The sequence below is a fragment of the Nonomuraea sediminis genome (genome assembly GCF_018531495.1).
GTDB classification, from domain to species: domain Bacteria; phylum Actinomycetota; class Actinomycetes; order Streptosporangiales; family Streptosporangiaceae; genus Nonomuraea; species Nonomuraea sediminis.
Genome location: NZ_JAHDTI010000002.1, coordinates 333,834 through 789,292 on the forward strand (window position 1 = coordinate 333,834; position 455,459 = coordinate 789,292).

Here is a 455,459-nt window from a genome sequence, read left to right on the forward strand (position 1 = left end):
GAGCACGCAGGGGCGTCTCTCCCTCGTGGAGGCCCGCTCCGCGGCGCATGACGGCGCCCACGACGTGGGCGACGAGTTCGTCTACGTCATCGACGGCGAGTTGGAGGTCGGCTTCGACGGCCGGACGCACCGCCTCACCCCGGGCATGTGCGTGCTGCTGCCCCGCGGCGTCGCCCACGCCGTCGGCGAGGGCGGGCACACCCTGCGGCTGACGGCGCCCGGCGAGCCCGAGGACGGCGGGTCCGGCGGCTGGGGCGACAAGGACCGCTTCTACGTGCTCGACCAGGGCCAGGCGCGGCCAGGACGGATCCCCGTGCCGCCCGCGTTCAGCGTCAAGGCCCGCACCGAGGACACCGACGGGCTGTTCTCGCTGCTGGAGGTCACCGTGGCGCAGCCCGTGCCGCGCCACGTCCATCACGTGGCCGACGAGTGCATCTACGTGCTCGACGGTGTCCTGGACGTCGAGTTCGACGGACAGGTCCACCAGGTGGGCAAGGGGCAGTTCGTCCTGCTGCCGCACGGCGTCCCGCACGCCATCAGGCCAGGGTCGAACCCGCCGCCCCGGGTGATCCAGATCTCCTCACCCGGCGGGTGGGAGTGCGTGGTGGAGGCCCTGATCGAGCACAGGACCGAGGTGAGCAAGGGCAGGCGGTTCGATCCCGCCGCGCTGAACCGGTACACGCGCCGGTACCACGTCGCCTACGAGGAGGTCTAGGAGCGCAGCGCGTCGAGCGCGAGCCGGGTGAAGCGGCGCCAGTCGCCGCTGCCCGTCCTGATCACCGCCGCCAGTCCGCAGACGAGCATGTAGACGTCCTCGACCCCGGCGTCGGCCCTGATCACCCCCGCCTCCTGGCCGCGCTCGACCAGCGTCCCCGCGACCTCCTGCAGCGCGCTCCTGCTCTCGCCCGACGGCTCGCCGGAGCCCATGGCCGACTCGATCGCGCCGGACAGGCCGCGGTCCCTGTCGAGCACCTCGCCGATGTGGCGCAGCAGGAGTTCCAGTCCCGCGCCGGGGTCGGGGGCGGCCAGGCACTCCTGGCGGGCGAAGGCGAGGATCTCGGTGAAGCGCTGCCCCGCCGCGGCCTCGACGAGCGCCTGGCGGGTGGGGAAGTGCCGGTAGACGGTGCCGATGCCGACCTCGGCCGCCCGTGCCACGTCGGCCATCTGCACCTGGTCGCCGCGCTCGGCGAACAGCGCGCGTGCCACCTCGAGCACGCGCGCCCTGTTGCGCTCGGCGTCGGCCCGCGTCCTGCTGGATGGCACCATCGGAGGCTACCAGCGCCCGCCCGGGGCGACGCCGAGCCGGATCACGCGGGATTCTTGGCCGCTTCGGCCGCCAGCAGGGCCGCGCCGAGCTGGACGGCGGCCAGGGTGCGCAGCGGGATCGGCGTGGCGGTGAACCCGGTGTCGGCCTCGGTGAACCAGGCGTCGAAGAGCGCGCGCACGCGGGCGTGCTCCTCCCTGATGGCCGGGGTCAGGTTTCCCGCGGCGAGCTCGGCGTCCAGCAGGCGCAGGTACATCCCCAGGTACCTCAGCCGCAGGCTGTGCTTGAGCTGCTCGTTGCCGACGACCTCGGCCACGGTGGCGGGCCGGTCGGCGCCGGGGTGGTCCTCCCATTCGGAGACGAACTCGTCGTGGGTGGCGACGAAGTCCTCCACGGCGCTGCGGAACGGTGACCGTACCGTCAGCTCGGGCGCGACCTTGGCCAGCGACTCGCTCACCGTGGCGAGCAGGGCGCGCTGGTCGCCGAGGTAGGTCCTGATCACCTCGCCGTAGACCTGGTCGGTGGGAGTCTCGTCGGAGACGCGCGGGTCGGCCCAGTACGGGAGTTCGGTCACCAGGTGCAGGGCGCCGAAGCGGTCGGCGTAGTCGACGCTGCCGCCGCCGATGCCGTAGATCGCGCCGAGCTCGGCGCCGCGTGGTGTCACGTACGCGGCCGGGCCGATCTGGACCGCGCTCGGGACCTCCGGCGGGCCCATGTGCAGCGGCAGCCCCTGGCCGGCCGCCATGGCGGCCAGGTCGGCGGCCACGCCGGGCTCGTTCCTGCTGAGGTAGAAGAAGGCGCCCTGCAGTTCGCCGTTGTGCAGGGAGTAGACGAAGGCCGGGCGGACCTCGTCCATCAGCCGCATCAGCGCCTCGGTCTCCGGCAGCGTTCGGTCGAAGGTGTAGCCCTCGCCGGTCAGCGGGAACGTCCACTCGACCTGGTCGGCCTCGCACGGGCGGTAGAAGTGCTCGGCGTAGGCGCGGCGGTCGCCGGGCCGGACGTACCAGCCCTCGTTGAGCCGGGCGCCGTCGGGGTCGACACAGGGGATCAGGTGCCAGCGGTAGCCGAACTCCTCGCGCAGCCAGGCGTCGTCGATGAGCCGGCGCAGCAGGCTGCTCACGGTGAGCGCGCCGATCGGCTCGTTGGGGTGGGGGCCACCGATGATCACCGCGTCGCGGGGGCCGTTGCCGATCGTGGCAACGCGCAGCGGCTCACCCAGGCGCGAGGCGCCGATGTCGCGCAGCCGTACCAGGTCGGGGTGGGCGGCGGCGAGCTCGTCGAGCTCGGCGTGCATCTGGTCCACGGTCGGGAACGCGGCGTAGTCGGGCACCTGGCTCATGTACTTGTCGACGTCCATGCACGAAACAGTAATCTGGATTATTCTAATAATCTAGATTATGGTTCTGCCAACCTCGGAACGGAGACGTCGACGCCATGCGGTTGACCAGGGCGGAAAGCAAGGTTGCGAACAAGCGCGCGCTGATCGACGCGGCGCGCGAGATCGTCGGGAAGGAGGGAGCGCGGGCGCGGCTCGAGGACATCGCCGACCTGGCCGGGCTGACGACGGGGGCCGTCTACTCGTTGTTCGGCGGGAAGAACGGGCTGATGGTCGCGATGGTCGACGACTACGTCGGCCCGCTCGACCTGCAGCCTATCCAGGACTCCGAGCCCGGCCTCACGCTGGAGGAGGTCGTGGCCGTGATCGCCCGCCAGTACTGGCAGATGTCAGCCGATCCCGAGGCCGCCGGGCAGCTGCTGTTCGAGGTCCGCGTGATGGATCTCGTGCTGGCCGACGCCGAGCTGCTCGCCAAGCTCAACGCGGGGATCAACGCCGCGGAGGTCCAGCTCGCCGCGCACCTCACCGGCCGCGAGCACGACGGGACGCCCATCACGCGCGAGCAGGCCGTACGCCTGGCCCGTGCGCTCAAGGCGCTGCTGTCCGGCCTCGGGCAGGCCGTGGTGCTCGGCGTCCACGGCGGCTCGGAGCAGTACTTCGTCGACGTCACCCAGGCCCTGGTCACCTGGCAGGTGCTCGGCCCGGCATAGCCAGTACGCGGGTTCGGGGGAACGCGCGGACACCACCCCACCCGAAAGGCAGAACCATGCGTAGATCCGGATTCGGCGTCATCGCCGCGCCGGTGTTGTTCATCGGCGTCTTCCAGCTGATGGAGTCCATGCTGTCCCCCGCGCTCCCGCTCATCCAGCGAGATCTGGCCGCCTCCCCCGGCGAGCTCGCGTGGATCTTCACCAGTTCCCTGATCAGCTCGGCGATCGCCACCCCGGTCGTCGGCCGGCTGGCCGACGTGTACGACAAGCGCGTCCTGCTGCTGATCCTGATGGCGATCAGCAGTGCCGGAGTCCTGATCGCAGCCCTGGCCTCCAACGTGGTCGTGATGATCGCCGGCATGGCGGTCGAGGGCGTCTGGCTGGGCATGCTGCCGCTGACCGTCGGGCTGTTCCGCGACACCCTCGAACCCGAGCAGGGAGCGACCGGCAACGGCCTGGTCATCGGCGTCGCCGCCCTGGCCAGCGCGCTGGGCCTCATCCTGGCCGGACCGATCGCCTCGGCGCTCGGCTACCGGTCGCTGTTCTACCTGGCCCTGATCGGCGCGCTGGTGGCCGCGATCTGGGCCTGGATCGCGGTGCCCGCCACTCCCCGCGAGGCCTCCGGACGCGTCGACTGGGCGGGCGGGCTGCTGCTCGGCGGCGGGCTCGCCCTGCTCATGCTGGGCCTGACCGCCTCCTCGAGCTGGGGCTGGACGGCTCCCGCCACGCTCGCCCTGTTCGCGGCCGCGGCGGTGACGCTGGCCCTGTGGGCGTTCGTCGAGCTCCGCACCACCGACCCGCTCGTCGACCTGCGGCTGCTGTCCGGGCGCTCACCGGCGGGGGTGACCGCGATGGGGTTCGTGTTCGGCTTCGCCTCCTTCGGGCTGGTGGTCGCACTGCCGCTGATGCTGTCGCTGCCCGCCGCGACCGGGTACGGCCTGGGCGCCGACACCCTGTGGATCGGGATCTACATGTTCCCGCTCGGCATCGCGGGCACCCTGGTCGCGCCGCTGGTCGGGCCGATGACCAGGCTGCTCGGGCGGCGCACCGTGCTGCTGCTCGGCGGCGGGCTCGTCTCGGCCGGCACCGCCGCGCTGGCCTTCTGGCACTCCTCCCCCTGGGAGATCGTGGCCGGGGTGACGATCATGGGGCTCGGCGGCGCCATCGGCCTGACCGCCGGGCTCAATGTGGTGGCCGCCGACGTGCCCGCCGACCGGGCGGCCGGGGTCAGCGGCGTGGTCTTCGTCGCCAAGAGCGTCGGCGGCACCTTCGGGTCGCAGCTCGGCGCCATGGTGCTGGCGGCGGGCGCCGTGGCGGGGGTCCCCTCGGAGAGCAGCTTCGTCAACACCTACCTGCTCTCCGCGGTGCTCGGCCTGCTCGCCGTCGCGGTCGCCTTCGTGATCCCCGCCGCTGTACGGCAGGCCCAAAACGGCGACGCAGCTTCGGTCCCGGCGCCAAAGCCTTTGGGGACGGCGGGTGACACGCTGTGACGGACGTCCACGGAAAGGAGCAACCGGTGCGGGTCTACATCTCCATCGACATGGAGGGCGTGGGAGGCATCGCCACCATGGACCAGATCGTCCGCGGCGGCCATGGGTATCCGCGATCGCAGCGGCTGATGACCGCCGAGGCCAACGCCGCCATCGAGGGCGCGTTCGAGGCCGGCGCCGACAGCGTCCTGATCAACGACAGCCACGGCACCATGGACAACCTGCTGCACGAGGAGCTGGATCCGCGCGCCCGGCTGATCTTCGGCACGCCCAAGCTGGACTGCATGGCCGAGGGCATCTCGGCCGAACACGACGTGGCCATGTTCCTGGGCTACCACGCCGCGGCCGGCTCGCCCGGCGTGCTCTCCCACACCTACTCCTCGCACTTCTACGAGGTGCGGGTCAACGGCAGGCCGGTCTCGGAGGCCGAGGTCAACGCGCTGCAGGCCGCCGCGGTCGGGGTCCCTGTCGGGTTGCTCACCGGCGACGACGTCATCTGCGGCGTCGCGGAGAAGGCCTTCCCCGGCGTGCACACGGTCGCCGTCAAGGTCGCGCACGGCCACACCGCCGCGGACAGCCTGTCCCCCGCCGAGGCCAGGCGGTTGATCAAGGAAGCGGCGGCCGAGACCGTGCGGGGAGCCGGGGAACTGACCCCGCTCACCATGCCCGACGTGCTCGAACTCGAGATCGACATGCCCAGCACCCCCGCCGCCGAGCTGGGGGCGCAGATCCCGGGCGTGCGCAGGATCGCCGACAAGACCCTCGCCGGCACTTTCCGCACGCCCGCGGAGTTGCTGGGCTGCGTGACGGTCTGCTACCACCTCGCGGCGGAAGCCATGATCGCCCGCATGGCCCTGTTCGGCCGCCGCGCGCCCTAGGCGGGCAGGCTGCGGCGCAGGGCGCTGGCGTGTTTGAGGTAGTCACGGGCCAGGTTGGGGCGTCCCGCCGAGCGGTGCAGCTCGCCGAGCAACTGCGTGGAGGAGGCCTCGCCGCTGCGGTCGCCGAGCTCCTGGAAGATCTCCAGCGAGCGTTCGAGCCCGGCCGAGGCGGGCGCCCACTCGCCCCTGGCCGCCTGCAGCCCGGCCAGGCTCTGCATGGCGTAGGCGCCGCAGTGGCGGTCGCCGAGCGACTCGAAGATGTCCAGGGCGTGCCGGTGCAGCGCCATCGCGCCGTGCAGCCGGCCGAGCTGCACGCACACGCAGCCCTCCCGGTGCGCGTCGCCGAGTTCCTGGGCCAGGCGCATGGCCTGACCCAGCCACTGCGAGGCTTGCGCCTCGTCGCCGGACCTCAGCAGCACCCTGCCGATGGCCTGGCGGGTGAACGCCTCGCCGCTGCGGTCGTCGGCGGACATGAACATCTCCAGCGCCCGCCGGAAGTGGCCGAGCGCCTGCACCAGCCGGCCGCGGAACTGGTTGACCGCGCCGAGGCCGCAGATGGAGGTGGCCTCGGCCCGCCTGTCGCCCAGGTGGCGGAAGATCTGGCGGGAGCGGGTGAAGCCGTCGGCGGACTCGTCGTAGCGGTCCTGGTAGAGGCTGACCTGGGCGAGCCCGCGCAGCATGGCGGCCTCGCCGTACCTGTCGCCCTGGGCGCGGGCGGCCTGGAGGGCCACGCTGTGCGTCTGCCGCCAGGTGTCGAGATGGCAGTGCAGGTCCAGGTAAGGGACCATGGCCGCGGCCAGGCCCCAGGCCGACTCGGCCAGGCCCGACTCGGCGGCCACGCGCACGGCCTCGGCCAGGGCGTGATGCTCGGCCACGAACCAGGTGAGCGGGTCGGCGGTGAGGCGGTCCAGCGTCTGCTCGGGCAGCCGCCAGCGCGGCGCCCGCGCGGCGGTGAGGCTGAAGACCGTGGTGGGCAGCCTGGCCATGGCGTGCTCGGTGGTGGCGGTCCAGGCGGCCAGGACCCTGGCGAGGTCCGCGCGGGACGGGCCGCGTTCCAGCGCGTGCGTGCGGACCAGTTCGGGCACGCGGTAGCGGGGCTGGCCGACCGGGTCGGTGCCGACCAGTTCCAGTAGGTTGACGTCGACCAGGAGGTCGGTGACGTCGTCGGCGCGGTGCCTGCCGAGCGCGGCGTCCACCACCCAGCCGGGCTGGGCCTGCCCGCCGAGCAGGCCGAGCGTCCCCAGGGTGCGCACGGCCTCGTCGGGCAGGCGCAGATAGCTGCGGTCCAGGCTGGCCCGGACCTCGTCGAGTACGGCGAGCCGGTCGTCGTCCAGCCGGAGCCGCAGCACCTCAAGCGACCAGCCGGGCCTGCGGGCCAGCCGGGCGCCCACGCCGCGGATCGCCAGCGGCAGCCGCCCGCACGCCTCCACGATGGCCAGGGCGGCCTCCGGCTCGCCGGCTAATCGCTCGGCGCCGGCGATGCCGCCGAGCAGGGCCAGCGACTCGGCCTGGTCGAGCTCGCGCAGGTCGAGGTGGCAGGCCCCGGGCAGCTCGGTGATGCGCCGCCTGCTGGTCACGATCACCGCGCTGCCGTTGCCGGGCAGCAGCGGCCGCACCTGCCCGGCGTCCAGCGCGTCGTCGAGCAGGATCAGCATGGGCCGCTCGGCCAGCAGCGAGCGCAGCAGCGCGGACCGCTCGTGGCACGACTCGGGCGGTGCCGTCACGCCCAGCGCCCGCAGCGCCTCGCCCAGCAGGTCGCCCGGCTCCCGCTCGCCCAGCTCCAGGTGGAGCTGCCCGTCGGGGAACCGCTCGCGTATCGCGTGGGCGGCGTGCACGGCGAGCGCGGTCTTGCCGATCCCGGCAGGCCCGGAGATCACCGTCACCGAGAGAGCTCCCAGGAGTGCCACCAGCTCTCCGGCCCTGCCCACGAAGTCGGGCACGTCCGGCGGCAGCTGGCGGGGCACGCAGACGGGCGCGGCCACGGCCTCGTCGGTCAGGACGCTGGTGTGCGCCGCCCGCAGCTCGGCGCCCGGCTCGACGCCCAGCTCGTCCACCAGGCGGGCCCGGATGCCGGCGTAGGCCCGCAGCGCCTCGGCCTTCCTGCCGCCCGCGTGCAGGGCCAGCAGGAGGCGGGCCCACAGGTCCTCGCGGTAGGGGTGCTCGGCGAGCAGGGCACGCAGCTGGGTCACCGCGCCCGCGTGGTCGCCGGATCCCAGCAGCTGGCCGATCAGGGCCTCCGCCGCGGCCAGCCGTACCTCCTGCACGGGGCCCAGGCGGCGGTCCCAGAGCGGCTGGTCGGGCAGGTCGGACAGCGGCGCCCCGCGCCAGAGCGCCAGCGCCTCGGCGTAGGAGCCCGTGGCGACGAGCTCCTCGAAGGCGAGCAGGTCGAGCGCGCCCGCGGGCACGTCGATGGCGTAGCCGGAGCCGTCGCCGCGCAGGAACCCGCCGCCCAGGTCGGCGCGGAGCGAGCTGACATAGGTGCGCAGGTTGGCCTGGGCGGAGCGGGGCGGGTGCCCGGGCCAGAGCACCTCGACGAGGCTGTCGGCGTTGACCACGTGCCCTGCCTCGAGCAGCAACGTGGCCAGGAGTAACCGCGGCTTCCTTCCGGAGATCCGGACGGGTAGCCCCAGCTCAGACCGCACTTCCAACGGCCCGAGCACACCAAAAGTGACCGTCATGACCGCATCAGCTCCTCAATGGAGGCCTGACAGCTCTTTGTATCGGTTCTGGACGATTCTTGTGCGGCTAATGCCGACCCTGGTCTCAGGGATCCCAGCCGAAAGGATCATTCCCATGAGGCTCATCGGAGCAACGGTCCTCACCCTGTTACTCAGCCTCGGTTCCGCCACAGCCGCCTACGCCGACCCGCAGCCGGACCCCGCCACGGACTCGGCGACCTCGGACTCGGCACAGACATTGGCCGCCCCCGCCTTCCAGATGCCCTTCCCCTGTGGTCAGACGTGGACGGGTGACTCCGACGACAGCAGCGCGCACCAGTCCTGGGAGATCGACTGGAACCGCGGCAGCACCCCCGACGCCGACCTCGGCGACCCGGTCGTGGCAGCCGCGGGCGGCACGGTGGTCATCGCCACCAACCAGGGCTCGGTCAACGGCTACGGCAATCTGATCAAGATCGACCACGGCGGTGGGTGGACCAGCTACTACGCCCACCTGCAGACCATGCGGGTCAGCATCGGCCAGACCGTCTCGCAGGGCCAGCTCATCGGCAACGTCGGCAACACCAGCAAGCCGGGCAACAACATCTCGCCCCACCTGCACTACGAGGTACGGCTCGGCACCAACTACCCGGCCAACATCCAGAAGGCCGTCTTCAACGGCGTGACGTACGGGTACCCGGACCAGACGCTGACCTCACGCAACTGCGGCAACCCCTACAGCCCCGAGCAGGTCTGCGGCACCGGCTACAAAGTGATCGACTCCGCGGCGCTCGGCAGCGACGGCGCCGTCTACCTGCTGTACAACAGCGGCAACGGCAACAACTGCGTGACCACGCTGAAGTCCAAGTCCCTCGGCACGGCCACCGCCACCACCGCCTACCTGGAACCCCAGGGCGGGACGCGCGTGACCGACTCAGGCAACTTCAGCTATTACGCCGGCCCTGTCTACGTCAACGCCCCCGGCAAGTGTGTCAGGTGGGGCGGCAAGGCCGGTGCCTCCAGCTACGACTCACCTTTCGAACACTGCGGATGAAGCGAGCACTCCCGATGAAGCGCCTTGCCACCATCGCCGTCGCCGGCCTGCTCCTGCTGGCCGGACAGACCGCCCACGCCACCACTCTCGCCGAGGCCTTCGACAAGGCGGCGAGCACCTACGACGTGCCGCGTGACCTGCTGGTCGCGCTGGCCTACGCCGAGACCCACCTGGACGGCCACGCGGGCAAGCCCTCCGCCAGCGGCGGCTACGGCATCATGCACCTGGTCAGGCAGCGTTCCCTGGACCAGGCGGCCAAGCTGACCGGCCAGTCCGCGCAGGCGCTCAGGACCGACGACGCGGCCAACGTGCTGGGCGGCGCCGCCGTCCTGCGCGCCCAGGCCGACCGGCTCGGCCTTGCGGCCGACGCCCGCAAGGACCCGGCCCGCTGGTACGGCGCCGTCGCCGCGTACGGCGGGGCCGCGCAGAAGACCACCGCCAAGATCTACGCCGACGCGGTGTACGAGACCCTGGCCAAGGGCGTGCACGCGCGCGGCGTGGACGCGACGGCGCAGGCCGTCCAGCCCGACACCTCCGGCTACGACCAGGTCAGCCCGCTCGCGGCAGCCACCGACTACCCGGGCGCGCTGTGGGCGCCGGCCAGCACCGCCAACTACGCGGTGTCCAACCGGCCGACCAGCGACCCGATCAACCTGATCATCATCCACGTCACCCAGGGCTCCTACGCCGGGACGATCTCCTGGTTCCAGAACCCGGCGGCCCAGGTGTCGGCGCACTACGTGATCCGCTCCTCCGACGGCCAGATCACCCAGATGGTGCGGGAGAAGGACCGGGCCTGGCACGCGGGCAACAGCGACTACAACCACCGTTCCGTCGGGATCGAGCACGAGGGCTATGTCTCGGACGCCTCCTGGTTCACCGACCAGATGTACCGGGCCTCGGCGGCGCTGACCCGCAACATCGCCGACCGCTACGGCATCCCGAAGGACCGCGACCACATCATCGGCCACTACCAGGTGCCCGGTAGCGACCACACCGACCCGGGGCCGTACTGGGACTGGGCCAAGTACATGAGCTACGTGACCGGTAGCGGCAACCCCTACACCGCCCAGCAGGTCTGCGGCAGCGGCTTCAGCGTGATCGACTCCCAGGCGCTGGGCACGGCCGCCACGGTCTACCTGCTGTACAACTCAGGCACCGGGCAGAACTGCGTGGCCACGATCAAGCAGTCGTCGCTGGGGACGGCCACGGCGACGAGCGCCTTCCTGGAGCCCCAGGGCGGGACGCGGGTGACCGACTCGGGCAACTTCACCTACTACGCGGGCCCGGTCAAGGTTGCCGCGCCCGGCAAGTGCGTCAAGTGGGGCGGCTCGGCCGGTTCGGCCAGCTACGAGAGCCCCTTCGAGCACTGCGGTTAGAGCCTGTCGATCACGTCGATCACGTAACCGGCGCCAGGGGTGCGCACCGCCACCCGGCTGCCGACGCGCTGCCCGGCCAGGGCTTCGACCCAGCCGGGCGGCACGGCCCCTGGCGCCAGCACGACCGCGGTGGGCCCTTTGGGACGCTCCACCGCGCGACCGGAGACGACGGCGTACTGGACCACGATCCGGCTGCCGCGCGTCACCAGCGGCCCCGACCCGCCGATCAGCGTCGTGACCGGAGCCTTCAGATCGCCGGGCAGGTCGGTCAGATCCTGGCCGACCAGGCGGGCGTCCGGCGGGTAGCCGCCCAGCACGTCGAAGACGGCCACCACGATCTCCGCCCCCGCCGAGCCCGCCACCTGCGACGCGGGGCCGACCAGCAGCACCCTGCTGCCCGCAGGCCGCCCCGTCAGCGCCTCACGCCACCACCGCGACGCGCTGCCCAGATCGACCCCCGCGGGCCTGCCGGCTCCGTAGGTGCTCAGGTACGGCAGGCCGTCCGACCACCGCCTGATCTCCACATCGGCCAGCACCACGTCACCCGGCAACGTCGCGCGCCCGCGCCCCAGCGACACCACAGTCACCCGCGGCAGGGAATCCGGCGTGGCCCGGGGGATGCTGATCTCCGGCCGGGTGCCGAACGCCCCCGACACCGCGGGAACCGTGTCGCCCGTGACCAGGCCGCACGAGGTGAGCAGGGCGAGCACGGTCAGCGCGACGGCGATCCCGGATCTTTCCCGCATATGCCCAGACGCTAGTTCGATCATGAGCGCGGGGCACGGAGGCTGAGGCAAGCTAGAGGGCGTGAGCCGGTCAAACCTCGCACGCAGGGTCGCGGACGCAGCAGAGATCGCGCTCGCCGCGCGCAAGTACGTGACGTTCATCGACGTGGTCACCGGCCTGCGCTGGCTGCACACCCGGCACGTCGACACCTGGCGGCAGGGCCGCGCGGGCACGCTGGCGGAGCTGGCCGCCGTCGACGAGGACCGCCTGCTGACCACCGCGGCGCTGCTGCGCGAGTGGGCGGAGGCCAAGGGCCTGCGCCCGGCCGAGACGCCGTACGTCTCCGGCAGCCGCGACCGCCGCCCGCTGCGCTTCACCTCGGCCCCCGACCAGGCGCCCTTCCAGACGCACTGGCTCTCCCCTGACCTCACCGAGGCCCGGGTGCGGCAGCTCGCCGAGCGCCACAGCAAGGCCCCGGACCTGGTCGCGGTCTCCCCGCTGAAGGAATGGGCCTGCGCCGAGTGCGGCGGCACCGGCGACTTCCTGATCATGGAGGATGACCGGTCGCTCTGCCTGACCTGCGCCGACCTGGACCACCTGGCCTTCCTGCCCGCGGGCAACGCGGCGCTGAGCCGCCGGGCCAAGAAGGAGAGCGGCCTGTCGGCGGTGGTCGTCCAGTACAACCGGCGGCGCAAGGTCTACCAGCGCCTGGGGATCCTGGTGGAGGAGGGCGCGCTGGCCCGCGCCGAGGAGCAGTGCCTGGCCGACGAGGAGATCCGCCTGCGCAGGCGCGATCGCGACCGGGAGCGCAGGGCCGAGCAGGACGTGGAGTACCAGGCCAGGTTCGCCGCCGAGATCGCCCGGCTCTTCCCCGGTTGCCCGCCCCGCCGGGCAGAGGAGATCGCCGCGCACGCCGGCCAGCGCGGCAGCGGCAGGGTCGGCCGCACGGCCGCCGCCAAGGTCCTCGACGAGAACGCCATCACCCTGGCCGTCGTCGCCTCCATCCGCCACCTGGACACCGACTACGACGAACTACTCATGGCAGGGGTGCCCAGGATGGAGGCCCGCGACCGGATCAGGGACCGGATCGACGCACAGCTGCGGCGTTTCCGGCAACCGCCTCGATAACCGGCCGCCACCCGGTCAGGTCCGCGAGCGCCAGCCCGACCACCTTCCCGAGGTCGTCGGCCCGCCGCAGCCTCACCGCGTCCATCCCGTACGGCGAGGCCGCGAACGCCTCCGCCTCGGCGGGCGACATCGCCCCGCCCTGCAGCTCGAGTGTCCTGGCCGACTCCGGCGACAGCCCGCGCCCGGGCTCGGTGGCGGCCAGGTAGCGCTTGGCCTCCACGTGCAGCCCCACCAGCGCCGCCACCCGCTCGCCGAGCAGCGGCTCGACCGCCTCGGCCGCGGCGGCGGCGTGTCCCGCCTCGTCGCCCGGGCTGAGCAGGTGCCCGATGTCGTGCACCAGCCCGGCCACCTGCAGCTCCAGGTCGTCGGGGTGTCGGCGGCGCAGCACGGCGGCCACCTGGAGGCCGTGGTCCAGGATCGGCACCGGGTCGCCGGTCCTGTCGGGGGTGTCCCAGGCGTCCTCGCACCTGGCCAGGACGTCCATCAGATCTAGCGAGGGGACTGCCGGGTTTACCCGGCAGGGGAACCGCTTCCTTGATACGGTTTCGTTGTTCGAAACGGGCAGGGCTTGTCCGTCGCCTACCTCAGCCGAGGGAAGCGAGAAGCCGCTCCCTTCAGGGAGCGGAGGAGTCACGAGTTCGTCGACCGTCACTGCACCACTCTGGGGTAGTTGGCGGCATGCCGTACAGGGGTCTGTTTCGATAGCGGCTATCGCATGAGCGGCTGGACGGGCGTTAGGTGACCGCCAGCCGCTGGGCGTATTTCTCGTCGCGCCACAGCTCCTTCTCCAGCACCTCGTCCAGGATCGTGGCGGCGTCGAAGACGTCCACGTAGCGGGTGTAGAGCGGCGCGAAGCCGAAGCGCAGGATGTCGGGCGCGCGGAAGTCACCGTGCACGCCGCGGTCGATCAGCGCGCGCATCACCGGGTAGCCGTCGGGGTGGTAGAAGCTGACCTGGCTGCCGCGCCGCAGCGGGTCGCGCGGTGAGGCCAGCTCCAGCCTGTCGCCCACCAGGTCCACGAACAGCGAGGTCAGCGCGATGCTCTTGGCCCTGATCTGATCCATCGGCACCCGCTCCCACACGTCCAGTGCCGCCTCGAGCGCGGCGAAGGACAGCACGTGCGGCGTGCTGACAGTGAACCGCCTGATTCCCTCGGCCGGGCTGAACCCGGTCTGGAAGGCGAACGGCTCGGCGTGGGAGTACCAGCCGGGCAGCACGTTGCGCGCCTCGGCCTGGTGGCGCGGGTTGACGTACAGGAAGGCGGGCGCGCCGGGGCCGCCGTTGAGGTACTTGTAGGTGCAGCCGACGGCGAAGTCGGCGGCCGAGACGTCCACCTGCATGGCGCCGACGCTGTGGCAGACGTCCCACACCATGAGCGCGCCCGCGGCCTGCACGCGGGCGGTGATCTCCGGCACGTCGTAGCGGGCGCCGGTGCGGTAGTCGACCTCCGACAGCAGCACCACGGCCGCGTCGTCGAAGCGGCCCTCGCTGAAGTCCCTGACCTCGTATCCGGGCAGGCTCGCGACCATGTAGTTGTCGGTGGGGAAGTTGGACCTGTCGAGCACGATCACCCGCCGGTCGGGGCGCAGCCCGACGGCCGCCGACACCGCCTGGTAGACCGCGATCGAGGTGGTGTTGCCCACCACGACCTGGCCGGGTCCCGCGCCGATGAGCGGAGCAAGCCGATCGCCCACGGTCAGCGGCTGGGCGTACCAGCCGCTCTCGTTCCACCCGCCGACCAGGTGGGTGCCCCACTCGTCCTCGACGGCCTGCCGTACCCGCTCGGCGGCGCGGCGCGGCGGGGCGCCCAGGGAGTTGCCCACGAGGTAGACGACCCCCTCGGGCAGCACGAACTCGTCCCTGAAGGCGCGCAGGGGGTCCTCTGCGTCGAGGGCTAGGCAGCGGTCGCGGTCCAACGTTCACTCACTTCCTGGAGAAATCGTGCTAAGCACCCGGTTTTCGCCATTCTGGTACTGGCGGACGTACCAGTTCTGCACCGGGTTGTGGGTGGCGTCGAAGTGGAGGGGGCCGCGCGGGCTCGGGATGTCGTGGATCTGCGACAGCGCCCGGGCCAGGTCGCCGCCCTTGTCGGCGGCCAGGTCGATCATGCGCATGGCGTCCCAGCCCTGGACGGCGACCACGGAGGGGTTCCTGCCCGTCCTGGAGCGCCACAGGGCCACGAAGGCGGTGTTGTCCTGGTTGGTGAGCGTGGGGGCGTACATGCCGACGCTGGTCATGCCGTCGGCGTCGGGGCCGACGGCCTGGGTGACGTCCTCGTCGGCCAGGTGCTGGCAGGCCAGCAGCGGGACCTTGGCCGCGGAGAACGCCCTGGCGAACGTGATCGCCTCGCCGCCGGCGTAGAAGGCGTAGACGAACTTGGCGTCGGCGGGGATCTGGGCGAGGTACGGGGCGAAGTCCTTGGTCCGGTCGAACGGGGTGAGGATCCGCTTGAGCGCCTTGGCGCCGTATCCGGCCTCGAAGCCGTCCAGCGTCTCGGTGCCCGCCGTGTAGTCGGGGGCCATGAGCACGGCTCCCGAGGTGCCGTAGTGCTCGGCGGCGTACTTGCCCGCGGCGAAGCCCTGGTCGTGGTCGGTGAACGACACCCGGTAGACCCCCGGGCCGCCCAGGCCGTCGGCCCCGGCGTTGGCGATCACCACGGGCACGCCCCCGGCCTGCCTGACCACGGTCAGCGCCACCGGCGACGACAGCAGCCCGGTGATCACGCTCGCGCCGTCGTGGTCGATCAGCTGCCTGGCCCGCTGGCCGCCGGTCTCCGGGTTGCCGGCGTCGTCGGCGACGAGCAGGGCGGCGGGCCTGCCGCCCAGCCGCCCGCCGTGCTCGTCCAGGTAGAGCCGCATCGCGGTCTCCATGTCATCGCCCAGCGCGGCGTAGACGCCGGTCTGCGAGATGATCGCGCCCACCTTGAGCACCGGGTCGTGCCCGGCCTGCATGGTCGGCGACGCGCCGCAGGCCGCCAGCACCACGACCAGCACCACGGGGACGACCACCGGCACGCGCATCGGGCGCTCCCTTCACAGGCCGAGGAAGACCTCGGCGTTCGCGCCAAGCAGCTTGGCGCGAGCCGTACCGGAAAGGAAGCCCGATCGACGGATCAGGTCGCCCACGGGTGACTCGCCGAGCGGGTAGGGGAAGTCGGAGCCCAGCATGACGCGGTCCTCGCCGACCGTGTCGACCAGCAGCCGCAGCGCCCGCTCGTCGAAGACGACCGAGTCGACGTGGAAGCGGCCCAGGTAGTGCGAGGGCGGGTGCTCCGAGACGCCGATCAGGTCGTTCCTGCGGTGCCAGGCGTTCTCGAAGCGGCCCAGCCAGAAGGCGAACGAGCCGCCGCCGTGGGCGAAGCAGATCTTCAGCGTGTCGGGGACCCGGTCGAAGACGCCGCCGAGGATCATCGCGATGATCGACAGGTGGGTCTCGGCGGGCATGCCGACCAGCCACTGCGCCATCCACCGGTCCAGCCGCGGGCTCGAGGCCATGTCCCAGGGGTGGACGAAGACGGGGACGTCGCGCTCGGCGCAGTGCTGCAGGAACTGGACGATGCCCGGGTCGTCGAGGTCCTTGTCGCCGACGTGGTTGCCGATCTCGACGCCCTTGTGGCCGTTGGCCAGGCATCGGTCGAGCTCCTCGCAGGCGGCGTCCGGATCGTTGAGCGGTACCTGACAGAACGGGATGAGCCGCTCATTTCGGCAAATTTCAAGAGCTAGGTCGTTGAAGACTGCGGCGACCTTTTCCGGGCGGTCGTAGCAGAAGAACACCGGCGTGGGTGAGACGACCTGCTTGTCGACGCCGTCCCGATCCATGGTCTCCAGGCGGACCGCCGGATCCCAGCAGTCATTGTGAATTTTCCGGAAGTCGCGGTCGTTGACGAGGATCATCGCCTCGCGCTCGGAATCCACCCGGAGCCGCGGCGCCCCCGGCCAGCCCAGGTCGGGCCAGCCCTTGGGGACGTAGTGCGTGTGGACGTCGACGACCGTCATCTAGCCCTTGCCCGGGTGGAGCGCCCCGCAGTTGTCGCAGGTGCGGGCCTTCTCGTCCTCGTAGAAGGCCTGGAAGACCGGCGGCAGGTCCTTGACGATGTCGCGCACCTGCAGCTCGACCTCGTGCACCTTGTTGCTGCACTCGAGGCAGTACCACTGGAACTTCTCCAGCAGCCCCTCCTCGCGGATCTTCTCCACGACCAGCCCCACCGAGTTGGCCTCGCGCTGCGGCGAGTGCGGCAGGTTGCCGGGCAGCAGGAACATCTGGCCCTCACGGATGTGGATCGTGTCGGGCCCCTCCGGGGTCATCACGTTCAGGTGCATGTTCCCCCTGATCTGGAAGAACAGCTCCTCGTAGGGGTCGACGTGGAAGTCCGTGCGCTGGTTGGGCCCGCCGACGACCATGACGATGAAGTCCTTGCCGTCCTCGAAGACGACCTTGTTGCCCACCGGGGGCTTGAGCAGGTGGGCGTGCTCGTCGATCCACTTGGTGAAGTCGATGGGCGGGATCATGATCGCTCCTGTGGGTGGTAGGCGACTGCCTGCATTTCGATCAGCAGGTGGGGGTGCGGCAGCTGGTGCACCGCCACCGTGGTCCGCGTCGGGCCCTCCTCGTCGAAGAACTCGGCGTAGACCTCGTTGTATCCCTTGAAATCGTTCATGTTCACCAGGTACGTGGTGATCTGCACGAGATCGGCCAGCGACCCTCCGGCCGCCTCGAGGATGTCGCCGATGTTCTCGATCACCGCCCTGGTCTGCGCGCGGATGTCCAGCGAGGTGGCGCCGAACTCGTCCACCTCGACACCCTCGAAGGTGTTGTCGGGCCTGCGCGAGCTGGTGCCCGACACGTACAGGAAGTCACCGGCCCGCTTGACGTGCGGGAACCTGCCCCGCGGCGTGGCCTTGCCCTCGACCAGCATCACGCCTCCATCCTGAACGCGGCCTCGCCCAGGTCCTGGATCTCGACCCGCACGTGCGCTCCCGGCCGCAGCGGCTCGGCCGGGGTGGCCGCCCCCGCGAGCAGCACGGAGCCCTCCTCGATGACCAGCCCGATGGAGGCGGCCAACCGGGCCGCCTCCACGACCGCCCTGCGCGGGTCGCCGAGGATCGCCGCGGTCGAGCCGATCTGTACGGCACGGCCGTCGATCTCCATCACGACGCCCAGGTTCCACCGCGTGGGGTCGTAGGTCCGCCACGGCCCGATCGCGTAGCCCGCCGCCGAGGTATTGTCGGCGATCACGCTCTCCAGCGAGAAGCGGAAGTTCTCATACCGCGAGTCGATGATCTCCAGCCCCGGCGCCACGGCCACCACCGCGCCGGGCCGCTGGGCGTCGGTCACCGAGGCGATGCGCCTGCCGGTCAGGTAGACGATCTCGGGCTCGACGCGCGGGTGGATGTAGCGCCGCGACCCGCTGTGGACGGACATCGCGTCGGTCAGCCGCCCGAGGATGAGGTCGTCGACCCCCATCTGCCGGCGTTTGCCCTCGCTGGTGAACCCCAGCTTGACCCCGACCAGCCGCTCGCCGCGGTCCAGCCGCAGCCCGATCAGCTCCGACTGCACCTCGTACGGCTCGAAGTCGTCCACAGGCTGTGGAATGGCGACGCCGGTACGGCAGGCCTCGTCGAGCCGTGCGGCCAGGTCGGTCATTTCTCACCCGCCAGGTCGAGCGCGATGTCCACGATCATGTCCTCCTGGCCGCCCACCATGCGGCGGCGGCCGGCCTCGGTCAGGATGGCCCTGGTGTCGACGCCGTAGCGTTCCGAGGCGGCCTCGGCGTGGCGCAGGAAGCTGGAGTAGACGCCCGCGTAGCCCAGCGTCAGCGTCTCGCGGTCCACCCGGACGGGCCGGTCCTGGAGCGGCCTGATCAGGTCGTCGGCCGCGTCCATCAGTCCGTACAGGTCGCAGCCGTGCTCCCAGCCCATCAGGTCGGCCACGGCCACGAACACCTCGATCGGGCAGTTCCCGGCCCCCGCGCCCATCCCGGCCAGCGAGGCGTCCACGCGCAGGCAGCCGTTCTCCACCGCGACCACCGAGTTGGCCACGCCCAGGCCCAGGTTGTGGTGGGCGTGGATGCCGATCTCGGTCTCGGGCTCCAGCACGTCCCTGTAGCGGCGGATCCGGTCGCGCACGCCGTCCATGGTCAGCCCGCCGCCCGAGTCGGTGACGTACACGCAGTGCGCGCCGTAGGACTCCATCAGCTTGGCCTGCCCGGCCAGCACGTCCGGCGGGGCCATGTGCGACATCATCAGGAAGCCGGCCACGTCCATGCCCAGCTCGCGGGCGGTGGCGATGTGCTGGGCGGCGATGTCGGCCTCGGTGCAGTGGGTGGCGATCCGCACCGAGGTGACCCCGAGCGCGTGCGCCCTGCGCAGATCCCTGACGGTGCCGATGCCGGGCAGCAGCAGCGTGGTCAGCTTGGCCCGCTGGACGGCGGCTGCCACGGCCTCGATCCACTCCACGTCGGTGTGGGCGCCAGGGCCGTAGTTGAAGCTGCCACCGGCCAGGCCGTCGCCGTGCGCGACCTCGATGGCGGCCACGCCGGCCGCGTCGAGCGCCCTGGCGATCTCGGCGGCCTGGTCGACGGTGTAGCGGTGGCGGATGGCGTGCATGCCGTCCCGCAGGGTCACGTCCTGCACGTAGAGCTTCATACGCGGGCCACCTCGGCGATCCGTTCGGCCGTGCGCAGGGCGGCGGCGGTCATGATGTCCAGGTTTCCCGCGTAGGCGGGCAGGTAGTGGGCGGCGCCCTCCACCTCGAGGAAGACGCTCACCTTGGTCCCGCCCTTCTGCCCCGGCAGCAGCGTCCAGACCGGCTCGTCCCAGGGCACCTGCGAGAACTGCACGCGCTGCTTGAGCCGGTAGCCGGGCACGTACTCCTGCACCCTGGCCACCATCTCCTCCACCGAGTGGGCCACGGCCGCCTCGTCGCACTCGTCGACCAGGCAGTAGACCGTGTCGCGCATGATCAGCGGCGGCTCGGCGGGGTTGAGCACGATGATGGCCTTGCCGCGTTCCGCGCCGCCGACCTTCTCGATGGCCCTGGCGGTGGTCTCGGTGAACTCGTCGATGTTGGCTCTCGTGCCCGGTCCCGCGGACTTCGATGCGATGGAAGCCACGATTTCGGCGTATTTCACGGAAGCGACCGAGGAGACCGCGGCCACGATCGGGATCGTGGCCTGGCCGCCGCAGGTCACCATGTTGAGGTTCGGCTCGGACAGGTGGTCGTCCAGGTTGACGGTGGGCACCACGTAGGGGCCGATGGCGGCCGGCGTCAGGTCGATGATCCGCTTGCCGTACGCCTGGACGGTCTCGGCGTTGACCCGGTGCGCGCCCGCCGAGGTGGCGTCGAGCACCACGTCGACCTCGGCGAACTCGGGCAGCTCGACCAGCCCGCGGACCCCGTCGGAGGTGGTCGCGAGTCCACGGCGTCCGGCCCTGGCGAGCCCGTCGGAGGCCGGGTCGATCCCGGCCATGGCCACGACCTCGACCTTGCGCGACAGCAGCGCCTTGAACATGAGGTCGGTCCCGATGTTCCCTGATCCGATGATGGCGATCTTCATGAGGAGAACACCGCCCGCACCGACCCGAGGCCCTCTATCCGCGCTTCGAAGACGTCTCCCGGCTCGACCGGCGCCATCGGGCCGAGCGCGCCCGTCAGCACCACGTGGCCCGCGCGCAGCGGGAAGTCGGTGCCGCCCAGCGTGTTCGCCAGCCAGACGGCCGCGTTGAGCGGGTGGCCGAGGCAGGCCGCGCCCGCGCCGGTGGAGACCTCCTGCCCGCGCTTGACCATCGTCATCCCGGCCAGCCGCAGGTCGAGGCCGCGCAGGTCGACGGGCGTGTTGCCGAGCACGAACGCCCCGCTCGAGGCGTTGTCGGCGATCGTGTCGGCCAGCGTGATGTCCCAGTCGGCGATGCGCGAGTCGACGATCTCGATCGCGGGCAGCACGAAGTCGACCGCCCTGATCACGTCGACCACCGTGAACGGCCCGCCCTCCAGGTCGTGCGCCAGCACCAGCGCGACCTCGGCCTCGGCCTTCGGCTGCAGGAACCGCTCCACCGGCACGGGCAGCCCGTCCAGGTAGGCCATGTCCGCGAACAGCATCCCGAAGTCCGGCGACTCCAGCCCGAGCTGCTTCTGCACCGCCGGGTTGGTCGCGCCGATCTTCCTGCCGACCAGCCGCCGCCCCTCCTCCAGCGCGCGCCGCGTGTTGACCTCCTGTACGGCGTAGCCTTCCTCGGCCGTGGCCACCAGGTCGCGTACCGGCGCGCACGGCTTGCCCGAGCGCTCGGCCTCGCGCAGCCGATCGGCCGCCTGGGTTCGCACGTCGACCGCGTCTGACCATTCGTCATGCATCGGACTGCTCCAGCTTGATGGTGATCGTCGTGGGTTCGGAGTAGAAGTCCAGCGACTGGGTCCCGCCTTCCCTGCCGATACCCGACAGCTTGACACCGCCGAAGGGAGTGCGCAGGTCACGCAGGTACCAGGTGTTGACCCAGACCAGGCCGGCCTCCAGGCGCTGGGCGACCCGGTGCGCGCGGTCGAGCGAGCCCGTCCAGACCGTGGCGGCCAGGCCGTACTCGCTGGCGTTGGCCAGGTCGACGGCCTGGGATTCGGTGTCGAAGGGGGCCACGTGGCAGACGGGTCCGAAGATCTCCTCGGTGTTGAAGCGGGAGTCCTCGGAAAGGCCCGTCACGACGGTCGGCTCCACGAAGTAGCCGGCCTCGCGGTCGGCGGGCACGCCGCCGCCGGTGAGGATCTTGGCGCCCTCGGAGCGGGCCAGCTCGTAGTACGACAGCACCTTCTGCCGGTGCTCGGCGGAGATCATCGGCTGCGGCTCGACGGTCTGCGCCCGCGCGGCCAGCCTGGCGCAGAACTCCTCGAAGATCGGCCGCTCGACGTAGAGCCGCTCGGTGCACAGGCACACCTGGCCGCCGTTGGTGAACACCGACTTCACGGTGCCGTCCACGGCCCTGTCCAGGTCGCAGTCGGCGAAGATCACGCCCGCGTTCTTGCCGCCCAGCTCGAAGGAGACCGGCTTGACCCGGTCGGAGACCGACCGCATGATCGTCGATCCGGTCCTGGTGGATCCGGTGAAGGTCACGCCGTCCACGCCGGGGTGCTCCACGAGCAGTTGCCCGGCCGTGCCGTACCCGTAGATGACGTTGACGACCCCGGCGGGCAGGCCGACCTCGGCGCAGATCTCGGCGAACAGCGCGGCCGAGGACGGGGTGTTCTCCGACGGCTTGACCACAACCGCGTTGCCCGCGACCAGGGCGGGGGCCAGCTTCCACGTCATGAGCAGGAACGGCAGGTTCCACGGCACGATGACCGCGACCACGCCGAGCGGCCTGCGCACGGTGTAGCTGAGCACGCCGGGCAGGTGGAAGGCGTCGTCGGGGCGCTGGGCGGCGATCTCGGCGAAGGCCCGGAAGTTGGCGGCGCCGCGCGGGATGTCCAGCGTTCTGGTCTGCTCGAGCGGCTTGCCGGTGTCGGCGATCTCGGCCGCGACCAGGTCGTCGAAGCGGGCCTCGATCCCGTCGGCGAGGCGGCGCATCCAGGCTGCCCGCTCGGTCACGGGCAGCGCGGCCCAGCCTGGAGCCGCCGCGCGGGCCGCCTGGACGGCGCGGTCCACCACCGCCGAGTCCGCCTCGTGGACCTGCCGGAGCACCGAGCCGGTGACGGGATCGTACACAGGGAAAACAGGCCCCTGGGCCACCTGCTCGCCACCGATGAAGTGGGTCAACACCTGAATCTCCTCATATTTCCGTCCTACCGGTATAGATCGGTGAGGGGGTGGTGAACAACAATGAGTTCCGTGACACGGAACGCACTGTCGATGCTGGAGAAGTCATGGCTGGTCCTTGACGCGTTCCGCCCGACCGGCGGACCGCTCCGGCTCGTCGACGTCGCCGAGCGCTGCCACCTGCCCAAGACCACCGCCTTCCGGCTGCTCACGGAGCTGACCGAGATCGGCGCCGTCGCCCGCAGGGCGGACGGCTACTACCTCGGCCGCCGGCTGTTCGAGCTCGGTAGCATCGTCCCCCTCGAGCGCGACCTGCGCCATGCCGCCCTGCCGTTCATGCACGACCTGTACGAGGCCACGCGCGAGACCATCCACCTGGGCGTGCGCGACGGGCTCGACGTGGTCTACGTGGAGAAGATCAGCGGCCAGTCGGCGTTCTCGCTGCCCTCGCGGGTGGGCGGGCGGCTGCCGCTGACCTGCACCGGCGTGGGCAAGGCGCTGCTGGCCTTCTCCGGGCCCGACTTCATCGACGAGGTGCTCAGGCGGCCGCTGCGCAGGCTCACCCCGCACTCGATCGTGGATCCCCAGCGGCTGGAGGAGGCGATCGGGCAGATCCAGGCGGCCGGGCTGGCCTACGAGCGGGAGGAGGCGCAGCTCGGCGGCGCCTGCATCGCCGCGCCGATCTTCAGCAACGGCGAGGCGGTGGCCGCGCTGTCGGTCTCGGTGCCGCTGGCCCGCTTCCACCCCACCCGGCTGGCGCCCGCGGTCAAGACGGCCGCGCTGGGCGTCTCCCGCGCACTGGCTCGAACCCTTTGACGTCCTCCCCGGCCTGGAAGTCCGAGGATTCCAGCACCACCTGCAGGTGGTCTGTCGGTTCGCGGTGCACCGGCCCGGCAACCCAAGCCCTTCCCGCGCAGCAACCGCCCGTCCGGCGGCCGTACAACACGCCTCGCTTGGTTATCGCGAGACGTGCCGACTCTAGCGCAGAGGACCGACAGATTCTGATGTGCGCTTCGCGCCCGACCTGTTCTGGCGCCTTCAGCGGGGCTGGCTGGGCGAGCACACGCCGGAAGGCACGGCCGCCTCGATCGAGCTGGCCGGCGGGTTCGACTTCCAGCTCGGCGTGGCCGACTGCGCGCTGACCGTGGCGCACCTGCGCGCGATGCCCGAGGTCGTGGGCGGGGTGGGCGCGCTCGGGTTCTGCCTGGGCGGCTCGGTCGCCTTCGCGCTGGCCGCGCGGGTGCCGCTGGACGCGGTGCTGTCCTTCTACGGCTCCGCCGTACCGGACTCGACCGAGCTGATGGACCGGATCCGGGCGCCGCTGATGCTCGTCTTCGGCGGCAGCGACCCCTACATCCCCCGCGAGCGGGTCGCCGTCGTGGAGCGGGCCGCGGCGGGCAGGCCCGACGTGGTCATGCACGTGGAGGAGGAGGCGGGGCACGCCTTCCACAACAGCGAGGCGCCCATGTTCCACCAGCCGGAGCCGGCCGCCCGCGCCTGGGAGGCGGCCGTCGCCTTCCTACGCGAGCACCTGTGACTGGCGCCGGAAGGCGCCAGGCGCGAGGCCGAACTCGCGCTTGAAGGTCTTGGCGAAGGCGAACTCCGAGGCGTATCCGCACTGCCTGGCCACCGTGGCCAGCGGCGCGTCGGTCTCCCGCAGGGTCCTGGCCGCCACGGTCATCCGCCACCAGGTCAGGTAGGCCAGCGGTGGCCTGCCGACGAGCGCGCTGAAGCGCTGGGCGAAGACCGTGCGGGAGAGTCCCGCCCGCTCGCCGAGCTCGCGCACCGACCACGGCGCCGCCGGGTCGGTGTGCATCGCGTGCAGCGCCGCGCTGATCTCGGGGTCGGCCAGCGCGGCGGGCCAGCCGGTCGGCTCACCCACTGACCTGTCGTCGAACCAGGCCCGCAGCATGTAGAGCAGCAGCAGGTCGAGCAGCGCCGACACGCTGGCGCTCGTGCCCGCGCCCGGGTCCGCGAGCTCCGCGCCGAGCAGGTCCACCGCGGTGCGCAGGCGCCGGTGCCGCCCGACCTGGGCGGGCAGGTGGATGACGTCCGGCAGGTCCGCCAGCAGCGGGTGCGGGCGCGAGCGGTCGAGCACGTAGGCGCCGCAGAGCAGGTCGGTGGCCGCGCCCGTGCCGGTGGCGTCCTCGCGGTCCCTGCCGCCGATGCGGAACTCGGTCAGCGGGCTGGCAGGGTCGTCGGCGAGGGCGTGCCCGGGCTCGCGCGGCAGGAACACGATGTCGCCCGCGGCCAGCCGCAGCGGCTCCGCGCTCCCGGGCAGCAGCCAGCAGGAGCCGCTGAGCACGATGTGGAAGCCCGCGCCGTCGGTCGGCGGGAAGCGCAGCCCCCAGGGCGCGCGCAGCCGGTTGCGGTTGGAGTGCGGGCGGCCGGTGCGCATCGTCGTCACCGCGTCGCTCAGCACGTCCATGTCCACAGCGTACACACCGTCCGGTTGGCCGGACGATCGAGCATGACTCCAGGACTTCCCGACATGGATCGTCCGCATAACCGCTCGTAGCGTCGACGGCATGAAGATTGCACTCAACGGCGCGAGCGGCTTCACGGGCCGGCTCGCGGTCGCCGAACTCGCCCGCCGCGGCATCGACGCCGTCCTCGTCGGCCGCGATCCCGCACGGCTGCGGGCCGCCGCGTCCGGCACCGGCTTCGAGATCCGCGTCGCCGACATCCACGACCAGGACGCGCTGGAGGCCGCCTTCGCCGGGGCCGACGCCGTCGTCAACACCGCGGGGCCGTTCGCCCGGCTCGGCGCCCCGGTCATCCGCGCCGCCGTCGCCGCCGGGGCGCACTACGTCGACACCACCGGCGAGCAGCACTACATCAACGAGGTCTTCGACGCCTTCGCCGGCGCGGCGGTCTCGATCGTTCCCGCGATGGCCGACGACGGCGGGCCGAGCGACCTCATCGGCCACCTCGTGGCCGAGGCCGCGGGACCGGTCGAGACGATGACGGTCGCCCTCTGGTACCGCGACGGCGCCTTCAGCCGCGGGACGCTGCGCTCGCTCGACCCTGACCTGCTGTTCGACGGCGCGCTGCGCTACGAGCAGGACGGCTGGACGACGTACGGCGAGCCGAGCCACGACACGTGGCGCTTCCCCGGCGCGGCCGAACCCGTCCAGGTGAGCAAGGCCGCGCTCCCCCCGGTGGCGACCGTGCCCCGGCACGTCCCCGTCGGGCGCATGGAAGGGCTGCTCGGCGGGACGTTCGACGACCTGAAGGGCGGGATCCCCGCCGCGGTCATCGACTCGCTCCCCGAGGGGCCGGACGACGAGGTGCGGCGGCGGAGCAAGTGGACGATCTCCGTCGAGGCGGCCGGGCGGGGCGGGCGCACCGTGCGCGGCGAGGTCGAGGGCACCAACGGGTACGCCAAGACGGCGGTGATCGCGGTGGAGGCGGCGCGCAGGCTGGTGGCGGACGGGGCCAAGCCCGGCGTCCTGGCGCCGTCGCAGGCCTTCGACCCGGAGTCGTTCCTGGGCTTCCTGTCCGGCCACGGAGTGCGCTGGCACGTCACCGAGAGCTAGGCCCGGTCCGTGTGGTGACTCAGTGCGACGGGTAACGGTCGCGCTGAAAGGCTGTCCGAAGGGTCATCTTTCCGTACCCTTCGGGTACCGCCATGATTGTCCGGTGACGCGGACTTTGGACATGTGGGGAAATGTCATCATTGCCGGGTTTTTGGCACTTCCCCTGGCCGTCCTGGCGGTTCTCGTCCTGGCCCGCATCCGGCGCCGCGCGGGGCACCCGGCGCCCGTCCGCACCAGCCTGGCCGACGTCGGCATCGTGGTCGGCACGGCGCCGTGGATCTGGATGATCCTCACTCCGGTCACCGGTCAGACCGGAGTCAGTCTCGTGCCGTTCAAAGACCTCGCCGCGGTCGTGTCGGCGCCGTGGGACACGGTGTTGGTGCAGGTCGGAGGCAATCTCCTGGTCTTCGCCGCGCTCGGCGCGCTGCTGCCGGTACGCACCGCGCGGATGGCCTCCGCGGCCAGGATCGCGGCGGTCGCCGCGGCCTGCTCGACGCTTGTGGAGGTCCTTCAGTACGGCCTCCGGCTCGGCCGGTTCTCCTCGATCGACGACGTGATCGTCAACACGGCGGGAGCCGTACTTTCGGCCCTGATTACTCGCCGCTGGTGGGCGCGGTCAATACCGGCCGGGACCGTTCCACGGTAACGGCCCGCGAAAACCCCCGAGGATCACCACACGGGCACGATCCGCTCAAAAGAAGCTCGGGACCAACCTGCGTATCTGTGCGATCGTGGACAAGACGGGGCAAGTTCTCTGGAGACGCCAAACCCGGTTGGTGACAGAGGGTGGTCAAACGTGTCTGAATCCCCGGTACCCCACGAGCCCCCGATCTATCGACGCATCGCCGACGGACTTCGAGCCCGCATTCTCTCCGGCGATCTGCGCGACGGGGACCGGCTACCGGGCGAGAACGCACTCATGGCGGAGTTCGCGATCGCACGCGCCACCGCGAGGCAGGCGCTTGCCGTACTCATCAACGAAGGGCTGGCGGTGCCGAAAAGAGGTTCGGGGGTCTACGTGCGATTGTTCAAACCCATACGCAGGCACGGCTCGCGCCGCCTGTCCCGCGAGCAGTGGGGCCAGGGACGCGCCATCTGGGACGCCGACACCCGCGGCCGTCCCTTCACGGTCGACCAGGTCGAGGTGGTCCACGAGATCGCCGCCGACGAGGTGGCCGAGGTACTGGAGAGCACCGAGGTCTGGGTACGGCGACGCCGCTACTCCGTCGACACCCGCCCGGTCCAGCTGGCGACCTCCTCCTTCCCCGCCCACCTGGTCCAGGGCAGCGCCATCACGCTGCCCGACACCGGACCCGGCGGCGTCTACGCCAGGCTGGGCGACCTGGGGCTGCCGCCCGCCCACTTCACCGAGGAGATCAGGGCCAGGATGCCCAGCCCCCGCGAGTCCCGGATGCTCGACCTGCCCGGCGGGACGCCCGTCATCGTGATCGCCAGAACCGCCTACACCTCGGGCGGCCTCCCCGTCGAGCACAACGAGATGGTGCTGGACTCGGCGGCCTATGTACTTCAGTACGACTTTGACGCCTAGGTCAAGGGGAAATGTCAAGCGATAGGTTGACCTGTCCCTCGCGGATCTTGCGTTCTCTAGAGAACTGACGCACCTTCGAAGGAGATGGAAACGTCGCAAAGCGGGCCCCCGGGAAGGGTGACCATGTCCTTTGACCGGCACCTGGCGGAGATCGCCCGGGAGTTCCCGCACTGGACCATCTGGCGGAGCGACGCGGGCCGCTGGTGGGCCACCCGGCACCATCCGCTCAGCGCGGAGCAACGAGACGCCGGCTGCGCGATGACCATCGACGCGGACGACCCGGAGGGACTGCGCGAGCAGCTCCGGGACCAGGAGAGGCGGGCACGCACCGCCCCTCCGTAGCGCTCGGTGGACCGTTCCCCGGTCCGTCGGACGCACGCGAGCCGCCCGGTGCCGGGTCCAGCGACTCGGCGGCCCCGGCACCGGGCTACCAGCGAGAAAAGGGGCCATGAACGCGGAAGTCTCCGACCCTATCGGGGGCGGGGGCTTCCGCCCGCAAGACACACGAGGAGCCCCACCGGCGCGCGGCGGGGCTCCTCGTGGTCACGGTCTGCTACTTGCGCACTTCCGACAGGTTCGCGATGTTCACCACGTCGGTGTCGTCGGAGATCTCCCGCTGCTGCTCCACGACCTCCACGGCGGGGGCGGGCTCCGGATCCTCCACGATGACGCGCACGTCGTCCTGCGGCGCCGGCATGGGCACGTCGATCAGCGGGCCCGAGGCCGCCTCGTTGTGCATCAGGTCGCCGAGCACCGAGCTGATCTCGGTGAGCCGCCGCACCACCTCGGTGTGGGTGTCGGTGAGGTAGGACACGCGCCGCCCCGCGTGCTCGTCGAGCGCGGCCACCCGCTTCTTGGCGGCCGACAGCGTCGAGTCGGCCTCGGTGCGCGCGGCCGTGAGCGTCTGCTCGGCCTCGGACCTGGCGTGCTCGATCGTCTGGTCCGACTCGTGCTTGGCCGCCGTGACCAGCCTGTCGGCCTCGCCCCGCGCCTCACGCAGGGTGTCCTCCGCCTCGGTGCGCGCCGTGGTGAGCGTCTCCTCGGCGTCGGCGCCCGCCTGCGCCAGCATGCGCTCGGCCGCCCCCGTGGCCTCGTTCACGCGCCGCTCGGCCTCCGCCTGGGCGGAGGTGAGGATGTTGTCGGCCGTCTCGCGCGCGGAGGACACCGTACGGTCGGCCTCCGCCCTGGCCGCCTCCCTGAGGCCGTTGGCCTCGTTGACGGCCTCCTCCTTCTTGGCCGCAGCCTCCTCCTCGCCCAGTTTCAGAATCTGGGCCAGCCGGGGACTCAGGTCGTCGTAGCTCTGCGGCGCCTCGACCATGCGCTTCCTGGCCTCCGCCAGCTCCAGGCGACCCTGCTCCGCCTGATCGATCGCTCGCGCCAGCCGCTCTTCCAGATCTCGAACTTGGTTGCGGGTACGGATCATGTAGTCGTGCACCTGACGGCGGTTGTAGCCGCGCATCACGACTTCGAAGCTGTCCTCTTGCATCAGATCGGGAATGCTCTCGTGCTGGTTTGTCATGGGGGTTACCTATGGTTTGCGTGAGGCGGGGGAAAATTGCGGGTTGTAAGGATCTGACGACGTGACGTCAGGAAACGACTTTCCTGCCATCTGCCCACGTCCGCAACCGGAACGCCACACCTCGGCCAGGAATTACGATGAGGTGGGTGTACATCGCAGCGTTGGACAACGGGGCAGTCCCGGACATTCATCCCGAGGCGTACATAGCGCCGGGCGCCGTCGTGGTCGGGCAGGTCAAGATCGGGCGTAACTCCAGCATCTGGTACGGCTCCGTGCTTCGGGGAGACGATGAGCGGATCGAGATCGCCGAGGAGTGCAACGTACAGGATCTGTCCTGTTTGCACGCCGACGCCGGGGAGCCGGCGATCTTGGAGTCCCGGGTCAGCCTGGGGCACAAGGCGATGGTGCACGGCGCCCACATCGAGTCGGGCGCGCTGATCGGCATCGGCGCCATCGTGCTGGGCGGCGCCCGCGTCGGGGCGGGCACCCTGGTTGCCGCCGGGGCGCTGGTCGGGCCGGGCAAGAAGATCCCGGCGGGGGTGCTGGTCGCGGGCGTTCCCGGCCGGATCGTGCGCGAGCTGACCGACGACGACCGCGCCTCCTTCGCGCGGACGCCGGACAACTACATGGCCAAGGCGATCAGGCACCGGCAGGCGTCAACGCTTTGATCAGGGCCTGGTCGTCGACCGAGGCGGTGTTCAGCGGGTCGGCCCAGTCGGGCAGCTCCGGACGCAGGAACCGGACGAAGTCCACCGACATCTTCACGTCAGGCTGCCCCTTCTTGATCAGCTGGGCGTTGGCCTTGGCCTCGTCCTTCTTCAGCGTGTTGAAACTGTCCCAGTCGGTGTAGGCGGTCACGCCCCACTGCATGACGTTGTTGGCCGGCACGTCCACCGGCCAGCGCTTGGCCACCTTCCACGTGCCGCCCTGCTCCCGGTACAGCGCGGCGGCCGCCCGGCCCACCCTGGCCAGCACCATGTCGAGCCAGCCGCCCTTGACGGTCGCGTAGCTCGGCTTGGAGCTGCCGTCCTTGGTGATCTTCGCTTCGACCTGGCCGGGGACGTCGGAGGTGCCCGTGGTGATGGAGAACCAGCTGGCCTTGGCGTAGGTGTCGGGCACCCGGGCCATCAGCCCGCCGAGCGAGAACTTCCGCTTGGGCCTGGCCGACTGCTTGCCCGTCACCTTGACCCTGGCGTACATCACGATGTCGCCTGCCAGGTCCTGGTAGACGAACGGCCCGCGGAACCCGTCGAACCAGGACGAGGTCTTGGGCTGCAGGTAGAGCGACCCCTTGACGGTCTTGTCGATGTCGTAGCCGTCGAGGCGGTCCAGGTCCTTCTCGGTGTCGCTCAGCTTGCTCCACACCGACGCGTCGCCCGGCTTGTCGAACTCGTCGGAGGCCGAGCCCACCTCGCCGCCGGGTGTGGGCGGCTTGGCGTCCTTGACCGACAGCACGCCGGGGGCGTCCGCCGAGGGCTGGGCCGAGGTCGCCGATCCGCATCCCGCGAGGACGCTCACGACCGCCACGGTTCCCACAACCTTTGCCCTCATAGCCGACATTCTGCCAGTCGTAGATCCTCGACCGGCCAGTACGATGACCGCCGTGCGGTCCTGGGATGCGTTCAGCGCCAGTGAGGCCGAGATCCGCGGCATGGTCGTGGATCCCCGCTGGCGCGAACTCCCTGTGCCCGCTCAGGCCCAGGTGATAGCCGCCAGGGTGCTGGTCACGCCCGACGGCGACCGCTGGCTGTTCGGCGCGCACGCCCGCTGGTACCTGCACGATCCCGCCGACGGCCGCTGGCATCCCGCGCCGCCGCCCAGGAGCTCCAGTGTGCGCCAGGTCAGCCATCCGGCCGCGGTGCTGCCGGCCAGGCTCATCCCGCGCGGTCCCGACTTCGCCGCCGAACCCGGCTCGACGCAGGCCTTCATCGGCCCCGACGTGCCCGAGGCGCTCACCGAGCAGGTCCGGGTGCTGCTGCGGGCCAGCGGGCGCAAGTCGGAGCTCGAGTTCCCGCTGACCGCCTTCGACGAGATCTTCGCCTCCGACGTGCCGAGCACGGTCGCCGCGATCTGGGGCGCGGTGATGTGGTGCTCCTACGCGCCCGCCTTCGACGGCAACGAGCGTCTGATCACCATCTTCGGCGAGTACCTGCGCAGGCCGCTGCCCGGTGACGAGTGGGTGCGCTGGCTGCCGCAGCCGTCGCTGCTCGACCTGGTCGTGCCGGTGGCCGAGCGGGCGCGCAACGGCCGGGCGCGCGCGGCGCTGCGCCTGCTCGCGCTGCTGGCCGACACCGCGCGGATCCTGCTGGCCGACGCCCGCTTCAGGCCCCGCGCGCTGGCCCTGATCACGATGATCGAGCCCGCGCTGCGGGCGCAGGGCCTCGACGACGATGCCGCCCGCGTCGACGACGAGACGGTACGGCAGGCCTGGCTGTCGCGGTGCCCGCCGCGGTTCGGCCGGGCACTGCTGGCCGAGACCGATCCCGCCGACAACTTCCGCCACAGCGTGTACGACCTGCTCGAGGCGGTGGCCTTCACGCCCGATCCGTACGCTGCGGCGGCCGGGTTCCTGGCCGACCTGTCCGACTCCAAGGAGCGGCTGCCGCGCATGCTCTGCCACCGGCTGCGCGAGGCCTACCGGGAGCTGGACCAGGCAGGGCTGACCAGGACCTCGGCCGCCGAGCGCACCCAGCCTGACGGGTTCCAGATCCCCCAGACGGGCGAGTACGTGGTCCCCCAGGAGTGGACCGGGTCCGGTAGCTTCCCCGCGCTGCCGGCTCCCCTGCCCGCCACGGTCACGGGCGGGCAGGCCGTACCGGAGGGCGGGGACGAGGGCGGGCCTGACAGGGCGAGCGCGGCGGCGGTGCTGGGTGCGGCGTACGCGACGGGGCTGGCCTGGCAGCGGCTGACGGGGGCGCGGGTGCCGGCCAAGGGGTTCGCCGGGTCACAGGGGCTCGTGCAGCGGCTCATCCGCGAGCGCGACGACAGTCACCCGTAAACCACTAATAGCGATATTTCACCCTTACTCCGCCTATATCGTTCTAACACTTCTTTCGCGGGAAATTAGCTGAATTGTGATCTCGGAATCGGGAAATGATCCTCATGGGGCCGCAGAGGCACAGAAAGGAATGACTCCGATGGGCCATGTTGCCTGAAGGGCCTCCGCCGTAACCTCGTAGAGGGTGTGGGCTGCGGAAGGAAGGACGACGCGGTGGGGCACGACGACCTGGACTCTCGGGTCCACGACCGTGTCGCGTTGGACGAGATTGCGCTCTACGCCGAGGTGCTCACCGCCGTCGCTGTCAGCGAGCGGCGGCTGACCTTGGACGAGCTCGACGACGCGCTCGGATTGCGGACTTCGGTGAGTCACTGAAGGCCATCACAATGACCTAGTCCCGGGCTCCCACAGAGCCCGGGACCGGCGCACGAGATAACTAGTCCTTATGACCGCACGAGCCGTGCGATGGCAGCGGACGCCTCTTTCACCTTCGCGTCCGCTTCAGGACCCCCGCTGTTGATGGCGTCGGCCACGCAGTGCGAGATGTGCTCCTCCAGCAGCCCCAGAGCCACCGCCTGCAGGGCCCGCGTGGCCGCGGAGACCTGGGTGAGCACGTCGATGCAGTAGGCGTCGTCGTCCACCATCCGCTGCAACCCTCTGATCTGACCCTCGATCCGCCGCAGCCGGGTCAGGTAGGCCTGCTTGTCTGCGCTGTACCCATGCATGGCTCTACGGTACCCCGAACCCGTATGCCTCAGCGGAGACCGGTGATCAGCTTCTCCCACTGGTCGGCCACCTCGACGGCCGCGTGGCGGATGGCCGTCTCCAGCGCCCCCGCCGCCAGCGAGCGCCGCCTGCGCTCGTCGTCGATGAGGGCGAGCAGGGCGGCCGAGAACAGGTCCTCCTGGTCGTCGGGCACCAGCACCCCGTTGTAGCCCGTGGCGACGAACTCCGTGGGCCCCCGCGGCCCCTCGAAGGCCACCACCGGCACCCCGCAGCCCATCGCCTCCAGCACGCTCATCCCCAGGTCCTCGGTGCGGGAGGTGCTGGCCACGATCGAGGCCTTGGCGAACTCGCCCGCCAGGTCGGGCGTGGTGCCCATGAAGTAGACGTGGTTGTGCAGGTCGAGCTCCCTGACCAGGGCGCGCAGCCTGCGCTCCTCCGGCCCGCCGCCGTACAGCCGCAGCCGCCAGTCGGGCCGCTTGTCGGCGACCACGGCGAAGGCCCTGATCAGCCTGTCGTAGGCCTTGACGGGCACCCACCTGCCGCCGGCCGCCACGATCCTGTTGTCCATGCGCGAGCGCGGCCACGGCCCGTCCGGCAGCGCGTCGGGCACCGCGTGCACCTCGGGCCCAGGGCCCTCGCCCAGCAGCCGCGTCCACTCCTCCTGCGCCGCCTCGGTGGCCGTCACGACCGCGTTCAGCCGCGGGTAGGCGCGCTTGACCGGAGCGGGTACGGCCGGCCGGCTCCACTCCCTGGCTATCTTGAGCGTCTCCCTGGGCGCGTGCTTGGCCGCGTGGACACCGAGCCCGGGCCGGGTGGTGATGAGAACGTCACTGCGCAGCGAGCGCAGCATCCGCCACAGCGCCACCTCGGTGCGCACCTGGCCGCGCGGGAGCAGGTGCCTGACGCCCGGCCTGAGGTCGATCAGGGAGCGCAGCTTGACGTCGGGGCTGACGGGGAAGAATGGTTTCTCCTTCTGCCGCCTGATGCTGATCACTTCGACCTCGTGCCGTTCCGCCAGGGCGGAGGCGAGGTTGAGGGTGGACCGGACGTCGCCGCGCATGACGTACGCGGATGCGAGCATCAGGCTGATCTTCACCCGCCCACCTCGATGCGCAGCTCGTCGTCGGCGGTGTAGGAGGGCCTGATGGGCACCCCGTCCACCCTGACCGAGGGATAGTGCAGGCGGCGCCGTTTGCCGTCCACGTCGTCGAGCCTGGAGCCCAGCTTCAGCGGCCTGTCCAGCCCCTCCACCTCGAGGGTGGGCTCCCAGGTGCCCGTCTCGAGCACGTCCACGAGCGAGACCGCGGCGTGGAAGCGCACTCCTTTGACCGTAGCGGCCGTCTTCACCGTCGAGCCCGCGTCCTGCCTGCGGTGCAGGGCCAGCGTGGCCTCGTGGCGGGCGTCGTCGTCCTCCAGCCCGGTGAAGGCCAGCAGTCCCGTGACCTCGAAGCGGCCCTCGCGGAACCAGATCGCCCGCACCTCAGCCACCGGCTCGGCGTCCGCGATCTTCAACGCCAGGAATCCGTTACGCGTCCGATACGACCGGTAGGCCATGGTCCGCTGGCACAGCGCGTAGGCGTCCAGGTGGTCGAGGGAGAACCCGGGATCGATGCTGCGCAGCCGTACCTTCTTGCCGTCGTGGCGCAGGTAGGTGTCCCAGCGGCCGGCGGCGAGCTCCAGCGGCGTGAGCGAGATCGCCAGCGTGGCCTCGCGGGCCCGCGCGCCGGGCGTGCCGAGCACCACGTCGCGTTCGACGCCCGTCTGGCGGTGCCTGAGTACCAGCTCCGTGCCGTCTTCCAGCGGCTCGTCGATGGCCAGTCTCAGGGAGAGCACGTCGGCCAGCGTGACTTCCGCGTCTGTGACGACGACGCGCATCACGAGCCCCCTCCCCGTCGAATGAAGCCATGCGACGTTGAGGTTACCGTGATTTTCCCGTTATGTGGATGGCAGATTTCTTGCACTTGACCCCTCTGACGTGCGGAACTCCTCCACAACGACTGTGGAGGAGTCCGACTTTCAGCGGTCAGGAAGGGCTTTTGACCGATTTGATCAAGAGCTGGGCGACGTCCACGACCTCAAGCGACTCCTTGGCCTCGCCGTTGTTCTTCTTCTCGTTGATGGCGTCACCGAGCATCACCATGCAGAACGGGCAGGCGGTGGAAACCGTGTCAGGATTGGTCGTCAGCGCCTCGTCGACCCGCTCGGTGTTGATGCGCTTGCCGATGCGCTCCTCCATCCACATGCGCGCGCCGCCGGCGCCGCAGCAGAAGCCGCGATCCTTGTGCCGGTGCATTTCCTGGGTCTGGACCCCGGGCACCTTGGACATGATGTCGCGCGGCTGGGAGTAGACCTTGTTGTGGCGGCCGAGGAAGCACGGGTCGTGGTAGGTGATCTTCTCCTCGATCGGCGTGATCGGGGTGAGCTTGCCCTCGTCGACCAGCTTGGCCAGCAGCTGCGTGTGGTGCACGACCTCGTAGGTGCCGCCGAGCTGCGGATACTCGTTGGCCAGGGTGTTGAAGCAGTGCGGGCAGGTGGCCACGATCTTCTTGACGCCCGCCTCGTTGAGCGTCTCGATGTTCTGCTGGGCGAGCATGTTGAACAGGTACTCCATGCCCAGGCGGCGGGCCGGGTCACCGGTGCAGGCCTCCATCGGGCCGAGCACGGCGAACTTGACGCCCGCGATGTGCAGCAGCTCGGCGACGGCCTTGGTGGTCTTCTTGGCCCGGTCCTCCAGGGCGCCGGCGCAGCCGACCCAGAACAGGTACTCGGTGTCCTCGGGCATCTTCTCGTCGACCAGCTCGACCTCGAAGTCCAGCTCCTCGATCCAGTCGGCCCGCTTCATCTCGGACATGCCCCACGGGTTGCCCTTGTTCTCCAGGTTCTTCACCATCACTCCCGCCTCGGACGGGAACGACGACTCCACCATCACCTGGTAGCGGCGCATGTCGAGGATGTGGTCGATGTGCTCGATGTCCACCGGGCACTGCTCGACGCAGGCGCCGCAGTTGGTGCACGACCAGAGCACGTCGGGGTGGATGACGCCCTCCTCGCCGACCAGCGGCTTGTCCAGCAGCGCCAGCACGTCCTCGTGCAGGTCCTCACGGGCGGCCGACAGGTACGGCGCGATCTGGAAGGCGTGGTCGCGCTGGTCGATGATGAGCATCTTGGGCGAGAGCGGCTTGTCGGTGTTCCACGCCGGGCACTGCGACTGGCAGCGGCCGCACTCGGTGCAGGAGTAGAAGTCGAGGAAGCCCTTCCAGTTGGTGTCGGCCACCTTGCCCCGGCCCAGCCGCTCCGGGTCCAGGTCCTCGTCCTCGAAGTCGACGGGCTTGCCGTCCATCCGCATCTCGGGAGCGCCGCCCAGGCCGTCGGGGCGGCGGGAGAAGAGCACGTTCAGCGGCGCGGTGAAGATGTGCAGGTGCTTGGAGTTCACCACGATGACCAGGAACACCAGCATGAAGCCGATGTGCAGCAGCAGCGCGATGCCCTCGAGCACGTCGTTGGCCGGCAGGATCTTCCCCAGCGCGAGCGAGACGAACGCGCCGTTGGAGTAGGGGAAGTGGCCGGTGGCCGCCGCGACGCCGCGGGCCAGGAACAGCGTCCAGATGATGTTGAAGATCATGAACAGGACGAGCCAGGCGCCGCCCAGGTGGGAGCCCGAGAAGCGCGACTTGCGGCCGAGCGTCTTGGGGGAGTTCTTGATGCGGATCCCGGCGAACACCAGCAGGCCGACCAGACAGGCGACCGCGATGAAGTCCTGCAGGAACCCCAGCACGCCCCAGGTCCCGATGAGCGGGATGTGGAAGTCGGGGGTCCCGGTGATGGCGCCCTGGATGATCGCGCCGTAGGCCTCGATGTAGACGGTCAGCAGGATGAAGAACGCCCACATCACGAAGAAATGCGCGATGCCCGACGGCGTCCACTTCAGCAGCTTCTTCTGGCCGAACACCTCGACGAGCTGCGCCTTGATCTCGCCGCCGACGTTGGTCCTGGCGTATTCGACGCGCTCGGGTGCGGGTGGGCCGATGGTGGCGAGCTTGTACAGGAACAGGGCCCGTCGCCCGGCGACGGCCACCGCCAGGACGGTCATGACGAGCCCGATGATGGCTACCCAGAGCACGGGGTCCTCCCACAGACGACGTTGGCTGCCAGCGTACGGTCACCGGCTACGCACGCCTACGACCAGCATCCTACCGATGAGTAACTTATCGGCCGACATGTCCCAGAGTACAGAACAATGCTCTATTCCGGTACGGCAGGCCACCCGGGAGGCGGGCTAGACGGTGAAGTAGCGCTGGATCGTGGGAGCGAGCAACTCCACCAGGTCCTCGACGTCCGCACTGGCCAGCGGCTCGAGCTGGAGGATGTAGCGGCCTATGAGCACGCCGAACATCTGCCCGAAGGCCGCCTCGACGCGCAGGTGCGGCACCCCCAGGGTGTCGGCCACGCGGAACAGCAGCGCGCTGGTGATGAAGCTGCGGAACATGGCCGCGACCTCGTCGTTGGTCATCGCCGACCGCAGCAGCGCGAGCATCGGCTGCCGCGTCTCCGGATCGGCGGTCACGGTGAGGATCAGCCGGACGATCCGCTCGCCCACCTGCTCCCGCGGCCCCTCCAGGATCTTCGGGATCACCTCGTCGGGGTTCATCGGAAGCCGCATGGCCTCGGCGAACATGCCCTCCTTGGTGTCGAAGTAGTGGTGCACCAGGGCCGGGTCGACCTTCGCCTCCTTGGCGATGCCGCGCACCGTGGCCTTGTCGAACCCCTTCTCGGCGAACACCCGCTTGGCGGCCTCCAGGATCTCCCCGCGCGTGTCCGCGGTGCCGGGCCGGCGGCCCGGGCGTCGCTTCACCGTCACCTGCCCACCGCCAGATACGTGTGCATCGGCACGGCCAGCAGCCCCTCGGGGAAGGCCGCGGCCAGCTCCGCGCGCCGCCGCCCGACCAGCTCGTCGGCGGCCTCGCCTGGCAGCACCGCCATGTAGGAGTGCGAGCGCAGGTCGAGCAGGAAGTCCTCGATGCCGATCATCCGGGTCCACGGCACCCAGCGCTCCTCGGCCAGGTCGAACGCGGTCGCCATGGGCGGCACCGTCCACTCCTCCAGCGCCTGGCCCCAGTAGCCGGGGCACTCTCTGGCCAGGCGGTTCTCGTACTCGGCCAGCCAGCCCGACTGGCGCGCGTCGGTGAAGTTCCAGCAGCCGGCGATGGCCCCGCCGGGACGCAGCACCCTGCGCGCCTCGGCGATCGAGGCGACCGGGTCGAGCCAGTGCCAGGACTGCCCGTAGACCACCAGGTCGGCCACGTCGCCGTGCAGGGGCAGGGCGTTGCCGTCGGCTCGCAGGGCGGCAGCCGTACCTTCCGAGCGCGGCGAGCGGGACCGCAGGCGGGTCAGCATCTCCGCGCCCGGGTCGATGGCGAGCACGCGCGCGCCGCGGTCCTGCAGGCCGCGCGTGAGGATGCCGGTGCCGGCGCCGACGTCCACGACGCGGGCGCCGGACAGCGTGACGCCGGATATCTCCGACAGGGCGTCGTACATCCCGTCCGGATACCGCGGGCGGGCCGCGTCGTAGGCGTCGGCCACGTTGTCGAAGGCGCGGGAGAGCTCCGTCATGCCGAGGCCGCCAGGTAGAGGCGGGCGAAGGCGAGCGCCTCGGCCAGGTCGTCGATCCGCTCGCTGCGGCTGGCCGCCTTGCGCGTGTTGATCTCCAGCACGACCAGCCCGGAGTAGCCGTTGCCCGCCAGGCGCTCCAGCATCGGCGCGCACGGCTGGTTGCCCCTGCCGGGCACCAGGTGCTCGTCCTTGTTCGACACCCCCAGCCCGTCGGCCAGGTGCAGGTGGGCCAGGCGGTCGCCGAGCTTGGTGGCCATCTCCATCGCGTCCGAGCCCGACACCGCCGTGTGCGACAGGTCAAGCGTCACGTGCGGGAAGTCGTAGTCGGTGGGGTTCCAGTCGGGCGAGTAGGGGACGACGTCGTTGCCGCGCGCCTTGAGGGGGAACATGTTCTCCACCGCGAAGACGACGCCGGTCTCGTCCTGCATCCTGGCCAGCCCGGCCTCGAAGTCGCGCGCGTAGTCGCGCTGCCAGCGGAAGGGCGGGTGCACCACCACGGTCGAGGCGCCGAGCCGCTCGGCCGCCTTCTGCGCCTTGACCAGCTTGGCCCACGGGTCGCGACCCCAGACCCGCTGCGTGACGAGCAGGCACGGCGCGTGGATGGCCAGCACGGGCACCTGGTAGTGCTCGGAGAGGCGCTCGATCACGTCGATGTCCTGGCTCACGGGATCGGCACCGACCATGATCTCGACGCCGTCGTATCCGAGGCGCGCGGCGAGCTCGAACGCATCGGGAGTGCGTTCCGGATATACCGAAGCGGTGGACAATGCGATCTTCGCATTGGGCACACGGATGACGTCAGCCACGTTGCCAGCCTAAGCCGGTACGCCGTATCTGGGGCGCTACCCCTACGGTTGGGGACTGTGAGAGGCGTCATCCCGAGTCCGAACATCTGGAACTCGCCGCAGGTCTACGAACTGGAGAACCGCGCCGTCGACCCCGACGGGGTGGCCGACTCCGCGATGCGGGAGCTGCGGGACTGGCGGGGCGCGACCGTGCTCGACGTCGGCTGCGGCACCGGCTACCACCTTCCGGGGCTGTCCGCCGAGGCCGCGCAGGTGATCGGCGCCGAGCCGCACCGCGACCTGGTGGCGCTGGCGCGACGACGCTGCGGCGGCCTGGCGAACGTCCGGATACTTCAGAGCACCGCCCAGGACCTCCCCCTGCCGGATTCCTCGGTGGACGTCGCCATCGCCCGCTGGGCCTACTTCTTCGGCCCCGGCTGCGAGCCGGGCCTGCGCGAGCTGTCACGGGTGGTACGGCACGGCGGCGCGGCCTTCGTGATCGACCTGGACGCCACCAGGGGCGAGTTCGGCACCTGGTTCCAGCGGACCGTGCCCGCCTACTCCCCCGCCAAGGTCGAGGCGTTCTGGTCCCAGCAGGGCTGGCAGCGCCGCGAGCTGGACCTGCGCATGACCTTCGAGCGCCGCCAGGACCTGGAGGCCGTGCTGCGCATCGAGTTCACCCCCGAGGTGGCCGAGCAGGCGATCGCCCAGGTCAAGGGCCTGGAGCTGGCCTATCCCAACGTGCTGCGCTGGCGCCTGTTCTGACCGCTTGACCTTGACGCCGGTGTCAACGTTTACGGTAGATGCATGCGCATAGGTGAGCTGGCCGAGCGGACCGGGGTGAGCACCCGCTCGCTCCGCTACTACGAGCAGCACGGCCTGCTGTCGGCCGCGCGCGGCTCCAACGGCTACCGCGAGTACGCCGAGGACGACATCAAGCTCGTCTCGGAGATCCGCACGCTGCTCTCCTACGGCTTCACGCTCGAGGACACCCGCCCGTTCGTGGACTGCCTGCGCGCCGGCCACGCCTCCGGCGGATCGTGCCACGAGTCCGTCGAGGTCTACCGGCGCAAGCTGGCCGAGATCGACGCGGAGATCGGCGTGCTGCTCGCCCGCCGCGCCGAGGTGGCCGCCCAGTTGGCCGCACCCTGCATGAGGAGACGGAAATGATCAAGCTGACGACCGACAACTTCGAGGAGCAGGTGCTCAAGAGCGACAAGCCGGTGCTGGTCGACTTCTGGGCGGAATGGTGCGGCCCGTGCCGGATGGTGGCGCCGATCCTGGAGGAGATCGAGTCGGACCACGGCCTGACCGTCGGCAAGCTCAACACCGACGAGAACCCGGCGATCATGGCCCGTTACGGCGTGATGAGCCTCCCCACCCTGCTCCTCTTCGAGAACGGCGAGCCGGTCAGGCAGATCGTCGGCGCCAAGCCCAAGCGCATGCTCGTCAACGAGCTGGGCCTGGCGTAGTCACTTCGATGTAGGCAGAAGCTCGTTCCCTGGAGCCAGGAGAGGCCGATCCACGGCCTCTAACGTCGATGACATGACCAGGAACGCGCTGTTAGGCCTGCTCGCCCTCGCCGCCGTCGTGGCCTTCACGGTGTGGGCCCAGCTGCCCGGCACCAGGGCGGCCACGGCCTTCGACGGCGCGAGGGCCTTCGGCGACGTCCAGGCCATCGCCCGCGCCCCGCACCCCGTCGGCACGCCCGAACACGACCGGGTACGCGAACACCTGGTCACCGAGCTGCGCGGGCTCGGCCTCGACGTGCGCGTCCAGGAGAGCGTCGGGGTGCTGCCGCTGGACTACGACGGTGTCACCCCGATGGGCCGGGTCCGCAACATCGTCGCCGAACGCCGCGGCACCGCGCCCACGGGGCGGCTGGTCATCGCCGCGCACTACGACTCCGTGCCGGGCGCTCCCGGCGCCTCCGACGACGGTGCGGGGGTGGCCACGATCCTGGAGGTCGCCAGGAACCTGCCGAAGTCGGTCCGCAACGACGTGACGTTCCTGGTGACCGACGGCGAGGAGCCCGGCCTGCTGGGCGCCGGCGCGGTGCCCGTCGGCGGGCCGGCCGTGGTGCTCAACAACGAGGCCCGCGGCACGCGCGGCACCGTGATGATGTTCCGCACCTCCAAGGGTTCCGGGCCGCTGGTCGAGGTGTACGGCTCGGCCGCGCCGCATCCCATGGCCGACTCCGGGTTCGCCGCCCTGCTCGCCCTACTGCCGAACAACACCGACTTCTACGTCTTCGAGAAGAACGGGTGGCTGGGGTTCGACTCGGCCTACACCGGGGGCGGGGCGCACTACCACACGCCGCTGGACGATCCCGCGCACCTGTCGCGGGCGAGCCTGCAGCAGATGGGCGACAACACGCTGGCCGTCGCGCGGGTGCTGGCCGAGGCCGACCTGGGGCGGATGCGGGGCGGCGAGTCCGTCTACTTCACGATCCCGTGGCTGCTCGTGCGGTATCCGGCCGGGCTCGAGCTGCCGCTCGCGCTCGGCGGGCTGGTGGCGGCCGGGGCGCTGGTGTGGGTGCTGCGGCGGCGGCAGCTGATCCGGCTGCCCAGGACCGCGGCGGCCGTCGGGCTCGGGCTGGTTCCGGTGCTGGTGGGCGGGGTGGCCGGGTACTTCTTCTGGCCGTTGCTCGGGGTGCTGCGGCCCGAGTACGCCGGGATGTTCACCGGGGATCCCTACCGGCCGTGGCTGTACCAGGGGGCGCTGGCGGCGCTCGTGGTCGCGCTGACGGCCGGGTGGTGGGCGCTCGCGCGCCGGGTGACCGGCGAGCGGGAGCTGGCCGCGGGCGGGGTGGTGCTGGTGGCGCTGCTCGGGACGGCCTCCGCCGTGCTGCTGCCCGGCGGGTCGCACACGCTGGTGTGGGCGGCGCTGTTCGCCTCACTCGGCGGGATCGCGGCGGTCTTCGTGCGGTGGGAGGTCACGGCGCTCACGGTGGGGCTGGTGCCGGCGGCGGTCCTGCTCGGGGGCGGGCTGGTGCTGGGGTTCGACATCGGGCTGAAGCTCGGCGGGGTGCAGGCAGGGCTGTACCTGGCGCTGCTCGCGCTGCTCCTGCTGCCGTTGCTCCAGCGGGTGCGCCTGCTGGCCGTGGCGTCCGTCGCGACCGTGGCGCTCCTGGTGGCGGGGCTGGTCGTGGACCGCTTCGACGCCGCGCATCCCAGGCAGGCCCATCTGGCCTACGCCGTCGACAACGGGTCGGGCACCGCCGTCTGGGGTGAGCCGGGTTCCGGTTCCGCCGACAGCGTGCGGTACTTCGGGGACACCGGGTACGGCACGCGGCCCGCCCCCGTGGCACGGCTGGCGGATCCCCGGCTGACCGTGGTGAGGTCCGGGCCGGGGCGGCGGGTGGTGGTGCGGCTCACGCCCTCGGGGGACGTGCCCGTGGTCGGGCTCAGCCTGGGGCAGGCCGTACCGATCAGCGTGGACGGGAAGGCGCTGGGCAAGCGGAAGGGGTTCGCCTACCACGCTCCGCCTCGGGGTGGGGTGGAGGTGACGCTGGACCTGCCTGACGGGCCCACGCCGGTGCGGGCCTTCCAGGAGGCCTACGACCTGTCGGTGGTGCCCGGATTCCGGCCCGCGCCCGACACGGACTACCTGCGGCCTTCTGTCACCGCCTTCCGCGTGCACCGGCTGTGATCACCGAGATTGTCGGCGGCGACCGCTAGCCTGCTCGGCATGGCCAAGACGACGTCCCCCGGTTATCGCTGCACCGAGTGCGGGTGGCGCACGCTCAAGTGGGTGGGGCGGTGCGGCGAGTGCCAGGCGTGGGGCACCGTCGACGAGGAGGGCGCGCGGGCCGGCGTGCACGTCGTGCAGCCCGGCGCGACCAGCGCGCCGGCCTTGCCGATCGGCCAGGTCAAGGCCGAGGTGGCGATCGCGCGCACGACCGGGGTCGGCGAGCTCGACCGGGTGCTCGGCGGCGGCCTGGTGGCCGGCGCGGTGATCCTGCTGGCCGGCGAGCCCGGCATCGGCAAGTCCACGCTGCTGCTGGAGGCCGCGGCCCGCATCGCCGAGCGCGACACCGTCCTCTACGTCACCGGCGAGGAGTCGGCCGCCCAGGTGCGGCTGCGGGCCGACCGCATCGGCGCCATCCGCGACCAGCTGTTCCTGGCCGCCGAGACCGAGCTGTCGGCGCTGGTCGCCCATGTGGAGAAGGTCCAGCCCAGGCTGCTGGTGGTCGACTCGGTGCAGACCATCGGCTCGGCGCAGGCCACCGGCGTGCCCGGCGGGGTGACCCAGGTGCGCGAGGTGGCGGCCAACCTGGTGCGCATCGCCAAGGAGCGCGACATGGCCACCGTGCTGGTCGGCCACGTCACCAAGGAGGGCTCGATCGCCGGGCCTCGCACGCTCGAGCACCTGGTCGACGTCGTGCTCAACTTCGAGGGCGACCGCCACTCGCGGCTCCGCATGGTGCGCGCGATCAAGAACAGGTTCGGCCCCACCGACGAGGTCGGCTGCTTCGACCTGCACGAACGCGGCATCGAGGGCATCGCCGACCCCAGCGGCCTGTTCGTCTCCCGGCGCAGCAGCCCGGTCCCCGGCACCTGCGTGACCGTCACCATGGAGGGCACCCGCCCGCTGCCCGCCGAGGTCCAGGCGCTCGTCGCGCGCACCGAGGCGCAGCAGCCCCGGCGCACCTCCTCGGGCCTTGACACCTACCGGGTGCAGATGATCCTGGCCGTCCTCGAGCGGCGCCTGAACGCCAGGCTCGGCGGCTGCGACGTCTTCACCGCCACCGTAGGCGGACTCAAGCTCGCCGACCCCGCCATCGACCTGTCCGTCATGCTCGCCGTCGCCAGCGCCGCGGGCGACAAGCCGCTTCCCGCCGGGCTGGTGGCCCTCGGCGAGGTCGGCCTGGCAGGCGAGCTCCGCCCGGTCAAGGACGTCCGCCGCCGCCTCACCGAAGCCGCGAGAATGGGCTTCACCCGAGCCCTGGTCCCCACCGGATCCCTCGAGGAAGGCAGCCGCAAGCAGAACGGCCAGCGCTCCCTCGTCCCCGTCGGGCCGGTCACGTTCGCCCCCGGCTTCGAGGTCGTCCAAGCCGAAAACGTCTGGGACGCCCTCACCCACGTCACCTGACCGGCCCGCCGTACCCCTGAGCTGAGCGCGGAACTTCCGCGAGTGATCTTCGTCGGGATGTCCCAGGAGTATCAGGCGTCACCGGCAATCCGTCGGGACCTTGACCTGATTCCGCTATAGCACGGCTAAGCTGGCCTTGACTTATTCGACACGGGGGTCAGGTGCCAGACGACAGGAGTCTCGACGAACGCCGTCGCGAAGCCCTGGCCGCGGTGGCTCCGGGCACGCCGCTACGTGACGGCCTGGAGCGCATCCTGCGAGGGCAGACCGGCGGCCTGATCGTGCTCGGCTACAACGGCGTGGTCGAAGAGCTGTGCAGCGGCGGCTTCGAGCTGGACGTGGATTTCTCCGCGACCCGGCTGCGCGAGCTGGCCAAGATGGACGGCGCGATCGTGCTGACGACCGGCGAGTACAAGATCGTACGCGCCGCGGTGCACCTCGTCCCCGACCCCTCCATCGCGACCGACGAGTCCGGCACCCGCCACCGCACCGCCCAGCGCGTCGCCCGCCAGACCGGCATGCCGATCATCGCGATCTCCAAGTCGATGCGGATCATCGCCCTCTACCTCGACGGCATCCGCTACGTGCTGGAGGAGTCCGCGGCGATCCTGTCCAAGGCCAACCAGGCCCTGGCCACGCTCGAACGCTACAAGCACCGCCTCGACGAGGTCTCCGGCACGCTGTCGGCCCTCGAGATCGAGGACCTGGTGACCGTCCGCGACGTCGCCGCCGTGGCGCAGCGCCTGGAGATGGTCCGGCGCATCTCCGACGAGATCAAGGGCTACGTGGTCGAGCTCGGCACCGACGGGCGGCTGCTGTCGCTGCAGCTCGACGAGCTGGTCGCCGGGGTCGACTCCGAGCGCGAGCTGGTCGTGCGCGACTACCTGCCCGCACCCTCGGGCCGCCGCCAGCGCCGCCTCGCCGACGCGCTCCACGAGCTGGACAAGCTGTCTTCCACTGAGCTGCTCGACCTCACCACGGTCTCCCACGTCCTGGGCCACAGCGGCACGGAGACGCTCGACAGCCCCGTCAGCCCGCGCGGCTTCCGCCTGCTGGCCAAGGTCCCCCGCCTGCCGCAGTCGGTCGTCGACCGGCTCGTCGACCACTTCGGCGGCCTCCAGAAGCTCCTCGCCGCCAGCATCGACGACCTCCAGGCCGTGGGCGGCGTCGGCGAATCCCGCGCCCGCAGCGTCCGCGAAGGCCTCTCCCGCCTCGCCGAAAGCAGCATCCTCGAACGCTACGTGTAGCTGAGCCGGAACTGTTCGGGCCTCAGTCAGGAAGGGTGGGCCTGGTGTCGTTCCAGCCCGAGTCCAAGATCAACCAGTAGTCCAGCATCCTGCCGGGAACCTGCCACTTCTCGCTGTTGGGCCCCTGTTCAAGCTGGATGTCACGGCTCCCCAGAGCCTTGCCGGTCCGCTGGTCGAAGAACACCTGACCCTGGATCCTCCCGCGGCCGTCGGCGCTCTCGTACGGAGCCGCGAGGCCGACCGCGGTGCGGCCGAGCGGATCCTTGACGATCCCCAGCCGCTGCACGCCGGGATAGTCGGTGATCAGGCGCATGAGACCGGCTCGCACCTTGGGCGGCACCGGCGTATCCGCGAGGACGAAGAAGACCTGGTCGAGCACGTCCTTCGGGCCGTCGCAGTGCCTCGGCGCTCCGGTCCGGCCCTCGTCGAGCTTGACCGAGCCCTCGCACAGGAGCTTGCGCAGCTCTTCGGGGTCGGTGGGAAAGTCTTGGAGCTCCTGGTAGCTGAACAGGCCGACGCCACCGATGCTGAACGTGCCGCCGCCCTGGTCGTTCGGATTGTCCACCTTCCAAGCATCCGACTTCGTCCTGACGGTCCTGGTCACTCCCGACGAGCGCACCGTCCAGCTCGGTGGGGAACCCGCCGCGCGCCAGGCGTCGACGTCGGCGCGGGTCTGGAGCTTCCCCGCGAGGTCACGGCCGTAGAAGGACTCGCCGTCGCCGCGGGTTCGTCCCGTCCACCTGAAGAACTCGCTGCGCTCCTCCACGACGTACCCGCCGGTGCCGCCGAGCGCGAGCGCCGCGAAGCCAGTGCGCTGGTGCGTGTACCAGTAGCGGCCCTGCTGCTGCAGGCCCGCCTGGGATGCGGCGGCCAGCATCATGCCGCGAGGTGACAGGGCGTCAGGGGTGGCCTCCACCCCTGTCCGCGGTCGCGTGGGGTCGTCGGTGGCCAGCGTCATACCCGCCGCCACGGCCGCTGCCGTGGCGGCGGCCACCAGGCCACCGAGCGGCAAACGCCACGCACGGCGAGAGCGCGGCCGTGCGGTGTCGTCCTGGCTCAACATCCGGCCGCGGGCGGCCGCCGCGGCCTCCTCGGAGGGCGGGGGCGGGTCGTCGTACACCCCACGCAGGAGATGCAGCTCGTTCATCGATGTGTCTCTTCCTCATCCAGCAGCGGATTCGTTCCACCCAGCGCCTTGCGCAGCTTCCCGCGAGCCCGGTTGAGCCGCGAGGACACCGTGCCGAAGGGCACGTCCAGCGCCTGCGCCACCTCCTCGTAGCTCAGCCCCGAGAGCGCCACCAGCAGCAACACGTCACGCTGGCCCGCGGGCAGGGCGGCGACGGCCCTGGCCAGCGCGCCTTTGACCCCTTGCGCGCTCACCTTCGCCGTCACCTCGTCCTCGTGGTCCCGCTCCTCCTCCGGATGCAGCCGACCCACGGTCCGAAGGAGGCGTACCTCATCGCGGCGGTATCGGCTGATGAGGTTGGTGGCGATGCCGTAGAGCCAGGGACGGGCACTGCGGTGGCTCAGGTCGTAGCGGCGACGCTGACGAAAGGCGAGGGCGAACGTCTCAGCGGAGACGTCATCGGCGGCGTGCGGGCCGAGCCGGCGGGAGACGTACCGGTGAATCTCCGTGTAGTGCGCGTCGAAGACGGCGCCGAAACGTTCGGGTTCGTCCCAGGACTGCTCGATCACCACGGCGTCGTCCTGCGACGGTGGGGCGACGTCCGGGGGGTCGGCCAGGTGTGGCTCATTCATTCATGTGACTCATTCATTCAAAGGCCCAGTGGTCGGCGGGACATCGGTCACCTGTTGTTGTCCGCAGACCGCCGCCGCCTTCCCCTGAATTCCGGCCGCGACTTTCGCCCACTCTTCCCGTACGGCAAGCCACCCCACCGCCACCCGCCGCACGTGGCCGGTCTCCGTCCAGGGAGACGCCACTCCAGCAGGACGTGGTCGGCCGCCGCTACGACGCCCCGCAGACGTTGCCCCGTGGCCAAGCCGGAATCGTGGCCAGGCAGCCTTTGGACACCACGCCGCCCACCTGTCCCGGCAGTACGTGCGCACGGTGACCCAGCTCGCGAGGTGGGGATCGTTTAGGTTGGTGATCGCCATCCTGGCGAGTGTGCCGTGACGTGAGCGCGGTTTTTCAAGTCGAGCCATCTGATGGGGACCCGTGACCTACGACCGGCACCGTCCTGGCTATGTCCGCCGACGGCTCGTCCGCGCGCTCGTCGGCTACACCGCCGCCCTCGTCGTCGCCGCGGTGGTGGTCGGCGTGTGGTGGCTGATGCGTTGAGCGGGTCAGCGTAGGTGGAAGACGCCCATGGGGGTCTTGAGCTTGCCCATGCGGACGACCGCCACGTAGGTGCCAGGCAGGGCGGCGCGGCGGTCGTCTGAGCAGTCGGTGCTCGAGCGGCGGCGGTCCCAGTCGACGGATCGGACGTAGGGGATGCCGCGCTGGAGCTGCTTGATGTCCGTGACGTTGCCGCTGACGCAGTCGGAGGTGGACCAGATGCGGTCCTTGCCCGAGGTGATGCGCATCTCCAGTGCCTGAGGGCCGACGTCGGCGGTGCACATGACCGAGCCCGTGTTGACCAGGGTGATCATGAAGGTGGGCTTGGCGCCCGCGGCGTAGACGTCCTGGCCGCCGCTCATGTTGAGCACCAGGTCACCGGGTTCGCAGGGCTCGCCGGGGCGCTTGGGCTTGGCGGCGGGGGCGGGGCTGGGCCTTGGCTTGGTGGGAGTCGGCGTGGGGGTGGGCGTCGGGCTGGGCGTACCCATCGCCAGCGTGCTCAGGCCCGCGAGGAGCGGATCGGCGGCGGATGCGGTGGGTGACGACTGGGCGCTGGAGGCCCGCTGCGGACCGCTGGACCCGCTGGAGCACGCCCAGGCCACCACGGCCACCACGACAAGCACCCCGACCAGCACGCTCATGCGACGCCGCCAGTAAACGTCGCCACCGTCGCCACGCATAGTATCCGGACCCATACGCACAGCATGGTAATTCGTTGGCCACGGACGGTGACGACACGCCGTCCTTGGGCATCTCGCAATACGCTGGGGCGCGTGGTTGAGCTACATGCCCCCATTCTGGAGTGGTACGAGGCCAACGCCCGAGACCTCCCCTGGCGTCACGCCGACGCCTCCCCTTGGGGCGTGCTCGTGAGCGAGATCATGCTCCAGCAGACCCCGGTCGTCCGCGTCCTGCCCATCTGGCACGAATGGATGGAACGCTGGCCCACCCCCAAGGCGCTGGCCGCCGAGCAGCCAGGCGAGGCCGTGCGCCACTGGGGCCGCCTCGGCTACCCGCGCCGCGCGCTGCGCCTGCACGCCTGCGCCAAGGCCATCACCGAGGAGCACGGCGGCGAGGTGCCCGCCGACCACGCCACGCTGCTCACGCTGCCGGGCATCGGCGAGTACACCGCCGCCGCGGTCGCGAGCTTCGCGTACGGCGGGCGGCACGCGGTCCTGGACACCAACGTCCGCCGCGTGCTGGCCAGAGTCGTTCGGGCCGAGGAGTACCCGCCGACTGCCACCTCGGCGGCCGAGCGGAAGCTGGCCGAGTCGCTGCTGCCCGCCCTGGGCGCGGCTCGCTGGGGCGTGGCGGTCATGGAGCTGGGCGCCCTGGTGTGTACGGCTCGCGCGCCCCGGTGCGCCGACTGCCCGGTCTCCGCGCAGTGCGCCTGGCGCCTGTCGGGCAAGCCGCCGGGCACGCCGCCGAAGGGCCAGACGTACGCGGGCACCGACCGCCAGTGCCGCGGCCGCCTCCTGGCGGTCCTGCGGGACGCCCACGGCCCGGTCCCCAAGGCCGCCCTGGACGCGGTCTGGGACGACGCCGTCCAGCGCGAACGCGCCCTGGACGGCCTCGTGACCGACGGTCTGGCCGAAGCCCTCGACGACGGCACCTACCGCCTCCCCCACGCCTAGCGCGGTGATCGATCAGGCATCGCCCATGCCGGACGAGTCGCGGATCGCCCGCACTTCGACCGCTGCGACGTGGAAGTCGACGACGCGTTCCGCGATCTCGCGTGATGGCGCCGGTGCGAGGCCGCAGCCATTGATGGCTGCGGCCTCGTGGTGGTGAGTCTCAGCGCGGCCGGTGGGCCGTGCGGCGGCTCACGGGGTCTTGCTGTAGCCGAGCGCCTCGATGATGCGTCCGTCGCGGATGTGCATGAGGTTGACGCCGGCCACGGAGGTGGACTGCGCGTGCGCGTCGCCGAACACCTCGTTCACCTGACCGTTCTGGAAGGTGACGTGCCACTTGATGACCGCCCGGTCCCCGAAGACGAAGACCTCGTCGGGGGCGAAGCTGGTGTTCCGATCGGCGGCGAGTTCCTGCCAGAAGGTCAGGCAGGCCTCCTGACCTTCGTACCGTTCGCCCTCGGGCGCCGGCTGGACGCTGACCATGACACAGTCGTCGGCGACCAGCCCGGCGAGCAGCGCCGGGTCGTGCTGGGTGAACGCATCGTTGAACTGGGCGATGACCTCGGCGGTCGTTCTGGTATCCGACATGGATTCTCCTTCTGTGAGGTGACGAACTCAGCGCAGGACGGTTCTGGCACCCCGGACCACCGGCGAGGCGAGGAGTACCGCGCCGGCTGGCCATGTCCATCAGTCCTTCGCTAAGAATATTAACGTTAAGTAGATGAACATTGAGATTATTCCTGAGAGAGGCGGCGCGCGAGCGTGGAGCTTGCGTCACCACTATTCAGTGATACTATGTACCAGTAATAAGCAACACTGAGTAGCTGAAGGGCGTTCCATGGGCAAGCAGTTGACGGAGATGCTCAAGGGCACGCTGGAGGGCGTCGTCCTCGCGATCCTTTCCGGCCGATCCGCCTACGGCTACGAGATCACGGCGTGGCTGCGGGATCGGGGCTTCTCCGACATCGCCGAAGGCACCATCTACGCGCTGCTGGTCAGGATGGAGCAGCGCGGCTTCGTCGACGTGGAGAAAGTCCCGTCGGAGAAGGGGCCGCCGCGCAAGGTGTACTCACTGAACGCTCAGGGACGGGAGCATCTCGACGAGTTCTGGAGGACCTGGAGCTTCCTCACGGAACGGCTCGAACAGCTCCGCGAAGGAGTCGACTAGCCATGGCCACAGAGCCGCCAGGCAGGGGGCTTCACTTCTTCTTGGGGAAGGCGGCGCTCAGGGCGGAGCCGCGGGTGATGACGGCGACGCCGATCAGGGCCAGGGCGGACAGGCCCTGGAGCACGGCGTACCACGCCGGGCAGAGGCCGGGGATCAGGTCGACGCCGATGATCGCGATCGGCATGATGGTGGACAGGGTGCGTACGCGGTCGAAAGCCTTGTACGACCCCTCCGAAGCGCGGACGGTCATCCGGTAGATCAGCGGGGCGACCGCGAGCAGGACTGCTCCCCTGACCCACATGAACGAGCTCGCCTCGTGGCCGGTGAACGCCATCACGGCCACCACCCCGAGGACGATGGCGCTGACGGCACCGAAGAGCACGATGTACTTCTTCACCGTGGTGAAGGACTCCTGGGTGCGGGCGTCGCCGAGGTGCGCCGTCGCGGTCGTGATGTCGTCGGCGTTCGCCATGATCTTTCTCCTCCGTGTCGTTGTGTTAGCGATGCTATGGAGCGCCTGGCCGGCCCAATATGGGTCTGGCCGTCCGGGTGGGTGGGGCTAGACCCACTCCTGTCTCGGCGGCCGTCCTCGGCCAGTGCAGGGCGAACACCGCGTAGCCGCGACTGCTCCGGGATCAGCCGCGCTCCAGTGCGGTGTCCAGCAGGCCGAGCGGGGGCGCGCCGAGGTCGAACAGCGCGGTGTGGAACCTGCGCAGCGAGAACGCGGCGCCCCAGCGCTCGCGCGCCTGGTCCCGCAGGTCGCGGATGGCCAGCTTGCCCCACGCGTACCCGCCGCAGAGCGGGTCGAGCAGCAGCCGGTGCACCGCCCTGGTGGCGGTGCGGCCCTCCAGGAACGCGTCCTCGGTGAACCGGCGCGTCGCGTCCGCCACCGACAGGTCCCCGCTGTGCAGCCCGATCAAGCAGATCAACCGGGTGATCCTGAGCAGCCCGTCCCTGGCCACCGCCACAGGGAACCCCGGGTCGGCCGACCGGAAGCCCTGTTCCAGCGCCAGTTCCTCGGTGTAGTGCGCCCAGCCCTCGGTGAACGCGTCGGACAGCCAGGTACGGCGCACCGGCGAGGCCACCCGTCGCAACGCCCTGCCGTGCGAGAAGTGGCCGGGAGCCACCTCGTGCACGGCGATCACCGGCAGGAACGACCGCGCGTACAGCGACAGCCACTGCTCGCGGTCCCGCTCCGGCCAGTCAGGTCCGGGCGGGGTGACGTAGAACCGGCTCGGCGCGTCCGGCTCCCCCGGCGCGGCGGGCACCATCGCCGCCACCTGCCACGGCTGGGACGGCGGTGTCGGCTCGACCACGCACTCGCCGTCGTCGTAGGGCACCAGTCCCTGCTCGGCCGTCCACGCGATCACCTCGGCGACCAGTGCGGCAGCCTCGCCGAGCACCTGGTCCGGGGTGGGCCGGTCGGCCAGCAGCGCCCGCACGGTCCGCTCGCTCGGCGCCTCCGGGTCGATCCGGCGGCAGGACTCGTCGAGCAGCTGCCGCAACCGCTTCCGTTCCAGCTCCGCCTGGGTGACCAGGTCGGCGAGGTTCACGTCCAGGGCCTCGGTGGCCGACAGCAGCGCGGTCAACGCGGATGCGCCCAGCGCGGCGGCAGGCTCGCCGTGCTCCGCCGCGTGTTCCAGGTGTGCCACCAGCCGGTCCAGCGCGCCCAGCGCGGCCGGGTCCTGCACCCCGGTGGCCAGCCCGCGCGCCGCGGGCAGCGCGGCGGTGGCGACCGGGGCAGGCACCCGGTCCAGCGCGGTCACCGCCGCGTCCACCGCGTCCGGCCAGGCCGCCAGGTGCGCCCGCCGTGCCTCGGCCCGCGCGGCCTCGGCGGCGTACTCGCGGTCGTAACAGGTCAGCTCCAGGTTGGCGATGTGCCACAGCGGGTTGGACCGGTGCAGTTCCAGCTCGCCGAACGACACCCGCAGCGTGTGCTCGGCGGCCAGCGCCAGCGCCTCGTCGTGCCGATCCGGGTAGCCGGGCCCGCCCAGCGCGGCCAGCCCGGCGCGCACCCCGGACGGGGACAGGTCCTGCGGCGTCCCGTCGTACTCGTGCCTGCCCGCCCGTTCCCGGGCGCTCGGCACGGACAGGTCGCAGATCGCCTTCAGCCGGTAGTCCATGCGGCAAGCCTGGGCGATGGGGCTGCGGTCCCAACCGTCCACTTTCCGCCAATGTGGACCGTTTTCCGAGCGACGAGGGCCGGAGGCTTCTTGTCGTGCTCGGGCGTTCCCTCGCTGTCTGCCGCGGCGAGGACGGGCGGGTCACAGATCGCTGCCACGCGCAGGGGCACGGATTCGCGGTGGAGGTCATGCCGTTAGTCTCGGGCGGCAGCGGCTCGTACACCCGTGCCCATGGAGGGAAAGTGGACCGGCATCGCGGGATGTCCGAACCATCCGAACTGATCGACCTGCTGGGCGAGTGGAGTTCGGCCGAGGGGCCGCTGTACCGGCGGCTCACCGAAGCGTTCGTCCGAGCCGTGCGGTCCGGGGACCTGTGTACCGGTGACCGCCTGCCGTCCGAGCGGCGGCTCGCCGACGCCCTGTCGGTCAGCCGGGCGACGGTGGTCGCCGTCTACGACGCGCTGCGCGGATCGGGCCTGGTCGAGACCCGTCGGGGCAGTGGCACGCGGGTGTCGGGAGCAGCCGTCGTTCACCGGGTCCCGGGGGACGGACGGGTTCAGGGAGGCCAGGCCACCGCGGTGATCCAGCGGCTGGTGGCACAGCCGCCGAACCTCATCTCGCTGGGGCAGGCGGCCGAGGCGGGCGGTCCTGATCTGGCCCAGGCGCTGCTCGACCTGATCCGCGAGGACCTGCCCGGGCTGATCCGCGACGCGGGCTACCACCCGGCCGGACTCCCCGCGCTGCGGGCGGCGATCGCCGCCCACCACACGGCGCACGGACTGCCGACCACGTCCGACCAGGTGCTGGTGACCACCGGTGCGACGCAGGCCGTCTCCCTGAGCGCCCAGCTCTATCTCGGACGCGGGTCGACCACGATCGTGGAGTCCCCCGGGTGGCCGGGCTGCCTGGACGTCCTCAGAGCGGCAGGCTCACAGCTGGTCGGCGTCGAGCTCGACTCCGACGGCATCCGGATCGACCGGCTCGCCGCCGCGCTCGCCGAACACCGGCCCGCGCTGCTCTACGTCATGCCGACCTACCACAACCCCACCGGCATCCTGATGTCCGCCGGACGTCGTCGCCGAGTGGCCGAGCTCGCCGCGGAACACGGCGTCACCCTCCTGGAGGACAGCGCCCACGCGGCGGCTCTCGCCCCCGGGCAGGCTCCGCCGCCGATCGCCGCGCATCCTGCCGGAGGAACCGTGCTGACGGTGGGTTCGCTGACCAAGGCGGTGTGGGGCGGCCTGCGGATCGGCTGGATCCGCGCGCCGCAGGACGCCGTGGCACGCCTGGCCCGCATCAAGGCGCTCAACGACCTCGGCAGCCCGCTCCTCGACCAAGCCCTCGCCGCCCGGCTGCTCCCCGAGCTCCCGGCCCTCGCACCCGGACGGGACCGCATCCGCCGTGAGCGGCTCGCCGCCATCACCCGGCTGCTGGCCGAGCAGCTTCCGGACTGGCGCTGGCAGGAGCCACAGGGAGGCTCCGTTCTGTGGATCCGGCTTCCCCCGGGCACCGACGCCCGGATCTACGCGCAGGTGGCGCTACGCCACGGTGTGGAGGTCATCCCGGGCGCCACGATGGATCCGACCGGCGCCCACGACAACTACCTCCGCCTCCCCTGCTCCTTTGCCCCGGACACCTCGGCAGAACTGGTCAGCCGCCTCTCTACGGCCTGGGCCGCACTGCCCCGTGGCCGCTGAGACAGTCGCCGACCGGTCGCGTGGGGTCAAAGCCCCGCCTCACAGCCGACATCCTCGACGACGGCGCCTACCGTCTCCGCTCCCGGAGCACGCCTGGGACCGGGCAGATGGTCTGCGGCGGAGTCGTGGCGGCGCGGACGCCCCGGAGGGACGACCAAGACCGGGTAGGCGGTCTGCGGCGGAGTCGTGGCGGCGGGCAACCCCCGTCACCGGAGGAGCGTCTCCCTGGACAGAGGGCGGCCGAAGTGCGGCGACTGGCGGTCGCGCGGCCTGCCGTAATGTCCGGGAGACTTGCGGTCCCGCGGCCTGCCGTAACGTCCGGGAGAGGTCAGGCGGCGAGCTGCAGGCCCAGGCTGGTGAGGCTGGTGCGGGCCCAGTCGAGCTCCGCGGCGAGGAGGGAGACCAGCGCCCCGGGGCCCTTGGCGCGGCCGGGGACGGACAGGTTGTGGGTCTCGACCTCGACGTGGGCGGTGCCGTTGACCGCGCCCGAGAGCATGGCCGTGAGCGTGTCGTGCAGCACGGCGCCCGTGCTGGGCGTCTCGTGGTTGTGCAGGTGGCCGAGCTTGACCACGGGCGCGCCCGCCGCGGCCAGCCCGCGCAGCGCGGCGCCGGGCTCCTCGGAGGAGCCGCAGGCCAGGTGGCAGGCGTCCAGGCACACGCCGAGGTGCTCGGAGTCGATGCCGCACACCCGCTCAAGCGCCTGCTCGGTGGTCTCGAGCACGCAGCCGGGCCACGGCTCGAAGCCCACCCGGATGGTCTTGCCGGTGACGCTGTAGATGCCGCGCAGCTCCCTGGCCAGCCGCTCGAGCCGCTTGGTGGCGATGGCGTGCAGGTCGGAGGGCCAGTCACGGCGCCACCCGATCGGAATGGTGGAGATGCTCCCGAACCGGACGTCGTCCGGCAGCAGGAACGCCAGGATCTTGGCCAGCGCCATCGTGTACCGGTACCGCTCGGGCTTGGCCCAGTCGGGACCCGGCACGTCGAGGTTGCGCCCGCCGGTGCCGTTCAGGCTGACGACCTCGAGCCCGCGCTCCTCCAGCGAGCGGCGCAGCCGTACCAGCTCGATGCGGTCGGCGATCAGGTGGTCGGCCACGCTCGGGGCCAGCCACAGGCCGATGCCCATCCGCTCGACGCCCAGCCGCTTGCGCACCGGCACCGCGTACCGGGTCAGGTGGGCGATCAGGTTCTCCAGGTCCTCCGCGGGATGAACGCCGGCGTTGTAGGCGAGATGAACGAGCGTTCCGTCCTCGTGACGCAGGCGCATCGGTGTCCTCCACGGCTTGCACTGGTGTCGTCCGCCCGAGCATGCCTGCTCCTTGGGGGCGTACGCGTCCGCCCTGAGTTGATTCCTCAGTACTCCCCGAGGAGCAGCCTCAGCCTAGAGGCGCGATCTTGCGACTCACTTGGACGAGACTTGGCGAACTAAGCTCTACGCAGTGTAGTACTACTCGCGGTGGAGTACACCATCACCCAGAAAATTCCTCTGGGCAAGCAGAAACCCCCGGATGCCATGCATCCGGGGGTTCCTGGTGGACCGGTTAGTTCTGGACCGGCGCCGCGATCGCGGCGGCCGAGTCGGGAACCTTGGTCGCGGTCTCGCCGACGAAGATGAACTTCGCGGCGTCGCCTTCGCCCTCGATCGTCACCTTGACGACCTGGCCGGGGCGCAGCTCGCCGTACAGGATCTTCTCCGACAGCGAGTCCTCCAGCTCGCGCTGGATGGTACGGCGCAGCGGCCGCGCGCCCATGACCGGGTCGTAACCGCGGTCGGCCAGCAGCTGCTTGGCCTCGGGCGAGACGTCCAGACCCATGTCGCGGTCCTTCAGCCGAGCGCCCACCTGGGCGAGCATCAGATCGACGATCTGGATGATCTCCTTCGGCGTGAGCTGGTGGAAGACCACGACGTCGTCGACGCGGTTGAGGAACTCGGGACGGAAGTGCTGCTTGAGCTCCTCCGAGACCTTCGACTTCATCCGGTCGTAGTTGGATTCGGCGTCGTTGTTCTTCGCGAACCCGACCCCGATGCCCTTGGAGATGTCACGGGTGCCGAGGTTGGTGGTCATGATGATGACCGTGTTCTTGAAGTCGACCACGCGGCCCTGGGCGTCGGTCAGGCGACCGTCTTCCAGGATCTGCAGCAGCGAGTTGAAGATGTCCGGGTGGGCCTTCTCGATCTCGTCGAAGAGGACCACGGAGAACGGCTTGCGCCGCACCTTCTCCGTCAGCTGGCCGCCCTCCTCGTAGCCGACGTAGCCGGGAGGCGAGCCGAACAGCCGGGAGACGGTGTGCTTCTCCATGAACTCGGACATGTCCAGGCTGATGAGGGCGTCCTCGTCGCCGAACAGGAACTCCGCCAGCGCCTTGGACAGCTCGGTCTTACCGACGCCGGACGGGCCGGCGAAGATGAACGAGCCGCCGGGACGGCGCGGGTCCTTCAGGCCGGCGCGGGTACGCCGGATGGACCGCGACAGGCCCTTGATGGCGTCGTCCTGGCCGATGATCCGCTTGTGGAGCTCGTCCTCCATGCGGAGCAGGCGCTGCGACTCCTCCTCGGTCAGCTTGAAGACGGGGATGCCGGTGGCGGTGGCCAGGACCTCGGCGATGAGCTCCTCGGTGACCTCGGCCACGACGTCCATGTCGCCGGCCTTCCACTCCTTCTCCCTGCGCTCGCGCTTGAGCTGCAGCTGCTTCTCCTGGTCGCGGAGGGCGGCTGCCTTCTCGAAGTCCTGCGCGTCGATCGCGGACTCCTTGTCGCGGCGCACGTTGGCGATCTTCTCGTCGTACTCGCGCAGGTCCGGCGGAGCGGTCATCCTGCGGATGCGCATCCGGGAACCGGCCTCGTCGATGAGGTCGATCGCCTTGTCGGGCAGGTAGCGGTCGCTGATGTAGCGGTCGGCCAGCTGGGCCGCCGCGACCAGCGCGCCGTCGGTGATGGAGACGCGGTGGTGCGCCTCGTAGCGGTCGCGCAGACCCTTGAGGATCTCGATCGTGTGGCTGAGTGAGGGCTCGGCCACCTGGATCGGCTGGAAGCGGCGCTCCAGCGCGGCGTCCTTCTCCAGGTACTTGCGGTACTCGTCGAGCGTGGTCGCGCCGATCGTCTGCAGCTCGCCGCGCGCCAGCATGGGCTTGAGGATGCTGGCGGCGTCGATCGCGCCCTCGGCGGCACCCGCTCCGACCAGCGTGTGCAGCTCGTCGATGAACAGGATGATGTCGCCGCGGGTGCGGATCTCCTTGAGCACCTTCTTCAGGCGCTCTTCGAAGTCGCCGCGGTAGCGGGAGCCGGCGACCAGGGCGCCGAGGTCAAGCGTGTAGAGCTGCTTGTCCTTCAGCGTCTCGGGCACCTCGCCCCTGACGATCTTCTGCGACAGGCCCTCGACGACGGCGGTCTTGCCGACGCCGGGCTCGCCGATCAGCACCGGGTTGTTCTTGGTCCTCCGGGAGAGGACCTGCATGACCCGCTCGATCTCCTTCTCGCGGCCGATGACCGGATCCAGCTTGCCCTCGCGGGCTGCCTGGGTCAGGTTGCGGCCGAACTGGTCGAGCACCAGGGAGGTAGACGGGGCCGTCTCCTGGGGACCGCCGGCCGCGGCCGGCTCCTTGCCCTGGTAGCCGTGGAGCAACTGGATGACCTGCTGCCGGACACGGTTGAGATCAGCTCCAAGCTTGACCAGCACCTGGGCGGCCACACCCTCACCCTCGCGGATGAGACCGAGCAGGATGTGCTCGGTGCCGATGTAGTTGTGACCCAGCTGCAAAGCCTCACGGAGCGACAGCTCAAGAACCTTCTTGGCCCGCGGGGTGAACGGAATGTGCCCCGACGGAGCCGACTGTCCCTGGCCGATGATCTCCTCGACCTGCTGACGCACACCCTCAAGGCTGATGCCGAGGCTCTCCAGAGCCTTGGCCGCCACGCCTTCACCCTCATGGATCAAGCCAAGAAGAATGTGCTCAGTGCCGATGTAGTTGTGGTTGAGCATCCTGGCCTCTTCTTGGGCCAAGACGACAACCCGCCTCGCTCGGTCGGTGAACCTCTCGAACATCTCGTCGCTCCTCACAGAGCGGTCAGTCAGGCCGGTAAATCCGGTCCCGTCCTCCCGCATGCTAGCCCTGGCTCGGCGAACCGTGCCCACTGCCGCTGACACGCTCTATAGCAGAGACGTTCCCCGAGAGCAGGGCGTTCACCCTCCATCCAACTACCGTTCGGGGGTGACGTGTTCCCGATACGCCGCAAGCGAACGATGTTTAGAACGCTCTGCCGGAAGCGGCGGGAATTAGCCGACGCGGATCAACACGGATCGACCATCGGAGCGCGCAGAGGAGTCAACCTCTGCCACACCTCCCGGATGCCGCTTCCACTAAACATCCTATGGGCCGAGTCAAAGAGCGCCAACCGAGCGTGCGGCCGAGCGGTGGGAAGCCCGTGCCCGTAGGGGATCGCGCGATGTTGCCGACAGGCTGTCGCCAAAATTTCGGCATCCGGTCAGGCCGGTTACCAGTCTGGGAGCGGGCCCACGGGAAATCTTTCGCCGTGGGCCCTGTCACACAAAAACCGCGCGCCCCTGGACGAGTATGGGACGCGCGGGAAAAATGTCCGCGTTTGGGGAGATCGGTGCGTCCAGCATTTGAGAAGCGCACCAATGATCATGCGCTTATGGCGTCCGCCGGGGTTCTAGGCGGGCGGCATAAGCGCATGGTCGCCACATGATGACGGCGTCAGTGGGCCGCCTCGTACTTCTCCACCACGGTGGAGGCGATACGACCGCGCTCGCTGACCGGCAGGCCGTGCGCCTTGGCCCACTGCCTGATCTCCGAGCTCTTCTCCCGGCTCATCGACCGCTGACCACCGCGCCGGCTGCGACGGGCGGAGACGGCGCCCGACTTGCGGCCGTGCTGCACGAAAGGCGACAGCGCGTCCCTCAGCTTCTTGGCGTTAAGGTCGCTGAGGTCAATCTCATAGGAGGAGCCGTCAATAGCGAAGCTGACCGTCTCGTTGGCCTCGCCCCCATCGAGGTCATCGATGAGAATCTCCTGGATCTGCTTGGCCATCTACGCATTCCCTTCGGAGTATTGCTTCATTCGCCTGGACAAACATATACCCGGAAAGGCCTTGAGACAATTCAACGCAACGGAGATTCGCTGAGCGGCGGCTCAGTTGTGCTTGCCCGACAGCCCCCGACCGTTTGGCCCCCGCCCCAGGGACTCCTCGCCGACCGGCTTGTTTACGCCAATGGCAACGCCGCGGCGGCCATCATGGGCGCCGACAAAACGTCCGTAAGACCTTGCATTCGTTCCTCGACTCCACTGGCGCGGGGGTTTCGGGGAGCTTTATGCGCATGTAACGCGACGCTGCGCCAGCCGAGCCGGACGGGCTCGCTGTCCATGCGGTGTTACCACCCGCAACCGAACCATAGCGGTGCGGCGACGATGCCGACACGCCGGGGGCACCAACCTCCGGGGGCTCCGGATGTCCCACAGCCTAATGCCAGTCTCTCCAGCACCCTTACCGGATCATCAGAAAACTTTGCGAAAATCCGTCTTCGCAGGTACAGGCGCCTCAGCGGAGATCTTTGATCACCCGTGTTCCCGCCACACGGTCATCCAGCCCGCGCTGGAACGGCTTGTCGATCAAGATACGCAGGCCGTTGTAGAACACGAAGATTCCCACCAGCAGATTCACCACGGGAATGCCCATGGCCATGGCGGGACCCGGATAGACCAGCGCCCGTTTCAGCAGCGCACCCGAGCGAAGCTCATCATCGACGGGCACCACCCGAATCCGCATGATCGCCTGTCCGAAGGTCCGGCCGCGAGTGGAATGCGCGATCCAGTCATAGCCGGTATATGCCATCCCGGCGAGCAGCCATGCGAAGACACCGGACAGCCGGGCGCCGACGGTCTCCATCACCCCGACAGTTCGGAAGAGAGCCCACAGCGCGATGAACAGAATGTAATAGAGGACGCCGAACACGAGCGCTTCAATGAGGCGTGCCGCGAGGCGTTCCCACCATTCGGCGGGCACCGCGTCCGGCCACCGTGGCATCCCGGCCATGGCCCACCTCGCTCGATCGGGTGCCTCTTATCTTGCCGACCCGGCCGCACACAAAACAGAGGCCGGCGCGGCGCCGGCCTCTGATTTGCGCGGAAACCCTACTTGACCTTCACGACCACCGTGCTGACGAGCTTGTCGGCGAAGGTCTGCTGCATCGGCTTGTCCCACAGCTGGGAGGCGCCCTGCAGGCCCACCGCCGCCCAGGCGAGCAGCCACCCGAGGAACGGGACGACGCTGAGGAGGTAGCCACCCCACGTCACGGCCGCCCGCTTGAGGGCCACGTCGTTGGGAAGACCGCCGAGCGGCACGGGACCGCCCACCTGGGCGATCTTGATGCCCATGACCATCTTGCCCAGCGTCTGAGCCTTCATCTTGGTGAGGAAGAACTCGTAGCCGATGTAGAGAGCAGTCATGATGATCGTCGTGATGAGCCCCACCGCGAAGGCGCTCATGCCGCCGCTCATGGTGCCCGTGCGCCAGTCGTAGCTGGCCAGCAGCATGGCGGTGAAGATGGCGCCGATGATCAGGCCGACGACGAAGAAGATGACGATGTCGATGATCCTGGCCACCAGGCGCTGCCACCACTCGGCCAGCGGCGCGGGCGCGCCGGGCGGCTGGACGCCGACCGGCTGGCCGTAACCCGGCTGACCGTAGGCGGGCTGGCCGTAACCCTGCTGGGGCTGGCCGTAACCCGGGGCGCTGTACTGCTGCTGACCCGGCTGGGCATAGCCGGGCTGGCCGTACTGCTGCTGTCCATAGCCCGGCTGATCGCCGTAGCCCGGCTGGGACTGCGGCTGCTGACCGTACTGCGGCTGCTGACCGTAACCCGGCTGGTCACCGTAGCCGGGCTGCGACTGCGGCTGCTGACCGTAGCCGGGCTGGTCACCATAACCGGGCTGCGGCTGCTGGCCGTACTGCGGGCCCGAGGGCTGCTGGCCGTACTGCGGCTGCTGCCCGTAGCCCGGCTGCGACTGCGGCTCCTGCCCGTACTGCGGCTGGGAGGGCGGCTGCTGGCCGTACTGCTGGGGCTGGGACTGCGGCTGCTGACCGTACTGGGGCTGCTGCTGGCCGTACTGAGGCTGCTGCTGCCCGTAGGCGGGCTGCTGGCCGTACTGCGGTTGCTGGCCGTACTGCTGCTGCTGGCCGTACTGGGGCTGCTGCCCGTACTGCTGCTGCTGGCCATATCCGGGCTGCTGCCCGTAACCGGGCTGCTGGTTGTAGTCGTCGGCCCGGTAACCCACGACCGTCACGTCCGGGTCGGGCTCGCCTTGGGGCCGGCCCGCGTTCTGCTGGCCGTATTCGGGAGTCCCGGCAGCATTCTCGCCGGAATCGTCCTGTGGATACGGCGGCTGTCCGGTGCTCACCGTGTCACCTCGCTTCGAGTGCGCATGTGGCACATGCCTGTGTGGCCCAACGTATCGGCATAGGTATCAACAATCATCTTTCCCATTAGTCAAGGACCGAGTCACCAGGTGTCAAGTGGAGCAGCATCCGGGTGTTGCCCAGGGTGTTCGGCTTGACGTGTTCCAGATCAAGGAACTCGGCCACCCCCTCGTCATATGAGGCAAGCAGTTCTGCGTAGACCTCGGGCGAGACCGGAGTGCCCTGGATCGGACGGAAACCATGTCGGGCGAAGAAGTCGATCTCGAATGTCAGGCAGAAAACCCTGCGCAGACCGAGCTCCTTCGCGGTGTGGATCAAGGCCGAGACGATTTTGTGACCGATTCCCAGCCCGCGGAATTCCGGATCGACCGCCACCGTGCGGATCTCGGCGAGGTCCTCCCAGAGCACGTGCAGCGCACCGCAACCGACGATCTGCCCGCCACGCTCGGCCACCCAGAACTCCTGCACGTCCTCGTACAGGGTCACGGTGGCCTTCTCCAGCAGGCGGGGACCGGCGCCGGCGTAGGTGTCGACGAGTCGCCTGACCATCCTGACGTCAGGCGTGCGGGCGCGCCGCACGACCACCTCTGTGACATCGGCGTCAGTGACTGTCAGCTCCGCGGCCTGTTCCATGGGCCTTCAGCCTACCGATCCCATTACGGCTCATCCCTAACTCTTCCGGATACGACTAGTCGTCACGTGTTGTGGTCATACGACCACGATCAGCCTTTCAACCTGGAATCCCATCAGGCGCGGTCAAAGCTGGGGCAAACAGGACGTAAAGTCGATCTCGCACGGCTGTCCGCGTGATCCCCTCGTGACCCTCTGGTTGTGAAACCTCTACGGACTTGGCAGTTCTGGTTGAGCACGAACCGCAGGTGCACTAGTGTCCACCGTCGATGTCACCCTTCTGGGTGATGCGCCGAATCCCCGCAAGGGGAGCCGGGGACCCACCGGTGGCCGCGCGCCACCACCGGGGTGAATCCGAGCACCGCCGCTCGGTAGGGCTGCTCCGGCCCGAACCCGTCAGCTAACCCGGTAGGCGCCGCAGAAAGGAGCTGGTTGGTGAAGCGCACGCGCGACCGCGGGGGAAAGCAGGCGGGCAACGCCCGCCCTCCGGAACGTCTCGCCCGCAGGCTCGCCGTCGTCGGCACCACCCTCACGGCCTTAGTCCTGGCCCTGCCTCTGACCTCAGCCGCCGCCGAACCCAAGCCCTCGCTGAAGCAGCTGTCGGCCCAGGTCCAGGCGATGCACACGCAGATCGAGACGCTGACCGAGCAGTTCAACGGGCAGCGCGAGCGACTGAAGACCGCCAAGAAGTCGGTCGAGATCGCCAAGAAGACGCTCGCCGACAGCGAGACCCAGCTCGAGACCAAGCGCGCGGCCGCCTCCCAGCTCGCCACCAACGAGTACATCTCCGGCGGCCTCGGCCAGGCCCTGGCCTTCGCCCAGTCCACCGACCCCAACACCTTCCTCGACCGGGCGGCCACCACCTACGCCATCGAAGAGCAGCAGGGCGCCGCGGTCAGCCAGATCACCGACGCGATGGAGACCGCCAAGCGCGCCCGCGACAGCGCCAACACCCGCATCGCCGAGGTGCAGAAGCTCGTCAGCGACCTGTCCGACAAGCGCGACAGGATCAGCAAGCTGGTCACCAAGGTCGAGAGCAACCTCTACAAGCGCGCCATCGGCGAGGCCGGCCGCCCCGGCACCCGCGCGGTCAAGGTCAACCTGCCCGTCGTCGGCGTGGGCAAGGCCGCCGCGGCGGCCCGCTGGGCGCTCACCCAGCAGCTCAAGCCGTACGTCTGGGGCGCCGCGGGCCCGAGCTCCTACGACTGCTCCGGCCTGGTCATGGCCGCCTACCAGACGGTCGGCATCTCGCTGCCGCACTACACGGGCGACCAGTGGACGGCCGGGCGGCACATCTCCCGCGAGGAGCTCCAGCCGGGCGACCTGGTCTTCTTCTACAGCGACCTGCACCATGTCGGCATCTACATCGGCGGCGGCATGATGGTCCACGCACCCCAGACGGGCGACGTCGTCCGCATCGCCCCCCTCGGCAACCGCCCGTTCGCGGGCGCGGTCCGCATCGCCGACTGACTCTCTCCTTCAGCGTCCCGCCGCACGACTTTCTCGTACGGCGGGACTGCTTGCGTATGGCGGGGCTCCTTGTGGCTGCTCGTGTACGGCGGGACTGCATGTGTACGGCGAGCCTCCGAACCCGGGTGCGTGGGAACCCTGGGATCCGGGTGCGTGGGAACGGTGGGATCCGCATGGGGGCTTCGGAGGTCTGGGGTTTCCCTGGCGCCGGGTCGGCGGGGTGGAGGGCGGCGCTCTGTGCGGCGGGGAGTTGGGGGCCGGGGTGCCACGATCATGGGCGCCGTGGCGGCGGGAAAGTGGCCTCGACTCGCCGGAAGCGCCGGGCGCGGGTCGTCAGCGCACGACGGCGGGCGGCGGGTGGCGGCGGCTCGCCGTACAGGAAGGGCTCGCCGTACGCGGAGAGCTCGCCGTACGCGGAGAGCTCGCCGTGCGGGTTTGGAACGTGACAATGGGGGTCAGATCAATTGGCGGCGGCATGCCCAGGCGACGGCCTCGATGGCGGTGGCCACGCCGATGCGGTCGCAGATGCAGCGGAGGCGGCGGCGGACCGTGCGGCCGCTGATGTCGAGGCGACGGCCCACCCTGTCGACCGTGACTCCTGTGGCGAGCTCCGCGAGGAGCTCGAGATCCGCATGGGTCAGCTCAACGCCTTCGGCGAGCACATCCATCGGGAGTCCTCTCAACCCCAGAACTCGAGACCGAGCGAACCGCTCGTCTCGCAGAAGGTAAACGGATACGGGAAAGGCCGTCAAGCACGGAATTCGGCCCACTTGACGATCTCTATTGACATGATCATTTGTATATGAACTACTCCGCATATGCCGCGAGACTCAATGATCGAAAACAACGATCCATACAGCGCTCCGCGGCCGGAGATGACCCCCGCCGACGTGCTGGGATTCGATCCGTTCGCCCCGGACTTCCTCACCAATCCATATACGAAATATCGGGAAATGCGTGATCATGGGGCATTGTTCCGGACTCGGGCTGGGTTACTGGTGGCGACCTCCTACGAGCACTGCTCGGCGTTGCTGCGCGACCCGCGCTTCGGGCACGGATCCGACCCGCTCGGCAAGGGGGATCCGAGCCGCCCGGTCGAGTCGTTCCTGCTGATGGACCCGCCGGATCACACCCGGCTGCGGTCGCTGGTCAGCAGGGCGTTCACGCCGCGCATGGTGGAGCGGCTGCGGCCCAGGATCGAGGCGATCACCGCCGAGCTGATCGAGGGGCTGCCCCGCGAGGCCGAGCTGGTGTCGGGGTTCGCCTACCCGCTGCCCGTGCTGGTGATCACGGAGATGCTGGGCGTCCCCGCCGAGGACCACGACGTGTTCCGCGGGTGGAGCGAGACGCTCGCGCGCAGCCTGGACCCGATGCTGACAAGCGAGCTGACGGACGAGACCGAGCGGGCCAGGCTCGAGTTCCGCGACTACTTCCGCGCCCTGATCGCCGAGCGGCGCGAGCGGCCCGGCGAGGATCTGCTGAGCGCGCTGGCCCAGGTCGAGGAGCTGACCGAGGCCGAGCTGCTGGCCACCTGCGTGCTGCTGCTCGTGGCCGGCCACGAGACGACTGTCAACCTGATCGCCAACGGCGTACTCAACCTGGCCAGGCACGGCGCGCTCGAGCAGGCCGCGATCCGGCCCAAGCAGGTCGTCGAGGAGGTGCTGCGGTACGACCCGCCGGTCCAGCTGACGCTGCGCTTCGCGCTGGAGGACGCGGAGCTGGGCGACACCGCGACGCCAGCGGGCACGCCGGTGCTGGCGCTGATCGGCGCGGCCAACAGGGATCCGGCGGTCTTCCCCGATCCTGACCGTTTCGACCTCGACCGCGAGCCGAGCAGGCATCTGGCGTTCGGGCTCGGGATCCACTTCTGCCTGGGGGCGACGCTGGCGCGGCTCGAGGGTGAGATCGCGCTGCGGGCCCTGGCTCTGGCGGCTCCCGGGCTGGAGCTGGCCGAGGCGGCCCCGCCGTACAAGGAGAACCTGGTGTTGCGCGGGCTGGCCGCGCTTCACGCGCGGCTGTCGTAGCGCTCCCTGGCGGTCTCGACGTCGGAGATGTGCTCCTCGGCCCAGGACTTGATGGCCGCGACCAGCGGCAGCAGGCTCTTGCCCAGGGCGGTGAGCTCGTAGTCGACCCTGACGGGCACGCTCGCCGTGATCGTGCGCTCGACCAGGCCGTCGCGCTCCAGGCCGCGCAGGGTCTGGGTGAGCATCTTCTGGCTGACCCCGGCGATGGTCCTGGCCAGGTCGCTGTAGCGGAGCGCGCCGCCGGCCAGGGCGCTGAGGATGAGGGTGACCCACTTGTCGCTGAGCGTGGTGAGCAGTTTCCTGGAGGGGCACTGGGCGATGTAGGCGTCGTAGGCCTGCTTGGCCTCGACGCGGCGCTCGGCCGCGGTCATCGTGGGCACGGCTGCCTCCCTTACGCACTTCCAGGTGCCTACTTACCAGTGGAGAGTAGCCCATCTTACGGTTACCCGCATGACGAACATGCGTGCGCTCATCGGTGGTTCCGGATCTCCCCGCCTGGTCGAGGCGCCAGTGCCGGAGGCGGGACCGCGGCAGGTGCGGATCAAGGTAGGGGCGGCCGGGGTCAACCCGTTCGACCTGGCGGTGGCGGCGGGCAAGCTGGCCGAGTACGGCCTGGCCCGTCCGCTGGACTCCTACGGGCTCGGCTTCGACGCGGCGGGCGCCGTGGACCAGGTGGGCGAGGGGGCGCCCTTCCAGGTGGGCGAGGCGGTCATCGGTCTGGCGGCCCGGCTCGAGCTGGCGACCAAGGCGCAGGCCGAGTACGTGGTGCTGGACGCCGACGCCGTCGCGAGAGCACCCAGGAACGTGTCGGTGGAGGCTGCCTCCACGCTGCCGCTCAACTCGCTGACGGCCTGGCAGGCTCTGGACGCGACCGGGCTGCGTCCAGGACAGACCCTGCTGGTGACCGGCGCCGCGGGGGCGGTCGGCGGGTTCCTGGTGGAGCTGGGCGTGGCGCGCGGGCTGCGCGTCGTGGCCGCGGCGGGCGCCGCGGACGAGGAGCTGGTGCGCGGGCTCGGGGCGGAGTGGTTCGTGCCGCGCGAGGAGGACCTGGCGACCGGGGTCAGGCGGCTGGTCCCCGGCGGCGCGGACGCGGTCGTGGACGCCGCGATCACCCCGCAGGCCGCGCTCGAGGCGGTCAGGGACGGCGGGACGTTCATCGCCCTGTCGGTCGGCGTCGCTCCGGTGGCCCTGCGCGGCACCACGGTGAAGACCGTCTTCTTCAGGTCCGACCCGGCCCAGCTCGCCGAGATCGTCCGCTTCGTCGAGGCGGGCAGGGTCACGCCCCGCGTGGCCGCCACCTACCCGCTGGAGAAGGCCGCCGACGCCCACGCCCGCCAGGCGGCGGGAGGTCTGCGTGGCCGGCTGGTGCTCGTCCCCTGAGCACGGGTACGGCTCCCGCCCGGAAGAGGGCGGGAGCCGTACGGAAGCTCACTGAGTCGGCTTGACCAGCGGGAACAGGATCGTGTCGCGGATGTTCCTGCCGGTGAACGCCATGATCATTCGGTCGATGCCGACCCCGACCCCGCCCGTGGGCGGCATGGCGTACTCCAGTGCCTGCAGGAAGTCCTCGTCCAGCTGCATGGCCTCGACGTCGCCGCCGGCGGCCAGCAGCGACTGCTCGACCAGACGGCGGCGCTGCTCGATCGGGTCGATGAGCTCGGAGTAGGCGGTGCCGAGCTCGGTGCCGAAGCCGATCAGGTCCCACTTCTCGGTGAGCAGCGGGTTGTCGCGGTGCTGGCGCGTCAGCGGCGAGGTCTCCAGCGGGTAGTCCATGACGAACGTGGGCTGGATGAGGGTGTGCTCCACCAGCTCCTCGAACAGCTCCTGGACGAGCTTGCCCTGGCCCCACTTGGGGTCCCAGTGGATCGCCCGGTCCTCGGCGAACTTCCTGACCCGCTCGAGAGGCGTCTCCGTGGTCACCTCCTCGCCGAGGGCCTCGGAGACGGCGCCGTACAGCGTGATCCGCGGCCACTTCTCCAGCCCCAGGTCCACCTCGGTGTCCTCGTGCCGCACGATCGAGTTGCCCAGCGCGGCCACGACCGCCTTCTGGTACATCCGCTGGGTCAGGTCGGCCATGTCGTTGTAGTCGAGGTAGGTGCCGTACGCCTCGAGCATGGTGAACTCGGGGTTGTGCGTGGAGTCGGCGCCCTCGTTGCGGAAGTTGCGGTTGATCTCGAAGACCTTCTCGATCCCGCCCACCACGAGCCGCTTGAGGTACAGCTCGATGGCGATCCGCAGGTACAGCTCCATGTCGTAGGCGTTGATGTGCGTCTTGAACGGACGCGCCGCCGCGCCGCCGTGGATGGGCTGCAGCATCGGCGTCTCGACCTCGAGGTAGCCCTCCTCGTGCCAGAAGTCGCGCACCGCGCGCACCGTGGAGCTGCGCAGCCTGGCCATCGTGCGGGCCTCGTCGTTGACGATCAGGTCGACGTAGCGCTGGCGGACCCGGGCCTCCGGGTCGGTGAGCCCCACGTGCTTCTCCGGCAGCGGCCGCAGGCACTTGGAGGTGATCTGCCAGTCGTCGGCCAGGATGGACAGCTCGCCGCGGCGCGAGGTGATCACCTCGCCCTCGATGCCCACGTGGTCGCCCAGGTCGACGTCGCGCTTCCAGGCGGCCAGCGACTCCTCGCCCACCTTGTCCAGCGAGATCATGACCTGCAGGTCGCCGGTGCCGTCGCGGAGCGTGGCGAAGCAGAGTTTGCCGCCGACCCGGTTGAGCATGACGCGGCCGGCCACGCCGACCCTGTCGCCGGTGGCCGTGTCAGGCGCGAGCTCCTGGTATTTCTCCCTGATCTCGGCGTTGGTCGCCGTGCGGGGAAAATTCACCGGATAGGGGTCGACGCCCTCGCTGCGGAGGCGGTCGAGCTTCTCCCTCCGGACGCGCAGTTGCTCGGGAAGTTCTTCGCTCACGACAACAAAGGGTATTGGATTTGGCCAACTGCAAGGGCTCGTCGGTCCTCTGCAGGAACGTTGCAAGACCCCCGTTTTACAAATTTCTCACGAGCTCCGGGGGGGATCGGCAGGGAGCCGGCCCGTAGGGGGAGCTCAAGGAGAGATCATGTTCAAGAAGATCGCGACAGGTTTCCTCGCCGTCGCCGCCACCAGCGCACTGGCCCTGTCGCTTCCTTCCGCGGCCTTCGCCAGCCCCGCCTCGCACACCGACGACGACTACTCCGACTACTGGGGCCCCGACTACGCCAAGTACCACCTGGCCAAGGCTCAGGGCTACGTCAGCGTCAACTACGACGACGACGAGTCGAACTCCGCTTACGTGAGCGGCCGCCTGTGGGACCTGGACAACCGTACCTACGACGAGGGCGGCAAGTGCGCGTACGTGAAGTTCATGGCCGAGGACTTCGACTACGACTGGTCGACCGTCTACACCAAGAAGTACTGCGGCTACCCCGGCTACAAGAAGTTCTCCTTCTCGACCGACGACGTCTACACCCTGCGCGTCAAGGTCTGCCAGGTCACGCCCAACGGCGCCTACGTCAGCAAGTGCGGCCCGTGGGACGAGATCTACTCCGCCGAGTAGCAGCATCCCGACCGACGCGAGCGGCCCCCTTACCCGAGCGGGGGGCCGCTTGTTCTATGTCGCGTTCCTGTTGTAGATGAGCCGCAGGCCGATCAGCGTCAGCCACGGCTCGTGCACGTCGATCGAGCGCGACTCGCCCACCACCAGGCCCGCGTGCCCGCCGGTGGCCACCACGGTCACGTCGTCAGGGTCGTCGGCCAGCTCCGCCACCATCCGCTCGACGATGCCGTCCACCTGGCCGGCGAAGCCGTAGATGATGCCCGCCTGGAGCGCCTCCACGGTGTTCTTGGCGATGACCGAGCGCGGCCTGACCAGCTCCACCTTGTGCAGTTGGGCGCCGGCCGCGGCCAGGGCGTCGACGGAGATCTCGATGCCCGGCGCGGTGACCGCTCCGACGTACTCCCCCTTGGCCGACACGGCGTCGAAGGACGTGGCCGTGCCGAAGTCGACGATCACGCACGGCCCGCCGTACTGGTCGATGGCGGCCAGCGCGTTGACGATGCGGTCGGCGCCGACCTCCTTGGGGTTGTCCATCCTGACCGGGACGCCGGTCCTGATGCCCGGCTCGACGATCACCGCGGTCACGTCGCCGTAGTAGCGGCGGCACATCTCGCGCATCTCGTTCAGCACGGACGGGACGGTCGAGCAGATCGAGATCCCGGAGATGTCCGCGTTCTTCAGCAGGGGCGACTGCCCCAGCAGGCCCTGCAGCACGACCGCGATCTCGTCGGCGGTACGGCGGGCGTCGGTGGCCAGCCGCCAGTGCTCGATGACCTCATCACCCTCGAACAGGCCCAGCACCGTGTGCGTGTTGCCGACATCGATCGTGAGCAGCATTCCTGGTTACCCCCGAAGGTCCAACGCGATGTCCAGTGCCGGAGCGGAGTGCGTGAGCGCTCCAACGGCAAGGTAGTCCACGCCAGTTTCCGCCACATCGCGGGCCGATTCCAAGGTCAATCCGCCGCTAGCTTCCAGACGAGACCGATTTTTCGTGATCTGGACGGCCAGCCGGAGGTCCTCCACGGCGAAGTTGTCCAGCAGAACCTCCTCCGCGCCCTCGGCGAGCACCGCCTCGAGCTGGTCGATCCGGTCCACCTCCACCTCGATCGGCAGCTCCGGATACCGACTTCTCACCGCGCGGAAAGCCTCGGCCACGCCTCCGGCCGCCACCACGTGGTTGTCCTTGATCAGCGCGGCGTCCGACAGCGACATGCGGTGGTTGACCCCGCCGCCGCAGCGCACCGCGTACTTCTCCAGCTGCCGCAGCCCGGGCAGCGTCTTGCGGCTGTCGCGGATCCTGGCCCTGGTCCCGCTGACCGCCTCGACCCACCTGCTGGTCAGCGTCGCTATCCCGGACAGGTGCGTGAGCAGGTTCAGCGCCGTGCGCTCGGCGGTCAGCAGCGCGCGCGTCGGCCCCTCCACGCTCAGCAGCACGTCCCCCTTGCTCACCCGCTCGCCGTCCTTGACGCGCCTTTCCGTACGGCTCGCGCCGAGCCGGAGCAGCACGGCCTCGGCCACCGCGAGGCCCGCCACGACGCCGTCGGCCCTGGCGACCACGTCTCCCAGGGCCTGCTGGTCCTCCGGGATCGTGGCCAGGCTCGTCACGTCGCCCGCCTCCTGCAAGTCCTCTGCAAGCGCCCGGTCGATCAGGTCCTCGACCACCACGGGATCGAGTCCGGCGCCGGCCAGCTCCTGGGCCAGGCGGGGCGGCATCGCCTCGCCGTGCGGGGTGAACGTCATCCGGAGTCCCTCCTCGGTCAGGGTCACGTCCAGGTGCCCCAGCCACTCGTCGTCGTTCCTGTCGGGGAAGTCCTGGCGCCAGTGCGAGCCCCTGGTCTCCAGGCGGGCCCTGGCCGTGCCGACCAGGACGGTGGCGACCGTGAGCAGGTTGGCCGCCTCCCACGACTCGGTGCACGGGGCCACCTGGACCGGGGTCCAGCGGGCGTCGAGCAGGGCCTTGGCGGTGGCGGTCAGTGACTCGCGGCTGCGCAGGACGCCGGCTCCCCTGCTCATGTGGGCCTGGATACGAACCCTGATCCTGGGGTCGGCCAGGCCTTCCTCCAGGTTGACGGTAACCGGGTCCGCGGCGGCGCGCCGTACCACGTGGATGTCCTCGGCGATGCGCTCGGCGAAGACCAGGCCCTCGAGCAGCGAGTTGGAGGCCAGGCGGTTGGCGCCGTGCACGCCGGTGCAGGCGACCTCGCCGCAGGCGTACAGGCCCTCGATCGTGGTGCGGCCGCGCAGGTCGGTCTTGACGCCGCCGGAGGCGTAGTGCGCGGCCGGCGCGACGGGGATCGGCTGGGTGACCGGGTCGATGCCGTGTTCGCGGCAGAAGGCGTAGATCGTGGGGAAGCGGGTGCGCCACTTGTCCTCGCCGAAGTGGCGGCCGTCGAGGTAGACGGGGCCCTGCTCCAGGCGGCGCGTGATCTCCTTGGCGACCACGTCGCGCGGCGCCAGGTCGGCCAGCTCGTGCGCGTCCCGCATGAAGCGCTCGCCCTCGTGGTCGATCAGGAAGGCGCCCTCTCCCCTGACCGCCTCGGAGATCAGCGGCTGCTGCCCGGTGGAGTCCTGCCCGAGCCAGAGCACCGTCGGGTGGAACTGGACGAACTCCAGGTCCCTGACCACCGCGCCCGCCCTGAGCGCGAGCGCCACGCCGTCGCCGGTCGACACGACCGGGTTGGTGGTGGCGGAGTACACCTGGCCCATGCCGCCGGTGGCCAGCACGACCGCTCCGGCGTGCACCGCGCCGACGCCGTCGCTGGCGCCCTCGCCCATCACGTGCAGCGTGATGCCCGCCGTCCGACCCTGGGCGTCCTTGAGCAGGTCGAGCACCAGCGCGTGCTCGATCACCTCGATCCCCTTGGCCTTGATGCTCTGGACCAGTGCCCGCTGCACCTCGGCGCCGGTCGCGTCGCCACCGGCGTGCACGATGCGGTTGCGCCGGTGACCGCCCTCCCTGGTCAGCTGCAGCTCGCCGTCCGGCGTGCGGTCGAACCGCGCGCCGCGGGCCATCAGCCTCCGCAGCGCTCCCGGCCCCTCGGTCACCAACGTCCGTACGGCACGCGTGTCGCACAGCCCGACCCCGGCGATCAACGTGTCGTTGAGGTGCTCCTCGGGAGTGTCCTCCGGGTCGAGCACGGCGGCGATCCCGCCCTGCGCCCAGCGGGTGGAGCCGGACGACAGCACATCCTTGGTGACGACCAGCACTCTGGCCGCGGGGTCGAGCTCGGTGTAGCGCAGGGCCACGGTCAGGCCTGCCACGCCGGATCCCACGACGACCACGTCTGCCTGGCGGATCCAGCCGGGTTCCGGCGCCGTCAGCCGCAGGGGAATCGCCGGTGCGCTCATGGGGGTCTCCTCACTGAGGCGATTTCGTCACTATGACGATAACGCCTCCCGCACACCGGGATTCCCCGGGGGTCACCGTTCCCGGTCGATGGACCTGAGCATCTCCTCGTACTCGGCGAACGGACCCAGGCCCGCCTCGGCGCGGCGCTCGTCGAGCCTGCCTGGGTCCTCGATGGGCCACGGGCGGAAGTCGTCGCCCTGGCCCTCGAATTGCGTGCCGTACAGTTGCGGCCTGCCCGCGTTCACCCGGACCCGATCCTCGAGGTAGGCGAAGTTGCCCCGGGAGGCCTCGCCCCGCGCGACCGCGTGCTCGAGCGCGCGGTGGAAGTCGCGCTGGAGCCGCGGCGAGGCGTCGGCGTGCTGGGCCAGGAGCCAGGCGGCCTGCGCCCCGTCCTCACCCACCTGCGAGGTCAGCGGCCAGCCTCGGCGTTCGACGACCTCGGCCAGCCATTCGGTGTTGTCCCTGTCGATGTCCAGCCAGCGCTCGAACTCGGCGTCGGTCATCGGGCCCAGTTGCTTGCGGACCTCCTGATCGAGCTCCATCCGTCGCAGCAGCTCGTCCCGTAACTCCGCATCCGTCATGTCCCGACATTACCCATCGGGATGTTGTCAATAAGGCGAGTTGTCCCTACCTTCGCGGCCACCGCGAGGATGGCGGGACCGGCGTAGGAGTCGGGGACCTCCTCGAACGTGCCCGGTTCCACCAGCGCCAGGTAGTCCAGCTCGATCGGGGCCTGCTTGAGTACGGCGAGCGCGGCCGCCCGGATCGCGGCCGGGCCCTTCTCGGCCGCGCCCGCCCGCAGCGCGCTGGACAGCGCCAGGGCCGCCTGGCGTTCCTGCGGGGACAGGTAGCGGTTGCGGCTGGACAGGGCCAGCCCATCGGGCTCGCGCACCGTGGCGCCCGCGACGATCTCGACCGGCACGTCCAGGTCCGCCACCATCCGCCGGATCAGGGCGAGTTGCTGGGCGTCCTTCTGGCCGAAGTAGGCCACGTCCGGCTGGACCAGGTTGAACAGCTTGAGGACCACCGTGAGCATGCCGTCGAAGTGGCCCGGGCGGATCACGCCCTCGACGATCGCGCCCATCCGGCCGGCGGAGACGCCGACCTGGCGGGCCGGGTCGTACATCTCCTCGACGGAGGGGGCGAAGACCACGTCCACGCCCTCTTCGCGGCACACGTCCAGGTCCGCGTCGAACGTCCTTGGGTAGCGGGAGAAGTCCTCGTTCGGGCCGAACTGGAGCGGGTTGACGAAGATGCTGACGACCACCTGGGCCGCCGCGGCGCGGGCCGAGCGAATCAGGGAGCGGTGGCCCTCGTGCAGCGCGCCCATCGTCGGCACCAGGGCCAGGCGGCCTTCGCCGCGGGCTTTGACGAGATCGGCACGGTTGCGGGCGACGATCAGTTCCATGTGAGACCTCCAAGGGTCCGGACTTAGGGAGTTCCGGCCCGATCAGGTCCATATGTTTCCCGACACCACCCCCAGCAACCAATCACCCCCAACCCATGTGTTCCCCAAGCCCACCCCACACGCCCCACCCAGAGCCGCCACCAAGCCCGACCTACGCCCAGACGTCGCGCCCGAGGGCGTCGAGCGCGCCCCACGTCCGGGTGATCGCGTCGGGGCGGCCTACGTCCAGACGCCGCGCCCGGGGGTGTCGAGCGCGGAACGCGTCCGGGTGGTCGTGTCGGGGTGGTCTAGGTCCAGATGTTGCCGCCGAGGGCGTCGAGGAGGCGTTCGGCTTCCTCTGGCTTCAGGAGGCCGGCGGCCAGGGCGCGGTCGGCGGTCAGGCGGGCGAGGGCCACGTAGGCGTCGGCGGCCTCCGGGGCGGCCAGGATGAGGGCGTCGACGTGCTTGCGTACCGTGCCCGCGTCGCCGCGCACCACCGGGCCCGTCAGGCCGCCGATGCCCAGGCGGAGGACGTTGTCCAGCGCCGCGCCCAGCAGCGGGCCCAGCATCCTGCCCGGGTGCTCGACCCCGATGCGCTGCAGCAGGTCCTCCGACTCGGCGATCAGCGTGACCATGTGGTTGGCCGCGTTGGCCAGCGCCGCGTGGTAGAGCGCGCGGTCGTCGTCGGCGATCCAGACCGGCTCGCCGCCCATCTCCACCACCAGCGCCTCGGCGATCGGGCGCAGCGGCTCCGGCGAGGTCACGCCGAACGAGATCCCGGTGATCCTGTTCAGGTCGTCCTCGCGGCCCGTGAACGTCATCACCGGATGCAGGGCCAGCGGCAGCGCGCCCTCCCGGACAGCCGGGTCGAGCACGGCCAGGCCGTACGCGCCGCTGCAGTGCGCGAGCAGCTTGCCGCGCAGATCCGAGCCCGTCGCCACCAGACCGGCCACCAGGTCGGGCAGCGTGTCGTCGGGGACGGTCAGCAGGATCAGCTCCGCCGCTGCCACCACCTCGTCCGGCCTGGACGGCTGGACGCCCAGCCGTTCGACGGCCCACCTCTGCGACCTGTCGGACACGCCGCTCGCGGCGACCACGCGGTGTCCTGCCTGGGCGAGCGCCGCGCCCAGTACTGAGCCCACTTTCCCGGCTCCCAGCACGCCGACGGCCAGCCGTGCCGGGCGATCACCTGCGTCCATGACGTCCCACCCCTGTCGACCGTATGGCACTGCCGACCAGCGTAACGGCCCCCCACCCCCACACCCCGCCACCGCACCCCTCATTCCTCCCCGCGCCGCACACAACACAGCACGACCAGCACCGGAAAGCAGCGCGAGCAGCACGGACCAACCCGGGCAACACCGGGACCCGGCGCAGCACGGAGGCAGCGCGAGCAGCACGGGAACCCAGCGCGGGGAAGCGCGGGGATGCGGCGCGGGCGACGCGGGGGCAGCGCAGGAGCCGTGGCATGTCCTGGTCGACCCGGAAGGTAATGAGTTCTGCCTGCTCAGGGCCCGCCTCGCAGCACTCTGAAAGCCCTCGTCGGCAAGGGCGTGTGGGGCGTCAGGAGGGTGGGAGGGGGATCTCCCGAGGGCGGTTGAGGGTTTTGCCGGGGGTTGGGGTAGGAGCAAAACGGACGAGGGCATACAAATGGTGCACCCCCTGTCGGAAGAGATGAAGAGAGGGGATTCATCGAATAGAGGCGGGCGCCGAGCGACCATAGGTACCCGACGCCCGCACTGAACGATGTGCGACCCCTGACATGAGGTGCACTTGGCCGGCCATCCGCCGACTGACCGGCCATGATATGGAGCTCGGATCGGTCACGTCTGACCGATCCGAGCTTCGTCTTGCTAGCGGTGAACGATGGCGGTGGCGCCACCCTTGCAACCGGCGATGGCCATACCCAGGATCGCCACGGCGTTGCCGCAGACGTCGATCGGGATGGTGATGGGCGCGAACACCTGGTTGCCGGAGAGCACACCGCCCTGACCGCTGGTCGTGTCGGCGTAGGCAGGCGCCGCCAGGGAGAGCATGGCTAGGGATCCGGCCACGACGACAGCCTTCTTGAACACGTAGGGGCTCCTCTCGACTTGCGGACGACCGAACCGGGAGAGATCGTCCGGCGACTCTGCGTAACGTTAGCGCAAAGCGGCGACATTGCGTAGTCAAACCATCACCGAGCGTACCGCCTGTCGGTCATGAGATAGTCCAGGCATGTGGCTGAGCTGGCGTGTCGCCGTGGAGCGCGCCCTTTATGGCGAAGGCGGCTTCTACCTGCGCGAACGCCCCTCAGGCCACTTCCGCACCTCTGTCAGCGCCTCGGCCGCCTTCGCCGAGGCCGTGCTCGCCCTGCTGCTCGAGGTCGACGCCGAGCTGGGCTCGCCGGAGAAGCTGGACCTGGTCGACATCGGCGCGGGCGAGGGCGTCCTGGTCGGCCACGTGCTCGCCGCGGCGCCGCCGTACCTGCGCGAACGGCTGAGCATCACGGCGGTGGACCTGTCCCCCAGGCCCGACGGGCTGCCGGAGGCGATCGTGTGGAGCGCCACGATCCCGTCCGGCATCCAGGGGCTGGCCATCGCGAACGAGTGGCTCGACAACATCCCCGTCGACATCGCCGAGCTGACCCCCGACGGGCCCAGGCTCGTGCTGGTCGACACCGAGACCGGCGAGGAGCGGCTTGGCGACCTGGTGAGCGAGCCCGACCGGCGGTGGCTGGAGCAGTGGTGGCCGCTGCGCAGGATGGGCGCGCGGGCCGAGATCGGGTGCTCGCGCGACGCGGCCTGGGCGGCGGTCCTGGTACGGCTGGCGCGGGGCCGAGCCGTGGCCATCGACTATGCACACCCTGTGGATAACCGGCCGCCCTGCGGGACGCTCACGGGATACCGCGACGGCGCCGTCGTGGCGCCCATCCCCGACGGTACCTGCGACATCACCGCTCATGTGGCACTCGACGCGTGCGCCGAGGCGGGCGAGCGGGCGGGCGCGATATCCACAACCTTGTCCACACAGCGCGAGATGCTGAAGGCGCTGGGCATCGCCGGCAGGCGTCCCTCCATCGAGCTGGCGACCAGCGATCCGCGCGGCTACCTGAGGGCGCTGGCGCGCGCCACGGAGGAGGCCGAGCTCATCGATCCGTCAGGGCTCGGCGGCTTCGGCTGGCTGACCCAGCGACGCTAGGTGTGGGGCTTTACCGGATAGCGGAAAAGGACCGTTCCAGGCTGCAATGGGAGACATGAAGACCCGTCTCCTCCCGGGCCCATGCGATCAGCTCACGGAATGGTCCACCCAGACCGGCGTGCGGCTGGAGATCTGGGCGCTGCCCGAAGCCGACCTCCCCCTCTCCGTCGGCGACGCGCTGCGCGAGCTGCTCAGCGAGATCCTCGACCGCACCGCACGTGCCGCCCACGTGCGGACGCTCTCGGTCGCGATCACCGCGAGCGCCAGGTCGGTCCGGGTGACCGTGAGCCACGACGGATCCGGCGTCGCGCCGGGCCGGGAGGAGGCCAGCGGGCCGTGGGGCAGGATGCGTTCCAACACCGTGGTCGGCGCGGGAACCACCTACAGCGCCGAGATCACACGGTGACCTCGAGCGCCTCCAGGCCGCGGATGATGTATCCCGGCTTCCATTCGGGCTCGCGGACCAGCTCCAGCTTGGGCGCCTTGGCGAGCAGCGCGCCGTACGACTCCGTCAGCTCGATCCTGGCCAGCGGCGCGCCCAGGCAGAAGTGGATGCCCGCGCCGAAGGAGATGTGCGGGTTGTCCACCCGGCCGAGGTCGAGCCTGTCGGGGTCGGCAAAGGCGTCCGGGTCGTGGTTGGCCGAGCCGAACAGCAGCGCCACCTCGGATCCGCGCGGGATCCGGACGCCGTCGACCTCGATGTCCTCCAGCACCCAGCGCTCGAACAGCTGCAGCGGCGTGTCGAAGCGCATCAGCTCCTCGATGGCCGTGGGCAGCAGGGAGTGGTCGGCGCGCAGCCTGGCCAGCTCGGCGGGGTTCCTGAACAGCGCCCACCAGCCGTTGCCTGTGACGTTCACGGTGGCCTCGTGGCCGGCGTTGAGCAGCAGGATGCAGGTGCCGGCCAGCTCGTCCTCGGTGAGCTCGTCGATCTGGGCGAGCGCCGTGACCAGGTTGTCGCCGGTGGAGGTCCTGGCCAGGTCCTTGAGGTAGTCCATGAACTCGGTCGCCGCGCGGGCGGCCGTGTGCTGGGCCTCGAGCGAGGGGTTGAGCTCGTACATCCCGCAGATGTCGGCCGACCAGGGCCGCAGCAGGTGCCGGTCGGACTCGGGCACGCCCAGCATCTCGGCGATGACCGTGACCGGCAGCGGCTCGGCGACCTCGGCAATGAGGTCGCCGCCGCCCTTCTCGACGAAGGCGTCGACCAGCCCGGCCACGATCGTCTGGACCCGGGGGCGCATGGACTCGACCATGCGCGGGGTGAACGCCCTGGACACCAGGCGGCGCAGCCTGGTGTGCTCGGGCGGCTCGACCTCCAGCATGCCCGCCCTGCTCATCCGCCAGAACGGCTCGAGGAAGTCGGGCTCGGGCTGCCTGCCGAACTCCTCGTGGGTGGCCACGTGCAGGTAGTCGCGGCCCAGCCGCCTGTCCCTGAGCAGCGCGTTGACGTCGGCGTGGCGGGGGATCAGCCACTGGTTGCTGGGTTCGAAGTAGTGGACGGCCTTCTCACGCCTCAGCTCGGCGAGGGCGTCATAGGGCCATGCCACGAAATCCGGATTCCACGGATCAAAGCTCACGAATGCATCTTAGGTTCGGCTCTGTTGTGCCTGCTCCGCATCCGGATGTTCAGCAGCTCCACGACCAGTGAGAACGCCATCGCGAAGTAGATGTAGCCCTTGGACACGTGCTGCCCCAGCCCTTCGGCGATGAGCACGACCCCGATCAGCACCAGGAAGGCCAGTGCCAGCATCTTGATGCTCGGGTGCCGGTCCACGAAGCGGGCGATCGGCCCGGAGGCGAACAGCATCACCAGCACCGCCACGATCACCGCAGCGACCATCACGCCGAGCTGGTCGACCATGCCGACGGCGGTGATCACCGAGTCGAGCGAGAAGACGACGTCGAGCACCATGATCTGCAGGATCACCGAGGTGAACGAGGTGACCGCGCGGGTCTTGCCGTCCTGCTCCTTCAGCTCCATGCTGTGGCCGATCTCGGTGACGCTCTTGGCCAGCAGGAACAGGCCACCGAGCAGCAGGATCAGATCCCGCCCCGAGATCTCGTGCCCGAACACCTCGAACAGCGGCGCTGTGAGTTTCACCACCCACGCGAGCGCCAGCAGCAGGAGCAGCCGGCTGATGAGCGCCGCGCCGAGGCCCATGATGCGGGCCTTGTCGCGCTGCGATTCCGGGAGTTTCCCCGCCAGGATGGAGATGAAGATGATGTTGTCTATGCCCAGCACGATCTCCAGGGCGACCAGGGTGAAAAACCCGATCCAGATCTGAGGGTCGGCCACCCAGTCCAGCATCTGCACACCTCCACGCACGGTTTCCCGGTTCCAACGAGCCAACCGGCGCAGAAGTTCGCGGGCTTGCGATTGGTGGCCAAGTGTCGGTTATAGTTCCCCTCGTAGGTCATGAGTGCCAGCGACAAGCCCCGGCTAGCTGGCCGGCAACCCTCGCGTCCGCGGCGGGGTGCCCCGGGTGAAGACCTGGTCCGCCACAACGGGTGGCGGGCAAGCGCGGGCTCCGTGGGTGCTTCCTGGGGTCCGATGACCCGAGGGGAAGTGCTGTGTCCACGCTGACGATCTTCAACTCCGTGCCCGTCCAGGCCGCCGCCGAGGCGCCCGCCAGGCAGGCCCGCTCGATCCCCGCCGTGCTCGGCGCCGACCTGGAGGTCCCGGTCAAGGGCGGCAAGCTGGTCTCCTACGCCAACCTCGACTACGCCGCCAGCGCGCCCTGTCTGGTGCCGGTCAGCGAGGCCGTCACCGCCGCGCTCCCGGCCTACTCCAGCGTGCACCGCGGCGCGGGCTACGCCTCCCAGCTCACCACCGCCCGCTACGAGCAGGCCCGCCACACCGTGCGGGCCTTCGTCGGCGCCCGCCCCGACGACGCGGTCATCTTCACCCGCAACACCACCGACGCCACGAACCTGCTGGCCGGCTGCCTCCCCCAGGGCACCACCGTGGTCGTCTTCGACACCGAGCACCACGCCTCACTGCTGCCCTGGCCGCAGGCCGTACGGCTGGCGCCGCCCGCGTTCCCCGGCGAGGCGGTCCGCGCTGCCGACGAGGCCCTGGCCGCGATCGACGGCCCCAAGCTGCTCGTGGTGACCGCCGCCTCCAACGTCACCGGCGAGCTGTGGCCCATCGCGGCGCTCGCCCACATCGCCCACCGGCACGGCGCCCGCATCCTCGTCGACGCCGCCCAGCTCGTGCCGCACCGCAGGCTCAACCTGACCGCGCTCGACCTGGACTACGTCGCCTTCTCCGGCCACAAGCTCTACGCCCCCTTCGGCGCCGGGGTCCTGGTGGGCCGCCGCGACTGGCTCTCGGACGGCGAGCCGTACCTCAAGGGCGGCGGCGCGGTGAAGTCGGTCGACGAGACGACCGAGTGGCACGAGGACGCCGAGCCGCGGCACGAGGCAGGCACGCCGAACGTGCTGGGCGCGATCGCGCTGGCCGCCGCGTGCGACGCGCTGACCGCCACCGGCTGGACGGAGCTGGTGCGCGAGGAGGAGCGCCTGATCTCCCGGCTGCGCGCCGGGCTGGCCGCCATCCCCGGCGTGCGCGAGCTGTCGCTGTGGGGACCCGACCACCCCCGCGTGGGCATCGTGTCGTTCACGGTCGAGGGCTACTCGGCGCGCGAGGTGGCCGAGGCCCTGTCGGGCGAGTACGGCATCGGCGTGCGCGACGGCAAGTTCTGCGCGCACCCGTTCGTCCGCCACCTGCTCGGCACCGCCGACGGCGGCTGCGAGGACGGTACGGCTTCCGCCGTGCGCGCCTCCATCGGCATCGGCACCACGCAGGAGCACGTGGACCGCCTCGTCGAGGCAGTCCACGACCTCGCCTGCCGCTAGGTGTTCTCCGGCTTGTTCTTGTCGGAGACCAGGGCGTCGATGTTCCGCATCTCCTCGTCGCTCGAGCGCGGGCCGCTCGGCTGCTTGGGCACGTCGGCCTGCTGTGTGGTGTCCCCTGCCTGCTGGGGCACCTCGTGCTTCCCGGGCGCCTCGGCAGCGGGCTTCTCGGAAGTGGGCGCCTCCGCTGCGGGTGTCTCCGGCCGGGGCATCTCAGCCGTGGGCGCCTCGGCTGTGGGGGCCTCCGCTCTGGGGGCCTCCGCTGTGGGCGCTTCGGCTGTGGGCGTCCCCGTAGGCGTGGGAGCCTCGGTGGTGGGCGCCGCGGGTGCGGGTGCCTCGGACGTGGGCGGGGTCGCGGCTGGAGCGTGGGCGGCCATCTCGCGCTCGGCCTCCTTGGCGGCGCCACGCCGCTTGTAGGAGGTGTTGATGATGCCGTCGATGCCGAACCGACCGCCTCCCAGCGCCATGAACAGCAGCATGCTCGCCCCGAACGACGCGACCAGTTCCCAGCCGTTGTTGGTGACGAAGATGCCGTGCGGGGCGTGGACGAAGACGATCGCGCCGATCCACACGACCAGGAGGGCCAGCGCGGCCAGCCGTACCAGCAGACCGACGATCAGCAGGAAGCCCCCGACGATCTCCGCAAGCATGGTGTATGTGGCGGCGAGCTGGGGCAAGGGCATTCCGGTCGTGGCGAACAGCCGACCGAGGGGCGTGAACCCGATCTGCCAGTGCACCAGGCCGTGAGCCAGAAAGATCACGCCGAGCGTCACCCTCGCGATCAGTGCTGCGATGTCAAATGGAATCCGCTTCATGGTGTTTTCTCCCCCCGTTCCTCCTATTTCTCCCCTGTCCGATTCATGGGATGCGCCTGCATACCGTTCCTTGACCATCACCCGAGCTGGATCAACGCCTAGCGCGGTGGCAGCATGGGCCGTATGACGGAACGCGTGGTCGGGATAGGCGCCGGCGCCAAGGAGCTGGCCACCGAGGACATGATCCTCAACATCGGCCCGCAGCACCCGTCCACCCACGGCGTGCTGAGGCTCAGGCTCACCCTCGACGGCGAACGGATCGCCACGGCCGAGCCGATCATCGGCTACATGCACAGGGGCGCGGAGAAGCTGTTCGAGGTCCGCGACTACCGCCAGGTCATCATGCTGGCCAACCGGCACGACTGGCTGGCGGGCTTCGCCAACGAGCTCGGCGTGGTGCTGGCCGCCGAGCGCCTGCTGGGCATGGAGGTGCCCGTCAGGGCCGTATGGGCGCGCACGCTGCTTGCCGAGCTCAACCGGGTGCTCAGCCACCTGATGTTCCTCGGCAGCTACCCGCTCGAGCTGGGCGCGATCACCCCCGTCTTCTACGCCTTCGACGAGCGCGAACGCATCCAGGCCGTCATGGAGGAGATCTCCGGCGGCCGCATGCACTTCATGTTCAACCGCGTCGGCGGGCTGAAGGAGGACCTGCCCTACGGCTGGCTCGACCGCGTCACCGAGGCGGTCGCCGTGACCCGCCGCAAGGTCCCCGACATCGAGAACCTCATACTCAACAACGAGATCTTCCTGGCCCGCACCAGGGGCGTCGGCGTCCTCGACCAGGAGAAGATCCTGCAATACGGCGTGAGCGGCCCGGTCGCCCGCGCCTCCGGGATCGACTTCGACCTGCGCCGCGACCAGCCGTACCTGGCCTACCCCGAGCTGCCCGTGAAGGTCGTCACCCGCAGCGCCGGCGACTGCCACTCCCGCTTCGAGGTGCTGTTCGACCAGCTGAAGGTCTCCCTCGACCTGGCCGACGCCTGCGTGGACAAGCTCCGCTCGCTGCCGCCGGGGCCGATCAACCAGCGCCTGCCCAAGGTGCTCAAGGTGCCGGAGGGCCACACCTACGCCTGGACGGAGAACCCGCTCGGCATCAACGGCTACTACCTGGTCTCCAAGGGCGACAAGACGCCGTGGCGGCTCAAGCTGCGCTCGGCCTCCTACAGCAACATCCAGGTGCTGCGCGAGGTGCTGCCAGGACATCTGGTCGCCGACATGATCGCCATCCTCGGCTCGATGTTCTTCGTCGTGGGTGACATCGACAAGTGAGAGACAAGTACGTCGACTGGTTGCGCGCCATCAGCCTGATCGTGGTGGTGGTGTGGCACTGGGCGTTCACGATCCTGCAGTGGACCCCGTCGGGCCCCGAGCCGACCAGCCCGCTGGGCTTCACCTCGGGCCTGTGGATCCTGACCTGGCTGCTGCAGGTGCTGCCGCTGTTCTTCTACGTGGGCGGGCACGTCCACCTGCTGTCCTGGGAACGCGCGCAGGCCCGCGGCCAGGGGCTCGGGGCGTTCGTCTGGCGGCGGATCAGGGCGCTGTCCATCCCTGCCCTGGGCCTTTCCGCGGTGTGGGTGGCCATCGGCGCGATCGTGACCGCCGTGTTCCACGTGGACTGGATGTGGCGGGTGGTGCTGCTGGTGCTCAGCCCGCTGTGGTTCCTCGGCGTCTACCTGGTGCTGATCGCGCTGCTGCCGGTGTCGCTGTGGATGCACCGGCGCTTCGACGTGCTCGCCCTGATCTGGCTGGGCGGCGCCGCGCTGGTGGTCGACGTGCTCCGCTTCCGCTACGGCGTGGAGTGGGCGGGCTGGCTGAACATGATCATCGTGTGGGGGCTGGCGCACCAGGCCGGGTTCTTCTACGACCGGATCGTGATCCTGCCCCGCCGCTACGACGTGGGCATCCTGTGGACGGGCCTGTTCGCGCTGTTCGGGCTGGTCTACTCGGGCATCTATCCGGGCTCGATGGTCGGGGTGCCCGGCGACAAGTGGTCCAACATGGCGCCGCCCACGTTCGTCATCGTGGCCCTGCTCATCTTCCAGATCGGCCTGGTCGAGGTGCTGCGCCCGTCCATGGAACGGGTCCTGGAGCGCCCCGGCTGGAAACGCGTCAACGAGACCATCAACCGTTACGCCCTGCCGCTGTTCCTCTTCCACACCACCGGCATGGCCATCGCCCTGGGCCTGGGTTGGTGGCTCCTCGGCAGCCTCGGCGCGAAGGTCCCCCCGGACCTCAGCTGGTGGCTCGAACGCCCCATCGCCATCCTCGCCCCCCTGATCTGCACTCTCCCCGTCATCTACCTGTACGGCAGGCGCCGCAAGAACGTGGAGAACGTCCAGCCCAAGCGCTGAAACCGCTCAGTCGGTGCCTCGGGCTTTGAGGTCGTCGGGGGTTTTGGGGATTTTGCAGGCGTGTTCGAGGTAGAGGGCGGCGGCGATGAGGATGACGAAGGCGAGGAAGGAGCCCGCCGCGATGAAGAACTCGCCGCGGGGGACCTCATGGGTGAAGAGCTGGACGTCGAAGATGGCGAAACCGGCGAAGATCCCGGCGAAGACGGCGCCCGCGTACGCCGAGGCCTTGGCCAGGGCCGCCAGGCGGGCCACCGCGAGCGGCTCGACGGGCTTGGTGCCGGGCTTGCGGGCGATGCGCGCCTTGGTCATCCACGCGCTGTAGAACTCGCCCACGGCGAGCAGCAGCACGGTCGGGATCGCGGTCCACGGCAGCACCGGCAGCTCGGAGTAGAACTGCTTGACCACGATCCAGGTCAGCAGCGCGACGACGATGACGAGACCGACCAGGACCCCGGGTTTGGTAGGCCTCAATCCGGCACCTGCAGAGTCAGGTCGGGGCGCAGCCGTACGCCGCTCTGGTCGAGACCCGCCAGCAGGGCGGATGCCGAACCGTGGCCGGGCACCTCCGCGTCGGGATCCACCTGAGCCCACGGCACCAGCACGAAGGCGCGCTCGTGCACGCGCGGATGCGGCAGCGTCAGCACCGGGTCGTCGCACACGGTGTCGCCCATCACGATCAGGTCGACGTCGAGCGTGCGCGGACCCCAGCGCTCCTCGCGGACCCGCCCGAAGGCGTTCTCCACGCTCTGCGCGCGTTCGAGCAGCATGCTCGGCTGCAGCTTGGTCTCGGCGATCACGACGGCGTTCAGATACGGCTTCTGCCCCTCGGGACCGCCCACAGGGTCGGTCTCGTAGACGGGTGAGACCGCCACGAACTCCAGCCCGGGCGCGTCGAACAACGCGTCCACGGCCCCCTGCAGGGTGTCGAAACGGCGCCCCAGGTTGCTGCCCAGCGCGATGACGGCCTTCATGCGCGGCTCCGCTCGATTGTCACGATCACGTCGTCGAACGGCAGCGGGATGGGCGCCGCCGGTTTGTGCACGCTGATCTCCACTCTCGAGACGAGCTCGTGGGCCAGGCAGACGTCGGCCAGGCGCTGGGCGAGCGTCTCGATCAGGTCGACCGGCTCCCCCTCCACCACCTTGACCAGGTCCTGGGCCAGCTCGCCGTAATGCACGGTCTTGGCGAGGTCGTCGCCCGCGGCGGCGGGCGCGGTGTCGACGAACAGCGTCGCGTCCACCACGAACTCCTGGCCGAGCTCGCGCTCCGCGGCGAGGACGCCGTGGCGCCCACGGGCCCGCAGGCCCTTCAGGGTGATGCGATCAAGCCTCAAGCTCGCCTTCCTCCTCCTCGCCCTCCTCATCCTGCAAGACCGGTGAGCCGTGATGCATCCACAGCCGCCAGCCGTTGCCGGTGCGGACGTAGACGTTGCTGGCCACCACCTTGCCGGCGGCGAAGCTGGCATCGCCCTCCTCGCCGGCCGTCAGGATGTTCTCCACGCAGGTCAGCACCGCCACGTCACCCAGGACGGTGGTGTTGACGTCGGTGAGAACGAACTGGATGTAGGTCGTGTTCGCCATGATCAGCGCCCACGACCTGAGCACCTCCGAGCGGCCCGTCAGCAGGGCCCACCCGGGATGCACGCAACTGACCTGGCCGTCGACCCCGTCATCGGCCCAGACCTCGGTCATCCTGTCGAGATCGGCTTCCTCGATCGCCGTGTAGAAGGACTGGTTGACCGTCTCGATCGCGGCCGTGTCGACGCTCATGCGTTAGCCCTCTTCCATGCGGCGGCCACGCGAACCGCGTCGGCGTTCGGCTTGACCGCGTGCACCCGCACGCACCAGGCCCCCGCCTGCGCGGCCAGGGCGGTCACGGCCACGGTGGCGTCGTCACGCTCGACCGCGGGGCGCGGCGAGCCGTCTTCTTCGGGCAGCAGCGTGCCCAGGAACCGCTTGCGCGAGGCTCCGATCATCAGGGGATAGCCCAGCGCCAGCAGCTTGTCCATGCCCGCGAGCAGCGCCCAGTCGTGGCGGTGCGCGGGCTGCTTGGCGAAGCCGAGCCCGGGGTCGAGCACGATCTGCCCTTCGGTCACGCCCGCGGCCAGCAGCGACTCCACCCGCCTGGACAGCTCCTCGCGGACCTCGCTGACCACGTCGGTGTAGACCGCCAGGGAGTCCATCGAGTCACTGTGGCCCCGCCAGTGCATCACCACGTACGGCACGCCCGTCGCGGCCACCAGGTCGGCCATGCCGGGGTCGGCCAGGCCGCCGCTGACGTCGTTCACCAGCTGCGCGCCCGCCTCGACCGCGGCCCTGGCGACCTCGGCGCGCATCGTGTCGACGGAGACCGTCACACCCTCGGCGCTCAGCCCTCTGATCACCGGGACGACGCGGCGCAGCTCCTCCTCCAGCGAGACCCTGGTCGCGCCGGGACGGGTCGACTCGCCGCCTACGTCGACCAGGTCGGCGCCTTCCGCGACCAGATCGAGGCCATGCCGGATCGCCGTTGCCTCGTCGGTCCAGAGCCCTCCGTCGGAGAAGGAGTCCGGCGTCACATTGACCACACCCATGACGAGGCACCGGTCCACATTCGGTCCCGGCACACCCATGCGCTCAAGCCTAGGCGGTGTCATGTAGCCGCTCATCCGCTGGCCCCCCACTTGCGATAACAAACCCATACAGAACAGGAGCAAACCCGTACAGAACAGGTCGATCTTGTACGGCAAGGCCGCCGCCACCGGCCGCCCCGCCGTCGTGCGCTGAGGGCCCGCGCCCGGCGCTTCCGGCGAGTCGATGCCACTTCCCCGCCGCCACGGCGCCCGGAATGCACGTCCCACGGCCCTCGGCTCCCTCAGGGCTGTCCAGGCCCGGGTCCCGGGGGTTATCCAGGCGCCGGGGTGGCGGGATGTGGGTCGGCGGAAGTCGGCGCCCTGTACGGCGGAGAACCCCGGCCATGGGACCGGGGTTCCGCGCGTCGTAACGGCGCGAAACCCCGCGTCACCGGAGAAGCGTCTCCCTGGACAGAGGCCGGCCGAAGTGCGGCAATTGGCGCAGGGGCGGCTCGCCGTACCAGAACACCCCAAAAGAGCGCGGCGGCCCGCCGTAAAACAGAAGGCTGGAAAGATCTATCGGCCGAGGATCAGCGCCATCGCCTCGGCGCGGGTCTTGTCGCTGTGGCGGAAGTCGCCGCGGACCGCCGAGGTGACGGTCTTGGCGCCAGGCTTGCGGACCCCGCGCATCGTCATGCACAGGTGCTCACACTCGATCACCACGATCACCCCGCGCGGCTCGAGCACGCGCATCAGGGCGTCGGCGATCTGCGACGTCATGCGCTCCTGCACCTGCGGCCTGCGGGCGTAGACGTCCACCAGGCGGGCCAGCTTGGACAGGCCCGTGACCTGGCCCTTGTCGTTGGGGATGTAGCCGACGTGGGCCATGCCGTGGAACGGGACGAGGTGGTGCTCGCACGTCGAGTAGACCTCGATGTCGCGCACCAGCACCATCTCGTCGTGGTCGACGTCGAAGACCTTGGTCAGGACGTCTTCGGGGGTCTGACCGAGGCCGGAGAACTGCTCGGCGTAGGCGCGTGCCACGCGAGAAGGGGTGTCGAGCAGGCCGTCGCGGTCGGGATCCTCGCCGATGGCGTAGAGGATCTCGCGGACGGCCTTCTCGATCCGGCCAAGGTCAAAGTCGTGCTGTTTCACGCACCGTCTCCGGACGGGAGGGCGTCCTGGCGCCCCGCGGTCAGCGCGCCGTTGGCGGACTGCTCCTTGGGGGTCAGGATGGGCGGACGGTCGGAGGGGAGGCGCTTGCCGTAACCCGCGTAGGACGGGCGGTGCTCCTTGACGACCACCGGCGAGAAGATGTCGAGCACCTGCTCGCGGGAGAGCGTCTCCTTGTCCATGAGGTGGAGCACCAGGTTGTCGAGCACGTCGCGGTATTCGACCAGGATGTCCCACGCCTGGTCGTGCGCCGTCTCGATCATCCGGCGGACTTCCTCGTCGATCGTGGAGGCGATCTTCTCGGAGTAGTCACGCTCGTGACCCATCTCGCGGCCCAGGAACACTTCCGCCGTCCCGCTGCCGAACTTGCGGGCGCCGAGCTGCTCGCTCATGCCGTACTCGACGACCATGCGGCGGGCGACAGACGTGGCCTTCTCGATGTCGTTGGAGGCGCCGGTGGTGGGCTCGTGGAAGACGAGCTCCTCCGCCGCGCGGCCACCGAGCAGCATCGCGAGCTGGTCCATCATCTCCGACCTGGTGGCCAGGAACTTGTCCTCCATCGGCAGCGTCATGGTGTAACCCAGGGCGCGGCCGCGGGAGAGGATCGTGATCTTGTGCACGGGGTCGCTGTTGGGCAGCGCGTGCGCCACGAGCGCGTGACCGCCCTCGTGGTAGGCGATCATCTTCTTCTCCTTGTCGGACATGACCCGCGACTTGCGCTCGGGTCCTGCCATGACGCGGTCGATCGACTCCTCGAGGAGGTCCATCGAGATCAGCTTCTGGTCGTTGCGCGCGGTGAGCAGCGCCGCCTCGTTGATCACGTTGGCCAGGTCGGCACCCGTGAACCCGGGGGTACGGCGGGCGATGACGTCCAGGTCGACCTCGGGCGCGAACGGCTTGCCCCGACCGTGGACGCGCAGGATGCCCTTGCGGCCCTCGAGGTCGGGCCGGTCGACGGTGACCTGGCGGTCGAATCGGCCGGGACGCAGCAGCGCCGGGTCGAGGATGTCGGGCCGGTTCGTCGCGGCGATGAGGATCACGCCGCCCTTGACGTCGAAGCCGTCCATCTCGACGAGCAGCTGGTTCAGCGTCTGCTCGCGCTCGTCGTGACCGCCGCCCAGGCCGGCGCCGCGGTGGCGGCCGACGGCGTCGATCTCGTCGATGAAGATGATCGCGGGGGCGTTCGCCTTGGCCTGCTCGAACAGGTCGCGCACTCGTGAGGCGCCGACACCGACGAACATCTCGACGAAGTCGGAACCGGAGATCGAGTAGAAGGGCACGCCCGCCTCACCCGCGACCGCGCGGGCGAGCAGGGTCTTGCCGGTGCCGGGCGGGCCGTACAGCAGGACGCCCTTGGGGATCTTGGCGCCGATGGCCTGGAACTTGGCCGGGGCCTGCAGGAACTCCTTGATCTCCTGGAGCTCCTCGATGGCCTCGTCCGCGCCGGCGACGTCGGCGAACGTGGTCTTGGGGGTGTCCTTGGTGATCAGCTTCGCCTTGGACTTGCCGAAGTTCATCACCCGGCTGCCGCCGCCCTGCATCTGGTTCATGATGAACAGGAAGATCAGCACGATGATGACGATCGGCAGGAAGCTCACCAGGATGCTGACCAGGAAGTTCTCCTGCGGCACCTCGGTGGTGAAGCTCTTGGTCTTGTCCGCCTGGACCTGACTCTGCAGCTCGTCGGTGAGCTTGGCGCCGTAACCAGCGACCCAGTCGGACTGGATCAGCTTGGTCGGGGTGTCGCCTGGCTTGACCGAAATCGGGTTCTTCAGCGTCAGCTCGATGCGTTGATCCTTGTCAACGATCTTCGCGTTGGTGAAGTTACCCGTCTGAATCTGGGCGAGGACCGTGGACGTGTCGGCCTGCTTGAAGTTGCCCCCGCCGCTCCACAATTGGGTGACGAGCAGGAGCAGCACGACGATGCCCAGGATCCACAGCAGTGGCCCACGTGTAAATCGCTTGAGATCCATCCGATGCGGAACCCCTTGCGGGCCCGTCCCTTCCTGACCAAGGCCTGGAACCCCGGGAAGCCCCGGGGCCGCGGCATCCGGCGCCGCGAGTTACTGACTACCCGAAGGGGGACGCGCGGTCACCCTTCCAGTTGTCAGAAGGTACACCGGCATAGGGCTACACCGGCTCTTGCCCTACCAACGTACGTCAGGTTGCGCGATGTTCCCGTCCCCTTATTTGTAAACGTGTGGAGCCAGGGTGCCGATGAAGGGGAGATTGCGGTAACGCTCGGCGTAGTCGAGGCCGTAACCGATGACGAACTCGTTCGGGATGTCGAATCCCACGTACTTCACATCGATGGGCACCTTCACCGCGTCCGGCTTACGCAATGCGGCGCAGATCTCCAGCGAGGCGGGGTCGCGCGACTTGAGGTTCTCCAACAGCCAGTGCAGCGTCAGCCCCGAGTCGATGATGTCCTCGACGATCAGCACGTGGCGGCCCATGATGTCGGTGTCGAGGTCCTTCAGCACCCGCACCACGCCCGAGGACTTGGTGCCCGCGCCGTAGGACGACACGGCCATCCAGTCCATCTGGACGCCCAGGTGCAGGTACTTGGCCAGGTCGGCCATCACCATGACCGCGCCCTTCAACACACCCACCAGCAGCAGGTCCTTGCCCGCATAGTCCTGGTCGATCCGGGCGGCCAGTTCCTTGATCTTGGCCTGGAGCTCGTCCTCGGGAATGAGGACCTTCTCCAGGTCCTGGCCCATGTCGGCTGCGTCCACCTGTGGTTCCTTACGCGATGGGACGGATGGCGAGTATCAGGGTGCCATATCGCCGCTGGGCGGCCAGCCCCCCGGGCAGGTCAACGGCCTTCTGCCCGTGCCAGTGGGTGACCAGCCGCTCCAGGGCCTGCACGTGCGTGGCGGAAAGGGCTCCAGAGGGCGCTCCCGCGTCGATGGCCGCCCGCCGCAGCACCCTCTTCCTGACGGCCGCTGGAAGCTTCTCCAGCTCCGGTACGGCAAGCGTCACCGTTCCGGCGATATCGCTAAGAGCGCAATTCTGGTACGCCGAATCGGCCCATTCGGCCAGCGCGTCGGCGTCCTCCCTGGCGAGTTTCGCGGTCCTGGCCAGAGCCTCGGCGACTCCGGGTCCGAGTTCCGACTCCAGCACGGGCAGGATCGTGCGCCGCACCCGCACCCGGGTGAAGCGCGGATCCTCGTTGTGCGGGTCGTTCCAGGGTTTCAGGTCGAGCGCCTCGCAAGCGGCCTCGGTGGTTTTACGGGAAATTTCCAGAAATGGCCGCCGATAGAGCCCCTCGGCCGCCTCCGGACCCCCATGGCTCGCCATCCCGGACAGTGACCGGAGCCCGCTTCCCCGCGCCAGCCCCAGCAGGACGGTCTCGGCCTGATCGTTCATCGTGTGCGCGAGCAGGACCGCCTGGGCGCCGAGCCGGGCCGCCGCCTCGCCCAGGGCCGCATATCTGGCGTCCCTGGCCGCCGCCTCGGGGCCGCCCTGGCCGCCCACGTCCACGGTGAGCACCTCGACGGGGTCCAGTCCCAGCCGCTCCCCCAGGGCCGCGACCTCGGCGGCCCGCTCGGCGGATCCCGCCTGCAGCTGGTGGTCGACGGTCAGCAGCCCGCCGCGCAGCCCGGCCCTGGGCGCGACGAAGGCCAGCGCGGCCGCCAGGGCGAGCGAGTCGGCGCCGCCGCTGCACGCGGCCAGCACCAGCGAGCCTTCCGGCAGGTCGGCGAGCGCCTCCCGGACGGCTCTGCGGACGTCGGCGACGGCTGGACGTGGTCCCACGGGACCCATTGTCCCGGGGTTCAGCCCTCCAGGGCAGGCGTGCCGACCACGCGCCTGATCCAGGCGTCGGGGTCGGCGATCTCGGAGGTGGTGGGCAGCGTCTCGGGCGAGGTCCAGACCTTGTTGAAGCCGTCCATGCCGGACTTGCCGACCACGTGGCGGACGAACGCCGCCCCCTCGGCGTACTGCTTCATCTTGATCTCGATGCCGAGCAGGCGCCTGACGGTCTTGTCCAGGCGGGAGCCGCCCTCGCGGCGCTGGGCGAACTTGGCGCGGATGTCGGCGACCGTGGGCACCACGGACGGGCCGACGGCGTCCATCACGTAGTCGCCGTGGCCCTCGACCAGGGTCATCACGGCGGTGAGGCGGTCGAGGATCTCCTTCTGACCGGGCGACTGGATGGCGTCGATGAGGTTGCCCTCGCCGCCGCGGACCACGTCGGCCACGGTGTCGGCGGCGCTGCGCAGGCGCTCGAGCAGCGTGGGCAGGTCGAGGTCGGAGGCGAGCAGGAACTCGGTCATCTGCGAGCGGACGTACTCGCGCAGCCACGGGACGCCGGTGAACTGGACCCGGTGGGTCTCCTCGTGCAGGCACACCCACAGGCGGAAGTCGCGGGAGTCGACGTTGAGCTCGCGCTCGGCGTTGACGATGTTGGGCGCGACCAGCGTCAGGCGGCCGATCGGCTCGCGGCCTGACGGGTCGGGCGGCAGGAACAGCTCGTACTGCCCGAGCACGCGGGAGGCCAGGAACGCCAGCACCGCGCCGACCTCGACGCCGGTGATGCGGGAGCCGACGGCGGTGACGATGGCGGGCGGGGGGTTGTCCTGCGCGACGCGCTGGGTGAGCGGCTCGAGGACGACGCGGAACCCCTCCACGTTGGCCTTGATCCAGCCGGGGCGGTCCACGATCGTCGCCGGTTGCGGCGGCGTCTCAGTATGGATCTTGGTGAACTCCCGGACGTGGCCCTCGGCCTCGCGGGAGAGAGCGCGGAGCTCGGTGACGGCCTGCCTGGCCTCCTCCCGGCTCACCTGAGGGCCGGAGCGCACCAGGCGCGTACCGGTCGTGACGGCCAGATCCCAGTCGATCACCTGCATGCCATCCACCGTACGTGGTTCTGGTCAAGACCGCGCGACGATGGCGGCGAGCCTGTCCAGGACGGGTTCGGCGTTGAGCGGGACCTTGTCGGCCATGAAGGCGAAGGTGACCAGGCGGCCGTCCTTCGTGGTGGCCATCCCTGCCAGGGTGTTGACGTTGTTGAGGGTGCCCGTCTTGGCGCGCACGAGGCCGACCTCGGGCTTGGCGTCCTTCTCGATGAAGCGGCGGCCGTTGCCCAGGGTGCCGGAGAAGCCCGCGACCGGCATTCCCGAGGCGACGGCGTGGAGTTCAGGGTGGGCGGAGGAGCTGGCCAGGGCGATCACCCGGGCCAGGGTGTCGGCGCTGATGCGGTTGCGGGGTGACAGGCCGCTGCCGTCGTTGACCAGGACTCCCTTGGTGATGCCGAGCCGCTTCAGCACCCGGGTCACCGCCTGGGCGCCGCCCTCGAAGGAGGGGGGCAGGCCCTCCTTGATGGCCACCTGGCGGGCCAGGGCCTCGGACAGGTCGTTGTCGCTGAAGGTCAGCGCGTGTTCCACCAGGGCGTAGAGGGGCGCGGAGTCGACCTTGCCGAGTTCTTCGGCCCCGGCTCCCGCTTTACCCGCATTTATCGTCTTACTTGCGGCTATGCCGTACTTTGCGAGCATTTTCGCGAATGAGGCGGCGGCGTAGGCCGGGGGGTTGGACACGCGCGGGCGGGACTGCGCGGGATTGGCCCGTCCCTCGTCGATGGCCAGGGCGTAGACGGGGGCGACGTTGCCGTCGGGGACGTAGCCGGGTTTCCAGCCGGGGCCGAGCGGCGACCCGGCGTAGAGGGAGGCGTCGTAGGAGAGGGTGACCTTGGTGATGCCGCGGGCCTTCAGTGTGGCGGCCGTCCGCTGGGCCAGGGTGGCCAGCGAGGCGTTGCGCGGGTAGTAGGCCCCGTTCTTGGCCGACGGGCCTGCCAGCGTGGGGTCGCCGCCGCCGACCAGGACGATCGAGTTGCGGGTCCTGCCCTGCACCACCCGCGTGGCGAAGCGGGCGTCGGGGCCCAGGGAGGCCAGCGCCGCGGTGGTGGTCACCAGCTTGGTGGTCGAGGCGGGCGTGATGCCCGAGTCGGCGCCGGCGGCGAAGATCCGCTCGCCGGTGGCCGCGTCCAGCACGACGGCGCCGACGTGCGAGCCCAGCGCATCGTCACCCAGGGCGCCGGTGAGCTGTTGGGTCAAAGTACCCTTGGTCGGGAGAGGTCCGTCTTCTGACGACAGCAGGGCCAGCACAGGTCCCGCGGTGATCAGGGGGGCGGAGGGAGAAGCCGTCGGCTCGGCCGGGTGGGAGGGCTCTCTCGTCAGCGCAGCCAGGCTGAAGTCGTTGCTCACCGCGTAAACGCCGGTGGCGATCGTCACGGTCTGCAGCAGGGCGAGAGTGGCCAGCATCACCCAACGCTCGCGCCGCGCCACGTCCCGCCCTCTCTCCTGCAAGTCCGCCTACGAGACATTAACGCCCTGCCGGGGGTGCCCGGGGGCCTGAGTGGAGGAACCGCGGTGGAGTTCGACGTTGTCGTTGAGATTCCCAAGGGACAACGGAACAAGTACGAAGTGGACCATGAGACCGGGAAGATCCGTCTGGACCGGCTCCTGTTCACCTCCACGCAGTACCCCGCCGACTACGGCTTCATCGAGCACACCCTCGGTGAGGACGGCGACCCCTTGGACGCGCTGGTGCTGCTGCAGGAGCCGACGTTCCCCGGCTGCTACATCACCTGCCGGGCGGTCGGCATGTTCCGCATGACCGACGAGAAGGGCGGAGACGACAAGGTCCTGTGCGTCCCCGCCACCGACCCGCGCATGGAGCACATCCGCGACATCCACCACGTGGCGGAGTTCGACCGGCTGGAGATCCAGCACTTCTTCGAGGTCTACAAGGACCTGGAGCCGGGCAAGTCCGTCGAGGGCGCCGACTGGGTGGGCAGGGTCGAGGCCGAGGCCGAGATCGAGCGGTCCTTCCAGCGTGCCAAGGAGTCCGGACACTAGCTGGGCCTGGTGGCGCCGACCAGGTCGCGCCGCCACATGGAGGCGACTCTCACCACGTCGCCCGTCTGCGGCGCGTTGACCATCAGGCCGCGGCCGACGTAGATGCCGACGTGGTGGATCGTTCCAGGGTCGCTGCTGACCTGTCCGTAGAACAGCAGGTCACCGCGGCGCAGCTGATCGAGCGGGACGTGGGGTCCCGACGTCCACTGGGTGCCCGTCCAGTGGTCGAGCTGGACCCCCGCCTGCTCCCACGCGCGCATCGTCAGCCCCGAGCAGTCGTAGCTCGAGGGCCCCGCCGCGGCCCACACGTACGGCTTGCCGAGCTGGGTGAGCGCCCAGTTCGCGGCCACGTCGCCCATCGCGGAGCCCTCTGACAGCGGGAGTCCGGCGGGGACGGCCTGCAGGGCCGCCGCGCGCCGCATCGCCAGCCGGTCGGCCTCGCCCCTGGCGGCGTCGACCTTCTTCTGCAGCTTCTTCTTCGTGGCCAGCAGCTGCTTGGTCTCGCTGGTCTGGGTCTCGACGGCGTGCTGGGCGGCGAGCTTGGCCTTCTTCGCGCGCGCCGAGGCGTCCTGCTGCGCGGCGTAGGCAGTCTGCGCCTGCTCGCGCATGATCGTGGAGACCACCTGGGCGTCGCGCATGCGGTCGAGCACCCGTGCCCGCTCGTCGCCGAGTTCCTCGAGCACGCTGGCCCGGTGCAGGAACCCTTCGGTGTCGCCGACGTCGGACACCATGGTCACGATCGGCCGGGTCAGGTCCATGCCGCCGTAGGTCTGCGCGGCGATGGCGGCCACGGCCTCCCTGGCCTGGCCGAGCGCGGTGTCGGCGGCGACCAGCCTGGTCTTGGCCTGCTCGTACGCCTTTCCCGCCGCGGCGAGCTTGACCAGCTCGCCGTTGTAGGCCTCGACCTGCTGCTCGGCGGTGGCCGCGAGATCCTCGAGCCGCGCCTGCGCCACGGCCAGCCTGGCGCTGGCGTGGCTGAGCGCCTTGGTCCTGTCCCGTACGGTGGCCCGCGCCTTGGCCACGTCGCGTGATGACGGCGCCGGATCGGCGGCCGCCGGGGGGCACACGGCGACGACCAGGCACGCGACGAGAAGACCCGCCCTGATGTGCATGGAGATCCCCCTTGGTGTGGTCACTCTATGCACACAGTTCCCAGCAGTCACACCCCGCACACATGAACCATGCGCAACGTAATCATCGCAGGCGAAACAGGCGCTCTATCCAGGGACGAACGCCCATAGCGGGAGGTGTCGCACCCCGGGGATAGGTGAAGACGGGGGTCTGGCTTCCGTACGCAGCGTGAAGTTCGGCGGCTTTGCACCAGTCGGTGCTCACCCGGGCCACCGCCCAGGCGGCCGCGATGGCCGGGCGGGCCTCGAGGTGGCGCTCGTAGGTCTGGAAGAGCGTCATCGTGGCGTCGGCCGCCACGTGGCCGTCGGCCGGGTAGGCGGTTCCGGCCAGGTAGGGGGCCGTCACCCGGCCGCCGTGGCGGGTGTCCAGCACCCAGGTCCAGTTGGCCAGCACCAGGCCGAGCACCGTGTCGGGCAGCGCGGCGGCCGCGCCGTACATGCGTTCCTGCCTGGGGCCGGTCAGGCGCTGGGCCGCCCACAGCCAGCCGTACTCGCCCGGCAGGTCCTCACCGGCCAGCCAGGACAGCACGGCCAGGCCGCGCGCGGTGCGCAGGCGGCAGAGTTCGAGCACGTCGCGCAGCATGCGCGGCCCCTGGTCGAGCCAGGTCGGCCAGGACACGCGGTGGCTCCTGGACACCAGCTCGACCAGTTCCCTGCGCAGGGGCAGCGGGCAGACCCGGCAGCCGAGGTGCGGATCCTGGCGTACCTGGTAGGCCTGCACGGGCGATCAGCTCCCCGTGGCCTGGGGGACGTCGGACGGCTGCGCCTGGCCCGAGGCCGGCTCCGTGGCGGGGCCGCTCGTGGGGGGCGGAGTCGTGGGCGTGGGGGTGGGCGCCTGGGTGGTCGGCGTCGAGGTGGGAGTCGTCGGTGTGGGGGTCGGGGCGGCCGTCCGGGTGGGCCTGCTCGAGGGCGGGCAGGGGGACGCGGAACGCCAGCCGCGGTCGTGATGGTGTCCGGGCGGACCGCCCTGGGGATTCGTGCCGGGTTCGCGCGGGTCGAGGCTCGACGGGGGTGGCGGCTGGCTGGTCGGCGGCGGTGTGGTCCCGCGGATGGTGCGGCCGGTGGAGTGCGTGGGCTCCGGGGCGGGGCCGCGGGTGGGGCCGGTGTCGGGGGTGGTGAGCGTCATGGGTCCCACCGAGTGCCGGGCGCCGATCGGGTAGGTGGCGGTGCTGTCGAGGATGGGCTCGACCATGATCGGGGCGTCCTGCGGCTCGGGCTGCCACGGCAGGCGGATGCCCGGAGGTTCGCCGGTCGCGGGAAAGGCGCCGGAGGCGATGCCGGTCAGGCCGCCCTTCTCGCCCCCGAACTGGTTGAAGATCATCGCTATCGCCACCACGGCCGCGACCGCTGCAAGCGCGCCAGCCAGGGCCTGAGGCCATTTACGCGGCCTCCGCTCGCCCGTGACGGGAAATCCGGCCGAGTCGAGCGTCCCCGTCCGCCTGGCCACGTAGCGGCGGTAGGGCACGAGCTCCGGGTCGATGAAGCAGCTCATCACCCGGACCCTGAGCACGTCGGGCAGGTCGGCCCGGGGCAGCAGCTCGAACACCTTGGCCGCCGAGACCTGCCTGCTGCGGTGCGGCGAGCACGTCTCGCACCGCTGCACGTGCCTGACCAGGTGGTCGCGCATGTCCGGAGTCAGCTCGCCGGAGAATCCGGCCAGGATCCTGGCCCGCCGCGCACAGTCGTAGGGGCCCTTCCTGGCCAGGATCTCCGCCGTGATCGCGTCCCGCAGCCGCTCCCTGGCGTCTTCCTGTGCCGCCTCGACCTGGCGCGGCGGTACCCCGAGGACCGCCGCGATCTGCGAGGTGGACAGGTCGTGCCTGGCGCCGAGTTCTAACACCTCTCGGTCGGCCGACGTCAGGCTCTGCGTGGCGTTCCACGCCATGACCCGCAGGTCGGCGTCGCCGGGATCGTCCGGCTCCGGCATCTCGGCGAGCGCGTCACCCGCGTCCGGCGGCGAGGCCATCCTCCTGCGCAGGCATTCACCGCGTGCCAGCGCGTACAGCCATGGGCGCAGTTTGCCCGGATCCGACAGCGATGCCGCGTGCGCTTCCGCGGCTATCAGCGTGTCGCGGAGCGCCACTTGGGCGCTGTCGGTGTTCATGAGTAGCGACCAGCAGTATCTGTAGATGCGCTCGGCATGCGCGTCGTACAGCGCAGCGAGTGCACCCGGGTCGCGGGCGCGGAGTGCCTCGACCAGGACGCGGTCATTCATGTGACTGAAGGTAATGGATTAGTAACTAGTAGTTCTACCGATTCAGCGTGAATGACATCGGTTGTCTTCAGCGGGTCAGAAAAGAAAGCAGGAAGGTCGGAACTCCAGCCCGATTTATCGCCATTTTTGATAAAGAGTTGAGCGCTTAATCTGAATGCGAATCCGTTTCGCTTTATCGGGAAGGCGCCGCGCCCCCTTCCGGGGGCGGTGCCTCACTGCTTGTGGTCGCCGCTCCCGATCGCCGACCGGTCCTGCGCGAAGGGCGCCGTGCTCGGCTTGACCGTGTGCACCGGCACCGCGCCGCCCAGCGCCAGGTCCTCGTACGGCCGGCCGGTCGAACCCCAGGTGCGCGCCGTGACGTCGGTCCTGGCCACCTTGACGTCCTTGGACAGGCCGTCCACGGTCAGGATGAAGCGCGGCGGGCTGCCCGCCTTCACGTCGTCCACGAACGTGCTGCCGCCACCGAGCAGCTTGCCGGCCCTGTCGTGCAGCAGCGCGTTGACCACCAGGCTGCTGGCCGGCAGCTGGTACGGGTTCGACACGTACCCCATGATCAGGTAGGAGCCGTCCTTCTGCCGCAGCGTCTGCACCCGCGACACGGGGAACTGCTGGAAGGCCGACGGGATGCGGGCTGCCTGCCGCCACTGGGCCGCGCGGTACTCGATGGTCACCTTGGCCGGCTTCCCTGCGGCGGTGGCCTGCCCGGTGAAGGCCAGCGAGCCGCCCGGCGGCACCGCGTCGAGCGGCTGGTCCATCCTGACCACCTCCGCCCCCTTGGCGTCCTTGCCGACGATCGTGGCGACCACGTGCTCGCCGAAGTGCCACGGGTTGGCGTTGGTGAGCACGCCCGCCCAGTTCACGGCGTACCCGTCGGACGACTTGACGATGTTGGAGACCTGCTCCTTGACGGCGAGCGGCTTGAGCTGCGTCGACTGCTGCTGCTGGTCCTGGCTCGAGCACCCGGCGAGGCAGATCGCCCCGAGTGCGAGGAGGCTGACGGTTCGGCTACGCGGGATCACTTTGCCGTGATAGCCGCTTCATGGGTACGGCTGGCGCGGGACACGCGCCAGCCGTACCAACTCTTTAACGGGGGCGGACCACCCGAGCCTCGTCCCAGACCGGTTCTGGGGATTCGTAGACCGTGCCGTCGGAGCCGAACACCAGGAAGCGGTCGAAGTCGGCGGCGAACCAGCGGTCGTGCGTGACCGCCAGCACCGTGCCCTCGAAGGCGTCCAGTCCCGCCTGCAGCGCCTCGGCGCTGGCCAGGTCCAGGTTGTCGGTCGGCTCGTCGAGCAGCAGCAGCGTGGCGCCCGACAGCTCGAGCAGCAGGATCTGCAGCCTGGCCTGCTGGCCGCCCGACAGCGTCGCGAAGCGCTGCTCGGCCACCCGCCCCGCCAGCTCGTAGCGGGCCAGGATCTTCATGGCCTCGTTCTTGAGCCTGGCGTGCTCGGTCATCACGATCTCGACCGGCGTGCGGCCCGTGAGGTCCGGCCTGGCGTGGGTCTGCGCGAACAGCCCCGGCACCACGCGCGCGCCGAGCTTGGCGACGCCGGTGTGCGCCACCTGCTCGCCCGACAGCAGGCGCAGGAAGTGGGACTTGCCCGATCCGTTCGAACCCAGGACCGCGACCCGCTCGCCGTACCAGATCTCGTTGGAGAAGGGCCGCATCAGGCCGGTCAGCTCCAGCTCCTCGCAGACGATCGCGCGCTTGCCGGTGCGGCCGCCCTTGAGGCGCATGCGGATGTTCTGCTCGCTGGGCGTCTCCTCCGGCGGGCCCGCCTCCTCGAACTTGCGCAGCCTGGTCTGGGCCGCGCGATAGGCGGGGGCCATGCCGTCGTTGTACTTGGCCTTCTCGCGCAGCATGAGGACCAGGGCCTTGAGCTTGGCGTGCTCCTCGTCCCAGCGCCTGCGCAGCTCGTCGAGCCGCTCGTTGCGGGCCCTGCGGGCCTCGGCGTACGTGCCGAACCCGCCACCATGGATCCAGACATTTCCGGACTCCACGGTGATGATGCGATTGGCCGCGTTGGCGAGCAGCTGGCGGTCGTGGCTGACCAGCAGGACCGTCTTGGGCGTCTCGTTGAGCTGCTGCTCCAGCCACTCCTTACCGGGCACGTCCAGGTAGTTGTCCGGCTCGTCGAGCAGCAGCGTCTGGTCGGGCCCGCGCAGCAGCGCCTCGAGCACCAGCCGCTTCTGCTCGCCGCCCGACAGCGTCGACACCTCGCGGTACTTGCACCCGTCGTACGGCACGCCGAGCCCCGCCACGGTGCAGGTGTCCCACAGCACCTCGATCTCGTAGCCGCCGGCGTCGGTGTAGTCGGTGATGGCCTGCGCGTAGCGCATCTGCGTCTTCTCGTCGTCGCGCTCCATCATCGCCAGCTCGGCCTTGTCCAGCCGTTCGGCGGCCGTGCGCACCGCCGGAGGCGCCACGCTCAGCAGCAGATCGTGCACGGTGCTCCCGTCACGCAGGCTCCCGATGAACTGCCGCATCACCCCCAGCCCGCCGGAGCTGGCCACGCTGCCGTCAACGGGCTGCAGGTCCCCCGCGATCAGCCGCATCAGGGTGGTCTTCCCCGCCCCGTTGGGCCCGACCAGCGCGGCCTTCACCCCTTCGCCGATCCGGAAGGACACGTCGTTCAGCAGCGGCCGCCCATCGGGCAACACATACGTCAGATGTCCTACCTCGACGTGCCCCATCGCGATTCCCCTCCAAGGTCCTCGCGCAGGCTACATGGCGCTTTCACCTCCGGGCATCCGGATTTTCACCAGGGACTTGCGTATCTTGCATGATAGTATGCGCCTATGAGGGCGACCCCGCCTGTGCTGCTGCCGCTCCTGCGGTCCAGGACCGTCGCCGAGATCCTCGCCTGGTTGTACCTTCACCCGGAGAACGAGTACTCCACAACCGATCTCGCCGAACGCGTAAGCGTGTCCCAGTCGACAGTGAGCCGTGAGGCAGACCGGCTTCTCAGTGCCGGGCTGATCACCGAGAGACGGCACGGCAACCTGCGGCTCATCCGCGCCGACACCGACACCGTCGTGGCCAAGCCCCTCACCGACCTGCTGGCGGTGACCTACGGACCGGCGGCCGTCCTGCCGCCTCTGCTCGAACGGATCCCCGGGATCCGCGAAGCCTACGTCTACGGCTCATGGGCCGCCCGGTACGCCAATGTGGCCGGGCCGCCACCCCGGGACGTCGACGTCCTCGTCGTGGGATCCGCGGATGACGACGAGCTCTATGACGCGGCACGCACGGCCGAACGAACCCTCGGCCGCGAGGTGAACATCAACCGGATCTCCCCGGCCGCGTGGACCGATGACACGGACGACCCGTTCGTCGCCTCGCTGCGGAGCAAACCCCTCTACCCCCTGATCACCTCATGAGATGGACACAAGGACGCGACAGGATCGACGCGATGCTGTCCTCCGGCCAGCTGGAACGGGTCCCGCCCAGCCGTCAACACGCCGACACCCTGCTCGGCCAGGCCGAGCGGCACCTCGAGCTCGCCCGCCAGGGCGCGCGAACCGACCCCACGGGCGCCTACCAGCTTCTCTACGACGCCTCGAGGAAGGCCTTGGCCGCGATCCTGGAGAACCAGGGCCTGCGCGCCACCAGCCGGGGTGGCCACCTCGCCGTCCTGGACGCCGTCACGGCCCAACTGGACCCGCCCCTCGGCCGGACGCTCCGCTCCTTCGACCGCATGCGCCGCCGCCGCAACAGCGCGGAGTACCCCCGTCTCGACACCCCCGAGATCACCCCCGACGACGTGACCCAGGACCTGTCCAAGGCCCAGGACTTCCTCTCACTCGCCACCCAGGTCCTGGACCAGATGAGCCCGTACTGATCTCGCGGCGGCGCGTTCCGCAGCGCGCGCATGGCGTTCGAGGGTGCCCGCCAGGAACGCCCACTGCGTGTCCGAAGTGTGCTCGACCTCTTCACCCTCCCCGCCTGTTCCCAGAACGCGCGTGAAGCCGAGATCGGCGTAGTCGGAATCCTTCTTCCTGTGCACCCAGACGCGCGTCGGATGATCGGCCTCTCGGGCTTCGGGAACCACCTGGCGGAGGATCGGAGCGCGGCCATGGCGGTCGTCTTCGACGGCGACCACCTGGAGGCGTACCTCAGCCCCGGAGGAGGTCCGGTAGGTCAGCACGTCGCCGACCTCGAGGTCGGTGACGTGGCGCCAGGGCGGGCGCAGGCGTTTGCGGTCGGGCTGCGGCCCGGTGAGCTGGTCGCGGACCTTCTTCAGGGCGGCTCGCCTGCGGGTCAGGAGCTTGTCGCCCTGTTCGGCCCAGAGCTCGAGGCCCTCGCCTTCGTCGATGACCCTGAGCGCGCGGTCGCGGATCTGGGGATCCAGGCGGCCGAGCTTCGACTGGGTCCAGGCGAGCGCCAGCCGGACGACCGGCCCGTCCTCCGGGTCGTCGAGCATGTCGGCGAGGTCGGCCAGCACCCGGCGGGTGGCCTCGGCGTCATCGATGCCGTCCTCGATCAGTTCGCGGTAGGCGTCGCGGACGTCGCAGGCCGCGTCGTCGGAGAACAGGGCGGGGCCCCAGGCGCTCATGAGGGTCAGTCTGTCCTGCTGCTGGACAGGTCGGCGGCGCGGTGGGTGGTGGAGTGGGTGGCGAGGGCGGTGGCCTGGGTGTGGAGGGCTTGGGTGTGGGTGGTCAGGGTTTGGTGGAGTTCCGCGAGGACTGATTCGGCGAAGGTGCCGACTGTGGAGAGGTCGCCCCAGGCGTGGGTCGGCGAGGGGACGACGGCGGGTTCCAGGGTGGTGGCGGCGGCTGTCAGGGCGTCCCGGGCGGACGTCAGGTGGGTGTGGGAGACTGCGATCTCTTCCCGCATGGACCGACAGCTTAGTTGAGGCGATGGGCCTGGAGGTGCCTGCCGGCCTGCGGCCTGTGATGGAGCTGGCCGGGTGTCCGTGGCCCGACGTCGACGAGACCGTGCTGTGCGCCGCCGGGTGGCGGCTGGTGGCGCACGGGGAGCGGAGGGCCTCGGCGTACGCGGGGGCCGTTGAAGCCGTCGACAGGGCGCTGGCGGCCAATCGGGGGCGGGACGTGGAGGCGTTGCGGGGCGCCTGGGAGGAGTCCGCGGGGGCTCGGCGCGATGGGGTGTCGGCGTGCCGGGTGCTGGGGCTGGCGCTGATCGGGGCCGCCGCTCTGGTGCTGGCGTGGAAGGTGCTCACCATCGCGCAGCTGGTGGCCGCGGCCGGGGCTCTGGCGCTGGGGCTGATGGCGCGGCTGCCGGTGACGCGGCAGGCCGTACGGGCGGGGTTGAAGGCGCTCGCCGAGGCTCTCGACAGGGGCCCGGTCTCGTTCATACGGCAGGCCAGGGCGCTGCTCAGGCGGCTTGACGGCCCGGCAGGAAAGCACGGCGCCGCGCGGCCCGATTACCTGGCCGTGGCGGCCGATCGGGGGACGCCCGTCGACGACCTGGTGGCGTCCGAGCTGCGGCGGCCGGGGACGGTCTGGCGGACCGACCGAGCGCCGGTCTTCCACGGATCCCGCGCGGCGCCCGAGGCCATCCACGACCAGGGCTTGCTGCCGTACCTGCCGGGCGAGCACGTCTACACCCACCGCTTCATGGACGAGGCCGAGCCGTACTCCCGCGGCGCCTACGTCTACGAGATCCATGTACCAGGAGGCTTCGCCAGACCTGACGGCACGGTCGTCTTCCCTGGCGGGGTGGACCGCCGCTTCATCCGGGGAGCCCACCGCCTGAGCGACGGCGAATTCCTCCCCAACCCACACTTCGACCCCCGATGACCGCCAGGACCGCAGCGGCCAGGTACGGCCAGCCGACCAGGCCCGCGGCCCCGCAGGTGGCGGGGATGCCGGAGGTGGCCAGGAGGACGGAGGTGGCGAAGGCCCGGGCGACGAGGACGAGGGCGACCAGCCATCCGCCGGGCGCCACGGCCGCGACGGCCACCAGCGCGGGCCAGGTGGCGGTGGGGTCGACGTTCATCATCAGGTGGGCGTACCAGGCGGGGATCTGGCCCTCGCCGAGGCAGGTGATGAGGTGGTCCTCGCCGGGGTGCCAGGCGCACAGCGCGGCCGCGAGCGTCCAGGCCAGGGCGGCGATCCGCGGCACCGATGGGGGCGCCTGCCGCCGGGTCGCGACCAGGAGGGAAAGGGCCAGCGCGTGGGCGGCGACGTTGTCCCAGCGGATCTGCGCAGGCGTGCCGCACATCGTGGTCTGCGGGAAGAGCAGCGGGACGAGGACGTCGAGCACCAGCACCACGGCCGTCGCGCCGCAACCGAGCGCCACCAGCCGCCGCGGAACCCACAGCGCCAGCCCGGCGAGGACCAGCGGGAGCAGGGTGACCGCCCACGAAAGGACCGTCCAGGCCGCGAGCGAGACGGGGGGTGGTGCGTAGGCGAACCAGCCGCATTCCTGTACCAGGAGATTGCCGGTGACGACCACGGGGACGGCGGCCGACGCGACCGCGGCTGAGCGAAGCAGCACCCGGCGAATCCTAGGGGCGGGGGCCCTAGACAGTAAGTGATCTAATGACTAGAACTGTAGCGTTCACCCCCTCCCCCTAGGACGTGTGATGACGCGACTGCGGTCCGCCCTCGCTTCCCTGTCCATCGCGGTGCTCGGGCTGTCCGCCGTACCGCACCAAGCGCTGGCCGCGCCACCCAAGCCGGTCCCTTCCATAGCGGCGGCCACCACCCAGCAGGCGACGACGCCGTCGAGTTGCGCGCCCACCTTCAAGGGCGCCCAGATCGACAACCGGCTGACGCAGCTGTTCACGAACTACGGCAACGACAACTCCCGGCTGGACGACTGGACCGGCGCCGACGGCACGTACTCGGTACGGCTGGCCAACGGCAAGGAGGTGTGGATCTTCTCCGACACCTTCCTCGGCCAGGTGAACCCCGACGGCTCCCGCCCGCCGGTGGTCGAGGAGGGCGGCACGACCGTCTTCCTGAACAACACCTTCGCCGTCGAGCGCAACGGCAGGCTGTCCACCATCCACGGCGGCACGACCGACAAGCCGGTGGCCGTGATGCCGCCGCGCGACGACAAGCACTGGTACTGGGCCGGCGACGCCACGGTGGCGGGCGGCCTGGTCGAGGTGACCTACCAGGAGTACGAGCGCTACGGCACCGGCCCGTGGGACTGGCGCTGGCACCGCAACGTGGTGGCCCGCTTCTCCCCCGGGATGCTCAGCCAGCCCGTCGACGTGACCGAACTGCCGTCGGGCCACGGCGTGGCCTGGGCCAGCGCCATCATGAAGGACGGCGGCTACACCTACGTCTACGGCGTGGAGGACCTGGGCTCGCCCAAGTACATGCACCTGGCCAGGGTCTGGGGCCAGAGCCTGCGGGGCTCGTGGGAGTTCCTCAAGGCCGACGGCACCTGGTCGCGGAACGAGACCGACTCGGCCCGGCTGATGAGCGGCGTGGCCAACGAGTACAGCATCACCAAGGTCGGATCCGGATATGTCCTGATCACACAGGACACGAGCGAGATCCTGAGCCCGCACATCGTGGCCTACTCCTCGTGCTCCCCCACCGGGCCGTTCACCGGCAAGCAGCTGATCTACACGACCCCGGAGACGGGCGGCAACATCTTCACCTACAACGCCCACGCACACCCCGAGATTTCGGGTAATGGCCTGGTTGTGTCCTACAACGTCAACAGCTTCGTCAACACCGACCACTACCACGACGTCTCGATCTACCGCCCCCGCTTCATCGACGTGAGCTTCGGTTGAGACGCAACTGGGGAGCACGACTGCACCATGCCGTCATCGACGGCATGCGTGCGGTCGTGCTGGAGAACGACAAACTCCGCGTCACCGTCCTTCCCGAGAAGGGCGGTGACGTCGTCGAGTTCCTGCACAAGCCCACGGACACCGACTTCGTCTGGCTGACGCCGCAGGGCCTGCGCAACCCGCGCGACCACTTCCTGGGCGCCGCCGACGACGTCGCCCAGTTCATCGACCACTACGAGGGCGGCTGGCAGGAGATCTTCCCCAGCGGCGGCGCCCCGAGCGTCTACCGCGGCGCCCGCCTGGCGCAGCACGGCGAGGTCGCCGGGCTCCCCTGGGACTGCCAGGTGGTGGCCGACACCGAGCAGGAGGTCGCCATCCGGCTGAGCGTGCGCACGCGACGCCTTCCGTACCGGGTGGAAAGGACCCTCAGGCTGGTGTACGGCACGGCCGCGCTGGAGGTCGAGAGCCGCGCGACCAACGAGGCCGGCATCCCGCTGCACGCCATGTGGGGCCAGCACCTGGTGTACGGCAGGCCGTTCCTGCGCCCCGGCGCCACGATCAGGCTGCCCGACGGGATCCAGGTGATCCCCCACGAGATCGCGATCAATCCGCCCGAGCGCCGCGTCCAGCAAGGCGGCCCGTGGCAGTGGCCGAAGGTGCCCACGCCGAAGGGCGGGGAAACGGATCTCAGCGTGGTTCCCGAGCAAGGCTCCCCCAGCGACGTCCTGTATCTCACCGGCTTCACCGAGGGCTGGTATGAGATTTCCACCGATATCGGGATGCGTGTGGAATGGGACGCGCGGGTCCTGCCGTACCTGTGGATGTGGCAGGAGGTCGGCGCGTCACAGGACTATCCGTGGTGGGGCCAGGTCTACACGATCGGGCTCGAGCCGTTCTCCAGCATGCCGACCAACGGGCTGGCCGAGGCGGTGGAGAACGGCACGGCGCTGATCCTGCAGCCCCATGAGACCAAGACGATGACACTCAGGGCGGAGGTGCTGGCATGAGTGATTTCGCGGGCAAGGTAGCACTGGTCACCGGCGGGTCCACGGGCATCGGGCGGGCCGTGGTGGACCGGCTGGCCGACGGCGGCGCCAGGGTGGTCTTCTGCGGCGTCGACAAGGACGCGGCGCTCGACAGCGAATTCGTGACCGGCGTGGTGGCCGACGTGCGCAGGCCCGACGAGATGCGCGGCCTGGTGGACCTGGCGGTGACCAGGTACGGCGGGCTCGACATCGTGGTCACCGCGGCGGGCGTGCAGCGGTACGGCACGGTCGAGGACACGCCCGAGGACCTGTGGGACGAGGTCATGGACGTCAACCTCAAGGGCGTCTACCTGATCTGCAAGGCCGCCATCCCCGCGCTGCGCAGGCGGGGTGGCGGCTCCATCGTGATCGTCTCGTCGGTGCAGGCGTTCGCCTCGCAGACCAGCGTGGCCGCCTACAGCACGAGCAAGGCCGCGCTGAACGGCCTGACCAGGGCGATGGCGCTGGACCACGCCGCCGACGGCATCCGGGTCAACGCGGTCTGCCCCGGCTCGGTCGACACGCCGATGCTGCGCTGGGCGGCCGACCTGTGGAAGGGCGACCGTACCCAGCAGGAGATGATCGACGAGTGGGGCAAGTCCCACCCGCTGGGACGCGTGGCCAAGCCGAGCGAGGTGGCCGAGGTGGTGGCCTTCCTGGCGAGCACCCGCTCGTCGTTCGTCACCGGCGCCGAGCACAAGGTGGACGGCGGCCTCCTGGCCCAGGTCCCGGTGGTGCTGCCCGACTAGCTGAGCAGCTTGAGTGCCGCGTCGGCGTAGGCGGGGTCCATCGGGAAGGGAGGCTGCGGGTCGTACTCGATGGCCAGCTGTACGGCTCGCGCCTTCTCCTCGCCCGCGGCGGTGGCCAGCAGGGTGAGCGCCATGTCGATCCCGGCCGAGACCCCGGCGGCGGTGACGATCTTGCCCTGGGCGACGACCCGCTCCTTGGTGGGTTCGGCGCCGTAGGTGGCCAGATGGTCGAGGATGGCCCAGTGGCTGGTGGCCTTGACCCCGTCGAGGATGCCCGCGGCGCCCAGGATGAGCGAGCCGCTGCAGACGGACGTGGTCCACGTCGTGTGCTCGTGGGCGGTGCGGATCCAGTCGAGCAGGGCCTGGTCGTTGAGCGCCTCGAAGGTCCCGGGCCCGCCGGGCACCAGGAGGACGTCGGGCCTGGGCACGTCGGAAAGGCCCGCCGTGGCGGTGATGGTGAGCGTGCCCTGGTCGTCGGTGACGGGTCCAGGCGTGGCGGCCACGAACGTGACCGTGGTGTCCGGCGCGAAGGCCAGCACGGTGTAGGGCCCGACCGCGTCCAGCGCGGTGAACTTCGGGTACAGGGCGATGGCGACGTGCATGGTCAGCTCTCCTTGAATCGGCGCCGGTAGTCGCCCGGCGAGACATGCCAGTTCCGGCGGAAGACGCGGTAAAGGGTCTCGGGCCTGCCCAGCCCGCACTCCCTGGCCACCCGGTCCAGCGGATGGTCGGTGATCTCCAGCAGCCTGCGCGCGGCGTCGGCGCGGCTGCGCTCGACGTAGCGTCCGGGCGAGAGCCCGGTCTGCTCGGTGAAGACGCGCGAGAAGTGCCGCTCGCTCATCCCTGCCCGCCTGGCCAGCGCGGGCACGCTCAGGTCGCCTTCGGGGTTGGCGTCGATGTAGGCCTGCAGCTCGCGCAGCGGCTCGTCGCGCGGCACGGCGGTGCTCATCGGCATGCTGAACTGGCTCTGCCCGCCAGGCCTGTGCAGGTAGACGACCAGCCCGCAGGCGGTGTCCCTGGCGACCTCGTGGCCGTGGTCCTCGGCGACCAGCGCGAGCGCCAGGTCGATGCCGGAGGTGACGCCCGCCGAGGTCCACACGTCGCCGTCCCTGACGTAGATCGAGTCCTCGTCGACCTGGACGTCCGGGTAGCGCTCGCGCATGAGGCGCGAGGCCACCCAGTGCGTGGTGGCCCGCCGCCCGTCCAGCAGCCCGGCCTCGGCCAGGCACATCGCCCCGCTGCACACCGAGGTGGTGCGCCTGGCGATGCCCGCCAGCCGCCGGATCCCGCCGATCAGCGTGGGATCCTCCAGCCAGTCCATCGTGGTCACGCCGCCGGCGACGAGCAGCGTGTCGATCGGCCCGTCGATCTCAGCCAGCGGCGTGCCGACGGTGACGCTCACGCCGTTCTGCGCCCGTACGGCTCCCGCCGCCACGGCCGTCACCTCGACGTCGTACGGCTCCCGCGCCAGCATCCCGGCCAGCGCGAACACGTCGGCGGGTCCAGCCATGTCCAGCATCTGGAACCCGTCGTAGACGACGACAACGACCCGCCTCCCCATGCTTTCATGCTGGTCAGCCGGGGTGGTGGCGTCAATGACACATGTATTGCAGATTACGCCGAGGAGCGGACGAAGGCGGCCAGGTCGGCGGCCTGCGCCAGGCGGCTGGGCTCGTGGACGTACATCATGTGGCCGGCCTCGTAGTACTTGAACTCCACGTTGCCCGCCAGCGCCGCCGGGATCGGCAGGTGGGCGAAGGCGTGCTCGGCGGCGTAGTACGGGGTGGCGCCGTCGTGGTAGCCGCAGCCGACGTGGACCCGCAGGTGCGGGTTGTCGCGCATGGCCGCGGCCAGCTTGCCGGTGACGTTGACGTGGACGCCCTCGAACTCCTTGAACGACCAGGGGCTCACCCGCGAGGTGAGGATCTCGTAGGGCAGGTCGGAGTGATATTCCAGCTCGGTGTGCAGGTAGTGGTGCAGCACCGCGCTGTAGGGGCCCATGATGGCGCTGATGCTGGGGTCACGCTCGTAGCGCTCGCGGGCGGCGTCGACGTCCCAGCCGGTGAAACGGCCGTCCAGGCGACCGACGATCTGCCTGCGCGAGCGCAGCAGCTCGGTGAAGAAGCGGACGTGCTCGATGCGCAGGTCGGCGCTGTCGACGTAGTCCGGAGAAAGCCCGGTCAGCGCGGCCACCCGCTGGACGACCGCCGCCCGCTCGTCGGCGCTGAGCCTGCTGCCGCGGGCCAGCGCCCACGGGTAGTCGCGGGAGGCGTACTCCTCGGCCTCGCGCAGCACGTCGGCCAGCGGCCGGTCGCCGTGCAGCCCGTGGTGGTGCGCGATGGCGGCGTAGGTCGGCAGGTAGAGCGCGTAGGACAGGTCATTGCCGTCGTTGAACTCGCCGGTGACGAAGTCGATGATCGAGGAGATCAGCATGATCCCGTTGAGGTACATGCCGTAGCGCGTCTGCAGGTGATCGGCCAGCGCCGCCGCCCTGATCGTCCCGTACGACTCCCCGGCCAGGAACTTGGGCGACATCCACCGCCCGTTCCGCGTCGTCCACAGCCGGATGATCTCCCCGACCGACTCCACGTCGCCGGTGAACCCGTGGTAGGACTCCGGCTTCTCCCCCTCGGCGGCCCGCGAGTAGCCGGTCGAGACGGGATCGATGAACACCAGGTCGCTGTCGGCCAGCAGCGTCTCGGCATTGTCCTCGATGCCGTACGGCGGAGCCGCCAGCGAGCCCGCGTCCCCCATCACCACCCGGCGCGGCCCGAGCACCCCGAGGTGCAGCCAGACGCTCGACGAGCCCGGCCCGCCGTTGAAGGCGAAGGTGACAGGCCGGGTCAGCGGGTCGGCGCCGTCGAGCGTGTAGCTGGTCAGGAAGACCTGGGCCTTGGGCCGGTGCCCGTCGAACTTCCCGTCGGTGTGCACCTCCTCGCGCAGGACCAGCGTCCCGGTGGTGGCGGTGTAGGCCTGCCCGGAGGGCAGCACGTGCGCGGTGGTGACCAGGTCGTCCGCGAGCTCGGCGGACTTCTCAACAGGTGCATCCGACATGAAAGCCGATTATGTCGTGACTTCCTGAGAAATATTTGGATCTGCGAACCGTTCGTTGGGCACCTGCGCGAACCACCCCGGACGGCCCGGATCCCGGTCGTAGGGGTAGCCGCCCTGCTTCCGGTAGAGCTCGGCGTACTCGTCAAGCCGCGCACGGTCCAGCTTGACGCCGAGCCCCGGCCCGGTGGGCACCGCGATCCGCCCGTCGGCGTAGGGCAGCTTGCCACCCTCGATCACGTCGTCGCGCAGCTGGTGGTAGTGCGCGTCGGCCGCGTAGGTCAGGTTCGGCAGCACCGCGCCCAGGTGGAGCATGGTCGCCAGCTGGATCCCCAGCTCGCCCGAGGAGTGCACGGCCACCCCGAGCTGGAACGTCTCGCACACCCCCGCCGCCTTCACACACGGCCGGATCCCGCCCCAGAACGTGGTGTCGAGCAGCACCACGTCGGCGCTGCGCCGCAGCACGTTGGAGGCCAGCTGCTCGAAGTTGACCACCACGGTGTTGGTCGCCAGCGGCACCCTGACCTGCTCGCGCACCAGCCGCAGCCCCTCCAGGCCGAAGACCGGGTCCTCCAGGTAGTCGTTGTTCAGGTCCTCGATGGCCCGGCCGAAGCGCAGCCCCTCGCCCAGCGACAGCACCGCGTTCGGGTCGTAGCGCAGCCGGTCGTCGGGGAAGGCCGCGGCCAGCGCCCGATAGCACTCCAGCTCGTAGTCGGGCGGGAACACCCCGCCCTTGAGCTTGTGCACGGTGAACCCGTGCGCCCGCCTGAGCTCGCGCGCGTGCTCGACGAGCTGGTCGGGCGTCCTGATCTCCGGGTACCCCTCGGCGGCGTAGCGGAAGAACAGGTAGGAGGCGAAGTGCACCTCGTCGCGGATCCGCCCGCCCAGCAGGTCGTGCACGGGCACGCCGAGGTGCTGCCCGATCAGGTCGAGGCAGGCGAACTCGACGGCGGCCAGCAGCTGGGTCCTGTTGTTGTACAGCGAGGCCGTCGGATTGGCGATCTTGAACCTCAATGCCTCGAGCTGGAAGGGGTCGTGTCCCTTCAGGTACGGCACGAGCGCGCGGAAGGCCGCCTCGGCGCTCTCGCCGCCGCCGCCCATCTCGCCCAGGCCGATCAGCCCGTTGTCGGCCTCCACCTCGACGATCGTCCTGATGAAGCGGCCCCAGTGGGCGCCGTTGCTGTGCCGCAGCGGCGCCTCGAGCGGGACGGCGACCGTCGTGGCCCGGATGTCAACGATCTTCACAAGTCCCCCAAACGGCGACCACCCCGCACGCGGGCAGCGCCACCTTCACCGATTCGTCCCTGACCTCCGCGTCCGCGATCCCGTGGGCCAGCCCCGGGCTCACCCTGGCCGAGCGCAGCCCCGGCATCGTGAGCGTCACCTCGACGGGCTCGTCGGCCAGCGACTGGAGCCTGACCACGCGCTCGCCGTCGGCCTGCCCGATCGAGTTGACCACCACGTCCGGGTGGTCGACCGAGGCGTAGGTCTCCGTGGCGGGAGCCGTACCGGACAGCAGGGCGCCGACGAACGGGTCGCACAGGCCCGCGGCGGCCTGCGCGCCGAGGCGCCGGGCGGGCACGCCGGCGGCCGAGGTGACCGCGTAGCGGAACGTGGTCTCACCCTGCTGCTGCGCGGGGAAATTGGTGTCCCAGATGTTGTTGAGCGCCCAGGAGTAGACCGTGCCCGGCTCCTCCTCCAGCGTGGGCGGGAACGGCGCGTAGGGCATGTGGATGGTGCCCACCTGCACCAGCGGCGCCTCCAGCGTGGCCCAGGCCACGGTCAGCTCGGGGTCCTCGAAGGCCATCCAGTGCCGGATCGGCAGCATGTACTCGGCCGACCCCGGCACCCTGGCCACGTCGGGGCCGCCGACGCCGCCGGTCAGCTCCCAGGCCGCCGGCTCGCCCGCGGCGAACGGGAAGGCCAGGAACACCGCCTCCTTGGCGGGCGTGCCCTGCTTGGCCAGCTGGTAGGTCAGGTCGAGCCTGGGCACGCCGGCGTACAGCTCGATCGTGGCGCGGATCCAGTCGACACCCTTGCCCTGCAGCTCGACGACCAGCTTCTCGCCGACGGCGGTCCTGAAGGCCTTGGTGATCGTGGCGTTCCTGGCGATGGCCCGGTCGCCCAGCAAGGTCCTGTCGTGCGCCCCCACGTGGCCGGACAGGTGGTTGAAGTGCGGGGCGGTGGCGTAGCGGTCGTAGACGTACTGGCCGAAGCCGGCGGCGGCCTCGGTGTTGACCAGCTCGCGCCCGGCCGCCTTGTCGAAGATCGAGCCGATGTAGCCCTCGCGGACGTCGTAGGTGACCCGGTAGTGCTCGTTCTCGATCACGCCGTCCAGCGGCAGCTCGACCGGCTCCGGCGCCTGGGTCTCGGCCGCCACGACGTCGATCCGCGCGTACCCGAAGCCGGGGATGTCCGGCACGACGGCGTGCAGGTGGCGTCCGATCGGCCGCGTCGGCCAGTCGTCGGGATGCACCAGCTCCTCGTGATGCGGGACCGTCTCGCCGGACCGGGAGTCCACCAGCGCGATGGGCGCCTCGTAGGCCACCACGTCGCGCGGCAGGAACAGGCGCGCCACGTCGGTCCGCGCCCGCGTGGCGGGGTTGAAGACGGCGAAGGACGCCAGCGCCTCTCCCCCGTCCTCCGACAGCGCGGCGCCGAAGCGGCGCGTGGCGGCGTGGAGGAGGTCGGCGGCGTCGTCCTGGGCGTCGTAGGCGCCCGAGGACTTGCGGGTCCACTGCAGGCCGCCGGAGTCGCCCGCTTCCTCGGCGTCCTCCCACGGGTTGGCCGCGCCCCAGGTGTGCTCGTTGAACAGGGCGACCTTGTCGTAGGCGTGGTCGATCTCGCCGGTGGCGTCGGCGCCCGCCAGCGTGTGCAGCGTCTCGGCGGCCCGCAGCGCCGACTGGGCCCGCCGTACGTAGCCCAGCGGGCGCGCGCCCGAGCCGAGCCCGTCGGCCCACCAGTCGGTCCAGTCGCCCTCATGCACGGCCAGCCGGTCGTGGTACTTCGACTCCACGTGCTGGAAGAAGTCGGAGTTGACCGCCGAGCGCAGCCGCGGGTAGGCCCACTGCTCGTTCCACCGCTTGACGATCGAGGCCGGCACGATCGACGGCCCCGCGTTGTCGGCGTGCGCCCCCTGCACCCGCAGGTGCAGCGCGTCCAGCTCGTACGGCTCCCGCGGCGCGTCGGGCCCCTGCCAGCCGAACGTGCCGGGACCGTAGGGGTAGCCGCGCGAGGCCAGCGCGGACAGGTAGCGCGGCAGCAGGTCGTCGGCCAGCTCGTAGGAGTCGGTCAGCCCGACCGTGTTGCCCTCCATGTAGGCCATGCCGTGCGGGGTGTCGGTGAACCAGACCAGGATCTCCCGTCCGCTGGGCGCCCGCCAACGGAACGGCCTGGTCAGCTTGTCGCCGCCGTGCAGGTAGGGCACCGACCGGCCGGCCCAGTTGTGCGCGGCGGCCAGGTATCGCACCCCGGCGGCGTTCAGCGCGTCGATCAGCCCGACGACGGCGCCGGGCACGTCGGTGTGCATGGCCGAGCGGGTGGGGAAGCGCTCGGTGAAGCGGAGCTGGCGGTAGAGCTCCTCGGTCGAGCAGGCCTCGGTGTGCAGTTGGAACGGCAGCGCCGTGACCTCGATGACGCCCTCGTCGACGCGGCGCATGAACGCCTCGACCTGCTCGGCGGGCCGCGCCTCCAGCCACTTCAGCGCGGGCATGGACGACTCCACGCTCCAGCGGAACTTCGCGTCGTCCGGCCAGGAGGCGGTCTCGTCGGCCAGCCGTAGCGCGGCGTCGAGGTAGTCGAGGTGGTGGCGCAGGACGGTGCCCTGCGGGTCGGTGTAGCCGATGTCCAGGTGGGAGTGGTGGACGACGAACACGCTCCACTTGCGCTGCGGGGTGACCGTGACCTGGGCCGTGCCGACCAGCCCTGCGTCGTCGCGGGACTCCAGCGTGAACGTGCGCGGGGCGTCGACCTCGGGCACGAGCAGGGTGACGTCGGTGCCGGTGGCGCTGTCGACGCCGACCAGCACGTGGGTGAGCGGCTGGTCGCTCGACACCCGGACCGCCTGGCGGCCGTCGTGGGTGAACAGCGGCACCACCGCGACCCGCACCTCCAGGCCGCGCACGCTGATCACCGGGGTCGAGGTGTCGTTGCGCAGCGCCTGCCTGATCCCGTCGTAATCCGGGGAGCCCAGGCTCCGCTGCAGCAACCGGCTGGTCAATTCAGACACTCCCTAGGGACAGGCCTCGGGCGAAGAGGCGCTGGGTGGCGAGGAAAAGCGCGACCGTGGGCAGCGAGACGACCAGTCCCGCGGCCAGTCCCACGGGTACAGGCGTACCCGCGTAGACGTCGGTCATGAGCCCGGCCAGGGCAGGCATCACCGGCCTGACGTTCTCGGTCTGCGACAGCGTCAGGCCGAAGATCAGGTCGTTCCACACGAAGGTGAACTCGAGGATGTAGACGGCGGCCAGCGCGCTCAGCGACAGCGGCAGGTAGATCCGCCAGAAGATCCGCCACGTGGTCGCGCCGTCCATGCGGGCCGCCTCGAAGATGGAGAAGGCCACGCCGGTGTAGAAGTTGCGCAGCACGAAGGCGGCCAGCGGCACGTTGATCGCCGTGTAGATGAGGATCATGCCGAGGTGCGAGTCGTAGAGCCCGGCGTCGCTGTAGCCCACGAACAGCGGGATGAGCAGCATCTGCGACGGGAAGATCGTCCCCCCGAAGATCAGCATGAACCACCAGAAGCCGCCGCGCAGCCGTAGCACCACGATCGTGTACCCGGCCAGCGCCCCGATGATCACACCCAGTAAGGGCGAGATGACGGCGTAGAGCGCGGTGCTCGTCAGGCTCTCCCCCAGCGACGCCTTCTCGATGGCATCGGCGAAGTTGCTGAACAGCGAGAAGTCGCCTGACGGCACCCACGCGCTGGCCGGGTCGTAGGACGCGGCGGGCCGCGAGGCGTTCACCAGCAGCAGATAGGTCGGCCCAAGCCAGATCAGCCCGAGCACGACAAGGACGGCACGGCGGATCATTGGACCTGCCTACGGAGGTAGAGGTAGGAGGCCAGCCCGGTGACGACGGTCAGCATTACCGCCACGGCCGAGCCGTAGCCGTACTCGCTGGCCACGAACGTGTCGCGGTACATGGTCACGGCGAGGGTCTCGGAGTTGCGGCCCGGTCCGCCCTGGGTCAGCACCCACACGATGTCGAAGGTCTTGAGCGAGGCCACCAGCGCGAGCCCCACCACGACGGCGGTCAGCGGGCGCATCAGCGGCCAGATGACCAGCCGGAACAGCCGCCAGCCCGAGGCACCGTCCAGGCGGGCCGCCTCGATCGGTTCCTTGGGGATCGACTGCAGGCCGACCACGAACAGCAGCGTGTTGACCCCGACCTGCTGCCAGGTCCACACCAGCAGCATGGCCAGCGTGTTCGCGGGCGCCACCTGCAGGAAGGCGGTGTCGACGCCGAGCAGCAGGTTGGCGATCCCGCCGTGCGACAGGATGGGGCTCCACACCAGGGCCAGGCCCGCGCCGCTGAGGGCGTACGGCAGCATGAACGGCACCCGGAACCAGGCGCCGCCCTTGATGTCGTAGGACAGCACCGCCACCAGCAGGCCGACGCCGACCGGCAGCACCATGGTGCCGATCACCCACAGCAGGGTGTTCCTGATCGAGGTGAGCAGCGCCGGGTCGTCGAGCAGCTTGGCGAAGTTGTGCAGACCGATCCACTCCGGGTCGGCGAGCCCGTCGTACTGGGTGAAGCTGAGGTACGCGGTCCACAGGAACGGCGCGTACAGCAGCAGGGCCACCAGCAGTACGGCGGGCGCGACGTAGCCGGAGCGGAATCGGCCCAGCATCGGGGCGCGCATCACTGATGCGTGCTCCAGTACTCGTCCGCCGCCTTCTGGATCGTCTCGAGCACCTCCTGGTAGGAGCCCGGCTCGGTGACGAACTTGCCGAACCCGTCGAGCGCGGCCGTCAGGATCGGCGGGGGCGTGGCCTCGAAGTAGCGGTTGACCAGGCGGTACTTGCCGCTGCCCGCGTCCTTGGTGACGTCGGCCAGCGCGGCGTCCTTGATCGCGACCTTGGGGTTGGCGCTGACGTCGCCGCGGCTGGTGGCCCAGGTCTCCTGCGCCTTGTCGGTGGTCCACCACTTGAGGTACTTCATGCTGGCGTCGGGGTCGGGGGCCTTGGCCAGGGAGCAGAGGGGGCCGCTCTCGAAGATCATCGAGGTCTTGGGGAGGGAGGAATTGGCGTTGGGGATGACGAAGAAGCCGTAGTCCTCGCCGGGCTTCATGTCGCGCTGGGTCATGCTGGTGTTGAAGAACGTGCCGAAGGAGACCATCGCGGTCTTGCCGGTCTTGAGCAGGTCGGCCGGGTCGGTCTTGTCGCCGGGGTTGACGAAGTAGCCGGCGTCGATGAGCTGCTTCCACTTCTGCATGACCGCGACCACGCCGGGGTCGGTGTACTTGGCCTTGCCGGTGGAGAGCCTGTCGTACAGGTCGGGGTCGGTGCCGGCCATCAGTTGCTCGAACCAGACGAAGGAGAACAGCACGCTGGTGTGGTAGAAGGGCGTGACCTTGTTCTTCTTCAGGGTGTCGGCGATCTTGACCAGGTCGTCCCACGTCGTTGGGGGTTGCAGGCCGTACTTGTCGAAGACCTTCTTGTTGTAGAACATGCCCCAGTAGGCGACGTTCAGCGGCACGCAGTACTGCTTGCCGTCGATCGTGTAGTAGGGGGCCAGGTCCTTGGGCAGGTCGCCGGCGTTCATCGCCTCCTGCCAGACGGCCGAGGTGTCGGCCACCTGCTTCTGCTTGACGATCTCCTGCAGCATCCCCCCGGTCTGCCAGGTGAACAGGTCAGGCTTGACGTTGGTGCGGAACGAGGCCTTGATGAAGGCCTGGTACTGCGCCGAGTCGGTGTAGCCGACCGGCTTCATGTTCAGGCTGATCTGCTGCTTGGACAGGGTGCCCATGGCCTCGAAGTACTTGCTCCAGGCGCCCTTGTCGTTGTACAGGGACAGCTCGGTCTTCTTCTTCGGCGCCTCCGCGTTCGAGCCGCAGGCGGCCACCGTGAGGGCCACCACGGCGAGCGTGGCTACGCGTGACCGGATCATGCACCGGCCTCCTTGTTTCACTTGGGGGGATTACAACCTGTTCTCTATGACCGTCTTCACGTCCAGCAGGTGGGAGCGCATCCGCTCCTCCGCCTGGGCGGCGTCGCGTGCCTCGATGGCCTCGAGGATGGCCAGGTGCTCGTCGAAGTCGCGGCGCCGGTCGTCGAAGATCTGCAGGATCTGCTGCTGCTCGGGCCCGTGGATGGTGAGCAGCGAGTCGACGACCTCGTGCAGCACGCTGTTTCCCGCCAGCCGTGCCGTCGCCCGGTGAAAGGTCATGTTGGCCTCGTGCAGTTCCGCGTCGTGGCCGCGCAGATGCCTGCCCGCCTCCTCCAGCACGTTCCTGAGAGACTCCAGATCCTCTCGGGTCGCGTGCTCGGCGGCCATCGCCGACAGCGGCGGCTCGATCACGATGCGGGCGCCGAGCAGCTCGAGCAGCTGGGCGCCGGCCATCTCACGCATGTTCGGGTTGGGGAGCACGAGCCGCTCGATGTCGGCTCCGACATAGATGCCGGAGCCGTGCCGCATCTCGATGGCCCCGGTGGCCTCGAGCCTGCGCAGCGCCTCGCGCAGCGTCGGGGTGGTGACGGCGAAGCGCTGGGACAGCTCCCTGGTCGACGGCAGCCGGTCTCCCGGCCGGTGCCCACCCTCTCGGATGAGCTCCAGCATGCGCTCGGTCAGAGCATCGGACAGTGTGGGCCGCGTCACCTCGGACATATCAAGTCATCTAATCACTTAATCCAACGCGCGTCTATGATTCGCCCATGAAACGGTTTCTGGCCTGGGCCGCGGCCATCGTGCTGTTACTGGCGGTGGCGGGCGTCGCCGGAGCGGGCTGGTACTACTCCGGCATGGTCATCGACCCCTCGCACGGAGACTCCTATCCCCTGGAGGTCACCGCGGTCACCGACGACCAGGTGACGCTCAAGGGCGAGGCCACCGAGCCCGGCACCTACGGCCTGACCTGGCAGGGCGGCAACGCCACCGTCGGCCACGTCATCTCCGCCGGCCAGGGCTCGGTCACCCGCGAGCTGGTCAAGGTACGGCAGGGCGAACTGAAACCCGGGGTCCGCGCCTACCTGGACCGGTGGATGTACGGCGACCCCTCCGATCCCACGGCGGCGCTCGGCCTGCCGTACAAGAGGGTGTCGATCAAGGGGTATCCGGCCTGGCAGACCCCCGGCGACTCGAAGACGTGGGTGATCGCGGTGCACGGGCGCAACGCGAACGCCTCGGAGGCGCTGCGGTTCGTGCCGACCTTCCACAGCCTGGGGATGCCGGTGCTGGGGATCAGCTACCGCAACGACCCCGGCGCGCCGGCCGGCGACGGCAAGTACCACCTGGGCGAGACCGAATGGGAGGACGTGGGCTCGGCGATCGCCTACGCCAAGACGCAGGGCGCCACCGGCGTGATCCTCTACGGCATGTCGATGGGCGGCGGGATCGTCCCGATGACCGCCCGCAGGCTGCCCAGCGAGCCGATCAAGGGCCTGATCCTGGACAGCCCCGTCATGGACTGGAACGCCCCGATCGAGCTGGGCGCCAAGCAGCAGGGAGTCCCGCTGTGGCTGGCCTCGGTCGGCAAGTGGGTGATCTCGCTGCGCACCGGGGTGTCCTTCGACGACATCGACCAGGTACGGCACGCCAAGGAGTTCAAGGCGCCGATGCTGATCTTCCTCGACGATGACGACGACACGGTGCCGATCGGGCCCTCGCTGGCGTTCGCGAAGGCCCGGCCGGACCTGGTGACGCTGTTCCGCACCCGCGGCGGCGGCCACGTCGGCTCGTGGAACGTCGACCCGGCACGCTACGAGCAGGCGCTGCGCGACTTCGTCAAGCGCGTCGGCTAGAGGTGCTGTGCAGGCCGGTCCGCGTCGACCTTCGCCGCCCTGAAGGCGTCCGCGACCAGCTTGGCGAAGGCGGCCTTGTCGGTGACGTTCGGGTTCTTCTCGATCACGTCCGCGATGATGTCGCGGCGCGTCTTGGTGAAGCTGCCCTTGAGCGTGCTCACGTAGTACTTGGGCTCCTCGGACCAGGCGATGCCGGGTGCGACCCGCGAATAGAACGGGGCGAAGGCCGTCTCACGATCGCTCGGCTTGGCCGCCTTCTCGATGGTCGCGGCGATGGCGTCGCCGACCTTGTCCGAGCTGTCCGGTGTGTCGTCGGTCCTGTAGTAGACGACGAGCTTGTCGTACTTGACCTTGTCCGTGTTGCCCTGTTTGCCGGACAAGTACACCTTGAACTGGCGGACATAGGGTCCGACATCCTTGTCCCCGTAGAGCGTGGTGAGCGCTTCGGACACCCTGAGCGCGGCCTCCTGGGTCTTGACGTTGACGATGATGCGCCGTGCCTTGCCGGGCAGGTCCGCCTTGGTCCCGGGGTAGGTGTCGTTGTAGACGCGGAAGTAGTCGCCGTCGGCCAGCTTCGCCTCGACGGCCTTCGGATCCGTCGACCCCGAGGACCTCAGGGCCTGGCTGGTCACCCGGTAGAGCTGCTTTCCCTTGGCGACGAAGGTCTGGAAGTCCTTGAGCGCGATGGGCGCCTTGAGGTAGTCGGTGGTCCCCTTGCCCATGAAGGAGTACAGCCGCTTCCTCAACTTGGGTTCCAGCCTCTGCTGGCCGTTGGCCTCGTAGAACCGGTCGTAGATCTTGTCGAGCGCGCTCGCGTTGGCCTCGACGTCCGCGTCGTACCGGTCCTTCGGGGTGTCCAGGGACCTGCCGACGTCGACGGAGATGTCCGGCCCCTTCGACCGCTTGGTCTTCGTCTTGGCCACCGGTACCGGCGTGGGTCCCGTCGAACCCTGGGTGGGCGTCGTCGCCTGCTTCTTGACCTTGTTGCGGGTGGTCTTCTTCTTCCGCTTCCTCTGACTCTTCTGCGCCGTGCCTGTTGTTGACATCGGTTGCCTCCCGTCACACCGCTCGATAGGTCAGCACCAGGCCGACACCGGTCAGGGCGGCCGTGTCGCCGTCCGGGACGAGGATCCACGGCTGCCCGCCCACGCTCAGCCCCGGCGTGGCGAGCAGCTTGCCGTCGGTCAGGGTGAGCCTGCGGTCGCCGTTGAGCAGGAAGCGCGGCTGCGCCCCCTGGTAGGTGGCGAAGACGCCGGTGATCTGGCGGCCGCTGATGCCGGGCAGCTGCTGCGGGGTGATCGCCAGCTCCAGCGCCTCGGCCTCGCCGGAGGTGAAGGCGTCCCACGCGTCGGGGAAGTCGGTGGCCACGTCGAGGTAGCGGGCAGCCTGGTAGGGCCTGAGCATGCCCTTGACCGCCTGGGCGAAGAGCGCGCCGCCCTGTTCGGCCGTGTACTTCAGCACCAGCGTGACGTCGGTCAGCGCCGCCGTGGCGGGCATCTCCACGCGCCATCTGGAGACCGCGCCGGTGCCCTCGAAGGGCAGGTAGCGGTCGTCGTCGAAGCGGAGCTCGAACAGGCCGTTGTTGTCGCGTCCCTCCTCCAGGTCCGACAGCGCGATCTGCTCGCTGGTGCGCCAGTCGGCCCTGAGCGTGTCCGGCTGGGTGCCCTTGGGGTCCAGCAGGTACTTCACGGCCTTGGCGTCGGCGGCCAGGACGAGCTTGTTGTCGAGCTGGGTAAGGGTGGCGTTGATGCCGAGCGGACCGTCGGCTCCCTCGAAGGTGACGGTGACCGTACGGATGCGGCGCCGGTAGTGGCCGGGGAAGTCGCGGTCGAACAGCGCCTCGGTGAGGGCGAACTCGCACCGGCCCGTCGTGCGCAGCGCGATGACGGCCAGCGGGTCGAGGGCCAGCAGCGACACCCGTTTGGTGATCTCCAGGCCGCGGCCGTCGCCGTCGACGTAGGCCTTGCCGAGCCGTTCCAGGTCCAGGCTGAGGCTCTCGCCGGCCAGCAGGCCGCTGCGGCGGCTGTCCCAGTAGACCGGCTGGATGTAGGAGTCGCCGGCGCCGCGCTCGAACTGGTAGGCCCGCTCGGCCGACCGCGCCATCTCGTAGGCCAGGTGGTAGGCCTGGAAGTAGAGCGTGGACAGCCGGCCGGACATCCATCGGTACAGGTCGGCGGTGCCGAACTTGTCGCGCAGGAAGCCGGCGATCGCCTCCTGGTTGGCGATCTCCTGCCTGGTGACCTCCAGCTCGTGCTTCGCGGCGGCCAGCTGGTGCTCGGCGCCGGCCACCTGGTGGCCGAGCTGCTTGAAGTCGGCCTTGGCCATGCCGAGCTGCAGGTTCCAGTCCTGCTGCAGCCGGGTGAACTCGTTGGCCAGCCCCATCAGCTCGCCAGTCACGCTGTAGGCCTCGCTGAAGGCGGTCGTGACGTCGGCCACCTTGTCCAGGGCCTGGCCGACCTCCTCACCGCCGTAGGAGGTGCCCAGGATGAACGCGCCGAGCAGGACCTCCGGCACGCCGAACGCCACCGCCGAGCCGATCTTCAGCCCGGCCGCCACGAAGTGCGCGGTCGCGGCCTGGGTGAGATTCTCGATCTGCGCCTGCTGGTAGGGCGTCATGCCATCGGTGATCTGCTGCTCGAAGTGCGTGACCCGCCCGGCCGCGCCCTCCTTGGCCGCCTCAAGCTCCTGCAGCGTCTCGGCGGCGGCGCGGACCTGGGCCTCCTTGATCTGCCTGGTCAGGGCGAGGACGGCGGCCTCCTGCCGGTTCTGCAGCAGGGTCAGCTCCTCCTGGTCGCGCCGCTCGAGCACGCTGAGCAGGTCGTTGCCGAGCTGGGTGACCCGGTCGACGAGGTCCTGCGCCTTCCTGAACAGGAACGCGAACCGGTAGGACGGCACGGCCGCCCTGAGCGAGGTGGGCAGCTGGTCGACCGGGACGCCCGCGGCGGCTCCGCGGACCAGGCTCATCACGTCGGCGGGCGGCTCGAACAGCGGCACCGGCTGGCTGACGCCGGTGATGTCGAGCGACTGCCTGATCTTCCACAGCCGGTCCTCGACCCTCGTCCAGTACTCGGCGAACGTGGTGTTGTCCGGGATGAAGAAGTAGCGGTTGGCGATGCTGCCGTGGATGGCGCCCGCCCCCTCCAGGAGGGCGCCACCCCCGGTGAGCTGCCAGAGCTTGTCGTCCTCGCTCTCTTCCTGCCCGTCGAGGCTGCCGTAGCTGCTCGCGGGCGCCAGCGCCCGGGTGCCGAGGTTCTCCGGCCGGTCACCGAGCAGGTCGTAGGCGAAGATGTAGAGCATCCTGGCCTCGTCGATGCTCTCGCCGGTGTACTGGCGGAAGAGCATGTCGCCCCAGTCGAGCAGGTTGTCGACGTAGGACATGACCACCGCCCTGCGGTAGGCGCCCGGCCGCAGCTCGGCGATCGCGTGCGGGTCGAACGGGTCCTCCAGGTAGGCCTTGAGCATGCTGCCCCGGTCGCCCATGAGCGCGTACTGCCGCCGCAGCCGCTTGACCATGGCCAGCCGTTCGAGCAGCGCCGCCGCGGTGACGGGATCCAGCGTCCGCTCGATGGCGTCGAGCCCGGTGCCGGCCAGGCCTTGGAGGAAGTCGACCTCCTTGGCGGTGAGGTCGCGCACCTGCTGGAAGGCCGGGGCCAGCGTCTCCAGCTTGGCCAGGATCTGCTCGAGCCCCGGCGCCTCGATCGCGAGCCGCTGGACCTCGCTGCGGCAGCTGGACACCAGGGCCGCCACGTCGATCTCCAGGAACGGCAGGAAGCGCCAGTACCTGTTCGGCTCCGTCGGGTCGAAGACGTAGTCGTACCAGTGGCGCGCGTCCTCGAAGCGCTGGGCCTCGTTGAGCGCCCCGGCGATCAGCAGCGGCGCGTGGAAGAAGATCTCCCAGTAGTAGATGCCGTTGGCGCTCTGGAAGTCCAGGTGCGTGCTGGCCGGCGTGCCCGCCTTGTGCACCTGGGGCCGCACCTGGATCGTGGTCGGGTTGGACGTGGTCGGGCTGAAGGCGGGCAGCTCGTCGGTCTCCTGCGTGGCCGGGTCGAGCAGGGCGTCCACGCCGCCGGTCAAAAGCTCTCTGTTGAGCTTGTAGGCGGTGCTGGAGGTGAGCCGGATGATCTCGTGCGGCAGCGCCGCGAGCTCGTACGGCACCGGGACCTCGACCGTCTTGGAGTAGCGGGCGTAGCCTCCGCTGCCGGTGAACAGGAACAGTTTGTCGCTGTCCAGCGCCCCGGTGAAGCCGTCGGGCAGCCCGCCCCAGTTCCCGCTGACCGGGTTGAACGTCTTCACCACGTCAAGTTCGGCGCCCGCGGACAGGACGGCGTAGTCGCCGCCGGAGAAGGCGTAGTTACTGAAGACGGCCTTGATCGGGCGGTTCAGGGTCTTGGGGTAGCCGTCGTCGATCGCGTCGGGCACCGTGCCGTTCAGCGTGTAGCGGACGTAGTCGGTGCCGCTGGTCAGGTAGAGCTTGCCGCCGTCGACGTAGGCGGCGTCGACGGTGCCGGTGCGGGTGATGTTGGTGTCGACCTTGCCCAGGTCCCGGGTCGGCTGGGGTTTGTCGCCCGTGAAGGCGTAGGTGCCCGCCGCGTTGTCGAAGAAGTAGGCGCCGTTGCGGTAGCCGAACCCGACCACAGGCCCGGACTGCGGCAGGCCCTCCTCGTTCTTGGCTAGCGGCTTGGGGTAGCCCTTCTCGGGCATCCCCTCGGGCGTCAGCCGTACGTACTGGTCGCCCGCGATCAGGTAGAGGTGGTTGCGCAGCACGATCGCCGAGTCCGCCTTCACCGGCCATCGGTCCACCGGCGGGAAGACGCCCCGTTCGCGGGAGAAGAAGTACTCGATCCCGTTCCAGGTCACGGCCGCGTCGATCCTGCTCCACTGCGGCAGGTTGTCGGGGTTCGTCTCGATCCGCTGGGGATAGCCGGTGTCCAGCGGGCCGAACGGCTTGCCGTTGGTGTAGCGGTAGTACTCGTTGCCGGAGAACAGGAACGTCTGGTTCCCGCGCACCAGCACCGCGTCCACCACGCCGGTCCTGGTCAGGTTGTTGGCCTTGATCCCCCACCGCTCGGCGATCGGCTGCCTGGCCTGCCGCGTCGCGGTCTTGCCCTTCGGCACCAGGACGAAGACGTGGGCCTGGTTGTCGAAGAACGCCCTGGTCCCGTCCGGCAGTTCGACGGCCGCGTCCACCCGGTCCCAGGTTGTGGGCAGCCCGTCCTCGTTGCCCTTGAGGGGCAGTACGGTGACCTGCGCCGAGGGCGGCGTGATCGGCCGGCACAGGAAGCTGCCGCCTTTGTGGTCGACGCTCAGCCACGCCTCGTCCGGGCTGTTGAAGCGCGCCACGCCGGCCTGGTCGACGGGCTCGGCGAAGATGCTGTCCAGCCGCGCCGCCTGGACCGGCGGGTCGGCGTCGGCCACCTTGACCGCGTACAGCTCGGGCGTGAGCACGTAGGACGACTTGGCCCGCCCCTTCGGCCCGGTGTAGGTGCAGGTGACCATGATCGAGTCGTGGTCGCCGACCCGCGAGGCCTCGACGAACAGGGTGACGCCGGTGATCGCCCCGTCCTGGATCTCCTCGGCGGGCAGCACCTGGGGGGCCACCCACTCCTGGTTCAGGTTGTAGAAGGAGTAGCAGATCTTGACCCGGTGCTTGGGTGCCGGCGCCGAGACGGTCTGATTGTTGGCGTCCTTCTTGGCGACGGTGATCGTCGTGCTCTGCGTCTCGGGAGCCACGGCCTCGACGACCGTCCAGAACACGAAGACGCGGCCGAAGGCGTGCACGGGCTGCACCTTCTCGGCGTCGATCTGCAGGTCCACCTTGAGCCACGGTCCCCAGGTGGCCGACAGCTTCTCGCCGTCCCTGAACTCGGCGCCGCGGTAGTAGAAGCGCCTGGGCTCGGTCCTGGTCCTGCCGAACAGCACCAGCCGCCGGGTGCCTGGCTCCGCCTCCTGGTAGACGTAGCCGCCGGCGATGGCGAGCCTGGACACCTCGGTGTACTCGTCCAGGTAGCGCTTGTAGGCCTTCTGCACGGTCTCGGGGGTGATCTCGCCCTGCAGCAGGTCGCTCTCCAGCGCCTCGAACGCCGGGGTCTTGCTCGCCCGCAGCTCGGGCCGCAGGTAGTTCTCGGGGTAGAGGAAGACCTTCCTGTTGGCCTCCCAGACGCGGTAGTTCTTCATCCACCGCCACAGGGTCTTGAGCCGTTCGCGTCCCGGCTCGTCGGCCTGCTCCAGGTCGAGCAGGCAGCGGTGCAGGTAGAGCTGGGTGGCCGCGATGGCCTCCCTGACCCGGGAGGTCCTGCCGGCGGAGCCCATGTCGACGTCGATCAGGTAGCGCTCGAACAGCTCGCGCGAGGTGTGCAGGTCCAGCTGCGCGATCACGGTGGGGACGAGCACGTCCCGCTTGATCACGTTCAGCTCGTCGTGCACCACGGACGGGTCCACGCCTCCCGAGAAGCCGTCACCGTAGATCTTCGACGGCGGCTTGCCCAGCTTGCCGGCCATGGCGAACAGCTCGGCGAGCCGGAGCAGGAACTCGATCTCGCCCTCGTGCCGCGGCAGCAGCGTGCTGTTGCGCCTGGCCCACCTGATCTCGTCGACGTCCCAGCCGAACCGCTCGGCCAGGAACTGGTAGGGGTCCTCCAGCCGGACGAACCCGCCCACGTCCAGGCGGGCGAAGGCGCTGATCGTCCGCACGTCGTTCAGCCGGTGGTCGGCCGCGTCCGCCCAGCCGTTCCTGAACGTCCGCGCGTGCGCGCGATCCCTGACGTACCGCTCGCCCTTGACCAGGTAGGTGTGCCCGTCGAAGGCGAAGGCCCCGTCGATGCCCGCCTCGAAGTCCTGCGGCAGGTCACCCCAGTCGTCCTTGATTGTCCGCGGATACCCTGGGTCGGCGAAGTCCAGGTCGTGGGTGTAGCGGACGTACTGGTCGCCGCGGAAGGCGTACAGCGCCCCGTCGGCGCCGGTGCAGGCCCCGTCGAGCCCCGGCGAGTCCGCGAACGCGTTGCGGATCCTTCCCCAGGTCCCGCCCGGCTTCCCGGCGAAGAAGTACGGCCTGCCGTCCATGCCGAAGAAGGCGGCGTCGAAGCCGTCCCCGGTGGCGCCCAGCTCGGCGGACCCGTCGACGGCCCGCGGGTACCCCTCGTCGGCGAGCTGGTAGCCGGTGCCGGTGTAGCGCACGTACTGGTCGCCGGCCAGCACGAAGGTGTGCTCGTCGGTGACCAGTGCCGCGTCCGCCCTGCCCCGCTCGACCAGCACGTTGCGCACCCGCCCGAACCTGGTCAGGTCGTAGGTGGCCGAGGCCGCCCTGGACACCGCGTGGCAGGCGCCGTTGACGAAGACGTACACGGTGCGGTCGTTGGCGACCACGGCGTCGATCGTCCTGTCCGTCAGGTCGTCCTCGAACGACTCGGGCAGGTTGGCGAACGTCTCCTCCTTGCGCAGGTTCCCCGTGATCGGCTTCGGGTAGCCGGGGTCGACGTTCTGGTAGTCGGCGGTGGAGTAGCGGACGTAGCGGTCGCCGGAGAACAGGTAGGTGGTGCCGCGGTGGACGACCGCGGCGTCGACCGTGGTGATCGGGTTCGGCGGCAGGCCCCAGTGGTCCCTGATGGGCGCGCGGGCCGACAGGACGCCGTCGGCGTAGCGGGTGAACTCGTCCTCGTAGAAGAAGCAGACCGAGCCGTCGGTGGCGGTGAAGGCGGCCTTGATGCCGGGGCGCAGGCCGTGCCAGACCTGCTCGATGGGACGCGGGTAGGACCCGCGGGCCGCCCGCTCGTCGTAGGGCAGGCATCGCTTGCCGTACACCAGCAGCATGGTGTCGCCCTCGAACAGGACGGCGTCCGGGATACCGTCCTGGCCCCAGAACGTGGCGTCGGTGGTGCCCGGCCGGCCGTCGACGACGTAGCGGATGTTTCCTGACACGTCCGGGTACTCGAAGAGGTGGTTCTTGCCGTCGCGGACGTAGGCGAGGCGGACGCTGGTCAGGCCCCAGGTGGGCTCGATGGGCCGCGGGTCGCCGCCGTCGGCGAAGAACTGGTCGCCGGAGAACAGGTAGGTCTTCCCATCCTTGCCGACGAAGGCGGCGTCGACAGTGTTGTCCTGATAGATCGTGTTGCGCTGCCTGCCCCACTCCTCGGCGAGCGGGTACGCGCGGGCCTGGTCCACGTTGTAGCAGGCGGTGCCCTTGAACAGGTAGGTGTTGCCGTCGGCGCCCTTGAGCACGCCGCTGAGGGAGGCGCGGAAGTCCTCAGGGACCTTCCTGAGCGTCCTGGGCCGATACGGCTCGGCGGAGACGATGTCGCCCTCGATCGAGGAGCTGCGGACCCAGCCGTCAGAGCGCTCGATCATCAGCGTGCCGTCCTCGAGGAACGCGCAGCTCATGGGCTCGACGTCGTAGCGGGCGTGCAGGCTGTCGGAGACCACGTGGCAGCTCGTGCCGGAGAACAGGCAGACGTTGCGGCGGTCGGCCAGCGCGGCGTCCACGCCGGTGAGCGTCACCGGCAGGTTGGCCAGGCGCGGCTCCGTGCCGAGGTCCGACAGGGCGCGCGGGTAGCCGTCGGCCACGTAGCGGTAGTCGGTGCCGTGGTAGCGGACGTACTGGCCGCCGGAGAACAGGTACGTCTCCTCGCCGGCCACGAGGGCCGCGTCCACCCGCTTGGCCACGTTGTTGACGACCCTGCCCCACATGCCGGTGATCGGGGCCGGGTATCCGTCGTCGACCTCGGTGTAGTCGCTTCCCGAGTACCGGACGTAGTGGGACCCGGAGAAGACGTAGGTGCGGCCGTCCTGGCCCGCGAAGGCGGCGTCGACCTTGGTGAACGGGATGCTGTCCCAGTGCTCGGCCAGCCGCCTGGGCTCCGACCACCAGCGTTCCCTGCTGTCGTAGACGACGAAGCGGTCGCCGTCGAACAGGTACGTCAGGCCGTCCCTGCCGGTGAAGACGGCGTCCACGGTGGTGAAGCCGGGGATGTTCCACCAGTTGTCGGAAAGCGGGCGCGGATAGCCGGTGTCGGGCGTCCGGTAGTCCTTGGTGGAGTAGCGGACGTACTGGTCGCCGCTGAACAGGTAGGTCGTGCCGTCCAGGACGAAGGCGGCGTCCACGCGGGTGAGCCCGCCCCAGTCGCCGGCGATCGAGCGCGGGTAGCCCTGGTCGACCGTGGTGTACTCGTCGCCGGTGTAGCGCAGGTAACGGTCGCCGCTGAACAGGTAGGTCCGGCCGTCGAGCCCGACGAAGGCGGCGTCGACCGTGCCGCTCATGGGGGCGAGCGTGCCCCAGGTGTCGCCCTCCCTGATCAGGTGCAGGACGCCGTTGGCGTCCTTGAAGGCGGCCTGGACGCCGGTCTCCCGCCAGCGCTGCGGGTAGCCGTCGTCGACGCACACGCCGTCGTTCTCCAGGTCGTCGGAGTAGCGGACGACCTGGTCGCCGGAGACCAGGTAGTGGGCCGAGCCGTCGGTGTAGGCGGCGGCGATGGACGTGGCCTGCTCGAAGACGTTCCTGATGCGGCCCCACGGCTCCGTCGGGTAGTGGAAGCGACCTTCGCGGTCCTGGAAGAGCGGGACCTGGCCCTCCCAGGTGCGCGGGAAGCCCTCGTCCACGACCGTGTAGTCGCCGGTGGAGTAGCGGACGTACTGGTCGCCGCTGATCACGTAGGTGCGGCCGTCCTTGTCGACGAACGCTGCGTCGATCTTCCTCATGTCGTCGAAGGCGTTCCTGACCTTGCCCCACACCTGGTCGCGGGCCGCCCAGCGGGTGCCGCCCGGCGCTCTGACCAGGGCCTGCGCCCCGCCGACGAGCCATTCCTCGCCGTCCGGCCGTACGAACGCCGCCTCGACCCTGGCCAGCCCGCCGAGGTGCGGCTTGGGTCGGGGGTCGGTCAGCAGGCCGGTGGCCTTGACATAGGTCCAGTAGCCGTCGGGGCCGAACAGGTAGACGTTGCCGTCAGCGCTGTCCAGCAGCGCGTCGAAGCGGTCCACGCCCGGCGGTAGCGCCAGCGACTCGGGGTACTTCTCGACCAGGTCCTGTTCCTGGAAGATCGCCTCGACCTGCTCGGGGCTGAGCCCCAGCTTGGCCGCCAGCAGCGCGAAGCGCCGCATCCGCCGATATTTCGGCCTTTGTGGCTGGGTCAGCTCGTCGAGCGCCTCGTTCTGGCCGCCGGTCACGGCCACGCAGATCGCCTGGGCCGTGGCCGTGGGTACGCCGAAGGCGTCCGCGAGCACGCCGAACAGGACTCGGCGCTGCTTGTCCGCCTGCCGTTCCAGTGCCTCGACGATCTCTGCCGTGCCCGCCGTCAGCTCGGTGGCGACGGCGTGCAGGAGGAAGAAGACGTCCTTGCTGTAGTCCTCCATGCCGGACAGCGTGAAGTCCAGGGCGTTGCCCACGTTGTGGAAGTAGCCGAGCCGCTCCTCGGGCACGGCCAGGTCCTCGTCAAGGTTTCCCGCCGCCGTGAGCAGGGCCACCAGCGCGTCGCGCTCGGTGTCGGCGAAGCCGAGCTCGGTGATCGCCGCCAGGTCCAGGCTGTAGGGCTCGGGGTCCTTCATGATCTCGGCGATGCGCTGCTCGATCACGGCCCGCTCGGCGTCCAGGAACGGGCCGTCGCCCAGGTCGGTGCCGTCGAGCGCGTCGATGATCCGGCGGGAGAAGGCCTCGTCGGCCGCGTCCGTGAAATCCTCGGCGACGAACGTGTAGAGCTCTTTCCTGAAGTCGGCGACCTGCTCCTTGAGGGATTCCAGGATCTGCCGCCGGCGCGGGTAGAACTCGATGGCCAGGTTGAAGTCCTTGAGGCGGGTATTCAGCAACCCCGCCTTATCCACATATTTCCCCTCCTGGTTGATATAGCCGTTGAAATGCAGGCTCTCCAGGAGTCCCGGCTCTGTGACGTCGACCACCAGCGGGTCTGTCTTGAACCTGGTCCTCCGCTCCTCCAGCAGTTGGAGTACGGCCGGCGCCACGTCGGCCAGATCGGCGTTGACGGCGAAGGCGTCGGCGTTCTCCCCCTGGAAGAACTCGGGATCCAGGATCTCGCCCTCGCTGTCGAGGTAGCCGTTGAAGACGAGGTTGTCGTACAGCTCGGCCTGCCGTTCGAGCCCCATGAGCTCGCCCAGGTCCGACGGGTAGAGCATCGACGTCCCGTTGGTCAGCGTGCCGATCAGCTTGAACAGCGCCTCCCTGAAACCCTCGAAGTCGCCCGCGAGGGGCGCCTGGCTGTCGTTGAGGGTGCCGTCGGCGTCGAGGTACCCGGTGAAGACCAGGTTGGCGAAGATCTTGCCGGTGAGCCGCTCGTCCAGGCCCAGCCCCTGGAAGTCCTCCTGGGCGATGTGCCCCAGCTGGGTGATCGCGTCGTAGGCGGCCTCGGCGGCCTTGTCCCTGTCCAGCCGGATCAGCTCGGGGTCGCGCGGTGAGACGACCCCTTCGTCGTAGGCGGACACCACGTCGTGGATGGCCTCCGCCGCTCGCTCGCCGAACCTGGAGGAGACGAACAGCTCCGGCGCCAGCGCCACCTCCTCGAAGCTCGCGGCCAGGTTCTCCAGGACCGTGTCCTCGTCGGGGTCCGCCTGCGCCGCCCGGCCGCCCAGGATGTCGTTGAGCTCCTGCGCGCCGAACCCGCCGTCCTGCATCCAGCCCACGATCGACGACAGCTCCTCGGCCAGCGCGAGCATGCCGTCGCCGGTCCTGAGTACCTGGTAGGGGTCCTCGCCCTGCCCGGCCAGCGCGTCGAGCACGCCGAACAGCTCCGCCACCGGCACCCCGAACACCGCCACCAGCCGTGCCACCCGCTGCAGCGGCGGCACCCCCTGTGGGCTGACCTTCCCCCGGTCGAACAGCCCCGGCTCCAGCCGCTGCACCACGAACGCGATGTCGGCCTCCGACATCCCGATCTGCTCCCCCTGCGGTACGGCCAGGCCGCAGACGTCGGCCATGGTCAGGTCGTGCCCGCGCATCAGCCTGGTCGCGGTCGCGATCGTGCGCAGGGCGGGCTTGTCCAGGCGGCCCGCGCAGCACGTGGTCAGCACCAGGTAGAGGTCGGTCAGGCTCAGTCGGGTCCGTTCGGCCAGCCGTACGGTCCTGTTGGCGCGCTCGAACCAGTCGAACGGGACGGGACCGCCGTCGTGCAGCAGCCGCTGCTCGTCGGGCGAGATCGTGACGTCGGTGAGTTCCCGCACCTCGGCCGCGCTCAGCCCCGTCGAGCGCCGGAAGCGCTCGACCAGTTGCAGATCGTCGACCGACGCGCCGCCGTAGTACTCGCGCAGCTCCGTCTCGGTGGTGACCGGGGTCGTCACGACCGCCGCGTCCTCCTCCGACAGCCCCAGGCACAGCCGCGCGATCACGTCCTCGTCGGCGCCGAAGAGCCGGTAGAGGGTCTCCGGCTCGACCTGCAGGTGGTGCAGGTAGCTCTTGAGCTGCTCGTTCTCCAGCGAGAACGGCAGGCAGAACGGGTGCTTCAGCGTCCGCAGCGTGCCGTACGGGTCCTGGCCGATCAGGCGTTCCAGCACCTCGTTGACGATGTCGAGGTACGGCGACTCGGTGAAGGTGTGCTCGGCGTCCAGCACCACGTCCTTCAGGTCGGCCCTGCGTTCGAGCAGATGGCTGTGCTCGAAGGCGCTCTCCAGCAGGCGCAGCAGGTCGACCAGGTAGGCCGCGGGTGAGTAGACGGAGCGGGCCTCGTCGCCCTCGCGGAAGTCGAGGTCGCCGAAGAGCTGTTCATAGCTGGGCAGCACGATGGAATCCCCCCTCGGTTTTCCGCATGGTCTGCCTGAGGGGAGGGGGCGGATACTGACTTTCTGGGTAGGCCCTAGCAACTCGTCCACATGTGGACAGATCTGGTTATTGCTTGAGCATGGCCAGCAGTTGTTGTATTTCCGCCTTCCTGGATTCCTGGACGCGCCTGGCGTAGTCCTTGACGGTCGGGTTGGCGCCGCCGTACAGCTCGGCGGCGGCCATCTGGACGGCGTCGTCCTGGTGGGCGACGAGCAGGTTGATGAAGTCCCGCTCGAAGTGCCTGGAGGTCTTCAGCGCGGCGATCTGCCGCCGATCGGTCTCGGGCATGCCGCCGTGGTGCGCGTGCGCCCCCTGTGGGGCCTGCAGCGGCTGGCCCCATTCGTGCAGCCAGCGCAGCATCGCCTCGACCTCGTCCTGCTGGGTGGTCCCGACGGCCTTGGCCATGGTCTTGAGCTGCTGGTTCGTGGCGCGCTCCGAACCGATCCTGACCATCTCGATGCCCTGGTGGTTGTGCGGCACCATCATCTGGACGAACATCACGTCCTGCGCGTTGACCCGGTCCTCGGCCTTGGCCGTCCCGCAGGCGGCGACCATGGCCAAGGCGAGTGCGGCCGCTACGTGCTTCATGGCGAGCCAGGATGGCACGGGGTGGAGCTTGCGATTCGTCACCTTAAGCTCCCTTAAGGCGGATTTAATAAATAGGAAACCTTCCTAAGGATTGTCGATTTCCCGGCCCCAGGCAAGCACCTTCTCGGCGTTGTACCGCGCGATCTCCAGCATCAGCTCACGATCGGGGAAATCCCCGTCGAGCAGCCGCAGCGGCCCCGCCACCAGCGACAGGTGCATGGCCAGGCCGTAGAACCGCATCCGCCGCTCGTCGAGCCCGTCGACCGCCAGGTGGCGATAGTCGTCGTGGAACCTCAGCCGCAGGAAGACGTGCTCCCACTCGAGGTCGAAGAACATCAGTCCCTCGATGTCGATCATCACGGGATCCCCCCGCCGATCGACCATCACATGATCGGGCCCCAGCTCCCCATGGATCAGCCGGTAATCCTCCCTGGGCTCGACCTCACCCGCCAGCCGCTCGACCATCTCGACCAGCTCGGCTCGCGCATCCCCGATCCGCTCATCCCGCCCGGCTGCTTCGTCGAGATGCCGGAGTGCCCGCTCCTTCACCACCCCGACCGCGGACCGTCCCTGAACGGGTTCCCCGACCTTCCCGAACCAGTCCGCCTTCTCCCCCCACATCGCCCGCAAGCTCTCCCCGAGCTTCCCGAGCACGCCGGGATCCATCGAGTCCTCGAGCTTCCCTCCGGGAACGTCCTCGATCAGGGCGATCTCCCTGTCCGGATCGGCGAAGTACACCTCCGGAACCCGCACCCCCACCCGCGTCAGCCGCTCATGCGCAGCCAGGAACAACCCCAGCCCCGAGGCATCCCCGAACGGCTCTATGTCATCCTCGGCATCGGGCCAGTAGTTCTCCCCCTCGCCCCACGAGTACAACACCGCAGAAGCGCCGTCATCGAAGGTGACCCGATAGGCCCCCTTCTTGCTCCCGCCCCTCAGCCTCTCGAACGCCACGGCACTCTTGCCGTCCCACTCAAGCTTCATCGAGCCCTCCCTACGATGCCCCGAACGTCCCATTAACCCAGATGATCACCCAGCTAGTCGCGGACGTTCCACTAGCGCTTCAGGATGCGTGAGGGCCGCGATGCGAGCTGGATCATCCCGTCGAGGGGTGGCAAAGGTGGGGGCGATCGTCGGGGTGGGGTTCGGTAGATCTGTGTTTTTGCAGGTCGGGGGGAGGGCATTGTGCGTACTGCGCCTTTCGTCCGCTGGAGTATTTCGGGGTAATCACTCATGGCTGAATACAAGGTCGTTCTCGAGCCTGCCGCGCAGGCGTTCGCCGATGCCAACAGTAAGGAGCCGTTCCTCTACCAGCTTCCGCCGGAGAAGGGGCGGGAGATCCTGGAGGAGCTCCAGTCCGATCCGAGCGTCGAGAAGCCCCCCGTAACCGAGGAATGGATCACCGTCCAGGGCGGTCCCACCGGCAGCGTACCGGTCAAGATCATCAAGCCTGAGGGAATGACCGGCCTCCTGCCCGTGATCTTCTACATTCACGGGGCGGGCTGGGTGTTCGGCAGCGCCAACACCCACGACAGGCTCGTGCGCGAGCTGGCGACCAGGTCCAAGGCAGCCGTGGTCTTCTCCGAGTACAGCCGCTCGCCGGAGGCCAAGTATCCGACCGCGATCGAGCAGAACTACGCCGCCGCCCAGTGGGTGGTGAACCACGGCGCGGAGAAGGACCTGGACTCCTCCCGCGTGGTCGTCGCCGGCGACTCGGTGGGCGGCAACATGTCCGCCGTACTGGCGATCATGGCCAAGGAGCGCGGCGACGTCCGGCTCAGGGCCCAGGTGCTGTTCTACCCGGTCACCGACGCCAGCTTCGACACCGGCTCCTACCACCAGTTCGCGCTCAGGTACTACCTCAACCGCGACGGCATGAAGTGGTTCTGGGACCAGTACACGACGGACCCGGCCCAGCGGGCCGAGATCCACGCCTCGCCGCTGCGGGCCACCGTCGAGCAGCTCAAGGGCCTGCCCCCGGCGATGGTCCTGAACGGCGAGGCGGATGTGTTGCGCGACGAGGGCGAGGCCTACGCCAACAAGCTCCGCGAAGCCGGAGTGGAGGTCACCGCGGTCCGCTTCCAGGGCATGATCCACGATTTCGTCATGGTCGATCTGCTCCGCGACACCCACGCCAACAAGGCCGCCATCGAACTGTCCACCGCCTTCATCCGCGAACACCTAGGCACCTGAGGCACACGCGGCTCGCCTGTGCCTCAGGCGAGCCGTTATCGCCTGGTGTCCACCAGGACGCTCACCACGAAGCAGGTCAGGAGGAGGACACCGCCGAGCACGGCCGTGGCGGTCAGCGACAGCAGGCCGGACAGCGCGACGGCGAGGGTGGCCGCGAGGGCGAGCACCACGGCGACGGCGATCTTCCAGTCGTCGCCGATGATGAAGTCGTACCAGAACTTGGCGAAGCCCTTGAGCAGTCTCATCGCGCGGCGACCTCCCGCGTCCTCCTGACGGCGGCGAGCCGTCGCACCAGCACGTGCGCCACCACGATCCAGCTCGCGAGCAGCCCGAGGATGGCCCAGTCGGCGCCGGGCCACTCCAGGTGCCGTCCGCCGAGGAAGACCCCCAGCCCCTCCACCGACCAGTAGGCGCCGAAGGAGGCCAGCATCAGGCCCACGCCGTACTTGAGGGTGTTCTCCGGCACCATCGACAGCGGCCTGTGCAGGACCGCGCCGACGATCACCACGAGCAGCGCCGCGACGCCGGCCCCGGCGATGGCGGCGGGCATGTCGCCCGCGCTCAGGCCGAAGGTGATCACGATGAAGACGACCTCGACGCCTTCCAGGAACACGCCCTTGAACGACACGACGAACCCGAAGCTGTCGAGGCCGAACCGGCGGGTCGAGGCGGCCTCGCGGGCGGCGGCGCGCTGCGTGGCGTACTCCTCATCCTCGTCGTGCAGCGCCTTCAGTCCCGAGGAGCGCAGCACGGCCTTGCGCAGCCATTGCAGGCCGAAGATCAGCAACAGGGTGCCGATCACGAGTTGCAGCAGGGACTCGGGCATCCAGGTCCGCAGCGCGTATCCGGCGGCGAAGGTGAAGGCCGCCAGGGCGACCAGCGCCGCCACGACCCCGGCCATGGCCGAACGCCAGCCGCGGGTGACGCCCATCGCCAGGACGATGGTCAGCGCCTCGACGAACTCCACGGCCGAGGCCACGAACACCGAGGTCACCAGACCCCACGTCGCGCCGCTCATCACACCTCCATTGGATGTAACGATAGTTTCATGAAACAGATGCTTCATCAATAGCGGCGGGGTGTCAATGGATAGGATGTGGACCCATGACGTCCGGCGAGGTCCCCGACGAGCGGTTCCTCCTGCTCGTCTACCGTGTGCCCTCTTCCACCTCACGGGCCCGGGTTGCCGTCTGGCGAGAGCTCAAGCGCCTGGGCGCCCTCTACATCCAGCAGGCCGTGTGCGTGCTGCCCGACCGGCCAGGCGTGCGCGAGCGCCTGGACAAGATCCGGACGCGCATCGCCGAGCTCGAGGGCGAGAGCATGCACTTCGTCCTCGACGACGTCGCCGACCAGGAGCGGCAGATGCTGGTCCGCTCCTTCAAGGACAACTCCGCCAAGGAGTACGCCGAGATCGTCGAGGAGTGCGAGACCAAGTTCTTCAAGGAGATCGAGTTCGAGCGCTTCCGCGGCAACTACACCTTCGAAGAGGCCGAGGAGATCCGGCAGGACCTGGAGAAGCTCAAGCGCTGGCTGCGCAAGGTCGAGCAGCGCGACTGGATGGGCGCGCCGGGCAGAGACACGGCCACGGCCAAGGTCGCCGAGTGCGAGCAGCTCCTCGAGGCGTTCGAGGCCGACGTCTACGACCGCGTGGGCGGGCCCGAACAGGGCTGACGCGGCAGCAGGCGGAGTTCGAGCTCGGCCACCAGCCGCACATCCGGGCCGGAGAGATCGAGGCGGAACAGCTCGGCGATCCGTTTCAACCGATAGCGGAACGTGTTGGGGTGCACGTTGACGCCCGCGCCACGACGGCGGGCGACACCGGGTGCCGCAGGACGATCGCGCCGGGACGCGCGGGTGCGAGGTCGCGCAGCAGGCGGGTCTGCCGGGCGTCGCCCGCCACGCCGACGGCGAGCACGATCCGGCGGTCGTCCACAGCCTGTGGATCGTCGAGGATGACCGGCGGCCCGACGGGAAGGTCCAGGTCGGCGGCGGTCAGGACCTCGGTCCCGGTTCCCGGCGGGAGCCGCTCGACCAAACTACGAAGTGTCACGATGACTCCTTTGGTGCCCGAAAGAGAAACCCGGGCCCGGACTCTGGGCCGCGGCACAAGGCCATAACCGGTCGGGGAGATCTAGCGTCGATGGCATGTCACGACCACCCGCCCCGTACTCGCCCGCCCGGCGCGCAGGCGATCTGCTGTTCGTCTCCGGCCAGCTCGGCTACCTGCCCGACGGCAGCCTCCCCGAGGGCCTGGCCGCCCAGGCACGCCAGGCGCTCGCCAACCTCGACGCGGTGCTCGCCGAGCACGGCCTCGGCCGCGCCGACATCGTGAAGTGCCAGGTCTTCCTGTCCTCGATCGCGGACTGGACCGCCTTCAACGCGGTCTACGAGGAACACTTCAGCCGCCCCTATCCCGCCCGCTCGGCGCTCGGCGTCCACCTGCACCCCGGGGCCCTGGTCGAGATCGAGGCCGTGGCCGCCTGCGGGTCGCCATGAGCCCGACGGTCGAGGACGTGCGCCGTGCCCGCGACGCGCTGCGCGGCCAGGTGATCAGGACTCCCGTGCTGTTCTCCCAAGCGCTGGACGCCCTCGTCGGCTGCCCGGTGTTCGCCAAGGCCGAGTGCCTGCAGCACTCGGGGTCGTTCAAGGTCAGGGGCGCGCTGTACCGGCTGCTCACCCTGCCTCCCAAGGCGCTGGCCACCGGGCTGATCACCGTCAGCGCCGGGAACGCCGCGCTCGGGCTGGCCCACGCCGCCCGCGAGTTCGGTGCGGCGCTGACGGTGGTCATGCCGGAGAAGGCCGTGCCGGAAAAGCTCGCGGCGGTCGCTGCGTACGGCGCGACCGTGGTCACCGACGGGGTCGTGGACGCGGCGGCGGCCTTCGCCAGGGCCGAGTGCCTGCGTGCCGAACGTGGGCTCACCTTCGTGCACCCCTTCGACGACGCCATGGTGGTGGCCGGAGCGGCGACCGCCACGCTCGAACTCCTGGAGGACCGGCCCGAGCTGGACAGGGTGCTGGTGCCCGCCTCGGGCGGCGGCTTACTCGCCGGCGCGATCATGGCCAAGCGCGCGACGGGCTCCGGCGTCGAGATCGTCGCGGTGCAACCGTCGGGCGCGGCCGGGTTCGTCGCGTCGCTGGCCGCGGGCGAGCCCACCGCCCCGCCGTCCATCAACACCGTCGCCGACGGGCTCACCGCACCCATGCCGGGGCGGATCCCCTTCGCGCTGGCCGCCGAGGCGGGGATCGAGGTGGTCACCGTACCGGACAAGGAGATTCTGGAGGCGATGGTGACGCTGGTCAGGACGCTGCGCGTGGTGGTCGAGCCGTCCGCGGCGGTCGGTCTGGCCGCGCTGGCGCACATCGGCGACGGCCGGTCCACGGGGCTGATCCTGACCGGTGGCAACGTCAACTGGCGGCTGCTTGCCGACACGATCCGCGTCCTGCCGGGGGTCGTGTGATGCGCATATATCCACATGTCATGGTCGCCAGGGACGGTCGCAGGGTGCCGTGCGAGATCGGCACGCTGGAGGTGCCGGAGGTCAGGAGCAGGCAGGGCTCCGGGATGATCGAGCTGGCCTTCGCCCGCTTCGTCGGCGGTGGCGGCCCGGCATTGGTCTACCTGGAGGGCGGGCCCGGAGAGCCCGGGCTGTCCGTCTGGGAAGAGCTGCCCGACCGCTACCTGCCATTCCTGGAGTACGGCGACGTCGTCGTGTTCGACCAGCGCGGCACGGGGAGATCCCGGCCCTGCCTGGAGAGCCCCTTCAGCAGGGAGCTGCCGCTCGATCGGGCGGTCGGCAGGGCGGAGTTCCTGGCCGAATGCCAGGCCAAGGCGGCGGCCACGGCCGCCTTCTGGCGGGAGCGGGGCGTCGACACCGGCGGCTACACCACCGAGGAGAGCGCCGGCGACGTCGCCGACCTGATGTCGGCCCTCGGCTACGAGGTCTTCAGGACGATCGGCGGCTCCTACGGCTCGCACCTGTCGCTGTCGGTCATCCGCCGCCACGGCGACCGCCTGGACCGCAGCGTCCTGTACGCGGTCGAGGGCACCGACGACACCTACAAGCTGCCCTCGAACACCGACGCCCACCTGGCCAAGCTGGCCACCATGGCAGCCACGGCACCCGAGCTGGACGGGCGGGTGCCCGATCTGCTCGGCCTGATGGGGCGGGTCTTCGACCGCCTGGCCGAGACCCCGGCCGAGGCGGACGGCGTGGTGATCGGCGAGTTCGACGTCAAGTACCTCACCGTGTCCGGGCTGGGCATGGCGTCGTTCCTGAAGCGGCTGCCCGGTCTCTTCCTGGCCATGGAGCAGGGCGACTTCACGCCGTGGGCCGAGCACGTCCGGCAGCTGCGGACGGGACCGGCCGAGGCGCTCATGTCCCTGGTCATGGACTGCGCGTCGGGCGCGACGCGGGAACGGCTGCGCAGGATCGAGGAGGAGGCGGCCACCTCGCCGTTCGGCGACCTGATGAACCTGCCCTTCCCCGGCGTCTGCGCCGCCGTCCGCGGGCCCGACCTGGGCGACGGCTTCCGCGCGCCGGTCCGTTCCGACGTACCGGCGCTGCTGGTCAACGGCACGCTCGACGGGCGCACGCCCGAGACCAACGCGCTCGCCGTCGCACGGGGATTCGCCAACGCTCATGTCATCCTCGTGGAGAACGCGGCCCACCAGTTCGCCTACGAGCATCCCGACGTGTCGGGCGCCGTCCGCGACTTCCTGAGCGGCCGCACACCGTCGCTGTCGCGGACCCGGATCGGTTTCCGCTTCGACCCGGATCCGCGTTGAGCGCGACCACCCGCAGGACGCGCACTTCACGCCCGAGGAGATCAGGGCCATCGTCGACGAGGCGCACCGGGCAGGACGGCGCGTGGCCGCGCACGCGCAGGGCACGGCGGGCGTCAAGGCCGCCGTGCTCGGCGGCGTGGACTCCATCGAGCACGGCTACTACCTCGACGAGGAATGCGTCACCGAGATGCGCGCGGAGCACCTTCTACGTGCGCCGGCGTGACGATCGCCACGGCGTCCGACTACTACGGCCCGCCGCTGCGCCGCCACGGCGACAAGCCGATCTCCATGGTCCAGGACATGCCGCCCGCCGACGCCCTGCGCGCCCTCACCCTGCACGGCGCGACCGTCCTCGGAATCCAGGACCGCGTGGGCACCATCGCGCCCGGTATGGACTCCGACCTCGTGGCGGTCGCAGGCAATCCGCTGGAGGACATCGAGTCCCTGCGCCGGGTCGTCTCAGTCATGTTGTCCGGCAGGATGATCACATGAACGGCAGGCGATGGAACCACAACATCCATTACCACCCCCGGATCCTGCGCGCGGTCCCCGACGGCGCCAAGAGCGCCCTCGACGTCGGCTGCGGCGAGGGCATGCTCGCCCGCGAACTCCGGCGGACCGTGCCGCACGTCACCGGCATCGACCTCGACGCGCCCGGCCTCGACCAGGCCCGCGAGTATCAGGACGACGTCGACTACATCCTCGGCGACTTCCTCACCCACCCCTTCGAGCCCGCCTCGTTCGACGTCATCGCATCCGTGGCCACGCTCCATCACATGGACGCCGCCGCCGGGCTGGCCCGCATGCGCGACCTGCTGCGCCCCGGCGGTGTCCTGGCCGTCGTCGGCCTGGCCCGCAGCACGATGCCCAACGACCTGCCGCGCGACCTGGCAGGCGTCGCCGTCAGCACCGTCCACCGCGCCGTGAAGGGCCGCTGGGAGCACCCGTCACCCATCGTGTGGCCGCCGCCGGTGACATACCCGCAGATGCGAGCGCTGGCCGCCGACCTCCTGCCCGGCTCCGAATACCGCCGCCACCTCCTGCTCCGCTACAGCATCACCTGGCACAAACCGGAGGCCTGATGTTCGACATCGCCTACGGCCTTCTGGAAGAGGGCCGACTGTTCGACGCCCCGTGAACGCTTTGTCGTAGCCGATGGTTAATCTCCCGTCGCATGCCAGTCCCTGAGATCATCCCCATCGGATACGAGCCCGACTACCACACCGACACGATCGGGCGCTGGGACGGCGGCCAGTTTCTGGGCTCCGTCGTCCCTGCCTTCCCCGAGGGCTACACGCACACCTCCGACTGGCAGGCGCACAAACGCTGGTACGCCGTCCTGCACACCTTCGACGCCGATGGCCACCACCTCGGCTCGCGTATCGAACGCACCGGAACCGACGCCGACCACCGGGCCTCTGTCGACACCGCGCAAGCCCGCCTCATGGAGTGGCTCGACGCCCTCCCCGGCCACCGCTTCGGCGACATCGCCATCCGGCCCTTCCGGCACTCGGACGACGACGTCCTGTTCGGCCTCGTCATCGAAACCTTCGAAGGCGAGGAACACGCCGAGCTCTACCCGGACCAACTCGGCTTCTACGAGCCCTGGGACGGCTCCTACGACACCTGACCCCGCTAGTCGGTGACGGTGGGGAGGTGGAGGCCGGGGTAGGTCTGGTTGAGGATGGTGGGTAGGAGGGCGATGGCCGTGGCCTTGCCGTCGGGTGACACGGTCAGGTTCGTCCAGACCACGAGCGTGACGTCGTTGGCCGGGTCGTGGCCGATGAAGGAGTTGAAGCCGGGGAGTTCGCCGCCGTGGTAGTACATCGAGGCGTTCTGGCCGAAGCGCTGATAGGTGATGCCGTATCCGTACTTCCGCCCGTCGGGGGCGGCCGGGTCCTCGGCTTGCAGGCTGTGGAACCACTGCTGCTGGAACGCGGGGTTGAGGACCTTGCCCGTCACCAGGGCCCGGATCCAGGTGGACAGGTCGTCCGCGGTGGAGATGACGCCTCCGGACGCGGTGGCGTAGGAGGGGCTCTGATGGGTGTAGTCCACCGGCCTGAGCTTTCCTGACCGGGCCGCCGCCTGCATGTCGGCGGGGTAGGGCCGGTCGACCAGGGCGTAGGCCGTCCCGCCGTACATATAGCCGTGCGAGTAAGGGGCGGGGAGTGACAGGTCGTCGGGGCCGGGCAGCGAGGTCCCTGTCAGGCCGAGCGGCGCGAACAGCCGGTCGCGCAACTGCTGGGCCAGCGGGCGGCCGCCCACCTTCTCGGCGACGAGGCCAAGCAGCACGTAATTGGTGTTGTTGTACTCGAAGGACGCGTCGGGCGCGAAGTTCGGCGGGCGGCGGAACGCGATGGCCAGCATCGCCTGCGGCGTCACGGCCTTGCCCGGGTCGGCGTCCATGGCTGCCGAGAGCTCGGGGGCGTCGGTGTAGTTGTAGAGCCCGCTGCGCATCTTCAGCAGCTCGGCGATGGTGATGTGGTCGCCGTTGGGCACCCCGGGGACGTAGGCGGACACCGGGTCGCTGAGCCGGAGCTTGCCGTCCTGCGCGAGGAGGATGATCAACGCCGAGGTCATGGTCTTGGTGTTGGAGGCGATCCGGAAGTGGTCGCCCGTGGTGGGCTGCTTGGCCGTCCCCAGCTCGGTCGTGCCGACGGTCGCCCGGAAGGTTCCCTGCGGGGTGCGCAGCAGGACCACCGCGCCGGGAACCATGAGCTTCTTCGCCGCACGTGCAACTGCCGACTGGAGCGCGGCCGGGTCGATGGGCTTGAGCGCCGACGGAGTGGGGGTGCTCGCCGTAGCCGACACGTCGAAGAGGCGCGTGGAACTCGCCTCCGCGGGCAAGGTGCCCGCGATCAGCAGGGCCGCGCACGATGCGAGCAGAGCCGTACGGCGAGCAGCCCCGAACCCGGCTCCCATCCGGAGCGGGGCGGCATCGTCAGCTCGGGAATTCCTCATGCCGGCGTCACAGCCCTCATGCTCGCCGGTCCAGTACCGCGGCCGATACGAGACCGAAAAGCCCAAAACGGAATAAAACACCTAAATTATCATCTTTCAACAAATTTCAGGCGCTCTTCCTTTGGTTACCCGAACGCTGTCCGCGTCTCTCTCGGCTCCGCGAAATGGGTCAGGTCTGGTGCCGGCATAAGTCGAATCTCGTCGTCCAACCCGACCAGGACGACCCGCCCTGCTTCGCCACGGTCACCGTCCTCGACGAAGGCGGCCACGAGGTCGTCCTCCGCGACCCCCTCAGGCGCAGGTGGTGGCTGCGGGCGATCCGTGGAAGCGGTCGGCGGTCCAGGCGAGGATGTCGGGCATGGCGCCGTCGTCGATGCCGGTGGACTGGCCGGGGTAGGTGTCGTGAACCAGGCCGGGATAGGTGCGGTAGTCCACGTGTGAGCCCGTACGGCAGAGCGTGGCGGCCACCTGGTCGGTCATGGCCTTGGTGACCAAGGGATCGGCCTCTCCCTGCAGCAGGAGCAGCGGTCCGGCGACCTGCGCTTGCCCGGTGGTGTTGTCGGCGAGGTAGCGAGCGAAGCGCGGCTCGGTCAGGTAACCGGGCTGGACCAGGTCGGGCCCGGTCAGATCGGTGTAGACGGCGCCGATCACGCCCAGGCAGTCCGTACGGGTGACGTCCAGCCGGTCCAGGGCCTGCGGGGTCAGCAGCCGGTCCAGGGGCAGGCGGGGGTCGGCCGTCTTGGCGCCGGCGGCGATCAGCGGGACGAAGCCGCCGAGTCCGGGCTGGGTGGCGGCGTGCTCGACGATCTGGGTGAGGTCGGCGGCCGGTGAGGTGACCACGGCGCCGAGGTAGCCGGGTTCGGGCCGACGGAGCTGACGTTCGGCGACGCTGAGCGCGGCGGCGCCGCCCTGGGAATGTCCCCACAGCACCCACCGCTGCGACAGCCCAGGTACGGCCTGCCGCGCGGACCGCAGCGCGTAGATCACGTCGTTGGCGGCCGCGGTCCTGTCACCGAGTGCGTGACGCCCGTCGGTGCCCAGTCCCGCGTAGTCGGGGGCGACGACGGCGTATCCGCTGTCGAGGAAGCGGGCCAGCTGGTCGCCATGGTAGAGATCGCGCATCAGCGACGGGGCGCAGTTGCGGCCCAGGCCGCTGGCACCGTGCGCGTCGACGACCACGGGCCAGCCGCCCTTCGGAGTGGCACCCGCCGGGACCAGCACCACTCCGGAGGCGGCGACATCCCGGCCGTCGCCGGTGCGGGAGTGGTAGAGCACGCGGCTGGCCGGCAGCGCCCGGCCCGCCGTGACGTAATCCGTCGTGGCCTGCTTACGGATCAGGGTGCCCGGCGGCGCCCATCGCAGCGGGTCGGGGGCGTCATAGAACGCGGTGCGGGGCAGCGCGTTGGCCTGCTGCTGCTGGCGGGCCGCCTGGCACCACGCGTCGCACGGGTAGGCGTCGGCCTGGCCGGGCACGGCGGCGACCATGACCGCCGCGCCCGCGGCAAGCAGGGCGGCGACGGCTTTACGGACGAGCTTCATCAATACGTCCTTCGTCGAAAAGATCAGATATGGGGAGGACGGGACACCCATGCCCGGCGTGACACTTACGCGGCGGCGAATTCAGGCAGCACTGGGCGGCGGGTACACACTGTCGTCCTGGGCCGAGCGCACCGCGCTGGCCTGCGCCGATGGGATGCTCACCGTCCACCGCTCGCAGTCGAGCGCGGCCGAATTGTCGGCGAGGGTGCGACGTCCAGGCGATCGCCACCTGCGCGCTGGGGATCGCCATGGTCGCGTCCCGAATGACACGGGCGACAGCCAGGTCACGGGCGCTGACGGAGTCGGGTGCCCAGGCCCGCCGTACTCTGGGCGAACTTGACCGACAGCAGTCGGTATCGCGTGAACTACAGGTGGGTGTCGAAGAACGACACCGCGCGGTCGATGGCGGGCAGGACGTGGGTCTCGACGTCGTAGAGGTCGATGTGGTTGGTGGTGTCGAGCACCAGCAGTTCCTTGGTCCCGGGCAGCGCGGCGTAGGCGGCCTCGGCGTCGGCGACGGGGATGGCCTGGTCACCGCGGCCGTGCACGATCAGCGTGGGCGTGGTGACCAGCGGGATGTAGGAGTCGACGTCCAGCGTCAGCTCCTGCAGCACCGACAGCGCCGTGCACCGGTTCTGCCAACTGGGGCGGGCGCCGCGCTCGGTGCCGTAGTACTCGGCCGGCTCCGGGCCCGGGTTACCGGCGGGCATGCCCTCGGGGTTGATGGCGGGCCAGTACTCGATCTCCCCGGTCTCGGACTGCCTCTGGGCGATCTGCGCGAACGTGTCCATCAACGCGGCGAAATTCTCCGCCCCGAACCGGTCGTGGATCAGCTTGGGGTTGTTGTAGGCGGACGCGATGAGAGCCAGCGCCTTCACCCGAGGGTCGAAGGCGGCGAGCTGCACCGCATAGATCCCACCCAGGCACACCCCGGCCACCGCGACCTTGTCGGGGTCGACCTCGGGCCGGCCGATGAGAAAGCTGACGGCGTTACGCAGGTCCGACACCTTCGCGGTGGCGTCCTCGTGCTGGCGTGGAATGCCCTCGCTGTCGCCCCAGTTGCGGTGGTCAAAGGCGAGCGCCACATAGCCGCGCCGCGCGAACCGTTCCGCGTAGAACCCGGTGACCTGATCCTTCACCCCGGAGAACGGCCCGGTGAGGACCACCGCGCCCCGCTCGGTGCCCGGTTCGGGCAGATGAAGATCCCCAACCAGGCTGAATCCGTCACTGTCGAACCCGACCTTCTCGATGGTCATCGTTTATCCCTTCCTCGTGACCTGGAAAGGAACCTACGGATCAAGGCCACCGATCGTCTTGCATGTTCTTGCCCTCACCGCCCGCGCACGCTCGGGACCGACCAGACCACCCCGTTGTAGGTCGACCGGTAGACCGCTGGGGTCACGCCGTAGGCCTGGGCGAACATGCGAGTCAGATGCGGTTGATCGTGGAACCCGGTTTCGTACGCGGCCTCGGCGATTCCCACGCCGCGCCGGAGCAACTCCCGCGCATGGTCGAGCCGGAGCCGCATGTGCAGTTTGTGCGGAGGAAGGCCGTAGTGCATGGTGCACAGCCGCACCAGCCGGTACTTGCTGACCCCGGTCACGTCGGTGAGCTCGTCCAGCGTGACGTTCCGGGTCAGGTTCTCGCGGAGGTAGTCCCTGACGATCTCGGCTACGGCTCCCGCCGCGCCGACCGCCGCGCTCGAGGCGCCGGTCGAATGCCATGCCAGAGCGGAGACGAACTCCAGCATCCGGCTCTCCCGCCGCAGCGTGGCTCCGGGGTCCGACGCAGGCTCGTACAGGTCATGGTGCAGAGACTGAAAGCGAGTCGCCAGCCCACCGGCGGGGATCACCGGGTCTTCGAACCGGAGCCGCTCCGGCGGCACGATCTCGGCGATCAACCCCGGAGACACACACATGATCAGCCAGCCCGCCGAGCCGGGGTCTTCAGGGGTACCCGAGTGGGCATCGTCGGCGTGCAGGGCGATCAACTGCCCGGGCGCCGCCCGGTAGGCCGTGCCGCGCCGTCGCACGGTGAAGCCCGATTCGGGGACGAGCACCAGCTTGAGCTCTTCGTGGACGTTGCCGCTGTATTCCTGAACCTGGCCGGTTACCAGGACGACGTCCGCCATGTCGTCCGGCATCCGCGGCGTCCCGTCTCGCACCAATACAGACTAAACACCACAGACCAACCCCATCCGCCCTTCGCCCCAACTCCAAAAAATCCAGGTGTGGTGCAGCGCGTTGATCGCTACGGTTGAGGTGGTTCGTGAGGCCTGGAAGTCTCTCGGCTCCGCGAACCCGTCAGCCCTGCCGGTGGCACGGGTCGAATCTGGTCGGTTATCGCTCTCTCAAAGCGAGGACCCGGGTTCGAATCCCGGCGCCGCCCCCGGGCGGTGTGGTGCAGCGGCCAAGCACATCTAACGCCGGTCAGTACGCCACATCCGTGCCGCCGGCAGGGCTGACGAACGGGGAGCGGGTCGAAGTCGATCGGTTATCGGGATCAGGATGTCGCAGGTTCGAATCCTGCCCACCCCGAGGTGGTAGCTCAGCCTGGAAGAGCACCTGGCATATCACCGGTGGACACCACCACATCCGCTCCCCTTCGCATATCCGCCCCTAGGAGAGCACCATGGCACGTGACCCCCTCGCCGCGGTCTCGACGATCGCCACCCCGCAGACGCAGCCCATCCCCGGCCGCACCGACCAGGTGAAGAACGCCGCCGGCGGCTACGTCTTCGGCAAGGACCTGTGGACCAGGCTGGAGGACTTCCTCATCCTGGGCACGACGGGCGGCACCTATTACGTGTCCGAAGGCATGCTGACCGCGGAGAACGCGGGCGTGGTGTTCCAGGCGATCAACGAGGACGGCCCGCGCGTCGTCCGACTGCTGACCGACATCTCGACCGCACGCCCGCCGCGGGCTCCGAAGCAGCGCCCCGCCCTGTTCGCGCTGGCCGCCTGCTACGCCAAGGGCGACGCCGACACCCGCCAGGCCGCCAAGCCGGCGCTGGCGAAGGTGGCGCGCACCACCGACCACCTCGCCCAGTTCTTCGGCTACTACAAGAACCTGGGCGGCAAGCGAACCGCCCGCGGCGCCGCGCCGACGATCGGCCGTTCGCTGCGCACAGCGCTCAGTTCCTGGTTCCTGTACGGCGACGCCGACGCGGTCGCGTTCAAGGCGTGCAAGGCCGCCCAGCGCAAGACACCGCAGGGCGAGGCGTTCTCGCTCAGGGACGCGCTCCGCATCGCCCACCCGGTGGCCGACACTGAGGAGCGCAAGACGCTGTTCGGCTGGATCGCCGGAAACGTCGCCGACGAGCAGGCCCGGGAGGCCCTGCCCGCGGTGGACCGTTTCCTGACCGCGAAGGCCGTCACCTCGGCCGACGAGGCGGTACGCGTGGTCGCCGAGGCGCGGGTGCCGTGGGAGTTCCTGCCGGACGCCATGCTCAAGGAGCCGGACGTGTGGGACGCGCTGATCGACACGGTCGGCATGACCGCGCTGATCCGCAACCTGGCGCGGATGACCAGGATCGGCACCCTCGAGCCGATGAGCGAGGCCACCAGGCGCGCGGTCGCGCGGCTGACCGACAGGGACGCCCTGCTGAAGGCCCGCATCCACCCGCTGGACGCGTGGCTGGCGATGCGCGTCTACGCTTGCGGCCGGTCGCAGCCGAACCCGCGCGCCGACGTCCAGACGTGGCAGCCGGTCCCGGCGATCCTCGACGCGCTGGAGGAGGCCTACGAGCTGTCGTTCGGCACGGTCGAGCCGTCCGGCAAGCGGCTGCTCGTCGCCGTCGACTCTTCCGGATCCATGAACTGGGGCGGCGGCGTCGTAGTCGGTGGTTCGCCGATCGGCTCGCCGTACGAGGTCGCCAACGCCATGGCGGTCATGCTGGCGCGCATCGAGAAGGGCAACGTCCACGTCATCGACGTCGACACCGAGGTGCACGCCTCGAAGGTGACCCCGCGCACCAACCTGCGCGAGATCGCCTCCTGGGAGCCCTCGGGCGGCGGCACCGACCTGTCGCTGCCGTTCACCTGGGCGACGAGGAAGAAGTTCGCGGCGGACGCCCTCGTGATCTTCACCGACAACGAGACCTGGGCAGGGCGCTCCCACCCGACGCAGGCGCTCGACGCCTACCGCCGGGCGGTCAACCCGGACGCCCGCGTGATCGTCGCGGCCATGACCGCGGTCGGCCACTCGATCGCCGATCCGAAGGACAAGGGCGTCCTGAACGTCGTCGGCCTGGACGCGTCGCTGCCCCTCATCATCAACGGATTCGTACGCTGACCAGCCCCCGCGGCCTGATTCGGCCGCGGGGCCCACAGATCGACGCACACCCTTCATGGTCAGGGGCTTTCGACTCACCTGCCGTATGGCTACTATCGGGCCACCTATTTTGGCGATTTCGTCATGCGCGCACCGATCTGAGGAGAGTGTCCTGCACGTGGCTGGATTGGGCAGGGTCGGGCGACGACGAACAGGAGCCGTGGGCGGGCCGCGCCGACTGAAATTACGCACCGTGCTGATCATCGTGGTGCTCGTCCCGAGCGTGACCTTCACCCCGCTGCTGGCTTCCGGCATGTTCCAGCTGGCCGCTCAGTGGCGGGCGGAGAAGGCCCAGATGGATCTGGCCACCAACACTGTCGGCAGCCCCGCGGCCGACCTTTTCCTCAGCCTCGAGCAGGAGCGACGGCTCACCGCGGAGACCCAGGCCAGGAACACCTCCCGTGACAAGCTCGCTAAGCAGCGCGCGGTCACCGACAAGGCCGTGAGCGCCTTCCGCCCGCTGGCGACCCTGCAGACCGCCGGCGGGCAGGAGGGCCTCGCCGACGCCATCGCCAGGACCGACCGCAGCCTCGGCCTCCTCGACCAGCAGCGCCGGGCGGTGGATGCCGGTTGGTCCAGCCAGCAGAAGGCCTTCGACTACTACAGCGAGGTCATCGAGACAGACCTCGGCGTTCTGACCGCCCTCAGCCGCACCGAGCACACCAAGGTGAACAGTCAGGCGCAGACGCTGATCGACCTTTTCTGGGTCATCGACATGATCGGCCGCGAAGACGCCGTCCTGGCCCGTGGCTGGGAGACAGGGGACCTGTCGAAGGAGGAGTACGCTCTCGTCGCCGACGCCGTCGGCGCCAGGAAGCACCTGCTGCAGTCGCGGGTGGCCCCCAGCCTCACCGGCAACGAGAGCCAGTACAGAACGCTGACGACCAGCAAGGCCTGGCAGACCATGACCGCCATCGAGGGGCGACCTGTCAGCACCGACCAGGCCTCCGCGTGGCGATCCTCGGTGGACACGGTCCGCGAGCAACTGCTGCAACTCCTCACCCTCCGGCTCGAGAACGTCAGCAAGCTCGGCTACGGCCACGCCAACCAGCTCTTCGTGATCTTCCTCAGCATCACCGGCGTGAGCCTGCTCGCCCTGGCCCTGGTGATCTTCACCACCTGGCGCCTCACCGCCGTCCTGCGCCGGCGTATCCGCCACCTGCGCCAGGAAGCCCAGCAGCTCCAGATGCGGCTGCCCGACGTGGTCGCCCGGCTGGAGCGCGGCGAGGACGTCGACGTGAACGCCGAAGTGCACGTGGTCGAGCCCACCCCCGACGAGCTCGGCGAGCTCGGCCAGGCGCTCAATCTGGCCAGCCGCAGCGCTGTCCTCACTGCCGTACGGCAGGCCGAGCAGCACCGTGGCTTCCAGCGCATGCTCCAGCGCATCGCCCGCCGTACGCAGATCCTCATCGGCCTGCAGCTGAAGAAACTGGACGAGCTGGAACGCAGGTACGAGGACCCCGAGGTGCTCGAGGGCCTGTTCGACCTGGACCATCTGACCGCCCGGCTGCGCCGTTACGAGGAGAACCTGGTGATCCTCGGCGGCGGGCAGCCGCAGCGCCGCTGGCGCAAGCCCGTACGCCTGCTCGACGTCCTGCGCGCCGCGCAGGGCGAGGTCCAGGACTACCGGCGGATCTCGGTCGACGTCGAGGGCGACCCCTGGGTGACCGAGCGCGCGGTGGGACCGCTGGTCCACGTCCTGGCGGAGCTCATGGAGAACGCCACCTCCTTCTCCAAGCCGCAGACCCCCGTCGAGGTGCGGGCCGCGCTCGTCAGCCGGGGCGTCGCCGTGGAGATCGAGGACCGCGGCCTGGGCATGGAGCCCGAGCAGTACGCCGCCGCGAACGCGCTGATGAAGGAGCCGCCGCAGCTCGACGTGATGACCCACGCCGACGACGTGCGGCTCGGCCTGTACGTGGTCGCCCGGCTCGCCGCGAGCCTGGGCCTCCAGGTGGAGCTGCGGTCCTCGGCCTTCGGCGGATCCCGCGTCATCGTGCTGCTGCCGGAACCGCTGATCGTGGACCGCCCGCGTGAGGACGCGCCTCCCGCCCCTGCCGCCGCTCCCCCGCAGACAGAACCAGACGAGCAGTTGCCGACCCGCTCCCGGGGACGCGCGATGGCATACGTGACAGGACCCACCGGATCACCGGATCAGGACTCCGACCTTCAGCCGCTGCCCCAGCGGGTCCGCCAGGCCAACCTGGTCACCGAGCTCAAAGCCCCGGCAGCCGGGGACGAACAGACCTGGGCCGCACGCGACCAGCCCAGCCGATCAAGTGCGACGATCGGCGCGTTCCAGCGGCAGTCTCGCAGGCGCCGGACTGAACCCCCCGAGCCCGGTTCCCCAACCACGGAAGATCGATGATGACGCAGCGAACCACCGCCACCAACCGCGACCTGGACTGGCTCCTTGACGGCCTGGTCGATCAGGTCGCGGGCACCAGGCACGCCATCGTGCTGTCCGACGACGGCCTGGTGATCAGCCGGTCCAAGACCATCGAACGCTCGGACGCCGAACGCCTCGCGGCGATCGCCACCGGCCAGCAGAGCCTGGCCCGCGGTGTCGGGCAGCTCTTCAGCGGCGGCCCGGTCCAGCAGGTCATCATCGAGATGGCCGAGCTGTGGCTGTTCATCACGACCGCGGGCCGCGGCACCCATCTGGCCGTGGTCGCCTCCCAGGAGGTCGACGCCGAACTGATGAGCGTCGCGATGCACACCCTGGTCCAGCAGGTCGGCCAGAAGCTCGGAACCGACACCCGTACCCCGCAACTGGATGAGGGGGGGAGACACGGATGAAGCACTGGGCGGAGGGCTCGGACGACGATGACGCCGACGAGCCCCTTGTCCGTCCCTATACGATCACCGGCGGACGGACCAGCCCCGAGCGGGACGACCTCACGCTGATCACCCTGGTGACGTCCCAGGTCACTCCGCAGGCCAGACAGGGTCTGCGGAGAATGCAGCCGGAGCACCGCACCATCGTCGCGCTGTGCGAGCGGCCCCTGGCCGTGGCCGAGGTCGCCGCCGCGCTGAACCTTCCGGTGTCCGTGACCAAGATCCTCATCGGCGATCTGATCGAGGCCGAGCTGATGAGGTCCCGGCCACCGCTGGCCTTCGCCCAGGCGGGCGGCAGCCGGCCCGGTATGTCAATTCTTGAGGCGGTGAGGGATGGGCTTCGCAAGCTCTGATGCCCCCTTGGCAGTGAAGATCCTTATCGCCGGTGGCTTCGGCGTCGGGAAGACGACCTTGGTCGGCGCGGTGAGCGAGGTCGCCCCCCTCCGCACGGAGGAGTACCTGACCCATGCCAGCGTCGGCGTCGACGACCTGGAAGGGGTGAGCGGCAAGTCCACGACCACCGTCGCGCTGGACTTCGGACGCATCACCCTCAGCCGCGAACTCGTGCTCTACCTGTTCGGCACCCCTGGCCAGGAACGCTTCTGGTTCATGTGGAACGACCTGGTCAACGGAGCGATGGGCGCGGTCGTCCTGGTCGACACCCGCCGGCTGGATGTCAGCTTCGCCTCGATCGACTTCTTCGAGAGCCGCGGCATCCCTTTCGTCGTCGGCGTCAACTGCTTCCACGGCGTCAGGGACCGGGCCCCGGAGGAGATCCGCAAGGCCCTCGCTCTCGATCCCCAGGTGCCCCTGGTCCTCTGCGACGCCCGCGACCGTACGGCAAGCCGCGACGTCCTCCTGTCCCTCATCGACCACCTGATGACCACGCACCCGGTGGCTTGACGGAGCCTGGCCGTGCAATGACGGCGCGTCGCGGAATGCGGGTGCATTCGCCCGCATTCCGCAGTCTGTGGCTACGCGATCGACCCGGTCGGGAGCGTGTCGGCGACGCCATAGACCTCCGCCGCTTCGCTGTCGAAGTACGCGGAGAGGCTCGTGTCGTAACGTAGATCACCGTCGAGGTCGGTAACGCTGATGGTGATCCCGTTGAGGTAGCCCACGCGCTTGCCGTAGTCGTAGGACGTCAGCCAGGAGGAGCCGAGGGACCCTTCGCCTGTGAACCCGGAATCGACAGCGATGAGCTCCTCACCTTTCAGTATGGGGACGACCATCATGCCGGAAGTGTGACCGCTGGACGATTCGATCGTCTCCCCCGTGTACGGCCGCGTGCCGTCCGGATGAGGCCCGGCCGGGTAACCGAACACGTCAACCGGGATGCCCAGCTTTTCGTTGTACGCCAGCCCCTGCCCGCCGACCTTGTCACCCAACGTCCCGAGATCGGTGAGCCCGCCTTCGGGAGTGGGGACGACGCCGTTGTAGACGTTGACGAAGGCATAGTCGCGGTCGAAGTCGTTGTACAAGAAGAAGTCATAATGGACGTCGACCTGCTTGCCCACGTAGAGACCCGACGGAGTCGTGCCCGCGACATGGTCGGGAACGAAAACCCATTGGCGGAGCGGGTCCATGTTGGATTCGACGTCGTACACGCAGTGCGCCGCGGTCGCGACCACGTTGCGGTGGACAGACTGCACGCTGGTCCCCGTGCACCAGTGCGGCTGCCCATCCGCGCCCACGAAGAACACCTTGCCCGTGGAGGCAGGCGTCTTGGCTTTCGACGGATCAGAGGTGCTCGGGAGCAAGGGCGGCACGAGACCGGGTTTGGTACCGGGCGAAACGCCGCCCCGCTGAGAGACCCTCTTTCCCGGGACCGTGGCCTGAACGTTGTACGGCGTGGCGTTGGCCAGGTTGGCCCCGCCGTTCCCGAGCCAGAACGCCGCGACTTGCTGAGCGGTCGACACGTCCGGGGAGAGCGGGCTCGTGCTCACGGCTGCCCGGGCCGGTGCGGCCGTGAGCCCCGAGGTCAGCAGGCTGGCGGCTAAGACGGCGAGAAAGCGCTTCATGCATCATCTCCTGATCGACTCACGTAAACGATCAAGCCATACGAATACATGTTCGGTCAACCACGGCGCCGGGTGCCCGCAGACGCGATCAGGGCGGGCACTACCTGCCGCGACAGCCCCAGCCATCACTGCAGACTCGACGACAATTCACAGGAAACTGACAGAAGGCCTACCGTTGCCGCGCCACACGAGCTACGGCATAGCGTCATGTCACACCCACCCGGGCGATCTCGCGGCAGACCGCCCGGTTCATCCTGTCTGTCCTCAGCCTGTGGATCCGCAGAGCGCCTTGACGGCGATGCCCATGACCTCCGCGGTGGACGGGTTGCGCGTTGAGGGGTTGATCGACATGGTCATCGACTTGCCCGTGTCCGAGCGGAACGCGAACGTCAGGTACCCGATCAGCTCACCGCTGTGCCCCCACACCTTGCCGCACGGCAGCGTGTACTCCTGCAGCCCGAGCCCGTAGCCGAATCCCACCCCTGTCTCGACCGGCGTCCGCATGGCCCGCAGCGACGCGGCGCTGGTCAGCTTGCCGCCCAGCAGCGCGGACATGAACCGCTCCAGGTCCGCCGTCGTCGAGATCATCTCTCCCGCCGCCCAGTCCAGCGAGGGATTCATCCGCGTCGCGTCCACGAGTTCGGGGGTCGGCTCGTACCCCTTGGCGTGCGGCGACGGCACCCCCGCCCGATCACCCGGCACCAGCGTGTGACGCAGCCCCAACGGCCGCAGGATCCGGCGCGTGACCTCCTCGCCGTACGGCCTGCCGGTCAGCTTCTCCACCAGCAGCCCCAGCACCACGTAGTTGGTGTTGGAGTAATGCCACTTGCCGTCATCGGGCAGCTTCTTGGCGAAGGCCACCTTCAGCAGCTCCCGCGGCTGGTAGGACCGGAACCGCTGGTCGCCGCGCCACCGGTTGGTGGAGTACCCCGGCTCGCTCATGTAGTCGTACAGATGGCTGGTGTGGTTGAGCAGCTGCCGGACCGTGATGCGATCCCCGCCCGGCACCAGCCTCGGCAGGTACTGGTCGATGGGGTCGTCGAGCCCCAACTTCCCCTCGTCCACGAGCTGGAGCACCACGGTCGCGACGAACGTCTTGGTGACGCTCCCGATCCTGAAGTACCCGTTGGCCGAGGGCCGCCCTCCGCGCTCGATGTCCCGCACCCCCACAGCATCGGCCCGGGTCCGCCCCCCGTCAGAGACCCGCACCAGAGCCGCCGTCGCCCCCTTGCCGGCCACGATCTCCTCCAGGTCGTGGCGCACCCCGTCCCCCTGGCCACCAGCCGCAACAGCCGCCGCCACCAGCACGTTCATCATCGTCTGCATCATGCTGAAGACGCTACGGAAGCTCGTTCCCCGCCAGAATGCGGCGCCCCACCCGACCCACCTGCGGAAAACCACAGCACCGCCTAGCCGCCGGACTCCTCCAGCCAGGCGGCGATGTGCTCCACGTAGCTGTCGACATTAGCTAGCGGCTCACCCTCGAGCAGGAACACGGCGCAGAGGATGTTGATGCCGAACAGCCGATCCCAGACCCGCGCGCGGCGATACGTGCCCTCGTCCACAGCACGCCGTACATTTCCCCATCCGTGCCATCCCATGAAGGCGGCATCGACCGCGGGGTCGAACAGGTGCGCCCTGTCCCAGTCGAGCACCCCGATCAGCTTGCCGTCCTCACTCCAGTGCACATTGCCCCCGACGAGGTCGCCGTGCACGAGCGAATCCGGGACCGCCTCCAGGGCCATCGCCTCGGCCAGCCATCGCTCGGCCTCGACCCGCCACTTGCCCGGCAGCCGTGGAATGACCTCCTCAGCCAGCACCCGCACCCAATGGTCGCCGTGCACCCGAGGCGCGGGCAGCAGGGCACGCAGCTCCGGCGTGACAGGCAACTCCCGCAGCGCATCGAGCAGCCCGGCGATCTGCCCGGGATCGCCTTCGCCCTCCGGCAGTCCCGTCCCTTCGATCCAGGAAAGCGCCACGGCCGCGCGCTCCTCGAACCGCACCACCGGCGTCAACGGTTCGGGCACCTCGAACGGCAACCCGGCCGCGCCTACCGCGCGCAGGATCTCCACCCGACGTGGCATGGCCTGCGCCCCGGACAGGCGCTGACTCACCCGCACCGATGCCACGCCGGGGAGCAGCACGACGTCGTGCATTCCTCCACGCACGAAGCGCGCCCGATCAAGCCGCGCACCAGGCAACAGCGAATCGACGATCTCCAACAGCCCGTCGGGCATCACTATCGCCGCCCTCCGAACTGCCAGTGGTGAACCTCGATGTCGGCATACCGGCCAGGGGTCAGGACGGCGCGTGCCGTACCGGGGTCGGGCGCCCGCACCAGCACCGCGGTCCCCAGCCAACTGGCGCCGTCGTCGGACAGCAGCGGCCCATAAGCGATCAGCTCGTCACGAGCGATCAGCTCGTCACGGTCGAGCGGCACGGCGAGGTCAGCTTCCTCCCCCGACCCGAGACCGATCACCAGATACCGGTCGTCACCGTCCCGCCCGCCGGGAAAATCCCACATGGTCCGCCCCAGCATGTTCCGCCACCGACGCAGCAGCACATCCCGATACGCACCGGCCTGATATCCGGGCTCATCGAAGGCGAACGCACGCGCGGCAGCAGCATCCTGCAGGTCGACGATGTGCACGCTGCCAGTGGGCGTCTCCCCGACCATGGTCGGACCGCGGGCGATCATCTGCTCCGCATACCGGTCCATGTAGGACCAGTGCTCTTCCAACAGCTCGACGCGCAGCGCCAGGGACCCGACCCGATCACGGTGGTAGCAGAAGAACTCCATGCCCACAGGCTGCCCTGGAAGACCACCTCTTGAGTACGCCAGGGGTCAGGAAATCCGTTTGCCTAGAATCTTCGTTCACGGATCCGAAGGGGGCAGGAGGCCGAGGGTGGAGCTGACCGGCACCTGTGGGCCGCCGCGTTCCCTCTCGTGCGGTGAGACCGACACTAACGTTCGCGATCGATCTTCCACCCCGCTCGAGATCACAGCGCCTCATCGGTCGACACGATCATCGGCAGTGCCGGCAGTCCCCGGCAGCCATTCGCATTGCCGTACTTGGTTGGGGCCTCAGGCTGGTGACTGCAATCGCCGGATGCAGTCGAGGAGTGCGTCATGCACCTGTTGGCGATGGTAGCCGCGGATAACGACGCCGAACTTGGCGGCTCGGATGACATCTGGAGTGACCCGTTCGAGTTCGTCGGCGGTACCGTCGAAGGTCTTCTGGATCCGGCTGAACAGGTCGTTTACAGAGTGGCGATCGTAGCCGCGCATAACCACGTCGAATTCATACCTTTGCGACGGTTCCTCGAAGAACTCGCCTAGCCCATGCTCCACCGGTTCATCCATGAGGCTGAGGCTGCCACGTGTCGGTGCACTCCTCAATAGATCACATCGAAGGCGGAACGTTACTCCATGCGGAGAGGCCCAACGCCGCGAACGTCGTACCGCTTGGATGCCTGCCATAAGCCGCGTGATCAGACACGGCGAACGTTCGTGGGCACCCCACTAGTCAGGACGCCGCAACGTCACCGACTGGAACCGAAGCTCATCAGACCCCACGACGTGGAAGTCCACGATCTCGAAGGAGCTGCGCGCGTACTCCCGAAGCTCCTCATCGCTACGGAACGAAAAGAACCGGGGAGGATCGTGATCATCGTCTTCGAACTGACCCTCCCCCGTCAGGTTGCCTCCGCCGTAGACACCGAGAAAGAACAGGCCACCGGGGCGCATCAGGGTGCAGATCGCGTCCATAGCCGCGGGAAGGTCACTGTTCGGCACGTGCAGTAAGCAGTTCAGCGCATACACGGCGTCGAACGACCCGGGCGCGAAATCGAGGTTCAGGAAGTCCATGACGTGCGCTTCGAGACCCTTCTCCCGACAGAGCGCCACCATGGCAGGTGACAAATCGACAGCCACGACCTCCAGATCATTTTCCTGGAAGTACGCGCTGTCCTGACCCGTTCCAGCGCCTATCTCCAGCAAACGGCTACAACCCTGGTCCTTCAGGCGCCCCAGGAACGTCTCCCGCTCCGCCAGCTTCCAAGGAGGCTTACCGCTGGCGTCGCGTCGCCTGGCACCATCGTCGTACGCCCTTCGAAGGGCACCAATCACATCGTCATAGCGCACGCTCATCGCGCCATCCTGCCCCACACGGGATCTTCGACAACAGGTGAGCAAGAACGTCAGTCACACACGTGGTTCGGCGTGCGGGCTGTCCGGCCCTGGTTCGCGCATGACTTCAGGTGCCGTGCTCAGCCAGTTCTGATGCCACTCGCTGATCAACGAGAGACATGGTCGCGAGCGACTTCTGGTCCCACAAGGCTGCTTCAGCCTTCCATCCGCCGGGGACGTTCGCCTGCTCTGGAGCGTTATGCAGGAAAGGCCATTGAGATGGAGCACGGGTGTCCCTTTACGGAAGCCGTCACGTCACTGCGGTCAGTTTGACCGCTCTCTGTCTGGGGCTGCCGGTGGGTGCGGCGGTCCAGATCGCCGAGGGGGATTTCGCACCCCCTATGGTCATCGGTGCCGTCCTTGTCTGGTGCCTGTCGGCTTGGGTTGGACGGTGGATTCTCAACCGGAAGGCCGCGTCGGCCGCACCAACCGAGTGGCTGGTGCGTGCGCATGTCGCGAACCGTATGGGGCTGGCCAGGTGCCCCATGCTCAGGCTTACTCCGCTGGACGGCGGCAGAGGCTATTGGCAGCGGGTCATGTGGCATCCGTGGCTGGATGACATGGCTGAGGAGGAGATCCTCTCGGTACGGATCGGCGAGGGTCTCGCGCGGCGCGCGATTGTGGAATTTCCTGAAGGCACACGCATCATCCCTGCGGGACGCTTGCGTCGGTGGCCCTATCTCGGCTGGAACATCGGGAACCACGCACCGGAGCGGGTCGATGGTTTCCCGTTCCCTCCATGGTTCTGCATCGGCCTACCGGTTTACGGCGGGCTGCTCGGCGGATTCCAGATGTCGCCGGGAGAATGGAGCGGGGCCGCGACGATGATGCCGGTCATGGTGGGAATCATTCTGCACTTCTGGGGATGGATGGGAGGGCTGCCCCAGTCGCCAGGCAATCGCCTATGACGCGGTACCCACACTCCCTGAAGGTGAATCAACCTCAGCCAGGTGGTACCTCTGCTCGTACGTACGTGGTAGCGGAACACATTCGTACACCCACCGGCTCGGCGTCGCCGGCCGTAGTGAGATGGCAGGATGAACGACGTGGATCGCGATGCGCTTGTCGCACTGCGAGCCTGTTTCGAAGCTCTCGGAGCCGATGCCCCTGAAGGCTGGGGACTTCGGAGATCACCGAAACATCCCCCAACTCGCTCGCTTTCTGGCGTTGAGAAGCGTCTGGCCCGAACTGATCGACACCTGGGCCGCTCCCGGATCGTTGGAGACCGTCCCGGCAGCGAACCACCTGCTCTCCAACGCCTTTAACCCCGGCCGCCTCGTCGAGGTGGCCGGAAAAAGAATCACGCAACAGCGGGAATCCGTATGGTTACCACGAGCCCGCCGCCTTCACGCGGCACTGCCTCCGCGGTGCCGCCGTGGGCGTGGGCGACGGCCCGGACGATGGACAGGCCGAGCCCCGCTCCCAACGCCGACCCTGTGCGGTCGTCGTCAAGCCGTCTGAATGGCTCGAACAGCCGCGGCACCTCGAAAGACGCCACCTCGGGGCCGGTGTTCTCCACCACGACGAAGGCCCCGTCAGGCCGCGAGCCGGTGCGCACTCTCACAAACTCCTGTGAGGAGTTGTACTTGACCGCGTTGTCGGTCAGGTTCGCGATGACCCGCTCCAGCAGCACCGCGTCGCCTGAGGCCGGGGCAGGCGACAGTTCTGCCTCCACCCCCTCGTACTGTCCGAGGGCGGAGCGGGCCAGGTCCGCCAGGTCGACCGGCTCGCGTTCCGTCAGCTCGTGCTCGGTCTGGGCGAGCATGAGCAGTCCTTCGATGAGGCGTTCCTGGCGGCGGTTGGAGGCGAGCAGCGAGTCGCGCACCGGCCGCAGTTCTGCGGGGAGCGTCGAGTCGGCGAACGCCACCTGCAGCAGCGCCCGGTCGATCGCCAGCGGCGTCTTGAGTTCGTGCGAGGCGTTGGCGACGAAGCGGCGCTGGCCGTCGAAGGCGCGGTCGAGGCGTTCGAGCATGGAGTCGAACGTGTCGGCCAGTTCCTTGATCTCGTCGCGTGGGCCGTCCATGGAGATGCGGCTGTGCAGGGTGCTGTCGGACAGTCGCCGGGCCGTGCCGGTGACCTGCTGCAAGGGGCTCAGTGCGCGCCGGGCGACGGTCCAGCCGACGGCCAGCCCACCGAGGCCGACGAGTACGGTGGCCAGGATCGACCACACCACGATCGAGTCCATGACCCGTCTCTTGTAGCTGTCGACCTCGACCATGACCTGCTGCCGAAAGATCTCGTTCACGGGCGGGGGCTGGCCGTGCCCACCGACCTCGATCGGCTGGCTGATGACCCGCGTCACCACGATGTAGTTGACGATCACGAGGATGGCTGTGGCCAGAAAGAACAGGCTGCCGTACACGACGGTCAGCCGCCATCTGACGGGAAGGCGACGCGCGCTCACACGCGGTACCCGGCGCCGGTCACCGTCTCGATCACGGGAGGGTGGCCGAGCTTCTTGCGCAACGTCCCCACGGTCACCCGCACGGAGTTCGTGAAGCAATTGATGTTCTCGTCCCATGCCTTCTCCAGCAGGTCCTCGGCGCTGACCACGGCGCCCTCGGCCCGCAGGAGCACCTCGAGTACGGCGAACTCCTTCGGGCTGAGCGCCACGTACCGGCCGTCCCTGAAAACCTCGTGCCGGGCGGGGTCGAGCGTGATGCCGGAACGGGACAAGACCGGCGGGATATTGGTCGCGACCCGGCGGGCCAGCGCCCGCAGCCGGGCGACCAACTCGGGGAAGTCGAACGGCTTGGGTAGGTAGTCGTCCGCACCGATCGACAGGCCCTCGACCTTCGAGCGCAGGTCGCCCGCCGCAGTGAGCATGATGATCCGAGCGGGCACGCGTTCGGCCACAAGCCTGCGGCACACCTCGTCGCCGTGGAGCTTCGGCAGGTCGCGGTCGAGCACGATCACGTCGTAGTCGTTGGTCATCGCCCGCTCCAGCGCGGCGTCGCCATCGTGGACGACGTCCACGGCCATCTTCTCCTTGCGGAGCCCGACCGCCACAATGCTGGCCAAGACCTGCTCGTCCTCCGCAATCAGCACGCGCATGTCTCGATGGTCCCAATCATGCGATCGTCAGCGCCAGCGTGGGCGACATACGGGCGGCGCGCATCGCCGGGTAGATCCCGGCCACGGTGCCGACCAACAGGGTCGCCGCCAGCCCGCCGCCGAGCGCCCCTGCCGGTACGACCGTGAGCATGCCCTGCAGGAATGCGTACATGTATGTGACCGTAACGCCGAGCGCCGTACCGCTGACGCCGCCGAGTCCGGCCAGCAGCAGCGACTCGGCCAGGAACTGGACGCGTACCTGACCCCGGGTCGCGCCGAGCGAGCGACGCAGGCCGATCTCGCGCCGCCGTTCCAGCACGGAGATGACCATGGTGTTGGCCACGCCGACGCCACCGACGAGCAGCGCGACCCCGCCGATGCCCAGCAGCAGGTTGGTGAACGCCCCCACCACTGCGGCTCGCGCCGCGAGCGCGTCCGACGGCCGGCTGACGGACACCTCCTCCGGGTGCTCCGGATTGGCAGTACGGGGCAGTACGGCGCGCACGTCCGAGACGTATTCGTCGCTCGACCTGGTGTAGATGGTGGTCGGATACCCGTCGAAATGCAGGAACGTGCTGGCAGCTGGGAAGCCGATCAGCGCGGATGCGTCGATCTCCTCTGCCAGCGGCGACTCGTCAAGCACGCCGACGACCGTCCACCACTGCCCGTTGATCCACGCCTGGTCACCCGCCGTCGCGGCCAGCCTGTCGGCGGCCGACGCGCCGAGCACCACCGCGCGTTGCGCCGCGGTGGCCGCGTTCAGCCAGGCGCCGTGCCGTACCGGGGTCTGCAGGATCTTGAGCAGGTCCAGCGAGGTGGCGCGGACCTGCAGGCCGCCCGTGTGGGTAGACGGCACCCGGTCGTTGCGGAAGATCGGCAGGCCGGTGTCGCCGGTCTGGCCGACCTGCTGGACGGGGTCAATCGCCTGGATCATGGTCAGCGCCCGTTTGGGGAGCTTGGCCTGGCCGCCGAAGAGCTGCTGGCCCGGAGTCACCGTCAGCATGTTCGTGCCGAGGCTGTCGAGCTCACGCAGCAATCTGGCCTGGCTGGACGATGAGATGCCGAGCACCGCGATCATGGTCGCGATGCCGATCGCGATGCCCAGCGCCGACAGGGCCACGCGCGTCTGGCGGGTCCGCAGCCCGACCGCGGCCACGCACACCACGTCGCGGGCGCTGAGCCGGGCCGGCGACAGTCGTTCGGTCATGGTCACACCTGCTTCCACGCCGTCGCGCCTGACACTTCGTCGGCGATCACGTGGCCGTCGCGGAGCCGGATTCGGCGGGGCGTGGCCTCGGCGACGTCGTCGTCATGAGTGATGATCGCCAGAGTGGTGCCCGCCCGGTTCAGCTCGCGCAGGATCGTGATGATCTCGGCGCCCGACGCGGTGTCGAGGTTGCCCGTCGGCTCGTCGGCCAGCAGCAGGGCCGGTTCGCCGACTACCGCGCGGGCCACGGCAACCCGCTGGCGTTCGCCGCCGGAGAGCTGGTTCGGGCGGTGGCTCAGCCGGTGTCCCAGGCCGACCCGCTCGAGTGCCTCGGCAGCCCGCTCCCGGCGCTCGCGCCTCGACACCCCGGCGTACAGCAGACCGTCGGCCACGTTGTCCAGCGCCGACGTCCCATCGGCCAAGTGGAACTGCTGGAACACGAAACCGATGTGCCGAGCCCTGAGCGCCGACAGCTCGCGATCGCTTAGCTCGGCCACGTCGTAGCCGGCGATCCGTACGATGCCCGCCGAGGGCCGGTCCAGGGTGCCGATCGTGTGGAGCAACGTCGACTTGCCCGACCCGGACGGGCCGATGATCGCCAACAGCTCACTGGCCTCGACCCGCAGGTCGACGCCCTGGAGCGCGTGCACGTCGCCTGGGTACTCCTTGGTCACGCCGACCAGCTCGATCACCACGTCTCGGCTCATGGCTGCGGGACCTCGACCTTCATGCCCTCGGTTAGGCCCTGGCCGGAGATCTCGACGCGGCTCACCGCGTACAGGCCGGTCTTGACCGCGACGATCCGGCCCGTGGCGCCGTCCATGACGCGTACGCCGTAACCGCCCTCGCGCAGCGCGAGCAGCGCCTCGACGGGCACGGACAGGACTCCGCCGTGGCGTTCGGTCCGTAGGTCGACGGTCACCGGCGCCTGGTCCAGACGGCCGAGCTTGCCGGTCACGGTGGCCTCGACGTCGACCGTGGCCTGGCTGTTCTTGTCGGCTCCCGCCGTGGCGGTCGTGCCGACCGAGCGGATCTCCGCCTTGACCTTGCGTCCGTCGGGCAGTTCCACGACGGCCGTGGCACCGATGCGGGCGAACTGCTGATAGGACGCCGGCAGGTCGATGTGCACAGCACGCAAGGTGCTCGTGGTCGTCACCACGGACGCGCCCGCGCCGTCGCCCTTGACCGCGGTGTTCCTGGAGATCCTGAGCGCCCCGGAGGCCACGATGACCTGCGTGGAGTCTACCGTTCCGGTCTTGGCCAGGCGGTTGTCCTTCTGCCAGTCGCGTACGGCTTGGCCGGTCCGCCAGGTGTAGTCGTCGTCCACCGTGCCGGAGTCGTAGCCGAGCTTCTTGAGGTTGAGCTCGAGTTGCTCGACGTCCGCGCCGCTGGAGCCGATGACGAGCTTCCTGTACATCGGGATCGACCCGTACATGAGCACGACCGGGCGCCGGTCCACCTGGTAGAGCCATTGACCGCGGCGCACGACCGTGCCCTCGGCGCGGGTCCTGGTCACGGTGCCCATCGTTTTGTTCGGCTGGGCGCGGCGGCCCGAGTAGCCGAGCGTGCCGCCGACCTGCTTGGTGTCGACAAGGTCCGAGCGGGTGATCTCCGCCGTGACGACCGCGGCGGAGGCGGCCGCGGGCATGGCCGAGTCCTTACTGGGCGCGATCGCCGCCACGCCGCCAACGGCCACGGCGATGAGCACCGCGGACCCGACGACCACGACCTTGTGGCTCATCGCGAGCTCTGATCCATCAGCGGCCGGCACGCCTTCTGCGCCTCCTGGACCGCGGGCGCGTCCTGGTCGATGCCCTGCGGCGGGTCCAGCTTGATGCCGCCCTTCTCGTCCTGCTGCGGGTCGGGCATGTTCACGCCCTTCTGGCGCATGCAGGCGGTGAACTTGAGCGCCTGGTCCATGGCCTTCTTCTTCTCCTCGGCCGTCATTCCCGCGACCACCGGGGCGTACTGCTTGCACGCTTGCTCCGCCGCCGCGCCCGTCTGCGGGTCGGGGCCGCGTACGATCAGGCTGTCGTTGTCCTGCGTCACGGTGAGGCCGTGCTCGCGCAGGCACGCGGCGTATTTCGCCGGGTCGCCCGAAGAAGTTGGGGCCGCTGTGCCCTCTCCGGCGGAGGCGACTCCAGGGCTGGTGTTCTGTCCTGCGCACGCCGTCAGCACAAGTGGGATCGCGACCAGAGTGGCGATCCAGATTCCTTTCTGCGTCATACCGGCATATTGCTCGGCGACTATTAAAAGTGTGTTAAGCAAATTTGTTTAAGCGGTCTTTATGTCGGCATTTTAGAGGCGAGGTGTTGCCGTGGATGCCACGTGCGGGAGCGGCTTACGCGAAGATCCGGCGATAGCGTCGCGGGTCTTGGCGGCTCGATCACCTCGTCATCCAAGCCGAGGTCGAGTGCCCGCGCCAGGCCGCCCACCGTCCGCCCATGCGGCCCGCCAGTCCTCCAGTTCCGGGCGCGATGTTGGGGAGTACTTCAGGCGGTCGGCGCGGGCGTGATCATTATGAGGGATTTGGTCGGCGTTGGGATGGGTTTGGCCGGTACAAAAAGCCCTCATTTTGGGCACCCGTAAAACCATCACTGCCACAACATAAACCGCGAGGACCCCAAACACCGCGCGCTGGGTCTAATAGCCGTACTTGAGAGACTTATCAAGAAACAGTTGCCGAACTCCTGCCACAGAGTGAGGTCGCCGTACTCACGCAAGTCGGCGCGGCGGGCAATGGCCACCATCCGCGCTGTAGCTGACGATGACCAACAGCGGTGCGGAGAGCGTGCGCCTGACGCTCTTCCCCTACGGCGGGGAGTTCGAGTTCCCGCGGCATTTCGACGTGCTCGGCGGGACGTCGGTCACGGTGACCGCGCCCGAGTACGACCTGGTGCTCACGGGGCCGAACGGGTTCCGCCGGGGACTGCGCGGCTCGTCAGGAGACTTCGTCGCGGTCCGCGGCTGCATCATGGCGGAGCCGCGGGCGGTCGCGCTCGAGATCGAGAACCTCACCGGACACATCGTTCACGTGCGCATCGCCGGCGACCCACTCAACGTTCACCCGGACCGGCCCGAAACCGTCATGATCCGCTGCGAGGATGCGCACGGCTGGTATGACGTGTCGATCACCTGCCCTGAGGACCCCCACTTCCTCCGCCGGCTCATGGGCCACATCGAGAACGGCGCTCCCAGCATCTCCGGTTGAAGCACTCCAAGAAGGTATTCCCCATGTGCCGCAATGCCGCTCACTCCCATGAGCATGCCCATGACGTTCCCGAAGACACGGCCGCGTTCGCGGACCTGTCGGTGCCGGAGAAGGAGCTGTCGCCCGGCGACCTCAGCCGGCGCCGCTTCCTGTTGAACAGTGGCCTGCTCGGCGCCGCCGCTCTGGGGGTGACCGCCCTGGGCGGGCTCGCCGCCGCGCGCCCCGCTGCCGCCACCACCGGGGGCTCGCGCGGCTACCAGTGGCTCGCCGGCGACCACCACGTGCACACGCAGTACAGCTACGACGGCATGTACACCATCGAGCAGCAGGCCGCGGGCGCCATCAAGCACGGCCGCATCGACTGGCTGGTCATCACCGACCACGGGCACGCCGCGCACGAGAAGTTCGCGGTCGAGTCCACCTACGCCGACATCGTCGCCTCCCGCGCCAGGCATCCGGAGCTGCTGCTGTGGCAAGGGCTGGAGTGGAACGTTCCCGGAGGCGAGCACGCCACGGTGTTCTTCGACGGCGCCCGCGACGAGATCCAGCTGCTGCGCGCGTTCGAGCGGCTCTTCGACTCCAGGATCAACGGCACCGGCGCGAGCACCCCGGCCAACGAGGCCAAGGCCCTGGAGGCGCTCGGCTGGCTCGAGACCGCCCTGCAGACCGGCTCGGCCGACTCCGCCCTGTTCCTGATCAACCACGTGATGCGGCGCGGCCGGTTCTCTCCGCGCGACCTGCGCGCCTTCCGAGACGCGGCCCCGGACATCGCGGTCGGCATGGAGGGCGCGCCCGGCGCCCAGAACGAGCCCAGGGCCCGCGGTGACTTCAACAACACGGCGGACGCGAACTCGTGGCCCGGCTGGCGGCCCGAGCACTATCCCACCTACGGCGGCTTCGACTCGATGACCGGCATCCTGGGCGGCATGTGGGACGCCATGCTCGCCGAGGGCAAGGGCTGGTGGATCACCGCCAACTCCGACGGCCACTTCTACAACAACGACACGACCGTCGAGCCCCAGCGGCCCGGCGACTGGTACGACCAGCACGGGAAGTACCCGGACCCGATCGACGGAGGCGTCCCGCAAAGGCACGCCGACTTCTGGCCCGGCCAGTTCAGTCGGACCGTCGTCGGCGCGGCCTCGCGCAGCCACGGCGCGGTCATGGAGGCACTCAAGTCCGGCCGTGTCTGGGTGTCGATGGGCGGACTGATCGATGGTCTGCACGTCGACGCGCACGCCCCCGGCAACGCCCCGGTCACCCTCGGCGGCCGGTTGTCGGTGCGCCGCGGCGACGACGTCACCGTCAACATCTCCGTCGACCTGGCGGGTCGCCCCAACGCCAACGAGGACGTACCCAGTTTGGCCAGACTGGACCTGATCCGGGGAGCCGTCACGGGTTCCGCCGCGGACCCCGACACCTTCACTGCCCCGGACGTGCGGATCGTCGAGTCGTTCACGCCGCGCGGCAGAGGCCGGGTCGCCGAGTTCCACTACAGGTTCCGCGACGTCCGTGAGCCGTTCTACTTCCGGCTGCGCGGCACCGACGGCAAGCGCAGCGCGGCCGGGGGCCTTGAGCCGGCCGCCGACACGGGTCCCAACGAGAACCCCTGGAACGACCTGTGGTTCTACGCCAACCCGGTCTTCGTGGACGTGCTGTAACCGCCCGACCAGCCGCCCCCGGCAGGGACGATGTCGGCCGCCTTGTAACTGATGCCCCAGCGGGCCTGACCACCCTGCGAGATCTTCCAGACGTAGCCGAGCATCCCGCGCAGGATCACGTCCTGACCCCGGATGATGCTCGGCTCGCTGCGGCAGATGTTCGGCCGCGCAGGCCTTCCACTCCTGCGCAAACGCGTTCTACTCACCGCGTTGGGACAAGCTGTTCCCTGCTGACCTGGAACTCCGTCTGCCCCTCCTCGGAAGCGATGTCCCAAGGCGCGCGCGTCGAAATCAACACGATCTCCTCGCCGCCCGGTCCGGTCACCGCTGCCACAATCTCGCAGGCGACCTCGACCCCCTGCGGATAGGACGCATCCGAAGCCAGCCTGCCGGCGTCAGCGAAAACAGGAGGCTTGTCGAAGAAGGACCACCGATGACCGTGGATATCGGTCATCCGGACCTCCACCCATCCCGGCCACGGCTCGTCACTCACCCACCGGACGGCCTCGCACCTCAACATCGCCAACGCCACTCACCCAGAGTGCCCGTCCACTGGACGGCCGCCAATGCTCAGGATCACGGAATGTGGGCCGGATCCGAGTTCTGGACCCACCTACGGATGGCTTTAGCCCCACTTCTTGACCTTGGAGGGGCCTTTGATCACCAACGAGTTTCGGCCCCACCTCGTCGTCGAAAGATGGCCGGCCCCTCGTCGTCCGTCAACCTGAGAACTGGATACGGCAGAGAGAGCCGCAGGAGTGGTCGGCGCAGACGTCCAGTCGTTCGTCGAACGGGAATCTCGGCTGCCTCTCAGTATCGCGGACACCTCATTGATTAGCCTGTGCCCTGGCTACAGCGCCTATCAGTGAGTTCGGGCAGCGGTAGCGGGTCTGTAAGCCGAAGAATGTCGCTGAGTTTCAACAGCGCTCGATGGCGCAGATGACTGTCTCGACGTCGTGATGATGGTCGCCCTTCGTCACGGGTCAAGGTGATTCGGCTGGCAGCCTTCGCCTGCAGATGCTTCACCTTGACCCGTTTTGTGGTGACAGAGTCTGCGGCTCAGGCCTGGCCGAGCCGCCATAGGGAGGTGACCTCAGCGGCGCGGGCCGCGTGGAGAGGGTCAGTCTCATCGAAGGCACGCGGGTGTCTCGGTCGCACCTGCAACCGATCCACGACCCGCAGGCCTGCCGTTGCGAAGGCGGACAGAAGCTCGGCGCGAGTCCGCAACTCGAGATGTTCCGCCAGGTCCGACAGGATCAGCCAGCCCTCTCCGTCCGGTTCCAAGTGCTCGGCCAGACCGTTGAGGAAGCCGCTCAGCATGCGGCCGCCGGGGTCGTAGACCGCGTGGTCGAGGGGGGAGACGGGCTTGGCCGGGATCCACGGCGGGTTGCAGACGATGAGTGGCGCGCGGCCGGGTGGGAAGAGGTCTGCATGCATGACGTCGACCCTGCCGGCCAGTCCCAGCCGTTGGAGGTTGTCGCGGGCGCAGGCCAGGGCGCGCGGGTCCTGATCGGTGGCCACGAGGCGCTCGACGCCCCTGCGCGCGAGGACGGCGGCGAGCACGCCGGTTCCGGTGCCGATGTCGAACGCCCTGGAGCGCGAGACGAGCGGCGCCTGGGCCACCAGGTCGACGTATTCACCGCGGATCGGCGAGAAGACGCCGTAGTGCGGATGGATACGGCCGCCCAGTGCGGGCACGTCGATGCCCCTGTCATGCCATTCGTGTGCCCCGGCGATGCCCAGCAGCTCGCGTAGTGAGGTAACCGACGGTCCCGCTGCGGGACCGTAGACCTCCGCGCAGGCCCGCCGCATGTCCGGGGCACGCCGGAGGGGAACGGTGTAGTCGTGATCGAGCGGCACCAACAGCCTGCCCAGCGTGCGGGCGCGCTGGGAGCGTGCCTGACGGTGCAGATGGAAGGCCTGGGCCGGCGACGGGGCGGGGCCGCGCGGACAGCGTTCGGCGCGCCGTACCATGGCGCGCAGGAGTTGACGGGCATTGTGGAAGTCGCCGCGCCACAACAGGGCGGTGCCCTCACAGGCCAGGCGGTAGGCGGCGTCGGCGGTGAGGCGGTCATCAGCGATCACCACGCGGGCGGGTGGCGGCGAGCCGTTCTCAGAACGCCAGCGAGCGGACCGGGCTTCGCCGTCTTCGGTCCAGCAGATCTCGAGCACTCAGGCTCCTCATGATTGAACCAGTGATGGTCATGAAGAGCACTTCGTCGCGGCAGATCAGCCTGTGGCAGCCTCCCGCGAGGAAGTGCGCGCCGAGGCGTCGCCGAGAACCATGCCGGGCGGTGGGAACGACATGATCAACCTCCTCGTGGGATCTGGAACCGTCTCATACTAGGGCTTGTCAACGACTCGCATGATCGGCCGGACACGGCCTGGCAGGGGATAGTGACAAGCTCATCCGAGGCTTTGAGGAGAGGCGGGGCCAGATCTCGCACGAACATGAACTCGGCTCGCCAGAGTAGGTGGTTCAAATCACGAGGAGCCCCCGGCGTACGGTTGCCCCCGGAAACCGGCTCGATTTGGTCCGGCATACGCTGGCGCCACCTCTGGAGTGCGGGAGATTATCTGGTCGGTCACTCTGCGTGTGAGACCTTCAGCGCCTGTCGATTGTCGGCGTTGCTCTCTGCCTGGTGTCCGTCCTCAGCGAACGTTCTTGGCCTGCCGCCTGGGATCGGTGACTGTTGGGTGATGAGCCAACCCAGGCCCTGTACGCCCCCTTGGAGGTTCACTTGGGAGTGGCATCCTTCGCACGGTATGACGGGCTGGCTGACTGGTACGAGGAGTACAACGCGCCCGCGGCGGCAGCGAACCAGGACGCGATCCGCGAGCTCATGGGTCCTGGTGATGGTCTCTGCCTGGACCTGGGCTGTGGCGGTGGCCAGTATTTCGAGACGATCCGGTCGACGGGCCGTAAGGTCATCGGCTTGGACTACTCCGCTGATCAGCTACGGATCGCTCAAGGTAGAGATGCCGACCTGCTGATCAGGGCAGACGCCGCCGCACTGCCGTTCGGCGATGGGGTCTTTTCGGCCGTCACGGCACTGTGGGTCTCCAGCGACGTCGACGACTTCGCCGCTGTCGTGAAGGAAGCAGCTCGAGTGCTGACCCCCGGGGGGCTGCTGGTCTACTACGGCGTCCATCCGTGCTTCAACGGCCCCCACACCCAGACCCGCGATGACGGCGCCCGAATCGTCCATCCGGTCTATCGGACGACGGGCTGGCACCGAGACGCACCGTGGTGGGGCAACAACATCAGGCGCCGCGTCGGCATGCGCCACCAGACTCTGCCCGACCTGTTGAATGCTTTCCTCGACGCCGGCCTGGCCATCAGCCGCGTGACCGAGCCCAGAACCGAACCCGTCCCCTGGATCCTCGCCATTCGAGCTCATCGGCCGCACACGTCCTGAGTCCGAGACTGTTGCAGGCCGGCGTGATCGCGCGGTTGGGTGCCAGACCCTGACGAGGAGGGGAATCCGTGATCGGGACGGACCGAGCTCGGGTCAGCCTGTCTGTTCTACTCGGGCACGGGTCTGGGCCAGGCGGCCCAAGTCGGGCCCGAACATCGTTATAGGGCTACCTGATCCCGGCCAGACCGGTGAACTCGGCGAGACGTGGAAAGTGCAGGCGAACTGCGCCCACGTCCTTCAGGTCGACACGAACCCCGGTTGGCCCATAGCTCGGCACCTCACTGGGTGGGAGGTCTGTACAGCTGTCCTCGGCCAGCTGGCTCCACGCGGTCCAGACGAGCATGCTTAGCAACTCGGCATCGCCATTGTTGAGTGCCTCGGCATCGTCAGCCAGCTCCACAAGGGAGTCGGGATCTACGGCGACCCGATCAACCGTCGCACGCCCGTAGCTGACCAGCCAGGCACGCACATCGCTGAAGAAGTCGTCACTCACGAAGCCCAGCAACACGCACGCCGCATCCCACACTGGCCAGGTGAAGATACGCTGTTCGGCCTCATCCCACCGATCACGGAACGCTAGGAGGAGCTCTGTAGACGAGCGGCCCACAAGGTGTTCACGTAGGAGCTGGGCCTGACGCCGCAAGTCCCCTTCGCCTTCTCGGCGTGCGCCCTCAACGAGCGCCCAGAACTCGTCCTCAGTCACGCCAGCACCGTATCCGGCCGTCAGACGCCACCGGCACTCCCGTTAGCAAGGGTGTTAGCAAAAAGCCCCCTGTGATCATCACAGAGGGCTTCTGAGCTGGAGCCGCCTTGGGGATGCGAACCCCAGACCCCTTCATTACGAGCAAAATCAAGGACTTGCTCATCCTCCCCCGCCGAGGAGGTGACCTGCCTTTTGCCGTCCGTCAGAGTCCGTGGACGTCCATGATCGAACTTCCTCGTTGTCACCCACTTCGTCACCCAGTCGGGTTGGCAAGACCTTCGGGTGCCAGGGACAAAGACGCGGCTCAGCGCGGCTTTGCCGACCCGATCGCTCCCAGGCCGCATGCCTGGTGGGCGGCAGGCGCACGGCTGGGTGACGGCGCCCAGCGCCGCCGCCCCTTGATCCCCATGAGATCCATTCGGCAGGGCACTGGTCGCCGTTTGGACTCATTCCTTCAGTTCGGTCTTGGCGGCGAACAGAGTTCCCCGTTCCGTGCCCTGCCCTCGGCGAATGTTCAGCCCCTCCTTGCGGAAGCTGATCCATCCTTCACCGTCAGTCAGTCCCCGCACGATTCTGGTTTTCACGATGTCGTGGGTCGCATAACCGACGTCCAGATGAGTCAGGTGGCTGTTGTCCTTCCGGTGGACTTTGAGCCCCTCCACGGGGAAGGTGATCCATCCGTCGTCGGCGCTTCGTCCTTGCACCCATTCGGTGTTGATGCCGTTGAGGTCAGCCTTGTCGGCGTGCACGGTTCCCCAAGCTCCGCTTCCATTGCGGACGTCCAGCCCGTCCTTGGGGAAGGTGATCTTTCCGTCGTCGGCGCTTCTCCCCTGCACCCATTCGGTGTTCACGCCGTGTAGGACGGCCTTGTCGGCGTGCACAATTCCCTCAGCTCCGCTTCCATTGCGGACGTCCAGCCCGTCCTTAAGGAAGGTGATGCGCCCCTTGGCCGCGTTCGTCGCCCCCTGGACCCAGGGTGTGTCGATGCCGGTGGTGGCGGTGAGTGTTTCCAGGACGGGATGGCGCACCTGAACGGTCGTGGTGAGGAAGTGTTCCTGCTTGGGCGTGGTGCCGGAGGTGGCAACGAGGGTGTAGGTGGTGGCCCGCTTCGGCGGGTCGGCCAGGGTCCAGGTACGCGTGCCCACGGAGAAGGGCACCTCCCCGCCGGGGAACCGGATCTTGTAGGTGAAGTCGTCGGAGCCCTCCCATCTCAGCGTGAGGGACTCTCCGACATCCAGCATGGCCTTGTCCGGGCGGAAGTCGCGCGGCGCCGGAATCTCCTTCGGAGTGGCCTTCACCAGCGGTACTGCCGCGAAGCTGACTTCATACCCCCGCCGCGTTGGCCTGGTCTCCTTCACTATCAGCACGGCCAGCCCGGCGACCTTGGCGACAACGATGTCCTCCAGCGCCAGCACCATGTAGTCGCCGGGGGAGAAGCTGTCGGCACCCCCCGGAGGGGTGGCCTGGAAGACGTTGGTGTTCTGCAATCGTTGGAATGTCACCGACCGGGCGGTCGGCGAGGTGAGCAACTGGTCGTTCACATGGGTGTAGGTGTACGTGCCCCTGGGCGTGATCGCGTCGATATTCGGGGTGAGGTCTCCGGGCACCGTTACCTCGATCGTGGACCATTTCACATTCTTGTGGGTGTTGGTCACGACCAGATACACCTTTCCCTTGGATGGGGACCGGTCGGCCTGTGACGCCTCCAGATGCGCCGGGTCGGTGAGGAGGGTGTAGGTCAGCATGGTCACGGTCATGACTCCTTTTCTGGGAGGACGGCGCAGTCCGATGACCTGTCCACGACGAGAGGACGGTGCAAGGCGGGACCGGCGACACGGGTGACGCATCCGAAAGCGCCGCTTGCAGCGCACTGCGGAAGATCACCCCTAGATCCAAACGCCAGCATTGGAGCGCGACAAGAGCACTCAAGGACGCCATAAGGGGGCGCTTCGGCAACATCTTCAGCGTCTTGACACGAATCCGGACAATGTGTCCCTGTGCCGCTACGAACAGTAAGCGCGTCTCGTCACACTGTGGCCTGTCCGGGGGAAACCTGCTGCAACACCTGGAACTCTGCTCAGTCCCGCGCGGCCAGGATGGCCGTCCATCCAAGGCGCTCACGCTGGCTCAGGCAGAAGCCGTGCTCAAGGCCGCCGAAGGAACCCGCATGCATGGGTATCTGGTGTTGGCCCTGCTTACCGGCGTCACGCACCGAGGAGCTTCGGGCGCTGACATGGGACCACGTGGACCTGGAGGACGCTCCCGACGCTGAGCCGGCCGTGCCGCCGTACGTAGCCGTGTGGCGGTCCGTCCGGACTGGCAGGGACACCAAGACCCGAAAGTCCCGGCGCACTCTGGCGCTCCCGCAGCGCTGCGTGGAAGCGCTCAAAGCGCAGAGGAATCAGCAGGAGGTGGACAAGGAAGCGGCGGGCACGCGGTGGATGGAACACGGGCTCGTGTTCGCCTCGACCGTGGGCACACCTCTCGACTCCCACAACGTGCGGCGCGCCTTCCGCGCGGTCATCGCCAAGACCGACCTCGACCCCGACAAGTGGACGCCCCGAGAGCTACGGCACAGCTTCGTGTCCCTGCTCTCAGACCAAGGCATCCCCTTGGAGGAGATCTCCCGGCTGGTCGGCCACAGTAGTACGGCGGTGACCGAGCTGGTCTACAGGAAGCAGATCCGCCCCGTACTCCAGGAGGGCGCGGTGGCCATGGATCGGATCTTCAAGACATGAGATCGAGAGGCTTAGTCACTCACTTAGACACCCAAAAGCCCCCCGCGATCACGCGGGGGGGCTTTTGACCTGGAGCCGCCTTGGGGATTCGAACCCCAGACCCCTTCATTACGAGTGAAGTGCTCTGGCCGACTGAGCTAAGGCGGCGGGCCGTACAGCGTGAAAAGTCTACAGGAGCCGGAGCAGTTCTCGCTCCAGTCGATCAACCTGGCCCTGGGCAGATTGTGCCGTCGGGTGGGGTGGTTGTGGTGAGGAGGTAGGTGTCTACCTGGGTGTCCACGCATGGGGAGCCGTTGGCGTAGGCCGTGTGGCCGTCTCCGTTGTATGTGAGGAGATGGGCGGAATCGAGTTCGTTGGCGAGGGTTTGGGACCAGCGGTAGGGGGTGGCGGGGTCTCGGGTGGTGCCGATGATCAGGATGGGGGCGGCGCCATGGGCTTTGACGGGCTTGTTGGTGAGGGTTGGTGGGGTGGGCCAGTAGGCGCAGGGGAGGTAGCTCCAGGTGATGGATGGGCCGAAGCGGGGGGATTCGCGGGTGGCGTAGGCGTTTGGGTTGTGGGGGTAGGGGCCATCTGCGCAGTTGATGGCCAGGTTGGCTTCGGTTTGGTTGGTGTAGGTGCCGTCGTCCTGTCTGCCGGTGAGGTTGTCGGCATTGCGGAGGAGGAGGGTGCTGTCGCCGGCGAAGGCTTGGCGGAGGGTTTCGGTCAGCTCGGGCCAGGAGTTGCGGTCGTAGAGCGGGGTGAGCAGGCCGAGCGTGGCCAGCGCCTCACTGGCCTTCCGGACCTCCGAAGGCTCCACGTCGCTCTTCGCGCTGCCGGTGCCGCCATCCCGTTCGCGCGTTTCCGGATCCACGCTTGGATCGCTGCCCGCCGTACTGGGCAAAGGGTGTGAGTCTGTACGGCGGAGCAGCGACGAGACCTCGGCGAGGGCACCCGCCAGAGAGTGGGATCGGAACGGGCAGGCCTGTTCCGCCAGGCAAGCCTGGACATACGTCCGGAGAGCCAGCTCGAAACCCGCGGCCTGTTCGCGGGCGAGGCGAAGGCGAGGGAGCGCGGGATCGACGGCGCCGTCGAGGACCATCGCTCGGACCCGGTTGGGGTACATGTCGGCATAAATGGCGCCCAGGAAGGTCCCGTAGGACTTGCCCAGGTATGTGAGCCGGGCCTCCCCCAGCGCCCGCCGCAGCGATTCCAGGTCCCGAGCCGTGTCGGCTGTCCCCACGTGGGCCAGTAACCGGCCCGACCGAGCCTGGCACCCGTCGGCGAACTCCTTCGACACCCGCTCCAGATGGGCCTGCTCAGCAGCGGAATCCGGCGTCGGATCGGCGGCGAGGAAAGCGTCCAGCCGGGCATCACTCAGGCATTTGATCGGCGCGGACTCTCCCACCCCGCGAGGATCGAACCCGACGACGTCGAACCGCTCCCGCACGGCCGCACCCACCACCGACCGGGCGGCCCTGGCGTAGTCGATCCCCGAAACGCCCGGCCCGCCGGGATTCACCACCAGGGACCCGATCCGCCGGCCGGACGCGGGCAACCGCACCACCCCGAGCGACAGGTGCTCACCCCCGGGTACGGAGTAGTCCAAAGGCACCCGAAGCCGGGCACACTCAAACCCATCCCCGCAGTCCGCCCAGGCCAGCCCCCCGGCCGAAGGAGCCGAGCAGCCGCACGAGAGCAGCACGAGCGCGAAGACGGCTGCTCGAGCCCGCTCCCATGTCCGCATCCTGCGGACACCATGCCCATCGCCACACCAGGTCAAGCAGCCCTATGGACCGGTCGGTGACCGAGCCAGGCTCTCTTCCCAGTGGCGGAACAGCTCGGCGTTCTCACCCCGCCACCGGGCGACGCAATTGACCAACAGAACCACCCGCAAGACCACTGACCAGGCGAAACGTCAAAATGAGCAGCGTGCGGTATGCACGTCGCTCAACTCATGCACCACCTCCGTGGACGCAACCAGCCCGCTGATCTTGTACCATGCCGGCTCAGCGGGCCTTGGCATGTCAAAGGGATACCTTGCCTTCGATGCCTCGAACCGTGTCACCGGAGGAGCCGATGCTGGGATGACGGCAGAGCGACCGATGCCCACACAGGACGACGTGCTCGGGTACTTCAACACGCTGTCGAACTGGGGACGGTGGGGCGACGACGACGAACTCGGCACTCTGAACCACATCACCGACGACGTACGGCTGGCGGCGGCGCGGGCCGTGCGCCACGGCAGGTGCGTGTCGTGCGCATGGGAGGTTGCCGTACCGGAAGACATGGAGCGGTCGACGACGACGTGCCCGTGCGCCGCCGACATGCCGGGTGCCGAGGACATGCCGGTGCCCGGATTCCGCGCCGACCGACGCTGGGGCTTTTCGTCCGAGCGACTCGGCCTCACGTTCCACGGCAACACCCTGACCCACCTCGACTCGCCGTGCCACATCTTCTGGGACGGCACGATGTACAACGGAAGGTCGCACTCGTTGGTCGACGCCGCAACGGGATCGGCGTGGGCGGCCGTCACGGCGGCGGCGAACGGGATCATCACGCGTGGTGTCCTGCTGGACATTGCGAGGGTCCGCGATGTGCCATGGTTGGAACCGGGGCAGGGTGTGTTTCCCGACGATCTCGAAGAGGCCGAGCGGCGCCAGGGTGTGCGGGTGCGACCCGGCGACGCGGTACTCCTGCGGACCGGCTATGGCCGCGTCCGGCACGAGGCCAGTGAGGCCGGCGGTTTCACGCAAGCCGGATGGCACGCGTCCTGCCTGCCGTGGCTGCATGAACGGGAGGTCGCGCTGATCGGCGCTGATACCCCCCAGGACGTTCAGCCGTCGGGGTACGAAGACGTGTTGATGCCGGTTCACGCCGTGAGCCTCGTCGCGATGGGTCTGTGGATGCTCGACAACTGCGACCTGGAGGCGTGCGCGACGACGGCTGCCGAGCTCGGCCAATGGGACTTCCACCTCGCAGTCGCGCCGGTCCGCTTCGCCGGTACGTCCGGCAGCCCGGTCAACCCGATCGCCACATTCTGACCGCGGTTCACGAGGGGGTGCGACGCCATGAAGGACCCGGCCCGCACCTGGAGCGCGGTCGTGGTCGGTGAGGACACGCCGTGCTGGTCGAGAACCAGGCGGCGGCGGAGACCGCAGCCGCCCTGATCGGCACCGTGATGATCGTGGGAATCGCGGCGAATCGCCGCGTACAAGCCCTCGAAGAACCTGGTGAGCTTGGTCATGAGGCCGTTGGTGCGGTTGTACGTGTCGGCTTCCCCGCTTGGAATAGCTGGGATGACCCTGGGGCAGTTGGGGCTGGGGTCGCAGGCGCTGGTGGTCCCGTCGCTGGTGGCGGTGGTGGGGCCGACGTCCCTACGGGGGCCGACGTCCCTGCGGGGGCCGACGTCCCTGCGGGGGGCGACGTCCCTGCGGGGGGCGGATGGTGGGGGTAGACCACCCCGAGGAGAGGCGACAGGCTGTCCGTCGGCTCCCCTTCTCTGCCGGGGGCGGGGGGATATCGGTGCCGCCGGGCATGGAGTTCGCGTTTACGGCGGTGCACCGCAACGCTTAGTCGTCTCTTTTCCAGGCTCGGACGTAGTCCACGGACATGCTGCCGACGGAACCGCGGGCAGGCGGGATCTCGGAGTAGACGAAGTTGTCGACGATCAGGTTGGTCATGCCTGTTGATGTGCTTTGCACGTGGCACACCAGCGTGCCATCGATGTAGAAGTCGGTGCCGTATTCGTGGATGTCTGCCCCATAGACGTGCATGTCTGCCGTGGGGTCGAAGGGTGGCTGATACACACAGCCAGCATCAGGGCCTGAATGCTGGGACAGGTAGAGGCGCGTGTGGTTGTCGGAGTAGAACTCGAAGACGTCCGTCTCGGTGTACCGCTCGTTGCCGGCCGCCTGCCATGTCCAGAAGGCCGGCCAGAAGCCTCGATCCGAGGGAAGCTGGGCCTTGATCTCGACGTAGCCGTACCGGAAGGCGTAACCGTTCTGGCCGGTCGACGTGATCAGGCAGCTGGACCAGCGGTAATGCTGACCCGACTGGGACGTGATGGCGTCCGGCCTGGCCGTGATGGTGAGCGTGCCTCCCGCAACCGAGCAGTTGGTCGGCTGATCGAACTCCAGCTGCTGGTTGCCCTTGTTGCCGGTCCCGAACGGCCATCCAGACCAGTCAGCCTCGGCGGTGGATTGGAACTGCCATTTCGACTGATCGACCGACGAGCCGTCGAATTCATCATGGAACATGAGCCTCCACTTGCCGTCCGGCCCGTTCGGCACGATGTCGTCAGATGTCGCCACGTGCGACCGGGTGATCGGGCGAGCTTCCCGGGATTCGCTCGCCGCCGCAGGCTCACAACAGATCATCGTGACGGCCGCAACGCTGGCGACAAATTGCAGAAAACGCATGGTTTCCTCCTTTCCCCGCATGTCTATGCAGCCCAGGCCGGGACGCGAAACCCACTGGAACGCAAGCCGGGATACCTGCTGATCGCTATTTCATCCTGGGATGACGCCCGCGATCGCAACATGATCACAAAACGGGCGATTACCTGACTACGCAAGAGAAGCCCCTTACGGACGTACTTGTCCGGCATCACACGCCGACCTTTTGCGGCAGTACGAGGGCTTTCTCGGCGAATTGATCTCCGTGCCGCCGGAGCAGCTGGGTCCGGATGCAAGGTCCTGATCGCGGACAGACGCGAGGCCCTGGAAGGACAGGCCTCACAAAATCGTCTGCAAAGCAGGATGCTTCACATTGGTCACATACGTTGCGACGCTCGATGTCCGCCGTCACGTCGCCGGGCTCCTCGCCCGCTGGCAGCGGATCGGGACCCCGAAGCTCTCCCGGCGCCGCCAAACGTGCGTATGGCCCGAGCGACAACCTCAGCTGAGCCGGCACAGGACCAGATCACCCGAGACGAGTGATCATCGCCGAGAAAGCCTCAGCGACTCCGACCAGAAGGCCAACAGGCACGTGCGCGGCCACGCGTACGAAGCCGGTCTCCGTACCTCACCTCGTAGGCCTGGTGCGCCCGCACACGCCGGCCTTGCTGCACGCGCAGTGCCGCCCGCTGCTACACGCGCAGTGCCGCCCTCTGTCGTTGAGCCGCACAGCCACCGAGTCGGAGGGACGTTACACCCCACCGCAGCCCCTGCTGCGTACCGGCGCGCAGGGCGCAGTTCAATGCATTGGTCTGGGCGAATGCCGATAGATCGAACTCAACTCCAAGGCCTTACCAATACTCCACATATCTAATGGTCTGATGTGATTCAGGTGTTAATGTCGCGCTTGTCGGCATACAGGTGCTCCCGTGACGGGAGCCGCCCATGAGGAGGGGAATCATGGCGCGTGTCGGCTTCTTCGCCGGAGACGGCTGGGGCGGAGGACACCACCACAATCACCACCATCACCATCACCATCACCGCTGGTGGCGCCGACGGTGCTGGGGCGGCTGGTGGTGATAACCCACCCGATGGAGAGCCGACGGCCTGTCCGTCGGCTCTCCTTTTTGCCGGGACGGAAGGAGACCGCACCGCCGCGGCCAGAGCGGCCGCACGTCGTGGTCGATACTTCGATGCCCACACTCCCGGAATCGCCTGCCACGCCGGGCGTTGCGGCCGAGAACGCATTGGCCGCAGACGAGAATGGGCGGCTTTGCTCAATGCCAAAGCCTCACCAATACTCCGCATTTCGAGTGATGTGCTGTGACTTGAGTGTTAATGTCGCATTTGTCGGCATCGAGGTGCTCCCGCGACGGGAGCCGCTCATGAGGAGGGGAATCATGGCACGTGTCGGCTTCCCTGAATGGGGCAACTGGGGCTGGGGCTGGGGCCGCAGACGCTGGTGGCGACGCCGCTGGTGGTGGGGCCGAGGCCGCGGCTGCGGCTGCCACCGTGGAGGATGGTGGTGGTAATCCACCCCGAGGAGAGCCGACGGCCTGTCCGTCGGCTCTCCTTTCACGTGGGGTCGCAACTCCGGCGGCCTACGCCTCCTCGGCTCGGCACGCCGCCGAAGACCGATGACCTTCGGCTACTCCCCGTACGTCGACTCGTAGGCCTGGCGCGGCCCGCACACGCTGGCCTTGCTGCACGCGCAGCGCCGCCCGCCGTCGTTGAGCCGGACGATCACCGAGTCGGAGGGCACGTTGTGCCCCACCACGGTCCCCGCGCCCTGCGGCGTATCGACGCTCACGCCCACCCGCGGCGCCGAGGCCCGGAACTCCTGATACAGGGGATGCTCGTACTTCAGGCAGCACATCAGCCGGCCGCAGGCGCCCGCGATCCGCAGCGGATTGACCGGCAGGTCCTGGTCCTTGGCCATGCGTACGGAGACCGGCTCGAAGTCCTTCAGGAACGTGGCGCAGCACAGGTCACGCCCGCACGGCCCGATGCCGCCCTGCAGCCGCGCCTCGTCCCTGGGGCCGATCTGGCGCAGTTCCACCCGGGCCCGCAGGTTCCTGGCCAGGTCGCGGACCAGCGCACGGAAGTCAACCCGGTGCGGCGCCGAGAAGTACACGGTGTAGACGTTGTCCTTGTCGACGTAGTCGACCCCCACCACCTTCATCGGCAGCGAGTGCCGCTTGATCAGCCTCTTGGACACGCTGCGTGCCTCGGCCCTGCGCCGCTTGTTGGCCTCGTCGCGCGAGAGGTGCTCCTCCCCCGCGACGCCCGCGCACACGGGCAGGCCGTCGATGTCCTCGCTCGTGTATTGCGGGGCCCACACGCACTCGGCTACCTCGGGACCCGAGTCGGTCGGCACCAGCACCTTGTCTCCGACCTTGGGGCTGTGCTCGCCGGGGTCGAGGTAGTAGAGCCTTCCATAGCGGGTGAAGCTCACGGCCATGATCATTCCCATGGGCTCGAGCTCGCCTCCTGACGGCCTTCGGGGGTGTACGGCCTTCGCCTGCCACACTACGTGGGAGGCCCCGCCGAGCGTGAGGCCTCCCGACGCACTTCTCCTAGCAGGCCGCGTGCGGCTTGTTCGACGGCCCTCCGGAGCAGCGCATGTCGAAGGCCATTTGGACCCCATGCAGGCCCTTCGCGATCCTGATCACCTTGGTCCGGTCGGCACCGGGTTTCAGCCACAGCTCGATGGAGGCGGGCTGGAGCTTTCCATCCTCGACGCTGTGCTGCAGGTTGATCGTCTTGGTCTCAGGCAGGGCCGCCAGCTTCTCCTGGATGGCCTGGACGTCCGCCGTCGACACGCCGTCCTTCAGCGTGGCGCAGGACGCCCCAGGAGTATGAGGCTTACAGAGGACAATCCCGATATCGCTCTTGCCCGTGTTGTCGCCGACCCGCTGATCGACGACCACCTGCGCCACACCCGGCTGGCCGGTGACCGCTGCGACGACGGGCTGAGGATCGGCCCCCGTCTTCAGCTTCACCCGGAACGAGGTTGGCATATCCGTAACCCTGGTCGCCTTGATGAGGGGCTGGTTATCCGCATTCGCCTCCTGAAAATTCTTGTAGGCCGTCGCTTGATCCTCGTAGTACAGCTGGTCCACGTAAGGCACGCTCTTCAGCAAGGACTGCAGAGCCTTGGTCTGCTCCGCCGTGACGCCCTTCCCCTTGCACTGAGGCATGGCCGAACCCTTGACGCACAGGAATACCCTGACCCCGGTCACCTCAGGACCGACGGGCTTGGCAGCGACCACACCCTGGCCTCCCGGAGAAGTGACCGTCACGGCCGCGATCGCCCCCGCCAGAGCCACGCCCGCCGCAGCCGTGATCAGCCGGAAATCCACTCGAAACCTCCTACGCTCCGGAACTGTGAGCGGCCTGATCGAGGCCACGTCGACCGTGGCACCCGCCTCGTCCAGCACCTGCCGCAGACGCTCCTCCACAGGGCTGTTCACGCGTCCTCCCCCAGCGCCCGGCCGAGGGCCGCCAGCCCCCGCGTGATCGTGGAACGCGCGGTGCTCGCGCTGATCCCCATGGTCTCGGCGATCTCCTGGTCGGTGAGATCGAGGTAATACCGCAACGTCAACGCCTCCCGCTGTCTCGGCGGAAGCTCCCGCATGGCGAGCAGCACCGCGCGCCGCTCCTCCCCGATCAGCGCGGCGCTCTCGGCCGACCAGACGGGCGGCTCGTACGGCACGGCCCGACGGAACACCGTCGCCCGCCGGCGCAGCACCGACCGGCACCCGTTGAGCACCGCGGACCGCACGTAGGTCAGCGCCTTGCCGGGATCTCGCAGCCGGGCGCGCCCGGCATGCGTGCGCGCGAACGCGTCCTGCACGACGTCCTCCGCGGTCGCCTGATCGCCGACCATGAGCAATGCCAGCCGTACGAGCCCGACATGATGCTCGGCGAAAATCGTCGCGACGTCGACGCGCTGCGGCGCCCGCGCCTCGCTTTGAGGGAGCAGTTCGACTTCCACATTCCAGAGACGCCCCACCGCCCGAGTTGCTGCTCCCGCCCCGCGGATTTCTTCTCTCACAGCCTTCTTTCCTTGTACGGCGAGCCCCCTTCTTTCCTGTACGGCAAGCCCCTTCTTTCCTCGTACGGCAAGCCCCTTCTTTCCTCGTACGGCAAGCCCCTTCTTTCCTCGTACGGCGAGCCCCCGCCACCCGCCGCCCTCCGCACTTCGGCTGAGGACCCGCGCCCGGCGCTTCGGCGAGTCGGTGACAGTTGCCCACCGTCACGGCGCTCCGTGATCGTGGCACCCCGGCCCCCGGCTCGCCACGCCTTCGCCGTACCCCACCCCGGTGACCTGGCGCCCAGCCGCACCCACCCCAACGACCCGGCGCCAGCCGTACCCCATCCCCACGACCCTGCGGCCTGGGGGCGAGCCCCACGCGCCAGGAGCGCCTCGCTCTTGCCCCGCGACCAGGACGTCATCGGTTCGAGCGTGATTGGACATACAGGTTGTCGAGCGATCATTGGTGCCGAATCGTCATTAATTGGAAATGGAGCGCGGTTACGTTCCCCACGTGCGCGATGCCACAGAGTCATCGCCATGTGGGAAGGGAACGTCCGTGGCATTAGGACAAATCCGAAAAATCCTCGCCTCCGCCACCACCGTGGTAGCCCTGGGCGCGGGATTCCTGGCAGGAGCCCCCGGCGCCACCGCGCAGACCGGTTCCGCCTCCACCTATCTGGTCCTCTACAGCGCGGGTGCGAGCACCGACGGCGCGAAGAGCGCGGTTGAGGGCGCCGGCGGTTCACTGGTGGCCAGCTACAGCCAGATCGGCGTCGCGGTGGCCAGCTCCTCCGACGCCGGATTCGCGACCGCGATGGAGCAGGTCAAGGGGGTCGAGGCGGTCGCCGCCACGACCAAGTTCGGCACGAAGGTCGACACGCTGGACGCGGGCTCGGACAACGCCCCGGCCGCCATCCCCGCGGCGACCTGGGGTGACTCGCTGTCCGGCCTGCAGTGGGACATGAAGCAGATCAACGTCCCGCAGGCGCACGCGGTCACCGCGGGCAGCAAGGCGGTGACGGTCGCGGACCTCGACACCGGCCTGGACTTCACCCACCCGGACCTCGCGCCGGTCTACGACGCCGCCAAGAGCGCCGACTGCTCCAGCGGCAAGCCGACCACGCTGCAGCCCGGCAACGACGCCAACGGACACGGCACGCACACCGCCGGAACCATCGCGGCGGCGGCCAACGGACACGGCATCGTCGGCGTGGCCCCCGGCGTCAAGCTCGCCGGCGTGAAGACGGCCAACGACGACGGCTTCTTCTTCCCCGAGATGGTGATCTGCGCCTACATGTGGGTGGCCGACAAGGGCATCGACATCACCAACAACAGCTACTTCGCCGACCCGTGGCTGTTCAACTGCGCCAACGACGAAGGCCAGCGGGCCATCTGGAAGGCCGAGCGCCGCGCGATCGCCTACGCCCAGTCCAAGGGGACCCTGGTCATCGCCTCGGAGGGCAACGAGTCCACCGACCTGTCGCACCCCCGCATCGACGTGACCAGCCCGGACTTCCCCGACGGCGCGGCGGAGCGGCGTGAGATCACCAACGCCTGCCGGGTGGTCCCGGTCGAGGTTCCCGGCGTCGTCGGCGTCACCGCCACCGGCAACCTGCGCCAGAAGGCCTACTACTCCTCCTACGGCACCTCCACCGCGGACGTCGCGGCCCCCGGCGGCGACGCGATCCTGCAGCGCACCGCCGACGCCGTGAACGGGCGGGTCCTGTCCACCTACCCCAAGGGCCGCCCGTGCGCCCGTCCGGTCGTCGACCCCGCCACCGGCGGCACCTACTGCTACCTGCAGGGCACCTCGATGGCCGGTCCGCACGCGGTGGGCGTGGCAGCGCTGCTGCTCAGCGCCAACCCCTCGCTGTCGGGCGGCTCCCTGGCGGCCAAGCTGCAGCAGGCCACCAACTCGCTCACCTGCCCCACCGACGTGTCGGCCTACGAGCCCTTCCCGCAGAGTGACGACTCGCCGCAGAGCTGCCAGGGCGGCGCGGGTCACAACAGCTGGTACGGCTCAGGCGAAATCGACGCCCTCAAGGCCGTGAGCTAACCACCCCGGAGGCCGCTGCCGCCCCCGGCAGCGGCCTCCACTTCTTCCTGACCCACGCGGAACGTTCGGGGCCCGCACGTGCCTTGCCCGCCAGGGCCCGCGGCCACTTCTCCCAACCGCCACGCGGAGCGCCCAGGGCCGCCACCTGCCCCACCCGCAACCCTCTCCGGCAGATGGGCCATCCTCCGCGGCACCTAGCTTCGCTGGCGACCTCAACGCCTGCTGCACAGCCCCCGGACTCTTCATGAGGGATGTGTACCTGGTCAAGGGCTCGCGCGCCGTCCGCTACCCCCTCTGACGCAGGAGCTGTGGGGCCTCGTCGTGCGGATCAGGTGGAGGGCCGCGAAGGCCGCAGGGGTCCAAGCTCACCGGTTTTCAGGGAATGAGCACGCCCCAGTAGGCCGCCCAAGGCACGAACACCGCGGCTGCTGCCAGGACCATTCCCAGCCGTATCCGGTTTCCTGGGGATAGCTCGCGGCGGTGGCGCCAGGTGGCGGTGACCGTGGCGACCGCGGCGACGACCGTGGCCACGGCGAGAAGCTGAAGTGCCAGCCATGGCAGGGGGCGGCCGAGGACCATGGGCCCGATCAGGTAGGCGCCGGTGAGCACCAGGACGCAGAAGTAGCCGAGGAAGCCGAGTGTGGAGGCCATGAGGGCGATGACGAGCCAGCGAGCCGGTCGTGAGGCTGGGGGCGCGCCGCGGTGTCGCCGCAGCCGCCTCACTGTCGCCGCCAGCGCATAGCCGAGGGAGGCGGCGAGGAAGATCGCGAAAGCCGCGAGCTGCAGCCAGGGTGACTCGTACCAGGCGAACGGTCCGTCCACCGGACGGCTCAGCAGATCCTGGGACGGCGGCTGGTCCGCGCCGGCTTTCGGCGGGCCATCGCTCAGGCCGGTGATCCAGGCGGCCTCGAACTTGGCATAGTCGGCAGGGAGACTGTCGGGACGGTCGAAGCCGTCGTCGAACGTGCGGTTGAGATTGTGGCGGACTCCGGCGATGAAGTGGATGGAGTAGTGGGCGTTGCCGCCGCGCTCCAGGCCCTGCCGGATGATCTGGGAGCTCTCGGCGGGCATCGCCTCCCGGTCGAGGGCTCCCCACAGCGCGAGGACCGGCTGGTGGACGTGTTCCCAGCTCAGCATGGGATCGCGCTCCTCTTCGCCGAACAGGCCGCTCCCGATCCCGAACCTGATGGCGCGCCGCTGCAGCATGTGGGTCAGCGACCCGTGCACGCCCGCGTGACGGAGCCGCTCGCCGTACGCCCATGCCTGCTGCCTGGCGGGCGTCGTTCCGACCGCGCCGGCGACGACGAGGAAGGCCACGTCCGAGGATCGGGCGGCCGCGATCGGCGCCACCCACGCCCCCTCCGACAGTCCCCAGATGCCGACCATCGCCGGGTTCACCTCGGCGCGGGCCCGCAGTGTGCGCACCGCCGCCAGCGCGTCACCGGCGAGCGTCTCGTAGTTCCGCCGCAGGGTGGAGTAGCCGATGGTGCGCTTGTCGTATATCAGGGTCACGATGCCTCGCTTGGCGTAGGCCTCGGCCTCGTCCCGGAATTCCTCCCGGGTGACCGGCCCGGCGCCGTGCACCATGACGATGCCGGGACTGCGGCCTTTCGCCGCCTTCGGCGCCACGACCGTTCCGTGCAAGGTCACGCCGCCGTCCCCGGTGAAGGTGACATCGCTGGTGACCAGTGCGTCGGCCTGTGCGGGTACGGGTAGGGCGAACAAGGCGATCGCGAGCATGACGGGCAACAGCGACCACGTCCAGCGTTTGCGTGAGAGCAGCACGAGGTGCTCTCCTTTCTATGGGAATCCGTGCACGTGAAGACACGCCCTTGGCGGGGCGTGGTGATGCGGATTTCGTCTCTGGGCCGTCGGGCTGCAACCCGGCGGCCCAGATCATTCGCCGTCGTCGGCGGATGTGGGGGCGGGGAACGCGAGCATCCGGGCGAGCACGACGCGCGCCCCGGGCGGCGTCGCCTCGTCCGGCCTTTTGTAGCGGTAGAGCAGTTTCACGTACTCCTCGAGAAACTCTTTGAGCTCGTCGAGGGTGAGGCGCATCGCCGAGCGCGACCAGACCAGGGCGTCCGCCCATTCACCGAGGTCGTCGCGTTCGAGTTGGTAGCGGGTGAATTGCTCGAGCTCCTCGGCGAAGTCGAGCCGGTTCATCTCCTCGACCGCCGCCCGCATCTCCGGGGTCTGCCGGCTGTAGGGCGGAATCCTGCGATCAGCAGGCACCTGGCGCCACCAACGTTCCCGTCCCCTCGACAGCTCGGGCACCTCTTCGATGAACCCGTGCTTGGCCATCTGGCGCAGGTGATAACTGGTCAGGCCAGTGTTCTCGCCCAGCGCTCGGGCGAGAGTCGCGGAGTTGGCAGGACCGTTGCGCAACTGCCGCTCGATCCGCTGTCGCATGGGATGCGCCAGGAGCTTCAGCGCCTCGACATCGGTTATCTCCTGCGGGACGAGATCCACGAGAGCACCGTATCGTTCGCAAACGCTCTTTGCAAAGGCTCTTTGCGAAGCGCGTGCCCTTAAGACCATGAAGGAGAAGCGTGGCTCGGCGCGCCGTGACGGCCGGTGGACGCTGCCGCACCGGCTGGCGCTGCGCACCGCGTGGTGCACCGTGATGCTGGACCTGACCCTGGCGCTGCGCAGCGCACCCGAACTGGTCATCGAGCGCAGGTGAACGGCGCCAGCGTGGGGTTGGTCCTCGCGCCGGGCATGGTGGTGGACGCCAACGAGCTGTCGGTACGGCACAGCCTGGTGACGATCAGCGGGGACGACGGCGGCAACACGGCGGAGACGCTGCACGTCCGCTTGGCAGGCCGGATGAAGCACGGCCTGCTCACCATCCGGTGGGAGACACCGCGCCGGTGACGCCGCTGGGCCCGGATACCGCGATACCCGGGCCCTGACATCTCGCGCGTGGTACGGGCGCGCCGCCGTACCAAGGCCTGTCGTCAACGACAGGCGCACCCCGCCGCGGCTACATCCCCGCTAATCCCCGGTCATCAGGATGAAGGTGAACCCGGCGATCCTCGTACGGCGTAGCGGAATGTCGCACTTGATCCGGCGCAGCACCTCGTTCCTGCTGAGGCCGAGTCCCTGCGCGATGAGCCAGTCCGGGCGCACCGGCACCGGATCCTCGAAGACGACCTCCACCTGGACCGGCCACGCCTCGTCGAGCCGTGCCGACGGGGTGTCCAGCCGCCAGGCCCCGTTCCAGTCCAGGGTGAAGCGGTTGCGCCGGGCGAGCAGCGGATCCAGCAGCGTGGACGCCACCAGCTCCGGATCGTTGGCGTGGTAGCCGCCGAGCTCGGCGGGATCGAAGGAGCTGACCGGCGCTCGCCCGTGCACGGTGAGCTTGATCGTCCGATCGCAGGACACGCAGCGGACCAGCAGCCACACGTCCAGCAGCTTGCCGTTGGCGTTGACGCGGAACCTGCCATCGCCGGTGGTGGCCGACTCCGACCCACAGTCCACGCACCGCAACGACAGCAGAGGCAGCCTGGTCCGACGAACGACCCAGGGCAGCACAGTATGAGGTTGTGAAGACATGATCTCTCTAGACCTGACACGAGGCCGATTGCGCGCGGCCTCAAACGCTGTATGACCGGGCGCACATGGGCAGCCCGGCAGAGCCGACGGGAGGGTCGGCTTGAAGGTGAGCGGAGAAAGGTGTCAGGTCTAAAGAGCAGGCGGGGTCACGCGGTTTTGTCCTCTGTCCTCACTGCGACGTGTCGCAGGCAACCTACGGGAACGCGGAAGGAAGGCTCAATCGGTTTTCCGGCGGTGGCGGTCTCTGCCGCTTGGGAGCGGTCGGTGGCGGCGGCTCGTCGTACGAGAAGGCCCCCAGAAGGCCCTAGCCGTGCAAGAAGGCCCCCGTACGGCCGGGAGGCTCCTATGCGGACCGCAGGGCGAGGAGCATCGATTCCACGGCGATCTGGGGGTTGACGTTGGCGTCGAGGCGCTCGCGGCACTGCATGATCGCGTCGATCCGCCGCAGCGTCTCCTCAGGCGTGCTCACTCGCGCCAGCTGATCAAGATCAAAACGAAGATCGTCGTTGGCCAGCTCCACCCGCGCCCCGAACTGCATCGCGAGCACATCCCGGTAATACGCCACGAGCTCGAGCAGCGCCCCGTCCAGCGAGTCACGCTTGATGCGCGTGGCACGCGACTTCTGCCGGTCCTCAAGCTCCTTCAAAGCCCCGGCCCCACCCCGGACCAGCCCGCGGTTGAGCCCCTTGCCCGTGGACCCCTCACCGTACAGACGCCGCAGCTCGGTGGTCTCCGACTCGTTGAGCGCGGTGGTGGCCGAGGTGGCCTCCTCCTCGGCGGTCTTGACCAGGCGTTCGGCCGCCGAGATGCACTCGCCGACCCCGGTCAGCGAGCGGGGGATGGACAGGACAGCCTCGCGCCGCTGCCGCGCACCCTCGTCGAGCGCGAGCGCCCGGGCACGCGAGATGTGCCCCTGAGCCGCGCGGGCGGCGAAGCGGGCCGTCTCCCACGGGACGCTGTCGCGGGTGGCCAGCACGTGCGCGACGGCCTCGGTGGCCGGCGTGGTCAGCGTGATGACCCGGCAGCGCGACCGGATGGTGATCACCAGGTCGTCGGGCGCGGGCGAGCAGAGCAGCCACACCGTCCGCGGCGGCGGCTCCTCGATGGCCTTGAGCAGCGCGTTCGCGGCCGACTCCGTGGCACGGTCGGCGTCCTCGAACAGGATCACCCGCCAGCGCCCCTGGGTGGGAGCTCCGGCCGCGCGCAGGATGAGCTCGCGGGTCTGCTTGACGCTGTAGGACAGGCCTTGGGGCCGCACCGACTCCAGGTCGGGATGGGAGCCGATCATCACCTGGTGGCACTGGTCGCAATGGCCGCACCCGCCGTCAGGACACAGCAGCGCCGCGGCGAAGGCCCTGGCCGCCTCCTCCCGACCGGAGCCGGGCGGGCCGGTGAACAGCCAGGCGTGCGTCATGCCCGTGCCCCGGCCGCCCTCGACGACCTCGCGCGCCGCCGCGGCCGCCCGCGACAGTACGGCTACCGCCTGGTCCTGACCGATGAGGTCGTCGAATACAGCCACGAGGCAAGGCTAGTCGCGGATGGCGGGCATCGTGCCGGTGACGTCCTCCGACTCCTGCGGCACCGGGTCGGGCAGGATCTCGCGCACGCGGTCCTGGATCTGCCGGGTGATCTCCTCGGACGGCAGCGTGCCGTCGACCACCAGGTAGCGGCCGGGCTCGGCGGCGGCCAGCGCCCTGAACTCCTTGCGCACCGCCTCGTGGAACTCCAGCGGCTCGGACTCGATCCGGTCGGCCGCGCCGCCCAGCCGGGTCAGCCCCACCTCGGGCGGCGTGTCGATGAGCACGGTCAGGTGCGGCACCAGCCCGCCGGTGGCCCAGGCGTTGACCTGGGCCACGTCGGACGGGTCAAGCGCCCGCCCGGCGCCCTGGTAGGCCAGCGAGGAGTCGACGTAGCGGTCGGTGACCACGATCGAGCCGCGCAGGAGCGCGGGCCTGATGACCTTCTCCACGTGCTCGGCCCGGTCGGCCGCGTACAGCAGGGCCTCGGCGCGCGGCGACAGGCCGCGCTCGGCGGCGTCGAGCAGGATGGCCCGCAGCCGCATGCCCACCTTGGTGGATCCGGGCTCGCGGGTCTGCACGACGTCGTAGCCCTGGTCGCGCAGCCAGATGGCCAGCAGCCGCGACTGGGTGGTCTTGCCGGATCCCTCGCCGCCCTCGAAGGCCACGAACATCCCGGGCAGTTGCTCGTCCACCTCGGGCTTGTACTGCTCGCCGCGCAGCGCCGCGAGCAGGTCGTCGGACAGCGCGATGCCGGGCCGGTCGTCCATGTGGCGCAGCGACAGTACGCCCACGACCGCCGCAAGCACGCCGGCGATCAGCAGCACCAGGTTGGTGCCGTCGAAGGCGTAGGTGATCTGGCCGAGCTGCACCGTGCGCTTGTCGAACAGCGCTGCCAGCGGGTTGGCCACGGCCACCACGAGCAGCAGCACGACCCGGGCGGTGGACTGCAGGAAGGAGAAGGTGCGGCCGCGCAGCGCGTCCTCGACCTCCAGGCCGATCAGCGTGTAGCCGATGATCCAGGCGATGCCCGCGAACGCCCCGAGCAGGGCGGTCAGCATGACCACGATCACCAGGTTGTGGACGAGCGCGAGCGCGGCGAGCACCACGCCGGCCGAGACGATCGACACGCCGAACATCCGCCGCCGCGACAGGCCGCTCAGCAGCCGCGGCCCGAAGAACATGCCGGCGGCCATGCCGACGAAGACCGCGCCGAACATCGTGCCGTAGGCCGCGTCACCGCCGCCCTGCGCCAGCACGTACACCTTGGCGACGCCGACGACCGCGCCGCCCGCGGCGAAGGCGCCGAGCATGCCGATGACCAGGCCGCGCACGAGCCGGTTGGTGCCGATGTAGCGCCAGCCGTCGATGATCTGCCGCAGCACCGACGGGGTGGAGATCGCGCCGCCGCGCCGCGGGATGCCGCTCAGCGTGAAGATCAGCAGGGCCGACACCAGGTAGGCCAGGGCGTTGAGGCCCAGCGCCAGCGAGGTCGGCTGGAGCAGCGACGCGGTGGTGTGCAGCAGGTCGTCCGCCACCGACAGCAGGGCGAACAGCGCGGCCGCGACCGGTGCGGTGCCGTAGGTGACCAGCAGGCTGATCCGGTTGGCGGCCTCGAGCTGTTGCTTGGGCACCAGGTTGGGGATGGTGGCGTCCTTGGCCGGCACCCAGAACAGGTTCACGCACTCGATGAGGAGCGTCGCGATGATGATCCACTGGTATCTGCCGACGAACGGGATGGACACCACGATGGCGAAGCGCGCCAGGTCTGCCACGACCATGGTCAGCCGCCGGTCGAACCGGTCGGCGAAGGCCCCGGCCAGCGGCCCGAGCAGCACCGCGGGCAGCATCTTGGCGACGAAGACGCCGCCGACCGCCAGGGACTGGTTGCGGAAGCCGCCCTCGGTCAGGTTGGCGGCCAGCGCGGTGAGCGCGAGGATGTTCAGCCAGTCGCCCAGGCTGCAGACCGACGCGGCCGTCCACAGTCGGCGGAACGGCGCGTTAGCCAGCACGTTTGTGGGCCGGCGTCGGCCAGGGGCGCTCATAGTGTCAGCGTATCCAGGTGCTCGCGGGTGGGGGGAACACACGAGACTCGCCGGACATACCGGTTCGCTCGTCGCCGAGAGTAATACGTCCGCGGTGCCGCGCGCATGGTACACCCCCGGAATTGGTCATGAAAAACTCGTCTCTTCCGTACGGCGGACCGCCTCGATCACGGGTGTCCACGCCTGCCGAACGGGCCCCGGGAGGTCCAATTCGCCCCAGCAGTCCACCAGCAGCGCACCGTCGATCGATCCGAGCAGGTCATCCGGGGTGCCCGAGCGCAGCAGCCGCGTGTAGACCTCGCGCCGCCGCCCGCCAGGCACGGCGAGCGCCCTGCCCACCGGCAGCCGCCACAGCCGGTCGGGCACGTGGAAGCCTCCTGGGTGGCGGGTGAACTCCACCTTCTGCTCCAGCGCGAGCCGGAACCCGGCCGCGTCCAGGATCCGCCCCGCGGTCTCGAGCGTGGGCGACTTGCGCCCATGCTCGTAGGCGGACAGCGTGGTGCGCGACGTGCCGCTGGCCTCGGCCAGCGCGGTCTGGTTGAGGCTGGCCGCATGCCTGGCCCGCTTGATCAGCATGCCGCCCGACTCGGCCCAGAACCGTACGTCGGGTACGGGGAGTGATCCCATCGTCACCTCCGTTGGTAGCCGATGGGATACTACTCCGATTCTTAGGGCTTCGTGGCCGGTTTCTTGGCGGGAGCCTTCTTGGCCGGCGCCTTGCGCGTGGTCGTCTTCTTGGGCGCCGGAGCCCGCTCGCGCCGCTCGGCCAGCAGCTCGGCCGCCCGCTCGGTCGTGATGTCCTCGACCGTGTCGCCCTTGCGCAGCGAGGCGTTGGTCTCGCCGTCGGTCACGTACGGGCCGAAGCGCCCCTCCTTGACCACGATCGGCTTCTTGGAGTTGGGGTCCTCACCCAGCTCGCGCAGCGGCGCGGCGGCGGCCGCCCGCCCCCTGCCCCGCGGCTTGGGCTGCGCGAACAGCTCCTTGGCCTGCTCGATCGTGACCGAGAACAGGTCATCCTCCGAGGCCAGCGAGCGCGAGTCGGTGCCCTTCTTCAGGTACGGGCCGAACTTCCCGTTGTACGCCATGACCTGCTCGCCCTCGAGCTCGCCGACGACCCGCGGGATCGACAGCAGCTTGAGCGCGTCCTCCAGCGTGATCGTGTCCAGCGACATCGTCTTGAACAGCGAGCTCGTGCGCGGCTTGGGGGCATCGGCCTTCTTGGCCCGCGTCGTCTTCTTCGCCGTCTCCTCGGCCGCCGCGGGCAGGATCTCGGTGACGTACGGGCCGAACCGGCCGTCCTTGGCCACGATCATGTTGCCGGACACCGGGTCGTGGCCCAGCTCGCGGTCGCCGGTCGGGCGCGAGAACAGCTCCTCGGCCTTCTCGGCGGTCAGCTCGTCGGGCGTCATGTCCTCGGGCACGTTCACCCGGGCACCGTCACGGTCCAGATAGGGCCCGTACCGGCCGACCCGCAGCACGATGTCGCTGCCCCTGACGGGGAAGGAGCTGATCTCCTTGGCGTCGATCTCGCCGAGATCGGTCACCATCTCCTTGAGACCCTCGTCGCCTTCGCCGCCGTAGTAGAAGCGCTGCAGCTCGGGCACGCGCTCCGCCCGGTCGTTGGCGATGTCGTCGAGGACCTTCTCCATCTCGGCCGTGAAGTCGTAGTCGACCAGGTTGCCGAAGTGCTGCTCCAGCAGGTTGACCACGGCGAAGGCCAGGAACGACGGCACCAGCGCCGTCCCCTTCTTGAAGACGTATCCCCGGTCGAGGATCGTGCCGATGATCGAGGCGTACGTCGAAGGCCGCCCGATCTCGCGCTCCTCCAGCTCCTTGACCAGCGACGCCTCGGTGTAGCGGGCGGGCGGCTTGGTGGCGTGCGCCGCCACGTCCAGCCGCGCCAGCGAGAGCGCCTGGCCCTCCTCCAGGGTCGGCAGCCGCTTCTCGGAGTCGTCGCGGTCGGCGGTGGAGTCGTCCACGCTCTCGACGTAGGCCTTCAGGAAGCCGTAGAAGGTGATCGTCCGGCCCGAGGCGTTGAACTCCACGTCCTCGCCGGCGTTCGAGCGGCCGGCCACCTTCACGGTGATCGACTCGCCCTGAGCGTCCTTCATCTGCGAGGCCACCGTGCGCTGCCAGATCAGCTCGTACAGGCGGAACATGTCGCCCGACAGCCCGGTCTCGCCGGGCGTGCGGAACTCCTCGCCCGACGGGCGGATCGCCTCGTGCGCCTCCTGCGCGCTCTTGACCTTGCTGGCGTACACGCGCGGCTTGTCGGGCACGTAGGCCGCGCCGTACAGCTTGATCGCCTGGGAGCGGGCGGCCGCGACGGCCGTCTCCGACAGCGTGATGCTGTCGGTACGCATGTAGGTGATGAAGCCGTTCTCGTACAGCCGCTGCGCCACCTGCATCGTGTACTTCGCCGAGAAGCCCAGCTTGCGGCTGGCCTCCTGCTGCAGGGTGGTCGTCCTGAAGGGCGCGTACGGCTTGCGCGTGTACGGCTTGCGCTCGACCGACTTGACCGCGTACGACGAGTCCGCCAGACGGGCCGCCAGCTCACCGGCGGCGGCCTCCGACAGGTGCAGGACGTCGTTGTTCTTGAGCTGCCCGGTGCTGGCGAAGTCGCGGCCCTGCGCGACCCGCTTGCCGTCGACCGTGTTCAGCGTGGCGGTGAAGTCGCGCGGGCGCTCGTCGGGATTGCCGGTGTCGAACAGCGCCGACAGGTCCCAGTAGTTGGCGACCGTGAAGGCCATCCGCTCGCGCTCGCGCTCGACCACCAGCCTGGTCGCGACCGACTGCACGCGGCCGGCCGACAGGCGCGGCTTGACCTTCTTCCACAGGACCGGGCTGACCTCGTAGCCGTAGAGACGGTCGAGGATGCGCCGGGTCTCCTGGGCGTCGACGAGGCGCAGGTTCAGGTCGCGCGGGTTGGCCACGGCCTCCTGGATGGCGTGCGGGGTGATCTCGTGGAAGACCATGCGGTGGACCGGCACCTTGGGCTTGAGCACCTCGCGCAGGTGCCAGGCGATGGCCTCGCCCTCGCGGTCCTCGTCAGTGGCGAGGTAGAGCTCGTCGGCGTCCTTCAGGAGCTGCTTGAGCTTGTTGACCTGCGACTTCTTGTCGTTGTTGACGACGTACAGCGGCTCGAACGCGTGCTCCACGTTGACGCCGAGACGCGCCCACGCCTCCCCCTTGTACTTCTCGGGGATGTCGTCGGCCTTCTCCGGCAGGTCACGGATGTGGCCGATACTGGATTCGACGATGTAGCCGCGCCCGAGGTACCCGGCGATCGTCTTCGCCTTGGCCGGCGACTCGACGATCACCAGGCGTGTTCCGCCGGCGCTGCCGTTCTTGGCTGGCACGCTGCTACCTACCTCGCTGTTCGCTCGCAATTCCCCCTGCCATGAGCAGGCACAGATCTGAAAGGTAACCCGACTCGCGGATTTTTCCTTCCCCCGGGGCTACCCACTACCTTCCGAGTCCACCCACAAGGACGCAGAATAAAGCCCACTGAGCAGCATCGCGCCCTGACTCACCCTGGAGACTAATCGTTGTGCTCGACTACTCCTACATGGATATCTTCATTCCGCGCGACATCAGCCGTGAAGCCGCACGTCAACTGCTGACCGAACACGCAGAGTACGGCCAGTGGGAGCTCTCCCGAGTACGGAAGTACCCAGACGGGAGCCGCCAGGTACGACTGCGCCGGAAGATACTACGCGTTCGCAGCACCCTCTAACAGCATGGCTTTGCCCGCCTCAGGCCGCGCCCCCGAGACGGGCAAACCCTACTTGGCCTGCGCGCCTCAGGACCCCGGCCAGAGCTGCGACTGTCCCCTCAATGAGACGGGCAAACCCTACTTGGCCTGCCCGCCTCAGGACCCCGGCCAGAGCCGCGACTGTCCCCTCAATGAGACGGGCAAACCCTACTTGGCCTGCGCGCCTCAGGACCCCGGCCACAGCCGCGACTGTCCCCTCTATGAGATGGGCAAAGCCACGTGGCTCTGCCTGTCGGGCAAAGCATCGTGCTTTCCCCCGCCGATCCAGGGCAAAGCATCCGGTGCTTCGCCAACGTTTTGGCGAAGCAACTGAGCTTCGCCCGTCCCCTGGTGGGGAACGGGCGAAGCGGTCTTCTCGCTCAGCCGATCACCGGATGTGAGCGGCCGGCCGTACCTGAATTACTTCCTGCCGGTGCGCAGCCGGCGGGTGGCCGCGAACAGCGTCGTCGAGGCGGCGAACATGGCGCCCAGGACCAGCGCGAACAGCGACGTCGAGTTCATCCCCGTGACGCCGGACGGCTGGGCGGCGCTCATCAGGCCGAGGCCACCGACGGGCAAGGAGCCGGCGGCCGAGGTGACGGCACCGCCGACCGGGGTGGAGGCGACCAGCGAGGTCGCCGGGCCGAGCGCGTTCAGCGGGCTGGACTTGTCGGTGCCCTTGTCAGCGGCCTTGCCGGTCACCGCGGGAACCCTGCCGTGCTGGGCCGGGGTCGCGGGCTGGCCGGGCAGGCCCGGCAGCCCGGGCAGGGCGGGAAGCCCCAGCGAGCTGCCGAGGTCGCCCACCACGGGCAGCGAGGGCAGGCCGGAGCCGCGCATCTGCTGAGTGACGTTGCCCACGTCCTTGAGCGGGCTCAGCGCCGGGACCACCGGCAGCGCGGGCAGCAGGCCGCCGCCCGCGTTGTAGTGCGCGAGCTTGCCGCTGTCGCGGGTCCAGCGGTCGTAGCCGTCGCCCCACTCGTCGTCCGGCTTGCCGACGTGCGATCCGCCCAGGCACCCGGCGGCGGCGTCACCCAGGACGGCCACCGCGTTGCCGCAGACGTTCACCGGCGCGGTGATCGGAGCCACCACCTGGTTGCCGGCCAGAACCCCTGACCGGCCCGAGGTACGGTTGCCGCCGCCGCCCACGCCGTCCTTCGGCGAGACGCTGGCGCCACCCTTGCAGTGGGCCTCGGACAGGCCGAGCGCCGCCACCGCGTTGCCGCAGGCGTTGATCGGGGCCGTGATCGGCGCGATGACCTGGTTGCCCGAGCCGACGCCACTCTGGCCGGAGGTGTGGTTGCCGCCGGCGCCGTGGCCGCCGTTCTTGACCGAGACGCCGCCGCGGCATCCCGCGAAGGCCTTGCCGGCCACCGCGACCGCGTTGCCGCAGACGTTGATCGGCGCGGTGATCGGAGCGACGACCTGGTTGCCGCTCAGCACGCCCGACCTGCCGGAGGTGGTGTTGCCGCCGGCGCCGGAGCCGCCGCCGTGGTTCTCGACCGAGCTGCCGCCCTTGCACCCGGCGGGCGCGTTGCCGGCGGCGTTGCCGCAGGCGGTGATGGGCAGGCTGATCGGGGCGACGACCTGGTTGCCGCTGCCGGCACCGAAGCGCCCGTCGGTGTCGTTGCCGCGCGAGCCCATGCCGCCGCGGCCGTTCTGGTAGCCGTGGCCGGGGTGTCCCCCGCCGCCGCCGTTGGTGACCGAGGCGCCGCCCTTGCAGCCGGCGAAGGCCTCGCCGAAGACCGCGATCGCGTTGCCGCAGATGTTGATCGGACCGCTGATCGGCGCGATTACCTGGTTGCCGCCGAGGACGGAGCTCCTGCCGCTGGTGGTGTTGCCGCCGGCGCCGACGCCGGTGTTCTTGACCGAGGCGCCGCCCTTGCAGCCCGCGGTCGCGTTGCCGAAGATCGCCAGGGCGTTGCCGCAGGCGTTGATGGGAGCGCTGATCGGCGCGGTGACCTGGTTGCCGCCCAGCAGGCTGTAGTCGCCGTTGGTGCGGTTGCCGCCCGCGCCGCCCTTGCCGGAGTTCTTGACCGTCGCGCCGCCCTTGCAGCCGGCGTCGGAGCTGCCGAACAGCGACAGCGCGTTGCCACAGGCGTTGACCGGGGCGCTGATCGGGGCGTTGATCTGGTTGCCCCCGAGCACGCTGCTGTTGCCCGACGTCTTGCCGGGGATGCCGCCCTTCTGGGTGTTCTCGACCGACGCGCCGCCCTGCGAGGAGGCGTGCGACTGGCCGGCCGCGGCGACGGCATTGCCGCTGATGTCGATGGGAAGAGAGATCGGCAGGTTGACCTGGTTGCCGCCGCCCACGGAAGAGTTGCCCGAGGTGTCAGCGAAAGCGGTGCCGCTGCCGAAAGACATGACCGCTACGGCGAGCAGTGCCGCAGGGGCCGATGCCTTCGCCCACGTACGCATGATGAATGCTCCTAGTGGTTCTTGGGGGGATACCTGACAGTTCGCGGGCAGCCGAGGCCGAACGAGGTCGCATCAAGACCGCGCACAGCGGTGACCTCGGGGATTTCGCGAACCAGAGAGACTGACGTGCTCACCCGCCGGCGGAGGGGATCAAGCCGCGCTCCGCCGCCCTGAAGGCAGGGTCCGTACGGGGGTCAGTCAGGTGAGAAGGAAGGGTCGTCCGCCGCTGTGCGGACGACGGGGGGAAGCACGCACGCCAGCGGGGCGCACTGAGCCTCGAGCCGCGGGTCGAACAGAGACCTCGCGACATCCCCCATACCGGGCCCGAACGGGCCGCTGCCACCGCCGTTGGGCACCAGTCCATTGGTGCCCAAGGTCTTGCCCGCGGTGGTGGGAACGGGCAGGGTCGGCTTCGACTGGCTGGTCAGCCCGTCGACCGTCATCCCCGCCATCGCCTCGGCGTTGTCCGGTGCCGAGGCCTTGCCGCCTGCCGTGGGGAAATCATCCATGATGGATCCGGCGACGACGTGAGACGCGTCCGCAGTGGTTTCCGCGGACGCAGGAGACGCTGAGAGCATGCCGAAGAGAAACGCGAGCAGCCAACCGGCGGCCATCAGGACGCCTACCGCGACAGCCCGGACGATGATCCGACGAGCCCCGGCCGCGAACCGCGCCATCCGGGCGGCCCGATCGGTCATCGCCTCGTCTCCCAGGCCGGCCACGGGCACGCGCCGAGCGGCCGGGGACATCGTCCCCAGCTGCTGCCTCGGCGTGCGTGCCACGTGACCTCCTGAGCTCCAGAACCGACCTCATGTGCGAGGCCGGTCCGTGGACTACCCCTCAACGGTCCGTAACCGTAGCAGCACTCAACGTTGCCGCAAGGGCTTTTTCAGCAGAGATCCAGGAACTGGTCAAGGACCCGCACCCCAAACCGGAGCGAATCGACCGGCACCCGCTCGTCCACCCCATGGAACATCCCAGAGAAGTCCAGATCCGCCGGCAGCCGCAGCGGCGCGAACCCGAATCCCTTGATCCCGAGCCTGCTGAAGGTTTTCAGGTCGGTCCCGCCCGACATCGTGTACGGCACGGCCGTACCCTCAGGGTCCTCGTTCCTCAGCGCCTGGACCATGGCGTTGACCAGCGGCCCTTCGAACCCGAACTCCAGCGCCACCTGGTGCTGCACGAACTCCCTGGTCACGTTGGGCCCGAGCAGTTCGTCCAGCGTGGCGAAGAACTCCTCTTCGAACCCCGGCAGGAACCGCCCGTCGATCACCGCCTCGGCCGTCTGCGGGATGACGTTCGTCTTGTAGCCCGCCTGCAGCATCGTCGGGTTGACCGTGTTCCGCAGCGCCGCCCCGATCATGCGCTGCAGCGGCCCCAGGTCCACGCCCTCGGTCGCCTCCTGGAACTTGCGCATCGTCGGCGTCAGCCGTACAGGCCACTCATAGCGACCTACCCGGGCGACGGCCTCGGCGAGTTCGGTCACGGCGTTGTCGGTGTTCAGCATCGACCCGTGGCCGGCCCGCCCCTTCGCGGTCACCCGCATCCAGGCCATGCCCTTCTCCGCCGCCTCGATCAGATACAGCCGCCTGTTCCCGGTCGAGACCGAGAACCCGCCGACCTCCCCGATCGCCTCCGTCACGCCCTCGAAGTGCTCCGGATGCTTCTCGACCAGGAACTTGGCCCCGTAATCGCCCCCGGCCTCCTCGTCGGCCGTGAACATCAGCACGACATCCCTGCCCGGCAGCCTGCCTTCACGGAGCCTTTGACGGACGACCGCGAGGATCATCGCGTCCATGTCCTTCATGTCGACGGCCCCGCGCCCCCACACGCACCCGTCGGCGATCTCCCCGCTCAGCGGATGTTGCGTCCAGTCCCCCGCGTCGAACGGCACGACATCCAGATGCCCGTGCAGCAGCAGAGCCGGTTTGCCGGGATCTGTCCCCTGGACACGCGCGACCACGTTGGCCCGCCTGTCGTCACTCTCCAGAATCGTCGCCTCGAGCCCCACCTCGGCCAGCTTCTCTGCGACGTACTCGGCCGCGACCCGCTCACCGGGCCCGGCGTTGTCGCCCGCATTGGTCGAGTCGATCCTGATCAGGTCCCGGCAAAGCTCGACGACCTCGTCCATCTCGGCTCCTCACTCGCGCGTACGGCATGCTCCACCATCGTCTCCCCGGAAAGCTGGTATGACGCACCCCTCAGAGTTTGCTAACCTTGCTTCGCCGACGCGGGATGACGGTCCCGCGTGCAGGCACCAAGTCCGGGTGGCGGAATAGGCAGACGCGCTAGCTTGAGGTGCTAGTGCCCAGTGATGGGCATGGGGGTTCAAGTCCCCCCTCGGACACAGACTCGTACCCGATGGAGTCCTGGTTTCTCTTCGCAGAGACCAGGACTTCTTGCTTTGAGGGGTCGAAGAGCAGCTCTATCCCAATATCGGCGTAGATCTTCGCCTTGCGGGCCGGATCCGCGTTCCGGAGCACCTTCACCTTGTCGCCCAGCTCACGTAGCGCAGCGGCAAGGGCATCGCGATCAAAGGTGCGAGTTTGAGCGACCGGCAGACGATCGAGCCGACGTTGGAACCCGGCCTTCCGAGACTGTTCCTCCTTCATCCATCCCGCTACGACGACTGGATCAGCCCCGGCATCCAGCGCAGCTCGGTACTGGTCGAGCTTCCGGTCCGTCTCCGCCAGCTGGCGCTCAAGGGAGGCTCTCTCATGGTCTGTCGCCATTGGGACCTCGTAACGTTGAGCAAGGAGGTCCACAGTGCGATCGATGTTCCAGGGCGTGAACAGCCGGCCCAGCCATTTCTCAAGCTCCGGGGCGATGGCACCCTCACGTAGATACACGTTGCGTGGATGAGCAACGCGGTTCGCGAGCGCGTACTCCTGAGGAAAGCGGCACCGGTAGTACGGCATGCCGTTGTTCCACTCGCCCTGCATCCTGCGCAGGCAGATCCCGCAGCGCAGCAAACTGCGGAACTGGTACACGGCGCGGCGCGCCGCCGTACGCCCCGCGCCGGCGCCCTCGCGCCGCGCTGCGGCCTGGGGGCCGGTCACGGCGCGAGCGCCGCGCGGGGCATCGCCGCAACACGGCGTCGCCGTACCCAGAGAGCCCCGCCGACCCGAGCGCCACGCCACCGCGAGACCTTGCTCTCACGCGGTGCGATCATGGCCGGGTGATCGACGTAACGTTAGGCGAGTCCGACGATCCGAACGTCGTGCTCAAGCTCCAAGCCGAGGCATGGGAGCTGAACATCTGGGCCCCCATCACCGAATTGGCACGGCTACGTGACATCAGAAACGCTGACTGGAACAGCCGCCGCTCACTCCAGATCGGCGTCTGCGCCAACGCCTCCGTGCACTGGGCCGTCAATGGCGAACAGGCGCACATCCTCGTCGGTCAGGACGACGAGACATGGGATCTTGGAGTGACGATCCCATTGTCAACCGTCGATGAGATCGTTTCCGAAGTCGAACAGTTCCAGCCAGAGTCATAGGGTTCCCGCCGTAACCCCTGCACCCGCCGCCCGATTGTCCGGGGCAGACGGAACCTGTCAAGGATGGCTGTGCGGGCAGGACAACCGCTGAACACGGAATGTCACTGGCTGAGGGAACACGCGAAGCCATCCTTGACAGAACCCGTCTGACAGTCCCGGAGGGGGCAGCTAGCGGGAGCAGGGAGGAAGTGGCGCATTGAGCGAGCTCCCCGTGGACCAACGAAGCGTGCCCGCTACGTGCCCGTAAGGGGAGCGATCAAGGGGAACTCACGGGGAATCACGGGTTCTCGGACCGCTCCTCCCCAGGTCAGCGTATCGCCAGGTCAGCCACCAAGATCATGAGAGTTCCCAAGCTGACAGCGCGGGTTCGATTCCCGTCACCCGCTCCACACACAAAGGCCCAGGTCAGAGGACGATTCCCGATCCGGGCCTTGATTGTTTCCAGAGCTGTTTGATCTTCTTGGGACATTAGCGGGCCATTACTGTGGTCTAACGCGCCCTTCGCCTGTGGCGACCGTCCATCGCTGTCCGTCAGTGTCCGTGTTCGTCCGCGCACGTTGTCACCCAGTTGGACACAGTGATCGTCGCGTCTCTCGGTCTCGCAGACGTCGCCGTAGATCATCCGGCACGAGGTTCAGCGATCAAGAGTTGGAGAGATATGTTCCTTATGTGTCGGCGATCTCTAGCGTGCTCTCTACCACAGCGATCTCTTTCCTTGCGGCCTACACCCTGTGGCTAGTGCTCACCAATCTGCCTCGTCGAGGCTACGCCAGTTCGTTCAAGGATGCCGATCACGCGGGTGTGGTTCTCTATTGGCGGCCCGGCTGTCGCTTCTGTATGCGGCTCCGCCTCCGCCTGCGCTTCACTCGCTTGAGCTACCACGAGATCAACATATGGAAAGATCAGGAAGCGGCACGATTCGTCCGTTCTGTGGCAGGCGGGAACGAAACGGTTCCGACCGTAATCGTGGCCGGCCGAGCTATGGTGAACCCGTCGCTCCAGCAGTTGATCGACGCTGTCAAAGTATCCGCGCCGCAGCTCCTGCCTGCCGAGGATGGCAGAAAGAAGCCGCCGCAGCCCTGACTCTCCTAGCTACAGCACCTCTGTGGATCATCCTGCGGGCATCTCGTCGGCGACGTCCCGCGCCTGGAGCTGCTTGTTGATCGCATCCGTGATCGCCTTGTCCGCCCCGCGCGCGGCGTGCTGGTAGATCATGGCGGCCCTTACGTTGTCGTGTCCCATCCGAGCCATCAGATCCTTGAGGCCTGCGCCGGACTCGGCGGCGAGCATGTTGCCGGTGTGGCGAAGATCGTGAAGGTGCAGGCCGGGCATGCCCATGTCCTTGACCACATCCACCCAGCGACTACGGGTGTTGAAGCCACTGCGCCGAAGCGGGTGTGCGGTTACGTCGTCTCCTGCTTGAGATCGCCGATGATCCTTATGAGGGTTTCCGCTTACGGGCCCGGTACCTCCTGTGGTTGTTAGACCACCCTGAGGCGCCCAAGCCCAAAGTAAGCCAATGGAAGGCGTGGTTGAGAAGTCGGGAAGCCGATCCGGTGTCCGAAAGAGCCGAACCTGTCGCCTGAGCACGACGAGGAAGGAGAGGCTCCCTGTCCCCCACGTGCCCGTTGCGTGCCCGTCAGGAGGGTGACTAAGGGAGACTCGCGGGGAATCACGGTCACTCGACCAGCATCTGTCCAGGTCAGCGTTTCCCCTGCTCAGAGGACATAATCTTGAAAGAGTTCCCAAGCTGACAGTGCACGTAGGCCGCTGCTACCACCTCAGGTGGCGACCTTCACGCGCGTGGAGTCCTGGCAGCTCAAGTGATCGGGGAGCGGTTCAATTCGCCCCTCGGACAAATCCTCCCCGACGGGGGACGAGAGCAGGGGATGGTTCAGGCCGCCCTGGCCAATTTCCAGGGCAGCCCGAACACGCTTTCTCTATGCCTGCGGAAGGTCCCAGCGGGGCTGTGAGGCGTGTGTCTCCCAACAGATCCTGCAACCGATGGTTGCGTCTCAGGGGCACCGAGTCTAAAGTGCAACTAGTGGTTGCTGATCGGAGGAGAGGGTCATGGAGTACGGCACCATCGCGCGTGAGATCCACATCGACGCCGCGCCCGATGTGGTCTACGAGGTCATCACGAAGCCTGAGCACATCGCGCAATGGTGGGGCTTTGACGCGTCGTTCCCGGCAGTGCCGGGCGGTGCCGGGCGGATGACCAAGCAGCGGCGGGACGGGACCGGCACGCTCGTCGTGCCGATCCACGTCGTCGAGGCGGACGCGCCGCGACGGTTCGTCTTCCGCTGGGTTCATCCACAGGACCGGCCGGCGACCTCGCAGAACTCGTTGCTCGTGACGTTCGAACTGGTGCCTGCCGACGGTGGGACGCTGTTGCGCTTGACCGAGGCCGGCTTCCGGGAGATCGGCTGGGAGGCCGCACAGCTCGAGGCGCATTACCGCAGCCACTGTGCCGGCTGGGACCAGCACCTGCCGAACCTGGCGGCGTACGCGGCGGGCTTGGTGCGGTCGTGACCCCGACGATCGACGACAGGCTGTGGGCGGCTATCGGCGACCCGACCCGGCGTCGCCTGCTGGACCTGCTGCTCGTCGACGGCTCCGGCACGGCGACGAGTCTGAGTGTCCTCCTGCCGGTGACGCGCCAAGCGGTCGCAAAGCACCTTGGTGTCCTGGAGCGCGCCGAACTGGTCGTGCCCCGCAAGCACGGCCGCGAGGTGCATTACGTCGTCAACGAAGCGCAGTTCTCCCGCGCCGTCGAGCAACTGGCCTCGGTCGGCGCGGCATGGGACGCACGCCTGCGTCGCATCAAGACGATCGCCGAGTCGATCCAGGCGCTGCGGCCGAAAACCGAGTAGCCCGATCACCACGAGTGAAACGGGCCGGAATGAAAGGAGCCAATCCATTGACGAACACCAAGGCCAACGAGGACTACCAGAAGACGATTCATGTGCGCGCACACCCTGACAAGCTGTTCGACGCCCTCACGACCCCCTCCGGCCTGGCCGCTTGGTGGACAGATGTCATGGGATCTGGCGACACCGGCGGCGAACTCCGGTTCTCCTTCGATCCTCCCGAACCGTGCGTGATGCAGGTCGATCAGGCGACGCGACCGTTTTCGGTGCAATGGACCGTCACCTCCTGCGATTTTCTCCCCGACTGGGTCGGCACGCGTCCGACCTTCACCATCACCCCGGTCGGTGGCGGCGCTTCCGAACTGCGGTTCCGCCACCAGGGCCTGAGCCAGGAGCTGGAGTGCATCGAGCTGTGCACGCGCGGCTGGGATCACTTTCTCGAGAGTTTGCGTCAGTACGTCGAGGCCGGCCGCGGGATGCCGTTCGGCAGCAGCGCGGACAACGCCCGCCGCCTGCAGGAGCGTGCATGATCGTGCCAAAGGTCATCTTTGGGAACCATTCGGCGCTTCGAGTGCGCCGGACAGAACGGGACAGAATCCGGCAGTTTTACCGCGACGTCCTGGGCTGCGAACTCGCCAGGGAGTTGGACGACAAGGACGACTTTCGAATGGGAGGCGGCTTCTATATTTCGTTTCTCTACGGAAGCGGTGACGGGCAGGAGGCGGACAAAGGTGTGACCTACGCTGCGGAGCACGCCCTGAGCGATGACGACTTCTTGAAGGCGATCTTCCTGGAGCTGAAGGCGGAAAACGCCGAGGAGATGCGGCAGGAAATTGTCGACTTCGGCGTCAAGGTACTCGAGGTGCCTGATCCGCACCTGTACTTTCAAGCTCCAGGAGGACAAGTGTTCCGGTTGGTCGGCACCACCGAGGACCTCTCCATGTATGAGGGTCACCGGTAGGAGTCGGTGCCCTCGCACCCACCTGCGGCTTGCCATCGTCCATGGTGGTACGCGGGCCGTATCTACGCTTCGGGATGCTCTCGCTAGTGTGACTCACCACCTCAGTTGGCGGGGTCCTTGTGAGGAGGAGCAGCGTGGTCGCTGTCCGAATGGCCTCGATCCACGAGAAGGGCCGTGACCAGCTGGAAGCACTGCCGGAGATACGATCAGGTCATGCCTTTGACGGTGGATGACGTCGACCGGTTCGAGCTGTCGAGGCCCCGTCTGGAGGCCATCGCCTACCGTCTCCTCGGCTCCGCGGACGAGGCACAGGACGTCGTGCAGGAGACGTTCCTGCGCTGGCAGGCCGCCGATGTCGACCGCGTCGAGGTCCCTGAGGCTTGGCTGACGAAGGTACTCACCAACCTGTGCCTCAACCAGCTCACCTCCGCGCGGGCACGCCGCGAGACCTACATGGGCCGATGGCTCCCCGAGCCGCTGCTCGCGGGGGACCCGATGCTCGGCCCGGCCGACACCGCTGAGCAGCGCGAAGCGGTCTCGTACGCGGTCCTCACTCTCATGGAGCGCCTGTCCCCCAACGAACGGGCCGTGTACGTGCTGCGGGAGGCCTTCGACTACCCGCACCGGGAGATCGCCGAGATCCTCGACATCACCGAGGCCGCCAGCCAGCAGATCTTTCACCGCGCCAAGAAGCATGTCGCGTACGGCAAAGCCCGCACCGAAATCGACGAGGCCGCCGCCCAGCGGATCGTCGAGGAGTTCCTCGCGGCCGCCACCAGTGGCCAGACCGATGAGCTCGTACGCCTGCTCACCAAGGACGCCATCTCCATCGGCGACGGCGGAGGGAAGGTTCCGGCACGCACCAAGGCGTTCGAGGGAGCCGTCGCGGTCGCGAAGTTCGTGTGGAGCATGTTCAAGCCCGCCGAGGCCAAACGCGCCATCGTCGGCGGCTCGCCCGAGATATACGCCTGGACCGCCAATGGTGAACCCGCCGTTGTGGCCGTCGTGGAAGACCGGGTCGTCGCCATCATGTGCCTGGAGGTCACCGCCGAGGGCATCACTGCCTGCCGTACCCAGGCAAACCCCGACAAGCTCGAACGCGCGACCGAGCAGTGGGCGGCGGCCGACCACGGGGAGCCCCTGCTCGTGATGTGACGTGTATCACCTACGGCTCCTGTCAGGAAACGGCGGGCCATCCGGTTCAAGTGACAAATCCGAACCGGACAGGAGCTGACGATGAGAGTGCTGGTTGCAGGAGCGACTGGAGCGATGGGTACGCAACTGGTGCCGCGTCTGGTCGATGCGGGACACGAGGTGTTCGCCATGACCCGCAGCGAGCCGGACAAGGCCAGGGCACTGGGCGCGGTACCGGTCATCGCCGATGCGCTCGATCGCGCCCAGGTCGAGGCGGCCGTGCGCCAGGCGGCGCCGGAGGTGATCGTTCACCAGTTGACCGCCATCGGGCACATCGACACCCGCCATTTCGAACGCAGCTTCGCCGCCACCGACCGGCTGCGGATCGAGGGCACCGACAACCTGCTCGCGGCCGCACGCGCCGTGGGAGTGCGACGGTTCGTCGCCCAGAGCAACGGCGCGTTCACGTACACCCGGACCGGCGGGCCGGTCAAGAACGAACAAGACCCCCTGGATCGCTCACCGGTCAGCCAGATGGCCCCGATGATCGCCGCGATCGAGCACTTGGAGAAGGCCGTGCTGGGCGCCGCCTGGACCGAAGGGATCGTGCTGCGCTACGGCGCGTTCTACGGACCCGGCACCTCCATGGCGCCAGGCTCCGAGCAGCTCGAGATGATCCGCAAACGCAAGTTCCCGGTCGTCGGCGACGGCGGCGGGGTGTGGTCGTTCGTCCACATCGCCGACGCCGCCGAGGCCACGGTCGCAGCCTTGGAGAACGGCGGCCGCGGTGTCTACAACATCGTCGATGACGACCCCGCCCCGGTCGCCGAATGGCTGCCGGAACTGGCGGCGATGCTGGGCGCCAAGAAACCGATGCGCGTACCGCGGTTCATCGGACGGCTGGCCGCCGGACAGGCCGGCGTCGTGCTCATGACCGAACTGCGCGGTGCATCCAACGCCAAGGCCAAGCGCGAACTGGGCTGGCACCCGGCACACCCCACCTGGCGTCAAGGCCTCCAGGTTGGGATGTGACTTGCCTCGGTACGTGTTCGGGGAGCCGAACGCCTGTCGAAGGGCAACCATCCGGCAAGGATGGCTGCCCTTCGACCGTGCCCGTCAGCAGTTGGCGGCCGATCTGCTCGCTGTAGATGGGTCTACTGGGACGCGGCGGCACCACCCGGCTCCTACCCCGCCTGCTCCGGCTCCCCGACGGCCATCCGGACGGGCCCGTGCGCGCTCGAGGACCCCCTCTTTCTCGCCGACCGCAAACCCGTCTCCCCACGCCGCCCCGGGCCTGAGCACATCTGCCCGCACACCGGACGGCCCCGCCTCGGTTACGACCGGGTCCGGCCTGGTCTTAGCCACGTGCAAATTTTCAACGGATATGACACCGATCCAGTTAGCGCCAACAACGGGGGTGAGTAGGTCCCAAACCACCGCGATCCGGCTCCGACGCGACTCCCCTCACCACCAGACTCGCCACCTGAAGTGGTGAGCCGCCAATTGAAATGGTGAGTCACACCAACGGCTGATTTCGTCTGTGAGATCGGGTGCCAGCCGTAGGTCATTTTTGGCTCCACTTGGTGATCAACTCGCGATGATCTGAAGGCGAGTCTTGATACCGCTCTGAGCAGTTGTCGATCTTCCGGTGAGTCGGTGTCGTGGGTCGTGGTCGAAGAGGAGATCGGGCTTCGTGTCCAGGCGCGCGAGAACCGTCAACCGGCCATCGGTGACGGTGTAGACGCGGTCGCAGTGGTCTCTCGCCCTGGAGGGAATACCTTGTCAAGGACCTGTCTGTCGCCTCGGAGGTCCCCCAGGGAGAGGGCCTGGTCGATCGTGAGCGCACCGGCCGCGAGCCCGATGACGACCTCCGGCGCGGCGGTGAAGACCGTGTCCGGCTGCTGATCGGGCCGGATGATCGCACTGGGGCCGTGCTCATCGATGCGCAGGACCATGAGGAATCCGTCCGTCTCGACGCCGAGCTCCACCGCAGGAGTCGCGGTGATTCCCCGGAGCAGGCCGGGGAGAGCGAGCACCAGCCAGCGCGGCTGGAACGAATCACCGTCACGCCCGGTCATCACCAGCGGCGCGCCCCATCGGCCGAGCGCCTCCATCGGCTCGCGAAGCCCTGCACCCCAGGGCGTGAGCGCATAGACGACACCCGCCTCCTCCAGGCGGCGCTCGACGATGCCGTTCGACTCCAGAGCCCGCAGCCGCTCCGCCAGGAGGTTGGTCGCGATCCCCGCGAGCGAGGTTTTCAGCTCGGTGTAGCGCATCGGGCCGGGGAGCAGCTCGCGCACGATCAGAAGGGTCCAGCGCTCGCCCACGATGTCCAGGGCGCGCGCGAGGGCGCAGAACTGCCCGTAGGAGCGAGCCCTTTTCGAGGATTGCTTGATATTCTCCATCGTGGTTGACTATATCAACTGCCCGGATGGGCGTCGAGCAGAGGGGATCCTCATGGAGATGAGCATCAGCTGGCTGGCCGTCGTGGCCGCGATCGTGGCCGGGATGGCGATCGCCTGGGTGTGGTACAGCGACTGGGGGCTCTTCGGCGTCGTCTGGCGGAAGCTGACCGGGGTTTCCGAGGAGGACTCGAAGCGGGCCGGCAAGCGCCCGTTCGCAGTCCTCCTAGCGTCGATCCTCGTCACGGCGCTGGTGCTCACCGCCGCGTGCTCCATCGTGTCGGGCTTGTTCGGCAGCGACCCGCTCTGGCTCGATGTGGCCGTCGGATTCGCGACCTGGCTCGGGTTCTCGCTGACAACCCTGACGCAGCACAACGCCTTCGAGCAGAAGCCGGCACAGCTCACCGTGATCAACAGCGCGTATCAGCTGACGTTGTTCTTGGGCATGGCCCTCGCCGTCGGGTTGCTGCAGTAGCACTGGCAAGCGCCCATGAGTCAGCCGACGGCCGAGAACCTTCGCTGGATGAAGCCGGCCATCGAGCTGTCCGCGCTTCCCCGCGCCGTGATGATGATCGGTACTCGTCACAGGTCAAGGTCGTTCGTCCTCGGCTTCGCCTGCGGGCGCTCCACCTTGACCTGCTCCTGCGACCGACGAGTTTGGCGGCTATCGGGGAAGAGCACACCGGAGGTCAGCCTGGCTTCGGATGGTGGGCGGCCTTGGCCGCCTGGGTCTGGGAGTAGCGGTAGGACTCCGCCAAGCGACGAGCCCGCGAGGTCCGATGGGTGCCGACAAATCAGGTCCTGCTCTTGCCGATGGATCGGTCGATGCGGATTGAGCACTTCCTCACCGACGCGCCACCCCCTACCTCGGTTGACTCTAATCCAGATCGAGCCACCGTTCTCCCTACTCAAGAAGGTAGGCGAACGGTTCAATACGCCCCTCGGACACCGATGAAGTCCTGGTTTCTCTTTGCGGAGACCAGGACTTCTTGTTTTGAGGGATCGAAGAGCGGCTCGATCCCAATATCCGCGCAGATCTTCGCCTTGCGAGCAGAGTCGGCCTTCCCGAGCACCTTCACCAGGTCGCCCAGGTCACGCAACGCCGCGGCGAAGGCATCACGATCGAAGGAACGCTTCTCGGCTATCGGCAGCCGTTGCAGCTCGCCTCTCCGAGCCTGCTCATCCTTCATCCACCCGGCCACGATCACGGGATCGGCCCCGGCATCCAACGCCGCCCGATACTGACCAAACTTCCGATCGCTCCGCCACGGTTGAACGCTTTATCGATCTCGATCGCGTGCCACAGCCGCTGGATATGCTGCCGGCCCACTCATGCAGTTGATGATTCCTGGGGAACTCCGCGGTAGGGCCCTTGCGCGCCAAGGTCGAACCCGGCTCTGTGCGCGGTCTGACCGCCGCCCGCCGTTCTGATCCGGCGGCGGTACTCGCGCGGGGACGCGCCTGTGACCCGCTTGAATGCGTTGCTCAGTGCGCTCTCCGAACCGTAGCCGACCTTGCGGGCGATCATCGCCACCGTGTCGTCGCCGCGGCGCAGGCGGTCGGTGGCCAGTTCGATCCGCCATCCGGTCAGGTAGTCCAGCGGGCTCTGCCCGACGGTTTGCTTGAAGCGGGCCGCGAGAGTCGACCGGGACACCGCCGCGGCCTCGGCCAGTTCCGCCACCGTCCAGGCGTGAGACGGACGGGCGTGCATGGCCCGCAGCACCGGGGCCACGATCGGGTCGGTGAGCCCGGCCATCCAGCCGGACGCCGCGCCCGGCCCGGCGACGGCCAGGTGCAGGCGCAGCAGGTGGATCAGCATGACCAGGGCGAGATGCTCGGTGACCAGTGTCGAGGCAAGTGACCGGTCGCGCAGCTCGGCGTCGATCTGCTCGAGCGCCCAGCGTACGGTCGCGGCCTCGGCGGTGCGGCCGGGCACATGGATCACTGGCGGCAGCACGTCGAGCAGCAGTTCGCGGGCCCGCTCGCCGAAGTCGAACCGGCCGCCGATGAAGACCGCGTCCTCGCCGGTCCCCACCCGGGCTACGCCGTCGGTGGCCGACGCGAAAACCGGACCGGCCGGGACCGGCCGCAGCCCTGGACCGGTGGCCATGGTGAATGCGCGTGGCTGGGTGAGCAGGAAGCAGTCGCCCTCGGCCAGCTCGATCGGCTCCGGTACGCCGTCGACGCTGAGCAGGCAGTCGCCGCGGCGCACCGCGACGAACTTGACCGCCGGCGGCGGGTCGTACGACATCGCCCACTCACCGCCGGCCACCAGCCTGACGGACAGGCGGCTGGTCGTGCCGAGGAGGGCGAGGACGTCTTCGAGGGGATCGGCTTGCTGGACGCTCACTCAACTATGTTGGATCCTGAACCATTCCGAGTCCAACTCCCGATCTCTACCGTGACACGCATGGGCACCCCATTCAGCGCCAAGACCACGGCTGCGGAGATTCTCGCCGGTGTTGACCTCACCGGGCGGCGGATCATCGTCACCGGCGGAGCATCCGGGATCGGATTGGAGACCGTACGGGCGCTGCAGGGCGCGGGGGCCGAGGTGACCGTCGCGACCCGCAACCCCACCGGCGACCAGCGGGCCTTGGATCTGAGCGATCTCGGCTCGGTGCGCGCGTTCGTGGCCGGCTGGATCGGGCCGGTGCACGCGATCGTGGCGAACGCCGGGATCATGGCGTTGCCCACCCGCCAGGTCGCCGCCAACGGCTGGGAGCTGCAGTTGGCGACGAACTTTCTCGGGCATTTCGCACTGATCACCGGCCTACGGGAGAACCTGCGGCAGGCCGGCGACGCGCGGGTGGTCATGGTGAGTTCCGGCGCTCAACTGCTGGCGCCGTTCGACTTCGACGATCCGCACTTCGAGCGCCGCCCGTACGACCCGTGGGTCGCGTACGCGCAGTCGAAGACGGCCGACGTGCTGCTCGCGGTCGGCGCTGCCCGGCGCTGGACCGCCGACGGAATCACCGCGAACGCGCTCGAGCCCGGCTACATCCACACCAACCTGCAGCGGCACCTCGACGACGACACCATGCGAGCAGCGGGCGCGATGGATGACGAGGGGAACCTGGTGACCCCCGACTACTACAAGACCCCGGAGCAGGGCGCCGCCACCTCAGTGCTGCTCGCCGGGTCCCCGCTGCTGGACGGCGTGACCGGCCGGTTCTTCTCCTCGGACAACCAGGAGGCCGAGGTGGTGGCGGGCGGCCCGGACGCGACCGTAGGCGTCGCAAGCTGGTCGGTGGACCCGGCCGCCGCGGATCGCCTCTGGGACTACGCGCTCACAGCGACAGCGGACCGCCTCGTGGACTGCTGACGAGAGAACTGCTGAGGCGTAGTCCGCCCGCATCGAGCACGAGTACGGCCATCGGGCTTTCCCGGCGGCAAGAAGCGTCGCCATGTCCGATAAGAACCTTGGAGCACCATTCATGACTACCGTGATGCTTGTCCACGGCGCCTGGCACCAGCCGAGCAGTTGGGCGAAGCTTGAGGCCGAGTTGCACGCGCTCGGGTACGGCACGCACACGCCGGCGCTGCCGAGCGCCGGCGAACATCCCACCGCGGGCATGCATGACGATGCCGCCGTGCTGGCCGCGGAACTGGCGTCGATCGCAGGACCGGTCGTGCTGCTCGGCCACTCCTACGGGGGCATCCCGATCACCGAGGCCGCCGCCGGAGTGGGCAATGTCGATCGGCTGATCTACCTCGCCGCCTACATGCCGGACAAGGGACAGTCGATGTACACCATCCACGGCATCCCCGATCCCGAAAACACAGACGGGCTGTTCCCACTCATCAACGAACCGCGTACCTCGCTCTACGGCGATCTGCCCGATGCAGAGGCCGAGCAGGCGGTGAGCGAGTTGGTCAACCAGACCATCCGATCGTTCGCGGAGAAGGTCGACGCAGCCGCCTGGCGGAACATCCCGTCCACCTACATCATCACAGAGCAGGACAAAGCTATCCCTCCCGCACTGCAGGAGCAGATGGCAGCCCAAGCTGCCGAGATCCGCCGGTTCGCCGGCGGGCATTCTCCGTTCCTGTCCCAGCCACGCCGGCTGGCCGCCCTCATCGACGAGATCGTGCGGTCGGCCTGAGTGGCTTCGCAGGCGGGAGCGAACACCGATTTTGAGGATCGAAGAGCAGCTCGAGCACCTCGACCTTGTCTCCCAGCTCGCGTAGCGTCTCCCAGCTCGCGTAGCGCCGCAGCAAGGGCATCGCGGTCAATGGTACGAACTTGAGCGATCGGTAGGCGATCAACCGACGTCACCCGCTGACTCGCGGCTGAACAACCGCGCCGCCCGCCGGCACGTCTACTGGATATGCGAATATTTCCGGCCGCAGTGCTCCTCGTGCTCGCGGCGGCCTGCGGTTCCGTTCGAGCGCCGGTCGCTGCTGACGGGTTCGCGGACCGCGCCCGTGAGGTCGCCGAACGCTGGCAGAGCTCGGCGGAGCGCGAGCCCTGGATCGAGGGGTTCGTCCCGCTGCGGAACCTGACCGTGGAGCCCGATTGGGGACGCATGCCCCGGTGGGTCGGGCGGAGCACGATCAACAGCGCCTGGAAGCTGGAGACAGCGCTCCCGGCCGAGGCGCCTGCCCCGGCCGAGCTGCGCTGGGCCGATGGGAGCACGCTGAGCGTGCCGGTCTTGGCGGCTACAGCTGCCTACGCCGGGCTCAGCAAGCCCAAGTCCTTCGTCGACGAGGAGTGCCCGGCCAAGGGCTGCCGGCCGCTGCGTGTGATCGGGGTCGCCCGGGGCGAGGCCACGATGCCCAGCAGCCGGGGGGACGTGCGGGTGCCTACGTGGGACTTCACCGTGAAGGGCTTGCCAGAGCCGTTCCGGCGGGTCGCAGTGGCCCCGGCCGCAATGGGCGGGGTGCCCAGGCCGCTGGTCGACGGGATCCAGGAGGTGAGCACCTATGAGGTGCGCGCGCCGGCTGAGCTCCAGCTGAGCTACATGCATGGCACCTGTGACACGACGTACGGCTCGCGCGTCTACGAGACGCCCGAAGCGGTAGTCGTGGACGTTGACATCCGGCGGGACGACGTAAATTTCTGCAACGCGATGGGGAAGACCGACCAGATCGACGTCGCGCTGCGCGAGCCCCTGGGCCGCCGGGTGGTGCTGGACTCCAGCAGCGGGGTCCCTCTGTTGTCGCGGAGCGACATCCACCTGGTCGAGTTCCAGAACTACGACCCGCGTCGCTCCTGACCCGGCGATACTCACTTGAGGGGCCGCAGCGCGGTGGATCGAGATGGACGACGACGAGGCCTCCGCCTGGCGCCAGGCATTGGACGGCCTGGAGGCCACCGGCAGGACGTTCCTCGTCTCGCGTTCGTGCCAGGGTGCCTACGCGAGTTTCCCAGTCCCGCCATACGTCTCTGGCCCGTTGGTGAGGGTGGGCTCCGGGCCGTGGGGTGAGCGGTTCGGGAGTCTTGATCGTTGACGAGACCGCTGATTAGGTTGGACGGCATGGCTGAGCTCGGATCCGTTGCCTGGCCACCCGACCCGATCAGGACCGAGCGGCTTGTGCTCCGTGAGCCCGAGGCTCGGGACCGTGCGGCGGTCATCGAGTTGTTCACCTCGTCCGAGGTGGGCACCTACATCGGTGGCCCTCGACCACGGGATGAGTTCGAGCGCGCGTTGCCCGCCGTGCCCAGGCGGCGCCCCGGCCTTTTCGTGGTCGATCTCGATGGGGCGATGATCGGCATCATCGAGATCGATCGGCGCGACGCCGAGCGTCCGGGTCACGTCCGTCCGGATGGCGGTGAGGCCGAGCTCGGCTACATGTTCCTGCCGCAGTCGTGGGGATACGGCTACGCCGCCGAGGCGTGCGCGGCGGTACTCGGCTGGGTCGCCGCCGCGCTTCCCGGCGAGCCGGTAGTGCTCTCCACCCAGACCGCCAACGACCGCTCGATGCGCCTCGCGGCGAAGCTGGGGTTCACCGAGGTGGAGCGGTTCGAGGAGTACGACGCCGAGCAGTGGTTCGGCGTGTGGTCCTCGGGATGAGCACGTGCTCATCGAGGCGCTTCGGACCGCCGGCCTTGACCGGCCGTGCGTCCTGCCACGGATGTGCCGCGCCGCTCGCCGGCCGGTGAGTGGGCGCGCCAGAACACCGAACCCGACGTTGTGCCGGGCCCGCGAGTGGGCGCGCCAGAACGCCGAAGCCGACGTTGCTCGCACATCCGAGGCGCCGACAGCGCCGTGGGGGGCATCCGGATCGCGCCTTACGCGTCCGAGCCGCTGGCAGCGCCGTGGGGCATCCGGATCTCGTCCTGGCGGATGCGGTGGCTAAGGGTGTCGTCGGCGAGTTGGACGCGGAAGCCTGCCGCGCCCCCGTCGAGTCGGCCCGGCAGACTGGCAGAGAGGAATCACTATGAGTCAGGCGCTTGCCGGGTTAATGGGAGTCCTGGTCGGCTCGATCATCACGGCCATCGTGACGATCTATGCAGAGCGCCAGAAGACCAAGCGCGAGGCAGCCCAGAGCGACCGGCAACACGAGCGTGAACGCCGATCGGCGCGAGACACGTTCCAGCGGGAGAGCATCCTCACTCTCCAGACCGCGGTTTCCGACCTCATCAAGTCGGTATATGCCGAGCTTGACAGGCTCATCGCCGCAGCGAAGGACACGGGCGAGTGGCCGGCTCGGAAGTGGGAGACGCCTACAGCTGTGGGGTGGTCGGCCGCGTTGCTGCTGCTGAAGTCGTCCCGAGCCCGGGTCTTCAGCGCGGAGATCCGCTCACTGGCTGCGGCGGTTGAGAAGGCGGCGGGCGACTCCATCTGGGCCGAGGGTCTGGAAGAGGCGGAACAGCACAGCAGGCGTCTGGAGCCGCTGCTCGACCGGTTCAATGACGAGATAGCTCGTACGCTTCCGACGCTCTACTAGCGCTACGGCACACGCGCCAGTCCGGGGACGGAAGGATCCTTGGCATGCGCTTCTCCGGGGGCCGTGCTAGCGGTGCCGATTCTTGAGCATCTGAGTGGGCCAAAAAGCTCGACCCCTCGCGGGAGTGGCTGAGCGGGCCAAAGCTCGGCCCTTCGCCCGAGTGGCTGAGCGGGCCACAGCTCGCCCCTCGCGTGGGTGCGGGCCGGTGGCTGTCAACAACCCGCAGGGCTACAGCCAGCAAGATCACCAGTTATCTGACCGATATGCGGTATCAAACTCGACTCTATTGGTCAATATGGTCATAGGTGTTATCGGCGTGAAGACCGAAACCCTGGTTACGGGCATTCCGTTGGTGAGCAAGATCCTTACGCGGCGTGACGAACGCCCTGGACGCAGGGGTGGGGTAGAGATCATCTTCCCAGCCAGCGAGGTCAACCACGCACCGACGTGCCCGCGGGCAGTGAAATTTCTTGATGCCCGAAACCTCCATTCCGACATCGGTTGAAATTTCACCTCTTGACTGACTTTCGGACAAAATAATAGGAATGGCGTGGCTTTAGGCTTAACCGATCCTCGCCAGGACGAACCCTGGCGAGCGACTCATGCTTCCTGCTGTCCGCGCGACGACCTCGCACGGCGCAGTGAACCGTCTGGGGGGGTGACTTCGCGGAGCAATGCGAGAGGACCATCTGTTACCAGAGACACCGTTCGCCTCGCTGACGCGATACCCGCCCGGCGCTCCGCTCCTGTTCTGCCTCCCCTACGCCGGTGGTGACGTCTCCGCCTTCTGGGCGTGGAGGCAGGCGTTCGACGGAGTCTTCGATGTACGGGTGGTGATGCTCCCCGGCCGTGAAGGCCGGGTTGCTCAACCCGGGGCCCTCTCCCCGGAGCTGATCGCACGGTCCATCGCCGCCCACCACCGCACGCCGTACTCGATCTACGGGCACAGCATGGGCGGCCGGGTCGCCTTCGAGGTGGTACGCGAGCTGCGGCGGCTGGGCGTGCCGGCGCCCGAATGCCTCTACGTCGGCGCCGCGCACCCGCCGGAGCGCCAGGAGACGCTGGGACGGTGGACGGGCCTGGGCGACGAGGATCTGGTCGAGGAGCTGATCCACCGGCTGGGCGCGCCCGCGGAGTTACGGACGCAGCCCGAGGTCAAAGCGCTGCTCATCCCCGCGCTGCGGACGGACATGGAATGGCTGCGCCACTACCGCTTCACCAGGCAGGAGCCGCTCGACATCCCCATCGTCGCCTTCGCCGGCGCTCATGACCGCGAGGTCACCCACCCCGCGATGCTCGGCTGGGCCCGCCACACCTCCTCGACCTTCCGCCTGCACACGCTCGACGCCGCGCACCTCTTCCTCGCCACGCACGGCGACCAGGTGGCGCGGACGATCACGATGGGGCCCGAGCAGCGACCAGCCGCGGACGAGGTGCACGTGTGGCTGGCCGACCTCGCCGGACTGCCTGAGCTGTGCGCGGCCGTCGGCGAGCTGTCGCCCAGGGAGGCCGCGCGGGCGGCCAGGTTCCGGCAGGAGGAGCACCGGCGCTGGTTCGTCGGCAGGTCGGTGCTGCTGCGGCGGCTGCTCAGGGAGTACGGGGTCGAGCCGGGCGTCGGCGAGCTGCGCACCCGGCCGGGCGGCAAGCCGCACACCGGGACCGAGCTCACCTACAGCCTCAGCCAGTCGGGCGGGCAGGTGCTCGTCGCGCTCGCGACGGACCGGGAGGTGGGCGCCGACCTGGAGCGCTTCCGCCCGCTGGCCAACGAGCAGGCCTTCTTCGAGGGCGCGCTGGACGAGCGGGAGCGCGACGAGTTCGCCGCACTGCCGGAGGAGCTGCGGTTGCACAGCGCACTGCGCACATGGACGGCGAAGGAAGCGGTGCTGAAGGCGACCGGTGACGGGCTGCGGGTGGATCCGGCGCTGTTCGGGTTCGCCGGGCAGCGTCCGGGCGCGACGTGGGTGCCGGAGACGGCGCCCGAGGTGGCGCGGCTGGCGGAGTGGCGGGTGACGCACCTGCCGCTGGGCCGGGCGATCGCCGCGATCGCCGTCCGCGAGCCGCGGTTTTTGCTGCGTTTCGAGACGGTACGGCAAGGCCGGCTGGTACGGCAGGGCGTGGAGGCCGCAGGATGACGCTCCTCAGCAGTTTGATCACGGCCCAGGCCGCGAGGACTCCGGACGCCCCGGCGGTCCGGCAGTGGGACAGCGTGCTGACCTACGCCCAGCTGGTCGAGCGGGCGGGGGCGCTGGCGGCGCGGCTCCAGGAGCTCGGCGTCGGGCCGGAGAGCCGGGTGGGCGTGTGCAGCCGCCGTACCCCGCTGATGCCGGTGGCGGTGCTCGGCATCCAGCTCGCGGGCGGGGCGTGGCTGCCGCTGGATCTGGGGCATCCGCGCAAGCGGCTGGAGGAGGTGCTCGACGACGCCGGGGTCGAGGTGGTCGTCGTCGACGAGCGCGGCGCGGAGCTGCTGGAGGGCTGCGGGCGCGCGCTCGTGCACGCGGACCAGCCCCACCGAGCCGCGCCGCCGAACCGCGCCGTTCCAGGAAACGCCGCGCACGTGATCTACACCTCCGGTTCCACCGGGCGGCCCAAGGGTGTGGTCGTGAGCCACGCCAACGTGGTCGCCTTCGTCACCTCGACGGTCGCGCACTTCGCGCTGGACGCGAGCTGCCGCTCCTTCGCCTTCTCCGCGCTGGGCTTCGACGCCTCGGTGTTCGACATGCTGGTCCCGCTGGCCTCCGGCGGCTGCGTGCAACTGGTGCCGGACGAGGACCGCGTGGATCCGGCCCGGTTGCAGCGCTTCCTGGAGGAGCACGACGTCACCTACGGGTTCCTGCCGCCCGCGGTGCTCCCGCTGGTGGAGCCGGGCCGCCTGCCGTACCTGCAGGACGTGATGACGGCGGGCGAGCCGCCCGGGCCCGAGCAGGTGGCCCGGTGGTCGGCGCACGCGCGCTTCCACAACTGGTACGGCCCGACCGAGTCGACCGTCACCGTGGTGGGCGGCCAGTTCGAGGGTGTGTGGGAGCGGCCGCTGCCGATCGGGCGGCCGCTGCGCGGCTGCCGGGCGCACATCCTCGACGAGGACCTGAACGAGTGCCCGCCGGGCGTGCCCGGCGAGCTGTGCATCGGCGGGCCGCAGATCAGCCGCGGGTACGTGGGCAGGCCGGGGCTGACGGCCGAGCGGTTCGTGCCCGACCCGTTCTCGGCGGAGCCGGGCGCGCGGTTGTACCGGACCGGCGATCGCGTGGCGTGGCAGGAGGACGGCCAGATCGCGTTCATGGGCCGCCTCGACCGCCAGGTGAAGGTCCAGGGGCAGCGGGTGGAGATCGGCGAGGTGGAGTCGACACTGCGCGCCCATCCCCGGGTGCTGCAGGCGGTGGTGGACTTCGCGGGCGAGCTGGTGGCCTACGTGACACCCGAGGACGCGCCCGACCTGGCCGAGCTGCGCGAGGATCTCGCGGTACGGCTTCCGCCGTACATGCTGCCGACCCGGCTGGTACGGCTGGCCCTCCTGCCGCTGAACGCCTCGGGCAAGGTCGACCTCGCCACGCTCAGGACGCACTCCCGGCGGGAGCAGGGAACGGGGACCGGGCTGGCCGGGATCTGGACGCGGGTGCTTGAGGCGCCCACCCCGGACGACGGGGACGACTTCTTCGAGCGCGGCGGGCACTCGCTGCGGGCGATGCGGCTGGTGGCCGCGGTGCGCGCGGAGCTGGGCCGGGCGGTGTCGGTCGAGGACGTGTACGCGCGCAGGACCTACGGCGAGCTGCGCGAACTGGTGGAGCGCGCGCCGCGGGTGACCGCTGCCGTGCCGCCCACCCGGAGCCCTGCCGCGCTCTCCCCCGCCCAGCGCCGGATGTGGTTCGTCGAGCAGCTGGCGCCGGAGTCCGCCGCGCACAACATCGCGATGGCCGAGCGGATCCGCGGCCCGCTCGATGTCGCCGCGCTCCAGCGCGCGCTCACGGCCGTGGTGACGGTCCACGAGGCGTTGCGCTGGCGGGTGGGCGCGCGCGACGGGATCCCCGAGGTGACGGTCGCGCCGCCGGGCGAGGTGCCGCTGCCGATCGACGACCTGTCCCCAGCTGAACTGCCCGTGGCGCTGCAGGCGGAGGCGCGGGCACGCTTCGACCTGGCCGCCGGACCGCTGCTGCGGGCGCGGCTCATCCGGCTCGCCCCGGACGAGCACGTGCTCTGCCTGACCGCGCACCATCTGGTGTTCGACGGCTGGTCGCAGGACGTGCTCTACCGGACCCTGACCGCCGCCTACCGCGGCGAGCAGGTCGAGGCGCCCGAGCACGGCTTCGCCGACTACGTGGGCTGGCTGCGCGCGCACAGCGACAGCCAGCTGCTGAGCTGGTGGCGGGAGCACCTGCGCGATGCCCCGATGGTGCTGGATCTGCCGAGGGATGCGGCCAGGCCGCCCGCGCAGACCTTTCACGGCGCCTCCTGCCGGGGCGAGCTGGACGCGACACTGGGCAAGCGGGTGGCCGAGCTGGCCGCGCGGCTGGGGACCACGCCGTACGCGGTGCTGCTCGCGGCCTTCGGCCGGCAGCTGTCCGGGCTGTCGGGTCGTGACGACCTGGTGGTGGGGGCCGCGTACGCGGACAGGCCGCACGTGGCGTTCGAGTCGCTGGTGGGGATGTGCGTGCAGGTCCTGCCGCTGCGGCTGCGCCCGCGAGGAGACTTCGCGGAGCAGGTGACGGCGTGCGCGGCCGAGCTGGGCGCGGCGATCAGGCACCGGGACGTGCCGCTCGGGCAGCTGCTTGAGTCGCTGCGGCTGCCGCGCGACCTGAGCCGCAACCCGATCACGCAGGTCATGTTCAACATGTACAACTTCGCGGAGGCCCGGCTGGAGCTGGCCGGTTGCGTGAGCGAGACGTTGCGGCCCGGGCTGCCGGGGGCGCTGTTCGACCTGACCATGTACGTGAGCGAGCAGCGCGACGGTTACGCGCTCGACCTGGTCTACAACCCCGACCTCTATACGGCCGAGCGCATGGCGGCGCTGGTCGACGGCTACGTCGAGCTGCTCGACGAGCTGCTGACCGGGCAACCGGCCCCGGAGCTCCCCGAGGCGGAGCTGCCGGGGTGGGACGGGCCTGGACTGCTGGAGCTGGTCGGCGACGCGTACGCGCGGACGCGACGGCAGACGGAGGCGGCGCTGCGTGACAAGGGTGTCGAGGCGGGGGACGTGGTGGCCGTCGTCGCGTCCCGGGTGCCGGACCTGCCGGGGGCCCTGCTCGGCGTGCTGGCGGCGGGAGCGAGGTGGGTGGTGATCGACTCCGCCTATCCACCGGCCGTGCAGGACAGGCAGATCGCCGCCGCGGGAGCCCGGGCGGTCATCCGGGACGGCGAGATCGTGCTGCGCGACGGCACCGCGCGCCTGCCGGGTTCCGGATACCTCTCGATGACCTCGGGGACCACGGGCGATCCCAAACCGGTCGTCACCGAGGAAAGGCCGCTGGCCCATTTCATCTCCTGGTATATCCGGCATTTCGGCATCGTGGCGGAGGACCGGTTCGCGCTGCTGTCGGGGCTGGCCCACGATCCTGCGCTGCGCGACATATTCGTGCCCGCCGCGGCGGGCGCGGAGCTGTTCGTGCCCGATCAGGAGCTGACCCGCGATCCCGCCAAGCTCGCCGGCTGGCTGCGCGAGCACGCGATCACCGTCCTGCACCTGACGCCACAGCTCGCGGCGATGCTGGCAGGCACGGCTGTCACGCTGCCCGACGTACGGCTGGCCGGCGTGGGCGGCGACCGCTTGACCGGCGCGGAGGCCCGCAGGCTGCGCGCGCTCCTCCCTCATGCCCGGCTCGTCGCCTGCTACGGCACGACCGAGACGCCGCAGGTGCACGCGTGGCACGAGCTCGCCGAGCCGTACCCGGAGATCGTGCCGATCGGGCGGCCCGTCGAGGGCAGCGAGATCATCGTGGTGGCGCCGGACGGCAGGCGGGCCAGGGTGGGCGAGCTCGGCGAGGTGGTCGTCCGCAGCCGCCACCTCGCCACTGGCTACCTGGATCCGGCGCTGACCCGCGAGCGCTTCGACGGCGACCGGTTCCGCACCGGCGACCTCGGGCGCCTCAACCCCGACGGCACGATCACCCCCGCGGGGCGCGCCGACGACCAGGTGAAGGTGCGCGGCTTCCGGGTCGAACTGGGCGAGGTGGAAGCGGCGCTCGCCGCCTGCCAGGACGTGCGGGCCGCCGCAGCCAGGGTCGAGGGCGGCACGCTCACCGGCTACGTAGTGCCCGCCCGGCCCGGGCTGGCGGCGCACCGGGTGCTGGAGGAACTGCGCCGCGTGCTGCCCGAGCACGCCGTACCCACCGAGGTGGTGGCGCTGCCCGCGCTGCCGCTGACGCCCAACGGCAAGGTGGACCGCGCCGCGCTGCGCGGGCGGCCGGTCGAGCAACCGCAGGCGAACGGCCGGCTCGACGGTCCCACGCAGAAGACGGTCGCCCAGGTATGGCATGCCGTGCTGGGCGTGCCGCGGCTCGGCCCCGACGACAACTTCTTCGAGATCGGCGGCCACTCGCTGGCGATGGCCGCCGTACAGGCGCGGCTGAAGGCGGCGACTGGACGCGAGATCCCGATCGTGGAGCTGTTCAGGCATCCCACGATCAAGGCGCTCGCCGCGCACCTCGACGGCGGGGGCGGCAGCCCGGGGCTGGACCGGGCCGCGCGCCGTCTGGCCGTACGGCGAGACAGGTTGAGGAACCGCAACGGGAAAGGGACTACCCCATGACGGACGAGCCCACGGTTGAGCCGATCGCGATCATCGGCTTGTCGTGCCGGGTCCCGGGAGCGGGTGACGCGCAGCAGTTCTGGCGCAACCTCGCCGACGGCGTCGAGTCGCTGACCACCTACACACTGAAGGAGCAACGGGCGCGGGGCACGGCGGAGAGCCTGCTTGCCGACCCGAACTTCGTGCCGGCCGCCATGGTGCTGGACGACTACGAGGGCTTCGACGCGGCATTCTTCGGCATGTCGATCAGGGAGGCCGAGGTCCGCGACCCGCAGCACCGGATGTTCCTGGAGCTGTCGCACACGGCGCTGGAGGACGCGGGCTACGACCCGTTCCGCTATCCGGGCGAGATCGGGGTCTACGCCGGGACCGGGTCTGACAACTACCAGTGGCGCAACATCCGCAGCAACGCCAAGGCGCAGAAGAACGCCGGCTGGCTCGCGATCATGGTGGGCAACCACGTCGACTACTGCGCGACCCTCACCTCCTACAAACTCGACCTGCGCGGCCCCAGCTACACCGTGCACACCGCGTGCTCCACGGCGCTGGTGGCCCTGCACATCGCGTGCGAGGCGCTGCGCAACGGCGAGTGCGACATGGCGCTGGCCGGCACGGCCATGCTGGACCTGCCGCAGGGCGAGGGTTACATCTACGACCAGGACGGCATCGTCTCGCCCGACGGGCACACCCGATCCTTCGACGCCGGCGCCGGCGGCACGATCTGGGGCAGCGGCGGCGGCGTCCTGGTGCTGAAGCGGCTGTCGGAGGCGATCGAGGACCGCGACAACATCCGCGCGGTCGTCCTGGGCAACGCGATCAACAACGACGGCGCCGGCAAGGTGGGCTTCTCCGCGCCGAGCCTGGACGGGCAGGCCGCGGTCATCGCGCAGGCGCTGGGCGTGGGCGGCGTGGATCCCCGTACGGTCACCTACGTCGAGGCGCACGGCACCGGCACGGCGCTCGGCGACCCGATCGAGGTGGCCGCGCTGTCCAGCGTGTTCGCGCAGGACACGGCCGACACCCAGTGGTGCGGCATCGGCTCGGTCAAGAGCAACATCGGCCACCTCGGCCAGTCGGCCGGCGTCCCCAGCGTGATCAAGACGGTGCTGGCGCTGGAGAACCAGCTGATCCCGCCGACGCTGCACTACACGAGCCCCAACCCGAAGATCGACTTCCCGGCGAGCCCGTTCTACGTCGTCTCCTCGCCGACGAAGTGGGAGCGCAACGGCTTCCCGCGGCGGGCCGGGGTCAGCTCGTTCGGCATCGGCGGCACGAACGCGCATGCCGTACTGGAGGAGGCGCCGCCGCGCCCGCCGCTTCACCGCGAGCGGCCCGCGCACCTGCTGAAGCTGTCGGCCAGGACGGAGTCGGCACTGGCCGCCGCGCGGGAACGGCTGGCGGCGCACCTGGCCGCGCACCCCGAGACGGACCTGGCCGACGTGGCCTTCACGCTGCGCGTGGGCCGCCGCGAGCTCAAGCACCGGGCCACGGTCGTCGCCACCTCACCCACCGACGCGGTGGCGGCGCTGTCCGACCAGAAGCGGACCGTCGCCGGCGCCAAGCCGAAGCGCGCGCCGCAGGTGGCCTTCCTCTTCTCCGGCCAGGGCTCGCAGTACGGCGGCATGGCGGCGCAGCTGTACGAGAACGAGCCCGTCTTCCGCGAGGCCATCGACGAGTGCGCCGAGATCCTCGACGTGCGCGAGCAGATCTTCGCCACCGGCGAGGAGGCGGACGAGCGGCTGCGGCAGACCTCGCTCACCCAGCCCGCCCTGTTCACCGTCGAGTACGCGCTGGCCCGGCTCTGGCTCTCGCTGGGCGTCGAACCGGCCGCGATGATCGGCCACAGCATCGGCGAGTACGCGGCGGCCACCATCGCCGGCGTCTTCACGCTGCCGGACGCGTTGCGGCTGGTCGCCGCGCGCGGGCGGCTGATCCAGGACCTGCCGCCCGGCTCGATGCTGGCCGTGCAGCTCATGCCCGACGAGATCGCGCCGATGCTGCCCGACGGCGTCTCGGTGGCCACGATCAACGGCCCCGGCACCTGCGTGGTGTCAGGCCCGTCCGACTCGGTCAGGGAGCTGGCCGAGATGCTGGAGGAGGAGGGCATCGGCTGCACGCCGCTGCGCACCTCGCACGCCTTCCACTCGGCGATGATGGAGCCGATGCTCGGCGAGTTCCGCGAGCTGGTCGCGGCCACCGAGCTGTCGGCGCCGAGCCTGCCGTTCCTGTCCAACGTGACCGGCACCTGGATCACCGCCGCCGAGGCCACCGACCCCTCCTACTGGGCCAGGCACGTGCGCGAACCGGTCCGCTTCGGCGACTGCGTCTCGACGCTCCTGGCCGACGGCGAGTGGATCATGATCGAGTGCGGGCCGGGACGGCAATTGTCCGGTCTGGCCGCCACCCAGTTGCCCACCAGCGCGATCGCTCCGCTGCCGTCCCTGCCCGGCCCGCGCGACCGGGCCGGTGACGTCGCGGTCTTCTCGCAGGCCGTGGGCACGCTCTGGGTTCACGGCATCGAGCTGAACGACTTCGGCGCCCCCGGCTACCGGATCTCCCTGCCGAGCTACCCGTGGGAGCGGCAGCGCACCTGGATCGACCCCGACCCGCAGGGCGCCTTCACCAGCGGCACCGCCCGCCCGCAGCAGGCCGACGGACCGTTGCCGCCCGAGCGGTGGTACGGCGTGCCCGTCTGGCACCAGGCACCCGCCCGTCCTGCTGTAGCGGCGCCGATCACGCGCTGCCTGGCCTTCGTGGACGAGGACTCGGCGGGGCTGTGCGGTTCCGGGGCCATCGAGGTGCGGCCGGGCCACGCGTTCGGCGCTTTCGACGGATATTTCACGGTACGGCCGGCCGTACGGGAGGACTACGACGCGCTGCTCGAAGCGGTCGGCGAGATTCCCGAGCGGATCGTCCACGCCTGGGCCCTCACCGGCGGCGAGGACACCTGGGCGGCCCAGGACCGCGGGTTCTTCGGCGTCCTGGCCCTCGTGCAGGCCCTGTCCGCGGCCCAGCCTGCGGGAGGCGTGCAGCTCGACCTGATCACCGCCGGCACGATGGACGTGGTCGGCGGCGATCTGACCAGGCCGGAGCACGCCACGCTTGCCGCCTTCGCCCGGGTCGTCCCGCTGGAGACGCCGTGGCTGCGGATCCGCCACATCGACGCGCAGGACCGGGACGCGGTTCGCGCTGTCGCCGCCGAGCTGGGCCGCGAGGCGGAGCCCGGCGAGGCGGGGCTGCTGGCCCCGGTCGCGCTGCGCGGCGGGAAGCGGTGGCTGCTCGGATACGAGCAGGTGGAGGTGGCGAGCGAGCCGGGTGAGCCGCGCGACGGCCAGGTGTACGTGATCACCGGCGGTCTGGGCGGCATCGGCATCTCGCTGGCCGAGGACCTGGCCGAACGCGCCCGCGTCAACCTCGTGCTGCTGTCCAGGAGCGGGCTGCCCGACGGCCCGCCGCGCTCGGCCCGCGAGGCGCGTGCCGCCGAGGCGATCCGCCGGATGGAGGCCGCCGGGGCGCGGGTGCTGACCCTCGCGGCCGACGTGACGGATCCGGCCGACATGCGCCGGGTCAGGGACGAGACGCTCGCCGCCTTCGGCCGGGTCGACGTGCTCGTGCACGCGGCCGGCCTGCCCGGCGGCGGCATGGCCCAGATCAAGGAGCGGGAGGCGGCCGAGGCCGTGCTCCGCCCCAAGGTGCTCGGCACGCTGGCGCTCCAGGAGGCCTTCGGCGACCTCGAGCTGGAGGCCGTAGTGCTCTGCTCGTCGATCACCGCGGTGGCCGGCGGGTTCGGGCAGATCGACTACTGCGCGGCCAACAACTTCCTCGACGCGCACGCCCGCGCCGGACGGGGCTGGAACGCCGCCCAGCTCGTCAGCGTCAACTGGGGCAGGTGGCTGGAAGTCGGCATGGCGGCCGAGACCGCGGCCCCCGCCGGGTTCGTCGCGTTGCAGCGCGGCGACCGGATCAAGGCGATGGACCACCCGATCCTCAACGCGCGGCACGCCGGGGAGGGAGGCAACGGCCTCGACTGGTGCAGCGGCACGCTCTCGCCGGGCACGCACTGGGTGCTGGACGAGCACCGTATCGCCGACGTGCCGGTGCTGCCGGGCACCGGCCACCTCGAGCTGGCCAGGACGGCCGCCGAGGCGGTGCTGCCCGGCAGCGGGTTCGTCGAGATGCGTGACGTGGTGTTCGTCGAGCCGCTGTCGGTGGCCGACGGGGCGACCGCCGAGGTGCGGGTGGTCTTCACCCCGGAGGCCGACGGCGCGGAGTTCCAGGTGCAGAGCATCATCGCCGGGTCGCACCGTACGCACGCCAGAGGCACGGCGGCCAAGGTGAACCCGCCACCGGCCGACCGGGTGAACCTGCGCGCGATCATGGATCGCTGCGCGCCCACGGCGGACGGGCAGGGCAGCGTACCGCTGTCGGGCCTGCTCACGCTGGGCGAGCACTGGAGCAGGACCCTGACCACCACGTACACCGGACAGCAGGAGGCGCTCGGCCTGTTCGAGGCCAACGACGCGCTGCTGGCCGACCTCGACCGCTGGGGACTGCACCCGGCGCTGCTCGACGCCGCCACCACCTTCAGCTGGATCCAGGTCGAGGGCCACTACCTGCCGCTCGGCTACGGCCGCATCACCGTGCGCGGGAGCCTGCCCGAGGCGTTCTGGAGCCACCTGCGCGTCACCAGCACCGACACCGACGAGGTGCTGGTCGTCGACGTCACGTTGATCGCGCCCGACGGCACGGTGCTGGTGCAGGTCTTCGACTACGTCCTGCGGCGGATCGACACCGACGCCGTGATCACCGGGGTGGTCGCCAGCGCCGACTCCCAGCGCGCCGCCCCTTCCCCGGCTTCCCCGGCTTCCCCGGCCGACGACGCGGCCGGGATCAGGCCCGCCGACGGGGCCGTCTCCCTGCGCCGGCTGCTCGCCGCCCCGCTCGGCCCCCAGGTCGTGGTGGCGGCCAGTACGGTGGCCGAGCTCCTGGCCGGCGTCGGCTCGCTGACCCAGGAGACCGTGGAGACCGAACTCGATCCGGCAGCGGTCGCCGACCGGCAGGACAAGGCGCCCGCCGAGGGTTACGTCGCCCCGCGCAACGATGCCGAGGCCACGATCGCCCGCCTGTGGGGCGAGGTGCTCGGCGGCGACCACATCGGCGTCGACGACGACTTCTTCGAGCTGGGCGGCAACTCGCTCATCGCGGTCCAGCTCATCGCCCTCATCCGCAAGGAGCTGGGGGTGCGGCTGCCGATGCGCAGCCTCTTCGAGGAGCCGACCGTGGCCGGGGTCGCGGCCCTGATCTCCGCCGCCTCCGCCACAGAACCCGCCGCAGAACCCGCCGCTGGGCCCGCCACCCCGACGATCCCCCGCCTCCCCAGGAGTTCCGCATGAGCACCAAGGTCGTTCTCAACGACGAGGAGCAGTACTCCATCTGGCCCGCCGACCGGGACAACCCCTCCGGCTGGTACGACGAGGGCTTCTCCGGCACCAAGGACGAATGCCTGGAGCACATCGAGCGGGTGTGGACCGACATGCGGCCGAAGAGCCTGCGAGAGGCGATGGACAGTGAGTGATGCCTTCCCCGCCTCCTCCGGCCAGGAACGGATGTGGTTCCTTTCCCGCTTCGAGCCCGACCTGGCCGTCTACAACATCGCGATGTTCATGCCGATGGCGGCCAGGCAGCCGGTGGACCCGCGCCGGCTGGAGCGGGCAATCGATCTGGTGGTGCGGCGCCACGAGGCGCTGCGCACCACGTTCGAGTTCCGGGACGGGCAGGTCGTGCAGATCGTCAGCCCCGACGCGCCGCCCACGGCGCTGACGGAGACGGACCTGACCCACCTGCCGCGGGCCGACGCCGAGGCGGAGCTGGCCCGCCTGGCCAGGGAGGACGCCGTCGCGCCGTTCGACATGGAGCAGGCGCCGCTGTTCCGTGCCAGGCACGTCAAGCTGGCCGAGAACGATCTGCGGCTGGCCATCGTCTTCGATCACACGATCTCCGACGGCGTCTCCTGCATGATCTTCATGAACGAGGTGGAGGAGTGCTACGACGCGCTCGGCGAGGACCGGGAGCCGAAGCTGCCCGAACTGCCGATCCAGTTCGCCGACTTCGCCGTGTGGCAGCGCGGCAGGCTGTCCGGCGAGTTCCTGGAGACCGAGCTGGCGCACTGGCGCGAACGGCTGGCCGGGGTGCCCGCCGACCTCGCCCTGCCGGGCGATCGGCCGCGGCCGGCTCGCCGTACCTACCGGGGTGAGATGCGGCTGGGCGCCTACTCCCCCGAGCTGTCGGCGGGCGTGGAGCGGCTGGCCAAGGACCTCAACACGACGCTGTTCACGGTGATGCTCACCGCCTACGCGGCCGTGCTGTCGCGCTGGTCCGGGATCGACGACATCGTGGTGGGCACGCCGATCGCGGGACGGCTGCTGCCCGAGACCGAGCCGGTCATCGGCATGTTCGTCAACGCGGTGCCGCTGCGCGTGGATCTGTCGGGCGCGCCCAGCTTCCGCGAGGCCGCCGCCCGCGTGCGGGCGACGGTGGCCGAGGCGCTCGACCACCAGGAGCTACCGTTCGAGCGGCTCGTGGAGGACCTGCAGCCGGCCCGGGACCTGAGCGTGCCGCCCATTTACCAGGTGATGTTCAACCTGGCCCTCGGCACCAACGAGGGGCAGATCGCCAACGGCACCGCGAAGGTGGACATCCAGCTCGACCTCAACATGCGCGACGGGCGGCTGCACACCCGGCTGGAATACGCCACCGACCTGTTCGATCCGGAGACGATCGAACGCTTCGAGACGAACCTGCGGACGCTGGTCGAGTCGGCCGTCGCCGACCCCGACCGGACGGTTTCCACGCTCCCGCTGCTCGCGGCGGAAGAGCGTGAGCGGGTACTGGCCCTCGGGACGGGCGCGCCCCAGGCCGCGCCCGGGACCCTGCACGCGCTGATCGAGGCCCAGGCCGCCACGACTCCCGACGCTCCCGCGGTCGTCTTCGGCGACGTCACGCTCACCTACGCCGAGCTCAACGGCCGCGCCAACCGGCTCGCCCGGCGGCTGCGCGACATCGGCGTCGAACGCGGCCAGCCCGTCGCGGTCTGCGCGGAACGCTCACCCGAGCTGGTCGTCGCACTCCTCGCCGTCCTCAAGGCGGGCGGGGCGTACGTGCCGCTGGATCCCGAATACCCGCGGGACCGGCTGGAGTTCATGCTCTCCGACTGCGGCGCGCACGTGCTGCTCACCCAGCGCCACCTGGAGCCCGGCGGGCCCGCGCAGGCGGTGCTGCTGGAGGACGACTACGACCTCGACTCCGGCGATCTCGAGCCGGTGACCGGACCGGACGACGCCGCGTACCTGATCTACACCTCGGGCTCCACCGGCCGTCCCAAGGCCGTGGTCAACACCCACCGCGGCATCGTCAACCGCCTGGCCTGGATGCAGGAGACGTTCGGCCTGACGGCCGGCGACGTGGTGATGCAGAAGACCCCGACCAGCTTCGACGTGTCGGTGTGGGAGTTCTTCTGGCCGCTGCTGCAGGGGGCCAGCCTCGTCCCGGTACGGCCGGGCGGCCACCGCGATCCCAGCCACCAGCGCGACCTGATCAAACGGCACGCGGTCACCACGATGCACTTCGTGCCGTCGATGCTCGCCCTCTTCCTGGAGGAGGCGAACATCGAGTCGTGCACGTCCCTGCGGCGCGTGGTGTGCAGCGGCGAGGAGCTGACCCCGAGGATGGCGGCCCGCTTCTTCGAGCGGTTGCCGCACGTCGAGCTGCACAACCTCTACGGCCCCACCGAGGCGGCCGTCGACGTCTCCTGGCACGCCTGCCGGCCGGGCGAGACGGCGATCCCCATCGGCCGCCCGATGCCGGGCTGCCGCCTGCACGTCCTGGACGAGCACCTGGCGCCGATGCCCGTCGGCGTGCCCGGTCACCTGCACATCGGCGGCGTCCAGGTGGCCCGTGGCTACGCGGGACGGCCGGGGCTGACGGCCGAGCGCTTCGTCCCCGACCCGTACGGCCCGCCGGGGGCGCGCCTGTACGCCACCGGCGACCTGGCCAGGCTGCGCGCCGACGGGGAGCTGGAGTTCCTCGGCCGCATCGACGACCAGGTGAAGGTGCACGGCTGGCGAGTCGAGCTGGGCGAGATCGAGGCGGCACTCGCCGAGGACACCCGGGTGCGCAGGGCCGTCGTGGCCCTGCGCGACGACGCGCCGGGCGGCCGCGGGCTGGTGGCCTACGTGGATTGGACGGGCGAGGCTCAGGATCTGTCGCGGGAGCTGCGGACCGGGCTGGCGCGCAGGCTGCCGCCGGCGCTGGTGCCGCAGGCGTTCGTGCAGGTGACCGAGTTCCCCCTGGGCCCGAGCGGGAAGCTCGACCGCGGGGCACTGCCACCGCCCACGGGACCGGGCCGCACCGATCTGGGCACCACCTATGTCGCGCCGGAAACGCCGCTGGAGGAGGAGCTGTGCGCGCTCTGGGGCGAGCTGCTCGGCCGTGACCGGGTGGGCATCGAGGACGACTTCTTCGCGCTCGGCGGGCACTCGCTGCTGGCCGTCCAGCTGATCACCAGGTACCGGGAGGCGTACGGGATCGAGATGGACCTGCGGGTCTGCTTCGAGCTCACCACGGTGGCCGAGCACGCGCTGGCCGTACTGGAACTCCAGCTCGGCGATGTCGAGCTGGACGAGCTCCTGGCGGAGGACGCGGACGGATGAGTGACGTACGAGGGCGGCTGGCCCGGCTCAGCCCGGAACAGCGCGCGGCGCTGGAGCGCAAGCTCCAGCGGCAGCCGAAGGCGCGTCCCACCGGCATTCCCGCGCGCAGCGACCCGGACGCGCCGGCGCCGCTCTCCTACGGGCAGGAGCGGCTATGGTTCCTGCAGCGGCTCGACCCCGCCGACGCCTCCTACAACATGTACATGGTGCAGCGGCTGCGCGGTGAGCTGTCCATCGGGGACCTCGCCGGGGCGCTGACCACCGTGGCGGCGCGGCACCCGATGCTGCGGGCCCGCTTCCCCGCCGTGGAGGGCAGCCCGGTCCAGGTCGTCGAGCCGGCGCTGAAGCTCGATCCGGTGCTGGTGGACCTCGCGGACCTGCCCGCGTCAGAACGCGAGGCGCGCGCCACGACGCTCGTGGCCGAGCTGACCAACGCGCCGTTCGACCTGGCCACGGGCCCGCTGGTGCGGGTGCACCTGATCACGCTGTCGGCCACCGACCACGTGCTCTGCCTGGTCCTGCATCACCTCGTGGCGGACGGCTGGTCCCTCAAGATCATCTTTTCCGAGCTGGTCGCCTGCTACACCGGGAACGCGGCCGGGCTGGGCACTCCCTCGGTCGACTACCGCGACTACGCGGTCTGGCAGCGTGGTCGCGAGCCGTCGCAGGAGTCCCTGGACTACTGGCGGGCCCAGCTCGACGGGGTGGAGCCGCTCGACCTGCCTGTGGATCGGCCGCGGCCGGCCGTACGCAAGCCCAGTGGCGACTACTGCGCGCGCCGCATCGGCCCCGAACTGACGGCCCGCCTGGAGCAGCTGGCCAGGGACGAGCGCGGCACGCTCTTCATGGTCCTGCTGGCCGCCTACCAGCTCCTGCTGGCGGCGCACTGCGGCACGGACGACCTCACGGTCGGCTCGGTCATCGCCGGGCGCGATCGCCCGGAACTCCAGGACGTCGTCGGCTTCTTCCCCGAGACGCTGGTGCTGCGCGGCGATCTGTCCGGCGACCCGTCCTTCCGCACGCTGCTCGCGCGGACCAGGTCAACGGTCCTGGACGCCTTCGCGCACCAGGACATCCCCTTCGAACGCCTGCTCAACGACCTCGGCATCCGCCGCGACCTGAGCACGACGCCGCTGTTCCAGGCGATGTTCGTGATCCAGGACAAGGAGGCCTCCGCCCTTCCGCTGCCCGGCATCGAAGCGGAGATGTTCGACCCGGGGGCGACCCAGGCGAAGTTCGACCTGATGCTGGACATCACCCAGTTCGACGGCTCCCTGTGGGCGATGCTGTCCTACGCCAGCGACCTGTTCGAGGAGGAGACCGCGACGCGGTTGCTGCGGCGGTGGGAGCGGGTGCTGGAGGCGGTCGCGGGCGACCCGGGCGCGCCGCTGTCCGCGCTGCGCGAGGCGATGCTGCTGCCCGAGGACAGGCCGCCGGTCCTCGACGCCCCGCAGCCGCCCGCGCGCGACGTGCTCGACCTTTTCGACGAGCGCGTACGGCTGGCGCCCGACGCGATCGCGGTGAGCCACGGAACCCGCCGGGTGACCTATGCCGAGCTGGACGCCATGGCGTCGGCGCTGGCAGGGCGCCTGGCGGGACTGGGCCGCGACTCGGTGGTGGGTCTGCGCGCCGAACGGTCGGTGGAGCTGATCGCCGCGATGCTCGCCGTCGGCAAGGCGGGCTGCGCCTACCTGCCGCTCGACCCGGCCTATCCACCGGAGCGGCTGCGCTGGATGGCGGCGGACGCCGGCGCGGCTCTCGTGCTGGACGATCTACATGTCTCTGAAGAATCCCCCCATGTCGCGGTGCCGGGTTCGCTGGCCTACGTGATCTACACCTCGGGTTCGACCGGGCGCCCCAAGGGCGTGGAGGTGCCGCGCGAAGCACTCGCGTCGCGGGTGAGCTGGATGCGGGAGCACTACGAGCTCGGGCCGGGCGACCGCGTCCTGCAGTTCGCCTCGCCGAGCTTCGACACGCACGCCGAGGAGATCTACCCGGCGCTGGCCGCCGGAGCCGAGCTCGTCCTGTGCCCGGACGACCCGCTGCCCGACTTCCTGAAGACTCCGGAGGGTTCCGCGCTCACCGTGCTGGACCTGCCCACGTCGTACTGGCAGGAACTGGTGGCCATGGGCGTCGCCTGGCCGCCCGGTCTGCGGCTGCTCATCCTGGGCGCCGACCCGCTGCCCGGCCCTGCCCTGGCCGCCTGGTACGAGTCCGGGCCCCCGGGCGTCCGCCTGATCAACAGCTACGGCCCCACCGAGACCACGATCATCGCCACCACCGCCGAGCTGAACCCTGCCGAGGCGCAGCGCCGCCCGACCGTGGGGTTCCCCCTGCCCGGCACCACTGTCGAAGTGCTGGCCCCGGACGGGCTCCCGGTCCCGCCAGGTGTCGCCGGTGAGCTCTACATCGGCGGCGCCGGTGTGGCCCGCGGCTACCGCGGCGCGCCCGCCCTCACGGCTGAGCGGTTCGTCCCCGGTCCCGGCGGTTCGCGCCGTTACCGCTCCGGCGACCGGGCCCGCTTCCGCCTGGACGGGACGCTGGAGATCCTGGGCCGCCTCGACCGGCAGGTGAAGGTACGCGGTTACCGCGTCGAGCCGGGCGAGGTGGAGTCCGTGCTGCTCGCCCACCCGTCAGTACGGCAAGCCGCCGTCGTCGTCCGCGACAACCGCCTGATCGCCTACGTCGTCCACAACGCCTCGGCTTCCTTGCACGATCACCTCGCCGCCGAGCTCCCCCCGCACCTGATGCCGAGCGCAATCGTCTCGCTCGACCGCATCCCGCTGACCCCGAGCGGCAAGGTCGACCAGGATGCCCTGCCCGCGCCGGGCCAGCCGCGGAGCGCGGAGTACGAAGCCCCGGCGAGCGCGGCCGAAGAACTGGTCTGCCTGGTCTGGTCCGAGGTGCTGGGGCTGGAGCGGGTGGGCGTGCTGGACGACTTCTTCCAGCTCGGCGGCCACTCGCTGCTGGCCACCAGGACCACGGCCCGCATCGCCGCGGCCACCGAGCTGGACGTGCCGCTCAAGCTGGCCTTCACCCACCCGACGCCACGCCTGCTGGCCGCGGCGCTGGAGCACCTGGCCGAGGAGGCCGACGAGCGTGGATGAGCGGCGTGCGCGCGTGGAGGCCCGCTTCCGCAAGGCGGTGGCGGGCCTGGACACCAACACTGGCGCTGCGGAGGAGATCCCGCGACGTGCCGAGGGCAGCGATCCGCCGCTGTCGTTCGCCCAGGAGCGGCTGTGGTTCATGGAACAGTTCGCCCCCGGGACCAGCGCCTACGTGCTGCCCGCGTCGGCCAGGCTCCGCGGCCCGCTCTCCCCGTCACAGCTGCAGGAGGCGCTCGACGCCGTGGTCGCCCGGCACGAGAGCCTGCGCATGACCTTCCCCACCGGCCCCGATGGGCGGCCGGAGGTGCGGGTGGCGGATCGGTTACGTGTCCCGCTGCGCGTCGTGGACGTGCCGACAGAGGCGGCGGCCCGACAGGTGCTCAGCACCGACGCCGCGCTCCCCTTCGAGCTGGCGAACGGTCCGCTGCTGCGCGCCACCCTGGTACGGCTGGCGCCCGACGACCACGCACTGCTCATCGCCGTCCATCACATCGTCGCCGACGGCTGGTCGGCCGACCTCATCCTCCGCGAACTCCTGAAACCACCGCAGAGCGCGCCGCGGCTGGGTTTCGGCGACTACGCGTTGTGGCAGCGGGAACGGCTGAGCGGCGCGCGGCTGGCCGATGACCTGACGTTCTGGCGCGGCGAGCTGGACGGGTTGCAGGTGCTCGAACTGCCCCTGGATCGGCCGCGCCCGCCCCGGCAGGGCTTCCAGGGCGGCTGGCACGACCTCGAGCTGGACGTGGCGGCCTTCCGCGAGCTGTGCCGGGCCGAGGGGGCGACGCTCTACATGGGGCTGCTCGCCGCCTTCCAGGTGCTGCTGTCGCGCTGGTCCGGCATGACCGACTTCGCGGTGGGGTCGCCGGTGGCCGGGCGGACCAGGCCGGAGTTCGAGGACATGGTGGGGTTGTTCGTCAACCTGCTCCCGCTGCGGGCGCGGCTGGCGGGGGACCCCGGGTTCGCCGAGGTGCTCCGCCGTACGCGGGATGGGGCGCTCGAGGTCTACGACCACCAGGAGCTGCCCTTCGAGAAACTGGTCGCCGAGCTGGACCCCGAACGGGATGTCAGCCGCCCGCCGCTGGTGCAGGTGCTGTTCGCGCTGCAGAGCTATCGCGACGGCGGCGAGGGCTTCGAGCCGGACAGCACGACCACCCGGTTCGACCTGGAGCTCTACGCCGCCGAGCGGGGTGACCGGCTGGAGGGGCGCTTCGTCTACAACGCCGAGTTGTTCCAGCCGGAGACGATCGAGCGGCTGGCGCGGCGGTTCGCCGCACTCCTGCGCGCGGTAGTGGCGGCGCCCGAGGTGCCGGTGGGGCGCCTGGACATCCTGCCTGCCGAAGAGCGGGAGCAGATCTCGCGATGGAACGCCACTGCCCGGGAGCATCCGGGCGGGACCCTGCACGAGCTGGTCTTCGAGCAGGCGTCGCGGACACCGGACGCGACGGCGCTGGTCTTCGAGGGCGACCGGCTCACCTACCGCGAACTGGCCGAACAGGCCCGCGAGGTGGCGGCCGGGCTTGACGTGCGGGTGGACCAGCCGGTCGGCGTGAGCATGGAACGCGGGCTGGACCTTCCCGTCGTACTCCTCGGAGTGCTGGCGGCCGGTGGCGCCTACCTGCCGCTCGATCCTGGCCACCCGGCGGAGCGGACGCGCGGCATGCTGTCCGACGCGGGCGCCGACCTGGTGCTCACCGCCGCGAGCCCCGGTGGTCGTTTCACTGCACGGCCGGTGCACGAGGACAACCTGGCCTACGTCATCTTCACCTCGGGATCCACCGGGCGGCCCAAGGGTGTGGGTGTCTCCCACCGCGCCATCGTCAACCGGCTCCGCTGGATGCAGGACACCTTCCAGCTCACTCCGGACGACCGGGTTCTGCACAAGACGCCCACCACGTTCGACGTGTCGGTCTGGGAGCTGTTCTGGCCGCTCATCACGGGCGCCACGATGGTCATCGCCCGGCCCGGCGGCCACCGCGACACGGCTTACCTGCGCGATCTCATCAAGACCGAGAAAATCACTACAGCTCATTTCGTCCCCTCGATGCTCCAGGCCTTCCTGGAGGAAGAGGACATCCAACCCCCGCCGCGCATCATCTGCTCCGGCGAAGCGCTTCCACCCGGGATCGACCTCCCCGGGCTGCACAACCTCTACGGCCCCACCGAAGCCGCGGTCGACGTCTCCTGGCACCCCTGCCAGCCGGGTGAGCCGATCGTGCCCATCGGCAGGCCGGTGGACAACACCACCCTGCACGTCCTGGACGAGCATCTCGGCCCGGTGCCCATCGGTACGCCCGGCGAGCTCTACATCGGCGGCGTCCAGCTCGCCCGCGGCTACCTGGGCAAACCCGGGCTCACCGCGGAACGGTTCCTGCCCGCGCCCGGCGGCGAGCGGCTCTACCGGACCGGTGACCTGGCCCGCTGGCTCCCCACCGGCGAGCTCGAATACCTCGGCCGTACCGACCACCAGGTCAAGATCCGCGGCATGCGCGTGGAGCTCGGCGAGATCGAGGCCATCTCGGGTGCCGTGGTCAAGCTCGTGGACGGCCGCCTGGTCGGATACGTCGTCGGCGACACCCCCGACTTATCCGATTTGCTGCCGGATTTCATGATCCCGACGGCGTGGGTGCGGCTGGACCGCCTGCCCACCACCCCCAACGGCAAGCTCGACCGCGCCGCACTCCCCGCGCCCGAGCGCCCAGCCGACCTGCCGTGGGAGCCGCCGCGCGGCGAAGCGGAGCACGCCGTCGCGCAGGTCTGGCAGGCGGTTCTCGACCTCGACCGGGTCAGCAGGAACGACACCTTCTTCGCCGTGGGCGGCGACTCGATCAGCAGCCTCAGGGTCGTGGCCCGGCTGCGCGCCCTGGGCTACGGCGTGGAACTGCAGCACCTGTTCACCCACCAGGCGGTCGCCGAACTGGCCACCGTCCTGCGGCCGCGGCAGGCCGTACCGGAATCCACGGCGGGAGCCTTCGACCTGCTCAGCCCGGCGGACAGAGAGAGGCTCACCCGATGATCATCGACGCCTACCCGCTCAGCGCCCTCCAGGCCGGGATGCTGTACCACAGCGAGCTGGACGGCGTGACCTTCCAGGACCACACCACGCTCACGCTGCGCGGCACGTTCGACGAGGCGGCGCTGGTCAGGGCGCTGGAGGAGCTGTCGGCGCGGCACGAGGTGCTGCGGACCTCCTTCGACCTGACCGGGTTCAGCGAGCCCGTCCAACTCGTGCACGACCGCGTGGAAATCCCGCTGACGGTTTCCGACGGCGAACCGGAGTACGGGCCGTTCGACTGGACGGCGGCTCCTCTGCTCCGCGTCCACGTGCGGCCCGAAGCCGGCAGGTTCGCGCTGACCGTCTACTTCCACCACGCGATCCTCGACGGGTGGAGCGTCGCGACGCTGGTCAGCGAGCTGCTGGCACGCTACGCGACACCGGGGCTGCCGGTGGAAGCGCCGGGGGCGCGCTTCCGCGACCTGGTGGCGGCCGAGAAGGCCGTACTCGCCCAGCCGGAGGCGGCGGAGTTCTGGCGGGAGGCGATCGCCGAGGCACCCGAGGGCCGGCTGCCCCGCATGCCCGGCTACCCCACCGGCGGACCGCGCAAGGTCGAGGTGCTGGCCACGGCGCTCCCCGACGACCTGGCGAAAGCGCTGGCCGAGGAGGCAGCCGCCGCCCGGGTGCCGCTGCGCTCGGTGCTGCTCGCGGCACACGTGCGCGTCATGGCGCTGCTGACCGGCGACCCGGACGTCCTCACGGGGATGCTCACGCACAGCCGCCCGGAGAGCGAGGCGGGCGGCGAGGTGCTCGGCCTGTTCCTCAACACCGTCCCGCTGCGCGTGCGCGCCGACGCTCCCGATCTGGTCCAGCGGGTCTTCCAGGCGGAGGTGGCGGCGCTGCCGTACCGGCACTTCCCGCTCTTCGAGATCCAGCGGGCCAGCGGTCGCGCGCGCCTGCTGGACACGCACGTGGACTTCCGCGACCTCCACGTGTACGGCGGCGCCGCCACGCCCATCGAGGACCAGGACTTCTTCGAGCAGACCGACTTCGCCTTCAGCGCGGCCTTCGTCCGGACTCCGGGACAGGGACTGACGCTGACCATCTCCTACGACACGACGCAGTTCCCCAGCGACCAGATCGCGGCGATCCGGGATCACTACCTCCGCGCCTTGTCCGGAAATATCGGCATCTCGCCGGAGGACGCTGCCCTGCTCGCGCGCTGGAACTCCACCGCGCACGACCACCCGGGCGGGCTGCTGCACGAGCTGGTCTTCGAGCAGGCGTCGCGGACACCGGACGCGACGGCGCTGGTCTTCGAGGGCGACCGGCTCACCTACCGCGAGCTGGCCGAACGGGCCCGTGAGGTGGCGGCGGGGCTGGACGTGCGGGTGGACCAACCGGTCGGCGTCTGCATGGAGCGCGGGCTGGACCTCCCGGTCATGCTCCTCGGGGTGCTGGCGGCCGGTGGCGCCTACCTCCCCCTCGATCCGGACGATCCCGAGGAACGGCGCCGCGGCATGCTCGCCGACGCCAAGACGGCCCCCGGCGGCCGCTTCCACGAGGACAACCTGGCCTACGTCATCTTCACCTCGGGATCCACCGGACGACCCAAAGGCGTCGGTGTCTCCCACCGCGCCATCGTCAACCGGCTCCGCTGGATGCAGGAAACCTTCCAGCTCACACCGGACGACCGGGTCCTGCACAAGACCCCCACCACCTTCGATGTCTCGGTCTGGGAACTGTTCTGGCCGCTCATCACCGGCGCCACGATGGTCATCGCCCGGCCCGGCGGCCACCGCGACACGGCTTACCTGCGCGACCTCATCAAGACCGAGCAGATCACCACCGCCCACTTCGTCCCCTCGATGCTCCAGGCCTTCCTGGAGGAAGAGGACATCCAGCTTCCGCCGCGGATCATCTGCTCCGGCGAAGCACTCCCGCCTGGGCTCGACCTCCCTGGACTGCACAATCTCTACGGCCCCACCGAGGCAGCCGTCGACGTCTCCTGGCACCCCTGCCAATCCGGCGAAACCGTCGTCCCCATCGGCAGACCGGTGGACAACACCACCCTGCACGTCCTCGACCAGCACCTCCTGCCCGTGCCCATCGGCACACCGGGTGAGCTCTACATCGGCGGCGTCCAGCTCGCCCGCGGCTACCTGGGCAAACCGGCACTCACCGCCGAGCGGTTCCTCCCCGCGCCCGACGGTCAACGCCTCTACAAGACCGGCGACCTCGCCCGCTGGCTTCCCACAGGCGAGCTCGAATACCTCGGCCGCACCGATCAGCAGGTCAAGATCCGCGGCATGCGCGTCGAACCCGGAGAGATCGAGGCCGCCCTGCGCGCGCAGCCGGGAGTCCGCGACGCGGCCGTCACGGCGCACGAGCACAGCCTGGTCGGCTACGTCGTGGGCGACGTACCCGACCTCCGCGACGTCCTGCCCGACCACATGATCCCGCGCCGGTGGGTGCGACTGGACGCCCTCCCCCTGACTCGCAGCGGCAAGCTCGACCGCGCCGCGCTGCCCGCGCCGGAGGCCGCCGGCAGCAAGCCGTACGTGCCGCCGCGCGACGAGGTCGAGGCGCGCCTGGCCAGGCTCTACGAGGAGGTGCTGAAGGTGCCCGCGGCCGGGATCCTGGACGACTTCTTCGAGCTCGGCGGCCACTCGCTGAGCGCCCTGCGGCTGGCCGCCCGCATCCGCCAGGAGCTGGGGCGGAGCCTGCCGGTCGCCACCGTACTTGCCGCGCCGACGATCCTCGCGCTGGCCAAGGTGCTGCGCCAGCCCGAGGATCTCGCGCCACCGAGCCACGTCGTGCCGCTCAACCCGGATGGCGACCGTACGCCGATCTTCTTCATTCACGCGCTCGGCGGCCAGGTCTTCCGCTACCACCCGCTGGCCCGCAGGCTCGGCCCCGACCAGCCGGTGTACGCCATCGCCGCGCGCGGGCTGGTGCCCGGCGAGGAGCCGCACGCCACGCTCGCCGAGATGGCCGACGCCTACGTGAGCGACCTGCTGGAGGTACGGCCGGCCGGGCCGTACGTGCTGGGCGGGTTCTGCATCGGCGGGAACATCGCCCTGGAGGTGGCCAGGCGCCTGCGTGAGCGCGGCGAGCAGGTGCCGCTCGTCGTCCTCCTGTACGCCAATGCCGAGGAGCCCGTGGCCAGCGCGTCACTGGAGGACGACACTGTCCTGCTGTTCCACGCGCTGGCCGGCGGACCCGAGGAGACCCTCGGGCTGGACGCGGCCGAACTCGCCGCCAGGACGCCGGAGGAGCGGCTGCTGACGGTCATGGGCGCCGCCTCGGCCGCCGACCGGCTGGCCCCCGACACCGCGGAGGTCGAGCAGGCGCGCCGCTACCTGGCCGTGTTCCGGGCCAACGCGCACGCGGTCGGCGGCTACCGGCACGAGCCCTACGACGGCGACGTCGCGCTCTTCGCGCCCAGGCGCGAGGACGGCAGTTGGCCCTCGGTCGCCAAGGGCCGCCTCGCTCACTTCGCGATCCCCGAGGAACGCGTCCCGATCCTGTACGAACCCCTGGTCGCCGGAGCGGCCACCGAGATCAGAAGGTGGATGGATCATGGCATCCCCGACCAGTGAGCAGTCGAGCCTCTGGAAGTACCCCGACTTCCTGCGGCTGTGGGCGGGCCAGAGCCTGTCGCAGTTCGGCTCGGCGTTCACCTACTTCGCGATCCCCGTCATCGCGGTCACCGTCCTGCACGCCTCCGAGGCGGAGATGGGCGTCGTCGGCTTCCTGCTCCGGGTCCCGATGGTGCTCTTCCTGCTCTTCGGCGTGCTGGCCGACCGGGTGCGCAAGCGGCCCATCCTGATCTGGACGGACCTGGCGCGCTTCGTGCTGATGATGCTGATCCCCATCGCGTGGTTCGCCAACCTGCTCACACTGGCCTGGATCTACGCCGTCATCTTCGGCATCGGGCTGCTCAGCACGCTCTTCCAGACGGCCTACCGCAGCTACTTCCCGTTTCTGGTGCCGCCGGAGAATTTCCTTGAGGGCAACTCCAAGCTGCAGCTGACCGAGTCGGTCGCCCAGACGGTCGGACCCGGCCTGGCAGCGGCGCTGCTGAAGGTGCTCGCCGCGCCCGCGCTGCTGGTCATCGACGCGGTGTCGTACCTGGCCTCGGCGATCGCGGTGGCGCTGATCAAGCGGCCTGAAGCGCGGCCTGAGCCGGATGACACCACCGCCGGGCAGGTGCACAAGGCGATCTGGCAGGGCGTGGGCTGGGTGTTCCGGCACGAGCTGATCCGGCCGCTGGCCATCTCCTCGGCCGTGTACTCGCTGTTCATCCTGGGCTCGATGAACTCGATCTACGCCCTGTACGTGATCCGCGACCTGGGCGTGCCCGCGGCGTGGTTCGGCAGCATCCTGGCCGGTGGCGGCGCGGGCGCGATCGTCGGAGCGCTGTTCGCTGTCAAGGTGATGCGGCGCTACGCGATCGGCAAGGTGCTGCTGTGGTCGATCGTGTACGGCAACCTCGCGCTCTTCCTCATCCCGCTGGCCACCGGTCCCGTCTGGGTCTCGGTGGCCATGCTGGTCGCCGCGCAGCTGGTCAGCGGCGTCATGTCGCAGATCTTCTTCGTCACCAACACCACGCTGGTGCAGACGATCACCCCGCCGCGGCTGCAGGGCCGCGTGGTGGCGTCGATCTACTCGCTGGGCCTGATGCCCGCCCCGCTGGGCGCGCTGGGCGCGGGCCTGCTGGCCGGCGCCGTGGGGACGCGCACGGCGCTGTGGGTGGTCGTGGCCATCGGCGCGCTGGTGCCGATCGCGGCGATGGCCTGGTCGCCGCTGGCCAAGCTCAAGCAGATGCCGGAGCCAGCCCAGCAATGAGCCGTAGCTGGCGGCTGCGCAGCCGCCGGGTGGGCGTGACCAGGCCGACGATCAGCGTGGTCGCGCCCGCCTCCTGGTAGGCCGCCATCCGCTCGCGCACCTTGCCCGCCGGACCGCACATGGTCATCGCGTCGACGAGCGCGTCGGGCAGCATCGCCATGGCCTCGCCCTGCCGCCCGTCCAGGAAGGCCTCCTGCATGCGGGCGGCCTCCTGCTCGAAGCCGAGCGTGGTGGCCAGGCGGTTGTAGAAGTTGGTACGGCGCGAGCCCATGCCGCCCAGGTAGAGGGCGAGCATGGGCCGCATCATGTCGTAGGCCAGCTCCTGGTCCTCCTCGACGAGCGTGAGCACCATGGGCGCGATGTCGAGGTCGCTCCTGTTCAGGTGTGTGGCCATCTTGGCCAGGTGATCGGGCGGGAAGTGGATGGCCAGCCAGCCGTCGGCGAGCTCGCCCGCCAGCGCGACGGTCTTCGGCCCCATCGCGGCCAGGTAGACGGGCAGCCGTTCCTGCACCGGCGAGACGGCCAGCGTCAGCTCCTTGCCCTCGCTGCCGGGCAAGGGCAGCGTCATCGATGGGCCGTCATGCTGGACCGGCTCGCCCCGCAGCGCCTTCCGGGTGATGTGCAGGTAGTCGCGGGCCCGGGCCAGCGGCCGGTCGAAGCGCTCGCCGTGCCAGCCCTCGACCACCTGCGGGCCGGACAATCCCACGCCGAGCCTGGCCCGGCCGCCGGAGAGCTGGTCGAGGGTCGCCGCGGTCATGGCGGCGACGACGGGCTTGCGCCCGGTCATCTGGAGCACGCCGGTACCCAGCGCGATGCGTTCCGTCTGCCCGGCGATCCAGGCCAGCAGGCTCGCCGGATCGGTCCCGTAGGTCTCGGCCGCCCACACCGAGTCATAGCCCAGCGCCTCGGCCTCGCGTACCAGCGCCAGGTGGTCGGCAGGGCCGAGGCCGGCGCCGCCCCAGTAGCTCATGCTGTAACCGAGGCGCATCCCATCTCCTGTGCGATCGTGGCCGCCAGCATGGCCGGGTTCTCCTCGGCCAGCCAGTGTGTCGAGTCGAGCCCTTTCAGCACGGGCCTGTGCACGCTCTGCCGTCGCCAGCCCAGCAGCCCGCCCCTGGTCAGCGATCGGTCCCGGGTGCCGTACAGGACCGTGATGGGCACCGGCAGCGGCGGCCCTGACCGGTGGTGATAACCGGCCAGCAGCCCGAAGTCGGCGCGGAGCGCCGGTTCCAGCACGGGCCAGAGCGCCTCGCGCTCGGCCAGCTCGGGCGGGACGCCGCCGAGCGCGATCACCTGCTCCCAGAACAGCCACGAGGGCAGGGACGGCAGGCGGCGCATGAACAACGTCACGTCAGGAGCGCCGAACGAGCTCACGATCAGCCGTTCCGGCCGCCCGCCCAGCTCGACCACGCGGCGGCAGACGAGGAAGGCCAGCAACGCCCCGCTGCAGTAGCCGAACAGCGTGTACTTCTTTCCGACGAGATCCTGCGCGAGGTCGTCGACGAGCCCGTCGAGATCCGTACGCGGCTCTTCGGCGAGCCTGGCCTGCCTGCCCGGCAGGTTGACCGACCACAGACCCACCTCGGGCGGGAAATGTCCGGCGAGCTCGCCGAGCGAAGCCGGACCGCCACCCGCGTGCGGGAAGGTGACCAGCGCCCGCTCCCCCTCCTTGACCTGGACGAACCACGGCGTCATCGGGTCTCTCCCAGGTGGGCGGCCAGCTCGGCCGGGGTCGGATGGTCGAACACGGCCCGTACCGAGACCGGGCGGCCCGCCAGCTCCTCCAGCGGGCGGATCAGCCGTACGGCCAGCACGGAGTGGCCGCCGTTGAGGAAGAAGTTGTCGTGCGGCCCCAGCCCGGGGCGGTTCAGCGCGTCGCGCCACAGCGCCACCACCTGCTGGACCAGCCCGTCGCCTGATTCTTGCTCCTGGGCACGGTCTTCCGCCGGTACCACCAGGTCGCGGTAGGCGATCTTCCCGTTGGCGGTGGTGGGGAGCCTGTCGGTGACGACGTAGCGGGTGGGGACGGCGTAGTCGGGCAGCCGCGTCCTGGCGAAGTGCCACAGCTCCCCGTCGGCGGCCTGGCCGGTGACCTCGAGGAAGGCGACGAGCCGCCCGTCGGTCTGCGGGTCGCCGTCGAGGATCACCGCGGCCGTCCGTACCGCCTCGTGCTCGTGCAGCGCGGCCTCGACCTCGCCGAGCTCGATGCGGTGGCCGCGCAGCTTGATCTGCCTGTCATCGCGGCCGAGGAGCTCGAGAGTGCCGTCGTGGCGGATCCGGGCGCGGTCGCCGGTCCGGTAGAACCTGCCGTACCGGTCGTGGTGCCCGAAGCGCTCGGCCGTCAGCTCCGGCCGGTTGAGGTAGCCCGCGCTCACCCCCGCACCGGCGACGCACAGCTCGCCCGGCACGCCCGGCGGCAGCTCGCGGCCCGCGGCGTCGGTGACGAAGAGCTGGGTGTTGGCCAGAGGCGCACCCGCGGGCACCGGATCGGCCGGCGGCTCGCGCAGCTCGGCCGCGGTGGACCAGATCGTGGTCTCCGTCGGCCCGTAGACGTTGAAGAGGCGGCAGCCCAGTCCCAGCAGGTCCCTGGCCAGGGCGGCGGGCATCGGCTCGCCGCCGCACAGCACGGTGCGCCCGGCCAGTTCCTGCCGGGCTTCCGGCGCGATCAGCCGCCACGCGGTCGGCGTGGCCTGCACGACCTGGACGTCGGCCATCAGCTTGAGGAATCTGCTCGGCTGCAACTGGTCCTCGTCCGAGGCCACGACCACAGTGCCTGCGGAGGCCAGCGGCAGCAGCAGCTCCAGCCAGGAGATGTCGAAGGAGGTGGTGGTGGACCAGAGCACGCTCTTCGGTGCGCCGAGCCGGTCGGCGAAGTCCAGCACCAGGTTCCCCAGGTTCCCGTGCGTGACCTGCACGCCCTTGGGCCGCCCGGTGGAGCCGGAGGTGTAGATGACATACGCGATATTTCCGGATTCGTGGGTGAGCGTCGTCGGCACCCCCCTGGTGCCGGGCGTCGGCGCGACCGGCGTGTCACCGGCCCCTGGCACCCCCGTGGTACTGGGCATCGGCGCGACCGGAGTGTCACCGGCCCACTCGGGGGCGCCCTCCGCGACCACCAGCCGGGCGTTTGAATCGCTCACCTGGTAGGCGAGCCGGGACTCAGGTTGCCGCACGTCCAGCGGCAGGAACGCCGCTCCCGCCTGCCACACGCCCAGCACCGCCGCCACCAGGTCCGCCGAGCGATCAAGAGCCAGAGCGACGAGGTCGCCGTGCCGTACCCCTCGCTCGTGCAGCAGGTCGCGGACCGCGGCCGCGCGCCCCAGCAGCTCGTCGTAGCTGATCTCGCGCCCGCCCTCGCGCACCGCCACCTTGCTGCTTGGTGCGATGCGCTCGACCAGCGTGCCGTTCCAGGTGCGGCCGGTGTCGTTGACCCGGTCCAGCAAGGCCCGGTCCTCCGGCGAGAGCACGTCCGTCACGGCTCCGCGGGCCGCCTGCCGTACCACCGCGGACATCCTGGCCGCGAACGCCGCGATCTCGTCCTCGTCGTGCACCTCGGTGCTGTGCACCATGCGGATGGTGAGCCGATCCGGCTCCTGGATGACGTTGCACTGCAGGTCCAGGCGGCTGCGGTCGATGAGGTTGTCGACATACCCGGGCACCTCGCCCTGGATGTGGACCTTCTCGTCGCTCCAGGGCCGGTAGTTGAACATGTGCCGGAACAGCGGGACCCGCCAGTCGTCCGTGCCGTGCCCGCGGCGGGTCAGCACCGCCTCCACCGAGGCGTCGGCGTGCTCGATCCCCTCCGCGAAAGCCTCCTCCACGCGCCTGGCGACCTGCTCGAAGTCGTCGTCCAGCTCGACGTGGACACGCAGCGGCAGCGTGCTCACGGCGTAGCCGACCTGCCCCCACTCCTCGCCCGCCCTGGTGCTGACCGGCATGCCGATCAGCAGGTCCGGGCCGGCGCCGTGCCCGCGCAGCGTCAGCAGGAAGGCGGTAGCCAGCACGATGTTGCCGGTGGTGCGCAGCCTGGCCCGCAGCTCGTCCAGTGCCGCCACCGTCTCGGCTTCGACCTGCCACGAGCAGGTGTGACCGGCGAACGTCGGATGGGCCGGCGAGTGCCTGCTCCCCGGCAGCACCATGGCGGCGGGGTCGACGCCGTCGAGCCTCTCCAGCCAGTAACCGATCGACTCCTCCGACGGCTGCCCCGGCTCCAGCAACGGTGCAGGCCCCGCCAGCTCGGGCGGCAGCGTGCCGTGCCCGGTCTGGCTGTCGTAGAAGCGGCCCAGTTCCTCCACCAGGAGCTGCAGGGAGGTGCCGTCGATGATGATGTGGTGGCCGGCCAGGCACACCACGGTCCCTGCGCCGTCGGGCAGGGTGAAGTGCCCCACCCTGATGAGCAGGTCGCGGCCCAGGTCGAAGGGCTCGTCCAGGAAGGACTGCAGGTCCGCGACCAGCGTCTCCTCCGTCGTGGCCCGCGTCTCGACCTTCAGCTGGGCATCCTGGGGCGCGACCAGGTGCCTGACGGGCGTCCCCTTCATTTCGGGGAACCGGAGCCGTAGTGCCGGATGCCGCTTGACCAGCCGGTTCACCGCGATCTGCAGCGGCAGCCTGCGCAGCGGCGTCTCGAACCTGAGCGCTACCGCCAGGTTAGACACGCCGCTGTCCGGCGCGAGCTGCTCCAGAACCCAGAAGGAGTACGGCACCGCCGACAGCGGCCGCGGCTCCTCCACGGAGGCGGGCAACTCCGGCTCCGGCCGCGGGATCGGAATGCGTTGCAGCGGGTGATCGGGATCGAGCGCGGCCCAATCCACCCGTCCGCCGCCCGTCCAGAACCTGGCCACAGCGGCCAACAGCCCCGCGAGATCGCCACCCACCCGGACCTCGGCTCCGGCCGCCTCTTGCGCGAGGACCTCCTTTAGCGGAAGGTCACTCGCCGTCCCTTGCGCGAGCGCCTCCTTTAGCGGAAGGTCACTCGCCATCTCTCGCGCGAGCGCCTCCTTCAGTGGAAGGTCGCTCGCCGTCTCTTGCGCAAGGCCGGCCAGCGCCTCCCCCAGCGGAAGATCACCCGCCGTCTCTTGCCCGAGGCTGGCCAGCGCGTCATTTAGCGGAAGGTCACTCGCGAGGAGGGCCGAGTCCGGGGCTTCCGCGCGGATACCCCAGGCAGCGAGCGTGGCGGCCAGCCCGTAAGCGGTGGCGAAGGCTGCGTGCGGGCCGGTCCAGTCGCCCGGCAGTTCGACGCCGCGCGCCTCGAAGGCCTCCGCGCACACGTCCACGGCCTCGGTGAACAAACGCACCACGCCGTACAGGCCAGCCGCCTCGTCGGGGAGGGACAGGCGGACCGGCTCCTGCTCGTAGGTGTGCTCGCGGCCCAGCGCGAGAGCGGCCTCTGCGGCGCTCCGGCAGACCACCGCACCTCTCACGGGATGGTGGACGCGTCCCTGCTGCAGAGTGCCCACCGCATCGGCGTACCGGTCCTCCGGCAGCCCGGCGAAGAAGCTCGCCAGGCCCCGCCGTACAGCCTCGGCCTCTTCACGGGTACGGCCAGACCACACCACCACGCGCGCCCGGCCGTCACCCGGGGCATGCACGGGCGGATAGCCCTCCTCGACCTCGAGATCGTCGGGCCAGATCACCCGGTGCACCAGATCGCCATCGAGCAACGCGCGGTCGAGAAGCCGCAGAACCAGGGTGCCGCGCAGCGTGCCCAGCGGCAGCTCGCCGGCATCGGTCACGGCCAGCTCGCACTCCCTGGCCAGCAACGCCGCGCAGGCCTTACCCACTCCGCCGTACACCTGGACGACCTGCGCCCCCGGATCGTGCCCGGCCTCCTCGGCCGCCCCCACCTCCTGCGGGAAGCGCCCCATCGCGATCACGGCGATGGGCTGTTCGTGAGGGGTCACTGACCGTCCTTGCGAATCCTGGCACGCACGTCCCGGCGGCTACCGCCCACCGGACGGCGACGCACACCGTCCTGCCTGGCAGGCGCCTGGCCCTGCGTGATCAGGTCCTCGAGAGCACGCAGGTTCGGGTGAGTGAACATCGCGGTGACCGGCAGGCTCAGCCCCAGTGTGCTGGTGATCTCCTCATGCAGCTCGACCAGGGCAAGCGAATCGAGACCAGCTTCAAAGAAGTTGAGATCGGGATCGAGAGCGTGGCCTAACCGCCGCTCCACAAGAGATGCCACCGCGTCGGCCTGGGTCATCCGGCGTCCTTTGTCTCGCCTGCGATAGGACGGGATCACCGTCCACCTCCCAGCATCCTTCCCGAGCCCCACAATCCACCACAAGCCCGTATTTTTCAGGATTTCAGCCCCCCAAAGCCCACCAGGCCACCACCTGCTGATCTTGACGTCATGACTCACTCAGAAGGCGGTGGCCGTCACTATGCAGATCTGAACGGTCCGAAGATCAGCGCGTCGTCCCTCACCAGCGAGGCCGACATCTCGGCATGCTCATCCCGCCACCGCCGGATCACGCACTACCGACCAGCAATCCGGTGGTCAAGCTCTCCGTCGATGATCGCCGCGCAGTCCGTACCAGCCTGGAGGGCGGGATTGGGCTCGGTATCCCTCGCTCCGCCATCGGGTGCTCCAGATGAGCGGCGTGCTGTACTCCTGGGGAGGCGGAGGTCTGGGCGGACCAGGCCCCGGCATCGGCCGAGGAGCTCAGACCAAGGGCTTCGACTGCTCCGGGCTCGCCAAGTACGCCTAGGGCAAGGCAGGCGTGAAGATCGGCGGCACCACGGCGACCCAGTGGAATGCGGGCGTCCATGTGCCATGGTCACAGCTCAAGCCCGGCGACCTGATCTTCTTCGCGATCGATCCCAAAAGCCCGGCAACCATCCATCACGTCGTGCTCAACATCGACGGCAAGCGTTACGTACATGCACCCCATACCGGCAGCACAGTGCAAGTCGGCACCTGGACGGCGAAGCGAGAGGCCGAGTACGCCGGAGCTGTCCGACCGGGTTGAAGGCCGCATATGACCTGCTCACCAGGGCCGATGGGCGTACGCTTAATGCGACCGCTCTCACCCTTTTTTGACCGAAATTGGTTGAGCTGGTTCCAGGAAGGGGTCGACTTCTATGTGAGTCGGCCCTTCCCACGTTCTTCTATGGCCACCGGGTGCGGACTCATGCGCTCGCCCGGTCTTTCTCCCGGCTCAACGCGGGAGAAGTGGGAAGTTCAATCCGTAGGCCCTCGGCAGCGTCTTCCCCGGCAGCCGCCTCCGCCGGGGGAAGCAGAGCCTTCGCCAGGCCTGTCACCCTGTCGAATAGCTCAAGGACGAACTTCCGTCCATCCTCCCGCCAGATGAGGAGGGGCAAGGGGATGGCCATCGCCAGAAGGACCGGTGACAAGAGAAACACCAGGAGTGCGCCCAAGGCGACTCTCTGCCAGGTGGCATGAAGGACGATCATGGGGAGCCCTTGCTCGTGTGCCGCTGTGAGGTCTCGGGCCAGATGTGTCCGAGTAATGCTCGCCAGCCAGCGGCTGGTCGAGAGGGATGCCTCTCGCCTAGGGCCCCGGTCTACGTCGGGTTCTCCCCTGTCAGAGGCTGACCGTTGTGGTCAGCACTAAGTGCCACTCCGCAGGGCGAGTGACGTGTTCGTGCATGCTCATATGCCACACATGGATAAGATACTCCTAAAATCACCAAAGAGTGGCGCTCGCCCTCTTAGCGCGTTTTACCTGGGCAAATACGTTCCACTAGGACAACTCTCCACCGTACTCGTGGCGCTCGCCAAGTACGACGACCTCGACGTCGACCGGCTGGTGCTGGTATCCGCTCAGGAATTCAGCCGCCCGGCAGCCCTAAAGGCCAGCCACCCCCGGGCCAGCCGATCGCCTGGCCAGGCTCAAGCAGCTCAGCGTGGAGACGAGGGAGTCAAGCTGAACGACCTGGGCGCGCTCCGCGGCACCGTCGAGGTCAACGGCCAAGCTCCCGTCCGTCCACGCGTCTCTCGCGGAATGCACCCGCAGACGCGCGAACGGATGCGGACGACGAACGCGAACGATTACGGATCGTGCACCTCAGGCAGAGCCTGCCAACCCCCTCGCCCGGCCTGCTGGAGGCGCTGGTAAACCCAGGAGCGCCGCATACCGGTGGCGTGGATGAGGTCTGCGATGCTCACTCCCTCATCCGGGGCTTGCCTGAGGACCAGGCTCAGGGTCTCCTCGGCCTGCCGTACAGCGCTGTCGCGCGTGGGCTGAGGGGATGCGTGCATCTCCGACGCGCCCTCCAGGGCTTGGCGCGACACGTCATCCAGGTGCGGACGGATACCCGTCGAGGGCCGCCCCACTTCAATGGGGAGCTAGTGGGCGGCCAATCAAGACGCCCGTTCGACCGACTAGTTGAAGTGCCTCTTCGCGCGCATCCCAAGCACGGGTATGGCGGCAATCTTCTCCGCTGGCATGCTCGGCCAGATCAGACCGCTCGGCCGCCGGGAAGGAGGGCAGACAATGATGTCCCTCTCCGTGACAATCAGATCCACGCGAAAATCATGTTCCGCCTCAGGCAGTTCCTCGTCCACAACCTGGAGGGAATGGACAGTGGTGACGAAAATCGTGTCGTCATTCACCAAACCGTCCTCGGTCAACAGCGCCACTTCGATGTCCGAGTAGCCGGCGCCTTTGCCCAGCCGCACACCCTGGCGGTTGACTGCGACGGTGCCACACACCACCAGGTCGATCGGCCGCATCTCCTCCGTGCCCACACGGGGACTACTCGCCGCAGCCACACGGCTGGTCGCGGCCTGGGCAGGAGGAATCTCCGACTGCGCCGGATCGATCAAATAGAAGGGCTGAACCGTCGCGATCTTCGGGACAGCCATGTACAGCAGCTTTCCCGCGGCAAGCGCGCGGGCCCGAACCGGCAGCTGCGCGGTGTCAGGATTGGCCTTGACCGTCGCCGCCTGCTGCCATGGAGCGGTCGAGGCGAGTAGTTCAGCAGCGCGCTCAGAGCCGATGAAGTTGGGGATGTACCCGCGGGCATCAGGCGTCGAGACCCCGGCATCGATAAGGGCAGACCACACGCGCTGCCGAACAGCATGCTTCTGCTCATCAACGCCCATACACCTACCCCATCACGTGGTCATCAGCGCGAACAGTCGATCGCTGATCTCCTGCACCCAGGGCTCGTGCCGCCACGGCGCCAGCTCACGCCCCGCGGCGAAGGCGACGTTCATCCCGCCGCCTCCTCGTGTCTCCTCTATCAGGTCGATCGCTTCGTGGAGGGTGCCGCACGCCTCTTCGAGCTTGCCCTGACGGATATATGCCAAGGTGAGGTTGCCCAAAACGATGGCCTGCGATTTCTTCCACTCGACCAGACTCCGAGCGGTCCGCGTCAGGATCTCTTCGGCCTTGCCGTTGGCTCCAAGCGACAGATAGCAGGAGCCTGCCAGGCGGTCGAACTGCGAGGAGGAGAACATGGTGATGGCTTCGTCGTCGGGGCGGATGCGGCCGAAGCTGACCTCTGCGGCGCTCAAGGCCTTCTCGCACTCCCGACGCTGCCCGAGCATCGCGTGGGCCTCACCCACATGGAGGTATCCGAGGCCGGTCAAGACGTTGCTCACCGACCCGCTGACGAGCGCAGTCTCACGGCACAATCTCAGGCCTGCCCGTGGATCCTTGGTCCCATAGAGCGCCACGAAGCCCTTGCGGAGCTGCGCGTGACTCTCCAGCACCGGATCCGCGATCTCTCTGGCAGCTGCTATCGCCTGGTCGAAGTAGCGCACCGGCCCAACGTCGTCACGTCGTTGAGAGGCGTCCCAGACGAGCTGACCCATCAACGTGGCCGACTCTGCGACCGAGAAGCAGAGCTCGCGACGGATCCGTGCAGTCGGAGCGAAGTTGCGCAGAAGCGTGACCTGGCTGTGGCACTGGCCGGCGGTCGCCAGCAGCGACGCGGACGAGGCTGTGTCGTACTCCGCAGTGAGGCGCTCGATCTCCTGCGCCAGCTGAGCAACTGTAACCAGGTCAACCATCGCCGGATTCTGCAGCGTGAAGGCGAGCCGTTCCTCGTCCATGGCTGACGAAGTCAGCACGTCGTCCAGTTCTGCGAGCGTCAGCTGGAGCACCGCGGCAATCGTGGGACGGTGCCATGGCCGAGGCTCGGTCTCACCGCTCTCCCAGCGCACAACCGTCGAACGCTCGACACCGACGGCATGCGCCAGACTTTCTTGAGAAAATCCCAGCGTTTTGCGGCGTTGTGTCAGCTTTAGACGTCGTTTCGGCACGCTGCGCTCCTACCGTGAAATTGACAGGAGGTTCTTACGTAAGTATTCCTCCTTTTCTCGCAGGTCGCAGGGCTAATGCGGCAGCGATGCGCCATTCCTGCACAGATCTGCTGTGGAGGATGCGACGGCTTCAGCGTTTTCTTCAGGGCTATGACCAGCCGCCTGTCGAGCGACATCCTGTCCCGCTCCTACACCCTGTCCTCAGTCAGCGCCTCCGTGCCCGCTGCCCGCATCTGGGTACGGCAGATGCTCGCTCGATGGAAGCTCACGCAGCTCACCGAGCCCGCCGAACTGCTGGTCTCGGAGCTGATCACCAATGCGATCAAGCACGCCAAGACCGGCGGAGCACCCATCACGCTCGTACTGAGCCATGTGTCCGGCACCCTCCGGCTCGAGGTCCACGACCCTGACCAGAACGGCCGGCCCATCCCTCAGCAACCCGCAGCCGACGAAGAGGTAGGGCGTGGGCTATGGATCGTCGGAACCTTCGCCGACCGCTGGGACGTCGAGATCACCGAGGTCGGCAAGGCGGTCTGGTTCGAGCTGGACACTGCCGGAGCGATGGCATGAGCGAGCACAACGGGGCATGCCCGCTCATCGACATCACGAGGCCTAACGAGGCGCGAATCCACGACTATCTCCTGGGCGGCAATGTCAACTACGGAGCCGATCGAGCGGCAGCGGAGGAGTTGAAGGTCACCATTCCCCACCTCGCGGAGAGCGTGCGGGATGCCCGTGACTTTCATCGCCGAGTAGTGAGATACGTGGCTCGGAAGACTGGCATCAGACAGTTCATCGCCGTCAGCGGCGGTCTGCCAACGCAAGACAACGTCCACGCGGTGGCTCAAGCAATCACCCCTGATGCCCGAGCCGTCTACGTGGACCGCGACCCCATGACCGTCACGCTCGCGCGCGCTCTGCTCGCGAGGACGCCCGGTGTTACGGCCGTCCTCGGCGGGTCACAGGACCTTTGCGAAGTCCTCCACGGACAGCAACTCCAAGCGCTCGTGGACTTGGATCGTCCCGTAGCGATCCTGCTCATGCGCCTGTTCACAGGCGAGGCGACGCACGTCGGCATCGGCCACCTGGGCGACGTCATCGCTCCCGGCAGTTACCTGGCGGCCACGTACCCAACCGTCTCTTGCCCGAATGCGTGCTCCGATGGACTCCGCTTGGTAGAACCCGGCTTCGTCGATGTCCGGGATTGGCGTCCGGACTCAGACCGCAGACATCCCACGGCGCCCACCCTGTTCTACGGCGGGGTGGCTCACAAGCCTCTTCTCTGGGCCGTAGCCGCGTGATCCGCGATGTCGCACGACCAAACCTCTGGGTGCATCAGCCCGCACACCATGGCGCCGGACCCCGGTTCCAGGGAACTCGATTGGGACAGGCCGCGAGCAGGTGAACGTGTCCGAGTCATCAGGTGGACATGTGACTGCCTCCTGCCTGTCTACGAGCTCTGCGCCGCAGGCGGTCAGTACTTCATCCGCCGAAACGAGACCGACTCTGTCGCCGAGACCGCAAGGCTGCGATGCCAGGAAGCGGAGGACCTCTGGTTGACGCTCCTTGCGGGACGGGCGCATTGAGCCAACGAGTACCACCGGGTCGAGCCAGAAGATCGATGACTGCTACAGAAGCACGACCTGAGCGAACTCCGCGCGTGACGACTGCTTGACCACCAGGTCTGCCCGCGTTAGGCCGATGGGTGAGCAAGGTGCCAAGTAGGTTGTCCGCCAGCAAGAACGGCTCGGGAAGGAGGACGGCTCCCACTCACCCCTCTGGCCCCGGATCAGCCCATGAAGCTGTGATCGAGCCGACATACCCTCGGCTTTACCCGGCCTCTTGGGGGCTTCGGAAAATGACCTCTGACGTGCACTACTGCCGCCAAAATCAGCGCAGTACTTCGAAGTCGGACGGATGGAGTTCAAGCCGTCGCTGAGTAGGAACTAGCTGACCGATCACCGACACCTGGCGCTCCTCCTGGTGCGCGTCCAGCGCCTGAGCGTACTGCTGAGGATTGAGAACCACCCAGATCGAGCGCGAGGTGGCCTGCCTGGCGACGCGAAGCTCCCCGCGGATCTTCACTCTACCGGGCTCGTCCCGATCGCGACGGGTACTGACGACCAGTCCAGTGATCGCGGCCTGCCCTCCTTGCCCGAGCAGGCGTAGTTGCTGACCAGCCTGCTTGATGGCACCGAGCGCCCAGGGGTCGAACCTCGTCGGCCCCGCCGTCGCCCAGTCGGGAGGTGCGAGCCCCCTTGACCAACTGAAGCCCACCTCAACCGGCCAACCAGAATCTGGTCCAGCCAGATTGACTAGGGCTTCGCAGAAGTTGGCGGAGATGCCGCGGTCAATGTAGTCGTCGAAGATACCCAGACCATGCTCGGAGACCTTTGTAGCGGCCTCATGTGCCGCCAGTATCGCGTCGTTCATGCGCAGGAGAACCCGTCGGTTGAAGGGCAGTGGATCCCCGTCTCCGAAGAGAGCATCCTGGGCCGGCTGGCTCAACGGAACCTGAACGGTGAAGACGTAGCTGCCTACCTGGGTCGTGCCCAGCCGGACTTGTCGTAGAAAGGCATGCGCGGTTTCCGGTGCTTGCCCAACGTGGATCGGGGAGGTGCCATCGACCGAGACTCTGGCAGCGGCCTTCAGCAGATCCCGGACTCCCTCCAAGGCCTTGAGGCCTGCCATCAATGGGGTGGTCCCCTGGGGGGTGTCCGGTTGGGTGCGGAAGAACTGCCTGTCTGTCAGCGGTTCGGTGATGTCCCGGACGATGTCCCAGTCGGCACGGTGTTCCACCCGAGACAGGACGCGCACGACCTCGCGCAGCCGGTCCTGGTAGTCGCGATAAGCAGGCTCATGAGGTACCAGGACCTCGCCCGCACCGTCCAGATGCCAGATCACCGCACCACGCCAGGTATCGATCCGCTGCCACCCCTGGCTAGCCAGATAATCGGACAGCTGAGCGGGGCTCACCACTGCGCGAGCATTCACGACGCCTCCACGAGAGCCGGGCTCAGCAGCGTCAACAGCGATCGTACGGTGAGCAGGTTGTTCTTGGGAACGCGCACCTGGCGGCGCTTGGTCTTGCTGGGTGACGCGATAAGGGGTTCGTCGACGAAGGACACCCAGTAGGCGGCGTGTGCCAGGTGGAGAGCGAAGTGGTCCGCGTCAGTGAATTCCCAGGGATCGTCCGGCACGAGTACGAGAACGAGATATCGAGGCACCTGGAGCAGCCCAGCGAGCGCGTTGAACTGAGTCTCGCTCAGCCCGTCGTAGTCCCACCATTCGTGATCATCATCTCTCGGCCAGCGAGACCAGGACTTGACCTGGATCTCGATTTGCGGGTAGCGAACCGTCCCGTGCTCGCCGGGATATCCGACCGCGAAGTCAACACCTGAACGGTCAGGGCTCCTCTTGTCGCACTGCAGCCCAGCGGCCTTCGCCAGCACGTGAACGAAGGCTTCTCCATACTCACCCTGGTGGGTCTGGCGATCCAGAGACATGGCCGCCTCAAGATCCCACATCCGGAGGAGCGCGACAAGGCAGACTTATATGCCTCTGCCGGTGATTGCATCGATGCTCAGAGTAATTACGGTAAATGAATGGATCATGCCGGTTGGCTGAGCATGGTCGAGATCTCGGGGCCGTGGCTCAGCGTTCCCGTACTCCGGCAGGCGTGGCCGGCGCTGGACTCCATCACCAAACCCGATCGCGACCGGTTGCGCGCCGCGCACGCAAGCTGGCGAGGCGGCCAGTCCACCACTGTTGAGTGGATCAACTACGTCCTGCGTGACCTCCTGCGCTGGGACGACGGCCTCCACATGGGCGGTTTGGAGCACCTCGCAGTGCAGCTGCCGCTGCAGGGCACAATGATCAAACCAACATTTGCACTCACCATCCCGGGCGAGGAGCCCAAGCCCGACGCCATCCGCCTTCTCGGGATCATCACATCCGAGAACCTTTCGTCGCAGACGGGCATGCTGGCCAGCACCTGTCGCAAGCTCGGTGTCGAACTGGGCCTGGTAACCGACGGCCGCCGGTGGACATTGGTGTGGGTGCCCGCAGATCGTACGGCGACAGGTACGTTCGACGCAGCCAACTGGCCGGAGCGGGCCGAGCGAGACGTGGTACGCGCGTTCTTCTCGCTGCTCAACGCTGACCGGTTTTTCACCGTACCCGAGAGCGAGCGGCTGCCCGCACTGTTCCATGCCAGCGGACAGAGCTCGGAGGACATCACGGAGGCGCTAGGCGTCCAGGTACGACAAGCGGTGGAACTGCTAGTCACGAGCGTCGGCCGCATGACTCAGGAGGAAGATTCGCTCCACCACGTGCCCGCGCACGACATCTACCGAGGCGCGGTTACCGTCATGATGAGGGTCGTTTTCGTCCTTTATGCAGAAGAGCGGGGTGTGCTTCCGGCTGACAATGATCTTTATGCCGCGTCCTATTCGGTGGGGCAGTTGTGCGCCGATCTGGAGCGACGCGCGTTGGCAGGATCCGAGGAGGAGCTGACACACAGCACGGCCGCCTGGCACCGTTTGCTTGCCCTGTTCACTGTCGTCTACAACGGAACTGATCATCCTCGACTGAAGATCCACGCGTACGACGGTTCTCTCTTCAATGCGGAGCATCACTGGCTGCCGAAGACCGTAGATGACCGGACCGTGCTCCACATGCTGCGTGCCATTCAGTATGCGGAGTTCGGAAAAGGCAGGAATCGCGAGCGCCGCAAGCTCAGCTTCCGCTCCCTGGACGTGGAGCAAATCGGGTACGTCTACGAAGGGCTGCTGTCCTTTGACGCCCAGCGATCCACCGAGGTCGCCATCGGCCTGATCGGCAAGCCCGGCAGGGAGAAGGAAGTCGAACTCACCATCATCGAACGGATCGGGCCTGATCCAGCAGCGCTTGCGGAGCGCTTTAAGGATTCCGGCATAGGTACGGCCGGCGCCCTGGCTCGGCGGCTGACGCCTCTCGACGACGCGGGCAACTTGGAGGCCACTCGCAAGCTGCTGGCCGCCACGGAGGGCGACGCCGAGGTGGCCAAGCGGCTGTTGCCGTATTACGGAATCATCCGCCGAGATCTGCGTGGCCTGCCGCTGGTGATCCTGCCCGGCACGCCGTACGTCACGGAGTCACAGGTACGGCGCGCCACCGGCTCCCACTACACCCCACGAGATCTCGCGGAGAGAATCGTCAAGGGGGCGCTCGAGCCGCTCATCTATCGGGTCGGACCGTTGCAGACGGCTGAGTTGAAGGAGTGGATCCCCAAGTCGTCAGACGAGATTCTCTCCTTGAGGATTGCCGATATCGCGATGGGGTCGGGAGCCTTTCTCGTCAGCGCGGCACGCTACCTCGGGGAGGCGTTGATCGCTGCGTGGAAGCGGGAAGGGCGGATTGACGACGCGGCCTGTACCGATGCCGAGGATGATCCCTTGCAGGCTGCAGCTCGCAGGGAGATCATCGAGCGCTGCCTCTACGGCGCCGACATCAATCCCATGGCCGTCGAGCTGGCCAAGTTGTCACTGTGGCTCGTCTCTGTCCAATCCGACCGGTCGTTCACGTTCCTCGACGACCGACTGGTAGTGGGAGATTCATTGCTGGGCCTCACCTCCGTCGAGCAGCTCGAATGCCTGCAACTGAGCGAGGACGTGCCCGCATTGCTGAGTGAGGCGGCAGGCCGGCGACGGGGGATTGTCGAGATCGAGGTGACCGGTGATCCGCTGAAGGCGCTCGCGCGGAAACGGGCCGTTCTGAGGTCCGTGGGGGAGGACATGGAACACGTGCGGTCGGCCGCCGACCTTCTGGTCGGCGCCCTGCTGGCACACGCCACCGGGGAGGGCAGGGGGAAGGCCAGGGGTCTTACGGTCGCCATCCAGAAGGCGTCCGCGCTCACCGTCTCCGGCAACCCCGAGCGTCAGAACGAACAAGCCAGGCAGTGGCTGGCAGCCGACCTCCCGAAGGACGTGCTGGAACGGCTACCGCTGCATTGGATGCTCACCTTCCCGGAGGTTTTCGCCCGGGAAGATGCGGGCTTCGACGCCATCATCGGTAATCCACCTTTCCTGGGCGGCCAGAAGCTCACTGGCGAGTACGGCGTCGGGTATCGGGAGTACCTGCTTCACCGGGTTGGCCGGGGTGATCGCGGAAGCGCGGATCTGGCTGCCTATTTCGTCCTACGGGCGCATGAGCTGCTCAACTCGGCGGGTCAGACCGGCTTGATCGCCACCAACACGTTGGCGCAGGGAGACACGCGCCAGGTGGGACTGGATCGCCTCGTAGCGGAGGGGGTGACGATTCGGCTCGCGGAGAAATCAAAGCCATGGCCCACGAAGAGCGCCGTGCTGGAGTACTGCGCGGTGTGGACGACCCGAGTCGCCCCCGGAAGGAAGAGTCTGAGAATTGCCGACGGCCGGGTGGTCCGTGGCATCACGGCGTCCCTGGATCCCGAATCGGGAGTGTCGGGTACTCCGCGCCGGCTGCCCAGCAGTGGCGGTATCGCCTTCATCGGTTCGTATGTCCTGGGTCTCGGATTCACGATGGAGCCGGAAGCAGCGAAGGCGATGATCGAGCGGGATCCACGCAACAAGGACGTGCTGGCCCTCTACCTCAACGGCCAGGACCTCAACTCACGGCCGGACAGCTCTGGCAGCCGGTGGGTGATCAACTTTCACGACTGGGACCTCGACCGAGCCAAGACCTACGCTGAACCCTTCGAGCAAGTGGTCCGCCTCGTAAAGCCCGAGCGTGACAGGAACAACCGTGCCGTTCGCCGGGAGCGATGGTGGCAGTACGCGGAGCGCGCTCCGAAGCTGGTGGAGGCCATTGCGGGGCTGGAGCGGGTCATTGCGCTCACGAGGGTGAGCAAGGTCGTGATGCCGGTGATGGTGCCCACCGGCCAGGTGATCAGCGAGGCCGTCGTCGTATTCGCCACCGATGACACCGCGATGCTGACGCTCTTGTCGAGCGCACCCCACTACTGGTGGGTCCGAGCTCGAGCATCGTCGATGAAGGCCGACCTCCGCTACACCCCCTCCGACGTGTTCGAAACCCTCCCCCTCCCCCACCTCACCCCCGAGATGCGCACCCTCGGCCACCACCTCGACACCCACCGCCGAGAACTCATGCTCTCCCGCCAAGCCGGCCTGACCGCCACCTACAACCTCGTCAACAACCCCACCAACACCGACCCAGACATCGCACAACTCCGCCAGATCCACCGCGACATCGACATCGCCACCTGCCACGCCTACGGCTGGCACGACCTCATCGACAAACTCGACCACGGCCACCACCAAGTAGCCCGCGAAACCCGCTTCACCGTCGGCCCCGCCGTACAACGAGAACTCGTCGACAGGCTGCTGGGCCTGAACCTCGGACGGCGCGCCAAATCTGCCGTCGCATAGCCCTGTGAACTCAGCGCACAATGATGTTTTTGGGTCTGGGCAGCATCACCCAATCTGCGGTACTTTCGGGTGCACAAGTCCATGCACGGTGCGTTCTTATGTGTAACTGTGCGCTATCGAAGCTGTTCATGACCACAAAGGAGTGAGTGGTGACGGCGACTACGTCGGAGATCCCCGAGATCGGCGCGCTCGTTTCCGTCCGCGGACAAAGCTGGGTCGTGAGCGATGTCGATGAGGGCGATGATGCCACGGTCGTGTCCCTGCAGAGCGTCGCCGATGGGCGTTACGATCACTCGCTGGAAGTCGTATGGGACATCGAGCCGGGCCGCCAGATCCTGCCCAGCGGCTCGCTCCCCGAGGTTTCTGCGGACGGATTCGACTCGCCCGAACGCCTCGCCGCGTTCCTTGACGCGATCCGCTGGTCAGCCGTCACCAGCGCGGACGTCAAGACCCTGCAGGCGCCCTTCCGTTCGGGCGTGGCCATCGAGGACTACCAACTCGAGCCGGTGGGTCGCGCGCTGGATGCGCCTCGGGTCAATCTGCTGCTCGCCGACGACGTCGGCCTCGGCAAGACCATCGAGGCAGGGCTCGTCGCCCAGGAGCTCCTTCTTCGCCACAGAGCGCGACGGATCATGATCGTGTGCCCGGCAGGGCTCACGATCAAGTGGAAGGACGAGATGGCCGAGAAGTTCGGCCTCGACTTCACCATCGTCGACAGCGAGCGCTGCGCGCAGGTGCGGCGAACGTATGGCAGCGCCGCCAATCCCTTCCACGTCTACCCGCTGACCATCGTCAGCCTCCCCTGGCTGCGCGGGCAGAAGGCGCAGCGGCTCCTGGACGAGGTCCTGGATCCGGAGGGGATGGAGCGCCGCTTCGACTTGCTGATCCTGGATGAGGCCCATCACGTTGCGCCAGCCGCGCCGAAGCAGATTTATGCCGTTGACTCCCAGCAGACCAAGCTGATCAGGCACCTGGCGCCTCACTTCACGCATCGGCTGTTCCTGTCGGCAACTCCGCACAACGGTTACCAAGCCAGCTTCACCGCGCTGTTGGAGATCCTGGACAACCAGCGGTTCGCTCGAGGAGTCGACCCCAACAAGGCGGCGGTCAAGGACACCGTCGTACGCCGCCTTAAGCGGCAGATCGTGTCCGCCGATGGCATCAAGCGCTTCCTGGACCGCGAGGCGCATGCCATCCCCGTCTACTATCCCCAGGATGAGCGGGAGATCCACGACCTCCTCAAACAGTTCGCTCGCGTCCGCCGTGGCAGGCTCAACAGGACGGGCAAGGGCAGAAGGGCCGCAGACCTCGTTACGCTGCTGCTGAAGAAACGGCTCTTCTCCAGCCCGAAGGCGTTCGAGCGAACGATCGACGTCTATCTTGCCGGTGTCAAGGGGACGCAGTCCAGCACGGTCGAGGACGAGAACGTTCCAGAGTGGATGGAGGACTTCTGGGAGGACACCGCCACGCTCGACGACCAGCCGCTGGCCGATGCCGAGGACGACGCGCTTGTCCTGGCTGGACCGCTGCAGGGCACCGCGGGCGAGGAGGAGATCAACCTGCTGCGCCACATGCGCGCATGGGCCCAGACCTACGACGCCGCTCCTGACACCAAGGCCCGTGAGCTGATCAACTACCTCAAGGCCACGTGTCGGCCCGACAAGCACTGGACCAACGAGCGGGTCGTCGTCTTCACCGAGTACCGCGACACCCAGCGCTGGCTCGAGGACCTGCTCCGCCAGGAGGGCTTGGGCGGCGAGCACCTGGCCATCCTGCACGGGGGCATCGATACCGCTGAGCGTGAGCAGCTACGGCAGGCCTTCCAGAAAGACCCGAGCGAACACGCGGTACGGATCCTGCTGGCGACTGATGCGGCCAGCGAAGGCATCGACCTGCAGAACCACTGCCACCGCCTGGTCAACTACGACATCCCGTTCAACCCGAACAAGCTGGAACAGCGGATCGGCCGCATCGACCGGTACGGCCAGCAGCGCATCCCACAGATCTACCACTTCATCGGCACCGGCTGGGACCGCCAGGTCGACTCCTATGAGGCGGACCTGGAGTTCCTTTCCCGGGTCGCTAAGAAGGTGGGACAGATGGAGGAGGACCTCGGCGCGGTCAACGCGGTCCTCGCCACCGCTGTACAGAAGCGAATGCTGGGCGATATCCCCGACTATGACGTGGAGCGGGCGGGCGAAGCCGTACCCGATCACATCCCGGCCGACGCCGACGTCGGTGAGCAGGTCCGCAAGCTGCGTGCCAACCTCGACGACACGGTCAAGGAGCTGGGCATCACGCCCGACGCCGTGAAGCGGGTCGTCGACACCGCCCTGGACCTGGCGGGCCAGCAGCCGCTCACCAACCACCTGGACGACAAGCACCTCACTGACGGCCTGTATGACGTGCAGCCACTTACCGGCTCGTGGGAGCGCGCCTCGGCCGGACTCATCGAGAAGCTCACCGTGAAGGATCGTGCTCCGCAGCAGCGCCCCATCACCTTCGACCCCGCCGCAACGCTAGATCCGGAGGGGCGGGTCCGCGACGACGTAGTTCTGACCCATCTCGGGCACCCACTGGTGGCCATGTCCACCAGGTTGCTTCGTGCGGCTGTGTCTGACGCCGGCGTAGGGTTGCACCGGGTTACCGCGGTGGTCAGCGATGATCCGGCGTTGGAGACCGTCCTGGCCGGGGCCTATTCCAGCTTCGTCCTTGCAGGTAGCGACGGCCTCCGCTTGCACGAGGAGGTTCTCTACGCCGGGGGCTGGGTGCCGGAGAGCGGCCGCTTCCGCAGGCTGGAGAACCTGACCACGCTGGGCGGCATCCTGGAACGCTCCCTAACCTCGGGCACTCCGGCCAGCGCCCCTGTACGGCGGCGCCTGGCGGACCTGTGGCCCAGGGTCAGCGGCCCGCTACTGGCCTCGATCGATTGGCGCACAGAGCAGAAGCGCGAACAGCTCGACCGCAAGCTGGCCCAGCGGATGGAGGCCGAGCAGACCCGCGTCGTGGCCAATCTCCGGCAGTTCGAAGCCACGCTGCGTGTCAAGCTGGCCGAGGGCGACACCGAGGAGGACGCGCTGTTCAGTCGTGCCGAAGCCGCCCGGAGCACAGAAGAACTTGAGCAGTACCGCAAGGATCGCAGATCGTGGGAGGGCAGGTTGCGACAACTCGGCGAGGAACAGGACCGGGAGCTCGCGGCGATCGCCGAACGTTATCGCGATCCCAAGCCACACCGGTTCCCCGTCGCGGTCGTGTTCGTCGTGCCCCGGCGGGAGGCTGTCCGATGAGCGAGTTCAACCATGGCGATTGGCTCGGCCTGGTGGAGGTGTCGGGTCCTTTCCTCAGCCTGCCGGTGCTGCGGCGCACCTGGCCCGCACTGGACTCGGTTAGCAAAGCCGACAGGGACAGGCTCCGCGTGGAGCACGCACTCTGGCAGAGCGACGACGGCACCCGTGACGCCTGGGTCCGTTACGTCCTGCGTGATCTGCTCCGTTGGGGCGAGACGGCACACTTCGATGATCTGGATCACCTGGCAATCGATGTGCCCGAGCATGACACAGTCATCACGCCGACGTTCGCGCTCGCCGTACCCGGATCGGAACCAAAGCCTGACGCGATTCGCCTTTTGGGGCTGACAACCACCGGACGTCCCTCAGCTCGGGTGCCGGGCTCGGCATGGGCGGCCAGCTCCGCGGACCGACTCGCGCATGCCTGCCGGCACCATGGCGTCGAGCTGGGCCTGGTCACCGACGGCCGCTGGTGGACGCTGGTGTGGGCACCCCGCGGCGGCGTCACCACAATGGCCACGTTCGACGCCATCGGCTGGACCGACCGCTCCGACCGTGACGTTCTGCGCGCGTTCATCTCGCTGTTGAACGCCGACCGCTTCTTCGTCGTCCCCGAGGGTGAACGACTGCCGGCACTACTGCATGCCAGCGAGGACAGCCAAGAAGACATCACCGACGCGCTCGGTGTCCAGGTACGAGAGGCCGTAGAACTGCTCGTGGCTGCCATGGGCCGGGCCGGCTCGGAAGCCGGGGCCCATGAGATCTACCGCGGTGCCGTCGCGGTCATGATGCGGGTGGTCTTCCTGCTCTTCGCAGAGGAGCGTGGGCTGCTCCCCTCCGACAACGAGCTGTACGCCAGGGCCTACTCGGCCGGTCGACTCTGCGCCGAACTGGAGCAACGGGCCCTAGAGGGCAGCGAGAACGAGCTGGAATACAGCACCGACGCGTGGCACCGGCTCCTCGGTCTGTTCAATGCCGTCTACCAGGGCGTGCGCCACCCCCGCCTGACCATGCACCCGCACGACGGCTCGCTCTTCGACCCCGACGAGCACGCGTCCCTGCCGTTGACCATCGATGACCGCACAGTCCTGCACATGCTCCGCGCGGTGCAGTACGTGCATGTCGGCACGGGCAAGAACCGCGAGCGACGCAGGCTCAGCTTCCGCACCCTCGACGTGGAGCAGATCGGCTACGTCTACGAGGGTCTGCTGTCGTTCGATGGCTACCGGGCCGTGGACGTCGTCATCGGCCTGACTGGCAAGGTGGGCAAGGAGGAAGAGGTCGAGCTCTCCGAGTTGGAGCGCATCGGCCCTGACCCCGCCGCGCTGGCCGAACGATTCAAGGAATCGGGCATCGGTACAGCGAGCAGCCTTACACGACGGCTCGCCCCGCTGGACGAGACCGGCAAGCTGAAGGCTACCCGCAAGCTCCTTGGCGCGACTGGCGGCGATGCCGACCTGGCCAAGCGGCTTCTGCCGTACTACGGGATCGTCCGTGAGGACCTGCGCGGCATGCCGTTGGTGATCCTGCCCGGGGCGCTGTACGTCACCGAGTCACCACTGCGCAAGAACACCGGCACCCACTACACGCCGCGCTTCCTGGCTGAAGAGGTCGTGCATGGCGCGCTGGAGCCGCTGCTGTACCACGTAGGGCCGCTGCAGACGGCCGACAGAACCCAGTGGACGCCCAAGTCTTCGGCCGAGATCCTCTCGCTGAAGGTGGCCGACATTGCCATGGGTTCGGCCGCGTTCCTGGTAGCCGCCGCGCGGTATCTGGGTGACGCACTGGTGGAGGCATGGGCGCGCGAGGGACACACCGCCGCCGTCTCCTACAAGGAGACCTTCGAAGGCCGTACGGCTGACGCCGATGTGGATGCGGTGGTGGTCGAGGCGCGGCGGCAGGTCATTGAGCACTGTCTTTATGGCGCGGACATTAACCCCATGGCCGTGGAGATGGCCAAGCTGTCGCTGTGGCTGGTGTCCATGGATCCGGACAAGCCGTTCACGTTCGTCGACGACCGGGTCGTGGTGGGCGACTCGCTGCTCGGGGTCACATCGGTGGAGCAACTGGAGTACATGCACTTGGATCCGCGGCGCGGTCGGAAGCTGTATAAGGACACGGCGGTCGACTTCACCGAGGACATCCGCGGGCTGCTCGGCCGGGCCGCCGAAGAGCGGCGCGGGTTGACGGAGATCCCGCTGGGCGACAACCCCCAGGCCGCACTGGACGAGAAGCACAAGATTTTGGCGAAGGTGGAGACACAGACCGCCGAGGCCCGCTTCATTGCTGACCTCCTTGTGGGGGCGTCACTGACGCACGCTGCCGAACAGGGCCGCCTCCGCCCTGACCACCCGGTTCCCGATGGGCTCGACCAGGGGAAGGCTCGCGGGTTCGACGCCGCGTCGCTGCAAGCGTCGGCTCTGGCGAGTTCGGTGCAGCAGGCGGGGGATGTCCAGGAGCGAGCTGAGGAGCAACGGCGGGAGTGGCTGAACACCGACCTGGTGTCGGGCAGCTTCGATCGCAAGCCGATTCACTGGCCGTTGATCTTTCCCGAGGTCTTCGAGTCGGGTAGGGACGGCTTCGACGCCGTCATCGGCAACCCACCGTTCCTAGGTGGGCAAAAGCTCACCGGGGCTATGGGCGTCGCCTACCGAGAGACCCTGGTAGGCGCAGTGGGACGTGGTGCTCGTGGGAGCGCGGACCTGGTTGCCTACTTCGCCCTTCGGGCGCATGGCCTGCTGCAGTCGACGGGCCAGACCGGGCTGATCGCCACCAACACCCTGGCGCAGGGAGACACGCGGGAGGTGGGTCTGGATCAGCTCGTCGCGGAGGGGACGACGATCCGGCAAGCGGTGAAGTCCAGGCCGTGGCCGTCGAAGAGCGCGGTGCTGGAGTACTGCGCGGTGTGGACGAGCCAGGTCGCATTGGGAGATCGAGCCGAGAGGATTGCCGATGGTGCGGTGGTGCTGAAGATCGCGCCATCCTTGGATCCGGAGTCACGCGTGTCGGGCAATCCGCATCGACTGTCAGCAAGTCAAGGCATCGCCTTTAAAGGCACGGAAGTCACTGCCATCGATGGATTTACCATGGCTCCAGCTCAAGCGAAAGCCCTGATCTCGGCCGACCCACGCAACGCTGACGTGCTCTTTCCCTTCATTAACGGCGAAGACCTGAATGCACGGCCCGACTGCTCCGGGCGCCGGTGGATCATCAACTTCTTCGATTGGACGGAAGAGAAAGCGGCGACCTACTCCGAACCATTTGCTCATGTCGAACGCACCGTAAAGCCTGTGCTAGCGAAGAACAACAACCCGCAACTACGTCGCTACTGGTGGCGCTACAAACGCCCAGCACCAGCGATGCTGTCAGCCATTGCGGGGTTGGAGCGGGTCATCGCGATCACGAGGCACACCAAGACTGTGATGCCGGTGATGGTGCCCACCGGCCAGGTGATCAGCGAGGCCGTCGTCGTATTCGCCACCGATGACACCGCGATGCTGACGCTCTTGTCGAGCGCACCCCACTACTGGTGGGCCCGAGCTCGAGCATCGTCGATGAAGGCCGACCTCCGCTACACCCCCTCCGACGTGTTCGAAACCCTCCCCCTCCCCCACCTCACCCCCGAGATGCGCACCCTCGGCCACCACCTCGACACCCACCGCCGAGAACTCATGCTCTCCCGCCAAGCCGGCCTGACCGCCACCTACAACCTCGTCAACAACCCCACCAACACCGACCCAGACATCGCACAACTCCGCCAGATCCACCGCGACATCGACATCGCCACCTGCCACGCCTACGGCTGGCACGACCTCATCGACAAACTCGACCACGGCCACCACCAAGTAGCCCGCGAAACCCGCTACACCGTCGGCCCCGCCGCACAACAAGAACTCGTCGACAGGCTGCTGGAGCTCAACCACGCCCGCTATGCGGAGGAGGTCGGCAAGGGGCTGCACGCCAAAAGGACCGGGCGTCAGAAGGCACGCGCCATGCCCGACGAGCAAGGGACCCTGCTGTGACGGAACAGATCATCCACCCGCTCGACCTTCCGCAGCACTTCGAGGAAGCCTCCTCGTTCAAGGTGCGTGACGAGTTCGAGGAGCTGATCAGGCGGGATCTGGTGGGGCCGTGGGACGGCGACTTAGAGGTGTTCGCGCCACGGGCCCGCGGACCGCGTGACCGGTATGTGCTTGGCATGCTGGGTCCCAAGCCGTCGGCCCGCTCCACCGTGGAGGACGCCGAGGAGGTGCCGGAGACCGAGATCGGTGTGGGCGGGGATGGCGCGGAGAGCGAACTGCCCGATGTGATGAGCCCGCAGAGCTTGGGTCGGATCTGGGCCTCGTCCATGGGGATGTCGTTCGCGGTCGCCACCGAGACCGACGTGTTGGCCGTGACCGCCTCTTGGGGGCGCTATCACAAGACGCAGACCCAGGAGGAGGATGCTAAGGGCCGGGAGAGGATCGTATCCATCTGGTCGCGGGAGCAGGTGACTCGGCCGAGGGAGATCCGGCTTTCCGAGCCGCACTCGCCGCTGGAGCTCGACCCCGGTGTCCTCCTGGCAGTAGCCGTACGCGAGCGGAAGAATGGCAGGCGCGTCGTCGATCTCACACTGATCAACGCTCTGGACGAGCCGGAATCCACTCCGGACACGGCGTGGCTGTTCCAGACGCGGCTGGAGGTTACCGCGCTGGACGGCACGGCATGTGTTTTCCTGCCGATCGACGACCCGGTCGAGGATCGAGACGTCGTCGGCGACGACCTCGAAGACCAGCATTTGCGGCTGCTCTACCGAGACCAGCTGCGGTACGCCGCAGGCCGGAACGTCGCTGTGCACGCCGAAGTCCCGTCAAGGCAGCGCTACGCATACGCCCTGCGGACCGAGTGGGTGCCAAGCTATGACGTCCCTGCCACAGTCGCGCCGAACGACGGGCCTCTCGCGCGGGTCGAGTTGTCAATGGACCGGCTGGCCGAGGCCACGACCGAGCAGCTCACGACCGGCCTTCAGCCTCTGGCAGCCGGATACGCCGACTGGCTGGACAAGCAGGAGGTGCGTATCCCGTCTATGCCTGGGCCCCTCCAGAAGGCGGCGACCGTGGCGGTGGCCAGGGCCCGCCGCGCGGCCGTGCGTATCCGCGACGGCATCGCGCTACTGACCGACCCGAGCCGTGAGCACCATACCGACGCGCTGCGCGCGTTCCGCTTTGCCAACGAGGCGATGGCGTTGCAGCGCCGCCGTACTAACGTCGCGGGGAAGCGCGATGAACAGGAGCTGAGTTTCGAGGAGGCGATGGCCAAGGTCGATGCCGAAGGTGAAATGGCCGCCTCTTGGCGTCCGTTCCAGCTGGCCTTCGTGCTGCTTAACCTGCCATCGCTCACCGACCCGGCGCATCCCGAGCGCAGAGCTGACCCGAGCGCGACCGTGGACCTGCTGTTCTTTCCGACCGGTGGTGGCAAGACCGAGGCATACCTCGGCCTGACCGCGTACACCTTCGCCATCCGTCGTCTGCAGGGACTGGTCGGCGAAGGCCTGGACGCCCGCGATGGCAGGGCCGGCGTTGCCGTGCTGATGCGTTACACCCTGCGACTGCTGACCGCCCAGCAGTTCCAGCGGGCGGCGGCTCTGGTGTGCGCGGCCGAGGTGCTGCGGCGCCGCGACCCGGCGATCTGGGGCGAGGAGCCGTTCCGTATCGGACTCTGGGTGGGCGGCTCTGTCTCACCCAACTGGTTCACCGAAGCGGTCAAGCAGATCGAGGACGCCAAGGAGTCCGGCGGGCGCAAGACCAACGTCCTGCAGACCCTCTCGTGCCCGTGGTGTGGGGAGAAGCTCACCAGCAATCGCAACCTCGACATCGACGAGGATCGCCGCCGTGTGCTGCTCTACTGCGGGCGTGGTCGTGAGGGCGAATCGGATTCGTGTCCCTTCTCGCGCCTGGGCGAGCACGAGATGCTCACCAGCCGTTACGAGGACCGTAAGGAGATCGCCGCTCACCGTGAGGGGCTGCCCATCCTCACCGTGGACGAGGAGATCTACCGCCTCGTGCCCAGCCTCGTCGTCGCGACTGTGGACAAGCTCGCCCAGCTCCCCTGGCGCGGCTTCGCCGGTCACTTGTTCGGCCGGGTCAGCCGCCGGTGCCCGCGCCACGGATACCAGCACACCGATCTAGGCGAGAAGATCAGCTGCAAGGGCAGGCATCACGCCACCGCCGCGCTGCCCAAAACTGACAGCCAGCCGGTCCGGCACCTTCGTCCTCCAGACCTGATCATCCAGGACGAATTGCACCTCATCTCCGGCGCGCTCGGCACCACAGTCGGGCTGTTCGAGGCCGCGGTCGACGAGCTCTGTACATGGAATCCTGGTTGTCCGACGGGTCCGAAGATCGTTGCGTCCACTGCTACTACACGACGGGCCGCCCAGCAGGTGCTCGGCGTATTCGGCCGTGGGCTCGCGGTGTTTCCCCCACAGGTCCTGGATGTGGGCGACACCTTCTTCTCCCGGCAGGTGTCCGTCACCGAGAAGACGCCCGGACGCCGCTATCTGGGCGTCTGCGCGCACGGTATGCGGCTGAAGTCGGCGGAGATCCGGCTTGCGGAGATTCTGCTGCTCGCGGGACAGACCCTCTTCGACTCCTACGGCGAGGCGGCTGACCCCTACATGACGCTCGTCGGCTACTTTAACGCCACCCGGGAGCTGGCGGGCATGCGCCGGTATCTGGACGATGACGTCACCACCAGGGTGCGCAGGAACGGTCGGCGCAGGGGACTCTCCGACCGGTTAGCCAGCCGTACCGACCTGTTGAAGATCGTGGAGCTGACTTCACGTGTCTCCTCCGGCGACATCAGCGAGGTACTCAAACATCTGGAGGTCGGCTTCGGCGCTGAACTCGACACCACCCGCCGACGAACTGAGTGTCGGGCCGAACTGGCCGACGTTCTGAAGGAGCGCAACGCGGTGCGGCGCCGATCCGCGCACCCGCTGGCCGATCGGTATGGCGCCAGGCGGATCGACCCCTCGCGCCAGCCGGTGGACGTCGTGCTGGCCACCTCGATGCTGCAGGTCGGCGTCGATGTAACCCGGTTCGGCCTGATGGTGGTAACCGGTCAGCCAAAGAACACGGCGGAGTACATCCAGGCTTCCTCCCGCGTTGGCCGCTCCGCGGGCAAACCGGGACTGGTGATCACCCTCTACAACTGGTCGAGACCTCGCGACCTGGCGCACTACGAGGACTTCGAGCACTACCACGCCACCTTCTATCGGCAGGTCGAGGCGCTGTCCGTCACGCCGTACACTCGCCGCTCGCTGGACCGGGGCACGGCGGGAACGTTCGTGGCGGCCGTGCGTAACGCTGAGGAAAGTTACTCAGCCAACAGAGATGCCGAGGACGTCGACCTGACCGGGCCGCCCGTCACGCATATTGTGGACCGCTTCCTAGACAGGGCCGAGTCAATCGCGGGTGAGCGCGGCCGCGAGTACCTGCGGGAGCGCCTCCAGACCCTGATCGACCAGTGGGAGCTGCGCAAGCGCGACCCCGCGAGGCTCGGTTACGAGAAGCGTGGCACCCGACACGAGACAGTGGTCGCGCTGCTGGACAGAGCGGGCAACGGCCGTTGGGGAGCGATGACGGTCGGCAATTCGATGCGGGAGACGGAGAACGAGATCAACCTCTTGGTGCCCGGCGGCGGCGAGTTCTTCCAGACCGACTACACCGCTCCCGACTGGGCCTTCCTGCCCCCGGCCGGCGAGGAATCGCCCGACCCTGACGTACCGGAAGGCGACGAGCTCGGAGATGCGTCATGACCGAGCCCGCACGCTACCGGCGCAGGGTGGGCGCTGCCCGGCCCAGCCATCTGATGTTCACCTCCGGTGTCGGCTCCCTTATCGACCTGCCGAACTTCTCGGCACTCGTCAACGGCATCGACGACTGGCGCTATGACAAGGTCGGAGAGTACCCACAGGTCATCGCCGAGCCCAGGCTCCTTGCGGCGGTGCAGCACATGCTGGGCCACTCCGTGCACGAGCTAAAGCCCGCCCCCTGGGTCCCTGGCACAGACAACAACCCCGACAGCGAAGCCGCCAGAATCGGCGTGCCGGTCAGGCCGTTCCCCAGTTGGATGCGTTGCACGGCATGCAACCTGCTCGCCCCGATCGAGTCACGCGCATTCGACTTCGAGAACGACAGGCCGCGCAAGCCCCACGAAGCTCGGTTCTTCCACCAGTGCGGCCGCGGCAACAAGAGACGCCTGGTGGTAGGCGCACGCTTCGTGCTGGCCTGTACGGCAGGCCACATGGACGACTTCCCCTATCTCGAGTTCGTCCATCGGGGTGACTCCTGTCCCGCGGCGCCCAAACCGAATCTGGAGATGGAGGACCGTGGCGGCAACCTCGGCGCCAACGTAAAGATCACATGCAGGAGGTGCAACTCCACCCGTAACATCAGCGAAGCCATGGGCAGGAGAGGGCAGGAGCACCTTCCCCGCTGCCGAGGCCGCCACCCGCACCTGGGCACGTTCGCCGTGGGCGGCTGCGATCAGCAGCCCCACGTCTTGGTAGTCGGTGCATCCAACCAGTGGTTCGGGCTAACCCTCGCGGCCCTTGCCATACCGTCGGGGGATGACCAGCTAGCCAACACGGTCGAGCAGTATTGGGAGAACCTCAAGGCCGTTCCTGGTCTCAACATGATCCCGTTCATGCGCACACTTCCCCCGATGTCGTACGAGTTCGAAAGGTGGTCCGACGAGGAGCTGTGGGCCGCCATCGAACGCCACCGAGCCGCGCTGGACAGTCAACCCGCCAACAACCGGCCCGATTACCCCGACCTGCGGACCCCGGAATGGCAGGCGTTCTCTTCCCCTACGCTCCCGCCGCCTACCGACGACTTCGCCGCCTTTCGCCATCCCGACGGCGTACCGGCGCAGCTCAAGTCTGTCTACGCCGACGTCGTCCAGGCTGAGCGACTACGCGAAGTACGAGCGCTGGTCGGGTTCACCCGCCTCGACGCTCCGGACCCAGAAGATCCGGATCTGGTGATCAGAGCGCCGCTGGCCCGTTCCGCTCCCACCTGGGTACCGGCGAGCGACGTGCGCGGAGAAGGCATCTTCCTCCGCGCCCCGGAGGACACGCTCGCGGCCTGGGAAGAGCGAGTTGGAGACAGCCGGGCGGCCATCGCCCATAGGGAGGCCTACGGCAGGTTTCGCAAGAACCGCTACTCCGACAGGATCCAGGGCGACTTCGACGAGTACCGCGGCTGGCCGGGGATGCGCTATTACGCCCTGCACACCCTGTCCCACCTGCTGATCCGCACCATCGCCCTGGAATGTGGCTACAACTCCGCCAGCCTGTCCGAGCGAATCTATGCCGGCGACGAGCAGGATCCACGTAGCGGCATCCTTATCTACACCGCCGTACCCGACGCCGAGGGCACCCTGGGCGGGCTCGTGTCCTTGGCCGAACCCGAACAACTCGTCCGCCTCACCCAGCGCGCGCTGTCGGACGCACAGCGCTGCTCTTCCGACCCGCTGTGCGCCGAACGGCTGCCACGCCGTCCGGAGGACTTCCTGCACGGCGCCGCATGCCACGTCTGTCTGTTCGTGTCGGAGACCACGTGCGAGCGCGGGAACCGCTTCCTCGACCGCAGGCTGGTGGTGCCGATAGGCGACCCCAGTCTGGCACTGTTCCAGGAGATCCCGTGACCCCGGAACTGCACGCCGCGGTCGTGGCCGCGGCCGAAGAGATCGGGCCTGGCCATCTCCGCACACTCGCGAGCCTTCTGACGAACGGCGACTCCGCGGTTGAGCACGCGGTCGCCACCCTCGCCTACCGTCACGCAGCTCGCAGGGTGCTCGACGCGCTCGGCGATACTGAAAGGGCCGAAGCCGCCGCCTTCGCACGCGGAGTGGCTGCGGGATACGAGGCGCACCGGGCCCGGTCGTCGGTCGACCCGGTGTGGAGCGGGCCCGACTCACCCTCCGTGCCGGTCCGAGCCACCGCGCAGGCGCTGGTCGAGCTGGTGGCCGGCGCCGCGCACGAACTCATCCTCATGACCTATTCGGCAAAGCCGTACAAGCCCCTGATCAACGCGCTAAGCACGGCGACCAGGCGCGGGGTCAGCATGATGGCTGTCGTCGAGACGCTCCAAGGAGCGGGCTCCGCGCTCGCCGGCGCCGAGCCGTACGCGGCCTTCACCAACGTGCCCGGACTGGAGCTATGGCACTGGCCGACCTCGCGCAGGGCTGAACAGGGCGCCAAAATGCACGCCAAGCTGGCCGTGGCCGACCGTGCGGCCCTGCTAGTTTCCAGTGCCAACCTGACCCAGTCCGGGGTGACGAGCAATATCGAAGCCGGACTGCTGGTGCGCGGCGGCGCAGCGCCACAGCGTGCGGCCGAACACATCACCGCCCTGCGAGACCGAGGCGTCCTGGAGCGGTTGCGATGACCGATCACGTCATGGTCGCCGCGAGCGACATCGCCAGGCTCGTCGGTGTCGGCAGGGCCGCGGTCAGCAACTGGCGACGGCGCTTCCCCGACTTCCCTGAGCCCATCGGTGGCACAGCGGCCAGCCCACTGTTCTCCCTGGCGGAAGTCGAGGCTTGGCTGCGCGCGAAAGGCAAGCTCAAGGCGCTGCCAGAGGACGAGGCCGTGTGGCAGCGCGTCCGCAACGCGGCGGATGACTTGGTCCTTCCGGATGTCGTGGCCGCACTGCTAACCGACATATCGGGGTCCACAGCCCCATCGGATGACCTCGTCGAGGCGGCTGCAACGCTCGCCGAGCGGCGCGGCCGAGTCGAGACGGTGGAGTTCTTCTTCGCGCGCCTACTCGAGGCACATTCGCGTCGCATCCAGGTCCTGGCCCCGCACGTGGCCAACCTGATGGTTGACCTCATCGACGACCAGCCGACCATCTACGACCCCTGCTGCGGCTTCGGTTCGCTGCTCCTGGCGGCTGCCAATCGGGCGGAGAGGCTGGTGGGTCAGGAGCGGGAGGAATCGACCTCGCGCATTGCCGCTGCCAGGTTGCGCGTCCGCGGCGCGGACGCCGAGATCGTCGCCGGTGATGCGCTCACCCGTGACGCTCACCCTGCGCTCCAGGCCGACGCCGCGCTCTGTGTACCGCCCTTCAACGAGCGGAGCTGGGGATTCGAGGAGCTGGCCAACGACCCCCGATGGGTGTTCGGGCTACCGCCCCGAGGCGAGCCAGAGATGGCCTGGGTGCAGCACTGCCTGGCCAGAGTACGGCCCGGCGGTACGGTCGTCGTGATGATGCCTGCAGTGGCCGCAAGCCGCCGATCCGGCCGGCGTATCCGTGCGCAGCTGCTGCGTACAGGTGCGCTGCGTGCTGTGATGGCCCTTCCATCCGGTGCCGCCCCTCACTCCAATCTGGCTCCGCACCTGTGGATACTGCGGCGGCCAAACGGCAGCACCCCTTCCCACGTACTCGTGATGGACGCCAGTCAGGACTTGTCCGGCATCGGTCCCGCATGGCGTGGCTTCCAGAGCGGCGAAGCCCTCGATTCCGATGACCGCCGCAGGGTGTCGGTCATCGATCTACTCGACGACGAGGTCGACGTAACGCCTGCCCGGCACCTGGTGCAGGTGATCGCTCCGTTGGAGGAGATCGCCCCCACGATCGAGGCGCTGCGCGCCCGGGTGCGGGCCTTGCTCCGACGCGTGCCCCGCATGATCGCTGAGGAACGACCCCTCGCGATGTCCACGCTCGGGGAGCTGAGCCGAGCCGGCTCACTGGTGATCGAACACACACCCATGCGGGTGGCCCCGGCCGAGCGCGAGGCAGTCATCCTTACCGCGAAGGACGTAGTGCTGGGGCGGCCACCCTCGGGCCGTGGCGAGCCCCTGGCCACCGCCGACATCGGGGACATCGTTCTCCCGTTGGTCATTGAGCAGCCCGCTGCCCGCGTGATGACGGAGAAGGTGGCACTTGGACCCCACCTGATCGTCATCCGTCCCAACCGGGACCTCTTCGATCCTCACTTCATCGCTGGCTTCCTGCGCGTGACCTCCGAACGGACCGCCGGCTCACGGGTGGATGCCCGTCGCGCAGCGATTCCCCTGCTACCGGTGGAAGAGCAACGGCGATACGCCCGGGCTTTCCGCAAGATGGAGGAGTACGAGCTCCTGCTCCGCGACGTGCAGGAAACCGGTGAGCGGCTCAGCAGTCTGGTTTGGGCAGGCCTCGTCAACGGTCAGCTCAGACCGGGGTGATGTGATCCGAGTGAGCAGGCCGACGATCATTGATGGACGCTACGAGCTGGACCCTCTATCCAGCCGCCGTGGCGGTATGGGCGAGGTCCAGTTCGGCTACGACAAGCGGCTCGACAGGCCGGTGGCGGTGAAGTTCATCCGGGTCGACAGAAGCACTGATCCCGAACTGGTACAACGCTTCGTCCGCGAGTCGCGAGTCACCGCCCGACTCGAACACCCTGGAGTCCCGGCGGTCTACGACGCCGGAAAACAGGGCGACGACCTCTACCTGGTGATGCAGCGCGTTGCGGGAGTGCCGGTGTCCAGTCTGCTCGATGAGGTCGACCAGATCCCGATAGCCTGGGCCGTCGCGATCGCAGCGCAAGCAGCTTCGGTCCTGGCAGAAGCTCACCGCCACTCCCTGGTCCACCGAGACCTCAAGCCGGCCAACCTGATGCTCAGTCCGGACGGGTCTGTGAAGGTGCTGGACTTCGGTGTCGCCGCCGCGATGTCACCAGCCGCCACCCGGCTGACCGCCACGGGCACGGTCGTCGGAACGCCCGAGTACATGGCTCCCGAGCAGGCGATGTCCGGTGCTACCAGTCCACAGAGCGACCTCTACAGCCTGGGCGTCGTACTCGACGAGCTGCTTACCGGCGCCAATCAGTTTGGCGGGCCCACCCCGCTGGCCTGCATGCATCGGCACATGAGCGTCAATCCCAGGTCACCATGCGCGAGACGGGCGGGCGTACCGGATCGGTTAGCCAGGCTGGTCCTCTGGATGCTGGCCAAGGAACCGGAACACCGACCGTCGAACGCGGAGGAGATCCATGCACATCTGCTGGAGTTCTGCCGCGAGCTGCCGCCCCTTCCCGGCTACGTCACCGACACGATTCACCCCTCCGCCATGTACGCGGCCGTGCTGGCCCGCGTCCCGTCGGCCACAGCGCCAGCCACAGACGTTCCCCAGCCGATACGGCAGGCATTGCCAGCGGACTTTAGCCCCAGCGACATCGGACGAGCCCGCAAGCAGGCACGAGCCCTGCAGAACGAATCCCGCTTTAGCCAGGCAGGCACGGTCCTGGCCGCCGTCTACGACCGAGCGGCAATGACGCTCGGCCCTCAGCACGAGGAGGTCCTGCGGTTACGTCTCGACCTGGCCGACGTGCTCTTCCTCGCCGGCGACTATCGCCAGGCTGCGGCTCATTTCAAGGAGCTTGCCCGAGATCTCGGCGTCCATCACGGCCCCGCCGCCGACGTGGTGCTCCGGTGCCGCTTGCTGGAAGCCAACTGTCACGCCGCGATCGGGGCGAACATCCTGGCCCTGACGCAATTGCGGAAGCTGCTGGACGACGAGCGCAGTCTCGGGGTGGACACCGAGCAACTGCTTGAGCTACGTCGCCAGATCGGACTGCTGGAGCTGGCCGCCAACAGAACCGCCGAGGCTGGCCGCACGCTGGGTGCCCTGCTCCCCGATTTGGAGCGCCATTACGGCCCGGGTCACCCCCATGTACTTAAGACTCGCGAGATTCTCGACGGAATCAGGAGGCACTGACGTGGCGAAGCTGGCAATCCATCGGGACTTCCTGCGCGAGTTCGGCGATCTGGAACGCGAGGTACAAGACCGGGTCGAGGAGATCTTCACCAAGTTCGCGGCCGCCACCCACGCCGGTGTGCACCTGGAGAAGCCTCACAACGCGCGCGATCCACGCTTCCGCACAGTCCGGATCACCCAGTTCTGGCGCGGAGTAGTCCTCGCACCGGACACCGGCGACGTCTTCACGCTACTCAAGGTCCTGCCACACGACGCTGCCTACGACTGGGCAGAGCGGCACAAGGTCTCGGTCAATATGGCGACAGGTCGCATCGAAATCCACGACCCGGGCGTCGTCGCAGCCACCCTTCCAGAGCTGGCGAAGCTTGCCCAACACACTCCTGCCCGGATTTTCGAGCACGTCTCCGACGCTGACCTGCGACGACTCGGAATCGACGACCAGACGTTGGCCTTCGCGCGCGTGCTGACTGACATCAGTCAGCTCGAAGCTTCCCGGGCCTTCCTGCCACAGAACCAGTGGGACGCCCTCTATGGCCTAGCAGCCGGGCTCACTCCGGAAGAGGTCTGGGCCGAGCTGGGCGCCGCGACCCAGCCGTACGACACCCAGGACCTGACGGCCGCGATCGAGCGATCGCCCGACCGCGTTGTGCTGGTAGACGGCCCAGCAGAGCTCATGGAGGTCTTCCGGCACCCCTTCGCGCTCTGGCGCATCTACCTGCATCCGTCACAGCGGGAGATCGTGACTGCCCGATACAGCGGATCCGCCCGGGTTACTGGTGGCCCGGGCACCGGAAAGACCGTCGTGGCCCTGCACCGCGCCCATCATCTGGCGGGTCTGGGCGCTGGCCCCGTCCTCGTAACCACGTTCATCTCTACCCTGTCCGGCTCCCTGGAGGCCGGGCTCAAACTGCTGGCCGACTCTCCAAAGGCGCGTGATGGCATTGAGGTGCGGCACGTCGACCAACTCTCGCACCGGATCTTTTCCGAGGTGCACGACAGGCCGGCAATCCTGCGTGCCGCGGAAGAGAAGGCGATCTGGCGCAAGATCGCCAAACGGCTGACACTGCCGTTCACGGAAGCCTTCCTCGCCGAGGAGTGGCGGCAAGTGATCCTCGCCCAGGAGATCACCGACGCTGGGGAATACCTCGCGGCCAGGCGCGCCGGCCGAGGCCGACGGTTGGGCCCCCACCAGCGCGAACAGGTATGGGAGGCGATCGCGGAGTTCGGCAAGGAGCTCGAACAACGCAGCATGTGGACACATGAGACCGTCTGTGTTGAGGCAACCCGCTTGCTGCGGGACCGCGCGGCCAAGCCCTACCAGCACATCGTCGTCGACGAGGCACAGGACCTTCACCCAGTGCAATGGAGGCTGCTCCGCGCCGCCGTGCCCAAGGGGCCTGACGACATCTTCATCGCCGGCGACACCCACCAGCGCATCTACAGCAATCGAGTATCCCTACGCGAAGTCGACATCAACGTGGCCGGGCGATCGTCGCGGCTCCGGATCAACTACCGAACCACGGCGGAGATCCTGGCTTGGAGCCTGGGAATGCTCCGAGGAGAGCCAATCGACGACATGGACGGCGGGCTCGACACCGTCGCCGGCTACCGCTCAGAGACGCACGGCAGGCCGCCTGAGCTCAATGGATTCTCCACCCAAAATGCTGAACTGGCCGCCCTGGCCGCCAAGGTAAGCGAATGGCTGAACTCCGGGATCGCACCGGGAGAGATCGGGGTCGCCGCACGGTCGGGCATGCTCGCCGACGCAGCGGTAAGGGCGCTTGAGCTGGCGGGCATCCCTGCCGGATCGCTCGCAAAAACACCAGACGACGCCGAAGTGGTGCGCGCAGGCACCATGCACAGGATGAAAGGGCTGGAGTTCCGCTGTGTAGCCGTGGTCGGCGTCGGCGAACAACAGGTTCCTCCACTCTCCGCGATCACTCCGCTCGCAGACGACGAACAGGCCCATCGTAACGATCTTCAGCGCGAACGATGCTTGCTTTTCGTGGCCTGTACTCGGGCGCGTGAGCGCCTGTATGTATCCTGGCATGGCCACCGCAGCACATTCCTGTCCCAGCAATAGACTCCAGAAGGAAAGGGGCCGATCCCGCCACCTGTATGCGCCAGGCGACGATCATTCGGCCGATCACGCAGGGTTCGGCGACCGCGATGTTCGCAGCCACGACCAAGGCAAAAAGTTAATCGAGTCCGCCCTTTCGTCTGCGGCGGTGTCGCAGTCCAGTGGTTCTGCGGCCCCGCTCAGTCCGTAGCGCATTGATCAACCGCTCTACACGCTCAGCTGGTTCTTCAGAAGAATGGAAAACGACTCCTACAATAAGTCCGAGCAGGCCAATTAGAAGAATCCCTAGCAGTAGGCTCACAGCTGGCTGAAGTAAAGCTGCCGCAATCGTCCCCGTACCTCCAACGATGGCAGTAACGGCTTTCATCTAGAAATCATGCGTATCACCACGCCGCCCACCATCTAGACCCTTATGACGCAATATCCACGCCAACTCCGGCGCTGCTCTTAAGGCCAACGACAAGCTGAACTTGGCACGTTCCCATCGTGTGGGTAATTCGACCAGCTGTGACGTCCACTCCTCGTACCAACGGCTGCGTTCAGGCAAGGGCAGCAATCCGGCTGCCATCAGCACGATATGGCGCGCCCCTGCTCTCCTCAAACCTACAACTCCGCTTGCCGGCCACTGCCGAAAGAGTTGTTGCGACGCGGCGAGACGCTGACAGGCCAACGTCGTCGCTGTCAGCGATTCCTCCACCACAACTAGCAGGGTTAGCGATATATGATCGGCTTCGTCAGCCGCCAATCTGGCTTCCAACTCCGACTGATCTGCTTCGTACGCGGCCCTGAGCGAGCGGAGCTCAACCTCGGCAATAACGTCGACATCGGATGAGCGTGCTTGACGCGCCACAGTTGCGGCCGCTTCAGCTTCTGCCCGTACCAGCCCAGCAGCAGCATTCTTGATTCTGGCCGTGCTTGCCTTTTGACGCGCCAGTTCCACCAGCTCATCAACTACTACCGCCGTCCGAGCAGTGCGCTTGATCAACCTGCTTCTCGCCACCGCGTCGCTGACAACCTGTGCAGCTGTGACAGCGCGCACCGCTGCGTTCGCCGCCGCTTCAGCAGCCGTTGCCGCATCATGCGCCCTTGATACCTGCAGCGCGTGGACGGCCGCGCCAGTCATTACATCGTCGAGAGTTGCCGCTAGGGCGTCCGCTCCATGGACCTCCTTAATCGCCTTAGTGACATGGATCGCGCGCTCTACGACCAGTCGCACACCCCATGTCAACTGATCCAAAGATCGGGCATGTGACCGACGCTGTCGGTTGGACCGACGAGGCATGGTCTTCATGAGGACCCCCCTGGAGAGGCCCGACGGCCCCGACCAAGGGGCAGCCTGGCTGTAACGCGCTTCTCATAGGCCTTGGCCAACGAGATACGTGCTAGCTCCACCCCATCCGCAGTAAGGCGGTAGTAGCGTCGCCTGGGTCGGCCTTCTGCTACATGTTCGTCCGCATCCTCCCACCTGCTTTCGAGCCAACCCACCGCCTCAAGGCGCGCGATGATTGGGTAGATCGTCCCTGATGGCAGCCCAGTCGCCTCACACATCTGCAGCCCGTACCACTCACGCGTGGGTTCGCTGAGCGCAGCCCTTAGCAGGGCTTGGGTTTGCATGGTCATCCGCGGGCCGCTCATATGTAGAACTCTACATAGCCACCGTGTATCTGTCCGCATTTCGCGCATGCTGCGCTCTTGGAGCCAGATACGGCTTCAACAAATCGTCGATGCGGCGACTGGCCTCCTTTCGGGCTGGCGGGTGCTCGTGACGGTGGACGGGGTCAGATGGCCGCGCCTGGGCCTGGCAGCGGGTCGATATCGCCGGGGCATCGGCCGGCCGCAGTGGGCGCAGCGCAGGTCGACGTGGCTGAATTCGCCGCAGGCGTGGTGGCGGTAGAGCACTGGTGGGCCGGCCTCGCCCGCGAGCCACTGCCCGCCAGCTGGTCATGACCATGAGCAGGTCGACCAGCTCGGCACCCTTAGCTGTCAGGTGGTACTCATACGCGGCCGCTGGTCATAGGGCCGCCGGTTTCTCCGACACGTTCGGAGCCGCCAACGATGGCGGACTGCGGGCTGTGCTCTCGAGCATGCGCCCGGTCCGGCCCGGAGACCGGCTGCTCGTCCTGGCCGTGCACGATCCGATGCCGATTCACCGAACTGCCTAGGGTGCTGGCGTTGATCCCGAACTCCCGGGGCCACCGCCGCGACCGTTCGCTCGCCCTCCAGCACCATGCGGACGGCTTCTTCCTTGAACTCGGGCGAGAAGTGCCTACGACGCCTTGTCACGTACCTACCTCTTCCAGACTTCTGTCAGCCTATGTAGCCGACTGTCCGGAATCTGCTAGGCACCTCAGACGCGTGCAGCAAACAAGTCCAGGGCTGCGATGATGACATCGAAGACTGCCACGTTGATCAGTTGTGTGTTCTTGATTGAGGGGTACAGCTCCAGCTTGGCCACGGGGATGTCCACGCCCGGTGCGCTGTTGAGCAGCTCTCGCAACTCTTCCCGAAGCGCAAGATCGTCGAACGGCGGTCGGTTCTTGAGCAAGCCGAACGGGAACTCCACGGTCTTGGCGTAGAAGCGCACGGCGTATAGCGGCTTCCCCTGCAATTTGATGATCGGCGCGCATGAGGCTCCGGTGGACGTGCCGTACTGCACCTCACGCCCCTTCTTCCGCCAATCGTCGAGGACCCGTTGAACAGCGCCGGCGGCCTGCGGCCCGCTTTGCTGATTGAGCTGCTGTACGAACCGCTGCTCACGCTCATGGTTGGCTTCCTCATAGTCCTCGGTGCTCTCGGTCTCAGCCAGGTCCATGGCCCCGGGCAGCTCAAGCAGCTGGGCAAGTTCGCGCGCGCTGACGTGCTGATCAGGTGAGGCGCAGCCGTTGCCGTCGAAGGCGATGCCTTCCGCCAGCAGTACCTCATGGATATCGCGGTCATCGTCGGGATCAGGCCAGCGGAAGCTCTCGGAGGGTTTGCCCTGCTTTATCAGAACCCGATGGGCGTTGAGCGCAGGCACCGTGGCCAGATGTACACCCACCGGAACTGGGTGCGAGCCGATCAGTTCCGCCACATCCGAGTAGGACGTCCAAGTCGCCGGTGGGAGCGCGGCCAGCGCCTTGTACAGCAGCGTCCAGTCGCGTGAGGGAGCTGGTTCGCGTCCGGCCTCGTCGGGGCCGGGCCAGATGGTGATTGCTCGATCCGCCAGCCGGTCTGCACGCGCTAGGATCTCGGCCTTACCCCACTTCTCGTAGGCGGCGATCTCCTGGTTCATCCGCAGGCCGCTCTGTCCCAGCTGCCGGCGCTTGGCAGCGAAGGAGCTGTTGCCCAGCTCGGAGTTGTAGCCGCTGAGGGTGAGGTTACCGAGGGTGTGAACGAACTGCCGGTGCTCACCTTCATCGCCAGTCAGCTGCTCCAGCCAATCCGCCGTCAGAGACTGAGGCAACACATGTTCGATGGTGATCCGCTTGTCGGTCAGATCCACAGATTCCTTGCTGCCCAATGACTCTTCCAGGCGGCGCAGTACCAGTTTCTGCTGGGCTGCACGGCCTTGCCAGTAGAAGGCGCGGTTGCGGACGGCGTCATGTAGTTGCTCGTCGGTGGGCCAGTAGAGTCTGGCGGGCGAGAGCGCGGTCCTGACGGCCCGTGGCAGGTCGTCGTCAGGATCGAGTTGCACAGCAAGCCGCTGGAAGATGCGGTTGAGGTTGCCTGTGGTCACCCCGGCGATTAGGCGGCGGACGATGAAGCTCTCGACGTAGGTAAGTGTTTCGGCGACCTCGTCATCATGAATGTGATCGTCTTCGCGGAACTCAAGAAGCCGCATAATCAGCGGATATGCGGTGCTAGCTTGCCATTCCTTGAGGAACTGCAGGTGTTCAGCGAAGGGCAGGTCGCGGGGAGGATCGAGGATCAGCTTGAGGTGTCGGGCACGGTGGTAAAGGTCCCTGACGTACCCCTCGACCTTGGCTTCGTCACCGGCTAGGCCTAGCAGGAGTTCCTGGTGACCACGGTAGATTGCGTTGTACTGAGCTCCTTCACCCGACTTGAGGACCAGGATCAGGTACATGAGCTGTTCCATGGTTTTGGCATCGAGCAGCCGTTGCATTGGCATCCAGTAGTCGTCGTAGACATGCTGGCCACGGGTGGGTAGGCACATGAACACGTAGTTGCGGATCAGGTCGACCTGACTGAGCCGCATTCCGGTGTTGTTGATCGATTCGAAGATGCGGAAGGCGTTGTCGTCCTTCTCCACCGTGATCTGGACCAGGTTGAGACGGTCGAGCAGTACCGATTCCACGCGGGCGAGGTCGTGCGGATCAGCTGGGTCGTCGAACTCTCTGAGCATGCTGCGGAAGAACTGATAGGCGTTGCCGACCAGGCTGTCGGCCTTGCCGTCCGGTGAGCCGTCGACGCACGCCTTGAAGGCGGCGCGATCTGTCTGAGTGGGCAGTAGCCGATAACGCATCTCGCCTCGCTGCCATCTGTTGATCAGATGGAGCTCGTTGATCCGATCCTTCGCTTCCGGGTCTTCGGCAACCATGTGATCTCTGACGGCGCACAGGGCGAGCATGAGCGTGGTCAGCCGCTGCTGACCGTCCACCACGATCCACTGCGACCGACTCGGCGCCAGCTCCGGGCCGGGGGCCAGGACCACCGATCCGAGGAAATGGCTGGGGGCGCTCTCCCTGCCCTGAGCCAGCATGTCGATCTGGGCCACGATGTCGGCCCAGAGTTGGCGCAGCTGCGGGCGCTCCCAGGTGTAGTGGCGCTGGTACAACGGCACCAGCAGCTGCTGGTCGCCCTGGATGAGCCTACGAAGCGTCGTCTCGTTCGCCTTCATGCCAGCCCTTTCGACCTGTCTGGATGACCGAGAGCACGTGCACCATGCGCCACATTAAGCTGACACAGCGCTACCGTCTTCTAGATCGCAAAATCCTGTTGTATGCACGGCTTTCGCCGCATGGGCCCGTGTGCCTGCTTGGGGTAGCCCGTGCCGGCTGCCCCTCCGGAGAAACTCGATTCCAAGTGGCTGTCAGTGATCGCTGTCCGTGCTCCCGGCACCACACCATCTACGGCTGGCGCGCTAGCTGACCGAGTGGGCTGCCTGCCGTACCTCGGTGTCGGCGAAAGTGGCCAAGCGGGCGGCGAATTCTGCCAGGGCGGTGGCGGCGTAGTGGTCTGGGTCCCAGCAAGCGTGGATGGTCAGCAGGACCTTCTGCGCGCGGTGGTCGGTGACGAAGATCGGGTGGGCTCCGAACTGCTCGAGGTTTGTGACGACCGCGACGCCGCGTCCGGCTGCGGCGAGGGCTTGGCTCAGGGGTGGCCAGGCGATCTGCTCGTACCTGTCGTAGCGCAGTTGTTCGCGGGCGACCGCTTCGTCCAGGACGCGGCGGGTTGGGTCGGTGGCCGGCGGGATGAGGAGCGGCGCGTGCACCAGCTCCTCCAGCGGCACGGTCCGTCGCTGAGCCCATGGGTGGTCAGGGGCAACGTAGGCGCGGAGCGGGACGCTGGTCAGGCGGGTCCAGACCAGCCGACCGGTCGGGGGTGCTGTCGCGGCCACGCCCAGATCGTGCCCGGCGAGTACCGCTTCGTGAACGGCATCGGGGGCGACCGAGTCAACGGACACGAACGGGTCGCTCGGGGAAAGCGTGGCCACGAACGGCGCCAGGACGTACTCGATCGTGGTTGGTGCCGCGGCGACGACGACACGGGTCAACAGGCCGCCTGCCATCTGTTGCGCGACCATGGTTGCTCGGTCGGCCCGGGTCACGATGTCCGCGGCGACGTCGCGCATCTGACGCCCGGCGCGTGTCAGCACAAGACGCGGTCCGTTTCTCGTGAACAACTCCACGCCGAGGTCGCGCTCCAGTCGATGGAGCTGCCGTGAGATCGCCGGCTGCGCCACATGGAGGCGAGCGGCTGCCGCCGTGACCGTTCCGCACTCGGCCACAGTGAGGAAGTACCGCAGGTGACGCAGCTCCATGACGAGCCATTATGCCGGACAGGCATGGATACTGCCGAACACTAGGTCTTGGACATTGGAATAGGCCGGAGTCACCATCGTCGGCATGAATCGCGACTGGGTGACGCCGCCCTACCACCGCCACGGCCTGCACCAGGTGGAGCACCTGGTGCCCTGCGCTCTCCTGTCGCGCGGTGACGGCCCGACACGTGAGTTCGGCTCTGCCGACGAGCCGCTGGACTGGAGCGGCCTCGCGCTGCCGTGGGGCGAAGGCGCGGAGATCAGCGGGGAGGAGTTCCTGGCGCGTACCCGCACGGACGCTCTGTTGGTGATGCGCGGCGAGCAGATTGTGTTCGAGCGGTACGTCGATGAATTCACGCCCGCGACGCGGCACATCGTGATGTCGATCTCCAAGTCCTTCTGCGGGATGCTCGCCGGGTGCCTCGTCGAGGAGGGCCTCATCGACCTGGCCTCGCCAACGTCCCGGTACGTCCCCGAGCTGGCCGACGGCTCGTTCGGCGGCGCAGCCGTACAGGAGCTGCTGGACATGACGGCGGCGCCGCACTACGACATGACCTACCTGAACCCGGACGCGGAGGTTCACGCGGGCGATCGCGCCGCAGGGTGGCGGCCCCGCCGGCCGGGTGACGTCGCGGGAACCCGCCCGTTCCTGGCAGGACTCCGCGGTGCCGGTGAACACGGAGCGGGCTTTCAGTACTGCTCCGGCACCACCGACGTGCTCGCCTGGGTGCTCGAACGCGCCGCGGGGCTGGACTACCGAGAGCTGATGGCACGCTATATCTGGTCGCGCATCGGCGCCGAAGCCGACGCCTTCATCACCGTCGACGAGTTCGGCACCCCCTACGCATGCGCGGGGATGGGGATGCGGCTACGGGACCTGGCCCGGTTCGGGCGCCTTGTGCTCGACCGCGGATACCGCGACGGCCAGGCCGTTCTCCCGGCTTCCTGGATCGAACAGACCCGGAACGGCGGGCAGTTCAACACCAGTGAGGAGCCTGACTCCGCCCGCCACGGCACCTACAAGAACCAGTGGTGGGTGCCGGGGGACGATCACGGCAGCTTCTATGGCGTCGGCATCTTCGGCCAGTACCTGTGGCTTGACCCGGTCGCCGACGTGCTGGTCGCGAAGTTCTCCGCCGAGGACGCACCGGTTGCGGATGACTCGCGTGAAATCCAAGCCCTGTCCGCCATCGCCCGCACCATCGTCCCCCAGGAGACCTGACCATGGAGCGCACGCAAACAATCGAGCGACACTCAATCGACTACATCCCCGCCGAGGAACGCCACGGCAAGCCTTGGCACCTGTTCACGATCTGGTTCTCCAGCAACGTCCAGATCACCGGCTTCGTGACCGGCGTCCTCGCGGTGACCGTCGGACTGAACCTGACCTGGGCGATCGCCACCATCCTGATCGGCAACCTCGTCGGTGGCCTGTTCATGGCCTACCACTCCATCCAAGGCCCTCGCCTCGGCGTCCCGCAGATGATCCAGAGCCGAGCCCAGTTCGGGTTCCTCGGCGCCCTGCTGCCCGTCGCGATGGTGCTGGCCATGTACCTCGGCTTCGCCGTCGAAGGCGGTGTGATCACCGGCCAGGCCCTTGCCCACTGGGCGCACATCCCGCTGACCGCCTCGGTGGTCATCCAGGTCGCGATCCCCGCGGTCCTCGCGATCGTCGGGTACAAGGTCATCCATCTGTCCACCCGGGTCGTCAGCGTTCTGTCCGCGGTGGTGTTCGTGATCCTCACCTTCGCGCTCGGAGCCCAGCTACCCGCGTACGTGCCCAGCGGGCCCGCGCCGACATTCGGCACCATCCTTCTCGCGATCTCGATCTTCGTGTCCTGGCAACTCACCTGGGCGCCGTACGTGTCGGACTACTCCCGCTACATGCCCGAGGACACGCCGTCCCGCACCACGTTCCTGTGGACCTACGCCGGTTCCGCCCTGGGCGCGTCATGGGTGATGATCCTCGGCGCCCTGGCCGCCACCATCAGCGCCCAGCAGGTGGGCGACGACGCCATCGGCATGCTGAGCCACCTGGTCCCCGGCCTGGGTCCGGTCATCCTGCTCGCCATCCTCATCGGCGTCGTGCCCGCCGGCGCGTACGGCTACTACGGCATGTACCTCACCGCGATGAGCGCGATCTCCGCCAAAGGCCACGGCGCCGCGAACGCCCGCGTCCGCACCGTCTTCATCCTCATCACCTCGGTGCTGGTCACCGCCGGGATCCTGCTGGCCAACGGACACATCCTCACCACCGTCGAAGACATCACGCTGTTCCTGCTGTACCTGCTGGTGCCCTGGACCGCGATCAACCTCACCGACTACTACCTCGTACGCCGGGGCAACTACGACATCGGCGAACTGTTCAAGATTCGCGGCGCCTACGGTCTGGTCAACCGGCCAGCCATCGTCACTTACCTGATCGCCATCGCCCTGCAGATCCCGTTCATCGACACACCGCTGTACACCGGCCCGATGGCCGAGCGCCTCGGCGGCGCCGACATCTCCTGGATCATCGGGCTCGTCGTATCGACAGTCCTCTACTACGGCTACTCGCGGGCCAGCAGCCGACGACAGGTCCAGGGCGCGTCCGCGTCCTACCCCGCGGAAGCACCAAGTGGCACACGGGAAATCAGAGAAGGAAGGTGAACAGGGGCGAGCCGGGTGGGATGCGCTCCACCGTCAGCGGGCTGGCCTTCATGCGGGACAGGAGACTGTCGAGGTCGCCGGCCCGCTCGAGTTCGATGCCGACGAGCGCCGGGCCGGTTTCGCGGTTGTTCTTCTTAACGTACTCGAAGACGATGATGTCCTCGCCCTCGCCCAGGACCTCGTCCAGGAAGTGGCGCAGGGCGCCGGGGCGTTGCGGGAAGGTCACCAGGAAGTAGTGTCGCAGCCCGATGTGCACGAGGGAGCGCTCCAGCACCTCGTTGTACCGGCTGACGTCGTTGTTGCCGCCTGATACGACGCACACCACCGGCCCTCCGGAGGAGTACGGCAGGACCTCGCGGGCTGCAGCTCCCGCGAGAGCTCCGGCGGGCTCGGCGATGATGCCATCGGTCTGGTAGAGATCCAGCATCTCGGTGCAGACCGCACCCTCATCGACCGCGACGACCTCATCGACCAAGTCCTTGACCAGCGGGAACGTGGAGTCTCCCACCCTTCCGACGGCGGCGCCGTCCACGAAGGTGTCCAACTCGGGCAGAGCCAGGGGCTCGCCGTGGTCGAGGGCGGCGCGCATGCTTGCCGCTCCGGCGGGCTCGGCGCCCACGATGCGGGTGCCGGGTGCGTGCTCGCGTAGCCAGACGGCGATTCCGCTGATCAGGCCGCCGCCACCGACCGGGACGACCACGGTGTGCGGCGCCTGCGTGGACTGCGCCAGGATCTCCAGACCGACTGTGCCCTGCCCGGCCATCGTCCGGATGTCGTCGAACGGATGCACGTAGATCGCGCCGGTCTGCTCGCTGTCGGCGTGCGCGGCGGTGCTCGCCTCGTCATAGGTTCCGCCGCCGACCACGACCTCAACCCGGTCGCCACCGAGCGCGGCGATGCGCTCACGCTTCTGCCGCGGCGTGGTGGACGGGACGTACACGCGACCGCTGATCCCCAGACGCGCGCAGGCGAACGCCACGCCCTGCCCGTGATTGCCCGCGCTCGCGCAGACCACACCACGCCGCCGCTCCTCCTCCGTGAGCGACGCGATCAGGTTGAACGCGCCGCGCACCTTGTAGGAGCGGCAGACCTGCGAGTCCTCACGCTTGAGCAGCACCTGAGCGCCGAGCAGGTCGGACAGCCGCTGGTTCGGCTCCAGCGCGGTACGACGCACCACCGGCCGCAACCGTTCGGCCGCATGACTGATCATCGCGGCGGTGAGGCGGTCGGTCATACATACTCCTGGCACAGCGGTTGATCAGGGGATGTTAGCAAGGCGTCGCGGCGTAGTGGCGACGATCACTGAGACAGCGCCTGTCGTCAGGCGAGCACATCGATACAACGAGCTCGACAGGCCGTGCGATTCCCACCGCGCCTGTCAGACGTCGGTCGACCCTGTGGATGGATCAATGAGGTGCCCGCGCTCAGTGCCTGGTGCTGTGACCGGAAACGTTGACCGGGCTCTTTGGGACGGAGAGCCGCCTTCCGGCAGCAGCCCATTCAGACTGGGACTTCAAAGATGAGCTCAAGGCCGTCCACCTCGTCCCACTGCTCTCCGACCTCCACGAAGCCGAATCCGGAAATCGTGGCCAGGGAAGCGGTGTTCTCGGGGCTGATCGTCACCCGCGCGGTCTTGACTGCGGATTCGGCGGCGGCGCGACGCATCAACTCGGTCAACATCGTCCTGGCGTACCCCTGACGACGGTAGCCGGGGGCCACCGAATAGCCGATCTCCACCATGCCCGACTCATCGGGCGGCCCGTGGAACCCGGCATACCCCACGACGACGCCTTCGGGCTCGGCCACCACAGCTCGGGTGAGCCACCCCGCGCTACCCGGGTCCGAGGCCAGCTGATTGACCCGATACCGCCAAACCCACTTCGCCTGATCAGTGAGGAAGTAGTCCGTGAGCTCGACTCCTGCTTCGGCACTGGCCCGGGCAAGGTCGTCGTCCAGCAAGGCGGTCATGGCCGTGCTCGAGAGATCAACGAATCTCACCGACCGGCGGGCGGGTTCATCTGTCACAGCGCGGATGATTGCGGAGCGCCCTGGAGCGTGTCCAGCGGTTTTCGGAGTGGTCGATGCCCCACCGGCCACTCACTCGAGCTGAGCTCCGGTGAACGTAAGCGCAGCTGCCAGCCGTACATCACCGTGATACAGGCGCAGCTCGTGCACGTACCGAAACGAGCACATCACGCCGACATCAGTGCGGCTGCTGGATGCATAGCTTGGTCATCGCTGGGGGCAGGCCAGGTCGCGTTCCAGTGTGCGGGCGTAGGACTCGACGCCGGTGACGATGTCGACGGCGTCGGGGTCGAGCAACCACTGCGTCTGCAGTCCGTCGAGGGTCGCGATGATCTCGGCTGCCTTGGCCACCGGGTCGATGTCCTGGCGGGTGACACCGGCGGCCTGGGCGGAACGGATGTTCTCGGCGACGATCGCGCGCATCGCGCGGTAGCGCTCGACGAAGTGCTCGTGACCGGGTGAGTCCGGTTCCAGGCTCTCGGCCACCAGTACGGTGAACAGCTTGGCCAGCCCGGCCCGTTCCTTGTTGCGGCGTGCGAACTCCGGCATGGCTCTCAGCACCCCGGAGGGCTCCATGCCCAGCAGTTCCATCGCGAACGCCTCGCTGTCGCTGTCGCGCCGCTCGATCACCGCGAGCAGGAGGCCCGCCTTGCTGCCGAAGTGGTGCAGCAGGCCGGGCTGGGTGATGCCCGCCTCGGCCGCGACGTCGGCCAGCGACGTGCCACGGTAACCGCCGCGGGCGAACATCCCGGCGGCGACGGTGATGATCTCCTCGCGCCGCTGGCGGGCGCGTTCCCGCCTGCTTGGGTCTTGCCCGGTTCGGATCACGGTGCTAAACATAGCGCGTTCACTTACCGAGTACTAGGTAACTGAAATCCGAGAGGTGCGCCCATGCTCCCGAGACGACCGCTCCTGATCGCCGCGTTCACCTTGCTGACCGGAGCGTGCACCGCTCAGCCGGTCATGGCCTCGCAGCGCGAACCGGTGATCCTGGTCCACGGCTGGCACGGGGCGGCCACCGACTTCGACCAGATGAAGACGGCGCTGCAGCAGGCCGGATATCCGACGTACGCGATCGCCCTCCCCGGCGACGAGAACATCGCCAACGCCCAGGCCATCCGCAACCTCGTGGATCAGGTACGGCAGGAGCACGGCGGCGCCAAGGTCAGCCTCGTCGGGCACAGCATGGGAGGGCTGTCCGCGCGCTACTACCTGAAGTTCCTCGGCGGCGCGGACAAGACGCTCAGCTATGTCTCGATGGGCACCGGACAGCTGGGCTACTGGCCCGCCTGCCTGCTGCAACCCAACCAGGGCGGCCAGATGTGCCCGACCAGCACCTTCATCAAGCAGCTCAACAGCGGCGGCCCGACCCCGGACCCGGTCCGGTACACGCTGCTCACGAGCTCGCTCGACGAGACCCGCAACGACGTCATCGCCGGCACCTGGTGCAGGGCCGAGTTCCCGAACGTGCAGCATGCCGACGAGCCGAAGACGCCGGTGTTCATCAACGCCGTCCTCAGCGCCCTCGACGGACACTGCCCGTCCACCTGATCGACGAGCCGGGCTGACCCTCATGCCCTGATCGCTGAGCCGTACCGCTGTTCCAGCCAGGACCTGGCGTCGGAGGGTTGGGTGGGGCGGCCGGTGAGCGGCAGGCGCACTTCTATCCGCGTGCCGGTGTCCTGGTCGGCGACGGAGACGCCGCCGCCGTGCAGCCTCGCCTGCTGGAGTACGAGGGTGAGGCCGAGGCCTGAGCCGGGGCTGCCGGTGCGGCGGTGGAAGCGGGCGAAGACCGTTTCGCGGTCGGCGGGCGGGATGCCGGGACCGGCGTCCCGCACGGACAGGACGGCCGCATCGCCGTCCACGGAAAGCTCCACGGTGATCGCAGCTCGGCCGTGATCATCCATGCCGTGGATCGCGGCGTTGTCCAGCAGGTTGTCCGCGATCACCTGGAGCCCTTCCGCCCACCCGTGCACAGGCAGCCCGCCCGTAGCCCGGGAGGTGATGGTGATCGTGGCGTGCGGATGGCGGCGGCGCGCGTCCTCGATCGCAGTGCAGACGATCTCGGCCAGGTCGACCTGCACGAAGGCCGCGGGGTCGAGCAGCTCGCCGCGTGCCAGCCTGCTCAGCATGGTGATCAACCGCTGGATCCGGCCGTGCTCGGCGTTGAGGTCAGCGACGACCTCGGCCCGCTCCGCCGGGTCCAGCTCCGGGTGGTCGAGCAGGCTCAGGTTGGTGCCCATGCTGGTCAGCGGGGTGCGCAGCTCGTGCGCCGCGGTGGCGGCGAAGGCGCGCGCCGTTTCCAGCGCCTCGCCCGTGCGCGCCACCGCCGCGTCACGCCGGTCAAGCAGCTCGTTGACCAGCTCGGCCAGTGAGTCCACCTCGACGGCTCCCGAGCCGGTCGCCAGCCTGCTCCCCCCGCGAGGCAGGTCGATCGCGCGAGCCTGCCGGTGGAGCACCGTCACCGGTCGTACGGCGAGCCGCCCGAGCGCCAGGCCCGCCACCACGCCCACGCCGGTCGCGACCAGCGTGGACAGCAGCACGCGCCGGGCGAGCTGCCAGCGTTGCTCGTTCAGGTACGCCTCAGGCTCGAACAGCCACAGCCGGTCGCGCTGCCCCAGGTCCGCCTGTACGAACCGCCACCGCCGCCCGCCGCTGATGAGGTCAGCAGGTCCAGGGACACCCGTCGGGTACGGGCTGGCGGGTCCGGGGACATACGGCCCGGCGGGCAGGTGCCCGATGGCGAGCGGCTTGGCACTCGCGACCTCGAGATACGCCCCGCCCAGGTTGCCGCCGGTGGCCGCTTCAACCAGCCGCTGCTCGAGCAGGTCCGGCGCCTTCCCCTGATGAGCCTGCCACGCGTACAGGGAGGCCACGGGTATCAGCGCGTGCAAGCGCGCGACCAGTTGCCTGTCCCGCTCGGCGTACATGTCCTCGGACACCAGGCGCAGCACGAACAGCCCGGCCAGCAGGACCAGCAACGGGACCAGTACGGCGAAGCAGACGGCGAACCGGGTGGACAACCTCATGATCGGGGCACCCGCAGCACGAACCCGACCCCGCGGACCGTGTGCACCATCCGGGGTTCGCCGGCGGCCTCGAGCTTGCGACGCAGATAACCGATGAAGGTGTCCACGGCGTTGTCGGTCACCTCGAAGTCGTATCCCCAGACCCGCTCCAGCAGCACCTGCCGGGACAGCACGAGGCCGGCGTTGCGCGCCAGCGTCTCGAGGAGGTCGAACTCGCGCCGGGTCAGGTCGATGCCGCGGCCGTCGAGCGCGACCCGGCGGGCGGCCGGATCGATCGTCAGCGGGCCCGCTCGTACCGTCGTCCCGGGAGCGCTACCGGCCCTGCGCAGCAGGGCGCGCAGCCGTAGGACCAGCTCCTCCAGCGCGAACGGCTTCACGACGTAGTCGTCCGCGCCCGCGGCCAGCCCGGCCACCCGGTCGGCGACCTCGTCCATGGCCGAGAGCATCAGCACGGGCATCTCCGAGCCGAGGCCGCGTAGCCGCGAGCACACGTCTATCCCGGACATGCCAGGCATCGACACGTCGAGCACGACTGCGTCCGCGCTGTCGACCAGTTCCAGCGCCTGCCGCCCGGATTCGGCGGTCTCGACACCGAATCCCGCAAGCCGCAGGCCGCGGCGTAAGGAACGCAGGATCGCCGGGTCGTCATCGACGGCGAGTATCCGGTGCGCGGTCATCGGAGCGCTCCTCGGGTCTCACGAATTTGCCAAAGAGGTCGGGTTCACTGCCGGAGATCATTCATCGGCCGAAGGGAAGTTCACGCATGCGGAGGATTCGTACAAGTCTGGCGGTGTTATTCGCCGTCCTGGCCACAGCGTACGCAGCCGGAAGCGGCGCCGCGGCGAGCTCCCGCGGCACCACCGTCCACACGATCAACGTGGACGGGCGGGAGCGGAGCTACCGTCTTTATCGGCCCGCGTCGCTCCTGGCGAAGGCGCCGCTGGTGGTGATGGTGCACGGCGGCTTCGGCTCGGCGAAGCAGGCCGAGAAGTCGTACGGGTGGGACGCGGAGGCTGACAGGCGGCACTTCGCCGTCGCCTATCCCGACGGGCCGAGGGCCTGGAACGTCGGCGACGGCTGCTGCGGCAGGCCGGGCAGGCAGCAGGTGGACGACGTCGCCTTCATCACCCGGATGGTCGCCGACATCGGCCGTCAGCTGCGCGTCGACCCCAAGAGGGTGTACGCCACGGGGATCTCCAACGGTGGCATGATGGCCTACCGGCTGGCCTGCGACACGAAGATCTTCGCCGCCATCGGACCCGTGGCGACGACGCGGCTCGGCGACTGCCCCAGGCCCGCGCCGCTGTCGGTCATCCACATCCATGGCCTGGCCGACCAGAACGTACGCTTCGACGGCGCCCCCGGCACCGGATTCGCCAAGATCGACGGGCCGCCGGTGCCCGAGATCATCGCCGGCTGGCGGGCCATCGACCACTGCGGCAGCCCCACCGTCACCACGTCGGGACCGGTCACCACCGAACTGGCCCGCTGCCCGCACGGCCGCGCCGTCAGCCTGATCACCATCGAGGGAGCCGGGCACCAGTGGCCGGGCGGAGAGGTCGTCCGCGAGCGGGCCGACCCCCCGTCCAAGGCCCTCGACGCCACGTCGGTCATCTGGGACTTCTTCGCGGCCCACGCCAAGCGGTAATGCCCGGGCTCAACCGGCGGTGTACTCCACGGCGACGCTCACCACCGTGAGGCCACCGAAGACCAGGGCCAGGGTGGTGAGCCCGCTGTCGTAGAGGGCGAGCGCGGCCGTACCGAGCGTCGCCAGCTTGACGACGATCTCCGCGGCGAGCGGCAGCGGGACCACCGGTCCTCCGGCGGCGAGGAACAGCGCCCACACCACGCCTGCCAGGACCGGCGCGCCCACAGCCAGCAGCGTCCGCTGGACGGGACCGTTGCCGGTCTTGATCCCCCAGTAGCACAACGCGGCCAGCATGCCCATTTCCAGGGCGAAGGCCAGCCCCGCGTTGGCGACGGTGAGCGGGGTCCAGTCGCGGTCGGCGACCGGACCCGGCCTGGCGATCCTCATGCCTCGGCCGCCTTCTTGAGTCCGGTGAGCCACTTCTCCAGCGTCGCGTGGAGCTTGGCGTTGTTGAAGAACAGGATCAGGAACGGCCCGCCCATGGACTCCTCGGTCCGCACCAGGGTGGCGCCGTCGGCGGTCTCCTCCAGCACGTGCCGGTGCACGGCGTACGCCCCCGCCGACACGCCGGTCCAGGTGATCTCCCGCTCGGGTCGGACGACGGCGAAGCGTGACTTGATCCGCGCCATGCCGTTCTTCCAGGTGAAGCCGGCGTCCACGGCGACGGTGGAGTCCAGTCTGATGTCATGGATGGCCGGGTCCAGGAGTCCCCATCGGGAAGGGTCGCTCAGCAGCTTCCACACTCGCTGGAGGGGTGCCTCGATGCGGATTTCGAAGGAGGCGGTGAGCGGTGCCCGCTCGTCCAGTCGCCCCTTCTTGGCGTACTCCTCGTGCAGGACCTCGAGCGAGGGACCGCGATAGAGCAGACGGTCGAACATGTGCTTCCTCAGTGTTTCAGAAGGGTTGATCACGTCGGCAGGGTGCGCAGCCTGCTGACCGGGGAGACCACGAGTCCGATGACGACGGTGGCCGAGCCGATCGCGGCCACGGTGAGCGCGCCCCTGGCGCCGAGCTGACCGGCGAGGAGACCGGCGGACAGGCCGCCGAGGGCGCCGCCGCCGAACAGCAGCGTCCTGAACACCGCCGTCATCCGCCCCATCATCGACTGCGGCGTGCCGGCCTGGCGCAGGCTGACGATGATGACTCCGGCCACGCCCAGGCCCAGGTACGTGGTGAAGAAGGAAAGGACGAACATACCGATCATCACCGGCATGGGCCCGGCGGCCGTGACGATCAGCGTCGGCCCCAGCAGGAGCGCTGACTGCGCGACCAGGTAGACGCGCCCGAGCGGGAACCGCCTGATGACCCGTCCGGAGATCACCGCGCCGATCAGGCCGCCCACGGAGGCGGCAGCGAAGATGCCGCCGAGGGTCGTCGAGGGCAGATGGAGGTCGCGGGAGCCGTACAGCAGGAACATGGTCCACACGGTGATCATCGAGAAGTTGCAGCAGAACCCGATCAGTGCCAGAGCGCGCAGGATCCTGTCGCCCAGCACCCAGCGGAGCCCGTCGCGCAGTTCCGTCAACGCGTGCCGCTCGGCGGCGGGTTGCGGGCGTGGCTCGGGGGTGCGGATCAGCAGCAGCGAGACCACGGACACGACGTACGAGGCCGCGTCCACGACCAGGGCCATCGGTGCGCCCAACGCCGACACCAGCACACCGGCGATCCCGGGACCGGCCACGTCGGCCGCCGAGGAGCTGGCGCTCAGCCTGGCACTGGCCTCGACGTAGCGGGTCGGGCTCTTCACCAGGGTGGGCACGTAGGACATCCAGCTCACGTCGAAGAACACCGACGCGATGCCGACGGCGCATCCGATGGCCAGCAACACCGGCAGGTTCAGTGCGTGACACCAGTACAAGACCGGTACGAGTGCCAGCAGGGACATCCTGACGAGGTTGGCGGCCAGCATGACGCGCCTGCGCCGGACCCGGTCGGTCCATACTCCGATCAGCAGGGCGAGCGCGAGGAAGGGGACGAGCTGCAGGAACCGCAGGAGCCCGACCTGCTCGTCCGTGGCGCCGAACGCGCTGATGGCTGTCAGGGGTAACGCGAGGTTGGTGACCTGGGTGCCGAACAGGGAAACGGTCTCGCCGAGCCAGAACTTCATGAAGTCGCCGTTGCGCCGCAGGCTCTCCGCCTGCGGCGCGGGCGGCGCGAGGGTTTCGGTCATCAGTGACCCGCGAACTCGGCGACGGTGGCGGCGACCAGGTCGACTTCCTCTTCGGTGTTGTAGTAGTGCGGCGACAGGCGCAGGCACCAGTCGACGTCCTTGTCGCCGAAGTCGAACTGCGCGAACTCGCGGAAGCTGAGCGCCGAGTTGATGCCTCGGGCGTCCATCGCCGCCTTGAACGGCTGCGCCTCCCAGCCCGCGATCTCGAACGTGACAAGGGCTCCCAGCTCAGGTCCGCGGTCGAGCGTGCGCACTCCGGGGATAGCGTCGAGCAGGCCGCGCAACCGGGCCGCCAGTGCCGGCGTACGGCGGGCGATGGCGTCCACGCCGACCTCGCGGGCGTAGCGTGCGGCGGCGGCGCTACCGAGCACGGAGGCGTAGGGAAACTCCCACTCCTCGAACCTGGCCGCCGTCTCGGCGGGCTGGTACCGGCCGGGCTCGACCCAGCGGGAGCCGTGCATGTCGATGAACAGCGGCTCGTAACCGGCCCGCAGGACGCGGTCGGACACGTACAGGAATCCCGTGGCGCGCGGGCCGCGCAGGAACTTGCGGCAGGTCGCGGTGAGCAGGTCGCAGCCGATCTCGGCGACGTCGACGGGATACTGGCCGACCGACTGGCAGGCGTCGACCAGGTACAGCAGATCCAGTTCACGGCAGTGTCTGCCGATCTCGGCGACCGGCTGGACCAGGCCGGAGTTGGTGGGGATGTGGGTGGCGCTGACCAGCCTGGGGCGATGCGCTCGCATCAGCTCGGCCATCGCGGCCACGTTCACGCCGCCCTCGGGAGTGTCGGGGGCGTACACGATCCGCACGCCGTACCGCTTGCGCAGGGACAGGAACGCGATCTGGTTGGAGATGAAGTCGTTGCGGGTGGTCAGGATGACGTCCCCGGCCTCGAACGGGATGGAGGACAGCGCGGTGGAGTAGGCGTGGGTGGCGCTGCCGGAGAAGGCGATGTTGTCGGGCGTGCAGTTGATCAGGGCGGCGATCTCGGTGTAGAAGCCGCGCACCTGCTCGGCGCGGGCGGCGGCGGCCTCGTAGCCGCCCATGACCGCTTCCAGGTTCAGGTGGTCGAGCATCGCGGACAGCACCGGAGCCGCCAGCAGGCCGCAGCCCGCGTTGTTGAAGTGGACGACCCGCTCGGCGCCCGGGGTGTCGGCGCGCAGTGCCGCGACGTTCAGTAGTGGTTCCGGAGTGCGGACAGAAGTGCTACTGTGATCTCTCATGTCAGACAGTAGCACTTCTGGCGAGTTGGTAACCAGGCTGCGTGCGCTGCTGACCGGGCTCGCGCCCGGCGACCGCCTGCCGAGCAGCCGGGAGCTGATCGAGCGCTACCGGGTCGGCCCCGGCACCGTGTCGCGCGCCATCGCCACGCTGGCGGCCGAGGGCGCCGTGGTCACCCGTCCCGGCAGCGGCACGTTCGTCGCCCCGCGCGTCGCCAGGTCGCAGGCCGACGCCCCGGACACCTCCTGGCAGGCGGTGGCGCTGGCCGGGCGCGACTTCGACCCGGCCCATGCCGTCGAGGCGTCGCACCCCCTTCCTGAGGGTGCGATCTCGATGGCCGGGGGCTACCTGCACGAGACGTTGCAACCGACCCGGGCGCTGGGCGCGGCTCTGGCACGGGCAGCGCGCCGCCCTGACGCGTGGCACCGGGCACCGACGGCGGGCCTGGCGCCGCTTCGCGCGATCTTCGCCCGGCAGGTGGGAAGCACGGTGACCCCTGAGGACGTGCTGGTCACCGGGGGCGGCCAAGGGGCCCTGTCGATGCTGTTCAGGGCCATCGCCGCACCGGGCAGCCCGATCCTGATGGAGTCGCCCACCTACGCCGGCGCGCTGGCCGCCGCACGGGCGGCTGGTCTGCGGCCCGTGCCCGTCCCGATGGACGAGGACGGCATCCGTCCCGAACTGCTGGCGGACGCGTTCGCCATGACCGGTGCCCGCCTGCTGTACTGCCAGCCGACGTTCCACAACCCGACCGGCACGGTGCTCGCCCCCGCCCGGCGCGGCCAGATCATCGACGTGGCCAGGGCCGCGGGGGCCTTCCTCATCGAGGACGACTTCGCCCGGCACCTCGGGCACGGCCGGCCGGTGCCGCCCGCGCTGGTCACCGACGACCGCCACGGCACGGTGGTACACCTGACCTCGCTGACCAAGCCCGCGTCGCCGAGCCTGCGCATCGGCGCGGTGATCGCCCGTGGCCCGGTGATGCGGCGGCTGATAGGGATGCGCTACGTCGACGACTTCTTCATCGCCCGGCCCTTGCAGGAGGCGGCCGTCGAGCTGGTCAGCACACCGGCCTGGGAGCGGCACCTGCAGGCCCTGTCCACGGCGCTGCGGGAACGCTGCGCGGTGCTGGCCGAGGCCCTCGCCCGCGAGGTTCCCGGCTGGACGCTCACCCGGGTCCCGGCCGGAGGACTGCACCTGTGGGTACGGCTGCCGCCCGGGTGCCACGACTCCGCCATGGCCGACGCGGCACGGGCCCACGGCGTGGCCGTCAACTCCGGCAGCCGCTACTTTCCCGCGGAACCCACGGACGCCTATCTCCGGTTGGGCTTCGCCGCCGCCGCGAGCACGGCCGAGCTGACCGAGGGCGCCCGCTGCCTCGGCACCGCGGCCCGGACCATCGGCTGAGGCGTCAGGACCGCTTCATGTACGTCCGATGGAAGCGCTGATCAGGTCCCGCCCATTCGCCTCTTGATCTCCGCCTGGATGGCTTCCTCAAGGTCAGGGGGATACTTGTACCGCGTCTTTCCTGGCCCGAGGCAGCCCTCCATCGCTCCCTCGAAGGAGGGCTTTATTCTGCCCTCCTGCAGCCACTTCATAACGAGGTCGCCATGCACTTCCTGGGTTATTCTGCGCTTCTTGCGGAACTGGAAAAGACGCTTGAAGAGAAGTCCGATCTTCCGCAACATCGTACGAAGCAGGTTCCCCAGCCGTGCCTTCATAAGATTCACCCAGCTCCGGACACCGGGATTCACCATAGCCGCCACGGAGATGGCGGCAATCGCGGCGCCGATGCTCCCGACCGCCGTCAGAGCGAACTTGGCCATCTTGAGCCCTCCGGCCGCGGCCGAGAGGCGCCGGTGCAGGTCGGAAGCCTGAGACAGCGGGCTTTCTGCACCAGTTATGTACTCGTTCACCGCATCGGTAGCGGGCCCGCGGTTCGCCCCGGCCAAGCTGTGCGCTCGCTTGCCGTCAGAGACGACCGTACGAAGGCGGTCGGAGGCCGCTTCCAATGCTGCGATATGGCGGTCGAAAGCTTCGAAGTCCGGCTCCGGGATTCCGAGCATGGCGAAGCCTGCCGCGAGAACCGTCATGCGGAGATCTGCCGGACGGCCTGGCGGATGGCGTCCTCTGCTGCGACGTTGGTGGAGGCCATGAGGCGCTGGCCACTTCCCGTATCGCCGAGTTGGCCGACCAATTCGTCATACTCGTCCAGCAGATTCCCTATGTGGTCGTGATACCCGCCTACTTCTTCATAAGGGAGTGGGTTGCCGCTGCTCAACTCAACGCGCAGATTTCTGGTGAACCGAGCGGTCTCATCGGCCAGCATTTGGAAATCAGTACCCGCTGCGGCCCTCCCGACGGCGTCGGTCACCACTTCGTCGCCATAAAAGTCAGCCATTTTTAGCTTCCCTCACGCGTCGTCCAGTCTCCGAAGGGTCTCATCCAGCACTGCGTTCATGCGGGACAGGTCTCCATATGCACGGAACTCCAGCTCCTCCACTCGCAGAATGAGCTCTTGAACGTCGAAATCAGCAGAGTCGTTATCCGTGCCCTCGCCTGCGGCTTCGTCCCCGATGTCGTCGACCCGATTCAGTCTGTCCTGCTGTGCGGCTCGCACAACAGCCACGATCTGATCTGCCAACGTTGCCCCGTCCAACCGCGTCGTCCGAGGACTGAGCCGCAGCCGCTCGAGAAGGCCGTCAGCGCCCACAACGGCACTCATCGACCCATCCGCCGCCTCTGCCTGCCCGCGGATTTCATCATCATCCCTGCCCGACGCGATCACGGGCCCCGATGATCGCAGGTACCACAGGAAGTGGCAACGGGCGGTCGGCGAGATCACCCAACTGCAGGCCTTCGCTGATGGCCTGCTCGAGAGGATTTTGTGAAGGCCCCAACCGTTCACCCCCTCGGGGGCGTCTTGTCTACATGACGGATTCCGAGGCGTTCGAGGCCTTCGTCGCCGCCTGGCACCCGCGGCTGCTGCGTGCCGCCATCCTCATCAGCGGTGACAGGTATCTGGCCGAGGACGTGCTCCAGGATGCGTTGATCAAACTGGCGCGCCACTGGTCGAAGGTGCATACCGACCCAGTCAGCTACGTGCGTACCACCCTGTACAGGGACGTGGCTTCCAGGTGGCGCAGGCGACGGGAATTCGCCTACGAGGAGCCGCCCGAGCAGGCGGATCACGACACCTCGGGAGCGTCGGACCTGAAGATGGTGTTCGCCCGCGCGCTGGCCAGACTGCCGGTGAAGCAGCGGGCGGTGCTGGTGCTGCGCTTCTACGAGGACCTGCCCGTCGCGGAGGTCGCCGCGATCCTCCGGGTCTCGTCCGGGACGGTGAAGAGCCAGACGCACGCGGCGCTCAGGCGATTACGCGAGGTCGCTCCCGAACTGGAAGAGGTGTTGATATGACGGACCAGAAGCTGCGGGAGCTCTTCAATGATCTCGCCGAGACTCTGCCTGAGGGATCGTCCCATGCGGGCGAGCTGTGGCGGCAGGGCACGCGGAGCCGTACCCGCCGCCGGTGGGCGGTGGCCGCGGCGGCCGCGACGGTCACCGCGCTCGTCGTGGTAGGGATCGCCGTGTCCCCGGAGCCGGTCGAGCGCGACATCACCGTGTATCCCAGCGTCACGCCCACGCCCCGGATCCCGCCGACCCGCGCCATGGACATAGCGCCGCCGCCCAGCGGTGAGGCGAGGCTGCCCGCGCTGGTGACCGCGCTGCCGGAGAAGTGGGCCGACATCCCCGTCGTGACCACGGTTTCCGGACCAGTCCTGGCGCTGGCCCAGTTCGGCGACGGGCGGATCTACATGATGAAATCCGGCGGCCGCATCCCTCTCGATGTGAAGCTGGACGGCGGGACGCCGCTGAAGCCCAACTCGCTCTCCCCCGACGGGATGATGGCCGCCTTCCCGCAGAAGGACGAGGTGGTGGTCGTCGACCTCGTGGTCGGCCAGGCCAGGCACTACCCGGTGCCGGGGTTCAACGAGATGGTGCTCTGGCGCGGCGATCAACTCCTCGTCGAGCAGGAGAAGGCGGACTACCTGCTCGACCTGACCACGGGGAAGGCGCGGCGGCAGCCGTACAAGGGCTTCACGGGTGTCGCGGGCTACCGCGACCTCAGGATCGTCTCGCCCGACGAAGGCGGCGTGACGGTCATCCAGGAGGACGGGTGGGAGGTGCCGCTGAACGTCCAGGACATCACCGACAAGGGCAGCATGCCCGTGGGCGTCCTGGGCAACCACGGATGGCAGTACGGCGACCTCGTCGCCAGGTCCGCGTTCGCCCGGGGGGAGGCAGCCGACGTGGTCGTCGTAGCCGACATCACCACGGGACGGGTGGTCAGGACGCTGCTCCTCCCCTGGGGCGCTTCTCCTGACATGAGGTGCGGGAAGGGCGGCTGCCCCGTGCGCGGCTGGATCGGCCAGGACACGGTGATCATCGAGAGCAGGGACAGGCTGCTCGGCTGGAACATCAACACCGGCGCGCTGTCACGCGTCGCCGAGCTACCCCAGGGTGTGACGGCCTACTCCCTGCGCTCGGGGTGAGCGGCCGGGCTTGGCTCACCGTGAAGGGCCTGATCCGAGGTACGGCCGGCGGGAGGCCCAGCCCGCCGGCGTGAAGATCGCTAGTGGTCGTGGTCGCAGGAGACGCGGGCCCGCTCCAGCTCGGCGGGGTCGTTCCACCAGAATCCCGCGGTGTCCGGGTGGGCCGGGACACGGGCTTTGATCTTGCCGGGAGGCGCCAAGGCACCGGGCGTGGCTTGGTCGGTGGCCGTTGACGACGGGTACGGCGCGAGCAACTGCTCAACCGTGTGGTGCCTCCCACCGACGACGACGGCGGTGACGTTCGCGGCGTCCTCGATTCGGGACAGGGGGTCGCCGTCGACGATGGCCAGGTCGGCATACATGCCCTTGCCGATCCTGCCCAGCGGTTGGCCGAGGTATCTCCCGGAGGTGCTGGTCGCGCTGGTGAGCGCCTCCCGTGGGGTCAGGCCGTACTTGACCATCGCTCTCAGGTTCATGTGCAGGCTGACCGCGAGGTGATCGATCGGTGCGTCGGTGCCGGAGGTGACGACGCCGCCGCCGCGGATCATCGCCACCAACTGCGCGACCTGGTTGGCCAGGTTCGCCCTGATCGCCGTCTGGTCGGTGGTTTGCGCGGAGGTGACCGACGCCTGGAGCTTCGCCATTCGCCAGTTCGGATAGAGCCTGCGGACCCGTTCGTCGGTGACCAGCGAGGTGTCCTCCTTGTACAGGGTGCTTGAGCCGAACAAGGTGGGGGTGCGGGCCATCTTCGACGCGTTGAACATGGAGATCACGTCTGAGTAGGCGGAGCCGACATTGGTGACGGTGCGCGAGTAGCCGAACCGGTTGGTCGCGCCGACATGCTCGGTTTGATCGCCGCCCATCGCGATGGCCGGGTAGTGGTAGTGGGACGAGACCTGTTTGCCGTTGCGGTGGGCCCAGTCGATGACCTCCTTGTGCCAGACGACCGGCAGCCGCACGTAGCACTTCATGAGGTCGTAGTCGAGGCCGGCGGCCCGTTCGAGCTCGAGTCGCAGCTGGTCGTGGGAGAACGTGGGGCGCATGAAGTTGTAGTAGATGCGCGGTCCGTCGATGGCTTCGCCGGTGCCCAGGTAGCGCGGCGCGAGCCGGGCGCCGGACTGGACCGATTCGCGCTCCTCGACCATGTGGTAGGCCGGTGAGCCGGGTGAGCGGGTCGTGGTGATGCCGAGGGCGAGCCACAGCGGCCCCTGCCGGGATCCGTAGGCGTAACCCTGCATTTCGCGGTGGTGGTGGATGTCGATCAGGCCGGGCATGACGAACTTGTCGCCGGCGTCGATCAGGGTTCCGGGGCGTCCGTCTCGGTGTGGCTCGATCGCGGTGATGCGCTGGCCGCGTACGACGATGTCGACGTCTCGGGCGACGGTCGCGGAGACACCGTCCCACATCCGGCCGGCGTGGATGACGACCTGGTCGGGGCCGGGATCGTTGCGCCAGGACAGCTGGACAGGGATGGACCGGCCGGACGTGCCGTCGACGTTGACGGTCTTCAGCCGCCTGCCGTTCAGGTAGAGCAATGTCCTGGAGTCGCCGGCCCAAGTTGGGGAGTCGGACAGCTCTCGGGTGACCTGCCGGGCCGGGCCGGTGGGCCGTCCGGTCTTGTCGACCGGCAGGACCCACAGGAGGGATTCCATCGCGAAGGCGAGCATGCTGCCGTCCGGTGACCAGACGGGGCCGTCGTCGCCGCGGGTTTGCAGGGACCTGTGCGGGGCCGGGTCGACGTAGGTGCCCGCACCTGTGGCCCGGTCGACGACCAGGATCTTGGACAGGCCCTCGCGGAAACGTCGCGAGTACGGCACGACCGCGGCCAGGGCGATCGTCTTCCCGTCCGGAGACCAGGTCGGCCGACCTGGTTCGAAGGTGGCGTCGAAGACCTTCTGGATGGCGCCGGTGGCGATGTCGAGGACCCACAGCGCGCCGTCCTGGTCCAGGTAGGCCATCTCCTTCCCGTCCGGTGACCACCGGATCGACAGGGCGGCGGAGTCGGTGAGGTGGGTCAGCTGCCGGTCGGTTCCCGTGGCCAGGTCGCGAACCCAGATATTGAGTGTGCCGGTACGGTCGGTGACGAAGGCCAGTTGCCGCCCGTCCGGGGAGAAGTCCGGGTCGGCCTTCCACCATCGGTCGTGGAACAGCGGGCTGGGTTTGCCCCCGATCCGCATCAGGTAGATGTCGTTCAGGGCGCGGAAGGCGATGGTGGACCCGTCCGGGGACACGACCGGGCTGCCGATGCCGACGACCGGGAACGAGCCGGGCGCGTCGAACACCCGGACGCGCTTCTTGTACGCCGGGGTGGTCACGGTCAACGCTGCGGTGAAGCCGATCGTGCCGGCGGACGGGGAGTCGAGGCGGCGGGTCCTGATGGTGCCGGCGGAGGTGTAGAAATAGCGCCCGTCCTGGGCGAACCGGGCACGGAACGGGAAGACCTCCTCGCCGGTGACGAGCGCGCCCCCGGTACTGGCCAACTCGTTGGCCCCATCGCGGAAGAGGTGATACGCGATGTCGGTTCCGTTCGGCATCCACGACGGCTGGTGAATGACCTGACCGTCAGGGACGGTGACGGCGGTACGGCGGGCGCCGGTGGCCACGTCGACGACGTCGATTCTGGTGTTGGCGACCACGAACGCGATCTTGGTTCCGTCGGGTGACCAGCCCGGCTCGTACTCCTCTGCGGACGTGTCAGCCAGGACACGGGTCGCGCCGGTGGCGACGTCTAGCAGGTGGATGCCGTAGCTGCCGCCGGCATCGGAGGAGTAGGCGATGGTGCGCCCGTCCGGGCTGTACCGGGGCTCGCGCTGGTCGAACGGGCCAGTGGTCAGCCGGGTGATGGCGGATCCGTCGGGCCGGATCGTCCACAGGTTGAAGACGCCGTCGCGGTAGGACTGGAACACGATGGTGGACCCGTCCGGGGACCAGTCGGGTTGGGCGATGTCGTACAGGTCGCTGGTGAGCCGGCGGGCGGTGCCTCCGGAGGCTGAGCAGACCCACAGGACGCCGAGCATGTCGAGGGCGAGCGTGCGACCGTCGGGCGAGGGGGCGACGGCGAAATCGGTGCCGGATGCGACAGAGGTGTTGCCGCCGTCGACGTCTGCCCGGGCGCGCGTGGCGGCGGTGGGGATGAGTGCGGCGGTGAGGGCCGCGGCGCTGCCGGCGAGGACGGCCCGGCGAGACGGACGGATGCTGGATTCAGTGGGGACGGGCGCGTCGGGGGGCATCGGGGACTTATCCTCCTGTGCTGCACGTCGTCAGACAGTTCTTGCCGTCTTCGGATCATGACCTCCGCACGGGACGTCCCCTAAGAGTCGGCGGCATTCGGTTCGACGAGCGGACGCCGGTTGCCGCCCAACGGCACAGGGAGCACGCCGAGCGGTTGATATGGATCTGTGGACGGCCAGACCGCGCTGCCAGCCTTGTACGGCGCGCCCGCCCTGACCTGGGTCACGAAGAGGCGGTGAAGCGCCAGGCGGTTCACGCCCCTTACTTATTTGGGGGGCTTGGGCCACCAGTCGAACCTGCATTCTCAGACGCTCACCGGCCTATGGTCCGCGTCATACACCCCTGGTCACGGGGATTCGCAGAGAGCAGCTTGGATAGGTGGGGGATTGCCGCAGGCACACTCTCTAGCCATGGAGCGGACAGCGGATCTGCCCTAGCCAGGACGTCGGGGTGCGGCCGGTGATCGCCTGTGTCTCCCGAATGAAGCGTGCGTGGTCGCTGTTTTCGGCATCCTCTGCCGCCGCACTCCCCGGACGTCGCGATCCAGCATGTCTAACGCCTGCTTCCGGAAGATTCGGCCAGTCAGTTTGGGCGTCATCTCGATCTGTTCGGTGAACTAACGGACCAGGTGCGCGCGTGGCCACCCATATGCCCGCCCAGAGCGCCCGTTCAGGCGCACGAGGGCCGTTCGTGCCATTCTGGCTCCATGGAGAGATCGCTCCGTCCGGAGGATCCAGCCCGATTAGGGGCGTATGAGCTGGTTGGCGTTCTGGGCCAGGGCGGTCAGGGGCGCGTATATCTCGGCATCAGCCCCGACGGCCGCCAGGTCGCGATCAAAGTCCTCGGATTCGAGCTGGACGAACGCACGCGCAAGTGGTTCTTACGCGAGGCGCAGGCCGCCTACCGGGTTCCGGCCTTCTACACCGCGGCGCTGGTTGAGGTGGTCGACGGCGACCCGCCCTACATCGTCACCGAATACATCGAGGGCCCCAATCTCCAGCAGCGGGTCGAGGAGTCAGGTCCGCTGCGCGGCGCCGAACTGGAGGCCCTAGCGCTGGCCACGGCCACTGCTCTGGCCGCCATCCACAGCGCGGGCGTTGTGCACTACGACTTCAAACCCGCCAACGTGCTGCTCGCCCCCGACGGCCCAAGGGTGATCGACTTCGGCATCGCACGTCTGATCGAGCTGCAGACCCGAACTAGCAGCACGGTCGGCACACCGCCCTATATGGCGCCAGAGCGCTTTCACGGCACCAATTCCGGCGCTGCCGCCGACGTGTTCTCATGGGCATGCACCATGGTCTACGCCGCCACCGGTCACTCGGCCTTCGGCGGGGAGAGCGTACCCGTGGTCATGCACAAGATCTTGAACGGTGAGCCGGAACTCGATGGCGTGCCCATCGAGCTTCGCGATCTGATCAGTTCTTGCCTCCTGAAGGACCCGGTGCTCAGACCGACCGCCAACGAACTCGTGCAACACTTCGTTGGCGGCCCGCCCACGCCACCTGCGGGCCTGGTGGTCATGGCCGAGCCACCGGACGACATGGTGCGGCGCTATCACCTGCTGAGCGAGCGCGGCAGGGCGCTGCTCAGGCGTTCGTGCCTGCTGGCTCCGAGCAGGCCACTCGACTCCGCCAACGCCGCTCTGCTGCTGGACGTTCCGCTGGCGGTGGCGGCGGAAGCGCTGCGTGACCTGGTGACCCGCGGCTTCGCCGTACAGCAGACAGATGGAACGTGGCGGCTGGCCACTGACAGCGTGCGCGCCTTCGCGCTCAGCCGGATGACCGAAGAGGAGCCGCACCTCCAGCCGCTCATCCTGGCCCGACTGCGGCTCTCACTCGGTCGTGACACCGCGGTACGGCCCAATCCCAAGATCTCCAGTGACTTCTGGACGGTGGAGGACCGGCTCGGAGTCAAGCCGTATGCGGCGGCCGTGGCGGCATTCCTGCGGTACCGGGAGACCGAGCCGCCTCTGACCATTGGCGTCTCCGGCCCGTGGGGATCCGGGAAGACCTCGCTGATGCGCATGGTCCGGGAGCTCATCGACCCGGACACGGACGGCACGCGGCGCAGGATCCAGCTCACCACCGAGACCAGGAAGAGGCTTGGCACCCGGCGCACGAGCCACGTGCGCAACATCGAGGTGCTCAGGAGACTCAGGAGATCGCCGAAGGAGCGCGAGCGGCTGACCGCTGGGCCCGAGGGCATGGACGAGGCCGAGTGGCGGCCCACGGTCTGGTTCAACCCCTGGATGTACCAGACGGGTGAGCAGGTCTGGGCCGGACTCTCCCACGAGATCATCAACCAGCTCACGGCCCGGCTGACCCGCGGCGACCGCGAGCGCTTCTGGCTCCAACTGAACCTGCGCCGGGTGGATCGTGAGGAAGTGCGGCGCCGCGCGTACCGGATCGTTCAGCAGCGGTTGATCCCGTTCGTCATCATCTTCGTCGTCGCCTTCCTGGTCGCCTCGGGAGCACTCCTGACCAGCATGCTGCTGCCCGACATCGCCGCCCAGGTCAGGGCTGCCGCCGGCGTCGTGCTGTCCGGCGGCTCCCTCGTGCTCCTCGTCGGAAGTCTCACGAAATGGCTGGGCTTCCTGGGCGGCGTGGCCAGCGGGCCCTTCAGCCGGCTAGTCGGCAAGCCGGAAGGTCTGGTCAAGGAGGGCGTCGAGGCGGTGGGCGCGGCCATCCGCGACCCCGGCTACCAGGCCCGAGCCGGATTCCTGCACCTAGTGCAGTCTGACATCCGCCAGGTGCTCGACTTGGTCGCCAGCAGGCAGCGGCCGCTGATCGTCTTCGTCGACGACCTCGACAGGTGCACCCCGGGAACCGTCTCCCAGGTGATGGAAGCGATCAACCTCTTCCTCGCCGGGGAATTCCCCAACTGTGTGTTCATCATGGCGATGGAACCCGACGTCGTGGCCGCGCACGTGGAGAGCGCCTACAAGGAGCTAGCCGAACACGTCGACGACAACACGACCTTCGGCTGGCGGTTCCTGGAGAAGGTCGTGCAACTACCGCTGCGCTCACCCACGATCACGCGGCGGGACATCTCCACCTATCTCGGGAACCTGCTAGGCGTGGAGGCCCAGGAACCCGCGATGGCCGTCCGAGCACCCAGCACCTCACCGGTGACGGCCAACGAGATCTCCGACGCGCTCGCTCCCAAGGCGACGCCGGAACCCGAACCCACGAAGCCGCCGCAGGAGCCACCCCTCGACCCTCGCCTGGTCGGGCTCCTGGTCAAGCACATCAAGGCACTGAAACCGACCCTGTCCTCGCTGCCGGCCGCAGCCCGCCAGGCGCAAGACGAGGTGCTCGAACCAGGTCTGAAGGAACTCCACCCGGCCACAGTCCAGGCCTTCGACCGAGTACTGTCCGACCTGCACGGCAATGACGTTTCCTACGAGGCGCTGAAAGGTGCGCTCGCCTACCTGGAAGCCCCGAACGCCCGTACGATCAAGCGCTACGTCAACCTCTTCCGCTTCCTCACCTTCATCGCCTACCACCAGCAACTCGACCTCGGCCTGCTGGCGCCACCGTCCGCCAAGCTGGCCAAGCTCGCGGCACTGCTGATCAGATGGCCCCACCTGATCAGCCGGCTAGCCCGGGAGAACGAACACGGCACAAGCGCTCTGGCGAGACTGGAACTCGCCGCGAGGCGCAGGACAGCGGACACCATCGCCGACGTCACCATCGACCCCGCGGCACCGGAACCGGTGGGCACCTGGGAAGACGAACTCGAACATGGCCTGCTCCCGAAAGGCGACCATCCGGGACTGCGCGCCTTCCTCGCGTCGGGAGAAGAAATCGCCACCGCAGCGCGCCGCCTCCTCTGAGCGAGTTGCGAACGCAGGCAGCCCGATGCTGACTTCCTGACGATCGATGGTGGCGGCGAGGGTGGTCGCCGCCACGTCCGCGGATGGTTTGGGCTAGAGCCAGGTCGTGGCGGCTGGCGTTATGCGAGGTTCTGGGCGGCCGGGTGGTCGGATTCCACCGCCGTTCCTGCTACGTCGTGGAGAGGGGCGGGTAGCGGTCGAGCAGCGGTTGGCTGGGGTCCCAGGGCTTGAGCCGGCCGCGCTTTTCCGCCTGCTGCCGGGCCAGACCCGACAGCGCCTCCAGGACGACCCGGCTGCCGAGCATGGCCGTCACGTCGGCGTGGTCGTGGCTCGGCGCTACTTCCACGACCTCGACGCCGACGATCGGGAGCTCGTAGGCGAGGCGTCGCACGGCGTCCAGCAGTTCGCGTGAGGTCAGCCCGCCGGGTTCCGGGGTCCCTGTGCCCGGGGCCATGCCCGGGTCGACGACGTCGATGTCCACCGACAGGTACACGCCGTCGCAGTCGTCGAGCGCGATCTGCGACGCCTCGGTCAGGCAGGCGTCCAGGCCGCGCGCCACGACCTCGGTCATCTCGTACGAGCGCATCCGCTGCTCGGCCATCCACCGCAGCGTCTCCGGGCCCGGCCAGTAGCCGCGCAGGCCGATCTGCAGGAAGCGGTCACCCCGGGCGGCGCCGGACTCGATGAGGCGGCGCATCGGCTGGCCGTGTCCGATCAGCGAGCCGTACGAGCTGTCGCCGGTGTCGGCGTGCGCGTCGAAGTGCATGATCGAGACCCGCCCCCAGCCGACCGCGCGGGCGACACCGGTGACGTTGGGCAGCGCGATGGAGTGGTCACCGCCCAGCACGAGCGGGATCTTCCCGGCCGCAGAGACGGTGTGTACGGCGAGCTCCAGCGCCGCATGCGCCGCCTGCCCGTCACCGCTGAACATCATGACGTCACCGGCGTCCTTCACCCGGAGGTCGAGCAGGCCGTCCACGCCGAGCGCCAGGGACGGCCGGATGCCGTCGTGCCCGAGATAGCACGCCTGGCGGATGGCGCCGGGACCGAACCGGGCGCCCGCCCGGTAGGAAGTGCCTCCGTCGTACGGCGCGCCCAGGATGACGACCTCGGCGTCGCTCCAGGTGTCGGGCTCGTCGAGATCGCAGGCAGGCACGCCGAGGAAGGTGAGGTCGGGGCCGTACATGGCGCCATAGCGAGTCATGGCCGCATCCTCACAGCCCGGCAACGCGTCCGGAATGCCCCGGTTCTATGCACCACCTCCATAGAGGCTATGGAGCTCCGTGCGCAGACGTTCCACCAATGGCGGCCGATGCCCGGCGGGGGTGACGAACAGGATGCCGCGGGCGCCGACCTCCTGGACCGTCTCGCGCACGACCACGTCGTGGCCCTTCTCGAGGGCGAGTTCGGGGACCAGCGCCACGGCGCCACCGGCGGACACGAATCCGTGGATCACGCTGTAGTTGTCGGTCCGCAGCACGATCCGCGGACGGAAGCCGAGAGACTGGCACACGGCGAACAGCGTCTGATCGCTGGGGTCGTAGCCTCCGGCGGAGATGATCCAGCCTTCGTCGGCGAGCAGGCCGAGATCGACGGGCCCGGCCGGGCTGCGGTCCGCGGGCAACAGCAGGCGGAAGGGATCGTCGAAGAGCGTCTCCACGTGCAGATCCGATCCATAGCGCGGCCTCACGCCGGCGACGTCGTAGATCAGCGCGCAGTGCAGCGAACCGGCCCGAACCCGCGTGAGCAGGTCCAGCGGCTCGGCCTCCGTCAGCTCGATCCGCACCCCGCTGCCCGCGGTCGCCCGCCGCAGCGGGCGCGGAAGCAGTTTCGTCGCGGCCGTGGTGAAGGCACCGACCCGCAGCGTCGCCAGGCCGTGGGCCAGGCGGGCCTCGACATCCGACTCGACCGCCGCGATCCGGTCCAGCACCCCGGCCGCGTGCTCCAGCACCATCGCGCCGATGTCGGTCAGCACGGCGCCGGTCGGACCGCGCTCCACCAGCCGGGCGCCGAGGTGGGACTCCAGCGCGTCCAGGTGGTAGCTGATCGTGGGCTGGCCGTACCGGAGCTGCCGCGCCGCACCCGCCAGCGAGCCGTTCACCGCGATGGCCCGCAGCACTTGGAACTGGCGAAGGTCAATCATCCATACATGCTATGGAGGCAAGGCACCGCCAGTCGTGGCGCGGAACCGACCCCTCACCAGAGGACCTTCTGCGCTTCGGCGCGGTACTGGGCACCAAGCTCGGCAACCGCACCGCGGTCCTCGGCGTGCTCGTGATGGCCGCCGGCCTCGCCCTGCTCAGCCTCTCCTCCACCGGCAGCTTCCTGGTGCTTGCCATCGCCCAGGTCGTCCTGGGCGCCGGGGGCGGCCTGGCCGGAGTCCGACGATCGCCACCCTGATGAGCGCCATCCCCACCGACCAGGCCACCTGGTGCGCCTTGCCGTACAGCGTGAGAAGAGGACGCTTGGGCGCGCACCGGTCGGCGAAGGCGCATCCGGGGCCGACGTCAGCGGGAGCGGGCTGGCGGCCGGGGATGGTAGCGAGCGGTCGGTGTCCAGGTCGGGCGACGAACCGGCGAGTGCGCGCGTGTAGGGTCGCGTGCTGGCGTCAGCGGCCGTGTCAGGTCGGCGACGGCCCGGTATCAGGACAGTTGGCGATGCTCTGAAGCACCAGCACGACCGCATTACTTAACAGATTCGAAGGAGCACCACCATGACCACCACCGAGCAGGCTCGCCCGGAGCTGCAGAAGGCCATCCAGGAGTTCGTCGATTCCGGTCTGGCCGCCGGGATCCAGTTGCGCGTGAACGACGAGCAGGGTGAGTGGGTCGGCAGCGCCGGGGTGCGCGAGCTGGGCCAGACCGCCAAGCCGCCGACGAACGGGCTGTTCCGGATCGGCAGCGCCGCCAAGACCTTCACCGCGACCCTGGTGCTGCAACTGGTGGCTGAGGGCAAGATCGGACTGGACGCCCCGGTTGCCGACCACCTGCCCGAGCTCGGGCTGGACGGGCGGATCACCGTGCGGATGCTGCTGCAGCACACCAGTGGCGTGTTCAACTTCACCGGCGAGTACTACCCCGATGGGACGTTCGCGCCGGGGATCCCCGGGCTGGGCAAGGAGTGGGTGGTGGACAACCAGTTCCACACCTACCAGCCGGAGGAGCTGGTACGGCTGGCGCTGTCCAAGCCGGCGCGGTTCGAGCCGGGGACCGGTTGGAGCTACGCCAACACCAACTACGTGCTGGCCAGACTCCTGGTCGAGAAGGTCACCGGCCACGCGTACGCGGAGGAGATGCAGGACCGCATCCTGCGCCCGCTCAGCCTGTCGGACACGATGGTGCCGGACGCCTCACCGGAGATCCCTGAGCCGCACGCCCACGGCTACTACCGCTACCAGGACGCCGACCAGTGGAAGACGGTCGACACCACCAGCTTCAACCCCTCCTGGATCTCCGCCGCCGGAGACATGATCTCGACCACCGAGGATCTCCACACGTTCTTCTCCGCGCTGAACTCCGGCAGGCTCCTGCCGGCCCCGCTGCTGGCCGAGATGCGCAAGCCCGACCCCACGATCGGCTACGGCCTGGGAGTGTTCGTGGAGAACACCGAGAGTGGCGGCACCCTCCTCCATCACAACGGCAACTTCTGGGGCTGGGCGACGCTGATGTACAGCACGCCCGACGGCAGCAAGACCCTGATCGCCTCGGTGACCACCGGGGAAGCCGAGCTCGACCTGGTCGCCATGTCCGAGACGTTCGAGAAGGTGAAGCAGCAGCTCGTCAAGGCGGTGTTCCACGACGAGCAGACCGGCTGACCAGGCCGCCTCCCGGCTCCGTCCCGGTCATGCCGCCTCCTCGGTCACCGTGATGGCGTTCACCGCCGGAGCGGAGCTCGGGCTGGTGCGGCTGGCGGTGGTGTCCGCCCGAGTCCGCGCCTCGGTCAACGCATAAGCGGTGCCGTACCTCTGAAAGAAAGGCGGCCGGGCTCCCACGGGAGCCCGGCCGCCGATGTCCTATGGTCGCGATGTGGCCTATGAGATCCTCGAGCTGGCTCCGCAGCCCCCGCTGCAGCTGACGCCCACCACGACCGTCTACTCGGGCGTCGTCCGGATCGGGCAGAACTCGCGTATCCAGGTGTACCGCTCCAACGAGCCCGCCACCGAGTTCGGCTTCTACCCGCCCGACGTGCCCGCCTTGCCCGAGAGGGCGCCTCTGCCGCAGGTGTGGGCGGAGGCGCAGGTGATGTGGTTCGTGCCCGGCACGCAGTCGTCCGGGCATTTCCCGATCGGGGTGGAGCGGGTCCACGCCGGTTACGCGCCGGACCCGCGAGGCGGGCCGATGCGCTGGCTGCTGGTCAGCGGCGCGGCCCATGCCTCGGCGGGGCTCCGGCTGGCCTACCGGATCACGATCCAGGCAGTTTCCACAACGTTCGAGTGATCCGCCGCAGCGGTTCGACATCGACCGGGTACCGCGGCGAGCGTGCGCCGCGTGCCCAGCGTCCGTACGAGGTCGCGGGCGGGCAGCGCGTCACTCGCCGACGGGCCCCCCGGTCTCCAGTAGGCGTCCGTCGGACAGCTCCAGCCAGCGCTCCACCTTGATCTCCGCGAGGAACCGCTCGTCGTGGCTGACCACCACGAATGCCCCTTCATAGGCGCTGAGCGCGCTCTCCAGCTGACCCACGCTGACCAGGTCGAGGTTGTTGGTGGGCTCGTCGAGCAGCAGGAGCTGGGGCGCCGGCTCGGCGTACAACACGCATGCCAGGGTGGCGCGCAGCCGTTCGCCACCCGACAGCACACCTACGGGCAGGTGGGCACGGGCGCCCCGGAACAGGAAGCGCGCGAGCAGGTTCATCCGCTCCGATTCCGGCATGCTGGGGGCAAATGCCGCCAGGTTCTCGGCCACGGTGCGCTCGACGTCGAGCAGGTCCAGCCGCTGTGACAGATAAGCCACCCGGCCGTCGGGCTCCAGGTCGCCGTTGATGAGGCGCAGCAGGGTGGACTTGCCCGCGCCGTTGGGGCCGGTCAGCGCGATGCGCTCGGGTCCACGGATCACCAGGTCGATGCCGGGCTCGGCGAACAGGCCGCGAGCCTGAAGGTGCTCGCCGTGGAAGACCGTGCGACCCGCGGGTACGTTGGTCCCGGGCAGTTGCAGCGCGATCCGCTGATCGTCGCGCAGGGCACGCCCTGCCTCGTCGAGCCTGGCCTTGGCGTCGCTGACACGGGCGGCGTGCGTCTGGCCCGCCCGTCCGGCCGACTCCTGGGCGCCACGCTTCATGTTCCCGGCGAAGATGCGCGGCAGGCCGGCGTTCTTGAGATTGCGGGCGGCGTTGCTCGCCCGGCGCTCGGCGCGCTCGCGAGCCTGCTGCATCTCCCGCTTCTCTCGCTTGAGCTCCTGCTCGGCGCTGCGCACGCTGCGCTCGGCGGCCTCCTGCTCCGTGCGTACGGCCTCCTCATAAGCGGTGAAATCGCCGCCGTAGAACCGGACCTCACCCCCGTCCAGCTCAGCGATGCGGTCCATACGATCGAGCAGAGCCCTGTCGTGGCTGACCATGAGCAGGCAGCCGTTCCAGTCGCCGAGCACGTCGTAGAGCCTGCGTCGCGCGCCGAGGTCGAGATTGTTCGTCGGCTCGTCGAGCAGCAGGACGTCGGGCCGCTTGAGGAGCTGCGCGGCCAGGCCGAGCGAGACGACCTGTCCACCGCTCAGCGTGGCCAGCGTGCGGTCGAACGCGAGGTCGCCGAGCCCGAGCCGGTCAAGCTGGGCACGGGTGCGCTCCTCGATGTCCCAATCGTTGCCGATCGTGGTGAAGTGCTCCTCGCTCGCGTCCCCCGACTCGATGGCGTCCAGCGCGGCGATCACGGGGGCGATGCCGAGGACCTCGGCCACGGTCAGGTCGCCAGTAAGGGGCAGGCTCTGCGGCAGGTAGCCGAGCACGCCGTCGACGGACACGCTGCCGCCACGGGGCATGTGCTCGCCGGCGATCAGCTTGAGCAGCGTGCTCTTGCCCGCGCCGTTCGGGGCGACGAGGCCGGTACGGCCGGCGCCCACGGTGAAGGACAGGTCGCTGAAGACGGGAGTGTCGTCAGGCCAGGAGAAGGACAGGTTGGAGCAGACGATGAACGCATCGGACATGCGAGAGACCTCATACGAGCAAGCGGGCGCGCTGAAGCCGCCCGGCGATGGGAAGGAACGACGAAACGGCCACATCGGCGGCGGTCATGTGCGCCTGCCGGGGCCGATCAACCTCCGGTATCACCCGGAGATGTCGTCGTCACCTGCCACGTCTGGTCTCCTAGCTTCCGATCTCAAGCGTCTTACACCGTAGCAGTCGCCTGGGCTTCCTTCTTGCGCGCCCGGTAGGCCGCTGCCTTGATCTTGTTGCCGCACGACTCCATGCCGCACCACTCCCGGCGCCCGCCGCGCGACCGATCGATGAAGATCTTGGTGCACTCAGGGTTGGCGCATTCCTTCATCAGCGGCACCTCCGGCCCGCTGAGCAGCTCGACGGCGTGCCGGGCCACAGTGGACAGCGCCTGCGCGGGGGTCGCCTCGACCCACCGCCCCTTGGCCGTGAGCTGAGGCGCCACCGGGGGCTTGCGCGCGACCTCGTTCACCAGGGCGAGCGCCTCGTCGTCGTACCCGTCACCGGCGAGCCGGGCGGTGACCAGCGCGTAGATGGCCTCGCGCACCGCAACCGCCTGGGCCAGATCCGCTTCCCGAGAGGGGGACACGGCGTCGGCGATGCCGGACTCCAGGTACCAGGCGTCGAGCCGATCGGGGACGTCGAGCGTCTCCACGCGCTCCGTACGGCGAGCGCGGAGCGTGCAGGCGAGGTCGAGCGCGGGGTTGCCGCACAGGAACACATGCTTCACGTCACCAGTTTGACAGGTGACTCAAAGTCCGTCCATCTCTTCGACCCATTGGGGATGGTTCTTCGTGGCCCACTCCCGCGTCACCGACCCCGTACGCATCCCGCGCCGCGCCAAGGGGTCCCGGTACGCCAGCCGGATGTGCCCGAACACGACGACGGCGATGGCCAGGGCCGTCACGTCGTGCACGAAGATCGCACTCGTGCGTGAGATCGCCGGCAGGACTCCGGTGAACCACATCAGCAGGCCGGTGAACGTCATGACCGGCACGGCTCCGGCGATCCAGCCGCCGTAGATCTTCTGCCCGGCGTTGAACTTACCGGCCGGGCGCGTTCCTGGCGTGCGTCTGCGTACGGCACGCAGCCACTGCCGGTCGTAAGACGCCAGCCGGTTGAGTTTGCGCAGGTCGGCCCGGAAGCCTCGCGAGGCGAGACCGAGGAGAAGCGGCACCGGCAGAAGGAGCCCTGACCACTCGTGGACGACGACCACCAGGTGGCGGCGGCCGACCAACTGCGCCAGCGGCGGGAAGTACAGGCAGGCCGCCGCCCCCACGCACAGCAGCATGAGCCCTGCGGTCACCCGGTGGACCAGGCGCTCGACCAGGTTGAAGCGCGGCAGCAGGCCCTCAGGCCGCCTGGTCGAGCCAGCCGTCGACGTCATAGCCGTACTCCTCCCAGTAACCCGGGACGACCGTGTCGGTGACGGAGATGCCGGACAACCATTTGGCGGACTTGTAGAAGTACATCGGCGCGACGTAGAGCCGTACGGGGCCGCCGCGCTCGTGGGTGAGCGGCTCGTCCAGCATGTCCAGGGCCACCAGCACGTCGGCGCGGCGGGCCTGCTCCATCGTGAGACTCTCGCTGTAGACGCCGTCGAAGCAGGTGAAGCGGACCGCCTTGCCCTCGGGACGCACCCCTGCCAGGTCCAGAAGGTGCGAGAGCAGCACCCCCGCGAAGGGCGTGTTCGGCACCCGCCAGCCGTCGGTGCACTGCACGTTGCCGACGACCCGGGTCTGGGGCAGCGCGCGCAGTTCGTCCAGCGTGTACGTCCGTGGGCGCTCGACAAGGCCGCCGATCTCCAGCCGGTAGTCGGCCGCGGTCTTCCTCGGCACCGAGGCCGCCACGCTGAAGTAGCGGAAGCCGCCCGGGTTCGGCAGCAGCCCGGTGAGACCGGTGGGGTCGTTCTGGGAGGCGGCACCGAGGAATCGTTCCCAGCCGCTCTGCACGAACGGCGCGGCGGCCAGGGCGGCCGCGCCTGCGCCGAGCATCGAAAGCATCACCCGGCGCGCGATGGGTGGGCCGCTCTCCGCTGAATGTCGTCGATCAGTCATGTCGCTCCTCGTCAGTCGTCCTGGTGAAGGAACAGGTTCGGGTCCCGTTCCGCCCACAGTTCCTCGTCCAGGTGGCGGTCTCGCCATTGAGCCGGCGGGTCGGCCAGCCAGTCGTGGCCGAAGATCGTGTACGGCTGGTCCGCCACCTCGTACTGGCTCAGGTCCTCCATCAACGGCCGCCATGACTGCCCGTTCGCGACGACCAGGTACGAGGCCGCCAACCCTGGTTCGTGCAGCCAGCCGCGCATCATCCGCGCCTGGAACACGTCCGTGATGGGAGATGGCGTGGCCTCGGAGGCAGGGCAGATCAGATGCCGCGCGATCGCGATGTGCGCCCCGGGAGGCACGTCGTGCCAGATCTCCCCCACGACAGGATCTTCCGGCTCGGGCGTCCGCAGGGTCAGCCAGCTCATGAAGGCGAGCAGGCGGTTGGTCTTGCGAGACCGGAGCAGGGAGAAGGCCTCTGGCTGACGGTCCAGCCAGAACTGGACGGACGCGGCCGTGGCCTCGCCGTGGGTCTGGCGCGCCATGGTGACGAGTTCGTCGTGGTCAGCAGGGGTCGCCGCGGACGACCGCATGTCCTCCTCACCCATCCGCGAGAGGATCTGGCCGCGCCGGCGCAGATGGCGGATGGTCCGCATGACCGCCACGCACGCGTGGGGATCCCGGGCGTCGCGCAGGAGCCGACCCATGACGTAGTGGCGGATCCGCCGGTGCATCCGCTCGTAGCCGACGGGGTCCCGCCAGCGCAGGTCGTACTCAAGGGCCTCGCGCAGCACACCGTTGATCTCCAGACCGTGGGCGGCGGCTTCGACATACGGCTGTGCTCGGAGCCAGTCGAACAGCTCCGCCGCCTGGCCGTCCGGCACCACCGCCCTGAGCAGGTCCTCGGTGGTGTGGCGGGCGTGCGCGCACACGTACAGCGCCGACCGGTGCACCTCCGTCGGCGCGCTACCGGCCAACAGCGCGAGCACGTTGTCGACCACGTACCGCACGGCGTCACGGCGCGACGTGGCCGCCATACTCCTGCCAACCTCTGCGGCGAGCGACAGAGCGAAGGGGTTGCCGGCGGCGAAGTCCACGATGGACCTCCGGAGGCCGGGGTCGACGCCGCGGGCTGCTACCAGCGCGGCGGACTCTGTGGCGGTGAGGGCTTCGAGGTGCCGGATCACGATCTTCCCGGCCCAGGCCGGATCGGTGAGCCAGGCGGCACTCGGCCCGGTACGGCCCGCCACCACGATGACCACGTCACTGGGCAGCCGCTCTCGCAGCCACGGTTCGACGTCTGCCATCTCCTCGAAGGAGTCGATGAGGAGAACCGCGCCGGGGACGCCGGAGAGTTCCTCCGCGAATCGTTCGAGGTGTTCGCGCGCTCGCGCGGTCGCCGAGCCGTGGAGGTGCCACACCCGCCGGCCCGCGGCGGCGGCGTCCTCGGCGAACTTGCGCAGCAGCGTCGACTTGCCGATGCCGGCGGGTCCGCAGACGAAGAGCAGACCCGGGCTCTTCGTCAGCAGGTCCTGGAAGGCGGCACGCTCCGCGCCCCTCCCGACGAACTGCCGATCGGGAAGCCGCTCCGGCTTCGTCCCGGCCGGCTCCTCTGGAAGATGTACGGCGGGCGGCTCAGCCCACGGGGCGCGGGCGAACCCGTCATCGTGATCCGCGTCGGCCCGGAGGATCTTGTTGTGGATCTCCCGCAGCCGCGGTCCCGGGCTGACGCCCAGTTCCTTGCCCAGCAGGTCATAGACCATTCTGTAGACCTCGAGCGCCTCTGCCCGCCTGCCGCTGCGGTACAGGCCCAGGAGGTAGATCTCATACAGGGGTTCATCGAGCCGGTTCTGCTCGATGAGCAGCGGGACCTCGGCCGCCACCTCGGCGTGCTTCCCCAGCTCGAGGCGGAGCTGCAACAATTCCTGGGTGGCGATCAGCTTCAGCCGTTCCAACCGGAAGCGCTCACGTTCGGCGGCCTCGCCAGGGACCCCGGCCAGCGCCGTACCCGTCCAGAGGTCGAGCGCCTGCTCCAGGCGCTTGGCCGCCGCCGCGATGTACCCGCTCGCGCGCTCTTTCCTGGCGGTTTCCACCATCTTGGCGAACTCGGTGGCGTCCAGCGCGAACAGCGACGGGTCCAGCATGTAGCCCCCGGACTGGGAGCTGATCGCCGAGCCCAGTCCGTGCTCGGACAGCAGCCGCCGGATGCGGGAGATATAGGTACGGACCACGGCTCCGCCGGTGGCCGGCGCCTGCTCGCCCCACAGGCCGTCGACCAGCTCACCGGTCCGTACGAAGCTGCCGCTGTGGGCAAGCAACACCATCAGGACGGCCTGTTGCTGCGGTGCGCCGAGATCCAGCCGCGTGTTGCCGCAATCGAGGCCAGGCGGTCCGAGAACGGTGAACCTGCCCGCGTTCAACTCTCCAATCACGATCGGGACGCTTTCCTTTGGCGAGACTGCACGACCTACATGCAGAAGGTAGGTTCGCCCGAATCGCCTTCGCGCCCGTCATGTGACGCTGTGCGTGTACGTCATGTGTCTCGGGGGACGGGCTACAAGCTCGACAATGCGCCAATGCCGGTAGCAGTCCGGCCGCCGCGCGGTCTGCATCCAAGGCCGACGTTCCTATCGAGAAGACCTTTGCTCGAGAGCCTTGAGCATCCGTGCGAGATCGGCCCGGGAGCTCACCCCCAGCTTGGGGAAGATCCGGTGCAGGTGGGTGCCGACAGTGCGGTGCGAAAGGTACAGCCGTTGCCCGATCTCCCGGTTCGTCAACCCCTCGGACGCCAGCTGCGCGATGTTCAGCTCGTGCGGGGTGAGCTTTTCCCGCGCGTCCGGGTCCCGGTTCGGGCTCGACTCCCCCGCACTGCGTAGCTCCCCTCGTGCGCGCTCGCCCCAGGCGGCCATGCCGAGCGCGTCGAAGGTCTCCCTGGCCGTACGCAAGTGCGCCCGGGATTCCGCGGCCCGGCGCTGCCGCCGCAACCATTCGCCGAACGCCAGCTGGAGGCGTCCACGTTCGGCGGGCCACCCGGTCAGGTCCGCCCGCAGCGCGGCCGTGAACAGCTCCTCCGCCTCCTCGTTCGGGGCGAGCACAGCGCGCGCGTAGCGCAACCCGATGTGCAGCGCCGGCGACGGCGTCGATACGGCCAGAGGCTCCAGGCCGTGCAGGATGTCCCGCATGGTGTCGGTCCGCCCGGCTCGTACGGCGGCCTCGGTGAGCTCCGCGAGGAAGTATGCACGCAGGGCCAGCTGGTAGGCGGGGTCCGCAGGATCGAGAATCCTGCTCAGCGCGGCGAACGCGTCGTCGAAGCGCCCCTCGCTCAAGGCCGCGAGCCCACGCGCGAGCTGTACGGTGGCCAGCACGGGCCGGGCACCGGCGGGAAGGGCGACCCGTTCGGCCTCGTCGGCGAGCGTTCCGGCCTGCCCGTGGTAGCCCCGCAACGCGGCGATCTCGGCCTGGACGGCCGTGGCCAGGCCGTACATGAACGGCTGCCCGGTCTCCTGGGCGAGCTTCGCGGCCTCTGCCGCAACGGGGACGGCCGCGGTCAGGTCACCGAGCCGGGTACGGCTCCACGCCTGAACGGCCAGCGCCCGGGCAAGCAGCCCGAGCCGCCCCTCAGCACGCAGGCCGGGCGCGGCAGCCGCGGAGAAGCGAGCAGCCAGGTCGAACGCCCCGACCTGCAGGGCCGCACTACCCAGGTAGCGATCGGTCTCCGGCGCGACACCGGCCACACCCGCCAGTTCGCGCAGCCGTTCAAGCGTGAAGCCGCCCCGCTCGAACGGCGCGACATACGCGGCGACCGCGACCATGAGCGGATCGTCCGCAGGAACGGGCAGCCGATCGGCCACGCCCAGCAGCGAGCGGCGCGCGGCCGGACCCGGTTCGGACCAGAAGCACCGCATGGCGGCGCCCCACAGGATCCGTACGGCCGGCTCCACCTCCCCGTCGGCGGCCACCGACGCGGCGAGCTCAGCCAGCTCGGCCACGCGGGAGACGTCCTCGCGCACCCCGTCCTCGAACCCGCTGAGCAACCAGGCGGCAGTGGCCCGCCGGCGCGGCGCGAGTTCGAGGGCTTGCGCGTCGCGCACCAGACGCTCGGCCGTGGCGCGGCTGCCGGACTCGACCGCGAGCTCGGCCGCTCTCAGCAACCTGAGCGCCTTGCGGTCCTGCCCCTCGCTCAGCCGGGCCGCCTGCTCCAGCGCCGCGATCGCGGCGGCGACCCCGCCCCTGTGCCGGGCCCGGTCGGCCGCGCTGTCCAGCTCGGCCGCCACGCCCTCGTCGGCTCCGGCTGTCGCGGCGGCCCGGTGCCAGGCCCGCCGGTCAGGCTGTTCGTGCAGCGTCTCAGCGAGAGCCAGGTGGGCCTGCCGTCGTACGGCGAGCGTCGAAGCCGCCGCGATGGCCGACCGCATCAAGGGATGACGGAACGTCACCGTGCCGATGGCAAGCTCGATCAACCGGACCTCGGCGGCCGGTGCGAGGATCTCCGGCTCGACCACCGACCCCAGGATCAGGCTCGTGGCCGCGAGCGTCTCGGAGACCGAATCGCTCTGGTTGAGCGCCGCGACCAGCAGGGCAGTACGGGCCGGAGTCGGCAGGCCGCCTACCCGCGCGGTGAACGCCCGCTCAAGGCGCTCGCTCAACGGCAGCACCGAACCCAGACCACCCAGGCCATCGCTCAGCGACGGCACCGGATCCAGCCCGCCCTGGCTCAGCGACAGCACCGGGCCCAGCGCGTCCAGGCGATCGCTCGGCGACGGCACCGGGCTGAGGCCGCTGTGGTGTCCCAGGGCGGCAGGCAGCTCGGTCAGCGCCAGCGGGTTCCCGGCGGACTCCTCCAGCAGCCGGGCCCGCACCGCTGAGGCGAGGTCGGGGGCGATCGAGTCCAGGAGCTCGGCGGCAACCTCGTCGGAGAGCCGGTCAACGAGCATCGGGGACAGCCCGGCGTCCTGCACGGGCGAACGCTCGCCGTACCGGAGCGTCGCGACCATGACGATGGGCTCGGACTCGATCCGGCGCGCCACGAAGGCGAGGACGTCGGCGCTGGCGCGATCGAGCCAGTGCACATCCTCGGCGACAACCAGCAACGGCCGTACGGCTGCCGCCTCGGCCAACAGGGTCAGCGTGGCCAGACCGACGAGGTAGGCACTGGGTTCGGCCCCTTCGGCCAAGCCCAACGCACTGCGCAGGGCGTCACCCTGCGGTGCCGGCAGCGCGCCCACCCCTGCCCGGACCGGGTACAGCAGTTGATGCAACCCGGCGTAGGGAAGGTTCTGCTCGGCCTCCACACCGGTCGTCGTCAGCACACGCAGGCCCGCGACCGCTGCCGCAGACACGGCCTCCGCCACCAGCGCCGACTTCCCGATGCCGACCTCCCCCCGGATGAGAACGCCGCTGCCGTCTCCGGGGTCGTCGACGAGCTCGGCCAGAGCCTTCAGCTCGGCTTCCCGTCCGAAAAGCGGCATGGTGCGGCACTCCTACTTCGGTGTCCCCGGCTGTCTCCCCCAGCCCTGCCGCGACCCTACCTAAAGCACCGGATACGACATTTCACCAGCGTGTGCGGAATGCACATCGTCAATATTTCGTCCTGCTGGCGTGACCTTCTCGGGCAAACCAAATGCCCTCTCAAGGCCGCTGGATGCGAATGTCACTGCCTGCGTCTCTCACGGCTGGGCGTCGCTCTTGCCGCCAAATCCCGCAAAGCGGTGCCGGGGCCTCAACAGGGTTCCCGGGCGGCTCAGGGGGTCACGACCTTCAGGTCGCCCGAGTCACTGGTCAGGCTGATCGAACGCTGCGCCGAGGGATCATGGGTCGCGGTGACCTTCTTGCCGCCCGAGTCCGTCCTGGTGACGATGTTGTACGGGCCCTGGGGGACGTGCACGACGCTCGCGCCCGAATCCGTCGACGTTTCCACCTTGTCGGGCGCGCCGGTGAAGACGAGCGTGATGTCGCCCGAGTCGGTCGCCGCGACGGCCTGCTTGCCGGTCAACCCGCTCGCGTCGATCTCCCCGGAGTCGGTTTTCGCCTCGACGTCCCCCGACAGCGTCTTCAGCGTCACCTTCCCCGAGTCGGTGGTGGCCTTGACGCGCAGCCCCCTGGGCACCTCCACCTTGTAGCTCACCTCGCAGTTCAAGATGGCCAGGCCGTGCGGGCACGTGAACTTCAGGGTCAGCGTGTCGCCTTGCACGTCGTGGCTGGCGGCAGGCCGCTCCCCGCGCCAGCTGAGACTCTCGGTCACGTGGATGCCCTGCCGGTCGGACCCGACCACCTCGACGGTGCCCGAGTCGGCCTCGACCTGGAGCCCAGCCACCTTGTCGGCGACATCGTAGGACGCCTTGTCCTGGTTGTTGGTCCCGCCGAGTCCACACCCCGTCAACATGGCCCCGAGCCCCAGCAGACTCGCGATCACGATCGTTCTCTTCGCATCCATGGCAGCCAAGTCTTCCGTGGCCCGCGCGAATCAGCCTCAGGGAGGTCCCTGAACCACCCCTGAGGCCCGCCTTGGCGAGACTGTGCGGTGTCTCTCTTTCGGTGGTGACGGAGAGTCAAGCTAGGAGGATGCGGTAGCGGAGCAGCGAGAAGCCGGCTCGGCCGCGGTCAGTGGGGACGGGCTCCCCAGTGGGACAACGATCGAGACGGGCTCCCACTTGTCGATCTCTGTGCAAGACGTGGCACCAGCGCGATTTGGCCCCACCTCGTCGCACAGAAATGACCGGGCTTTCGCTGCTTCCTGCCGCGACGCCGGCGAGCAGCTCCAGGCCGCGCCGGACCAGGGCCGATCCGACGCCTTGCCGCTGGTATTCGGGTGCCACGGCCAGCGGGCTGAGAACCTGCACCTGGACCAGCCGCCGTGGCGCGTCGAGCAGGCCGGGGGTGAACATGATGTGGCCGATGACCCGTCCGGCGTTCTCGGCCACCAGCGAGATGCCCGTGTCAGGTGTGATCGTGCCCCGCAGGGTATCCACGAGTTCGCCCACGACGGCTCCGTGGTCACCGAACGCCTGCAGATGCACCATCCGCACGGATTCTCGGTCGCCCGGTTGCTCACCGCGAAGATTCATTTCCCGGACAGTAGAGCACCGGTCCGTAGCGAGCATCTGAATTTCGAGACGACCGCGTCGAGGACCGTGTGACGGGCAGTCCGCGGCCCATCGCGGACCAGTAGCGGCGGGGGCGTTGACGGAGGTTGCACGGTCTCGGTGTCCAGGACCACCGCGCTGGGATCCTCGGCCCGGCCCACCCGCACGCGCAGCCGGTCGGCTTCTGCCTGGGCGGCGCTTTCCCGCTCGGCCAGGCACTGGAGGAACTCGCGCATCCGCGCCCCCGGCTATGCCGCTGTCTGGCGGGGATGGCGCCAGGTCTGTTCGCCGCTCGTCGATGAACGCCCGCTCAAGACGCTCGCTCAACGGCAGCACCGGACCCAGACCGCCAAGACGATCGCTCAGCGACGGCACCGGGCCGGGGCCGCCATGGTGTCCCAGGGCCGCAGGCAGCTCGGTCAGCGCCAGCGGGTTCCCGGCGGACTCCTCCAGCAACCGCGCCCGCACCGCTGAGGCGAGGTCGGGCGCGATCGAGCCCAGGAGCTCGGCGGCAACCTCGTCGGAGAGCCGGTCAACAGGCATCAGGGACAGCCCGGCGTCCTGCACAGGCGAACGCTCGCCGTACCGGAGCGTCGCAACCCTACCGAAAGCGCCGGATACGACATTTCACCAGCGTGGCCGGAACGCATGTCGGGCCAGGTAGCCCCAGAGCCACGAGCCGACCTGGTGCAACGTAAGCGGAACCGCTAACGGAGTCAGCCGTGTGGGCAACATGCCCAGAACAGCGAAGGCTCGCCAGGTCAGTGGCTTATTTCGTCAAGGAAGCGAAGGTAGGGCAGGACAGCAACCGCGGCGATCAGAATTACCATGCTCATTCCGACCCCGATAAAGGTCCAGACGTTGAACCAACGAAAGCCGAGCGAAAGAAGTGCTAGCACTTCCCCGAAGCAGAACACCGTGCCGAACCGAAATGATCCACGGGCTAGCTCACCCCTGGTCGGACCGGGCAACTTCCGCTGCTCTCCTCCCTTAGCCCGCTGATTCTCCATGAGCTTCGCACGCAGTTGCAGGAGGAACCCAACCTCCACAGTCAATGCGATCATCAAGGTCGGCAGAACCTGTGCAGCCGTCGCATAGAACGTCTCCGTTCCCATACCAGGTATTTCGCGATCAGCCCGAACAACGTTCCACGGCCCTGTTGGACGCGAAACCTTGGACGTCACCTTGCAGGTAGCGAAACAATCGAACTCCCGCGCAAGGTCCCCCAGGACAGGAGATGCCGTGACAGGCACCGCCAGCGACGTCGATAACGCCCGCCCTGACCTCCTGCTCGGCGCGGAACTCCGAAGCATCTTCGAGAGCAGCCCAGTCCCTCTGAACAAGATCGCACGACTCGCAGGGGTATCCCAAGATCGGCTCGAAGGCTTCCTCGATGGGAGCATCATCCCGGTCAAGGGCGAGCTGCCCAACCTGCTGAACGCCCTCGGAATGTCCGTTTCGGACGACGACTTCTCCTATGAGGGATGGGAGGTGGCGCGGCAGATCTCCGCAAGGTACAGGAGTGAACGCAAACGCGGGGTCGACCTAGGTCTTAACACGACGAACATCCTGTTCCTGAATGCGTTCAACAGTGCCTTGAACGGCTACCTGACGTGGTCGCCCCCCGGCATACCCGGCACCGAGGAGTTTCGGGAGCTCCTGAACGATCTCGCCTTTTCGCCTCGCGCGAGGCGAGCCTGGATCATGGCGCACAGCATCGCCGAGTCCATCAATGAGCAGCAGGCGCATCGCAGAGCGCAATCTCAAGTGCGCTACGAGACCAGATCATCCACGAGGGACCTTCCTAGGTACGTCATATCTGAACGCGCCAGGCACGAGATCGACATTGAGGAGGTTGATCGCGCCCACCTTCTGAACACCAAGGCAGACAGCTCACCGGTCACCATCTACCTCAACGACCACGATGCTGACCGCCTGGCCGGGGCGAGCATCGAGGTGGAGCGCGCGGTACGGGCATGGCTTGAAGCCAAGGGCAAGGAGATCATCTACGAGGGGCGTCCGGTCACCGGCTCCTGGTGGAAGGCACTCGTGGCTAGGGCGAAGAACCCTACCGAGGAGGACATCCACAAAGGGGCGAAGCTCGTCGCTCGGACCGCGAGCCTCTACGGGTTGGACACCCGCCAGGCCGAGGTGGACAAGATGCAGGCGGAGGCGTTCGCCGCGGTCATGAAGGCACTGGAGGGGGTCGACCAAGCGGTCATCCACTCGGGAACGCTGCTCGTCGTCAAGAACGGCCCGCTGGTGATTCGGCGTGAGCTGAGTCAGCTTGACGTGGAGAACTTGCGCCTCCATCCCATCCTGACCACTCGGCCGGCCACCATCCTCCAGGAGCTGGAAGCCCTCGCCTACCAGCAGGCCGCACTGGAGCTCGCCGAGCGGCCTCCCCAGCCCGAACAGCACCTCCGCTAAGGCCCCCTACGCGCACCTGGGCCCCGCCTTTTCACGCGATAGATCCACAGCGGCAGCCAAACGAACAGCCCCTGCGCTGGCGGACATGCTGGCGTGACCTTGGGCGCCGATGAGCGCCCCAACTAGTATGGACTGGCAAGTCCAGTCTGGAGGGTGGTCATGCGGTCGCTGACCCGTAAGGGGGCCGCGACGCGGCAGCGCATTCTTGAGGGTGCGGCGGCGTACATCCGCGAGTACGGCGTGGCCAACATGACGCTCGACGATGTGCTGGCCAGGACGGCGACGAGTAAGAGCCAGCTCTTCCACTACTTCCCGGACGGCCGGGAGGAGTTGCTGCTGGCCGTGGCCCGCATGGAGGCCGATCGGGTGCTGGAGGATCAGCGGCCCCAGCTCGGCGAGCTCACCTCCTGGCCTGCCTGGCAAGCGTGGCGCGACACGGTCGTCGACCGGTACCGGCGGCAGGGGCGTCTGTGCCCGCTCAACTCCGTCACGTCACAGCTGGGCATCCAAACGCCCGGCGCCCAGGCCGTGGTCACCGAGCTGATGCATCGCTGGCAGGCTGAGATCGCCACCGGTGTGCGGCACATGCAGGATGCCGGCGAGATCGACCCGGGTCTGGACCCCGACCGCGCGGCGGCCGCCCTGCTCGCCGGCATCCAGGGCGGTGTACTGATCCAAATGTCCACCGGCGAGACCGAACATCTGGAAGCCGCCCTGGACTTGGGCATCGCCTACCTGCGCGCCGGCAGGCCTTAAGGTCCGGCTCGCCGTACGGCCTGTTTGTGCTCACCACACCTGGGCGAAGCAGGCGAGGGCGACGGCCATCAGAAGCACGGCCACCGACAGAACCCTCAGGTGATTCGATCTGGGCATCAGGATCCTCCCTTCCGTTGTGAAGCCCGCCGAGGAACGGCGGCGTGTCAGACGGCGGTCGCCCGGATGGTGACGGGGATGTTGCCGCGAGTGGCCTTGGAGTAGGGGCAAAGCTGGTGAGCGGCTGCGCCGAGTTCCTCGGCGGTCTGCTGGTCCACGCCGCCCAGCTCGAGGTTGAGCACGGCGGCGAGGCCGAACTGGCCGTCGTCGCCGTGGTTCAGGGTCACCTCGGCCGCGATGCTCGTGCTCGTGAGCCGCACCTTGCGCTGCGCCGCCGCCCTTCTCACCGCGCCGAGGAAGCAGGCGCCCCAGCCGGCGGCGAGCAACTGCTCGGGGTTCGTGGCGTCCCCGGCTCCGCCCAGCTCCTTGGGGATGGCGAGGGTGGTGTCGAGGAGACCGTCGTCGGCCATGACGCGGCCCCCGTTGCGACCCTCTCCTGTCACGGTGACGACCGCGGTGTAGCTGGCAGCCATGGCAGTTCCTTCCCAAGGATTCCGAACGGGCACATCCATCAAGCGTCACCCGTCTAACTGGTGACGATGCTTGCAGCAACATTCGTCACCTGTCAAGCAGGTGACGATCGGCTCAAGTTTGGACTTGACAGTCCATTTTTGGCTGCGCAAGCTGACGAGCGTTCGTCCCAATCCGATTGCGAACGGAGTGGCACCCTCATGCACTACTACCTGCTCGGACGTTCCGGACTGCGCGTCAGCCGGCTGGCACTGGGCACGATGAATTTCGGCACCGGCGGCTTCCACGCCGCGTACGGCAAGACCGAGGAGGAGGCCCGCCCGATCTTCCGCCGCTATCTCGAAGCGGGCGGGAACCTCATCGACACCGCGGATTTCTACACCGCCGGCGAGAGCGAGACCATCCTCGGCAACCTCATCGCGGAAGCCAAGGTGCGCGACAAGGTGGTGCTCACCACCAAGTTCACCAACAGCGTCGCCCCCGGGGATCCGAACGCTGGTGGCAACGGCCGCAAGCACATGATCAGAGCGGTCGAGGCGTCACTGCGCCGCCTGCGCACCGACCACATCGACCTGTTCCTGCTGCACACCTGGGACCGGATCACTCCTGTCGAGGAGGTCATGCGGACCTTCGACGACCTCACCAGGGCAGGAAAGATCCGCTACGCGGGCCTGTCCGACGTGCCCAGCTGGTACGGCGCGCGGGCCCAGACCCTTGCCGAGGCCCACTCGCTCGCCCCGGTGGTCAGCCTGCAACTGCCCTACTCCCTCATCGACCGGACGATCGAGCTGGAGCACGTCGCCATGGGGCAGAGCCTGGGACTCGGCATCACCGCCTGGAGCCCGCTCGGCGGCGGCTTCCTCACCGGCAAGTACCGGAGCGCCGACCAGGGCTTGGCCGGAGACGGCCGGCTCAGCGGCGCGGGCTCCCACGGGCGCTCGTGGACGGAGCGGGACTGGCGGCTGCTTGCGACCGTCGAGAGCGTGGCCGACAAGCTCGGCGTGACGATGGCCCAGGTCGCGCTCAACTGGGTCGCCACCCAGCCCGGGGTCGCCTCGGCGATCGTGGGGGCGAGCAGCGCGGACCAGCTCGACGCCAACCTGGCGGCTCTCGACTTCGAGCTGCCTGCCGAGCTGCGCGCCGAGCTCGACGAGGCGAGTTCCGTGCCGCCCCCGTCGGTGTACCAGATGTTCACGCCGGGCTATCAGAGCTGGCTGGTCAGTCCGGGCGTCAAGGTCGGGGACAAGCCGACCGGGTACGCCCCCGCCGTACAGAACTGGACACCCGAAAGCAACGATTGACGGACCAGGCGTATACGCCGAGGCCGGGCACACACAGGGCTGCCGGAGAAAGAGCCTCCTGAGCAGCCATGCCATGGCGCGTATACGCAGCGTCAACCGATTGCATGCAGGCGGTGCCTAGGGTCGGATCGGGGCCGACTTGCCTGAGGCCAAGTCTGCCCGGCCGCGCCGTACGCAAAGGAGACCCATGAACCCACCACCGCGCAGTCAGCGCGCCTGCAGGGTGCCGGCGCCGCGCAGCAGCGTGTCGACCACGACGTCGGCGGCCTGCGCGGCGCTCAGCTCGGACAGGTCCTCGGCGGCGTGTTCCATCAGCGGGGACAGGACCGTGGCCACCCAGCCGGGCGGCAGGTCGGAGCGCAGCAGGCCCTCGTCGGTGGCGCGCCGCAAGAAGGCGTCGACCTCGTCGATCAGGCGGCCGCGTCGCTCGCGGAGAGTCGCCTCGCGGAGCATGCGGCTCGTCTCCACGGGCCAGGTGCGGTTGACGGCGATGATGCCTTCGACGTAGCGATGCAGTGCGACCGCGACCGGGGCCTCGCGTAGCCTGGCGCCCTCGATGGCCTCCTCGACCGCGTCGTAGCGTGCTGTGTAGACGGCGGCCATGAGGTCTTCGCGGGAGGCGAAGCGGCGGTAGACCGTGCGGCGGTCCACTCCCGCCGCGGCGGCGATGGCGGCGATGGTCGCCGAGGGGTCGTCGGCGAGCATGCGGGCGCCCGTGCTCAGTACGCGTTCCAGGTTGCGTGTCGCGTCTGCTCTCACTCGCCCAAGATACCCCCGTCACGTGTCACATGAAGCAGCTTCATGCCACATCAATGGGAAAGTTATATTTCTAAGCGCTACTCTTGTGAGGCAGTTAGCGCGACCTGAAGGAGTGGGGGGAAGCGTGGCAATGGTGGGCCGGGATGGCGTCCAAAGGGAACTGTCCGCGTTCATGACGGCCGCCGGGGGGCAGGCCCTCATCCTCAGAGGCGAGACCGGGGTCGGCAAGAGCGCCCTGCTCGACCACGTGGCCGGCCTCGCGGCCCAGGAGAACCACCGGGTGATCCGCGCCGCCGGGGTCGAGGCGGAGGCGGAGCTGCCCTTCGCCGGCCTGCACCAGCTGCTGTACTCGCTGCTGCCCCACGCGGCCGGGCTCGACGAAGGCCACCGTGCCGTCTTCGACGTCGTCTTCGGGCTGCGCGAGGGCAAGGCGCCGTCGGTCATGTCCGTCGGTATCGCCGTCCTCGACCTGTTGTCCTTGGCGGCGTCGGAGAAACCGCTGCTGCTGTTGCTCGACGACGGTCAGTGGATGGACGCCTCCAGCGCCGAGGTGTGCGGGTTCGTGGGGCGCCGCCTCGTCGGCAGCTCCGTGAAGATGCTCATCGCCGTACGGTCCGACGTCGGCTCGCGGTTCGACACGGCCGCGCTTCCCGAGCTCCCGGTGGCGGCCCTGTCGGAGGAGGCCGCCGGGCAACTGCTGGACCTGCGCCATCCACAGCTCGACCTGCGGATCCGGCACATCGTCCTGGATCACGCCATGGGCAACCCCCTGGCGCTTTTGGAGCTGCCTGCCTACCTGAACGACGGCCCGGCCGAGGGATTCGGCAACATCCCGCTGTCGCGCCGTCTGCAGCACGTCTACGGCATCCGCATCGAACGCCTGCCCGGCCCCGTACGCGAGGAACTGCTGCGCGGCGCCCTCGACGGCGTTGGGGCGGGACTGGGCGGAAACCGCGCCCGTTATCGCATGCGCGAGGCCGACGAAGCGATCGCGGCGGGCCTCCTGGACACCGACCCCGCTACCGGCGACCTCGTCTTCCGGCACCCGCTGATCCGCACCACCGTCGTCCAGCTGGCGACCCCCAACCAGCGTCGCGCGGCACACGCCGAGCTCGCCGGGGTGCATCGCCACGACGTCGAGCGGCGCGCCCGCCACCTGGCGGCCTCGATCGTGGACCCCGACGAGGAGGTGGCGGCCGCGCTGGAGGCCGCGGCCGACTCGGCGACCCGGCGCGGCGGCGCGGTCGCGGCCGTGGCCTGGCTCACCCGCGCGGCGGAGCTGAGCGAGACCCCTGCCGACCGCTCCAGGCGGTTCGGCGACGCCGCCTTCATCGCCGGACATGCCGCGCTCCTGGACCAGGCGCAGAAACTCGTCCGCTCGGACCTGCCGGGCGCGAGCGAGTCCCCCGCCACGGTCGTCACCTCGGCGTACGTGGCCCTGTACGAGGACGGCGACGTACGCTCCGCGCATCGCCACGTCGCGGCGGCGATCGAGAACCTGCCGGAAGACGGCGAGACACTCTCCCGGCTGGTGAACGTGCTGCTGGCCATCAGCCAGTACGCCGGCGACGCCGCGCTGTGGGACCGCACCGAGCAGCTCATTGACTCTCTGGGAGACCGGGTCGACACCCGCTCGGCGATCTACCGCGACGCGTGGAGCGACGTCGTCCGTCACGGCGCGGGCGTGCACGAGCGCGTCGAGCGCGCCTTCGCCGACGTCTCGGAGCTGGAACCGTGGGACGTCTCGCGCCTGGCCGTCGCCGCCTACCACGTCGACACGCTCAGCCAGTACCGTCCCTACCTGCAGCGGGCCGTCGACCGTGAGGTGGAGACCGGCGCCGTGGCCAGCGGCATGACCATGCTGCACCTGATCATGCTCGACCAGCTGGCCGCCGGCGAGTGGGACGACGCAGAGAAGACGGGAGAACGCGCGCTGGAGCTGACCACGTCCCGCGGGAACGCGCTGTTCACCCACCACACCCACGCCTACCTCGGGCTCCTGGCCGCCATGCGCGGCCAGGTCGAACGAGCCCGGGAGTCGCAGGCCGTCCTGGACGCCTGGGCCCGCCCGCGCGGCGTGGGATTCCTGACCCAGATCGCCGACGCCATCGGCACGGCAGCGGCCCTGAGCGAGGGCGACTACGAAGCCGCCTACCTGTACGCCATCGGCATCACGCCGCCGGGATCGTTCGAGCGCTACGCCCACCAGGCCTCCCGCACGCTGCTCGACCTGGTCGAGGCCGCCGTGCACACCGGGCGCCTGGAGCAGGCCCGCCGCCATGCCCGGGCCGCCTACGACGCCGGCCTGCCCGGCGTCTCCCCTCGGCTGGCCCTCATCACGTACGGTGCCCTGGCGATGACGGCCGCCGAGGAGAAGGAGGCCGAGGACATGTACGCCCGGGCCGAGGCCCACCCGGGCTTCCCGTTCGAGCTGGCGCGCATCCGCCTGGCCCACGGCGTCCGGCTCAGGCACACCCAGGGGCCCAAGGCCGCACGGCCCGTCCTGCTCCGCGCCGCCGAGTCCTTCGAACGGCTCGGCGCCGAAGGCTGGGCCGAACGTGCCCAGGCCGAGCTGCGCGCCTCAGGGGCGCCCGCCCGCGCCTCGCTGTCGTACCTGACCGCGCTGACCTGGCAGGAACGCCGCATCGCCGAGCTGGCCGCGAGCGGGCTGACGAACAAGGAGATCGGCGAACGGATGCACCTGTCGCCGCGCACCGTCAGCTCCCATCTCTACCGCGTCTTCCCGAAACTGGGCATCACCACGCGCGCCGCGCTGCGCGACGCGCTGGGCAAGTCCGGCGACGTGTGACCCCCTACCGGATCCCTCTCTCGGCGAGCCAGACCAGCACGTAGTCGGCGACCGCCCGCCAGCCGCTGTCGACGACCAGCGAATGGGCCCGGTCAGGGAACTGCTTGAGGCTGCTGACGGCCGTCGAGTCGCCGTACAGCTTGTACACGGCCCGGGTGACGTGGTCGGGCACCAGCCGGTCCTCCTGTCCCGAGATCAGCAGCAGCGGGCCGCGGCCGGTGTTGCCGTGGTCCACGCCCTGTACGGCGCCGCCGCCTCCCAGCTCGGCCAGCAGCCGGGGCGACCCGGGGACGACGTGGCGCTCGAACAGCTCGGCCGACTCCTGCTCGGTGACCGCGTTGGCGAACAGCCGCCGGAACGTCCCGGCGTCCATCGACACCGGCCACCGCTCTCCGGGCGCCGGAGCGGGGGCGATGGCGACCGCGGCACTGCCCGCGTTCGTGCCGAGGAGGTGCTGCGCGATGAGCCCGCCCACCGAATGGCCGACGATCACGGGCGGGGTGTCGAAGGAACGGACGATGCGCGCGTAGTGATCCGTGAGCGCGTCGAGCCCCAGCTCGTGGAGCGTCTCGGGATGCCTGCGGGCCTCGCCTACCGTTGCGGGTTCTCCCGGCCAGCCCGGCGCGCGGGCGGCGAACCCGAAACTGGAGAAGCGCTCGTTCCATGACTCCCACGACGACGCGTGCAGCCACGCGCCATGGATGAAGACGACGGGAGTGGGGTTCACGGATCCTCCGGAAAGGCTCAGAGCCAGGTCTGATCAAGGATCGTCCGGATGCGCCTGGGCGGGAACAGTCGAATGACTCAATGTTCCTGTCCGCCTCGCGCCGCTGGTCCGGCGCGGTTTGCTGGGTCTGGCCGTCATCTGACTGATGTGTCGGATTCCTCTGCCCGAAACAGTAAGAAATGCCGCATTTCTTGTGACACGACACAGAGGACTCCACATGATCAACAGGCGCACCTTCGGCAAGGCCGTCGGTTTGACCGTCGCCTCGGTGGCGGGCTTGCGGGCGCTCCCTGCCGCCGCCACCACACGCGGGGCAACCCCGACGTTGCCTGCGGTCACGCCCGGCACGCACACGTCCTTCGCCTCGCTGAAGCAGGTCAAGGCCGGGCTGCTGGACATCGGTTACGCCGAGGCGGGACCGGCTCACGGGCCCGTGGTCATCTGCCTGCACGGCTGGCCGTACGACATCCACAGCTTTGTGGACGTCGTACCGCTGCTGGCGGCGCAGGGCTACCGGGTGATCGTTCCCTATCTGCGCGGTCACGGCACGACGCGGTTCCTGTCCTCGCAGACGTTCCGCAACGCCCAGCAGTCGGCGATCGCGCTCGACATCATCGCCCTGATGGACGCCCTCAAGATCGAAAAGGCGGTTCTCGCCGGCTTCGACTGGGGGTCGAGGACCGCCGACATCATCGCGGCCCTGTGGCCGCAGCGGTGCAAGGCGCTGGTGTCGGTGAGCGGCTACCTCATCACCAACCGCGAGGCCAACCTCGAGCCGCTGCCGCCGAAGGCCGAATACTCCTGGTGGTACCAGTACTACTTCGCCACCGATCGGGGCCGGAAGGCCATGGAGAACAAGGACAAGCGCCACGACCTGACCCGGCTGGTCTGGGACACCGTCTCCCCGACGTGGGACTTCGACGACGCCACCTTCGAGCGCACGGCCGCGGCCTTCGAGAACCCCGACTACTCCGCCATCGTGATCCACAACTACCGGTGGCGGCTGAGCCTGGCCGACGGGGAGCGCCGTTACGACGGTCTGGAGAAGCGGCTCGCCGTACGGCCGGCCATCACGGTACCGACCATCACCCTCGACGCCGAGCGCGACCCCTTCACGGCACCGCCGGGCGACGGCTCGTCGTACCGCAGCATGTTCACCGGCGCCTACGAGCACCGCACCCTGGAGGGCATCGGCCACAACCTGCCGCAGGAGGCGCCCACGGCCTTCGCCCAGGCCGTCGTCGACGTGGACCGCTTCTGACGAACCCGCGATACCAAGACAGCCTGCCGGATGTGATCCGGCAGGCTGTCTTGTGCGTTCGTGGCCGATTGCCGTCAGACGGTCTGCGTCCGCGGCCGGCGGGCACGCCAGGCCAGCAGCCCGGCCTGGATGATGAAGAACACGCCGCCGCCGGTGGCGTAGACCGACAGCACGTCGAGCGAGGCATCGTCCCCGAAGGCCTGGATGTTGTAGAAGATGCCCACGAGGAACGACAGGCCGCCCGCGATCAGGATCGGCCACTGCTTGCCCAGCTCCGGACCGCGCCGCCGGAGCCCGACCACTACCTGCGCCGCGCCGGAGACGACGGCCCAGGCGCCGAACACGTGCAGCACCGGCGCCACCCCGCCCATCCCCGCCAGGCCGACGCCGACGGCGGCCAGGGTGCTGAGCACCGCGTTGAACTGCGTCAGGCGACGCTCCGACCCGTCAGGGAGCGCACGCAGGTCGATCAGCGACGACACCGCGTCGATCAGCGGATAGACGACCAGCAGGGCGATCGCGAGGGCGTCGATGGGGTCATGTGCCACGGCGAACACGGCGGCCCAGGCCACGGCCAGGACTCCACGGCCCAGGTACAGCTTCAGCAGGGGTGACGCTTTCATGATGGTGGCCTTTCCAGAAGTCAGCGCCAGGTGGGGGCGCAGTAGTAGCTGCCGGCGTCGGCCGGGTCGCCGTGGCCGGTGTAGCGGGAGACGGACGGGTACAGGCACAGCTCGCGCGACACCGTCTTGCCGGAGGAGTCCGTGGTGGCGGCGCTCAGCGTCTGCGGGGCCTTGCCCTGCTCGACCCAGGCCGTCAGGGCGCCGAGGGCGTCGGTCGGCTTGGGGCCGGTGCTCGTGGGGCCGGCGCAGTGGGCGACGCCCGGCGCCAGGAACAGCCGGTAGAAGTCGTCGACCCGGCGCGCGCCGCCCATGGCCGACTCCACCCGGCGGCGGTAGTCCACGGTGCCCTGGGCGGGAATCAGCTCGTCGGCCTGTCCGTGCCAGGTGAGGAGCTTGCCGCCGGACCTGCGGAACGCCGACAGGTCGGGGTCGTCGGTCCCGATGATCGTGTCGTACTCGGCCTGGGACTGCGCGAACAGCTTGGCGAACTCGGCGTAGGTGATCGTCGACAGGTCGTAGGACGGCTGCCGCTTCAGGAACGTCGACACCCAGATGGCCGGTACGGGGAACGGCGCGCCCACGCGCTTCCCGTCCGCGCCGACGCGGGTGCCGGCGAGGTCGAAGCCGGCGCCGATCGGGATGCCTGACCACAGCTTCTTGCCGGACGGGGTGCGGGGGCCGTCCCAGATCTTGCGGACGACGGCGGCGTCGGCCGCGGTGATGGTCTCCTGCTCGCCGTCGCACTCGACGCTCTTGCCGATGAGCCGACGCGGGTCGAACGTGCATGTGGCGGGGTCGCCGATCAGCCCGTCGGGAGCGCCGTCGAGCGGGTCGCAGGCCTTGACGGCGGCCTCGTTGAAGGCGTTGAACTTACACGGGGAGGGGAAGGTGTTCTCCTCGTTCATCACCACCTGCGGCCACAGGGTCGCGACCTCGAACTCGTCCCAGTTGATCCCCGGAGCGGTGGCGAGGATGCCGTCGAAGTCGTCGGGGTGGCGCTGGGCCTCCATGTAGCCCTGGCGGCCGCCGGTCGAGCAGCCGTTCCAGTACGAGTAGGAGACGGGCTTGCCGTACACCTCGTTGACGACCTGCTTGGCGACGACCGCCATCTCGTGCTGGGACCGGTCGGCGAAGTTCTTCAGCAGCGCCGTGTTGACCTCGCCGGCACTGTTGAGGGCCCAGCGGGTGTCTATGTACGTGCTGACGCCGGCGTCCGTGGTCGCGGCGGCGTAGCCGCTCTTGATCGCGCCGGCCAGGCCCGCGCCGTAGTCGCCGGCGGCGTAGGCGCTACCACCCACCGCCTGGAAACGGCCGGTCCAGCCCGTCTCGGGCAGCCAGACCCGCACCTTGGCGTGGTCGCCGACGCCCGGGTGGGTGAGCGTGACCGTGACATCGCAGTAGGCGGGCACGTCCGGGATCTCGACCACGTCGGTCAGCGGCGGCACCGGAGGGATGGTCAGGGTGCCCGCCTCCCGGCTGACCGCCGTCACGGACTCCACCGCGGTGCCGGTGGGGGCGTTCACGGAGATGGACGAGCACGTGAACGGGACAGCGGCGGAGCTCGCGGTGCCGGCCGAAGCCACGGCCGGCAGGCACGCCAGCGGCGCTCCTGCAGCCAAGATGATCAGAAGGCGTTTCATGACGTTCACTGTCGTTCGCGGCCGACACCCGGCACATCAGTCAGTTGACGGTCAGCATCGGCGAGCCGCTCCAGCCGCAGGTCAGCGGCCTGATCTGCCCGGTTGAACGGCTCGACGCGCTGGGGCGCGCGCACCCGTGCCCGGCCGCCCCCGCGATGACTGACCGTCAAGTGACGGATGTGACCGCGGTCCTTCCCGGACGACAGTGCTTGCACCAGAAGCCTTCTGAAAGGGGAATGTCGTGGTCAGCAACAAGGGTGTACGCAGCCGGGGGCTCATGGTGGGGGCCCTCGCGATCGGTCTCCTGACCACCGCCGCCGCCGCACCCGCCTTCGCGGCGGACAAGCCCGCCAAGCCGACCATCGTGCTGGAGCACGGCGCCTTCGCCGACGCCTCCAGCTGGAACGCGGTGATCGAAGAGCTGCGCGCGGACGGTTACCCCGTCGTCGCCGCGGCCAACCCGCTGCGTGGACCGGCCAACGACGCGGCCGCGCTCCGCAGCGTCCTCGACCACGTCGCAGGACCCAAGATCCTCGTCGGGCACTCCTACGGCGGCTCGGTCATCAGCGTCGCCGGCGCGAACGACCCGCAGGTCAAGGCGCTCGTGTACGTCGCCGCCTTCCTGCCCGCCCCCGGCGAGACCGCCCTGGAGCTGACGAACAAGTACCCCGGCTCCACCCTCCCCGGCGCCCTCGACCCGACCCCCTTCACCCTCCCCGACGGCACCAGCGGAACCGACCTGTACATCAAGCCCGGCAAGTTCCACCACCAGTTCGCCGCCGACGTACCGGCCGGCACCGCGGCCCTCATGGCCGCCACCCAGCGGCCCATCGCCCAGTCCGCCCTGGAGGAGAAGACGGAGGCCGCCGCCTGGAAGGACAAGCCCACCTGGGACATCATCACGACCCAGGACCTCAACATCCCCGCCGCGGTCCAGCGCTTCATGGCCAAGCGCGCCCACGCGCACACCGTCGAGGTACGCGCCTCCCACTCCGTGGCCGTCTCCCAGCCCAAGACCGTGGCCGACGTCATCGAAAAGGCCGCACGCGCCACCCGATAGCCCCGCTTCGAAAGAGAGATCACGACCATGGACATGAAGCTCGAAGTCGTCGTCCTGCCCGTATCCGACGCCGACCGCGCCAAGGACTTCTACACCCGGCAGCTCGGCTTCCGCCTCGACGCGGACTTCCCCATCAACGACGGTTACCGGATCATTCAGGTCACTCCCCCCGGCTCCGCCTGCTCGATCATCTTCGGCGACGGCCTCACCGACGCCGTACCCGGTACGGTCCAGGGACTGCACCTGATCGTGTCCGACATCGAGCAGGCCTGTAAGGAGTTGGCCGGCCGCGGCGTCGACGTCACCGTCCCGTTCCACGACGCCACCGGCGCCTTCCACCAGGCCGGCGAGACCGGCCGCGTCATGGGCCCGCACCCGCAGCGTGCCAGCTACGGCTCCTTCGCCTCGTTCGCCGACCCCGACGGCAACCGCTGGTTCCTGCAGGAGATCACCGAACGGCTGCCCGGCCGCTGACCATGACCGAAGACACCCGTAGCTATGACGTGGTCGTGATCGGGGCAGGTCCGGTCGGCGAGAACGTCGCCGACCGGACCACCGCCGCCGGCCTGACCACCGTCATCGTGGAAAGCGAACTCGTCGGCGGCGAATGCTCCTACTGGGCGTGCGAACCGAGCAAAGCCCTGCTGCGACCCGCACTCCTGCGTGCCGACGCCCGCCGGGTGCCCGGCCTGGGCCCGGCCGCCGCCGGACCGCTGGACACCGCCGCCGTACTGGCGCATCGCGACCGCATGGCCGCCCACTGGAACGACGACGGCCAGGTCGAATGGCTCAAGACGGCCGGCATCGACCTCCAACGCGGCCACGGCCGGCTCGACGGGCCGCGACGCGTGGCCGTGACCACCCCCGACGACGGCACCGTCCACCTGCGGGCCAGGCACGCCGTGGCCGTGTGCACCGGCAGCGGCGCCGCCCTCCCCGACCTGCCCGGGCTCGCCGCCCTACGGCCCTGGACCAGCCGCGAAGCCACCAGCGCCCTGCGGCCGCCCGGACGACTCGTCATCGTCGGCGCGGGCGTCGTGGCCACCGAGATGGCCACCGCCTGGCAGTCCCTCGGCACCGAGGTCATCCTCCTCGCCCGCGGCGCCCGCCTGCTGCCGCAGCTGGAACCCTTCGCCAGCGAGCTCGTCGCCGAACGCCTGCGCGAAGCGGGCACCGACCTGCGGTTCGGCGTGACCGTCGGCACCGCTGCCCGTAGGGGCGGCGAGGTCCGCATCACCCTTTCCGATGGCAGCCGGCTCACCGCGGACGAGATCCTCTTCGCCATCGGCCGCGCACCCCGCACCGGCGACATCGGCCTCGAGACCGTCGGCCTGCCCCCCGGCGACTGGCTCACCACCGACGACACCCTCACCGTCACCGGCGACTGGCTGTACGCCGTGGGGGACGTCAACCGTCGGGCCCTGCTCACCCACCAGGGCAAGTACCAGGCCCGCATCGCCGGTGCCGTCATCGCCGCCCGAGCATGCGGTATCCCGCTCGACACCGGACGCTGGGGCCCACACGCCGACACCGCACCCGTACCTCAGGTCGTCTTCACCGACCCCGAGGTCGCCAGTGTCGGCCTCACCACCATCGAGGCCCGGCGCACCGGCCGCCGCGTCGACGTCGTCGACTACGACCTCGGCCACGTCGCCGGCGCCCTCCAGCACGACCCGGACTACCGCGGCAGAGCCCGCGCCCTCATCGACCCCGATCGCCGCACCGTCGTCGGCGTCACCTTCGCCGGACCGGGCGTCGCCGAGCTCCTCCATTCCGCCACTGTGGCGATCGTCGGTGAAACCCCCGTCGAACGCCTGTGGCATGCCGTACCGGCCTTCCCCACCATCAGCGAGGTGTGGCTGCGACTGCTCGAGACGTACCGGGACCAGCGATTCGTGTCACAGTAATGCGAATCTTTAGTCTGCAAGTGCTACATTGATGAGACAGTTAGAAGGGAAACCTCCATGGCCAAGACATGGCTCATCACCGGAGCATCACGCGGTATCGGACGCCACCTCACCGAAGCCGTCCTCGAAGCAGGCGACCAGGTCATCGCCACCGCACGCAGCCCCAAACAACTCGACGACCTGGTGGCCCGCCACGGCGACCGGATACGAGCGGTCGCACTCGACGTCACCGACGCAGCCGCGGCGTCCCGGGCGGTCAAGGAGGCCACCGACGCCTTCGGCAGCCTCGACGTGGTCGTCAACAACGCCGGCTACGGCAACAGCGCGCCGATCGAAGAGATGGCCGAGGACGACTTCCGCGCCCAGATCGAGACCAACCTCTTCGGCGTCGTGAACGTCACCCGGGCAGCCTTGCCCGTCCTGCGCACCCAGCGATCAGGAGTCTTCGTCCAGTTCTCCTCCATCGGGGGACGCGTCGGCGGCACGCCCGGAATGGGCGCCTACCAGACCGCGAAGTTCGCCGTCGAAGGCTTCTCCGAAGTCCTCGCCAACGAAGTCGCACCCTTCGGCATCAAGGTCATCATCATCGAGCCGGGCGCGTTCCGCACCGACTGGCAAGGCTCCTCCATGGAGATCCACCCCGTCGGCCCCGACTACGAGCAGACGGTGGGCGCCATCCACCGCTACCGACGCGACACCGACGGCACCCAGCCCGGCGACCCCGCCCGCGCCGCCAAAATCATCATCGACGTCGTCCGCGACGACGACCCACCCCGACGACTCCTCCTCGGCAGCGACGCCGTCACCTCCGCCCAAAAAGCTGCCGAAATCCGCGCCGCCGAAACCGAAAAATGGGCCGCCATAAGCCGCTCCGCCGACTACCGCTAGTGGGGGCTCAGCTCGAGTGAGTGCATTGAGCCGGTGGGCATCGACCACTCCGAAAACCGCTGGACACGCTCCAGGGCGCTCCGCAATCATCCGCGCTGTGACAGATGAACCCGCCCGCCGGTCGGTGAGATTCGTTGATCTCACGAGCACGGCCATGACCGCCTTGCTGGACGACGACCTTGCCCGGGCCAGTGCCGAAGCAGGAGTCGAGCTCACGGACTACTTCCTCACTGATCAGGCGAAGTGGGTTTGGCGGTATCGGGTCAATCAGCTGGCCTCGGACCCGGGTAGCGCGGGGTGGCTCACCCGAGCCGTCGTGGCCGAGCCCGAAGGCGTCGTCGTGGGGTATGCCGGGTTCCACGGGCCGCCCGATGAGACGGGCATGGTGGAGATCGGCTATTCGGTGGCCCCCGGCTACCGTCGTCAGGGGTACGCCAGGACGATGTTGACCGAGTTGATGCGTCGCGCCGCCGCCGAATCCGCAGTCAAGACCGCGCGGGTGACGATCAGCCCCGAGAACACCGCTTCCCTGGCCACGATTTCCGGATTCGGCTTCGTGGAGGTCGGAGAGCAGTGGGACGAGGTGGACGGCCTTGAGCTCATCTTCGAAGTCCCAGTCTGAATGGGCTCCGTGAACAGAGCCGCCGGTTTCCTCTTCGGGTGATCGGCCGCAGCGGTGACCGCGGGGTCGACATCACCGCACGCTCCGAACCTCACGCTGGCGACGTCGCTGCCACCATGCCCAATCGGAGTCGGGGGACGTAGACGGTGCCGACGAGGTTCGACGGAGGTAATACTGATCGACGGACAGGATCAGGGCATTCAGATGCAGCCTGGCCCACGGAGGTAGGCCAACAAGAGCCTGTTGAAGTCGCCGGCGGGGCTCATCCCTTGTGCACTCATCGCATGCGCATCTCTGGACGAAACGATCAGCGGTCCCGACCAGGACCGCCTCCTGCCAAGCCACCAGGGCAGCAGCCACCGCACCTGGCCACATACGGGTGTGCTCAAGCGCAATCACCGCGCTCATGGGACGACGGCCAAGCCCGGGAACATGATGGATCACAGCTCTGTGGGTCCCACACGACGACCCTCGCGTACGGACCTCGGAAGGGCGCCTACGCGGCATGGCTCTTTCTGATCGATGACATGACCAGGATGATCGCACGCCAAGAACATCACATCCAAGCCCCGAGGTGCCAAGGCACTCCGGCCCCGGGATGATCAGGCATTGCACGACGCGTGCTTTCTCCACGAAAGCCCAACGTGGGAAGCTGCCCGAGCACGGGGATCAATCGGAGGATGGATGTTAGGCAAGAACAGGCAGCAGGGCCCGGTGCCGACCGACGCTGAGACGGCCGAGTTCATGCGGCACCTCGCGGAGACCTTCGTTGAGGCGACCCGCGAGGATGGCTATGCCTTTGACTGGGATCCCGCGTACATCTATCACCTCGACAACTACCTCAGCGAGTTCGCGGCACAGAACCCGCCACCAGATATCACCCACAGCGTGATCATGAGCGCAGGGGCGTATCTCGGCGAGATGATCGTCCGTAACAGCTCCTTTGTCTGGGTCTACCACGAGGCCGAGAACGCCGCCGCGATCAGCAACCCTGAGGGGATCATCGGCTTTCCACACAACAAGGTCGCCAAGCGCGTACACCAGGGCAACGAGCACGAGCTCGAAGCGTTCTTCAAGTACGTCGTTACTGGCGAGGTGCCCCATGGGACCACAGTGCGCACGATGAAGCCCTCATGGTGGCAACGTCTGAGGTCACGCGCGTGATCATCGGCCCGAAGGTGTGGCGGCATGATGAGGCGGTGACGTCCTGGTTTCGCGCCTACTGGGGTGAAGAGGACATCTGGTTCTACTTCGAAATCGATGCTGACGGTTGGGTGATGCGGCAGATCGAGCTTCGCGGGCCAGATGACACTCCCATCGCGGCGGCCTCTATGGCCGAATGGCAGGAGGCACAACGCATAGGGCGCCTCCACCAGTACGAGGCGACCTACGGTCTGACTGCCGGGATTCCGATCCAGGAGTGGGAGGGATACGATCCTCAGCCCCTCACCTCCTCCGAATTCGAGAGCGTTTGGCGTCGCGCCCGTCACCATCTCACGACCTGACTCGCCGAGGCGTGCAGGTGGACGTCCGGCCACGCGGGGGTGTTACGAAGGTCGTGCGTGCGGATGTGGGGAAGCCGCCTCGCCTCTCCCTATATGAACGTTCACTGGCCGGATGGCGGGCGGTTTCGGATGCAAAGCACCAAGTTGGTGGGGCTTGGTGCGTTTGACCGGGTTGGTGTTGAGGTTGCATGCTGGCCCGCATGCTCTTCACCCAGGCTGAACTTGACTATCTGACCAGCCAGCGCCTCGGTCGTCTGGCCACCGTTTCTCCGGCTGGTCAGGTGCAGAACAATCCCGTGAATTTCTTTGTGGACGCCGACGGCACGATCACGATCGGCGGGGGCGCGCTGGGAGCCTCCAAGAAGTTCAGGAACGTCCAGGAGGGCAGCACCGTGTCGCTCGTCGTGGACGACCTTGCCTCGGTGGACCCGTGGGTGCCGCGTGGGATCGAGATCCGGGGTTCAGGGGTGGCTTTGACGGATCACGAGCCGCCGGTGCCGGGCTTGTCTCGGCAGATCATCACGATCACGCCCAGCCAGATCATTTCTTGGGGGTTGGGCGGGCCCAGGGCCAGCCGCAAAGTGTGAAAGCGCGTGACACCCGTCATGAAGCGAACGTAGTAAGTCGTTGCAGTGCCTCGGCTCTGGGGAGTTGGGCGCCGCGGTTGTAGGCCTGGTCGTAGGCAGCCGGGCCGAGTTTTGAGCGGACGGCGGTGACGAGGTGGCGTAGTTCCGGGTCGCCGTGGTCGAAGGTGCCGCGGATGGTCTGGGTCATGCCCAGGGCGGTGGCTGCGCCGTCCGGGTCGTCTTCCAGCCACAGCAGCCAGGCCAGGAGCTGGGCGGCGGTGGCGATGTCGCGGGTGGCATTCAGGCCGTGGATGGCGAAGGACGCGCGGACCGCGTCGGGCAGCAGGGCCCGGGCCGGGGAAGTCGCGCCGGATGCCAGGAGGTTGGCCATCCTGACCGGCGCGGCCCGGCCGGTCGGGGTCGACAGCTCGCTCTCGATCGCCTCGAGCCGGTCGAGTGCCTGCTCGGCCAGTTCCAGCTCGCCGGTACGGCGATGCAGGTTCGCCAGGCACAGCAGCAGCTCGACCTCCGAGTGCAGGCGGCCGCGGTCCCCGGTACGTGCTCTGGCCTCGTCGAGCTCCCGCATGGCCCCGTCCAGGTCACCCATGCGGGCACGTTCCGCGGCCAGTGCCGTACGGCAGAACAGTTCCTCCTCCCGCAGGTCGAGCGGCATCACCAGCCCGAGCGCGGTCTGAAGCGCGGTGATCGCCGCCTCGTGCGCGCCTTCGACGGAACGGCTGCGCGCCATCCCGGTCAGCGTCGCCATCCGGGCGTAGCGTTCACCGGTCTGCTCGAACAGGCGCAGCGCCTCGGCGCGCGGGCCGGCGCTGCCCGCCCAGTCGCCGCGGTCGGCAAGGATGAACGCCTCCACCCAGTACGCGCTGCCCCGCGCCCAGGCGTCCTGGCCTTCGCGGATCCGCCGCAGCTCGCGGTCGGCCAGGTCGTCGAGCCCGAGGAAGTACGCCATGGGCAGCACCATCAGGATCATCAGCGGGTAGCGCTCCATGGCCCCGGTACGGACGCAGTCCTCGATCGCCTCCGGAGTCACCGCCCCGTGCTGCACCAGCAGGTTCACCGCGGTGAACGCGGCAAGCACGTCGTCGGGCAGCGCGTCGCCGAACCGCAACACCTCGGCCACCAGCGTCGCGAACCTGGCGTCGAACCGGACGTTCCAGTGCGCGTACAGCGGGCCGAGCAGGCGCCAGGCCGACTCCGCGTCCCCGCCGTCGATGGCCGAGCGCAGCGCGAACACCATGTTGTCGTGTTCGTCGTCGAGCACGACGAAGGAGTCCACCTGCCGGTGCGTGCGCAGCAGCGGCTCGTGCTCCGCGCCGAGCCGGGCGTAGTACTGGCAGAACCGCGCGGAGATCCGCGCGCGCTCGTCGGCCCGCAGCAGGCTGGTGGCCGCATAAGCGCGTACGGTCTCCAGCATCCGGTACCGCTCGCCGTCCTGGACCACGATGGACTTGTCGACCAGCGCGCCGAGCACGTAGACGACGTCTTCCTCCGGCAGCAGGTCGTCGGAGCACACCGCCTCGACGGCGGACTCGCGAGCGCCGGACGGGAAGATCGAGATGCGGCGGGCGAGCACGCGCTCCTGCTCCGACAGCAGGTCCCAGCTCCACTCGATGACCGCGAGCAGGGTGCGCTGACGCGGCATGGCGGCCCTGTTGCCCGAGCTCAGCAGCCTGAACCGGTCATCGAGCCGCTTGGCGATCTGGTCGGCGCTCATCGAGCGCAGCCGGGCCGCCGCCAGTTCCAGGGCGAGGGGCAGCCCGTCGAGCCTGCGGCAGATGTCGACGATCGGGCCCGCCGTGGAATCGTCCAGCGTGAGGCCGGGCCGTACAGCCGTGGCCCTGTCGACGAACAGGCGGACGGCGGCGGAGTCGGCCAGCGGGCCCAGCGGGCACAGCGCCTCGCCGGGGATCCCGAGCGACTCCCTGGAGGTGGCCAGGATGCTCAGCCGCGGCAGCCGGTCGAGGAGCTGGTCGCTGAGCGTCGCGGCGGCCTCCACCAGGTGCTCGCAGTTGTCGAGCACCAGGACGGCCTGCTCGATGCCGAGCAGGTCGGCCACCTGGTCGACCGCGGATCCGTGGGCAGGCTCCGACGGACGGAACTCCCGGGGGCTGAGCACGCCGAGGACCTCGTCGACGAGCCGCTCGGGAGTGCTCACCCCCGCCAGCGCCACGAACCACGCCCGTCCCCGGCCGTGGGCCGCGTGCCGTTCCACGACCTCCACGGCCAGCCTGGTCTTGCCGGCCCCGCCGGGCCCGACGATGGTCACCAGCCGGGACCTGCCCATGAGCTCGGTGAGCAGGCCCAGTTCCTCCTCGCGGCCGACGAAGCTGGTCAGCCGCGAGGGCAGCCGCCCCGGCGGAGCCGCGGAGCGTTCAGGGGAGCGGTCCAGCTCGCCGCGCAGGACGGCCAGGTAGATCTGCTGGAGCTCGTCGGAGGGGTCGATGCCGAGTTCCTCCGCGAGCCTGCCGCGGATCTCCTCGTAGGCCTCCAGCGCGTCGGACTGCCTGCCCGCGGCGTACAGGGCCCGCATCCGCAGCCCGGCGAGCCGCTCGCGCAGCGGGTGCCGCGCCAGCGCGGCCTCCAGGCCGGGAAGCGCCGCGGCGTGCCTGCCCAGCCGCAGCTCGGCCTCGAAACGGTCCTCCTCCGCGGCCAGCCGCAGGTCGTTCAGCCGTACGGCGGGCGGCCCGGCGAAGTGGGCGAGGTTCGGCAGGTCGCCCAGCGCCTCGCCCTTCCACAGGGCCAGTGCCTCGGCGAGCACCGCGGCGGCCTCCTGCGGCCTGCCGGCCACCAGTTCCGCCCTGCCCCGCGCGCTCAGCTCCTCGAACCTGTGCAGGTCAACGTCCTGGGCGGTCACCGGCAGCCGGTAACCACCGGTTACCGACTCCACGGCCACCTGCCCGCGCAGAGCCCGGCGGAGCCGGGAGACCGTCGCCTGCAGGGCGTTGGCGGCGTCCGCCGGCGGTTCGTCGCCCCACAGGTCGTCGATCAGCGCGTCGGTCGTGACCACGCGCCCGGGGTCCAGGGCGAGCCTGGCCAGCAGCATCCGCAGCCGCGCTCCGCCGAGGTCGACGACCTCTCCGTCGTCGCCGTGAACCATGACCGGCCCGAGGAGTTGAATCAGCACGCCCGAACCCTCTCATATGCGGTTATACAGCTTCTTGGCCCAGAGGTAGCCGCCGATCCCGATGACGGCGCTCCAGGCCAGGGCCATCCACAGGTCGGCGCCGGTCGGCGTTCCCGTGATCAGCGCGCGCACCGTCTCGATGATGGGCGTGAACGGCTGGTAGTCGGCGAACCACCGCAGCCCGGCGGGCATCGAGCCGGTGGGCACGAACCCGCTGCCCAGCATCGGCAGCAGCATGAGCGGCAGCGGCAGGTTGCTGGCGATCTCGACGTTGCCCGCCATCAGGCCGAGCGCGACCGACAGCCAGGTGAAGGCGAGGGAGACCAGGAGCAGGAGGCCGCCGGCGGCCAGCCAGCCGGTGACGCCGGCCGGCGACCTGAACCCGATGAGCAGCGCGACCCCGACGACGACCGCCATGCTCATCGCCGTCTGCAGCACGCTGCCGACCACGTGCCCGGTCAGCACGGAGACCCGCGCGATCGCCATGGTGCGGAAACGGGCGACGATGCCCTCCGTCATGTCGGTGGCGACGGAGGTGGCGGTGCTCTGCGCGGCACCCGCCACCGCCATGATCAGGATTCCGGGGGTGATGTAGTTGATGTAGTCGGCGCGTCCGCCAAGCGCCCCGCCGAGCCCGTCGCCGAGCGTGCCGCCGAAGACGTAGACGAACAGCAGCAGGAAGATGACCGGGGTCCCCACGGTCATCATGGTGAGGGCCGGGTAGCGCCGCAGGTGCGTGAGCTGGCGCCGCAGCATCGTGGTCGAGTCGCGGACGGCGAGGGTCAGGGTGCTCATCGGGCGGACTGCCTTTCCGTGGTGAGGGCGAGGAAGACGTCGTCGAGGTCGGGGGTGTGGACTTCGAGGTCCTTGACGTCGATCGAGGCGGCGGCGAGCCTGTCGAGCAGCGAGCGCAGCCCCACCACGCCGCCGTCGCCGGGCACGTGCAGGGTGAGCGCCTCATGGTTGCGGGAGACCGGACCGAGGGTACGGCCGGCCAGCTCGAAGGCGGCCTCGTCGGCGAAGCGGAGCGTGATGTGCCCGCCGGGGACCAGCCGCTTGAGCTCCTCCGCCGTGCCCTGCGCGACCAGGTTCCCCTGGTTGAGCACGGCGATGCGGTCGGCGAGCTGGTCGGCCTCCTCGAGGTACTGGGTGGTGAGGAAGATCGTGACGCCCTGCTCGTCGACCAGGTCGCGGATGATCTGCCACAGGGCCCGGCGGCTGCGCGGGTCCAGCCCGGTCGTCGGCTCGTCGAGGAAGATGATCTTCGGCTGGCCGACCATCGTCATGGCCAGGTCGAGGCGGCGCCGCATGCCGCCGGAGTAGGTCGCCGCCTGTTTGCGGGCGGCGTCCGTCAGCTCGAACATCGTCAGCAGCTCGCGCGCCCGGCGGCGGCCGTCCGCGCGGCGCAGGTGCAGCAGGTCGGCCATGAGCAGGAGGTTCTCCTCGCCGGTGAGCAGGCCGTCCACCGCGGAGAACTGGCCCGTGACGCCGATGGCGGCGCGGACGGCGTCGGGCTCGCGCGCCACGTCGTGTCCCGCGACCCGCACCTGCCCGCTGTCGGCGGCGATGAGCGTGGACATGACGCGCACCATCGTGGTCTTGCCCGCGCCGTTCGGGCCGAGCAGCGAGAAGATCGTGCCCGCGGTCACGTTCAGGTGGACGCCGTCCAGGACGGTCTGCTTGCCGTAGGACTTGCGGAGTCCGGATGTCTCGATCGCGTACGTGGTCATGATCAGGTCCTTCGGGGTCAGGAGCGGCGGAGCACGATGCTGCCGTGCAGGGTGGTGGCGCGGATGCCGACCGTCTCGGCGGTCCGGCCTGCGGGGGTGCGGAGGTCCTGTACGGTGCCGTGCCTGGCGTCGACGTCGAGTTCGGCGGTCGTGTCCGGGCCGACGCCCAGGTCCAGCGAGCCCGATCCGGTCTCGACCGTGACCGAGCCGCGGACCACCTCGCCGAGGCGGATGCTGCCGTGCTTGCTGCGGGCGTTCACGTCGGCCAGCGCGTGCTCGACGGCAATGTCGCCGGAGTCGGACTCGGCGCGCAGCGCCCCGGCGACCGTGCCGAGGGTGATGGCGCCGCTGGCGCTGCTGAGTACGGCCTCGCCGTCCACGACGCCGATCCGGATGCCGCGGTAGGTGCTCTGCGCGTGGGCGTCGGCGTGGACGTGGTTGACCACGATGTCGCCGGACTCGGCGGCGATGTCGATGGCGTCCGCGCTGTCCAGATGGACCAGGCCGTGCGAACTGTGGATCTTCGCCCGGCCCAGGTGGCCGTCGCAGCGCAGGTCCGATGCGGCGATCCTGGCGTCCAGGTGGGATCCGGACGGCAGCTCAACGGTCACCTTGATCGAGCCGCTGCGGCGGAGCCAGGATCGGCTGTCGGTGGTGGGGTCGATGATCCGCAGGTGGCCGTAGCCGTACTCGATCAGTGTCCGTTCCGCGGCCTTGACGTCTTTGTGCGAGGTCGGGTCGTCGGGCAGGACCTGCACGTGGCTGTCGGCGCGCTCGCCGGCCGTGATCTGGACGGTGCCGAAGCCGACTTCCAGCGTGACGTCGATCGGCTCAGGAGTGTCGAAGGTGGGCATTTCGGCTGTCCGTTCTTTCAGATGCGGGTACGGCTAGCGCGGGCGCACACGGTGACGGCCGCCACAGCCGTGACCAGCACCACGGCCGCGAAGGCCAGAAGCGTCAGCGCGTCGGGGTGGATCAGGGACTGGCCACGGCCCGCCTGCCAGGTGACGACGGCGAACAGCCCGAAGTAGCCGAAGGCGGCGGCGCCGACCAACCGGGCGCGCACCTGCTCGTCCCGCAGCCAGGCCACCTGGGAGGAGAGCATCACCAGCAGCGCGGCGACCAGCAGCAGCACCTGAATGCCGTGGAGTCCGACGAAGTGCGCCACCCGCCAGTCGCCGCCGGTCACGCTCCAGTCGGTGATGGGCATGCCGTGACCGTCGGGGTCGCCGACGCCGTGGCCCTGGTACATCGTGATCTCGGTGCCGTTGGCGTCGGTGACCGTACGCGGGTAGATGCCCGTGATCAGGTAGTAGATCGGCACGATCATGCCCAGGACGGCCAGCCAGATCCCGGCGCGGATCGCCTTGGTCAGGGGGCGGTCGGCGGTGCGCTGGACCAGCACCATGATCGCCATGATGAGGTTGGCGATGAAGAGCACGCCGACGCCGATCGAGAAGATCGGCGTCAGTGCCTGAGTGACCGGGTCGGTGCTGGTGTTGAAGTGGCTGAACGTGCCGCGTGCCGCCTGAAGCGTGATCGCGGCGACTTCCACCACCCCGCCGACGGCGAAGACGGTGCCGAGCCACCAGCCGAGGCGCTTGGCCTTGCTGAGCCTGGTGAGCAGCCAGGCGAGCGTGCCGCAGTACATGGTGAGGGCGAAACCGAACTTCAGCGGCTTCAGCCACACCGACTCGTCAAGGAGCAGGCGGCCGTCCACCAGCATGCCCACGGCGCTGATCGCGACGAGAGCGATGAAGAGACCGACACTCACCATCAGCGGGCGGTGCCACTGACGCCAGGGGGTCAACAGGGTGTGCATGGCGCTTCCTCCGGCAGGGGGCTTTGTTGTGCGCCATACGATGCGCGGTCGCCCTGACCGTGCGCTGACGTCCGGATCGGGATCTTGTCAGCCCGCTGATACGAAAGTAGGTGCCGCGACCTACGGCAGTACTGCCCGCACCAGCCGTGTGCCCCATGTGGCGACCGCGCCTGCGCGACAACACTGGCGGACGTGAAATCCGTCGGTGAGAGGAAGCACATGTCCAGCGAAGTCCAGGCAGCCCGTCCGACCAAACGACGTGCACTGACCGTGGCAGGCGCGGCGGCCGCGGCGCTCGCCCTCTGGGCACTGGCCGTCCCGGTCGCCGGAATCGACCTGACCGTCCAGCTCTCAGGAGCGACTCAGCAGGTCGGACCGGGCGCCGTCGCCGCCGCGAGCCTGGCGGCCGGACTGGCCGCCTGGGCCCTGCTGATCCTGCTGGAACGAACCCTCAAGCGCGCCGCACGAGCCTGGACCATCATCGCCGTCGTCGCACTGATCCTGTCCCTGAGCGGCCCCCTCACCTCCGCAGTCGGAACCGCGACCACCCTGACACTCACCGCAATGCACCTGATCGTCGCCGCAGTACTCATCCCCGGCCTGGGCCGCACAGCACGCACCCGATGACGGCGAAACCCGGGATCACCAGACCGCCGAGGCGAAGGCTCGTAGGGGTTCGGTGAGGTTTTCGGCTAGTTCTTCGTTGGTCTCGAACCGGTTGGCGGCGCGGCCGCCTTCGGGCATCCAGACTTGGAGGCGGGCGCCCAGGAGGTTGCCTTCGGGGACGGTTTCGCCGCCTTGGAAGTGGGTGACGCGGAATTCCTCGGTGATTCGTTTGGGGTCGAGGTGGCGCCAGCCCATGTCGTAGTAGGTCAGTTCCTCGTGGCAGTTGACCAGCGGGTTGGTAGCGGCGAGTTGTCGTGGTGTCAGCGCCTGTGGGGCGGCGGGCTGGTACCAGTGCTCGACCACGATCTCCGGGTCGAGGGTGACCGTTCCGGCCTCCAGGTGGTCGTTCCAGACGCGCAGCGTCTTGCCGTGCCGTTTGACCAGGGCGTGCAGCCAGTTGAGGAGCCAGGTGAAGGCGTCGCTGCCGGTGGCCGCGGGGTCGCCGGTCCGTTCCCTGGCGAACGCCGCGAGCTGGGGGTATGCCGACCACTCCCGGTGGTTGCCTGGGTAGGCGAGGTATTCGTCTCCCCCGGCGTGCCAGTACGCCCCCGAGAACGTCCCGATCCGCCGCTCCACCTCCTCCTGGAGCACGGCCAACGCCCCCGGCCGGGTGAAGTCGAAAGCGCCCTTGAGCAGCGGATGCGTGGCACCGGGCACCAGAGCGTAGGACGGGTGCCGGGCGAGGAGGTCGTCGCAGTGCGAGGGCATGCCCAGGCTGGGCGTGAGGTTGACGTGGTAGCGCCGGCACAGCGCGTCCAGCCACGCGGCCTCGTCGTCGCCGAGCCCCACCCCGCTGAGCAGCACGGTCAGCTCGTTGTACTTGAGCAGGGCGAGCTCCCGCACCAGCCACGTCCACCACTCCCGCGAGTAGCTGCGAGGCACGGTGTCGATCAGGATGCCGCGCTCGGCGTAGCGGGGCCAGTCCCGGATCACGCCCGCCGGTATCTCATCCTTCTGCCGGAGGAGCTGGAGCAGGGTGCGCGTGCCGTACATCACCTCCTCGGGACTGGCCGCGGTGACCGTGGCCGACTCCCCCAGCTCCAGCACATAGCCGCGGTCCACGGGACCGAGCCGGAGCACGATGTCCCCGGAGGAGGCTTCCTCGGCGAGCAGGTCGCCCAGGCCGGCGAGGGCGGGGTCGGTCACGATCCGTGTCCGGGGGCTGAGCCGGAAGGTCCCGCGCGTGGGCTCCCACACGCGGGGTTCCGGGATGACGTCGAGCAAGGCCATCTCCTAGGAGGCGAGCACGATCCAGCGGCGCCAGGCCGTGGAGTCCGACGGGGTGGTCTGCCAGCCTCGGACGAGGTAGGCGTAGGTGGTCGCCGCCAGGTAGGTCAGGCGGCCGTCGGCCGCGAGCGTCACCGCGACGTTCCCGGCCAGTTGCGGCGCGAACAGCTGCTTCTCCGCCGCCCACGCGCCGCCGGCGACGTTCTGCCAGCGGTGCCAGAGCGAGCCGCCGGACCGGGTGGCGAAGGCGGCCAGCCGGTCGGCCGAGTCCTTGACGACGACCGGGTCACCCGTGGTGCCGCTCATCAGGATGTAGGTCAGCGGATCCCACGCGCCTCCGGCCGTGGCCTGCCACCGGTGCACGAGGTCGCCGTTGGACCGGCGGACGAACAGCGTCAGCTTCTTGCTGACGTCGAGCGCGACCACAGGGTCTCCGGCCGCTCCGTTGACCAGGACGGCTTCGCCGGGATACCAGCCGCCGCCGGGGGTGCCCTGCCAGCGGTGGACGATGTCGCCGTTGCTCTTGCGGACGAACAGCGTGAGCTTGCCGTTGACGTCGAGCGAGACGGCGGGCTGGCCGGCCGTGTCGGTCACCAGGTCGGCGACCACCGGGTCCCACGGGCCTCCCGCCGAGCTCTGCCAGCCGTGGCGGAGCGCTCCTGAGGTCGTGCGGGCGAAGTAGGTCAGCTTGCCGTTGACGTCCTTGATCGCCACGGGGTCTCCCGCGATGCCGGTCGTGAGCCGTACGGCTGCCGCGCCCGGAGACCCCGTCCACAGCTCGCCGTTGGTCAGCCGGGCGAACCACACGTCCCCGTCCAGCGCCGGGGTTCCCGCCACGCCGCTGATCACCGGCGACACGTGCCAGCCTGAGGCGTCGCGGTAGCCGTACAGCAGTTGCCCGCTCGTGGAGCGGACGGCGAATCGCGGGCCGTCGGAGACGACCGGGTCGCCCGCGATCCCGGTGGCGATGGTCGTGTGCGACCAGTTGTCGTACATGGCGGGCTGGCCGAACTCCAGGTTCCCCGCCGTCGTCCGGACCAGGTAGCCGGACCCGCCGGGGAGCCAGGCGGGTCGGCCGGCGACGATCCCGGCGGTCTGCTGGTAGCCCGGCGCGTGGCCGAGCACGCCGCCCAGCGTGGCGAAGGCCGAGTAGGCGCCCGGCTTCGGCGAGCCCCAGGTGACCTGGGCGAGCGCCCGCAGCGGGTCGGTGACCTTGTCGAGGATGAACTCGTTGCTCTCGATGGGCTTGTCGGGTCCCTGGTCGCCGAGCCAGATCGCGGCCATGGCGCCGAGGACCCGGGAGGAGTCGGAAACGGTGCGGCCCTCGTTGAACAGGGTCGGCCGGAAGTTGTCGTAGACGTTCTGCGCGTTGATCGTCCGGACGGCCATGTCGTGGTAGAGGAAGCTCTCGCTGACGTTGAAGATCTTGTTTCCGGCGTTGACGATCTGCTGCGGCGTCAGGCTGGCCGGCCGCTGGGCGATGATCCAGTCCTCGACGACGATGTCGGGGTTGAGCGTGACGACGCCGCCGCCCTCGAGGTGGTCGTTCCACACGCGGAGCGTCTTGCCGTGGCGTTTGACCAGGTCGTCCACCCAGTTCAGGAACCACACGAAAGCGTCCTTGGCGGTGGCGGCCTGGTTGCCCGTCTTCTGCCGGGCGAACTCGGCGAGCTGCGGATAGTTCTGCCATCCGGCATCCGTCCAGGCGGGGTAGACGAGGAACTCATCGCCGCTGGTGTGCCAGTACCGCCCGGGGAAACGGTCGATGTAGCGCTCGATGGTGGAGGCGACCACGTCGAGCGCGCCGGGCTTGGAGAAGTCGAGCGAGACCCCGGCCACGGGCTGGGGCAGCAGCCGCAGGTCAGGATGCTCCACGACGATCGGATCGGAGTGCGAGGGGATCGCCACGGTCGGAATGAGCTCGACGTGGTACTTGGCGGTGTAGGCGATCAGATCGTCGATCTCGGCGTCCGACAGCGCCTCACCGCCCAGCACACCGGTCTGGAGCTGGTTCAACTTCAGGTAGGACAGCTCGCGGATCAGGTCGTGCCACCACGTCGCGGAGTACTTGCGCGGCACGGCGTCGATGCGGATGCCGCGCTCGGCATAGCTCGGCCAGTCCCGCGCCACACCCCCGGTGATCGTGGGCGACTGCCGCAGCAGTTGCAGGACGGATCTGGTGCCGAAGAACGCGCCGGTCTCAGTCCTGGCCGTGATGGCCACGAACCCGCCGACCTCCATGCTGTAGCCCTGGTCGCCGAGCTGGGTATCGGTCGAGCCCAGCGCCAGGTAGAGGTCCCCGGGCGCGGCCTGCGACCTGCTCGCGGACTGTACGGCGGGCCGCCGCCCCATCAGGGCGGCCAGGTCGTCCGCGAACGTCGCCGCCTCGTCATCGAGTACGGCTGCCGCGGGATCGACCAGGATGCGGGTGGAGGAGCCGAAGGTGAACGGGCTGGGTCCGGCCGACCACTCCCGCAGCGCGGGAACGGTCTGCGGCGCCGTGGCCGCTTGAGCGGGTGAGGTGGCGACCAGGAGCGAGGCGAGCATGGCTAAGAGCACGAGCACACGGGTCATTTGAGACTCCCTGCGGTCAGACCGGCGGTGACGGTGCGCTGGAAGAGCAGGTAGACGGCGAGGACCGGGATCATCGCGAGGGTGAGCCCGGCGAACAGGGCGCTCCAGTCGTTCTGGTAGCCCTGAGTCACGGTCAGCATGGCCAGGCCCTGAGACAGGACGTAGTCCTTCTCGTCGGGCATGAGCACCAAGGGCAGGAGGTACTGGTTCCACAGGCCCAGGAAGTTGAAGATGGCCACGCCGACCAGGCCGGGCTTGGCCATCGGCAGCATGACCCGCAGGAACACCATCAGGTCGGAGCAGCCGTCGATGCGCGCGGCCTCGGCGTACTCGCCGGGCAGCGCGGCGAAGAAAGGCGTGAGGAAGAAGACCGTGAACGGCAGCGCGTAGGCCGTGTAGATCAGGATCAGCCCGTGCCGGGTGCCGACCAGGCCCAGGTTGTCGGCCACGAAGAACAGCGGAACCAGGGCGAGGAAGACCGGGAAGGTCATCCCCGCGGCGAACAGGTAGTACGCCAGGCGGTTGCCCGGGAACCGGTACCGCGCCAGGACGTAGGCGGCCATCGCGCCCAGCGCCATCGTCAGGGCCAGCGCGCCACCCACGACGACGGCGCTGTTCAGGAAGTACCTGCCGATGTTCGCCTGGGACCAGGCGCGGGCGAAGTTCTCCCAGTGCAGCCCCGCGGGCAGGCCGAACGGGCTGTCGATGATCTCCCGGTCGGTCTTGAACGCGCTCAGCACGGCCCACAGCAGGGGAAGCGTGACCAGCAGCCCCCACAGTGCGAGCCCCACGTGCACGACCCGCCTCACCGCCGGCTCCCCGCGACCCGCTGGGCGACGACGGCCAGCGCCAGCGTCAGGAACAGCAGCACGACACCCATCGCGGTGGCGTAGCCGAAGTCGCCGTCGGTGAAGGCCCTGCGGTACAGCGTCAGCCCGACGACCTCGGTGGCGTTGTCGGGCCCGCCGGGACCGCTCGTCATGATCTGCACGATCGCGAAGCCGTCCAGGGCCGCGATCGCCAGATAGACGAACCCGACCCGGACGGTGTCGCGCAGCAGCGGCAGCGTGATGCGGAAGAACGTGGTGAACCCGGAGGAACCGTCGAGCGCGGCCGCCTCGTAGATGTCGCGCGGGACGGCCTGCATGGCGGCGCTGAACAGCACCACGTAGAAGCCGACCGAGCTCCACACCATGACCGCCATCACCGCGGGCAGCGCCGTCCGCGGATCGCCCAGCCATGCCTGGTCGGTGCCGAGCAGCCGGTTGAGCAACCCGGAGCGCGGGGTGTAGACGAACTGCCACAGCACGGCGATGACCGCGATCGACAGCACCTGCGGAAAGAAGTAGACGACCTGGTAGAACCGGGCGCCGCGGACCCGCCCGACGTTGAGCAGCGAGGCGAACAACAACCCCAGGCCGAGCGTGACCACGGGCAGCACGACGAGCATGACCAGGTTGTGTCTCAGGCCGGTCCAGAACAGGTCGTCGTGCAGCAGCCTGCCGAAGTTCGCCAGGCCGACGAACCGGCGGCGGGCCGAGAATCCCTGCCAGTCCGTCAGCGCGACGTAGAACGCCTGGACGTACGGCGACAGCACGAACACGCCGTACAGGGCCAGGGGAGGCAGGAGGAATCCCAGCACCAGCAGCGGGTTCCTCGGCCTGCTATCGGCGGAACTTCTGGACATTGGAGTCCTTGGCCACCTTGTCGGCGGACCGCTGGGTCCGAGTGATGAACTCCTCCGGCTTGATCCGCCCGGCCAGGAGCTCGCCCATCGCGGTGGACGCGTCGTTGTACAGGTCGCCGTACCACCCGGCGAAGCGGAACCCGGTGGTGTCGGCGCCCGCCGCCGCGGCCGCCTCCCGGGCGGAGGTGAGCGCCGGGCTGTTGGTGACGTTCTGGCCTGCGCCGGCGACCGTCGTCAGTGAGCCGGTCAGCTCGGAGAACTTGCCCGCCGCGGCCTTGGACAGCATGATCCGCAGGAACTCCATGCCCCCGGCGGCGTTCTTGCCGCGCACCGGGACGATGAACGACTCCGACGAGGACGCCTGGAGCGCGGCGAAGGGGAGCCGGTCGCTGACGGTGACGCTGGGCGTCGGGCCGACCGCCATGGAGAATCCAGCCGGGGTGGTGGACTTCATCTCGTTCTCCAGCCACGATCCTGACGGGATCAGCGCGGCCTTGCCGTCCAGCCAGGCCTGCTGGGCCTCGGTGTGGGAGAGCCCCTCCGACCCCTTGAGGATGTGGCCCCGTACGGCCAGCTCCCCGATCGCCGCTACCGAGGCCTTGACGGCGTCGGACTGCCAGGCGTTCGGCTCCAGGTTGTCGATGGCGATGACGGCCTCGTGACCGCCCGCCTTCTCGATCATCGCCATCAGCGGGTCGATGAAGTACGAGGGGTATTTGCCCTGGTAGGTGAAGGGCGCGATCCCTTCCTTCTTGATCTCCTCGGCGAGGGTGAGCAGGTCCGTCCAGGTCTTCGGATACTGCCAGCCCTTGCTCGCGAACAGCGCCTTGTTGTACCAGAAGCCGTAGACCGTGTAGGCGTAGTTGAGCGCGAGCACCTTCCCGTCGAAGGTTCCCGCGTCCAGGACGCCGGGCAGGAGGGTGTCCTTGACCTGCTTGCCGGGGTCGTCCAGCGACGGCGCGGCCAGCAGCGGAGCCAGGTCGGTGAGCTGGCCCTCTTTGACCAGTGCGGTGATGTTGAGCGCGCTCGGGCCCGTGTTGTCCACGACGTCCGGCGGGTTGCCCGCGACGAAGCGCGCCTGCAGGGTCTCCCGCAGCTTCTGGATGCCCTGATGGCTGATCTTGGCTTGGGGGAAGCGCTGCTGGTAGAGGCCTTCGGCGTTGGTGGCGTAGGCGTCGCCGTACCCGCCCTTGAAGATGACCACGTCCAGCGCGGCGGCGGCGGTGACCCCGAGCGGGTTGCCGGTGGTCTTGGCGCCGCTCGCGGCCGACGGCGTGGACCGAGGTTCTGACGGGGCGGCGCAGGCGGTGGCGGCCAGGCCCAGCGCCCCGGCGACGAGGAAGCGGCGACGGTCGATCATGTGCATGGGGGGTGGCTCCTTCAGGCCATTCGGACGAGGCGGCCCGCGTAGCGGGCTTCCAGCTCGCGGTTGTGCGCGTCGCCACCCGGCACGTTGGCCGAGAGGTAGACGGGCGGACGCGCGCCCTCGGCGAGCAGTTCGCGGAGGACCTCGGCGACGATCATCTGGCCGAGCAACGCCGCGGTGATGGAGGAGAGTCCGCACGCCGCGCCGCCGGTGGGCAGCGGGAGTACGGCATCGCCGTACGGAGCGCCGTTGTCCAGCACGACATCGGCGAAGTCCGCGAGGCGTCGGCCGCTGGGGTGCCGCGACTCGACCGCGTGGGTGTGGTCCAGCGAGGTGACCACGATGAGCGGGTGTGCGTTCTGCTTCGCCAGACGTGCCAGCTCCACGACGCACCCGTTGACCCCCGAGTTGGAAGCGATCATGAAGACGTCGCCCGGCCGGACGGGAGCCAGGTCATAGATGCGGCGGGCGGTGCCCGGATCGCGTTCCAGGAACGGATCGGTCAGCACCTGCGGGCTGTCGCCGCCGATCAGCACCAGGTCACGCAGCGAGAGCCGGTTGGTGGGCACCAGGCCGCCCGCCCGCCCGGCGATCTCCATCGCGAAGGCTTCCGAGTGCCCCGTGCCGAAGGCGTGGACGACACCTTCCGCGCGCAACGCCTGGACGATGATCCCCGCTGCCTTCAGTACCCCAGGTCGTTGACTCTCGGCGACCCGGGTGACTGCCTCCTGCACGGCCAGTACGAACGCCTCGCTGCTCAGCTGCATAAGACGAAATTTCCATCACACTTGGATTTTCCGTCAAGACCTCGGGCGAAATTTTCTCTCACCAAATTGACAGCTCGGCCGATGCGATGGAAATATCGCCCACATGAGCGTGCTGGGAAGGCTGTCCGCGATGTCCGGCGAGCTGCCCGAAGGGCTGCGCCGCATCGCCGACGACATCCTCGCCAACCCCGAGGAAGCGGCGGTCGCCACCATCAGCCAGCTCGCCGAGCGGACCGGCACCTCCCCCGCCACCGTCAACCGGTTCTGCCGGGCGTTGGGCTTCTCCGGCTACGCGGAGCTGCGCGTCGCCATCGCCACCGACAACGGCCGCACCGAGACCGCACTCTGGAACCAGGCGATCGGCTCCCGGGTCCAGCGGGACGACTCGCTGGAAACCATGGCGAAACTCATCGCCGCCGGAGACATGCGGGCCATCCAGGAAACCCTGGACCTGCTGGACCTCACGACCATGGAGCAGGTGGTCACGACGCTGGTCGACGCCAGCCGGATCCACCTGTTCGGGGCCGGGGGCAGCTTCCTCGCGGCCGACGAACTACGCCATCGGTTCCATGTCATCGGCAGATCCGTCTGGTCGTGGTCGGACGTGCACCACGGCCTGTCGGCGGCGGCCATGATGACACCCGGCGACGCCCTGGTGACCTTCTCCCACAGCGGCAAGACCCGCGAGGCCATCCAGGTGCAGGCCGAGGCCACCGGCTCCGGGGCCACCACGATCGCGGTGACCAACGCGCCCCGCTCACCCCTGGCCGAAGCCGCCGACCTGGTCCTGGTGACCAGCGTGCACGAGGGGTCGGCCTTCCGCTCCGAGGCGCTGGCCGCCCGGCACTCCCAGCTGTTCCTCATCGACCTGGTCTTCGTCGCGGTCGCCAACCAGACCTACGACCGCTCCCTGGCCGCCTTCGACAGCGCCGCCCGCGCCGTCTCCACCCAACTGACTCCCCCACACTGACTGACTGTGATCGTCCGTCCGTTCGTCCATCCGTGCGTCTCTCGCGCTGTACGCGCGCAGGCGCGCGGACGGACGTGGGTGGTGGACGTGGACGATTACGGATCGTGTGCTCAGATCGGGCGGTTAGTGAGGCGTCGGAGGGCGGCTTGGGCGGGTGGGCCCCAGGTGGGCTTGCCGCCGGGGCGGCCGCGGACGCCGGCCTCTCCGATGAGGATGCCGCTGAGGGCTTGCAGGACCGCCCAGCCGCGGGCGCGGCGCAGGGTCGCGGCGTCCGGGGTCGGCTGGTAGGCGTCGTGGAAGCGGTCGATGGCGCCGTCCGGCAGGAGCAGCCACGCGGCCGCGAGGTCGCCGGCCGGATCGCCCGCGCAGAGATCGCCGAAGTCGATCACGCCGCAGAAGGTGCCGTCCGCGGTCAGGACGTTGGCCGGATGCAGGTCACTGTGGAGCCACACAGCAGGGCCTGCCCACTCGGGCGCCGCGACGGCGTCGTCCCAGACCGCGCGGACGGCGTCGGGGTCGGTGACCAGCCCCAGCTCGACAGCGGTGGTGAGCTGCTCGGCATGTCCGGCCAGCGGCCCCCCTCGGCCGAAGCGTCCGGAGGGCGCCGTGTCGGGGGCAGGCCGGTGAAGAGCCGTCAGGAAGGCGGCCAGGGCGTCGGCCGCGTCCGCAGCGCGAGTCGCCGGGGCGAGGTCGGCAGGCGTGCCCGGCACCCAGGTGGTGACGATCCAGGGGCGCGGAAACCGCTCGGAGGGCTCGCCGAGGCGCTGCGGGACGGGAATCGGCAGAGGAAGGTGCGGGGCGAGGGAGGGCAGCCAGGCGTGCTCATTGCGCAGCAGCGCGTCCGCGTTCTGCGTCGCCCAGGGCAACCGGACGGCGAGGTCGTCGCCGAGCCGCCACAGCTGGTTGTCCCAGCCGCGCGCGCCGAGCCTCAGCGGACGATCGGCCAGGTCGGGGTGCTGGTCGCGCAGCAGATCCCGGACCAATTCCGCGGTGATCTCGATCTCGGTGTGCGTCATGCCGGGCAACGGTAGTCGTTCTCCGGAGCCGCACTGCCTGAGTAGGACCCGCTGGGGCTCTCCGTTGAGGATCTTCCTGTGGCAGGGTGTGGAGATGGACAACGCTTCGTTCGCCGTGCGTTATCACCATGCTGTGGCCGAAGGGGCGCTGGGTGCTGAGCTCGCGCGGTTCTTCGAGGAGGACGTGGTCCATGAGGAGTTCCCGAATCTGATCGTCCCCAACGGGGTTCGCAGGGATCTGGCCGAGATGCTTCAAGCGGCCGAACGCGGGGCGGCGCTGCTCGCCCACCAGGAATTCGAGGTCGTCAACGTCCTCGCAGCCGGTGATCAAGTCGCTCTCGAGCTGCGATGGACCGGCCAGACGAAGGACGGCCAGGTGCTGCGGGCCAACATCGCGACCTTCCTGGAATTCCGCGACGGCCGGATCAGCGCGCAGCGCAATTACGACTGCTATCAGCCCTTGGGGTCCCGGTGAACGGCTTCACATAGCCTGGTGGGGAAGGTGAGGAGCCGTGGTGAACAAACCAGCACTTTCCCCCTCGGAGGAAGCGGCCATTCGAGAACTCCTGGATGCCGATCGTCAGAAGACCTCGGCCCGGGTCGCCATGCTGGGCAGCGATCGCGACGAGATCGTGAAGTCGGCGGCGTTGACCTCCCCTGACGACGAGCACGACCCCGAGGGAACCTCCACCGCCTTCGAGCGGGCCCACATCCAGGCCCTCCTCGACCAAGGCCTCGAACATCTCGACGACCTGGATCTCGCCTACGAACGGCTGCGCGACGGCAGCTACGGGATCTGCGCGGGGTGTGGGCAACGCATCGCGATCGAGCGGCTGATGATCCTCCCTGCCGTCAAGACCTGCGTCGCTTGCGCATCGAAACGCCGCTGACACAATGGGCACAAATGCCTTCTGATCTTCTTCAGCCCGCGATCGCTTGCTTGTACGGCCTTGCCCTCGGTGACGCGCTGGGGTCCCAGTTCTTCGTCCCCGACAACCGCCAGGACCGATTGAACCGGCAGGTGCCACAGCCGGTTTGGCAGTGGACCGACGACACCGAGATGGCGTGCTCGGTCTACCGCGCCCTCGCCGATCACGGCCGCATCGACCAGGACAGCCTGGCGTACGGCTTCGCCCACCACCACGACTTCGACCGCGGATACGGCCCCGCCACCGGCAGGATGCTGCGGCTGGTCCGCGAAGGCGGCGACTGGCGAACGTTGGCGGCCGAATTGTTCGACGGCAACGGCTCGTGGGGGAACGGCGCCGCGATGCGGGTCGCCCCTGTCGGCGCGTACTTCGCCCAGGATGTGGTACTGGACGATCACAGAAGCCCAGGTGGAAGCCAACCCTGACGGCACCGGCGTGTCAGTGACGCCTACGATCGGCGGTTCCTCGAGCTCCTCATCGACACGGTCATCATCGGCATCGAGGATTCCGAGGGCTGGACGGAGCTCGGCGTCCTCGGGAGGCCCGGAAACTCCTGATCATCGCCGCGATATGTCCTTGCGGCCGATGCCTTGACGGGGATTAGAGGCCGATGCATTGTTGCAGAGGCTTTGCATGACTTTCGGGGATCACCATTACCGTGCCCTCATTCCGGCTTGCCCGAAAAGGGGATCTCAGATGCGCGAGCTAACCAATTACGAGCTGCTTTTCGGCGACCTGGACTTCCGCCAGGGAGACGAGGCCAGATCGGTCACCTCACCCGCGGCGTACCTGGTAGATCTACTGCGCCTGCTCGACGAGGAGATCGACGGAGCGACGCTGCTCGACCGGCGATCAGACATCCAAGATATTCTGCTCGACGCGCAGAACACCTCCACCGAGCGTCCTTATTTGGAGGTGGTGGTAGAGATCCTGAAGAAAATCGTCGGCGACAAGCCGTACGAGCAGTTACGGACGGCGCAGTACCCGTTCGATAAACCCTTCCAGCTCGCTTATGAGCAGCTCGGCGTATTCCTGAAGGAGCGCGGGGTCGGGCGGGAGGAGCTGCCGCGGCTGTTCGGGGCGGCCGTGGACGTGCTGGCCGCCGAGGCGCTCGGGCTCTCGCCCGAGATGGTGGACGTGGTGACCGTACCCCGACCGAACGAACGCGACCAGCGGGAGTTCTACAAGACCCAGAAGCTCACCGATCTGGAGGACGTGGAACGTTTCAGGGCGACCGTCGGGCTGACCGAGGTCGAGCTGACCGAGCTGCTGGCCGGGACGTTCACCGGCGTCAAGGGGCGGCTCCGCGTCACGCTGGACTGGCTGGACCGGGTCAACCGCTTCGTCCGGCTGGCGCGGCGGACCGGGCTCGCGTTCGGCGACCTCGACCTGGTGCTGCACACCTGCTGCGGCGACCAGCTGAACCTCGGCGCGCTTCGCGTCCTGGCCGCCGTGCGGCACGTCGCCGAGACGATGGAACTGCCGATCGACGTGGTGGTGAGCCTTGCCTACCCGGCGCAGCCCGCGACCGTCGCGCCGGAGGTCGGCGCCGCCGAGCTGGACCGGGTCCGGGCGCGGTTCGCCGAGGCGCACGTCGCATCCCCCGCCCCGCAGGCGCTGCAGCGCGCGGCGCGGCTGATGACCGCGCTCGGGACCACGGCCGACGAGCTGTTCGACCTGCTCAAAGTCATGGATGGAACGGTCCCGGTCCCGTTCGCCATGAACCGCGGCCTCCAGGACTGCCGGGTCATCCTCGCGGAGCCCGAGGTCGAGTCCGGGCTGTGGCTGGCGCAGGCACTGCCGCCGCTCGTGCGGTGGATGCGGGCCAACGGGCTGTCCGCACAGGACCTGGCCGACTTCGCCGGCGGGCCGGCCGACCACGCCAAGGAGGACAAGCAGCTCGCGGCGGCGCTGGAGGAGCGGCTGGCCGCCGTCAGGTCCGGTCCGCAGCTGTTCGTCTCCCCGCGCTTCAGCCGCCGCGCCTCCCGCGCGATCTTCGACGCCCTGCCCGGCGCCACGCCGTACGCGGCGCTGGTGGGGATGGCCGACGTCACCAAGGCCGACTTCCTCGGGCTCGGGCTCGGCGACCCGATAGCGGTGAAGATCTTCACGAACCTGGTGCTGCGCGGCTACCTGACGGCCGACGGATCGCTGGTCGAGGAGCCGCGCGAACTGGCCGGGGACTTCGCCGCCTACCGCGACAAGGTCGCCGACCTGCTGACCCGGCTCGGCGACTTCTGCTATCCCTCGGACCTGGAGAGCCTGCCGGAGCTGACGCAGCAGCAGCGGGACGAGCTGTACGACAACCTCGCCTACAACGGCTATCTCGGGCAGGGCGGCGAGATACTCGACGCTGACGTCCGTCACGTCAACGCCGAACTCGAGGACGTGGCCGAGCCGGTCGTCGAGCTGATCAGGAGCCGTGCCGCGACCTACGCCGCGGAGCCGCTGAAGATCGACCTGGGCTTCGAGATCGACGGGCTGCTGGACAACCTCGAGTTCAACGGGCACATCGACGCCGACGGCCACTACCGCGACAAGCGCCGCCTGGCCGAGCTGGACTACGCCGAGTTCGCGCTGGCCGCCGCGTTCGAGCCGCGCAAGGCCGACATCCTCTACGCGATCCAGCGGCAGCTCGCCCTGCGCCGCGCCGAGCTGTGCACGTTCCTGCCGGAGGCGTTCTCCGAGATCGCCGACAACGCGGCGGCGCAACGCGTCATCGACGCCGGATGGGTGGACCTGCCGGTGACGATCGGCCGCGTGCAGGCCATCGAGCGCGAGCAGCGGCGCTACCGGCTGGACCCGGACAAGCTGCTCGACCTCGGCTTCACCGAGGAGGAGCGGGACGGGCTGCTCACGCTGCTCTACCAGGCGGGCGACCTGAACGAGTCGCTGGCGATCCCCGAGGACAGGCTGGAGTTCTTCTGCGAGCCGACCAGCGTGCTCGACTTCAACCTGCCCGGCATGACCGACTTCATCGAGGACGTCTTCGCGCTGATGCACGCGGCGGCGCCGGAGCTGCGGGCCGGGACCGAGGAGATCGCGGCGGCGATCGCGGCACAGCACAAGCGGCAGGAGGCGGCCCTGCTCGCGGTGGCGCAGGAGGCGTTCGGCGTGCCGGCGACGATCGTGCGCGCGATCTGCGCGGCGATGGACGCCGAGCTGACCGACCTCATCGGTTCACCCGGCCTGGTCCAGCGGCGGGTGCGGGCGTTCGCGCGGCTCGCGGCCAAGGCGGGCCTGTCCGCGGCCGAGATCGGGATCGCGTTCGACGACCTCAAGCTCGCCGCCCGCTTCCCCGAGCCGCTCGCGCTGCCCGCGGGCGTGGGCCGGATCGACGCGCTGCTGGAGAGCGCCGACGGGTACACCTACCTGTTCAGCGGCGGCGCCTACTGGCGCTACAAGGACCGCGCCGTCGTCGACTCCTTCCCGGTCAGCGCGCTGCACAAGGAGCTGCGCGGGGTCGATGCCGCCTTCAAGCACCCCAGCGGCGCCGAATGGCTGGTCAGCGGGTCCCGCGCGTACGTACGCGAGCCGGGCGGAACCCGCTGGGCGGCCCGCGACCAGGCGTGGGGCCGGGTCAAGGACGCCTTCACCGACCCGAAGGGCGGGAAGATCAGGGCCGCCCTGGTCGACGAGGAGGGCCGCACCTACCTGTTCTGCGGCGACCAGTACGTCCGCTACTCCACCACCGACTTCGGCGCGGTCGACGAGGGCTTCCCGCGCCCGGCAGCCGAATTCGGCGAGCTCGGCTTCCAGGGCAAGGACGGCGCCTTCCACGCCTTCGCCGGCGCGGACTTCGCCGGCGCGCCCGCCGCCCTCACCGGCCCGCCGGACGCGGCGTTCGCCGACGCCACCGGCGTGTACGTGTTCAAGGGCGGCCACGTCGCCCGGCACACCGCCGCGCTGGAGAACGAGGACCTGCACGTCGACGACGGCTTCCCGGTGAAGATCGAGACCCGCTTCCCCACCGTGCCCGCCGAGTTCGAGAGCGGGGTCGAGGCGGCCTTCACCGACGCCGGCGGGGTGCTGCACCTGTTCAAGGACGGCCGTACGGTCGCCCTCAAGGGAAGCGCCGAGGTGGTCGCGACGGCCACCCGCTGGGGCACGATGCCGCAGGCGTTCCCCAGCGAGCACGTGGACTCCGCCTTCGTCGGCCTGGACGGGCGGACCTACCTGTTCAGCGGCGGGACCTACATCCGGTACTCCTCGGCCGACTACTCGCGGGTGGACCTGGGATACCCCCGGGCGATCTCCCCCGACTGGGGCGGGCTGACCGGCGTGGACGCCTCGTTCGTGCTCGACGGGGAGACCTACCTGTTCGGCGGCGGCCAGTACGTCCGCTACTCGACCGGGGACTACTCCAAGCCGGACGAGGGCTACCCGCAGCCCATGCCCGGAAATTTCTGGAACCTACCGGACTCGTTCGGCACCACCGTGGATGCCGTCTTCACCGGCGAGGACGGCCTCACCTACCTCTTCCGCCAGGACCGCTATGTCGTCTTCGACGCACGGCGACGCTGGTGGTCGGCGCCCAGGAAGCTCTCCGAGGACTGGGACAGCCTGCCCTTCCCCTCGGTCGACGCCGCCTTCGTCGGTCGCGACGGCCGGACGTACGTGTTCTCCGGACGCCAGTACGTCCGCTACACCACCGGCGACCACAGCCGCGTGGACGACCGCTATCCCGCCCCCGTCGCCGCCTTCTGGGGCCGGGCGCGCAACAACCTGGCCAGGACCGGGAGGGTCGACGCGGCGCTGCCGCTGGACGGGCACACCTACCTGTTCTCCGGCGACCAGTACATCCGCTACACCGGGACCGTCGCCGACCTCGGCTACCCGCGCGCCGTCGCGGACCTGAAGGCCGAGCCGCGGCTGGCCAACCTGGCCGTCGAGCTGGACGGCGTGGACGCGGCCTTCGCCGACAAGGGCAACGTCTACCTCCTGCGCGGGACGACCTGCCACGTGGTGTCCGAATCGCTCTACCGCGTCTACGACGCGCCCGACGTGGGCTGCGCGTACGTCGAGGACGGCGTCATGCTCGTCGAGGGGAAGGCCGGCTGGCGCCGGCACAGCGGGATCGAGGCGCTCGGCGTCGTCACCGGTCCGGTCCGGCCGCGGGCGTTGCGGGATGTGCCCGAGCAGTTCAGGTCGGGGCTCGACGCGGTGCTGCACGGCACCGATGAGGCGATCTATCTCTTCAAAGGGGAAAGCTGCTACAACACCCTGCTCGACCGCGCCTACCCGGTCAGCGAGGCCTGGGGCCGCCCGCGCGGGCTCGGCCCGATCGACGCGGCGTTCGCCGGCAGGGACGGCAAGACCTACCTCTTCAGCGGCCGCCAGTACAGCGACGGCGGACCGCCGCGCGACATCGCCGACGTCTGGGGCGGGCTGACCGGCGTCGCGATCGCCTACGTCTGGCAGGACGCGACCTACCTGTTCGAGCCGCCGGCTGAAGACGGCACGATGCGCTACCTCGTCTACTCCGGCACCGACTACACCGCTCCCGACCCCGGGTACCCCCGCACGACCGACGCCGGGTTCTGGAACATCCGGCAGGTGCCGCGGGCGGTGCTGCCGGTGGGCGACACGCTCGTGCTGCTCGGCGCGCGGACCTACACGCTGACCGACGGCTCGCTCCCCCGGCCGACCGGCCTGCTCTGGCGCGGCTTCGAGGCGTTCGAGGAGGACCTGACGGCCGCCTACACCGACGCGGACGGCACGGCGTACTTCTTCTTCGGCGAGCGGCGCACGCGCTACGCCGACGGCGCGTTCGGCCCGCTCACCCATCCGGCCGCGGACGGGTTCACCCGCGTGGACGCGGCCTTCACGAACCAGGGCCGCACCTACGTCTTCAGCGGCGACCGCTACGCCCGCTACTCGCTGGACGACTACCTCTACGCCGACCCCGGCTACCCCAAGCCCATCTCCGGAAATCTCCGCAAGGAGTTCCCCGGGCTGCCGGAGAGCTTCGAGGACGAGCTCACCACGATCGACGCGGTCGTGGGCGACCGGCGCAACGTCCACCTGTTCATGGGCGGCCGCTGCCACGTGGTGTCCCGCACGCTCACCGCGGCCTACGAGAACCTCCCCGGCCGCACCCGCCCGCTGACCGGCCGCATCGACGCCGCCCTGGTCATCGGCGAGCACACCTACCTGCTGTCCGGCGACCGCTACACCCGCTACACCGGCGACGACTACACCACGCCCGACGACGGCTATCCGCGCGCGATCGCCTCCGACCTGGCCACCGACCTGGGCGTCGCCACGCTGCCCGCCGAGTTCGAGTACGGCGTGGACGCCGGGTTCGCGGGCGGCGGCATCCACCTGTTCAAGAACGGCCGCTACCTGCGCGCCGACCGGCCGCAGGCCCCGGCTCCGCAGTGGGGCCGCGTCCGGTCCGCCTTCGACGGCGGCCTCGACGCCGCCTTCGCCGCGCCGACCGGCGAGGTGTACGCCTTCCGCGGCGACCAATTCGTCCGCTACACCCACGACCTGGACTTCGCCGACCCCGGCTTCCCCCGCACGATCAAGGACGACTGGGGCGATCTGCCGGTCCACTTCGAAACCGGGCTCGACGCGGCCTTCACCCTCGCCGGGCAGACCTACCTGGTCAAGGGCGAGGAGTACGTCTCCGGGTACCGGCTGGCCCGCCGGGTGCGCGAGGGCTGGGCCGACACCGCCGACTACCGGCTGGCCGACATCTCCACGATCATCCGCTTCGCCGCGCTCAACCAGGCGCTCGGCGCCGCCCTGACCACCCGCGACGAGGATCCGTACGCCACGATGGCGGGCCTGTTCGGCTGGGACAAGACCGAGCTGATGTGGGTGCAGCGCACCATGCCGTCCACCTCCGACATGGACTTCGCGCTCAAGGCGGTCGAGCTGTTCGCGTTGTCGCGCCGGGTCGGCGCGCCCCCGTCCAAGCTCGCCGCGGTCACCGGCGACCCGGTCCTCACCCTCGAACGCGACGCGCTGCTGTCGGCCGTGCTGGCCGGCCTCGGCCTGCACGACTCCGCCGACCTGTACGAGAAACTGCTGATCGACGTCGACATGGGCGCCAAGGGCGTCACCTCCACGATCCGCGAGGCGATCGCGGCGGTCCAGCTCTACCTGCACCGCTACCTGCTCGACCTGGAGCCCGGCGGCGACGAGGCCGACCGGGAGCGGCTGCACCGCTGGTGGGCGTGGATGAAGAACTACCGGGTGTGGGAGGCCAACCGGAAGGTCTTCCTCTACCCGGAGAACTACCTGCGGCCGGAACTGCGCGACACGAAGACGCCCGGCTTCGTGGAACTGCAGAACGATCTCCTGCAGTCCGGGATCACCTCGGCCACCGCGCAGCGGGCCTACAAACGCTACCTGGACGAATACACCGAGGTCTCGCGCCTGGCGATCGCGGGCGGCTACGTCGACTCGGCCGAGCAGGGCGTGCGCAGCCTGGTGCTGTTCGGCCGGACCCGCACCGAGCCGCGCCGCTACTACTACCGGCACGCCACCTTCCGCGACGGCGACAAGCTGGCCGCCACCTGGGGTCCATGGCTGAAGGTCGACGTGCAGATCGACGCCGAACGCGTCCACCCCGTCCGCGCCTTCGACCGCACGTTCGTCTTCTGGGCGAGCGTGGAGAACCTCCCTGCCGACAAACCGGACAGCACAACGATCGTGGCCACCAAACAGGGCGACACCCAGCAGGTGTCCGCGCCGGCCGTACGGCGCTGCGTGAAGATCTACTACTCCTTCCTCAACCTGAACCAGGAGTGGGTGCCCGCCCAGGTCCTGGCCACCGGCGCGCCCACCACCGAGGTGATCAACCAGGTCGTCCTGGCCGTACGGCCCGGCACGCTGTCGGACTCCGATCACGGCGCGATCGTCGTCTCCTACGTCGCCCTGACCCCGAAGGGGAGCTCCGCCGGCTCCTACGCGCTGACCCCCGAGCTCTACACGGTCAAGCAGGCCCTCATCGTGATGCCGCCGCAGCCGGGAGACGTCACCACGATCTTCGACGATCCGGTGGACCCTTCCTCCGTCGTCTGGTTCAACCGCCCCGCCGGGTTCGGCGACGGCTCGTGGTTCAGCGTGGACCACAAGGGCGGCAGCTTCCTGTGCCGGCCGCTCATCCCCGCACCGCTGGACCCGCCGGCGCGGCACACCTTCAAGACCAGCAGCGGCTTCCCGTCCTGGGACCGGGTGGACGCGGCCGTGGAGCTGCCCAGCGGCCTGCGGATCTTCTTCGACAACACGACGGGCCGCTACACGACCCTGCAGCCGGGGCGCACCCGGGTCGACAAGATCCAGAACATCCCGGCGCGCTGGGGCTTCACCGAGCCGCCCACGCATACGCCGCCCGCCCGCCCGCGCGCGGGGACGCCCGCCGTACCGCCGAAGAAGGTCGTCGGCTGGACCAGGGTCGACGCGGCCTGGGTGGAGCAGGGCCGCTACCTGTTCATCACGGGCGGCAAGCTGCTGGCCCGCTACACGCTGCGCCCGGACGGCTCGGTGCCCCAGGTGGTCGACGCCGGGTACCCCAAGCCGATCCCGAAGGCGGTCACCGCCGTCTTCCGCGGGTTCGCCTTCAGCGGCGCCGACTACGCCCGGGTCGCCGACTGGCAGTTCCATCCCACCGCCGGGAACTGGGGCGAACTGCCCGAAGGGATCACCGGTGCGCTGGAGACCGCGACCGACCTGCATCTGTTCTTCGGCACCGAGCTCGCCACCTACCCGAAGAAGGACGGCAGGCCGTACCTGTCCGCGGAGGTGCCGCACGACATCGTCCGGCTGACCACGAGCACCGCCTACAAGCTGAACCAGCGGCTGCTGTCAGGCGGGGTGGCCGCGCTGCTCGACACCGCCATGCAGGAGACCGACGAACTGCCCGCCTTCGACACCAGACGCTCGGACGCCACGACGATCCGGGTGCGCCCGGATCGGGTGGTCCCGGCCTGGCTGCCCGGCCGCTCCCACCTGGACTTCCACAGCGCCAACGGCATCTACTACTGGGAGATCTTCTTCCACGCGCCGCTGCTCATCGCGCAGTCGCTCAACGCCGCCCAACGCTTCGAGGAGGCCAGGACCTGGTACGAGTACGTCTTCGACCCGACCAGGTCCGACCAGTACTGGCGCTTCCTGCCCTTCCTCGGCGCCGACCCCGGCGCGCTGGCCCACGCGCTGCGCGCCGAGAACAACCCCGCGCTCGACCACGCGATCGCGCTGCTCGACTCGCTCGTGCCGGTCTTCCGCGGCATCGGCCTGCTCAGCGACGACCAGCGGCGGCAACTGGCCGACCTGGTGCAACTGCCGCCGAGCGAGGACCTGGCGGTGGCCGCCGAGCTCGGCAAGATCTACGACCTGATGGGCGGCAGGGCCGGGCTGCTCGACGCCTACCGCGACGACCCCTTCGACCCTCACGCGATCGCGGCGCTGCGGCCGGTGGCCTACCGGCGGGCGGTCGTGGCCGGCTACATCGACAACCTGATCGACTGGGGCGACCTGCTGTTCCGGCAGTACACGATGGAGAGCGTCGACGAGGCCAGGATGCTCTACATCTTCGCCCACGACCTGCTCGGCGACCGCCCGGAGAACCTCGGGCCGCTCCCGCTGCCTGCCACCACCTCCTTCCGCTCGCTGGAGAAGGTGCCCTTCGCCGACGAGCTGGTCCGGGTGCATTCCAGCGTGGCCGACCCGTACTTCTTCACGCCGGTCAACGGCGCGCTCGAGGGCTACTGGGACCTGGTGGCCGACCGGCTCACCAAGATCCGGGCCTCGCTCGACATCATGGGGGTGGCCAGGCCGCTGCCGCTGTTCGAGCCGCCGATCGACCCGATGGCGCTGGTCGAGCGGGTCGCCGCCGGCGGGGCGGCCGACCTGTTCGCCGCGCCGCCCGTGGAGGTGCCGCATCAGCGCTTCGCCGCCTCGCTCCGCAGGGCGCAGGAGCTGGCCGACCGGGCGCGCGACTTCGGCTCGGCCCTGCTCGAGGCGCTGGAACGGCGCGACGGCGAGTCGCTTCAGCTCCTGCAGGAGACGCAGGAGGCGGTGCTGCTCGACCTGACCCGCGCGATCAAGCAGGCGCAGGTCACGGCGGCCGAGGCGAACCTGGCCGCGACGGCCGCCGGACGCGACGCGGCCCAGTGGCGGGTCGGCTACTACGAGCAGATCATCGCCGAGGGCCTCTCGCCGCTGCAGGAGGCCCAGGTCGCGATGATGGCGCTGGGAGCGGCGGCGCACCTGACCGCCGGCGGCCTGAAGATCGGCGCGGCGATCGCGCACGGCGTCCCGCAGTCGCTCATCGGCCCGTTCATCATGGGCGAATCCATCGGCGGCGACCAGATCGGCGACGCCCTGGAGACCGGCGCCGAGGTCTCGGAGTCCCTCGGCGAAGGCCTGTCCATGCTCGGGGAGGTCCTCGGCGTGCGGGCCGATCAGGAACGCCAGGCCCAGGACTGGGAGCTCCAGCGCGACCTGGCCAAGCAGGACGTCACGCAGGCCGCCCACCAGGTGGCCGGGGCCGAGGCGCAACTCGCCGCCGCGCAGCGCGAGCTCGAGGTGCACCTGAAGCAGATCGCCAACCAGGAGGCGGTGACGGCGTTCCTGCGCGAGAAGTTCACCGGGGCCCAGCTGTACCAGTGGATGGCCGACCGCATGTCGGAGCTCTACTTCGCCGCGTACGGCATGGCCTACGACGCGGCCCGCGCGGCCGAACGCGCCTACCACTTCGAGCGCGGCAGCTGCGAGACCATGATCAAGCCGGTCTACTGGGACAGCCGCCGCAACGGCCTGCTCGCCGCCCAGTCACTCACCCACGACCTGGACCGGCTCGGCAAGGCCTACGCCGACGCCGACGCCAGACGGCTGGAGATCACCCGCAGGACCTCGCTGCTGGAACTCGACCCGGTCGCGCTGCTGACCCTGCGTGCCACCGGAACGTGCGAGTTCGCCCTCACCGAGGAGTTCCTCGACCACGACTTCCCCGGCCACTACCGCCGCCAGCTCCGCGCCATGGCCGTGAGCTTCGTGGACGCCGAAGGCCGGACCGTGACCGTGAACGCGGGGCTCAGCCAGACCTCGCACCGCACGGTCCTGTCCGCCGACCCGAAGGCCGTGCAGTACCTGCTCGACCCCAAGGGCACGCCACCCGAGTCGGTGCGCGCCGACTGGCGGGCCGGGCAGCGGATCGCGGTCTCGCACGTGCCGGACGGGTACGAGAACAACGGCCTGTTCGAGCTGCGCTACGACGACGAGCGCTACCTGCCCTTCGAGGGCACCGGCGCGGTCTCGACCTGGCGCCTGGACCTGCCGGGCCTGCGCACCTCCGACCGTCCCGAGTTCTACGACGTGCTCGTCACGGTCCGCTACAGCGCCGAGCACGGCGGCGACACGTTCGCCAACACCGTCAGAGGCCTGCTCAAGCCCTACCCGGCGGCGAAGTTCTTCGACGTCGCCGCCGACTTCCCCGACGCGTGGGACGACTTCGACGGCACCCTCACCCTGCCCATCACCCCCGACACCCTCCCCGACCTGTACGGCAGGCAGATCACCGCCCTCTACCCCGCCTACGGCCTGACCGAGGAGGGCGCGGCGCAGTTCTCGCTGAACGGCACCGCGCTCCCCGACGGCCGCCTGGTCCCGACGCCCGGCCTCACCGTCTCCGACAGCGGCCTGGCGCTCACCTTCTCCGGCGACCGCGAGGCCCTGCTCGGCCTCGGCCTGGTCGTCACCTATCGCGCCGGCATCCGCGGAAAGTGAGAGCACGATGTCACACTCGAGCACAAGAGGTTCCCGCAGCCCTTCCCGCAGCCCCTCCCGCAGCCGGTCGACGTCCCCCAGGAGGAACTACCAGTCCGACGAGGACATGGGCGGCAACGTCTCCGACCAGGACGACGGCGAGGGCTTTTACGCCGGTGATGACGAGGACTTCGTCGAGGAGGAGAACACCACCACCATCACCACCGACCAGCGCCGGCAGCTTGCGGCGGAACTCGGCGATGACCTGGTCTTCGACCTGGGTGACTACACCGGGCAGGACGACGAGCAGGAGCCCGAGGAGAAGGAGCCTGAGGAGAAGCCCAAGGAGACGCCCAAGAAGAAGAAGCGCAAGAAAGAGCTCAAGATCGAGACCGACACCGGCGACCGAGACGACCCGCAGGACGCCGAGTCGGAGCAGATCGCGAACGCGATCGCGCTGTCCCTGCTCGACCAGCAGGAGTTCGACGAGGTCGTCAGCAACTTCCCACCGGCCCAGCAGACCCCCCTCGACCGTACGGCCAGGAACTCCTACCGAGCCTGGCTCGCGAACAAACCCCTGAATCCCGGAGCCAGAACATCGGCGATCCTCAAGGTGGCCATGGAGGCCGAGCACCCCACCGACCCGGAGCTGTGGGCCATGATCGGCGAGAAGCTCCAGATCTACCCCGCGACCTGGGCGGAGATCCTCGGCCGCAGCTCGCTGCAGCACCTCGGCAACTTCAGCAACACCACGGCCATCACCGTCGAGCAGTTCTGTGAGAAGAACAAGCTCGACATCGCCGAATACCACGCGGCCATGAACAGCAAGGGGTACACGGTCTTCGGCACGGGCACCGAGGACGATCGGGAGATCGCCGGAAGCGACCACAACGCCAAGATCATCGAACTGACCCGATCCCTGCTGGGGAAACGCCTCGACGCGATGAAGAAGGTCCGCGATTCGAAGACCTCCGGTGTCGTACACGAGGGCTCCAGCAGGCAGCGCTCGCTGGACCGCCTGGCCTGGGTCATGAATGAGCTGAAGACGACGCGCGAGTGCGTCGCCGTGGCCAAACTCGCCAGCGACGAGCTGCGCCTGTTCGCCAACGTGCCGGACAACCAGATGATGTCCCACTTCATCCAGCTGATGCGGACCGCGATCGGCGATGTGGCGAACACCGAGGCTGAGATCAAGGCGATGTTCGACATCCTCAGCTCGAACAAGCCGCGCGGGAAGGCGGAATGGAGCCAGACGCAGCTGCGCCAGATGGAGCGGCGGCTGCGCAAGACGCTCGTCTTCCTCAACACGCTGAACACCGAGTGCACCAACCTGCGGGTGATCGCTCACACCAAGCAATACACGGGACCGCCCAATAAGGATGACCGCAAGGTGCACGCGGAAACGCAGGGCGCCGCCGTCATCGTCAAACGCCGCATGAACCTGCGCAGCAAAACCGCATCGGCGCCAAAGCGCGAAGAGAAGCAGCCGCGTCCACAGCAAAGCGAGTTCCCCGAGGTCAAGCAGGCCGCGCAGACCGCCGACCAGCTCATGGGGCAGGCGGAGTACAACGAGCTGGACAACCAACTGGAGCAGACCGAGATCGCCATCGGCATCTCCAAGCTGTGCTGCTTCTACTGCTGGCTGATGCTGGGCGCAATGGCCCAGAGCGAAGGTATCGCGATCAAGATCTCGGGAACCCACTTCAACACCTACAAGTGGCCCGTCCCCGACGATCTGACCTCCGAGAAGATCCTCACGGCGTTCCTCGGCCTCAACCGGGACAACCTGAATACCCAAGAGCAGATGCTGGCCAACGCCCTGAAGACCCCCAAGGGGCGGGCGGCCGTGATCCAGGCCATCAAGAACTACGAGATGGACGGCGGCGACACCATAACCGAGTACCCCTCGAGCGAGGACGAGTCCGACATCGACTACAGGTACACGGTCAAGCCCTCCGAAGAGGAGGTCGAGAAGCGGAAGCGCAGGCGCAGCGTCAAACCCGAGACCGGGACGAAGAAGCTGCGCCAGGGCCTCACCGCCAAGGACTCGATGCCGGTCGTGACGCAAACCGTCACCAACCGCGACGACGAGCTGGTCCTCAAGTTCCCGCGCCAGCTCGTGCAGGACACGATCGCCGCGATGCAGCCGCCGCCGACCACTCCGGTCCGGCGGGTCAACGCCATCAAAATCGTCCCTCCCCTCAACACGGACGGCACGAGGCGCCCGACCACCACGCTCAACTTCGCGACTCCGGTCGTCCTGCCCAGCCGCCCGGCTTCCGAGGGGCCCGTCCCGCTCACCCCACCCTCCAGCCCGACGCGGCGTCAACGCGATCCCGCCTCCACCGTGACCGTCGTGGAGGAGAAGAAGGACGTCGACATGACCGGAGACACCCAGGACCAGTAGCCGCCATCGGGTGGTCCGCCGGGCCACCCGATGTCCTGCGCCACGAGGTCAGAGCAGCCGCCTGATCTCGCCATATGCCCGGTAGAAGCCGCCGCGCCCGGCAGAGCGGACGCCGTCGACGACATAGCGGGCGCCCGCTTCCCGGACGGACTTGGGGAATTGCACGTTCCACGACTCGTAGCCTGGGCTGACGACGCGGACCCGCAGCCGCTCGCCGTCCCTGACGCACTCCACGACCACGCCGTCGTCGCTGGTCTCCAGCACTGTTTCCAGTACGGTGGACGGCTCGACCACCGCCAGCGACGCCGCCGCCTTGACGTCCACCGGCTGGGGCACGCTGCCCGACCGGGCCGCGGCGATGGCCGCCTCGCTGGCGTCGATGCAGGCCAGCGAGCCGTCAGTGGTGACGATGTAGAGCCGGTCGTCCAGGAACTGCATGGAGAACGCCGACCCGCACCCGGTGGCGAGCTTCCACAGCCGCTCGCCTGAGGCGTCGAAACAGTAGACCGAGGAGTGGCTGTCGCCCGCGAACACGTGGCGGCCGCCCGGCGAGGTGGCGCAGTAGTAGACGGGCCCGTCGCACTGGTAGACCGCCTCCACCCGGCCGTCGCCCTTGGCCAGGCGGTGAACGGTACGGCGGGCCGTACCCGCGTAGACCGAATGCTCCTCCTGCCAGCCGAACAGCACGTCCCCGGCCAGCTTGTTCTCCCAGACGAGCTTCCCGTCGGAGGTGTCGTAGCGGGCGACCCCGTTCGAGTGGCCGTGGTAGACGGCGTCCTCGTCGCACCTGACCATCCAGGCGGACTCGCCGCTGCCGGTGCGCGCCCACTGGAACTCGTCCTCGTAGTCGATCGTGGTGATCCGCCCTGCCCGGTCGGAGACGCCGAGCACGCCGTCGTGGATGTCCAGCCAGTAGATGTCCACGTCGGCGGCGATCTCGTAGGCCGACCTCGGCACCTTGCCGCTCAGGTCGTACACGCGGCCGTCGTCGCACCCGGCGTAGATCCAGAAGTCGTCGGCCACGATGCACTTGACGCCGTCGGGCAGCCGGAAGCGGCCGGTCACGGTGCCGGAGTGGGTGACGGTGTAGACGTCGCCGCGCTGGTTGCCGACCCAGCAGCGCTCGCCGTCCACGAAGATGCCGAACGCGGCCGCGCCGCTGTCGAAGCGCCACAGGACTGGCGCCTGCTGGGCGGTCGAGCGGGTGCTGGCGATGGCCCTGCGGGTGACCGCCCGGCGCTGGCGCACCCCGCGGACAGCGGGCTCGTAGCCCTTGCGGGTCTTCTCGCCGATCTTCTTGTCCGCGGCGGCCTGGGCCTTGGCCTCGCTGGGGAAGGTGGTGACCTTCGCCTGGCCCGGCTCGCCGATGCGTCCGTAGGTGATCGTGACCTCTGTCCCCGCCACGGTCACCTCATAGAACTTGTGCGATCCGCCGCCGTCCTCAGACAGCTCGAGGTAGGTCATGTCCGCTTCTCCGTGTTTGCCGGGCTTGATCAATTGCACGGGAGACTAGATCACCACAACGACAGAAACAGCCCAACGTGCCCGGATCACGCGACTGGCAAGAAGATCAGCATCGAGATCCAGGCGATCAGGTCAGCTCGAGGAACGCCCGGGTGAGCGCCGAGGGGCGGTCGCGGCGCCAGATCAGCGTCATGAGGCGGTGTGGCGCGGGTTGCCGCAGGGGGATCGTCGTCAGAGAGGATCCGGGCCCGTCCGCGACCGAACGGGGAAGCAGGGCCACGCCGAAGCCGCGCTCGACGAGCTCGGCGAGCACGACCAGGTCATCGGTCTCGACGGAGATCTCCGGCGTGTAGCCCGCTTCGGCACAGGCCGCCTCGAGTACGGCACGCAGCCCGGTGCCGCGGGTGAGGGTGACGATCTTCTCGCCACGGAGGTCCGCCAGGGTCGTTTCGGCGGCCTGGGCGAGAGGATGGCCGGACGGGACCGCGATCACGAGTGGCTCCGCGGCGATCTCCGAGCCGGCCAGCGTGGCCGGAAGCCGCTGCCCGGCAGGCCCGGCGGGAAGGCGGTGATCCAGGGCGCCGATCACGGCCGCGTCGAGCTCGCCCGCCACCACCTGCGCCGTCAGGTGCTCCGGATCGCCGGTGCGCAGCGTCAGCCGGATCTCGGGGTGGCGGCGCTGAAGCTCGCCGAGCTGGTCCAGCAGCGAGGGCGGCGGCGAGGGCACGGTTCCCACCGTGAGCCTGCCCGCGAGCACACCCCGCAGCGCGGCGACCGCGTCGCGCCCGGCGGCAGCCGCCTCCAGCACCGCCCTCGCGTGCGGCAGGAAGGCCTCGCCCGCCGGAGTGAGCCGGACGCGGCGCTCGGACCGGTCGAACAGCCGCTCCCCCAGCTCGCGTTCGAGCTGCGCGATCTGCTGGCTGATGGCGGGCTGGGCGACGTGTACGCGGGCGGCGGCCCGGGTGAAGCTGCCTTCCTCCACCGCGGCCAGCAAATACTGCAGCTGACGCAACTCCATAAGGCAAGCTTATCCAAGCCCATATGAAACATGTCTTGGACTTATGAGTGGGCTGGAGCTCAGAATTCAGACATGTCCCGTCACCGCCAGGCGCTGATGATCTGGATCGCGGTCCTGCCCACGCTCACCGTCCTGCAACTGGCCCTCGGCGGCCTCCTCGAGGCGGTCCCGCCGTACCTGAGGCCTCCGATCATCGCCACCCTCATGGTGCCGATGATGGTCTACGTACTGATGCCGCTGCTGCAGCGCATCGACGCACGACTGACTAAGAGGGCAGGCAACCGGTGAAGGCCGTCTCGAACGACGTGTTGGACGCGAGGTGGGCGAGGTAGCGCCCGTCGCTGTCGAACATCATCGTCCTGGAGGACTCTAGCGGCCGCGTCCGCCCTTGTCGGCTTTCGCAGGTGACGCAGGGTCAGGGCAGGCCAGATGCGGCGCGGTCGGCGTCGATCAGGCCGGTGAACAGGGCGACGGTGGCGGTGGCGATGTCCCGGAGCGTGGCGTCGGGGATCGCCGGCTCGCTTTCGAACGCGCGCTGGACGGTCCGCGCGAGCAGGTCCGCGTGCCGTTCGAGGTCGCCGGAAGGGGCTTCGGCCCGCAGAAAGCCCTCGAAGGTGGCCTGGTAGGCGTAGCCGATCTCGTCGACGGGCAGGTCGTCGCGGAGCAGTCCATGCTCGGCGAGCAGCCCGAGGTAGTCGCGCGCCACATTGGCGTGCCGCTCGTCGCGGTCGGCGTCGGGGGAACTGGTCAGCTTCCCGAGCAGGTGCGGGTCGTCCAGGAGGAACCCGTGCAGCAGCGGGCGGTTCGTGATGGCCAGGAAGTAGACGCGCGCGAAGTTGTGCAGCAGGCACACCCGGTGGTCCTGCCGCAGCGCCTGCCGTAGCTCGTCCATCGCGTAGAGCACCTCGCGCGCGAAGACCGCGGCGAAGAGCTGCTCGCGGGTCTTCCAGTGCAGGTAGACGGTGCCCTTGCCGATGCCGATCCCGTCCGCCACGTCGTCCATGGTCACGCGCCGGTAGCCGTGGCGCAGCAGCAGGTCGGCGGCCGTGTCGAGGATCCGCGTGGCCCGTTCGGCCCGCTGCTGGGGATCCCGGACCCGTTCGGCGTTGGTGCTCACGCACGAACGTTATGACCAGTTGCGAGATTTCGTCAAACACAACTTGCAGTTGACGAATTTTCAAAAATCGTCATATCGTCGGCGCCAGAAGCCTCTGCGACAGGAGTGAGTCATGTACAAGACCGTGCTCGTCACCGGCGCCACCGGGAACCAGGGCGGCGCCACCGCCCGCCACCTGCTCGCCGACGGCTGGCAGGTCCGCGCCCTCGTCAGGGACGCCACCACGCCCGCGGCCACCGCGCTCGCCGCCGCCGGCGCCGGACTCGTCCGCGGCGACCTCGACGACCTCGCCTCCGTCGAGGCGGCCGCACGCGGCGCGTACGGCATCTACAGCGTCCAGTCCGCCAACGACAACGAGATCGCCCAGGGCAGGAACGTCGCGGACGCCGCCAAGGCCGCGGACGTGCAGCACCTGGTGTACTCATCGGTCGGCGGCGTCGAGAGCCAGAACCGGTTCTACGTGGAACAGGGCTGGGGCCCCATCGACAAGTGGCAGATCGAGGAGCACATCCGCGACCTGGGCGTGCCCGCGACGATCCTGCGCCCCGCCGGGTTCATGGAGGACTTCACCAGCCCGGCCAGGTTCTTCCAGAGCGGCTCGCTCAACGTGCCCTGGCACGACGACCTGATCATGCAGCTCATCGCCATCGAGGACACCGGGGCGTTCGCCGCGCTGGCCTTCGCCGAGCCGGACGTCCACCTGGGCAAGGCCATGGAGATCACCGGGGACCGGCTCACCGCGCCGCAGATCGCCGACGCGCTGGGCAGGGCGGCCGGTCGCCAGGTCCCGCACACCCAGGTTCCGCTCGAGCTCCTCTGGGAGCACAACCCCGAGGTGGCCAAGGTCTTCACCTGGGCGAACGAGACCTACTACGACACCGACCTCGCGCCCCTGCGGAAGGCCCACGCGGGCCTCCTGGACTTCGACGCCTGGCTCGCCCGGTCGGGCAAGGCGCGACTCCTTGCCCAACTGGGCTGATCAGTAGGCCCCGGCGTTGAGTTCCTGGAGGATGGCCTGCCCGGCCGCGCGGTGCTCGGCGGCCGCGGCCGGGTCCGTCTCGTCGAGTACGGCCGCGACCCCCTCGTGGGCCAGCGCCTCGGCGTACCGGTTGCCCAGCTTCGGAGCCAGCTCCAGCGCCTCGCGGTGCAGGCGTAGAGCCTCCTCAGGCAGGCCGGCCAGGCGGCAGGTCTCGGCGTAGCCGTTCAGGAAATGGATCTTCCAGTGTTCCTCGAAGAGCTCGTCCAGAAGGGCGAAGGCCTGGCGGTGGCTGGCCAGCGCCTCCTCGTAACGGCCCATCTGGCGCAGCGCGACGCCCAGGCAGTTGAGGCACCAGGCCTCGTTGTGCTTGTGCCCGTCCTCGCGGGCCAGCGCCAGGGCCTCCTGCAGGTGTTCGACCGCTTCGCCGGGTTGCTCGTGGGCGATGGCCACGCCGAGGGTGATCCGGGCCGTCAGCGGGAGTGCCGAGGCCGGGTCGCCGTGCGGGGTGTCCAGTGCCTGCCGAGCCAGCCGCGCCGCCTCCTCACGGTGTCCCAGCTGCAGCATCGCCCAGGCCTCGTACGCGGTCGCGTGGGCCGCGCCCATCGGGCAGTCGGCCTGCGTGTACAGCTTCCCGGCCTGCCGGAACAGATCGAGCGGCTCCTCGACGTAGCCCTCGTCCCACTTCAGGTAGCCGCGGCGCATGGCCAGCTCGGCCTCGGACCAGGTGTCCCCCGTCTGGGACACCAACGGCGCCGCGGCCTCGTAGGCCGCCTCGGCCTCCGCCATCCGGCCCGCGTTGTACCGGGCGAAGCCCAGGTCGCTGTGCGCCTCGGCCAGCTGCAGCGGATCGCCCAGGCGCTCCGCGGCCACCAGCGACCGCTCGAACAGGACATTCAGGTGCGTGGTCCCGCAGCGCCGCGCGAAGAATGTCCGCATGAAACGCGGCAGCTCGCACGTATGGGCATCGGCTCCGGTGGCGACCGCCACCTCGAAGGCGCCCATCAGGTTCGCGTACTCCGTGACGAACCAGTACAGAGCCGCCTTCTTGTCGGCGAAGCGCGGCAGGTCGGCGGGAGGCCGTCCCGCGGAGGCCGCCCGGCTGCGCGACAGAACCGGCATCGCGGCGTCGGCGGCGGCCGCGGCGTGCACGTAGTAGTCGAGCACCCGGCCCAGCGCCTGCTCCCGCTCGGCCGGTGAGTCCTGCTCCTCGGCGGCCCGGCGCGCGTGCTGGTGCACCAGGTCGTGCAGCCGGTAGCGGCCGGCCGTCGGCTGCTGGACCAGGTGCGCGTCCAGCAGGTTCTCCAGCATCGCCCGGGCGCTGCGCAACGGCACGTCGGCCAGCGCCGCCGCCACGTACTCGTCGAAGGACGATCCGAGCAGCCCCAGCAGCCGGAACAGGCGGCGCTGTTTCCAGTCCAGCTGCCGCACTGACATGGCGAAGACGGTGTCGAACTCGTCGGCGCCTTCCTGCATCCGCTCGACCAGGATGCCCACGGTCCAGCCGGGCCGGTGCCGCAGCCGGGCCGCGGCCAGGCGCAGGGCCAGCGGCAGGTGACCGCACAGGCGCAGCACCTCGGCCGCGGCCTCCGGTTCGCGGCCCAGCCGTCCGTCGGCGCCGCTGGGGTCGCCGCTGGCGCGGGCCAGCAGCTCCGCGCTCTCCTGAGGGGTCAGCACGTCCAGCGACACCGGGGGCACCTCGTCCAGCCCCAGCAGCCGGTTGCGGCTGGTGATGAGGGCGACGGATTCGCCGGCGCCGGGCAGCAGCGGCCGGACCTGGTCGGCGTCGGCGGCGTTGTCGAGCACCACGACCGCCCGGCGGCTCGCCAGCTCCGCCCGCCAGCAGGCGGCCAGCGGCTCGATGCCGCCCTCCTGCGGGATCTTCTCCGAGGCGACGTCGAGCGCGGCGAGCAAGGTACGCAGCGCGGCGTCGTGGTCGAGGGGCTGACGCCCTTCGGTGAAGCCGTGCAGGTCCAGATAGAGCTGGGCGTCCGGGTAGTCGGCGGTGAGCCGGTGCGCGGCGTGCACCGCCAGCGTGGTCTTGCCGACGCCCGCCATGCCGTCGACGGCGACCACCCGGTTGCTGTCCACCGCGGCGAGCACCGCTGCGAGCTGGGCCTCACGCCCGGTGAAGTCGGGCGCGTCGCGCGGCAGATCGTTGCGCGGTGGCCGCGGGGCCCCGGCCGGCGCAGAAGGCGGCTGGACCTGGCGGCTGGTCTTCGGCGGCGCCGGCAGCGGGTTCGAGGCCCGCTCCCACATGGGGCGCAGCGGGCGGGGGTCACGCTTGACCAGGCGGCACAGCGCGAGCACCGCGGGCCAGGGCGGCACCGTCTGGCCGCTGAGGTAACGCGACAACGACGACGAGCTCAGACCCGCGTCCCGCGCCAGGGCCCGTACGCCGAGCCCGGACAGCTCCTGGAGCATCCGCAGCCTGGCAGCCAACTCATCCTGCGGATCGGCCTGCACAACCACCGCTTCCCCACCCTTTCTGTCCCATCCCCGCCAAAACTTCCCAGACAGGATCATCGCTGGTCAAGGCCGTTTCAGCTGTCCCAGCGTGTCCCATGCCCCTCCTCCTGGCAAACCGGACCGGCTGAGATGGAGTCACACGCCAAGAGCAAGAGGAGAACACCGAAATGCAGTCTCGTATGCAGAACCCCGCCGTCATCCTGTCCGGTGCGATGCAGCCCATCCAGGACATCTTCAAGGCCGTGCACTCCGGTGGGGTGGAGAAGGAGATCCTGGAGCTGGTGCATCTGCGGGTCAGCCAGATCAACGGCTGCAGCGCCTGCGTCGACGGCGGCGTCAAGACCGGCCGCAAGGCCGGGGTGAGCGAGGAGAAGCTGGCCACGGTCGTGGCCTGGCGGGAGACGCCGTACTTCACCGAGGAGGAGCGGGCGGCGCTGGCGCTGGCCGAGGCTGCCACGCGGCTGGCCGACCGTCCCGACGCTGTCAACGACCAGGTGTGGGACACCGCCGCCACCTACTTCGACGAGAAGCAGCTGGCCGCGATCGTGCTGATGATCGGCGTCACCAACCTGTTCAACCGGCTCAACGCCACCACCCGCCAGATCGCCGGCGCCTGGGGCTGACCTCCCCGCGCACCTCACCACCGAGCCACATACCGGAAGGAAGCCTGTAATGAACGACACGACGAAGACCTACGACGGATTCACCGCCGAGGAGCGCGACGCGATGAAGCAGCGCGCCAAGGAGCTGAAGGCGTCCACGCGCCGCGCATCGCGCGCCGACAAGGCCGCCGAGGAGGAGGCCGCCGTCCTCGCGAAGATCGCCGAGATGACGGAGTCGGACCGGGTCCTGGCCGAGCGGTTCCACGCGGTCGTCAAGGCGAGCGCGCCGGAACTTGCGCCGAAGCTCTGGTACGGCATGCCCGCGTACGCCAAGGACGGCAAGCTCGTGTGCTTCTTCCAGACCGCGCAGAAGTTCAACGCACGGTACGCGACGTTCGGCTTCAACGACAGCGCCAACCTCGACGACGGATCCATGTGGCCCACCTCCTACGCCCTGACGCAGCTGACCCCCGCCGACGAGGCGAGGATCGCCGACCTCGTAAGGCGAGCAGCAAGCTGAGACCCGAACGCACTCGCGCGGACAGGGGCGCGCCGGCGCCCCACGACGTCCGCCGCGGGTGAAATTCGGGTGACATTTGGTGGCTCTTCCCCCAATGTTGAGCGGGGGCGATGAGTTTTGTCGGTGGTGTCGGTCAGTCTTTGTGTGACCACGACTACTTGTGAGATCCCTGGCTGCGATGGCGGCCACGACCACGTCTTGTCCGACAACTCCGATCGAGGTGCCGTGTCCGCCCCAAAGCTTGATTCCCCCACAGAGTCCCCAGCCCCCGCTGCGGGTCGTACCCCGGCCGTGGTCCGGCTGCTGGTGCTTGCCACCTTCGTGGTGATCCTCAACGAGACAATCATGATCAACGCGATCCCTCGGCTGATGGACGCGATGCACATCACCGAGCAGACCGCGCAGTGGCTCTCGACCGCCTTCATGTTGACCATGGCCGCGGTCATCCCTATCACCGGATGGTTCCTCCAGCGGGTGTCCACCCGTAGTGCGTACACCACCGCGATGACTTTGTTCCTGATCGGCACGGCACTCGCCGCCGTCGCGCCGACGTTCGCCGTGCTTCTTGGCGCCCGGATCGTCCAGGCGTCGGGCACGGCCGTGATGATGCCGCTGCTGATGACCACGCTGATGCAGGTTGTGCCCGAGTCTGACCGTGGCCGGGTGATGGGCAACGTCACGCTGTCCATCTCGGTCGCCCCCGCACTTGGCCCGGCGATCTCCGGAGTGATCCTCCAGTTCGGGTCCTGGCGCCTGCTGTTCGTCGTGGTGCTCCCCATCGCCGCCCTGATCACCTGGCGCGGCCTGAAGCAACTCCAGAACGTCGGCGAGACTCAGGTCAGCGTCATCGACTGGTTCAGCGTGGTGACCGCCGCGGCCGGTTTCGGCGGCCTGGTCTACGGGCTCAGCCGGTTCGAGGGCGGTGACGTCCGTGTCGCCGCCGCGATCGTGGTGGCGGGCCTGGTTCTCATCGCCGTCTTCGTCTTCCGCCAGCTGAAGCTGCAGAAGCTCGACATGCCGCTGATGGACCTGCGCACCCTGAGTCGCCGCACCTACACGGTCGCGCTGATCCTGATGTCGGTGGCCTTCATGGCGATGCTCGGCTCGATGATCCTGCTGCCGCTGTACCTGCAGAACATCCGCGGGCTCAGCGCCCTGCAGACCGGGCTCCTGGTGATGCCGGGCGGTCTGGCGATGGGTCTGCTCGGTCCGACCGTCGGCCGCCTGTTCGACAAGTTCGGCGGCCGGGTGCTGGTCATTCCCGGCGCGATCGTGATCTCGCTCGCGCTCGCCGGCTTCACGCAGGTCTCGATGACCATGCCGTACTGGGTGATCCTCGCTCTGCATGTGCTGCTGATGCTGGGCCTGGCCGCGACCTTCACCCCGGTGTTCACCCTCGGGCTCGGCGCGCTCACCCCGCAGCTCTACTCGCACGGCAGCTCGATCCTGGGCACGCTGCAGCAGGTCTCCGCGGCCTTCGGCACCGCGCTCGTGGTCACCGTGATGAGCGCGCGAGCCGACGCGCTGAAGGCCGAGGGAGTCACCACGGTGCTCGCCAACCTCGACGGCATGCGCCTGGCCTTCATCATCGGCGCGGTGCTGTCGATCGCCGTGATCATCACCGCCGTGCTCCTGCCCGCCCGCGCCGACAACGCGGGCGAGCTCGAGGGCGCCGGGATGCACTAGCGCATCGGTCAGCGGGGGCCGAGGCCTGCGTCCCGTGCGCGGGCCACGGCCGCCGAACGGTCGGTGACGTGCAGTTTGGCGAAGATGTTCGACACGTGATTGCGGACGGTCTTCTCGCTCAGCACCAACCGCTGCGCGATGGCGTGATTGTTGAGCCCGGCCGCGACGAGCTCGAGCACCTCGAGTTCACGGTCCGTCAGTTCCGGGATCGGGCGCGGGCGGGCCGGCTGAGTGGACAGTACGGCCAGCACCTGGCTGCCCGTCGAGGCGCCGAAGACCACCTGCCCGGTCGCCACCGCCTCCAGTGACCGCACGATGTCGGCCCCGCTGGCCTCCTTCAGCAGGTAGCCGCGGGCGCCGGCGCGGATCGCCGCCAGGACCGTCTCGTCGTCGGAGAGCATGGTCAGTGCCAGCACGGCCACCTCGGGGTGTCGCTGGGTGATCCGGGAGGTGGCCTCGATCCCGCTGATGCCGGGCAGGTGCAGGTCCATCAGCACCACCTGCGGGGCTACCTGTTCGACCAGCTCGACGGCGGCCTCACCGGTACCGGCGACCCCCACGACCTCCACCTCCGGCAGGTCGCGGAAGAGCGAGACCAGTCCTTCGGCGAACACCGGGTGGTCCTCCACCACCATCACTCTGATCATGAGGCCGCCGCCAGCGGCAGCCTGACGACCAGGTGCGTGCCTGCCCCGGCGTCGGTGAGCAGCTCGAACGTGCCGTTCAGCTCCTCCGAGCGGCGCCGCATCGAGGCCAGGCCGAACCCGTGGCGGACCGGCGCGCCGACACCCACGCCGTCGTCCTCGACCCGTAACTCCAGGGCGTCCGTGGCGCGCAGGGTGACCGTGCAACGGGAGGCCATGGCATGCCGTACGGCATTGGTCAGGGCCTCGGCGGCGATGCGATAGGCGGCCAGCTCGACCGGCGGCGGGAGCGCGGGCAGGTCGGGCGGGACCTCCACCTCGACGGCGAGGTCGCCGGCGAAGCCGCGGCCGAGCTCGGTCAGCGCCCCGGCCAGCCCCAGGTCGTCCAGCGGCGGCGGGCGCAGGTCGTTGACGATCGAGCGGACGTCCTCGACCGTGCCGCGGATGCGCCGGGACAGCTCCTCCATCACCTGCTTGGCCCCCTCCGGATCGCGGTCCACCAGCCGGCGGCTGCGCTCGGTCTGGAGCGCCAAGCCCGCCAAAGTGGGGCCGAGCCCGTCATGGAGCTCGTACAGCAGGCGGTCGCGCTCCTCCTGCCGGGCCGCCAGCATCCGCCCGTGGGACCGCTCCAGGTCCGCGCCGAGCCGATGGGCGTGTACGGCTACCGCCACGTGCGGCGCCAGCTCCGCCACCAGGGGACCGTCCTTGACGCGGAGCCGCTCACCCAGCAGCAGCGTGCCGACACGCCGGCCCCGGTGCAGCAGCGGCACCCGCTCCACCACATCACCGGGACGGCCCGAGGACGCCACGACCGCGCCCGACTCCTCGACCGCCACGTAGTGGATCCGCAGCACGCGGCCGACCTCCGCCGCCATCCGCTCCAGCAGGTCGCCGGGGGCGCCGGCGTCGGACAGCCGCGCGCCGAGCCGCCGCAGCGCCCGCGCCGGGTTCTCCCGGTCGCCGTACACCAGGCGGTTGGCGCCGGCCAGCACCCGCACGTACAAGGGGTGCACCGCGAGCGCCACGATCACCGCGGACGCGCCCGCGCCGATGACGCCGCCGAGCGTGAACGCGACCAGCGCGTACGCGCCCAGCAGCGACACGGCGAGCGCGCCGAACGCCAGCGCCCGCGACAGCAGAGGGTCCAGGTCCCACAGCCGGTGCGCCACGATCGCGACCGAGACCGCGACCGGCAGCGGGACCGCGGCCAGCGCGAGGACGACCGGCCCCCACGGCACGGCAAACGCCACCCCCGCCATGCTCACGGTCAGCAAGGCCGCCGCCAGCACCCACTGCAGCCGCCTGCGCACCTCCTCGCCCGAGGCCCGGTAACGGACGACCAGCGAGGCGACCGCCGCCATCACCGCCGCGACGGTGCACACCGTGCCGATCGCGCTCACGGCATCGGGAAGACCGGTGAGCTCGGACAGCGGGCCCTGGTACCCGGCAGGGAAGAGCCTCGGAACGTTCTCGTAGGTCACCGGTCGCAGCGCCCAGTCCAGCGTGGCGAGCGCGACCCCGACGAACGCCGCGGCCATCGCGGGCCGCCAGCGGCGCGAGGGCAGCCGCCCGTCGGGGAAGAGCATCAGGAAGACCGTCGGCACGAGCAGGTACGCGGGCACCCACAGCCAGTTCGACACCCACATCGCCCAGTCGTCGCCCGGCAGCCGCCCGCCCTCCACGCCACGGTTGATGCCCAGCAGGCCGTACGCCCCCAGAGCGACCCCCAGCGCCTGGGCCGCCCCGACGGACACCATCACCCAGCCGACCCGGAACCCCGGCCGCTGCGACACCACGAACAGGCCGGGCACCCCGAACGACAGCGCCGCGACGACGCGGAAGGCGTCGAACCGCTCCACGATCCCCGCCACGCCCAGCGCCCGCAGCCGGGGCTCCACCGCCAGCGCGGCAACGACCAGAACAAGGAGCATGCCGCCCGCCACGACGGCCCGCCAGACCGATCTGTCCGTCATGAGGTGCATCGTGTCACCCGGCTGTCCCGCCGTCACGGGACGAGAAGTCCCGACGCGCTCGGGACCACAGGCTCATGACGCCCTCCTCCCTCACCACGCATGCTCAACGAAACCCATTCGCTCTGGAAAGGAGATGGACATGCCCATCAGAGCGGCGTTGTTCGCCGGTGTGGGCCTGCTGCTCGTCATGGACCTCGTCGGCGCGTTCCTGTCCCTGTACGGCGGGCTGAACGCGACGCTCCTGGACGCGCTCGGCTCCCAGGCACGGCTTTCCGCACCGATACCGATGATGATCGCCCAGATCGTCCTGGTGATCTGCGCCACCCGCCGCCACCGCGGCCTGGCCATACCCGCGTCCGCGCTGCTGGTGGTCGCAGGAGCGCTGGCCTTCCTGTCCGGCTTCTACGACGGCGGCTACGCAGCCGACCTAACGGCGGGCCAGCGCATCTACCAGATCGCCCTCGTCTCCGCCCACCTGGGCGTAGGCCTCCTAGCCCTCCTCAGACTCACCCAACTACTCCGCCGAAGCGTCTCGTAGAACCAGTCCCGGCGGATTGGTTCTAGGGCCAAGCGCCGGAGGAGCCAGAATCTCCGCTGCGAGCACGGACAACGTCGTCAGGCTCACCGGTTGGCAATTCTGGCTTAACCCTCGGGCATTCCCATGACGGCAGGACCATGATCCCTTCGAGGCATGACCCGGGGTAGGCCTCCGTTGTCTCGACAGCGGCCGTTGACGGTATACGTACAACTGCTGGTCGCATCGGCGCACTTGCCATTGATTGTCTCGGTGCACCGGGGCGGTCGCCCGGTGGGGGTGGTGCTCGGGTACTCCAAGACGAGAGCCTTGTCGCCTGTTCCGCCTCCTATGCGTGCCCTGTAGCTGTCCCGGCCTTCGCGATAGAAGGATCCGCCAACGGCTTTCATGCCCACCGCGGGGACATGGTCGTGGTAAGGGATGTGATACCAGGTGAAGCCGGCGTCCTCGTCATCACATCTGCGGTCGGCCACACGGATCCGTGTCACCTCCTTTACGCACACCTCGAAGCGGACTTCGTCCGAGAGAGCAACCTCAGGGCCGATGCCTCCACGTCTACGCGCGAGAGAGGTCGCCGCATAGCCGGGGTCCTCGAACGTCCCTCCGCCGGCCTTTCGGCCAATGGCGGGGACGTTCCTTTTCCACGGAATGAAGTACCAGGCAAAACCGGGCTTTGCGTCATCGCACGGCCGGTAGGACACGCGGACACGCGTGCCCTTCTTAATGCAGATAAGGATGATTGAGGACTCTTCTTCCGAGTCCCAGGAATCCTCTGTAGTGCGCTTCTGCTGAGATGGACGTGCTGAGTGTTCGATGGTACAGCCGGCGAGCAGAGCAACAGCCACGATCACAACCAGGGTCCGGAGAACCACGGAGATCAATCGCCTCGAATCTCAGGGAGTCTTTTCACGTGATCAACGAGGCGGGTCGATCAGCGGTTCCCGATGGCGGCCGAAAGTCCCGCTGGAGGTGAGGCTTTCGATGAACGAGCGGAAGTTGTCGGCCAGGGGCAGTTCGGAGTCTAGGTCGGTGTCGAACCAGGTGACTGACGGCTCGCCCCCTGGGCCACAGACCCGGTAGTCGAGCCCGACCCAGTAGTGTCCATCGCCCGATAGCAACACGATCGGCGACGGCATCTCCCATTCCTCGATCAAGTAAGGGGTGTCGAGCAGCGAGGTCGTGTGTTCCCGCCGGCCGATGCCCATCAATTCGGTGAACGGAACGTGATTTTCGCTCCACGATGTGGGCTGGTTGGTGGCGAAGGCGTTCCAATCGGACGCCACCTGGCCGCCGTTCTGAACGCGTAGAAGGTCCAGCAATTCAGCGGGGAGGGTCACGCCGAGCTCGTGCTCAGCCACGGCGATTGCTTGCTCCGTGATTGGCTGCTGGACGCCGTAGTCGCCATCGCCCCAGAACGTTGCCCTGACGACTTCGAAGCACGCCATGACCAGCAGCCTACGGCCAACCGCTCTGCTTTCTCATCGAGATCGTTCAGCGGTCCAGAAAGGCGCTTGGATTCTGCGGACCACCACGTGCAGCACCTTAGGTGCGCTTTTGTTTGGGCGCGAGGGGGGCTGCGTTGAGGGGGCGGCGCTGGACGTCGATGGTTCCGCAGAAGGTTAGGCCGGTGATGGTGATTTTGGGGGCGTTGGGGGTTCCTGGGCCTTCGGCGTGGTGGGGGAAGGTGCCGAGGATGTTGGTGCCGTCTATGTGGACTTCGGCGGTTTCGGGGACTACTACCGTGATGGTGCCGATGATGGCGGTGGCGTGGATGGTTGTTTCGCCGTTGATGAAGTGGGCCTGGCGGAGGTCGATTTCGCCGTTGCCTATGACTGCCAGACCTCGGAAGGTGCGGCCGACCAGCCATCTGCCTGTGCGTTTGAAGCCGGCGATGATGCCCGCGTCTCTTGTCGCGGTGGGTGCTTGTGGTGTGGCGGGCCGTAGGTCGAGGAGGATCGGGGCGAGGTCGGCGTCGGTTTCGGCGGTGTGGACTGCGGTGAGGCGTTGTTCTAGTTCGTGCAGTGTCAGGCGGCCTTCGGCGTAGGCCGTTTGCAGGGCGGTCGTGACGCGGTCGCGGTCGGCGTCGGAGGCTCGGGCGGCGGGGTGGTTTTCCATGTGGGGGCCTTCGGTCAGGAGAGGAGCTGTCGGGTTCGGTCTGCTACCAGGTGGGGTTGTTCGGCCTGGATGAAGTGCGCCGAGTCGACGTCCTCGTAGCGGCCGTCGGGGAGGCTCTCCGCGTAGCGGCGCTGGTGCTCGCGGCCTTCGGCCAGTCGGCGCCCGCGGGGCGTGCTCGCCGGTGGGCGGGTGGCGGCCAGCAGTACGGTCGGGCACTTCGGGGGGTGGGGTGGCTGGTCGCGGTAGGGGCGGACGGCGGCGAGCACGGCCCTGTTCTCGTTGCGCATCTGCGCGACGCCTGCGGGGGTGAAGTCCTCGCGGACCATGGTCTCGTAGGTGTCCTTGGAGTAGAGGCCTCGAATGTTGCGACTGGCCAGCCGGGCCAGCGGGCGGACGCGGGTGAGCAGTTGCGCCACGGCGAGGTTCTGGTCGATCTGCTTGGCGGTCCTGTCCCAGGTGTCGTACATGGGGGCGGTCACCGGGGTGGGGTCGATCAGTAATAGGCCCTGGAGCCGGTGTTCCAGGGATTCGGCCGCGCGCCGCGCGATCAGACCGCCCATGCTGTGCGCGACGAGCACGAACTTCCCGGGGACTACGGCCTCGACCATCGCGACGAGGTCGGCGGCCATGTCGTCGATGCTCCGCTGCCGGGTGGCGGTGCCGGTGAGTGCGCGGCCCGCGCGGTCATAGGTCACCAGTCGGGCCCGGTCGGCCAGGTGGGGCAGCAGTGGATCCCAGCATGTCCGGCCGCAGCTCATGCCCGCCTCGAAGACCACCCAGTCCGGGCCCTGGCCGGACTCCTCGACGTAGACGCTCCGGCCGTTCACCGGCACGATCTGCCCCGGAATGCCTCGCATGCCGCCCCCTCTCCAACGTTTTCACTTTTGATAATGGTAACGCATGTGAAATCGTTGGGCCATGGACCCTGTCGAGCAGCTGCTGCATCCGGTACGGCTGCGCATCATGCATGCCTTGGCCGCGGGACGTGCGTTGACCACCTCGCAGTTGTGCGCCCGGATGCCCGACGTGTCGAAGGTGACGGTGTACCGCCAGGTCGCGCTGCTGGCTGAGGGCGGGTTCCTGGAGGTGGAAGGCGAGCAGCGGGTGCGTGGTGCCGTCGAGCGCCGGTATCGGCTGCGTCAGGATCGGCCCGCGATCGATGCCGGGGCCGCGGCCACGATGTCGCTCGAGGACCATCGCCGGGGGTTCGCGGCGGCCATGGCCGTACTGATCGCCGAGTTCAACGCCTACCTGGATCGTGAGGGTGCCGATCCGGTGGCCGACTCGGTGTCCTATCGGCAGGGGACGGTGTGGCTCAGCCCGGATGAGCTCACGGAGATGATGGGCGAGCTGTTCGAGGCGCTGCGGGATCGGGTCGCCAACACCCCGGCTCCGGGGCGCGCGCCGTACCTGCTCAGTGCGATCTTGTTCCCGGCCGAGCGACCGGAGGAGCGACCGGCCGATCGTTAGCAGTCGCCGGTGAGCTCCGCGAGCTGCTCGGCGGCCGTGGTGTTGCCCGCGTCGGCGAGACGCTTCAGCTCGTCCATGTCGCCGTATTCGGTGGCGAGCTCGATGAGCTGGTCGGTGGCCGTGTCGTTGCCGTCGTCGGCGAGGCGTCGAAGCTCGCGCATATCGCCGCGTTCCGTCGCGAGCTCGATGAGCAGATCCGTCGCGGTGGAGTTGCCCTTGTCGGAGAAGCGGCGGAGTTCGCCCATGTCACCGCGTTCCGTGGCCAGTTCGATGAGCTGGTCGGTGGCAGTGGAGTTGCCGCCGTCGGAAAGGCGGCGGAGTTCGCTCACGTCGCCGCGTTCCGTGGCCAGTTCGATGAGCTGGTCGGTCGCAGTGGAGTTGCCGCCGTCGGAAAGGCGGCGGAGTTCCGCCAGGTCGCCGCGGTCGGTGGCGAGTTCGATGAGTTCGTCGGCCGCGTCGTGGTCGCCGTTGGCGGCCCGGGCCCGCAGGGCGGACAGGTCGGAATCGGTCATGATGGGCTACCTCCAGCGCCTTCGGTACGACCTGATGCTCGAAGCTCGTCGCGGTAGGTGTGCCACTCCTGCAGCAGCCGGGGCAACCGCTCGCTGAGAAAGTCGGCCAGCGCGACCATCTCCTCGAGCGGCGCGCGGCGTTCCGACGGGGCGTCGGCGAGCAACGCCAAACCCTCCCGGAACAGGGCGGCATGCTCCTTGTGGATGGCGGAGTCGAAGTTCTGCGGCTGCTGGCTCGCCGGGTCCACGCTCACCCGGTCCACCCGTTCGCCGGCCGTACGCGTCCGGCGCGCCAAGCGGTAGCTCTCGAGCAGCTTGACCGCGCCGGTGATGGCGCTGCGGCTGGCCAGCAGCGCCTCGCCCAGTTCGTCGATCGTCTGCTGCGGCGGGTCGCACACGAACAGGTAGCCCAGCAGGCGCCCGGCCATCGGCGGGAAGCCGTACTGGCGTGCGTAGAAGCGACCGACATGGTCGGCGAAGATCAACTGGTCGTCACGCGACATGCGCATGACGATAACAGTAATAGCTGAGATGACACAAATTTGTGTCATCTCAGCTATGGGTCACGCCGGGACGAAGGTCAGGTTGAGCACGCCGGTCTGGAAGGTCTCGGACTTGATCAGCTTCAGCGGCTGGGTCGGGGTGTCCTCGAACAGCCGCTGGCCGTGGCCGACGGCGATCGGGTGGACGAGGAGTCTCAGCTCGTCGAGCAGCCCGTTGGCCAGCAGCCACCGGACGGTCGTCGCACAGCCGGACATCTGGATGTCGCCGTCGATCTGCTTCTTGAGCTCGTTCAGCCCGGCCGTGACGTCACCGGAGATGACGGTGGTGTTGTTCCAGTCGGCCTTCTCCAGGGTGTTCGACACGACGTACTTGCGGACGCCGTTGAGTGCCGCCGCGACCTCCTGGTCGGCCTCCGCCGTCGGCCAGTACGCGGCCCACTCCTCATACAGCTTGCGGCCCATCAGCATCGCCGCCGCGCTCTGCATGCCCGCCTCGACCGCGGCGCCCATCTCGTCGTTCCAGTACGGGAAGTGCCACTGGTCCGGCGCCTCGGTCACGCCGTCCAGGGAGATGAAGAAGTTCGAAATGATCTTGCCCATGCGCTTTGCATCCTTGATCGTCAGCGTTACGAAGAGTGACCAAGATAGGCGGGAGCGCGTGCTCAGGTCTTGTACAGAAGCGACAGCGGCTCCGACGGATCCGGATCGGCCAACTGCGTGGCGGTCCGCCCGATGTATCGGCTCAGCGACCGCGCCAGGTGCGGCTGGTCGAAGTATCCGAGCCGATGGATCACGTCGTGGACCGGCACACCCTCCTGGATCAGGATCGCGGCCTGCCGTACACGATCGATCTGCCGTACGGCACCGCGGGTGAGACCCGTCGCCGCCAGGAACCGCCGCTGGACGGTGCGTTCGGTGACGTCCGGCGACTCGCCGCGCAGGACCGCGGCGACGATCGGGTCACGGACCAGAACGTCTTCACGCACCATCCGCTGTACGAAGACCTCGGCGTTGTCGTAGTCGGGGCGATGCCAGCTGGAGCCCTTCAGCCAGAACGATCTGCGCGTCACCTCGGGGATCTCCGTGGTACGGCCGACGAGGCGATCGACAGGGAGATGCGGCATCGAGACACCCAGCGAGAAGCTGATCCCGAAGAACGTGGCGTCCTCGGGGACGGGCGCCGGGCACGCCTTCAGCTCCGGCCCCTGAACGGCCGCGCTGATCTGACCGCGGTGCTCCCAGAAGACCAGGTCCCAGTGCGTCGCCGCGATCGACGTCATCCGGCTGACGTCATCGCTGCTGCTCCGCCACACCCGCTGGATGTACGGCGAATCGGACGATCGACTCTCAACCTCCAAGCCCATCCGAACCCCCACTCCCGCTGCGGGATACATCAGCGACCCTAGCGGGCCAGGTCAGGCAGCGGTCAAGGCAACGGCGACGGCGACGGCGACGGCGACGGCGACCACGGCGGCGACCAGCCGCGCCCCGACGCCGTACGGCCGCAGCAGCACGCTGGGGTGCCCGCGATGGGCGTGCCGCACGGCGTCGAGGCGGGAGGCCAGGTAGGCGGTGACGAGATCGGCAGCCGCCCAGGCACCGGCGGACCGGGTGGCAGGCGCCAGGACCAGGGGACCCGCGGCGATCTCCGCCATCCCGCCGCAGGCCACGACCAGGTCAGGCGGTCGGGGTGGGTCCGTGCGATCTCCGCCATCCCGCCGCAGGCCACGACCAGGTCAGGCGGTCGGGGTGGGTCCGTGGGCCTCCATCGAGAGGTCGTGCCAGTCGGTCCACGTCTTGAGCCGGTCGGCGTAGACCTGCTGGACGATCGGGAGACCCTGGGCGCCGAAGAACACCCGCAGGGGCGGCTCGTCGGCGTCGACGAGCTTGAGCAGTGCCCGGCCCGCGGCGGCCGGGTCGCCGACGTCGAGGTTGTTCGCGAACGCGGCGAAGGCCTCGCGGAGCCCGTCGTAGTGCGGGTCGGTCTCGGCCCGCGCGGCGCCGGCGGCCGCGTCGGTGGCGTAGGAGCCGGGCTCGACCACGGTCACCCGGACGCCGAAGCCCGCGACCTCCTGGGCGAGGGATTCGCTCAGGCCTTCCAGCGCCCACTTGGAGGCGTGATATCCACCGCCGAGCGGCATCGCGAAGTGCCCGCCTGCCGAGGAGATCTGGACGATGTGCCCCGCACCCTGGTCGCGCAGGTACGGCAGCGCGGCCTGGACGACCCACACCGCGCCGAACAGGTTGGTCTCCAACTGGTCGCGCAACTGCTGCTCCGACAGCTCCTCGACGGCGCCGAACAGACCGTGGCCCGCGTTGTTCACGATGACGTCCAGTCGGCCGAAGTGCTCCTTGGCGCGCTTCACACTCTCGAAGACGGCGGACCTGTCGGTCACGTCCAGCGCAAGCGGAAGCACCGCGTCGCCGTACGCGGCGACCAGTTCATCAAGGCTTGCGGTGTTCCTGGCGGTGGCGGCCACCTTGTCGCCGCGTGACAGGGCGGCCTCGACGAAGCTGCGGCCCAGGCCGCGCGACGAACCGGTGACGAACCAGATCTTGCTCATACTGTCTTTCCATTCCTTGTGTGGTGGGGGTTACAGCAGGCCCTGCTACCAGGGATCAGCTTTTGGCGAGTGCCTCGCTGCGGATCCACTGGAGCAGGGTGGGGTTGTCGACGGTGGTGATGACGCTGACGACGCTGCGGACGTAGCGGTCGTCGTCCAGCAGAGCCAGCAGGCTCGCGGCCAGGTCCGCCCGGGCGGTGAACCGACCGTCGGCGTGGCCCTCGACGATCGTGTAGTCGGTGGGCGACGGAAGGTGGTAGAGCCCGCTCGGGCGCACGATCGTCCAGTCCAGATCGCTGGCGCGGACCACCGTTTCCATCCGCCGCATGTCGTCGTACAGCGTCTTGCCCAGCACCTGCGTCACGTACGGCAGGAGCACCCGGTTGAACAGGAACCCGCCGTCGGAGTACGGGTGCGGGGCGACCCCGCTCGAGCTGACCACGGCGAGGCGGCGCACCCGATGCCGTTCCATCGCGGCGACGATGTTCGCCACACCCCGCGAATAAGTACTGATCGGTTCCTTCCCGGCAGGCACCCCGAGCGTCGACAGCACCGCATCCCGCTCCGCGACGGCGTCGTCGACGTCCGAGGGATCGAGCACGTCGCCGCCGAGCACCTCGAGGCGATCATGGTGCAGCGGGAACGCGTCCGGGTTCCGGGTGACCGCGAGGACCTGATGTCCGGCGGCGAGTGCCTGGCCGGTGAGCAGGCGGCCGGTGGGACCGTTGGCTCCGAAGACTGTTGTACGCATGATCGTCACCGTCAGGCCGGGGCCGAGCCGAAGTCCGCCGCGTGCTGGGCGACCCACTGGGCGTAGGTGAAGGCCGGTCGCCCGGTGACTTCCTCGACTGTCGGCAGGGCCGGATCGGGCTTGCCGACTCTTTCCGCGAGCCCGTCGACGTACTCATCGATCGCCGGCGCGGGCATTCCGTGGTGGAGCATCAGCTCCCGGAACTGCTCCCGGGGAAGTTCCTCGAACCGCAGCGGCCGCCCGATCGTCTCCGCGATGATCCGCACGCGGTCGATCTGGCTCAGCGACTGCGGCCCCGTGAGGACGTGCGCCTCGCCGACCTGCCGATCAAGAAGGGCCCGTACGGCTACCGCGGCGATGTCGCGCGGGTCCACCGGAGCCAGCGCGGCTTCGCCGTACACCCCGCGCACGACCCCGTCGTCGACGATCTGGGGCGCCCAGACCAGGTCGTTGGTCATGAACGCGCCGGGGCGCACGAAGGTCCACGGCAGCCCGGACGCTTCGACGGCCCGTTCCAGTCGCAGGTGCTGCTCCCCGATCCACCCGGGCGTGGCGAACGTGACGGTCGACGAGGACAGCAGCACGACATGCCGCAGATCGACCTGCTGTGCGGCTTCGAGGAATCCGTCGACCCCGGCGTTGAAGACGGGGAACAGGAATGCCCGGTCGACGCCGGACAGCGCGGCCGTCAGGGTTTCCCCTCGGGCCAGGTCGCCGGGCACGACCTCGACCTCGTCCGGAAGGGAACGGCTGCCCGGGTCACGGGTCAGGACGCGTACCTTCTCACCCGCGTCGAGCAGTTGGCGAACGATGTTGGCACCGACGTTTCCGGTGCCACCGGTTACCAGGATCATGGTGGAGATCTCCTTCTTTCACGGGTCACGCGCGGGCGCTGTTCGCCCAGCACGAGAAGTCCGGCTGTAGAAGATGTGGACGCGGGCAGGGGCCTGCAGGCATGCAGGGGGCGGCTCAGCCGATGCGTTCGATCAGGTCATGCGGGCGGCGATATCCGGGCATGCCTCGAGCGAGCCGGTCGCCGCCAGTGCGGATCGAACGCGGCAGCCTCGTTATCAGGGTCAGTTCGTGGACCTGCGGGCCTGGGTCGTCTCGCGGACGACCGTCCAGGCGTCCGCCACCTGGCCCACGTGTTCGAGCTTGTCGGGGTTGATCACCGTACGGATCGTCTGGATCTGTCCGTCGACGATGTCGAGCGTCCAGGTGTTGATGACCTTGCCGTCCCGGTCGCGGAAGATCGCGCCTGGCTGGCCGTTCACCTGATGCGGCTCCACGACGCCGCCGATCTGCGCGAACGGCGAGACCAGAGCGGCGATCGCCCGGGACACGTTCTCGGCGCCGAAGATGCCCTTGCCCCACTGCGGGGCCTTGCCGCCGCTGTCGCTGACCAGGTGCACGTCGGCGGCGAGCAGTTCCTGCAGCCCGTCGACGTCGCCCTGCTTGAAGGCGACGAAGAACCGTTCGGCGAGCTCCTCGCGCTCGCGCCGGTCGGCTTCGAAGCGAGGGCGACCGGCGTCCATGTGGCGGCGCGCCCGTGCCGCGAGCTGGCGGCAGGCCGCCTCCGACCTGTCCACCGTCGTCGCGATCTCCGGGAAGCCGAACCCGAACACCTCCCGCAGCACGAAGACCGCGCGCTCGAGCGGGCTGAGCCGCTCAAGCAGCAGCAGGGCGGCCATCGACAGCGAGTCGGCCAGCTCCGCCGACCGCGCCGGATCCTCATAGGGGTCGGCGAGCAGCGGCTCGGGGAACCACGGCCCGACGTACTCCTCGCGCCGGACGCGCGCCGAGCGCAGCACGTCGATCGAGATCCGGGTCACCACGGCCGACAGGAAGGACTTGGCGGAGGCGGGCTGGGTGGGCGTGGTCTGGTAGCGCAGCCAGCTCTCCTGGACCGCGTCCTCGGCCTCGCTCACGCTGCCCAGGATCCGGTAGGCGATGGAGAACAGCAGCGGCCGCAGGTCCTCGAACTCTTCGGCGCGGGTCATGCCAGCTCCTCCTTGAAGCCCTGCCGCCAGGAGGGGTAGTGCGGCTGCCAGCCGAGCTCCCGCTTGGCCTTGGCGTTGGAGAAGCCGCGCCCCTGGGTCATCATCGTCACCGCGACCTCCCCGGCCAGCGGCCGGGCCAGCCAGGCGGGCACCCGCATCGGCTTCTTGGCTCCCGCGCACTCGGCCAGGTAGGGCAGCCACTGGTCGGCCGGGGCCGGCTCGTCGTCGACGATGTTGAACACCCCCCTCGCCTGCAGCTCCACAGCCAGCACGGTAGCGCTCGCCGCGTCGTCCAGATGCACCCACGAGCAGTGGCCGGCGCCGCCCCCGACCACCGGGAACTGCCGCTTGCGCACGGGATCGACCAGGTCGTCCATGGCGCCAGGCCCGTAGAACCAGCCGTAGCGCAGGACCGCGCCGCCGGCCTTGACGACCACGTCCTCGACGTGGCCGACAGCCCTCATCCCCGGCTCCGCCGGCGTCCCCGTCATCGGGTCCACCGGGTCCCGCTCGGTCTTCACCCAGCCGCCCCTGCGGATGCCGTTCCAGGCGCCGTAGCTCTGCGCGACGAAGTTGGTCACACCGGTCGCCTCGGCGGCGGCCAGCAGATGGTCCGTCCCCTCGGTGCGCAGCCGGTTGGTGCCCGCGAACCACTGATCCATGTGCTTCATGTCGGGCTTGCCTGCGTGCGCCACGGAGATCGCGGTCATCTGGTGCACGATCGCTTCCGGCCTGGCCTTGGCCACCGCCTCACCGACCGACATCGCGTCCAGCCCGTCCATCACGACCGCCTCGGCGCCCAGCTGCTCAAGCAGTCCCAGCTTGGCCGCGCTCGTCGTCGTGGCCGTCACCTGGTGCCCCCGGGCCACGAGCTGCGGCACCAGCCGCCGCCCCAAAACCCCGGTCCCACCAGCCACGAACACCCGCATGACCATCACCTTCCCGGTCCCAGACCCTGTCTTCGAAGCCCGAGACGAGACAGCCCACCCAGCTGTGACATGCGGACAGAAATTCACGCAGAAACACGACACAGGGTGTCGGGTTTCTGATCGACCATGGTCTCCGGCTACCAACCGGAAGGACCTCCATGCGCGAAACATCAGCAGAGCTCAAAGAGCTCCAAAGCCTCCTGGACTCCTCCCTGTCCCGGTCCACCTCGCATCTCCGCTCGATCGTCACCGAGCGCACCCTGACCGCGGAGCAGCTCACCCAGGTCCTGACCAGCATGTGCACCCTCGCCCTGTCGACTGTGACGGCGAACGGCGAGCCGCGGATCAGCGGCGTGGACGGGCACTTCCTGCACGGCAAGTGGCATTTCGGGACGGCGCGCAACGCCGCCAAGGCCCGCCACCTCGCCGCCCGCCCGGCCGCCAGCGTCGCACACCTGCGCGGCGAGGACCTGGGCGTGTTCACCCACGGCACGGTCGAGATCCTCAACCCCCTGGACGGCGAGCCTGCCGCAGACTGGCCGGAACTGCTCGCGTACTTCCAGGACTTCTACGGCGACGACACCTTCGACTGGGTCGACGAAGTCGTCTACTACCGGCTGCACCCGCACTGGATGACCGTCTACGCCCCCGACTTCGACAAACTCACATAACACCCAGACGCGATGCTCCCTGCAGGCCGTTATCCAATCTTTGCCTGCGGGCCTCTTGCGTGACCGAACGGGCGACCTCACTATGAACGTTCAAACGCCCTAGGCGTTAAATCTCAGCCAGTCAGGCAATCCCCTGAAGGGATTACCTGCGTGTTCTCAGTGGTGGATATGAACGTTCAACTTCCCGAGGCTTACCTGAGCCAGTTCCGGGAGCCCTCCGGGTACCTGGACTTCGCCCGGGTCGGGCCGGTTTCGCGGGTCGTCGAGCACGCCATCGCCACCGCTTTCGCCCAGTGCGCCGCAGGCCGGTTCGGCGAGGGGGCGGCCGAGGCGACCGCCTCCGTCGCCGCGCTTCTCGAGGCGGGCGAGGACGAGGTGGCGTTCGTCAGCTCCACCAGTCATGGGCTGTTCGCCGCGGCCGCCGCGCTGGAGGGCGAGGGCACCGTGCTCGTGCCGCGGGGCGAGTTCCCCGCCAACATCCACCCCTGGTTGCGCTTCCAGGACCGCGGCGGCCTGCGGGTCAGGTGGATCGACGCGGCGAAGGTCACGCCTGACGTGGTCGCGGCCATGCTCGGTCCCGAGGTGCGGGCGCTGGCCGTCAGCGCGGTCGACGCCCTGACGGGGCACCGGCGGGCGCTGGGCGAGCTGAAGGAGGTTCTCGGGCCGGACCGGCTGCTGGTCGTGGATGCGATCCAGGCGCTGGGCTCGGTGCCCGTCGAGGCAGGCGCGGCCGACCTGCTGGCCTGCGGAGGGCAGAAGTGGCTGCGCGCCGGGTGGGGCGCGGCCGTACTGCTCGTGCGCGACCGGGTCGGCCACCGCCTCGGCAACGGTCTCGGCGGCTGGCCCGCGTGGCCCATCGAGCAGCCCGCAGAACAGGGCGCAGAGCAGCCCGCGGAACAGCCCGCAGGACTGGGCGCAGAGCAGTCCGAGGAGCAGGGCGCCGCCTCGGAAGGGGCGCGGGGTGCGGGCGTGCACATCATGACAAATCCTGACTACCCCGCGGTGGCGGCGTTCGGCGCGGCCGTCGATCTGCTGCTGGCCGCCGGGGTCGATGAGGTGGGGCGTGCCGTGACGGACACGACGCAGGCCCTCCTCGAGACCGCCCGCTCCGGGGGCGCCCGGATCCTGCTGGACGACCTGGATCCGGATGAGCGCGGCGGAATCTTCTCCTTCGAGCTTCCCGGTGTGGATCCGGCGCGGACGTGTGCCGCGCTGGACCGCGCCGGGTTGGTCACCACCCGGCGCGGCGCGTGGATTCGCATCTCACCGCACGCCACCACCCCCCAAGAAAACGTCACGCGCCTGGCTTCGGCGTTGCGTGACGCGCACACCCCCTGAAGGGACGATCTCATGATCAGTCGACGTGGATTCCTCGCCCTGGCCTCGGCCCTGTCGCTCACGGTCGCCGGCTGCGGCGGCAAGGCGGCGGAGCAGGACCCGAACGCCCCGGTGAAGATCACCGTGTGGAGCTGGAAGCCCGCATCGGACGGACTGGCCGCGGTGGCCAAGGACTTCGAGAAGGCCAACCCGCGCATCAAGGTCGACGTCCAGGCCATCGGCAACCCGGCCATCTGGGAGAAGATCACCATCGGCATGGCGGCGGGCGGCAAGGGCCTGGGCGACGTGCTCCACATCGGGGTCGACTACCTGCCCGGCTACGTGGACAAGTTCCCCGGCGGGCTGGCCGACCTGCGCAAGTTCGGCGCCGACAAGTACAAGGACGCCTTCGCCAAGGGCCTGTGGCCCACCGTCACCGGCAAGGACGGCGGGGTGTACGCGCTGCCGTGGGAGGTCAACCCGGCGGGCATCTTCTACCGCTCCGACCTGTTCGAGAAGGCCGGGGTCGACCCGGCGAAGATCCAGACCTGGGACGACCTGATCGAGGCAGGCAAGGCGATCAAGGCGAAGACCGGCGCCTACCTCGTCGGCGTGAACAAGCCCGCCGCGGGCGGCCCCGACATGGACTTCTACCAGATGCTGCTGCAGCAGCAGGGCGCCTTCTACTTCAACAAGGAGGGCGAGGTCACCCTGGGCGGCCAGCCGGCCGTACAGGCCATGACCCTGATGAAGAAGATGAACGACGCGGGGATCCTGGCCGACACCTCTGGCGAGGGCACCTTCAAGCAGCTCGTCAGCGGCAACAAGCTGGCCGTGCTGCCGTGGCCGGCCTGGGCGGTGAACTACATCCCCGAGATGCGCCCCGAGCAGAAGGGCCTGTGGCGGGCGATGCAGCCCCCGGCCATCGCGCCCGGCGGGAAGCGGGCCGCCATCGTCAACTCCACCTACCTGTCGGTGGCGGGCAGCAGCCCGCACGCCGCCGAGGCGTTCAAGTTCGTCGAGTACGCCCTCACCAAGCCCGAGGTGATCAACAAGGTGTTCAAGGAGGGTGGCGTGTTCCCGGCCCTCACCGCCGCCTACTCGGACCCGGTCTTCTCCTCCCCGATGGACTACTACGGCGGGCAGCCGGCGCTGAAGACGTTCACCGACTCGCTCAGCGAGGGCGCGGACGCCACCTTCTACTCCAGCGACTACGCCAGGGCGCTGAAGATCGCCAGTGACGCGCAGACCCAGGTCCTGATGAAGGGCGCCGACCCGGCCACGACGCTGGCCCAGGCGGCCAAGCTCGTCGCGCAGCAGACCAACAGGAAGCTCGCGGCCGGATGATCACCAGGCGGAACATCCCCTACCTGCTCATCGCGCCCGCGCTGCTCGGGTTCGCCGTCTTCAAGGCCTACCCGATCCTGGCCGCGGCCTACATCAGCCTGACCACGGGCGCGGGAGCGGCGCGGGGGTTCGTCGGGCTGGACAACTACGCGCGGCTGGTGGACGACCCGCTGTTCTGGACCTCGCTCGGCAACACCGCGCTCATCCTGGTCGTCCAGGTTCCGATCATGCTGTTCCTCGCGCTGCTGCTCGCGCTGGGGCTCAACTCCCCGTTCGTACGGCTGCGCGCGGTGTGGCGGCTGGGTGTGTTCATGCCGTCGCTGACCGGGCTGGTCGCCTACGGCGTGCTGTTCTCGGTGATCCTCAGCAAGGAGTCCGGGCTGCTCAACTGGCTGCTCGGGTTCTTCGGCGCCGAGCGGATCGACTGGCTGGGCAGCCCGTTCTGGGCGCGCATCGCCATCGTGATCGCGCTCACCTGGCACTACACCGGCTACACGGCGGTCATCTACCTGGCCGGGCTGCAGAGCGTCCCGCGGGAGCTCTACGAGGCGGCCATGGTCGACGGGGCAGGCGCGACCCGCAGGTTCTGGTCGATCACGATCCCGCAGCTGCGGCCGATCCTGCTGCTGACCGTGGTGCTGTCGACGATCGGCACGCTGCAACTGTTCGACGAGCCGTTCGTGCTGACGGGCGGCGGGCCGGACAACACCACGCTGACCATCTCGCTCTACCTCTACCAGAACGGCTTCCGCTACTTCGACTTCGGCTACGCCGCGGCGATCGCCTACGCGCTGACGCTCATGGTCGCCGGGTTCGGGCTGCTGCAGATCAGGCTCACCAGGGGGCGCAAGTGACCAGGTTGATCAGGGGCTGGCCGCTGACGTTCGTGCTGGCGGCGGTGTTCGGGCTGTGCGTCGGCCCGTTCTACTGGATGGCGATGGCGGCCACCCACGCCAACTCCGACATCTTCTCCAACCCGCCGAAGTTCTACCCCGGCGACCAGCTGGCGGAGAACACCAGGAAGCTGGAGGAGTCGATCGGGCTGCTGCACGTCCTGGGCAACACCCTGTTCGTGGCGGTGGCGACCACGCTCGGCGCGCTGGCGATCTCGCTGCTGGCCGGGTACGGCTTCGCCAAGTTCAGCTTCCGCGGCAGGAACACGCTGTTCGTGCTGCTGCTGTCGACGCTGGTCATCCCGGGCGGCGTGACGATCATCCCGGTGTTCGAGATGATGAACGACATCGGGCTGATCGACAGCTATCCCGCCTTGATCCTGCCCGGTCTGACGGTGCCGTTCGGCATCTTCCTCATGCGGCAGTCGCTGCTGGCCGTACCCGACGAGCTGCTGGACGCTGCGCGCGTGGACGGGGCGGGTGAGCTGCGGGTGCTGGCGCGGGTGGTGGTTCCGGTCATGCGGCCGGTGCTGGCGGCGCTGGCGGTCTTCCTGTTCCTCGGCTCGTGGAACGACTTCCTGTGGCCGCTGATCGCGCTGCGCACGCCGGAGATGCACACGCTGCCGGTCGCGCTCGCCTCGCTGCAGGCCACGAGCAGGACCGACTTCGGGCAGGTCATGGTGGGCACGGCGATCTCGTCGCTGCCGATGATGGTCCTTTTTCTCGTCCTCCAGAAACAGTTCATCTCCGGCCTGCTGGCCGGTGCCACGAAGGGATAGTCATGCAGATCTGGCAGCCGCACGCGGTGTCCGGCGTCACCTCGGTGCGGGTCGGGGGTGTCGAGATCACGCTCGACGCGGAGGTCACGGTGACCGGCGTCGGCGATCGTGTCTGGGAGCTGGACGCGCCGGAGGCGAGCGCGGCCCAGTGGCGTGTGCCGTGCGTGGAGGTGGAGGCGTACTGGACGCCGAGCAGCGGCACCCGCTGGGTGCCGCCCATCTGGAACGCCCCTGCCACCTCGCGCCTGACCTCGGGTTCCCCCGTCGCGTCGCTGGTCGGGCGCGATGGCGCGAACGTGTGCACGGTGGCGCTCGCCGACGTGGCGGGCCGTACGTCGATCACCAGCGGGGTGATGGAGGAGACGGGCGAGTTCGCCATGACCGTCCAGGGTCAGGGGCTGCGCATCAGGCTCGACCTGTCCGAGCGGCGCTTCTCCGCGGCCCTGGCCGAGGTCGCCGCCTGGTGGGGCGAGGCGCGCACGCCTCGCCAGGCGCGGCTGCCCGTCTACTCGACCTGGTACAGCATGCACCAGGAGGTCGACGAGAAGGGAGTGGAACGGCAGGCCGCGCTGGCCAAGGAGCTGGGCTGCGACACGATCATCGTGGACGACGGCTGGCAGACGGCCGACCGCGCCCGCGGGTACGCCCACTGCGGCGACTGGGAGCCGAACACCGCGGCCTTCCCCGACATGGCCGCGCACGTCGAGCGGGTGCACGAGCTCGGCATGGCCTACCTGCTGTGGTACGCGATCCCGTTCGTCGGCAAGGCCAACCCGGCCTTCGCCCGCTTCGAGGGCAAGTTCCTGCGCTACCTGGACCACATGGACGCGGCCGTGCTCGACCCGCGCCATCCTGACGTGCGCGCCTACCTCGTCGGCAAGCTCGCCAGGGCGGTCGAGGAGTGGCGGATGGACGGGCTGAAGATCGACTTCGTCGACAGGTTCGCCACCCCCGGCGGCGATCCCGAGCCGTCGCCCGGCGCCGACTGCGCCGACGTTGATCAGGGCGTCCTGCGCCTGATGGCCGAGCTGGACGCGCGCCTGCCCGGGATCCTCGTGGAGTACCGCCAGCCCTACACCAGCCCGGGGCTGTGGCCCTACGGCAACATGATCCGCGCGATGGACTGCCCGCTGAGCCCGCAGGAGAACCGGCAGCGGACCGTGGACCTGCGGCTGATCGCGGGACTGCAGGCCGTGCACTCCGACATGATCCTGTGGCATCCGTCGGAGCCCGACGAGCAGGTCGCCGTCCACCTGATCAACGCGCTGTTCTCGGTGCCGCAGATCTCGGTCGACCTCCAGGCGCAGCGGCCAGGACAGCTGGCCGCGATCAGGTTCTGGCTGGGGATCTTCCGCGAGTTCCTGGACACGCTGCAGCTCGGCACCCTGGAGCCGGACCAGCCCGAGCACGGCTACCCCCTCGTGCGGACCTACGATGGGCACGCCATGGTCATCGCCCGGTACGCGCCTCTCCCCGTCGACGTTCCCGCCGACGGCTGGGCCGAGCTGCTGCTCGCCAACGCCGCCGCCGACACCCGCGTCGTGCTGTACGGCGAGGCGGCGCAGACCGTGGAGTCCGTGGTATACGACTGTCGCGGGACCCGGGTGTCCGAGGCCTCGCTGTCGCTGTCGCCGGGAGCGACCCTGGTGACCGTACCCGTGGGCGGGCTGCTGCGGCTGCGCCGTACCGAGGAGGAGAGCTGAAGATGCCAGCACGCCGGGCCCGCGGAGTGAGCATCGAGGACGTCGCCCGCGCGGCCGGTGTGTCCCGGCAGACCGTCTCCAACGCACTCAGGGCTCCGCACCGGCTGCGGGCCGAGACGCTGGAGCGGGTGACGGCGCTGATCGAGGAGATGGGCTACCAGCCCGACCAGTCGGCGAGCAGCCTGCGCTCGGGGACCAGGAAGGTGTTCGCCTACACCACGCCGGAGACCGACCCGGCCAACCCGAACGCCCTGATGAGCGGCTTCCTGGAGGCGCTGGTGTCGGCGGCGGGCGCGGCCGGCTACCGGATACTGCTGGTGCGGCCGCGCCCTGGGCAGGAGGCGGTGCGCGCGCTCGAGGAGGTCATCGCGGCGCGGACGGCCGACGCCTTCCTGCTGTCGGACGTGCTCGAGGGCGACGCCCGGGTGCGGTTCCTGAGCGAGGTGGGCTTCCCGTTCGTGGTGTTCGGCCGGACCGAGCCCGAGCTGCCGCAGTCGTGGGTGGACGTCGACTCGGTGCAGGCGATGATCGACGTGGTCGGGATGCTGGCCGAGCGCGGGCACCGGCGGCTGGCCTTCCTGGGCATGTCGGCGGATCTGCCCTGGCTGCGCCACCGCGCCGAGGGTTTCCGCACCGGGGTGCGCCGCTTCTCCCTGGTGGCCCACGAGGCCACCGCCGAGCAACCGGACGAGGTCATCGACGTGGCGCAGACGCTGCTGCGGCGCCGGCCGCGGCCGACGGCGCTGGTTTTGGTGGACGACTGGCTGGCGCCGGGCGTCTACGCGGCCGCCCAGGCCGAGGGACTGACCGTCGGCACCGATCTTGCTGTGACCGGTTTCAACGACATGCCCTATGCCCGGCTCCTGCAGCCGCCGCTGACCACGGTGCGGCTGCCGCTGCGGCGCCTGGCCGACGCCCTGGTCAGCCGCCTGCTGCAGCTCATCGAGGAGCAGGTGCGGCCCGAGGCCGGGCTGTTGCTGCCTGCGGAGCCGGTCGTCCGGGCGAGTGTCTCCTAAGGATTTGATCGTTCATGCAGCTGACTTCCTCCTCTCCCGAGCTCGTGGAGATGTTCGACTGGGCCTGCCGCAAGGCGCTGAGCTGGGCGCACGAAGGCGGCAGCGTCGGCCCGGTCGACGTCGACGAGTACACGCCCGGCGGCACGGGCACCGGCGTGTACCTGCCGTCGTACTGGGCCGGTTACGCCCACCGCAGCGGGTTCTACTCCCGCGACTTCGTCCACCAGCTCACCGGTGCCCACCTGCTCGGCCTCGACGAGGCCAACCTGGCCATGCTGCGGTGCTTCGCCGCCTCGGCCACGCCCGAGCACGGGCACTACCCGGTCTGGGCGTTCAACTTCGACGGCTCCTACCTGGCCATCGACTACCACGGTCCCGACCGGTTCGTCAGGGAGATCCCCGCGGTCTTCGAACTGGTGGAGGCCGCCGAGACGGCCTACCGGTGGACCGGTGACACCCACTATGTGAGTGACCCGGTCCTGCGCGCCTTCTACCTGAACACCACGGGCCCCTTCGCGGACACCGCGCGGGGCACGGGCGGCGGCATCTTCGACGGGGTCGCCACCTACAACGAGCTCAGTGGCGAGCCCCTGGCCGAGGCGGGCGACACGCTGGCCACCCGCTATCAGGCCTACCTGGCGATGGCGGGACTGGGCCATGAGCCGTTCGCGCGTAAGGCCGCCGACCTCAAGCGGCACTTCAACCAGGTGTGGAGCGGCACGGGCAGCGGCCAGGACATGGTCAGGGGCTACACCGTGGACGGCCGCGCCGTCACCGGCTGGGGCGGCGAGAACAGCGTGTTCATGCCGCTGAAGAACCTCATCGACGCCGGGCCGCGCAACGAGAGCTACCTCGACCTCGTCGACGCCCACGGCCGCGCCGACAACATCGAGGCGATCACCTACCTGCCCGACGTCTTCTTCCGCCACGGCCGGCCCGACACCGCCTGGAAGTGGATGCGGGAGATCTTCGCCGCCCGCGACGTCCCGCACGTCGCGGGCGGGCTCAACGGCGACTACCCGGAGGTCTCCTTCACGCTGGTCAGCCAGATCGTGGCCGGCATGCTCGGGATACGGCCGGACGCACCGCACGGGGCCGTCGAGATCAACCCCAAGCTGCCGGTCGGCGTCGACTGGCTGGAGGTCCGCGGGATCCCCGTCGGGCGCGGCCGCATCGCCGTACGGCACGAACACGGCACGACCACCCTGACCAACCTGTCCACCGACGTCACCTACACCTGGTACGGCGAGCCGCTCGCCCCCGGGGCGGTCAAAACACTGTCACGGACCGAGTGATCCGGGCGGCGGGTCCTAACGTCGCCGTCATCATGCTTGTACTACGGTCCGACGAACTCCGCCGGATTCAGTAGAGACTTGTCTGGTGAGCAGGGAGAGCAGGCCGCCGGTTTCGAGTGCCTCGATCGTGGTGTTGACGTTGGCGCGGCGGGTCGAGGCCGAGTTGAACGCGGCGTTGGCGCCGTTGGATCTCACCGTCAGCAAGCTCGGGCTGCTCGGGCACATCGCGAGCGTGTCCGGGGCGTCCTTCAGCGACCTGGCCCGGATGTCGGGGATCACCGTGCAGACCGTGCATGCCGCGGTGAAAGGGCTGGTGAAGGCGGGGCTCGTGCGTGATCTGACCGCGCGGGCCGGGTCGGCGTCGGCGATCGAGATCACGGATGACGGGGCTCGGCTGCTCCAGGCGGCTCAGGAGGTCGTGACGGGGGTTGACGAGCGGCTCTTCGGGGCGGAGGCGGATCCGATCCAGCGGCGATTGGGGGAGGCAGTGCTGACAGCTTTCCGCGAGATGCTCGACTCGAAGGCCTGACCTTCAGGGCGGCTGAAGCTTTCGCTAGGCTTCAGGCATCCTGAAGGTCGGAGGAGATCCTATGGATCATGTCCTGCTGTCGGTGCATGTGATCGCCGGCATCGTGTTCGTCGGCGGCTCGGCCGTCGCGACCAGCCTGTTCCCCCGGTACGCGCCGGTCGCCGCCGCCGATGGCGCGGGTGAGCGGAGTGCGGCCGTCGCGGGCGTGCTGCATCGCATCACCCGTGGGTACACGGCGCTCGGGCTGATCGTTCCGGTGGTCGGGATCGTGCTGGCGTTCGTCCAGGGGCGGATGGGCGAGGCGTGGGTGACCGTGTCGATGGTGCTCACCGCGGTGGCCGGGGTGCTGCTGGCCACGCAGATCTATCCGCGCCAGCGGGAGGCGCTCGCGACACCGGGCGACGCGGCGAAGCTGCGCACGCTGTCCATGCTCGCGGGGTTCTACAACCTGGTGTGGGCGGTCATCGTCGTGCTCATGATCGTGAAGCCGGGGGCGTGATGCGCGTACTGAGAATCGCGGCGGCCTTCGAGGCGCTGTCCCTCGTGGTCCTGCTGGTCAACCTGTTCACCGTGCACGCCAAGCCGGTCAGCAGTCTGGTCGGGTCCCTGCACGGCATGTCCTACGTCGCGGTGATCGCGGCGGCGTCGATGACGTCGGCCGTCGCCGGGGTCAGGTGGCTGGCCTGGATCCCCGGTATCGGCGGGGCTCTCGCGTTGCGACGGCTCAGGTCGGCGAACGAGACGTAGGTCACAGAAAGAGCCCTGTCACAATGCGCCGCGCGGTTCCGTCAGAAAGATGAAACCGCAGGTAAGCAAGGAGATCACGATGGACGCACGGCTCAACTTCTACGGCAACGGCGTCGCGGCCAAGTTCGCGAAGTACATCAACTCCGCGGGCAAGGTCGTGGCCGACTCGACGCTGCCGGCCGCCACGCAGGAGCTGGTGAAGATCCGGGCCAGCCAGATCAACGCCTGTGCGATGTGCACCGACATGCACACCAAGGACGCGGCGCACGCGGGCGAGACCCAGACTCGGCTGAACCTGATCGCCGCCTGGCGCGAGTCGACGGTCTTCACCGATGCCGAGCGGGCCGCGCTCGAACTCACCGAGGAGGGCACCCGCATCGCTGACGCCGCCGGCGGTGTCAGCGACGAAACCTGGGCGAAGGCCGCCAAGCACTACGACGAGGACCAGCTCGCCGCCCTGGTGTCACTGATCGCCCTGATCAACGCCTATAACCGCATGAACGTGATCATCCAGCAGCCCGCCGGCGACTACCAGCCCGGCCAGTGGAGCTGACCAACCCCAACCCCCGAAGCACCGTAGCGGCGGCGCCCGTCCCCGACCCGCCGCCCCTCAGCCCGAAGTACGGCGGGCACGCAACTGGGCCTAACCCTGCCTCCCGAAGCGCCGTAGCGGCGGGCAACCGTCCCCGACTCGCCGCCGGCGCCGGTCACAGGCCCTCAACCGAAGTACGGCGGGCGGCCGGTGGGGCGGCTTGCCGTACAGAAGCAAGAAGTCAGGCGAGGGTGGCGGTGAGGGTTTGGTGGCCTATCTGGGCGATCAGGGGGTGGTCGGAGGAGTGGGACAGGAAGGCGAGGGAGAGGGCGAGGGCCCAGCCTCGGGCGCGGGTCCAGGTGTGGGGGTCCGCTTTGTAGGTTGTGCGGAAGGTGTCGTGGTGGTCCGGGGGTAGGAGCATCCAGGCGACCGACAGGTCCGTGGCCGGGTCGCCGGCGGTGAGGTCGCCGAAGTCGATGATGCCGGTGATCCGGGCGTCGTTGACGAGGATGTTGGCGGGGTGGAGGTCGCCGTGGAGCCAGACGGGTGGGCCCGGCCAGCGGGGGGCGGCCAGGGCGGCGTCCCGGACGCGGCGCACGGCGGGGGTGTCGACGAGGTCGCCGAGGGTGTGCAGGTTCTTGGTGTCCACGTCGCTGCGGGCCGCCAGGGGGATGCCGCGGAACGGGTTGGCGGGGGCATCAGGGGCGGCGGGGGTGTGGAGAGCGCGCAGGAAGGTGGCCAGGGTTCGGGCGGCGTCGTCCCAGGCGGGCGGGTTGTGCCAGGCGATCCGGCCGGGTAGCAGGGAGACGACGCTCCACGGCCACGGATAGCCGAGTGCGGGACGACCGATCCGGGTGGGAGCCGGGATCGGCAGCGGCAGGTGCGGCGCGAGCTGCGGTAGCCACTGCTGCTCGTTGGCCAGCAGTCTCGCTGCCACCTCGCGTCGCGGCAGCCGTACGGCCAGCGAGGGCCCCAGCCGGAACATGACGTTGTCCCACCCGTTGGCCAGCGGCTCGATCGCCAGATCGGCCAGATCGGGATGCTGGTCGGCGAGCAGCCGCCTGACCAGGTCGGCGGTGACGTCCACTTCGGCGGCGGGCATCGGGTTGGGAGCCACCTGGCGACCATATACGCGTAACAGCACGGCATCAGCACCGTGACAGCGGGCGCGAGCATCGTTGGGGACATCCGAGAAGGAAGGAACAAGGGGATGTCACACGAGAAGCTTGCTGAGTTCATCCGGGCCGCCGCTGAGGAGTTCGGCATTCCGGGGGCCGCTGTCGGCGTGTGGGTGGGGGGCGAGGAGATCTATGCCTGCCACGGCGTGACGAGCATCGAGAACCCGCTGGCCGTCGACGAGAACACGCTCTTCCAGCTCGCCTCGATCACCAAGACGTACACGGCGACCGCGCTGATGCGCCTGGTCGAAGCGGGCAAGGTCGAGCTGGACGCGCCGGTGCGCCGGTACGTGCCCGAGTTCCCGCTGGACGACGAGCAGGTGACCGTGGGACGGCTGCTCAACCACACCGCGGGCCTGGACTGGGCGGTCATCGTGGACACCGGCGAGGGCGACGACGCGCTGGCCGCCTACGTGAGGAAGATGGGGGAGCTCATCGCGCCGCCCGGGACCCGCGCTTCCTACAGCCAGGCGGGCTACAACCTGGTGGGGCGGGTCATCGAGAACGTCACCGGCCTGCCGTACGAGAAGGCCGTGGCCGAGCTGGTGCTCGGGCCGGCGGGGCTGGAGAACAGCTTCTTCGCGGCCCAGGACGTCATCACCAGGCGGTTCGCCGTGGGGCACAACCTCGGCGAGGACGGGACGCTGTCCGTGGCGCGGCCGTGGAAGGGGACGCGGGCCAACAACCCGGGCGGCGGCCTCGTGTCCTCGGTGGCCGACCAGCTGCGGTGGGCCCGCTACCACCTGGAGGGCGACGCCACGCTGCGCGGGATGCGGGAGCCGACGGTGGCGCTGCGGGCCAGCTCGCTGGGCGACGCCATCGGCACCGCCTGGTTCCTGCGCGACGTCGACGGCGTGCGCACGGTCGGGCACGGCGGGTCGGCCAACGGGATGTTCGGCGAGCTGCTCCTGGTGCCGGAGCGCGACTTCGCGGTCGTCGTGGTGTCCAACGCCGGCCCGAACGGCATCCCGTTCGACCAGGCGATCGTCCGCTGGGCGCTGGAGCACTACCTGGGCGTGATCGACCGTGACCCGGAGCCGATCCCCTTCGACGCCGCGCGCTTCGAGGAGATCGTCGGCACCTACGACATCGACGCTATGACACTCACCATCACCGCCGACGGGCAGGAGCCGGCCATCGAGGTCCGCATCAGGCCCGAGATCCGCGCCGCCGCCGACACCGAACTGCCCCAGGACCATGCCCCGTTCCCGTTCGGCCTGCTGCCGGGCGACACGGACGAGTACGTGATCATCGAAGGCGCCTTCAAGGGCCAGCGCGGCTTCTTCACCCGCGACGCCACCGGCACGATCACCGGCGTCGACCTGGCCGGCCGCCTCTTCAATCGGACGTGACATCCACGGAACAATCATGGGCATGGCATGGGTGAGCACTCTGGCGGTCGCCGTGTTGTTGTCCGGCATCGGCGATCCGTACTTTCCCGCTGACGGGAACGCGGGCTATGACGTGAGCCATTACCGGCTGGATCTGCGCTACCAGCCCGGGGCGGATCGGCTGGCGGGGACGGCGGTGATCCGGGCGAGCGCCACGCGGGATCTACGGCGCGTGAGTTTCGACTTCCGGCTCGACGCGAGTGAGGCGCGGGTGAACGGGGTGCAGGCGGGACTGGTACGGCGGGGCGGCAAGCTGGTCGTGACGCCGGAGGCCGCGTTGCCCGCCGGTAGGCCGTTCAGCGTGGAGGTGCGGTACTCGGGGGTGCCGTCCAGGGTGGTGATCGACGGCGAGCGCCCCTGGAAGGCCACCCCGGACGGGGCGTATTCGACGGCCGAGCCGCACATCGCCTCGGCGTGGTTCCCGTGCAACGACCACCCGCGGGACAAGGCCACCTACGACGTGTCGGTGACCGTGCCCGACGGCACCCAGGTGATCTCCACCGGCGTGCTGAAAGGCACCGACAGGCACAGCGGGTCGACCACGTGGCACTGGCACGGCTCCCGGCCGCAGGCGAGCTACCTGCAGACGCTGGCCATCGGCCACTACGCGATCAAGCGCGGCACCGCCCCCGACGGCCGGCCCATCGTGACCGCCTACGACCGCAGGCTGAGCAAGTCGATGCGGAAGGCCGCGCAGGACAGCCTCGAGCGGACGCCGGAGGTGCTGGCCTGGGAGGAGAGCCTCTTCGGGCCCTACCCGTTCGAGGCCGAGGGCGGGATCGTGGTGGCCGGGGACGACTCGGAGGACGCCGAGGAGTTCCAGACCAGGCCCGTCTATCGCAGCGGCGCTGCCGACCTGACGACCGTGGTGCACGAGAACGCGCACCAGTGGTTCGGCGACTCGGTGTCGGTGCGCTCCTGGCGCGACATCTGGCTGAACGAGGGCTTCGCCACCTACGCCGAGTGGATGTGGTCCGAGCACCTCGGCAAGGCCACCGCCAGACAGCAGGCCGCCGAGGCGTACGCCAGGACCGACTGGCGGATCCTGCCGGGCGACCCGGGACGCGAGCACCTGTTCGACGACCCGGTTTACAACCGAGGGGCGATGACCCTGCAGGCGCTGCGCGACACCGTGGGCGACAGGGACTTCTTCGCGATCGTGCGCGCCTGGGCCACCCGGCACCGCTACGGCAACGGGTCGACGCCGGAGTTCGTCGCGCTGGCGGAGAAGATCTCAGGCAAGCGGCTGGACACACTGTTCCGCACGTGGCTGTTCACCAAAGGGCGACCTCACGGCCGGATGAGCACATTCGCCAGCTCCCGCCAGCCCTGACGTGGGTCGGGGAGGAGGACGTTGATGGCCACCTGGTCGGCACCGGCGTCGAAGTGAGCGTCCACGTCGGCGCTGATCCGCTCGAGAGTGCCCCAGGAGGCCACGGCGTCCACGAGGCGATCGCTCAGCCTGGAGATGTCCTCGTCGGTGAAGCCCTGGGAGCGGAAGCTGGCCACGTACCCGCCGATCTTCGACAGGAAGGACAGCGGCGTCCTGATCAGTGCTCTGGCCTCCGCGGGATCCGTCGAAGGGACCACGAACTGGTTGATGACCAGGGTCGAGTCCTCACCCAGGATCTCCCGCGCCCGCGCCGTGTACTCGGGCGTGACCAGCAGCGGCAGCGAGCCCGCCGTACGGTCACGGGCCATGGCGAGCTTGCGCGGGCCCATCGCCGCCAGCATCCGGCGCTCGGCCGGGATGACCGGGTCGAGCTCGTCCAGGTAGGCCTCCAGCGCCGCGAGCTGCCGCGGCTCCTGCCGTCCCCCGAGCCCCACCAGGAAGCGCCCAGGGTGCTCCTTCTCAACGGCGGAATACGTCTCGATCACGGTGGAGGCGTCATAGAGGCCCGTCGGGATGATGGAGCTGGCGACCGTCACCCGCTCGGTCGCCCCGATCACAGCGCCGAGCGGGTCAAGCGTCCGCAGCTGCCCACCCGGCAGCCAGATCGTCGAGTAGCCGAGCCGCTCGAGCTCGGCGGCGTCGTCAAGGTAGGTGTCGGTCACGTTCAGGCCCACACCGATGCGGCCAAGATTCAGTCGAGTCATGCGGCCACGCTAAAACCTCAACCGCAGTTGAGGGCAAGCTAGTCGATGACGCGGCCGTTCTGGGCGGTGGCGTTCTGGGTGAGGGACATGGCCAGCGGGGCCTCGGGGAGGTTGGGGATGTCCCGCAGGGCCGCGACGAGCTGCTCGACGCTGTCCCAGTGCCAGGTGTCGGAGTAGGTGCCGTCCTCCAGTGCGATGAGCCGGGTGTCCGACAGGCCGGGGTGCTTGGCGCGCACCGCGGCGATCAGTGCGCCGCGGCGGACGATCAGCTCGTCCAGGTTGGCCGGGTCGACGGAGTAGATGTGGGTGCGAACGGCGGTCATCGGGTCCTCCAGGTGGTTCGTTTCGGCTACGGACACGAGCTTGCACGCCCCGGTTAATACATTCGCGATGCATCGACGATGCGTGTGTGAGGTTCGCGGGCAAGGCGGCGAACTCACCGACGAGGGCTCGGCATCGAGGTGGACGCCGCCGCCGTCGAGCGGGCGGCCGAGGTCGGCCACCGGTGGCGGTCGCCGGTCTGGTGCCGCGACGATGGCAGCCTCGCGGAGTGGTGACTTCTTACAGAGTACGGACGATCTACCTCGTGATGGCGTTTTTGCAGGTCAGGCATGCGAGGCTCGCCTCATGGCAGTGGTCGCGCTCCTGGCGCTGGTGGCCGTGCTCGTCAGGCTGGCGCTCGGCGGGCCCGGCCTGCTCGGCTGGTACCTGGCCGCGTGGGCGCTGTTCGCCGCCGCCCTGTGGCTGTCGCGGCACGGCCGCCACCTGAAGCTCCTGGTGATCGGCGGCGGCCTGGCCGTCATCGCCACCGGCCTGGCCGGCCCGCCGAGCACCAGCACCGACTCCTACCGCTACGCCTGGGACGGCCGCGTGCAGGCCGCCGGCATCTCCCCCTACGACCACGCCCCCGCTGACCCGGCGCTGGCCCCGCTGCGCGACGGCTGGCTCTTCCCGCCCGGCTGCGGCGGCTGCACCCGGATCAACCGGCCCACCGTGCACACGATCTACCCGCCGGTCGCCGAGGGCTACTTCCTGGTCGTGCACTGGCTCTCGCCCGCCGGCACGCGCCACAAGCCGCTCCAGGTCGGCGGCGCGCTGCTGGCCGTCGCCGTGCTGCTCGCGCTGTGCCGGGCCTCAGGGGTACGGCGGGCCGCCGCGTGGGCGTGGTGCCCTGCCGTACCCATCGAAGCCGTCAACAACGCGCACGTCGACACGCTGGCGGTGCTGCTGGTCGTGCTCGCCTTCAGCGTCAACCGCGGACGGGGGGCGCTGCTCGGCGCGGCGATCGCGGCCAAGCTGCTGCCCGTGGCCACGCTGCCAGGCGCCCTGTCCGGCGTGCTGCGCCGCGGGGTGGACTGGCGGCGGATCCTGGCGATCACGGTGCCCGCCGCGCTGGTCGTGGCGCTGGCCTACCTGCCGTACGTGCTCGTCTCGCGGTCCTCCGTGCTCGGCTACCTGTTCGGTTACGTCCAGGAGGAGCACTATTCGGCGCCCTCCGCCGGCGACCGGTACGCGGTGCTGCGGCTGCTGCTGCCCGACTCGTGGGCGCCGGTGGCCGCGATCGTCGCGCTGGCCGCCGTCACGCTCTACGTGCTGCGGTACGGCGAGCCCGACCGCCCGTGGCACGGCGCCCTGCTGGTGACCGGTTCCCTGCTGCTGCTGTTCACCCCGGGCTACTCCTGGTACGCGCTGCTCGTGGTCGCGCTGGCGGCGATGGACGGCCGGTGGGAGTGGCTCGGCGTGCCGCTGGCCGGCGGCATCGCCTACCTGGGTGGCCCGGCGACCCTGGCCTACACACTGGCGGCCGCCGCGGTCCTTGCAGGCCAGTGGCCTTCCATCAAGCGGCTGGCGGGTCAGCGACCCTTCGTCAAACGGCTGGCGGGTCAGCGTCGATCATGAAGCGGCCGGCCGGTCAGCGGTCGTTCATGAAGCGGCCGGCGGGCCGTTCATCACGCGGCGCATGTCGGAGATCGCGCGGGCGGTGCCGCGGAGCGTGCCGGTGACCTTGGAGCGGCCCCGGCGGCGCAGGTAGGCCACGTCCACCTCGGCGATCCGCCAGCCATGGGCCGCGGCCCGCAGCACCATCTCCAGCGGGTAGCCGAACCGGCGGTCGGTCAGCCCGAGCGCCAGCAACCCGGCCCGCGAGCAGGCCCGCATCGGCCCCAGATCGCGCACGCGCACGCCCGCCCGTCGGCGCAGGTTCCAGGCCAGCACCATGTTGCCGAGCCGGGCGTGCGCAGGCCACGCCCCCGGCTCGGGCACCCGCCGCCCGAGCACCAGATCGGCCTCCCCGGCCGCGACAGGCGCGACGACCTCGGGCAGCTGACGGGGATCCAGCGAGGCGTCGGCGTCCATGAAGCACACCAGCTCAGCCGTCGCCGCCAGCAGCCCCGCGTGGCAGGCGGCGCCGAAGCCCCGGCGCGGCTCGCCGACCACCCGGGCGCCCAGGTCGGCCGCGACCTTGGCGGTGGCGTCGGTGGAGCCGTTGTCGACCACGATCGGGGTGAAGCCGGGCGGGATGCGCTCGAGCACCCACGGCAGCGCGGCCTCCTCGTCCAGGCACGGCAGCACCACGTCCACGTTCATGACTCCCCCAGCGGCGCCGTGGCGAACTCCTTCATCCCGGTCTCGAACCCGATCTCGGCCGCGAAGCCGAGCTCGGCCCTGGCCAGGGCGGGCGAGGCGACGATGTGCCGGACGTCGCCCAGCCGGAACTCCCCCGTCACCACCGGCTCGGACCCGCCCCGCGCAGCGGCCAGCGCGGCGGCCATCTCGCCGACCGTGTGCGGGGTCCCGCTCGCCACGTTGTAGGCCACCAGCCGCCCCGGGGATCCGGCGCCGGCGGCGGCCAGGTTCGCCCTGGCCACGTCCCGCACGTGCACGAAGTCGCGCAGTTGCCCGCCGTCCTCGAACACCCGCGGCGCCCTGCCCGCCTCGAGCGCGGACCGGAAGATCGCGGCCACCCCCGCGTACGGGGTGTCGCGCGGCATCCGCGGCCCGTAGACGTTGTGGTAGCGCAGCGCGACCGCCGTCCCGCCCGTCTCGCGGGCCCATCCTGCGGCCAGGTGCTCCTGGGCGAGCTTGGTGGTGGCGTAGGCGTTGCGCGGGTCGGTCGGCGCGTCCTCGCCGATGGTGGCGTACCGGAGCTCGGCCCCGCACACCGGGCAGGACGGCTCGAACCTGCCCCGCTCCAGGTCGGCGCGGGCCCGCGGACCCGGCCGCACCCTGCCGTGCTCGGCGCAGTCGTAGGCGCCCTCGCCGTAGACCACCATCGAGGAGGCCAGCACCAGCCGCTCGACGCCGTGCCTGGCCATCGCCGCGAGCAGTACGGCCGTGCCGTACACGTTGGCCGAGGCGTAGGCGGGCAGGTCGGACACGTCCACCCCGAGCCCCACCTTGGCGGCCTGATGCACCACCAGCGCCACCCCCGGCAGCACCTGATCCAGCGCCGCCTCGTCCCTGACGTCTGCGCCCTCGCGCAGGTCGAACCCCCGCACGTCGTGCCCGGCTCCCTCGAACGCCGCCACGACATGCCCGCCGATGAACCCGGCCGAGCCGGTGACCAACACCCTCACGCAACCGACGGTAACCAGGCCACCGCATCCGGCTGAAGCACCGGGGGCGTGTCGTTCGCACCCCGTAAGAATCACTCGTCCAGATTCGACATGACGCTGTGCCCGAAGGGGATGACCATGGTCCAGCCTTCGATCAGGTCGTTCATGATCTCGCCGAACTTCTGGACCGGTTCGTTCTTGATGTGACGCTCGAAGGCGGGCTCGTCCGTGTAGACCTCGTAGACGTAGACCACGTCGGGTTCAGCCTCGACCTCCCACAGGTCGAGTCGCAGCGTGCCCGGCTCGGTTTCCCTGGCCATCCGGACGTTCCAGCGCGAGAACTCCAGGAACTCGGCTCGCTTGCCCGGTTTGATGACGAGCCTGACGAGTGCTCCGTACATCTGATGCTCCCTGCCTGGAGTTCCTTGAAGAGACTCCATGACCGTAACATCTAGAGTTCCTTTAGGGAACCCCAACGGGTAGGCCAGCGCACGTCAGAACGGCATGAATAGGATCGGCGCCATGCGTGCCGTCGTACTTGTCGAACCCGGGCCGGTCGAGAACCTGCAGCTCAGGGACCTGCCTGTTCCTGAGCCCAGGCCGGGCTGGGTCCGTATCCGGGTGAAGGCCTTCGGGATCAACCGGTCCGAGTTGCACACCCGGCTCGGGCTGGCCGTGGGCGTGACGTTCCCGCGGGTGCCCGGGATCGAGGCGGTCGGCGTGGTCGACGCCGCGCCCGACAGCGATCTAGAGCCGGGTCAGCAGGTGGCGGCCATGATGGGCGGGATGGGCCGCCAGTTCGACGGCGGGTACGCCGAGTACACCCTCGTGCCCAGGTCCACGGTGGTCCCGTTCTCCTCCGATCTGCCGTGGGAGGTGCTCGGGCAGGTCCCCGAGACGCTGCAGACGGCCTACGGCTCGCTCACCACCGGGCTCGACCTGCGCAAGGGGCAGAGCCTGCTGATCCGCGGCGGCACCTCGGGGGTCGGTTTCGCGGCCGCCGCGCTGGCCCGCGACCTGGGCGCCACGGTCCTGGCCACCTCCCGCAGCCGCGACCGGCTCGCCGCGCTGGCCGAGCAGGGCGTGGACCACCCGCTGCTCGACGACGGAAACGTCGCCGCCCAGGTCCGCGCGATCGTTCCCGGCGGCGTGCACGCCGCGCTCGAACTGGTGGGCACGCCCACGCTGCCCGACACGCTGGCCGCCACCGCCGTGCACGGCACGGTGTGCTTCACCGGCATGCTGTCCAACCAGTGGACGGTGCCCGACTTCTACCCGATCGGCTACCTGCCGACGGGCGTCCGGCTCACGGCCTACGGCGGCGAGGCCGCGGACCTGCCGCCCGCGGTGCTGCAGCGCTTCCTGGACCAGATCGCCTCAGGCGAGCTCAGCCTGGGCCCGGCGACCGTCTACCGCATGGACGAGATCCAGCGCGCCCACGACGACCTGGAGCACAACCGGGTCTACGGCAAGCTGGTCGTCATCACGTAAGGACGCAGGCCGACGAGCAGCGTCCACAGCGGGAACAGGGTCCACACGATCGGCCGGTCACGCCGCTGACGATCGCCGACTTCATGATGGGTCCTCCCCTGGGGTGTGATGGCCCGCACCGGGAGCCTCAGCCCGATCCTGTTTCCGGTGTCAGAGCCACCGTGACCGGGTGGGAGGCGCCGCCGCGGTCCGACAGGCGGCCGAAGGTGAGCGTGAGCCGCTGTCCGGTGGTGGCGCTCGTCAGCCGGGGATGGGCGCGCAGGACCTGGGAGACCGGGCGGTCCCAGGTCACGGTGAGGCCGTCGAGGTCGCGGCAGGGATCAGACACCGTGATCGTGGCCGTGGCGCCGTGCTCGCGCACCAGCACGGCGCAGGGGCCCGAGGCCGACAGCGGGCCCGCGGTGCCCGCTGTCCAGAAGTTCACCGCGATCAGGCCCGGCACCTGGATGCCCTGCTGGTAAGCGGTGTTGGCGATCACCCTGGCCCAGCTCGGGTCGGCCGCGCGGGCCTCGGTCGCCGCCCGGGTGGCGCCGGGCATCAGCAGGTAGACGTAGCTCGCCGAGCTGGGGTCGAGGCCGTGGTCCAGCCAGAGCGTGGTGTAACCCCGCTCGCGCAGCGTGCGCAGACGGCCGTCGATCACGACGTATCCGCCGTGCCCGGCCAGGTACGCCCAGGCCGGCCGTACCGTCAGCGGTGTGGTCGCGCGGCGGTTGTCCACCACGGTCTCGACCGGGACGCCGTCGTCGCAGGTGATCCCGGCGCCCAGGCACACCACGGCGTCCTGGAGGAAGATCCACGACTTGAATGCCTCGAGCGTGCTCTCCAGCCCGTTGAGGTGCTGCCCGACCGTGGCGTGGACGCCGTCGGTGGCCCCGCCGACCCACCGGCCGGGCGGACAGGCGCCGCCCCACGCCTGGCCCGCGCCGTCCGGCAGGCGCTTGGTGGAGACCGTGGTGCCGGGCAGCCGGTAGGGGTCGACGGTGGACCAGAACGTCCCGGAGTACTGGTCGGCGTGCCCCTCGGCCCACCAGTAGAGCATCCCCGCGCCGGTGTGCCAGCCGCGCAGGTTCTCGCCGTTGCCGTGCTCGTAGTGGGCGATCCGGTAGGAGGACATGCTGAGCGCGGCGCACCAGCCTCCCGCCCTGTGCACGGCGCGGGCGCTCATCGGCAGCAGCCGGTGCCCAGGCGGCTCGGGAGCCCCGCTCTCCCACCTGCGGACCATGGCCTGCCACCTGCGGCGATCGGCCGGCGGTGCCGTCTCGCCGAGCAGCCACACCGCCGCCGCCAGCCTGGCGGCGCTGCGCCGGTCGCCGGACGGCGCCCTGCTGATCGCGCGCCCGCGCACCAGGTCCATGCAGGCGCCCGCGTGCACGAACGGCGCGAACCCCCGCTCCACCGTGTCGTGGACGTTGTGCCGCGCCGGATCGGTCACCTCCCACGGCGTGCCGCGGACCAGCTTGAACATCGCCGCCAGCCCCGACAGCAGCACCACCCCGTACTCGCCTTGATAGGGCACGGTCGAGTGCTGGATGAACGACCCGTCGCGGTAGATCCCGTCGCCCTCGCTCACGTAGCGGAACACCGGCGACAGCGCCGAGACCGCCAGCGCCGCCTTGCCCGCGTCGCCGGTCAGCATCGACCGCAGCAGCGTCACCAGGCACAGGTCGACCCGGTTCGCCGCGGTGCTGGTGCCGCTGTAGTCGGCTAACACGCACTCGGGCACGAAGTGGTCCACGGCCTCGGCCAGTGGCCGCCCGTCCCCCAGATACGGCCCGATCAGCACCGCCGCGTCCAGCAGCCGCTTGGGGGTCCCGATCTGCCAGGTCCACCAGTTGCCCGCCGGCTCGGCACCCGCGTGGTAGACCTCCCGCCGGTACCGGTCGATCTCGGCCGCCACCGCCCGCCCCAGCGCCGCATCGCCGGTCCTGGCGTACTGGCGCGCCATCGCCACCACGCCCGACCCCGGCCCGCCGGCCAGCGAGATCTCCCGCCACCGCGACCGCATCGTCCCGAAGTCGTCAGACGGTACGGCCGGCAGCACGGAAACCGCGCCGAGCTGGAGGAAGTCGCGCCGCGTGAGGCCCGTCACGCAAGGACCTTACCCGGGACGGACGCGGGTGCGGCTACCCTGCGGCCATGCGCACAGAGACCGAGACGTTCACGCTCGCGCCCAGGCTCATCAGGGCCGAGATCCTGGCCGTGATGTCGGTCTCGCTGGGCGCCAGCGCGCTGGTGTCGCTGGTCAGGCTCATCGGAGCGCTCACGGCGCCCAAGCAGCTGAAGGGCCAGCAGGCCGTCCTGGTCGGCTCGCTGGCCCCCGGCCGGCCCTGGCTGGACCTGGCGTTGCAGCTGGTCGACATCGCGATCACCGTCGCCCCCGTCGGGCTGGTCGCCTACCTGCTGGTCAGGTCGGGAGAGTCGATGCGCACCATCGGCGTCGACCTGCGCGAACCCCGCCGCGACCTGGTCCGCGGCGCGCTGCTCGCCGCCGCGATCGGCGGCACGGGCCTGGCCTTCTACCTGATCGTGTACGCCGCGGGCGTCAACCTGACCGTGGTGCCCGGCCAGCTGCCCGACGTGTGGTGGCGGATCCCGGTCCTGCTGCTGGCCGCGGCGCAGAACGGGATCCTGGAAGAGGTGGTCGTCAGCGGCTACCTGCTGCACCGCCTGGACCAGGCGGGCTGGCGGCCGTGGCGGGCGGTCGCGCTGTCGGCGGTGCTGCGCGGGTCCTACCACCTCTACCAGGGCTTCGGCGGGTTCGTCGGCAACGTGGTGATGGGCGTGGTCTTCGGCCGCCTCTACCAGCGCTGGGGCAGGGCGATGCCGCTGGTCGTGGCCCACACGCTCATCGACGCCGTCGCGTTCGCCGGCTACGCCGCCCTCCACGGGCGCGTCACCTGGCTTCCGTAGGCGCCTCCTCGGCCGGGCCCGTGAGCTCCCACGAGCGGCGGCGCAGGACGAGCACGTAGTACACGGCGGACAGGACGGCGATCACCACGGTGGCGATCAGGCTCGGCCGGCCGACGACCGGGTCGAGGAAGTTGCGGTAGACGACGTAGGCCAGGGCGAGCAGGGCCAGGATCGGCGCGAGCGGGAAGGCCGGCATCCGGTAGCCGGCGTGCGCGGTGGTGCCGTTGCGGCGGCCGGCGATCGTCGCCAGGCACAGCGCGGCGTAGATGGCGATGATCGTGGTCGAGGTGACGACCAGCAGGAAGTGCTCGTCGACGTAGCAGAAGGCGGCGCCGATCACCCCGGCGACGAGCGTGGCGATCCACGGGCTGCCGAAGCGCGGGTGGATGGCGGCCAGCGCCCGGCTGACCGGCCCCGGCCAGGTGCCGTCGCGGCCGGTGGAGAACACCATCCGGGCGGTGACCAGCACGATCGCCAGCACCGCGTTGAGGATGGCGACCACGATGGCCAGGCTGATGACCGTGTTCAGCGTCGACCCCGCGGTGGCCCCGACGAAGTAGCTCATCATGTTCTGGGCGCCGAACAGGTCCTTGAGCGCGGGCGCGCCGATGAGCACGGCGGTGACCGGGATCAGCTCGGAGGCCACGGTGATGGCCAGCGCCCACAGGATCGTCCTGGCCATGGAGCGCTTGGCGTCCTGGAGCTCCTCGCCCAGGTAGACGGCCGCGCCGTACCCGTTGTAGGAGAAGATCGCCACAGCCGTGGCGGCGCCGATGAGCCCGGCGGAGGCGGCGATGACCGTGCCGTCGCCGCTCGCGGCGACCGGGTGCAGCAGCAGGTCGGCGAAGGAGCGCTGCGGCTTGAGGAAACCGAGCAGGCTCACCACGACCAGCGCGATCATCTCGATGGCCAGGAAGATCCCGGTGATCCAGGCGTTGAGCTTGATGTCGAAGACCGCGAGCACGGTCGCCAGGACCGTGGTGACGGCGCCGACGGTGGGGGCGTGCAGGCTCGGGAAGACGACCGACAGGTAGGTGCCGACGCCGAGCGCGATCACCGCGATGATGAGCAGCTGCGTGACCAGGAACAGGCCGAGCACCACGAACCCGGCCGGCTTGCCGGAGACGCGGGCCACGATCGCGTACTCGCCGCCGCTGAGCGGGTAGGCCGAGCCCAGCTCGGCGTAGACGAAGGCCATGAAGACGCCCACCACGGCCGCGAGCACGTACGCCCAGAAGGCGCCGGTGCCCGCCTGGCCGATGACGCCGGGCGCGATGATGAAGACGGACGAGGCGGGGGTGATGGCGGACAGGGTGATGAACAAGGTTCCCAGAACCTTGAGTCCGCGATGGAGGTGGGGATGCCGGACGTCGACCATGACGCCTCCTGGGGGGCGGCCGTTCTTTGATTGGGTATCAAAGAACTCCGCATAAGCCGCGTCAAGCCCTATTGAGTTTTTTGATTGATGTTAAGAGAATCGCCCTCATGGCACGACCGAGCCGAGCACACGAGAAGCGCGCCGAACTGATCGCCGCCGCGCGTCAGGCCGTACTCAAGCGCGGCATCGCGGATCTGCGGCTGCGCGACGTGGCCGAGCAGGCCGACATGTCCACCGGGTCGGTGCTCTACTACTTCCCCGCGCTGTCCGACCTGCTGCGCGAGGTGCAGCGGGAGGCGGTCGAGCGCTTCTGCGTGGACCGGGAGCGCGCCGCGCAGGCCGAGCCCGACCCGCGGCGGCGCCTGCTCGGCATGATCCGCACCGGGCTGCCCACCAGCACCGACGACGAGCTGTGCGTGCTGCTGCTCGAGCTGGGCACCCACGCCCGCCGCGACCCCGCCTACTCGGCGCAGTACATCCGGCTGTACGAGCGGCAGGTCGCCCTGTATTCCTCGATCCTGGAGGCCGGCGCGGCGACCGGGGTGTTCACCCTGACCCGCGACGCGACCACGATCGCGCGCAGCCTCGTGGTGCTGGAGGACGGCCTCAGCCTCCACCTGACGATGGCCGTGCCGACGCTCGACCACGGGCAGGCAGAACGCCTGCTGCTTGCCTACGCCGCCGACTCGACCGGCTGTGACCTGGAAGGATTCGATGCGAGCACGTGAACTCGGCCTGGAACTGCCCGGCCGCCCAGGACCCGACAACGCCATCACCGACGTGCCGGGCGTGGAGGTCGGCTACACCACGCTGATCGAGGGCGAGGCGGTGCGCACCGGCGTCACCGCGATCCTGCCGCGCGGCAGGGACGGCTTCGACGTGCCGTGCGCGGCCGGCTGGCACTCGCTCAACGGCAACGGCGAGATGACCGGTACGGCATGGCTCAGCGAGACCGGCGTGCTCCGCCTCCCTGTGCTGATCACCAACACGCACGCGGTCGGCCCCTGCCACCGGGGCGTGATCGACTGGGTGGCCCGGCGCAAGCCGGCGGCGGCCGACCAGTGGCTGCTGCCCGTGGTGGCCGAGACCTGGGACGGCTACCTCAACGACATCAACGGCCCGCACGTGCGCCCCGAGCACGCGAGCGCCGCCATCGACGCGGCCAGGCCAGGCCCGGTGGCCGAGGGTTCGGTCGGCGGCGGCACCGGGATGAACTGCTACGGCTTCAAGGGCGGCAGCGGCACCTCCTCCCGGCAGGTTTCCTACGGCTCGGCCACGCACACCGTGGGCGCGTTCGTGCAGGCCAACTTCGGCTCCCGCAAGGAGCTCACCGTCTGCGGCGTGCCGGTCGGGCGGGAACTGGCCGACGACGACCCGCTCGAGGCCTTCTACGCCGGCGCCGGTTCGGTCATCGCGGTGATCGCCACGGACGCGCCGCTGCTGCCGATGCAGTGCACGGCGCTGGCCCGCCGGGTCCCGCTCGGGCTGGCCCGCACGGGCACGACCGGGTCGCACTTCTCCGGCGACATCTTCCTGGCCTTCTCCACGGGTAACCCCGAGGCCTTCGACACGGCGTTCCCGCGCGGCGAGCCCGGCTACGAGCAGGCGAGCTTCGTGCCGTGGAACAGGCTCGACGACTTCTTCGAGGCCGTCGTGGAGTCGGTGGAGGAGGCCGTGCTCAACGCGCTGCTCGGCGCGGAGACGATGATCGGCCGCGACGGCCACCGCTCGCCGGGGCTGCCGGTCGAGCGGCTGCTCGACCTGCTCAGGACGCCGCGAGCGGCGATCCGCCCATAGCCGGGATTGTATTTGCTAGCTGTTTCAGTCACAATTGAAATATGCAACTCGGCCAGATCCAGCAAACGGCGCTACTCACCCTGTATGCCCGGGCCCTGGACAGCAGGCTGTCCAGACCGATACTCGGCGACCCCCTGTCGGCGGACATCGCCTCCCAGATCGACTACGACTTCGCCAAGCTGAAGCTCAAACCCAGCCTGGTGTGCAGCACGGCCCTGCGGGCCAGGAGGATCGACGACGCCGTCCGGGCGTTCACCGCCGAGCATCCGGACGCGATCGTGCTCGACCTCGGCTGCGGGCTCGACACTCGCGCCGCCCGCTGCGCCCCGCCCGGCGGCGTCGACTGGTACGACGTCGACTACCCGGAGGTCCTCGAACTGCGGGAGAAGTACCTGCCCGGCCGCTCCCACCTCATCGCCGCCGAACTGACCGGCGACGCCTGGCCGGCGCAGGTGCCCACCGGCCGGCCCACGATGCTGGTGGCCGATGGGGTGCTGCCGTTCATGCCCGGCGACACGTTCGCCGCCATGGTCCGCCGCCTCACCGGGCACGTCTCCGGCGGCGAGCTCGTACTGAACGGCTACACCCGCTTCGCCGCGTGGGCCATGAAGTACCACCCCACGATCAAAGCGCTCGGCATCCAGGCCGCGCAGGGCTTCGACGACCCGCGCGAGCCGGAGTCGTGGGGCGCCGGGCTCACCCTCGCCGGTGAGCAGCTGCTCTGCCGCGATCCGCTGGTGGCGAAGTTCCCGCAGCCGTCGCGGGCGGCCGCCCGGTTCATGGCGCTGAGCACGGGCATGTCGCGGCAGGGTGCCCGCGTCCTGCGGTACCGCTTCTAGAGACCGCCCACGCGCCGGGCCGGCAGCTTTCTAGTGGGAATGCCTCAGGTGGGGATCGGTGACGCCGTCCGGGCTTGCCAGCCCGGAGGCGTCGCAGCCTGTCGTGCGGGCTCCGGCGCGGTAGGCGCTGTTGAGGAAGCCGAGCGCGGTGTCCACGGGGTCGTCGGCCTGCCGTACGTCGTCGTAACGGAGCACCGCCAGGTGGCTGCCCCCGGACGGGATCCAGGCCGCCCAGTCAGGCCAGAGCTTGTGCTCGGTCAGGTCGGGCGGCTCGGGCGCGGTGTAGGAGTAGAACGCCGGCCAGGGCCGCTCCTCGTCGCCGAACCAGAAGCCGCTGCTGATCACTTCCCAGCTGTAGGCCTCCCTGGTCACCGGGTCGGCCTCGGCGGGCGGCTCCACCTTGCGGCCGGTGAAGCGAGTGACCGCGAGGTCGAAGGTGTGCCAGAAGTGGTGGACCGGGCTGGTCTTGCCGCAGAAGTCCGCCGCGTACCGCTCCAGCACCTGCGCCACCTGCGAAAGGATCACCCAGTACCGGGTGATCAGGGCGGGGTCGTAGGCGGCGTGCTTGGTGTCCTCGGCGAACGGGGTACTGTCGGCCAGGTCGAACGGCACGGCGTGGATCTCGGCGTGGATGCCGAGGTCGTCCAGGATGTCGAAGAGCCCGGCGTAGAAGCTGGCGACCGACTGCCCGATGAGCGGCATGTCGGCGCTGCGGCCGTCCAGCCGGTCGACGACGAGCCGGTGGCGCACCAGGTCGAAGTCGATACAGAAGCCGTCCATGGGCCTGGTGGTCAGGCCCCGGCCGGTGAGGTGGAAGGGCACGTTCCACCAGTGGTTGCGGCGGACGCTGGCGGCCAGCCGTACCTTGCCCACGATCTGGGCGAAACGGTGGAAGGTGTCCTTGGTGTCCACCCACTCGTCGTACGGCATCGCCGGAAATGTCTCCACAAGCGTCACGGTAGCTCAGAGCTGCTTGAGTGTCCTGGCCAGGCTGTCCGGCGAGTCGCTACGCGCCACCATCGCGTCCAGGACCTCGCGGAACGTCTCGATCTTCGCCTCGCCGAGGCTCTGCGCGAGCTCGCGCTCGAAGGCCTGGTGGAACTCGTGCCCCGTCGCCAGCAGCGCGCGGGCGCGGTCGGTGAGCACCAGCAGCTTCACCCGCCCGTCGGACGGGTCGGGCACCCGGTCGACGTAGCCGGCGGCCACCATCTCCTCGACGGTCTTGGCCGCGCCCTGCGGTGTGATCCTGAGCAGCGCGGCCAGGCGGCTGGTCGTGACGCTCTCCTGGGCCAGCACCTTGAACGCGAAGCCGAAGGTGGGCTTGAGGTGCGTGAATCCGTGCTTCGCCAGATGCTCGTGCAGCTCGTCGACGAACTGGTTGTAGGCCAGCCCGAGCAGCACCCCGAAATGGGTCACTTGACGTCCCTCCTTCCCGAGATATACAACTATGGTTGTAAACCTCGGTTGTAGATCTGTTGAGAGGATACCAATGCCGGTTATCAGCGGGGCCACCGCCCCGACCTTTGACCTCCCGAACGCCACCTTCACCGGTCTGGCCTCCCCCAGCAGGGGCGCCAAGGAGACCTGCGTGTGGCGCACCAAGGTCCACCCGGGCGCCGAGCCCGGTATGCACTCCTTCGACCACGAGGAGGTGCTGGTCGTCGTCGCCGGCGCCGGAGTCGCCCACCTCGGCGAGTCCGAGCACCCCGTCGTCACCGGCGACGCGATCGTGGTGCCCTCTGGGACGCAGTTCGGCCTCGGCAACCCGCACGGTGAGCCGCTCGAGCTGATCGTGGCGCTCCCCGTCGGCGCGCTCGCCCACGTGAACGGCCAGACCGTCGTCCCCATGCCCGCCCAGTAGGAGAACAGATGCCCGTGATCGACGGGGCCACGGCCCCCACCTTCACCGTCCCCCACGTCACCGCCACCGGGCTGGCAGCGCCCAGCCGGGGCTCGGCGGAGACCTGCATGTGGCGCTTCACCATGGATCCCGGCGCGCCGACCGGCATCCACCAGGTGGACCGCGAGGAGATCTTCGTGATCCTGTCCGGCAGGGCGCTGGCCACGATCGACGGCGCCGAGCACCCCCTCGGGCCGGGCGACGCCCTGGTGGTGCCTGCGCACACGCCCTTCGGCATCGCCAACCCGCACGAGGAGCCGGTCGAGATGGTCGCCGTGCTCCCCGTCGGCGGTCAGGCGATCATGCCGGGCCAGGATCCGTTCGTCCCGCCGTGGGCCCGTTGAGATAGCCCCAGATCCTGGCGGGCGTCATCGGGGTCCGGGTGAGCCGGCCGGCGATCTCGGGCACGGCGGCGGCGATCGCGTTGCCGATGGCCGCCGGCGGCCCGATCGTCCCGCCCTCACCCGCCCCCTTCATCCCGCCCGGAGTGATCGGCGAAGGCGTCTCGAACAGCACCACCTCGATGTCGGGCACGTCGGTGGCACCGGGCAGCAGGTAGTCCACGATCGGCTGCCCGTCGTCGGTGTAGACGATCTCCTCGCTCAGCGCCATGCCGATGCCCTGCACCACCCCGCCGTGGATCTGCCCCCGCACGATCGCCTCGTTGACCACGACCCCCGAGTCGTGGACCGCCCAGTACCCCTCGACCTCGACCGCCCCCGTCTCCACGTCGACGGCCACGGCCGCCGCGTGCGCCCCGTAGGCGAACGTGGTCTCCGCCGGGTCGTAGCTGGCCCGCTCCTCCAGCCCAGGCTCCATCCCCGGGGGCAGGTCCCAGCCCCGCCAGGCCGCCGTCGCCAGCTCGCGCAGCGTCAGCCCCGACTGCGGATCGCCCTTCACCCGCACGGCCGAACCGTCCAGCTCCAGATCGTCCTGCGCGGCCTCCAGCCGGTGCGCCGCGATCGTCAGGATCTTCTCCCGCAGCTTCCCCGCCGCCTGGATCAGCGCCCCGCCGCCCACCGCCAGCGCCCTGCTGGCGATCGACCCGAGCGAGGAGTACGGCGTGGCCGCGGTGTCACCCAGCACCACCCGCACGCTGTCCACGGGCACGCCCATCCGCTCGGCGGCCAGCTGGGCGAGCGTGGTCTCGATCCCCTGCCCGATGCCGACCACCCCGGCGACCACGACCAGCGACCCGTCGGGCTCCATCCGCAGGATCGCGGTCTCGAACCCGCCGGCCTGCATGCCCATCGCCTTCATCGCCATCGAAGGGCCGAGCCCGGTCCCCTCGACGTGGCAGGAGAAGCCGATGCCGCGCCTGCGCCCGTCGTCGATCTCGCGCACCCTGGCCAGCTCGCGCACCGTGCGCAGCGCGCGCGGGTAGTCGCCCGAGTCGTAGACCTGCCAGACCCGCGTGGTGCAGGGCAGTTCGTCGGGTCCCAGCATGTTGCGCAGCCGCAGCTCCACCGGGTCGAACCCGAAGCGCCTGGCCGCCTCGTCGATCAGCCGCTCCCTGGTCATCGCCGCCTCGGGCTGGCCGAAGCCGCGGTAGGAGCCGGTGGGCGCGGTCGTGGTCAGCACGCCGCGCAGCCGTACGCCCGCCTTGTCGAAGCGGTAGGGGCCGGGCAGGAGCGTGGCCGTCACCGCGAACGGCGAGATGCCGACGTTCGACGGATGCGCACCGAGGTCTCCCACCACGTCGGCGTACAGCGCGGTGAAGCGCCCCGAGGCGTCCAGCGCGAGCCGGGCCCGGTGGACGGCCTCGCGGGCGGGCAGCGTGGCCACCAGCCGGTCGCTCGGCGATTCGATCCAGGCCACCGGGCGGCCCAGGCGCATCGCCGCCAGGCAGATCAGCGCCTCGTCCGGATACAGGTGCTCCTTGCCGCCGAACCCGCCGCCGGTGTCGCCACTGATCACCCTGACCTGCCCGTGCGGCAGCCCGAGCGCGTCGGCGGCATGGTCGCGCACGTGGTGCGGCGCCTGGGTGGAGATCCGGATGGTCAGCTCCCCGTCGGCGAAGGAGGCCACCAGCCCGCGCGGCTCCATCGGGTGCGGCGAGCACCTGCCGAACCTGAACTCCAGCTCCACCACGTGCTCGCCGCCGGCGACGGCCGCGTCGGCGTCGCCCATCACGAAGTCGCAGAACACCTCGCCCTGATCGATCCCGATCACCGGGGGCAGCTCGTCGAACTCCAGGTCCAGCAGGTCGGCCGCGTCCCTGGCGGCCTCCGGCGTGACGGCCACCACGACCGCCACCGGCTGGCCGGCGTACCTGATCACCTCGTCCATCACCGGGTAGGACAGCACCCGCTGGTCGGGCGCGAGGCTCACACACGGCAGCCGAACCCCGTCGGCGTCCCGCACGGTGATGACGTCCAGCACTCCCGGGTGCGCGCGGGCCGCCTTGGCCTCGAAGCTCACCAGCCTGCCGTGCGCGATCGGGCTGCGCACGACGTGCGCGTGGGCCATGCCGGGCAGCTTGATGCCGGCGACGAACCTGCCCCGTCCGCTCAGCAGCCGGGCGTCCTCCCTGCGGGCCATGCTCATGAACCCGATTGTGACCGCGCGCCGATGAGTTTCCAGTCTCCAACCGGTCTACATGGTCAACGACAGAAGGAGGCAACACCATGACGAGCCCGGCCCTTGGCAGCATGCTCCTGTCCAGCACGGACCCACAGCGGCTGCGCGACTGGTACGTGGCGGCGCTCGAGCCGCAGGAGAACAATGAGGGAAACGGCTACCGGATCCTGACGTTCGGCGAGTTCCACGTCCTCATCGACTCCCGCGCGGACATCGGCGACAAGAACCCCGAACCAGGCCGGGTGATCTTCAACTTCCACGTGGACGACGCCCACGCCGTCGCCGCCCGCGTCGACAAGCTCGGCACGACCTGGCTGGCCGAGCTGGAGGAGCGCGACGGCGGCCTGTTCGCCACCGCGATCGACCCGGACGGCAACTACGTGCAGATCATCCAGCTCAGCGAAGAGCAGAAGAAAGCGATGTAGCGACATGTTCGGCGACACCAAGGCCTTCAGCGGCTTCTCCGTGAACGACCTGGCCGCGGCCAAGCAGTTCTACGGCGAGACGCTCGGCATCAGGGTGACCGAGGAGCACGGGCTGCTCACCCTGCACCTGGCCGGCGGCGACCGGCCCACCCTGGTCTATCCCAAGGACGACCACACGCCCGCCACGTACACGATCCTCAACTTCCCTGTCGAGGACATCGACAAGGCGGTCGACCTGCTCACCGACCGCGGGGTGCGGTTCGAGCGCTACGAGCATCTGCAGACCGACGAGAAGGGGGTCTTCCGCGGGGGCGGTCCCCTGATCGCCTGGTTCACCGACCCGGCGGGCAACATCCTGTCGGTGATCCAGATGTAGGGCACCGGCTGGTCCGCGCCGCGGCCCGTCTTCCCGGACGGCGTCGGCCCGCTCCGGCCGCGCGCGGACCAACCGGACAAAACGATCACCGTTCGCGTGAACCTTACGCCGCGTTTACCGGCAGTGAGTACACTCGGGCGCGATCCAATCGGCCGAGATCTGTACGGCGAGGCTCTTGGCCATGGGCGGCTGCCCTCGGCCCCGTCCCATGGAGAGTCACGTGCTTCTTGACGCTGCGCCGCCCTCCACAGCCCCGCCCAAACGGCGCCGCTGGCTGCGCTGGACCCTCATCATCGCCGTGACCCTGGTGCTCGCGCTGGTCGGCGCCGCCGTGATCGTGTACGCCAAGCTCACAGGCAACGTCAAGCACATCGACATCACCGGCGAGGACCTCGGCGCCACCCGCCCACCCAAGATCGCGACCACCGCGCAGAACATCCTGATCGTCGGCTCCGACCAGCGCGACGGCAAGAACGCCAAGTACGGCCACCGCGTCGCCGGCGAGCGCACCGACACGATCATGCTGGCCCACCTGTCGTCCAAGCGCGACAACGCGATGGTCGTCAGCTTCCCCCGCGACTCGCTGGTCCAGCTGCCCGCCTGCCGCGCCAAGGGCCCCTTCGCGGGCCAGCAGCCGCACGTCGGCATGATCAACGAGTCGTTCAACTCCGGCGGCATCGGCTGCACCTGGAAGACGATCGAGTCGCTCACGCACATCCACATCGACCACTTCGTCAAGGTCGACTTCACCGGCTTCAAGAGCATGGTCGACGCGGTCGGCGGCGTCGAGGTGTGCCTGCCGCAGCGCATCGACGACACCAAGGCCCTGCTCCACCTGCCCGCCGGGAAGCAGACACTCAACGGCGAGCAGGCGCTGGGCTACGTGCGCGCCCGCTACAGCATCGGCGACGGCTCCGACATCGGGCGCATCCAGCGCCAGCAGATGTTCATCGCCTCCATGATCAAGAAGGTGATGAGCGGCCAGACGCTCACCAACCCGGCCAAGCTGCTCGGCTTCCTCGACGCGGGCACCAAGTCCGTCACCACCGACCCCGACCTCACGCCCGGCGTCATGAAGGACCTGGCCACCAGCCTGCAGGGCCTCAAGGCCGGCCAGATCCGCTTCGTCACCACGCCTTGGCACTACTCGCTCACCCAGCCCGGCCGCGTCGAGTGGGTGCAGCCGCAGGCGGGCAAGCTCTTCGAGACCGTCGCGGGAGACCGCAGCCTGCAGGGCGTCAAGGGCGGCCAGACCAAGGTGTCGCCGGAGAAGATCCAGATCGAGCTGCGCAACGGCACCTACCGCGGCGGCCTCGGCACCCAGGTCGCCGCCGCCCTCGAGCAGCGCGGCTACCACATCACCAAGGTCACCGACACGCGCACCAAGCCCGTGGCCAAGACCACCGTCCTGTACTCCCCCGCCGGCGAGACCCGGGTCCCGACCCTGACCAAGGACCTGCTCGCCAGCCAGACCCGCCTGGTCCCCGCCGCCCAGACCCCGCACCTGATCCTCGTCATCGGCAACGACTGGAAGGGCCTCAAACCCCAGCCCCCCACCGTCCCCAGCTTCGACGCCACCCACGACACGTGCGCGTCCTGAACTTCCTCCAGCCCGCGCGTCCTGACCTTCCTCCAGCCCGCTCATCCTGTACGGCGAGCCACGCCCACCGGCCGCCCGCCGTACTCCGGCCGCGGACCCGCGCCCGGCGCCCCTGGCGAGTCGATGCCGCCGTCCCGCCGCTACGACGCACGTACTCGTGGCCGCCGGCGCTGGGAGTGCCGACGCGGTTACTTCTCGGGAGGCAGGCGGGGGATGTCGGGCCCGAAAGCGCTGACACGGCGGGTCGAAGGGTGTTCCTGAGGGGGTTTGGGCGTGCGAGCATGGCGGGGTGATCGGTCATATCGGGATCAACGTGCCGGATCTCGCGGCGGCCAAGGCGTACTACGACCAGGTCATGCCGTTGCTGGGGTTCGAGGAGTTCCTGTCCAGCCACGACCAGTTCGCCTACCGGCCCGCGGGCGGCAAGCCGGGCACGTACCTGTTCTTCTACCCGGCGCTGGAGGAGAGCGGGTTCTCGCGGCACAGGACCGGGCTGCAGCACGTGGCGTTCATGGTCGGGTCCCGCTCCGCCGTACGGCAGGTGCGCGATCTGGCCGAGAAGCTGGGCAGCGAGATCGTGCACGAGCCGCGCGAGTTCCCCGAGTACCCGCCGCCCTACTACGCGGCCTTCTGGCTCGACCCCTTCGGTTTCATGATCGAGGCGGTCTGCCACCACGACCGCGATTGACCCTGACATCGTGTGAGGCGCTATGCCTGGAGCCATGAAACTCACCGAACGCATCGACGGGCTCTTCGACTCCGGCAAGGCACCCAATCTGCACGGCATCGTGATCCTCCAGGACGGCGAGCAGATCTACGAACGCTACGGCCAGGGCGAGGACTACATCCTCGGCGAGTCGCTGGGCGAGGTGAGGTTCGACGCCGACACCCTGCACGACGTCCGCTCGGTGTCCAAGAGCGTCGTCGCCCTGCTGTACGGCACGGCCCTGGCGCAGGGCAAGGTCCCGGGCCCCGACGAGCCGTTGCTGCCGAACTTCCCCGAGTACCCGGACCTCGTGGCGGATCCGGCCAAGGCCCGGCTGACCGTCGGCCACGCGCTGACCATGACGCTCGGGCTCGACTGGGACGAGAGCGTGCCGTACACGAGCTCGGCCAACAGCGAGATCGCCATGGAGGAGGCCCCCGACCGCTACCGCTACGTCCTCGAGCGGCCCTTCACCGCGGAGCCTGGCCTCACCTGGCACTACTGCGGCGGCGCCACGACCCTGCTCGGGAGCCTGATCGCCAAGGGCACCGGCCGGCCGCTGGAGGAGTACGCCCGCACGGCGCTGTTCGAGCCGCTGGGCATCACGTTCGAGTGGAGCACCGGCGCCGACGGCGTCGCGCTGGCGCCCGCCGGGCTGCGGCTGCGGCCGCGCGACCTGGCCGCCATCGGGCAGCTGGTGCTGGAGGGCGGGCGCGACGTGGTGCCCGGGACCTGGATCGAGGAGCTGCTGAAGCCCAGGATCAAGATCGACGAAGGGTTCGAGTACGGCTACCAGTGGTACGTCGGCCCCACCTGGGCCGCCGGGATGGGCAACGGCGGGCAGCGCCTGTTCCTGATGCCCGGCCGCCGCCTGGTCGCCGCGGTGGCGGCGGGCGACTACGAGAACTTCGCCCAGCCCAGCACCGCGGCGGTGATGGACGAGCTCGTCAGGGAATGAGGACGATCTTGCCCTGCGCGCCGCGCTCCTCCACCAGGCGGTGCGCCTGCGCCGCCTGGTCCAGCGGGAACGTGGGCCCGACCACGGCCTTGGTGCGCCCGTCGGCGAGCCTGGCGAACCCCTCCGGGTAGTGCACGTCGAAGACCTCACGGAACCAGGCGGGCCCACTGCACCCGACCAGCGACACCCCGCGCCCGAGCAGGTCGTCGGGGGTGACGGCGGGCGCCAGGCCGCTGAGCCGGCCGTAGTACAGCATGCGGCCCGTGCCGGGGGTGAGCGCCTCGACGACGCCGCGGGCCGAGTCGCCGCCGATCGACTCGAAGGCCACGTCGATGCCGTCGAGTTGCGCGGTCCAGCCCTCCTCCCGGTGGTCGATCACCGTGTCGGCGCCGAACTCCCTGGCCCGGTCGCGCTTCTCCCCGGCCCCCGCAGTGGCCACCACCCGTCCGGCGCCGAACTCCCTGGCCAGCTGGATCAGGTAGCCGCCCACGTTGCTCGCGCCCGCCTCGACCAGGACGGTCTCGCCCTCGCGTAGCGCGGCCCTGTGCACGAGCCCGAGCGCCACGGCCAGGGCCGCGCCGGCGGCGACCGCCTCGGCCGCGGGGACGCCCTCGGGAACGGGCCTGACCATCGCGGCGGGCATCGCCGCGTACTCCGCGTACGAACCCGTCCCGCCCGTCACCCCGGCGACCGTCCGGCCGACCAGGCCCTGGTCGACGCCCTCGCCGGCGGCGACCACCTCGCCCGCCGCCTCGACGCCGAGCACGGCGGGCAGCGGGACCGGCATGATTCCGGCCCGCATGTGCGCCTCGACGATGCTGACGCCGATCGCCTGGGCACGGACGAGGACCTGGCCGGGCCCGGCCTCGGGCCGGGGCATGTCCTCCAGCGACAGCACCTCCGGGCCGCCCGTCTCGTGAACGACTATCGCGCGCATGCCAGACCTCCTAAGTGAACCGTTGGTCCAGTTAATATATGGACCACTGGTCAAGTTTGTCCATGGGGAAGAATGGCATGATGGAGCGGCGGGAGCGGGCGGACGCGGCACGCAACAGGCAGGCCATCCTGGAGGCCGCCGAGGAGCTGCTGCGCGAGCACCCTCCCGAGCAGGTCTCCGTCGAGCGGGTGGCGGCCGCGGCCGGGGTGGGCAAGGGCACGGTCTTCCACCGTTTCGGCAGCCGCCTCGGGCTGATGCAGGCGCTGATGGCCGAGCGGGCGCTGGTCCTGCAGGAGGCCGCGACGTCAGGCCCGCCGCCGCTCGGGCCGGGCGCCTCGCCAGGCGAGCGGCTGGAGGCCTTCCTTGACGGGGTGGTCAAGCTGGCGATGCGCAACGTCGGGCTGATCACCGCGCAGGAGCACGCCCAGGCGACCAGGAAGGACAGCGCCCCCCGGCAGGAGAGCCCGATCTATCTCTTCTGGCACGAGCACGTCTCCGGGCTGCTGGCCGAGGCCCGCCCGGACGTGGACGCCGATCTGATCGCGCACCTCATCCTCAGCTCGCTGCACACCGAGCCGGTCGCGGCCCTGCTGCGCGCGGGCGACGGCGAACGGCTGGCGGTCTGTTTCCGCCAGCTCGTCACAGCGGTAGCCGGGTGATCGCCGTGTGGAAGGCGGCCACGGCGGCGCGGATCGCGGGGTGCTCGCCGTATCCCTTGCGGAAGGCGGCCAGGGTGCGGCGGCCGAGGGGCAGCGGCGCGAGCCGTACGCCCTGAGGAGGGGACAGGGCCGCCAGGCGCGGCACCAGCGCGACACCCTGTCCCGCGGCGGCGAAGGCGAGGATGGTGTCGAAGTCGTCGATGTGGTGGCGGACGCGGGGTTCGAAGCCGGCCGCCTGGCAGGCCCTGATGGCCATGGTGTGGCACAGCGTGCCGGGCTTGTTGGTGATCCACGGGTCCTGGCGTGCCTCGGCCACGGATGAGCGGTTGGTCAGGTACATGACCTCGGTGAACAGGGGCTCGGTCTCGAGCGAGGCGTCGGTGACCGGGGGCACGAAGTCGTACTCGTGCACCAGCGCCAGGTCCAACTCGCCCGCCCGCAGCGCCGCCGAGACGTCGGCAGGGTCGATCTCGGAGACCATCGGCTCCAGCGCGGCGGGAAGCTCCGCCAGCGCGACAGGAAGCAGGACCCGGGCCGCGGTGGGGAACGCGCCGATCCGGAGCGGACCCGCGGGCTCGCCGCTGAGGGACGCCAGCGCCGCCGAGGCCCGCTCGAGTTGCTCCAGTACGGCTTGCGCGTGCTCGACCAGCAGGCTTCCCGCCGGCGTCAGCGTCACGGTGCGGCCCGTGCGCTCGAGCAGCGGCACGCCCGCCTCCCGCTCCAGCGCGCTGAGCTGCTGGGAGACCGCCGACGGGGTGAACGTGAGCGCCTCGGCGACGGCCGCGATCGTGCCGCGCCGGGCCAGTTCGCGCAGCAGGCGGAGCTTGCGTGGGTCCAGCATCAGGTCAGCTTACGCTCGACGGTAGAAACGTGCGCTGGACCTAACCAATCGCGGCGGGGCACGCTCGTCACATGCTGAAGGGAATCCACGTACCGCTGATCACGCCGTTCGACGAATCGGGCGCTGTCGCGTTCGACGCGGTCGAGAAGCTCGCCAGGCACGTCCTCGACCAGGGCGCCTCCGGGCTGGTGGCGCTGGGCACCACCGGCGAGGTGGCCGCGCTGACCCCGGAGGAGCGGACCGGCGTGATCGAGGCCTGCCTCGGGCTGGGCGCGCCACTGATCGTCGGCGTCTCGGGCAACGACACCCGCTCGACCGCGCAAGCGCTGCGCGACCTGCCCGGGGGCGTGACGGCCGCGCTGGTGCCCGTGCCGTACTTCCTGCGGCCGTCGGAGCGCGGCGTGATCGCGCACTTCGAGGCGCTGGCCGAGGCCTCGCCGGTGCCGCTCGTGATCTACCACATCCCCTACCGGACCGGGCAGCCGGTCAGCGCCGCCACGCTGCGCCACCTGGGCGGGCACCCGATGATCGCCGGCGTGAAGTACGCGGCGGGCGGCATCGACCAGGACGCGGTCGACCTGCTTGGCGACCTGCCCACCGGGTTCGACGTGCTGGGCGGCGACGACGCCTACATCTCGCCGATGCTCGCGCTCGGCGCCACGGGAGGCATCCTGGCCTCGGCCCACCTGGACACCCGCTCGTTCGTCGAACTGTTCGACGCCTGGCAGGCGGGCGACGCCGAGCGGGCCAGGGCGCTGGGCCACCGGCTCGCGCGGCTGTCGGCGGCGCTGTTCGCCGAGCCCAACCCGACCGTGATCAAGGGCGTGCTGCACACGCGCGGCCTGATCCCGACCGCCGACGTACGGCTGCCGCTGCTCCCCGCGGGCGCCGATTCGATTGCCAAGGCCGAAAAATTGGCTGGACACATTTCTGTGTAGAACCTACGGTGTTCCGCATGTGGTTCCTGTAATCCCGCCCCGTCATCGACCGATCTCGATGCGGCATGCATGCCGGGAACAGGAGGTGGCCCATGCGGACCACCGGAATATCACTCTTCGACGTCACCAAACGCTATGACCGGGTCGTGCTCGACCGGGTCTCCTTCACCCTCAAGCCCGGCGAGAAGGCCGGCATCGTCGGCGACAACGGCTCGGGCAAGTCCACCTTGCTCGAGCTGCTGGCCGGCGTCTCGCGGCCCGACAACGGGGAACTCACCGTCGTGGCTCCCGGCGGGGTCGGATACCTGCCGCAGGCGCTCGACCTACCCTCCGGCTCGACCGTGGCCGACGCGATCGACCGCGCGCTGAGCGACCTGCGCGCCCTCGAGGCACGCATGCACGAGCTGGAGTCCCGCCTGACCGCCTCGGTCATGCCGGAGTACGCCGGGCTGGTGGCCGCCTACGAGGCGCGCGGCGGGTACGAGGCCGACGCCAGGGTGGAGATCGCCCTGCACGCGCTGGGCCTGCCGGGCCTGGACCGGGCGCGGCCGCTCGACACGCTCTCGGGCGGCGAGCGGTCGCGGCTGGCGCTGGCGGCCACGCTGGCCTCCGCGCCGGAGCTGCTCCTGCTCGACGAGCCGACCAACGACCTGGACGACCAGGCGGTGGCCTGGCTCGAGGGGCCGTCCCGGCAGGACGGTGCTCGGGGCCTACGCCGAGGGCCGCGGGGGCGGGCTTGACGAGCACGCCGACGCGCTGCTGGCCACGGGTCTGTTCCGCCCGTCGGAGCTGCGGCTGCGCGTGGGAGAGCTCTCCTACGGCCAGCGGCGCAGGATCGAGCTGGCCCGCCTGGTCAGCGAGCCTGTCGACCTGCTCCTGCTGGACGAGCCGACCAACCACCTGTCACCGATGCTCGTGGAGCAGTTGGAGCAGGCGCTGGAGGGCTACCGGGGAGCGCTGGTGATCGTGACGCACGACCGCCGGATGCGGGCGTCGTTCACCGGCTCCCGCCTGGAGCTCGACGCGGGCCTGCGGGCGGCGTGACGACCGCGTGGTCGCGATGGCCCGGCCCATCGCGACCACGCGAGTCAGCGGGCGGCGCGGGCTGCCGCCACCTTCTTCTTGCCGATGGCGAACCAGAAGATCCACCCGAGCGGGATGAACAGGATCAGCAGCCACCAGCCGAAGGTCGCCTTGTTCCTGATCGCCGAGACCAGGGTGGCAATGGCGATGACGTAGTAGATCCCCACCAGGACCAGCGAGAGGACCGAGGACCCGGCCGAGGCCGTGGCCACCTCTTCACCGTCAGCCAGCAAGTACACGAGTGCTCCTTTGGGTCAGATCGCAGTGACCCGCAGACACTCCCAGCGCCACGTAGACGTCCGATCGACGACCCGTAAACGCCCATCTCATCCCGCTGTGCGCCCGAGCCCCGCCTCCCGTGCCCTGACGATCGCCTCGGCCCGGTCGGCCACGTGCAGCTTGGCGAAGATGTTGGAGACGTTGTTGCGCACCGTCTTCGGCGACAGGAACAGGGCCGAGGCGATCTGCGCGTTCGAGCGCCCGGCCGCCACCAGCGCGAGTATCTCCCGCTCGCGCGGCGACAGCTGCGGGAACACAGGATCGTTCGCGACCGTGGCAGTGGCCTGGAAGAACTCGGCGACCCGGCGTGCCATGGCGGGGCCGAAGATCGCCTCGCCGTGCGCCACCGCGGTGATCGCGCGGACGATCTCCGCCTGGTTGGCGCCCTTGAGCAGATAGCCCCGAGCTCCCGCGCGCATCGCGGCGAACAGCGTGGCGTCCTCCTCCGACATGGTCAGCACGACCACCGCGACGTGCGGGCTGTCGCCGACGATGCGCCTGGTGGCCTCGATGCCGTCGAGTCCCGGCATGCGCACGTCCATCACGACCACGTCGGGCTGCAGGTCGGCGGCGCGCTCGACCGCCTCCTCGCCGTCCGCGGCGGTACCGGCCACCTCGATGCCCGGGATCGAGCCGAGCAGCAGGGCGAGCCCGTCCCGGTAGACCGGGTGGTCGTCGGCCAGCAGCACCCGGATCACCTCGTCGCCGCTAGACAACGGCCGCCTCCATCGACATCGGCAGCCGGGCGGACACCAGGGTCCCGCCGTCGGGCGGGCGGGTCACCTGACAGTCGCCGCCCAGCTCGGCCGCGCGTTCCCGCAGCGAGATCATGCCGACTCCGGCCGTCACCTCGGGCCCGATGCCCGTGCCGTCGTCGCGTACCGTCACCTCGAGCCTCCCCTCCCGCGCGCTCAGCGTGATGTCGCAGCGTGCCGCGCCCGAGTGCCTGGCCACGTTGGCCAGCGCCTCGGACACGATACGGTAGGCCGCCACCTCGACCGCCGCGGGCAGGGTGTCCAGCGCGCCGTCGCCGGTGAGCCTGACCTCCAGAGAGGGCGAGCGGAACCGGTCCGCCTGCTGCGCGATCGCGCCCAGCACGCCCAGCTCGTCGAGGGCGGGCGGCCGCAGGTCGTGCACCAGCCTGCGCACATCCGCGAGCACGCCGCTGACCTCGGCGGCCGTCTGCTCCAGAATGCGATCGGCCTGCTCCGGCGCGGACGGCGCCAGGTTGCGCGCCGCCTCGATGCGCAGCGCCACCGCGCCCAGGCTGGGGCCGAGTCCGTCGTGCAGGTCCCTGCGGAGCCTGCGCCGCTCCTCCTCGCGGGCCAGGACGAGCCGGGCGCGGATGCGCTGCAGGTCGCTGCTCAGCTCGCTGGCCCGGGCCGCGGCGGCGGCCTGCCGTACGAGATCGCCGAGCAGCCGCTGGTCGCGTTCGGTCAGGTCCGCGCGGCACAGCACCAGCCGTCCCACGACCTCGCCGCGGTAGGCGACCTGCAGCGAGACCGCGGGGCCTCGCGGCGAGCCGTACTCGACCGCCGAGCGTTCGCCGCCCGGTCGTTCGATCTCCACCCGGACGTAGGGCAGCCGGAACGCCTCGGCCAGCGTCGTGGCGACCGCGAGCAGTTGCTCGTCCGGATCGGTCGCCAGCTCCAGCCGCTCGGCCAGCGTCGAGACCGCGGCGTAGGGGTCGTCCCTGGAGCCGCGCACCAGCCGCCGTACCAGCCGCCACAGCCACGTCCGCAGCGGCGCGTACAGCACGGCGACGATGGCGATAGCGGCCAGCGCCGATTCCCGCTCGCCGAGCAGGCTGCCCGCCAGCGTGAACACCGCCACGTCCACCAGCACCACCAGCGCCGCGAGCACGGCGTAGGCCACGGTGGCCGACAGCAGCCTGTCGATGTCGTAGAGCCGGTACCTGGCAACCGCCACCACCACGGCCGCCGCGGTGAACGCGGTGGCCAGCACCAGCAGCACCGCCGGAACCTGAGGCGACATCGACAACGGCAGCAGGAACACCACCATGTCGATCAGCGCCGCCCACATCAGCCACCTGATCTGGGCCCGCCGCTCCGCGTCGGCGATCACGTACCTGCGCACCATCACCGCGAACGGCACCACCAGGCTCACCAGGACGGACGCGTACGCGAGCGCGAGCACCGGCTCCCAGAAGGCGTACGGCAGCGCGACGGACACCGGATCGAGCCCCAGCCGGGCGATCTCCGGCGGCAGCACCTGTCCGTGATAGCGCTCCATCACCTGCGAGGGCGCAGTCACCAGCACGGCGGTGAGCAGACCGGTCAGCACGAGGCTCGTCACCGACAGGCCGCGCCACACCCGCCCCGACGGCAGCCGCCCGTCGGGGAACAGCAGGATCAGCAGCGGCAGCCCCAGCAGCAGCGACGCTCCGAAGCGCGAGCAGAACCAGAAGGCCGCCGCGCCTCCCGGCAGCCCCGGCGACACATACACGGCGAGAGTCGCCCAGCTCAACGCGAGCCCGTCAAGCAACCACAACAACCCGAACGCGGTCAGCACCCAGGCCACGGGATGGCGCGGCAGCCTGCGCAGCAGCAGCGCGCCCGGCACGAGCATCGCCAGCCCGGTGAACGCCGACGACCAGCCCGGCTCCAGCTCCGACGTCGCCGGGACCCGCACGCCCGCGGTGCGCAGGTCGAGCAGCACCGTGGCGGTCGCGATGGCCAGCGCGACGGCCACCAGCGCTGGGAGTCCGATACGTCCGGTTCTTGTCACGGCATGCATTACACCCGACGCCGCGTCCCCCTGTCCCGGGACAGGGGTCCCTTTCACCTCGGGACATGCGGCTCTGCCTGCCCGGGGCGCCCCGCCGGGAGCCTGTTCCCACGACATCCTCTCGGGAAAGGAATCACCCTCATGGACGCGAAGTTCAGCACCAGCCCGGCCAGGGCCCGTACCGACGTACCCGCCGACCTGCCCGCCGGCGGCAGGGCGCCGATCGCGCCGGCCACCGTACGCAGGCTCGGACTCGCGCTGAGCGCGGGCACGCTCGCCTGGGCGGCGAGCATCTTCGTCTACGGCAGCCAGGCCCAGGGGTTCGGCGGGCGGGTCGGCGACCTGACCGGTCTGCTCTTCCAGCTCGGTGTCTTCGCCCTGCTGGCCGTGCAGATCCGGACACAGGCCACGGGGACGTCGCGAGCCTCCAGGATCATGCTCAAGGTCGAGCTCGTGCTGCTCGGGCTGGCCAGCGTGTGGTCCCTCCTGCACGGCGTCCTGCCCGAGCCCGCCCAGGACGGACCGCTGATGATCCTCGACGTCTTCTGGCCGCTGTCCATGCTGGGCATGATGGTCATCGCGATCAAGCTCGCCGTGGCCGGACGCTGGCGCGGGACGCTGCGGTGGTGGCCGCTGATCGCCGAGAGCTGGGCCGTGGTGACGGTGCCCAGCTTCCTCCTGCTCGGCGACTCGGTCTCCAACTGGGTCGGCGGCCTCCACCTGATCGTCGGCTACGCCGCCCTCGGCGTGCTCATGGCCGTGCGCCCTGAGCTGGCTGTCGAGCGATGATCCACCTGAGGCTCGCCGTACCGCCTGTCAGACGGTACGGCGGGCAGTGTTTTACGTGAAACCTTGCTCAGGAGGGCGTGGCGGCACGGGAGGCGCGTACCTCCGCGAACGCCTGCTTGAGGTGGGCCTCGTCCTCGCTGCTGAGTGAGGTCTTGAGTATCTCGCCGCCGAACTCTTCGACCTGCGGGATGACCTTGTCGGGCGTGCTCTTGACGACGAGCAGGAACAGGGCCGCCGTGCCGGGCGTCAGCTTGGCGCCGAGGTCCTTCATGAAGTCGTCGTTGACGCCGACGTCCGTGAGCGCGCCCCCCGCGGCGCCCGCGGCGGCGCCGAGCGCCATGCCGAGCAGCGGCATGAAGAAGATCAGGCCGATGAGGCCGCCCCAGAGCGCGCCGCCGGCCGCGCCGATGCCGGCGGTGCTCCTGGCCTGGTGGAGCTTGATCTTGCCGTCCTGGGTGCGCTCGACGACGGCGGCGTCCTCGAGCGTGATGAGGTTCTCCTTCTGGAGCTGGAAGAGCCGGTCACGGACGGCGCTCGCGGTGGCGACGTCCGGGTAGGCGATCACGATGAGATTACTCATGGTTCCCCCGATGCTACGTTTGGTAGTCGCGCCCATACTAAGTCCCGCTTGACCTCAACCATGCTTGAGGTCCCACACTTGAGCACCATGAGTGGAAATTTCATGAAGGCAGCGGCGTTTTCGGAGTTCGGCGGGCCGGAGGTTCTCCGGGTCATGGAGCTGGAGGCGCCGCAGGCGGGCCCTGGCCAGGTGCGGGTCCGCGTGAGGGCGGCCGGGGTGCAGCCCTACGACGCCGCGGTGCGGGCGGGGTGGACGCCGCCGGGCGTCTCGAAGGAGCTGCCGCGGATCCCGGGCAACGAGTTCGCCGGAGTGGTCGACCAGGTTGGCGAGGACGTCACCGGCGTGTCGCCGGGCGCGGAGGTGCTCGGGTTCACCCAGCTCGGCGCGTACGCCGAGTACGTGGTGGTGCCCGCGACCGACGTGGCGGCCAAGCCCGCCGGCGTGCCGTGGGAGGTGGCGGGCGGGCTGACCGCGGGCGTGCAGACCGCGGAGATCGCGTTGGACGGGCTGGGCGTGGGCGAGGGCGACACAGTGCTGATCCACGCCGCCGCGGGCTCGGTGGGCACCGCGGCCGTGCAGATCGCCAGGATGCGAGGCGCCACCGTGATCGGCACGGCGCGCGAGGAGAACCACGAGTACCTGCGCGAGCTCGGCGCGATCCCGGTCGTCTACGGCGACGGGCTGGCCGACCGCGTCCGCACGCTCGCGCCCGGCGGCGTGGACGCCGCGCTCGACGGCGCGGGCGGTCACGCGCTCCAGGTGTCGCTCGAACTGGTCAAGGACCGCGAGCGCATCCTCACGCTCGTCGAGCACGGCAAGGCCGCCGAGCTGGGCGTCAAGCTCACGCAGGGCGTGCGGACGGCCGAGCGGCTCGGCCGCTACGCCCGGTTGTACGCCGAGGGTGCCTTCGCCTTCCCGATCCGCCGCGCGTTCCCGCTGGAGCAGGCCGCCGACGCGCACCGCGAGATCGAGACGGGCCACGGCCGCGGCAAGATCGTCATCACGATCGCTGCCGCTGGTTGAACCGGCCCACCTTGGCCCGGTTGCCGCAGGCGTCCATGCGGCACCAGCGGCGGCTGCCGTTCTTGCTCACGTCCAGAAACCACAGCACGCAGTGCGGGTTGGCGCACTTGCGGACCCGCTCGGGCCGCTCGCCGTACACATGCACGAACTCGGCCGCCGCCACCCAGGCCGCATGCCACGCGGGATCGTCCACGATCACCAGGTCCGCGTCATCGAGCCGGGGGCGGCGGCTGCCGTGTTCCAGCACGGCCTCCAGCCCCTCCCTGCGGCCGTCGGACAGCAGCGCGCGCAGCGCGTTCCTGGTCTCGACCAGCCGGTCGCGCACCCGTTCCAGGTCGTCGGCGCCCGGCAGGTCGTGATCGGCCAGCCAGGCCCGCACGCCTTCCAGGTCGTCGAACTGGTCGGCGAGCGCCCCCTGGTCCATCCACACGGTGTCGACCAGGTCGAGCGCCACCGGCTCACCACGTAGCGGCCGACTTCTCACCACTTAACCCCTCAAACCGATTTGACTGGTTACAGATCACCATGCTATCACTTAACCAGCAAAACTGATTTGACTGGTTAATGAGAGGTTTGCCGTGAGCATTCGCCATCGCACCGTGGAGATCGACGGGGTTGACGTGTTCTACCGGGAGGCCGGCGATCCGTCGGCCCCGGCGCTCGTGCTGCTCCACGGTTTCCCGACGTCGTCCATCGCGTACCAGGGGTTGATCAGGGAGCTGGCCGGTGAGTTCCACCTGATCGCGCCCGACTATCCAGGTTTCGGGCACAGTGCGGCGCCGGAGGATTTCACCTACACCTTCGACCGCCTTGCCGACGTGGTGGACGCGCTGCTCGACCGGATCGGGGTCACCCGCTACGCGATCTACGTGCACGATTACGGCGCGCCCGTCGGGTTCCGGCTCGCCCTCCGCCACCCCGAGCGCATCACCGGGATCGTCAGCCAGAACGGCAACGCCTACGAAGAGGGGCTGACGCCCTTCTGGGACCCGATCAGGAAGTACTGGGCCGACCCGTCCAAGGAGCACGGCGACGCCCTGCGCGGCCTGCTGACCAGGCAGGCCACCCACTGGCAGTACACCCACGGCGTGCCCGACGCCGAGCTGGTGGACCCCTCGCTCGAGCTGCACGACCAGACGCTGCTCGACCGGCCCGGCAACCAGGAGATCCAGCTGGCCCTGTTCCTGGACTACGGCACGAACCCGCCGCAGTACCCGGCCTGGCAGGAGTACCTGCGCACGCACCGGCCGCCGCTGCTGGCCCTCTGGGGACGCGGCGACGAGATCTTCGGCCCGGACGGCGCCAGAGCCTACGCCCGCGACCTGCCCGACGCCCGGATCCAGCTCCTCGACGCCGGGCACTTCCCGCTGACCACCCGGCTCGAGCAGAGCGCCGCCCTCATCCGCGACTTCCTGCGCGGCCTGTCCGACTGACGAGAGTGGAGAATCTCATGTCCGAGAGGTCGAAGGCACCGGCGCGGGTGCCCATGCACGTGGTGCTCAAGGCGACCCTGGCGGCGCTGGTGGGCTTACTCCTGCTCGCGGGCGTCACCAGCCTGACCGGGCTCGCGCTGTTCGCCCTGCCGTTCGCGGCCACCGCCGGCCTGGTGGCGGCCGCACCGACGGCGCCGTTCGCGCAGCCGCGCAGCATCCTGCTCGGCCACGCGAGCGCCGCCGCGCTCGCCCTCGCGATCACCGCGCTGACGGGCCCGTCGCTGTGGACGGCCGCGGTGGCGGCCGCGCTGTCCACGGCGCCGATGCTGCTGCTGCGGGCGCCGCATCCGCCGGCGGGGGCCACGGCCGCGTTGATCGGCCTGACGGCCCCCGCCCCGATCTACCTGCTCTCACCGGTCCTGACCGCCAGCGCCGTCGTCATCGCCGGCGGCGTGGTCCTCGGCCGGGTCCTCCCCGGCCACCGCTACCCCACCTACTGGCGGTGACGGATGGCCTCGGCGATGGCGAGCTGCTCCTCGTCCAGGAACGGCTCGCCGTCCTTGAGGTTCCACAGCCCGTTCTGCAGCAGCCGGCCCAGCGTCCACCCGGCGGCCCGGGCCGGATCCAGCCCCAGCCGTTCCACCATCAGGTCGAAGCGCCGCAGCACGCCGCGCCGCACGTCCCCGGTGGCCGTCACGTCCTCCCACCGGTTGTGCAGCGCGGGCCACAGGTCGAAGCCCGGATCCCCGGCCAGCGGCTTGGGATCGATGGCCAGCCACGGCTCCCTGCCCGCGGCCAGCACGTTGTCGTAGTGCAGGTCCCAGTGCAGCAACCGGTCACCCGGCTCCCCCACCAGCTCCCGGACGGCCCCGGCGAACACCTCGAGCCAGTACCGGTAGCGCCCGTCGGGCAGCTGGGCCACCGCCGCGGGCACGTCGTCCAGCATCTCCTGCGCGATGTCGCCCAGCCGGCGCATCCCCGCGGGCGCGGGCACCGCCACCAGCCGGGCCAGCAGGTCGGCCAGGATCGACAGCGCCTTCGCGTCGTCGGCCACCGCCGACAGCGAACGCCCGGCCTCCAGCCGTTCCAACAGCAGCGTCCCGGTCGACGGATCCTCCTCCAGCAGCAGCACGGACCCGTCGCCCGCCCAGGCGCGCAGCCCGGGCGCCTCGGTCGCGTTCTCGTCCGTCACCGGCTGCAGCTTCAGCGCCGCCCCGGTGCCGTCCTCGCGCACGACCGGCAGCACCAGCGACACGAAACCGTGCGCGGGCTCGCCGTCCAGGCGCAGCCCCCACTCCTCCAGGTAGCGCTCCGCCAGCGCGGGCAACCCCGCCGACCAGGCGCGTCCGGCCTCTCCCTGCTGCTGAATGTGGTTCGCGGTCAAAGCCGCGGGCACGACAATCTCTCTCATGATCTCCCCTTAGGTCTTGATACGGACGGCAGGGGAGCCACGGCGGGGCACGGGCCCGCCGTACGCAAGGGAAGCGTCAATAGTGCCAGGGGAACGGCGACCAGTCGGGCGCCCGTTTCTCCAGGAAGGCGTCGCGGCCCTCGGCGGCCTCGTCGGTCATGTAGGCCAGCCGGGTGGCCTCACCGGCGAAGACCTGCTGCCCGACGAGCCCGTCGTCGATCATGTTGAAGGCGTACTTCAGCATGCGCTGGGCCGTGGGCGACTTGCCGTTGATCTTGCGAGCCCACTCCAGGGCCGTGGCCTCCAGCTCGGCGTGCGGCACGACCGCGTTGACCATGCCCATGCGGTGGGCGTCAGCCGCCGAGTACTCCTCGCCGAGGAAGAAGATCTCCCTGGCGAACTTCTGCCCCACCTGGCGGGCCAGGTAGGCCGACCCGAAGCCGCCGTCGAAGCTGGCCACGTCGGCGTCGGTCTGCTTGAAGCGCGCGTGCTCGGCGCTGGCCAGCGTGAGGTCGGAGACCACGTGCAGGCTGTGACCGCCGCCCGCGGCCCAGCCCGGCACCACGCAGATGACCACCTTCGGCATGAAGCGGATCAGCCGCTGCACCTCCAGGATGTGCAGGCGGCCCGTCGCCTTGGTGCCGTCGGCGTACTGGTAGCCGTCCTTGCCGCGGATGCGCTGATCGCCGCCGGAGCAGAAGGCCCAGCCGCCGTCCTTGGGCGAGGGACCGTTGCCGGTCAGCAGCACGCAGCCGACGTCGGTGGTCTGCCTGGCGTGGTCCATCGCGCGGTAGAGCTCGTCGACCGTCTGCGGCCTGAAGGCGTTGCGGACCTCCGGCCGGTTGAACGCGATGCGCACCGTGCCCTGGTCGACCGCGCGATGGTAGGTGATGTCGGTGAAGTCGAAGCCCTCAACCGCCTGCCACGCCTTGGGGTCGAAAAGTTCGGAGACCATGGCCAGAGCCTAATGGATCTGGCTCTCCGCCCATTCGGCCCATTCCCGCTGTACCCGGCCGAGCCGCAGGCCGTACTCCAGCGCGAGCCTGCCGTAGACCGACAGGTTGTCGTTGCCGCTTTCCACGAACGGCTTGATGCCCTCCAGGTGCTCCAGCATCTTGCCGACGTACTCGGCGCGACGCCGCAGGTAGGCGCGGGCCTCCTCGGGGTCGACCTGAGACAGGAAGAAGACCCTCAGCAGCATGTCGCTCCTGGTGACCGCGGTAGGCTCCACCTCGGTCAGCCAGTGGCGCAGCTCGGCACGGCCCTCCTCGGTGATCGCGTACTCCTTGCGGCCCCGCGGGCCCTCGGCCGCCACACTCACCAGCCCGGCGTCGGCCAGCTTGCCGAGCTCGGCGTAGAGCTGGCTCTGCGTGGCCGGCCAGACGTTGGTCAGCGAGACGTCGAACATCTTCAGAAGGTCGTAGCCGCTTGCGGGCCGCTCGGACAGCAGTCCGAGTACCGCGTGTCGAAGACTCATATTCCTATGTTGACATATCTCCCTCGGAGGTTCTACTTTCGACATGTCTACATAGGAATGTGAAGGAGCCGGAGATGCCTGGTCTTCTGGGATTCGCCCCCTGGATCGTCTACGCGATCATCGCCACGAGCGACGAGTGGCGCTGGGGTGCGATCGTCGGCCTCGTCACCGCGATCGCCCTGGTCGTGCGCGACAAGTTCCAGGGCAGGGCCTGGGACGAGATGGTGATCGAGTCGAGCGCCGCCGTGTTCTTCGCCTGCCTGACCGTGCTCTCGCTGATCGACCCGCACTCGGCGCTCACGCCGTACGGCCCGGCCCTGGTCAACGTCTGGCTCGCGGGCACCGCGTGGGGCTCGCTGGCCATCCGCAAGCCCTTCACCCTGGGCATCGCACGCACCATGACGCCGCCCGAGGTGCACAACCAGCCGATGTTCTACCGGGTCAACGCCATCATCACGACCGTCTGGGCGGCCTCCTTCACCGTCGCCGCCGCGGCGCTGACGGTGGTGCTCAACCTGGCGCCGCACGCCACCACGCTGGTCATCGCGATCAAGGTGATCACGTTCGTGGCCCCGGCCGTGTTCACCATCCGCTACCCGAAGGTCGTCAGGGCCCGCGCCGGCGTCTGACAGATCACCCGGTGGCCTCGGCCCGCAGCTCCGCGAGCAGCTCGCCCTGATCGGCGAGCATCTCGGTCAGGATGCGGCGGGCCGCACCCATGAGCTCCGCCAGCTCCGGCGTGGCCAGCGCGTACACGACCGTGCTCCCCTCCCGGCTGGCGATCACGACCCCCGCTCTGCGCAGTACGGCCAGCTGCTGCGAAAGGCTCGAGGCCTCGATGTCGATGCGGGTGAGAAGATCCCGCACCGGCAGCGGTCCCTCCTCCTGGAGAAGCTCCAGCACCCTGATCCGTGCTGGGTGGCCGAGCGTCCTGAAGAAATCGGCCTTGGCCTGATAGAGCGGGACGGGCATACCGCCAGGGTAATCCAGCGCAGTTGCATAATTCTTCAAGTCGCAATGTCGTTGGATAGGATGACCCCGGGGACTAGGGAGAAGCCATGGGTCGAGGAAGAGCTAAGGCGAAGCAGACAAAGGTCGCTCGCGAGCTGAAGTACGCCAACCACAACATCGACTACGAGCGGTTGCGCGAGGAGCTCACCGCCGACTCTTCCCACGATGAGTCAACCACCTCCGACCAGGAGCCCGAGCGCTAACTCGCCGGCATCGCCGCGGGGCACTCATCTCCTGTACGGCAGGCCACCCACCGGCCGCCCGCCGTACTCCGGCTGAGGACCCGCGCCCGGCGAACCCGGCGAGTCGGGGACTGTTGCCCGCCGTCACGGCGCATGTGAACGTGACGGCGCGGATGAGGCGAACACGGGGTGACAAGGTCGTCGCAATCCCCCCACAGGACCGACGACCAACCACCAAGAGCCACACCGCCAGCAGAGCCATGCCCCAAAACCGCCCCACCCTCACGGGGCACGCCGGCGATCACCGCACCACCACACGCCCAGACACCGCTCAGCTGCCTGGACGACCGGATGCCTGGGCCACCGCATGCTTCGGCCAGCCGAACGCCCGGGACGGTCCGATGCCCGGGACGGTCCGATGCTGAAGCCCTGGGGCCGATGCAGCCCTGTGGACAATGCAGGCCTGCCGACGATGCGGTCGCGTGGACGACGCGATCGCGTGGACCACGTGATCGGGCGCACGATGCGGTCGGGTGGACGACGCGTACGCGTGGGTCAGGGGTGGGGGTTGAGGGCCTCGGACAGGAGGGTGTGGGCGTCGGTGAGGAGGCGGTCGGTGGCGGCGTTGGAGTCGGGGTCGTTGTTCTGGACGAAGCCGTGCTCCAGCCCGAGCTCCCGGCGATGGAGGACCCGGACACCGGCCTCCGCCAGGCGTTCGGCGTAGGCGTCACCCTCGTCCCGCAGCGCGTCGTGCTCGGCGGTGACGAGGACCGTGGCGGGCATCCCACGCAGATCCGGCACCCGCAACGGGCTCACCACCGGATCCCCCCGCAGCCCGTCATCGGGCACCCACTGCCGCACCGCCCACTCCAGGAAGTCGGCGTCCAGCGAGTAGCCGGCCCCCTTCTCCCGCACGCTGCCCCCCGACAACGTCAGATCCGTGTTCGGACACATCAGGATCTGTACGGCAGGCACCGCCTCACCCGCGTCCCACAACCGCAGGCACGCCATCGTGGCCAGATACCCACCCGCACTGTCCCCGGCCACCCCAACGGGCCGAGCCCACCGCAACACCGCCACGGCATCGTCGATCGCCGCCGGATACGGATGCTCAGGCGCCAGCCGGTAATCCACGGCCAACACCTCAACCCCACAAGCCACCGCGATCCGCCGACACAGCCGATCGTGGGAGTCGAGATCGCAGATCACGAACGCCCCACCGTGCAGGAACACCACCAGAGGCCGCCGCTCCTCAGCGGGAAAATAATGCCGCAGCCGCACCCCACCCGGCCCCTCGACATCCTCAACCCGCACGACCTCAGGCCCCTTGGGCCGCAACGCCCGGCGCTCAATCACCCCACGCCGCAGTTCCCCCAAATCCGGAACACTCATAGCCGCCCATCCTAGGCACGCCCCCACTTCCCTCTCCCGCCTCGGCCTGGGTCAAGCGGGCGGAGGTCAAGCGGGCGGAGGTGAGGGGGGTTGGGGGTGGGACGTGGGGATCTGAGAGGTTTCTCAGGGTTTCTCAGGCGGGGCACAGCGAGTTGGGGTCAAGCTGGACGCATGATTGAACTTGTTCAAACGCCCGCGATCGCCCAGGGCCTGCGGAAGGTCGAGACGAGGATTCGGCGGTTGGGTGGGTCGTCGGAGTTGGCGGGGATCAATGATGGCGCCGGGCGGATCATCACCGCGGGAGGCAAGCGGCTGCGGCCCGCGATGACGCTGGCCGCGTCGCTGGCGCTGGGGAAGAGCCCGGATCGCAGGGTGATCACCGCGGCGGCGTGTGTCGAGATGATCCATGCCGGTTCGCTGATCCACGACGACCTGATGGACGGCGCCAGGCAGCGCCGCGGCACCGCGACGCTCAACGCCGAGCTCGGGGCGGGCAAGGCGCTGGTGATCGGAGACTTCATGCTGGCCAGGGCGGCCCTGGCGGCGATCACGGCGGTGTCGAGGCCGGTCGCCGAGGTGCTCGCCGCCACCGCGGTGGAGCTGGCCGAGGGACAGTTCCAGGAGACCAACGATCTCTACGACGCCCGCCGTACCAGGGAGAGCGCGATCAGGTCGATCACCGGCAAGACGGCCGCGCTGTTCAGGGCGAGTTGCCTGGTGGCGGCCGTGTGCGCGCACGCCTCGCCGGAGGACAGGGCCAGGATGGCCGCCTACGGCGAGCGGTTCGGGTTGATCTTCCAGATCCTCGACGACCTGCTCGACCTGACGGCCAGCAGCCGGACGCTGGGCAAGCCCGCCGGCAACGACCTGCGCCAGGGCGTCTACAGCCTGCCGTTACTGCTGTCCGACGCCGACGTGCGGCACCTGCTTGGCCCCGGCATGACAGACGAGCAGGTGACCGAGGTGCTCGAACGCCTGCGCGCCAGCCGGATGACGGCCACCACACTGGAGTACTGTCGAGGCCTGGCAGCCGACGCGGTCGCCGCGCTCCCGGTGATCCACGACGAGGAGATCGCCCGCGTCCTGTACGGCCTGCCGACCGCCTACATCGACCACGCGATGGAACTGACGATGGCCAGTTGAGATTTGTTGGAACAATTGGCAGGAATCAGAGTCAAATCCCAGGAAGCGTGCTCATACTGGAGTCAAGACCACCCAGGAGCACGCTCATGCGGAAGTCATCCCCCTCGCTGGTCCCGCTGGACGCGACGCACTTCCTTCAGCTGACAGCGGTCGATTTCACCGGGATCTACGCGGTCCATCTGGCCGCCAAGGAAGAGCGCCTGAAGATGACCAGGCTCGCGATGAGCCTGCTGTCTGGACCGTTCCTGGCGGCGATCGCCCTGGCCAGCGCCAAGGTGATCGATCCGGCCCAGCTGACGGCCTGGGAGCGGATTCCGTGGTACCTGTTCGCGCTGGTCACCGCGTTCGGACTGCTCAGCGTCCTGCCGTTCTTACGGCTGATCGAGGCGGTCAACGCGCACGCCAGGACCGCCAGAGCGATCAACAACTTCCGCCTGCTGTACTCCAGCAGGCTCAAGGACGAGCTCGACTGGAGCCCGAACCTCCCGGTCGACCCCCGCTTCCCCGAGACCTACGCGCCGCTGACCTGGCCGGGCATCAACGTCATGATGCTCGCGCTGGTCAACTCGACCTACCTGACCATCGGCGTCACGGGCCTGGCCAAGCAGGTGCCGAACCTGCCCCTGCTGCTGCTCAGCATCCTGCTGGTGGCGATGGTGCACTACGCGATCTACTACGTGCGCTGCAACGTGACCAGGCGGCGCCGGATGCCTCACAACCCGTACGACTTCCCGAATCTGGAGACCTAAATGCCCGGCCCATCGCAATGGGCGTCATGTGGGGAGGCGTGGATCTGGTTGATGCGGCATGTCTGGGAGACCGGCGTGCCCGCGGACGACGACCGTGGCCCGGTGATCGAGGCGCCGCCGGCGCTGTTCGAGATCGCCGAGGTCCGTCGCGATGATCCGATCATCGAGCAGTACGGCGACGCCGCCAAGCTGGCCCTGTACGGCATGAAGTTCACCCAGGACACGATCGTGCCCCCGTTCAAGTACAGCTACGGGGCGCGCATCAAGGGCCAGTTGCAGTGGGCGACGGACCTGCTGGCCGCCAAGCCGTACAGCAAGAGCGCCTGGATCTCGCTGACCGGGCCGGGCGAGGCCTACGACGGCGTGCCCTGCCTGGCGGGGCTGGCGTTCAGGATCAGGGACGGCCGGCTGGCCATGACCGCCGCCTTCCGCTCGCAGAACGCCTTCACCAGCTACCTGAACTATGTGCCGCTCGCGGACGTCCAGGCCGGGATGGCGCGGAATCTCGGCCTGGGCCGCGGCCCGATGCGCGTGTTCGTGGACGTTCCCCATCTCTACCTGGCGGACGTCGCACCGGCGCTGATGGTCATGCGGCCCGCGCTGCCCCGGCTCCTGTGAGCCGTCAACTGTTCTGCAAGGTCGGGCGGTTAGTTTGCCAGTCGTGAAGGCGCGCATGACCGATATATCCACCTATCTGCCCGAGGACGTGCTGACCAGCGAGGAGGTCGAGCGGCGCGTCGAGGGCTACCGTCCGCCGCGCGGCATCGTGGAGCGCATGACCGGCATCCGCCGCAGGCACGTCGCCCGCGCCGACCAGCAGGCCTCCGACCTGGCCGTCGCGGCCGCGCGCGGTATGCGGAAGGACGTGGACCTGCTGATCTTCGCCTCGGCCTCCCAGGACATGGTCGAGCCTGCCACCGCGCACATCGTGGCGGCCAAGCTGGGCCTGTCGTGCCCGGTCTTCGACGTCAAGAACGCCTGCAACAGCCTGCTCAACGGGATCCAGGTGGCCGAGGCGCTGATCGTGTCGGGCCAGTACCGGCGGGTGCTGGTGTGCGGCGGGGAGACGCCGTCGCGGGCCATCAGGTGGCGGGTGCGCGACCGGGCGCAGTTCGTCGACTCCTTCGCCGGGTACACGCTGTCGGACGCGGGCGCGGCCGTGCTGATCGAGGCCGATCCCCGCACCGGCATCTTCTATCGCG

General features: G+C 69.3%; 403 protein-coding genes, 3 tRNA genes, 2 pseudogenes and 2 riboswitches (2 of these 410 cut by a window edge). Of the genes and pseudogenes, 185 read left to right on the top strand and 223 right to left on the bottom strand.

The features are described 5' to 3' along the window. Positions 1 to 715 carry the 3' portion of a cupin domain-containing protein gene (locus KIK09_RS09720; protein WP_250572876.1) on the top strand. Its footprint begins 53 nt before the window's first position, so only the last 715 of its 768 coding nucleotides appear in the window; its start codon lies off the left edge, out of view; it ends in the stop codon at positions 713 to 715. On the opposite strand, the gene KIK09_RS57550 is transcribed toward KIK09_RS09720, so the two are convergent. Both KIK09_RS57550 and KIK09_RS09730 read right to left on the bottom strand, forming a co-directional pair. Continuing rightward, on the bottom strand, positions 712 to 1,263 hold the full coding sequence (locus KIK09_RS57550; protein ID WP_308163998.1) for a TetR/AcrR family transcriptional regulator: 552 nt from the start codon (positions 1,261 to 1,263) through the stop codon (positions 712 to 714). The genes KIK09_RS09720 and KIK09_RS57550 overlap by 4 nt on opposite strands. Before the next feature lie 44 nt (positions 1,264 to 1,307). Beyond that, the gene (locus KIK09_RS09730; protein WP_214318399.1) at positions 1,308 to 2,621 is read right to left on the bottom strand and encodes a M14 family zinc carboxypeptidase; all 1,314 of its coding nucleotides are present in this window, start codon (positions 2,619 to 2,621) and stop codon (positions 1,308 to 1,310) included. A gap of 77 nt (positions 2,622 to 2,698) precedes the next feature. On the opposite strand from KIK09_RS09730, the gene KIK09_RS09735 reads away from it, so the two are divergent. Genes KIK09_RS09735 through KIK09_RS09745 form a run of 3 tightly spaced genes read left to right on the top strand, consistent with a single transcriptional unit; the run spans position 2,699 to position 5,678 of the window. Further along, entirely contained in the window at positions 2,699 to 3,310 is a 612-nt protein-coding gene (locus tag KIK09_RS09735; RefSeq protein ID WP_214318400.1) for a TetR/AcrR family transcriptional regulator, read from the top strand. A gap of 56 nt (positions 3,311 to 3,366) precedes the next feature. Then, the gene (locus KIK09_RS09740; RefSeq protein WP_214318401.1) at positions 3,367 to 4,800 is read left to right on the top strand and encodes an MFS transporter; all 1,434 of its coding nucleotides are present in this window, start codon (positions 3,367 to 3,369) and stop codon (positions 4,798 to 4,800) included. 26 nt (positions 4,801 to 4,826) lie between these two features. Further along, positions 4,827 to 5,678: a M55 family metallopeptidase gene (locus tag KIK09_RS09745; RefSeq protein ID WP_214318402.1), complete on the top strand. Its 852-nt coding sequence runs from the start codon at positions 4,827 to 4,829 to the stop codon at positions 5,676 to 5,678. Here the strand turns inward: KIK09_RS09745 and KIK09_RS09750 are convergent. Continuing rightward, the gene (locus KIK09_RS09750) at positions 5,675 to 8,356 is read right to left on the bottom strand and encodes an AfsR/SARP family transcriptional regulator (RefSeq protein ID WP_214318403.1); all 2,682 of its coding nucleotides are present in this window, start codon (positions 8,354 to 8,356) and stop codon (positions 5,675 to 5,677) included. The genes KIK09_RS09745 and KIK09_RS09750 overlap by 4 nt on opposite strands. Before the next feature lie 115 nt (positions 8,357 to 8,471). Here KIK09_RS09750 and KIK09_RS09755 point away from each other — a divergent pair, with 115 nt between their 5' ends. Further along, positions 8,472 to 9,389 carry a M23 family metallopeptidase gene (locus KIK09_RS09755; protein ID WP_214318404.1) on the top strand — a complete coding sequence of 306 codons (918 nt, stop codon included), beginning with the start codon at positions 8,472 to 8,474 and terminating at the stop codon, positions 9,387 to 9,389. A gap of 14 nt (positions 9,390 to 9,403) precedes the next feature. Then, positions 9,404 to 10,768, top strand: coding sequence for an N-acetylmuramoyl-L-alanine amidase (locus KIK09_RS09760; protein ID WP_214318405.1), 1,365 nt, complete (start codon positions 9,404 to 9,406; stop codon positions 10,766 to 10,768). Here KIK09_RS09760 and KIK09_RS09765 read toward each other — a convergent pair. Then, positions 10,765 to 11,514, bottom strand: coding sequence for an FKBP-type peptidyl-prolyl cis-trans isomerase (locus tag KIK09_RS09765; RefSeq protein ID WP_214318406.1), 750 nt, complete (start codon positions 11,512 to 11,514; stop codon positions 10,765 to 10,767). The genes KIK09_RS09760 and KIK09_RS09765 overlap by 4 nt on opposite strands. 61 nt (positions 11,515 to 11,575) lie before the next feature. On the opposite strand from KIK09_RS09765, the gene KIK09_RS09770 reads away from it, so the two are divergent. Further along, entirely contained in the window at positions 11,576 to 12,622 is a 1,047-nt protein-coding gene (locus tag KIK09_RS09770; RefSeq protein ID WP_214318407.1) for a DUF2293 domain-containing protein, read from the top strand. Here the strand turns inward: KIK09_RS09770 and KIK09_RS09775 are convergent. From KIK09_RS09775 to KIK09_RS09825, 11 genes are all read right to left on the bottom strand, one after another. Then, complete coding sequence (locus tag KIK09_RS09775) at positions 12,570 to 13,106, bottom strand: HD domain-containing protein (protein ID WP_214318408.1); 537 nt, start codon at positions 13,104 to 13,106, stop codon at positions 12,570 to 12,572. The two genes, KIK09_RS09770 and KIK09_RS09775, sit on opposite strands and share 53 nt — an antisense overlap. Before the next feature lie 250 nt (positions 13,107 to 13,356). After that, complete coding sequence (locus KIK09_RS09780; RefSeq protein ID WP_214318409.1) at positions 13,357 to 14,538, bottom strand: kynureninase; 1,182 nt, start codon at positions 14,536 to 14,538, stop codon at positions 13,357 to 13,359. Between the two features lie 3 nt (positions 14,539 to 14,541). After that, the gene (locus tag KIK09_RS09785; RefSeq protein WP_214318410.1) at positions 14,542 to 15,642 is read right to left on the bottom strand and encodes an ABC transporter substrate-binding protein; all 1,101 of its coding nucleotides are present in this window, start codon (positions 15,640 to 15,642) and stop codon (positions 14,542 to 14,544) included. A gap of 12 nt (positions 15,643 to 15,654) precedes the next feature. Further along, on the bottom strand, positions 15,655 to 16,617 hold the full coding sequence (locus KIK09_RS09790; protein ID WP_214318411.1) for an amidohydrolase family protein: 963 nt from the start codon (positions 16,615 to 16,617) through the stop codon (positions 15,655 to 15,657). After that, complete coding sequence (locus KIK09_RS09795; protein WP_214318412.1) at positions 16,618 to 17,130, bottom strand: 3-hydroxyanthranilate 3,4-dioxygenase; 513 nt, start codon at positions 17,128 to 17,130, stop codon at positions 16,618 to 16,620. Beyond that, the gene (locus KIK09_RS09800; protein WP_214319583.1) at positions 17,127 to 17,537 is read right to left on the bottom strand and encodes a RidA family protein; all 411 of its coding nucleotides are present in this window, start codon (positions 17,535 to 17,537) and stop codon (positions 17,127 to 17,129) included. Before KIK09_RS09800 ends, KIK09_RS09795 begins: the two co-directional genes overlap by 4 nt. Beyond that, positions 17,537 to 18,265 carry a 2-keto-4-pentenoate hydratase gene (locus KIK09_RS09805; protein WP_214318413.1) on the bottom strand — a complete coding sequence of 243 codons (729 nt, stop codon included), beginning with the start codon at positions 18,263 to 18,265 and terminating at the stop codon, positions 17,537 to 17,539. Before KIK09_RS09805 ends, KIK09_RS09800 begins: the two co-directional genes overlap by 1 nt. Then, a complete protein-coding gene (dmpG, locus tag KIK09_RS09810) occupies positions 18,262 to 19,266 on the bottom strand; it encodes a 4-hydroxy-2-oxovalerate aldolase (protein ID WP_214318414.1) in 1,005 nt (334 codons plus the stop codon). The genes KIK09_RS09805 and dmpG overlap by 4 nt, the downstream gene beginning before the upstream one ends. Next, the gene (locus tag KIK09_RS09815) at positions 19,263 to 20,177 is read right to left on the bottom strand and encodes an acetaldehyde dehydrogenase (acetylating) (protein WP_214318415.1); all 915 of its coding nucleotides are present in this window, start codon (positions 20,175 to 20,177) and stop codon (positions 19,263 to 19,265) included. Before KIK09_RS09815 ends, dmpG begins: the two co-directional genes overlap by 4 nt. After that, positions 20,174 to 20,971 carry a 2-keto-4-pentenoate hydratase gene (locus KIK09_RS09820; protein ID WP_214318416.1) on the bottom strand — a complete coding sequence of 266 codons (798 nt, stop codon included), beginning with the start codon at positions 20,969 to 20,971 and terminating at the stop codon, positions 20,174 to 20,176. The genes KIK09_RS09815 and KIK09_RS09820 overlap by 4 nt, the downstream gene beginning before the upstream one ends. Beyond that, the gene (locus KIK09_RS09825; protein ID WP_214318417.1) at positions 20,964 to 22,364 is read right to left on the bottom strand and encodes an aldehyde dehydrogenase family protein; all 1,401 of its coding nucleotides are present in this window, start codon (positions 22,362 to 22,364) and stop codon (positions 20,964 to 20,966) included. The genes KIK09_RS09820 and KIK09_RS09825 overlap by 8 nt, the downstream gene beginning before the upstream one ends. 60 nt (positions 22,365 to 22,424) lie before the next feature. On the opposite strand from KIK09_RS09825, the gene KIK09_RS09830 reads away from it, so the two are divergent. Next, positions 22,425 to 23,177, top strand: coding sequence for an IclR family transcriptional regulator (locus tag KIK09_RS09830; protein WP_214318418.1), 753 nt, complete (start codon positions 22,425 to 22,427; stop codon positions 23,175 to 23,177). Between the two features lie 190 nt (positions 23,178 to 23,367). Continuing rightward, positions 23,368 to 23,898 carry a dienelactone hydrolase family protein gene (locus KIK09_RS09835; protein ID WP_214318419.1) on the top strand — a complete coding sequence of 177 codons (531 nt, stop codon included), beginning with the start codon at positions 23,368 to 23,370 and terminating at the stop codon, positions 23,896 to 23,898. Here the strand turns inward: KIK09_RS09835 and KIK09_RS09840 are convergent. Further along, positions 23,881 to 24,789 (bottom strand): AraC family transcriptional regulator, encoded by a 909-nt coding sequence (locus tag KIK09_RS09840; protein WP_214318420.1) that lies wholly within the window; start codon positions 24,787 to 24,789, stop codon positions 23,881 to 23,883. The two genes, KIK09_RS09835 and KIK09_RS09840, sit on opposite strands and share 18 nt — an antisense overlap. A gap of 100 nt (positions 24,790 to 24,889) precedes the next feature. Between KIK09_RS09840 and KIK09_RS09845 the strand changes: the two genes are divergently transcribed. The 4 genes from KIK09_RS09845 to KIK09_RS09860 all read left to right on the top strand — a co-directional run bounded on the left by KIK09_RS09845 (position 24,890) and on the right by KIK09_RS09860 (position 27,791). Further along, the gene (locus tag KIK09_RS09845) at positions 24,890 to 25,900 is read left to right on the top strand and encodes a saccharopine dehydrogenase family protein (protein WP_214318421.1); all 1,011 of its coding nucleotides are present in this window, start codon (positions 24,890 to 24,892) and stop codon (positions 25,898 to 25,900) included. A gap of 103 nt (positions 25,901 to 26,003) precedes the next feature. Further along, on the top strand, positions 26,004 to 26,546 hold the full coding sequence (locus KIK09_RS09850) for a VanZ family protein (protein WP_214318422.1): 543 nt from the start codon (positions 26,004 to 26,006) through the stop codon (positions 26,544 to 26,546). Positions 26,547 to 26,696: 150 nt separating this feature from the next. Further along, on the top strand, positions 26,697 to 27,449 hold the full coding sequence (locus tag KIK09_RS09855) for a GntR family transcriptional regulator (RefSeq protein WP_214318423.1): 753 nt from the start codon (positions 26,697 to 26,699) through the stop codon (positions 27,447 to 27,449). 123 nt (positions 27,450 to 27,572) lie between these two features. Beyond that, positions 27,573 to 27,791 carry a hypothetical protein gene (locus KIK09_RS09860; RefSeq protein ID WP_214318424.1) on the top strand — a complete coding sequence of 73 codons (219 nt, stop codon included), beginning with the start codon at positions 27,573 to 27,575 and terminating at the stop codon, positions 27,789 to 27,791. A 211-nt stretch (positions 27,792 to 28,002) separates the two neighbouring features. Here KIK09_RS09860 and KIK09_RS09865 read toward each other — a convergent pair whose 3' ends face one another. Beyond that, positions 28,003 to 28,968, bottom strand: coding sequence for a DivIVA domain-containing protein (locus KIK09_RS09865; protein WP_214318425.1), 966 nt, complete (start codon positions 28,966 to 28,968; stop codon positions 28,003 to 28,005). A 137-nt stretch (positions 28,969 to 29,105) separates the two neighbouring features. Here KIK09_RS09865 and KIK09_RS09870 point away from each other — a divergent pair, with 137 nt between their 5' ends. Beyond that, positions 29,106 to 29,636: a gamma carbonic anhydrase family protein gene (locus KIK09_RS09870; protein WP_214318426.1), complete on the top strand. Its 531-nt coding sequence runs from the start codon at positions 29,106 to 29,108 to the stop codon at positions 29,634 to 29,636. On the opposite strand, the gene KIK09_RS09875 is transcribed toward KIK09_RS09870, so the two are convergent. Then, on the bottom strand, positions 29,608 to 30,519 hold the full coding sequence (locus KIK09_RS09875; protein WP_214318427.1) for a DUF1349 domain-containing protein: 912 nt from the start codon (positions 30,517 to 30,519) through the stop codon (positions 29,608 to 29,610). The two genes, KIK09_RS09870 and KIK09_RS09875, sit on opposite strands and share 29 nt — an antisense overlap. A gap of 52 nt (positions 30,520 to 30,571) precedes the next feature. Here KIK09_RS09875 and KIK09_RS09880 point away from each other — a divergent pair, with 52 nt between their 5' ends. Next, the gene (locus KIK09_RS09880; RefSeq protein WP_214318428.1) at positions 30,572 to 31,966 is read left to right on the top strand and encodes a hypothetical protein; all 1,395 of its coding nucleotides are present in this window, start codon (positions 30,572 to 30,574) and stop codon (positions 31,964 to 31,966) included. Between the two features lie 443 nt (positions 31,967 to 32,409). On the opposite strand, the gene KIK09_RS09885 is transcribed toward KIK09_RS09880, so the two are convergent. The 7 genes from KIK09_RS09885 to KIK09_RS09915 all read right to left on the bottom strand — a co-directional run bounded on the left by KIK09_RS09885 (position 32,410) and on the right by KIK09_RS09915 (position 39,108). Next, positions 32,410 to 32,691, bottom strand: coding sequence for a metal-sensitive transcriptional regulator (locus KIK09_RS09885; RefSeq protein ID WP_214318429.1), 282 nt, complete (start codon positions 32,689 to 32,691; stop codon positions 32,410 to 32,412). 29 nt (positions 32,692 to 32,720) lie between these two features. After that, positions 32,721 to 33,788 carry a glycosyltransferase gene (locus KIK09_RS09890; protein ID WP_214318430.1) on the bottom strand — a complete coding sequence of 356 codons (1,068 nt, stop codon included), beginning with the start codon at positions 33,786 to 33,788 and terminating at the stop codon, positions 32,721 to 32,723. Next, positions 33,785 to 34,567 carry a DUF4832 domain-containing protein gene (locus KIK09_RS09895; RefSeq protein WP_214318431.1) on the bottom strand — a complete coding sequence of 261 codons (783 nt, stop codon included), beginning with the start codon at positions 34,565 to 34,567 and terminating at the stop codon, positions 33,785 to 33,787. The genes KIK09_RS09890 and KIK09_RS09895 overlap by 4 nt, the downstream gene beginning before the upstream one ends. A 148-nt stretch (positions 34,568 to 34,715) precedes the next feature. Beyond that, complete coding sequence (locus tag KIK09_RS09900) at positions 34,716 to 36,812, bottom strand: (Fe-S)-binding protein (RefSeq protein ID WP_214318432.1); 2,097 nt, start codon at positions 36,810 to 36,812, stop codon at positions 34,716 to 34,718. Positions 36,813 to 36,968: 156 nt separating this feature from the next. Then, positions 36,969 to 37,544, bottom strand: a complete 576-nt coding sequence (locus tag KIK09_RS09905) for a TetR/AcrR family transcriptional regulator (RefSeq protein ID WP_308164000.1) — start codon at positions 37,542 to 37,544, stop codon at positions 36,969 to 36,971. Positions 37,545 to 37,546: 2 nt separating this feature from the next. After that, on the bottom strand, positions 37,547 to 38,302 hold the full coding sequence (locus KIK09_RS09910; protein WP_214318434.1) for a class I SAM-dependent methyltransferase: 756 nt from the start codon (positions 38,300 to 38,302) through the stop codon (positions 37,547 to 37,549). Continuing rightward, positions 38,299 to 39,108, bottom strand: coding sequence for a sugar phosphate isomerase/epimerase family protein (locus tag KIK09_RS09915; protein ID WP_214318435.1), 810 nt, complete (start codon positions 39,106 to 39,108; stop codon positions 38,299 to 38,301). The genes KIK09_RS09910 and KIK09_RS09915 overlap by 4 nt, the downstream gene beginning before the upstream one ends. A 57-nt stretch (positions 39,109 to 39,165) precedes the next feature. On the opposite strand from KIK09_RS09915, the gene KIK09_RS09920 reads away from it, so the two are divergent. From KIK09_RS09920 to disA, 6 genes are all read left to right on the top strand, one after another. Further along, entirely contained in the window at positions 39,166 to 39,852 is a 687-nt protein-coding gene (locus KIK09_RS09920) for a class I SAM-dependent methyltransferase (protein ID WP_308164001.1), read from the top strand. A 42-nt stretch (positions 39,853 to 39,894) separates the two neighbouring features. Continuing rightward, a complete protein-coding gene (locus KIK09_RS09925) occupies positions 39,895 to 40,257 on the top strand; it encodes a MerR family transcriptional regulator (RefSeq protein WP_214318436.1) in 363 nt (120 codons plus the stop codon). After that, complete coding sequence (gene trxA / locus KIK09_RS09930) at positions 40,254 to 40,559, top strand: thioredoxin (protein WP_214318437.1); 306 nt, start codon at positions 40,254 to 40,256, stop codon at positions 40,557 to 40,559. The genes KIK09_RS09925 and trxA overlap by 4 nt, the downstream gene beginning before the upstream one ends. Before the next feature lie 73 nt (positions 40,560 to 40,632). Then, positions 40,633 to 42,738 carry a M28 family peptidase gene (locus tag KIK09_RS09935; RefSeq protein ID WP_214318438.1) on the top strand — a complete coding sequence of 702 codons (2,106 nt, stop codon included), beginning with the start codon at positions 40,633 to 40,635 and terminating at the stop codon, positions 42,736 to 42,738. A gap of 39 nt (positions 42,739 to 42,777) precedes the next feature. Next, positions 42,778 to 44,181 carry a DNA repair protein RadA gene (gene radA, locus KIK09_RS09940; protein ID WP_214318439.1) on the top strand — a complete coding sequence of 468 codons (1,404 nt, stop codon included), beginning with the start codon at positions 42,778 to 42,780 and terminating at the stop codon, positions 44,179 to 44,181. Positions 44,182 to 44,342: 161 nt separating this feature from the next. After that, the gene (disA, locus tag KIK09_RS09945; RefSeq protein ID WP_214318440.1) at positions 44,343 to 45,428 is read left to right on the top strand and encodes a DNA integrity scanning diadenylate cyclase DisA; all 1,086 of its coding nucleotides are present in this window, start codon (positions 44,343 to 44,345) and stop codon (positions 45,426 to 45,428) included. 22 nt (positions 45,429 to 45,450) lie between these two features. On the opposite strand, the gene KIK09_RS09950 is transcribed toward disA, so the two are convergent. Both KIK09_RS09950 and KIK09_RS09955 read right to left on the bottom strand, forming a co-directional pair. Further along, the gene (locus KIK09_RS09950; protein ID WP_214318441.1) at positions 45,451 to 46,575 is read right to left on the bottom strand and encodes a CU044_5270 family protein; all 1,125 of its coding nucleotides are present in this window, start codon (positions 46,573 to 46,575) and stop codon (positions 45,451 to 45,453) included. Then, on the bottom strand, positions 46,572 to 47,186 hold the full coding sequence (locus KIK09_RS09955) for an RNA polymerase sigma factor (protein WP_214318442.1): 615 nt from the start codon (positions 47,184 to 47,186) through the stop codon (positions 46,572 to 46,574). Before KIK09_RS09955 ends, KIK09_RS09950 begins: the two co-directional genes overlap by 4 nt. Positions 47,187 to 47,604: 418 nt before the next feature. On the opposite strand from KIK09_RS09955, the gene KIK09_RS59015 reads away from it, so the two are divergent. Then, positions 47,605 to 47,727: a hypothetical protein gene (locus KIK09_RS59015; protein ID WP_275956074.1), complete on the top strand. Its 123-nt coding sequence runs from the start codon at positions 47,605 to 47,607 to the stop codon at positions 47,725 to 47,727. Positions 47,728 to 47,732: 5 nt separating this feature from the next. Here the strand turns inward: KIK09_RS59015 and KIK09_RS09960 are convergent, their stop codons facing one another. Continuing rightward, the gene (locus KIK09_RS09960; RefSeq protein WP_250572878.1) at positions 47,733 to 48,365 is read right to left on the bottom strand and encodes a hypothetical protein; all 633 of its coding nucleotides are present in this window, start codon (positions 48,363 to 48,365) and stop codon (positions 47,733 to 47,735) included. A 240-nt stretch (positions 48,366 to 48,605) separates the two neighbouring features. Here KIK09_RS09960 and KIK09_RS09965 point away from each other — a divergent pair, with 240 nt between their 5' ends. Next, a complete protein-coding gene (locus KIK09_RS09965; RefSeq protein ID WP_250573008.1) occupies positions 48,606 to 49,358 on the top strand; it encodes an HhH-GPD family protein in 753 nt (250 codons plus the stop codon). 189 nt (positions 49,359 to 49,547) lie between these two features. Here KIK09_RS09965 and KIK09_RS09970 read toward each other — a convergent pair whose 3' ends face one another. Further along, positions 49,548 to 49,943, bottom strand: a complete 396-nt coding sequence (locus KIK09_RS09970) for a nuclear transport factor 2 family protein (protein ID WP_214318445.1) — start codon at positions 49,941 to 49,943, stop codon at positions 49,548 to 49,550. A gap of 250 nt (positions 49,944 to 50,193) precedes the next feature. Here KIK09_RS09970 and KIK09_RS09975 point away from each other — a divergent pair, with 250 nt between their 5' ends. After that, positions 50,194 to 50,523 carry a PadR family transcriptional regulator gene (locus tag KIK09_RS09975; protein ID WP_214318446.1) on the top strand — a complete coding sequence of 110 codons (330 nt, stop codon included), beginning with the start codon at positions 50,194 to 50,196 and terminating at the stop codon, positions 50,521 to 50,523. Between the two features lie 31 nt (positions 50,524 to 50,554). On the opposite strand, the gene KIK09_RS09980 is transcribed toward KIK09_RS09975, so the two are convergent. Beyond that, positions 50,555 to 50,995 carry a hypothetical protein gene (locus KIK09_RS09980; protein WP_214318447.1) on the bottom strand — a complete coding sequence of 147 codons (441 nt, stop codon included), beginning with the start codon at positions 50,993 to 50,995 and terminating at the stop codon, positions 50,555 to 50,557. Between the two features lie 163 nt (positions 50,996 to 51,158). Beyond that, entirely contained in the window at positions 51,159 to 52,646 is a 1,488-nt protein-coding gene (locus KIK09_RS09985) for a DUF885 family protein (protein WP_214318448.1), read from the bottom strand. 260 nt (positions 52,647 to 52,906) lie between these two features. On the opposite strand from KIK09_RS09985, the gene KIK09_RS09990 reads away from it, so the two are divergent. After that, positions 52,907 to 54,343: an aminotransferase-like domain-containing protein gene (locus KIK09_RS09990; protein WP_214318449.1), complete on the top strand. Its 1,437-nt coding sequence runs from the start codon at positions 52,907 to 52,909 to the stop codon at positions 54,341 to 54,343. A gap of 328 nt (positions 54,344 to 54,671) precedes the next feature. Here KIK09_RS09990 and KIK09_RS09995 read toward each other — a convergent pair whose 3' ends face one another. The 6 genes from KIK09_RS09995 to KIK09_RS10020 all read right to left on the bottom strand — a co-directional run bounded on the left by KIK09_RS09995 (position 54,672) and on the right by KIK09_RS10020 (position 62,408). Continuing rightward, positions 54,672 to 55,607 carry a TIM barrel protein gene (locus tag KIK09_RS09995; RefSeq protein ID WP_214318450.1) on the bottom strand — a complete coding sequence of 312 codons (936 nt, stop codon included), beginning with the start codon at positions 55,605 to 55,607 and terminating at the stop codon, positions 54,672 to 54,674. Between the two features lie 274 nt (positions 55,608 to 55,881). Next, positions 55,882 to 58,383 (bottom strand): ATP-dependent Clp protease ATP-binding subunit, encoded by a 2,502-nt coding sequence (locus KIK09_RS10000; RefSeq protein WP_214318451.1) that lies wholly within the window; start codon positions 58,381 to 58,383, stop codon positions 55,882 to 55,884. Between the two features lie 673 nt (positions 58,384 to 59,056). Then, positions 59,057 to 59,389: a histone-like nucleoid-structuring protein Lsr2 gene (locus KIK09_RS10005; protein WP_214318452.1), complete on the bottom strand. Its 333-nt coding sequence runs from the start codon at positions 59,387 to 59,389 to the stop codon at positions 59,057 to 59,059. Positions 59,390 to 59,897: 508 nt separating this feature from the next. Further along, positions 59,898 to 60,392, bottom strand: a complete 495-nt coding sequence (locus tag KIK09_RS10010) for an RDD family protein (protein ID WP_214318453.1) — start codon at positions 60,390 to 60,392, stop codon at positions 59,898 to 59,900. A gap of 98 nt (positions 60,393 to 60,490) precedes the next feature. Next, positions 60,491 to 61,756: an RDD family protein gene (locus KIK09_RS59960; protein ID WP_214318454.1), complete on the bottom strand. Its 1,266-nt coding sequence runs from the start codon at positions 61,754 to 61,756 to the stop codon at positions 60,491 to 60,493. 85 nt (positions 61,757 to 61,841) lie between these two features. Further along, the gene (locus tag KIK09_RS10020; protein WP_214318455.1) at positions 61,842 to 62,408 is read right to left on the bottom strand and encodes an amino-acid N-acetyltransferase; all 567 of its coding nucleotides are present in this window, start codon (positions 62,406 to 62,408) and stop codon (positions 61,842 to 61,844) included. 277 nt (positions 62,409 to 62,685) lie between these two features. Continuing rightward, positions 62,686 to 62,835: riboswitch (cyclic di-AMP (ydaO/yuaA leader) on the top strand. Positions 62,836 to 62,840: 5 nt separating this feature from the next. Between KIK09_RS10020 and KIK09_RS59020 the strand changes: the two genes are divergently transcribed. Continuing rightward, positions 62,841 to 63,875: a C40 family peptidase gene (locus tag KIK09_RS59020; RefSeq protein WP_308164004.1), complete on the top strand. Its 1,035-nt coding sequence runs from the start codon at positions 62,841 to 62,843 to the stop codon at positions 63,873 to 63,875. A gap of 455 nt (positions 63,876 to 64,330) precedes the next feature. On the opposite strand, the gene KIK09_RS10030 is transcribed toward KIK09_RS59020, so the two are convergent. Continuing rightward, positions 64,331 to 64,543, bottom strand: a complete 213-nt coding sequence (locus tag KIK09_RS10030) for a LuxR C-terminal-related transcriptional regulator (protein WP_214318456.1) — start codon at positions 64,541 to 64,543, stop codon at positions 64,331 to 64,333. Between the two features lie 303 nt (positions 64,544 to 64,846). Between KIK09_RS10030 and KIK09_RS10035 the strand changes: the two genes are divergently transcribed. Beyond that, the gene (locus KIK09_RS10035; RefSeq protein ID WP_250572879.1) at positions 64,847 to 65,899 is read left to right on the top strand and encodes a cytochrome P450; all 1,053 of its coding nucleotides are present in this window, start codon (positions 64,847 to 64,849) and stop codon (positions 65,897 to 65,899) included. Here KIK09_RS10035 and KIK09_RS10040 read toward each other — a convergent pair. After that, positions 65,881 to 66,270: a winged helix-turn-helix transcriptional regulator gene (locus tag KIK09_RS10040; protein ID WP_250573010.1), complete on the bottom strand. Its 390-nt coding sequence runs from the start codon at positions 66,268 to 66,270 to the stop codon at positions 65,881 to 65,883. The two genes, KIK09_RS10035 and KIK09_RS10040, sit on opposite strands and share 19 nt — an antisense overlap. Before the next feature lie 79 nt (positions 66,271 to 66,349). On the opposite strand from KIK09_RS10040, the gene KIK09_RS10045 reads away from it, so the two are divergent. Continuing rightward, entirely contained in the window at positions 66,350 to 67,279 is a 930-nt protein-coding gene (locus KIK09_RS10045; RefSeq protein ID WP_250572880.1) for an NADP-dependent oxidoreductase, read from the top strand. Positions 67,280 to 67,327: 48 nt separating this feature from the next. Here the strand turns inward: KIK09_RS10045 and lysX are convergent, their stop codons facing one another. Next, positions 67,328 to 68,809 carry a bifunctional lysylphosphatidylglycerol synthetase/lysine--tRNA ligase LysX gene (lysX, locus tag KIK09_RS10050; RefSeq protein ID WP_214318458.1) on the bottom strand — a complete coding sequence of 494 codons (1,482 nt, stop codon included), beginning with the start codon at positions 68,807 to 68,809 and terminating at the stop codon, positions 67,328 to 67,330. Positions 68,810 to 68,957: 148 nt separating this feature from the next. Here lysX and KIK09_RS10055 point away from each other — a divergent pair, with 148 nt between their 5' ends. Then, positions 68,958 to 69,434 carry a hypothetical protein gene (locus KIK09_RS10055; protein ID WP_214318459.1) on the top strand — a complete coding sequence of 159 codons (477 nt, stop codon included), beginning with the start codon at positions 68,958 to 68,960 and terminating at the stop codon, positions 69,432 to 69,434. Positions 69,435 to 69,488: 54 nt separating this feature from the next. Here KIK09_RS10055 and KIK09_RS10060 read toward each other — a convergent pair whose 3' ends face one another. The 5 genes from KIK09_RS10060 to KIK09_RS10080 form a co-directional block, all read right to left on the bottom strand. Beyond that, positions 69,489 to 70,271 (bottom strand): type III pantothenate kinase, encoded by a 783-nt coding sequence (locus KIK09_RS10060; RefSeq protein WP_214318460.1) that lies wholly within the window; start codon positions 70,269 to 70,271, stop codon positions 69,489 to 69,491. A 6-nt stretch (positions 70,272 to 70,277) separates the two neighbouring features. Then, positions 70,278 to 72,782, bottom strand: a complete 2,505-nt coding sequence (locus KIK09_RS10065) for an L-aspartate oxidase (protein ID WP_214318461.1) — start codon at positions 72,780 to 72,782, stop codon at positions 70,278 to 70,280. Between the two features lie 72 nt (positions 72,783 to 72,854). Next, positions 72,855 to 73,364: a DUF6624 domain-containing protein gene (locus tag KIK09_RS10070; RefSeq protein ID WP_214318462.1), complete on the bottom strand. Its 510-nt coding sequence runs from the start codon at positions 73,362 to 73,364 to the stop codon at positions 72,855 to 72,857. Then, a complete protein-coding gene (gene panC, locus KIK09_RS10075; RefSeq protein WP_214318463.1) occupies positions 73,361 to 74,191 on the bottom strand; it encodes a pantoate--beta-alanine ligase in 831 nt (276 codons plus the stop codon). The genes KIK09_RS10070 and panC overlap by 4 nt, the downstream gene beginning before the upstream one ends. A 287-nt stretch (positions 74,192 to 74,478) precedes the next feature. Continuing rightward, complete coding sequence (locus tag KIK09_RS10080) at positions 74,479 to 75,369, bottom strand: Rossmann-like and DUF2520 domain-containing protein (protein WP_214318464.1); 891 nt, start codon at positions 75,367 to 75,369, stop codon at positions 74,479 to 74,481. A 253-nt stretch (positions 75,370 to 75,622) separates the two neighbouring features. Here KIK09_RS10080 and KIK09_RS57565 point away from each other — a divergent pair. Beyond that, a pseudogene (locus tag KIK09_RS57565) lies at positions 75,623 to 75,703 on the top strand (VOC family protein); the annotation flags it as partial. Positions 75,704 to 76,023: 320 nt separating this feature from the next. Here the strand turns inward: KIK09_RS57565 and KIK09_RS10085 are convergent. Further along, positions 76,024 to 76,245 carry a chaplin family protein gene (locus KIK09_RS10085; protein WP_308164006.1) on the bottom strand — a complete coding sequence of 74 codons (222 nt, stop codon included), beginning with the start codon at positions 76,243 to 76,245 and terminating at the stop codon, positions 76,024 to 76,026. Positions 76,246 to 76,387: 142 nt separating this feature from the next. On the opposite strand from KIK09_RS10085, the gene KIK09_RS10090 reads away from it, so the two are divergent. Both KIK09_RS10090 and KIK09_RS10095 read left to right on the top strand, forming a co-directional pair. Beyond that, positions 76,388 to 77,350: an SAM-dependent methyltransferase gene (locus KIK09_RS10090; protein WP_214318465.1), complete on the top strand. Its 963-nt coding sequence runs from the start codon at positions 76,388 to 76,390 to the stop codon at positions 77,348 to 77,350. A gap of 55 nt (positions 77,351 to 77,405) precedes the next feature. Then, positions 77,406 to 77,756: an ATP-binding protein gene (locus tag KIK09_RS10095; RefSeq protein ID WP_214318466.1), complete on the top strand. Its 351-nt coding sequence runs from the start codon at positions 77,406 to 77,408 to the stop codon at positions 77,754 to 77,756. Here KIK09_RS10095 and KIK09_RS10100 read toward each other — a convergent pair. Continuing rightward, entirely contained in the window at positions 77,746 to 78,924 is a 1,179-nt protein-coding gene (locus tag KIK09_RS10100) for a cytochrome P450 (RefSeq protein WP_214318467.1), read from the bottom strand. The genes KIK09_RS10095 and KIK09_RS10100 overlap by 11 nt on opposite strands. Beyond that, positions 78,921 to 79,655, bottom strand: coding sequence for a TerC family protein (locus KIK09_RS10105; RefSeq protein WP_214318468.1), 735 nt, complete (start codon positions 79,653 to 79,655; stop codon positions 78,921 to 78,923). Before KIK09_RS10105 ends, KIK09_RS10100 begins: the two co-directional genes overlap by 4 nt. A gap of 104 nt (positions 79,656 to 79,759) precedes the next feature. Beyond that, a riboswitch (SAM riboswitch) is annotated at positions 79,760 to 79,875 on the top strand. 52 nt (positions 79,876 to 79,927) lie between these two features. On the opposite strand from KIK09_RS10105, the gene KIK09_RS10110 reads away from it, so the two are divergent. Then, positions 79,928 to 81,205, top strand: a complete 1,278-nt coding sequence (locus KIK09_RS10110) for an aminotransferase class V-fold PLP-dependent enzyme (RefSeq protein ID WP_250573013.1) — start codon at positions 79,928 to 79,930, stop codon at positions 81,203 to 81,205. Here the strand turns inward: KIK09_RS10110 and KIK09_RS10115 are convergent. After that, complete coding sequence (locus KIK09_RS10115) at positions 81,202 to 82,095, bottom strand: DoxX family protein (RefSeq protein WP_308164007.1); 894 nt, start codon at positions 82,093 to 82,095, stop codon at positions 81,202 to 81,204. The two genes, KIK09_RS10110 and KIK09_RS10115, sit on opposite strands and share 4 nt — an antisense overlap. A gap of 45 nt (positions 82,096 to 82,140) precedes the next feature. Between KIK09_RS10115 and KIK09_RS10120 the strand changes: the two genes are divergently transcribed. Together KIK09_RS10120 and KIK09_RS10125 are read left to right on the top strand one after the other, a co-directional pair. Beyond that, on the top strand, positions 82,141 to 83,286 hold the full coding sequence (locus KIK09_RS10120; RefSeq protein WP_214318471.1) for an NADH-quinone oxidoreductase subunit D: 1,146 nt from the start codon (positions 82,141 to 82,143) through the stop codon (positions 83,284 to 83,286). Then, complete coding sequence (locus KIK09_RS10125; protein WP_214318472.1) at positions 83,283 to 84,368, top strand: acyltransferase family protein; 1,086 nt, start codon at positions 83,283 to 83,285, stop codon at positions 84,366 to 84,368. The genes KIK09_RS10120 and KIK09_RS10125 overlap by 4 nt, the downstream gene beginning before the upstream one ends. 6 nt (positions 84,369 to 84,374) lie before the next feature. Here the strand turns inward: KIK09_RS10125 and KIK09_RS10130 are convergent, their stop codons facing one another. The 11 genes from KIK09_RS10130 to dacB all read right to left on the bottom strand — a co-directional run bounded on the left by KIK09_RS10130 (position 84,375) and on the right by dacB (position 94,355). After that, the gene (locus tag KIK09_RS10130) at positions 84,375 to 84,839 is read right to left on the bottom strand and encodes a DUF3180 domain-containing protein (protein ID WP_214318473.1); all 465 of its coding nucleotides are present in this window, start codon (positions 84,837 to 84,839) and stop codon (positions 84,375 to 84,377) included. Beyond that, positions 84,836 to 85,339, bottom strand: coding sequence for a 2-amino-4-hydroxy-6-hydroxymethyldihydropteridine diphosphokinase (gene folK, locus KIK09_RS10135; protein WP_214318474.1), 504 nt, complete (start codon positions 85,337 to 85,339; stop codon positions 84,836 to 84,838). The genes KIK09_RS10130 and folK overlap by 4 nt, the downstream gene beginning before the upstream one ends. Next, positions 85,336 to 85,701 (bottom strand): dihydroneopterin aldolase, encoded by a 366-nt coding sequence (gene folB, locus KIK09_RS10140; protein WP_372455633.1) that lies wholly within the window; start codon positions 85,699 to 85,701, stop codon positions 85,336 to 85,338. Before folB ends, folK begins: the two co-directional genes overlap by 4 nt. Next, a complete protein-coding gene (locus KIK09_RS10145; protein WP_214318476.1) occupies positions 85,691 to 86,137 on the bottom strand; it encodes a nuclear transport factor 2 family protein in 447 nt (148 codons plus the stop codon). Before KIK09_RS10145 ends, folB begins: the two co-directional genes overlap by 11 nt. Then, positions 86,134 to 86,940, bottom strand: coding sequence for a dihydropteroate synthase (folP, locus tag KIK09_RS10150; protein ID WP_214318477.1), 807 nt, complete (start codon positions 86,938 to 86,940; stop codon positions 86,134 to 86,136). The genes KIK09_RS10145 and folP overlap by 4 nt, the downstream gene beginning before the upstream one ends. A 555-nt stretch (positions 86,941 to 87,495) precedes the next feature. Beyond that, complete coding sequence (folE, locus tag KIK09_RS10155) at positions 87,496 to 88,074, bottom strand: GTP cyclohydrolase I FolE (protein WP_214318478.1); 579 nt, start codon at positions 88,072 to 88,074, stop codon at positions 87,496 to 87,498. Beyond that, positions 88,071 to 90,065, bottom strand: coding sequence for an ATP-dependent zinc metalloprotease FtsH (ftsH, locus tag KIK09_RS10160; RefSeq protein ID WP_214318479.1), 1,995 nt, complete (start codon positions 90,063 to 90,065; stop codon positions 88,071 to 88,073). The genes folE and ftsH overlap by 4 nt, the downstream gene beginning before the upstream one ends. Before the next feature lie 213 nt (positions 90,066 to 90,278). Then, positions 90,279 to 90,830 carry a hypoxanthine phosphoribosyltransferase gene (gene hpt, locus KIK09_RS10165; RefSeq protein ID WP_308164008.1) on the bottom strand — a complete coding sequence of 184 codons (552 nt, stop codon included), beginning with the start codon at positions 90,828 to 90,830 and terminating at the stop codon, positions 90,279 to 90,281. Positions 90,831 to 90,840: 10 nt separating this feature from the next. Beyond that, complete coding sequence (gene tilS / locus KIK09_RS10170; protein WP_214318480.1) at positions 90,841 to 91,860, bottom strand: tRNA lysidine(34) synthetase TilS; 1,020 nt, start codon at positions 91,858 to 91,860, stop codon at positions 90,841 to 90,843. 11 nt (positions 91,861 to 91,871) lie between these two features. Continuing rightward, positions 91,872 to 92,945, bottom strand: coding sequence for an Rv3626c family coenzyme F420 biosynthesis-associated protein (locus tag KIK09_RS10175; RefSeq protein ID WP_214318481.1), 1,074 nt, complete (start codon positions 92,943 to 92,945; stop codon positions 91,872 to 91,874). A gap of 24 nt (positions 92,946 to 92,969) precedes the next feature. Continuing rightward, positions 92,970 to 94,355, bottom strand: coding sequence for a D-alanyl-D-alanine carboxypeptidase/D-alanyl-D-alanine endopeptidase (dacB, locus tag KIK09_RS10180; protein WP_250572881.1), 1,386 nt, complete (start codon positions 94,353 to 94,355; stop codon positions 92,970 to 92,972). Positions 94,356 to 94,463: 108 nt separating this feature from the next. Here dacB and KIK09_RS10185 point away from each other — a divergent pair, with 108 nt between their 5' ends. Further along, complete coding sequence (locus KIK09_RS10185) at positions 94,464 to 94,952, top strand: inorganic diphosphatase (RefSeq protein ID WP_214318483.1); 489 nt, start codon at positions 94,464 to 94,466, stop codon at positions 94,950 to 94,952. Here KIK09_RS10185 and KIK09_RS10190 read toward each other — a convergent pair. The 5 genes from KIK09_RS10190 to KIK09_RS10210 all read right to left on the bottom strand — a co-directional run bounded on the left by KIK09_RS10190 (position 94,949) and on the right by KIK09_RS10210 (position 100,991). Further along, positions 94,949 to 96,064 carry a C40 family peptidase gene (locus KIK09_RS10190; RefSeq protein WP_214318484.1) on the bottom strand — a complete coding sequence of 372 codons (1,116 nt, stop codon included), beginning with the start codon at positions 96,062 to 96,064 and terminating at the stop codon, positions 94,949 to 94,951. The two genes, KIK09_RS10185 and KIK09_RS10190, sit on opposite strands and share 4 nt — an antisense overlap. A gap of 82 nt (positions 96,065 to 96,146) precedes the next feature. Beyond that, complete coding sequence (locus KIK09_RS10195; RefSeq protein ID WP_214318485.1) at positions 96,147 to 96,803, bottom strand: hypothetical protein; 657 nt, start codon at positions 96,801 to 96,803, stop codon at positions 96,147 to 96,149. Between the two features lie 6 nt (positions 96,804 to 96,809). Continuing rightward, the gene (locus tag KIK09_RS10200; RefSeq protein WP_214318486.1) at positions 96,810 to 98,297 is read right to left on the bottom strand and encodes an RNA polymerase sigma factor; all 1,488 of its coding nucleotides are present in this window, start codon (positions 98,295 to 98,297) and stop codon (positions 96,810 to 96,812) included. Positions 98,298 to 98,509: 212 nt separating this feature from the next. Then, a complete protein-coding gene (locus KIK09_RS10205; protein ID WP_214318487.1) occupies positions 98,510 to 99,316 on the bottom strand; it encodes a hypothetical protein in 807 nt (268 codons plus the stop codon). 64 nt (positions 99,317 to 99,380) lie between these two features. Next, entirely contained in the window at positions 99,381 to 100,991 is a 1,611-nt protein-coding gene (locus tag KIK09_RS10210) for an ABC-F family ATP-binding cassette domain-containing protein (protein WP_214318488.1), read from the bottom strand. Between the two features lie 105 nt (positions 100,992 to 101,096). Here KIK09_RS10210 and KIK09_RS10215 point away from each other — a divergent pair, with 105 nt between their 5' ends. Then, positions 101,097 to 101,678: a MarR family transcriptional regulator gene (locus KIK09_RS10215; RefSeq protein WP_214318489.1), complete on the top strand. Its 582-nt coding sequence runs from the start codon at positions 101,097 to 101,099 to the stop codon at positions 101,676 to 101,678. Then, complete coding sequence (locus KIK09_RS10220; RefSeq protein ID WP_214318490.1) at positions 101,675 to 102,139, top strand: hypothetical protein; 465 nt, start codon at positions 101,675 to 101,677, stop codon at positions 102,137 to 102,139. Before KIK09_RS10215 ends, KIK09_RS10220 begins: the two co-directional genes overlap by 4 nt. Here the strand turns inward: KIK09_RS10220 and KIK09_RS10225 are convergent. Together KIK09_RS10225 and KIK09_RS10230 are read right to left on the bottom strand one after the other, a co-directional pair. Beyond that, the gene (locus KIK09_RS10225; protein WP_214318491.1) at positions 102,098 to 102,853 is read right to left on the bottom strand and encodes a hypothetical protein; all 756 of its coding nucleotides are present in this window, start codon (positions 102,851 to 102,853) and stop codon (positions 102,098 to 102,100) included. The two genes, KIK09_RS10220 and KIK09_RS10225, sit on opposite strands and share 42 nt — an antisense overlap. Before the next feature lie 5 nt (positions 102,854 to 102,858). Beyond that, the gene (locus KIK09_RS10230) at positions 102,859 to 103,134 is read right to left on the bottom strand and encodes a hypothetical protein (protein ID WP_214318492.1); all 276 of its coding nucleotides are present in this window, start codon (positions 103,132 to 103,134) and stop codon (positions 102,859 to 102,861) included. 23 nt (positions 103,135 to 103,157) lie between these two features. Here KIK09_RS10230 and KIK09_RS10235 point away from each other — a divergent pair, with 23 nt between their 5' ends. After that, positions 103,158 to 104,057, top strand: coding sequence for a hypothetical protein (locus KIK09_RS10235; protein ID WP_214318493.1), 900 nt, complete (start codon positions 103,158 to 103,160; stop codon positions 104,055 to 104,057). Here KIK09_RS10235 and KIK09_RS10240 read toward each other — a convergent pair. Next, complete coding sequence (locus KIK09_RS10240; RefSeq protein ID WP_214318494.1) at positions 103,990 to 104,757, bottom strand: hypothetical protein; 768 nt, start codon at positions 104,755 to 104,757, stop codon at positions 103,990 to 103,992. The genes KIK09_RS10235 and KIK09_RS10240 overlap by 68 nt on opposite strands. 88 nt (positions 104,758 to 104,845) lie before the next feature. Between KIK09_RS10240 and KIK09_RS10245 the strand changes: the two genes are divergently transcribed. Genes KIK09_RS10245 through KIK09_RS10255 form a run of 3 tightly spaced genes read left to right on the top strand, consistent with a single transcriptional unit; the run spans position 104,846 to position 107,789 of the window. After that, the gene (locus KIK09_RS10245; protein ID WP_214318495.1) at positions 104,846 to 106,015 is read left to right on the top strand and encodes a DUF5005 domain-containing protein; all 1,170 of its coding nucleotides are present in this window, start codon (positions 104,846 to 104,848) and stop codon (positions 106,013 to 106,015) included. 44 nt (positions 106,016 to 106,059) lie between these two features. Next, positions 106,060 to 107,022: a DUF4432 family protein gene (locus KIK09_RS10250; protein ID WP_250572882.1), complete on the top strand. Its 963-nt coding sequence runs from the start codon at positions 106,060 to 106,062 to the stop codon at positions 107,020 to 107,022. Further along, complete coding sequence (locus KIK09_RS10255; RefSeq protein WP_214318497.1) at positions 107,019 to 107,789, top strand: SDR family NAD(P)-dependent oxidoreductase; 771 nt, start codon at positions 107,019 to 107,021, stop codon at positions 107,787 to 107,789. Before KIK09_RS10250 ends, KIK09_RS10255 begins: the two co-directional genes overlap by 4 nt. On the opposite strand, the gene KIK09_RS10260 is transcribed toward KIK09_RS10255, so the two are convergent. Genes KIK09_RS10260 through KIK09_RS10300 form a run of 9 tightly spaced genes read right to left on the bottom strand, consistent with a single transcriptional unit; the run spans position 107,786 to position 118,670 of the window. Then, positions 107,786 to 108,391 (bottom strand): DJ-1/PfpI family protein, encoded by a 606-nt coding sequence (locus KIK09_RS10260; RefSeq protein WP_214318498.1) that lies wholly within the window; start codon positions 108,389 to 108,391, stop codon positions 107,786 to 107,788. The two genes, KIK09_RS10255 and KIK09_RS10260, sit on opposite strands and share 4 nt — an antisense overlap. Positions 108,392 to 108,393: 2 nt before the next feature. Continuing rightward, the gene (locus KIK09_RS10265; RefSeq protein ID WP_214318499.1) at positions 108,394 to 109,350 is read right to left on the bottom strand and encodes a GlxA family transcriptional regulator; all 957 of its coding nucleotides are present in this window, start codon (positions 109,348 to 109,350) and stop codon (positions 108,394 to 108,396) included. Positions 109,351 to 109,403: 53 nt separating this feature from the next. Next, positions 109,404 to 110,843 (bottom strand): S10 family peptidase, encoded by a 1,440-nt coding sequence (locus KIK09_RS10270; RefSeq protein WP_214318500.1) that lies wholly within the window; start codon positions 110,841 to 110,843, stop codon positions 109,404 to 109,406. Between the two features lie 9 nt (positions 110,844 to 110,852). Then, on the bottom strand, positions 110,853 to 112,085 hold the full coding sequence (locus KIK09_RS10275; protein ID WP_214318501.1) for an enolase C-terminal domain-like protein: 1,233 nt from the start codon (positions 112,083 to 112,085) through the stop codon (positions 110,853 to 110,855). Then, on the bottom strand, positions 112,072 to 115,059 hold the full coding sequence (locus tag KIK09_RS10280; RefSeq protein ID WP_214318502.1) for a glycoside hydrolase family 38 N-terminal domain-containing protein: 2,988 nt from the start codon (positions 115,057 to 115,059) through the stop codon (positions 112,072 to 112,074). Before KIK09_RS10280 ends, KIK09_RS10275 begins: the two co-directional genes overlap by 14 nt. Before the next feature lies 1 nt (position 115,060). Continuing rightward, positions 115,061 to 115,870 (bottom strand): carbohydrate ABC transporter permease, encoded by an 810-nt coding sequence (locus KIK09_RS10285; RefSeq protein ID WP_214318503.1) that lies wholly within the window; start codon positions 115,868 to 115,870, stop codon positions 115,061 to 115,063. After that, on the bottom strand, positions 115,867 to 116,706 hold the full coding sequence (locus KIK09_RS10290) for a carbohydrate ABC transporter permease (protein WP_250572883.1): 840 nt from the start codon (positions 116,704 to 116,706) through the stop codon (positions 115,867 to 115,869). The genes KIK09_RS10285 and KIK09_RS10290 overlap by 4 nt, the downstream gene beginning before the upstream one ends. Then, a complete protein-coding gene (locus KIK09_RS10295; RefSeq protein ID WP_214318504.1) occupies positions 116,706 to 117,953 on the bottom strand; it encodes an ABC transporter substrate-binding protein in 1,248 nt (415 codons plus the stop codon). Before KIK09_RS10295 ends, KIK09_RS10290 begins: the two co-directional genes overlap by 1 nt. A gap of 30 nt (positions 117,954 to 117,983) precedes the next feature. Beyond that, complete coding sequence (locus KIK09_RS10300) at positions 117,984 to 118,670, bottom strand: FadR/GntR family transcriptional regulator (RefSeq protein WP_214318505.1); 687 nt, start codon at positions 118,668 to 118,670, stop codon at positions 117,984 to 117,986. A 47-nt stretch (positions 118,671 to 118,717) separates the two neighbouring features. Here KIK09_RS10300 and KIK09_RS10305 point away from each other — a divergent pair, with 47 nt between their 5' ends. Next, the gene (locus KIK09_RS10305; protein ID WP_214318506.1) at positions 118,718 to 119,803 is read left to right on the top strand and encodes an alpha/beta hydrolase; all 1,086 of its coding nucleotides are present in this window, start codon (positions 118,718 to 118,720) and stop codon (positions 119,801 to 119,803) included. On the opposite strand, the gene KIK09_RS10310 is transcribed toward KIK09_RS10305, so the two are convergent. The 4 genes from KIK09_RS10310 to KIK09_RS10325 all read right to left on the bottom strand — a co-directional run bounded on the left by KIK09_RS10310 (position 119,800) and on the right by KIK09_RS10325 (position 134,123). Continuing rightward, entirely contained in the window at positions 119,800 to 120,849 is a 1,050-nt protein-coding gene (locus KIK09_RS10310; RefSeq protein WP_214318507.1) for a T3SS effector HopA1 family protein, read from the bottom strand. The two genes, KIK09_RS10305 and KIK09_RS10310, sit on opposite strands and share 4 nt — an antisense overlap. 13 nt (positions 120,850 to 120,862) lie before the next feature. Beyond that, entirely contained in the window at positions 120,863 to 132,511 is an 11,649-nt protein-coding gene (locus KIK09_RS10315; RefSeq protein WP_214318508.1) for a hemopexin repeat-containing protein, read from the bottom strand. 106 nt (positions 132,512 to 132,617) lie between these two features. After that, positions 132,618 to 133,139, bottom strand: coding sequence for a DUF305 domain-containing protein (locus KIK09_RS10320; RefSeq protein ID WP_214318509.1), 522 nt, complete (start codon positions 133,137 to 133,139; stop codon positions 132,618 to 132,620). Positions 133,140 to 133,223: 84 nt separating this feature from the next. Beyond that, positions 133,224 to 134,123 carry a phosphotransferase gene (locus KIK09_RS10325; protein ID WP_214318510.1) on the bottom strand — a complete coding sequence of 300 codons (900 nt, stop codon included), beginning with the start codon at positions 134,121 to 134,123 and terminating at the stop codon, positions 133,224 to 133,226. 249 nt (positions 134,124 to 134,372) lie between these two features. Between KIK09_RS10325 and KIK09_RS10330 the strand changes: the two genes are divergently transcribed. Continuing rightward, the gene (locus KIK09_RS10330) at positions 134,373 to 135,332 is read left to right on the top strand and encodes an alpha/beta hydrolase (protein WP_214318511.1); all 960 of its coding nucleotides are present in this window, start codon (positions 134,373 to 134,375) and stop codon (positions 135,330 to 135,332) included. 35 nt (positions 135,333 to 135,367) lie between these two features. Here the strand turns inward: KIK09_RS10330 and KIK09_RS10335 are convergent, their stop codons facing one another. Then, positions 135,368 to 135,577, bottom strand: a complete 210-nt coding sequence (locus tag KIK09_RS10335; RefSeq protein WP_214318512.1) for a hypothetical protein — start codon at positions 135,575 to 135,577, stop codon at positions 135,368 to 135,370. Next, positions 135,574 to 136,350 carry a COG4280 domain-containing protein gene (locus tag KIK09_RS10340; RefSeq protein ID WP_214318513.1) on the bottom strand — a complete coding sequence of 259 codons (777 nt, stop codon included), beginning with the start codon at positions 136,348 to 136,350 and terminating at the stop codon, positions 135,574 to 135,576. The genes KIK09_RS10335 and KIK09_RS10340 overlap by 4 nt, the downstream gene beginning before the upstream one ends. A gap of 86 nt (positions 136,351 to 136,436) precedes the next feature. Between KIK09_RS10340 and KIK09_RS10345 the strand changes: the two genes are divergently transcribed. Further along, positions 136,437 to 137,003: a Chromate resistance protein ChrB gene (locus KIK09_RS10345; RefSeq protein ID WP_214318514.1), complete on the top strand. Its 567-nt coding sequence runs from the start codon at positions 136,437 to 136,439 to the stop codon at positions 137,001 to 137,003. Here the strand turns inward: KIK09_RS10345 and KIK09_RS60555 are convergent. Next, on the bottom strand, positions 136,970 to 137,119 hold the full coding sequence (locus KIK09_RS60555) for a helix-turn-helix domain-containing protein (protein ID WP_372455636.1): 150 nt from the start codon (positions 137,117 to 137,119) through the stop codon (positions 136,970 to 136,972). The two genes, KIK09_RS10345 and KIK09_RS60555, sit on opposite strands and share 34 nt — an antisense overlap. Continuing rightward, complete coding sequence (locus KIK09_RS10355; RefSeq protein ID WP_214318516.1) at positions 137,089 to 137,382, bottom strand: hypothetical protein; 294 nt, start codon at positions 137,380 to 137,382, stop codon at positions 137,089 to 137,091. The genes KIK09_RS60555 and KIK09_RS10355 overlap by 31 nt, the downstream gene beginning before the upstream one ends. A 95-nt stretch (positions 137,383 to 137,477) precedes the next feature. On the opposite strand from KIK09_RS10355, the gene KIK09_RS10360 reads away from it, so the two are divergent. The 7 genes from KIK09_RS10360 (at position 137,478) to KIK09_RS10390 (ending at position 141,748) form a co-directional block, all read left to right on the top strand. Then, positions 137,478 to 137,828: a RidA family protein gene (locus tag KIK09_RS10360; RefSeq protein ID WP_214318517.1), complete on the top strand. Its 351-nt coding sequence runs from the start codon at positions 137,478 to 137,480 to the stop codon at positions 137,826 to 137,828. After that, the gene (locus tag KIK09_RS10365) at positions 137,825 to 138,790 is read left to right on the top strand and encodes a threonine ammonia-lyase (protein WP_214318518.1); all 966 of its coding nucleotides are present in this window, start codon (positions 137,825 to 137,827) and stop codon (positions 138,788 to 138,790) included. The genes KIK09_RS10360 and KIK09_RS10365 overlap by 4 nt, the downstream gene beginning before the upstream one ends. 20 nt (positions 138,791 to 138,810) lie before the next feature. Further along, entirely contained in the window at positions 138,811 to 140,118 is a 1,308-nt protein-coding gene (locus KIK09_RS10370) for an alpha/beta hydrolase (protein ID WP_214318519.1), read from the top strand. Next, complete coding sequence (locus KIK09_RS10375; protein WP_214319591.1) at positions 140,108 to 140,341, top strand: amidohydrolase family protein; 234 nt, start codon at positions 140,108 to 140,110, stop codon at positions 140,339 to 140,341. The genes KIK09_RS10370 and KIK09_RS10375 overlap by 11 nt, the downstream gene beginning before the upstream one ends. Further along, entirely contained in the window at positions 140,338 to 140,610 is a 273-nt protein-coding gene (locus tag KIK09_RS10380; RefSeq protein WP_214318520.1) for an amidohydrolase family protein, read from the top strand. The genes KIK09_RS10375 and KIK09_RS10380 overlap by 4 nt, the downstream gene beginning before the upstream one ends. Continuing rightward, positions 140,607 to 141,200 carry a class I SAM-dependent methyltransferase gene (locus KIK09_RS10385; RefSeq protein WP_214318521.1) on the top strand — a complete coding sequence of 198 codons (594 nt, stop codon included), beginning with the start codon at positions 140,607 to 140,609 and terminating at the stop codon, positions 141,198 to 141,200. Before KIK09_RS10380 ends, KIK09_RS10385 begins: the two co-directional genes overlap by 4 nt. A gap of 92 nt (positions 141,201 to 141,292) precedes the next feature. Further along, positions 141,293 to 141,748: a hypothetical protein gene (locus KIK09_RS10390; protein ID WP_214318522.1), complete on the top strand. Its 456-nt coding sequence runs from the start codon at positions 141,293 to 141,295 to the stop codon at positions 141,746 to 141,748. A 5-nt stretch (positions 141,749 to 141,753) separates the two neighbouring features. Here the strand turns inward: KIK09_RS10390 and KIK09_RS10395 are convergent, their stop codons facing one another. The 4 genes from KIK09_RS10395 to KIK09_RS59965 form a co-directional block, all read right to left on the bottom strand. Continuing rightward, on the bottom strand, positions 141,754 to 143,079 hold the full coding sequence (locus KIK09_RS10395) for a serine hydrolase domain-containing protein (RefSeq protein WP_250572884.1): 1,326 nt from the start codon (positions 143,077 to 143,079) through the stop codon (positions 141,754 to 141,756). Positions 143,080 to 143,370: 291 nt separating this feature from the next. Next, positions 143,371 to 144,618, bottom strand: a complete 1,248-nt coding sequence (locus KIK09_RS10400; RefSeq protein ID WP_214318523.1) for an alpha/beta fold hydrolase — start codon at positions 144,616 to 144,618, stop codon at positions 143,371 to 143,373. Positions 144,619 to 144,983: 365 nt separating this feature from the next. Beyond that, positions 144,984 to 145,874: an alpha/beta hydrolase gene (locus KIK09_RS10405; protein ID WP_214318524.1), complete on the bottom strand. Its 891-nt coding sequence runs from the start codon at positions 145,872 to 145,874 to the stop codon at positions 144,984 to 144,986. A 74-nt stretch (positions 145,875 to 145,948) separates the two neighbouring features. Then, positions 145,949 to 146,782: a helix-turn-helix transcriptional regulator gene (locus tag KIK09_RS59965; protein ID WP_214318525.1), complete on the bottom strand. Its 834-nt coding sequence runs from the start codon at positions 146,780 to 146,782 to the stop codon at positions 145,949 to 145,951. A 150-nt stretch (positions 146,783 to 146,932) separates the two neighbouring features. On the opposite strand from KIK09_RS59965, the gene KIK09_RS10415 reads away from it, so the two are divergent. From KIK09_RS10415 to KIK09_RS10440, 6 genes are all read left to right on the top strand, one after another. Beyond that, positions 146,933 to 147,006, top strand: a tRNA-Glu gene (locus tag KIK09_RS10415). 243 nt (positions 147,007 to 147,249) lie between these two features. Continuing rightward, positions 147,250 to 148,911: a TROVE domain-containing protein gene (locus KIK09_RS10420; protein WP_214318526.1), complete on the top strand. Its 1,662-nt coding sequence runs from the start codon at positions 147,250 to 147,252 to the stop codon at positions 148,909 to 148,911. 232 nt (positions 148,912 to 149,143) lie between these two features. Further along, positions 149,144 to 151,315, top strand: coding sequence for a sensor histidine kinase (locus tag KIK09_RS10425; protein WP_308164012.1), 2,172 nt, complete (start codon positions 149,144 to 149,146; stop codon positions 151,313 to 151,315). Continuing rightward, positions 151,315 to 151,746: a roadblock/LC7 domain-containing protein gene (locus KIK09_RS10430; protein WP_214319593.1), complete on the top strand. Its 432-nt coding sequence runs from the start codon at positions 151,315 to 151,317 to the stop codon at positions 151,744 to 151,746. Before KIK09_RS10425 ends, KIK09_RS10430 begins: the two co-directional genes overlap by 1 nt. Further along, entirely contained in the window at positions 151,743 to 152,138 is a 396-nt protein-coding gene (locus KIK09_RS10435; protein WP_214318528.1) for a DUF742 domain-containing protein, read from the top strand. The genes KIK09_RS10430 and KIK09_RS10435 overlap by 4 nt, the downstream gene beginning before the upstream one ends. Next, positions 152,119 to 152,688: a GTP-binding protein gene (locus KIK09_RS10440; RefSeq protein WP_214318529.1), complete on the top strand. Its 570-nt coding sequence runs from the start codon at positions 152,119 to 152,121 to the stop codon at positions 152,686 to 152,688. Before KIK09_RS10435 ends, KIK09_RS10440 begins: the two co-directional genes overlap by 20 nt. Positions 152,689 to 152,759: 71 nt before the next feature. On the opposite strand, the gene KIK09_RS10445 is transcribed toward KIK09_RS10440, so the two are convergent. The 6 genes from KIK09_RS10445 to KIK09_RS10470 form a co-directional block, all read right to left on the bottom strand. Then, positions 152,760 to 153,806: a hypothetical protein gene (locus tag KIK09_RS10445; protein ID WP_214318530.1), complete on the bottom strand. Its 1,047-nt coding sequence runs from the start codon at positions 153,804 to 153,806 to the stop codon at positions 152,760 to 152,762. 264 nt (positions 153,807 to 154,070) lie between these two features. Next, a complete protein-coding gene (locus KIK09_RS10450) occupies positions 154,071 to 155,135 on the bottom strand; it encodes a serine hydrolase domain-containing protein (RefSeq protein WP_250572885.1) in 1,065 nt (354 codons plus the stop codon). A gap of 80 nt (positions 155,136 to 155,215) precedes the next feature. Further along, the gene (locus KIK09_RS10455; RefSeq protein ID WP_214318531.1) at positions 155,216 to 156,043 is read right to left on the bottom strand and encodes a phosphotransferase; all 828 of its coding nucleotides are present in this window, start codon (positions 156,041 to 156,043) and stop codon (positions 155,216 to 155,218) included. A 2-nt stretch (positions 156,044 to 156,045) separates the two neighbouring features. After that, positions 156,046 to 156,606: a YciI family protein gene (locus KIK09_RS10460; RefSeq protein ID WP_214319595.1), complete on the bottom strand. Its 561-nt coding sequence runs from the start codon at positions 156,604 to 156,606 to the stop codon at positions 156,046 to 156,048. Between the two features lie 285 nt (positions 156,607 to 156,891). Then, on the bottom strand, positions 156,892 to 157,170 hold the full coding sequence (locus tag KIK09_RS10465) for a DivIVA domain-containing protein (RefSeq protein WP_214318532.1): 279 nt from the start codon (positions 157,168 to 157,170) through the stop codon (positions 156,892 to 156,894). A gap of 159 nt (positions 157,171 to 157,329) precedes the next feature. Beyond that, on the bottom strand, positions 157,330 to 157,956 hold the full coding sequence (locus KIK09_RS10470) for a class I SAM-dependent methyltransferase (protein ID WP_214318533.1): 627 nt from the start codon (positions 157,954 to 157,956) through the stop codon (positions 157,330 to 157,332). A gap of 269 nt (positions 157,957 to 158,225) precedes the next feature. Here KIK09_RS10470 and KIK09_RS10475 point away from each other — a divergent pair, with 269 nt between their 5' ends. Continuing rightward, complete coding sequence (locus tag KIK09_RS10475; protein WP_214318534.1) at positions 158,226 to 158,903, top strand: hypothetical protein; 678 nt, start codon at positions 158,226 to 158,228, stop codon at positions 158,901 to 158,903. 392 nt (positions 158,904 to 159,295) lie between these two features. On the opposite strand, the gene KIK09_RS10480 is transcribed toward KIK09_RS10475, so the two are convergent. The 6 genes from KIK09_RS10480 to KIK09_RS10505 are packed head-to-tail and all read right to left on the bottom strand — an operon-like array spanning position 159,296 to position 164,482. After that, the gene (locus KIK09_RS10480) at positions 159,296 to 160,399 is read right to left on the bottom strand and encodes a sensor histidine kinase (RefSeq protein ID WP_214318535.1); all 1,104 of its coding nucleotides are present in this window, start codon (positions 160,397 to 160,399) and stop codon (positions 159,296 to 159,298) included. Continuing rightward, positions 160,396 to 161,049 (bottom strand): response regulator transcription factor, encoded by a 654-nt coding sequence (locus KIK09_RS10485; RefSeq protein ID WP_214318536.1) that lies wholly within the window; start codon positions 161,047 to 161,049, stop codon positions 160,396 to 160,398. The genes KIK09_RS10480 and KIK09_RS10485 overlap by 4 nt, the downstream gene beginning before the upstream one ends. Before the next feature lie 16 nt (positions 161,050 to 161,065). Beyond that, entirely contained in the window at positions 161,066 to 162,256 is a 1,191-nt protein-coding gene (locus tag KIK09_RS10490; protein ID WP_214318537.1) for an ABC transporter permease, read from the bottom strand. A 2-nt stretch (positions 162,257 to 162,258) separates the two neighbouring features. Continuing rightward, positions 162,259 to 162,963: an ABC transporter ATP-binding protein gene (locus KIK09_RS10495; protein WP_214318538.1), complete on the bottom strand. Its 705-nt coding sequence runs from the start codon at positions 162,961 to 162,963 to the stop codon at positions 162,259 to 162,261. Continuing rightward, on the bottom strand, positions 162,960 to 163,997 hold the full coding sequence (locus KIK09_RS10500) for a peptidoglycan-binding protein (protein ID WP_250572886.1): 1,038 nt from the start codon (positions 163,995 to 163,997) through the stop codon (positions 162,960 to 162,962). The genes KIK09_RS10495 and KIK09_RS10500 overlap by 4 nt, the downstream gene beginning before the upstream one ends. Continuing rightward, a complete protein-coding gene (locus KIK09_RS10505; protein ID WP_214318539.1) occupies positions 163,994 to 164,482 on the bottom strand; it encodes a hypothetical protein in 489 nt (162 codons plus the stop codon). Before KIK09_RS10505 ends, KIK09_RS10500 begins: the two co-directional genes overlap by 4 nt. 535 nt (positions 164,483 to 165,017) lie before the next feature. Here KIK09_RS10505 and KIK09_RS10510 point away from each other — a divergent pair. Beyond that, positions 165,018 to 165,467, top strand: a complete 450-nt coding sequence (locus KIK09_RS10510) for a phospholipase domain-containing protein (RefSeq protein WP_372455659.1) — start codon at positions 165,018 to 165,020, stop codon at positions 165,465 to 165,467. A 23-nt stretch (positions 165,468 to 165,490) separates the two neighbouring features. Beyond that, on the top strand, positions 165,491 to 167,128 hold the full coding sequence (locus tag KIK09_RS10515) for a PHP domain-containing protein (protein ID WP_214318541.1): 1,638 nt from the start codon (positions 165,491 to 165,493) through the stop codon (positions 167,126 to 167,128). On the opposite strand, the gene KIK09_RS10520 is transcribed toward KIK09_RS10515, so the two are convergent. The 3 genes from KIK09_RS10520 to KIK09_RS10530 form a co-directional block, all read right to left on the bottom strand. Then, positions 167,095 to 167,247 carry a hypothetical protein gene (locus tag KIK09_RS10520; protein ID WP_214318542.1) on the bottom strand — a complete coding sequence of 51 codons (153 nt, stop codon included), beginning with the start codon at positions 167,245 to 167,247 and terminating at the stop codon, positions 167,095 to 167,097. The two genes, KIK09_RS10515 and KIK09_RS10520, sit on opposite strands and share 34 nt — an antisense overlap. An 83-nt stretch (positions 167,248 to 167,330) precedes the next feature. Continuing rightward, positions 167,331 to 167,582, bottom strand: coding sequence for a hypothetical protein (locus KIK09_RS10525; RefSeq protein WP_214318543.1), 252 nt, complete (start codon positions 167,580 to 167,582; stop codon positions 167,331 to 167,333). Positions 167,583 to 168,187: 605 nt separating this feature from the next. After that, positions 168,188 to 169,300 (bottom strand): methyltransferase, encoded by a 1,113-nt coding sequence (locus KIK09_RS10530; protein ID WP_214318544.1) that lies wholly within the window; start codon positions 169,298 to 169,300, stop codon positions 168,188 to 168,190. A gap of 575 nt (positions 169,301 to 169,875) precedes the next feature. Here KIK09_RS10530 and KIK09_RS10535 point away from each other — a divergent pair. Further along, complete coding sequence (locus KIK09_RS10535; RefSeq protein ID WP_214318545.1) at positions 169,876 to 170,547, top strand: class I SAM-dependent methyltransferase; 672 nt, start codon at positions 169,876 to 169,878, stop codon at positions 170,545 to 170,547. Between the two features lie 166 nt (positions 170,548 to 170,713). Here the strand turns inward: KIK09_RS10535 and KIK09_RS10540 are convergent, their stop codons facing one another. Next, on the bottom strand, positions 170,714 to 171,250 hold the full coding sequence (locus KIK09_RS10540) for a DUF4240 domain-containing protein (protein WP_214318546.1): 537 nt from the start codon (positions 171,248 to 171,250) through the stop codon (positions 170,714 to 170,716). Positions 171,251 to 171,696: 446 nt separating this feature from the next. Continuing rightward, positions 171,697 to 173,007 (bottom strand): hypothetical protein, encoded by a 1,311-nt coding sequence (locus KIK09_RS10545; protein ID WP_214318547.1) that lies wholly within the window; start codon positions 173,005 to 173,007, stop codon positions 171,697 to 171,699. A 414-nt stretch (positions 173,008 to 173,421) separates the two neighbouring features. Between KIK09_RS10545 and KIK09_RS10550 the strand changes: the two genes are divergently transcribed. After that, positions 173,422 to 173,988, top strand: coding sequence for a site-specific integrase (locus tag KIK09_RS10550; protein WP_250572887.1), 567 nt, complete (start codon positions 173,422 to 173,424; stop codon positions 173,986 to 173,988). A 70-nt stretch (positions 173,989 to 174,058) separates the two neighbouring features. On the opposite strand, the gene KIK09_RS10555 is transcribed toward KIK09_RS10550, so the two are convergent. Together KIK09_RS10555 and KIK09_RS10560 are read right to left on the bottom strand one after the other, a co-directional pair. Then, positions 174,059 to 174,135, bottom strand: a tRNA-Thr gene (locus tag KIK09_RS10555). Between the two features lie 55 nt (positions 174,136 to 174,190). Then, a complete protein-coding gene (locus KIK09_RS10560) occupies positions 174,191 to 175,711 on the bottom strand; it encodes an alpha/beta hydrolase (protein WP_214318549.1) in 1,521 nt (506 codons plus the stop codon). Between the two features lie 340 nt (positions 175,712 to 176,051). Between KIK09_RS10560 and KIK09_RS10565 the strand changes: the two genes are divergently transcribed. Further along, positions 176,052 to 177,008 carry a cyclase family protein gene (locus KIK09_RS10565; protein WP_250572888.1) on the top strand — a complete coding sequence of 319 codons (957 nt, stop codon included), beginning with the start codon at positions 176,052 to 176,054 and terminating at the stop codon, positions 177,006 to 177,008. A gap of 528 nt (positions 177,009 to 177,536) precedes the next feature. On the opposite strand, the gene KIK09_RS10570 is transcribed toward KIK09_RS10565, so the two are convergent. The 4 genes from KIK09_RS10570 to KIK09_RS10585 all read right to left on the bottom strand — a co-directional run bounded on the left by KIK09_RS10570 (position 177,537) and on the right by KIK09_RS10585 (position 182,358). Continuing rightward, positions 177,537 to 178,385 (bottom strand): glycoside hydrolase family 16 protein, encoded by an 849-nt coding sequence (locus KIK09_RS10570; protein ID WP_214318550.1) that lies wholly within the window; start codon positions 178,383 to 178,385, stop codon positions 177,537 to 177,539. Positions 178,386 to 180,009: 1,624 nt separating this feature from the next. After that, entirely contained in the window at positions 180,010 to 180,828 is an 819-nt protein-coding gene (locus KIK09_RS10575; RefSeq protein WP_214319598.1) for a PSP1 domain-containing protein, read from the bottom strand. Between the two features lie 109 nt (positions 180,829 to 180,937). Then, entirely contained in the window at positions 180,938 to 181,834 is an 897-nt protein-coding gene (locus KIK09_RS10580; protein WP_214318551.1) for a permease-like cell division protein FtsX, read from the bottom strand. Next, positions 181,831 to 182,358, bottom strand: coding sequence for a SigE family RNA polymerase sigma factor (locus tag KIK09_RS10585; protein ID WP_308164013.1), 528 nt, complete (start codon positions 182,356 to 182,358; stop codon positions 181,831 to 181,833). The genes KIK09_RS10580 and KIK09_RS10585 overlap by 4 nt, the downstream gene beginning before the upstream one ends. Before the next feature lie 598 nt (positions 182,359 to 182,956). On the opposite strand from KIK09_RS10585, the gene KIK09_RS10590 reads away from it, so the two are divergent. Then, positions 182,957 to 184,456, top strand: coding sequence for a S8 family peptidase (locus KIK09_RS10590; protein WP_214318552.1), 1,500 nt, complete (start codon positions 182,957 to 182,959; stop codon positions 184,454 to 184,456). A 375-nt stretch (positions 184,457 to 184,831) separates the two neighbouring features. Here the strand turns inward: KIK09_RS10590 and KIK09_RS10595 are convergent, their stop codons facing one another. Both KIK09_RS10595 and KIK09_RS10600 read right to left on the bottom strand, forming a co-directional pair. After that, a complete protein-coding gene (locus tag KIK09_RS10595) occupies positions 184,832 to 186,241 on the bottom strand; it encodes an alpha/beta hydrolase family protein (RefSeq protein ID WP_214318553.1) in 1,410 nt (469 codons plus the stop codon). 111 nt (positions 186,242 to 186,352) lie between these two features. Beyond that, the gene (locus tag KIK09_RS10600; protein WP_214318554.1) at positions 186,353 to 186,928 is read right to left on the bottom strand and encodes an ArsR/SmtB family transcription factor; all 576 of its coding nucleotides are present in this window, start codon (positions 186,926 to 186,928) and stop codon (positions 186,353 to 186,355) included. A gap of 67 nt (positions 186,929 to 186,995) precedes the next feature. Between KIK09_RS10600 and KIK09_RS10605 the strand changes: the two genes are divergently transcribed. Next, positions 186,996 to 187,142: a hypothetical protein gene (locus tag KIK09_RS10605; RefSeq protein ID WP_214318555.1), complete on the top strand. Its 147-nt coding sequence runs from the start codon at positions 186,996 to 186,998 to the stop codon at positions 187,140 to 187,142. Continuing rightward, the gene (locus KIK09_RS10610; RefSeq protein ID WP_214318556.1) at positions 187,139 to 187,333 is read left to right on the top strand and encodes a hypothetical protein; all 195 of its coding nucleotides are present in this window, start codon (positions 187,139 to 187,141) and stop codon (positions 187,331 to 187,333) included. The genes KIK09_RS10605 and KIK09_RS10610 overlap by 4 nt, the downstream gene beginning before the upstream one ends. A 120-nt stretch (positions 187,334 to 187,453) precedes the next feature. Here the strand turns inward: KIK09_RS10610 and KIK09_RS10615 are convergent, their stop codons facing one another. From KIK09_RS10615 to topA, 5 genes are all read right to left on the bottom strand, one after another. After that, positions 187,454 to 187,993: a DUF1062 domain-containing protein gene (locus tag KIK09_RS10615; RefSeq protein WP_308164014.1), complete on the bottom strand. Its 540-nt coding sequence runs from the start codon at positions 187,991 to 187,993 to the stop codon at positions 187,454 to 187,456. 364 nt (positions 187,994 to 188,357) lie between these two features. After that, positions 188,358 to 189,533, bottom strand: a complete 1,176-nt coding sequence (locus KIK09_RS10620; RefSeq protein WP_214318558.1) for a DNA polymerase III subunit delta' — start codon at positions 189,531 to 189,533, stop codon at positions 188,358 to 188,360. Between the two features lie 9 nt (positions 189,534 to 189,542). Beyond that, positions 189,543 to 191,576, bottom strand: a complete 2,034-nt coding sequence (gene tmk, locus KIK09_RS10625) for a dTMP kinase (protein ID WP_214318559.1) — start codon at positions 191,574 to 191,576, stop codon at positions 189,543 to 189,545. Positions 191,577 to 191,702: 126 nt separating this feature from the next. Beyond that, positions 191,703 to 192,203, bottom strand: coding sequence for a helix-turn-helix transcriptional regulator (locus KIK09_RS10630; RefSeq protein WP_214318560.1), 501 nt, complete (start codon positions 192,201 to 192,203; stop codon positions 191,703 to 191,705). 41 nt (positions 192,204 to 192,244) lie between these two features. Beyond that, positions 192,245 to 194,935 carry a type I DNA topoisomerase gene (gene topA, locus KIK09_RS10635; RefSeq protein WP_214318561.1) on the bottom strand — a complete coding sequence of 897 codons (2,691 nt, stop codon included), beginning with the start codon at positions 194,933 to 194,935 and terminating at the stop codon, positions 192,245 to 192,247. 209 nt (positions 194,936 to 195,144) lie between these two features. Here topA and KIK09_RS57575 point away from each other — a divergent pair, with 209 nt between their 5' ends. Continuing rightward, positions 195,145 to 195,312 carry a DUF5703 family protein gene (locus tag KIK09_RS57575; protein WP_250573032.1) on the top strand — a complete coding sequence of 56 codons (168 nt, stop codon included), beginning with the start codon at positions 195,145 to 195,147 and terminating at the stop codon, positions 195,310 to 195,312. A gap of 438 nt (positions 195,313 to 195,750) precedes the next feature. On the opposite strand, the gene KIK09_RS10640 is transcribed toward KIK09_RS57575, so the two are convergent. From KIK09_RS10640 to KIK09_RS10650, 3 genes are all read right to left on the bottom strand, one after another. Further along, entirely contained in the window at positions 195,751 to 197,745 is a 1,995-nt protein-coding gene (locus tag KIK09_RS10640) for a chaplin family protein (RefSeq protein ID WP_214318562.1), read from the bottom strand. A 194-nt stretch (positions 197,746 to 197,939) separates the two neighbouring features. Then, positions 197,940 to 198,527, bottom strand: coding sequence for a hypothetical protein (locus tag KIK09_RS10645; protein ID WP_308164016.1), 588 nt, complete (start codon positions 198,525 to 198,527; stop codon positions 197,940 to 197,942). 107 nt (positions 198,528 to 198,634) lie between these two features. Beyond that, positions 198,635 to 199,876: a M20/M25/M40 family metallo-hydrolase gene (locus KIK09_RS10650; RefSeq protein ID WP_214318563.1), complete on the bottom strand. Its 1,242-nt coding sequence runs from the start codon at positions 199,874 to 199,876 to the stop codon at positions 198,635 to 198,637. A 130-nt stretch (positions 199,877 to 200,006) separates the two neighbouring features. Here KIK09_RS10650 and KIK09_RS10655 point away from each other — a divergent pair. From KIK09_RS10655 to KIK09_RS10670, 4 genes are all read left to right on the top strand, one after another. Further along, positions 200,007 to 200,092: transfer RNA gene (locus KIK09_RS10655), tRNA-Leu, on the top strand. A 199-nt stretch (positions 200,093 to 200,291) separates the two neighbouring features. After that, positions 200,292 to 200,588 carry a hypothetical protein gene (locus tag KIK09_RS10660; protein WP_214318564.1) on the top strand — a complete coding sequence of 99 codons (297 nt, stop codon included), beginning with the start codon at positions 200,292 to 200,294 and terminating at the stop codon, positions 200,586 to 200,588. A gap of 335 nt (positions 200,589 to 200,923) precedes the next feature. Beyond that, complete coding sequence (locus tag KIK09_RS10665; RefSeq protein WP_214318565.1) at positions 200,924 to 201,244, top strand: hypothetical protein; 321 nt, start codon at positions 200,924 to 200,926, stop codon at positions 201,242 to 201,244. A gap of 738 nt (positions 201,245 to 201,982) precedes the next feature. After that, positions 201,983 to 202,327 (top strand): glutaredoxin domain-containing protein, encoded by a 345-nt coding sequence (locus tag KIK09_RS10670; protein ID WP_308164017.1) that lies wholly within the window; start codon positions 201,983 to 201,985, stop codon positions 202,325 to 202,327. A gap of 27 nt (positions 202,328 to 202,354) precedes the next feature. Here KIK09_RS10670 and KIK09_RS59035 read toward each other — a convergent pair whose 3' ends face one another. Then, positions 202,355 to 202,834: a tyrosine-type recombinase/integrase gene (locus KIK09_RS59035; protein WP_308164018.1), complete on the bottom strand. Its 480-nt coding sequence runs from the start codon at positions 202,832 to 202,834 to the stop codon at positions 202,355 to 202,357. 480 nt (positions 202,835 to 203,314) lie between these two features. Between KIK09_RS59035 and KIK09_RS10680 the strand changes: the two genes are divergently transcribed. The 6 genes from KIK09_RS10680 (at position 203,315) to KIK09_RS10705 (ending at position 207,241) form a co-directional block, all read left to right on the top strand. Further along, positions 203,315 to 203,776, top strand: coding sequence for an SRPBCC family protein (locus tag KIK09_RS10680; protein WP_214318567.1), 462 nt, complete (start codon positions 203,315 to 203,317; stop codon positions 203,774 to 203,776). Continuing rightward, positions 203,773 to 204,117 carry an ArsR/SmtB family transcription factor gene (locus tag KIK09_RS10685; RefSeq protein WP_214318568.1) on the top strand — a complete coding sequence of 115 codons (345 nt, stop codon included), beginning with the start codon at positions 203,773 to 203,775 and terminating at the stop codon, positions 204,115 to 204,117. Before KIK09_RS10680 ends, KIK09_RS10685 begins: the two co-directional genes overlap by 4 nt. A 47-nt stretch (positions 204,118 to 204,164) precedes the next feature. Further along, positions 204,165 to 204,644, top strand: coding sequence for an SRPBCC family protein (locus tag KIK09_RS10690; RefSeq protein ID WP_214318569.1), 480 nt, complete (start codon positions 204,165 to 204,167; stop codon positions 204,642 to 204,644). Beyond that, entirely contained in the window at positions 204,641 to 205,075 is a 435-nt protein-coding gene (locus KIK09_RS10695) for a VOC family protein (protein ID WP_214318570.1), read from the top strand. The genes KIK09_RS10690 and KIK09_RS10695 overlap by 4 nt, the downstream gene beginning before the upstream one ends. 213 nt (positions 205,076 to 205,288) lie before the next feature. Continuing rightward, positions 205,289 to 206,230 (top strand): RNA polymerase sigma factor SigJ, encoded by a 942-nt coding sequence (gene sigJ, locus KIK09_RS10700; protein WP_214318571.1) that lies wholly within the window; start codon positions 205,289 to 205,291, stop codon positions 206,228 to 206,230. Positions 206,231 to 206,311: 81 nt separating this feature from the next. Beyond that, complete coding sequence (locus tag KIK09_RS10705; protein WP_214318572.1) at positions 206,312 to 207,241, top strand: NAD-dependent epimerase/dehydratase family protein; 930 nt, start codon at positions 206,312 to 206,314, stop codon at positions 207,239 to 207,241. 683 nt (positions 207,242 to 207,924) lie between these two features. On the opposite strand, the gene KIK09_RS10710 is transcribed toward KIK09_RS10705, so the two are convergent. Continuing rightward, complete coding sequence (locus KIK09_RS10710) at positions 207,925 to 208,614, bottom strand: winged helix-turn-helix transcriptional regulator (protein ID WP_214318573.1); 690 nt, start codon at positions 208,612 to 208,614, stop codon at positions 207,925 to 207,927. A gap of 58 nt (positions 208,615 to 208,672) precedes the next feature. On the opposite strand from KIK09_RS10710, the gene KIK09_RS10715 reads away from it, so the two are divergent. Further along, positions 208,673 to 209,086: a DUF1761 domain-containing protein gene (locus tag KIK09_RS10715; RefSeq protein WP_214318574.1), complete on the top strand. Its 414-nt coding sequence runs from the start codon at positions 208,673 to 208,675 to the stop codon at positions 209,084 to 209,086. Between the two features lie 454 nt (positions 209,087 to 209,540). On the opposite strand, the gene KIK09_RS10720 is transcribed toward KIK09_RS10715, so the two are convergent. Next, complete coding sequence (locus KIK09_RS10720) at positions 209,541 to 209,801, bottom strand: hypothetical protein (RefSeq protein WP_214318575.1); 261 nt, start codon at positions 209,799 to 209,801, stop codon at positions 209,541 to 209,543. A gap of 140 nt (positions 209,802 to 209,941) precedes the next feature. After that, positions 209,942 to 210,961 carry an AraC family transcriptional regulator gene (locus KIK09_RS59970; protein WP_214318576.1) on the bottom strand — a complete coding sequence of 340 codons (1,020 nt, stop codon included), beginning with the start codon at positions 210,959 to 210,961 and terminating at the stop codon, positions 209,942 to 209,944. Between the two features lie 60 nt (positions 210,962 to 211,021). On the opposite strand from KIK09_RS59970, the gene KIK09_RS10730 reads away from it, so the two are divergent. The 15 genes from KIK09_RS10730 to KIK09_RS10800 all read left to right on the top strand — a co-directional run bounded on the left by KIK09_RS10730 (position 211,022) and on the right by KIK09_RS10800 (position 241,899). Next, on the top strand, positions 211,022 to 211,936 hold the full coding sequence (locus KIK09_RS10730) for an SDR family NAD(P)-dependent oxidoreductase (RefSeq protein ID WP_214318577.1): 915 nt from the start codon (positions 211,022 to 211,024) through the stop codon (positions 211,934 to 211,936). A gap of 82 nt (positions 211,937 to 212,018) precedes the next feature. Further along, positions 212,019 to 212,717: an alpha/beta hydrolase gene (locus tag KIK09_RS10735; protein ID WP_214318578.1), complete on the top strand. Its 699-nt coding sequence runs from the start codon at positions 212,019 to 212,021 to the stop codon at positions 212,715 to 212,717. Positions 212,718 to 212,963: 246 nt separating this feature from the next. Further along, the gene (locus KIK09_RS10740; protein WP_214318579.1) at positions 212,964 to 213,830 is read left to right on the top strand and encodes a hypothetical protein; all 867 of its coding nucleotides are present in this window, start codon (positions 212,964 to 212,966) and stop codon (positions 213,828 to 213,830) included. Positions 213,831 to 214,091: 261 nt separating this feature from the next. Next, the gene (locus KIK09_RS10745; protein ID WP_214318580.1) at positions 214,092 to 214,628 is read left to right on the top strand and encodes a GNAT family N-acetyltransferase; all 537 of its coding nucleotides are present in this window, start codon (positions 214,092 to 214,094) and stop codon (positions 214,626 to 214,628) included. A 367-nt stretch (positions 214,629 to 214,995) separates the two neighbouring features. Beyond that, the gene (locus tag KIK09_RS10750) at positions 214,996 to 215,505 is read left to right on the top strand and encodes a hypothetical protein (RefSeq protein WP_214318581.1); all 510 of its coding nucleotides are present in this window, start codon (positions 214,996 to 214,998) and stop codon (positions 215,503 to 215,505) included. A 205-nt stretch (positions 215,506 to 215,710) separates the two neighbouring features. Then, positions 215,711 to 216,010, top strand: coding sequence for a hypothetical protein (locus KIK09_RS10755; RefSeq protein ID WP_214318582.1), 300 nt, complete (start codon positions 215,711 to 215,713; stop codon positions 216,008 to 216,010). A 169-nt stretch (positions 216,011 to 216,179) separates the two neighbouring features. Beyond that, positions 216,180 to 217,637: a thioesterase domain-containing protein gene (locus tag KIK09_RS10760; protein WP_214318583.1), complete on the top strand. Its 1,458-nt coding sequence runs from the start codon at positions 216,180 to 216,182 to the stop codon at positions 217,635 to 217,637. Then, on the top strand, positions 217,634 to 222,241 hold the full coding sequence (locus KIK09_RS10765; RefSeq protein ID WP_214318584.1) for a non-ribosomal peptide synthetase: 4,608 nt from the start codon (positions 217,634 to 217,636) through the stop codon (positions 222,239 to 222,241). The genes KIK09_RS10760 and KIK09_RS10765 overlap by 4 nt, the downstream gene beginning before the upstream one ends. Beyond that, positions 222,238 to 227,634 (top strand): type I polyketide synthase, encoded by a 5,397-nt coding sequence (locus KIK09_RS10770; protein ID WP_214318585.1) that lies wholly within the window; start codon positions 222,238 to 222,240, stop codon positions 227,632 to 227,634. The genes KIK09_RS10765 and KIK09_RS10770 overlap by 4 nt, the downstream gene beginning before the upstream one ends. Beyond that, positions 227,631 to 227,816, top strand: coding sequence for an MbtH family protein (locus KIK09_RS10775; protein ID WP_214318586.1), 186 nt, complete (start codon positions 227,631 to 227,633; stop codon positions 227,814 to 227,816). The genes KIK09_RS10770 and KIK09_RS10775 overlap by 4 nt, the downstream gene beginning before the upstream one ends. Continuing rightward, the gene (locus KIK09_RS10780) at positions 227,809 to 230,949 is read left to right on the top strand and encodes a non-ribosomal peptide synthetase (protein ID WP_214318587.1); all 3,141 of its coding nucleotides are present in this window, start codon (positions 227,809 to 227,811) and stop codon (positions 230,947 to 230,949) included. The genes KIK09_RS10775 and KIK09_RS10780 overlap by 8 nt, the downstream gene beginning before the upstream one ends. Further along, entirely contained in the window at positions 230,946 to 234,056 is a 3,111-nt protein-coding gene (locus KIK09_RS10785) for a non-ribosomal peptide synthetase (protein ID WP_214318588.1), read from the top strand. Before KIK09_RS10780 ends, KIK09_RS10785 begins: the two co-directional genes overlap by 4 nt. Further along, positions 234,049 to 237,069: a non-ribosomal peptide synthetase gene (locus KIK09_RS10790; RefSeq protein ID WP_214318589.1), complete on the top strand. Its 3,021-nt coding sequence runs from the start codon at positions 234,049 to 234,051 to the stop codon at positions 237,067 to 237,069. Before KIK09_RS10785 ends, KIK09_RS10790 begins: the two co-directional genes overlap by 8 nt. Next, positions 237,066 to 240,650, top strand: coding sequence for a non-ribosomal peptide synthetase (locus KIK09_RS10795; RefSeq protein WP_214318590.1), 3,585 nt, complete (start codon positions 237,066 to 237,068; stop codon positions 240,648 to 240,650). The genes KIK09_RS10790 and KIK09_RS10795 overlap by 4 nt, the downstream gene beginning before the upstream one ends. After that, on the top strand, positions 240,631 to 241,899 hold the full coding sequence (locus KIK09_RS10800) for an MFS transporter (protein ID WP_214318591.1): 1,269 nt from the start codon (positions 240,631 to 240,633) through the stop codon (positions 241,897 to 241,899). The genes KIK09_RS10795 and KIK09_RS10800 overlap by 20 nt, the downstream gene beginning before the upstream one ends. On the opposite strand, the gene KIK09_RS10805 is transcribed toward KIK09_RS10800, so the two are convergent. The 4 genes from KIK09_RS10805 to KIK09_RS10820 are packed head-to-tail and all read right to left on the bottom strand — an operon-like array spanning position 241,868 to position 248,101. Beyond that, a complete protein-coding gene (locus KIK09_RS10805; RefSeq protein WP_214318592.1) occupies positions 241,868 to 242,887 on the bottom strand; it encodes an LLM class F420-dependent oxidoreductase in 1,020 nt (339 codons plus the stop codon). The genes KIK09_RS10800 and KIK09_RS10805 overlap by 32 nt on opposite strands. Beyond that, the gene (locus KIK09_RS10810; RefSeq protein WP_214318593.1) at positions 242,866 to 243,594 is read right to left on the bottom strand and encodes a thioesterase II family protein; all 729 of its coding nucleotides are present in this window, start codon (positions 243,592 to 243,594) and stop codon (positions 242,866 to 242,868) included. Before KIK09_RS10810 ends, KIK09_RS10805 begins: the two co-directional genes overlap by 22 nt. Next, positions 243,591 to 247,799, bottom strand: a complete 4,209-nt coding sequence (locus KIK09_RS10815) for a non-ribosomal peptide synthetase (protein ID WP_214318594.1) — start codon at positions 247,797 to 247,799, stop codon at positions 243,591 to 243,593. Before KIK09_RS10815 ends, KIK09_RS10810 begins: the two co-directional genes overlap by 4 nt. Next, positions 247,796 to 248,101, bottom strand: coding sequence for an acyl carrier protein (locus KIK09_RS10820; protein WP_214318595.1), 306 nt, complete (start codon positions 248,099 to 248,101; stop codon positions 247,796 to 247,798). Before KIK09_RS10820 ends, KIK09_RS10815 begins: the two co-directional genes overlap by 4 nt. Positions 248,102 to 248,621: 520 nt before the next feature. Between KIK09_RS10820 and KIK09_RS10825 the strand changes: the two genes are divergently transcribed. Further along, positions 248,622 to 248,870, top strand: a complete 249-nt coding sequence (locus tag KIK09_RS10825) for a C40 family peptidase (protein ID WP_214318596.1) — start codon at positions 248,622 to 248,624, stop codon at positions 248,868 to 248,870. A 1,375-nt stretch (positions 248,871 to 250,245) separates the two neighbouring features. Here KIK09_RS10825 and KIK09_RS10830 read toward each other — a convergent pair. Both KIK09_RS10830 and KIK09_RS10835 read right to left on the bottom strand, forming a co-directional pair. Further along, the gene (locus tag KIK09_RS10830) at positions 250,246 to 250,968 is read right to left on the bottom strand and encodes a 5-formyltetrahydrofolate cyclo-ligase (protein WP_214318597.1); all 723 of its coding nucleotides are present in this window, start codon (positions 250,966 to 250,968) and stop codon (positions 250,246 to 250,248) included. A gap of 12 nt (positions 250,969 to 250,980) precedes the next feature. Continuing rightward, entirely contained in the window at positions 250,981 to 252,132 is a 1,152-nt protein-coding gene (locus KIK09_RS10835; RefSeq protein ID WP_214318598.1) for a helix-turn-helix transcriptional regulator, read from the bottom strand. 150 nt (positions 252,133 to 252,282) lie between these two features. Here KIK09_RS10835 and KIK09_RS10840 point away from each other — a divergent pair, with 150 nt between their 5' ends. Together KIK09_RS10840 and KIK09_RS10845 are read left to right on the top strand one after the other, a co-directional pair. Next, on the top strand, positions 252,283 to 252,702 hold the full coding sequence (locus tag KIK09_RS10840; protein ID WP_214318599.1) for an ATP-binding protein: 420 nt from the start codon (positions 252,283 to 252,285) through the stop codon (positions 252,700 to 252,702). Further along, positions 252,699 to 253,433, top strand: a complete 735-nt coding sequence (locus KIK09_RS10845) for an SAM-dependent methyltransferase (RefSeq protein WP_214318600.1) — start codon at positions 252,699 to 252,701, stop codon at positions 253,431 to 253,433. Before KIK09_RS10840 ends, KIK09_RS10845 begins: the two co-directional genes overlap by 4 nt. Before the next feature lie 589 nt (positions 253,434 to 254,022). Here KIK09_RS10845 and KIK09_RS10850 read toward each other — a convergent pair. Then, positions 254,023 to 255,126 (bottom strand): OB-fold nucleic acid binding domain-containing protein, encoded by a 1,104-nt coding sequence (locus KIK09_RS10850; RefSeq protein ID WP_214318601.1) that lies wholly within the window; start codon positions 255,124 to 255,126, stop codon positions 254,023 to 254,025. After that, positions 255,123 to 255,659 carry a DUF4365 domain-containing protein gene (locus tag KIK09_RS10855; RefSeq protein WP_214318602.1) on the bottom strand — a complete coding sequence of 179 codons (537 nt, stop codon included), beginning with the start codon at positions 255,657 to 255,659 and terminating at the stop codon, positions 255,123 to 255,125. Before KIK09_RS10855 ends, KIK09_RS10850 begins: the two co-directional genes overlap by 4 nt. A gap of 78 nt (positions 255,660 to 255,737) precedes the next feature. Between KIK09_RS10855 and KIK09_RS10860 the strand changes: the two genes are divergently transcribed. The 9 genes from KIK09_RS10860 to KIK09_RS10900 all read left to right on the top strand — a co-directional run bounded on the left by KIK09_RS10860 (position 255,738) and on the right by KIK09_RS10900 (position 278,659). After that, entirely contained in the window at positions 255,738 to 259,538 is a 3,801-nt protein-coding gene (locus tag KIK09_RS10860; protein WP_214318603.1) for an Eco57I restriction-modification methylase domain-containing protein, read from the top strand. Between the two features lie 149 nt (positions 259,539 to 259,687). Then, positions 259,688 to 262,825, top strand: a complete 3,138-nt coding sequence (drmD, locus tag KIK09_RS10865; RefSeq protein WP_214318604.1) for a DISARM system SNF2-like helicase DrmD — start codon at positions 259,688 to 259,690, stop codon at positions 262,823 to 262,825. Continuing rightward, positions 262,822 to 266,847: an Eco57I restriction-modification methylase domain-containing protein gene (locus tag KIK09_RS10870; RefSeq protein ID WP_214318605.1), complete on the top strand. Its 4,026-nt coding sequence runs from the start codon at positions 262,822 to 262,824 to the stop codon at positions 266,845 to 266,847. The genes drmD and KIK09_RS10870 overlap by 4 nt, the downstream gene beginning before the upstream one ends. Next, positions 266,844 to 270,623 (top strand): DISARM system helicase DrmA, encoded by a 3,780-nt coding sequence (drmA, locus tag KIK09_RS10875; protein ID WP_214318606.1) that lies wholly within the window; start codon positions 266,844 to 266,846, stop codon positions 270,621 to 270,623. Before KIK09_RS10870 ends, drmA begins: the two co-directional genes overlap by 4 nt. Then, positions 270,620 to 272,515, top strand: a complete 1,896-nt coding sequence (gene drmB / locus KIK09_RS10880) for an MrfA Zn-binding domain-containing protein (protein WP_214318607.1) — start codon at positions 270,620 to 270,622, stop codon at positions 272,513 to 272,515. Before drmA ends, drmB begins: the two co-directional genes overlap by 4 nt. Continuing rightward, complete coding sequence (gene drmC, locus KIK09_RS10885) at positions 272,512 to 273,258, top strand: DISARM system phospholipase D-like protein DrmC (protein WP_214319663.1); 747 nt, start codon at positions 272,512 to 272,514, stop codon at positions 273,256 to 273,258. The genes drmB and drmC overlap by 4 nt, the downstream gene beginning before the upstream one ends. After that, positions 273,255 to 275,042, top strand: a complete 1,788-nt coding sequence (locus tag KIK09_RS10890) for an N-6 DNA methylase (protein ID WP_214318608.1) — start codon at positions 273,255 to 273,257, stop codon at positions 275,040 to 275,042. Before drmC ends, KIK09_RS10890 begins: the two co-directional genes overlap by 4 nt. A gap of 10 nt (positions 275,043 to 275,052) precedes the next feature. Next, entirely contained in the window at positions 275,053 to 276,576 is a 1,524-nt protein-coding gene (locus tag KIK09_RS10895) for a serine/threonine protein kinase (protein WP_308164019.1), read from the top strand. Position 276,577: 1 nt separating this feature from the next. Further along, positions 276,578 to 278,659: a UvrD-helicase domain-containing protein gene (locus tag KIK09_RS10900; RefSeq protein WP_214318609.1), complete on the top strand. Its 2,082-nt coding sequence runs from the start codon at positions 276,578 to 276,580 to the stop codon at positions 278,657 to 278,659. Between the two features lie 364 nt (positions 278,660 to 279,023). On the opposite strand, the gene KIK09_RS10905 is transcribed toward KIK09_RS10900, so the two are convergent. From KIK09_RS10905 to KIK09_RS10925, 5 genes are all read right to left on the bottom strand, one after another. Further along, entirely contained in the window at positions 279,024 to 279,872 is an 849-nt protein-coding gene (locus KIK09_RS10905; RefSeq protein WP_214318610.1) for a hypothetical protein, read from the bottom strand. 71 nt (positions 279,873 to 279,943) lie between these two features. Next, positions 279,944 to 280,339, bottom strand: coding sequence for a PadR family transcriptional regulator (locus tag KIK09_RS10910; protein ID WP_308164021.1), 396 nt, complete (start codon positions 280,337 to 280,339; stop codon positions 279,944 to 279,946). 300 nt (positions 280,340 to 280,639) lie between these two features. Beyond that, entirely contained in the window at positions 280,640 to 280,939 is a 300-nt protein-coding gene (locus KIK09_RS60560; RefSeq protein WP_214318611.1) for a transposase, read from the bottom strand. A 64-nt stretch (positions 280,940 to 281,003) separates the two neighbouring features. After that, positions 281,004 to 283,493 (bottom strand): DUF262 domain-containing protein, encoded by a 2,490-nt coding sequence (locus tag KIK09_RS10920; RefSeq protein ID WP_214318612.1) that lies wholly within the window; start codon positions 283,491 to 283,493, stop codon positions 281,004 to 281,006. 243 nt (positions 283,494 to 283,736) lie between these two features. Next, the gene (locus KIK09_RS10925; protein ID WP_214318613.1) at positions 283,737 to 284,636 is read right to left on the bottom strand and encodes a LysR family transcriptional regulator; all 900 of its coding nucleotides are present in this window, start codon (positions 284,634 to 284,636) and stop codon (positions 283,737 to 283,739) included. An 85-nt stretch (positions 284,637 to 284,721) separates the two neighbouring features. On the opposite strand from KIK09_RS10925, the gene KIK09_RS10930 reads away from it, so the two are divergent. Next, positions 284,722 to 285,858, top strand: a complete 1,137-nt coding sequence (locus KIK09_RS10930; RefSeq protein ID WP_214318614.1) for a serine hydrolase domain-containing protein — start codon at positions 284,722 to 284,724, stop codon at positions 285,856 to 285,858. 2 nt (positions 285,859 to 285,860) lie between these two features. Next, positions 285,861 to 287,285 carry a purine-cytosine permease family protein gene (locus KIK09_RS10935; protein ID WP_214318615.1) on the top strand — a complete coding sequence of 475 codons (1,425 nt, stop codon included), beginning with the start codon at positions 285,861 to 285,863 and terminating at the stop codon, positions 287,283 to 287,285. Here the strand turns inward: KIK09_RS10935 and ilvA are convergent. The 3 genes from ilvA to KIK09_RS10950 all read right to left on the bottom strand — a co-directional run bounded on the left by ilvA (position 287,269) and on the right by KIK09_RS10950 (position 290,138). Then, entirely contained in the window at positions 287,269 to 288,519 is a 1,251-nt protein-coding gene (gene ilvA, locus KIK09_RS10940; RefSeq protein WP_214318616.1) for a threonine ammonia-lyase IlvA, read from the bottom strand. The genes KIK09_RS10935 and ilvA overlap by 17 nt on opposite strands. 266 nt (positions 288,520 to 288,785) lie before the next feature. Further along, complete coding sequence (locus KIK09_RS10945; protein ID WP_214318617.1) at positions 288,786 to 289,253, bottom strand: GNAT family N-acetyltransferase; 468 nt, start codon at positions 289,251 to 289,253, stop codon at positions 288,786 to 288,788. A gap of 264 nt (positions 289,254 to 289,517) precedes the next feature. Next, a complete protein-coding gene (locus KIK09_RS10950) occupies positions 289,518 to 290,138 on the bottom strand; it encodes a TetR/AcrR family transcriptional regulator (RefSeq protein ID WP_214318618.1) in 621 nt (206 codons plus the stop codon). 63 nt (positions 290,139 to 290,201) lie between these two features. Between KIK09_RS10950 and KIK09_RS10955 the strand changes: the two genes are divergently transcribed. Continuing rightward, the gene (locus KIK09_RS10955) at positions 290,202 to 290,861 is read left to right on the top strand and encodes an esterase/lipase family protein (protein WP_214318619.1); all 660 of its coding nucleotides are present in this window, start codon (positions 290,202 to 290,204) and stop codon (positions 290,859 to 290,861) included. Between the two features lie 20 nt (positions 290,862 to 290,881). Here KIK09_RS10955 and KIK09_RS10960 read toward each other — a convergent pair whose 3' ends face one another. Further along, complete coding sequence (locus KIK09_RS10960; RefSeq protein WP_214318620.1) at positions 290,882 to 292,339, bottom strand: sensor histidine kinase; 1,458 nt, start codon at positions 292,337 to 292,339, stop codon at positions 290,882 to 290,884. Further along, on the bottom strand, positions 292,336 to 293,016 hold the full coding sequence (locus KIK09_RS10965; RefSeq protein ID WP_214318621.1) for a response regulator transcription factor: 681 nt from the start codon (positions 293,014 to 293,016) through the stop codon (positions 292,336 to 292,338). The genes KIK09_RS10960 and KIK09_RS10965 overlap by 4 nt, the downstream gene beginning before the upstream one ends. A gap of 113 nt (positions 293,017 to 293,129) precedes the next feature. Between KIK09_RS10965 and KIK09_RS10970 the strand changes: the two genes are divergently transcribed. Continuing rightward, positions 293,130 to 293,987, top strand: a complete 858-nt coding sequence (locus KIK09_RS10970; RefSeq protein ID WP_214318622.1) for a CE1 family esterase — start codon at positions 293,130 to 293,132, stop codon at positions 293,985 to 293,987. 9 nt (positions 293,988 to 293,996) lie between these two features. On the opposite strand, the gene KIK09_RS10975 is transcribed toward KIK09_RS10970, so the two are convergent. The 4 genes from KIK09_RS10975 to KIK09_RS10990 are packed head-to-tail and all read right to left on the bottom strand — an operon-like array spanning position 293,997 to position 297,383. Further along, on the bottom strand, positions 293,997 to 294,374 hold the full coding sequence (locus KIK09_RS10975; RefSeq protein ID WP_214318623.1) for a YrdB family protein: 378 nt from the start codon (positions 294,372 to 294,374) through the stop codon (positions 293,997 to 293,999). Continuing rightward, entirely contained in the window at positions 294,371 to 294,865 is a 495-nt protein-coding gene (locus KIK09_RS10980) for an SRPBCC family protein (RefSeq protein WP_214318624.1), read from the bottom strand. Before KIK09_RS10980 ends, KIK09_RS10975 begins: the two co-directional genes overlap by 4 nt. A gap of 29 nt (positions 294,866 to 294,894) precedes the next feature. Then, positions 294,895 to 296,157, bottom strand: coding sequence for an MFS transporter (locus tag KIK09_RS10985; protein WP_214318625.1), 1,263 nt, complete (start codon positions 296,155 to 296,157; stop codon positions 294,895 to 294,897). Then, a complete protein-coding gene (locus KIK09_RS10990; protein ID WP_214318626.1) occupies positions 296,157 to 297,383 on the bottom strand; it encodes an aminotransferase class V-fold PLP-dependent enzyme in 1,227 nt (408 codons plus the stop codon). Before KIK09_RS10990 ends, KIK09_RS10985 begins: the two co-directional genes overlap by 1 nt. Here KIK09_RS10990 and KIK09_RS10995 point away from each other — a divergent pair. Further along, positions 297,382 to 298,788: an aminotransferase-like domain-containing protein gene (locus KIK09_RS10995; protein ID WP_214318627.1), complete on the top strand. Its 1,407-nt coding sequence runs from the start codon at positions 297,382 to 297,384 to the stop codon at positions 298,786 to 298,788. The genes KIK09_RS10990 and KIK09_RS10995 overlap by 2 nt on opposite strands. A gap of 41 nt (positions 298,789 to 298,829) precedes the next feature. Here the strand turns inward: KIK09_RS10995 and KIK09_RS11000 are convergent, their stop codons facing one another. Genes KIK09_RS11000 through KIK09_RS11010 form a run of 3 tightly spaced genes read right to left on the bottom strand, consistent with a single transcriptional unit; the run spans position 298,830 to position 300,169 of the window. Next, on the bottom strand, positions 298,830 to 299,474 hold the full coding sequence (locus KIK09_RS11000; protein ID WP_214318628.1) for a hypothetical protein: 645 nt from the start codon (positions 299,472 to 299,474) through the stop codon (positions 298,830 to 298,832). Further along, a complete protein-coding gene (locus tag KIK09_RS11005) occupies positions 299,471 to 299,782 on the bottom strand; it encodes a hypothetical protein (RefSeq protein WP_214318629.1) in 312 nt (103 codons plus the stop codon). The genes KIK09_RS11000 and KIK09_RS11005 overlap by 4 nt, the downstream gene beginning before the upstream one ends. Positions 299,783 to 299,794: 12 nt before the next feature. Further along, positions 299,795 to 300,169 (bottom strand): hypothetical protein, encoded by a 375-nt coding sequence (locus KIK09_RS11010; RefSeq protein WP_214318630.1) that lies wholly within the window; start codon positions 300,167 to 300,169, stop codon positions 299,795 to 299,797. A gap of 143 nt (positions 300,170 to 300,312) precedes the next feature. On the opposite strand from KIK09_RS11010, the gene KIK09_RS11015 reads away from it, so the two are divergent. Further along, positions 300,313 to 300,798 (top strand): SigE family RNA polymerase sigma factor, encoded by a 486-nt coding sequence (locus KIK09_RS11015; protein ID WP_214318631.1) that lies wholly within the window; start codon positions 300,313 to 300,315, stop codon positions 300,796 to 300,798. Further along, complete coding sequence (locus KIK09_RS11020; RefSeq protein WP_214318632.1) at positions 300,795 to 301,934, top strand: hypothetical protein; 1,140 nt, start codon at positions 300,795 to 300,797, stop codon at positions 301,932 to 301,934. Before KIK09_RS11015 ends, KIK09_RS11020 begins: the two co-directional genes overlap by 4 nt. Positions 301,935 to 302,014: 80 nt before the next feature. Here KIK09_RS11020 and KIK09_RS11025 read toward each other — a convergent pair whose 3' ends face one another. Then, positions 302,015 to 305,164 carry an amidohydrolase family protein gene (locus tag KIK09_RS11025; protein ID WP_214318633.1) on the bottom strand — a complete coding sequence of 1,050 codons (3,150 nt, stop codon included), beginning with the start codon at positions 305,162 to 305,164 and terminating at the stop codon, positions 302,015 to 302,017. A gap of 707 nt (positions 305,165 to 305,871) precedes the next feature. On the opposite strand from KIK09_RS11025, the gene KIK09_RS11030 reads away from it, so the two are divergent. Further along, complete coding sequence (locus tag KIK09_RS11030) at positions 305,872 to 309,003, top strand: serine/threonine-protein kinase (protein WP_214318636.1); 3,132 nt, start codon at positions 305,872 to 305,874, stop codon at positions 309,001 to 309,003. Between the two features lie 169 nt (positions 309,004 to 309,172). Here the strand turns inward: KIK09_RS11030 and speB are convergent, their stop codons facing one another. Then, complete coding sequence (gene speB / locus KIK09_RS11035) at positions 309,173 to 310,207, bottom strand: agmatinase (protein WP_250572890.1); 1,035 nt, start codon at positions 310,205 to 310,207, stop codon at positions 309,173 to 309,175. A gap of 45 nt (positions 310,208 to 310,252) precedes the next feature. Then, on the bottom strand, positions 310,253 to 311,146 hold the full coding sequence (locus KIK09_RS11040; protein WP_214318638.1) for a LysR family transcriptional regulator: 894 nt from the start codon (positions 311,144 to 311,146) through the stop codon (positions 310,253 to 310,255). An 11-nt stretch (positions 311,147 to 311,157) separates the two neighbouring features. On the opposite strand from KIK09_RS11040, the gene KIK09_RS11045 reads away from it, so the two are divergent. The 3 genes from KIK09_RS11045 to KIK09_RS11055 all read left to right on the top strand — a co-directional run bounded on the left by KIK09_RS11045 (position 311,158) and on the right by KIK09_RS11055 (position 313,439). Next, a complete protein-coding gene (locus KIK09_RS11045) occupies positions 311,158 to 311,403 on the top strand; it encodes a hypothetical protein (RefSeq protein ID WP_214318640.1) in 246 nt (81 codons plus the stop codon). A gap of 313 nt (positions 311,404 to 311,716) precedes the next feature. Further along, complete coding sequence (locus KIK09_RS11050) at positions 311,717 to 312,817, top strand: serine hydrolase domain-containing protein (protein WP_214318642.1); 1,101 nt, start codon at positions 311,717 to 311,719, stop codon at positions 312,815 to 312,817. Between the two features lie 211 nt (positions 312,818 to 313,028). Further along, a complete protein-coding gene (locus KIK09_RS11055) occupies positions 313,029 to 313,439 on the top strand; it encodes a hypothetical protein (protein ID WP_214318644.1) in 411 nt (136 codons plus the stop codon). 90 nt (positions 313,440 to 313,529) lie between these two features. Here KIK09_RS11055 and KIK09_RS11060 read toward each other — a convergent pair whose 3' ends face one another. From KIK09_RS11060 to KIK09_RS11095, 8 genes are all read right to left on the bottom strand, one after another. Next, the gene (locus KIK09_RS11060; protein ID WP_214318651.1) at positions 313,530 to 315,131 is read right to left on the bottom strand and encodes an ABC-F family ATP-binding cassette domain-containing protein; all 1,602 of its coding nucleotides are present in this window, start codon (positions 315,129 to 315,131) and stop codon (positions 313,530 to 313,532) included. A 182-nt stretch (positions 315,132 to 315,313) separates the two neighbouring features. Then, positions 315,314 to 315,871, bottom strand: a complete 558-nt coding sequence (locus KIK09_RS11065; protein ID WP_214318652.1) for a CGNR zinc finger domain-containing protein — start codon at positions 315,869 to 315,871, stop codon at positions 315,314 to 315,316. A 21-nt stretch (positions 315,872 to 315,892) separates the two neighbouring features. Next, a complete protein-coding gene (locus tag KIK09_RS11070) occupies positions 315,893 to 316,528 on the bottom strand; it encodes a cytochrome b/b6 domain-containing protein (RefSeq protein WP_214318653.1) in 636 nt (211 codons plus the stop codon). After that, a complete protein-coding gene (locus tag KIK09_RS11075; RefSeq protein WP_214318654.1) occupies positions 316,494 to 317,198 on the bottom strand; it encodes a molybdopterin-dependent oxidoreductase in 705 nt (234 codons plus the stop codon). Before KIK09_RS11075 ends, KIK09_RS11070 begins: the two co-directional genes overlap by 35 nt. A gap of 11 nt (positions 317,199 to 317,209) precedes the next feature. Next, the gene (locus KIK09_RS11080) at positions 317,210 to 319,615 is read right to left on the bottom strand and encodes an AfsR/SARP family transcriptional regulator (RefSeq protein ID WP_214318655.1); all 2,406 of its coding nucleotides are present in this window, start codon (positions 319,613 to 319,615) and stop codon (positions 317,210 to 317,212) included. A 195-nt stretch (positions 319,616 to 319,810) separates the two neighbouring features. After that, positions 319,811 to 322,648: a helix-turn-helix transcriptional regulator gene (locus tag KIK09_RS11085; protein WP_214318657.1), complete on the bottom strand. Its 2,838-nt coding sequence runs from the start codon at positions 322,646 to 322,648 to the stop codon at positions 319,811 to 319,813. 272 nt (positions 322,649 to 322,920) lie between these two features. Then, positions 322,921 to 323,613: a DUF4097 family beta strand repeat-containing protein gene (locus tag KIK09_RS11090; RefSeq protein ID WP_214318659.1), complete on the bottom strand. Its 693-nt coding sequence runs from the start codon at positions 323,611 to 323,613 to the stop codon at positions 322,921 to 322,923. A gap of 115 nt (positions 323,614 to 323,728) precedes the next feature. Continuing rightward, entirely contained in the window at positions 323,729 to 324,199 is a 471-nt protein-coding gene (locus tag KIK09_RS11095) for a GNAT family N-acetyltransferase (RefSeq protein WP_214318661.1), read from the bottom strand. Between the two features lie 183 nt (positions 324,200 to 324,382). Between KIK09_RS11095 and KIK09_RS11100 the strand changes: the two genes are divergently transcribed. Beyond that, on the top strand, positions 324,383 to 324,736 hold the full coding sequence (locus KIK09_RS11100; protein WP_214318663.1) for a hypothetical protein: 354 nt from the start codon (positions 324,383 to 324,385) through the stop codon (positions 324,734 to 324,736). Positions 324,737 to 325,023: 287 nt separating this feature from the next. On the opposite strand, the gene KIK09_RS11105 is transcribed toward KIK09_RS11100, so the two are convergent. Beyond that, a complete protein-coding gene (locus tag KIK09_RS11105) occupies positions 325,024 to 325,377 on the bottom strand; it encodes a hypothetical protein (RefSeq protein WP_214318665.1) in 354 nt (117 codons plus the stop codon). Positions 325,378 to 325,504: 127 nt separating this feature from the next. Here KIK09_RS11105 and KIK09_RS11110 point away from each other — a divergent pair, with 127 nt between their 5' ends. After that, positions 325,505 to 326,692 (top strand): hypothetical protein, encoded by a 1,188-nt coding sequence (locus tag KIK09_RS11110; RefSeq protein ID WP_214318672.1) that lies wholly within the window; start codon positions 325,505 to 325,507, stop codon positions 326,690 to 326,692. Positions 326,693 to 326,851: 159 nt separating this feature from the next. Beyond that, positions 326,852 to 327,448, top strand: a complete 597-nt coding sequence (locus KIK09_RS11115; protein WP_214318673.1) for a TetR/AcrR family transcriptional regulator — start codon at positions 326,852 to 326,854, stop codon at positions 327,446 to 327,448. A 164-nt stretch (positions 327,449 to 327,612) separates the two neighbouring features. On the opposite strand, the gene KIK09_RS11120 is transcribed toward KIK09_RS11115, so the two are convergent. Beyond that, entirely contained in the window at positions 327,613 to 328,038 is a 426-nt protein-coding gene (locus KIK09_RS11120; RefSeq protein WP_214318674.1) for an organic hydroperoxide resistance protein, read from the bottom strand. A 198-nt stretch (positions 328,039 to 328,236) separates the two neighbouring features. Between KIK09_RS11120 and KIK09_RS11125 the strand changes: the two genes are divergently transcribed. Beyond that, positions 328,237 to 329,337 (top strand): aldo/keto reductase, encoded by a 1,101-nt coding sequence (locus KIK09_RS11125; protein WP_214318675.1) that lies wholly within the window; start codon positions 328,237 to 328,239, stop codon positions 329,335 to 329,337. A gap of 207 nt (positions 329,338 to 329,544) precedes the next feature. Here the strand turns inward: KIK09_RS11125 and KIK09_RS11130 are convergent, their stop codons facing one another. Further along, positions 329,545 to 330,096, bottom strand: coding sequence for a TetR/AcrR family transcriptional regulator (locus KIK09_RS11130; protein ID WP_214318676.1), 552 nt, complete (start codon positions 330,094 to 330,096; stop codon positions 329,545 to 329,547). A 130-nt stretch (positions 330,097 to 330,226) separates the two neighbouring features. Between KIK09_RS11130 and KIK09_RS11135 the strand changes: the two genes are divergently transcribed. Then, positions 330,227 to 332,905: a helix-turn-helix transcriptional regulator gene (locus tag KIK09_RS11135; protein ID WP_275956116.1), complete on the top strand. Its 2,679-nt coding sequence runs from the start codon at positions 330,227 to 330,229 to the stop codon at positions 332,903 to 332,905. A gap of 4 nt (positions 332,906 to 332,909) precedes the next feature. Here the strand turns inward: KIK09_RS11135 and KIK09_RS11140 are convergent, their stop codons facing one another. Next, positions 332,910 to 333,632 carry an alpha/beta hydrolase gene (locus KIK09_RS11140; protein ID WP_214318678.1) on the bottom strand — a complete coding sequence of 241 codons (723 nt, stop codon included), beginning with the start codon at positions 333,630 to 333,632 and terminating at the stop codon, positions 332,910 to 332,912. A gap of 217 nt (positions 333,633 to 333,849) precedes the next feature. Here KIK09_RS11140 and KIK09_RS11145 point away from each other — a divergent pair, with 217 nt between their 5' ends. Next, positions 333,850 to 334,893: an alpha/beta fold hydrolase gene (locus tag KIK09_RS11145; RefSeq protein WP_214318679.1), complete on the top strand. Its 1,044-nt coding sequence runs from the start codon at positions 333,850 to 333,852 to the stop codon at positions 334,891 to 334,893. Positions 334,894 to 334,967: 74 nt separating this feature from the next. Here KIK09_RS11145 and KIK09_RS11150 read toward each other — a convergent pair whose 3' ends face one another. Together KIK09_RS11150 and KIK09_RS11155 are read right to left on the bottom strand one after the other, a co-directional pair. Next, positions 334,968 to 335,516: a hypothetical protein gene (locus tag KIK09_RS11150; RefSeq protein ID WP_214318680.1), complete on the bottom strand. Its 549-nt coding sequence runs from the start codon at positions 335,514 to 335,516 to the stop codon at positions 334,968 to 334,970. 20 nt (positions 335,517 to 335,536) lie between these two features. Further along, a complete protein-coding gene (locus tag KIK09_RS11155) occupies positions 335,537 to 337,156 on the bottom strand; it encodes a tannase/feruloyl esterase family alpha/beta hydrolase (protein ID WP_214318685.1) in 1,620 nt (539 codons plus the stop codon). 241 nt (positions 337,157 to 337,397) lie between these two features. Between KIK09_RS11155 and KIK09_RS11160 the strand changes: the two genes are divergently transcribed. From KIK09_RS11160 to KIK09_RS11195, 8 genes are all read left to right on the top strand, one after another. Next, on the top strand, positions 337,398 to 338,216 hold the full coding sequence (locus KIK09_RS11160; RefSeq protein ID WP_214318686.1) for an alpha/beta fold hydrolase: 819 nt from the start codon (positions 337,398 to 337,400) through the stop codon (positions 338,214 to 338,216). Between the two features lie 33 nt (positions 338,217 to 338,249). Next, a complete protein-coding gene (locus tag KIK09_RS11165) occupies positions 338,250 to 338,690 on the top strand; it encodes a VOC family protein (RefSeq protein ID WP_250572891.1) in 441 nt (146 codons plus the stop codon). A 2-nt stretch (positions 338,691 to 338,692) separates the two neighbouring features. Beyond that, positions 338,693 to 340,123 (top strand): dihydrolipoyl dehydrogenase family protein, encoded by a 1,431-nt coding sequence (locus KIK09_RS11170; RefSeq protein WP_214318688.1) that lies wholly within the window; start codon positions 338,693 to 338,695, stop codon positions 340,121 to 340,123. 57 nt (positions 340,124 to 340,180) lie between these two features. Further along, a complete protein-coding gene (locus tag KIK09_RS11175) occupies positions 340,181 to 341,011 on the top strand; it encodes an oxidoreductase (protein ID WP_214318691.1) in 831 nt (276 codons plus the stop codon). Between the two features lie 154 nt (positions 341,012 to 341,165). Then, the gene (locus KIK09_RS11180; protein ID WP_214318693.1) at positions 341,166 to 341,633 is read left to right on the top strand and encodes a GNAT family N-acetyltransferase; all 468 of its coding nucleotides are present in this window, start codon (positions 341,166 to 341,168) and stop codon (positions 341,631 to 341,633) included. A gap of 684 nt (positions 341,634 to 342,317) precedes the next feature. Beyond that, positions 342,318 to 342,797: a hypothetical protein gene (locus KIK09_RS11185; protein ID WP_214318695.1), complete on the top strand. Its 480-nt coding sequence runs from the start codon at positions 342,318 to 342,320 to the stop codon at positions 342,795 to 342,797. Next, positions 342,794 to 343,138, top strand: coding sequence for a hypothetical protein (locus tag KIK09_RS11190; RefSeq protein ID WP_214318696.1), 345 nt, complete (start codon positions 342,794 to 342,796; stop codon positions 343,136 to 343,138). Before KIK09_RS11185 ends, KIK09_RS11190 begins: the two co-directional genes overlap by 4 nt. 200 nt (positions 343,139 to 343,338) lie before the next feature. After that, on the top strand, positions 343,339 to 343,725 hold the full coding sequence (locus KIK09_RS11195; protein WP_214318698.1) for a PPOX class F420-dependent oxidoreductase: 387 nt from the start codon (positions 343,339 to 343,341) through the stop codon (positions 343,723 to 343,725). 16 nt (positions 343,726 to 343,741) lie between these two features. Here KIK09_RS11195 and KIK09_RS11200 read toward each other — a convergent pair whose 3' ends face one another. The 5 genes from KIK09_RS11200 to KIK09_RS11220 are packed head-to-tail and all read right to left on the bottom strand — an operon-like array spanning position 343,742 to position 350,398. Next, positions 343,742 to 346,846, bottom strand: a complete 3,105-nt coding sequence (locus KIK09_RS11200) for an AfsR/SARP family transcriptional regulator (protein ID WP_214318699.1) — start codon at positions 346,844 to 346,846, stop codon at positions 343,742 to 343,744. 12 nt (positions 346,847 to 346,858) lie between these two features. Further along, complete coding sequence (locus KIK09_RS11205; RefSeq protein WP_214318700.1) at positions 346,859 to 347,641, bottom strand: ABC transporter permease; 783 nt, start codon at positions 347,639 to 347,641, stop codon at positions 346,859 to 346,861. Continuing rightward, positions 347,638 to 348,576, bottom strand: a complete 939-nt coding sequence (locus KIK09_RS11210) for an ATP-binding cassette domain-containing protein (protein ID WP_214318701.1) — start codon at positions 348,574 to 348,576, stop codon at positions 347,638 to 347,640. The genes KIK09_RS11205 and KIK09_RS11210 overlap by 4 nt, the downstream gene beginning before the upstream one ends. Positions 348,577 to 348,593: 17 nt before the next feature. Continuing rightward, entirely contained in the window at positions 348,594 to 349,430 is an 837-nt protein-coding gene (locus KIK09_RS11215) for a DUF4097 family beta strand repeat-containing protein (protein WP_214318702.1), read from the bottom strand. A 17-nt stretch (positions 349,431 to 349,447) separates the two neighbouring features. Continuing rightward, positions 349,448 to 350,398 carry a hypothetical protein gene (locus KIK09_RS11220; protein WP_214318703.1) on the bottom strand — a complete coding sequence of 317 codons (951 nt, stop codon included), beginning with the start codon at positions 350,396 to 350,398 and terminating at the stop codon, positions 349,448 to 349,450. A gap of 219 nt (positions 350,399 to 350,617) precedes the next feature. Between KIK09_RS11220 and KIK09_RS11225 the strand changes: the two genes are divergently transcribed. Continuing rightward, a complete protein-coding gene (locus KIK09_RS11225) occupies positions 350,618 to 351,025 on the top strand; it encodes a DUF6069 family protein (protein ID WP_214318704.1) in 408 nt (135 codons plus the stop codon). 15 nt (positions 351,026 to 351,040) lie between these two features. On the opposite strand, the gene KIK09_RS11230 is transcribed toward KIK09_RS11225, so the two are convergent. From KIK09_RS11230 to KIK09_RS11255, 6 genes are read right to left on the bottom strand one after another with little or no spacing between them, the layout of a single operon-like run. After that, positions 351,041 to 352,288: a beta-N-acetylhexosaminidase gene (locus KIK09_RS11230; RefSeq protein WP_214318705.1), complete on the bottom strand. Its 1,248-nt coding sequence runs from the start codon at positions 352,286 to 352,288 to the stop codon at positions 351,041 to 351,043. Between the two features lie 9 nt (positions 352,289 to 352,297). Beyond that, positions 352,298 to 354,865, bottom strand: coding sequence for a DUF8189 domain-containing protein (locus KIK09_RS11235; protein WP_214318707.1), 2,568 nt, complete (start codon positions 354,863 to 354,865; stop codon positions 352,298 to 352,300). After that, the gene (locus tag KIK09_RS11240) at positions 354,862 to 355,674 is read right to left on the bottom strand and encodes a carbohydrate ABC transporter permease (protein ID WP_214318709.1); all 813 of its coding nucleotides are present in this window, start codon (positions 355,672 to 355,674) and stop codon (positions 354,862 to 354,864) included. Before KIK09_RS11240 ends, KIK09_RS11235 begins: the two co-directional genes overlap by 4 nt. Further along, entirely contained in the window at positions 355,671 to 356,552 is an 882-nt protein-coding gene (locus tag KIK09_RS11245) for a carbohydrate ABC transporter permease (RefSeq protein WP_214318712.1), read from the bottom strand. The genes KIK09_RS11240 and KIK09_RS11245 overlap by 4 nt, the downstream gene beginning before the upstream one ends. Further along, positions 356,530 to 357,918: an N-acetylglucosamine/diacetylchitobiose ABC transporter substrate-binding protein gene (ngcE, locus tag KIK09_RS11250; RefSeq protein WP_214318713.1), complete on the bottom strand. Its 1,389-nt coding sequence runs from the start codon at positions 357,916 to 357,918 to the stop codon at positions 356,530 to 356,532. The genes KIK09_RS11245 and ngcE overlap by 23 nt, the downstream gene beginning before the upstream one ends. 14 nt (positions 357,919 to 357,932) lie before the next feature. Continuing rightward, positions 357,933 to 358,685, bottom strand: a complete 753-nt coding sequence (locus tag KIK09_RS11255; RefSeq protein WP_214318715.1) for a sugar isomerase domain-containing protein — start codon at positions 358,683 to 358,685, stop codon at positions 357,933 to 357,935. A 103-nt stretch (positions 358,686 to 358,788) separates the two neighbouring features. Between KIK09_RS11255 and KIK09_RS11260 the strand changes: the two genes are divergently transcribed. Beyond that, positions 358,789 to 359,655: a MurR/RpiR family transcriptional regulator gene (locus KIK09_RS11260; protein WP_214318717.1), complete on the top strand. Its 867-nt coding sequence runs from the start codon at positions 358,789 to 358,791 to the stop codon at positions 359,653 to 359,655. A 110-nt stretch (positions 359,656 to 359,765) separates the two neighbouring features. Here KIK09_RS11260 and KIK09_RS11265 read toward each other — a convergent pair whose 3' ends face one another. Then, positions 359,766 to 360,671, bottom strand: coding sequence for an aminoglycoside phosphotransferase family protein (locus tag KIK09_RS11265; RefSeq protein ID WP_214318719.1), 906 nt, complete (start codon positions 360,669 to 360,671; stop codon positions 359,766 to 359,768). 94 nt (positions 360,672 to 360,765) lie between these two features. On the opposite strand from KIK09_RS11265, the gene KIK09_RS11270 reads away from it, so the two are divergent. From KIK09_RS11270 to KIK09_RS11290, 5 genes are all read left to right on the top strand, one after another. After that, positions 360,766 to 361,146 carry a nuclear transport factor 2 family protein gene (locus tag KIK09_RS11270; protein WP_214318720.1) on the top strand — a complete coding sequence of 127 codons (381 nt, stop codon included), beginning with the start codon at positions 360,766 to 360,768 and terminating at the stop codon, positions 361,144 to 361,146. 40 nt (positions 361,147 to 361,186) lie between these two features. Beyond that, complete coding sequence (locus tag KIK09_RS11275) at positions 361,187 to 361,561, top strand: TraR/DksA family transcriptional regulator (protein WP_308164024.1); 375 nt, start codon at positions 361,187 to 361,189, stop codon at positions 361,559 to 361,561. Further along, positions 361,540 to 362,025, top strand: a complete 486-nt coding sequence (locus tag KIK09_RS11280; protein ID WP_250572892.1) for an ADP-ribosylglycohydrolase family protein — start codon at positions 361,540 to 361,542, stop codon at positions 362,023 to 362,025. The genes KIK09_RS11275 and KIK09_RS11280 overlap by 22 nt, the downstream gene beginning before the upstream one ends. A 271-nt stretch (positions 362,026 to 362,296) precedes the next feature. Beyond that, positions 362,297 to 373,339 (top strand): Tc toxin subunit A-related protein, encoded by an 11,043-nt coding sequence (locus tag KIK09_RS59055; RefSeq protein ID WP_214318722.1) that lies wholly within the window; start codon positions 362,297 to 362,299, stop codon positions 373,337 to 373,339. Positions 373,340 to 373,445: 106 nt separating this feature from the next. Continuing rightward, a complete protein-coding gene (locus KIK09_RS11290; RefSeq protein WP_214318724.1) occupies positions 373,446 to 375,725 on the top strand; it encodes a hypothetical protein in 2,280 nt (759 codons plus the stop codon). A gap of 48 nt (positions 375,726 to 375,773) precedes the next feature. On the opposite strand, the gene KIK09_RS11295 is transcribed toward KIK09_RS11290, so the two are convergent. Together KIK09_RS11295 and KIK09_RS11300 are read right to left on the bottom strand one after the other, a co-directional pair. Further along, the gene (locus KIK09_RS11295; protein ID WP_214318726.1) at positions 375,774 to 377,189 is read right to left on the bottom strand and encodes a WGR domain-containing protein; all 1,416 of its coding nucleotides are present in this window, start codon (positions 377,187 to 377,189) and stop codon (positions 375,774 to 375,776) included. Positions 377,190 to 377,316: 127 nt separating this feature from the next. Then, the gene (locus KIK09_RS11300) at positions 377,317 to 378,207 is read right to left on the bottom strand and encodes a LysR family transcriptional regulator (RefSeq protein ID WP_214318727.1); all 891 of its coding nucleotides are present in this window, start codon (positions 378,205 to 378,207) and stop codon (positions 377,317 to 377,319) included. Between the two features lie 72 nt (positions 378,208 to 378,279). Here KIK09_RS11300 and KIK09_RS11305 point away from each other — a divergent pair, with 72 nt between their 5' ends. Continuing rightward, positions 378,280 to 378,495: a putative antibiotic biosynthesis monooxygenase gene (locus KIK09_RS11305; RefSeq protein WP_214318728.1), complete on the top strand. Its 216-nt coding sequence runs from the start codon at positions 378,280 to 378,282 to the stop codon at positions 378,493 to 378,495. A 127-nt stretch (positions 378,496 to 378,622) separates the two neighbouring features. Here the strand turns inward: KIK09_RS11305 and KIK09_RS11310 are convergent, their stop codons facing one another. Further along, a complete protein-coding gene (locus KIK09_RS11310; RefSeq protein ID WP_214318729.1) occupies positions 378,623 to 379,324 on the bottom strand; it encodes a TetR/AcrR family transcriptional regulator in 702 nt (233 codons plus the stop codon). A 112-nt stretch (positions 379,325 to 379,436) separates the two neighbouring features. Between KIK09_RS11310 and KIK09_RS11315 the strand changes: the two genes are divergently transcribed. Then, positions 379,437 to 380,303 carry an NmrA/HSCARG family protein gene (locus KIK09_RS11315; RefSeq protein ID WP_214318730.1) on the top strand — a complete coding sequence of 289 codons (867 nt, stop codon included), beginning with the start codon at positions 379,437 to 379,439 and terminating at the stop codon, positions 380,301 to 380,303. On the opposite strand, the gene KIK09_RS11320 is transcribed toward KIK09_RS11315, so the two are convergent. Next, positions 380,304 to 382,772: a tetratricopeptide repeat protein gene (locus KIK09_RS11320; protein ID WP_308164025.1), complete on the bottom strand. Its 2,469-nt coding sequence runs from the start codon at positions 382,770 to 382,772 to the stop codon at positions 380,304 to 380,306. It lies immediately after the preceding gene. A gap of 164 nt (positions 382,773 to 382,936) precedes the next feature. Here KIK09_RS11320 and KIK09_RS11325 point away from each other — a divergent pair, with 164 nt between their 5' ends. The 3 genes from KIK09_RS11325 to KIK09_RS11335 all read left to right on the top strand — a co-directional run bounded on the left by KIK09_RS11325 (position 382,937) and on the right by KIK09_RS11335 (position 385,577). Then, a complete protein-coding gene (locus tag KIK09_RS11325) occupies positions 382,937 to 383,392 on the top strand; it encodes a carboxymuconolactone decarboxylase family protein (RefSeq protein ID WP_214318732.1) in 456 nt (151 codons plus the stop codon). A 49-nt stretch (positions 383,393 to 383,441) separates the two neighbouring features. Further along, the gene (locus KIK09_RS11330) at positions 383,442 to 383,891 is read left to right on the top strand and encodes an iron chaperone (protein ID WP_214318734.1); all 450 of its coding nucleotides are present in this window, start codon (positions 383,442 to 383,444) and stop codon (positions 383,889 to 383,891) included. A 306-nt stretch (positions 383,892 to 384,197) separates the two neighbouring features. Beyond that, positions 384,198 to 385,577, top strand: a complete 1,380-nt coding sequence (locus KIK09_RS11335; RefSeq protein ID WP_308164079.1) for an MDR family MFS transporter — start codon at positions 384,198 to 384,200, stop codon at positions 385,575 to 385,577. Positions 385,578 to 385,585: 8 nt separating this feature from the next. Here the strand turns inward: KIK09_RS11335 and KIK09_RS11340 are convergent, their stop codons facing one another. Both KIK09_RS11340 and KIK09_RS11345 read right to left on the bottom strand, forming a co-directional pair. After that, entirely contained in the window at positions 385,586 to 386,212 is a 627-nt protein-coding gene (locus KIK09_RS11340; protein WP_250572894.1) for a response regulator, read from the bottom strand. 8 nt (positions 386,213 to 386,220) lie between these two features. Continuing rightward, on the bottom strand, positions 386,221 to 388,194 hold the full coding sequence (locus tag KIK09_RS11345; RefSeq protein ID WP_214318740.1) for a sensor histidine kinase: 1,974 nt from the start codon (positions 388,192 to 388,194) through the stop codon (positions 386,221 to 386,223). Positions 388,195 to 388,333: 139 nt separating this feature from the next. On the opposite strand from KIK09_RS11345, the gene KIK09_RS11350 reads away from it, so the two are divergent. After that, the gene (locus KIK09_RS11350; RefSeq protein ID WP_214318742.1) at positions 388,334 to 388,732 is read left to right on the top strand and encodes a hypothetical protein; all 399 of its coding nucleotides are present in this window, start codon (positions 388,334 to 388,336) and stop codon (positions 388,730 to 388,732) included. 104 nt (positions 388,733 to 388,836) lie between these two features. On the opposite strand, the gene KIK09_RS11355 is transcribed toward KIK09_RS11350, so the two are convergent. From KIK09_RS11355 to KIK09_RS11370, 4 genes are all read right to left on the bottom strand, one after another. Then, on the bottom strand, positions 388,837 to 389,610 hold the full coding sequence (locus KIK09_RS11355) for a hypothetical protein (RefSeq protein ID WP_214318744.1): 774 nt from the start codon (positions 389,608 to 389,610) through the stop codon (positions 388,837 to 388,839). A 33-nt stretch (positions 389,611 to 389,643) separates the two neighbouring features. Beyond that, positions 389,644 to 390,174: an SMI1/KNR4 family protein gene (locus KIK09_RS11360; RefSeq protein ID WP_250572895.1), complete on the bottom strand. Its 531-nt coding sequence runs from the start codon at positions 390,172 to 390,174 to the stop codon at positions 389,644 to 389,646. Positions 390,175 to 390,271: 97 nt separating this feature from the next. Further along, positions 390,272 to 390,844 (bottom strand): DUF1707 SHOCT-like domain-containing protein, encoded by a 573-nt coding sequence (locus tag KIK09_RS11365; protein ID WP_214318746.1) that lies wholly within the window; start codon positions 390,842 to 390,844, stop codon positions 390,272 to 390,274. A 14-nt stretch (positions 390,845 to 390,858) separates the two neighbouring features. Further along, positions 390,859 to 391,701, bottom strand: a complete 843-nt coding sequence (locus tag KIK09_RS11370; RefSeq protein ID WP_214318748.1) for an alpha/beta fold hydrolase — start codon at positions 391,699 to 391,701, stop codon at positions 390,859 to 390,861. Between the two features lie 61 nt (positions 391,702 to 391,762). Between KIK09_RS11370 and KIK09_RS11375 the strand changes: the two genes are divergently transcribed. Next, complete coding sequence (locus tag KIK09_RS11375) at positions 391,763 to 392,314, top strand: helix-turn-helix domain-containing protein (RefSeq protein ID WP_214318750.1); 552 nt, start codon at positions 391,763 to 391,765, stop codon at positions 392,312 to 392,314. On the opposite strand, the gene KIK09_RS11380 is transcribed toward KIK09_RS11375, so the two are convergent. The 10 genes from KIK09_RS11380 to KIK09_RS11425 form a co-directional block, all read right to left on the bottom strand. Next, positions 392,311 to 392,826: a hypothetical protein gene (locus KIK09_RS11380; protein ID WP_214318751.1), complete on the bottom strand. Its 516-nt coding sequence runs from the start codon at positions 392,824 to 392,826 to the stop codon at positions 392,311 to 392,313. The genes KIK09_RS11375 and KIK09_RS11380 overlap by 4 nt on opposite strands. Next, entirely contained in the window at positions 392,823 to 393,329 is a 507-nt protein-coding gene (locus KIK09_RS11385; RefSeq protein ID WP_214318752.1) for a GbsR/MarR family transcriptional regulator, read from the bottom strand. Before KIK09_RS11385 ends, KIK09_RS11380 begins: the two co-directional genes overlap by 4 nt. Positions 393,330 to 393,389: 60 nt before the next feature. Then, positions 393,390 to 393,929: a dihydrofolate reductase family protein gene (locus KIK09_RS11390; protein WP_214318753.1), complete on the bottom strand. Its 540-nt coding sequence runs from the start codon at positions 393,927 to 393,929 to the stop codon at positions 393,390 to 393,392. A 62-nt stretch (positions 393,930 to 393,991) separates the two neighbouring features. Continuing rightward, the gene (locus KIK09_RS11395; protein ID WP_214318754.1) at positions 393,992 to 394,609 is read right to left on the bottom strand and encodes a helix-turn-helix domain-containing protein; all 618 of its coding nucleotides are present in this window, start codon (positions 394,607 to 394,609) and stop codon (positions 393,992 to 393,994) included. 135 nt (positions 394,610 to 394,744) lie between these two features. Next, positions 394,745 to 394,999 (bottom strand): DoxX-related protein, encoded by a 255-nt coding sequence (locus KIK09_RS11400; RefSeq protein ID WP_504740298.1) that lies wholly within the window; start codon positions 394,997 to 394,999, stop codon positions 394,745 to 394,747. A gap of 66 nt (positions 395,000 to 395,065) precedes the next feature. After that, on the bottom strand, positions 395,066 to 395,893 hold the full coding sequence (locus KIK09_RS11405) for an SDR family NAD(P)-dependent oxidoreductase (RefSeq protein ID WP_214318761.1): 828 nt from the start codon (positions 395,891 to 395,893) through the stop codon (positions 395,066 to 395,068). A 55-nt stretch (positions 395,894 to 395,948) separates the two neighbouring features. Next, positions 395,949 to 396,644 carry an NAD(P)-dependent oxidoreductase gene (locus tag KIK09_RS11410; RefSeq protein ID WP_214318763.1) on the bottom strand — a complete coding sequence of 232 codons (696 nt, stop codon included), beginning with the start codon at positions 396,642 to 396,644 and terminating at the stop codon, positions 395,949 to 395,951. Positions 396,645 to 396,655: 11 nt separating this feature from the next. After that, positions 396,656 to 397,498, bottom strand: a complete 843-nt coding sequence (locus KIK09_RS11415; protein ID WP_214318765.1) for an NAD(P)H-binding protein — start codon at positions 397,496 to 397,498, stop codon at positions 396,656 to 396,658. 222 nt (positions 397,499 to 397,720) lie between these two features. Continuing rightward, positions 397,721 to 398,644: an RNA polymerase sigma-70 factor gene (locus KIK09_RS11420; protein ID WP_214318767.1), complete on the bottom strand. Its 924-nt coding sequence runs from the start codon at positions 398,642 to 398,644 to the stop codon at positions 397,721 to 397,723. Beyond that, on the bottom strand, positions 398,641 to 399,573 hold the full coding sequence (locus KIK09_RS11425) for an NAD-dependent epimerase/dehydratase family protein (protein WP_214318769.1): 933 nt from the start codon (positions 399,571 to 399,573) through the stop codon (positions 398,641 to 398,643). The genes KIK09_RS11420 and KIK09_RS11425 overlap by 4 nt, the downstream gene beginning before the upstream one ends. Before the next feature lie 158 nt (positions 399,574 to 399,731). Here KIK09_RS11425 and KIK09_RS11430 point away from each other — a divergent pair, with 158 nt between their 5' ends. The 12 genes from KIK09_RS11430 to KIK09_RS11485 all read left to right on the top strand — a co-directional run bounded on the left by KIK09_RS11430 (position 399,732) and on the right by KIK09_RS11485 (position 410,423). Next, positions 399,732 to 400,244, top strand: coding sequence for a pyridoxamine 5'-phosphate oxidase family protein (locus tag KIK09_RS11430; RefSeq protein ID WP_214318771.1), 513 nt, complete (start codon positions 399,732 to 399,734; stop codon positions 400,242 to 400,244). Between the two features lie 168 nt (positions 400,245 to 400,412). Continuing rightward, on the top strand, positions 400,413 to 401,582 hold the full coding sequence (locus KIK09_RS11435; protein ID WP_250572896.1) for an aminotransferase class V-fold PLP-dependent enzyme: 1,170 nt from the start codon (positions 400,413 to 400,415) through the stop codon (positions 401,580 to 401,582). 12 nt (positions 401,583 to 401,594) lie between these two features. Beyond that, positions 401,595 to 402,908: an ABC transporter substrate-binding protein gene (locus KIK09_RS11440; protein WP_214318775.1), complete on the top strand. Its 1,314-nt coding sequence runs from the start codon at positions 401,595 to 401,597 to the stop codon at positions 402,906 to 402,908. Continuing rightward, positions 402,905 to 403,762, top strand: coding sequence for a carbohydrate ABC transporter permease (locus tag KIK09_RS11445; protein ID WP_214318777.1), 858 nt, complete (start codon positions 402,905 to 402,907; stop codon positions 403,760 to 403,762). The genes KIK09_RS11440 and KIK09_RS11445 overlap by 4 nt, the downstream gene beginning before the upstream one ends. Next, positions 403,759 to 404,580, top strand: a complete 822-nt coding sequence (locus tag KIK09_RS11450; protein WP_308164027.1) for a carbohydrate ABC transporter permease — start codon at positions 403,759 to 403,761, stop codon at positions 404,578 to 404,580. Before KIK09_RS11445 ends, KIK09_RS11450 begins: the two co-directional genes overlap by 4 nt. Before the next feature lie 2 nt (positions 404,581 to 404,582). After that, entirely contained in the window at positions 404,583 to 406,283 is a 1,701-nt protein-coding gene (locus KIK09_RS11455) for a glycoside hydrolase family 36 protein (RefSeq protein WP_214318779.1), read from the top strand. Positions 406,284 to 406,285: 2 nt separating this feature from the next. Continuing rightward, positions 406,286 to 407,299, top strand: a complete 1,014-nt coding sequence (locus tag KIK09_RS11460; protein ID WP_214318781.1) for a LacI family DNA-binding transcriptional regulator — start codon at positions 406,286 to 406,288, stop codon at positions 407,297 to 407,299. A gap of 14 nt (positions 407,300 to 407,313) precedes the next feature. Next, positions 407,314 to 408,594, top strand: a complete 1,281-nt coding sequence (locus tag KIK09_RS11465; RefSeq protein WP_214318783.1) for a hypothetical protein — start codon at positions 407,314 to 407,316, stop codon at positions 408,592 to 408,594. An 82-nt stretch (positions 408,595 to 408,676) separates the two neighbouring features. After that, positions 408,677 to 409,123, top strand: coding sequence for a MarR family winged helix-turn-helix transcriptional regulator (locus tag KIK09_RS11470; protein ID WP_214319609.1), 447 nt, complete (start codon positions 408,677 to 408,679; stop codon positions 409,121 to 409,123). Positions 409,124 to 409,184: 61 nt separating this feature from the next. Further along, on the top strand, positions 409,185 to 409,622 hold the full coding sequence (locus KIK09_RS11475; RefSeq protein ID WP_214318785.1) for a hypothetical protein: 438 nt from the start codon (positions 409,185 to 409,187) through the stop codon (positions 409,620 to 409,622). Beyond that, complete coding sequence (locus KIK09_RS11480; protein WP_214318786.1) at positions 409,622 to 409,870, top strand: hypothetical protein; 249 nt, start codon at positions 409,622 to 409,624, stop codon at positions 409,868 to 409,870. The genes KIK09_RS11475 and KIK09_RS11480 overlap by 1 nt, the downstream gene beginning before the upstream one ends. 79 nt (positions 409,871 to 409,949) lie before the next feature. Next, on the top strand, positions 409,950 to 410,423 hold the full coding sequence (locus KIK09_RS11485; RefSeq protein ID WP_214318787.1) for a carboxymuconolactone decarboxylase family protein: 474 nt from the start codon (positions 409,950 to 409,952) through the stop codon (positions 410,421 to 410,423). Between the two features lie 220 nt (positions 410,424 to 410,643). Here KIK09_RS11485 and KIK09_RS11490 read toward each other — a convergent pair whose 3' ends face one another. Continuing rightward, entirely contained in the window at positions 410,644 to 411,519 is an 876-nt protein-coding gene (locus KIK09_RS11490; protein ID WP_308164028.1) for an aminoglycoside phosphotransferase family protein, read from the bottom strand. 93 nt (positions 411,520 to 411,612) lie between these two features. On the opposite strand from KIK09_RS11490, the gene KIK09_RS11495 reads away from it, so the two are divergent. Together KIK09_RS11495 and KIK09_RS11500 are read left to right on the top strand one after the other, a co-directional pair. Further along, positions 411,613 to 412,932 (top strand): serine hydrolase domain-containing protein, encoded by a 1,320-nt coding sequence (locus KIK09_RS11495; protein ID WP_214318788.1) that lies wholly within the window; start codon positions 411,613 to 411,615, stop codon positions 412,930 to 412,932. Positions 412,933 to 412,954: 22 nt separating this feature from the next. Continuing rightward, positions 412,955 to 414,304, top strand: coding sequence for a M1 family metallopeptidase (locus KIK09_RS11500; protein ID WP_214318789.1), 1,350 nt, complete (start codon positions 412,955 to 412,957; stop codon positions 414,302 to 414,304). Here the strand turns inward: KIK09_RS11500 and KIK09_RS11505 are convergent. Beyond that, positions 414,262 to 415,068, bottom strand: a complete 807-nt coding sequence (locus KIK09_RS11505; RefSeq protein ID WP_214318791.1) for a TIGR03620 family F420-dependent LLM class oxidoreductase — start codon at positions 415,066 to 415,068, stop codon at positions 414,262 to 414,264. The genes KIK09_RS11500 and KIK09_RS11505 overlap by 43 nt on opposite strands. A gap of 38 nt (positions 415,069 to 415,106) precedes the next feature. After that, a complete protein-coding gene (locus tag KIK09_RS11510; protein ID WP_214318793.1) occupies positions 415,107 to 415,391 on the bottom strand; it encodes a hypothetical protein in 285 nt (94 codons plus the stop codon). A gap of 304 nt (positions 415,392 to 415,695) precedes the next feature. Between KIK09_RS11510 and KIK09_RS11515 the strand changes: the two genes are divergently transcribed. Further along, a complete protein-coding gene (locus KIK09_RS11515) occupies positions 415,696 to 416,967 on the top strand; it encodes a glycosyltransferase 87 family protein (RefSeq protein ID WP_214318795.1) in 1,272 nt (423 codons plus the stop codon). A 24-nt stretch (positions 416,968 to 416,991) separates the two neighbouring features. On the opposite strand, the gene KIK09_RS11520 is transcribed toward KIK09_RS11515, so the two are convergent. The 3 genes from KIK09_RS11520 to KIK09_RS11530 form a co-directional block, all read right to left on the bottom strand. After that, positions 416,992 to 417,654: a glycosyltransferase family 2 protein gene (locus KIK09_RS11520; protein WP_214318796.1), complete on the bottom strand. Its 663-nt coding sequence runs from the start codon at positions 417,652 to 417,654 to the stop codon at positions 416,992 to 416,994. Next, positions 417,651 to 418,643 (bottom strand): NAD-dependent epimerase/dehydratase family protein, encoded by a 993-nt coding sequence (locus KIK09_RS11525; RefSeq protein ID WP_308164029.1) that lies wholly within the window; start codon positions 418,641 to 418,643, stop codon positions 417,651 to 417,653. The genes KIK09_RS11520 and KIK09_RS11525 overlap by 4 nt, the downstream gene beginning before the upstream one ends. A 71-nt stretch (positions 418,644 to 418,714) precedes the next feature. Continuing rightward, entirely contained in the window at positions 418,715 to 419,023 is a 309-nt protein-coding gene (locus KIK09_RS11530) for a putative quinol monooxygenase (RefSeq protein ID WP_214318797.1), read from the bottom strand. Positions 419,024 to 419,144: 121 nt separating this feature from the next. Between KIK09_RS11530 and KIK09_RS11535 the strand changes: the two genes are divergently transcribed. Then, positions 419,145 to 420,113, top strand: coding sequence for a zinc-binding alcohol dehydrogenase family protein (locus KIK09_RS11535; RefSeq protein ID WP_250572897.1), 969 nt, complete (start codon positions 419,145 to 419,147; stop codon positions 420,111 to 420,113). 127 nt (positions 420,114 to 420,240) lie between these two features. On the opposite strand, the gene KIK09_RS11540 is transcribed toward KIK09_RS11535, so the two are convergent. After that, positions 420,241 to 422,202: a polysaccharide lyase 8 family protein gene (locus KIK09_RS11540; protein ID WP_308164030.1), complete on the bottom strand. Its 1,962-nt coding sequence runs from the start codon at positions 422,200 to 422,202 to the stop codon at positions 420,241 to 420,243. A 47-nt stretch (positions 422,203 to 422,249) separates the two neighbouring features. Between KIK09_RS11540 and KIK09_RS11545 the strand changes: the two genes are divergently transcribed. Next, entirely contained in the window at positions 422,250 to 423,023 is a 774-nt protein-coding gene (locus KIK09_RS11545; protein ID WP_214318798.1) for a CPBP family intramembrane glutamic endopeptidase, read from the top strand. Here the strand turns inward: KIK09_RS11545 and KIK09_RS11550 are convergent. Further along, the gene (locus KIK09_RS11550) at positions 423,007 to 424,401 is read right to left on the bottom strand and encodes an APC family permease (protein WP_275956084.1); all 1,395 of its coding nucleotides are present in this window, start codon (positions 424,399 to 424,401) and stop codon (positions 423,007 to 423,009) included. The two genes, KIK09_RS11545 and KIK09_RS11550, sit on opposite strands and share 17 nt — an antisense overlap. A 107-nt stretch (positions 424,402 to 424,508) precedes the next feature. Between KIK09_RS11550 and KIK09_RS11555 the strand changes: the two genes are divergently transcribed. From KIK09_RS11555 to KIK09_RS11565, 3 genes are read left to right on the top strand one after another with little or no spacing between them, the layout of a single operon-like run. After that, complete coding sequence (locus tag KIK09_RS11555; RefSeq protein WP_214318801.1) at positions 424,509 to 425,129, top strand: TetR/AcrR family transcriptional regulator; 621 nt, start codon at positions 424,509 to 424,511, stop codon at positions 425,127 to 425,129. Continuing rightward, a complete protein-coding gene (locus KIK09_RS11560) occupies positions 425,116 to 426,198 on the top strand; it encodes a DmpA family aminopeptidase (protein ID WP_214318802.1) in 1,083 nt (360 codons plus the stop codon). Before KIK09_RS11555 ends, KIK09_RS11560 begins: the two co-directional genes overlap by 14 nt. A 41-nt stretch (positions 426,199 to 426,239) precedes the next feature. Further along, a complete protein-coding gene (locus KIK09_RS11565) occupies positions 426,240 to 427,037 on the top strand; it encodes a class I SAM-dependent methyltransferase (protein WP_214318804.1) in 798 nt (265 codons plus the stop codon). Between the two features lie 30 nt (positions 427,038 to 427,067). Here the strand turns inward: KIK09_RS11565 and KIK09_RS11570 are convergent, their stop codons facing one another. Both KIK09_RS11570 and KIK09_RS11575 read right to left on the bottom strand, forming a co-directional pair. Then, complete coding sequence (locus KIK09_RS11570) at positions 427,068 to 427,985, bottom strand: DUF5996 family protein (protein ID WP_214318806.1); 918 nt, start codon at positions 427,983 to 427,985, stop codon at positions 427,068 to 427,070. Between the two features lie 15 nt (positions 427,986 to 428,000). Beyond that, positions 428,001 to 428,453, bottom strand: coding sequence for a MarR family winged helix-turn-helix transcriptional regulator (locus tag KIK09_RS11575; protein WP_214318808.1), 453 nt, complete (start codon positions 428,451 to 428,453; stop codon positions 428,001 to 428,003). A gap of 73 nt (positions 428,454 to 428,526) precedes the next feature. Between KIK09_RS11575 and KIK09_RS11580 the strand changes: the two genes are divergently transcribed. Further along, a complete protein-coding gene (locus KIK09_RS11580; RefSeq protein ID WP_214318810.1) occupies positions 428,527 to 428,898 on the top strand; it encodes a cupin domain-containing protein in 372 nt (123 codons plus the stop codon). Positions 428,899 to 428,906: 8 nt separating this feature from the next. Then, positions 428,907 to 429,281: a cupin domain-containing protein gene (locus KIK09_RS11585; RefSeq protein WP_214318812.1), complete on the top strand. Its 375-nt coding sequence runs from the start codon at positions 428,907 to 428,909 to the stop codon at positions 429,279 to 429,281. On the opposite strand, the gene KIK09_RS11590 is transcribed toward KIK09_RS11585, so the two are convergent. Then, entirely contained in the window at positions 429,238 to 431,484 is a 2,247-nt protein-coding gene (locus KIK09_RS11590) for a xanthine dehydrogenase family protein molybdopterin-binding subunit (RefSeq protein WP_214318814.1), read from the bottom strand. The genes KIK09_RS11585 and KIK09_RS11590 overlap by 44 nt on opposite strands. Positions 431,485 to 431,564: 80 nt before the next feature. Here KIK09_RS11590 and KIK09_RS11595 point away from each other — a divergent pair, with 80 nt between their 5' ends. The 5 genes from KIK09_RS11595 to KIK09_RS11615 all read left to right on the top strand — a co-directional run bounded on the left by KIK09_RS11595 (position 431,565) and on the right by KIK09_RS11615 (position 435,582). Next, the gene (locus KIK09_RS11595; RefSeq protein ID WP_214318816.1) at positions 431,565 to 431,942 is read left to right on the top strand and encodes a VOC family protein; all 378 of its coding nucleotides are present in this window, start codon (positions 431,565 to 431,567) and stop codon (positions 431,940 to 431,942) included. A 4-nt stretch (positions 431,943 to 431,946) separates the two neighbouring features. Beyond that, positions 431,947 to 432,318 (top strand): VOC family protein, encoded by a 372-nt coding sequence (locus tag KIK09_RS11600; protein ID WP_214318818.1) that lies wholly within the window; start codon positions 431,947 to 431,949, stop codon positions 432,316 to 432,318. A gap of 220 nt (positions 432,319 to 432,538) precedes the next feature. After that, entirely contained in the window at positions 432,539 to 433,918 is a 1,380-nt protein-coding gene (locus KIK09_RS11605) for an LCP family protein (RefSeq protein ID WP_308164031.1), read from the top strand. A gap of 289 nt (positions 433,919 to 434,207) precedes the next feature. After that, on the top strand, positions 434,208 to 434,606 hold the full coding sequence (locus tag KIK09_RS11610; protein WP_214318822.1) for a VOC family protein: 399 nt from the start codon (positions 434,208 to 434,210) through the stop codon (positions 434,604 to 434,606). Between the two features lie 34 nt (positions 434,607 to 434,640). Further along, complete coding sequence (locus tag KIK09_RS11615) at positions 434,641 to 435,582, top strand: serine hydrolase domain-containing protein (RefSeq protein ID WP_214318824.1); 942 nt, start codon at positions 434,641 to 434,643, stop codon at positions 435,580 to 435,582. Here the strand turns inward: KIK09_RS11615 and KIK09_RS11620 are convergent. Continuing rightward, positions 435,572 to 436,519 carry a quinone oxidoreductase family protein gene (locus tag KIK09_RS11620; RefSeq protein WP_214318826.1) on the bottom strand — a complete coding sequence of 316 codons (948 nt, stop codon included), beginning with the start codon at positions 436,517 to 436,519 and terminating at the stop codon, positions 435,572 to 435,574. The genes KIK09_RS11615 and KIK09_RS11620 overlap by 11 nt on opposite strands. A 62-nt stretch (positions 436,520 to 436,581) precedes the next feature. Here KIK09_RS11620 and KIK09_RS11625 point away from each other — a divergent pair, with 62 nt between their 5' ends. Beyond that, entirely contained in the window at positions 436,582 to 437,178 is a 597-nt protein-coding gene (locus tag KIK09_RS11625; RefSeq protein ID WP_250572900.1) for a TetR/AcrR family transcriptional regulator, read from the top strand. On the opposite strand, the gene KIK09_RS11630 is transcribed toward KIK09_RS11625, so the two are convergent. Further along, positions 437,159 to 438,019 (bottom strand): LysR family transcriptional regulator, encoded by an 861-nt coding sequence (locus KIK09_RS11630; protein ID WP_214318828.1) that lies wholly within the window; start codon positions 438,017 to 438,019, stop codon positions 437,159 to 437,161. The genes KIK09_RS11625 and KIK09_RS11630 overlap by 20 nt on opposite strands. 71 nt (positions 438,020 to 438,090) lie before the next feature. Between KIK09_RS11630 and KIK09_RS11635 the strand changes: the two genes are divergently transcribed. Then, complete coding sequence (locus tag KIK09_RS11635; protein ID WP_214318830.1) at positions 438,091 to 438,957, top strand: 4-hydroxy-tetrahydrodipicolinate synthase family protein; 867 nt, start codon at positions 438,091 to 438,093, stop codon at positions 438,955 to 438,957. Positions 438,958 to 439,049: 92 nt separating this feature from the next. Beyond that, a pseudogene (locus tag KIK09_RS11640) lies at positions 439,050 to 440,001 on the top strand (ATP-binding cassette domain-containing protein). A gap of 44 nt (positions 440,002 to 440,045) precedes the next feature. On the opposite strand, the gene KIK09_RS11645 reads toward KIK09_RS11640, so the two are convergent. The 3 genes from KIK09_RS11645 to KIK09_RS59975 all read right to left on the bottom strand — a co-directional run bounded on the left by KIK09_RS11645 (position 440,046) and on the right by KIK09_RS59975 (position 443,067). Next, positions 440,046 to 440,279, bottom strand: coding sequence for a hypothetical protein (locus tag KIK09_RS11645; protein WP_214318832.1), 234 nt, complete (start codon positions 440,277 to 440,279; stop codon positions 440,046 to 440,048). Between the two features lie 87 nt (positions 440,280 to 440,366). Next, on the bottom strand, positions 440,367 to 441,035 hold the full coding sequence (locus KIK09_RS11650; RefSeq protein WP_250572901.1) for a response regulator transcription factor: 669 nt from the start codon (positions 441,033 to 441,035) through the stop codon (positions 440,367 to 440,369). After that, positions 441,028 to 443,067, bottom strand: coding sequence for a sensor histidine kinase (locus tag KIK09_RS59975; RefSeq protein ID WP_214318834.1), 2,040 nt, complete (start codon positions 443,065 to 443,067; stop codon positions 441,028 to 441,030). Before KIK09_RS59975 ends, KIK09_RS11650 begins: the two co-directional genes overlap by 8 nt. A gap of 141 nt (positions 443,068 to 443,208) precedes the next feature. Here KIK09_RS59975 and KIK09_RS11660 point away from each other — a divergent pair, with 141 nt between their 5' ends. Beyond that, a complete protein-coding gene (locus tag KIK09_RS11660) occupies positions 443,209 to 443,856 on the top strand; it encodes a hypothetical protein (protein ID WP_214318836.1) in 648 nt (215 codons plus the stop codon). Positions 443,857 to 443,923: 67 nt separating this feature from the next. Here KIK09_RS11660 and KIK09_RS11665 read toward each other — a convergent pair whose 3' ends face one another. Continuing rightward, a complete protein-coding gene (locus tag KIK09_RS11665; RefSeq protein WP_214318838.1) occupies positions 443,924 to 444,436 on the bottom strand; it encodes a DUF1269 domain-containing protein in 513 nt (170 codons plus the stop codon). A gap of 102 nt (positions 444,437 to 444,538) precedes the next feature. Here KIK09_RS11665 and KIK09_RS11670 point away from each other — a divergent pair, with 102 nt between their 5' ends. Next, positions 444,539 to 445,459: an NADP-dependent oxidoreductase gene (locus KIK09_RS11670; RefSeq protein WP_214318840.1), complete on the top strand. Its 921-nt coding sequence runs from the start codon at positions 444,539 to 444,541 to the stop codon at positions 445,457 to 445,459. Here KIK09_RS11670 and KIK09_RS59980 read toward each other — a convergent pair. Then, the gene (locus tag KIK09_RS59980; protein ID WP_214318848.1) at positions 445,437 to 445,913 is read right to left on the bottom strand and encodes a CGNR zinc finger domain-containing protein; all 477 of its coding nucleotides are present in this window, start codon (positions 445,911 to 445,913) and stop codon (positions 445,437 to 445,439) included. The two genes, KIK09_RS11670 and KIK09_RS59980, sit on opposite strands and share 23 nt — an antisense overlap. A 124-nt stretch (positions 445,914 to 446,037) precedes the next feature. Between KIK09_RS59980 and KIK09_RS11680 the strand changes: the two genes are divergently transcribed. Both KIK09_RS11680 and KIK09_RS11685 read left to right on the top strand, forming a co-directional pair. Continuing rightward, the gene (locus KIK09_RS11680; RefSeq protein ID WP_214318850.1) at positions 446,038 to 446,892 is read left to right on the top strand and encodes an alpha/beta fold hydrolase; all 855 of its coding nucleotides are present in this window, start codon (positions 446,038 to 446,040) and stop codon (positions 446,890 to 446,892) included. A gap of 17 nt (positions 446,893 to 446,909) precedes the next feature. After that, the gene (locus tag KIK09_RS11685) at positions 446,910 to 447,398 is read left to right on the top strand and encodes an HPP family protein (RefSeq protein ID WP_214318852.1); all 489 of its coding nucleotides are present in this window, start codon (positions 446,910 to 446,912) and stop codon (positions 447,396 to 447,398) included. Here KIK09_RS11685 and KIK09_RS11690 read toward each other — a convergent pair. The 3 genes from KIK09_RS11690 to KIK09_RS11700 form a co-directional block, all read right to left on the bottom strand. After that, on the bottom strand, positions 447,386 to 448,303 hold the full coding sequence (locus KIK09_RS11690; RefSeq protein WP_214318854.1) for an aminoglycoside phosphotransferase family protein: 918 nt from the start codon (positions 448,301 to 448,303) through the stop codon (positions 447,386 to 447,388). The genes KIK09_RS11685 and KIK09_RS11690 overlap by 13 nt on opposite strands. A 76-nt stretch (positions 448,304 to 448,379) precedes the next feature. Then, positions 448,380 to 449,258, bottom strand: coding sequence for a 1,4-dihydroxy-2-naphthoyl-CoA synthase (locus KIK09_RS11695; RefSeq protein WP_214318856.1), 879 nt, complete (start codon positions 449,256 to 449,258; stop codon positions 448,380 to 448,382). A gap of 9 nt (positions 449,259 to 449,267) precedes the next feature. Continuing rightward, positions 449,268 to 449,780 (bottom strand): PadR family transcriptional regulator, encoded by a 513-nt coding sequence (locus KIK09_RS11700; RefSeq protein WP_214318858.1) that lies wholly within the window; start codon positions 449,778 to 449,780, stop codon positions 449,268 to 449,270. A gap of 74 nt (positions 449,781 to 449,854) precedes the next feature. Here KIK09_RS11700 and KIK09_RS11705 point away from each other — a divergent pair, with 74 nt between their 5' ends. Then, positions 449,855 to 450,409 (top strand): hypothetical protein, encoded by a 555-nt coding sequence (locus KIK09_RS11705; protein ID WP_214318860.1) that lies wholly within the window; start codon positions 449,855 to 449,857, stop codon positions 450,407 to 450,409. 4 nt (positions 450,410 to 450,413) lie between these two features. Here KIK09_RS11705 and KIK09_RS11710 read toward each other — a convergent pair whose 3' ends face one another. After that, complete coding sequence (locus KIK09_RS11710) at positions 450,414 to 450,752, bottom strand: ArsR/SmtB family transcription factor (protein ID WP_214318862.1); 339 nt, start codon at positions 450,750 to 450,752, stop codon at positions 450,414 to 450,416. Positions 450,753 to 450,838: 86 nt separating this feature from the next. Between KIK09_RS11710 and KIK09_RS11715 the strand changes: the two genes are divergently transcribed. Further along, positions 450,839 to 450,994 carry a DUF3073 domain-containing protein gene (locus KIK09_RS11715; protein WP_214318864.1) on the top strand — a complete coding sequence of 52 codons (156 nt, stop codon included), beginning with the start codon at positions 450,839 to 450,841 and terminating at the stop codon, positions 450,992 to 450,994. Positions 450,995 to 451,528: 534 nt separating this feature from the next. On the opposite strand, the gene KIK09_RS11720 is transcribed toward KIK09_RS11715, so the two are convergent. After that, entirely contained in the window at positions 451,529 to 452,365 is an 837-nt protein-coding gene (locus tag KIK09_RS11720) for an alpha/beta hydrolase (RefSeq protein ID WP_250572902.1), read from the bottom strand. Positions 452,366 to 452,536: 171 nt separating this feature from the next. On the opposite strand from KIK09_RS11720, the gene KIK09_RS11725 reads away from it, so the two are divergent. The 4 genes from KIK09_RS11725 to KIK09_RS11740 form a co-directional block, all read left to right on the top strand. Then, positions 452,537 to 453,508 (top strand): polyprenyl synthetase family protein, encoded by a 972-nt coding sequence (locus KIK09_RS11725; RefSeq protein WP_214318868.1) that lies wholly within the window; start codon positions 452,537 to 452,539, stop codon positions 453,506 to 453,508. A gap of 86 nt (positions 453,509 to 453,594) precedes the next feature. Continuing rightward, positions 453,595 to 454,257, top strand: a complete 663-nt coding sequence (locus KIK09_RS11730; protein WP_214318870.1) for a hypothetical protein — start codon at positions 453,595 to 453,597, stop codon at positions 454,255 to 454,257. 51 nt (positions 454,258 to 454,308) lie between these two features. Further along, complete coding sequence (locus KIK09_RS11735; protein ID WP_214318873.1) at positions 454,309 to 454,875, top strand: thymidylate synthase family protein; 567 nt, start codon at positions 454,309 to 454,311, stop codon at positions 454,873 to 454,875. 55 nt (positions 454,876 to 454,930) lie between these two features. Then, positions 454,931 to 455,459: the 5' portion of a 3-oxoacyl-ACP synthase III family protein gene (locus KIK09_RS11740; protein ID WP_250572903.1), read on the top strand. Its footprint extends 410 nt past the window's final position; only the first 529 of its 939 coding nucleotides appear in the window; its start codon is at positions 454,931 to 454,933; its stop codon lies off the right edge, out of view.

Bases quoted from the DNA above. Each gene is read 5' to 3' on its own strand.
- KIK09_RS09730 (WP_214318399.1), bottom strand. From the start codon at position 2,621: ATGGACGTCGACAAGTACATGAGCCAGGTGCCCGACTACGCCGCGTTC.
- KIK09_RS09735 (WP_214318400.1), top strand. From the start codon at position 2,699: ATGCGGTTGACCAGGGCGGAAAGCAAGGTTGCGAACAAGCGCGCGCTG.
- KIK09_RS09740 (WP_214318401.1), top strand. From the start codon at position 3,367: ATGCGTAGATCCGGATTCGGCGTCATCGCCGCGCCGGTGTTGTTCATC.
- KIK09_RS09750 (WP_214318403.1), bottom strand. From the start codon at position 8,356: ATGACGGTCACTTTTGGTGTGCTCGGGCCGTTGGAAGTGCGGTCTGAG.
- KIK09_RS09755 (WP_214318404.1), top strand. From the start codon at position 8,472: ATGAGGCTCATCGGAGCAACGGTCCTCACCCTGTTACTCAGCCTCGGT.
- KIK09_RS09760 (WP_214318405.1), top strand. From the start codon at position 9,404: ATGAAGCGCCTTGCCACCATCGCCGTCGCCGGCCTGCTCCTGCTGGCC.
- KIK09_RS09765 (WP_214318406.1), bottom strand. From the start codon at position 11,514: ATGCGGGAAAGATCCGGGATCGCCGTCGCGCTGACCGTGCTCGCCCTG.
- KIK09_RS09775 (WP_214318408.1), bottom strand. From the start codon at position 13,106: ATGGACGTCCTGGCCAGGTGCGAGGACGCCTGGGACACCCCCGACAGG.
- KIK09_RS09785 (WP_214318410.1), bottom strand. From the start codon at position 15,642: ATGCGCGTGCCGGTGGTCGTCCCCGTGGTGCTGGTCGTGGTGCTGGCG.
- KIK09_RS09790 (WP_214318411.1), bottom strand. From the start codon at position 16,617: ATGACGGTCGTCGACGTCCACACGCACTACGTCCCCAAGGGCTGGCCC.
- KIK09_RS09795 (WP_214318412.1), bottom strand. From the start codon at position 17,130: ATGATCCCGCCCATCGACTTCACCAAGTGGATCGACGAGCACGCCCAC.
- KIK09_RS09800 (WP_214319583.1), bottom strand. From the start codon at position 17,537: ATGCTGGTCGAGGGCAAGGCCACGCCGCGGGGCAGGTTCCCGCACGTC.
- KIK09_RS09805 (WP_214318413.1), bottom strand. From the start codon at position 18,265: ATGACCGACCTGGCCGCACGGCTCGACGAGGCCTGCCGTACCGGCGTC.
- dmpG (WP_214318414.1), bottom strand. From the start codon at position 19,266: ATGAAGCTCTACGTGCAGGACGTGACCCTGCGGGACGGCATGCACGCC.
- KIK09_RS09815 (WP_214318415.1), bottom strand. From the start codon at position 20,177: ATGAAGATCGCCATCATCGGATCAGGGAACATCGGGACCGACCTCATG.
- KIK09_RS09820 (WP_214318416.1), bottom strand. From the start codon at position 20,971: ATGCATGACGAATGGTCAGACGCGGTCGACGTGCGAACCCAGGCGGCC.
- KIK09_RS09830 (WP_214318418.1), top strand. From the start codon at position 22,425: ATGAGTTCCGTGACACGGAACGCACTGTCGATGCTGGAGAAGTCATGG.
- KIK09_RS09840 (WP_214318420.1), bottom strand. From the start codon at position 24,789: ATGGACGTGCTGAGCGACGCGGTGACGACGATGCGCACCGGCCGCCCG.
- KIK09_RS09845 (WP_214318421.1), top strand. From the start codon at position 24,890: ATGAAGATTGCACTCAACGGCGCGAGCGGCTTCACGGGCCGGCTCGCG.
- KIK09_RS09860 (WP_214318424.1), top strand. From the start codon at position 27,573: ATGTCCTTTGACCGGCACCTGGCGGAGATCGCCCGGGAGTTCCCGCAC.
- KIK09_RS09865 (WP_214318425.1), bottom strand. From the start codon at position 28,968: ATGACAAACCAGCACGAGAGCATTCCCGATCTGATGCAAGAGGACAGC.
- KIK09_RS09870 (WP_214318426.1), top strand. From the start codon at position 29,106: ATGAGGTGGGTGTACATCGCAGCGTTGGACAACGGGGCAGTCCCGGAC.
- KIK09_RS09875 (WP_214318427.1), bottom strand. From the start codon at position 30,519: ATGAGGGCAAAGGTTGTGGGAACCGTGGCGGTCGTGAGCGTCCTCGCG.
- KIK09_RS09885 (WP_214318429.1), bottom strand. From the start codon at position 32,691: ATGCATGGGTACAGCGCAGACAAGCAGGCCTACCTGACCCGGCTGCGG.
- KIK09_RS09895 (WP_214318431.1), bottom strand. From the start codon at position 34,567: ATGCGCGTCGTCGTCACAGACGCGGAAGTCACGCTGGCCGACGTGCTC.
- KIK09_RS09910 (WP_214318434.1), bottom strand. From the start codon at position 38,302: ATGACGGAGCTCTCCCGCGCCTTCGACAACGTGGCCGACGCCTACGAC.
- KIK09_RS09925 (WP_214318436.1), top strand. From the start codon at position 39,895: ATGCGCATAGGTGAGCTGGCCGAGCGGACCGGGGTGAGCACCCGCTCG.
- trxA (WP_214318437.1), top strand. From the start codon at position 40,254: ATGATCAAGCTGACGACCGACAACTTCGAGGAGCAGGTGCTCAAGAGC.
- KIK09_RS09935 (WP_214318438.1), top strand. From the start codon at position 40,633: ATGACCAGGAACGCGCTGTTAGGCCTGCTCGCCCTCGCCGCCGTCGTG.
- radA (WP_214318439.1), top strand. From the start codon at position 42,778: ATGGCCAAGACGACGTCCCCCGGTTATCGCTGCACCGAGTGCGGGTGG.
- KIK09_RS09950 (WP_214318441.1), bottom strand. From the start codon at position 46,575: ATGAACGAGCTGCATCTCCTGCGTGGGGTGTACGACGACCCGCCCCCG.
- KIK09_RS09955 (WP_214318442.1), bottom strand. From the start codon at position 47,186: ATGAATGAGCCACACCTGGCCGACCCCCCGGACGTCGCCCCACCGTCG.
- KIK09_RS09960 (WP_250572878.1), bottom strand. From the start codon at position 48,365: ATGAGCGTGCTGGTCGGGGTGCTTGTCGTGGTGGCCGTGGTGGCCTGG.
- KIK09_RS09965 (WP_250573008.1), top strand. From the start codon at position 48,606: ATGCTCCAGCAGACCCCGGTCGTCCGCGTCCTGCCCATCTGGCACGAA.
- KIK09_RS09970 (WP_214318445.1), bottom strand. From the start codon at position 49,943: ATGTCGGATACCAGAACGACCGCCGAGGTCATCGCCCAGTTCAACGAT.
- KIK09_RS09975 (WP_214318446.1), top strand. From the start codon at position 50,194: ATGGGCAAGCAGTTGACGGAGATGCTCAAGGGCACGCTGGAGGGCGTC.
- KIK09_RS09980 (WP_214318447.1), bottom strand. From the start codon at position 50,995: ATGGCGAACGCCGACGACATCACGACCGCGACGGCGCACCTCGGCGAC.
- KIK09_RS09985 (WP_214318448.1), bottom strand. From the start codon at position 52,646: ATGGACTACCGGCTGAAGGCGATCTGCGACCTGTCCGTGCCGAGCGCC.
- KIK09_RS09990 (WP_214318449.1), top strand. From the start codon at position 52,907: ATGTCCGAACCATCCGAACTGATCGACCTGCTGGGCGAGTGGAGTTCG.
- KIK09_RS09995 (WP_214318450.1), bottom strand. From the start codon at position 55,607: ATGCGCCTGCGTCACGAGGACGGAACGCTCGTTCATCTCGCCTACAAC.
- KIK09_RS10000 (WP_214318451.1), bottom strand. From the start codon at position 58,383: ATGTTCGAGAGGTTCACCGACCGAGCGAGGCGGGTTGTCGTCTTGGCC.
- KIK09_RS10005 (WP_214318452.1), bottom strand. From the start codon at position 59,389: ATGGCCAAGCAGATCCAGGAGATTCTCATCGATGACCTCGATGGGGGC.
- KIK09_RS10010 (WP_214318453.1), bottom strand. From the start codon at position 60,392: ATGGCCGGGATGCCACGGTGGCCGGACGCGGTGCCCGCCGAATGGTGG.
- KIK09_RS10020 (WP_214318455.1), bottom strand. From the start codon at position 62,408: ATGGAACAGGCCGCGGAGCTGACAGTCACTGACGCCGATGTCACAGAG.
- KIK09_RS10030 (WP_214318456.1), bottom strand. From the start codon at position 64,543: ATGGATGTGCTCGCCGAAGGCGTTGAGCTGACCCATGCGGATCTCGAG.
- KIK09_RS10040 (WP_250573010.1), bottom strand. From the start codon at position 66,270: ATGACCGCGGCCGAGCGCCGCGTCGAGGCCAAGCAGGCCTACGACGCC.
- KIK09_RS10045 (WP_250572880.1), top strand. From the start codon at position 66,350: ATGACGAACATGCGTGCGCTCATCGGTGGTTCCGGATCTCCCCGCCTG.
- KIK09_RS10055 (WP_214318459.1), top strand. From the start codon at position 68,958: ATGTTCAAGAAGATCGCGACAGGTTTCCTCGCCGTCGCCGCCACCAGC.
- KIK09_RS10060 (WP_214318460.1), bottom strand. From the start codon at position 70,271: ATGCTGCTCACGATCGATGTCGGCAACACGCACACGGTGCTGGGCCTG.
- KIK09_RS10065 (WP_214318461.1), bottom strand. From the start codon at position 72,782: ATGAGCGCACCGGCGATTCCCCTGCGGCTGACGGCGCCGGAACCCGGC.
- KIK09_RS10070 (WP_214318462.1), bottom strand. From the start codon at position 73,364: ATGACGGATGCGGAGTTACGGGACGAGCTGCTGCGACGGATGGAGCTC.
- panC (WP_214318463.1), bottom strand. From the start codon at position 74,191: ATGGAACTGATCGTCGCCCGCAACCGTGCCGATCTCGTCAAAGCCCGC.
- KIK09_RS10080 (WP_214318464.1), bottom strand. From the start codon at position 75,369: ATGGACGCAGGTGATCGCCCGGCACGGCTGGCCGTCGGCGTGCTGGGA.
- KIK09_RS10090 (WP_214318465.1), top strand. From the start codon at position 76,388: ATGTGGCTGAGCTGGCGTGTCGCCGTGGAGCGCGCCCTTTATGGCGAA.
- KIK09_RS10095 (WP_214318466.1), top strand. From the start codon at position 77,406: ATGAAGACCCGTCTCCTCCCGGGCCCATGCGATCAGCTCACGGAATGG.
- KIK09_RS10105 (WP_214318468.1), bottom strand. From the start codon at position 79,655: ATGCTGGACTGGGTGGCCGACCCTCAGATCTGGATCGGGTTTTTCACC.
- KIK09_RS10115 (WP_308164007.1), bottom strand. From the start codon at position 82,095: ATGGTCAAGGAACGGTATGCAGGCGCATCCCATGAATCGGACAGGGGA.
- KIK09_RS10120 (WP_214318471.1), top strand. From the start codon at position 82,141: ATGACGGAACGCGTGGTCGGGATAGGCGCCGGCGCCAAGGAGCTGGCC.
- folK (WP_214318474.1), bottom strand. From the start codon at position 85,339: ATGAAGGCCGTCATCGCGCTGGGCAGCAACCTGGGGCGCCGTTTCGAC.
- KIK09_RS10145 (WP_214318476.1), bottom strand. From the start codon at position 86,137: ATGAGCGTCGACACGGCCGCGATCGAGACGGTCAACCAGTCCTTCTAC.
- folP (WP_214318477.1), bottom strand. From the start codon at position 86,940: ATGGGTGTGGTCAATGTGACGCCGGACTCCTTCTCCGACGGAGGGCTC.
- ftsH (WP_214318479.1), bottom strand. From the start codon at position 90,065: ATGGATCTCAAGCGATTTACACGTGGGCCACTGCTGTGGATCCTGGGC.
- tilS (WP_214318480.1), bottom strand. From the start codon at position 91,860: ATGGGTCCCGTGGGACCACGTCCAGCCGTCGCCGACGTCCGCAGAGCC.
- KIK09_RS10175 (WP_214318481.1), bottom strand. From the start codon at position 92,945: ATGCAGGTGATCGACTGGGATCTGGCCGTCACGACCGGTACGCGCCTG.
- dacB (WP_250572881.1), bottom strand. From the start codon at position 94,355: ATGCTGGCCACTCTCGCCCTGCTGCAGACCGTGACGATCGCCACCGGC.
- KIK09_RS10190 (WP_214318484.1), bottom strand. From the start codon at position 96,064: ATGCACATCAGGGCGGGTCTTCTCGTCGCGTGCCTGGTCGTCGCCGTG.
- KIK09_RS10200 (WP_214318486.1), bottom strand. From the start codon at position 98,297: ATGAATGACCGCGTCCTGGTCGAGGCACTCCGCGCCCGCGACCCGGGT.
- KIK09_RS10210 (WP_214318488.1), bottom strand. From the start codon at position 100,991: ATGGGGCACGTCGAGGTAGGACATCTGACGTATGTGTTGCCCGATGGG.
- KIK09_RS10215 (WP_214318489.1), top strand. From the start codon at position 101,097: ATGAGGGCGACCCCGCCTGTGCTGCTGCCGCTCCTGCGGTCCAGGACC.
- KIK09_RS10220 (WP_214318490.1), top strand. From the start codon at position 101,675: ATGAGATGGACACAAGGACGCGACAGGATCGACGCGATGCTGTCCTCC.
- KIK09_RS10225 (WP_214318491.1), bottom strand. From the start codon at position 102,853: ATGAGCGCCTGGGGCCCCGCCCTGTTCTCCGACGACGCGGCCTGCGAC.
- KIK09_RS10230 (WP_214318492.1), bottom strand. From the start codon at position 103,134: ATGCGGGAAGAGATCGCAGTCTCCCACACCCACCTGACGTCCGCCCGG.
- KIK09_RS10235 (WP_214318493.1), top strand. From the start codon at position 103,158: ATGGGCCTGGAGGTGCCTGCCGGCCTGCGGCCTGTGATGGAGCTGGCC.
- KIK09_RS10245 (WP_214318495.1), top strand. From the start codon at position 104,846: ATGACGCGACTGCGGTCCGCCCTCGCTTCCCTGTCCATCGCGGTGCTC.
- KIK09_RS10250 (WP_250572882.1), top strand. From the start codon at position 106,060: ATGCGTGCGGTCGTGCTGGAGAACGACAAACTCCGCGTCACCGTCCTT.
- KIK09_RS10255 (WP_214318497.1), top strand. From the start codon at position 107,019: ATGAGTGATTTCGCGGGCAAGGTAGCACTGGTCACCGGCGGGTCCACG.
- KIK09_RS10260 (WP_214318498.1), bottom strand. From the start codon at position 108,391: ATGCACGTCGCCATCGCCCTGTACCCGAAGTTCACCGCGCTGGACGCG.
- KIK09_RS10265 (WP_214318499.1), bottom strand. From the start codon at position 109,350: ATGGGGAGGCGGGTCGTTGTCGTCGTCTACGACGGGTTCCAGATGCTG.
- KIK09_RS10270 (WP_214318500.1), bottom strand. From the start codon at position 110,843: ATGTCGGATGCACCTGTTGAGAAGTCCGCCGAGCTCGCGGACGACCTG.
- KIK09_RS10285 (WP_214318503.1), bottom strand. From the start codon at position 115,870: ATGATCCGCCGTGCCGTCCTTGTCGTGCTCGGGCTGATCTGGCTTGGG.
- KIK09_RS10290 (WP_250572883.1), bottom strand. From the start codon at position 116,706: ATGCGCGCCCCGATGCTGGGCCGATTCCGCTCCGGCTACGTCGCGCCC.
- KIK09_RS10295 (WP_214318504.1), bottom strand. From the start codon at position 117,953: ATGATCCGGTCACGCGTAGCCACGCTCGCCGTGGTGGCCCTCACGGTG.
- KIK09_RS10300 (WP_214318505.1), bottom strand. From the start codon at position 118,670: ATGTCCGAGGTGACGCGGCCCACACTGTCCGATGCTCTGACCGAGCGC.
- KIK09_RS10305 (WP_214318506.1), top strand. From the start codon at position 118,718: ATGAAACGGTTTCTGGCCTGGGCCGCGGCCATCGTGCTGTTACTGGCG.
- KIK09_RS10310 (WP_214318507.1), bottom strand. From the start codon at position 120,849: ATGTCAACAACAGGCACGGCGCAGAAGAGTCAGAGGAAGCGGAAGAAG.
- KIK09_RS10320 (WP_214318509.1), bottom strand. From the start codon at position 133,139: ATGAAGCACGTAGCGGCCGCACTCGCCTTGGCCATGGTCGCCGCCTGC.
- KIK09_RS10325 (WP_214318510.1), bottom strand. From the start codon at position 134,123: ATGAAGCTTGAGTGGGACGGCAAGAGTGCCGTGGCGTTCGAGAGGCTG.
- KIK09_RS10330 (WP_214318511.1), top strand. From the start codon at position 134,373: ATGGCTGAATACAAGGTCGTTCTCGAGCCTGCCGCGCAGGCGTTCGCC.
- KIK09_RS10335 (WP_214318512.1), bottom strand. From the start codon at position 135,577: ATGAGACTGCTCAAGGGCTTCGCCAAGTTCTGGTACGACTTCATCATC.
- KIK09_RS10340 (WP_214318513.1), bottom strand. From the start codon at position 136,350: ATGAGCGGCGCGACGTGGGGTCTGGTGACCTCGGTGTTCGTGGCCTCG.
- KIK09_RS10345 (WP_214318514.1), top strand. From the start codon at position 136,437: ATGACGTCCGGCGAGGTCCCCGACGAGCGGTTCCTCCTGCTCGTCTAC.
- KIK09_RS10360 (WP_214318517.1), top strand. From the start codon at position 137,478: ATGTCACGACCACCCGCCCCGTACTCGCCCGCCCGGCGCGCAGGCGAT.
- KIK09_RS10365 (WP_214318518.1), top strand. From the start codon at position 137,825: ATGAGCCCGACGGTCGAGGACGTGCGCCGTGCCCGCGACGCGCTGCGC.
- KIK09_RS10370 (WP_214318519.1), top strand. From the start codon at position 138,811: ATGGTCGCCAGGGACGGTCGCAGGGTGCCGTGCGAGATCGGCACGCTG.
- KIK09_RS10385 (WP_214318521.1), top strand. From the start codon at position 140,607: ATGAACGGCAGGCGATGGAACCACAACATCCATTACCACCCCCGGATC.
- KIK09_RS10390 (WP_214318522.1), top strand. From the start codon at position 141,293: ATGCCAGTCCCTGAGATCATCCCCATCGGATACGAGCCCGACTACCAC.
- KIK09_RS10395 (WP_250572884.1), bottom strand. From the start codon at position 143,079: ATGAGGAATTCCCGAGCTGACGATGCCGCCCCGCTCCGGATGGGAGCC.
- KIK09_RS10400 (WP_214318523.1), bottom strand. From the start codon at position 144,618: ATGAAGCTCGTCCGTAAAGCCGTCGCCGCCCTGCTTGCCGCGGGCGCG.
- KIK09_RS10405 (WP_214318524.1), bottom strand. From the start codon at position 145,874: ATGACCATCGAGAAGGTCGGGTTCGACAGTGACGGATTCAGCCTGGTT.
- KIK09_RS10420 (WP_214318526.1), top strand. From the start codon at position 147,250: ATGGCACGTGACCCCCTCGCCGCGGTCTCGACGATCGCCACCCCGCAG.
- KIK09_RS10430 (WP_214319593.1), top strand. From the start codon at position 151,315: ATGACGCAGCGAACCACCGCCACCAACCGCGACCTGGACTGGCTCCTT.
- KIK09_RS10435 (WP_214318528.1), top strand. From the start codon at position 151,743: ATGAAGCACTGGGCGGAGGGCTCGGACGACGATGACGCCGACGAGCCC.
- KIK09_RS10440 (WP_214318529.1), top strand. From the start codon at position 152,119: ATGGGCTTCGCAAGCTCTGATGCCCCCTTGGCAGTGAAGATCCTTATC.
- KIK09_RS10445 (WP_214318530.1), bottom strand. From the start codon at position 153,806: ATGAAGCGCTTTCTCGCCGTCTTAGCCGCCAGCCTGCTGACCTCGGGG.
- KIK09_RS10450 (WP_250572885.1), bottom strand. From the start codon at position 155,135: ATGATGCAGACGATGATGAACGTGCTGGTGGCGGCGGCTGTTGCGGCT.
- KIK09_RS10455 (WP_214318531.1), bottom strand. From the start codon at position 156,043: ATGCCCGACGGGCTGTTGGAGATCGTCGATTCGCTGTTGCCTGGTGCG.
- KIK09_RS10460 (WP_214319595.1), bottom strand. From the start codon at position 156,606: ATGGAGTTCTTCTGCTACCACCGTGATCGGGTCGGGTCCCTGGCGCTG.
- KIK09_RS10465 (WP_214318532.1), bottom strand. From the start codon at position 157,170: ATGGATGAACCGGTGGAGCATGGGCTAGGCGAGTTCTTCGAGGAACCG.
- KIK09_RS10470 (WP_214318533.1), bottom strand. From the start codon at position 157,956: ATGAGCGTGCGCTATGACGATGTGATTGGTGCCCTTCGAAGGGCGTAC.
- KIK09_RS10485 (WP_214318536.1), bottom strand. From the start codon at position 161,049: ATGCGCGTGCTGATTGCGGAGGACGAGCAGGTCTTGGCCAGCATTGTG.
- KIK09_RS10490 (WP_214318537.1), bottom strand. From the start codon at position 162,256: ATGACCGAACGACTGTCGCCGGCCCGGCTCAGCGCCCGCGACGTGGTG.
- KIK09_RS10495 (WP_214318538.1), bottom strand. From the start codon at position 162,963: ATGAGCCGAGACGTGGTGATCGAGCTGGTCGGCGTGACCAAGGAGTAC.
- KIK09_RS10500 (WP_250572886.1), bottom strand. From the start codon at position 163,997: ATGAGCCACAAGGTCGTGGTCGTCGGGTCCGCGGTGCTCATCGCCGTG.
- KIK09_RS10505 (WP_214318539.1), bottom strand. From the start codon at position 164,482: ATGACGCAGAAAGGAATCTGGATCGCCACTCTGGTCGCGATCCCACTT.
- KIK09_RS10515 (WP_214318541.1), top strand. From the start codon at position 165,491: ATGTGCCGCAATGCCGCTCACTCCCATGAGCATGCCCATGACGTTCCC.
- KIK09_RS10525 (WP_214318543.1), bottom strand. From the start codon at position 167,582: ATGACCGATATCCACGGTCATCGGTGGTCCTTCTTCGACAAGCCTCCT.
- KIK09_RS10545 (WP_214318547.1), bottom strand. From the start codon at position 173,007: ATGACCGTGACCATGCTGACCTACACCCTCCTCACCGACCCGGCGCAT.
- KIK09_RS10550 (WP_250572887.1), top strand. From the start codon at position 173,422: ATGGGTATCTGGTGTTGGCCCTGCTTACCGGCGTCACGCACCGAGGAG.
- KIK09_RS10560 (WP_214318549.1), bottom strand. From the start codon at position 175,711: ATGCGGACATGGGAGCGGGCTCGAGCAGCCGTCTTCGCGCTCGTGCTG.
- KIK09_RS10565 (WP_250572888.1), top strand. From the start codon at position 176,052: ATGACGGCAGAGCGACCGATGCCCACACAGGACGACGTGCTCGGGTAC.
- KIK09_RS10570 (WP_214318550.1), bottom strand. From the start codon at position 178,385: ATGCGTTTTCTGCAATTTGTCGCCAGCGTTGCGGCCGTCACGATGATC.
- KIK09_RS10575 (WP_214319598.1), bottom strand. From the start codon at position 180,828: ATGATCATGGCCGTGAGCTTCACCCGCTATGGAAGGCTCTACTACCTC.
- KIK09_RS10605 (WP_214318555.1), top strand. From the start codon at position 186,996: ATGAAGGAGAAGCGTGGCTCGGCGCGCCGTGACGGCCGGTGGACGCTG.
- tmk (WP_214318559.1), bottom strand. From the start codon at position 191,576: ATGAGCGCCCCTGGCCGACGCCGGCCCACAAACGTGCTGGCTAACGCG.
- KIK09_RS10630 (WP_214318560.1), bottom strand. From the start codon at position 192,203: ATGGGATCACTCCCCGTACCCGACGTACGGTTCTGGGCCGAGTCGGGC.
- KIK09_RS57575 (WP_250573032.1), top strand. From the start codon at position 195,145: ATGGATATCTTCATTCCGCGCGACATCAGCCGTGAAGCCGCACGTCAA.
- KIK09_RS10640 (WP_214318562.1), bottom strand. From the start codon at position 197,745: ATGCGTACGTGGGCGAAGGCATCGGCCCCTGCGGCACTGCTCGCCGTA.
- KIK09_RS10650 (WP_214318563.1), bottom strand. From the start codon at position 199,876: ATGGACGAGGTCGTCGAGCTTTGCCGGGACCTGATCAGGATCGACTCG.
- KIK09_RS10680 (WP_214318567.1), top strand. From the start codon at position 203,315: ATGGAGTACGGCACCATCGCGCGTGAGATCCACATCGACGCCGCGCCC.
- KIK09_RS10695 (WP_214318570.1), top strand. From the start codon at position 204,641: ATGATCGTGCCAAAGGTCATCTTTGGGAACCATTCGGCGCTTCGAGTG.
- sigJ (WP_214318571.1), top strand. From the start codon at position 205,289: ATGCCTTTGACGGTGGATGACGTCGACCGGTTCGAGCTGTCGAGGCCC.
- KIK09_RS10705 (WP_214318572.1), top strand. From the start codon at position 206,312: ATGAGAGTGCTGGTTGCAGGAGCGACTGGAGCGATGGGTACGCAACTG.
- KIK09_RS10710 (WP_214318573.1), bottom strand. From the start codon at position 208,614: ATGGAGAATATCAAGCAATCCTCGAAAAGGGCTCGCTCCTACGGGCAG.
- KIK09_RS10715 (WP_214318574.1), top strand. From the start codon at position 208,673: ATGAGCATCAGCTGGCTGGCCGTCGTGGCCGCGATCGTGGCCGGGATG.
- KIK09_RS10720 (WP_214318575.1), bottom strand. From the start codon at position 209,801: ATGAAGGATGAGCAGGCTCGGAGAGGCGAGCTGCAACGGCTGCCGATA.
- KIK09_RS10730 (WP_214318577.1), top strand. From the start codon at position 211,022: ATGGGCACCCCATTCAGCGCCAAGACCACGGCTGCGGAGATTCTCGCC.
- KIK09_RS10735 (WP_214318578.1), top strand. From the start codon at position 212,019: ATGTCCGATAAGAACCTTGGAGCACCATTCATGACTACCGTGATGCTT.
- KIK09_RS10745 (WP_214318580.1), top strand. From the start codon at position 214,092: ATGGCTGAGCTCGGATCCGTTGCCTGGCCACCCGACCCGATCAGGACC.
- KIK09_RS10750 (WP_214318581.1), top strand. From the start codon at position 214,996: ATGAGTCAGGCGCTTGCCGGGTTAATGGGAGTCCTGGTCGGCTCGATC.
- KIK09_RS10760 (WP_214318583.1), top strand. From the start codon at position 216,180: ATGCGAGAGGACCATCTGTTACCAGAGACACCGTTCGCCTCGCTGACG.
- KIK09_RS10765 (WP_214318584.1), top strand. From the start codon at position 217,634: ATGACGCTCCTCAGCAGTTTGATCACGGCCCAGGCCGCGAGGACTCCG.
- KIK09_RS10770 (WP_214318585.1), top strand. From the start codon at position 222,238: ATGACGGACGAGCCCACGGTTGAGCCGATCGCGATCATCGGCTTGTCG.
- KIK09_RS10775 (WP_214318586.1), top strand. From the start codon at position 227,631: ATGAGCACCAAGGTCGTTCTCAACGACGAGGAGCAGTACTCCATCTGG.
- KIK09_RS10785 (WP_214318588.1), top strand. From the start codon at position 230,946: ATGAGTGACGTACGAGGGCGGCTGGCCCGGCTCAGCCCGGAACAGCGC.
- KIK09_RS10795 (WP_214318590.1), top strand. From the start codon at position 237,066: ATGATCATCGACGCCTACCCGCTCAGCGCCCTCCAGGCCGGGATGCTG.
- KIK09_RS10800 (WP_214318591.1), top strand. From the start codon at position 240,631: ATGGCATCCCCGACCAGTGAGCAGTCGAGCCTCTGGAAGTACCCCGAC.
- KIK09_RS10805 (WP_214318592.1), bottom strand. From the start codon at position 242,887: ATGCGCCTCGGTTACAGCATGAGCTACTGGGGCGGCGCCGGCCTCGGC.
- KIK09_RS10810 (WP_214318593.1), bottom strand. From the start codon at position 243,594: ATGACGCCGTGGTTCGTCCAGGTCAAGGAGGGGGAGCGGGCGCTGGTC.
- KIK09_RS10820 (WP_214318595.1), bottom strand. From the start codon at position 248,101: ATGACCCAGGCCGACGCGGTGGCATCTCTTGTGGAGCGGCGGTTAGGC.
- KIK09_RS10830 (WP_214318597.1), bottom strand. From the start codon at position 250,968: ATGGGCGTTGATGAGCAGAAGCATGCTGTTCGGCAGCGCGTGTGGTCT.
- KIK09_RS10840 (WP_214318599.1), top strand. From the start codon at position 252,283: ATGACCAGCCGCCTGTCGAGCGACATCCTGTCCCGCTCCTACACCCTG.
- KIK09_RS10845 (WP_214318600.1), top strand. From the start codon at position 252,699: ATGAGCGAGCACAACGGGGCATGCCCGCTCATCGACATCACGAGGCCT.
- KIK09_RS10855 (WP_214318602.1), bottom strand. From the start codon at position 255,659: ATGTGGGATCTTGAGGCGGCCATGTCTCTGGATCGCCAGACCCACCAG.
- KIK09_RS10860 (WP_214318603.1), top strand. From the start codon at position 255,738: ATGGATCATGCCGGTTGGCTGAGCATGGTCGAGATCTCGGGGCCGTGG.
- KIK09_RS10870 (WP_214318605.1), top strand. From the start codon at position 262,822: ATGAGCGAGTTCAACCATGGCGATTGGCTCGGCCTGGTGGAGGTGTCG.
- drmB (WP_214318607.1), top strand. From the start codon at position 270,620: ATGACCGAGCCCGCACGCTACCGGCGCAGGGTGGGCGCTGCCCGGCCC.
- KIK09_RS10890 (WP_214318608.1), top strand. From the start codon at position 273,255: ATGACCGATCACGTCATGGTCGCCGCGAGCGACATCGCCAGGCTCGTC.
- KIK09_RS10910 (WP_308164021.1), bottom strand. From the start codon at position 280,339: ATGCGCGAAATGCGGACAGATACACGGTGGCTATGTAGAGTTCTACAT.
- KIK09_RS10920 (WP_214318612.1), bottom strand. From the start codon at position 283,493: ATGAAGGCGAACGAGACGACGCTTCGTAGGCTCATCCAGGGCGACCAG.
- KIK09_RS10925 (WP_214318613.1), bottom strand. From the start codon at position 284,636: ATGGAGCTGCGTCACCTGCGGTACTTCCTCACTGTGGCCGAGTGCGGA.
- KIK09_RS10930 (WP_214318614.1), top strand. From the start codon at position 284,722: ATGAATCGCGACTGGGTGACGCCGCCCTACCACCGCCACGGCCTGCAC.
- KIK09_RS10935 (WP_214318615.1), top strand. From the start codon at position 285,861: ATGGAGCGCACGCAAACAATCGAGCGACACTCAATCGACTACATCCCC.
- ilvA (WP_214318616.1), bottom strand. From the start codon at position 288,519: ATGACCGACCGCCTCACCGCCGCGATGATCAGTCATGCGGCCGAACGG.
- KIK09_RS10945 (WP_214318617.1), bottom strand. From the start codon at position 289,253: ATGACCGCCTTGCTGGACGACGACCTTGCCCGGGCCAGTGCCGAAGCA.
- KIK09_RS10955 (WP_214318619.1), top strand. From the start codon at position 290,202: ATGCTCCCGAGACGACCGCTCCTGATCGCCGCGTTCACCTTGCTGACC.
- KIK09_RS10960 (WP_214318620.1), bottom strand. From the start codon at position 292,339: ATGAGGTTGTCCACCCGGTTCGCCGTCTGCTTCGCCGTACTGGTCCCG.
- KIK09_RS10965 (WP_214318621.1), bottom strand. From the start codon at position 293,016: ATGACCGCGCACCGGATACTCGCCGTCGATGACGACCCGGCGATCCTG.
- KIK09_RS10975 (WP_214318623.1), bottom strand. From the start codon at position 294,374: ATGAGGATCGCCAGGCCGGGTCCGGTCGCCGACCGCGACTGGACCCCG.
- KIK09_RS10980 (WP_214318624.1), bottom strand. From the start codon at position 294,865: ATGTTCGACCGTCTGCTCTATCGCGGTCCCTCGCTCGAGGTCCTGCAC.
- KIK09_RS10985 (WP_214318625.1), bottom strand. From the start codon at position 296,157: ATGACCGAAACCCTCGCGCCGCCCGCGCCGCAGGCGGAGAGCCTGCGG.
- KIK09_RS10995 (WP_214318627.1), top strand. From the start codon at position 297,382: ATGTCAGACAGTAGCACTTCTGGCGAGTTGGTAACCAGGCTGCGTGCG.
- KIK09_RS10990 (WP_214318626.1), bottom strand. From the start codon at position 297,383: ATGAGAGATCACAGTAGCACTTCTGTCCGCACTCCGGAACCACTACTG.
- KIK09_RS11000 (WP_214318628.1), bottom strand. From the start codon at position 299,474: ATGACGGTTCTCGCGGCAGGCTTCGCCATGCTCGGAATCCCGGAGCCG.
- KIK09_RS11005 (WP_214318629.1), bottom strand. From the start codon at position 299,782: ATGGCTGACTTTTATGGCGACGAAGTGGTGACCGACGCCGTCGGGAGG.
- KIK09_RS11015 (WP_214318631.1), top strand. From the start codon at position 300,313: ATGACGGATTCCGAGGCGTTCGAGGCCTTCGTCGCCGCCTGGCACCCG.
- KIK09_RS11020 (WP_214318632.1), top strand. From the start codon at position 300,795: ATGACGGACCAGAAGCTGCGGGAGCTCTTCAATGATCTCGCCGAGACT.
- KIK09_RS11025 (WP_214318633.1), bottom strand. From the start codon at position 305,164: ATGCCCCCCGACGCGCCCGTCCCCACTGAATCCAGCATCCGTCCGTCT.
- KIK09_RS11030 (WP_214318636.1), top strand. From the start codon at position 305,872: ATGGAGAGATCGCTCCGTCCGGAGGATCCAGCCCGATTAGGGGCGTAT.
- speB (WP_250572890.1), bottom strand. From the start codon at position 310,207: ATGACTCGCTATGGCGCCATGTACGGCCCCGACCTCACCTTCCTCGGC.
- KIK09_RS11040 (WP_214318638.1), bottom strand. From the start codon at position 311,146: ATGATTGACCTTCGCCAGTTCCAAGTGCTGCGGGCCATCGCGGTGAAC.
- KIK09_RS11045 (WP_214318640.1), top strand. From the start codon at position 311,158: ATGGAGGCAAGGCACCGCCAGTCGTGGCGCGGAACCGACCCCTCACCA.
- KIK09_RS11050 (WP_214318642.1), top strand. From the start codon at position 311,717: ATGACCACCACCGAGCAGGCTCGCCCGGAGCTGCAGAAGGCCATCCAG.
- KIK09_RS11060 (WP_214318651.1), bottom strand. From the start codon at position 315,131: ATGTCCGATGCGTTCATCGTCTGCTCCAACCTGTCCTTCTCCTGGCCT.
- KIK09_RS11070 (WP_214318653.1), bottom strand. From the start codon at position 316,528: ATGACGTCGACGGCTGGCTCGACCAGGCGGCCTGAGGGCCTGCTGCCG.
- KIK09_RS11075 (WP_214318654.1), bottom strand. From the start codon at position 317,198: ATGACTGATCGACGACATTCAGCGGAGAGCGGCCCACCCATCGCGCGC.
- KIK09_RS11085 (WP_214318657.1), bottom strand. From the start codon at position 322,648: ATGCCGCTTTTCGGACGGGAAGCCGAGCTGAAGGCTCTGGCCGAGCTC.
- KIK09_RS11090 (WP_214318659.1), bottom strand. From the start codon at position 323,613: ATGGATGCGAAGAGAACGATCGTGATCGCGAGTCTGCTGGGGCTCGGG.
- KIK09_RS11095 (WP_214318661.1), bottom strand. From the start codon at position 324,199: ATGGTGCATCTGCAGGCGTTCGGTGACCACGGAGCCGTCGTGGGCGAA.
- KIK09_RS11105 (WP_214318665.1), bottom strand. From the start codon at position 325,377: ATGGGAACGGAGACGTTCTATGCGACGGCTGCACAGGTTCTGCCGACC.
- KIK09_RS11115 (WP_214318673.1), top strand. From the start codon at position 326,852: ATGCGGTCGCTGACCCGTAAGGGGGCCGCGACGCGGCAGCGCATTCTT.
- KIK09_RS11120 (WP_214318674.1), bottom strand. From the start codon at position 328,038: ATGGCTGCCAGCTACACCGCGGTCGTCACCGTGACAGGAGAGGGTCGC.
- KIK09_RS11125 (WP_214318675.1), top strand. From the start codon at position 328,237: ATGCACTACTACCTGCTCGGACGTTCCGGACTGCGCGTCAGCCGGCTG.
- KIK09_RS11135 (WP_275956116.1), top strand. From the start codon at position 330,227: ATGGTGGGCCGGGATGGCGTCCAAAGGGAACTGTCCGCGTTCATGACG.
- KIK09_RS11145 (WP_214318679.1), top strand. From the start codon at position 333,850: ATGATCAACAGGCGCACCTTCGGCAAGGCCGTCGGTTTGACCGTCGCC.
- KIK09_RS11150 (WP_214318680.1), bottom strand. From the start codon at position 335,516: ATGAAAGCGTCACCCCTGCTGAAGCTGTACCTGGGCCGTGGAGTCCTG.
- KIK09_RS11155 (WP_214318685.1), bottom strand. From the start codon at position 337,156: ATGAAACGCCTTCTGATCATCTTGGCTGCAGGAGCGCCGCTGGCGTGC.
- KIK09_RS11165 (WP_250572891.1), top strand. From the start codon at position 338,250: ATGAAGCTCGAAGTCGTCGTCCTGCCCGTATCCGACGCCGACCGCGCC.
- KIK09_RS11170 (WP_214318688.1), top strand. From the start codon at position 338,693: ATGACCGAAGACACCCGTAGCTATGACGTGGTCGTGATCGGGGCAGGT.
- KIK09_RS11175 (WP_214318691.1), top strand. From the start codon at position 340,181: ATGGCCAAGACATGGCTCATCACCGGAGCATCACGCGGTATCGGACGC.
- KIK09_RS11180 (WP_214318693.1), top strand. From the start codon at position 341,166: ATGACCGCCTTGCTGGACGACGACCTTGCCCGGGCCAGTGCCGAAGCA.
- KIK09_RS11185 (WP_214318695.1), top strand. From the start codon at position 342,318: ATGTTAGGCAAGAACAGGCAGCAGGGCCCGGTGCCGACCGACGCTGAG.
- KIK09_RS11195 (WP_214318698.1), top strand. From the start codon at position 343,339: ATGCTCTTCACCCAGGCTGAACTTGACTATCTGACCAGCCAGCGCCTC.
- KIK09_RS11205 (WP_214318700.1), bottom strand. From the start codon at position 347,641: ATGAGCACCCTGACCCTCGCCGTCCGCGACTCGACCACGATGCTGCGG.
- KIK09_RS11210 (WP_214318701.1), bottom strand. From the start codon at position 348,576: ATGACCACGTACGCGATCGAGACATCCGGACTCCGCAAGTCCTACGGC.
- KIK09_RS11215 (WP_214318702.1), bottom strand. From the start codon at position 349,430: ATGCCCACCTTCGACACTCCTGAGCCGATCGACGTCACGCTGGAAGTC.
- KIK09_RS11220 (WP_214318703.1), bottom strand. From the start codon at position 350,398: ATGCACACCCTGTTGACCCCCTGGCGTCAGTGGCACCGCCCGCTGATG.
- KIK09_RS11225 (WP_214318704.1), top strand. From the start codon at position 350,618: ATGTCCAGCGAAGTCCAGGCAGCCCGTCCGACCAAACGACGTGCACTG.
- KIK09_RS11235 (WP_214318707.1), bottom strand. From the start codon at position 354,865: ATGACCCGTGTGCTCGTGCTCTTAGCCATGCTCGCCTCGCTCCTGGTC.
- KIK09_RS11245 (WP_214318712.1), bottom strand. From the start codon at position 356,552: ATGTCCAGAAGTTCCGCCGATAGCAGGCCGAGGAACCCGCTGCTGGTG.
- ngcE (WP_214318713.1), bottom strand. From the start codon at position 357,918: ATGCACATGATCGACCGTCGCCGCTTCCTCGTCGCCGGGGCGCTGGGC.
- KIK09_RS11255 (WP_214318715.1), bottom strand. From the start codon at position 358,685: ATGCAGCTGAGCAGCGAGGCGTTCGTACTGGCCGTGCAGGAGGCAGTC.
- KIK09_RS11260 (WP_214318717.1), top strand. From the start codon at position 358,789: ATGAGCGTGCTGGGAAGGCTGTCCGCGATGTCCGGCGAGCTGCCCGAA.
- KIK09_RS11265 (WP_214318719.1), bottom strand. From the start codon at position 360,671: ATGACGCACACCGAGATCGAGATCACCGCGGAATTGGTCCGGGATCTG.
- KIK09_RS11270 (WP_214318720.1), top strand. From the start codon at position 360,766: ATGGACAACGCTTCGTTCGCCGTGCGTTATCACCATGCTGTGGCCGAA.
- KIK09_RS59055 (WP_214318722.1), top strand. From the start codon at position 362,297: ATGCGCGAGCTAACCAATTACGAGCTGCTTTTCGGCGACCTGGACTTC.
- KIK09_RS11290 (WP_214318724.1), top strand. From the start codon at position 373,446: ATGGGCGGCAACGTCTCCGACCAGGACGACGGCGAGGGCTTTTACGCC.
- KIK09_RS11295 (WP_214318726.1), bottom strand. From the start codon at position 377,189: ATGACCTACCTCGAGCTGTCTGAGGACGGCGGCGGATCGCACAAGTTC.
- KIK09_RS11300 (WP_214318727.1), bottom strand. From the start codon at position 378,207: ATGGAGTTGCGTCAGCTGCAGTATTTGCTGGCCGCGGTGGAGGAAGGC.
- KIK09_RS11305 (WP_214318728.1), top strand. From the start codon at position 378,280: ATGTCCCGTCACCGCCAGGCGCTGATGATCTGGATCGCGGTCCTGCCC.
- KIK09_RS11315 (WP_214318730.1), top strand. From the start codon at position 379,437: ATGTACAAGACCGTGCTCGTCACCGGCGCCACCGGGAACCAGGGCGGC.
- KIK09_RS11325 (WP_214318732.1), top strand. From the start codon at position 382,937: ATGCAGTCTCGTATGCAGAACCCCGCCGTCATCCTGTCCGGTGCGATG.
- KIK09_RS11330 (WP_214318734.1), top strand. From the start codon at position 383,442: ATGAACGACACGACGAAGACCTACGACGGATTCACCGCCGAGGAGCGC.
- KIK09_RS11340 (WP_250572894.1), bottom strand. From the start codon at position 386,212: ATGGTGGTGGAGGACCACCCGGTGTTCGCCGAAGGACTGGTCTCGCTC.
- KIK09_RS11345 (WP_214318740.1), bottom strand. From the start codon at position 388,194: ATGACGGACAGATCGGTCTGGCGGGCCGTCGTGGCGGGCGGCATGCTC.
- KIK09_RS11350 (WP_214318742.1), top strand. From the start codon at position 388,334: ATGCCCATCAGAGCGGCGTTGTTCGCCGGTGTGGGCCTGCTGCTCGTC.
- KIK09_RS11360 (WP_250572895.1), bottom strand. From the start codon at position 390,174: ATGGCGTGCTTCGAAGTCGTCAGGGCAACGTTCTGGGGCGATGGCGAC.
- KIK09_RS11365 (WP_214318746.1), bottom strand. From the start codon at position 390,844: ATGGAAAACCACCCCGCCGCCCGAGCCTCCGACGCCGACCGCGACCGC.
- KIK09_RS11370 (WP_214318748.1), bottom strand. From the start codon at position 391,701: ATGCGAGGCATTCCGGGGCAGATCGTGCCGGTGAACGGCCGGAGCGTC.
- KIK09_RS11375 (WP_214318750.1), top strand. From the start codon at position 391,763: ATGGACCCTGTCGAGCAGCTGCTGCATCCGGTACGGCTGCGCATCATG.
- KIK09_RS11380 (WP_214318751.1), bottom strand. From the start codon at position 392,826: ATGACCGATTCCGACCTGTCCGCCCTGCGGGCCCGGGCCGCCAACGGC.
- KIK09_RS11385 (WP_214318752.1), bottom strand. From the start codon at position 393,329: ATGTCGCGTGACGACCAGTTGATCTTCGCCGACCATGTCGGTCGCTTC.
- KIK09_RS11390 (WP_214318753.1), bottom strand. From the start codon at position 393,929: ATGGGCAAGATCATTTCGAACTTCTTCATCTCCCTGGACGGCGTGACC.
- KIK09_RS11395 (WP_214318754.1), bottom strand. From the start codon at position 394,609: ATGACGTCGATCGCGGCGACGCACTGGGACCTGGTCTTCTGGGAGCAC.
- KIK09_RS11405 (WP_214318761.1), bottom strand. From the start codon at position 395,893: ATGAGCAAGATCTGGTTCGTCACCGGTTCGTCGCGCGGCCTGGGCCGC.
- KIK09_RS11410 (WP_214318763.1), bottom strand. From the start codon at position 396,644: ATGCGTACAACAGTCTTCGGAGCCAACGGTCCCACCGGCCGCCTGCTC.
- KIK09_RS11415 (WP_214318765.1), bottom strand. From the start codon at position 397,498: ATGATCCTGGTAACCGGTGGCACCGGAAACGTCGGTGCCAACATCGTT.
- KIK09_RS11420 (WP_214318767.1), bottom strand. From the start codon at position 398,644: ATGACCCGCGCCGAAGAGTTCGAGGACCTGCGGCCGCTGCTGTTCTCC.
- KIK09_RS11425 (WP_214318769.1), bottom strand. From the start codon at position 399,573: ATGCGGGTGTTCGTGGCTGGTGGGACCGGGGTTTTGGGGCGGCGGCTG.
- KIK09_RS11430 (WP_214318771.1), top strand. From the start codon at position 399,732: ATGCGCGAAACATCAGCAGAGCTCAAAGAGCTCCAAAGCCTCCTGGAC.
- KIK09_RS11435 (WP_250572896.1), top strand. From the start codon at position 400,413: ATGAACGTTCAACTTCCCGAGGCTTACCTGAGCCAGTTCCGGGAGCCC.
- KIK09_RS11440 (WP_214318775.1), top strand. From the start codon at position 401,595: ATGATCAGTCGACGTGGATTCCTCGCCCTGGCCTCGGCCCTGTCGCTC.
- KIK09_RS11445 (WP_214318777.1), top strand. From the start codon at position 402,905: ATGATCACCAGGCGGAACATCCCCTACCTGCTCATCGCGCCCGCGCTG.
- KIK09_RS11455 (WP_214318779.1), top strand. From the start codon at position 404,583: ATGCAGATCTGGCAGCCGCACGCGGTGTCCGGCGTCACCTCGGTGCGG.
- KIK09_RS11460 (WP_214318781.1), top strand. From the start codon at position 406,286: ATGCCAGCACGCCGGGCCCGCGGAGTGAGCATCGAGGACGTCGCCCGC.
- KIK09_RS11465 (WP_214318783.1), top strand. From the start codon at position 407,314: ATGCAGCTGACTTCCTCCTCTCCCGAGCTCGTGGAGATGTTCGACTGG.
- KIK09_RS11475 (WP_214318785.1), top strand. From the start codon at position 409,185: ATGGATCATGTCCTGCTGTCGGTGCATGTGATCGCCGGCATCGTGTTC.
- KIK09_RS11480 (WP_214318786.1), top strand. From the start codon at position 409,622: ATGCGCGTACTGAGAATCGCGGCGGCCTTCGAGGCGCTGTCCCTCGTG.
- KIK09_RS11485 (WP_214318787.1), top strand. From the start codon at position 409,950: ATGGACGCACGGCTCAACTTCTACGGCAACGGCGTCGCGGCCAAGTTC.
- KIK09_RS11495 (WP_214318788.1), top strand. From the start codon at position 411,613: ATGTCACACGAGAAGCTTGCTGAGTTCATCCGGGCCGCCGCTGAGGAG.
- KIK09_RS11500 (WP_214318789.1), top strand. From the start codon at position 412,955: ATGGCATGGGTGAGCACTCTGGCGGTCGCCGTGTTGTTGTCCGGCATC.
- KIK09_RS11505 (WP_214318791.1), bottom strand. From the start codon at position 415,068: ATGACTCGACTGAATCTTGGCCGCATCGGTGTGGGCCTGAACGTGACC.
- KIK09_RS11510 (WP_214318793.1), bottom strand. From the start codon at position 415,391: ATGACCGCCGTTCGCACCCACATCTACTCCGTCGACCCGGCCAACCTG.
- KIK09_RS11515 (WP_214318795.1), top strand. From the start codon at position 415,696: ATGGCAGTGGTCGCGCTCCTGGCGCTGGTGGCCGTGCTCGTCAGGCTG.
- KIK09_RS11520 (WP_214318796.1), bottom strand. From the start codon at position 417,654: ATGAACGTGGACGTGGTGCTGCCGTGCCTGGACGAGGAGGCCGCGCTG.
- KIK09_RS11530 (WP_214318797.1), bottom strand. From the start codon at position 419,023: ATGTACGGAGCACTCGTCAGGCTCGTCATCAAACCGGGCAAGCGAGCC.
- KIK09_RS11535 (WP_250572897.1), top strand. From the start codon at position 419,145: ATGCGTGCCGTCGTACTTGTCGAACCCGGGCCGGTCGAGAACCTGCAG.
- KIK09_RS11545 (WP_214318798.1), top strand. From the start codon at position 422,250: ATGCGCACAGAGACCGAGACGTTCACGCTCGCGCCCAGGCTCATCAGG.
- KIK09_RS11550 (WP_275956084.1), bottom strand. From the start codon at position 424,401: ATGGTCGACGTCCGGCATCCCCACCTCCATCGCGGACTCAAGGTTCTG.
- KIK09_RS11555 (WP_214318801.1), top strand. From the start codon at position 424,509: ATGGCACGACCGAGCCGAGCACACGAGAAGCGCGCCGAACTGATCGCC.
- KIK09_RS11560 (WP_214318802.1), top strand. From the start codon at position 425,116: ATGCGAGCACGTGAACTCGGCCTGGAACTGCCCGGCCGCCCAGGACCC.
- KIK09_RS11565 (WP_214318804.1), top strand. From the start codon at position 426,240: ATGCAACTCGGCCAGATCCAGCAAACGGCGCTACTCACCCTGTATGCC.
- KIK09_RS11580 (WP_214318810.1), top strand. From the start codon at position 428,527: ATGCCGGTTATCAGCGGGGCCACCGCCCCGACCTTTGACCTCCCGAAC.
- KIK09_RS11585 (WP_214318812.1), top strand. From the start codon at position 428,907: ATGCCCGTGATCGACGGGGCCACGGCCCCCACCTTCACCGTCCCCCAC.
- KIK09_RS11590 (WP_214318814.1), bottom strand. From the start codon at position 431,484: ATGAGCATGGCCCGCAGGGAGGACGCCCGGCTGCTGAGCGGACGGGGC.
- KIK09_RS11595 (WP_214318816.1), top strand. From the start codon at position 431,565: ATGACGAGCCCGGCCCTTGGCAGCATGCTCCTGTCCAGCACGGACCCA.
- KIK09_RS11600 (WP_214318818.1), top strand. From the start codon at position 431,947: ATGTTCGGCGACACCAAGGCCTTCAGCGGCTTCTCCGTGAACGACCTG.
- KIK09_RS11615 (WP_214318824.1), top strand. From the start codon at position 434,641: ATGAAACTCACCGAACGCATCGACGGGCTCTTCGACTCCGGCAAGGCA.
- KIK09_RS11620 (WP_214318826.1), bottom strand. From the start codon at position 436,519: ATGCGCGCGATAGTCGTTCACGAGACGGGCGGCCCGGAGGTGCTGTCG.
- KIK09_RS11625 (WP_250572900.1), top strand. From the start codon at position 436,582: ATGGGGAAGAATGGCATGATGGAGCGGCGGGAGCGGGCGGACGCGGCA.
- KIK09_RS11630 (WP_214318828.1), bottom strand. From the start codon at position 438,019: ATGCTGGACCCACGCAAGCTCCGCCTGCTGCGCGAACTGGCCCGGCGC.
- KIK09_RS11635 (WP_214318830.1), top strand. From the start codon at position 438,091: ATGCTGAAGGGAATCCACGTACCGCTGATCACGCCGTTCGACGAATCG.
- KIK09_RS11660 (WP_214318836.1), top strand. From the start codon at position 443,209: ATGGACGCGAAGTTCAGCACCAGCCCGGCCAGGGCCCGTACCGACGTA.
- KIK09_RS11665 (WP_214318838.1), bottom strand. From the start codon at position 444,436: ATGAGTAATCTCATCGTGATCGCCTACCCGGACGTCGCCACCGCGAGC.
- KIK09_RS11670 (WP_214318840.1), top strand. From the start codon at position 444,539: ATGAAGGCAGCGGCGTTTTCGGAGTTCGGCGGGCCGGAGGTTCTCCGG.
- KIK09_RS11685 (WP_214318852.1), top strand. From the start codon at position 446,910: ATGTCCGAGAGGTCGAAGGCACCGGCGCGGGTGCCCATGCACGTGGTG.
- KIK09_RS11690 (WP_214318854.1), bottom strand. From the start codon at position 448,303: ATGAGAGAGATTGTCGTGCCCGCGGCTTTGACCGCGAACCACATTCAG.
- KIK09_RS11695 (WP_214318856.1), bottom strand. From the start codon at position 449,258: ATGGTCTCCGAACTTTTCGACCCCAAGGCGTGGCAGGCGGTTGAGGGC.
- KIK09_RS11700 (WP_214318858.1), bottom strand. From the start codon at position 449,780: ATGAGTCTTCGACACGCGGTACTCGGACTGCTGTCCGAGCGGCCCGCA.
- KIK09_RS11705 (WP_214318860.1), top strand. From the start codon at position 449,855: ATGCCTGGTCTTCTGGGATTCGCCCCCTGGATCGTCTACGCGATCATC.
- KIK09_RS11710 (WP_214318862.1), bottom strand. From the start codon at position 450,752: ATGCCCGTCCCGCTCTATCAGGCCAAGGCCGATTTCTTCAGGACGCTC.
- KIK09_RS11715 (WP_214318864.1), top strand. From the start codon at position 450,839: ATGGGTCGAGGAAGAGCTAAGGCGAAGCAGACAAAGGTCGCTCGCGAG.
- KIK09_RS11720 (WP_250572902.1), bottom strand. From the start codon at position 452,365: ATGAGTGTTCCGGATTTGGGGGAACTGCGGCGTGGGGTGATTGAGCGC.
- KIK09_RS11725 (WP_214318868.1), top strand. From the start codon at position 452,537: ATGATTGAACTTGTTCAAACGCCCGCGATCGCCCAGGGCCTGCGGAAG.
- KIK09_RS11730 (WP_214318870.1), top strand. From the start codon at position 453,595: ATGCGGAAGTCATCCCCCTCGCTGGTCCCGCTGGACGCGACGCACTTC.
- KIK09_RS11735 (WP_214318873.1), top strand. From the start codon at position 454,309: ATGCGGCATGTCTGGGAGACCGGCGTGCCCGCGGACGACGACCGTGGC.